At 64.3% G+C, this 342,500-nt stretch carries 281 protein-coding genes, 1 tRNA gene, 1 other RNA gene and 4 pseudogenes (1 of these 287 running past the window's edge); 118 read left to right on the top strand and 169 right to left on the bottom strand.

Annotated features, from left to right (window positions below):
- Positions 1-717: pseudogene (gene uvrA, locus H7A19_01435) on the top strand (excinuclease ABC subunit UvrA) (it extends 2,128 nt beyond the left edge of the window).
- Positions 718-872: 155 nt separating this feature from the next.
- On the opposite strand, the gene H7A19_01430 reads toward uvrA, so the two are convergent.
- Positions 873-1,529, bottom strand: a complete 657-nt coding sequence (locus H7A19_01430; GenBank protein MCP5473490.1) for a response regulator transcription factor — start codon at positions 1,527-1,529, stop codon at positions 873-875.
- A complete protein-coding gene (locus tag H7A19_01425; GenBank protein MCP5473489.1) occupies positions 1,526-2,680 on the bottom strand; it encodes a sensor histidine kinase in 1,155 nt (384 codons plus the stop codon). The genes H7A19_01430 and H7A19_01425 overlap by 4 nt, the downstream gene beginning before the upstream one ends.
- Before the next feature lie 259 nt (positions 2,681-2,939).
- Here H7A19_01425 and H7A19_01420 point away from each other — a divergent pair, with 259 nt between their 5' ends.
- From H7A19_01420 to H7A19_01400, 5 genes are all read left to right on the top strand, one after another.
- Positions 2,940-3,521 carry a GNAT family N-acetyltransferase gene (locus H7A19_01420; protein MCP5473488.1) on the top strand — a complete coding sequence of 194 codons (582 nt, stop codon included), beginning with the start codon at positions 2,940-2,942 and terminating at the stop codon, positions 3,519-3,521.
- Positions 3,521-4,327 carry a septum site-determining protein MinC gene (gene minC / locus H7A19_01415; GenBank protein ID MCP5473487.1) on the top strand — a complete coding sequence of 269 codons (807 nt, stop codon included), beginning with the start codon at positions 3,521-3,523 and terminating at the stop codon, positions 4,325-4,327. Before H7A19_01420 ends, minC begins: the two co-directional genes overlap by 1 nt.
- 11 nt (positions 4,328-4,338) lie before the next feature.
- On the top strand, positions 4,339-5,148 hold the full coding sequence (gene minD / locus H7A19_01410; GenBank protein ID MCP5473486.1) for a septum site-determining protein MinD: 810 nt from the start codon (positions 4,339-4,341) through the stop codon (positions 5,146-5,148).
- A gap of 2 nt (positions 5,149-5,150) precedes the next feature.
- Positions 5,151-5,405: a cell division topological specificity factor MinE gene (gene minE / locus H7A19_01405; protein MCP5473485.1), complete on the top strand. Its 255-nt coding sequence runs from the start codon at positions 5,151-5,153 to the stop codon at positions 5,403-5,405.
- Between the two features lie 384 nt (positions 5,406-5,789).
- The gene (locus tag H7A19_01400; GenBank protein ID MCP5473484.1) at positions 5,790-6,317 is read left to right on the top strand and encodes a hypothetical protein; all 528 of its coding nucleotides are present in this window, start codon (positions 5,790-5,792) and stop codon (positions 6,315-6,317) included.
- Here H7A19_01400 and H7A19_01395 read toward each other — a convergent pair.
- A complete protein-coding gene (locus H7A19_01395; GenBank protein MCP5473483.1) occupies positions 6,304-6,798 on the bottom strand; it encodes a hypothetical protein in 495 nt (164 codons plus the stop codon). The two genes, H7A19_01400 and H7A19_01395, sit on opposite strands and share 14 nt — an antisense overlap.
- 229 nt (positions 6,799-7,027) lie before the next feature.
- Between H7A19_01395 and H7A19_01390 the strand changes: the two genes are divergently transcribed.
- The 3 genes from H7A19_01390 (at position 7,028) to H7A19_01380 (ending at position 10,624) form a co-directional block, all read left to right on the top strand.
- Positions 7,028-9,451 (top strand): hypothetical protein, encoded by a 2,424-nt coding sequence (locus H7A19_01390; GenBank protein ID MCP5473482.1) that lies wholly within the window; start codon positions 7,028-7,030, stop codon positions 9,449-9,451.
- 140 nt (positions 9,452-9,591) lie between these two features.
- A complete protein-coding gene (locus H7A19_01385; GenBank protein MCP5473481.1) occupies positions 9,592-9,825 on the top strand; it encodes a dodecin domain-containing protein in 234 nt (77 codons plus the stop codon).
- Between the two features lie 205 nt (positions 9,826-10,030).
- A complete protein-coding gene (locus tag H7A19_01380) occupies positions 10,031-10,624 on the top strand; it encodes a sigma-70 family RNA polymerase sigma factor (GenBank protein MCP5473480.1) in 594 nt (197 codons plus the stop codon).
- 247 nt (positions 10,625-10,871) lie between these two features.
- Here the strand turns inward: H7A19_01380 and H7A19_01375 are convergent, their stop codons facing one another.
- On the bottom strand, positions 10,872-12,026 hold the full coding sequence (locus tag H7A19_01375) for a S8 family serine peptidase (protein ID MCP5473479.1): 1,155 nt from the start codon (positions 12,024-12,026) through the stop codon (positions 10,872-10,874).
- A 147-nt stretch (positions 12,027-12,173) separates the two neighbouring features.
- On the opposite strand from H7A19_01375, the gene H7A19_01370 reads away from it, so the two are divergent.
- From H7A19_01370 to H7A19_01355, 4 genes are all read left to right on the top strand, one after another.
- Positions 12,174-12,812 (top strand): hypothetical protein, encoded by a 639-nt coding sequence (locus tag H7A19_01370; GenBank protein MCP5473478.1) that lies wholly within the window; start codon positions 12,174-12,176, stop codon positions 12,810-12,812.
- Between the two features lie 19 nt (positions 12,813-12,831).
- Entirely contained in the window at positions 12,832-15,840 is a 3,009-nt protein-coding gene (locus H7A19_01365) for a CHAT domain-containing protein (protein ID MCP5473477.1), read from the top strand.
- 68 nt (positions 15,841-15,908) lie between these two features.
- Complete coding sequence (locus H7A19_01360) at positions 15,909-16,715, top strand: alpha/beta fold hydrolase (protein MCP5473476.1); 807 nt, start codon at positions 15,909-15,911, stop codon at positions 16,713-16,715.
- Positions 16,715-18,352 carry an FMN-binding glutamate synthase family protein gene (locus tag H7A19_01355; protein MCP5473475.1) on the top strand — a complete coding sequence of 546 codons (1,638 nt, stop codon included), beginning with the start codon at positions 16,715-16,717 and terminating at the stop codon, positions 18,350-18,352. The genes H7A19_01360 and H7A19_01355 overlap by 1 nt, the downstream gene beginning before the upstream one ends.
- 268 nt (positions 18,353-18,620) lie before the next feature.
- On the opposite strand, the gene H7A19_01350 is transcribed toward H7A19_01355, so the two are convergent.
- Positions 18,621-20,204, bottom strand: a complete 1,584-nt coding sequence (locus H7A19_01350; GenBank protein ID MCP5473474.1) for a phosphoesterase — start codon at positions 20,202-20,204, stop codon at positions 18,621-18,623.
- A 926-nt stretch (positions 20,205-21,130) separates the two neighbouring features.
- On the opposite strand from H7A19_01350, the gene H7A19_01345 reads away from it, so the two are divergent.
- Entirely contained in the window at positions 21,131-21,319 is a 189-nt protein-coding gene (locus H7A19_01345; GenBank protein ID MCP5473473.1) for an IS3 family transposase, read from the top strand.
- Positions 21,320-21,542: 223 nt separating this feature from the next.
- Here H7A19_01345 and H7A19_01340 read toward each other — a convergent pair whose 3' ends face one another.
- The 3 genes from H7A19_01340 to H7A19_01330 form a co-directional block, all read right to left on the bottom strand.
- Complete coding sequence (locus tag H7A19_01340; protein ID MCP5473472.1) at positions 21,543-21,950, bottom strand: hypothetical protein; 408 nt, start codon at positions 21,948-21,950, stop codon at positions 21,543-21,545.
- 844 nt (positions 21,951-22,794) lie between these two features.
- Positions 22,795-23,352, bottom strand: a complete 558-nt coding sequence (locus H7A19_01335) for a sigma-70 family RNA polymerase sigma factor (GenBank protein ID MCP5473471.1) — start codon at positions 23,350-23,352, stop codon at positions 22,795-22,797.
- A gap of 57 nt (positions 23,353-23,409) precedes the next feature.
- Complete coding sequence (locus H7A19_01330; protein ID MCP5473470.1) at positions 23,410-25,785, bottom strand: protein kinase; 2,376 nt, start codon at positions 25,783-25,785, stop codon at positions 23,410-23,412.
- 121 nt (positions 25,786-25,906) lie between these two features.
- On the opposite strand from H7A19_01330, the gene H7A19_01325 reads away from it, so the two are divergent.
- Positions 25,907-27,604 (top strand): proprotein convertase P-domain-containing protein, encoded by a 1,698-nt coding sequence (locus H7A19_01325; protein ID MCP5473469.1) that lies wholly within the window; start codon positions 25,907-25,909, stop codon positions 27,602-27,604.
- 299 nt (positions 27,605-27,903) lie between these two features.
- Here H7A19_01325 and H7A19_01320 read toward each other — a convergent pair whose 3' ends face one another.
- Together H7A19_01320 and H7A19_01315 are read right to left on the bottom strand one after the other, a co-directional pair.
- Positions 27,904-28,728 carry a TlpA family protein disulfide reductase gene (locus H7A19_01320; GenBank protein MCP5473468.1) on the bottom strand — a complete coding sequence of 275 codons (825 nt, stop codon included), beginning with the start codon at positions 28,726-28,728 and terminating at the stop codon, positions 27,904-27,906.
- Between the two features lie 584 nt (positions 28,729-29,312).
- Complete coding sequence (locus H7A19_01315) at positions 29,313-30,266, bottom strand: transposase (GenBank protein MCP5473467.1); 954 nt, start codon at positions 30,264-30,266, stop codon at positions 29,313-29,315.
- 125 nt (positions 30,267-30,391) lie between these two features.
- On the opposite strand from H7A19_01315, the gene H7A19_01310 reads away from it, so the two are divergent.
- Both H7A19_01310 and H7A19_01305 read left to right on the top strand, forming a co-directional pair.
- On the top strand, positions 30,392-30,739 hold the full coding sequence (locus tag H7A19_01310; protein MCP5473466.1) for a DegV family protein: 348 nt from the start codon (positions 30,392-30,394) through the stop codon (positions 30,737-30,739).
- 357 nt (positions 30,740-31,096) lie between these two features.
- Complete coding sequence (locus H7A19_01305) at positions 31,097-31,492, top strand: cold shock domain-containing protein (protein ID MCP5473465.1); 396 nt, start codon at positions 31,097-31,099, stop codon at positions 31,490-31,492.
- Between the two features lie 335 nt (positions 31,493-31,827).
- Here the strand turns inward: H7A19_01305 and H7A19_01300 are convergent, their stop codons facing one another.
- Entirely contained in the window at positions 31,828-32,007 is a 180-nt protein-coding gene (locus tag H7A19_01300) for a hypothetical protein (GenBank protein MCP5473464.1), read from the bottom strand.
- 262 nt (positions 32,008-32,269) lie between these two features.
- Here H7A19_01300 and tnpB point away from each other — a divergent pair, with 262 nt between their 5' ends.
- Both tnpB and H7A19_01290 read left to right on the top strand, forming a co-directional pair.
- Positions 32,270-32,629: an IS66 family insertion sequence element accessory protein TnpB gene (tnpB, locus tag H7A19_01295; GenBank protein MCP5473463.1), complete on the top strand. Its 360-nt coding sequence runs from the start codon at positions 32,270-32,272 to the stop codon at positions 32,627-32,629.
- Between the two features lie 75 nt (positions 32,630-32,704).
- Positions 32,705-34,189, top strand: a complete 1,485-nt coding sequence (locus H7A19_01290) for an IS66 family transposase (protein MCP5473462.1) — start codon at positions 32,705-32,707, stop codon at positions 34,187-34,189.
- Between the two features lie 315 nt (positions 34,190-34,504).
- Here the strand turns inward: H7A19_01290 and H7A19_01285 are convergent, their stop codons facing one another.
- The 31 genes and pseudogenes from H7A19_01285 to ftsE form a co-directional block, all read right to left on the bottom strand.
- Entirely contained in the window at positions 34,505-35,020 is a 516-nt protein-coding gene (locus H7A19_01285; GenBank protein ID MCP5473461.1) for a hypothetical protein, read from the bottom strand.
- 98 nt (positions 35,021-35,118) lie between these two features.
- Positions 35,119-35,682: a hypothetical protein gene (locus H7A19_01280; GenBank protein ID MCP5473460.1), complete on the bottom strand. Its 564-nt coding sequence runs from the start codon at positions 35,680-35,682 to the stop codon at positions 35,119-35,121.
- Positions 35,679-36,290 carry a hypothetical protein gene (locus H7A19_01275; GenBank protein ID MCP5473459.1) on the bottom strand — a complete coding sequence of 204 codons (612 nt, stop codon included), beginning with the start codon at positions 36,288-36,290 and terminating at the stop codon, positions 35,679-35,681. Before H7A19_01275 ends, H7A19_01280 begins: the two co-directional genes overlap by 4 nt.
- An 18-nt stretch (positions 36,291-36,308) precedes the next feature.
- Positions 36,309-36,863: a non-canonical purine NTP pyrophosphatase gene (locus H7A19_01270; protein ID MCP5473458.1), complete on the bottom strand. Its 555-nt coding sequence runs from the start codon at positions 36,861-36,863 to the stop codon at positions 36,309-36,311.
- Positions 36,856-37,764, bottom strand: coding sequence for an SIR2 family protein (locus tag H7A19_01265; GenBank protein MCP5473457.1), 909 nt, complete (start codon positions 37,762-37,764; stop codon positions 36,856-36,858). Before H7A19_01265 ends, H7A19_01270 begins: the two co-directional genes overlap by 8 nt.
- Before the next feature lie 182 nt (positions 37,765-37,946).
- Positions 37,947-39,668 carry a DUF2326 domain-containing protein gene (locus tag H7A19_01260; protein MCP5473456.1) on the bottom strand — a complete coding sequence of 574 codons (1,722 nt, stop codon included), beginning with the start codon at positions 39,666-39,668 and terminating at the stop codon, positions 37,947-37,949.
- The gene (locus H7A19_01255; protein ID MCP5473455.1) at positions 39,665-39,913 is read right to left on the bottom strand and encodes a hypothetical protein; all 249 of its coding nucleotides are present in this window, start codon (positions 39,911-39,913) and stop codon (positions 39,665-39,667) included. Before H7A19_01255 ends, H7A19_01260 begins: the two co-directional genes overlap by 4 nt.
- Positions 39,910-40,830, bottom strand: a complete 921-nt coding sequence (locus H7A19_01250; protein MCP5473454.1) for a hypothetical protein — start codon at positions 40,828-40,830, stop codon at positions 39,910-39,912. The genes H7A19_01255 and H7A19_01250 overlap by 4 nt, the downstream gene beginning before the upstream one ends.
- Positions 40,831-41,158: 328 nt before the next feature.
- On the bottom strand, positions 41,159-42,580 hold the full coding sequence (locus tag H7A19_01245; GenBank protein MCP5473453.1) for a phophatidylserine decarboxylase associated domain-containing protein: 1,422 nt from the start codon (positions 42,578-42,580) through the stop codon (positions 41,159-41,161).
- 750 nt (positions 42,581-43,330) lie between these two features.
- Positions 43,331-45,082, bottom strand: a complete 1,752-nt coding sequence (locus H7A19_01240) for a mannan-binding lectin (protein ID MCP5473452.1) — start codon at positions 45,080-45,082, stop codon at positions 43,331-43,333.
- Positions 45,083-45,095: 13 nt separating this feature from the next.
- A complete protein-coding gene (locus H7A19_01235) occupies positions 45,096-46,424 on the bottom strand; it encodes an alpha/beta hydrolase (GenBank protein ID MCP5473451.1) in 1,329 nt (442 codons plus the stop codon).
- A gap of 499 nt (positions 46,425-46,923) precedes the next feature.
- Complete coding sequence (locus H7A19_01230) at positions 46,924-47,973, bottom strand: ferritin-like protein (protein MCP5473450.1); 1,050 nt, start codon at positions 47,971-47,973, stop codon at positions 46,924-46,926.
- Positions 47,970-49,868: a hypothetical protein gene (locus H7A19_01225; GenBank protein MCP5473449.1), complete on the bottom strand. Its 1,899-nt coding sequence runs from the start codon at positions 49,866-49,868 to the stop codon at positions 47,970-47,972. The genes H7A19_01230 and H7A19_01225 overlap by 4 nt, the downstream gene beginning before the upstream one ends.
- Before the next feature lie 449 nt (positions 49,869-50,317).
- Positions 50,318-51,109, bottom strand: a complete 792-nt coding sequence (locus H7A19_01220) for a VOC family protein (protein ID MCP5473448.1) — start codon at positions 51,107-51,109, stop codon at positions 50,318-50,320.
- Positions 51,102-51,809, bottom strand: coding sequence for a VTT domain-containing protein (locus H7A19_01215; protein MCP5473447.1), 708 nt, complete (start codon positions 51,807-51,809; stop codon positions 51,102-51,104). Before H7A19_01215 ends, H7A19_01220 begins: the two co-directional genes overlap by 8 nt.
- The gene (locus H7A19_01210; GenBank protein ID MCP5473446.1) at positions 51,806-53,704 is read right to left on the bottom strand and encodes a TonB-dependent receptor; all 1,899 of its coding nucleotides are present in this window, start codon (positions 53,702-53,704) and stop codon (positions 51,806-51,808) included. The genes H7A19_01215 and H7A19_01210 overlap by 4 nt, the downstream gene beginning before the upstream one ends.
- Positions 53,705-53,961: 257 nt before the next feature.
- A complete protein-coding gene (locus H7A19_01205) occupies positions 53,962-57,147 on the bottom strand; it encodes a hypothetical protein (protein MCP5473445.1) in 3,186 nt (1,061 codons plus the stop codon).
- A 102-nt stretch (positions 57,148-57,249) separates the two neighbouring features.
- The gene (locus H7A19_01200) at positions 57,250-58,449 is read right to left on the bottom strand and encodes a VWA domain-containing protein (GenBank protein ID MCP5473444.1); all 1,200 of its coding nucleotides are present in this window, start codon (positions 58,447-58,449) and stop codon (positions 57,250-57,252) included.
- A gap of 289 nt (positions 58,450-58,738) precedes the next feature.
- Positions 58,739-62,281: an indolepyruvate ferredoxin oxidoreductase family protein gene (locus H7A19_01195; GenBank protein ID MCP5473443.1), complete on the bottom strand. Its 3,543-nt coding sequence runs from the start codon at positions 62,279-62,281 to the stop codon at positions 58,739-58,741.
- Positions 62,282-62,292: 11 nt separating this feature from the next.
- Positions 62,293-62,727: a type II toxin-antitoxin system VapC family toxin gene (locus tag H7A19_01190; protein MCP5473442.1), complete on the bottom strand. Its 435-nt coding sequence runs from the start codon at positions 62,725-62,727 to the stop codon at positions 62,293-62,295.
- Positions 62,728-63,001: 274 nt separating this feature from the next.
- On the bottom strand, positions 63,002-63,250 hold the full coding sequence (locus H7A19_01185) for a type II toxin-antitoxin system prevent-host-death family antitoxin (protein ID MCP5473441.1): 249 nt from the start codon (positions 63,248-63,250) through the stop codon (positions 63,002-63,004).
- 362 nt (positions 63,251-63,612) lie between these two features.
- A complete protein-coding gene (locus H7A19_01180) occupies positions 63,613-64,311 on the bottom strand; it encodes a hypothetical protein (GenBank protein MCP5473440.1) in 699 nt (232 codons plus the stop codon).
- A gap of 96 nt (positions 64,312-64,407) precedes the next feature.
- Positions 64,408-66,027, bottom strand: a complete 1,620-nt coding sequence (locus tag H7A19_01175) for a hypothetical protein (protein MCP5473439.1) — start codon at positions 66,025-66,027, stop codon at positions 64,408-64,410.
- A 589-nt stretch (positions 66,028-66,616) separates the two neighbouring features.
- The gene (locus tag H7A19_01170) at positions 66,617-67,645 is read right to left on the bottom strand and encodes an NAD(P)-dependent glycerol-3-phosphate dehydrogenase (protein MCP5473438.1); all 1,029 of its coding nucleotides are present in this window, start codon (positions 67,643-67,645) and stop codon (positions 66,617-66,619) included.
- Between the two features lie 11 nt (positions 67,646-67,656).
- Positions 67,657-68,145, bottom strand: a complete 489-nt coding sequence (gene secB, locus H7A19_01165) for a protein-export chaperone SecB (protein ID MCP5473437.1) — start codon at positions 68,143-68,145, stop codon at positions 67,657-67,659.
- 452 nt (positions 68,146-68,597) lie between these two features.
- Positions 68,598-69,458 carry an RNA polymerase sigma factor RpoH gene (gene rpoH, locus H7A19_01160; GenBank protein ID MCP5473436.1) on the bottom strand — a complete coding sequence of 287 codons (861 nt, stop codon included), beginning with the start codon at positions 69,456-69,458 and terminating at the stop codon, positions 68,598-68,600.
- A gap of 333 nt (positions 69,459-69,791) precedes the next feature.
- Positions 69,792-70,520, bottom strand: a complete 729-nt coding sequence (gene ung, locus H7A19_01155) for a uracil-DNA glycosylase (GenBank protein ID MCP5473435.1) — start codon at positions 70,518-70,520, stop codon at positions 69,792-69,794.
- Positions 70,521-70,813: 293 nt separating this feature from the next.
- Positions 70,814-71,653 carry a response regulator gene (locus H7A19_01150; protein ID MCP5473434.1) on the bottom strand — a complete coding sequence of 280 codons (840 nt, stop codon included), beginning with the start codon at positions 71,651-71,653 and terminating at the stop codon, positions 70,814-70,816.
- Positions 71,654-71,710: 57 nt separating this feature from the next.
- A complete protein-coding gene (locus H7A19_01145; protein MCP5473433.1) occupies positions 71,711-72,355 on the bottom strand; it encodes an FtsX-like permease family protein in 645 nt (214 codons plus the stop codon).
- On the bottom strand, positions 72,316-72,660 hold the full coding sequence (locus tag H7A19_01140) for a hypothetical protein (protein MCP5473432.1): 345 nt from the start codon (positions 72,658-72,660) through the stop codon (positions 72,316-72,318). Before H7A19_01140 ends, H7A19_01145 begins: the two co-directional genes overlap by 40 nt.
- Positions 72,570-73,338: pseudogene (ftsE, locus tag H7A19_01135) on the bottom strand (cell division ATP-binding protein FtsE). Before ftsE ends, H7A19_01140 begins: the two are co-directional and overlap by 91 nt.
- 270 nt (positions 73,339-73,608) lie before the next feature.
- Here ftsE and uvrD point away from each other — a divergent pair.
- From uvrD to H7A19_01110, 5 genes and pseudogenes are all read left to right on the top strand, one after another.
- A pseudogene (gene uvrD, locus H7A19_01130) lies at positions 73,609-75,804 on the top strand (DNA helicase II).
- Between the two features lie 208 nt (positions 75,805-76,012).
- Positions 76,013-76,327 carry a multidrug efflux SMR transporter gene (locus tag H7A19_01125; protein ID MCP5473431.1) on the top strand — a complete coding sequence of 105 codons (315 nt, stop codon included), beginning with the start codon at positions 76,013-76,015 and terminating at the stop codon, positions 76,325-76,327.
- A 36-nt stretch (positions 76,328-76,363) separates the two neighbouring features.
- Positions 76,364-76,840, top strand: a complete 477-nt coding sequence (locus tag H7A19_01120) for a DUF4124 domain-containing protein (GenBank protein MCP5473430.1) — start codon at positions 76,364-76,366, stop codon at positions 76,838-76,840.
- 62 nt (positions 76,841-76,902) lie between these two features.
- A complete protein-coding gene (locus H7A19_01115) occupies positions 76,903-77,433 on the top strand; it encodes a gamma carbonic anhydrase family protein (GenBank protein ID MCP5473429.1) in 531 nt (176 codons plus the stop codon).
- Between the two features lie 335 nt (positions 77,434-77,768).
- Positions 77,769-79,484, top strand: coding sequence for a DNA primase (locus H7A19_01110; GenBank protein MCP5473428.1), 1,716 nt, complete (start codon positions 77,769-77,771; stop codon positions 79,482-79,484).
- Between the two features lie 108 nt (positions 79,485-79,592).
- On the opposite strand, the gene H7A19_01105 is transcribed toward H7A19_01110, so the two are convergent.
- Positions 79,593-81,248 carry an IS1634 family transposase gene (locus tag H7A19_01105; GenBank protein MCP5473427.1) on the bottom strand — a complete coding sequence of 552 codons (1,656 nt, stop codon included), beginning with the start codon at positions 81,246-81,248 and terminating at the stop codon, positions 79,593-79,595.
- Positions 81,249-81,630: 382 nt separating this feature from the next.
- A pseudogene (gene dinB, locus H7A19_01100) lies at positions 81,631-82,667 on the bottom strand (DNA polymerase IV).
- A gap of 420 nt (positions 82,668-83,087) precedes the next feature.
- On the opposite strand from dinB, the gene H7A19_01095 reads away from it, so the two are divergent.
- From H7A19_01095 to H7A19_01080, 4 genes are all read left to right on the top strand, one after another.
- Positions 83,088-84,125: a hypothetical protein gene (locus H7A19_01095; GenBank protein ID MCP5473426.1), complete on the top strand. Its 1,038-nt coding sequence runs from the start codon at positions 83,088-83,090 to the stop codon at positions 84,123-84,125.
- A gap of 501 nt (positions 84,126-84,626) precedes the next feature.
- Complete coding sequence (gene hrpB / locus H7A19_01090) at positions 84,627-87,083, top strand: ATP-dependent helicase HrpB (GenBank protein ID MCP5473425.1); 2,457 nt, start codon at positions 84,627-84,629, stop codon at positions 87,081-87,083.
- 653 nt (positions 87,084-87,736) lie between these two features.
- Positions 87,737-89,116: a metalloprotease PmbA gene (gene pmbA / locus H7A19_01085; protein MCP5473424.1), complete on the top strand. Its 1,380-nt coding sequence runs from the start codon at positions 87,737-87,739 to the stop codon at positions 89,114-89,116.
- Between the two features lie 19 nt (positions 89,117-89,135).
- Positions 89,136-90,083 (top strand): isoaspartyl peptidase/L-asparaginase, encoded by a 948-nt coding sequence (locus H7A19_01080; protein MCP5473423.1) that lies wholly within the window; start codon positions 89,136-89,138, stop codon positions 90,081-90,083.
- A gap of 178 nt (positions 90,084-90,261) precedes the next feature.
- Here H7A19_01080 and H7A19_01075 read toward each other — a convergent pair whose 3' ends face one another.
- From H7A19_01075 to H7A19_01055, 5 genes are all read right to left on the bottom strand, one after another.
- Positions 90,262-90,621: a zinc ribbon domain-containing protein gene (locus tag H7A19_01075; GenBank protein ID MCP5473422.1), complete on the bottom strand. Its 360-nt coding sequence runs from the start codon at positions 90,619-90,621 to the stop codon at positions 90,262-90,264.
- Positions 90,622-90,969: 348 nt separating this feature from the next.
- Complete coding sequence (locus tag H7A19_01070; protein ID MCP5473421.1) at positions 90,970-91,839, bottom strand: acyltransferase; 870 nt, start codon at positions 91,837-91,839, stop codon at positions 90,970-90,972.
- A gap of 207 nt (positions 91,840-92,046) precedes the next feature.
- Positions 92,047-92,736, bottom strand: a complete 690-nt coding sequence (locus H7A19_01065; GenBank protein MCP5473420.1) for a nuclease — start codon at positions 92,734-92,736, stop codon at positions 92,047-92,049.
- A gap of 303 nt (positions 92,737-93,039) precedes the next feature.
- A complete protein-coding gene (locus tag H7A19_01060; GenBank protein ID MCP5473419.1) occupies positions 93,040-96,453 on the bottom strand; it encodes a hypothetical protein in 3,414 nt (1,137 codons plus the stop codon).
- A gap of 67 nt (positions 96,454-96,520) precedes the next feature.
- Entirely contained in the window at positions 96,521-97,072 is a 552-nt protein-coding gene (locus H7A19_01055) for a nuclear transport factor 2 family protein (protein ID MCP5473418.1), read from the bottom strand.
- 373 nt (positions 97,073-97,445) lie between these two features.
- Between H7A19_01055 and H7A19_01050 the strand changes: the two genes are divergently transcribed.
- The 3 genes from H7A19_01050 to H7A19_01040 all read left to right on the top strand — a co-directional run bounded on the left by H7A19_01050 (position 97,446) and on the right by H7A19_01040 (position 100,522).
- Complete coding sequence (locus H7A19_01050; protein ID MCP5473417.1) at positions 97,446-97,844, top strand: VOC family protein; 399 nt, start codon at positions 97,446-97,448, stop codon at positions 97,842-97,844.
- Positions 97,845-97,893: 49 nt separating this feature from the next.
- Positions 97,894-98,631, top strand: coding sequence for an RNA methyltransferase (locus H7A19_01045; protein MCP5473416.1), 738 nt, complete (start codon positions 97,894-97,896; stop codon positions 98,629-98,631).
- Between the two features lie 163 nt (positions 98,632-98,794).
- Positions 98,795-100,522, top strand: coding sequence for a diguanylate cyclase (locus tag H7A19_01040; protein ID MCP5473415.1), 1,728 nt, complete (start codon positions 98,795-98,797; stop codon positions 100,520-100,522).
- Between the two features lie 115 nt (positions 100,523-100,637).
- Here H7A19_01040 and H7A19_01035 read toward each other — a convergent pair whose 3' ends face one another.
- On the bottom strand, positions 100,638-101,099 hold the full coding sequence (locus H7A19_01035) for a low molecular weight phosphotyrosine protein phosphatase (GenBank protein MCP5473414.1): 462 nt from the start codon (positions 101,097-101,099) through the stop codon (positions 100,638-100,640).
- Between the two features lie 336 nt (positions 101,100-101,435).
- Here H7A19_01035 and H7A19_01030 point away from each other — a divergent pair, with 336 nt between their 5' ends.
- Entirely contained in the window at positions 101,436-102,542 is a 1,107-nt protein-coding gene (locus tag H7A19_01030) for a cardiolipin synthase B (protein MCP5473413.1), read from the top strand.
- Between the two features lie 199 nt (positions 102,543-102,741).
- Here H7A19_01030 and H7A19_01025 read toward each other — a convergent pair whose 3' ends face one another.
- The 5 genes from H7A19_01025 to H7A19_01005 form a co-directional block, all read right to left on the bottom strand.
- Entirely contained in the window at positions 102,742-104,682 is a 1,941-nt protein-coding gene (locus H7A19_01025; protein MCP5473412.1) for a sensor histidine kinase, read from the bottom strand.
- A gap of 3 nt (positions 104,683-104,685) precedes the next feature.
- A complete protein-coding gene (locus H7A19_01020; protein ID MCP5473411.1) occupies positions 104,686-105,360 on the bottom strand; it encodes a response regulator transcription factor in 675 nt (224 codons plus the stop codon).
- 40 nt (positions 105,361-105,400) lie between these two features.
- Positions 105,401-106,651, bottom strand: a complete 1,251-nt coding sequence (locus H7A19_01015) for a hypothetical protein (GenBank protein MCP5473410.1) — start codon at positions 106,649-106,651, stop codon at positions 105,401-105,403.
- Between the two features lie 330 nt (positions 106,652-106,981).
- Positions 106,982-108,325, bottom strand: a complete 1,344-nt coding sequence (locus tag H7A19_01010; GenBank protein MCP5473409.1) for an IPTL-CTERM sorting domain-containing protein — start codon at positions 108,323-108,325, stop codon at positions 106,982-106,984.
- Positions 108,253-109,500 (bottom strand): proprotein convertase P-domain-containing protein, encoded by a 1,248-nt coding sequence (locus H7A19_01005; protein MCP5473408.1) that lies wholly within the window; start codon positions 109,498-109,500, stop codon positions 108,253-108,255. Before H7A19_01005 ends, H7A19_01010 begins: the two co-directional genes overlap by 73 nt.
- A 385-nt stretch (positions 109,501-109,885) precedes the next feature.
- On the opposite strand from H7A19_01005, the gene H7A19_01000 reads away from it, so the two are divergent.
- From H7A19_01000 to H7A19_00990, 3 genes are read left to right on the top strand one after another with little or no spacing between them, the layout of a single operon-like run.
- Entirely contained in the window at positions 109,886-110,746 is an 861-nt protein-coding gene (locus H7A19_01000; GenBank protein ID MCP5473407.1) for an ion transporter, read from the top strand.
- Positions 110,747-110,777: 31 nt separating this feature from the next.
- Positions 110,778-111,506, top strand: a complete 729-nt coding sequence (locus H7A19_00995; protein ID MCP5473406.1) for an SDR family oxidoreductase — start codon at positions 110,778-110,780, stop codon at positions 111,504-111,506.
- A gap of 2 nt (positions 111,507-111,508) precedes the next feature.
- The gene (locus H7A19_00990; protein MCP5473405.1) at positions 111,509-112,039 is read left to right on the top strand and encodes a GNAT family N-acetyltransferase; all 531 of its coding nucleotides are present in this window, start codon (positions 111,509-111,511) and stop codon (positions 112,037-112,039) included.
- Positions 112,040-112,130: 91 nt separating this feature from the next.
- Here the strand turns inward: H7A19_00990 and cls are convergent, their stop codons facing one another.
- Positions 112,131-113,636: a cardiolipin synthase gene (gene cls / locus H7A19_00985; protein ID MCP5473404.1), complete on the bottom strand. Its 1,506-nt coding sequence runs from the start codon at positions 113,634-113,636 to the stop codon at positions 112,131-112,133.
- A gap of 66 nt (positions 113,637-113,702) precedes the next feature.
- On the opposite strand from cls, the gene H7A19_00980 reads away from it, so the two are divergent.
- Positions 113,703-113,942 (top strand): RNA-binding S4 domain-containing protein, encoded by a 240-nt coding sequence (locus H7A19_00980; protein MCP5473403.1) that lies wholly within the window; start codon positions 113,703-113,705, stop codon positions 113,940-113,942.
- Positions 113,943-114,026: 84 nt separating this feature from the next.
- On the opposite strand, the gene H7A19_00975 is transcribed toward H7A19_00980, so the two are convergent.
- The 7 genes from H7A19_00975 to H7A19_00945 all read right to left on the bottom strand — a co-directional run bounded on the left by H7A19_00975 (position 114,027) and on the right by H7A19_00945 (position 128,567).
- Positions 114,027-116,450, bottom strand: coding sequence for a hypothetical protein (locus tag H7A19_00975; protein MCP5473402.1), 2,424 nt, complete (start codon positions 116,448-116,450; stop codon positions 114,027-114,029).
- A 202-nt stretch (positions 116,451-116,652) separates the two neighbouring features.
- Positions 116,653-119,358: a hypothetical protein gene (locus H7A19_00970; GenBank protein ID MCP5473401.1), complete on the bottom strand. Its 2,706-nt coding sequence runs from the start codon at positions 119,356-119,358 to the stop codon at positions 116,653-116,655.
- Positions 119,359-119,681: 323 nt separating this feature from the next.
- Positions 119,682-120,611 (bottom strand): SDR family NAD(P)-dependent oxidoreductase, encoded by a 930-nt coding sequence (locus H7A19_00965; GenBank protein ID MCP5473400.1) that lies wholly within the window; start codon positions 120,609-120,611, stop codon positions 119,682-119,684.
- A gap of 437 nt (positions 120,612-121,048) precedes the next feature.
- Positions 121,049-123,442 (bottom strand): aminotransferase class III-fold pyridoxal phosphate-dependent enzyme, encoded by a 2,394-nt coding sequence (locus H7A19_00960; GenBank protein MCP5473399.1) that lies wholly within the window; start codon positions 123,440-123,442, stop codon positions 121,049-121,051.
- Between the two features lie 113 nt (positions 123,443-123,555).
- The gene (locus H7A19_00955; protein ID MCP5473398.1) at positions 123,556-124,254 is read right to left on the bottom strand and encodes a sigma-70 family RNA polymerase sigma factor; all 699 of its coding nucleotides are present in this window, start codon (positions 124,252-124,254) and stop codon (positions 123,556-123,558) included.
- Positions 124,255-124,405: 151 nt separating this feature from the next.
- Positions 124,406-126,829: a protein kinase gene (locus H7A19_00950; protein ID MCP5473397.1), complete on the bottom strand. Its 2,424-nt coding sequence runs from the start codon at positions 126,827-126,829 to the stop codon at positions 124,406-124,408.
- Positions 126,830-127,253: 424 nt separating this feature from the next.
- The gene (locus H7A19_00945) at positions 127,254-128,567 is read right to left on the bottom strand and encodes a hypothetical protein (GenBank protein ID MCP5473396.1); all 1,314 of its coding nucleotides are present in this window, start codon (positions 128,565-128,567) and stop codon (positions 127,254-127,256) included.
- Between the two features lie 355 nt (positions 128,568-128,922).
- Between H7A19_00945 and H7A19_00940 the strand changes: the two genes are divergently transcribed.
- The 4 genes from H7A19_00940 (at position 128,923) to H7A19_00925 (ending at position 131,472) form a co-directional block, all read left to right on the top strand.
- A tRNA-Met gene (locus H7A19_00940) sits at positions 128,923-128,999 on the top strand.
- A gap of 16 nt (positions 129,000-129,015) precedes the next feature.
- Positions 129,016-129,378 (top strand): 6-carboxytetrahydropterin synthase QueD, encoded by a 363-nt coding sequence (queD, locus tag H7A19_00935; GenBank protein MCP5473395.1) that lies wholly within the window; start codon positions 129,016-129,018, stop codon positions 129,376-129,378.
- A gap of 146 nt (positions 129,379-129,524) precedes the next feature.
- The gene (locus H7A19_00930; protein ID MCP5473394.1) at positions 129,525-130,103 is read left to right on the top strand and encodes a chalcone isomerase family protein; all 579 of its coding nucleotides are present in this window, start codon (positions 129,525-129,527) and stop codon (positions 130,101-130,103) included.
- Between the two features lie 991 nt (positions 130,104-131,094).
- Entirely contained in the window at positions 131,095-131,472 is a 378-nt protein-coding gene (locus tag H7A19_00925; GenBank protein ID MCP5473393.1) for a phasin family protein, read from the top strand.
- Positions 131,473-131,607: 135 nt separating this feature from the next.
- On the opposite strand, the gene H7A19_00920 is transcribed toward H7A19_00925, so the two are convergent.
- On the bottom strand, positions 131,608-131,982 hold the full coding sequence (locus H7A19_00920; GenBank protein MCP5473392.1) for an MAPEG family protein: 375 nt from the start codon (positions 131,980-131,982) through the stop codon (positions 131,608-131,610).
- Between the two features lie 217 nt (positions 131,983-132,199).
- On the opposite strand from H7A19_00920, the gene H7A19_00915 reads away from it, so the two are divergent.
- The gene (locus tag H7A19_00915) at positions 132,200-133,759 is read left to right on the top strand and encodes a SpoIIE family protein phosphatase (GenBank protein MCP5473391.1); all 1,560 of its coding nucleotides are present in this window, start codon (positions 132,200-132,202) and stop codon (positions 133,757-133,759) included.
- A 74-nt stretch (positions 133,760-133,833) separates the two neighbouring features.
- On the opposite strand, the gene H7A19_00910 is transcribed toward H7A19_00915, so the two are convergent.
- The 3 genes from H7A19_00910 to H7A19_00900 are packed head-to-tail and all read right to left on the bottom strand — an operon-like array spanning position 133,834 to position 136,274.
- Positions 133,834-134,370, bottom strand: coding sequence for an anti-sigma factor antagonist (locus tag H7A19_00910; GenBank protein ID MCP5473390.1), 537 nt, complete (start codon positions 134,368-134,370; stop codon positions 133,834-133,836).
- 7 nt (positions 134,371-134,377) lie between these two features.
- Positions 134,378-135,370 (bottom strand): FHA domain-containing protein, encoded by a 993-nt coding sequence (locus H7A19_00905; protein ID MCP5473389.1) that lies wholly within the window; start codon positions 135,368-135,370, stop codon positions 134,378-134,380.
- 58 nt (positions 135,371-135,428) lie between these two features.
- Positions 135,429-136,274 (bottom strand): cyclic nucleotide-binding domain-containing protein, encoded by an 846-nt coding sequence (locus H7A19_00900; GenBank protein MCP5473388.1) that lies wholly within the window; start codon positions 136,272-136,274, stop codon positions 135,429-135,431.
- A 181-nt stretch (positions 136,275-136,455) separates the two neighbouring features.
- On the opposite strand from H7A19_00900, the gene H7A19_00895 reads away from it, so the two are divergent.
- The 12 genes from H7A19_00895 (at position 136,456) to H7A19_00840 (ending at position 145,549) form a co-directional block, all read left to right on the top strand.
- Positions 136,456-136,923, top strand: coding sequence for a hypothetical protein (locus H7A19_00895; GenBank protein MCP5473387.1), 468 nt, complete (start codon positions 136,456-136,458; stop codon positions 136,921-136,923).
- Between the two features lie 49 nt (positions 136,924-136,972).
- Positions 136,973-137,767, top strand: coding sequence for a F0F1 ATP synthase subunit A (atpB, locus tag H7A19_00890; protein MCP5473386.1), 795 nt, complete (start codon positions 136,973-136,975; stop codon positions 137,765-137,767).
- A gap of 55 nt (positions 137,768-137,822) precedes the next feature.
- On the top strand, positions 137,823-138,083 hold the full coding sequence (atpE, locus tag H7A19_00885; protein MCP5473385.1) for a F0F1 ATP synthase subunit C: 261 nt from the start codon (positions 137,823-137,825) through the stop codon (positions 138,081-138,083).
- 58 nt (positions 138,084-138,141) lie between these two features.
- Positions 138,142-138,618, top strand: coding sequence for a F0F1 ATP synthase subunit B (locus H7A19_00880; protein ID MCP5473384.1), 477 nt, complete (start codon positions 138,142-138,144; stop codon positions 138,616-138,618).
- A complete protein-coding gene (locus H7A19_00875; GenBank protein ID MCP5473383.1) occupies positions 138,615-139,148 on the top strand; it encodes a F0F1 ATP synthase subunit delta in 534 nt (177 codons plus the stop codon). Before H7A19_00880 ends, H7A19_00875 begins: the two co-directional genes overlap by 4 nt.
- 124 nt (positions 139,149-139,272) lie before the next feature.
- Positions 139,273-140,820 (top strand): F0F1 ATP synthase subunit alpha, encoded by a 1,548-nt coding sequence (locus tag H7A19_00870; GenBank protein ID MCP5473382.1) that lies wholly within the window; start codon positions 139,273-139,275, stop codon positions 140,818-140,820.
- 151 nt (positions 140,821-140,971) lie between these two features.
- Entirely contained in the window at positions 140,972-141,835 is an 864-nt protein-coding gene (atpG, locus tag H7A19_00865; protein ID MCP5473381.1) for a F0F1 ATP synthase subunit gamma, read from the top strand.
- A 143-nt stretch (positions 141,836-141,978) separates the two neighbouring features.
- On the top strand, positions 141,979-143,388 hold the full coding sequence (gene atpD, locus H7A19_00860; protein ID MCP5473380.1) for a F0F1 ATP synthase subunit beta: 1,410 nt from the start codon (positions 141,979-141,981) through the stop codon (positions 143,386-143,388).
- Positions 143,389-143,597: 209 nt separating this feature from the next.
- On the top strand, positions 143,598-144,014 hold the full coding sequence (locus H7A19_00855) for a F0F1 ATP synthase subunit epsilon (GenBank protein ID MCP5473379.1): 417 nt from the start codon (positions 143,598-143,600) through the stop codon (positions 144,012-144,014).
- A gap of 287 nt (positions 144,015-144,301) precedes the next feature.
- Positions 144,302-144,724, top strand: coding sequence for a CopD family protein (locus H7A19_00850; GenBank protein ID MCP5473378.1), 423 nt, complete (start codon positions 144,302-144,304; stop codon positions 144,722-144,724).
- A gap of 62 nt (positions 144,725-144,786) precedes the next feature.
- Positions 144,787-145,056 carry a CPXCG motif-containing cysteine-rich protein gene (locus H7A19_00845; protein ID MCP5473377.1) on the top strand — a complete coding sequence of 90 codons (270 nt, stop codon included), beginning with the start codon at positions 144,787-144,789 and terminating at the stop codon, positions 145,054-145,056.
- Between the two features lie 94 nt (positions 145,057-145,150).
- Positions 145,151-145,549: a hypothetical protein gene (locus tag H7A19_00840; GenBank protein ID MCP5473376.1), complete on the top strand. Its 399-nt coding sequence runs from the start codon at positions 145,151-145,153 to the stop codon at positions 145,547-145,549.
- 418 nt (positions 145,550-145,967) lie between these two features.
- Here H7A19_00840 and H7A19_00835 read toward each other — a convergent pair whose 3' ends face one another.
- Together H7A19_00835 and H7A19_00830 are read right to left on the bottom strand one after the other, a co-directional pair.
- Positions 145,968-147,221, bottom strand: coding sequence for a DUF1704 domain-containing protein (locus H7A19_00835; GenBank protein ID MCP5473375.1), 1,254 nt, complete (start codon positions 147,219-147,221; stop codon positions 145,968-145,970).
- Between the two features lie 286 nt (positions 147,222-147,507).
- The gene (locus H7A19_00830; protein ID MCP5473374.1) at positions 147,508-149,229 is read right to left on the bottom strand and encodes a carboxypeptidase; all 1,722 of its coding nucleotides are present in this window, start codon (positions 149,227-149,229) and stop codon (positions 147,508-147,510) included.
- Positions 149,230-149,427: 198 nt separating this feature from the next.
- Between H7A19_00830 and H7A19_00825 the strand changes: the two genes are divergently transcribed.
- On the top strand, positions 149,428-151,023 hold the full coding sequence (locus H7A19_00825; GenBank protein MCP5473373.1) for a hypothetical protein: 1,596 nt from the start codon (positions 149,428-149,430) through the stop codon (positions 151,021-151,023).
- A gap of 229 nt (positions 151,024-151,252) precedes the next feature.
- Here H7A19_00825 and H7A19_00820 read toward each other — a convergent pair whose 3' ends face one another.
- From H7A19_00820 to H7A19_00805, 4 genes are all read right to left on the bottom strand, one after another.
- The gene (locus tag H7A19_00820) at positions 151,253-153,298 is read right to left on the bottom strand and encodes a bifunctional (p)ppGpp synthetase/guanosine-3',5'-bis(diphosphate) 3'-pyrophosphohydrolase (GenBank protein MCP5473372.1); all 2,046 of its coding nucleotides are present in this window, start codon (positions 153,296-153,298) and stop codon (positions 151,253-151,255) included.
- Positions 153,299-153,556: 258 nt separating this feature from the next.
- Positions 153,557-155,173 (bottom strand): DUF11 domain-containing protein, encoded by a 1,617-nt coding sequence (locus tag H7A19_00815; protein ID MCP5473371.1) that lies wholly within the window; start codon positions 155,171-155,173, stop codon positions 153,557-153,559.
- Positions 155,174-155,300: 127 nt separating this feature from the next.
- The gene (locus H7A19_00810) at positions 155,301-156,635 is read right to left on the bottom strand and encodes a hypothetical protein (GenBank protein ID MCP5473370.1); all 1,335 of its coding nucleotides are present in this window, start codon (positions 156,633-156,635) and stop codon (positions 155,301-155,303) included.
- On the bottom strand, positions 156,635-158,968 hold the full coding sequence (locus H7A19_00805; protein MCP5473369.1) for a serine/threonine protein kinase: 2,334 nt from the start codon (positions 158,966-158,968) through the stop codon (positions 156,635-156,637). The genes H7A19_00810 and H7A19_00805 overlap by 1 nt, the downstream gene beginning before the upstream one ends.
- Positions 158,969-159,150: 182 nt before the next feature.
- Here H7A19_00805 and H7A19_00800 point away from each other — a divergent pair, with 182 nt between their 5' ends.
- The 7 genes from H7A19_00800 to H7A19_00770 all read left to right on the top strand — a co-directional run bounded on the left by H7A19_00800 (position 159,151) and on the right by H7A19_00770 (position 168,080).
- Positions 159,151-159,687 carry a DUF2059 domain-containing protein gene (locus H7A19_00800; GenBank protein MCP5473368.1) on the top strand — a complete coding sequence of 179 codons (537 nt, stop codon included), beginning with the start codon at positions 159,151-159,153 and terminating at the stop codon, positions 159,685-159,687.
- 366 nt (positions 159,688-160,053) lie between these two features.
- Positions 160,054-161,820, top strand: a complete 1,767-nt coding sequence (gene lpdA / locus H7A19_00795) for a dihydrolipoyl dehydrogenase (protein MCP5473367.1) — start codon at positions 160,054-160,056, stop codon at positions 161,818-161,820.
- 445 nt (positions 161,821-162,265) lie between these two features.
- Complete coding sequence (locus H7A19_00790) at positions 162,266-162,571, top strand: DUF1311 domain-containing protein (protein MCP5473366.1); 306 nt, start codon at positions 162,266-162,268, stop codon at positions 162,569-162,571.
- Positions 162,572-162,600: 29 nt separating this feature from the next.
- The gene (locus H7A19_00785; protein MCP5473365.1) at positions 162,601-163,122 is read left to right on the top strand and encodes a universal stress protein; all 522 of its coding nucleotides are present in this window, start codon (positions 162,601-162,603) and stop codon (positions 163,120-163,122) included.
- A 90-nt stretch (positions 163,123-163,212) separates the two neighbouring features.
- Positions 163,213-163,887, top strand: coding sequence for an SPOR domain-containing protein (locus H7A19_00780; GenBank protein ID MCP5473364.1), 675 nt, complete (start codon positions 163,213-163,215; stop codon positions 163,885-163,887).
- 19 nt (positions 163,888-163,906) lie between these two features.
- Entirely contained in the window at positions 163,907-164,548 is a 642-nt protein-coding gene (locus H7A19_00775; GenBank protein MCP5473363.1) for an alpha/beta fold hydrolase, read from the top strand.
- 280 nt (positions 164,549-164,828) lie between these two features.
- Positions 164,829-168,080 carry a DUF2135 domain-containing protein gene (locus H7A19_00770; protein MCP5473362.1) on the top strand — a complete coding sequence of 1,084 codons (3,252 nt, stop codon included), beginning with the start codon at positions 164,829-164,831 and terminating at the stop codon, positions 168,078-168,080.
- 677 nt (positions 168,081-168,757) lie between these two features.
- Here H7A19_00770 and H7A19_00765 read toward each other — a convergent pair.
- From H7A19_00765 to H7A19_00645, 25 genes are all read right to left on the bottom strand, one after another.
- On the bottom strand, positions 168,758-169,612 hold the full coding sequence (locus H7A19_00765) for a glycosyltransferase family 2 protein (protein MCP5473361.1): 855 nt from the start codon (positions 169,610-169,612) through the stop codon (positions 168,758-168,760).
- A gap of 15 nt (positions 169,613-169,627) precedes the next feature.
- Positions 169,628-171,436 (bottom strand): hypothetical protein, encoded by a 1,809-nt coding sequence (locus H7A19_00760; GenBank protein MCP5473360.1) that lies wholly within the window; start codon positions 171,434-171,436, stop codon positions 169,628-169,630.
- Complete coding sequence (locus H7A19_00755; protein ID MCP5473359.1) at positions 171,433-172,341, bottom strand: class I SAM-dependent methyltransferase; 909 nt, start codon at positions 172,339-172,341, stop codon at positions 171,433-171,435. Before H7A19_00755 ends, H7A19_00760 begins: the two co-directional genes overlap by 4 nt.
- Before the next feature lie 80 nt (positions 172,342-172,421).
- Positions 172,422-173,261, bottom strand: a complete 840-nt coding sequence (locus tag H7A19_00750) for a glycosyltransferase (GenBank protein MCP5473358.1) — start codon at positions 173,259-173,261, stop codon at positions 172,422-172,424.
- Positions 173,258-174,358: an ABC transporter ATP-binding protein gene (locus H7A19_00745; GenBank protein ID MCP5473357.1), complete on the bottom strand. Its 1,101-nt coding sequence runs from the start codon at positions 174,356-174,358 to the stop codon at positions 173,258-173,260. Before H7A19_00745 ends, H7A19_00750 begins: the two co-directional genes overlap by 4 nt.
- A gap of 77 nt (positions 174,359-174,435) precedes the next feature.
- Positions 174,436-175,197, bottom strand: a complete 762-nt coding sequence (locus H7A19_00740; protein MCP5473356.1) for an ABC transporter permease — start codon at positions 175,195-175,197, stop codon at positions 174,436-174,438.
- Positions 175,198-175,203: 6 nt separating this feature from the next.
- The gene (locus H7A19_00735; protein MCP5473355.1) at positions 175,204-176,160 is read right to left on the bottom strand and encodes a peptidylprolyl isomerase; all 957 of its coding nucleotides are present in this window, start codon (positions 176,158-176,160) and stop codon (positions 175,204-175,206) included.
- A 178-nt stretch (positions 176,161-176,338) separates the two neighbouring features.
- Positions 176,339-177,277, bottom strand: coding sequence for a hypothetical protein (locus H7A19_00730; GenBank protein MCP5473354.1), 939 nt, complete (start codon positions 177,275-177,277; stop codon positions 176,339-176,341).
- 245 nt (positions 177,278-177,522) lie between these two features.
- Entirely contained in the window at positions 177,523-179,115 is a 1,593-nt protein-coding gene (locus H7A19_00725) for a hypothetical protein (protein MCP5473353.1), read from the bottom strand.
- Positions 179,116-179,252: 137 nt separating this feature from the next.
- Positions 179,253-179,720: a hypothetical protein gene (locus H7A19_00720; protein ID MCP5473352.1), complete on the bottom strand. Its 468-nt coding sequence runs from the start codon at positions 179,718-179,720 to the stop codon at positions 179,253-179,255.
- Positions 179,721-179,782: 62 nt separating this feature from the next.
- The gene (gene gspD, locus H7A19_00715) at positions 179,783-182,119 is read right to left on the bottom strand and encodes a type II secretion system secretin GspD (protein ID MCP5473351.1); all 2,337 of its coding nucleotides are present in this window, start codon (positions 182,117-182,119) and stop codon (positions 179,783-179,785) included.
- A 41-nt stretch (positions 182,120-182,160) separates the two neighbouring features.
- Positions 182,161-182,880 carry a hypothetical protein gene (locus H7A19_00710; GenBank protein ID MCP5473350.1) on the bottom strand — a complete coding sequence of 240 codons (720 nt, stop codon included), beginning with the start codon at positions 182,878-182,880 and terminating at the stop codon, positions 182,161-182,163.
- Complete coding sequence (locus H7A19_00705; GenBank protein MCP5473349.1) at positions 182,877-183,485, bottom strand: hypothetical protein; 609 nt, start codon at positions 183,483-183,485, stop codon at positions 182,877-182,879. The genes H7A19_00710 and H7A19_00705 overlap by 4 nt, the downstream gene beginning before the upstream one ends.
- Positions 183,454-184,584 carry a PilN domain-containing protein gene (locus H7A19_00700; GenBank protein ID MCP5473348.1) on the bottom strand — a complete coding sequence of 377 codons (1,131 nt, stop codon included), beginning with the start codon at positions 184,582-184,584 and terminating at the stop codon, positions 183,454-183,456. The genes H7A19_00705 and H7A19_00700 overlap by 32 nt, the downstream gene beginning before the upstream one ends.
- Before the next feature lie 15 nt (positions 184,585-184,599).
- Complete coding sequence (locus H7A19_00695) at positions 184,600-185,493, bottom strand: general secretion pathway protein GspK (GenBank protein MCP5473347.1); 894 nt, start codon at positions 185,491-185,493, stop codon at positions 184,600-184,602.
- Between the two features lie 8 nt (positions 185,494-185,501).
- The gene (locus tag H7A19_00690; protein MCP5473346.1) at positions 185,502-186,203 is read right to left on the bottom strand and encodes a prepilin-type N-terminal cleavage/methylation domain-containing protein; all 702 of its coding nucleotides are present in this window, start codon (positions 186,201-186,203) and stop codon (positions 185,502-185,504) included.
- A 68-nt stretch (positions 186,204-186,271) separates the two neighbouring features.
- Positions 186,272-186,781 (bottom strand): prepilin-type N-terminal cleavage/methylation domain-containing protein, encoded by a 510-nt coding sequence (locus tag H7A19_00685; GenBank protein MCP5473345.1) that lies wholly within the window; start codon positions 186,779-186,781, stop codon positions 186,272-186,274.
- Positions 186,778-187,200: a GspH/FimT family protein gene (locus tag H7A19_00680; protein ID MCP5473344.1), complete on the bottom strand. Its 423-nt coding sequence runs from the start codon at positions 187,198-187,200 to the stop codon at positions 186,778-186,780. Before H7A19_00680 ends, H7A19_00685 begins: the two co-directional genes overlap by 4 nt.
- A 253-nt stretch (positions 187,201-187,453) precedes the next feature.
- Entirely contained in the window at positions 187,454-187,981 is a 528-nt protein-coding gene (gspG, locus tag H7A19_00675; GenBank protein ID MCP5473343.1) for a type II secretion system major pseudopilin GspG, read from the bottom strand.
- Positions 187,982-187,993: 12 nt separating this feature from the next.
- Positions 187,994-189,208 (bottom strand): type II secretion system F family protein, encoded by a 1,215-nt coding sequence (locus tag H7A19_00670; GenBank protein MCP5473342.1) that lies wholly within the window; start codon positions 189,206-189,208, stop codon positions 187,994-187,996.
- A gap of 339 nt (positions 189,209-189,547) precedes the next feature.
- On the bottom strand, positions 189,548-191,260 hold the full coding sequence (gspE, locus tag H7A19_00665) for a type II secretion system ATPase GspE (protein MCP5473341.1): 1,713 nt from the start codon (positions 191,258-191,260) through the stop codon (positions 189,548-189,550).
- 75 nt (positions 191,261-191,335) lie between these two features.
- Positions 191,336-191,986 carry a hypothetical protein gene (locus tag H7A19_00660; GenBank protein ID MCP5473340.1) on the bottom strand — a complete coding sequence of 217 codons (651 nt, stop codon included), beginning with the start codon at positions 191,984-191,986 and terminating at the stop codon, positions 191,336-191,338.
- Between the two features lie 227 nt (positions 191,987-192,213).
- A complete protein-coding gene (purL, locus tag H7A19_00655) occupies positions 192,214-196,056 on the bottom strand; it encodes a phosphoribosylformylglycinamidine synthase (protein MCP5473339.1) in 3,843 nt (1,280 codons plus the stop codon).
- Positions 196,057-196,176: 120 nt separating this feature from the next.
- Positions 196,177-196,929, bottom strand: coding sequence for a DsbC family protein (locus tag H7A19_00650; protein ID MCP5473338.1), 753 nt, complete (start codon positions 196,927-196,929; stop codon positions 196,177-196,179).
- A 675-nt stretch (positions 196,930-197,604) separates the two neighbouring features.
- Complete coding sequence (locus tag H7A19_00645) at positions 197,605-198,300, bottom strand: hemolysin III family protein (GenBank protein MCP5473337.1); 696 nt, start codon at positions 198,298-198,300, stop codon at positions 197,605-197,607.
- A gap of 223 nt (positions 198,301-198,523) precedes the next feature.
- Between H7A19_00645 and ribE the strand changes: the two genes are divergently transcribed.
- The 7 genes from ribE to H7A19_00610 all read left to right on the top strand — a co-directional run bounded on the left by ribE (position 198,524) and on the right by H7A19_00610 (position 203,921).
- The gene (ribE, locus tag H7A19_00640; protein ID MCP5473336.1) at positions 198,524-198,997 is read left to right on the top strand and encodes a 6,7-dimethyl-8-ribityllumazine synthase; all 474 of its coding nucleotides are present in this window, start codon (positions 198,524-198,526) and stop codon (positions 198,995-198,997) included.
- Positions 198,991-199,434, top strand: coding sequence for a transcription antitermination factor NusB (gene nusB, locus H7A19_00635; GenBank protein MCP5473335.1), 444 nt, complete (start codon positions 198,991-198,993; stop codon positions 199,432-199,434). The genes ribE and nusB overlap by 7 nt, the downstream gene beginning before the upstream one ends.
- 5 nt (positions 199,435-199,439) lie before the next feature.
- Positions 199,440-200,414, top strand: coding sequence for a thiamine-phosphate kinase (gene thiL, locus H7A19_00630; GenBank protein MCP5473334.1), 975 nt, complete (start codon positions 199,440-199,442; stop codon positions 200,412-200,414).
- Complete coding sequence (locus tag H7A19_00625) at positions 200,411-200,938, top strand: phosphatidylglycerophosphatase A (protein MCP5473333.1); 528 nt, start codon at positions 200,411-200,413, stop codon at positions 200,936-200,938. Before thiL ends, H7A19_00625 begins: the two co-directional genes overlap by 4 nt.
- Positions 200,939-201,045: 107 nt before the next feature.
- Positions 201,046-201,864, top strand: coding sequence for an energy transducer TonB (locus H7A19_00620; GenBank protein ID MCP5473332.1), 819 nt, complete (start codon positions 201,046-201,048; stop codon positions 201,862-201,864).
- Between the two features lie 30 nt (positions 201,865-201,894).
- The gene (locus H7A19_00615; GenBank protein ID MCP5473331.1) at positions 201,895-202,581 is read left to right on the top strand and encodes a response regulator transcription factor; all 687 of its coding nucleotides are present in this window, start codon (positions 201,895-201,897) and stop codon (positions 202,579-202,581) included.
- A 2-nt stretch (positions 202,582-202,583) separates the two neighbouring features.
- Positions 202,584-203,921, top strand: a complete 1,338-nt coding sequence (locus H7A19_00610; GenBank protein MCP5473330.1) for a HAMP domain-containing histidine kinase — start codon at positions 202,584-202,586, stop codon at positions 203,919-203,921.
- Positions 203,922-204,293: 372 nt separating this feature from the next.
- Here the strand turns inward: H7A19_00610 and H7A19_00605 are convergent, their stop codons facing one another.
- From H7A19_00605 to H7A19_00590, 4 genes are all read right to left on the bottom strand, one after another.
- Entirely contained in the window at positions 204,294-205,307 is a 1,014-nt protein-coding gene (locus H7A19_00605) for a hypothetical protein (protein ID MCP5473329.1), read from the bottom strand.
- Positions 205,304-206,344: a hypothetical protein gene (locus H7A19_00600; protein ID MCP5473328.1), complete on the bottom strand. Its 1,041-nt coding sequence runs from the start codon at positions 206,342-206,344 to the stop codon at positions 205,304-205,306. Before H7A19_00600 ends, H7A19_00605 begins: the two co-directional genes overlap by 4 nt.
- A 388-nt stretch (positions 206,345-206,732) precedes the next feature.
- On the bottom strand, positions 206,733-207,746 hold the full coding sequence (locus H7A19_00595; GenBank protein ID MCP5473327.1) for a hypothetical protein: 1,014 nt from the start codon (positions 207,744-207,746) through the stop codon (positions 206,733-206,735).
- A complete protein-coding gene (locus tag H7A19_00590) occupies positions 207,743-208,804 on the bottom strand; it encodes a hypothetical protein (GenBank protein ID MCP5473326.1) in 1,062 nt (353 codons plus the stop codon). The genes H7A19_00595 and H7A19_00590 overlap by 4 nt, the downstream gene beginning before the upstream one ends.
- 444 nt (positions 208,805-209,248) lie before the next feature.
- Here H7A19_00590 and rnpB point away from each other — a divergent pair.
- An RNA gene (gene rnpB / locus H7A19_00585) (RNase P RNA component class A) lies at positions 209,249-209,616 on the top strand.
- A gap of 461 nt (positions 209,617-210,077) precedes the next feature.
- Here rnpB and H7A19_00580 read toward each other — a convergent pair.
- The 8 genes from H7A19_00580 to H7A19_00545 all read right to left on the bottom strand — a co-directional run bounded on the left by H7A19_00580 (position 210,078) and on the right by H7A19_00545 (position 218,196).
- The gene (locus tag H7A19_00580) at positions 210,078-210,617 is read right to left on the bottom strand and encodes a TlpA family protein disulfide reductase (GenBank protein ID MCP5473325.1); all 540 of its coding nucleotides are present in this window, start codon (positions 210,615-210,617) and stop codon (positions 210,078-210,080) included.
- Positions 210,614-212,833, bottom strand: coding sequence for a protein-disulfide reductase DsbD (locus H7A19_00575; GenBank protein ID MCP5473324.1), 2,220 nt, complete (start codon positions 212,831-212,833; stop codon positions 210,614-210,616). Before H7A19_00575 ends, H7A19_00580 begins: the two co-directional genes overlap by 4 nt.
- Before the next feature lie 102 nt (positions 212,834-212,935).
- Positions 212,936-213,250, bottom strand: a complete 315-nt coding sequence (locus H7A19_00570; protein MCP5473323.1) for a divalent-cation tolerance protein CutA — start codon at positions 213,248-213,250, stop codon at positions 212,936-212,938.
- Between the two features lie 457 nt (positions 213,251-213,707).
- Positions 213,708-213,995 (bottom strand): DUF493 domain-containing protein, encoded by a 288-nt coding sequence (locus H7A19_00565; GenBank protein ID MCP5473322.1) that lies wholly within the window; start codon positions 213,993-213,995, stop codon positions 213,708-213,710.
- The gene (locus tag H7A19_00560) at positions 213,992-215,194 is read right to left on the bottom strand and encodes a D-alanyl-D-alanine carboxypeptidase (GenBank protein ID MCP5473321.1); all 1,203 of its coding nucleotides are present in this window, start codon (positions 215,192-215,194) and stop codon (positions 213,992-213,994) included. The genes H7A19_00565 and H7A19_00560 overlap by 4 nt, the downstream gene beginning before the upstream one ends.
- Positions 215,195-215,380: 186 nt before the next feature.
- Entirely contained in the window at positions 215,381-216,229 is an 849-nt protein-coding gene (locus H7A19_00555) for a septal ring lytic transglycosylase RlpA family protein (protein ID MCP5473320.1), read from the bottom strand.
- Positions 216,230-216,373: 144 nt separating this feature from the next.
- Positions 216,374-217,369, bottom strand: coding sequence for a lytic murein transglycosylase B (mltB, locus tag H7A19_00550; protein ID MCP5473319.1), 996 nt, complete (start codon positions 217,367-217,369; stop codon positions 216,374-216,376).
- 509 nt (positions 217,370-217,878) lie between these two features.
- Positions 217,879-218,196, bottom strand: a complete 318-nt coding sequence (locus H7A19_00545; protein MCP5473318.1) for a helix-turn-helix transcriptional regulator — start codon at positions 218,194-218,196, stop codon at positions 217,879-217,881.
- Between the two features lie 112 nt (positions 218,197-218,308).
- Here H7A19_00545 and H7A19_00540 point away from each other — a divergent pair, with 112 nt between their 5' ends.
- The 6 genes from H7A19_00540 to H7A19_00515 all read left to right on the top strand — a co-directional run bounded on the left by H7A19_00540 (position 218,309) and on the right by H7A19_00515 (position 225,552).
- Positions 218,309-219,580: an NAD(P)/FAD-dependent oxidoreductase gene (locus H7A19_00540; GenBank protein MCP5473317.1), complete on the top strand. Its 1,272-nt coding sequence runs from the start codon at positions 218,309-218,311 to the stop codon at positions 219,578-219,580.
- Between the two features lie 91 nt (positions 219,581-219,671).
- Positions 219,672-219,875, top strand: coding sequence for a DUF2892 domain-containing protein (locus H7A19_00535; GenBank protein MCP5473316.1), 204 nt, complete (start codon positions 219,672-219,674; stop codon positions 219,873-219,875).
- Between the two features lies 1 nt (position 219,876).
- Positions 219,877-220,944 carry an efflux RND transporter periplasmic adaptor subunit gene (locus H7A19_00530; protein ID MCP5473315.1) on the top strand — a complete coding sequence of 356 codons (1,068 nt, stop codon included), beginning with the start codon at positions 219,877-219,879 and terminating at the stop codon, positions 220,942-220,944.
- Complete coding sequence (locus H7A19_00525; GenBank protein MCP5473314.1) at positions 220,937-224,155, top strand: efflux RND transporter permease subunit; 3,219 nt, start codon at positions 220,937-220,939, stop codon at positions 224,153-224,155. Before H7A19_00530 ends, H7A19_00525 begins: the two co-directional genes overlap by 8 nt.
- 48 nt (positions 224,156-224,203) lie before the next feature.
- The gene (locus tag H7A19_00520; GenBank protein ID MCP5473313.1) at positions 224,204-224,809 is read left to right on the top strand and encodes a sigma-70 family RNA polymerase sigma factor; all 606 of its coding nucleotides are present in this window, start codon (positions 224,204-224,206) and stop codon (positions 224,807-224,809) included.
- The gene (locus tag H7A19_00515; protein MCP5473312.1) at positions 224,806-225,552 is read left to right on the top strand and encodes a hypothetical protein; all 747 of its coding nucleotides are present in this window, start codon (positions 224,806-224,808) and stop codon (positions 225,550-225,552) included. The genes H7A19_00520 and H7A19_00515 overlap by 4 nt, the downstream gene beginning before the upstream one ends.
- Positions 225,553-225,557: 5 nt before the next feature.
- On the opposite strand, the gene H7A19_00510 is transcribed toward H7A19_00515, so the two are convergent.
- The 8 genes from H7A19_00510 to glnA form a co-directional block, all read right to left on the bottom strand.
- A complete protein-coding gene (locus tag H7A19_00510) occupies positions 225,558-225,842 on the bottom strand; it encodes a YkgJ family cysteine cluster protein (protein MCP5473311.1) in 285 nt (94 codons plus the stop codon).
- On the bottom strand, positions 225,835-226,662 hold the full coding sequence (gene aroE / locus H7A19_00505) for a shikimate dehydrogenase (protein ID MCP5473310.1): 828 nt from the start codon (positions 226,660-226,662) through the stop codon (positions 225,835-225,837). Before aroE ends, H7A19_00510 begins: the two co-directional genes overlap by 8 nt.
- Before the next feature lie 533 nt (positions 226,663-227,195).
- Complete coding sequence (locus H7A19_00500) at positions 227,196-228,563, bottom strand: DegQ family serine endoprotease (GenBank protein MCP5473309.1); 1,368 nt, start codon at positions 228,561-228,563, stop codon at positions 227,196-227,198.
- 303 nt (positions 228,564-228,866) lie between these two features.
- On the bottom strand, positions 228,867-231,254 hold the full coding sequence (locus H7A19_00495) for a TonB-dependent receptor (GenBank protein MCP5473308.1): 2,388 nt from the start codon (positions 231,252-231,254) through the stop codon (positions 228,867-228,869).
- A gap of 83 nt (positions 231,255-231,337) precedes the next feature.
- Positions 231,338-231,823: a peptidylprolyl isomerase gene (locus H7A19_00490; protein MCP5473307.1), complete on the bottom strand. Its 486-nt coding sequence runs from the start codon at positions 231,821-231,823 to the stop codon at positions 231,338-231,340.
- 222 nt (positions 231,824-232,045) lie between these two features.
- Positions 232,046-233,452, bottom strand: a complete 1,407-nt coding sequence (gene ntrC / locus H7A19_00485) for a nitrogen regulation protein NR(I) (GenBank protein MCP5473306.1) — start codon at positions 233,450-233,452, stop codon at positions 232,046-232,048.
- 268 nt (positions 233,453-233,720) lie between these two features.
- Positions 233,721-234,821: a PAS domain-containing sensor histidine kinase gene (locus H7A19_00480; GenBank protein MCP5473305.1), complete on the bottom strand. Its 1,101-nt coding sequence runs from the start codon at positions 234,819-234,821 to the stop codon at positions 233,721-233,723.
- Positions 234,822-234,847: 26 nt separating this feature from the next.
- Positions 234,848-236,257: a type I glutamate--ammonia ligase gene (gene glnA, locus H7A19_00475; protein ID MCP5473304.1), complete on the bottom strand. Its 1,410-nt coding sequence runs from the start codon at positions 236,255-236,257 to the stop codon at positions 234,848-234,850.
- Positions 236,258-236,488: 231 nt separating this feature from the next.
- On the opposite strand from glnA, the gene rsmG reads away from it, so the two are divergent.
- The 5 genes from rsmG (at position 236,489) to H7A19_00450 (ending at position 241,225) form a co-directional block, all read left to right on the top strand.
- On the top strand, positions 236,489-237,157 hold the full coding sequence (gene rsmG / locus H7A19_00470) for a 16S rRNA (guanine(527)-N(7))-methyltransferase RsmG (GenBank protein ID MCP5473303.1): 669 nt from the start codon (positions 236,489-236,491) through the stop codon (positions 237,155-237,157).
- A gap of 120 nt (positions 237,158-237,277) precedes the next feature.
- Complete coding sequence (locus tag H7A19_00465; GenBank protein ID MCP5473302.1) at positions 237,278-237,724, top strand: universal stress protein; 447 nt, start codon at positions 237,278-237,280, stop codon at positions 237,722-237,724.
- A gap of 12 nt (positions 237,725-237,736) precedes the next feature.
- A complete protein-coding gene (locus tag H7A19_00460) occupies positions 237,737-238,111 on the top strand; it encodes a TraR/DksA family transcriptional regulator (protein ID MCP5473301.1) in 375 nt (124 codons plus the stop codon).
- A gap of 382 nt (positions 238,112-238,493) precedes the next feature.
- Positions 238,494-239,216, top strand: coding sequence for a response regulator transcription factor (locus tag H7A19_00455; protein ID MCP5473300.1), 723 nt, complete (start codon positions 238,494-238,496; stop codon positions 239,214-239,216).
- On the top strand, positions 239,213-241,225 hold the full coding sequence (locus H7A19_00450) for a PAS domain S-box protein (GenBank protein MCP5473299.1): 2,013 nt from the start codon (positions 239,213-239,215) through the stop codon (positions 241,223-241,225). The genes H7A19_00455 and H7A19_00450 overlap by 4 nt, the downstream gene beginning before the upstream one ends.
- A gap of 15 nt (positions 241,226-241,240) precedes the next feature.
- On the opposite strand, the gene H7A19_00445 is transcribed toward H7A19_00450, so the two are convergent.
- Positions 241,241-241,636, bottom strand: a complete 396-nt coding sequence (locus tag H7A19_00445; protein MCP5473298.1) for a response regulator — start codon at positions 241,634-241,636, stop codon at positions 241,241-241,243.
- Positions 241,637-241,638: 2 nt separating this feature from the next.
- Positions 241,639-242,337, bottom strand: a complete 699-nt coding sequence (locus H7A19_00440; GenBank protein MCP5473297.1) for a helix-turn-helix domain-containing protein — start codon at positions 242,335-242,337, stop codon at positions 241,639-241,641.
- Positions 242,338-242,633: 296 nt separating this feature from the next.
- Here H7A19_00440 and H7A19_00435 point away from each other — a divergent pair, with 296 nt between their 5' ends.
- Together H7A19_00435 and H7A19_00430 are read left to right on the top strand one after the other, a co-directional pair.
- Positions 242,634-244,184 (top strand): AbgT family transporter, encoded by a 1,551-nt coding sequence (locus H7A19_00435; protein ID MCP5473296.1) that lies wholly within the window; start codon positions 242,634-242,636, stop codon positions 244,182-244,184.
- Positions 244,185-244,376: 192 nt separating this feature from the next.
- Positions 244,377-246,212 (top strand): carbamoyltransferase, encoded by a 1,836-nt coding sequence (locus H7A19_00430; GenBank protein MCP5473295.1) that lies wholly within the window; start codon positions 244,377-244,379, stop codon positions 246,210-246,212.
- 301 nt (positions 246,213-246,513) lie between these two features.
- On the opposite strand, the gene H7A19_00425 is transcribed toward H7A19_00430, so the two are convergent.
- From H7A19_00425 to H7A19_00405, 5 genes are all read right to left on the bottom strand, one after another.
- Positions 246,514-247,689, bottom strand: coding sequence for an ABC transporter permease (locus H7A19_00425; protein MCP5473294.1), 1,176 nt, complete (start codon positions 247,687-247,689; stop codon positions 246,514-246,516).
- Complete coding sequence (locus H7A19_00420; protein ID MCP5473293.1) at positions 247,686-248,420, bottom strand: ATP-binding cassette domain-containing protein; 735 nt, start codon at positions 248,418-248,420, stop codon at positions 247,686-247,688. The genes H7A19_00425 and H7A19_00420 overlap by 4 nt, the downstream gene beginning before the upstream one ends.
- Before the next feature lie 169 nt (positions 248,421-248,589).
- Positions 248,590-250,068, bottom strand: a complete 1,479-nt coding sequence (locus H7A19_00415) for an alpha/beta fold hydrolase (GenBank protein MCP5473292.1) — start codon at positions 250,066-250,068, stop codon at positions 248,590-248,592.
- Positions 250,065-250,268 (bottom strand): helix-turn-helix transcriptional regulator, encoded by a 204-nt coding sequence (locus H7A19_00410; GenBank protein ID MCP5473291.1) that lies wholly within the window; start codon positions 250,266-250,268, stop codon positions 250,065-250,067. The genes H7A19_00415 and H7A19_00410 overlap by 4 nt, the downstream gene beginning before the upstream one ends.
- 34 nt (positions 250,269-250,302) lie before the next feature.
- Complete coding sequence (locus H7A19_00405) at positions 250,303-250,695, bottom strand: hypothetical protein (protein MCP5473290.1); 393 nt, start codon at positions 250,693-250,695, stop codon at positions 250,303-250,305.
- Positions 250,696-250,866: 171 nt separating this feature from the next.
- On the opposite strand from H7A19_00405, the gene H7A19_00400 reads away from it, so the two are divergent.
- The gene (locus H7A19_00400) at positions 250,867-251,439 is read left to right on the top strand and encodes a DUF615 domain-containing protein (GenBank protein ID MCP5473289.1); all 573 of its coding nucleotides are present in this window, start codon (positions 250,867-250,869) and stop codon (positions 251,437-251,439) included.
- Positions 251,440-252,256: 817 nt separating this feature from the next.
- Here H7A19_00400 and H7A19_00395 read toward each other — a convergent pair.
- The 4 genes from H7A19_00395 to ompR all read right to left on the bottom strand — a co-directional run bounded on the left by H7A19_00395 (position 252,257) and on the right by ompR (position 255,358).
- On the bottom strand, positions 252,257-253,099 hold the full coding sequence (locus tag H7A19_00395; protein MCP5473288.1) for a hypothetical protein: 843 nt from the start codon (positions 253,097-253,099) through the stop codon (positions 252,257-252,259).
- 37 nt (positions 253,100-253,136) lie between these two features.
- Positions 253,137-253,298 (bottom strand): hypothetical protein, encoded by a 162-nt coding sequence (locus H7A19_00390; protein MCP5473287.1) that lies wholly within the window; start codon positions 253,296-253,298, stop codon positions 253,137-253,139.
- A 112-nt stretch (positions 253,299-253,410) separates the two neighbouring features.
- Complete coding sequence (locus H7A19_00385) at positions 253,411-254,670, bottom strand: HAMP domain-containing histidine kinase (GenBank protein ID MCP5473286.1); 1,260 nt, start codon at positions 254,668-254,670, stop codon at positions 253,411-253,413.
- Positions 254,651-255,358, bottom strand: a complete 708-nt coding sequence (gene ompR, locus H7A19_00380; GenBank protein MCP5473285.1) for a two-component system response regulator OmpR — start codon at positions 255,356-255,358, stop codon at positions 254,651-254,653. Before ompR ends, H7A19_00385 begins: the two co-directional genes overlap by 20 nt.
- Before the next feature lie 178 nt (positions 255,359-255,536).
- On the opposite strand from ompR, the gene H7A19_00375 reads away from it, so the two are divergent.
- From H7A19_00375 to H7A19_00360, 4 genes are all read left to right on the top strand, one after another.
- The gene (locus tag H7A19_00375) at positions 255,537-255,986 is read left to right on the top strand and encodes a Spy/CpxP family protein refolding chaperone (protein ID MCP5473284.1); all 450 of its coding nucleotides are present in this window, start codon (positions 255,537-255,539) and stop codon (positions 255,984-255,986) included.
- A 53-nt stretch (positions 255,987-256,039) separates the two neighbouring features.
- A complete protein-coding gene (locus H7A19_00370) occupies positions 256,040-256,579 on the top strand; it encodes a hypothetical protein (GenBank protein MCP5473283.1) in 540 nt (179 codons plus the stop codon).
- Between the two features lie 458 nt (positions 256,580-257,037).
- Entirely contained in the window at positions 257,038-258,720 is a 1,683-nt protein-coding gene (locus H7A19_00365) for an STAS domain-containing protein (protein ID MCP5473282.1), read from the top strand.
- A 1,127-nt stretch (positions 258,721-259,847) separates the two neighbouring features.
- On the top strand, positions 259,848-260,693 hold the full coding sequence (locus H7A19_00360) for a MoxR family ATPase (GenBank protein MCP5473281.1): 846 nt from the start codon (positions 259,848-259,850) through the stop codon (positions 260,691-260,693).
- Positions 260,694-261,018: 325 nt separating this feature from the next.
- Here H7A19_00360 and H7A19_00355 read toward each other — a convergent pair whose 3' ends face one another.
- Positions 261,019-261,660, bottom strand: coding sequence for a 2-hydroxychromene-2-carboxylate isomerase (locus H7A19_00355; GenBank protein MCP5473280.1), 642 nt, complete (start codon positions 261,658-261,660; stop codon positions 261,019-261,021).
- 114 nt (positions 261,661-261,774) lie between these two features.
- On the opposite strand from H7A19_00355, the gene yidD reads away from it, so the two are divergent.
- The 4 genes from yidD (at position 261,775) to H7A19_00335 (ending at position 266,944) form a co-directional block, all read left to right on the top strand.
- A complete protein-coding gene (gene yidD / locus H7A19_00350; protein ID MCP5473279.1) occupies positions 261,775-262,050 on the top strand; it encodes a membrane protein insertion efficiency factor YidD in 276 nt (91 codons plus the stop codon).
- 3 nt (positions 262,051-262,053) lie between these two features.
- Positions 262,054-265,221, top strand: a complete 3,168-nt coding sequence (locus H7A19_00345) for a hypothetical protein (protein MCP5473278.1) — start codon at positions 262,054-262,056, stop codon at positions 265,219-265,221.
- Between the two features lie 599 nt (positions 265,222-265,820).
- Positions 265,821-266,156, top strand: a complete 336-nt coding sequence (locus tag H7A19_00340; protein ID MCP5473277.1) for a pentapeptide repeat-containing protein — start codon at positions 265,821-265,823, stop codon at positions 266,154-266,156.
- A gap of 62 nt (positions 266,157-266,218) precedes the next feature.
- Entirely contained in the window at positions 266,219-266,944 is a 726-nt protein-coding gene (locus H7A19_00335) for a DNA-3-methyladenine glycosylase I (GenBank protein ID MCP5473276.1), read from the top strand.
- Positions 266,945-267,571: 627 nt separating this feature from the next.
- Here the strand turns inward: H7A19_00335 and H7A19_00330 are convergent.
- Genes H7A19_00330 through H7A19_00320 form a run of 3 tightly spaced genes read right to left on the bottom strand, consistent with a single transcriptional unit; the run spans position 267,572 to position 269,726 of the window.
- A complete protein-coding gene (locus H7A19_00330; protein MCP5473275.1) occupies positions 267,572-268,486 on the bottom strand; it encodes a protoheme IX farnesyltransferase in 915 nt (304 codons plus the stop codon).
- On the bottom strand, positions 268,483-269,001 hold the full coding sequence (locus H7A19_00325) for a hypothetical protein (GenBank protein ID MCP5473274.1): 519 nt from the start codon (positions 268,999-269,001) through the stop codon (positions 268,483-268,485). The genes H7A19_00330 and H7A19_00325 overlap by 4 nt, the downstream gene beginning before the upstream one ends.
- Entirely contained in the window at positions 268,998-269,726 is a 729-nt protein-coding gene (locus tag H7A19_00320; GenBank protein ID MCP5473273.1) for an SURF1 family protein, read from the bottom strand. Before H7A19_00320 ends, H7A19_00325 begins: the two co-directional genes overlap by 4 nt.
- Before the next feature lie 79 nt (positions 269,727-269,805).
- On the opposite strand from H7A19_00320, the gene H7A19_00315 reads away from it, so the two are divergent.
- On the top strand, positions 269,806-270,114 hold the full coding sequence (locus H7A19_00315; GenBank protein ID MCP5473272.1) for a twin transmembrane helix small protein: 309 nt from the start codon (positions 269,806-269,808) through the stop codon (positions 270,112-270,114).
- 123 nt (positions 270,115-270,237) lie between these two features.
- Here the strand turns inward: H7A19_00315 and H7A19_00310 are convergent, their stop codons facing one another.
- Positions 270,238-270,981 carry a MotA/TolQ/ExbB proton channel family protein gene (locus H7A19_00310; GenBank protein MCP5473271.1) on the bottom strand — a complete coding sequence of 248 codons (744 nt, stop codon included), beginning with the start codon at positions 270,979-270,981 and terminating at the stop codon, positions 270,238-270,240.
- A gap of 123 nt (positions 270,982-271,104) precedes the next feature.
- Between H7A19_00310 and H7A19_00305 the strand changes: the two genes are divergently transcribed.
- Positions 271,105-271,890 carry a pyridoxine 5'-phosphate synthase gene (locus tag H7A19_00305; GenBank protein ID MCP5473270.1) on the top strand — a complete coding sequence of 262 codons (786 nt, stop codon included), beginning with the start codon at positions 271,105-271,107 and terminating at the stop codon, positions 271,888-271,890.
- Between the two features lie 94 nt (positions 271,891-271,984).
- On the opposite strand, the gene H7A19_00300 is transcribed toward H7A19_00305, so the two are convergent.
- From H7A19_00300 to H7A19_00265, 8 genes are all read right to left on the bottom strand, one after another.
- Positions 271,985-272,395, bottom strand: a complete 411-nt coding sequence (locus H7A19_00300) for a biopolymer transporter ExbD (protein ID MCP5473269.1) — start codon at positions 272,393-272,395, stop codon at positions 271,985-271,987.
- A 293-nt stretch (positions 272,396-272,688) separates the two neighbouring features.
- Positions 272,689-273,162 carry a biopolymer transporter ExbD gene (locus H7A19_00295; GenBank protein MCP5473268.1) on the bottom strand — a complete coding sequence of 158 codons (474 nt, stop codon included), beginning with the start codon at positions 273,160-273,162 and terminating at the stop codon, positions 272,689-272,691.
- A 27-nt stretch (positions 273,163-273,189) separates the two neighbouring features.
- A complete protein-coding gene (locus tag H7A19_00290) occupies positions 273,190-273,576 on the bottom strand; it encodes a biopolymer transporter ExbD (protein MCP5473267.1) in 387 nt (128 codons plus the stop codon).
- A 103-nt stretch (positions 273,577-273,679) separates the two neighbouring features.
- Positions 273,680-274,447, bottom strand: a complete 768-nt coding sequence (locus tag H7A19_00285) for a MotA/TolQ/ExbB proton channel family protein (protein MCP5473266.1) — start codon at positions 274,445-274,447, stop codon at positions 273,680-273,682.
- A 122-nt stretch (positions 274,448-274,569) separates the two neighbouring features.
- A complete protein-coding gene (locus H7A19_00280; GenBank protein MCP5473265.1) occupies positions 274,570-275,178 on the bottom strand; it encodes an energy transducer TonB in 609 nt (202 codons plus the stop codon).
- A 229-nt stretch (positions 275,179-275,407) separates the two neighbouring features.
- Entirely contained in the window at positions 275,408-276,661 is a 1,254-nt protein-coding gene (locus H7A19_00275; GenBank protein MCP5473264.1) for a tetratricopeptide repeat protein, read from the bottom strand.
- A gap of 82 nt (positions 276,662-276,743) precedes the next feature.
- Positions 276,744-277,178: a rhodanese-like domain-containing protein gene (locus H7A19_00270; protein ID MCP5473263.1), complete on the bottom strand. Its 435-nt coding sequence runs from the start codon at positions 277,176-277,178 to the stop codon at positions 276,744-276,746.
- A gap of 82 nt (positions 277,179-277,260) precedes the next feature.
- Positions 277,261-277,461 (bottom strand): DUF465 domain-containing protein, encoded by a 201-nt coding sequence (locus H7A19_00265; GenBank protein ID MCP5473262.1) that lies wholly within the window; start codon positions 277,459-277,461, stop codon positions 277,261-277,263.
- A 203-nt stretch (positions 277,462-277,664) separates the two neighbouring features.
- Between H7A19_00265 and ttcA the strand changes: the two genes are divergently transcribed.
- Genes ttcA through H7A19_00250 form a run of 3 tightly spaced genes read left to right on the top strand, consistent with a single transcriptional unit; the run spans position 277,665 to position 280,254 of the window.
- On the top strand, positions 277,665-278,531 hold the full coding sequence (gene ttcA, locus H7A19_00260; protein ID MCP5473261.1) for a tRNA 2-thiocytidine(32) synthetase TtcA: 867 nt from the start codon (positions 277,665-277,667) through the stop codon (positions 278,529-278,531).
- Positions 278,521-279,423 carry a recombination-associated protein RdgC gene (locus tag H7A19_00255; protein MCP5473260.1) on the top strand — a complete coding sequence of 301 codons (903 nt, stop codon included), beginning with the start codon at positions 278,521-278,523 and terminating at the stop codon, positions 279,421-279,423. Before ttcA ends, H7A19_00255 begins: the two co-directional genes overlap by 11 nt.
- An 18-nt stretch (positions 279,424-279,441) precedes the next feature.
- Positions 279,442-280,254 (top strand): DUF45 domain-containing protein, encoded by an 813-nt coding sequence (locus H7A19_00250; GenBank protein ID MCP5473259.1) that lies wholly within the window; start codon positions 279,442-279,444, stop codon positions 280,252-280,254.
- 591 nt (positions 280,255-280,845) lie between these two features.
- On the opposite strand, the gene H7A19_00245 is transcribed toward H7A19_00250, so the two are convergent.
- Together H7A19_00245 and H7A19_00240 are read right to left on the bottom strand one after the other, a co-directional pair.
- The gene (locus tag H7A19_00245; protein ID MCP5473258.1) at positions 280,846-281,625 is read right to left on the bottom strand and encodes an alpha/beta hydrolase; all 780 of its coding nucleotides are present in this window, start codon (positions 281,623-281,625) and stop codon (positions 280,846-280,848) included.
- A gap of 92 nt (positions 281,626-281,717) precedes the next feature.
- Entirely contained in the window at positions 281,718-282,839 is a 1,122-nt protein-coding gene (locus H7A19_00240) for a ferrochelatase (protein ID MCP5473257.1), read from the bottom strand.
- Positions 282,840-283,115: 276 nt separating this feature from the next.
- Between H7A19_00240 and H7A19_00235 the strand changes: the two genes are divergently transcribed.
- The 5 genes from H7A19_00235 to tatC all read left to right on the top strand — a co-directional run bounded on the left by H7A19_00235 (position 283,116) and on the right by tatC (position 286,123).
- Positions 283,116-283,967 (top strand): IPTL-CTERM sorting domain-containing protein, encoded by an 852-nt coding sequence (locus H7A19_00235; protein ID MCP5473256.1) that lies wholly within the window; start codon positions 283,116-283,118, stop codon positions 283,965-283,967.
- A gap of 168 nt (positions 283,968-284,135) precedes the next feature.
- Complete coding sequence (locus tag H7A19_00230) at positions 284,136-284,780, top strand: lipid-binding SYLF domain-containing protein (GenBank protein MCP5473255.1); 645 nt, start codon at positions 284,136-284,138, stop codon at positions 284,778-284,780.
- A gap of 68 nt (positions 284,781-284,848) precedes the next feature.
- Positions 284,849-285,070 (top strand): Sec-independent protein translocase subunit TatA, encoded by a 222-nt coding sequence (tatA, locus tag H7A19_00225; protein MCP5473254.1) that lies wholly within the window; start codon positions 284,849-284,851, stop codon positions 285,068-285,070.
- 8 nt (positions 285,071-285,078) lie between these two features.
- Complete coding sequence (gene tatB / locus H7A19_00220) at positions 285,079-285,381, top strand: twin-arginine translocase subunit TatB (protein MCP5473253.1); 303 nt, start codon at positions 285,079-285,081, stop codon at positions 285,379-285,381.
- The gene (tatC, locus tag H7A19_00215) at positions 285,365-286,123 is read left to right on the top strand and encodes a twin-arginine translocase subunit TatC (GenBank protein ID MCP5473252.1); all 759 of its coding nucleotides are present in this window, start codon (positions 285,365-285,367) and stop codon (positions 286,121-286,123) included. Before tatB ends, tatC begins: the two co-directional genes overlap by 17 nt.
- Positions 286,124-286,419: 296 nt before the next feature.
- On the opposite strand, the gene H7A19_00210 is transcribed toward tatC, so the two are convergent.
- Entirely contained in the window at positions 286,420-287,106 is a 687-nt protein-coding gene (locus tag H7A19_00210) for a hypothetical protein (protein ID MCP5473251.1), read from the bottom strand.
- A 156-nt stretch (positions 287,107-287,262) separates the two neighbouring features.
- On the opposite strand from H7A19_00210, the gene H7A19_00205 reads away from it, so the two are divergent.
- Complete coding sequence (locus H7A19_00205; GenBank protein MCP5473250.1) at positions 287,263-287,973, top strand: hypothetical protein; 711 nt, start codon at positions 287,263-287,265, stop codon at positions 287,971-287,973.
- A 220-nt stretch (positions 287,974-288,193) separates the two neighbouring features.
- On the opposite strand, the gene H7A19_00200 is transcribed toward H7A19_00205, so the two are convergent.
- Both H7A19_00200 and H7A19_00195 read right to left on the bottom strand, forming a co-directional pair.
- On the bottom strand, positions 288,194-288,829 hold the full coding sequence (locus H7A19_00200; protein MCP5473249.1) for a hypothetical protein: 636 nt from the start codon (positions 288,827-288,829) through the stop codon (positions 288,194-288,196).
- A gap of 316 nt (positions 288,830-289,145) precedes the next feature.
- Positions 289,146-290,987, bottom strand: a complete 1,842-nt coding sequence (locus H7A19_00195) for a type II/IV secretion system protein (protein MCP5473248.1) — start codon at positions 290,985-290,987, stop codon at positions 289,146-289,148.
- A 154-nt stretch (positions 290,988-291,141) separates the two neighbouring features.
- On the opposite strand from H7A19_00195, the gene H7A19_00190 reads away from it, so the two are divergent.
- Complete coding sequence (locus H7A19_00190; GenBank protein ID MCP5473247.1) at positions 291,142-291,486, top strand: RidA family protein; 345 nt, start codon at positions 291,142-291,144, stop codon at positions 291,484-291,486.
- 319 nt (positions 291,487-291,805) lie between these two features.
- Here H7A19_00190 and pbpC read toward each other — a convergent pair whose 3' ends face one another.
- Together pbpC and H7A19_00180 are read right to left on the bottom strand one after the other, a co-directional pair.
- Positions 291,806-294,208: a penicillin-binding protein 1C gene (gene pbpC, locus H7A19_00185; protein ID MCP5473246.1), complete on the bottom strand. Its 2,403-nt coding sequence runs from the start codon at positions 294,206-294,208 to the stop codon at positions 291,806-291,808.
- A 331-nt stretch (positions 294,209-294,539) separates the two neighbouring features.
- Positions 294,540-295,487: a glycerophosphodiester phosphodiesterase gene (locus tag H7A19_00180; protein MCP5473245.1), complete on the bottom strand. Its 948-nt coding sequence runs from the start codon at positions 295,485-295,487 to the stop codon at positions 294,540-294,542.
- Between the two features lie 589 nt (positions 295,488-296,076).
- Between H7A19_00180 and H7A19_00175 the strand changes: the two genes are divergently transcribed.
- The 3 genes from H7A19_00175 (at position 296,077) to queF (ending at position 298,656) form a co-directional block, all read left to right on the top strand.
- Positions 296,077-297,030, top strand: a complete 954-nt coding sequence (locus H7A19_00175; GenBank protein MCP5473244.1) for an XdhC family protein — start codon at positions 296,077-296,079, stop codon at positions 297,028-297,030.
- Positions 297,023-297,607: a nucleotidyltransferase family protein gene (locus tag H7A19_00170; protein ID MCP5473243.1), complete on the top strand. Its 585-nt coding sequence runs from the start codon at positions 297,023-297,025 to the stop codon at positions 297,605-297,607. Before H7A19_00175 ends, H7A19_00170 begins: the two co-directional genes overlap by 8 nt.
- A gap of 221 nt (positions 297,608-297,828) precedes the next feature.
- On the top strand, positions 297,829-298,656 hold the full coding sequence (queF, locus tag H7A19_00165; GenBank protein MCP5473242.1) for an NADPH-dependent 7-cyano-7-deazaguanine reductase QueF: 828 nt from the start codon (positions 297,829-297,831) through the stop codon (positions 298,654-298,656).
- A 223-nt stretch (positions 298,657-298,879) separates the two neighbouring features.
- Here queF and H7A19_00160 read toward each other — a convergent pair whose 3' ends face one another.
- Positions 298,880-299,527 carry a site-2 protease family protein gene (locus tag H7A19_00160; protein ID MCP5473241.1) on the bottom strand — a complete coding sequence of 216 codons (648 nt, stop codon included), beginning with the start codon at positions 299,525-299,527 and terminating at the stop codon, positions 298,880-298,882.
- A 74-nt stretch (positions 299,528-299,601) separates the two neighbouring features.
- Positions 299,602-299,907, bottom strand: coding sequence for a YciI family protein (locus H7A19_00155; protein MCP5473240.1), 306 nt, complete (start codon positions 299,905-299,907; stop codon positions 299,602-299,604).
- A 169-nt stretch (positions 299,908-300,076) separates the two neighbouring features.
- On the opposite strand from H7A19_00155, the gene H7A19_00150 reads away from it, so the two are divergent.
- Complete coding sequence (locus H7A19_00150) at positions 300,077-302,188, top strand: diguanylate cyclase (protein ID MCP5473239.1); 2,112 nt, start codon at positions 300,077-300,079, stop codon at positions 302,186-302,188.
- Between the two features lie 425 nt (positions 302,189-302,613).
- Here the strand turns inward: H7A19_00150 and H7A19_00145 are convergent, their stop codons facing one another.
- The 6 genes from H7A19_00145 to H7A19_00120 all read right to left on the bottom strand — a co-directional run bounded on the left by H7A19_00145 (position 302,614) and on the right by H7A19_00120 (position 314,610).
- Complete coding sequence (locus H7A19_00145) at positions 302,614-303,606, bottom strand: zinc-dependent alcohol dehydrogenase family protein (protein MCP5473238.1); 993 nt, start codon at positions 303,604-303,606, stop codon at positions 302,614-302,616.
- A 172-nt stretch (positions 303,607-303,778) separates the two neighbouring features.
- Positions 303,779-307,738, bottom strand: a complete 3,960-nt coding sequence (locus H7A19_00140) for a response regulator (protein MCP5473237.1) — start codon at positions 307,736-307,738, stop codon at positions 303,779-303,781.
- A 56-nt stretch (positions 307,739-307,794) separates the two neighbouring features.
- Positions 307,795-308,211 carry a hypothetical protein gene (locus H7A19_00135; GenBank protein MCP5473236.1) on the bottom strand — a complete coding sequence of 139 codons (417 nt, stop codon included), beginning with the start codon at positions 308,209-308,211 and terminating at the stop codon, positions 307,795-307,797.
- Entirely contained in the window at positions 308,208-311,984 is a 3,777-nt protein-coding gene (locus tag H7A19_00130) for a CSLREA domain-containing protein (GenBank protein ID MCP5473235.1), read from the bottom strand. The genes H7A19_00135 and H7A19_00130 overlap by 4 nt, the downstream gene beginning before the upstream one ends.
- A 248-nt stretch (positions 311,985-312,232) precedes the next feature.
- Complete coding sequence (locus tag H7A19_00125; GenBank protein MCP5473234.1) at positions 312,233-312,613, bottom strand: VOC family protein; 381 nt, start codon at positions 312,611-312,613, stop codon at positions 312,233-312,235.
- A 527-nt stretch (positions 312,614-313,140) separates the two neighbouring features.
- A complete protein-coding gene (locus H7A19_00120) occupies positions 313,141-314,610 on the bottom strand; it encodes an amidohydrolase family protein (protein MCP5473233.1) in 1,470 nt (489 codons plus the stop codon).
- A 132-nt stretch (positions 314,611-314,742) separates the two neighbouring features.
- On the opposite strand from H7A19_00120, the gene H7A19_00115 reads away from it, so the two are divergent.
- Positions 314,743-318,054: a hypothetical protein gene (locus H7A19_00115; protein ID MCP5473232.1), complete on the top strand. Its 3,312-nt coding sequence runs from the start codon at positions 314,743-314,745 to the stop codon at positions 318,052-318,054.
- Positions 318,055-318,204: 150 nt separating this feature from the next.
- The gene (locus H7A19_00110; GenBank protein MCP5473231.1) at positions 318,205-320,493 is read left to right on the top strand and encodes a S8 family serine peptidase; all 2,289 of its coding nucleotides are present in this window, start codon (positions 318,205-318,207) and stop codon (positions 320,491-320,493) included.
- Positions 320,494-320,650: 157 nt separating this feature from the next.
- Here H7A19_00110 and H7A19_00105 read toward each other — a convergent pair whose 3' ends face one another.
- The 8 genes from H7A19_00105 to H7A19_00070 form a co-directional block, all read right to left on the bottom strand.
- On the bottom strand, positions 320,651-321,808 hold the full coding sequence (locus tag H7A19_00105) for a serine protease (GenBank protein MCP5473230.1): 1,158 nt from the start codon (positions 321,806-321,808) through the stop codon (positions 320,651-320,653).
- Positions 321,798-322,988, bottom strand: a complete 1,191-nt coding sequence (locus H7A19_00100) for a hypothetical protein (GenBank protein MCP5473229.1) — start codon at positions 322,986-322,988, stop codon at positions 321,798-321,800. Before H7A19_00100 ends, H7A19_00105 begins: the two co-directional genes overlap by 11 nt.
- Before the next feature lie 108 nt (positions 322,989-323,096).
- Positions 323,097-324,614, bottom strand: a complete 1,518-nt coding sequence (locus tag H7A19_00095; protein MCP5473228.1) for a sensor domain-containing diguanylate cyclase — start codon at positions 324,612-324,614, stop codon at positions 323,097-323,099.
- Between the two features lie 84 nt (positions 324,615-324,698).
- Positions 324,699-325,298 (bottom strand): riboflavin synthase, encoded by a 600-nt coding sequence (locus tag H7A19_00090; protein MCP5473227.1) that lies wholly within the window; start codon positions 325,296-325,298, stop codon positions 324,699-324,701.
- 34 nt (positions 325,299-325,332) lie between these two features.
- A complete protein-coding gene (gene ribD / locus H7A19_00085) occupies positions 325,333-326,445 on the bottom strand; it encodes a bifunctional diaminohydroxyphosphoribosylaminopyrimidine deaminase/5-amino-6-(5-phosphoribosylamino)uracil reductase RibD (GenBank protein MCP5473226.1) in 1,113 nt (370 codons plus the stop codon).
- 10 nt (positions 326,446-326,455) lie between these two features.
- Positions 326,456-326,734 (bottom strand): hypothetical protein, encoded by a 279-nt coding sequence (locus H7A19_00080; protein MCP5473225.1) that lies wholly within the window; start codon positions 326,732-326,734, stop codon positions 326,456-326,458.
- Between the two features lie 109 nt (positions 326,735-326,843).
- A complete protein-coding gene (nrdR, locus tag H7A19_00075; GenBank protein ID MCP5473224.1) occupies positions 326,844-327,362 on the bottom strand; it encodes a transcriptional repressor NrdR in 519 nt (172 codons plus the stop codon).
- A 179-nt stretch (positions 327,363-327,541) separates the two neighbouring features.
- Complete coding sequence (locus tag H7A19_00070) at positions 327,542-328,795, bottom strand: serine hydroxymethyltransferase (GenBank protein ID MCP5473223.1); 1,254 nt, start codon at positions 328,793-328,795, stop codon at positions 327,542-327,544.
- A gap of 235 nt (positions 328,796-329,030) precedes the next feature.
- Between H7A19_00070 and H7A19_00065 the strand changes: the two genes are divergently transcribed.
- The 4 genes from H7A19_00065 to H7A19_00050 all read left to right on the top strand — a co-directional run bounded on the left by H7A19_00065 (position 329,031) and on the right by H7A19_00050 (position 333,022).
- A complete protein-coding gene (locus tag H7A19_00065; GenBank protein MCP5473222.1) occupies positions 329,031-330,269 on the top strand; it encodes an outer membrane protein transport protein in 1,239 nt (412 codons plus the stop codon).
- A 144-nt stretch (positions 330,270-330,413) separates the two neighbouring features.
- Positions 330,414-331,805 (top strand): dihydrolipoyllysine-residue acetyltransferase, encoded by a 1,392-nt coding sequence (locus H7A19_00060; protein ID MCP5473221.1) that lies wholly within the window; start codon positions 330,414-330,416, stop codon positions 331,803-331,805.
- Positions 331,806-331,960: 155 nt separating this feature from the next.
- Positions 331,961-332,368, top strand: coding sequence for a SufE family protein (locus tag H7A19_00055; protein ID MCP5473220.1), 408 nt, complete (start codon positions 331,961-331,963; stop codon positions 332,366-332,368).
- Positions 332,369-332,377: 9 nt separating this feature from the next.
- The gene (locus tag H7A19_00050) at positions 332,378-333,022 is read left to right on the top strand and encodes a GPP34 family phosphoprotein (protein ID MCP5473219.1); all 645 of its coding nucleotides are present in this window, start codon (positions 332,378-332,380) and stop codon (positions 333,020-333,022) included.
- Positions 333,023-333,116: 94 nt separating this feature from the next.
- On the opposite strand, the gene dksA is transcribed toward H7A19_00050, so the two are convergent.
- Together dksA and H7A19_00040 are read right to left on the bottom strand one after the other, a co-directional pair.
- On the bottom strand, positions 333,117-333,479 hold the full coding sequence (gene dksA / locus H7A19_00045; protein MCP5473218.1) for an RNA polymerase-binding protein DksA: 363 nt from the start codon (positions 333,477-333,479) through the stop codon (positions 333,117-333,119).
- A 595-nt stretch (positions 333,480-334,074) separates the two neighbouring features.
- Positions 334,075-334,302: a hypothetical protein gene (locus H7A19_00040; protein ID MCP5473217.1), complete on the bottom strand. Its 228-nt coding sequence runs from the start codon at positions 334,300-334,302 to the stop codon at positions 334,075-334,077.
- Between the two features lie 236 nt (positions 334,303-334,538).
- On the opposite strand from H7A19_00040, the gene H7A19_00035 reads away from it, so the two are divergent.
- From H7A19_00035 to H7A19_00015, 5 genes are all read left to right on the top strand, one after another.
- A complete protein-coding gene (locus tag H7A19_00035) occupies positions 334,539-336,380 on the top strand; it encodes a DegV family EDD domain-containing protein (protein MCP5473216.1) in 1,842 nt (613 codons plus the stop codon).
- The gene (gene plsY / locus H7A19_00030) at positions 336,377-337,024 is read left to right on the top strand and encodes a glycerol-3-phosphate 1-O-acyltransferase PlsY (protein ID MCP5473215.1); all 648 of its coding nucleotides are present in this window, start codon (positions 336,377-336,379) and stop codon (positions 337,022-337,024) included. The genes H7A19_00035 and plsY overlap by 4 nt, the downstream gene beginning before the upstream one ends.
- Before the next feature lie 19 nt (positions 337,025-337,043).
- Positions 337,044-337,823: a biotin--[acetyl-CoA-carboxylase] ligase gene (locus H7A19_00025; GenBank protein ID MCP5473214.1), complete on the top strand. Its 780-nt coding sequence runs from the start codon at positions 337,044-337,046 to the stop codon at positions 337,821-337,823.
- 15 nt (positions 337,824-337,838) lie between these two features.
- Positions 337,839-338,600: a type III pantothenate kinase gene (locus H7A19_00020; GenBank protein ID MCP5473213.1), complete on the top strand. Its 762-nt coding sequence runs from the start codon at positions 337,839-337,841 to the stop codon at positions 338,598-338,600.
- Between the two features lie 247 nt (positions 338,601-338,847).
- Complete coding sequence (locus H7A19_00015; GenBank protein ID MCP5473212.1) at positions 338,848-339,624, top strand: M23 family metallopeptidase; 777 nt, start codon at positions 338,848-338,850, stop codon at positions 339,622-339,624.
- Between the two features lie 146 nt (positions 339,625-339,770).
- Here the strand turns inward: H7A19_00015 and H7A19_00010 are convergent, their stop codons facing one another.
- Both H7A19_00010 and H7A19_00005 read right to left on the bottom strand, forming a co-directional pair.
- Positions 339,771-342,119, bottom strand: coding sequence for a response regulator (locus tag H7A19_00010; protein ID MCP5473211.1), 2,349 nt, complete (start codon positions 342,117-342,119; stop codon positions 339,771-339,773).
- Between the two features lie 58 nt (positions 342,120-342,177).
- On the bottom strand, positions 342,178-342,500 hold a 323-nt coding region (locus tag H7A19_00005), incomplete at its 5' end, for an EAL domain-containing protein (GenBank protein ID MCP5473210.1).

Here is a 342,500-nt window from a genome sequence, read left to right as displayed (position 1 = left end):
ATGCGGGAGCTGTTCTCGCAGGTGCCGGAGTCGCGTTCGCGCGGCTATCTGCCGGGGCGCTTCAGTTTCAATGTCAAAGGTGGTCGCTGCGAGGCCTGCCAGGGCGACGGCATGATCAAGGTGGAAATGCACTTCCTGCCGGATGTCTATGTTCCTTGCGATGTCTGCGCTGGCAAGCGCTACAACCGCGAGACTCTGGAGATACGCTACAAGGGCCATTCCATTGCCGACGTGCTGGCGATGACGGTGGAAGACGCGCTGAAGCTGTTCCAGCCGGTGCCGGCGCTGGCACGCAAGCTGCAAACGCTGATGGACGTGGGCCTGTCCTACATCACGCTGGGACAAGCCGCGACCACGCTGTCGGGCGGCGAGGCACAGCGAGTGAAGCTGGCCACTGAACTGTCCCGTCGCGATACCGGCAATACGCTGTACATCCTCGACGAGCCGACCACCGGATTGCATTTCCACGACATCGACCAGTTGCTGGGCGTGCTTCACCAGCTGGTCGAGCGCGGCAACACCGTGGTGGTGATCGAACACAATCTGGACGTGATCAAAACCGCCGACTGGGTGGTGGATCTCGGCCCCGAAGGCGGCAATGGCGGCGGCGAGATCATCGCCACCGGTACGCCCGAGGCCATCGCCAGGAATCCGCGCTCGTACACCGGTCAGTTTCTGGCCAAACTGTTCGCCAGCAAGGCGCAGGCAGCGGCTTGAGCTTCTGCGGCAGGGGGCAAGGCGCAGGTCTTCAAACTCGACGCATGCTCTGACGGTGTATCGACGATGATCCCCTTGCCCCTTGCCCCCTGCCCCGGCTTGATGCCCAGACACTCCTCAATCTGCGAGCGACGACATTGTTCGCCCATGTCGGGCTAACGCTTCACGCCCTGCACCAGGCCCAGTTCCAGTGCCTTAAGGACCGCGCGCGTGCGATCGCGCACGCCGAGCTTGGACAGGATATTGGAGACGTGGTTCTTGACCGTGCCCTCGGCGACGTCCAGCGAGCGCGCGATTTCCTTGTTGGAATAGCCGCCGGACATCAGCCGCAGAATCTCGGTCTCGCGCTCGGTCAGGGGATCGGGCTCGTCGAGGCTGGCGAACTTGTTTTCCAGATGGCTGACGCCGCGCAGCAGGCGGTCGGTCAGGCCCGGCTGCACCAGTGAGCCACCTTCGGCCACGGTCTTGATGGCGCTGACCAGCTGGTCCAGCGACACGTCCTTGAGCAGGAAGCCGCGGGCACCGGCACGCAGCCCGTTCAGCACCAGCTGATCCTCATCGAAAGTGGTGAGGATGATCGTCGGCGGCAACTCGCCGGTGCGCGACAAGTGCTCCAGTACTTCGAGGCCCGACTTGCCCGGCATGCGCAGATCGAGCAGCACCACATCGGGTTGGGCCTTGGGAATCTCGATGATGGCTTCGTCGCCATCACGGGCCTCGCCAATCACCTGTACCGCATCGGACAGCTCCAGCAGGCTGCGTACACCCTGCCTCACCAGCGTCTGATCATCGACCAGGAACACTCTAATCATGACTTGCTCTCCAGCGGTAGTCGGGCGAGTACGACAAATCCATATCCAGGGCGTGTTTCCACATCCAATGATCCTCCAAAAATCTCCAGGCGCTCGCGCATGCCGGTCAAACCGTTGCCGGCCTTCAGCTCGGTGGCGCCGCGACCGTCGTCGCGAGCAACCAATTCCACTTCGTCGCCATCCACCCGGAAGTCCAGCCAGAGATTACGCGCCTTGGCATGGCGCATGGTATTGGTCAGGATCTCCTGTGTCAGCCGCACCAGCACCTGGGCGCGGCGCGCGTCGGCGATACGGAAGGGCTCAGGCAGTGTCAGATGCACATCTGGCGCCGGTGCCGATGCCACCAGTTCATGCAGCGTGCGATCCAGATCCACGGTATCACTGCCTCGCAAGGCACTCACCACCTGACGCACATCCGCCAGCAACTGCTTGCTGACCGACTGCGCCTGCTTGACATGATCCAGCGCCTTGCCGGTCACCAGATGGCTGGCCACTTCCAGATTGAGACTCAGCGCGGTCAGATGATGGCCAACGACATCATGCAGCTCTCGCGAAATTCGCAGGCGCTCGCCGGCACGCTCGCCCTCGGCCAGCAGCAGCTGAGTGGCCCGCAGTTCGGAATTGACCACCCGCAGTTCCTCACGCGCTTCGGTCTGGCGGCGGGCCACGTAGGAGGTCATGAACGTCAGCGTTGAGAGACTCAGATAAAGCCCGACCTGCAACATCGCCTCCAGCAAGCCGAAATTGGGCCTCGCCAGAAACACCGGCAACATGCCCAGGTTCTGCAGCAACAGCCAGAATACGCCCTGCCCCAGCGGCAGCACCCAGGGCAGCACACTGGCACAGACCAGAATCAGGATGGCGCCGATGCCAGTGCCGGTCAGATGGCCGATCGCCAGTGAGGACAGGGTCATTGCCACCAGCGTCAGCAGGTAGACCCAACGCCGACCGGCGCCGTCCATCTCCCGGGTCAGTATCCAATAGGCCAGCGCGAACCCCAGATAGGCGACCACCGTGCCGACCACGTCTGGCCTGGCGGCGGCCATGCTCAGGCGCGGAATGAAGGGCAAGGAAATCCCCACGCACACCCAGGTGAACAGGCCGGCGTATCGCAGCAGCTGACTTTGGGAATAGGTGCGGATGAAGCGCATGCGCGGGTTCGAGGATAGTAATGGGCTCCGGGGTGGTGGCGCCTGAGGCCTGCAGCCTAGCCGGGTATGGATCGCACGGGAAAGTCCAGAAGTCATGCGTCAGAGCAATCGCCCGGGTCCGGGCCGTATATGCCGATCGTCAGGCACCCACCCACGTCGGTCGCCGCCACGAGCATCCGCGTGCATAATTCGCCCGCTCCGCCCGATTCTGGGCCGCGAGCACCCCCATATCATCGCAAACACGAGCGCCAGAGCCGCAATGTCCTTGATTTTGCGCGACATAGAGCAGAGCGACCTCGACGCAGTCCTGGCGCTGAACAATGCCGCCGGGCCGGGCATCCTGCCGATCACCGAAGCCCGCATGCGGCAGTTGTTTGACGTGGCCCGCTACTTCCGGGTCGCCCACTTCAACGGCGAACTGGCCGGGTTCCAGATCGGATTGTCGCCTGACGCCAGCTACGACAGCCCGAATTTTCTCTGGTTTCGGAACGCGCTGGCCGATTTTCTGTACATAGACCGCATCGTCATCGATTCGCGCTTCCGCCGTCACGGCATCGGCCGGGTCTTCTATGCCGACGTGCTCAGCTTTGCCGAGGTGCGTTTTCCGCTGCTCTGCTGCGAAGTCTTCATCGAGCCACGCGACGATGTGGCCCTGGTGTTCTTCGGCACCAACGGCTTTCACGAAGTGGGTCAGCAATTGCTGACCGGCGACCGTCGGGTCAGCCTGATGGTCAAGGAAATGAAGGCTTATCCCTTCGTGCAGGAAACCTATCGGACGCCGGGCGTGGCATCGCTGCCGGAAGACCTGGATGTGGATCGCCTCAGCCGGAGGAGCGCCTGATGTCACGGCGGGGCGACATCGCCAACCGCGCGCGTGATGGCGCCGCATTCGAACTGCGCTCGGGGCAGTTCTCCTTGATGGTGCTGGCCATACGGCATCTGGACCTGTTGCAGTTGCAGACCGAACTCGGTGAACACGTGGCTTCCGCCCCGGCCCTGTTGCAGGGCGCGCCGGTGGTGCTGGACCTCAACCCCCTGTCGCAACTGGCCGATCACGGACTGCTGCGCGAGTTGATCAAGCGCGTCCAGCAGTCTGGCCTCAGGGTCATTGCGCTGGCCGCCAATGCGGGTGCCGAAGCAGCTGCAGCCGCGCTGGATCTGCCACTGCTGGGGGTCGATCGCAAGCGCATGCGCGTGGTGGAAGCCGAGTCGGCGCAGGCCGAGCTGCCGCTGCCGATGGAGCCGGCCCCCGAGGTCGAGGTGACTGAAGCGCCCGAAGCGGAGGCCGTCAAACCCGCTCCGCCGCCCGGATTGCAGCCTCCACTGGTGCTGCCTGGACCGATCCGCTCCGGCCAGCAAGTCTATGCTCGCGGGCGTGATCTGATCATCACCGGCTCGGTCAGCGCCGGCGCCGAAGTGGCCGCGGATGGTTGTGTGCATGTCTATGGCCGCTTGAGCGGCAAGGCCATGGCCGGCGCCGCGGGTGACCTGCGCGCCCGCGTCTACTGCCTGAGTTTCGGGGCTGAAGTAGTCTCCATTGCGGGCAACTTCAAGGTATTTGAATCCGCTGGCCGCGATATTGCCGGCAAGGCGGTCGAGATTTTCCTGGACGAGGGTCGACTTGAGATCCGTCCGTTACGCATTTGAGGAGAGATAGCTTGGGCGAAATCATCGTGGTGACCTCAGGCAAGGGCGGGGTCGGCAAGACCACCACCAGCGCCAGTCTGGCCTGTGGCTTCGCCAAGCGGGGCAAGAAGACCGCCGTTGTCGACTTCGATATCGGGTTGCGCAATCTCGATCTGATCATGGGTTGCGAGCGCCGCGTGGTCTACGACTTCGTCAACGTCATCAACGGCGACTGCACCCTGAAACAGGCCTTGATCAAGGACAAGCGCTTCGACAATCTGTCGGTGCTGGCAGCCTCGCAGACCAAGGACAAGGATGCCCTGACCCAGGACGGCGTGGCCAAGGTCATCGACGAACTGCGGGAGATGTTCGACATCGTCATCTGCGACTCACCGGCCGGCATCGAACGGGGCGCCTTCTACGCCATGTACTTTGCCGACCGCGCCGTGGTCGTGGTCAACCCGGAGGTGTCCTCGGTGCGCGACTCCGATCGCGTGCTCGGCATCATGTCGAGCAAGTCCAGGCGCGCCGAGCAGGGCCAGACCGCCATCAAGGAGCATCTGCTGCTGACCCGCTATTCGGCCGATCGCGTCGAGAAGGGCGACATGATGAGCGTGGCCGATGTCGAGGAGATTCTCGGCGTCAAGGTCATCGGCGTGATTCCCGAGGCGCCGGAGGTGCTGTCGGCCTCGAACTCGGGCGTGCCGGTGATTCTGGATGAACAGGCGGAGGCCGGTCAGGCCTACGCCGATGCGGTAGCGCGGTTGTTGGGCGAAGACCGTCCAATGCGCTTTGTGGAGCCCAGGCGCAAGGGCTTCTTCCAACGCGTCTTTGGAGGATAGACATGGGATTGTTCGATCTGTTCAAGAGTCGCCCCAAGAACACCGCTAAGCTGGCCAAGGAACGCCTGCTGATCATTGTGGCGCAAGAGCGCGGCGTCGATTCGGCACCCGACTACCTGCCACTGCTCAAGCGAGAGCTGCTGGAGGTCATCCGCAAGTACGTCAATGTCGACCCCGATGCGGTCATGGTCAACGTCCAGCGCGAAGGCGACCAGGAAGTGCTGGAACTGTCGGTGACCCTGCCGGACAAGGAGTAGTAGCTGGTTGTGGGTTGTGGGTTGTGGGGACTCGGGACTCGGGACTCGGGACTCGGGACTCGGGACTCGGGACTCGGGATGAAAGCACAGAACGGCGTCATTGCGAGCCGCGTGTTTCAGCCCGTCACTGCGCACGGGCCATGAACCGCAAGCTTGCCTGTAGGAGCGACCTCGCGTCGCGACCGCCAAGCCGCACGTCCGAAGCAGCGGTCGCGCCGCAAGGGCGCTCCTGCAAATGAACACATCAAATCCACAATTTGCGATAGGGGCTCATGGAGAGCGCAGCGAAGCAATCCAGCGCCTTGCGGGTGGAGCGCCGGATTGCGCCATGGCTGCGAACCCGCTCAACCCCTGTGCCGCGCCCTTGTACCATTGCTGCTGCCCATGACCCTGTCCGATTCTCCCGAACCCGCCGTCCTGCGCTTGCGCGACATCGATACCCGTTCCGTGGCAGCGCTGCTGTCGCGCTTCGGCCTGCAAGTGTCGGTATTGGCCGATGACGCCGAAATCCCGGGCAGCTACTGGGGCGAGTGCGAAGCCGGGCTGATCGGAGACCAGCTCTACGCTCGCCCCGACACCCCGCTGCATTCGATCCTGCATGAGGCTTGCCACTGGATCACCTGCACCCCCGAACGACGGGCCACGGTGCATACCGACGCAGCCGACACCGAAGCCGAGGAAGGCGCCACCTGTTACCTGCAGATCGTGCTCGCCGACGATATACCCGGCTTTGGCCGGGACCGCGCACTCGCCGACATGGATGCCTGGGGCTACAGTTTCCGGCTGGGTTCGGCCGCCGCCTGGTTCGAACAGGACGCCGAGGACGCCCGAGGCTGGCTGCTCGACCAGCAGTTGCTGGATGCCACCGGGCGCTGCCGCTACCAGGTACGCGGCAGCCTCAGAGATCGATGAGGTGGCGCAGCAGTGAAAAGCCGACCCGCCACTCGCCATCGTCACAGACAATCGTGGCCGTACGCCGATTGATGCGCAGCACCGTCCCCACCTGAGTCCGAAGGTACTTGTCGGTGAAGGAGACGCGGTCTCCAGGCGCAAAGTCTTCGCGCCCCATCCGCGGACTCTCGGGTGCCGATTCCAGCATCGCCGCGATTTCGGCCGTTTCCGACGGCGGCTCGATCGCCACGTACGGAAGTTTCCAGTGCAATCCTGCCGTATCGCGCACCGTGAGTTCACGGTCACGAAAGGCTAGAACCGTCCCGGCGCGCCACTCACCGGTGCGCCAGTCCACGAAACGCACTGTCTGTCCCAGATTCAGCAGCTTTCTGGTGCTGAGGATTCGCTTTGGATCTTCCAGCATGCGATCGATCGCCGAACGCAGCCGAAAAAGATCGGTATTGCTGGATCGTCCAAGTTGTTCAGTCCATCCGGAATCCATCGCTGCAAACCCGTCCTGCCAGGAATTGCGGGGCGGGCAAGATATCGAAAGCGGCGACGCCGGTCGACTCTGTCTCGTCGCCTCAAGTCCGGCCTGGTTGCTGAATGGCAGATCAGTGACGCCGATACCCCGGCGATTGATGGCCCGCAGCCACACCCCCTGATCCAGATCAAGGCGCCGCAGGAGCGCGGGAATAGGCTGGAGAAATCAAAGTCTCTAGGAGTGGGCCATGCACCGCACTCGGCTCTGGATCGTCTTCTTCGCTCTGCTGATGGGCCTGGCTTCGCCAACGGCACGCGCCGACACGCTGGATACGGTGCTGCAGATCCTGCATCACGCTCAACTGATCGATCAGGGCATTGTCGATGCCAAGCCGCTGGTGCAATGCGTGATCGAGCACTCGCCGCAGTATTGCCTCGATGAGGGCAGTGCCTACGTGGGCGCGAGTGATCCCAAGATCAAGCTGGTGGTCGATCTGATCAAGGCCGCCCGCGCCAGCGACTGGCTGCTGGTGCTGGAGCTCACCGGCACCGATGTGCTCACCCAGGTGGCGTGCAATGCCGGCATTCCGGCCGGCGGTGCGGTCAAGGAATTCATCTGCTCCGGGCTGATGGTCAAGGTGGCGAAGAAGGCCAAGCCGGTCGTGCGTCAGGTGCTGGTGGCGGTCAAGTCCGGCAATCTGGATGACTGGTTGATGGTGGCAACGATGACCGGCCCGACCCTCGCCTGTGACCTGATGCCCTCCTCCATCCCGGGCAAGGACGCTGTCTGCAGTGTGCTCGGCCAGGTACTGGGCGGTGCCGTGCAGGCCGTCGCCGACGCGGCCAATGCGGTCTGGGGATCGGCGACCGCCGTCGGTGAATGGATCTCCGGCCAGAGCAAGCACATGCCGGTGGAAACCTACTACGCCCTGTACTGGAAACCCTGGTACCACACCGGCACGCTGATCCAGTTGCGGGGTCAGCCCGGATGGGGCGGGCTGCTGAAGGAAGTGCGCGACCCTTGCGAGGATTATTTCGATTCCCACACGATGAGTCAGGACCACGCCCAGCAGGTCTGTGACGACATGCGCGATCGCTTTTCGCGGGAGGTCGGGGTCTTTGTGCAAGCCATGCGCCAGGCGCCTGAAGCCTACCGCAGAGCCGTGGCCCTGCCACTGGCCGACGTCTGGGCGGTCACCGACCATGGCAAGGGCGACACCCTGGCGGCCCACCGGCCTTTGGTAGTGAACGGCTGCGAAGTGGACTTGCGCGCCAAGTTTCCCTTTCCAGAGCCCGATCCGCGTCAATGCACGGCCATCCGCGACATGGCCAACCAGATGGGCGGACCCTGGAACCAAGGTCTGCAGGGGCTCTACCAGCAATGCACCCATCGGCAGCTGCGACAGGTGCCGCAGCCCTCGGTCTGGGAGGATCGCTGCGAACGGATCGGCCAGCAGTTCGCCACCGACTTGCTGGCAGCGCGCATCAAGGTCGAATCCAGCGTCAAGACATTGGTGCAATCGGGTGCCTGCGTCGTGCCAGCCGGATGGAAAAGCAGCGACGGCGCCAAGCTGGCCTGCGCGGACTACCGCGGTTACCAGCAGTGTCTGGACGCTCTGGCCGCTGCCCATCCCGAAAAGCGCTGCAGCTTCGATCAGCGCCAGGCGGATGTCGAACTCGCTGGCAAGATCGTGGAGCAGCTGGGCGGTCGCGAGCGCTGCGGACGTACCCAGGCAGGAGAGATCGTCTGTCTGCGCCCATGGCTGCAATCACGCTGCGAGAACGAGCTCGCCAAGGCCCGCCAGTTCGGCCAGTACGCGCAGACCGGGCTCAGCTGTCGCTACCAGCAAACGCCTGCCTACGCCCAGGCGCTGTCCGAGGTTGATCGCATTCTCGATGCCCTGAATCGTGCGCCCGCCGGCCCGGCTGGTGAAATGCGCCTGCGCCAGCCGAATACCGCGGCCTCAGTGCGAATGATCAACTGCAAGGCCACCCGTGATCCGCTGGCCATCAGTTGCAACAACACCGGCGTCATTCTGGAACTGGACGAACGCCTGCCTGGCGCACGACTGCCACATTGCCAACCCGATCCGAATTTCTGGGGCGTGGACGCGCCCTGCTACGTCGGTGCCCTCGAACTACCGCAGGGCGCTCTGGGTCAGCAGCAGGTGCCGCTCCCCAGACGTCCTCGCGACGAAAGCCCTCCTGAGCGCATCCAGCCGCGCCTGGATCCACGGCGCCAGATGCGCGCCGCGCCCGATCTGCAACTGGGCGCGGGGCCGAAATTTGCCGGCAGCACTCAGGCCTGGCAAAGCGCGGTGCCATTGGCGGGCAGTGCCCTGGCAATCGATCGCAGCGGCAATTGCTCGCTAAGGCTGGAATACAGCGTGATCAACCGCGGTTCGGCGGCCAGCGCGGCAACCCAGATCGAATTCATGATCGAAGGACGGACGCAGGATCAGGCGCTTCCGGCACTCGCAGCAGGGGCGCAATTCGATGGCGTGGTGACGCTGTCGATCCCGGCGGGACAGCACCGCCTGCGCGCTCGCATCGATCCGCAGAACAGGGTCGACGAGCTCAGCGAGGACAACAACGACGGCACCGTCAGCGTGCAGATCGAGGGCGCCTGCGGTCGCGATCCGAAGCTGCTGAATCTGCGTCGCCGGGATTGACCGCCCGCTCGGGCTCCAGGTTGTGGCTACAATGAGCCCAACTCCCATGACCCGGTTCGAAGAGCGGGTGAGCGTACGTATCCCCCGGGTTGTGCCCGCTGGCGGTCACAACCCTTGTTCCACGAAGCAAGGAGCTGCACATGAGCGTATGCAAGATCATCGAAATCTCCTCGTCATCGCCCAAGGGCTTTGAAGACGCCATCTCTGCTGGCATCGCCCGGGCATCGGAGACCATCAAGCACATCCAGGGCGCCTGGGTATCCGAGCAGAAGGTGGTCGTGGAAAAGGGCAAGGTCGTCGACTATCGAGTGACTCTGCGCCTGACTTTCCTCCTCGACGAAGCCAAGCCTGAGAAGCCAACCAAGAAGAAATAGCTCGCGGGCTGGACTGCGCATGGCCTGCTGTTCGGGCCATGCGCGTTTCCGAGCACGGGGGCGGCAAGATCGGCAGACCGCGACTGTGTCGCGAGCGCGGTGTCGAAATCATCGGCCGGCGCCGTGGCTGACGCTCAGCAAGACGCGCCACTCGCACGGCGCTGTGATAGCGTAATCGTGACTCAACGTTGTGGAGACCGCGCGCGTGTCCTCCCCGGTATCGCCAGGATCGGTGCAAGGGCAGGGCCTTGCGGCACTGGTCGAGCGCATCCAGAACGGCGATCGCGAGGCTGAGGCGGAACTGATCAGCAACTACGCCCGCGGCGTGCGGGCCGTGGTGCGACACCACTGCAGACCGGGAGAATCCCAGGTCGATGACATCACCCAGGACATCCTGACCCAGTTGCTGGGTCGATTGCGTGCGGGCGCCATCCACGACCTGCAGGCCCTGCCGCACTATCTGCGGGTGTCGATACGCCACGCCTGTGCGGCGCACTATCGGCGCTGCGGAACCGGGGCTCTGCCCTCAGCCATCGACGAGGCCCACAGTCGCGATGCTGACCCTGAGCTGCAGACCCATCGCGATCAGCTGCAACAGGTCATCCGCGAGCTCATTGACGAGTTGCCGGTAGAACGGGATCGCGAAGTGCTGCGGCGCTTCTACCTGCATGACCAGGACCGGCAGCGCGTGTGCCGGGCGCTGGGCATCGACGAAGGCCATTTTCACCGGGTGGTGCACAGGGCACGACAACGCTTGCGCGAAGCCCTGCACCGGGTGGGCATGCACAATCTGCGCTGAGACAAAGGTCGCGCTGGCGCCTCCTGACTGATCCCTGGAACATCAGTTGGAGCGTGCCATGGCCTTGCCCCTGCCACCGTCATCCCTCAGCCAGCGGCAGCTGTTGATGGGTTATCTCAACGGTGATCTGGATGCCGAAACCAGCGCCTGGTTTGAAGCCTGGCTGTTGACGCAGGAGCCCCTGATCGAGCTGCTGGACCGTTACAACGATGCGCGCGACGCGCTGATCTGCAGCACTGCGCAGGCTTCAGGCGCGCACCACCCCATGACCGTAGACGGTCGGATCGGCGTCTGGCGGCAATCGGCAGCGACGGGCAAGTTCCAGCGCCAACATCTCGGCACAACAGCCGGGTTGCTCCGCGCGGATCACCGCCGCAAGCCCGGCCACTACCGGGGCGGCGGCGGACGTGCCATTGAAGAAGTGCCTGGCTCCCACCGGCGCAGCTGGATTGGCTTCGCGTCGGGGGGACACCACATTGGATCCGGGAGCCACGCAGAAAACCTCGGCTCCGGCGTCGCCCCCCAGCGAGTCACGGCGCACCCTGCCGGCCAGATCGAGGGCACCGATGGCCAACACCTGGGCACCCGCTGCCGGATTCTTGATGCCGTCTCGCTGCCGGTCGCCATTGCCGGCGGCGGCGACGATCAGCACCCGGTGCTTGCGCGACAGCCGCGAGAGCGAGCGCGACAGCACGCTCGGCGCTGCATCCCGGGCACGATCGAATCCCAGGCTCAGGGAAATGATGTCGGCGCCCTGGGCCAGTGCCCATGCGCATGCCAATTCCACCGCAAAACTGTCGCTGCGACCACTGTCTTCAATGACCTTGGCGATCAGCAAGCGCGCATCGGCAGCCACGCCATAGCGGCAACCGCCATCAAAGGGGCGACGGGGCCCGGCGACGATGCCGGCGCTGGCGGTGCCATGGCTGTCAGCGCTGCCATCCTGGACGGTACCGGATCCCACCAGCGCAATGCTGCCGGCAATCCGGTCACCGCCGAAATCGGGGTGCCCGAGATCCACCCCACTGTCGAGCACGGCAACGCGCACGCCGTCTCCTGCCGGCCGGTCGGGGTTCAGACCCAGCGCCTGCGGCGCCAGCACGCGGGGGCCTGGATCGGAAGGCACACAGTCAGCGCTCTGAGCAAGATGGCCAACGCTCTCGGGACGATCCACGCGCAGGGCGCGACGCCGAATCTGGTGCAACAACCGCCCGCCGTCGAGCGCACCCACGAACACCGCACTCAAAGCCGGCACGAACAGGGGCGCGCCATCGCTGCGCCCGAGCCTGAAGCCGATCAGGTCTTCGATCAGCTGGGTCCGGCGGCTCAACAAATCCGCCGCCTGTCGCGGCGCCAGGCTTAGGCGATAGCCAAATCGCCAGCGTTCAGCGGCCTCAGTCACCGCTGCAACGCCCGAATCGGCCTGCGCTCACATTCCCCCCTGAAGGGCGAAGTGCAGTCCGTGTCCCCGCGCGGCGGCCGCCAGCAGACCGTCGCGCAACAACCTAGCGGCGCATTTCGCGCCGCAGACCTCACAGGAGATTTGCGCATGAACACGAATTCCAAGATCGCCCGCCGCCATGCTATCGCTTTGGCTCTGATGACGTTGGCTGTCAGCAGTGCCGCCAATGCCGGCCAGGAATGGTGCCTGAGCCGCGGTGAGGGTGAAGGCCTGCACTATCGCAGCGCCGAAACACTCACCGACATCAAGGATTGGGTCAGCCAGGGTGCGATCCTGGTCATCGAAGGCAGCAATCATCCCGAATGCGCCATGCTCGGCGCATCATGCAACGTGTCGGCAGGTGATGTGGTGACGGTCAGTCAGAACAAGCAGGGTGAGTTGATCCTGCACCGCAGTCGTCCCACCGGGCGACCGGTTGTTCGCGATGTGGCTCGCATGGAGCTCGACCCTGCGGGACGCTTTCTCAGCGGATACTCGCAGTCCAGCGACATCCCCTACGGCCAGCAGGTCTTTCTCTACTACACTGGATCATCGCATTGTACGGATTCAGGCTTCGACTACCCATCCGACACCCTCTGCCGCTACTTTGAACTGGAAGTCTTTCCAACCGGAGTCGATCAGGACCATCGCCCAGATGCACCTCAGGCACAATGGCAATACAACCAATGTCCCGTCGCCAGCCAGCAGCCCGGCAAAGGCACGGGCATCGAGCCTCCCATGCCTTGAACGACAGATCGCGGGTCTTGTGCTCGCATTGCTGCTGATCGGCGGGGGTATCGCATCCGCTACCCCCGCTGGTGTCGCTTCCTGGTCCTGCGCGACAGCGCGGGATCTGGTGCTCGATGGCGACAAGCCGGCCTCGCTGAGCCTGCACGGGCTGGAGCCGACGATGGCCTTGGTGATCGAAGAGCTTGGCTTCGAGGCCATGATCGCTGTGGGTACTGGAGACTTCGAGCACATCAGTTATCCGATGACCCGCTATGGCTGGCGCCGGCTGGAACCGGCATCGATCAGTGCCGGTATCCGACTCCGTTCTGAGTCGACGTCGACCACTCGGGTTCGAATCCATCTTCAGTGTGCTGCCCTTGAGCCAGTGCGCGAAACCTGGCTGAGGGATGCGCAGGCACTGGCTGACAGCATCGACCAGCATGTGCAAGCCAATCCACACATGGGCGACTTTGATCGCCTAGTGGATTCTGCTCCGACGCCAGCGGACCGGGTGGCGGCCATGCACATGCGGGCGCTGGTCTGGTTCCTGCTGAACGACTACCTGAGCTCGGCCCGGGCCTTTGCCGAAGTCGGGCCGATGTGGCTGGCACTGGGCGATCGGACCCGGGCCGGCGGCGCATTCCTCGGGTCTGCCGACATCTACGTACGAGCCGGCCGACCCACTGATGCCGAGCCCATGCTGGAGCAGGCGGAGCGTTTGCTGGATCCGGACAAAGATGCCTATTTTCTGGCTCGCGCCAGGATGCTGCGCTGCGATCGACTGCAGATTGAAGGACGGGTGAAGGAACTGCTGGCCTGCAACCGGGACCTGATCGATCGCCTGCGCAAGGTCGGTGAAGTCGACGAGGCCATTCGCGTTCTCGGCACCATGCTGGTCGGCGTTCGCGATGCCGGCGATCAGAAGCTCATCGACGATCTGGCCGATCAGATCGAGCGCGATCCGATGCTTGAGCAGGCGTCCTGGTATACGCGCGGTTATCTGGCGCTGATGCGCAGTTTCGTGCAACGTGACCGTGGCCAGCTGATCGATGCGCTGGCACTGATCAGTGAGTCGTTGCAGGCCTTCGAGCGCGCCACCGAGGGCCGTGAGCGCTGGCAGGCCAGCGCCCTGCTGCAGGCGGCCGACATCTACGGCCAGCTCGGCATGAGCGATCAGGCCTATCGCTTGCTGGCCCAGGCCATTTCGCTGTACGACCCGACTTCGTCACCGGATCGCATTGCGGCGGCTCTGATGAAGCTGGCCATACTTGACCGCGCCAATGGCCGCGTCGAAGCCGCGGCCTCCTGGTATCAGCGAGCCGAGCACATCTACGCCCTGCTCGGGCGCCCGATCGAGCGCGCCGACGCCGAGCTGGGCCTGCTGGAGACGCGCTTGCCCAGAGACCGCACCGCGGCTGAAGCCGAACTGGATCAGGCACGTGACTGGAGTTCGCTGTCGGCAGCCAACACCGGTCGCCTGGCACTGGTTCAGGTGCGCTGGATGATCACCGCCGGACTGTACCAAGAGGCCGCCGCGCTGCTGGATGCGTCGAAAGCGAACACTCGCGCGCTGCCCCAGCAACTCTTAGCAGTGCGCCTGCGCGCCGAGCTGGAGGTGCAACAGGGTCGAGCCAGCAACGCATTGGCATTGCTCGACGCCGAACTGAAACAACTGGGGGAGCTGGCAGCGCAAGGCTCGAACGGGGTTCTTGGATACCTGGCCATGCGCGCCGGCCGTGATCTACGTGCCGACTGGGTGCGTATCGCCCTCAGCCAGTCGCCGCCAGCCGCCATTGACGACTGGTGGCGAGTCCTGGTCGCCAGCGCACCCTTGCAATCGGTGCATCCCGGCCAGCATTCGGGGGACAACCGCTTCAGTTCGGCGCTGTCGATGGAATTGCTGGGCAATGGCAGTAGTGACGCCAGTGATCGGGCCCTGCTGACCACCCTGGCGAAGGCCGATGGGGCCGCGCGCGAAGTGCGGGATCCCGTGCCCGAGTTGGCTCAGGTGCGCCAGCAATTGGGAGACAGCTGGCTGCTGATCGTGATTCCCTCCGAACCGCACAGCGCAGCGCTCTGGATCAGTGCCGAGCATGCCGTGGTGGTCCCGATTCCCGGGGGCAGTGATCTGCGCGACCAGATCCGCCAGCTCGCGGCCGATCTGCAATCACCCAGCCTTCCCGTGACCAGCATTTCCCGCAGCGCCAGCACCCTCTCAGCCAGCCTGTACGCGGGCGCGCCCATGGCCTCGGCGCCGGACCGGCTGCTGGTGCTGAGCGATGAACTGATAGGCACGGTGCCGCTGTCGCTGTTGCCCTGGCCAGGGTCGGGGCGACCGCTGATCGAGACCACCACCGTCGGCTGGATCGCACGTTTCGATCAGGGTGCGGAGACCGACAGCCAGAGCACCAGAATCCACGCCATCATTGCGCCGGGCAATGCGGCTACCGAAAAGGTCGGCCTTGGCAAGCTGCGCTATGCCGAGCAGGAAGCCGATTTGATTGCCAGAACCGAACCGCAACGCAAGTTGATCCGCACCAGCGACACCCAGGCCACCCGCGCCGCGCTGCTGTCGGCCCTGTCCGACCCCGATGCCTGGGTACACCTGGCGGCGCACGGTTATGCCAAGCCGGAGCTGCTCGGCTATGCCGGCACCTGGCTGGCAAATCCCAAGGATCCGGCCAAGAGCGATTTCCTGAGCTGGATGGACATCATCGACACGCCCCTGCGGGCACCGTTGGCGGTGCTCAACGCCTGTCAGCTGGCTGCTGGCCCCAACGCCACCAGTCAAAGCAGCCTGAGTTTTGCGTCGGCGGTGACCGCGGCCGGGGTAGGCCACGTGGTGGCCGCCTTCTGGCCGATCAGCGACAGCGCCAGTGCCATCTGGATTCCGGCCTTCTATGCGGCAATGCGCGATCAGCCCGCCAGCTACAGCATCGATGCGCTGCGGGCGGCGCAACTGGCACTGAAGAACTCGCGGGCTTACCGACATCCCTACTACTGGGCTTCGCTGGCGCATTTCCAGCGCCTCACCGTGAACGACTGACGACCGCAGACTTCCCCAGCGACCCGCCTTCGGCCATGCTCGGGACTTTGCTGAACCGGAGCTCTTTCATGCCCACTGCCACGGCCAACGGCATTGACCTGAACTATGTTGCATCCGGTGCCGGCGAGCACACCGTGGTGTTCGCGCACGGACTGCTCTACGACCTTCACATGTTCGAACCGCAGCGGCAAGCACTGTCGGAGCACTATCGGGTCATCGCCTACGACCATCGCGGCCAGGGTGAATCGGCACCGGCCAGCAGTGGTTATGATCTGGACACCTTGACCGAGGACGCTGTCGACCTGATCCGCGGCACCCACAGCGAGCCCTGCCATTTCGTCGGGCTCTCCATGGGTGGCTTCGTCGGCTTGCGACTGGCGGCGCGCTATCCCGAACTGGTGCGTTCGCTGACCCTGCTCAGCACCAGCGCCTCGGCCGAATCATGGCTCAAGCGCGCGCGCTATCGGGTCATGCAAGCGATCTTCGCGCTGTTCGGACCGCGACCGATCATGGGGCCGCTGTTGCCGGTCATGTTCGGCCCCAGTTTCCGCACCGATCCCGCCCGTCGGGCTGAACTCGAGCGCTGGGTGCATCATGTGCAATCGCTGCCGCGTCGGGTGGTTGGACCGGTGGGCGGCGTCATCGGCCGCGCCAGCGTGGTGCCTGAATTGAAGTACATCCGCTGCCCTACTCTCGTGCTGGTGGGCGACGAGGACCAGACCACGCCGCCGGAAGAAGCCGAGTTGCTGGTGCGGGAAATCAGCGGAGCGCGACTGGTGCGGCTAACGAACTGCGGCCATAACAGTTCGATCGAGGCGCCCGATGCCGTGACCTCCGCCATCCGCCAGTTTCTGGCCGAAGTGGACGCCGCCTGATGGGCTGGCTGGCACCGCGCTATTGGGGGTTGCTGATCGCCGTCATCGGGCTCGCCGTGTGCCTGTGGCAATGGCCGCAGGGCTGGGACTGGCGTGCGGCCGCCCTGGTCTTTGCCGCCGCGCTGGCGCTTGGCATCAGCGATCTTCGCTCGAAGCGCCATTCGCTGCTGCGCAATTACCCGATCTTCGGCCACTTGCGGCGGATGTTCGAATCGGTGCGACCCATGCTGCGCCAATACCTGGTCGAGGGTGACCAGGAGGAAGTGCCCTTCTCCTTCGAGCAACGCTCGATCGTCTATCAGCGTGCCAAGCAGCAACGCGAGACCCGGCCCTTCGGCACCGAACTGGGCGTCTACGCCGATGGCTACGAGTGGATCAATCATTCGATGCGCCCCAGCGAGCCCGACAGCCACGATTTCCGGGTGCCGGTGGGCGGACCGCAATGCGCCAAGCCCTATTCGGCCAGCGTCTTCAATATTTCAGCGATGAGCTTCGGCTCGCTCTCCCCCAATGCCATCCATGCCCTCAACGAAGGCGCCCGCCGGGGCGGCTTTTACCACGACACCGGCGAGGGCTCGATCTCGCCCTATCACCGCGAAGGCGGCGGCGATCTGGTGTGGGAACTGGGGTCGGGTTATTTCGGTGCCTGCGAAAAAGCCGGCGTGTTCTCGGCCGAGAAATTCGCCGAAAAGGCGGTGCTCGATCAGGTCAAGATGATCGAGATCAAGCTCTCGCAGGGTGCCAAGCCCGGGCATGGCGGTGTCTTGCCGGCGGCCAAGGTGAGCGCGGAAATTGCGCGCACCCGCGGCGTCCCCATGGGCGAAGACTGCATCTCGCCTGCCCGCCATTCGGCTTTCGATACGCCCGAGGGTCTGCTGCATTTCGTGGCACAACTGCGTGAGCTGTCGGGCGGCAAACCGGTCGGCTTCAAGCTCGCCATCGGCCATCCGTGGGAATGGTTCGGCATCGCCAAGGCCATGCTCAGTACCGGCATCAAGCCCGATTTCATCGTCGTCGACGGCGGCGAGGGCGGCACCGGTGCGGCACCCATGGAGTTTGCCGATCACGTCGGTGTGCCCATGCGCGAAGGCCTGATGCTGGTCCACAACACCCTGGTGGGGCTGAATCTGCGCGACCAGATCCGCATCGCCGCGGCTGGCAAGATTGTCACCGCCTTCGACGTGGCGCGAACGCTGGCCATCGGCGCCGACTGGTGCAACGCCGCCCGAGGCTTCATGTTCGCGCTGGGCTGCATCCAGTCGCAGGCCTGCCACACCGATCATTGCCCCACCGGCGTGGCCACCCAGGATCCCCAGCGCTGGCGCGCCCTGGATGTGCCGGACAAGGCCGAGCGGGTCAAGAACTTCCATCAGAACACGCTACGCGCCTTGAAGGAACTGATCGCCGCCGCCGGCCTCGATCACCCCGGCGAGCTCGGCCCCGAGCACATCATTCGCCGCGTATCCGCAGATGAGATTCGCTCGATCGCCGAGCTCTATCGCTTCCTGCGCCCCGGCGAACTGCTCGACCAGGTGCCCTGCCATTCGGTGTTCCAGCGTTTCTGGCTGGAAGCCCGAGCGGACAGCTTCGGACCGCCGGAAAGTGTGAGTCGGTTGCGCCTGAGCAAGCAGCTGTAGCCGAACCACCGCACCGCCCGGACGTAGGCCGGGCCCTCGCGTCCGCCGGCCTCATCCATGCCACAGCACCGACACGCGAGGCGCCCGGCGCCCCGCTTCGCATCCCGCCCCGCCCGCCCGTAGGCCGGGCCCTCGCGTCCGCGGGCCTCATCCATGCCACAGCACCGACACGCGAGGCGCCCGGCGCTGTGCCCGGCGGTCGCCCTGTCACGTAGCCCGCTGCGCGGGCAACGTGACCTACGTCCCCGACTCCCGGAAACGCGTTTCGCTACTTCGGCGCCGCCGCCCGAACCGCATCCACTACCCCGAGTATCTGCGACGCATAGGCCCGCGCCTGGCCGATGGTCTTGATCTGCCTGAACTTCTCGATGATCGCGTCATGCTGTCCCGGTGGTGACAACTCCAGCTGAGTCTTCAGCAGGATGGCCAGGAATCCCGGAAAGTTGCCGTGATCGGGTATCGGCTGCGCATCCATCGCTTCTGCGTCGACCTTGCTCATGGCGGGCTTCGCGGTCGGCGGGGCCGGACTGTTCAGCACGGTCGGGCAGTCGGTGCGCGCACTGCCGAGAAACAAGGGCGTGACATCGTTGGCATTGGCGTCGCGCTGGGTCAGCGGCTTCAGTCCAAACAGTTTTTCCAACGTGGCCAACACCGAGCTGTGGTCATACACCGTGTGATCGACACCCGCGCCCACCCATGGCGAGATCACCAGAGCCGGCACGCGCACGCCATATTGCTGGAAGGTGAAACCGTACTTGTTGAGCTTGCTGGAACTGCCGTCGGCAGGCGCTGGTGCCGGGCCGGGCGCCACCGAGTCGTAGTAACCGCCATGCTCGTCGTAGGTCACGATCAGCAGGCTGCTCTCCCACAGGGGCGAGTTACGGATCGCCTGGTAAACCGCCTTGATCAAGCCCTCGCCGCCGTACACATCATCCATCGGGTGCTGCGAGGAACCGCCCGCGTAGTTGCCGCGCACATTGCCGTAGTTGGGCTCGATGAAGGTGTATTGATAGGGATAGTCCCCGAGCAGATCAGCGGTCAGATCGGATACCGAATGCACCTCGGTGGCAAAGATGCCCTTGAGCGAGGACACCTGCGGGATGCGCCCAAACTCGGAGCCATTGCCCGGATCGTCGGAAAAGATGTTGTGGCTGTCGATGTACAGGCGATAGGGCACACCTGCTGCCTTCAGCGCATCGTAGATCGAGCCATTGGGATAGCTGAAACCGTGGAAAGTCTCCCACTCGAACAGTTCCCCGTTGCTGGGACTGTGGTCCAGGCCGTTGGACGATGCACCGTGTACAAAGAAGCGGTTCGGCCAGGTGGGCCCCGGCAAGGACGAATACCAGTGATCGCAGACGGTGAAGGTGGTGGCCAGCTGATACATCACCGGCAACTGCGTCTGCGTGTTGAAGCAAGCCATGATCTGGCCGATATCCGCTTCCGGCGGTGGCTTGCCTTCCGAGGTCGTCGTGGCGTAGTTGCTGGCAAAGCCGGAATTGTTGATTGGCGGGTAGGCGCCGCCCTTGGGGTAGCTCGCGCCAGCGCCGCCCAGTTGCTCCACCACGTCCAGGAATTCGTGGCCGGGATCGCTGGGCATGGCGGTGGGCGCACCCTTGACCACCGGATACACCGTGCCGTTGTAGCTGTTTGAATTGGCCGTGGTGGCCGCGACCAGGCCGGGAATGCCGGACATGGCCAGCATGTTGTCGAAGGAGTGGTTCTCCAGCATCAGCACAAACACGTTCTTGATGGGAAACGCGTCTCTGACGCTGCCGCTGGTGATCGTCAGCGTGTTGACCCCACCCGAGAGGTTCAAGGTCACGATCTGGTCGCCGATCTGTAACTGCATCACCGGCGTCTTGCCGGCACTGTTGACGATGCTGCCGCCTATCCACCAGTTGTTCTTGGAGTTCTTGCTGCCCTGTCCCATGTAAACAGTGGCCACCGCGGTCGCAGATCCACTCTGGAACTTCATCTGCACGGCGAAATAGAAGTTCAGGGATCCAGGCGTGCCCCCGCCGTGATAGCCCGCGTATTCATGCGTGGCGCCACCACAGGCGCTGTTGAAGGCATTGGCGACCGCATCGGTCTTGTGGCGCCCCGCCTTCATCGTGATGGTGAAGGTCTGGCCCGATTGACTGATCGTCGCCGGCTGTTCCGATGGCTGACCCTTGCTGATGACCAGCGAATTGCTGATGTAGCTGATACCCACCAAGGTGTTGGACTTGTCGGTGATGGTGAATGGATTCGATTGAAGCTTCTTGCCCACGCTCAACTCCTTCTGCGACCGCGTCTATCCACCCACACGAAGATCGGCATTCCCGATTTGCTCGAGGGCAGGAAGACTCTGATGGCTCACTGTCGTCGCCTGGACCCTCGCGAAGCGACATCTGTGTAGAAGTGTCGTGAGAGCGGCAAATGTCGCACCCACCCCGCCCGAACGCAGACCGCGCCCTGGCTGCCACAGCCTCGCTCTAACGTAGGCTAGGTCCTCGCATCCGCAGCCCACCCCGACGTAGCCCGGGTCCCCGCGTCCCCAACGTAGGCCGGATCCTCGCGTCCGCCGACTCCAACTGCGCCCCAGCGCCCACACGCGAGGCGCCCGGCACTGTGTCCGCGGCCAACAACGAGCCGCGCGGGCCCGCCAACCCCGCGGCAGCCGGATCGATATTACCTGCGGCCACAAACGCCACGACTCAGTCAGCTCGGAGCGAGAGGCCAAGCTCCTCAGGAACTTCCATGATTGCTTAGACCCCGGCGCGGACCCAGCGTTGATTGAGCAACTGCTTCCACACGCTGAAGGTGGAGTGCCTACACCGCCACCGGTTTGCCACGCGAGACGAAGCCAAGGCCGTCATCGCTCGCTACATCGAGTCGTTCTACAACAACCGCCGACTGCACTCGGGCATCGGCTACCAAACACCGCAGCAAGCCATGCAGAATGTGCAGAGCGCGGTCCACTAGCCTTTGGAGCAAAGTGTCTTCGGAAACAGGGCTAGATCATCCGCGACAGCCGGCACGCCGCTACTCATCATCAAAGTTCGTCGTGAAAGTGGAGACGTCCGGGCGCACCGATTTCGGCATCTTTTGACGCACTCGACTGCCGTGCCTGGAGGAACTGGTCGGGATTCGGCAAGGTGGGATACCAATGCAGAGTTTCCAGCAGACAACCTGCATCTTTCTGCAATTACGCCGCCAACCGCCTGGCCGTGGTTATGCCTCGCAACCAGCGCTGGCCGATCTTTGCGGCTTTCTCGACCAGACACTCCACCCCACCGATCGCGCGGCTGTAGTCTGATTTCACCGCCAGCACCTGGCGGGTCCAGTTTTCCGGGCGATAGCCCATGCGCCGCAGCACCGCGGGCACGGGGCCTTCGATGGCTCCGCGCTTGTCGGCGCGGATCTGGCGGCCGGTGTAATCGACCAGACGCAGATACTCGATCTGCGTCATGCGCAGCACGCCAAAGCCGCGAAGGCCGGCGATCGGCGCCAGCGGCAACTCGGCCGCCGTGGATTCCTGCTCGATTGCGGTCAGGCGCTTCACCGCACTGGTGTGCGCCGATGCCTCCAAGGTGTCGCAGAGCTTGGCCCGCACTCCGTCCAAGCCTCCGCAAGCCTCCGACCCGCAAGCGTCCGTCCACGCCTCGTGTCCAAGCCTCCCGAACGTTGGCTACTCTCGACAATCTGGCTTCGCTGTATCGGGATCAAGCCTACATCTCGAATAGACAAGCGATTGACCGACATGGACCGAATCAACCGTGCCGTCACATCTCATCCAAATGATCAGCTCGCGGTGCATCTCAAGCGCCTTATTTTCGCCCAGATAACGAGTGGCGATGTACCCCAAACGACCCTCATATCTATAAATCTCAACAAGACTTTCCAGGGGCGAAGGAATCTCGACTCCAATCTTTTTGGCAGCTGCGGTCGCGAATTCGGAAATCTGTTGATCAGAAACCTCGCACTCTATCGGATGAATTACGACGCCACTCGGAGCGCTGCATCCCGAAGCAAAAAGCACGACTAGCCCCAGAAGCTTCATGGACATCCTGGCATTCTCACGTTTCCATACTGTGTTGGATGCTTTTTTCGAAGTTCTACTTCTGTACCGCAACCGCGAATCCGGGAGCACCTTATCTTTTCTGAGCACACGATCTCCTTCTTGGTATTGCCGCACTCGGTATCCCCTGGGTTTTTATCAGAGGCAAATTCGGCGCGCGTATCGCCACACGAGGGGCATGCGTCGACGCGGCCAAAATCGACAGCAGTCGGTCTTCGCTCTTGCCGGATTCCGGGGAAGCCCTCCCCCGGCGGCAACAGCAACCAGCTTCGGGCAATTACCAAGGATATCCAGCCGCAACGTCGAAACCGTCCACCGCGCGCAATGCCTGCGGACCGGGAAATCACTGGACCTGGACCTCTTGCCCTGAATCCCGGGCTCAGGCTGCCAGGGCCCGATGCAGCCACAGCTTGGCCATGGCCCATTCGCGCTTGACGGTTCGAGGCGAAATCGATAGCGCTGCGGCAATTTCCTCACCATCCAGACCACCAAAGAACTTCAGGGTGACAATCTCGGCCTGGCGCGGATCCAGCGCCTCCAGATCGTTCAAGGCATCGTCCAGACGAGTCAGCTCCAGCGGTTTGGATTGCCCTGAATCGATGGCGCTGTTGAGCGTCAGCAAGGTTTCGCCTGATCCGCGCTTGGCGGCATCCCGGCGACGATAGCGCTCCACCAGTACCCGGCGCATGGTGCGGGCCGCGACTGAGTAAAAATGCGCGCGGCCCAGAAAATCGATCTGATCAATGTCTAACAGCTTGATGTAGGCCTCGGCGACCAATTCGGTGGGCTGAATGGTCGCGCCGCCATCGCGTCCGATCTGCGCTCGAGCCAGCCGCTTGAGTTCGGCGTAGACCGTTGGCACCAGCGCATCCAGGGCTTCGCCCTCGCCGGCCTGCCAGCGCTTGAGCAACAAGGTCACGTTGGTCGGCGGTTCCATAGCCATCCCCGGAGTTTAGCCTGTCAATGAAGCTGCATGAGCCATTTCAGGGACTGCTTATGGACTCGAAACATCGACACCCGGCAGCAAATCGAATTCGGCGATCAGCGACAGAAATTCGGGGCGTCGCCAGCCCGATTGGTACACCTCGCGGGCAAAGGGCCGGGCATCCTCCACCCGCCCCAGCATGGCCAGAGCGATGATGTGATTGTGGATGATGGCGTGATCGCGGCCGGCTGCGATCAGCGGCTCGGTGATTTTCAGCACCTGTTCGAAATCGTGCTGCGACTCCGCCGTGCGCCCCATGGCGCGGAGGATCCGGGCCTTCGATACCAGGGTAACCGCCACCGCATTCTGGGTTTCGGCGTTGCCCGGATTGCGCGCCACGCCTGAGCGAGCCAGCGCCAGACCGCGCTCGGTGGTGGCCAACGCCGTCTGCAGTTCACCACTCAACTCTTGTGCCCGCCCCAACATCCAATAGGAATGCACCAGATTGTCCTGCAGCTTGGCATCGTCGGGACTGGCCTGCGCCAGAGCCTGATCTAGTTCGAACGATGATTGGCAGGCCTCCACCACCTTGCCCGGATTCTGGCTGTCGTAATAAGCCATGCAGCGCTTGTACTGGATATCGCCCAGATCGCGGCGCAGGGCGGGAATCCTGGCGACCGCCGGCAATGCCAGGGCTTTGGCCTGATCCAACAGCTCCAGCGCCTGCTCCGCTCGTCCCTGGCGAAACTGACTATCGGCGTACAGATACATCCCACGCAGCAGCAGCGACCAGCGCTCCTCGGCGCTTGGTTCACCCGGCGGCCCTTCACCGGGCGCCAGCCCTGCGGTCAGCTCGCGCGCCATCTCGATTGCGCGCCAGCCATGGGGATCACTGCCGGCATAGTCGCCCGCATAGCGCAAAACCTCACCCAGATTGCGTTCGGCCAGGGCCAAGCGATACTGAATCAACGGGTCATCCGGGTTGGCCTTGGCCAATGGCTGCAGGCCCTCCAGCGCGCGCGTATAGGCGCTGAGGGACTGCTCAAGATGCCCCTGCATGTCCAGCACCTCGGCCACCCGGATCAGCGCCAGCGCCTGTTCGCCATGGCCGCCGCTGATCTGCTCCTTGCGCAAATCGCCGTAGTAATCCACTGCCTTCAGCGCCACCGGCTCCAGCAGCGGCAACCTGCCGACCTTCTTCAGCTCGGTATACAGCTCGCCGAGCATGAATCCGGCCAGATCCTCGGCTTCAGCTCGGGCCTTCTCGGCGCGCTGCTGTGCCGCCAGCGCGGCCTCGCGCTCCGAACGCAGATCAAAGGTGTACTTCGCGCCGGCAGCGCCCGTCAGCAGCAGCGCGCTGGCCACCAATGCCCACCGCAGTCGTCGTTGCGGGCGCCGGGCAATCCGCTCCAGCGCTACCCGGGCATCGCGCGCGCTCGGTCGGTCCGAGGCGTTGGCGGACAACAGGCGCCGCAGCAGCTGGGTTTCGGCGCGCGGCAAGCCGGTCGGAATACTGACCTCGCCGCGCTGCGCTCTTGCGATCAAGTCCTCGCTGCTGCTTCCCTGCGGATAGGCTCGGCTGCCGGTGAGCAACTCGATCAGCAGCAGTCCAAAGCTCCAGAGATCGCTGGCCGTGGTTGCGGCCTCACCGCGCGCCTGCTCAGGCGCCAGATAGCCCGGTGTACCTGCGATCTGCGTTCCCGGGGTATCGCCGTCTGCCGTGTGCAGATCGCCCTGCAGCTGGCTCTGGTCGGCCCGAGCCAGTCCGAAGTCCAGCACCTTGATCTGCCCGGTGGGGGTCAGCATCACGTTTTCCGGTTTCAGATCGCGATGGGCGATGCCGCGTTCGTGCGCCGCCACCAGAGCGTCCGCGATCTGCATGGCCACTCCGATCGGATCGACCAATGAGCGCCGCGGGAGCAGCGCGCGCAGTGTCTGCCCCTCGATCAGCTCCAACACCAGCACATCCTGCGACTGGTCCTCGAAGAAATCATGGACCTGACAGATGTTGGGATGACGCAGTCCGGACAGTACCTGGGCCTCGGCCAGAAAGGCCGAACGCCGCAGCGCCGACATGCGCAGCGCCGATTTCATCAGCTTGACCGCCACCGGCCGCTGCAGCAGCTCATCGGTTCCGGCATAGACCTCGCCCATGCCGCCGCGGGCGATCAGCCGCTCCAGCTTGATTCGGCCGAGGTACTGACCGACCGAATCGTGGTCCTCATCGGCGGCCAGCGCGTCCAGACCCGTGGGACTGTGTTCCAGAAAGCTGGACTGGGCCTGTGCGGCCAGCAATTCCGAGACCTCCTGCAACAGCTTCGTATCGGCCCCGCACTCCCGAGCAAGGAAGGAATGGCGCTGGGCCAGCGGTTGGTCCAGCGCCGCCATCAGTACCCGCTTGATCAGTTGATAGCGCTCGGGACTCATCCGGTCATGGTAACCCATTGCAAATCAGATGGCCCTTTTCTCGCCCGCTTTGCACAAACCCAGACAAGCCGGTCCGCGAGCGAACAATTCGGGCCCGCCACCCTTACAACCAGCGAGTGACGACATCATGAATCAACCTATGACTCGATCGATCCTGTGCACCCTGGTCATGTGCCTTTCTGCGCCGGCCGCGCTGGCACAGGCCCTTGTCTTTGTAGGAACGGGCACGGGTCCGATCCCCGACTCGCCAGGGGTGGGCCCCAGAAACTATGGCGAACCGCTGGATATCTCATTCGATGTCAGCGGCTTGACCGGAAACATCACCAATGTTCAGCCGTCTCTGCAGGCCAACCATCCGTTTGTTGGCGACTTGCGCGTCACCTTGATTGCACCCGACGGCCGCTCACACCTGCTGTTCGAATCCACCGGCGCCACCGCCCCGGGGAACTCTGGTGGGTCAGATTCCGATCTGGTGTCGACCAATCCCATCGCGTTCGGCGACTCCTCCCCGACCAATTGGTGGAGCGCGGCAGCCTCGGGCGCAGCCCAGGTCGCAGGCGGCACCTACCGTACCGTCGTCAGCGGTGGCACGGGCGTCAGTAACCCGCCCCCTGTCACCTCGCTCATCGAAACCTTCCGGACCGCCGCGCCTAATGGCCGATGGATTCTGCGCGTGGAGGATGGCTGGACGGGTGACACCGGCAACGTGCTGGTGAGTGCTCTGACCCTGACCGCCTCGCAGCGTGAATTGCTGGTCACCAACGCCGACGACAGCGGCGCCGGCAGCCTGCGCGATGCACTGTCTATCGCTCAGTCGGGCGATGCGATCCGCTTCTCGACCTTCTTCGACACACGTCGCACCATCTTCCTGCAGAGCGCGCTGCCCTTGCTGCCCGATGGCGTCAGCATCTTCGGCCCCGGGGCCGATTTGCTGAACGTACGTCGCGCTACCCTCCCCGACTTCCGCATCTTCGAACTGGCCGCGGGCGCACAGGCGACCATTTCAGGCTTGACCATCGAGCGCGGTTCGGTGCCTGCACAGCAAGGCGGCGGCATTCTCAGCCGCGGACGTCTCACCGTGATTGGATCAGTCATTCGCGACAACGTGGCCCAGGGCGGCGGTGGCATTACCAATCTCGGAGGGAACCTCATGCTGCTGCGCTCCACGGTGGTCGGCAATTCGGCAAACTTCGGTGCCGGAGTTCGCAGCCGCAGCGACATCAGCGCTCCGATTGCCACCGCATTGATAGACAACTCGACGATTTCGGCGCAATTCGGAGGCGATCTAGTGGGTATCAACGTGATCGCGCAGCAAGGCACGAGCAGCACGCTTGTCCTGCGCAACAGTACCGTGACCGACACCGCCGGCCCGCTGGGATCCGGGCTCTGGGTGATTTCCCAAAATCCCGGCAGCAACGCATCGGCTCGCGTCAGCAACAGCCTGTTTGCGACTGGCCAAGCCACCATCACAGCGCAGTCTTTCGATGGCGGCCCGCCTGCAATCGTCATCACCGAGGGCTTCAATCTGGCCACCGACAACGCCAACGGCCTGCTCGACCGGTCGACTGATTTGCTGAATGCCAACGCACCCATGCAGCCGCTGTTCGACAATGGCGGCGGCATCCTGCTCCATCGCCCGCTGCTGACCAGCGATGCGCTCGACAACGGCCGCGCCACGGGGCCCCGCTTGAGCGATCAAACCGGCATCTTCGACCGAGTCACCGACCTGCAGGACAATCAATACCCGAATGCCATTGGCGGTGATGGCAGCGATATCGGTGCCTTCGAACTGCCTGCAGCGCCCGCGGACGAGGTGTTTGCGAACGGTTTTGAATGACAGGTGCCAGCCGCAGCGTGCATACGCTGCGGCTGGCATCAGTTGCGCCGACCGCCGCCAATCAGATCAAATGAAAGGCGCGTTCGCTTGGGGGTCCTCTGAGCAGATTCAGAGGATCCCTGGTCAATCCAGGGTCGAATTGCAAAGGAGCAGCACACCCAGCGCCATTCCGCTGATTCTGGGCTTGAGCGGATCAGCAGCCTGGGCCGATTTTCTGGAGGGCATTCTCGGTCCGCGCGGCGGACAGCTACCTTGACCGATGCGAACCCGGATGCAGGACGCTGATCGGCGGCACCGATTCAATTGCCTGAATCGATACGCTCGATCAATGCAGCCAGGCTGGCGCTGGACACCTCTCCCGTGTGGCGCCCGAGGATTCGGCCGTCAGCAGCGACAATCATTGTGGTCGGGTAGCCGCGCACGCCAAGCGTGGTTGAAACCCGTGATTCCACATCCACCGCCAGCAGCGCCGCGGGAATCTTCCATCGCCCGCCTACGGCTTCGACGGTTGCAGCTTCTTCGCCCTGGTTGATCAGCAGGAAACGCATGTTCGGATAGCGCCGCGCGCCTTCGACCAGCACCGGCATCTCGCGCCGGCAGGGTGGGCACCAACTGGCCCACAGGTTGATCACACTCGCGCGCCCGTCATGCAGTGGTAGCGGCTCGCCAGCAAGGGACGCCACCTGCAGCGTAGGCAGGCGCGGTTGAGCGGCGCTTGTCAGAGCGCTTGCGACAACGACGGCCAGCGCGCCGATGGCGGCTGCAGCAGTACTCGCCAGAATCAGCGGCCGTCGCAGAGGTGGACGGCGCCAACCCAGTAGCGACGCGCCTAGCGCGATCGCAGCGACACCAGCCGGCCACCACCAGCCGCCATCGCGGATATTGATCACACTCCATGGCGATTCCAGGTATTCGCGCCAGTAGAGTCCGACAAAGCCGATACGCGCGCCGAGCATGCCAAGGCCCGCCAGTACCAGCGGCGTATCGTCAGCAACCGGTTGCGATGAGCCCTTGGCAAGCTGCCGACGCCAGACCACCGTAGCCGCCGTCAACATCAGCAAGGACAGCCAAAGGCCTGGGGGCAACATCAGTGGTCCCAAGGTCACTGGAGGCAAGTCATTCATGGGCGCATGGTGGAAAGTCTCGTGATCGATGCCGAACGCGCAAGCTCGCTCCATTCTGTGGGAGTCGACACGTCTTTTGTAAGCCTCAACTAATTCAGCGAAACCTAATGCGTTGACCAACGCTTGAGCTGCCCTGCCCGTCGCTGCTGGCGGCCGTATGGGCGGATTGCGCCGCTCAAGCCACGACAAGTCTCCGATTGATTCCCCGACATGGTTGGCGCGAACCGCAACACTCAGAAGCCGTAGCGACGGAAGCAGGACGACGGAAGCAGGAGACGACGGAAGCAGGACACCCAAGATCTCCCCTTTCAATCATCCGCGACAGCCGGCACGCCGCTACTCATCATCAAAGTTCGTCGTGGACGGAAGCAGGACACCCAAGATCTCCCCTTTCAATCATCCGCGACAGCCGGCACGCCGCTACTCATCATCAAAGTTCGTCGTGAAAGTGGAGACGTCCGGGCGCACCGATTTCGGCATCTTTTGACGCACTCGACTGCCGTGCCTGGAGGAACTGGGTCGGGATTCGGCAAGGCGGGATACCAATGCAGAGTTTCCAGCAGACAACCTGCATCTTTCTGCAATTACGCCGCCAACCGCCTGGCCGTGGTTATGCCTCGCAACCAGCGCTGGCCGATCTTTGCGGCTTTCTCGACCAGACACTCCACCGCACCGATCGCCCGGCTGTAGTCTGATTTCACCGCCAGCACCTGGCGGGTCCAGTTTTCCGGGCGATAGCCCATGCGCCGCAGCACCGCGGGCACGGGGCCTTCGATGGCTCCGCGCTTGTCGGCGCGGATCTGGCGGCCGGTGTAATCGACCAGACGCAGATACTCGATCTGCGTCATGCGCAGCACGCCAAAGCCGCGAAGGCCGGCGATCGGCGCCAGCGGCAACTCGGCCGCCGTGGATTCCTGCTCGATTGCGGTCAGGCGCTTGACCGCACTGGTGTGCGCCGATGCCTCCAAGGTGTCGCAGAGCTTGGCCCGCACCGGATTCAGATCGACATAGGCCATCGCCGCCAGCACCGCGCTTTCATCCAGCAACACCTGACACTTGAAGCGGCCTTCCCAGAACCGCCCCTTGCAGACATCTTCGCGATTTGCCGATCGCGCGATGGGTTCTGACAGGCAACGCATGAACCATGAGAGGTCGGACAAGCGCTTGCGCAAGACCTTGATTCGTTCCTCATTGCCAGCTAACGCCTTGACCCGAACTTCATCATTCTGATCCTGCCGAGGAAACAGGCGCATCCAGCGCGCCGCGACCTCGTCAGCTGACCAACGCGCTACGGCCTGCGGCAAGGTCTCCACGACCACGTGCAGATGGTTGCTCATCACCGCATAGCCCCAGACTGCGACACCAAAGATGTCCGCCAGTTGATGGATACGATCCTCAACCCATTGCCGGCGGTGCTCAAACGAGCGACCCGTCAATCGATCCTCGCCGCACAGAAATGCCCGACGCACGCAGCGCGATACGCAGTGGAATGTTCCGGCCGAGCCGGTGGGAATCAGAATCGAGCGGGCGTAAGTCATGCTGCAGATCATTCACCCCCGCTCTGCCGCCTGTCAGTCGGAAAACGACGCCGGCGTCTGTAGGAAAAATCCTACAAAATGGGTGTCCAAGTCTCCGTCCAAGTCTCCGTCCACCTACAAAATGGGTGTCCAAGTCTCCGTCACAAAATGGGTGTCCAAGTCTCCGAGTCCAAGTCTCCGAGCGTATTCGCGGCTTCACGCGTGGTGTCGCCCGCGTCGTCGATGCGGCCAAGCAGGCGATGGGTGAGGGCTTGCAGGTGCCACAGATCAGCGTCGTATACGGTGGCCCGGAGCAGGAACTGCAACAACTCGCTGCGTACCGCGACCTGGAGGCGGCTTGCCAGCGCTACGGTGTGCGGCTGTTGACGGCAACGATGGGCATCACCGGCGTGGCCAACGTCGGCCCGGGCTCGCTGTCGATTGCCTTCGCGACAGCGCGTGCGCCGATCGGCAGCGTGGATGACTTGACTTGAGTTGGGCTTCAACTTGAACCAATCCATCGCCAAGGCTGCAAGTCACGGGACCGCAAAAAACGGCAACGCGCCGGACAGCCACTTTTCCTCGGTTGAACCTGGAAACCGGATCTCCGCTTTCTGACCCGCCTTTTCTTGTCGCCGTCATCCAGGAAGCCTCAGTTGGACGCGGTAGGCGGCGCCGCCACCCGGACGCGCTGTGCGCCAGCAGCGGCTCAATTCCTGCCTCCTCTTTCCAGATGCCGATGCCCGACAGGCTGCTAGCCGGCGCTGGTTACAAACAATCCCAGCATGCGGCCGCTACCCGAGCGCCCATTGGCTATGCTCACACTTCGATCAGCCAAGGGACCTCAGCTCATGGGCACCGAAATCAATACCCTGCTGCGCCGCCGGCTCGTGCTGGCAGTCTGTCTGTGCTTGGGAATCGGCCTGTCCGATTTCGCCTTCGCTAATCACAAGGGCACGGTGGTGCAGTGGGATGCGGAGAAAGGCGGCGGCGTTATTCGCGACACTGCGGGCGATCTCATGTATTTTCACTCTTCCGATTTGATTGATCCTGTGCAGGTTGGTGATAGCGTCACGTTCCGTGCAGTGTCTGAAAAACGGGGTTTGCGTGCGCAGATCATACAGAATGAGTCCTCTAGCCCGACTCCTCCTGACAACGCCAACACTAGCGACGAGGGTAGTTGGCAGGAAGCTGACGACAACGGTTTTGATGAAATCGACGATAGTTTCGACGACGACGGCGAATAGCCGCGAATCGATATGGGCGGTAAAATCGAGGAGATCGGCCAACCCGCCTGAGGTGCCATGACGCGGTAGGATGATGGTGAGCGCAGCGGACCGCATCTGTCGGAAGCAGCACCCACGGAAGCAGGACACCCAAGATCTCCCCTTTCAATCATCCGCGACAACGGCGCGCCGCTTCTCATCATCAAAGTTCGTCGTGAAAGTGGAGACGTCCGGGCGCACCGGTTTCGGCGTCTTTTGACGCAGCCGGCTGCCGTGCCTGGAGGAACTGGGTCGGGATTCGGCAAGGTGGGATACCAATGCAGAGTTTCCAGCAGACAACCTGCATCTTTCTGCAATTACGCCGCCAACCGCCTGGCCGTGGTTATGCCTCGCAACCAGCGCTGGCCGATCTTTGCGGCTTTCTCGACCAGACACTCCACTGCACCGATCGCCCGGTTGTAGTCTGATTTCACGGCCAGCACCTGGCGGGTCCAGTTTTCCGGTCGATAGCCCATGCGCCGCAGCACCGCGGGCACAGGGCCGTACCTGAGTATCCATTCGCCCGACCCCAATCTGGCGCAGCGCCTTCGGATGCTGAAGTCTGTCGATCCCCAAGTTTGTTTGGAGGATGTCGATGGCGCAGCGTCAGCGGTTGGGTTCGGTGGTGTGGTTCATGCGGATCTCGGCGGCTTCGGCGAGCGGCTTGAGCGCTGCGGCGTATTGTCGGTCGCAGGGTTGGTCGTATGCCACGTTCATGGCGTGGCGCAATCGGTTATGTCGTGATCTCGCTGGCGGTACTTGGCGATTTCGCTCGATGGGTTTGCGCTGATGGTGGGCGGGTTGCCGGTGTGCGTGTGTGCCCAGGCGGTGGATTTCCGGCTGGGCATTGATGGCTTGTCGCTGCGGGTGCAGGCGAGCCTCGGTCCGCTGAGGGCGTTGTCGTCGGCGCATGTGTTTTTCAACCGCGGCCGCGACAAGGTGAAGATCCTCTGGTACGACCGCCATGGTTGGTGGTTGATGTACAAACGCCTGGAGCGGGGCCGGTTTGCGTCGGTGTCTGCCGGTGAACTGAGCGAAGCGGATCTGCGTCTGGTGCTGGAGGGGGTGGATTTGTCGGTTCGCCGCCTGAAGCCGGTGCGGTTTGAGCGAGTGGCTTGAGGCGCCATTAAAAAGCCCAGATATTTCATGGCTTTGCCCTCGCGTACGCGGGCGCGCGAGGGCATTGTGGGCAGCATGACTTTGGAAGCCGCCCTCGCCGAAAACACCGCTCTGCGCGAGCAGATCAAGTTGCAGTCGGCGCTGATCGAGAAGCTGACTTTGGAGTTGGCGATCCTCAAGAAGCGCCTGTTCGGTCGCCAATCGGAAGCCAGCGAGCATCTGGACCTGCAGGGTGCGCTGTTCGATCTGACGACCTTGCCGGTCGAGGAACCGAGCACGCCGCCGTCGGAGTCCAAGACCCCGGGCAAGCCGCCGCGCAAAGCCTCGCAGCGGATGCAGATTCCCGAGAACCTGCCGGTGGAGGTCGAGACGATCACGCCGCCGGCGGCCGAGATCGAAGGCCTGGTGAAAATCGGTGTGGAGACCAGCGACCGCCTGGCCTACACACCAGGCCGCTTTTATGTGCGCCGCATCGAGGTCGAGAAATACGCGCACCCGAAGGTGCCGGAGATGGGTGTGGTCTCGGCCAAACTGCCGCCGCGTCTGATCACCGGCGGCATCTATGACGAGAGCTTCATCGCGCAGATCATGGTGGCCAAGTACGACGACCACCTGCCGCTGAACCGCCAGCGCGAGATCTACCAGCGCCAGGGCGTGACCTTGCCGATCAGCACGATGTGCGAGGCGGTATTGACTGGCGGTACGGCGCTGAAGCCCTTGTGGGTGCACCTGCAGCAACATCTGCTCAGGCGCAGCGAATTGCATGTCGACGAGACCACGATGCCCTGTCTGGCCAAGGAACAGACCCGCAAGATGCGCATGTGGACTTACCTGTCGAGTGCCGGCGAGGAGCCACCGATCATCCTGTACCACTTCACGCCGACCAAGGCCGGCGAGCACGTGCGCCAGTTCCTGAAAGGCTGGAGCGGCTATCTGCATGCCGATGCGGCGAGCAACTACGACGAGTTATATCGCCAGAACCCGCATATCCAGGAAGTGGCCTGCTGGGCCCACGCCCGGCGCAAGTTCTACGAGATCGCCGAGCACGCCCCAACCCGCGTGCTGGCCCACGAGGCCGTCGAGCAGATCAACGCGCTGTTTGCCATTGAGCGCAAGGCGCGCGAAGACAAACTGATCCCCGACGAGATCAGGAAGCGCCGCGAACAGTTGGCCAAACCGATTGTCGACGAGATCAAGACCTGGTTGGAGAAGCACCGACCCAAGCTGGCGCCGGCAGCACCGACCGCGCGGGCGATGAACTATCTGATCAATCACTGGGACGCGTTCGCGCGCTACCTCGATGACGGTCGCCTGAAGCTGGACAACAACGCCGCCGAGCGCGCCCTCCGATTGGCAGCCATCGGACGCAAGAACTACCTGTTCGTCGGCAATGAGCGAAGCGGTGAAGTCACCGCCACGCTACTGAGTCTGATCGAAACCGCCAAAGCCAACGGACTGGAGCCACTTGGCTACCTCACCCGCACCATGCGCGAGCTGCCGCTGATCGACCCAGAAAGCAGCGACGCCAATGCGCGCTACGAGGCGCTATTGCCGATCTGAGTCTTTGCCTGAAAGACCACGAGTTGCGCAAGAATGGGGCGCGGCGAAAGCTTACGTACCTGACACTTGAATCGGCCTTCCCAGAATCGACCCTTGCAGACTTGATCGGGGGTGGTTGCTCATCACTGCATAGCCCCAGACTGCGACACCAAAGATGTCCGCCAGTTGATGGATACGATCCTCAACCCATTGGTGCTCGAAGGAGCGACCCGTCAACCGATCCTCGCCGCATAGAAACGCACGCCGCACGCAGCGAGAGACGCAATCGAAAGTCCGCGCGTCGGCGCAGGCCGGCGCGCGAACTCCATTGGCCACCTACTGAACCTGGTTTCCGCCTTTGATCAACTTCGCGCTGGTGACAATGTCGGCGATTTCCCACTTGCCAAGCGCGGCGTTGTACATCCAGCTGATCGTGACCGTAACCCTCCAGGTCTGGCCGTTCGAGTTCTGGAAGGAACAGGTCATGGACGTACTGTAGGTCTGGCCGCCGGCACCGGCGGTCCCTTGAGGAACACCGAGGCCTCCGTTGCAGGAAAATCCTGCCGCGTTGAACTCGGAAATCAAAATCGGACGGTCTTGGAAGGGAATATCGATATCAACCGCAGAGAAACCATAATGCTTGGTTTGGTCGGCAGATGCGACTTCAGCCATCACATTGCCAGCTGATTCAAACAGACTGATGCATGCTTCCTGATCGCAGGTTTGCGCCTGGAGCGGGGCAGGCGAGAAACACGCGAAGCAAAGCAATCCGACCCGCACACCTTGCCGGATGACCATCGGACCCGACTCGGCACCCGAGCTTGCCACGGGCACCTCGATGGTCGACAACACGCGAAAACCAAACCACGTCAGCAGCGCACAAAGCAAACCCGGCCACCAGGGTAGCCGAGAGACAAGACGTAGGCGTCCATACGTGCTCAGATCGGATCTTAGGGAAGACCCAAGATTGTCTCGACCTTCCTAGCCGAGGAAATCACATCACCGCTATTATCTACGATATGATCCCAAAAACCACGTCTGCTTTCAAAGAAGTTAAACGTCTTGAGCAACAAAGCCTCATCATTCTCGTGATATTGTCGGCGCCATGTCTCTGACATGAGCCGCCTCGCCACACGCTCTTTGATGATATCGAAGGGCGCATAGACGTAGATGGTCTGCACCTCGATTGAGCGAGCACGAAGTTCATTCATAGCCTCGCGGTAGATTTCAAACAATTGATCCGACGGCTTTACAAAGGAAGCTGTGTCGTACGGACACCGGTCGGAAAGGCAAACCTTTATCCGCATCTCTGCGACCTTCAGCACATCCTCGATCCACGAGCTAACGTAACGAAACTTTGAAACGACCAATCTATTGTCCAGCTTTAATTGGTCCAGATCGGTATACATAACCTTGAACTTGTGAATCCGCGCGGAAACTTTGGAATACACTTCACTCTTGCCAGATCCACCGGCACCAACGAGCGCGAAAACCTTCAGCGGTTCGGAACTCATCTACCCAACGCAACTAGCTGAGGAGGGAAGTTTTCAAAACCGGGTGATATCCAATGTCGCGCAGAACGCTCTAGCTTTATTGAACAAGGAGCCCCAATCCCCGAATACGGAAGAAACCGCACCAGCGCCTCGAAGAGTTCTGCAATCGGCGCTTTAAAGCCTTGAATCGTGTAGATGGTGCGTTTTACACCGATCCGCTCCGCCATTGCCGTGTGAAACCCCATTTCCAGCATCGTTTGGTGCCACGCTAGCGGTACTGCCTCGGAAGAAACGCCAACGTGAATTTCGCTCTCTCGCCAGCGCCGCCAAGGCTCAAAAACAAGTTCGCCGAATCTCACCTCCAAACATTCAGAAGCCGGCTCCAGCACAGTCTTCTTGTAAACCATCTCGCCCTCTACAAATCCAGAAAACTGATTGTCACCCCCCAATATATCTGCCGACAAATCGAATAACGAACGAAACGCCGCGCCGTCCTGTAGTTTGGAACTCAGGTGCGACCGAGGCGCATATTTGCTTTCGGATGCTCCTTGGACAAGGAACGGGGCTGCACGCAGCCCTATCGCCTCCAGCGCCGTGGTCGTCGTGGGCTTGATCTCAAATGCGTTCACGTGGATATGTAACATGCGTTAAGGGCGCCCCTGAATGTGCGCTAGCATCTCGTGGAACGCAACCGCCCGTTGAGAAATCTTGTTCTTTTCTTCTATTGTCATTTCAGAGTAGGCTCGATCCAAGCCCTCCGGAATGAATACACTGTCCCAATCGAAAATCCTGCCAGGCCTTGGTCGATCGCTAATCGTTCCACGTTTTTCCTTGTGGACGGTCGCGATGTTCTTCCCATCCGTGAAGGCTAGCGCCGAAATGGCAGCCGCCCCATCATCGCCGAGCGTATTCACAAGCTCACAAAATCTGGCGCTGGCCGCATCCCAAAAGGACTGTGTCAATCCACCCGGAAAACCCTTCAGTGCGTCCAAGGCAAGACCAGAATGATCGACCATCACGGGCAGGCGGACAGCAGCGAAGGCCTTGCGCACCTTATCAGTGACGATTTGCCGAAAGTCTAGAGTTTGAAGCTCTGAGATCGCCAGTTCGTAATTTTCTAGGCGAACGTCGTAGTCCTCAAAGAACGGCTGGATCTCTTGAATTTTGTATTTGTTGCGCGATACGAAATAGACCTTACGCATTGCCTTTTTCCTGCGCGTCGAGTATGCACTCAAGCAGATACGTTAAATTCTCTCCGATCCTCATTGGGTCAAGCTGGACGACGTTAATATGTTGCTCACTGAGCAACCGCTCCATGACCGGATTACGCTGCGCTGTAAGAAAGAAGGACTGTGCAGGCTTTTTGGTATTCGCGAGCACGCGACACAATTTCGACCACATGAGCCGCACATTGAGGTCGCTGAAGCTATATCCAATGAATATTACCGATTTTCCGTAAATCCTACTTCGCAAATCTATATCAAGCGGATCCTCAAAGTCCATACGACGAAAATAATCGCTTTCTTTTATCAGAAGAGAACTGTGGTCGGACAAGTCGCCATGGAGCTTGACAACCCGAGTCGGATGATTATATCGAGTCGCATCAAACTTGACCTTTCCGAAAATCTGAACATTCGACGCCGGCGGGCGATTCAATGTCGGGTCGGCCAGATCGGCGGTATTGCGAATGCGATAATACGGCCACCCTTGGTCGTCAAATGCGCGCTCGATCCAACGGTCCCAATTGGTCGTAAAAATAGACTCACAGTCCAGATAGGGCAAAAGCAAATGCGGCCTTGATTTGCCGACATCAAACATCCTTTCGTCATCAATAAGTGTAACGAGCTTATTGGCCAGATCGCCGATCCCTCCATTCACGACTTCTAGATACTCCGCGATTTGGAGATAATCGCCGTGGATCCGAAGCAAATCCCGGTCGAACTTTAAAATATCCGCGGCAATGTCGACAACGCCCTTCCAGTCGGGGAATTCTGCACTGATGTTCTTTGAGAATCCCGAACCAATGAAAGGTAGCAAGCGCCGGCGCGCGGCCGCCCCCACCAAATCCTTCGGGATGTCGACATGCACGCCACCGCCGGGCATCTTTGCCCCCCCTTTATTCACCCTAGAAGGCCAAGCGACCTAGTGTACACCGTCAGCACGAGAGGATGTGGTTAGCGCAATGAATTGCATCTGTCGACCACTGAAATTAGTCGAACCTCGACAGCTGGGAATCGTGTTACATCTTCCCCGGTACCTTCACGAGAGCCCGCCCTATGATAGTTTTATCCAAACCGAATGCCAAACAATCCACCGTCCTCGGTGGCGTCGGTCAGGCGACTAGGAAGCACAAAGTCGTTAAGGTCGAAGCCATCAATGGTTTCCTTGAAGGCATCGTCTTCATTCATCGTCACGATGTACTGAAAATCAAGCTCCTGAGCGATCTCTGAGCCAAGACGCAAGGCGCTGATGACCTGACGCCCGTCAACGCCATCGAACAGATGACTGTCGTGAACCAAGAATCCCGGCCCCATTCGTCGCTTGGCGCACAAACGCATGAGCATCATGTCGAAGCAGAAGATCTGCATGTTCTTGATGCCCTTGCTACGCTCGCCCTGCATCGGAAACTTGAAGATCGGTCCGTTGGAGGTTTCGTCGACCGTCATGCTGCCGGCCGATTCATACAACCGTTGCGAGGTTTCCTCGAAGGCGACAATGGCCTCCGCCAGTCGACCCCTCTGCTCAGTGAAGTCACGCCGTAGGCGGATCGTGAGACGGTTGCGCTCGATCTCCAACTCGTTCTTGGTGCCTTCGAGCTGCTCGGCGGCTTCAAAGCGTTGCCGCAATGATTCCACTTCGGACTCCAGTCGCCCCAGTTCGCCTTGCAGCTTTAGGAACTGTTCTAGTGCGCCATGGCTCTTGAGAATGCCCAGAATTTCAACGCGCCGATGATCGAGCTGCGCCTTTTTGCTATCGCGCAGCTCGATCCGAAACTTGGCAGCTTCAAGTTCGCTGGACAGATAGTCCTTGCGATTACGCACCACCGATTCGTGAAAGCTTCTTACGTCCTCGTAGCGGCGCTTGACCAAGCTAGGTAGTACGACGCCTGCTTCTTCATAGACCGCCTGAAGGTCTTCGTGGTCTGGAGGAACCTCGGAGGCGAGTGCACTCTCCAGATCACGGATGGCCGAGAAGTCGATGGTGTTGGCGTTGGCCAACTCGTTGAGCTGCTGGGTCAACGTGGCGCTCTCGACTTCCAGCTCCCGGTATTCCGGCAAGACCTGGAAAGTCTCAACTTCCATATAGAGCTTCTTGAGACGGGCTTCCTGAATGGTCAGCCCAGTGCGCAGGTCTGCTGCCTTGCCGATGATTGATCCGAAAGCGCCATTTCCAGCCGCCTTCTTCAACTCGTCCAAGGTCTTTTCGCGATCACGCACAGCTTGCCAATCTCGAGCGATCTGCCAGTCCAATCCGAGTAGGAACATCAACGCCATTTGCATGTCGCCGGTCCCCTGCATCGCGGCCTGCTTCTCCGGTGTCATGAATGCACCACTCGCCTGTCGGCGTACAAAGTATGCAAACAGTGACCGGAACGAAGGTGGCTTGCTGCCTGCAGCTTCAAGACTGCTCAGACCGAACATTTGCTCGCCGAGGAACGTACACCACTCGGTGGCCGAGAACTTAACCTTTGCGGCAGGCGGGACGGTCACGAAGATTTTGGCTTTGGAACTTCCGCTGCGCTCGACCACCGTCCGTTCTGACTTCAGATCAAAGTCCATGCCAAAGGTATGTTCGGCCAGCTCCGGGGTACGGAAAATCGAGTTCGGCCCAGCTTCGGCGCCCAACAGAAAATGCACCAACTCAACGAAACTGGTTTTGCCGGCGCGATTGCGTGTTTGTTTGGTGGTCGCCCCTTCGGTTTTTTGGGCGAGCAGCACATTCAGGCCAGACTTCAGATTTCCAAGATTCTTGAAGGTGGGCAGCGTGCTGAAGATGTGATGAATCACGTTGTCCTCCGTGCCACCAGGCCGCTTTCGAGTTCTATGGCTCCAAGGGCGTACAGGAGGTCTAGGGCGAGCAAGAACCATTCATAGGTAATGCGCCGTGGCGTTACCGCCAAACCAGCGTCATCCCTGTTCAATTCCTCCCAAAGCGCGGAGACAGTTTTGGGGTTTGCGAGGTACGCCAATACATGCGCACCGACGGTCAGTAGCGCGCGATCCTGCGGCAGATGCTTGGATGGCAGGATCATGCTGCCCCCTTCGCTTGAGTGTCTTCAAAAATCTCGCACTTATCGAATAGGTATGCCATCACGGCCAACACGGCTGCTTTGTGCGTCGGCGTGGTGTTCGCCGTGCCCCCTGCCCATGCTTCGAGGCGACCGAAGATCTCATCAGGATGGAGTTGAGGAATACCATCCCTCAGTACCACGTATTCGCTCTTAAACGCCTGCGCGATCTGCTCACCATAAGTAGGGTTCTTCCAACTATTGAAGAACTGCGCAACGAGCGGCGACTTCTGCATGCCGATCTTCAAGAAGTCAGATACAGCCTGAGACAGGAGGTTGGCCTCGATCTTTCCGCGCGACACGTCCTTTACCTCGCTCGTCGTGGGTCCGGGCATGATGCTGATATGGGTGAGCACAGCCGCAAGGTCGCTAAAACCCAAGTTCACGTTCGCTTCCATCGTCAGCGAGGGGCCAAACCAGGATTCAAGATCCTGAAGGCTCAACTGACGGAACTTCGCTAGCATTTCCTCGTACCCACAATGTCCGACTCTCATCTCCGGATTGTCTTGCCTGAGTTTGGCAAGGGCTTCGATGATGTGGGGACCTAGACGTCCATCGGGTGCGTTGTGGACGAAGGTCCACTCATCGAAGTACTGTTTCCAGTGCTCTTTGGCCCCTTCGAAGTCCTCGTTGATCTTCTTGATGGCCTCGGCGGCGCTCATCTCATTCGGCGCGTAGGTCTGGAACAGGGTTCGCGCAGAAGGCAGATACCCGTCGTTCTTCCGGTCTCCAACGTTGCCCCAGGGTCGGCACGCCGTGAAATCGTTGGGATGGGCCTTCAACATCAGCTGCTCGAACAGGCGTTGAAACCCGTCCCCCTTGGATTCCAAGAAGGCAATGCGGAAGTCCTTTTCGTAGTTAAGCTGCTGAATGCGATCCATGAATTCAGGCCCGTGACCCTTTGTCCGTTGACTTCTTTGGGCAAGATTCCATCACTTCTTCGTTTCCAATTGCGGCCGATCCCGCTTGAGGTCGTTGGGAAGTGCTCAATCTGGTTACAGTGGGGCTAGCAACATTCGCGCGGCGTGCGAAAAGACAACCAGTTTCCCGGCGAAAAGGACTCTGCGATCGGAGCAAGTCGCATCACCCGAGGGCCAACTCCAGACGGTGCGCGGCACGTGCGTATCGTACCTCAACACATCGTGCGTAGGCTGCAGTTCCCGCCTAGGCAAAACAGCCACAGGGCGATGCATCGGCTTAAACCACCCCTCACCCCACCACCCGCGCAATCACCGACCCCATAGCCGTCGGCTCCGGATCATTTTGGTGCTGCACCGCATTGACCGCCCAATCGACCAACTTGACGCGATCTTTCTGGAAAATCATCACATGGGTTGAGCCACCGAATTCGAAGTGGCCGATTTCGGTGTCGCGGTTGATGCCGACGGGGGACATGGTTTCGTCGACGATGTATTGGGGTTCGATGACGCAGGTGGAGACTTCGACCATGCCGATGCAGATCAGGGCGACGTAGCCGCAGGTGGGGTGTTTGAAGATGAAGATGGCGCGGGCGGCGACGTGGCCGAGATAGGGTTGGGATTCGGTGCCTTCCCAGGTGCCCTGGTTTTCGCCCTGGCCGGGTTTCTGGGCGAAGTAGGTGCCGGGTTGGCGCCAGGAGCGGACGATGGTGCCGTCTAGCGGGGCGCGCCAGCGGTGGTAGTGGGTGGCGGAGAGGAAGCCCTGGTAGAGCTGGCCGCCTTCGAACAGGCTGGCCCATTGTTCCTGGCCGGCGAAAAGATCGAGCAGGGAGTAGTTGACGTCCTTGATCCAGAAGTCGGATTCAAGGGCGACGTGGTTCTGGTACATCCAGGGGGTGGTTTCGCAGCCGATGTTGATGTCGGTTTCGGGTGAGCCCTTGAAGGGGCGCGCGCCGGGGACGAACTGGCGGATGAAGAAGGCGTTCCAGGAGTCGTAGCCGTATCCGGGGGCTTTGGGGTCGTGGACCATCTGGTCCCAGACGCCGGCTGCCTTGGCGGCCTTGGAGATCCACGAGCCGGGTTTTTCGGGATCGTAGATGTCCAGCTTGTCGAGCGAGGCCGGGCTTTTTAGGAAGCTGTTCCAGGCGTTGAGCACGGTCTGGAACTGGGCGTTGAAGGTGGCATCGTGGAACAGCGCCAGGCCGGCTTCGGTGGCCATGGCCACGGCCAGCAAACCGTTCATGGGCGTGCCGACCATCACGGTGGTGTTGAAGGCGGGTGAGGTGGTGATGATCTCGTTCAGCAGCTCGAAGAAGGCGTCATAGCCTTCGATCCAGAGCACGTCGCCGTCGTCCTTGATTTCCTTGCGGGTGGCGTGGTCAAGCGAGCGCACGTAGGCGTTGGACTGCTCGATCATGGAGTTGACCCACATGCGATAGACCGCGTTGGCGGTCACCCAGGCCTTGAAGCTGAGCATCACCGGGGTCATCGGCGTGAGGGTGCCGGCCTTGCGTTTGACGGCGAGGTGGTCGCGCAGTGGCTGCAGGTATTTGGCCGTGGCCCAGACGCGATTGGGCACCCAGAAGCCCATCTGCAGGGGGCCGGCATTGCTCAAGGACAACTGGTTGCCGCTGGCGCCTTCGATGGCCGGCGGCGTGGCGGCGCGCTTGCTGGCTTTTGCCGGGGATGCGGGTTTGGTGGGTTTCTTGGGCATGGGGTAGGGAGCCTGTGGGCGGGTGGTGTTTAGGGGCGGGTTGGTTGGTGGAATCGCCTTTGGCGGTTCCGGCCTACGGGGATGGCACGGGTTGCGGGCGGGTGATGTGGAGGGCGCCGCGCTGCGGCGCCGCTCTTGTGGTTTGAGCAGAGCAAGAGCGGCCGCGCAGGCGCGCGGCCCTCCTTGGGGCGGTTGCGCGTTGCCTGGGCGGCTCGGAAAGTGCGTTCCGCCGTAGCGCGGCTCCGGCGCGCGAGTTGTGTGGACAGAGACTCTGAGTTGATCGCGCCGGCGGCCGCAGCTCTATCGTCAGCCGAGCGCCGGGCGCCTCGCGTATCGACCCTGGGGCGCCAATGGAGGACTTCGACGCGAAGGACCCGGCCTACCCCATCGCGCCAAGGCAGCGGGTGATCGACGCCGGAGATCAAATGCGGCCGCGCAGGCGCGCGGCCCTCTTTGGGGCGGTTGCGCGTTGCCTGGGCGGCGCGGCAAGTGCGTTCCGCCGTAGCGCGGCTCCGGCGCGCGAGTTGTGTGGACAGAGACTCTGAGTTGATCGCGCCGGCGGCCGCGGCTCTATCGGCAGCCGAGCGCCGGGCGCCTCGCGTATCGACTCTGGGGCGCCAATGGCAGACCTCGACGCGAAGGACCCGGCCTACCCCATCGCGCCAAGGCCGCGAGCGATCGCGGCCAGAGGCCGCTCCCACAGTAGAGCGGGCGCGGACCGAATCTGTGTACGCGCCCATTGCCTGTGCGCTATCCACTGCAACAGCCGCACACCGACATCACGCCGAACTGGGTGGTGGTCCATTGCCCGTTCCAGCTTTCGCTCTTGGCGCTGCAGATCTGGGGGCAGACCTTCTGGGCTTGCTGGTTGCTGTAGATGGGTCCGGCGGTGACGTCGGCGCAGCTCTGTTGCTTTGCCAAACCCGGCAGGAAGCTGAAGTTGGCGCTGAAGTGTTTGACGGTGGGGGGCTTGGTGCTGTTGTCGGTTTCGGTGTAGGCCAGATTGGCGCCCTTGTGGCAATCGACGCAGTTGCTGGCTTCCAGGCTGGACTGGATGAAGGTCTCCAACGTGCTGTTGACCATGAAGGTGGGCACCGAACCGTTGGTGGGCTGGGTGCCGTCGGGCTCGACGTTTCCGCCCCAGTTGGTGCCGATCAGGTAGTAGTTGGCGAACACCGAATCGATGGCCTTGAGCTGGGCGCGCCAGGCGGTGTTGAGCTGCTGGGTGAGGTGATAGACGTTCCAGCAGCGGGCCACCTGGGTGCCGCATTGATCGCCGCTGGCGGTGGTGGTCAGATAGGCTTGGGCGTAGGGCTGCTGGCGCTCCCAGATGAAGGCGGTGTCGCCCTTGGCCAGCACCGGCGGACTGTTGGTGGTGACGCTGTCGCAGGCGGTGCGGCTGAAGGAGAAGTCACCGGCATTGGGCGCCGGGCACAGGCTGTTGGGAATGGTCTTGTAGCACTTGGCGTCGGTGGCATCGCAGGCGGCGGCGGCGAAGGGCGCGTTGTCCTGATGCTCGAAGCTGGCCCAGATGAATTGCGGCAGCAGATTGTGCTGCTCGGCATTGGCCTGAATGAGATGAAGGCCGACCAGGCCGAGGGTGACTTCGGCGCACAACGGTTTGCCATCGCGCACATAGGCGCCCTGCACGTCGATCAGGCCCTTCGTGTGGAAATAGCGGGCCTCGTCGGCCGGACTGATGATGCGCCACGCGGCCTTGAGCTCCATCGCGCCGGGGGCGCCGTTGGTCTTGCTGGTGTCGCCGGGTGGGAACAGCACGCTGTTGCCGGCCTGGATGAAGGTCTGCTGCCCGGCGTAGGTGTTGAGCCCCTTGCTTTCCAGGTAATCCTGTTCCACCGAATTGAGGCGACGCTCGAACAGCGTCCAGTTGCCCTTGACGTCGATCAGCGGCTGGCCGGTGGCCTGGATGAACTCTTCGTCGCGCGAACCCTGAGCGCCGGATTTGGCGATCACGTTGAAGCGCGGCAGATTGTTCGGATTGGGGCATTCGCCGACCGGTCCGCCGAAGACGTCCTCGGGGCGCGCCCAGGTTTGCCACACGGTGGTGCCGGCGCCGGACAGGCCGGTGCGGGCATCGCTGCCGCTCTGGTTGGCCTGCCAGTTGAGGGCCACGAACATCTGCCAGGACATGTTGTCGAAGGGCGTTTGCACGTCCTCGGCGGCACTGTTGACGAAGTTGCTGAGACCGGCGTAACCGAAACCGGAGTTCAGGCCGGGGTCGGGACCGATGGTGGACGGGATGGTGGCGCAGAGGGTGCTGACGCTGGGGTCGGCGCAGTAGACGGGCTGGGGGACGTAGGGCGCCGGGGCCGGGCTTGTCGTCTCTGCGCTGGTTGGGGGCGGTGATGGGGCTTGTTGGCTGCAGGCGCTGAGCAGCAGCAGAGAAAGAGCAAGAGCGCCGAGTGCAACTCGGCGATCCCAGGGGCGATCCCGGCGGGCTGGGCGATCCGGAGTTGCGGCGGCTGGGCTGTCATTGGTCATCTGGGCTCTCCGGTCATTTGAGTTCAAAGATGCTGCTGTGCTGGTAGCGCGGGATCACGGCGCGGATGAGCACGGTGCGGTGGGGGGCGAAGTAGTGATCGAGCCGGGCGTTGGGAATGACCAGCTCGCCGGTCGAATCCATGGCGCTGCCGAGATAACCGACCGGCTGCTTCTTCGACTGGCTGTACTCGGGCGTGGCGGACACGCTGATGTAGAGCTGCGGAATCTGCGCCTGCAGGGCACGCAGAGCCTTGATGTCCATGTACAGCGCGCGCCAGGCCTTGTTAGGGCCGTAGACGTGGACGTCGGTGACCACCCGCTTGTAGAAATCCTGCTCGAATCGTCGGTTGGCCTTGTCGTTCTTGAGCGGGTCGCGATAGAACTCGAAGAAATAATCCGGCACTTCGTGGCCAAGGTGATCGCTGAGATAGACCACGGTGTTCTGCAGCTGATCGTCGGCCCGGGCTGGATCGGCCTCGGCATTCAGGCGCTGCTGCCAGCGGAATGCACCGCCGACTGCCGCGGGATAGTCGAGATCGGTGATCTGCAGTGCATCGAGCAGCAGGCGATCGCGCAGCTGGTACTTGCCGGAGGAACCCTTGTCGACGATGGAACCGTGGGTATGGCCGGCGAGCACCCCGAAGGCGATGTCGCCATTCACCGCCTGCGAACTGACGCTGGCGACCTGCCCCGGTTGACTGCCGAGTTGCACATCTACCCGCAACGCGCTGAGGTTGGCGGTGCTGATGCGCACGGTGCCATCGGAACCGTCTTCATTGGCGATGGCGCGAATGCCGTCGTAGCCGGTGTCGCCCACCAGCACGGTGGCCAGCACCTTGCCGCTGCCGTACCAGCGCGCGTTGGAATTGAACAGATCGCGATCGGCCAGGGTGGCGGTGTACGGCGAGGCCAGTTCCAGATTGCGCAGCAGCTGGGTGCCGGTCTGGAAGCCGGTGTTCCAGCCCTTGACCGCGCGACCGATGAAACTCTGACCCTTGTGTGCCAGACCCGAGCCGAAGTTGGCCGGCGCCAGCATGACGAAACGCTTGACGGGCACGGTGTCTGGCGTGAAATAGCGGGTCATCCATTCGCGCACCACCAGCGCGCCGGTGCTGTGGACCACCACATCGTGCGCATGCGGGGTGGTCGACAGGCCGTTGGCCATCCATGCCTGCTGCATGGCTTCGGCCAGATCGGTCATGGTCACGTCGTCTTGCAGTGACAACCAGTCGGCCAGATGGATGTCCACCGGCGGCGCCGGCATGCCCGCGGCGATGATCGCCTTGATGTCCTTGAAGGAGGCGAAGTTGTCGCTCCAGCCGTGAAGGATGACGATGGCCATGACGGGTCTCCTGTGAGTCTGCACAGCCGACAGGACAGCACGAAGCGGGTGCTCGACTCTGCGACATCGAACACGCCCCAGACCGGCGATGACGGCCCGGTATCTCTCCTATATGTCGCGAAGGCGGAAAAACTCGCACCCTGGGGGTGAAGTGTCGTGTTGCCTGTGGGAGCGGTTTCAGCCGCGATTGGCTGCGGCGCGCTGTGGGAGCGGCTTCAGCCGCGATTGGCTGTGGCTCTCTGTGGGAGTCCCGGTCGCCCCTGGCGGTGCGTTTGTTCGCGCATCAAACAGGGGGCAGGGGGCGGGGGACCCACGTTGCGGCACGGTCAGATCATGCGTCGAGGTTGGACCCCTGCCCCCTGCCCCTTCAATCCGCGAGATGCTGTCGCGGCTGAAGCCGCTCCCACAGGCCTTGGCCGCGGCAGCTTTGTCGGGCGGTGATGCGGAAGAGCCCCGGTGAGCCGCTGCGCGCCACACCGGGCTACGACGAGAGACCCGGTCAGCTGGGCGGATTGACCGGCTGGAACTGGAAGCTGGGGCCGGTGAGTACGGCGGGATTGGGGATGCCGGCCATCATCGCCTTGGCCTGGCCCTTGAGCGACATCATCACGCCGATGGCCTGGTTGAACTGCTGCTGGCTGTTGTCACCGTTGAACATGGCGTGCAGCGAGATCAGCAGGCTGGCGTAGGTGTAGTTGAAGTTGTCGTTGGCAAAGGCCTGGGCGCTGCCGATGGGATAGCCGGGCGGCACGCCGGGATTGGTGGGCACGGCATACACCCCGGTGGGGTCAAAGGGTACGGGCGCGCCGGTGTAGGCATAGGTGGGTGGATTGGACCCCGGCACCGGCACCAGCAGATGGCCTTTCTGGATCTGCATGAAGCGGTAGTAATGGGCCACTTCGCCATCGCCATCTTCGGGCGAGGTGCTGGTGCCTTCGCCCTGCTCGATGATCACGGAGATGGCTTGCTGGGCGCTGGCGACATCGGTGACGACGATGGCGCCGGGCATGATCTCCGGGCCGATCTGGTTGCGCGGCGGATCGACGAAAGCGCTGTCTCCAAGCTGGCCGATGGCATCGGAGATCGCGGTGTAGAACTCGCCGATGGTGATGGTCTTGCTGACCATCTCGGCCATGGCCGTTGATTTGTACACCAGCGGGTCGGCCGGACTCTCGATCTGCAGGAAAGTCTGCAACTGGGTCATGGAAAACGGGGCCAGGTTGACCGTGAGATCAGCCTCCACACCGCCCGGCAGCGGGCCCGGGTAGGTCGGGACGAAGCCCGGTTTGTCGATGTCGGGAGAGCCGCCGAGGGCGTTCATGACATTCGACGACAGGGTCATGTGCAGCATTTCTTCGAGCACCACCGACTGGATGATCTGGGCGATGGCCGCGTTCTTGGCGGTATCGAGCGAATACAGCGCGTACAGGTACGGCGGTATCGTGGCGTGCTCCAGTTCGATGGCCTGCTGCAGCGAGGCACAGACGGTTTGCGGGGTGATGGCCGGGCCGGTCAGCCCTTCCAGCATTGAGCGTTGCAGGCGGATCATCGGGATTCTCCTTGGCTTTGCAGCACCAGTCGGCGAGCGCGGGCGGCGACTTTTCCGCCTTGCTGGGGTGGCGGGCCCGACGCCAGGGCTTCGGCTGAGGGCGGTGCCGCCTTGCGGGTGGAAGGCGCCACTGCACCGGGCAGCGGATTCTTGAGCCAGGCCAGGATGGCCTTACGCTTGGCCGGCGACAGATCGCGGGTGACCGGCATGGCGTTGGGATTGGCCGGATCGAGCCCGAAGGCCAGCAACAGCAGGTGGGCGTTGGCGACCACCGAATCGTAGTCGGCCAGATTCAGGAAGCGATTCATCACCGGATAGAGATTGGCGTACTGCTGGAAGATCGGCTGCAGATCGGTCCAGGTGATGGGATCGGCCGGTGTGAAGCCACTCCACAGCAGCAGACTGATGAAGTTCAACTCGTTGATCGGACCGACATTCTGCGACGCGTTGGTGAAGGCCGGGCGGATGCCGTAGACCTGGCCGTCGATGCCGTAGTCCAGCCCGTTGTTGAAATAGCGTGGGGTGCCGGGATCGGTCACGGCCAATGTCAGCACGGCCTTGCCGTTGTTGTCGGTGCTTGCCGTGGCGTTGAAGGCCAGCGCGCTGGTCGGTGTGGCTACCGGCGGGCTGGGCGCGACATAGGGAAAACCGCTGCCGGGTTGCAATTGGCTGGGATCGAGCGTGAAGCTGATCGATGCGCCCGGCAGGGGCTGACCAAACTGCGTGGCATAGACCGGGATGTCGACACTGTCGCCCGGACTCATGCGATAGACGAAGCGATCGGCGCGCACCCAGAGGCCATTGCTCCACTCGCTGATCATCGCGCCTGAGGCGCCGGTCAGCAGCAACTGGGAAGTGGCGGCCAACTGCACTTGCGCGGTAGTCAATGGCAGTACGACCACGCCCGCGGTGCGCGTGTACCAGTCGGCATCGGTGGCGTAGCCGCTGGTGCCGGAGGCTGCGATCGTCCCCAGGGCCGTGGTGGTGCCAGCGGGGAAGCCCGGCAGGGCGATCGGGTTGCAGGCACTGAGGGTGAGATCGCCCAGGTTCTGCATGGGGCCGCCTGCGGTGGTGCTGGGCAGTGCATTGCCCAGATCCAGGTACAAACAGTTGGCGGCGGCATCGAGCACGCCCGCGCAGAAATTGATCTGGCCCTGGGGCAGGAAGAAGCTGTTGGACGGCGCCGAGGCAGCCATGAACTGCCGGCCGATCAACAGTTGCTGCGGTTCGCTGGTGCTGGCCGGGCCGATGGTGCCGACAATGCGTCCGGTCATGAAGTCGGGCGAGGTGTAATCGAGGTTGAAGCCGTCGACGTTGAACTTGATCGAGAGCAGACCATCACTGGCGGCGGCCTTGAGCGCTGTCAGAAAGGCAGACCCGGACACATCGGCCCACTGCAGATTGCTCAGTACCGACTGGTACATCGCGCCAGCGACGTTGTCGCCGCCCGACGAAGAACTGGCCCGCGCCCAGATGTCCATGAAGGCGGCGGGATCGTAGTCGGCGCACAGCAAGGTATTGCCGGTGGCATCGGCGATGCGCACCTGCAGGCCCCAGATCTCCGAGCACATCTGCTGCTCGCTATCCAGATCAACCAGCTTGGCGGGCGCCAGGGTGTCGGAATCGGCCACGATGTAGCCGAGTACCGGATCGCTCGCAGTCACGGCGCCGGCGGGTGTCCACGCCGAGGTCACGCTGCAACCAAGCAGCCGCCAGGCGGCATCACCCTGCGGATTGAACCAGCCATTGGGTGGCACCATCCCCGGGCCCTGCATGTTCTGGTACCTGGGCTTGAAGATGGCGTTGTCGAAATGCGCCGGATCGTTGTTGACCGTGGATACATTGGCCTGGAAGCGGCCGGCGAAATGCAGGCGCAAGGCGTTGAGATAGCTCATCTAGGCATCTCCGAATTGGGATGGGAGGAGGTGTAACCACAAGCTGGCCTGTAGGAGCGACCTCGCGTCGCGACCGTCCAGCCGCACGTTCGTAGCAGCAGTCGCGCCACAAGGGCGCTCCTACAGGTGAAAGAAGTCGGCGTTGGGCTCATGCGGACCCCAGATCCATCGCTGGCGAGATGGGTTCATGGAAAGAAGCGCAGCGACGAAGCAATCCAGCGCATCGCCGCACGCCCCTGGATTGCTTCCCCCGGATCAAGTCCGGGGTCGCAATGACGCCGGGGCTCATCGTTCGTGGGCATGGTCGTGCCATCGAGGGTGGCTCGCGAGGAACCACAGGGCCGCCCGAAACTGCGAAAGGGCGAACCGTCATTCCCGCGAAGGCGGGAATCCAGGGGGACCCGACTGGATCCCCGCTTTCGCGGGGATGACGGCTGGCGTTCATGGCCTCAGCGCTCGAAGGGTTCGATCAGGCCGATGGGATTGCCCTCCGGGTCCTTGATCATGGCGAAGCGGTAGCCGTCGACGCTGGCCGGTGCCATGTGTTGCTTGCCGCCGGCGGCCATGGCGCGGGCGATCGCGGTTTCGAGCTTGTCGACCAGCAGGTAGAAGTTGTGGCCGGGTTCGAACCCGGGCACGCGTGGATTGGTCTGGCCGATGCCGCCGAGCAGAGGCTGCGTGCGCACCGGAAAATGTACGTACGAGAAGCCCTCCTGACCGCTGTCGTATTGCCAGCCGAAGACATCGCTGTAGAACTTCTGGCTGCTGGCTTGATCCTTGGCGATGATTTCGAACATTACCGCCGGATGCTGGTTGCTGCGGGACTTGCCGTTGCCGGTGTGCTCACTGCTGCCGTGGCTCTCGCGCACGAATCCAGCATGGCGCGAGAGAAACTGCACGGTGGTGTAGGGACTGTTCTTGCTGGAGACGAAGCGGCTGCCGTAGTCCTCGACGAAACGGGTGAACAGCGGACCGTTGACGTGGTGCAGGAAGGCCTGCGGGTTGCGGTAGACCTCGAAGAACAACAGCAGCTGCGGCGTGGTCGGCGGCAGGGACTGCAGGGCCTCGGCGCCGGGCGGATTCAGGTAGGGTGTGTGCACCAGGTAGGTCAGCGTGTCTGGCTCCTGCATGCGCACGTCAAAGGCCAGTCGCGTGACCGCGGCGTGCACTTCGGCCTCGCAGCCGGGACGAATGAACCACTGCGAGGTCAGGCTGACGGCGGTGGTGACCAGATCATTCATGGGGCGCTCCTTGATCAGCGGCTTGCGCTGACAGCAGTCGTTTCAACATCAGGCGGTGCACGATCCAGAGCACGGCGGGCAGCGTCAGCAAGGCCAGCAAGGTCAAGCCCAGATGTGGCTCGCCGGCGCCCAGCCAGGCACTGGCGCCGTAGAGCAGGCCAACGATCACCGAGGCCAGGGTGGCGCTGGCGAAGGCCGGCAGCGGGTCTAGCCGCATCACGCCGGCCAGCAGAGCGCTGATCTCGGCCAGCACCGGCAACGGGCGAGCGCCCAGAATCCACCACAGTGCGTGGCGACGGGCACCGGTCTGGCTGCGATCCCAGAGTTCCGGGCCGATCCATGCGCGCAGTCGCGCCTCGGGCACCAGCCAGCCGATGCCATAACCGACGGCGAAGGCCAGCAGACATCCGAGGGCCACGGCGATGCCGCCCCAGATCGGGCCTAACCCAAGGCACAGCGCAACATTGACCAGGCTGCTCGGAATGGGCAGCAGCACATCGGCCGCCAGCAAACCGATGCCAACCGCCGCCAGCCACCAGCGCCCATCGCCCGCTTGCAGCCATTGGGGCGCAGCGCGATCCATGGCCTCGCCGAAGAAGGCAAAAGGCAAGAGCACCAGCAGCAGCAGGGCGCCAAGCAAGGAGGCGGCGCGCAACCAACGCAGCCGGTTTGGGTCAAGAACCCAGGTTCGCTGCGTCATCGCAGACTCCATTCGATGGCCAGCCGCAGGCGTCGACCATCCACCCGCGTGCCGATCGTCTCGTCGACCTGGGTGTCGAAGGCGTTGTCCAGCCCCAGCACCAGTTGCACCTCGCGAAAGGACTGCCGCAGCGACAGGTCCAGCGTGGTGGCCGAAGGCAGCCGGCGATCGCCGGTGGGAATCGAGGAATCCAGGCGAGCACCCAGGTGGCGCAGCGCCAGCGACATCTGTCGGCTCTCGCTGAATGGCAGCAACAGCTCTGCGCTGGCCTGCAGTCGCGGCCGGTAGCGCAATTCGACGGCGCCTTGCGGATCGCGCACGCGCATCCAGCTGCCATCCAGCTGCAGTCGCCAGTCGCGCCACAGCATCCCGCTGCTGCGCCACTCGATGCCGTCGGCGTTGATGCGGGCGCGGTTGACCAGTTGCGGCGGCGGACCGGCGTCGAAGTCGATCAGATCCTGATAGCTGGCGCTGAACAGCGTCAGGCGGGTAGGCCAGGCCGAGTCGTCGGCATTGGCGTAGTAAAGCTCGCGCTGCAAGGAACGCTCGGGGGCCAGCTCGGGATTGCCGACCAGCGGATGACCGAGGGCGTAAAAGCTCGGGCGCTTTTCGCTGCGCGCGATGGACGCGCCAACCTGACCGCCGCCTTCACCCAGACGATGTTGCAGCGACAGCATGGGATGCAGGCTGTCGTCGCCATCGCTGGGGTGTTCGTAGCGCAAGCCACTCTGCAGGCTCCAGTCCTCGCGCTGCCAGCGGGCTTCGGCGAAGGCGGCGGTCGTTTCCCGCACCCGCTGGAAGTTCGCCGGCAGCTGGAAGGCGCCGAAATCGATGCGACTGTCGAGCTCGCCATCCTCGCGCTGGTGATCCAGACCCAGCGTGAACTGCCAGTTGTCACCGGCTGGGATCCACCAATCCGCATGCAGCTCATCGCGGCGGTAATCGCTGCGACTCGCCAATGCCGGCAGACCGAAGGGATCGCGCAATCCCGGCGCCACCCCTGGGGAATCGTCGTCACTGCTGCGCGCGGATGTGACCGCCTGCAACTGCACGCTGCCACCCGCAGTCGTGGCCCATTCGGCGCGCAACGACAGCTGTCGGCTGCGGCCGCGGCGCGATTCCAGATCACGCAGGACGGCGAGGCGCGCGCCGCCGCTGTCGTCGGGGAAACCGCGGTTGTCGCTGTCGGACAGGCGCGCGCTGGCGTGCGCGGAAAATCCTTCGTCCACGACATGATCCCAACCGGCGTTGAGCGCTCGGGCGCGGTGGAATCCTTCGTCACCCTCGCCGTCTTCGCGATGGCTGGCACTGACCCGCCATTCCGCTTGTGACCAGGCGGCGTGCGCGCCAAGCAAGCCGTCAGCACCGACGACGGCGCCAAACCCGCCACCCTCGCTGCCGCGACGGGTATGGATGTGGATCAATCCGGCGATGGCCTCGGCGTTGACCACGCTGGCATTGCCGCGGACGATCTCGATGCGCTCGATGTCGTCGATCGACAGGGTATTGAGATCGACGGCACTGCCGCGGGAGGACAGCGGGTCGTTCTGGCGCACGCCATCGATCAGCACCACGGTGTGACTGGGATCGGCGCCGCGCAGATAGAGCGACCCGTAGCCGCCGCTGGCGCTGCTGCGATCGATGACGATGCCCGCCTGACGGCGCAGGATGTCGCTGAGGCTGAGGCCATGAAGCGCAGCCAGATCGGCCCGACTGAGCAGGGTCACGCTCTGGGTGGAAGCCGCCGGCGTGGTCGGCAAGCGCGTGGCGGTGACTTGCTGGGCTGGGAGCACGGGCTCGGCCTGGGCGATGTTGATTCCCAGGCTGACGAACAGCAAGACGTAAGCTATTGATGCGTCATTGCGAGGCGCAAAGCGACGTCGCAATCCAGGCACTTGCAGCACTGCTGCTGGATCGCTTCGCTCCGCTCTCCGTGAATCCATATCGCATGTCGTTGATTTTCCGTTGTAGGTCACGTTGCTCGCGTAGCGAGCTACGTGACGCATGTCGATGTCACGTAGCCCGCTCACGCGGACAACGTGACCTACCACGGCCGGTTCACGACCCGTGTGCCGTATCGGTCGGGCACCGGTGGCTCGCGACAACCCCGGGTGCGCCTGTGGCAAACCCATGCTACTGAACCTGCCCCGCACTAGCGCACGTCCGCGCGCGCCTGCGCGCCCACGACCAGCTTCCATCCTTCGGCAGCCGTGCCCTTCAGATCCAGATGCGCCGCCAGATAGTGCAGGCGCTCGGTATCCGTCGTCGGCGTGCCCTTGGGATCGGCATTGGCGGCGGTGCAATAGCGATCCTGCTGGTAGAAGGGCGGGATCGACTGGTAATGGAGCTGCGCCGTGACATAAGCCGGCTTGGCCCCAAGGCCGCTGACCACGTAGTCGAGGCGGTCGATGCCCGAGCCGTTCTGGTAATCCGGGTCGCTGGCCGCCTCGCCTTCCGGGCCCACTGCCACGCCGAGGTTCTCGTCCATCGGGAAAGGTCCGTCGCCGTGCGAGTGCAGGGGCGTCCGGTCACCCAGTGCCGCGGCAATGGCGATGCGTTCCGGCTCGGGCAGGAAGCCGCGCGGTTGCAGGCGGTTGTCCTTGGGATGGGCGTTGATGCTGAGGAAACTCGTGGTCAGCTGACCCGCGGCGTCGGTGATCAATTCCTGATAGATCTGGGCCTGATTTTCGGCGTTGATCGTTTCGAAGTGCGGTTGCCAGGCGTTGGGCAGACGGGCACGGCAGGTCTGGTCCCACCAGAACTCGCCGGCCACCGCTTGCTGGTTCTGGTCGACGATGACGCCCTGATCGTTGCTGCGCCCGGAAGCCCAGATCACGCTCCCTTTGGCATCGTGTACCCGGAATTCGATGAAGGCGCGCCGGAAACTCACGCCCGACGGAAACTTGTGCCCGGTGAGGTTGCTGACACTGACCCGTGCACGCAGCGTTCCATTGGCCTCGTCCCATTCGGGCACCACCACCAGCTGCGCCGTGTGCTTGCGCGCCTGCTCCACCATCGCATTTTCGGTGACCTGCAGCGGCGCCACATTCATGCCCACCAGGCCAGGATCCTGGCTGCGAATACCCAGGATCTCGGGCTTCTGCTGGGCCATTTCGGTCAGGAAGACATTCAGCCCGACCAGTTGATGCTGAGCGTAGGGCGAACGCACGGGCAGATCGATCTCGGCCGCCGGCAGGCGGTAATCGGTCTGCGGGTAGTTGCTGTACTCCTCGATGGAAGCAATCTTGCTCGCCAGGGCATTGCCCGCTGAATCGGTGCTGGGCATATGGCATTGCTGACAGCTGAGCGGCGTATCGCCGGGTCCGCTCGGCAACAGCTGATCGCCGAGCCAGCCCGTACGGAAGGCGCTGAACACCCACTCGGGATAGGTGGTCTGCTCATAACGCTTGGGGAAGCAGCGGAAGGGATCGGCTGGATCGGTTTGCGGCAGGCAGCGATCTTCAGGCTGCGGGCGATCCAGCACCGGCAGATGGATGCTGTGGCAGGAACCGCAGACTTCAGAACTGCGGATGGCCTCGTTGTGCTCGGGAATCACCCGCAGCGAGTTGGCCATCGGCTTGGTCAGCGGATCGGGGAAAGGCCCATTGAGGGTGTCTGGCGATCCCAGCGGGAAGCTGCCGCTAAAAGTGGCCGCAAAGCCGGTGAAGGTGGGATTGAGGCTCTGCTGCTTCTGCTTGATGCAGGTGTTCCACGGCGCATCGGCAAACTTGTCTGCCTCCTCGAACAAGGCCAGCTGGTGACAGGTGGAGCAGGAAATGCCGTCACGGGCGAGACCGGCGTAACTGGCTGCCTGGGCTTGATGCGGCCAGTTCTGATCGGTGTAGGGGAAAGGCACGATGTTGGCCTCGGCGCGCGAGAACTGGGCGCAGCTGCCGGTTTCGGCATGGCTGTCGATGGCCTTCTGGCGCTGGCCCATGTTGCCATGGCACTGCAGGCAGGTGTCCTGGATCAGCGCGCGCACCGCCGCCTTCTGCTTGCCGTCGGCGCGGCGGTTCCAGTCGGCATGGATGATCTGCTCACTCTCCAGCTGTGAGTAGAAGATCGGATCACGCCCGGCCAGTCCCATGGGCGAAGAGCTCCACATCGAGTACGGCGAGAGGCTCACCGGCTTGCCCTCGCCGCCCGCGCCCAGTGGTCCGGGCGTGAAATCGAGCATGTCCAGCTGCAAGCCGGTGGCATTGGCCTGATGACAGCCCACGCACTGGGTGGAGGTCAGGAAATGATCCACAGGACCAGTGCCCGGAATCAGCACGCTGTCGTAGGTCTGCGAGGGCATGTTGGCGGGCACCGGCAGATCTGACTTTGATTTGCTCTTGTTCTGCACCGGCCAGGCGAAAGTGTCGACAAAGCCGGCATCAGCCACTGCCAGGGCCTCGTCGACGGGTATCAACTCGGTCAGCGGAATGGCCAGGCTGCGATGATGTTCGCGATCGGCATCCTGCCCGTCCGGCGAAGACCCCGCCGATGAGGCGGATTTCTGTGCCACCCCCATGCCCATGGGCGCCTGGGTGGACATCGGCGGCAGTTGGGTGACGAAAGTGGCGGGATGACCATCGATGTTGTTCATCGAGGCAAAGGTGCTGCCGGGGGTGGTCGAACCATGGCAGTTCAAGCAGAAACCCTGGCCGCCATCGCCCATGCTGGTCAGTCCATTGGCCTTGCCTGCGGGCCAGTCGATCACCGCGCCCTTGCCGTACCAGCCAGTGAACCAGCCGGTGGAAAAGCTCTTCGAATCGCGGATGAAGATCACTGCGCCGCTGCTGCCGGGCGCCTTGCAGTCAAAGCATTCGCCTCGATACAACGAGGCCGGCGCCGGCCACATCTCCTTGACCATGATCGCGCCCTCGGGAATCGCTGGCGGATCGGCCGGCGCGTCTTCCTCGTTGGCGGGCCGGTTGACCGCCATCCAGTCGCGCATCGCCGGCGAATACCAGACCCGCGCCACCACGTGCGAGCTCAGACTCTTGCCGCTGAACTTGCCGTTCGCAAAGGTGCTGACAAAGGGCCCGGTATCGCGGGCCGTGGCGTCGTGCGGCCAGTCGTAGCGGCCGTCGCTGATCAGACGATAGCAATAGCCCCCCATCCAGTCGCCGACGAGCTTCTCGAAACGGTCGAGCTGGATTTGCCCGCCCGACACGAAGCGGGCCGGACGCTCAAGCTCGGTCTGCCACTTCAGGCATTGCGCGCGATCAGCCGGTGTGGCCGGCCCAACCAGCGGACAGGACTGCGCCGCGGCGCAGGAAGGTGCGGTCTCAGCCGCGTTTGCCGCCGGCACAGTGCCGAGCAGCGCCCACATCGCCAGAATCAGTCGTCGCATCTCTCGCCCCCGGGTTTACGAGCTGCGAGTATGAATGTCGCCCGAGTCAGAAATGTCTCAGGCACGGGGCTGTGGGAGCAACCGGAACTCCCACAGTTGCCTCTACGCGGGCATCGGCGCGTGCTGTGGTTTCTTCAGCGCATTGATCGCTTCGCTGATGCCGCCTAGCGTCAGCGGGAACATGCGTTCGCCGAAAAGGCGGGCGATGTGGGTGATGGTGGGAGTGTAGTTCCAGTACTCGCGTTCGGTCGGGTTGAGCCACACTGATCGCGGCCAGGTGGCGAGTACCCGCTGTAACCAGACCATGCCGGATTCCTCGTTCCAGCCTTCGATGGAGCCGCCGGGTTCCAGCAGTTCCAGCGGACTCATGCTGGCATCGCCGACGAAGATCACCCGGTAGTCAGCGGGGTATTTGTGCAGCAGCTCCGTGGTCGGGGTGCTCTCCTGCCAGCGTCGGCGATTGTCCTTCCACACCCGGTCGTACAGGCAGTTGTGGAAGTAGAAGTGTTCGAAATGCTTGAACTCGGCCTTGGCCGCCGAGAACAGCTCTTCGCAGACGCGGATGTGCTCGTCCATCGAGCCGCCGATGTCGATGAACAACAGCAGCTTGATGGCGTTGTGGCGTTCGGGCCTGAGCTTGAGATCCAGCCAGCCAGCGTTCCTGGCGGTAGCGCTGATGGTGCCATCCAGATCCAACTCTTCGGCAGCGCCCTCGCGCGCAAACTTGCGCAAGCGCCGCAGTGCGATCTGGAAATTGCGCCTACCCAGTTCGACTTCATCATCGAGATTGCGGTACTCGCGCTTCTCCCAGACCTTGGCCGCCCTACCCTGCTGGGACTTTCCCCCGATGCGCACGCCCTCGGGATGGAAGCCGCCATGACCGAAGGGTGAAGTTCCACCGGTGCCGATCCAGCGATTGCCGCCGCTGTGGCGCTCGGTCTGCTCCTCCATGCGCTTGCGCAGCTCGTCCATGAGCTTTTCCAGCGACCCGAAGGCCTCCAGTTTGGCCTTCTCCTCTTCAGTCAGCTCGCGGCCAAAAGTCTCGCGCAGCCAGTCGGCCGGAATCTCCTTGAGCCAGTCCGGCACCTTGTCGGCCGCGCCCTCGAAAAAGGCCTGGAAGGCGCGATCGTAGCGATCGTACAGGCCTTCATCCTTGATCAGCGCCGAGCGCGCCAGTACATGAAAGTCGTCGATCGACAGCTGCGCATGACCCTGCTTGAGCGCCTGCAACAGCACCAGAAATTCGCCCAGACCGATTTTCAGGCCGAAGGCGCGCAGGGTGAGGAGGAAGCGGATCAGCATTCTGGTTGTCGGTTGCTGGCTGTTGGAAAAGGAGATTTCACGCGGAGACGCGGAGGCCGCGGAGTAGCGCCAAGCGTAGGTCATGTTGCCCGCGTAGCGGGCTACGTGACATCAATGCCCACAGAATCATGTTGCCCTCAATTGGCTCGAGGGGCAACGGTTGGCCCCGTGCGTCACGTAGGCCCTTCGGGCCAACGTGACCTACGAAATAGCTGCTCTTCTCCGCGACCTCCGCGCCTCCGCGTGAGTCAGCTTTTGCTCTTTCCGACAACCGACAACCCATCAACCCCTACGCCGCCTTGCGCAGCCCCGGCTGGCGCCATTGCGCCAGCAACTCGGTCCAGCGTGCCTGTGCCCGGGCGATGCTGGCTTCCTTGATGTGGCCGTAGCCGCGGATCTGCTCCGGCACTTCGGCGATGGCGACGGCCAGATCCAGATTGTCGGGGTTGAGGGCGTTCAGCAGCTCGGTGATGCGCTTGCTGTAGTCCTCGATCAGCTGGCGTTCGGCCTTGCGTTCGGCGGTCTTGCTGAAGACATCCCACCAGGCGCCGCGGTGTTTGCGCAATCGGGCCAGCACGGCGAAGGCCTTGAACACCCAGGGTCCGAACTCGGCCTTCTTCAGGTGTCCGGTGACCGGGTCCTTTTTCGCGAACAGCGGCGGCGCCAGATTGAATTTCACCGTGTAGTCGCCGTCGAAAGTCTGTTCCAGACGCTGGCGGAACTCGCCCGAGGCATACAGCCGGGCGACTTCGAACTCGTCCTTGTAGGCCATCAGCTTGCTGAGATATCGGGCCACGCTGGCCGTCAGGCGGGTGCTGCCCGGCACCTTCTGCGCCTCGGCGCTGCGTACCTGTTCGACGAAGCCCCGGTAGCGGCCGGCATAGGCGGCATCCTGCCAGTCGGTCAAGTAAGCCACCCGGCGGGCAATCAATTCGTCCAGCGTGTCGGCCACACCGGCATCGCTCCAGGCGATAGCGTCGCTGACGGTGACGGTCTTGATTGGCAGCAGCTTGGGGCGCTTGAGTCCGGCGGCTTCCTGCACTGCGGACGGATCGTGCGCCGCCAATCGGCCCCAGGCAAAGGCCTTCTTGTTCATGTCCACCGCAGCGCCATTCAGCTCGATGGCGCGCATCAGGGCGTCCAGACTGACCGGCACCAGTCCCTTCTGCCAGGCGTAGCCCAGCACGAACAGATTGGTGGCAATGGAATCGCCGAGCAGATTGGTGGCGATCGTGGTGGCGTCGAGCACATCCAGATTCTGATGCCCGAGCGCCAGACCGATGGCATCGAGCATCTGCTGCAACGGGAACTGCAGATCGGGTTCGCGGGTGAAACTGCCGGGATAGCTCTGGTACTGATTGATCACCGCGTGGGTGCGGGATTCGCGGATCTTGCTCAAGGCCCAGTAATCGTTGACCACCACCACATCGCAGCCAATCACCAGATCCGCTTCACCGGCAGCGATGCGCACGGCGTGGATGTCGCCGGGCTCGCGGGCGATACGCACGTGGCAGGTCACCGCGCCGCCCTTCTGCGCCAATCCGGTCTGATCCAGCACCGACACGCCCTTGCCTTCGAGATGTGCGGCCATGCCGAGCAGCGCGCCAATGGTGACCACGCCGGTGCCGCCGACACCAGTGATCAGCACATTCCAGGGCTGGGCCAGATCACCCTTGATCACGGGCAGCGGCAGGCGATCAAAGCCCGGATCGATGGCCGAGGCCTTGCGCTTCTTCAAGCCGCCGCCGTGCACGGTAACGAAGCTCGGGCAGAAGCCCTTGACGCAGGAAAAGTCCTTGTTGCAGGAATTCTGGTCGATGGCGCGCTTGCGCCCGAACTCGGTCTCCACCGGCAGGATCGACACGCAGTTGGACTGTACCCCGCAATCGCCGCAGCCCTCGCATACCGCCTGATTGATGAAGCTGCGCTTGGGCGGATCGACCATCAGCTTGCGCTTGCGCCGACGGCGCTTCTCGGCGGCACAGGTCTGCTCGTAGATGAGCACGGTGACACCTTTTTCTTCACGCAGTTCGCGCTGCACGCGGTCGAGCTCATCGCGGTCGGCCAGATGCACGCCGTGCGTGCTCAGCACCGAGTTGCCGCGGTACTTGTCCGGGTCGTCCGACAACAGCCAGATCTTCTGGACACCCTCGGCGTGCACCTGGCGGATCAGGTCGTCCACCGACAGCGTGCCGTCCACCGGCTGGCCACCGGTCATGGCCACGGCATCGTTGTAGAGAATCTTGAAGGTGATGTTGACCTTGGCCGCCACGCAGGAACGGATGGCCAGCGAACCCGAGTGGAAATAGGTGCCGTCTCCCAGGTTCTGGAAGATGTGGGCCGTGTCGGTGAAAGGCGACTGGCCGATCCAGGGCACACCCTCGCCGCCCATCTGGGTGAAGGTCTCGGTGCGCCGGTCCATCCAGGTGACCATGTAATGGCAACCGATGCCGGCGGCGGCGCGCGAGCCTTCCGGCACCACGGTGGAGGTGTTGTGCGGGCAGCCTGAGCAATAGTGAGCCGGACGGGCGAAGTTGGCGCGTGGCAGCGCCAGCTCGCGCTCCTTGTCCTCGATCCAGCGCAAACGCTCCTGGATGCGCTCGCTGGTGTAGAAGCGGTTCAGGCGCGCGGCGATGACCAGGGCAATGGTCGGCGGCGTCAACTCACCGGTGGAGGGCAGCACCCAGTTGCCGGCTTCGTCGTATTTGCCGACGATGGAAGGCCGGGTGGCTTCGGCCCAGTTGTACATATGTTCTTTCAGCTGGGCTTCGAGGAAGGAGCGCTTCTCCTCGACCACGATGATGTCGTCCAGACCCTGGGCGAAAGCCCGCAAGCCATCGGGTTCGATCGGCCAGGTCATGCCGGCCTTGTAGACGCGGATGCCGATGTCGCGGCAGGCCTCGCGATCCAGACCCAGATATTCCAGTGCCTGCAGCACGTCCAGATAACTCTTGCCGGTGGTGATGATGCCCAGGCGCGCGCGCGGTGAATCGAAGACCACGCGATCGATGCCATTGGCCTTGGCGAAGGCCACTGCGGCATGCATGGCGTACTGATGCAGACGCAGTTCCTGATTCATCGGCGGATCCGGCCAGCGGATGTTCAAGCCGCCCGCCGGCAGGACGAAATCGGTGGGGATGACGATGTCGAGCTGGTGCGGATCGACATTGACCGAGGCCGAGGATTCCACGGTTTCGGCGATGGTCTTGAAGCCGACCCAGCGACCGCTGAAACGGCTCATGGCCCAGCCCAGCATGCCCATGTCGAGGATGTCCTGAACCCCGGCCGGATTCAGGATCGGCATCATGGCCGAGATGAACTCGTGCTCGGACTGGTGCGGCAGCGTCGACGATCGACAGGCGTGATCATCGCCTGCCAATACCAGCACTCCGCCATGCTTGCTGGTGCCAGCCGCGTTGGCGTGCTTGAGCACGTCGCCGCTGCGATCCACACCCGGACCCTTGCCGTACCACATGCCGAACACGCCATCGAATCTGGCGCCCGGGAACAGGTTGACCTGCTGGCTGCCCCACACGGCAGTTGCTGCCAGGTCCTCGTTCAGGCCGGCGGCGAATTCGATGTTGGCGGCCTTGAGGTGCTTGCGGGCACTCCACAGCGCCTGGTCGAGGCCACCCAGCGGCGAGCCGCGATAGCCCGATACAAAACCGGCGGTGTTCAGGCCAAGTGCCCGATCGCGCATCTGCTGCATCAGCGGCAGGCGCACCAGCGCCTGCACACCCGACAGGTAGATGCGGCCCTGCGCACGGGTGTACTTGTGATCCAGCGAATAGTCACGATCGATGGTCACCATCGGTGCCGTGGTGGTGGTCATGGCGTAATCCTTCAGGAATCAGTGATGACGGTGAGGCCGGCGCGGGTCGCGGCAGCGGCCAGTTCGGGATCCAGCGTGGCCAGCGGCAAGCGCGTGCGGATGGCCAGATCCAGATAGACGAAATCGTAGGGGGTGAGCAGATGCCGCAGCGCGCCGCGCACCAGATCGGCGGTGTTCAGCGACAGCGTTTCGTAGCGGATGGGCAGGCGGTCGAAATCATTGAGCAGCCGATCGAGCAGTTTGCTGTCAGTCTGGCGGCGACGAAAGGCGCGCGTCAGCACATTGGCGAATTCAGCCTTCAGCAGCATCGGCGCCGACAGCCTCAGATCGGACAGGGCGCTGAGCACGCGCTCGGCCACCGGACTGCGTTCGTCAGGCAGAAACCAGGCAGCGACGATGGAGCTGTCGATGATCAGCTCGGTGGGGATGGCGGCTGGCAGCGTCATGGTGCGGGGCACGGGGCAGGGGGCACGGGGCACGGGAAGAGCGGGCGATTCGCGGCGCCTGTGGCTTGCGAATTGGGGCACGGGGAAGGGGGCACGGGACACGGGAAGAGCGGGCGCGGCGAAGGCTCTGAGGAGGGCCGCGCGCCTGCGCGGCCGCTTTTGCCCTCCGGCGTTGAGAAGCAACAGCGGCGCCGCAGGCGCGGCGCCCTCCACAAAGTCACGGGCTCTACGGCTCTTCCCGTGCCCCCTGCCCCGTGCCCCGTGCCCCGCCCCATCACCGCCGACCCTCGGCCTTCCAGGCGACGATGTCGGCGATCGAGATGCCGGTCTGTCCCAGCTGCTCGCGGGTCTGGCGGATGTCATCGACCAGACTGCCGCTGCGGGCACCATCGCCCTGGTTCATGCCGACCAACCGGGCGATGGGCTGGCCGCGCCGGGTGATGATGATCTCCTCGCCGCGCTCGACGGCATCGAGCAATTCGGAGAGTTTGGTCTTGGCTTCAAAGGCACCGACGGTGGGCATGACTCAACCAACTGGTCAACTAGTTGGCGGAGGATAGCAGGAGGAGAGGCACGGGGCACGGGGCACGGGGCACGGGGCACGGGGCAGAGCGTGATTCACAGTCACACTCGGTGTCGAGTCTGGAAGGCTGCGCCCACCCCGATCTGGCGGGCCATCGCTCACGCCAGAGCGTCACGTAGTCCGCAAGGCGGACAACGTGACCTACGACATCTCCCATTCTTGGGGGTGGGGCATCAAGTAGTCCGCAGGGTGGGCCGTCTGAGTTGCGACATCTGGCTATCGCTCTTCTTCGCGTCCTTGCTGCTCTTCCTTTGCGTCCTTTGCGTCCAGCTTCTGGCCCGGCAATCCAACGTTGCGGGTGATCACGGCCGGTTGATCGGCACCTTGCCGGGCTCCACGCCGGCCATCATGAAGCGTGCATTGAAGGCCACGGTGATGCGTTCGCCGTCGCCAGCGTAGGGACGCACTTCGTGCAGCACCCAGGAAGGAAACATCACCAGCTGACCCGGCTCCAGCTTGAACTGGCGTGGCGCGTAGGCGTAAGGCTGGCTCATGCGGGCGATGGCCATGTCGATGAACATGGTGTTGGCGGCCATCGGACTGACAAAACTGAGCAGGCCGCTGTCCTGGATGCCACTGCGGTCATCACCGGCGGCGACGCAATAGACCCCGGACCAACTGGCCATTGGATGGTTGTGCAGGGCGAAATAGCCACCCTTGCGGGTCACATGAAACCAGGATTCAGCGGCGATATGCAGCTTGCGCAGCTGCTCCAGGTCATAGCCGTTGAGCTCGCGGATGGCCCGATAGAGCTGCGCCCAGCAGTAGTCGCGCAGCTCGGCCACCGGCTTGTCGGGCCAGTCGAAGAGCTGGAAGTTGCTTTCGAACAGGGCCTCGTTGCGCTGCACCAATGGCTGCGGATTGGCATAGCGCTCACCGGCGGATTCGCGCGCCAGAAACAGCTCGCGCAGGCGCTGGTTGAGGTCGGCGGGATCGGGATGCTGACAAAACACGAAGGGCACCGCGAAACCGGGTGCAATCTGGAAAGTGGGCAGGCTCATGAGGCAATCGGGGAGGTGGACTGCGGCCTAGGCTAACTGCTTCCACCCGAACGCGCAGTGCCCCCGATCAAGCGGGGGCCCTGTGTTGCCGCTCGCTCAATCTTCGCGGTCGCGCACACCGAGGCCACTCAGTGCCGCGCGCGAGGACGAGCGCTGTTCCTGTTGCTCGCCGCGGTCTTCCTGCTGACGCTCTTCGCGCGGGGCCTCGACGCGCGGTTGCTCGCGCGGGGCTTCGAAACGTGGCTGCTCACGGGGCGCCTCGTAGCGTGGCTGCTCGCGCGGCGCCTCGTAGCGCGGCTGCTCGCGCGGCGCCTCGTAACGCGGCTGCTCGCGTGGGGCTTCGTAGCGTGGCTGCTCGCGAGCGCCACCCAGATCGCGGGCGCGGCCCCATGCGCCGCCGGACCAGTCGGACCGCGGGCTCTGCGGCTGCGGCTCGATGATCTGGGGCGTCGGTGTCGGCGCCCCGAACTGCTGCCGGCTGTCTTCGCGCACGCGGGTTCGCGGCGTCGGCACTTCGCCACGATAGGCCGGCTCCGATACCCCGAATCGCCCGTCCGCAGTGCCGCTGTCGCGGCCGCGACCATAGGCCGAGTTGTCGGGCACGCTTTCATCAAGCCGCGCGGCCGGCTCCACAGAACGGTTCCAATCGCGACCGCTGACCTCGGCTCCGGACAGATCCGCTTCACGGGTCCGTCCCGCGGCTCCTGCGTCGCGGCCGCGGCTATCGGCAGGCACACCGAAGCCATAGCCACCCGACGGGAACGGCGCATTGAAGCCGGGTGCCGGCGCACCCGGCTCGACCACGCGCGCCGGTGCCTGGCGGGCATCAACCACGGTGCCAGCGGCCAGCCCGCTGTAGTCACGCCCGGTGTCCCGGCCTCGCGGCGGCGGCTGCAGACCGGCCGCAGCCAGATCCCGCGCTTCCCAGTAGGCGCTGGTGGTCACCGCGCGGGGCGAGACTGTGCGCGGCGGTGCGGCGTTGACTGCCGGCAGGCCGATGTTGTCGATCAGCTCCCGCCGGTAGCGAGGATTGCGCTCGAAATAATCGTAGTTGGAGCGCACCTGACGCACCCAGATCACCGTGAACTCATTGCTGTAGCTGATGAAACTGGGCGAGGAGAAATACGGCTCCCAACCCCACAGCGTCGAATAGGCAGTGTCGTAGGTGTAATAGCCGTAGCGCGAATCGCCCTCCCACAAATCCACCAGATAGTCGTAGTCACGGCAGTACCAGTAGCCGCGATCGAAACGGTAGAGATCGAAGAAGTACAGCAGATCGGCGGTCCAGCGGGTCAGCGGGCCGAGCGAATAGACCCAGCCCCGATAGGGGTCAGCGGTGTAGACGATGCCGTAGCGATCAATGCTGTAGGCCCAGCCGGTGGTCGGGTCGAGGAACCACATGTCGCCGCGGTAGTAGGTGTAGACCACCCGGTAGCGCGGCGCGCTGCGCCAGTTCCAGCGCGGGTCAAAGCGTCGATTGTAGACCCGCACCGCACCGGCCGGCGCCGAATTCCAGCGCCCATAGCGGGTCGGACTGGCAACCCGGATCTGTTGGCGCCAGTCACCGTAATCGTCCTGATAGCTGGGCAGCAGCGCAGCCACCCCGGCGACCGCGCGCGCCGAACTCGATTGCGCCGGAGTGGGTGCGCCATGCATCAGCGCAGCCGCGGTGAGTGTCAGAACGGCAAGCAACTTGAAACTCGAAGACATGGCCATGAATCACCTCGTCACGGGATGAGGGGAAGTCCCGGCCGTTCGCCGCGACTTCATGGCACCATCCTGCGCGCGGCCGTCTGAAGCGATGCCTGCTCACCGACGGCGGCCGGCAAACCGTTCATGCCGGAGCAAGCTGGGGCGGCAAAATCAGGGGCAGGGGGCAAGGGGCAGGGGACCCACTCCGCCGCACCACCTGACCTTGCAGCGAGATCGGGCCCCTGCCCCACCCCCGCAACCTGTTTGGTGCGCGAATGAGCGCAACGACAGGGGGGAACGATAGTCCCACAGGCGCCAAGCACCACGCCTGTGGGAGCGGATTCATCCGCGACGGCTTTTCCTTCCCGAGACCGCTATCGCGGGCAGAGCCCGCTCTCTTACCAAAGATACGGCAACCTATTGATTTATAGGCCTTGCAAGAGGGGATCAAGGGTCAGGGGGCAGGGGTCCAACCTCGACGCATGATCTGACCGTGCCGCGACGTGGGTCCCCTGCCCCTTGCCCCTTGCCCCCTGTTTGATGCGCGAACAGGCGCACCACCACGGGCGACCGGGACTCCCACAGGGTCGGACACAGCCGCAGGCAGAGCCGCTCAGCCCAAACCCAGGCCGGCCGGGTATTCGGGCTTCTGATCTCGCGCCAGCAGTGACTTCAGACCGTCGGCTGGGGTGGTATCGCCGTGCAGCACGGCCTGTACCCGTGAGGAGATCGGCAGGTCCAGATCAAAGCGTGCTGCCAGCCGCATGACCTCGTCGGCGGTCTGCACACTCTCGACGACCTGACCGATTTCGGCGACCGCGTCCGGCAGGGATGTGCCGCGCCCCAAGGCCAGGCCCAGGCGACGGTTGCGCGACAGATCACCGGTGCAGGTCAGCACCAGATCACCCAGGCCCGCCAGTCCGATGATGGTTTCGGCGCGCCCACCCAGACAAAGATTGAGGCGCAGCATCTCGTTGAGGCCGCGGGTGATCAGGCCGGCGCGTGCATTCAGCCCGAGCTGCATGCCATCGCAGATGCCGGTGGCCACAGCCAGTACATTCTTCATCGCGCCGCCAAGTTCAGCGCCGCGGATATCGTTGCCGCTGTAGGCGCGGAAATTGGAACCGTGCAGCGATCGAGCCACACTCTGTGCGAAATCGTCGTCGTCCGAATGCACGGTGACGGCACTGGGCAAGGCCAGCGCCACTTCCTTGGCAAAGCTCGGCCCGGTGACCACTGCCTTGGGCAGGTCCACACCGAGCATGCGATCAGCCACCTCGTGCAGAAAGTCGCCCGAACCCGGCTCGAAGCCCTTGGTGGCCCAGGCCAGGCCCGCCAGGCCCGCCGGCAGATGCGGCTTGACCAGTGCCAGGGTATCGGCAAAGGCGTGACTGGGGACCACCACCAACAAGGCATCGATGCCAGCCAATGCACTCAGCAGATCGGTGGTGTAGGCAATGCCGCCGGGCAAGGGAATGCCCGGCAGGTATTGCCGGTTTTCGAGCGCATCACCGAGGACCGTCAGCGCCTGGGGCTTGCGCCCCCACAAACGGACCTCGATGCCATTGCGCGCGAGCAGCGAGGCCAGCGCGGTACCCCAGGAGCCGGCCCCCAGGACCGCGATGCGGGCAATGCTGCTCATGGCGCGGCGGATCAGGCAGCGGCCTGTTCCTGACGACGACGCACCTGATCGGCGTAGATCTGCTCGAAGTTGATCGGCTGCATCAGGAAGGCCGGGAAGCCGCCCTGCTCGATCATGTAGGAGATGGTCTGGCGCGCGTACGGGAAGATCACGTGCGGGCAGTAGGTGCCGATGACCATGTCCAGCTGCTGCGGCTCGAAGCCGGCCAGACCAAAGATGCCGGCCTGCTGGGTTTCAGCGAGATAGGCAGTCTTCTCGCCGATCTTGCAGGTCACGGTGATGGTGAGGACGATCTCGTACACGCCCTCGGCCAGCTGCTGCGCCTTCTGACCCAGGTTCAGTTCGATCTTCGACTGGCCCTGCTCCTGGAAGATGTGCGGTGCGCCCGGCGCTTCGAAGGAAGCATCCTTGACATAGATCTTCTGCACGGTCAGCTGCGGGCCGGCTGCGGCTTCGGCGCTGCCGTTGGTGCCGGCGGTGTTGGTGTCTTCATTGGCCATGATGGGTCGTCCTTCAAGAGAAAGCGGATGGATCGGGGGAGCGCACGAGTGCGCAATGGGTGGGGTTCAGCGCGACAAGATCCGCGCGCAGCCCGCGATTATCGCACGGCGAGACGCGGATCGAAAAACGCGGGGATCAACAGTGCCCGAATGGGGTGAGGGTGTTGGACCGGAATTTCAAGAGCCAGGGTGGGAAATGCGGCGAACGCAGGCGACCGTTTAGCGGTGGTGCCAGTAGCAACCTGGGGCGCGGCGCAATGGTCTTGCAATCCAGGATCCCGTGGAGTCCCGAGTCCCGAGTCCCGAGTCCCGAGTCCCGAGTCCCGAGTCCCGAGTCCCGAGTCCCGAGTCCCGAGTCCCGAGTCCCGAGTCCCGAGTCCCGAGTCCCGAGTCCCGAGTCCCGAGTCCCGAGTCCCGAGTCCCGAGTCCCGAGTCCCGGATTCCCAGACCGCTCAGTCCTCGAACAGCGCGCGCATCTTCTTGAAGGCGGCGGCTTCGATCTGGCGGATGCGCTCGGCCGAGACCTTGTACTCGTCGGCCAGATCCTGCAGCGTGGCCTTGGGCTCTGCCAGCCAGCGCCGATTGATGATGTCGCGGCTGCGCTCGTCCAGCTTCTCCAAACCTTCGAGCAGGAAATCGAGCTGGCGATCGCCGGCATCCTCGGTTTCCAGGGTTTCGTAGGGATTGGAGGCCTGATCCACCAGGAAGGCAATCGGCGCCGGACGCGTTTCTGAATCATCATCAGCCGGAGCGTCGAAAGCCACGTCCTGACCCTGCAGGCGCGCTTCCATTTCCACGACCGTGGCCGGATCGACACCCAGATCCTTGGCGACGGCCTGCACTTCCTGTGCATTCATCCAGCCCAATCGGGTCTTGGCGCGACGCAGGTTGAAGAACAGCTTGCGCTGCGCCTTGGTGGTCGCAACCTTGACGATGCGCCAGTTGCGCAGAATGAACTCGTGGATTTCGGCGCGGATCCAGTGCACGGCGAAAGACACCAGACGCACGCCCATGGTCGGGTCGAAGCGCTTGACCGCCTTCATCAGGCCGATGTTGCCTTCCTGGATCAGATCGGAGATTCCCAGGCCGTAGCCGGCATAGCCGCGCGCCACGTGTACCACGAAGCGCAGATGCGACATCACCAGTTGCCGGGCGGACTCCAGATCGCCATCCTCGCGGAAACGGCGCGCCAGTTCCTGCTCATCCTCGACGGCCAGCATGGGAATCCGGTTGACCGTCCCAATATAGGAATCAAGGCTGCCCACCGATCCCAGGATCGGCATGTTGTTTGCGACCAAGGCCTGTGCGCTCATCGGAAACTCCTGAATTTGAAGGGCTGGCGGACATCAGGTCCGTACCCGATGGCCGTATTTTAGCACTCTCGCTTGGAGAGTGCTAATGGGCCAAAGTTCCCCCGGAGTCAGGCACGTTCAGCTTGGGCTGACAATTGGCCGCATCACACGCAACCACGGGGAAACCTTTTGTCCGCAAAGGACGCGAAGGACGCAAAGAAGAGCGAAGGATCAGGAGTTCTCCCGGCAGCGTGGGTTGCCTGGTCCTGATTTCGAATGCTTTTCTTGGCGTCCTTTGCGTTCTTTGCGGACCAGTGCTCTGGCTCCAGCCCCGGTCGCGCCGCAAGGGCGCTCCTACAGTTGGCTGGCGGGGGGCAACTGCCAGTCGATCGGCTTGCCGCCGCGGGCCTTCAGGTAGTGGTTGGCGCGGGAGAAGTGCTCGCAGCCGATGAATCCACGGTAAGCCGACAGCGGCGAAGGATGGGGTGCACGCAGCACCAGATGGCGGCGCGGATCGAGCAGTTTGCCCTTGGCCTGGGCGTAGGCGCCCCAGAGCATGAACACCAGGCCTTCGCGCTCTGCATTGAGCAGGCCGATGATGCGATCGGTGAAGGCTTCCCAACCCTTGCCCTGATGCGCACCGGCGCGACCACGCTCGACCGTGAGCACGGCGTTCAGCAGTAGCACGCCGCGATCAGCCCAGGGCAGCAGGCAGCCGTGGCCGGGCGCTTCGATGCCGAGATCGCGTTTGAGCTCGGCAAAGACATTCACCAGCGAGGGCGGTACGTCGATCCCCGGCGGCACCGAGAAGCACAGACCCTGTGCCTGACCCGGACCGTGATAGGGATCCTGACCCAGGATCACCACCTGCACCCGGTCGAAGGGCGTGTGGTCCAGGGCTGCGAAGATCTGTCGGGGTGGCGGATAGATCTGCTTGCCGGCCTTAATCTGCTCACGCAGCCAGTCGCGCAGCTGCTGCATCGCGGGCGACAACAGTTCCGGCAACAGGCGTTGCTTCCAGCTCTCCTCCAGGCGGATACGGGCAGCAGCTTCGACCCGTTCGGCGGCGCATTCATCAGGCATGAGCTGACTCGCCGAGCTTCTGCTTCGCTGAAGCCGGGGCAGGGGGCAGGGGACAGGGGACCAAGCTCGGGGCAAGCCCAGACCCAGGCGCCAGGCAGAGCCTCTGGTTCCTTGCCGATTCCTCGAAACTCAGACAGGCGCACCGGCGGCAACAATGGCGACTGGAAGCGAACCTTGCGCAGCCCTTGCAACTCTGGTCCAGACGAATACAGGCATGACTCCAATCCCGCACCAACGCCGGACGATGTATCGAGGCTGGGCCCCTGCCCCCTGCCCCCTGCCCCCGCTGCCAATCAGGCACCCGCCTGCGCCCTCAGCGCACGCGCTACCCGCAGCTGGAAGCCGAGCTTGGTGATCAGCAGGCGTTCTTCGGTGGGCTTTTGTACCAGATCGTTGGCGCCGGCCCGCAGCAGGGCAGTCTGGTTGCTGGCGTTGTCGTCGCCGGTCATCACCAGAATCGGCAGCGTGCCCTTGGAATAACCGAACCGCCCACGAACGATTTCCAGCAGATCGCCGCCGGTCAATCCACCCTTGAGATAGACATCGGTCAGGATGATGTCGGCGCCGAGCCGACCTTCGTCCTTGGCCTTGTCCAGAATGTCGATGGCGTCTTCGACACTGACTACGTGATTCACGGTCAACCCGTGCTTTTCCATCATGCGCCGGGTAGCTACCGCCACCACGCGCGAATCCTCGACGTAGAGCACATCCCCAGGCACCTGGCCCTCGGGACGGATGTAGCCGCGGATGAAAGTGGACAGCGCCTGCGGCCCCAGCGACTTGTCGAAGTAGTCGGTGACGTCGACCGAGAGATCGCGATTCATCAGCCGTTCCTGCACATCGCCGGACACGACCACGATGGGGATGTAGGCCTGCGGCGAATTCTCGCGGATGTGACGCGCCAGTTCCATGCCGTCCATATCGGGCAGACGCAGCGCCATCGTCACCAGATCAACCACGCCTTCGGCCAGATGCGCCATGGCTTCCTCGCCGGTGCTGCAGGCGAGCACCGTGACGCCGGGCAGGTCCTGATGCAATAGCTGATCGATGATCTTGCGGACCACCTTCGATCCGTCGACGACCATTACCCGCGGCGTATCGCTGGAAATGTGTCGAGTCACCGATGTTTCCATGCCCCAATCCCTTCCCTGCCGTGCCCATGGGCGTCGTGAAGATGCAGCAACAGCCAACTACCGCGGTTCGGCCTCCCGCAGGTGGCGCGCGCTGCCCAGCCAGGCACCGAGCCAGCCCAAGGCTGCACCATAGACTACCAACAGCAAAGCCCCCCGCAGCCCCGGGCCCTGTAACGAAAATCCCGCGCCGTAGCTTAGCGCAAGCTGATCCACGGCGGGCTGCACCGCCAGCAACCCTGCCTGGACCAGCGCCAGAGCCAGCAGGCCACCGACCACTCCGTACCAGATGCCGATGTAAAGGAAGGGCCTGCGCACATGCGCATCACTGGCGCCGAGCAGCTTCAGGATCAGGATTTCCTCGCGCTTCAGCGAAATCTCCAGGCGGATGGTATTGCCCACCACCAGCAGTACGGCGACTGCCAGGATCGCCGCGCCGAGCAGGATCGCTCGCCGCGCCAGTTCCAGCAGCGCCTCCAGGCGTTCCAGCCAGCGACGGTCGACCTGCACCCAATCGACCTCCGGCCGGGTCGCCAGTTCCGACTTGAAATCCTCCAGCCGGGCAACGCCGGCGGCGGTCAGTCGCACGATCACCAGCGCCGGCATCGGATTGGCGTCCAGTGCGCCCAGCGCTTCGGCGAAATCGCTCATCTCCCGCAGCTCGGTCAGCGCGTCATCGGACGAGCGCACTTCGGTTTCGGCCACTTCAGGCGGCCGTCCAGCGCGTCAGCCAGTTCCAGCGCCCGCTCAACCGGCTCACCGGCCGCCAGGAACACGGTCAGATCGCCACTCGGACGCCATGACACCGCGGCCCGGTCGACCTGATCCAGCGCCAGAAAACCGAGCGCCGGCAGCACCAATGCCACCGCGATCACGCCCAGGGTCAGCAACTGCCCGAAGGGATCGCGCAGCAGCCGCATCAATCCGGCGCGCAGTCCCTCGACGTGCGCCCGCGACCAGGCGCGGCGACGATTGCCCGCGGGCCGCGCCAGTTCAACCGTCTCGGCCATACCAGTCCTCCGGACCGGAAATCGTCGATCATGCGCCCGCGATCCAGCACCAGGGTACGCTTGCGCATGCGCTGAATCAGCGGCAGGTCGTGACTGGCAATGATCACCGTGGTGCCCTGCTCCTTCAGTTCAACGAACAGGCCCATGATCTCGGCCGCCAGCTTGGGATCGAGATTGCCGGTGGGCTCGTCGGCCAGCAACAGATCGGGAATGCCGACCATCGCCCGGGCGATGCCCAGTCGCTGCTGCTCACCGGTCGACAGCTCCCCGGCAGCGCCGGTTCACGACCGCCCAGTCCGACCTGCTCCAGCGCCCGCGAAACCCGCGGCGCGATATCGGCCTCGGCGACGCCGTCCAGGCGCATCGGCAGGGCGACATTGTCAAAGGCGCTGCGATCCATCAGCAAGCGGTGATCCTGGAACACCAGACCCAGACGTCGACGATAAGCCGGCAATCCGCGTCGCCGAACGTCGGCCAGTCGCTTGCTGAAGACTTCGATGTAACCCTCACTGGGACGCGCTCGATCAGTGCCAGCAATTTCAGCAGCGTGCTCTTGCCGGCACCCGAATGCCCGGTCACGTAGACCATTTCGCCGTAGCCGATCTCGAAGCTGATATCGACCAGCGCCTCGCGCCCTTCGGCATAACGCTTGCTGACCAGTTCAAAACGGATGGACATGGCAGATCCGACACCCAGATGGCGCTGATTATGCGGAAGCCAGGCGCCGAATGGGCGACCGGTGAGCATTTGTCGGCCACAGCCTCTGACAACAGCAGGGGCAGGGGGCAGGTTGTCCAAACTTGAGGCACGGCCCGAAAGTAACGCGAGGCCAGGCCCCTGCCCCTTGCCCCACCCCCCCGCACCACTCCACGGCACGGCTCGCCCGGTCCCGTTAGACTCGAGTCCTTGCCGCCATTGGCGCGCCGCTGACCGGATGATTTGTCGAACATGGATGTTTCCCACCTGATCGAAGGTCTCAATGCTGCCCAACGCGAAGTGGTGACTGCACCACCTGGGCATCTGCTGGTGCTGGCTGGCGCCGGCTCCGGCAAGACCCGGGTGCTGACCCAGCGGGTGGCCTGGCTGGTCGAGGTCGAAGGGGTGTGGCCGCATGCCATCCTGGCCGTGACCTTCACAAACAAGGCCGCGGCGGAAATGCGCGGACGCTGCGAACGGCTGCTCAATCGGCCCACCCAGGGTCTGTGGATCGGCACCTTTCACGGCCTCGCCCATCGCTTGCTGCGCCTGCACTGGCGCGAAGCCGGATTGCTCGAAACCTTCCAGATCCTGGATGCCGACGACCAGCAGCGGCTGATCAAGCGGGTCATCAGCGAACAGGGTCTGGATGACACCCGCTTTGTCCCTCGCCAGGGCACCTGGATGATCAACGCCTGGAAGGATGAGGGTAAGCGCCCGCGCGATATCGACGCCGGCGACAATCCGGATCTGGCGCGCTGGATCGAGGTCTACCAGGGCTACGAAGCTTCCTGCCAGCGCCAGGGCCTGGTCGATTTTGCCGAACTGCTGTTGCGCAGCCATGAGCTGTGGTTGAACCAGCCGGCGCTGCTCGATCACTATCGACGGCGCTTCAGCCATCTGCTGGTCGACGAATTCCAGGACACCAACACCATCCAGTACGCCTGGATCCGCATGCTCGCCGGCAGCAGCGGCCAGGTCTTTGCCGTGGGCGATGACGACCAGTCGATCTACAGCTGGCGCGGCGCGCGGGTCGCGAACATGCAGGCCTACACCCGCGACTTCCCCAACGTTCGCACCATCCGTCTGGAACAGAACTACCGGTCCACCGGCACCATCCTGGCCGCCGCCAATGCCGTGATCAAGCGCAACAGCGAGCGCCTGGGCAAGGAGTTGTGGACGGCCGCCGGCAACGGCGAACCGATCTCGGTCTATGCCGCCTACAACGAGCAGGACGAGGCCCGCTACGTGGTCGAGCGCATCCGCCGGGCAGTGGCCGAGGACATCCGCCCCAGTGAAATCGCCATCCTCTACCGCGCCAATGCGCTGTCACGGGTGTTCGAAGAGGAACTGATCCGTCACGGCGTCGCCTATCGCGTCTACGGCGGCCTGCGCTTCTTCGAGCGCGCCGAGATCAGGACGCGCTGGCCTATCTGCGCCTGCTGGCCAACCCGGCTGACGACGCCGCCTTCGAGCGCGTGGTGGCCACGCCGCCGCGCGGCGTCGGCGACAAGACCCTGGAAGATCTGCGTCAGGCCGCGCGCGCGGGGGGCGCGTCGTTGCTGCAGACAGCGATCGAAGCCAGCCGCGAAGGCGCGCTCAAGGGCGCGCGCGCGCACGGGCATTGAAGCCCTGATCGCCTTGTTCGACAGCCTCCGCGCCGAGGCTGACGGCGATGAGTCACCGCGTCTGTACGAGCGCCTGGAGGGCCTGATCGAGGGCAGCGGATTGCGCGCCCACTACGCCGCCCAGAGCAAGCACGACGCTGATTCACGGGTCGACAATCTGGACGAGCTGATCAGCATGGCCCGCGGCTTCGTGCTCAGCGCCGATGATGAAGCCGCCGGCATCAGCGAGATGGCTGCCTTCCTGAGCTACGCCGCGCTCGAATCTGGCGAAGGCCAGGGCGAGGCCTGGGACGACTGCGTGCAGCTGATGACCTTGCATGCGGCCAAGGGCCTGGAGTTTCCCTGTGTGTTCATGGTCGGCATGGAGGACGGGTTGTTTCCCAGCCAGCGTGCCATCGACGAGGGCGGCAGCGCCCAACTGGAAGAGGAACGACGCCTGGCCTATGTCGGCATCACCCGCGCCCGCCGGCAGCTGACGCTCAGCCACGCCGAGTCGCGGCGTCTGCGCGGCATGGAAACCTGGAACCGGCCCTCGCGCTTCATCTCCGAGCTGCCGCGCAACACCATCAGCGAGGTGCGCCCGCGCGCCCAGCTGTCGCGCGGCGGCCACTATGGTGAGCAGCGGAAGCAGACCGCGCAGGATTGGGGCGACGAACCCGGCATCGCACTCGGGTCGCAGGTCTCGCACGCGCAATTCGGTGAGGGCGTGGTCGTCGCCGCCGAAGGCCAGGGCAGCCACGCCCGGGTCCAGGTCAATTTCGAAGACGTCGGCAGCAAATGGCTGGTGCTGGCCTACGCCAATCTGGTGGTGCTGGGGTGATCGACCAGCCCTGTGGGAGCGGCTTCAGCCGCGATGCCTGGCTCCGAGCGCACGCCAAACCCGATCGCGGACAAAGTCCGCTCCCACAGTCTGGCCTGGCGCGGACGGCCATTGGGTTAGACTTGCGCCACCCGGGACGACCCGGACGGCCGCGGCGCTCGCTCGACGGTCCACGCTGCGGGGACGTCCCCATCCTCAAGGGGGCATCATGGCCTGGACCTGGCTGTTTCTGGCGGCGGCTTTCGAGATCTGCTGGGCTCTGGCGATGAAATCATCGCTGGGTTTCACCCGACCCTGGCCGACGCTGGCCTTTGTGCTCTGCGCCGCTGCCAGTCTGGGCTTTCTCGGCCTTGCGGCCCGCCATCTGCCGATCGGGCTGGCCTATGCGGTCTGGACCGGCATCGGCGCCTGCGGCGTCACCCTGATCGCCGCCGTCGTCCACGGTGAGAGCTTGAGCGCGCTGCAGCTGGGGTGCATCGGCCTGATCCTGATCGGCGTGATCGGACTCAAACTCGGTTCCTGAGATACTGTCGCCACTGAACTTGGCGGGATACGACACTTGCGTGCACTGATCGCACTACTGCTGCTGCTCGCCGGCGCCGTCCACGCGGGCGGCGTCTACACCTGGACCGACGAGCGTGGCGTGGTCCATTACACCGACCGCCCGATCGGACCAGAGCAGGCGGAACAGGTCAAGGGCATGGACATCGGGCCCGAAGCGGCTGCGAAGCCCAGGCGGGTAAAGGTCAGTGCCGAGGCGCTGCAAGGCACCTGGTGCGCGTTCGCAATGGTGTCTGCCGCCGGCACCGGGTCCACCATTGCCGAAAGGATCGAATGGACCTTCAACCGCAGCACGCTCGACTATCTGGATCTGGATTCACAACTCAAGATCAACGCCAGGTTCAAGCTTGAGGACGGCAGCATCAACACCGACAAGGCGATCATGGGCAATCATCGGATCCGCAGTTTCGGCGATGACCAGATGGAACTGGGCGACGATGCCATCTACACCCGCTTGCGCCGCGGCAACTGCTGAGATCGACCGCAAATCACTGCGCCGGGGCGACGGCTCAACCCACTGTTCACAACGAGGACCCCATGGCGATCCGACCCTTCGTGAAACACCATCCCAAACTCGGCCAGCGCGTCTTTGTGGATGAATCGGCGCAACTGATCGGCAAGGTGGAGGTCGGTGACGATGTCTCGATCTGGCCGCTGGCGGTGGTGCGCGGCGACGTCAACACCATCCGCATCGGCGCGCGCACCAATGTGCAGGACAATTCAGTGCTGCACGTCACCCACGATGGCCGCTACACGCCGGGCGGATCACCACTGGTGATTGGCGCTGACGTCACCGTCGGCCACGGCGTGATCCTGCATGCCTGCACCATCGAGGACGCCTGCCTGATCGGCATGGGCGCGGTGGTGCTGGACAAGGCCGTCATCGGCAAGCACTCACTGATCGGCGCCGGCGCCGTCGTCGCCCCCGGCAAGGTGGTCGAGCCCGGCTCACTGTGGGTGGGCAACCCGGCCCGCTTCATCCGCAAGCTCACCGAGACCGAGATCGAATCGCTGTACTACTCGGCCGAGAACTATCGCAAGCTAAAGGATGAGTACTTGGGGGGCTAGGAAAAAGGAAAACGGAAAACGGAAAAAGGAAGAGCGCCGGGCTGCGCGGCGGCGCCAACCTGGTAGGTTGGGCTAAGCGCAGCGTGCCCAACTACACCCATGACCCCGTGTTGGGCACGCTGCGCTTAGCCCAACCTACGTCATTTGAACCGGCGTCATTTGAACCGGCGTCATTGCGACCCCGGACTTGATCCGGGGGAAACTATCAAGATGCACCGCGAGAGTCCCTGGATTGCTTCGTCGCTACGCTCCTCGCAATGACGCCGAATCCAGAATCCCGAATCCCGAGTCCCGAGTCCCGAATCCCGAGTCCCTACCGACAACCGACAACCAGCATGTCCGGCCTGATCCCCGAAAGCTTCATCGACGAATTGCTGCAGCGCGCCGACATCGTCGACGTCATCGGCGCGCGCGTGCAGTTGAAACGGGCTGGCAAGGAATATCAGGCGCGCTGCCCCTTCCACGACGAGCGTTCGCCCTCGTTCACGGTGGTGCCGCAGAAGCAGTTCTATCACTGCTTCGGCTGCGGTGCTCACGGCAGCGCGCTCAAGTTTCTGATGGAGTACGAGGGCGTCAGCTTTCCGGACGCGGTCGAGCAACTGGCGGCGCAGGTCGGCCTGCAGGTGCCGCGCGATGCCAGCCGCGCCGGACCCGACGACAAGCTGGCCCCGCTGTACGCGGTGCTGGCCGAGGCGACGGCCTGGTTCCGCGAACAGCTCACGTTGAACGAGCGCGCCCAGGCCTATTTCGAGCGTCGCGGCGTCGGCGCCGAGATGATCGAACGCTATGCGCTGGGTTACGCGCCCGACAGCTGGGACGGCCTCGGCCAGAAGCTGGGGCGCGGTGCCGATCGGATGAAACTGCTGGCAGCCGCCGGACTGCTCTCCCAGCGTGACAACGGCCACAGCTACGACAAGTTCCGCGATCGGGTGATGTTTCCCATCCACGATCGCCGCGGCCGGCCCATCGCGTTTGGCGGACGCATCCTCGATCAGGGCGAGCCCAAATACCTGAATTCCCCGGAGACTGCGCTGTTCCACAAGGGCCGTGAGCTCTATGGCCTGTGGCAGGCGCGCCAGAGCGCGCAGAAACTGAAACGCCTGATCGTGGTGGAGGGCTACATGGACGTCATCGGCCTCGCTCAGCATGGCGTCGAAGAGGCCGTCGCCACGCTGGGGACGGCGACGACCAAGGAGCACGCTGAACTGCTGTTCCGCAATGCCGAGGATGTGATCTTCTGCTTCGACGGCGATCGTGCCGGCCGTCAGGCCGCGTGGCGCGCACTGGAATCGACCCTGCCGCGCCTGACCGATGGGCGTCAGGCCTATTTCCAGTTTCTGCCCGAGGGCGAAGATCCCGACACCCTGGTGCGCAAGGAGGGCGCCGAGGGCTTCCGCGCCCGCGTGCTCGAAGCCATGCCGCTGTCGGACTATTTCTTCGACACACTGACCCGCGAGATCGACATGGGTTCAATCGACGGCCGCGCCCGGCTGGCTGCGCGCGCGCAACCGCTGATCGAGCAGATGCCCGATGGCGCCTTTCGCGATCTGATGCGCGAGGCGCTGGCCGAACGCAGTGGCGCCCGACGGGTGGTGCCGCCCGCCCAGGCGCCGGCGCCACCGCCGCGCGCCAGTCGTCAGGTGGTACAGCGCACGCTGGTGCGCAGCGCGCTGGCGCTGCTGCTGGCCAGACCGCAGTTGCTGGCGGAAATCGAGGTTCCAGTGGGTCTGGATCAGGTGCAAAAGCCCGGGGCCGACATCCTGCGGGAAATGCTCGCCGTGATCCGCGACAGGCCCCAGATTGCCGGCGTGGAACTGGTCGATCACTTCAGCGACAAGCCCACCCGCGATGCGCTGACCAGGCTGCTCAGTGCCGAACTGCCTGGCAATGAAGTGGGCTGGGCCGAAGATCTGCAGAACGCGCTGGTGCAACTGATCGTGCAGAGCGAAGCCGAACGCCGGCGTCTGCTCGAAGCCAAGGCCAAGGCCGGCGAACCGCTGAGCGCCGCCGAGAAGAAGGAACTGCTGGCGCTGATGGCGAAGCGGCGCTGAGGCAGGAGCAAGCACAAGCAAAGCCAGAGCAGCGGAGCAAGCTCCCCAAGTTCCGCAGCCGCAGCCATAAGTTATTGATTCCGCTATGCAGGCATAACGGATTTGTCACTACAACGACGCGTTGATCTCGGGTAACGGCAGTTTTAGCTGCTGCAGGATGCCACGCTGCTCGGGGTTGATTTGGCTGGTACGGGTGGTGGGTTGCTGGTCCACCGTCACGTGCAGTTGCTGGATTTGACGCAGCAGCGCCAGGGCGCGCTGCGGGGAGAGTGGGCTGGCCGTCGCCTTGAGCCGCATTCGCAGCACGCGATGCAGGAGCAAGGCCAGAAAGCAGATCAGTGCATGGGCTCGGATCCGCTCTGGCAGGCGGTGGTGCACGGGCGCGATCTCGATGTCGCTCTTGAGCACTCGGAAGCCGCGCTCAATGTCGGCCAGCGCCTTGTAGCGCTCGATCACGGTGGCGGCTGGTAGATCGGTGTTGGTGACCAGCAGCAGTTTGCCGTCCAGGGTTTCGGCCGCTTGTTTGGCTGCGGCATCGACGGTGTAGCTGAAGCGCTCGGCCTGCAGATCAGCTTTCACGATGCGCGACAGACGCGCCGCTTTGATCATTTCGGAGAACTTGAGATACGCCCGTCGGTCGTTGGATCGACGCCCGCGCTGCGGCTGGCCTTGGTCTTGCGCATCCAGGCGGGTTGCCAGGCGATCGCCTTCGGCCTCCAACGCTGCGATGGCGACCTCACGCGCCAGGCGCTGTTCTTGCGCACGGTCGGCGTCATGCGCCAGCACCAGGCGTCGTTCTTGCCAGCGGGTTTCGCCCACACCCTCTGCAAAGCTCACTGCCCCGACCAACTCGGCGAACTCCCCGTAGCGCCGGCCCGGCACCGCCAGCACGTATTCGATCGGCTCGCCGCTGGCGCTCTTGAGGCTCTCGACTGCAGTCAGATTGTCCAGACTCAGCAGGCCGCGATCCGCGATCAGGATCACGCGCTTGAGGCGGTAGCGCTTGATCGTGGCCTCAATCATCGGCAGCAGCGTGGTCACCTCGCCGATATTGCCGGCGTGCACCTGATGCGCAATCGGCAGACCTTCGCGAGTCTGGATCACGCCGAGTACGAACTGCCGGGCGATGCCACCGGTCTCCTTGTTCATCCCGTGGGCGCGCACATCGTCAGCGACGGTTCCGGTGCCGCTGATGCGCACCGTGGTCAGGTCGTAGAAGACCACCGACATCTCGTCGTCGAGCAACGGCCGCAACTGCTTCGCCACTGCATCCTCGACCGCGCCGGCCCGATCCATCAGCGCATCCATGGCGCGCAGCAGATGATCGTGGCTCACCTGCTCGGGTTGCTCCGGGATGGCAACGGTATCCAGCCAGCGCAGCACGCCGAGCTTGGACTCAGGTTCGCACAGGCGATTGAAAACCATGGCGCGAACCATGGCGGTGGCGTCGAAACGGCGATAAGACGAGCGCATTGCACGAGACACGGCGCCATCGAGCCCAAGTTCGCGCCACAGCGCGTGCAGCGCGTAGACGTCGCCCATGGCCCTGGCGCCGACAAACTCCACCTGCGGCAATGCCGCCGGCGTGCGCCCGAGGGCACGCTGCAGGCCCGTGATCAGTGGATCGAGATCCTTCGGTCGCAACTGATCGAGGCGCCCGAGGTTCGCCACCAGCCGCTGGCGAGGCTCGCCCTTGTCATTACGGAAAGCCTCTACCAATTGCAGGTAGGCGCGACCGCCAGATCGGGATATGCGCGTGAACATGCACATACGCTACACGTCAGTACACCCGCTCTCAAGATATAAATGAACCTGAACGTGTGACTACAGAGCTTTCCGAAAGGCGCACTGGTCATGGATCACAAGTGCTTGATGCGACAGGCGCCGTTGGCTACAACGGGCGTGATCGGACGTTTGCGGGTGCGGAACGTGGGAAGCTCCGCTCTGCCAGAGCGTCGGTGTACGAGGCTGTTGTAGTGCCGAGCTTGCTCGGCAGGGTCTGCGACTCTTCGGCCAAAGTCAGTAGCACAAGCAAAGCCAGAGCAGCGGAGCAAGCTCGAGCAAGCTCCGCTCTACCAGAGCTGCGGTGTACGAGGCTGTTGTAGTGCCGAGCTTGCTCGGCAGGGTGTGCAAGGCAACCCACAACCTAGTCAAACAAGCCCCGCTGCGCCTGCATCTGATCCGGATCGCAGAACCCGGACAAGCCTACGCCGACCAATCGATACAAGGTGCTATCCGGCAGCTCCACGCGTGCGCAAAGTGCGTGCGCGATCTCGACCAACTGCGCGGCGGAGGCCGGTGGCTGACTCGGTGTCAGGCTGCGGGTGAGATTTGCGAAAATCGGCGGTCTTCAACTTGAGCACCACGGTGCGCGCCACTCGCGGCTCGCGCAGCGCCGAAGCCCAGGTACGGGCGGCCAGCTCGGCGATCGGCGCCGCCAGCGCCGATCGGCAGATCCTTGGCAAAGGTGTCCTCGCTGGAAATCGATTGGGTCGGGCGCTCGCTCTCGACCGGGTGCTCGTCGATGCCACAGGACAACTCGTACAGACGCCGTCCCCAACGGCCGAAGCGCGCTTCCAGCGCCGGCCCGCCGAGTTCGCGCAAGGCGCCGACCGTCTCCACGCCGAGCGCTTGCAATCGGGCAGCCATGACCTTGCCCACGCCCGGCAGTCGCGCCGCCGGCAATGGGGTCAGAAACTCCAGCACCTGTTCCGGCCGGATCACGAAATAGCCGTCGGGCTTGCGCCAGTCCGAGGCGATCTTGGCCAGGAACTTGTTGGGCGCGATCCCCGCCGAAGCAGTCAGGTTCAACTCCTCGCGGATGCTGGCGCGAATGCTCTGCGCCACGGCGGTGGCGCTGGGCAGATCCTGCTTGTTGCTCGTGACATCCAGATAGGCCTCGTCCAGCGACAGCGGCTCGATCAGATCGGTATGTCGGGCAAAAATCTCGCGCACGGCACGCGATACCGCCTTGTAACGGGTGAAGTCCGGTGGCACGAACACCGCTTCGGGACACAGGCGCTCGGCGCGAATCGCCGGCATCGCCGAGCGCACGCCAAAGGTACGCGCCTCGTAGCTGGCCGCGCACACCACCGAGCGCTGTCCGCGCCAGGCCACCACCACCGGCCGGCCGCGCAAGCCAGGATCATCCCGCTGCTCCACCGAGGCGTAGAAGGCATCCATGTCGATGTGCACGATCTTTCTCACGGGGCGATTCTGCCGCGGATCGGCGCCCACCGGTTCGATTCGCCGATCGGGTCGAAAAGCGCAACGCGGAGAACGCTGAGAAAAAGCAGAATCGGTTGATCCTGGCTCTTCTCTGCGTTCTCTGCGGCTCTTTGCGTTCTCTGCGTTGGGCTCTAGGCCTCGCTACGCAGAGCGATCGCGGGCAGAGCCCGCTCCCACAGAGAGCAATGCCCAGGGCTTCACCCGAAGCCGGCGCAGTGGCTTTCCCCCTTTTCCTTTTTCCATTTCCCTTTTTCCCGCTGCTCGCAAACCTTAACGCCAGCCATGACGGCGGCCGCGTAGTCCTTCAAGATTCATTACGAATTCAGCCCGGTGACTCAGAATCGAGTCCACGTTCACCCTACACGGAAGCCCACCATGCGCCAGATTCGCTCCGCTGTGTTTGCGACGATCCTCGCCTTCAGTTCCGCGGCCTCGGCCTTCACGCCCGAGAACGGTACCTGGTGGAACCCGGCCGAGCCCGGCACCGGCTTTCTGATCGAGATCCAGGACAATTTCCTGTTTCTGGCCGGTTACATGTACGCGCCCGATGGTCGACCGATGTGGTACACCTCGCAGGGCACGATGAACGGCAATGCCCGTTTTGTCGGCGAGCTGACCAGTTTCTCCGGCGGCCAGTGCCTGGGCTGCGTCTGGCAACAGCCTGCCGTGCAGCTGGGTGCCGGCGGCCCGGTCGAGATCATCTTCGATACCGAAACCGACGCCCGCATCACCCTGGGTGGCCGCGTGGTGCCGATCCGGCGTTTCGACTACGCGCTGACCCGCACCCCGGGCGACGCCAAGAACGAACTGATGCTGGGCGAGTGGCAAGTCACGATCGACTTCTCGGCCAGCTCCACCGTCGGATTTCCCTTCTACGGCGATGTGCTGATCTACCAGACCGTCGACCGGGCGCCGAATCCGGACGTGTTCGATGGCTGCCGCGCCGACAATTCGCTGGTCGGACGCTGCACCCAGAACGCCATTGCCACCCACGATTCCTCCGGCTTCTATCAGGCCAGCACCGGTGATCACTATCTGATCGTCAACGACGATCCGAACAATTTCGCCTATTACGTGGTCAAGACCGGCACCTACCAGTTCGACGGCATCGTCAAGATCTGCCCGAAGAATCTGTCGAACGTGACCACCCAGTGCCTGCAGTCCAACAACTACCGGGCCTTTCCGGTGCGCGGTCATCGCACCGCCAGTCGCACCTTCGTGTTGACCGGCAGCGGCCCGAACGAGCCGGACAAGGCCGCTGCCAACAACGAGTGGTCTCTGGCCCGCATGGTGGGCGACACCCGCATCAGCGATGGCCTGGACAACACCGCGGTCAAGTCACGTTTCAACATCGACCTCAGCCAGGCGCCGGTGAAAGAGCTGGAATTCCTGGCCAATCGCGTCGCCCGCTGATCCAACAAGCTGACGAGCCCGCTTCCCTGTGGGAGCGGGCTCCGCCCGCGAACGCAGGCTCGGCGGGGACTCGCGGTCGCGGATGAATCCGCTCCCACAGGGTGAGGCCTCGGCTCCGTTCGAAGCGGGCGCCGCCCGCGAACGGGGATCCGGCCGGAACTCGCTGTCGCGGATGAATCCGCTCTCACCAAACATGCCGCAAGTACCTGAATCAAAATATTTTCCGCAAAGGACGCAAAGAACGCAAAGTAGAGCGATTCCAAGTTGTCAGCCGCTTGTGTCGTCAGAGATTGCCGCTCAGCCGACCAAGCTTTGAAATCTTCGCGTCCTTTGCGTCCTTTGCGGACAAAAAATGAACCCCGAGATCGCCGACAATTTGATGCGCGAATAGGCGCGCCGCCAGGGGCGACCGGGACTCTCACAGAAGCGCAGCCGCTATGCTGGGCTCATGCTGACCTCGACCCGAGCGCTGTGCTGACACTCGATACTTCCTTGCCGATCATGGTCGCCTTGCCGGCGCTGCAAGCGGCACTGGCTGCGCATACGCGAGTGGTACTGGAGGCGCCGCCCGGAGCCGGCAAGACCACCACGGTGCCGCTGGCGCTGCTGGACGCGCCCTGGCTGGCGGGGCGCAAGATCCTGATGCTGGAACCGCGCCGGATTGCCGCGCGCGCCGCAGCCACTTATCTGGCCCGGCAGTTGGGTGAGGAACCCGGCACCAGTGTGGGCTATCGCATCCGTTTCGAATCGCGCCCAGGTCGTCGGATCGAGGTGCTGACCGAGGGCATCCTCACGCGGTTGATCCAGGAAGACCCGATGCTGGAAGGCGTCGGCTGCCTGATCTTCGACGAGTTTCACGAGCGCCATCTGGCCACCGATCTTGGACTGGCACTGGCGCTGGATGCGCAAGCTGGCCTGCGCGAGGACCTGCGATTGCTGGTGATGTCGGCCACGCTCGACGGCGCTCGTCTGGCCGACTGGCTGCAGGCCGAGCGCGTGGAAAGCGCCGGGCGCAGCTATCCGGTAACCATCGAACATCTGCCTGGCAAGCGCGAGGAGCGCATCGCTGCGCACCTGGCGCGCGGCGTGGAACAGGCGCTGGAGCGCAGCGAGGGTGATGTGCTGGCCTTTCTGCCCGGGCGACGCGAGATCGACGACGCTGCCAAGATCCTGAGCGCGCGCTTGCCGGATTCGATCGACGTGGTGCTGCTGCATGGCGAACTGGCCATCGAAGCGCAGGCGGCGGCGATGACGGCAGCCGCGGCAGGTCGTCGGCGTGTGGTGCTGGCCACCAATGTCGCCGAATCCAGTCTGACCCTGCCGGGCGTGCGCGCGGTGGTCGATTCCGGCCTGGCGCGTGAGCCGCGCTTCGATCCCAACGCCGGCTTCACCCGGCTGGACACGGTCGCGATCTCCAGCGCCTCGGCCACCCAGCGCGCCGGTCGTGCCGGTCGACTGGGACCCGGCTACGCGCTGCGCCTGTGGTCTGCGGAGAAACGCCTGGAAGCCGAACGCCGCGCCGAGATCGTCGATGCCGATCTGGCCTCGCTGGCGCTGGAACTGGCCGCCTGGGGCGGCGCCGAACTGCGCTTTCTGGACCCGCCACCGCCCGGACATCTGGCCCAGGCGCGCGAGCTGCTGCAAAGCCTGGGCGCGCTCGACGAATCAGCTCGGATCACCGCCCATGGCCGTGAGCTGATGCGCATCGGCACCCATCCGCGGCTGGCGAATCTGGTGATCCATGGTCGTCGCAATCCGGCGGCGGGCTGGATACCGGAACTGTTGGCGCTGCTGGAGGCACGCGATCCACTGATCGGCGAGGAACGCTGGTCGGAGGACTGGCGTACGCGCCTGCAGGCGCTGCTGGCGCTGCGTGAACGCCGCCCGCTGGGCAGTGCCTCTCCCGGCGCCTTGCGGGCCATTGACTACGCGGCGCGCGAATGGCGCCGGCGGCTGCGCCTGCCAGAAGCGCCGGCGCGCAGCAGCACGCACGCGCTCGGGGATCTGCTGATCCACGCCTTTCCCGACCGCATCGCCCGCGTCGACAAGGCCGAGCGCTACCAGTTGGCCGGCGGGCGCGGTGCCGCGCTGCGCCCCGGCTCTGGATTGACCGGTGAGCCCTGGCTGGCGGTCAGTGATCTGATGGGCAGCGGTGCCGATGCCCGCATCGCCAAGGCGGCGCCCTTCGACGCTGACCTGCTGGAACGGCATTACCCTGAGCAGTTCCGCACGGTGCGCGAGTTCGGCTTCGATGCCGCCAGCCAGTCGGCGCAGCAACGGGTGGAGAAACGCTTCGGTGCCATCGTTCTGGAACGCCGCGTCGAAGCTGCGCGCGATCCGGAGGCGGTACGCGGCGCCCTGATCGCCGGCGTACGCGCACTGGGCGTGGCGGCGCTGAACTTCTCGGAACACCAGCAACGCCTGCGCGCCCGGGTGCAGTGCCTGCGTGCATGGCTGCCCGACGCCGGTCTGCCGGATTGGTCCGATGCCGCGCTGCTGGCCTCTCTGGAGCACTGGCTGGCACCGGCCCTGAACGGCATCACCCGACTGAGCCAGCTGGGTCCGGATCGTCTCGGTGGCGCGCTGCTGGATACGCTGGATTACGCCCAGCGCAGTCTGCTGGACCGGGAAGCACCTGACACACTGACCGTACCCAGCGGCATGAGCCGCAAGCTCGAATACCTCCCCGGCGAGCCGCCGGTGCTGGCCGTGAAATTGCAGGAACTGTTCGGCCTGGCCGACACCCCGCGCATCGCCGAGGGCCGCATCCCGGTCACTTTGCATCTGCTCTCGCCCGGCGGCCGGCCGATCCAGGTCACCCAGGACCTGAAGGGCTTCTGGGATCGGACCTATGCCGAGGTGCGCAAGGAACTCAAGGGCCGATACCCCAAACATCCCTGGCCGGACGATCCCTGGACCGCCCAGGCCACCCACCGGGCCAAGCCGCGCGGGCGCTGAGTGCGCCGGGCACGGGGCACGGGGCACGGGGCACGGGGCACGGGGCACGGGGCACGGGGCACGGGGCACGGGGCACGGGGCACGGGGCACGGGAAAGGCTACGAGCTTTGGGCTCTTGTGGGTCCAAACTTGTCTGGATGCTTTTGGCGACGGGCTGAAAGAGCGTCCAGACAAGTCTGGACCCACAAAAGCTGGCGTCATTGCGAGGAGCGCAGCGACGAAGCAATCCAGGGTAGCGCCGCACACTCCTGGATTGCTTCGCTACGCTCGCAATGACGCCGGGGGGTTCATGGCCCGTGGGCAGTGTCGGGCCGATACAGGTGGCTCTCCATGAACCCATATCGTAAGTTGTTGATTTGCTGTTGTAGGTCACGTTGCTCGCCTAGCGAGCTACGTGACGCAAATGGATGTCACGTAGTCCGCTGACGCGGACAACATGACCTACGACGGCGGGTTCATGGCCCGTGGGCAGTTTCAGGCCGAACCAGGTGGGGCGCAATGACGCCGGTTGCAGCTTGCCCGCGCAGCCCGAGGCCCTTCGTCCCCTGCCCCCGCCCCCTGCCCCGTTTCCCCTGCCCCGTTCGCTGCCCCGTGCCCGCCGCCCCTCACCCCGGCATAATCAATGGCTACCCACGCAGAGCTCTCCCTCACGAATGACCGCCGTCACTGTCGAATCGCCCAATGCCCCACCGCATGCTGAACTGGATCGCCTAGCCGCCATCGCCGAGGACGTGATTTCCCGCTGTCGGGGGCGCGGTGCCGATCAGGTCGAGGTCGGGGTCAGTGTCGATGCCGGGCTGGCGGTGAACGTGCGTCTGGGCGAGGTGGAAACGGTCGAGCACACGCGCGACCGCGGGCTGTCGCTGACGGTCTATGCCGGCCAGCGCAAGGGCTCGGCCAGCACCGCCGATCTGGACGAGCGCTCGATTGCCATCACCATCGAACAGGCCCTGGCCATCGCCCGCTACACTGAAGCCGACCCGGCTGCCGGACTGGCAGACGCCGACCGGCTGGCCACGGTATTTCCGGATCTGGACCTGTGGCATCCGCAGGGGCCGGATGCCGAAGCCGCGATCGAACTGGCGCTCCGCTGCGAGTCGGCAGCGCTGGAGTTCGACCCGCGCATCAACAACTCCGAGGGCGCCAGTGTCAGCGCCGGTCGCAGCTACGGGGTCTATGCCAACAGCCATGGCTTTGTCGGCCGCGACTACGGCACCCGCTATTCGCTGTCGTGCTCGGTGCTGGGCGGCAGCGATGACGCCATGCAGCGCGATCACCATTACGACAGCGCCCGCGCCTTTGCCGATCTGGCTGGCGCCGAGGCCATCGGTCGCGAAACCGCGCGGCGCACGCTGCAGCGCCTGGGCGCCCGTGCCTTGAGCACGCGCAAGGCCCCGGTGATCCTGTCGGCCGAGGTGGCGCGCGGTTTCTTCGCCCACCTGTGCTCGGCAGTGTCTGGCGGCTCGCTCTATCGCAAGGCCAGTTTCCTGGTCGACGCCCAGGGCCAGCAGATCTTCCCCAGCTGGATGCAGATCACCGAGCAACCGCATCTCAAGCGCGGCCCCGGATCGGCGGATTTCGATGATGAGGGCGTGGCCACCCGCGCCAATCCGCTGATCGTCGATGGCGTGCTCGAACGTTACATCCTCGGTAGCTATTCGGCCCGCAAGCTCGGCCTCAGCAGCACCGGCAACGCCGGCGGCGTGCACAACCTCAGCATCACCCCCAGTGCCGGGGCGCTGTCCGAACTCTTTGCCGACATGGGCACCGGCTTGTATGTCACGGAATTGCTGGGCCAGGGCGTGAGCCTGCTCACCGGCGATTACTCGCGCGGCGCCGCCGGCTATTGGGTGGAGAATGGACGGATCGCCTATCCGGTGCACGAGATCACCATTGCCGGCAATCTGCGCGAGATGTTTGCCAGCGTCATCGCCGTAGGCAACGAGATCGACACCCGCGGCAATGTGCGCAGCGGCCCGGTGCAGCTGGCCGAGATGACCATCGCCGGTGAGAGCAACAACGATGACGAATGAGCTGCCACTGGGAGGGCGAATGAGCAACCACTGCCGATTGGCCATCCACGGGGGCGCCGGGGTCATCGACCGGGCCACGCTGACGCCGGCGCGTGAGACCGAATTCCGCCTTGCGCTGGCGCGCATCGCCGGCGCTGCCTGGGCCAGCCTGCAGGCCGGCGCCAGCGCGCTCGACGTGGTCGAGCAGGCGGTGCGCGATCTTGAAGATTTCCCGCTGTTCAATGCCGGCCACGGCGCGGTGCTGAACGCCGATGGCGTGGCCGAGATGGACGCCTCGATCATGGACGGGCGCAGCCGCGCCGCCGGCGCGGTGGCCGGGGTCAGGACCCCGAAGCATCCGGTCACGCTGGCTCGCGCCGTGATGGAACGCAGCGAGCACGTATTGCTGGTCGGCGAGGGTGCCGACCGCTTTGCCGGCGAATGCGGGATCGAACAGGCAGACAGCGCCTACTTCATCACCCCCGAACGGGCCGAGCAGCAGAAGCTGGCAGCACTGAGCGGACGGGTGACCCTGGATCACGACCCGCTCTACAGCGGCCCGAGTCCGCCCGACAAGACTGGCACCGTGGGCGCCGTGGCGCGCGATGCCCAGGGTCACCTGGCAGCCGCCACCTCCACCGGCGGCATGACCAACAAGCACCCCGGCCGCGCCGGCGACACCCCGGTCATCGGCGCCGGCACCTGGGCCGAGGACCAAGGTTGCGCGGTCTCGGCCACCGGCCACGGTGAATTCTTCATCCGCTCCAGCCTGGCCTTCGACGTGCACGCGCGCATGGTCTACGGCGGCGCCGATCTGGCCTCAGCCTGCGCTGGCGCCCTGGGCCGCGTGGCCGAACTCGGCGGCACCGGCGGGCTGATTGCCATTGGTCGCGATGGCCAGATCGCTCTGCCCTACAACTCCGAAGGCATGTACCGGGCCTGGGTGGGTGCCGATGGGCAGCTGCAGGTGGCGATCTACGCCGGCTGACGGGTCTTCGCCATCTGTGGGAGCGGCTTCAGCCGCGACAGCGTGCCGGGTAGTGGGTTTTGGCCGTCTGTGGGAGCGGCTTCAGCCGCGACGGGCAGTCAAGCACAGCCTCTGTGGGCATGGCGACTGCCGCAACAGCTTTCGCGGCTGAAGCCGCTCCCACAGCAGAACGCTGGCCTCAGCTCGCCGCCGCTGCCGGCGGCGGGCTGGCCGGCTTCTCGACCTTGGTCTCGGTCTTGGTCTCGGCTTTCGTCTCGGGCTTGCTCTCGGACTTCGCCGACTCCGAGCTGCTGCCCTCGGCCTTGGCTTCGCCGCCGCCGGAGCTGCCCTCGACCAGATTGCGCTTCTTGTCGTTCTCGCCCTTGAAATCGGTTTCGTACCAACCGCCGCCTTTCAACCGGAAGGCCGCCGCGGTCAACGCCCGCTTGATCTCAGCCGGGCCGCACACAGGGCAATCGGTGGGATCGGGATCGGACATCTTCTGCAGACGGTCAAAACGCTTTCCGCAGCTCAGGCATTCGAATTCGTAGATGGGCATGGCTCAACCAGATCAGTGACGCATGGGCAGCGGATATGGGGGCAGGCGCGGTCGATTCAAGCAGCGGAGCGTAGGGCGGATCTCGCCCAAGACTCGGCCGGGGCACTGCCTGGCCGCGTGAAGGCGGAATCCGCCGATCGGCGAGGCACGCGGATTTCGGCTGATTGCGGACAGGAGCCTTGACGCAGAGAACGCTGAGGAGCGCAGAGAACGCTGAGGAAAGCTCCTTCGAGACCTTTGTGCCTTTCTCCGTGTTCTCTGCGCTCCTCTGCGTACTCTGCGCTGCGCTTCTGCCCAAAGCTCGCCGCAGTTACCGGTCGTCGCGGCCAGGCGTGGCAAACGCTCGCCTCAAGGCTTGACCAGATCGCCATAACTGTCGGGTCGGCGGTCGCGGTAGAAGGCCCAGATGTTGCGCACTTCGCGGATCTGCTCCAGATCCAGGTCGGCGACGATCAACTCGCTCTGGTCGCGGCTGCCCACCGCCAGCATCTGCCCGCGGGGATCGCAGAAATAGCTCTGGCCGTAGAACTCGCCGATGTTCCACGGGGCTTCGATGCCTACCCGGTTGATGGCGCCGATGAAATAGGCGTTGGCCACCGCATGCGCGGGCTGTTCCAGTTTCCACAGGTACTCGGACAATCCGGCCACGGTGGCGGAGGGATTGAACACGATCTCGGCACCGTTCAATCCCAGCGCGCGGGCGCCCTCGGGGAAATGGCGGTCGTAGCAGATGTAGACGCCGACCCTGGCGTAGGCGGTGTCGAATACCGGATAGCCGAGGTTGCCGGGGCGGAAATAGAACTTCTCCCAGAAGCCGGGCGCGCAGTGCGGAATATGGTTCTTGCGGTACTTGCCCAGATAACGCCCATCGGCATCGATGACTGCAGCGGTGTTGTAGTAGATGCCCGGGCCATCCTCCTCGTAGATCGGCACCACGATCACCATCTGATGCTGTCGCGCCTTCTCCTGCATCAGCTGCACCGTGGGACCATCGGGAATGCGCTCGGCCGAGGCATACCAGCGCGGGTGCTGCTCGGCGCAGAAATAGGGCCCGGTGAAGATCTCCTGCATGCACAGGATCTGCACCCCGGCCGCACCGGCCTGGTCAACAAATTCCAGCGTGCGGGCGATGTTGGCCTCGCGAATCTGCGCCAGCGAGTCCTCGGCAGAGCCGGCGAGCGAGGTCTGGATCAATCCACATTTGACGAAGCGCGGCATGGCTGGTCTCCCGGGTTGATGGGTGTCCATTGTCGCAAAGGACTTGCAATTGTGGGTCCAGATTCATCGGGACGCCTTTCGCATGACCCAAGTGCATAAGTGTTCAGACAGGTCTGGACCTACAGGTCGCGTCCAGGCTCCCGAATCAAGAGCGTCCAGACAAGTCTGGACCCACAAAGGCGAGCACCCTCGGCCTGGCGCGGATTGTCAGGCCAGCCGCTCCCACAACCCCTCGAACTGCGCGCCGAACAGTCGCAGTTGCTTGGGGTCGTTGGTGACCACCAGATTCTCGTCATTGGCGCGGCTGGCGCTGCGAGTCCAGTTGAAACTGCCGTTGAGCAACCAGCGGCCATCGAAGAGCGCGAACTTGTGGTGCATGTGGGCATCGCTGTCATCCAGCACCACCTCGATGCCGCTCTCGACCATGCGGTCAATATCGCTGCCGGCATCATGGCGCTTGTGGTTGTCGCTGATCACGCGCACGGCCACGCCACGCTGATGGGCCGCGATGATGGCGGCGCTGATGTCATTGTCGGCGATGGTGAACACGCAGACATCGACCTGTTTGCGACAGGACTGGAAATGCCGGATCACGGCATCGCGACAGTCATCGCCGGGGCTGAACCAGACCCGGGTATCGACCGCCACCTGGGCCGCCGCCTGATCCACCACCTTGACCACTTCGCCCAGCCATTTGATCAACTCCGGCATCAGCACCGCCTGGGCAGGATCGCGACTGCGCTGCAGCACCAGATCGAAACTGTGGTTGCGCAGTTGCCGCAGTTGTTCGATGCGCAGCGGCCGCTCGTGCAGCGCCGCGGCCAGTGCGCGCTTCTCGGCCGAGCTCAGCACCGCATCGGCGATGCTCCGTTCCAGTTGGTCGAGCAGCGTTTGCATGGCGACTCCGACAGGACTTCGGGTGCCTGAGTGTAGCGGCTGGAGCGGGGCGCGGGGCACGGGGCACGGGAGAGGCTACGGGCTTTGGCGCTGTTGTGGAGGGACGCGCGCCTGCGCGGCCGCTGTTGATCTTCACGCGCCGGAAAGCGGCGCCGCGGCGCGGCGCCCTCCACAGCAACAGCAGGCGCATCCGAGCAAGCTCGGACCCGCGACGGCGGGTCGTCCCGAGTCCCGTGCCCCGTGCCCGGCCTCGCTCTACCGTGCCCTCGTGCCCTCCCGCCCTCGTGCCCTCGTTCAACCCCATCAATACTGCAGCGGATGCACCACCACCTCGGACAGCGGTTCGATCGCGACCGGGCCGCGGCGCCAGTGGGCGCTGCTGGCGCCGGCGTGGTAGACGTCGGTGGTGGCGCTGCCGAGGCGGGCGCCGTCGAAACTGAAATCGATGAATCCGGCAGCGCTGCTGGTGGGGGCGATGGCGGTGCAGTCGGGGCAGAAGCCCTGGTAGCTGGCCATGGTCATGCGCTCGCTGGCGGCGTTGCTGCCTTGTCCCAATACCCAGCGCGGCTGCTGGCTGCCGTCGTAGAAGTAGATGATGCCGACGCGCGCGTCGCCGCCGGTGTACAGGCTGAAGCCCCAACCGGGCTCGGCGGCGTGGTACCAGGTGCCGTTGCGGTTCGGATTGGATGGCGTGTAGCTGGCCAGCTGCGCCTGCATGGGCTCGGTGCCACTGCGAGTCCCCAGCGTCCAGCCGAAACTGACGTTGCCGGCATCGGCAAACTCCAGTCGCATCTGGCCGACGCTGCTGCCCACCGCGGCGCTGCCATTCCAGGTGTAGCGCTTGAGCTCGGCCACCCAGGGATTGGCGCGCGGGGCCACCGCCTGGTACCAGGTCGGCGTGCCGTCGTCGTTGTAGGTGTACCAGGTCACGAACTGGGTGTTGCCGGCGAACTGCAGGTCCATGCCGTGACCGCTGCGCGCCGGGTTGTACCAGAGCCCGGCCATGGGCTTGAGCGTGGTCGATGTGGCATCGGCTGGATTGGAACCCTGCTTGACCTCGACGGCATCGGCAATGCCATCGCCATCGCGATCCACGCCGAGGCGAAGACCGAGACCCCGTGGCACCACGGTCAGCGTCAGCGGCGCGCTGCTGCTGGCACTGGCCTGCAGACTGGCTGGCGTCAGTGCGGCGCTGCCATCGTTGCTGAGGAAGGTGTCGCTGGCGACATCAAAGGCGTAACCGGTCGCGCCGCTGTGCGCGACCAGATCGACCTTGCCGCTGCGCGCCAGATTCAGCAATTGCTCGGCACGGGTTGACGGGGCGGTGGAGTCGAGCGTCAGCTGCTGCCCGACCGCGGCATGGGTGTCCTTGGACTGCGGTGCCGGCGCGCCGAGGATGGGATTGACGTTGCCGAAGTCGGAGCCGGAGAAAGCCAGTGTCAGCGCCACCAGATCGGCGATGTCCTGATCGTTCTGCACGCTGAAGACGCGCGCCGACAGAAACTTGGACAGCGAATCGACCGAGCCGTCGTGCAGGAAACCAAAACCCGCGGTGTTGTCGAGCTGGGTCATCTCGAAGCCGGTCTTCTCGTACTGATTGCGCAGCTGCGGCACCTTCATCGACACATTGGTCGAGCCATCGGTGCTGACGATGCCGAGGTGGTTCTCGCCCATCGGCCCGATCGGCATGATGCTGCCGCCGACGGGCACGGCGAGCACGCCGAGGAACAGCGGCCCGTTGACCGCCATGCCGGTCGGCAGCGTGTGGCAGCTGGCGCACTGCAGCGCGCCGTCGAGCAGCCCGGTGGTGTACAGCTGTAGCCCGCGGGTGGCGCTGCCGCTGCCCAGCGGTATGCCGGCCATCTGGAAACGTCCGCTGGTGTAGTGCCCCGGCAGCGGCATCGAGGATGGCAGGGTGTTGTCGAGATTGCGGTGCGGGTTGGGCGGGAAGGTGATGGTCGCGAGGAAATCCTCGAAAGCCTGCATTTCGGCCCCAGTCAGCTGGGCATCATCGCCAAGCAGGCCCTCGAAAGCCGGATTGAAGGCTTCGATGCCGGCGCGGTCGCCGCGCCAGTGCAGCGGCTCATGGCCGATGATGTCCTGCAGCGTCTGCGTGGTCATCGGGCCTTTCATGGCGTGATAGTTCTCGCACGCCGGCGAGCCGACCACAGTAATGCAGTTCTGATCGAAGACTTGCGGCGGCTGCGAGGGATCGCCCAGATCCCAGGCCAGCCGGTCCATACGACCATCGACATGGCACGATCCACAGGAGACCTGGCCCAGGCCCGAGGTGCGATGGGTGTCGTAGAGCAGCGGCCGACCGGCGCGGATGGCCGTGGGCAGCGGATTGAACACCGGTGTGCGCGAGATTTCCTGGCCCGCAGCGCTGTCGACCAGCGACAGCGAGGCCTCGAAGTGATTCCAGACGTAGAGGCGGTTGCGGGCATTGTCGAGGGCCAGTCCGACCGGGCCCTCGCCGACGGCGATGGGATTGCCAACGCGCGCACCGCTGGCATCGATGGCAATGACATTGTTCGATCCCAGACCGGCCACCCAGCCGCGCTGACCGTCGGCGCGCCAGACGATCGCACGGGGATCGCCGATGCTGCGATTGCGCTCACTCTGCGGCACCGTGCTCGACACATAGCTCAGATGCGAATTCAGATCGCGCACCGACTTGCTGCCGCCCGGCGCCAGGCTGGCGCGGGCCAGCTCCACATGCACGAAGCGGCCATTCACCTTGGGCTCGAAACGCACCTCGTTGAAGGCTTCGGTGCCGACCAGCGTGGCTTCGCCGCTGGCTGGATTGATCGCCAGCGCCATGCCGATGTTCATCAGTCCGGTGACGTAGCGCACGCCGAGGGTATCGACGTCGATGATCGCCAGATCGCGATCGGCCAGATCCCAGCCGGCACGGCGACCGGATACGGTAGACAGCGAACCGGACACGAACTCGGTCCAGTCGCCGTTGTTGTCATCGCGCCAGCGCCCCTGCTCGTTGCGGCGCACGATCAGCCCGACCTTGGGTGGCGGCGCAGCCGGGTTGATCGGCGGGTCAAAACTGGTGCCGACATTGGGCGGCGGATTCTGGCCGCCGTAGGGTCCGCGCGGATCGCTGACCACATTGGGCAGCGCGACCAACCGGTCCAGCAAGCCACCGGAGAGGATGGTGGTGGCATTGCCCGACTCGAAAATGGCGGCCACCACGCTGCGACCGTCAGCGCTGACCGCCAGCGCGCGCGGATCCTCGGCTGCGATCGGCACCACCGTCGGCGCCAGCGCCAGGTTGTCGGTGTTGTAGACCAGCACCTGATTGGCCTGCGAGCAGCTGACAAAAGCCTTGTTACCGGCGAAGACCACATCGAAGGGCTCGTCGGCGGTGGCCAGCGTGGCCCGCACCTTGCGCGTGGCCAGATCGATCACGCTGACCGAATCGGAGATGTGATTGACCACCCACAACTCGCCGGCATTGCGGAAGCGCACCGACACCGGATCGACACCGACGACGACATGGCCCACGGACACCGGCACGGCTTGGGAGACGTCGAAGAACTGCACCCGCTGATCAGCGGTGTGGGCTACCGCCAGCAGGGTCCGGTCCGGGCTCAGGTCGAGCGCATGAATGGGATGGTTCTCCCAATTCACGAAGGGCAAGTCGTTGGCGCTCAGCGATCCACTGAACAAGAAACAAGCCACAACAGCAAAACGGCGCTTCATGGATCACTGATCTCCCGGAATCTCGGCACAGCATAAGCCCGAGCTCTGGAGAACGTGTGAGCAAATGTTAGGTTGACGGGCAGGTCTGATCGAGACTGGCCTTGAGCGCCTCGATCTCCTCGGCGCTCGATGGTTGTGGCTGATTGCCGCCGCCACCATCGAACAGCACCTGCCATTCGCCCTTGGCATTGCGCACCCAGGTCGAGATGAACTGCCCGGTCATGTACTTCGGCGGTCCGTCGGCCTGTGGCAACTCCATCCAGTAAGGGCCGCGCGACAGTGCCACGGCGGGATCGCCGGCAATCACGACCACGGACGGGTGCCAGCCCAGGATGATCTGCTGGCCTTCGACGATGGCACTCCAGGATTCGGCCACCGCATCGGCGCCGCGGGTGGCGTTGCCTCGGCCGTCGATGAAGACCGCATCCGGATGCAGATGAGCACGAAAGGCCTGGGCGTCGTGGGCGGCGACACTGGCCGCGAAACTGGCCTCACGGGCCCAGACGGCGCATTCCAACGCGGTCATGGCGGGCGCCTGGGCCGACGGCGGAGCGTCGGCAGCGGCGGTAGCACTGCTCGCCAGCGCCAGAATCAGGCTGATGCAGAGATGCGGGTTCATGGCAGATGGCTTCCTTGCAAAGAACGTAGACCATCATCGCGGGCAATGAGCGTGGACGCGTGTGCTGGAAGTGCGGCATGGCCACAACCCACCGTAGGAGCGACCTTGTGTCGCGACGCTATGGTCACGTGCTCGGCAATCCCGGAGCTGCCGGTCGCGACACAAGGTCGCTCCTACCTTGGCGACTCTGAGCCTGTCGGTCGCGACGCGAGGTCGCTCCTACCTGGGCAGCCCTGAGCCTGCCGGTCGCGACGCGAGGTCGCTCCTACCTGGGGACCACCCTTCTGCCCCGCACCTGCCGCTGGATCAGCACCCGCCTCTTGCGGCACCATGGCCCGGCCTCGGGCAATTCCTGCCCTACGGAGAAAACGGCATGAAGCGCGTGACCGGTATCGGCGGCATCTTCATCAAGGCTCGCGACCCTGAAGTGATGAAACAGTGGTATCGACGCCATCTGGGCATCGATGTGCAGGACTGGGGCGGCACCTCCTTCGCCTGGAACGATCCGGCGCGCCCGGAGCCCGATGGCGGGACCACGGTGTGGAGCATCTTTGCGGCCGACAGCGGCTACTTCGCGCCGAGCACGGCGCCGTTCATGGTCAATTACCGGGTGGCCGATCTGCACGCCCTGCTGGCAGCGCTGCGCGCCGAGGGTTGCCAGGTGGACAACAAGGTGGATGAGTCCGAGTACGGCAAGTTCGGCTGGGTCATGGACCCGGAAGGCAATCGCGTGGAGCTGTGGCAGCCGCCGGCCAACAGCCCGGCAGCTTGATCACGACCGCGAGCGCTGAAGGTGCATGCCTGCCGTTGATGACAGCTCCATGCCCACGCCGATCCCGATGAACATTCGCGTCGTGCTCTGCGATACCCAGGAGCCCGGCAACATCGGTGCGGCCGCGCGGGCCATGAAGACCATGGGCCTGACCGAACTGCACCTGGTGCGTCCGCGCGAATTCCCACACGGCGATGCCTGGCGCCTGGCCGTCTCCGCGGGTGATCTGCTGGAGGCTGCCCGCGTGCATTCAGCGCTGGGTGCGGTGACCGCTGATTGCCACACGGTCTTCGGGATCAGCGCGCGCCAACGGCGGGTACCGCTGCCGGTGCTCAGTCCGCGACAGCTTGGACCGCAGGCTCTGGCCCGCGCTGGCGCAGGGCCAGTGGCGCTGGTCTTCGGCGGCGAGGAGGCGGGCCTCGACAACGCCGACATGGCGCTCTGTGACACCCTGGTAAGAATTCCCAGCCATCCGGACTGTCGCTCCCTGAATCTGGCCGCGGCGGTGCAGCTGATCTGCTATGAAATGCGAATGGCGGTCCTTGATGCGGGGCCAGGCACGGGCGTGCGCGCCGGCGCTCCGCGGGAGGCCTTCGCACACTGGCTGGCTGCACTGGACAGCGCCCTCGCAGACAGCGGCTACTACGGCAACAAGAACCGCGATCTGGCGCTCGAAGCCCTGCGCCGAAGTCTGCAACGCGCGGCCTTCGATCGTGCCGAGTTGCAGATGCTGCACGGGGTGTTGCGGAGCCTGCGCGCGGCGCCACCGGCGGCCGATCCAAACTGAACGATGCATTCAAGGCTGGAACTTTGTGGCTCGTGGCGACCCGCGGCGGCTTGCACGCCTGGGCAAGGGCGTAACATGGGGGATGCGAGACTTCGCTGGGTGACGGTAGTCAGGGCTTCCCACACGCCTGAGCCGGACCTATCCATGGCTGCACGGGGGTGCCATGCCGAGTGACCATTTGCAGCGTCAAGCGCAGCTTGACAGCCTGCGCCTGCGCTATGTCGGCAAGTTGCCGCAGCGCGTCGCCCGGTTGCGCGAGGGCTGGCTCGAATGCGTTCAGCGTGCCCAACCGCAGGATCAGCTGTGCTCATTGAGGTTCATGGCCCACGGGCTGGCCGGATCTGCCAGCACCTTCGGCTACGTAGCGCTGGGTGCCTGCGCACTTCAGCTTGAGATCAAGCTGCAGAAGGCGCTGGATCAAGGCACACTGGATGATCCCCACCGTAGCGCCGTCGCCGCCCTCGTCGACGAGGTCGTGAAGCTTGGTCTTTCTCCGCCAGACGGCGCACCGGCGAAGTCGCTGCCCGCGGCGGTGGAGGCTGAATCGTCGGATCCGAACCGGGTTTTCGTCATTGGCGACAACCACCTGTCAGCGCAGGAGATGGCGCTTCGCCTGGGTGATTTCGGCTATTTCGCAAAGGTAGTTGGTGATTGGAGCGCGGCCCGGACGGCCATGTCGTCGCGAAAGCCGCTGGCCATCCTGCTCGATACGGATCGGTGCAAGAAGAGCGTGGCCGAAGACCCCCTGCAACTGGCCCGGCACCTGGACGCGGATAGCCTGGATGTCCCGATCATCATGCTGTCGGAGTACGAAGGTTGGCGCGAACGTCTCTGCGCGCTGCGAGCGGGGGCGGCGGCCTATTTCGGCAAGCCGATAGACTATCCCGCGCTGGTGGAAACCCTGGATCGCATGACCGGGCGCTCCAGGGCGGCGCCATTCCGGATTCTGGTGCTGGAGGATGTCGAGGAACTGGCGCAGCACCATGCCGAGGTGCTCCGCAGTGCCGGCATGGAGGTGAGGGCCTTCACCGACCCCTTCGAGGCGCTCGATCAACTGGCCGAGTTCAAACCCGATCTGTTGTTGATGGATCTGTACATGCCCGAGTGCTCGGGCACGGAGCTCTCGGCGCTGATCCGGCAGAAGCCCAATTACGACAGCCTGCCAATCATCTTTCTGTCGGTTGAGAATCGTCTCGATGATCATCTGCAGGCGCTGCGCGTTGGCGGCGACGAGTTTCTGCTGAAACCGATCCGGGCCGATCACCTGATCGCCGCCGTATCCAATCGCGCCGCCCGCTTTCGCACCCTCAGCGAGCTGATGCGCACCGACGGGCTCACCGGCCTGCTGACGCAGATCACCACCCGGCTGCAACTCGAAGAGTTGCTGCCGCTGGCCTTGAGGCGGAATTCGCCCCTGTGCTTTGCCATGCTCGACCTCGACAACTTCAAGCAGGTCAATGATCAATATGGGCACCCTGCCGGCGACCGCGTGCTGCGCATGCTGGCGCGGCAACTGCGCCAGAGCCTGCGCCGCACCGACATCATCGGTCGCTATGGCGGCGAGGAATTTGCGGTGATCCTGCCGGATACCCCGCTGAAGGAAGCGGCTCGAATCATCGATGAATTGCGCGAGCGCTTCGCCGGCCTGGCGCAGCAGCACGGCGCTCACTCTTTTCGAGTCACATTCAGTGGCGGCGTGGCTTGCTCGGAACAGCGGGCGCAGATGGACGAACTGATCGGTGCAGCCGATCACGCCCTGTATCAGGCCAAGCGCGCCGGTCGCAACCAGATCTGCACCTTCGTGCCGCCACTACAGCCTGGCGAACACACCGACGCCGGTGAACCTCAGCGCGATCAGACCGACACCGGCGCTGCACCGGCATCAGGCTGAGCTGCGGCAGCGCGCCCTGTGTCCACCCGGCTATCTGCAGGCGGGTCTGCGGGAACGCTCTGGAATGCGCTGGTCTGCTCCAGCCCGCAGGCAAGACCGCTCCTCGATCGGCGGGTCAGCCCGAACGCAGGCGCGCCAGCAGCCCCGCCGCGGCCCGGTCCAGCAAGTCGTAGACCTCGGCAAATCCCGCCATGGGCCCATAGTAGGGATCGGGCACCTGGTCTGGCGTGTCGATGCCGCACCACGGCAGCTGCAGTGCCACCTGCGCCGTCGCCGTGGCGGGCTTGAGTCGACCAAGCTCTCGCAGGTGGCCGCGGTCGGCGACCAGGATCAGATCAAACTGATGAAAATCAGCCACGCAGATCTGACGTGCGCGCAGGGCATCAATGGGTGTACCGCGTTCGCGCGCCACCTGGCGCGAGCGCGCGTCGGGGGCCTGACCGATGTGGTAATCCTCGGTGCCGGCGGAATCGAAGTGCAGATCCAGGCTGAGGGCCTGGGCGCGAGCCCGGGCAATACCCTCGGCGGTGGGACTGCGGCAGATATTGCCGCTGCAGACAAACAGGATGTTATTCATCTTTCTAGTCTACGCAAGCCGGCATGTCGACGGCAGTGGACGCGATCGAGGACGCGGCCTAATCTGGCGCCGCTTCGATGCAAGCGTATGCAATTGATGGATCCTGGCCAGAGTCCCGGTCGCCCCTGGCGGTGCGCTTATTCGCGCATCAAACCGGCGGCGATCTCGGAGGGGGGGCATTTTTTTCCGCAAAGGACGCAAAGGACGCGAAAGTTTCAAAGGTTGGTCGGCTGAGCGGCGATCTCTGGCGACACAACCGGCTGACAACTTGGAATCGCTCTACTTTGCGTCCTTTGCGTCCTTTGCGGAAAATGTTTTTATTCAGGTGCTTGCGGCATGTTTGGTGAGAGTGCAGAGGGAATGGCCGATGGCGCCTCTGGCGCCATTCAGCGTTTTGTCGAAGGCGACACGCTGTACGCGGCCATGCTCGACGACATCCGCCGCGCGTCCGGCCAGGTGCGCATGGAAACCTACATCTACGCGGCCGACGAGATCGGACAGGCCTTCGCCGAGGCACTGATCGAGCGTGCCCGGGTCGGTTGCAAGGTGCATCTGCGCATCGATGCCATCGGCTCCTTCGACACCATGAGTGCCGAGCTTGCGGCGCAGCTGCAGGTGGGCGGCGTACAGCTGGAATGGTGCCGACGCTGGAACTGGCGGCGTCCTTTCGAGTTTCATCGCCGCAACCACCGCAAGCTGCTGGTGGTGGATCAGCACTGCTGCTACCTCGGCGGATTCAATCTGCATCGGCAGGCTTCGCAGCAGCACTTTGGATCCGCACGCTGGCGCGACACCCATGTGCGGTTGACCGGCTCCCTGGTGGCCCGGGCCATTGAAGCTTTCGACGAGTACGGCCGGGCGCCCCTACGCCGCCGTCCCTGGCGCCAGTTGCGAGGCGCCGAGGGCTATCTGGTGCCGAATCTGGGCCTGCGGCGACGCTTCCTGCTGAAGCGTCTGCTGACCCGATACTTTCGCGGCGCGCGCAGGCGCCTGTGGCTGGCGACGCCCTATTTCGTGCCGCCGGCCGCGATCCAGCGAGCCATGATCCATGCCGTGCGCCGCGGCGCTGACGTGCGCGTGCTGGTGCCCAGGCACAGCGATGTGCCGCTGGCGCAATGGGCCAGCCGCGCGGCCTATGCGCGGCTGCTGGCCAAAGGCGTGCGCATCTTCGAGTACCTGCCGCGCATGCTGCATGCCAAGACCGCAGTGATCGACGACGAGTGGAGCATGGTTGGCACCGCCAATCTGGATTACCGCAGCCTGCTCATCAATGACGAGTTGGTGCTGCTGTCGGATGCGCCCGCGCTGCATCTGCAACTCGAAGCCGACTATCTCGCAGATCTCGGCGAATCCGAGGAAATCCACGCGGGAGGCTGGTCGCATCGCTACGGCTGGACCTGGTTGTCCGGGCTTATCGGCTGGTTGGCAAGACGCTGGCTATAGGCGCGCGCTGAATCGATGGGGCCTCTGTGGGAGCGGGCTTCGCCCGCGATCGCTTCCGCAAACTCGTCCAAAGCTCGCGGGCGAAGCCCGCTCCCACGGGTGTGCTGCGCCCACCGAATCGGCGAGGAATAGCCTTTTTTGGAACTGCAGGTCGGCAACTGCCAGGCCAGAGTCGCAAACGTAGTTCTGGCCGGATAGTTCAGCGTTCAACCAGCGGCACGGCGGCTGGCTGACGCGGCAGACTGACCATCACCGCGGTTCCCTGCCCCGGCGCCGAACGCAACTCCAGGTCTCCGCCCAGTTTGGCCGCACGCGCGCGCAGGCTGTCCAGACCAAAGCCGCGCCCCGGGATGGCGTCGGGATCGAGGCCAACCCCGTCGTCAATGACGCTGAACTCGATGCGGTCGCCGAAGGCCCGAAGTCCCAGCGTCAGTTGCCGGGCCTTTGCATGTCGAATGACGTTGTGGATGGCTTCCTGCAGCAGGCGATAGATGTTCAACACCGCCTCCGGGCTCCAGGCCGGCAACTCCAGGTCCGGATCCACTGCCCAGCGCAGGCTGATTCCTGCCGCCTCCAACGTGGGTTGAATCCGGTGGCGCAGACGTCCGAGCGCGACCATGGGATCGTCATCGCCCTGTGCCAGGGAATCGAGCACCAGCCGCAAGTCCGCCAGGCCTTCGCGCAATCCGGCGACCACCTGGTCGCGTCCGATCTCCGGATTCCCGGCCAGGTGTACCAGTGAGGCCAACTGGCCACCGACACCGTCGTGCATGTCGCGCAACAGGCGTTGGCGTTCCTCGCCCAGCGCCCGCTCTCGATCCGCATCGCGCAGGCGCTCGTAAGATTCGCGCAGATCGGCTTCGCGCGCGCGCACCTCGATTTCGAGTTCAGCCGCGTGCGTCGCCATGCGTCGATGGTTCTCGATCAAGCGGCGGGACAGTTCCAGCCACAATGCCAGTGACACACCGAGGCCCCCGAGCGGCAGCAGGGCCATCTGCAAGGGCGGCCCCAAGGTGCCAAGCAGGGCATCGGCGATACCCATGATGCCGGGCATGGCGGCAAAGGCGAGCAACCAGGCTGCTGACCAGGAATGGGCACGCTTGAGGGTGATTCGCAGCACCAGGACCAGCATCAAGGGCACCAGCAGATAGCCACTGAACTTGAGCATGTAGTTCGGAAGTTGAAACTGCCAATAGGCATCCAGGGGCAACACATGCATGGCCAGCACCGACACCGAGGCGCAGGCCGCGAACAAGGCTGTCAGGGATCGGATCATCCATCCTGGCGGCGGCTGCAGGATGCCGATGATGAACAAGGGACTGAAGGACAGCACGCCGGAGACGCTGATGAAGGTCGCCGTCCAGCGCCACGGGGTGTCGGCGAGAAAACTCGGCGAGGCATGCAGGACGATCAGCAACACCCAGAACACGGCCGACACCAGGTACCAACCGAGCAAGCTCTCGCGTCGGCCACTGAGAAACAACACCAGCGCCACCAGCAGACTGCCGGACTGCAGCCAGCCGACACCGGCCACGGTCTGCTCGGTCAGGCGCGCGCGCCAGCGCTGCGGTGCTGCCAGGACGTCCATCGGAGCCAGATAGAATGGCGCCAGCCCACCGTAGCGCTGGCGCTCGGCCACGAGTTGCAGGATCAACTCGTTCTCGCCCATCTGCAATTCCGAGAGCGGTAATCGGACCAACCTGGAGTGAAAGCGGTAGACATCTGCCGGTGCCAGCATGCGTCCCTGCTGGTCGAGCAATCTGCCATTGAGATACACCGCCACGTTGGCATCAAAGAACGGCAGGTACAGGGCCCAGTCCTGATCCGGCAATCGGGCCATGTCGAAGCGATGGCGAAAGACCGTATACAAGGTATCGCAGCGCACCTTGCAGATTCGGAGCGGCAGTTCGAAGTGTTGCCAGGGGCCATCACGAGGGGGCGCATCCGTACCGGGGCTGGGCGTACTTGATGCGGCCGCATCAATGTCCCGGATGGCGGGAACATCTGGTATCGACGCGAGATACATGCCGCCGATCACGGCTCCGATGAGTCCAAACCACAGCAGGCAAACACCCAGCGCGCGCACCCATGCGCCAAGGGCAGACTGGGCACGTTGGCGGGTCTCAGGGGTCTGGGTCAATGTTCAGCTCCCACGTGTCGTCAGCCAGCCTGCCTGTATGGCCTGAAACACCGCTTCCGAGCGCGAGTTGACCGCAAGTTTGGAGTAGATCTGCTTGATGTGCTGACCCACGGTGTTGCGGGCTATGCCCAGAAGCTGACCGGTTTCCTCATAGCTGTATCCGCGGGTCAGGGCGCGCAACACATCGGTCTCCCTGGGAGTCAGCTGTTCCAGGCCGGATTCGCCGCTCGCGCGCTGAGCCAGGGCCTGTCCACGCATCCGCCGCAGCAGATATCCAGCCACCCCAGGGGAGATCGGCGCCCCGCCGTCGAGCACGGCACGGATGGCTTCGATCAGGTCCCTGGGGTGTGCATCCTTCAGCAGGTAGCCGGCAGCACCACACTCGATCGCATGCACCACCGTCGCCTCGTCGCCGATGGCAGAAATCACCAGCACTGGCACGCCGGGCGCCACCAGATTCAGCAGGTCGAGACCGCTGCCATCGGGCAGACCGATGTCCAGCAGCAGCACATCGATCTGGCGCAAGGGCGCTGCGCGTGCCTGCTCCAGAGAGTCACAGGCAAAGCGTACGCTCCAACCGGGTTCGCCACCAATGACTCGACAGACGCCCGCGCGAATATTGTCATCGTCTTCGACGATACCTATCGCCAGTGGCGTTGTCGGTTCGGGCTCTCTCATGGGTCTGGAGTATTGGCTGATTGCCGATGTGGTGTCCCGTCTATTCGAAGCCGTTTCGAAAGACGCCCAGCGCGCCGTTGTAGACGAACACGCGGCCCTCGTCGAGGCTCGCCCCGTTGTCGATGCCACTGGCGCCGATCAGGAGTTGGTCTCCGACCGCCAGTAGGCTGGCCCCCATGAAGTCGCCCGCGGCGCCGCTGCCCCGCTGCCACGATGCACTGCGATTCCAGGTGTTGCCGGTGACTTGCCGATACAGATGCGCCGCACCGAGTGCCTGCGCGGAGCCTTCGCGGACGTCACCGATGACCGCGCTGGTTTCGTCGGCGAAGGCGATGCTGGTGCCGAAGTTCTCGGCGACGCCGACGACCGCTGGATCGATACGCGCGCTCTGCTCCCACTGGCCTGTGAGGTTGCGCGTGAACGCGAACACGGCACCGGTCTGCGCGCTGGAATTGGCGGCCAACTCATAAGGGGCACCGATCAGCAGCGTGGTACCGGCAGGCGACAGCGCAAAGGCCGATCCAAACACCGAAACGGTGCCGGCGGTCTGTCGAAAACGCTGAACCTGTGCCCAGCTTGCAGTCGGGCCGGTGCCGGTGCGCTGGTACTCGTAGGCCCATCCACGGGTGCTTGCGGTGGCCTGTTCTTCGGTGGCACCCACCAGCAGTCGATCCCCTCGCATGAGCACGCGGATGCCGTGGCGGCCACCCGCTTGTGCGCCGTTGACGGCGGAGTGATAGACCCAGCGTTCCAGATCGCCATCGTAGCGGAACAGCTGCACCTGCCCGGCATTGTTGGGTGACCCAAAGGGAATGCCGATGGCCAACCAACCGCTATCGGCGGACAGATGGAATCCGTACCAGTCGGCGGAAGACGGGGCAATGCCTGGATTGACGGTCTCGGTGTACGCGTACAGGCCTGCGACGATGTTGTAGGTGTAAACCGCGCCACGCTGGGAGACGCTGTTGACCGTGCTGTACGGTGCACCGACCAGCAGCTGGGCGCCGCTGAAAATCACGTTGGCGCCAAATCCGTCACCATTCGCCGGCGTCGGTGCCTGCACGGCATTCAGGAAATTCCAGGTATTGCCGCTGCGCTGAAAGATCAGCACCACGCCGGGACTGGTGCCACCCGAAGCGCCCGAGTAGAACGGCGCGCCGATGGCCAGATACTGGCCGTTGCTGGCCATCGATTGGCCAAACAAGCGGGCTGCGGCTACGCCGGGCTGGGCTGCGGACAGTGTCTGATTCGGCAGGGGCACCTGCGCATGCGCCAGTGAAGAGTGCGCCATCAGGAGGAACATCAGGAGCCGCAATACAGATTGCATGTACATGCTTTGGCATCACCTTGGAGGGATGAGCCAAGCTAGCCTTGGCCGCGCACGGATGCCTGCCATGAACACGGCAGGTGACAGACACTGCAGGGAACGCAGAATCGGCCCTTGTTCGGCAGATCAAGCGGTCGGCGCGCGGCAGGCCGTGGCTTGTTCTGAAACCAGAGATACGTTCGCGGGAATGGTCAGTCGAAAAGAAAAAGGCGGCCAATGGCCGCCTTTTCAGTTCATCTCAGACTTGTTCGGTGGAATTCCGGCTGGCGCCGGAATTCCACCCTACCTGATGGCTCAGCTGTTACGGCGGACCGCGACGAAGCCGAGCAGACCCAGCATCAGGCCGAGCAGGATCAGGCCGTACTGGTTCACGGTCGGGATTTCCTCGATCGGGAAACCGACCTGCACGCTGACATTGCCCACATTGTTGGCGGTCACCGGATCGGAGGTATCCGACACCGTGCTGGCGTTCACCGCCGTGGCGCCCTGGTTGTTGCTGAAGGCCACCACGCTCAAGGTGCGCGAGGCATTCACCGCCGTGGCGCCGGCCCAGGTGCAGGTGACCACGCCACTGTTACCCACCTGCGGTGTGGTGCAGGTGGCGCCGGTGGCCGTGTGCGCGGTGTAGCGGAAGTCCGGCGTCAGCGTCATCGTGATTGACAGATTCTGCGCATCCGACGGACCCTGGTTCAGGCTGACCGCCGTGAAGGTCACCGGCTCATTGGTCAGCACCGCCAGCGAGGAAGCACTCAGCGTCAGCTGCAGATTGGCGTCGGCGCCGACCAGAGTGGTCGCCGTGGCGCTGTTGTTGGCGCCATTCGGATCGGTCGAAGCCGAACCCACGCTGGCCGTCGCACTGATGCTGCTGCCGTCCGGTGCCGAAGCCGACACCGCGACCGTGATGGTGGCCGTTTGCGAAGTCGTTGGCGCGAAGCTGGTCGGGAAGGTGCAGACGATCGGCGCACCCGAGCAGGTACCGCCGCCGGTGGTCGAGCCCGACACAAAGGTCGTGTTGGCCGGCACCGGCAGAATGACGGTCACACCGCTCGCATCGGACGGGCCGGCATTGGTCACGGTTGCGGTGTAGACCAGATTGGTGCCAGCAGTCACCGGATCCGGGGCGTCGGCCAGGGTGATGGACAAATCGGCCGTGGCCACGATTGCGGTGTCGGCTGTCGCGGTGTTGTCGGCCAGATTCGGATCGAACGTGATCGAAGAGGCCGTCACCGTCGCGCTGAGCGAACCGGTGGCCGAGGGCGGCACCGACGCGACGATCGTGGCGAAAACCACGCCGGCATTGGCGGTGCTGCCAGCCCAGGTACAAACCACCGGCGATGCGGCATTGCAGACGCCGCCAGCACTGGGGGTGGCCGAGACAAAGGCGGTACCTGCGGGCAGCGGCAGGTTGATGCCGATGTCATCGGCGGCCGTGGGGCCATTGTTGGTGACCGTGGCCGTGTAGGTCAGGTTGGTACCGGCACTGACCGGATCGGGTGCATCGGTCAGAGTGACTGCCAGATCGGCCTGCGCGCAGTTGCACGTCACGATGTCGAGAGCCCAGTCATTCAGATCACCGCCGTCACCAGCCAGATCGTCACTGATCGTGATCGTCCAGTCGCCATTGCCGTCCTCACCCATGAAAGCCCCAAGGACTCTTCGGCCACCAGCGGCGAAGCGAGGGTCAGGTTGACATAGGCGTGGTCCGTCGCCATTCCGTTGTTGGTCGTGTAAGGCACTTGTCCGAGGGGATTGGCTTCGTCATCCCATACCGTACCGGCAAAGACGTTGTCGTTGCCTGCACCGTTGTCGGTGGTCAAGGTGACCACGGTGCCATTGGGCGACGTCAGGGTGATGTCGAGATCCGCTGCAAAAGTGTGCGTCACGTTGGTGCGCACCATGACCTTGCACATCGGCGCCGTCAGGCCAGACACCGCCAGCGTCGAAGACACGACCGCCGGGCCGGTGGGAACATTCACCGGGGTGGCCTGCGTAAAGGTCTGCACGGGCGACTGGATCGGGGCAGCCGCGAAGGTTGTGAGGTCGAGCGACCAGGAATCCAGCGAGCCGCCGTCACCCGCCAGATCATCGCTGATGGTGATGGTCCAGTCGCCGTTCGGGTCTTCGCCCACGAAGGCCGCCAGCGCCTCTTCCGGCACCAGCGGCGAGGCGGGTGTCAGGTTCACGTAGGCGTGATCGGTCACCATTCCGTTGTTGGAGGTGTAAGGCACCTGGCCCAACGGGTTGGCGCTGTCGTCCCAGACGGTGCCATTGAACACATTGTCGTTGCCCGCACCGTTATCGGTGGTGAGTGTGACGACGGTGCCGGCCGGAGACTGGATGGTGATGTCGAGATCAGCGGCGAAGGTATGGGTGATGAACGTGGTGACGTCGACATCCCAGAGGTAGGTCTGGGCACCGCTGACGCTGATCGTCGAGGTGACGACGGCGGGACCCGTCGGGATCGCCACCGGGGTGGCGTTGGTGAAATTGGCGAGTGTGGGCGCGCATCCCGTCGGAGACGGTGGCGCGGTGCGACTGACGGAACCCTCTGCGGGTTGATCGCCCGCGGCACAGGGACGATCACCGCCCATGCTGGCACTGATCTGGTTGAACTCAGTCTGCGCCTCGACCAGCGCCTGCTGCGACTCTGGCGTGGACTGGCCCTTCAAGGACTCAACCTGCGCCTGCAAGGCCACCAGGCGTGCGTATTGGTCTTCCTTGGCATTCTGAGCGGCAAGGCTGCCGCATCCGAGTGCCGCGATCAGCGCAACAGCCAATACCAAGGGCTGCTGCAGGCGGGACGTCTTGCTCATGGGAAAATTCCTTCACATCAGAGGTGCGGCTCGACTTGTGCGCGCGCAACCGAAATCCGGCGCACGCGCTTCGGCACGCATTCTAACTTCGTTAACAACTTGGTCACAAGTCGCGCGAGACTGCCGGAGTCAGAACGGGGCGAACCACGGCCGCCCCACTTCAATTCATCCGAGACTGTTTTGTGTAATCCCGACTGGCGCCGGGCTTTCACCCTGCCCCAGGCAGACCCAGGCGTGGCGGGGACCGCGACGAAGCCGAGCAGACCCAGCATCGGCGCCACACCCTCAACGCGGCTGGCGTGCTCACATGAACTCCACAACTGCTTGCAGTCCCTACACCTAAACTGTTCGGCCTTGCCGATCCCCGAAATCTGAAGCTGCAGCAATGACGTCCGCCACGCCCACCCTGCTCGGCCGCATCCAGGCCGTCGAATCCAGCAAACTGTTCCAGACCGCGGTGATCAGCATCATCGTGCTGTCGGCGCTGACCATAGGCGCGCGCACCTATGAATTGCCGGCTGGCATCGACCAGTCGCTGGGGTATCTGGATGCCGCCGTCACGCTGTTCTTTCTGGTTGAGATCCTGCTGCGCTTTGCCGCGCATCCCGACAAGAAGCGCTTCTTTGCCGACGGTTGGAATGTGTTCGACACGCTGGTGGTGGTCGGCAGCCTGATTCCGCTGGATCAGGCCGAAAGCGTGTTGCTGGGCCGGCTGCTGCGGGTGTTCCGGATGCTGCGTCTGGTCTCCGTGGTGCCGGAGCTGCGCTTTCTGATCGACTCGCTGCTGATCGCCATTCCGCGCATGGGCTACATTGCCCTGCTGATGTTCATCATCTTCTACATCTACGGCACCATCGGCTCGCTGTTCTTTCAGGACATCAACCCGGTGCTGTGGGGCGATGTGGCCATCGCCATGCTGACGCTGTTCCGGGTGGCCACCTTCGAAGACTGGACCGATGTGATGTACGAGACCATGAGCGTGCATCCGCTGTCGTGGATCTACTATCTCAGCTTCATCTTTCTCACCGCCTTTGTGTTTCTGAACATGATGGTCGGCGCCATCCTCGAAGTGATGGGCAGCGAGCGCCAACGGCGGGATGCAGAGAAGAACCAGGCGGCGGTGGATCAGGCCCATCACGAGCGCGAACAGATGGCAGCGCAGATCACAGCCATGCAGATACAGATGAGTGAGATGCACGAGTTGCTGAAGTCACGCTCACCAGGTGCCGCGGTGAGCTCACCTTGAACAGTAGGAGTCCGTCATGAGATTGAGGCTGATGTGGTCCCTGACCTTGCTGCTGGCCTTGGCCAGCCCGCTGCAGGCAGCGGAACAGCTCACGGTGCTGGTCACCGGCGCCAACCGCGGCCTGGGCCTCGAATACGCCCGCCAGTTCGCCGCCAAGGGTTACCGGGTGATCGGTACCGCCCGCGATCCGCAAGGCGCCACCGCGTTGGCCGACATTGCCGATCGCGTGGAGGCGCTGGATGTGGCCGACGCCGCCAGCGTGAGCGCGCTGGCAGAACGGCTCAAGGAGGTTCCGATCGACATTCTGGTCAACAACGCCGGCATGTTCGATCGCGGCGATGTGAGTATCGACAAGGTCGATTTCGGCGTGATGGAGCAGACCTTCCAGGTCAATGCCTTCGGGCCGCTGCGGGTGACGCAGGCCCTGCTGCCGAATCTGCGTCTTGGCCAGCGCAAGCAAATCGTCAACATGTCCTCGCAGCTTGGCAGCGTGCAGAACTCCGATGGCCGATGGTATGCCTACCGCGCCAGCAAGTCGGCGCTGAACCAGATCAACAAGATCCTCAGTGTCGAACTCGGCCCCGAGGGCTTTGTCTGCGTGGTGCTGCATCCGGGCTGGGTGCGCACCGACATGGGTGGCGCCGCCGCCACCTACTCGCCCGAGGAAAGTGTTGCCGGCTTGATCGGGGTGATCGAGCAGCTGGATTCAGGCAAGAATGGCGGCTACTTCGATCTCAAGGGCCAAGTCATTCCCTGGTGATCATGAACGAACCCGTGCATATCCGGCGATTGGATGCCGTGCAGGCCAGCGCTGCGGTCCCGGCACTGGCGGAGCTGCTGATCGACTGCGTGGAAGGTGGCGCCTCGGTGGGCTTCATGCTGCCCATCGACCAGCAACGTGCTTGCCACTTCTGGCAAACAGTGGCTGATGGAGTGTCCCGTGGCGAGCGCGCCCTGCTGGTGGCGGAATCATCGCCGGGCGTGGTGATCGGCACGGCCCAGCTCGTGCTGGCCATGCCCGAGAACCAGCCGCACCGGGCTGACGTGGCCAAGATGCTGGTCCACCGCCGCGCACGGCGACGCGGCGTGGCGCAGGCACTGCTGGAAGGACTGGAACACGCCGCGCGCGGAGAAAACCGCTCCCTGCTGGTGCTGGACACGGTCAGCGACAGTGCCGCCGCACGGCTGTATGTCCGCTGCGGCTGGCAGCGCAGTGGCGAGATTCCGGGCTACGCGCTGATGCCCGCCGGCGGCCTGTGCCCGACCACGGTGTACTGGAAAATGCTGTCGTAGCCCGGGCAAGCCGCAGGCGCGCCCGGGAAGACCCGCTCGGTGTCCCGGGTGCGCTGCGCTTACCCGGGCTACGGCGGACCTGTTTGCATTGCTACAACAACGGCCCCAGCAAGCGAAACGCCGACTCGGCAAACTGCCGGGATCGAGGGCGCTGGCGCCAGATGGCGAGATCGACTCGATCGCTGTCGAGTAGATAGCCCTGCTGCAGATGGCGCAGTTGTGCTGCAAAGTCTGCATCGTAGACCAGCAGGGAAATCTCGAAGTTCAGCCAGAAGCTGCGCATATCCAGATTGACCGAGCCAAACACACTGATGCTGCGGTCGATGACCAGGCTCTTGGTGTGCAGCAAGCCGCCCCGAAACAGGGCGATGCTCACCCCAGCGGCCAGCAGCGGCTCGAAGCAGGAGGCGCTGGCGAGTCGCACCATCCGGGAATCATTGCGGGCGGGCACGATCAGGCAAACCTCGACCCCACGGCGCGCCGCCGTCAGCAGCGCCGTGAGCAGCGCATCGTCAGGCACAAAATACGGCGTGGTCATGGCGATGCTTTGGCGCGCGCCGTAGATGGCGGCGAGCAGCAGGTCATGAATCACCTCCGGCTGCAGGTCAGGTCCAGACGGCGCCAGCTGCAGCACGGTGCCGTCGCTGCCGGCTGCGCCCTGGATGTCGGCGACAGGCCCACGAAAAGCCGCCCCGGTTTCAGCGCTCCAGTCGAACTCGAAGACTGCGTCGAGTGCCTGCGCGGCAGGACCCGTGATGCGAAGCATGGCATCCACCCACTCTCCGACCCCGGCGCTCTGCCGGAAGTGGGCCGGGTCAACCAGATTCTGGCTGCCGGCGTAGGCGACTCGGCCGTCGATCACCGCGATCTTGCGGTGGTTGCGCAGATCAATCCTGGACCACAGCGCACCCAACAGTCCCCCGGGCAAGGTGGCACGCAAATCCACGCCGGCCTGTCGCAACGCCTGCGCGGCGGGACTGGCCAGAAACTCTCGACTTCCCAGCGCATCGGCCAGCGCCCGGCAGTCAAGGCCGCGCTCGGCGGCGCGACGGAGGGCGCCAAGCACATCGGCCATGCGGCCCTCGGCATGCCAGATGTAGAAAGACAGATGGCAGCACTGCCGAGCGCTGTCGATATCGGCAATCAATACATCAAAGATGGCGCTGCAGTGATCCAGCAGCCTCACCTGGTGCCCCGATTGCGGGGGAAATCCCGAGATGGTTCGGGCCAGACGCTGTAGTTCCGATGCCTGATCCACTCCGGCGGGCCGGTTGCCGGGCGCTGGCAACGTCTGTTGCCAGACCCGCAATGCTGCCTGGGCCGCGGCGGCGCGGCGCCGATGCCGACGCCCCAGCCGCTTTTCGCCCAACAGCAGATAGGCAACGGCGCCCACCAGCGGCAGGCTGAACATGATCGCCAGCCAGGCCACTGCCACGCCGACCGGAAAGCGCCGCGTGATCACACGCACCGACAGCCCGATCACCAGCAGCCAGTGACCGATCAAGATGACCGTGGAGATCAGGTGCGGATTCAAGCGATGTCCGTGCAGCCGGGCCGGGACTGCCAGTCTATGCGCCCATGCAGCGGCAGTCCCCATCCTTCGGCCGTTGCTTGTGCACGCCGCGAAGACGAGACTGCAGGCCCCAACTGCAGAGCCAGCCCCATGCCCACCCAGGCCTTCGAGCTGGAAGGCGACCATGTCGAGCTCAATCAGCTCTTGAAGCTCTGCGGCTTGTGCCACAGCGGTGGCGCCGGCAAGACCCTGGTCGCCGCGGGTGAAGTGAGCGTGGATGGCCGCATCGAGACCCGCAAGACCGCCAAGATGCGCGCCGGGCAGGTGGTCACCCTGGGAGATGAGCGCATCGAGGTGCAAGCGGCCGCCGATCATCCGGCGGCGAAGTAGCAGCGGCTTCTTGTGGGTCCGGACTTGCCTGGACGCTTTCCATGGATGCAGAAGCGTCCAGACAAGTCTGGACCTACAGGAGCGCTATTCCATCCCACCCTGCCAGGCACCGCCGAAAATGCCGTCACCGACGTACTCGATGCGGTAGACGTCGCGCACGGCTCCGTTCTGATCGGCAGCATCCAGCACCTGTCCAGACTCGAGGTTCATCGCCGTTCCGCTGTATTCCAGCACTCCGTTGAAGAAATCGCTGGGGGCCGAGGCGGGCGCGCTCAGCCAGCTGGAGAGAATCAGGTCGAAGACATCGGTCTGTACACCAGTGGGCGAAAACCGGGTGGCCGCAACATAACGACCGTTGCCGCTGATCACGAAGTTGGAGAGTTCCGTCACCTGAGTCGCTCCCAGATCAACCACCTGGACCTGGCCGCTTTGTCGATCCTGCAGCAGCAGATTGGGTGTGGTCTCGTAGATGTCGCTGTACAACAGGAAACGACCGTCGGCCGAGATGCTTGCCGTACCGGGGTTGTAGATGGGTGTACCCACTTCATCGTTGATCGGACAGTCCAGCGCACGGGTCAACAAGTCCACACCAGCCACGTAGCAGGAGACTGCGCCGTTGCTGGAATCATTTGAAAACAGGGCATAGTGGCCATTGTTGGCGAAATCCATCAGGTAGGCACCACCATCCAGATCCGGACCCGTGCCTTGCATGGCACGCCAGGTCACGTGGGCACTGCGGTCGCGCACATAAACCTGCGGCCCGGCATCGTCACCTGGCGTCAGATTGGGTGCGTAGCTGACGAAGACCACGAAACGACCATCATCACTGATCTGGGCCGGCAGCGGGAAATCGAACTCCAGCACAATCTGCTCGTCGTTGCTGTTGACCGTCACCAACTCGATGCTCATGGCCACGCGATCAACCAGAAACACGTCACGCAATCCATTGGCGTCGTTGCTGACCAGATTGTCCGCGTTCGATTGCAGCAACACGTAGCGGCCATCGCGCGAGACATCCAGCAGATAGACATCTCGGCTGGGCTCGATGCCGAAGCCGGCCAGCAAGCGGGTGGTCTGTCCACTAGTCCGATCATGCAGGTAGACGTCCCGGCGGGTGTCGGTTTCCGGAACCCCGGCCACCAGATTGGTCGCCAGCGAATCGAACACGACCCAACGACCGTCGGCGCCAGCCGCGCGCGCTACGATCTGATTGATGGCAGAACTGCCGTCTGTCACCGGGCGTGGGGTTTGATCGAAAGCGGGCAGCAACAGTTGCGCTGGCGAGTGCGGGCCAGTCGAGACATGCACGTCGGAGAAGCTGTTCAAATCGCCCGCGACAGCGGCATCGCTGCTGGTCAGAACAACGCCATCGTTGCCGACAAAATCCGGCGTGCCATCCAGCCAAACCGCCTCTTCGGCGGGACCGGCCAGCAGGTCGCGATACTCGAGCCAGCGAGCCAGCGGAAAGCCGTTCTCGTCTTCATTGAAACGACCGTAAACAAATCGAAGGCCGTCGGCAGACATCTCCAGCTCGAAGCTTCGGGTGAATGCCGGAGCACCGACTCGATTGGATACCTTGGCCAGACTGCCTGTCTGCAGGTCACGGCGATAGATTTCGAAGGGCAGTTCCACTGCCGGGGCCATCAGGTCAGTCGCGTATGAGATGAAGCCGACGGCGCTGCAATCGGCAGCGATCCTGTAGCCATCGGTCGCTCCGTTGGCGGCATTGCCGGAGGGCGTTGAATCCACCCAAAGCTCCCTGGAATTCAGGAAGTCGAGCACACGGATACGCGTGTAGTTTCCGGACAAGGCACCATAGGCCACGCAATGACCGTCGCTCGACATCTGCACCGAACCCCACTGCACGGGGAAAGCGGCGGGAAGCACTTCAGCCGACATGGTCGTCCAGTCAAGACGAATCACCGCCATGGCGTTGGCGCCGCCGCTGATCCAGTTCGACGCGTAGTCGGCAAACACCAGGTAATTGCCATCGCCGCTCAGGCTCGCGTTCCCAGGGCCTGAGGCTTGAGGATCCATCCAGGGCATCCTGCGGATTTCGCCAGTCTGCATGTCCTTGCGAAACAGATCCGTCCGCCCGTTGTTGTCGCCAGCGACCAGATTGGTGGCGGCGGAATCGAAGGTCACATAGCGGCCATCATTGCTGATATCCAGATTGGCCGAGCCAGCATGGCCATCCGCGGGCGTCACACCATTCTGAGAGACGATCTCGCGAGCACCGGTTTGCCGATCCAGGCGAATCACGTCCAGGAATCCGTTGACGTCCCCGGCAACCAGATTGCTGGCCTGGGAAATGAAGACTACCCAGCGTCCGTCGTCGGAGGCGTGGGCATAGCCGCTATCGCCATCCGGCGGCGCGATACCTGGCGACGCTGGCCGCGAGATCAGCTCGGCCGCAAACGCGGCCTGAGCCACCTGCAAGCTCAGAGCGGCTGTCAGGGCCAGGTGCATGGCACCCATGAATTTGGTGTTTGCGCGGGTATTGGACATCACATGATCTCTCTGGCGAGTGCGAACCCGCGTTGCGTTGAGCCGGATGGGCCCGGATTGGTGGTCGCGCACGCTAGCGCAAACCGCTTGAGTTTACGATCCATTTCAAAGTGCGCCGCCATGCCGCGCTTGCGGGGGTGGTCATCCCCAAGGGCAAGAAGCGCGACTGCCCAACCCGTGGGTTGAAGCCGCAGTTTCGCCCTCAGCCCTCAAAGCCGTCCTGAAACAAGGGCAACTGCACACAACTCACTGCACCAGAAACAGCGTGCACTGTCGTTGGTGAGGTACTCGGCTGCCAGGTGACGACGCCATCGGTTCCGCCCACATAGGTCGCTACGAGTTCGCGTGCGCATGCCGTGTTCCACTGGATGGAGCACTGGGCAAGCGAAGTGGTGGCATTGATCGGAGACAGCGTCAGGTCGGTACAGGAGCCGCCAGGTGATCCGTTGACGGTGACGTGACCCTCGGTCGGTGCCACATCAGCGCTGACTTCCACCGAGATCTGCACCGATTCACCGGTCACTGATGGTGCCGGCAGGGTTCCGACCACGGTCGACTGGGTGCTGTGCGTGGGTCCATGAGCAGCGATGTTGGGGCTGGCGATGCCGCCGGCCACACTGAATGCGCCGACTGCGATCAGGTCGCCGTTGTAGTTCTCGAAACTGGAGACGTTGATGCTTGAGAAGGGCATCCCAAGGCTGGTCCAGGAGTTGCCGTCCCAGCTCGCCACGCGCGCCACGACCGGTACCGGCGAGGCCCCGCCAGCCACCAGAGCGCCGTTGTATTCCTTCAGGCCGAATACGTTGAAGTCCACACCGGAACCAACCGCGGACCAGTCGCTGCCGTTCCAGCGGGCAATGTGGGCAGCCGCGATCCCGCCCGCGTTGGCGAAGTTGCCACCCGCGATCAGCTCGTTGTTGAAGACCGCGAGTGTCTGCACCCAGTCGTCGGTGCCGCTGCCGAGCTCGGCCCAGATGGCGCCATTCCAGCGGGCGATGTTGACGGCAGACTGTCCCCCGGCACTCTGGAACAATCCGCCCACGACCAGCTCTCCCTGGAAAACGGCCATCCCGCGAATGTCGCCGTCTACTCCTGTACCCAGCGCAGACCACTGGATGCCGTTCCAGCGAGCAATGCGATTGAATGGGCTGCCGTTGACACTGCTGAAGCCACCGGCCGCGACCAGTTCGCCGTTGTAGTTGGCCAGAGCGCCCACGGATGCCGTCAGGCCGCTACCCAGGGGGGCCCAGGAGCTCCCGTTCCAGCGGGCGATGTAGTTGGCCGCCACACCGCCGGCCTGCGTGAAGTTGCCGCCGGCCACCAGATCGCCGTTGTAGATGGCCAGCGCAAAGACCGTGCCGTTCATGCCGCTGCCCAGCGGTGACCACCCGGTTCCATTCCAGCGGGCGATGAAGAAGCTCACCTGGCCGCCAGCGGCGATCAAGGAACCACCCACGACCAACTCACCGTTGTGGACCACCACCGAGGATATGCCCCTGTCGATGCCAGCGCTGGGCCCTGACCAGTGGCTGCCGTTCCAGCGCGCGACACGGCTCGCAGCCACCTGACCGCTTCGCGTGAACTCGCCCCCGGCGACTAATTCGCCGCCGAAAACCGTCAAGGTGCGCACGATCGCATTGGTCCCATCGCCCAAGGGTGTCCAGCTGGCGCCGTTCCAGCGGGCCAGAAAAGACGCCGGGACACCACCACCCGCAGAGGTGAACCTGCCAGCTGCGACCAATTCGCCCTGAAAAGCAGTGAGCGCATGGACTGCGCCGCCCATGTTGCCGCCAAGCTGCGACCAGGTATTGCCATTCCAGAGACTGACGCGACTGGTCGATGACAGGCCGCTGGCGGCAACGAGATCTCCGTTCCAGATGGCAAAGGCGCTCGTCGGAACCCCGGCTCCGCTGCCCATCGGCGACCACAACGTTCCATTCCACGAGGCGACGCCGGCAATGGACAAGCCGTCCATGGAGGTGAAGTTGCCACCCGCCACAAGGGTACCGTTGAACTCGATCAGGCAATCGATGGCCTGATTCGCCCCGCTGCCCACGCTGGACCACGCAATGCCATTCCATCGCGCGATATTCCCCACAGGCATCCCCGAGATCGTGAGGAAGGATCCTGCTGCGATCAACTCGCCCTGGAAGGGTGTCAGGCTGTACACCGTCCCGCTGATGCCAGGGCCCACGGCAGACCATTCACTGCCATCCCAGCGAGCGATTCCGGGCATCGGCATTCCGTCTACCAGGGTAAAGCTGCCTCCGGCATAGAGCATGCCTTGATAGACGGCCAGCGCATGCACTCGCCCGTTCATGCCGCCACCGAGTGCCGACCAAGAAACCCCGTTCCAACGGGCGATACCATTGACCTGGACACCACCGGCGGTGACGAACTCGCCGCCGAAATACAGCGCTTCGCCGCTACCGTCATCCCAGGCCTGAACCGCCAGCACGGTGCCATCCGGACCATTGTTGCTGACGAAGGTCGGCTTCCAGTCACTGATGACACCCTGAGAGGTCCTCGGCGCCGCGACCGCACGCGGCATTGTCTGATCGATGAACCTTGCGAACGGCAGTTCGGAGCGAGCGGCATGCTCGGAGCGGGCAAGAAGCTGTCCGCGCGCATCTCTCAGTTCCGAACGCAGCAAGACGTCCGTGTCGGCGATGGCAAGCGCATGAATCTGCATTCCCGGTTGAATGGCCAGACCGTCAACCAGCAGACGCTCAGCGCCATCTTCCGCCAAAGCCAGCACGCGCAGGCGGCCGCCGACATTGCCGGACCAATGAATGGCCAATTGCGGCTCGGCTGATCCTGCTACCGATGGGATCAGTTCGATGGCGAGCCGATCGGTGGAGGCGGCGCTGGCAGCAAGGATCGGCACCAATAGCAAAATGGCAGCCACAAGCTGTCGCCACAGGCGAGGAACCGTGCTACGAGCCCATCGAACAGCAGTCAGGTCCGGCAGTGACGTGTAGCCACTCGACGGCGGAAAGATGCGAGTCACGCTTATGTTCATTGCAAGTCTCAGTTCGAAGGGATAGCACTTTGGAGTAGCTGTCTGCCGCCCGTGGCGCACACTGCCAACCGGGAATTTCGGCCTTCAATTCATCCCATCGGCAAAAGGAAGGAGTTTCGATCAAGAATGATTCTGGACAATGCACCGAAGAATCACTCAGACGGCCTCGACAGGCATGGCGCCTGGGGGGGCTGCAGATGGTCTTGCGCTCATCTTGCACCTCCGCCGAAGTAGCTGGCCCCGGTCAGCTCCTCCGACACCTCCCACAGTTTCATCGCAGCGCCCTCGTCACGGGCGCAGCGCGATACGTAGGCCTTGCCGGGTGCGCCTTTCATCTCGCGCCAGCCTTGCGGGCCAAAGTAGTCGCCGCCTTCAACCTCGGGCTGGAGCGCGGCCATCACGGTTGGCAGCGCCGCCAGCCGCGGCGGATGGAACAGCAGCGGGCCGATGCTGTAACGCATCAGCAGCACCTGCCAGGGTTTGAGGGTGCGCACCAGTTCGGTTTGCGACACGCCTGGATGCGCCGCCAGTGACAGCACGCGGCTGCCGGAATCCTGCAATCGCCGCTGAAGCTCGAGGGCAAACATCAGACAGGCCAGCTTGGTCTGGGCATAGGCCTGGTACTTGTTGTAGCCCTGCTCCCAGTGCAGATCCTCGAAGCGGATGCGCCGCAGCGGCTGCTTGTGGGCGATGCTGCTCAGGGTGACCACCCGTGACTCGGGTCGATCGGGCATCAGATCGAGCAGCAGCGAGGTCAGCAGGAAATGGCCGAAATAGTTGGCCGCCATCTGACCCTCGAAGCCGTCGACCGAACGCGCATAGGGCGTCCACATGATGCCGGCGTTGTTGATCAGCAGGTCCAGCGATTGGTGCTGCTGGCGAAAGCGGGTCGCAAATGCCCGCACCGAGGCCAGATCGCTCAGGTCCAGCGGCAGAATGCTGAGCCGGGCGCTTGGAATTTCGGCCTTGATCTCGGCCATGGCCGCGCGGGCGCGCTCCTCGCTGCGACAGGCCATGACCACCTGCATGCCTTTGAGGGCAAAATAGCGGGTGGTTTCGAAGCCGAGCCCGGTGTTGGCGCCGGTGACGATGGCCAGTCGGCCGGTCTGGTCGGAAACAGCGCTGAAATCGAAACTCATGTGGTCTCCGATGGGTGATGGGGAAGAGTGCTCGCGCAATGTGCCGTATCAATCCTGTTGATCGCTTGAGTCATGATGAACCAGAGCGAGCCATCGGTGTCTGCCCGAAACTGCCAACGGGCCATGAACCCGCCGTCGTAGGTCATGTTGTCCGCGTCAGCGGACTACGTGACATCCATTTGCGTCACGTAGCTCGCTACGCGAGCAACGTGACCTACAACAGCAAATCAACAACTTACGATATGGGTTCATGGAGAGCCACCGGTGGAGTCCGGACACTGCCCACGAGCCATGAACCACAAGGTTGCAGGTAGGAGCGACCTTGCGTCGCGATCGGCAAGCCGCACGTCCGAAGCAGCGGTCGCGCCGCAAGGGCGCTCCTACCGTTGAACAAGGCCGGCGCTGCGCCCGCCACAGCAGCGCCCAGCGACGATCAATTAGCCTGCTGTTCCGCGCTCTGAAATCCGCCTCAACCCACACTCCAGCACCTCCAGCATCAGATCGGCCTCGGTCTTCCCGAACACCATCGGCGGCTTGATCTTGATGACATTGTCCATCGGGCCATCGGTGGACAGCAGCACACCCTGCTCGCGGGCGTGATTGATCAGGTCGGCGGCCTCGCTGGTCGCCGGCTCCAGCGTGCTGCGATCGCGCACCAACTCCACGCCCAGAAACAGACCGACTCCGCGAACGTCGCCAATCAGGGCGAAGCGCCGGGCCAGGGCTTCCAGGCCGGCCTTGAGATAGGCGCCGGTCTTTTGCGCGTGCTCCAGCAAGTGCTCATTCTCGATCACATCCAGCACCGCCATGCCGATGGCCGTGGACACCGGATTGCCGCCGAAGGAGGAGAAGTACTCCATGCCGTTGGCGAAGGCCCGGGCAATCTCCGGCGTGGTGATCACGGCCGCCATCGGGTGGCCGTTACCGATGGGCTTGCCCAGGGTGACGATATCGGGAATCACGTCCTGCAACTGGTGCGCCCACCAGTGGCTGCCGACGCGGCCGAAACCGGTCTGCACCTCATCGACGATGACCAGCCCGCCCGCCGCGCGCACCTCGCGGGCGGCGGCACCCAGATAGCCCTGCGGATACAGGATCTGCCCGCCGCAACCGGAGATCGCCTCGGCGATGAAAGCCGCCGGACCGGCGCCGGTGTTGCTGCGGATCAGCGCCAGTTTCTCCGTCACCGATTGCACATAAGCCGCCGTGCTGTCGACGCCATAACCCTTGTGCGGACCACGATAGGGATCGGGCAACATCGCGATTTCGACCTGCTCGGGCTTGCCGCGTCCGCCCTTGCGATTGAACTTGTAGGGACTGACATCGATCAGCCCGCCGCTGTTGCCGTGATAACCCCAGTCCAGTGTCAGCACATGGCGACGACCAGTGACTGTGCGGGCGATGCGCAGCGCCAGTTCGTTGGCCTCGGTGCCCGAGCACATCATGTAGACCACCGACAGCGGCTGCGGAAATTTCGCGCCCAGGCGTTCGGCGTAGTCGACCAGCGTGTCGTGCAGATAGCGGGTGTTGGTGTTCAGCAGCGCGGCCTGACGCGCCTGCGCCTGCACCACATGCGGATGGCAGTGGCCGACGTGGCAGATGTTGTTGACGCCGTCGACATAGGCGCGACCTTGGTGGTCGTAGAGCCAGGCGCCGCGGCCGCGCACGATCTTCAGCGGATGGCGGTAACTCAGCGACAGCGAAGGCCCGAGCACGCGGGCTCGGCGTTGGCGCAGGGCTTCAATGGACTGCGCATCCGCCCGCAGACGCTCGGGCGCTGGCAGTCCGGTCGCGGCCGAATCCAGGACTTCGACGCCCAGCCCCGCCGCGCTGCGGGCCAGGGCCGCCAACTCCTCCGGGTCAGATCCATCCAGTCGCGCCAGCAGGCGCAAGGCCGGCGCCTGGGAGATGGTCAGATAGTCGTTGTCAGGAAACTCCCGACTGCGCCGGGAGGAGATGCAGACACTGCCGACCAGACGCATCGCCACCAGATCGAACAGTGCATCGGCCTCCTCCACTTCGAGCGGAAACCGAGCGGCATAGGCGGCGATCAGGGCTTGCGCCGCGGCCTGCAGATCGTCCTGATCGAGCAGCGCATACGCCAGCGCGATTGCCAGTTCATTGATCTGGCGCCCGAAACACAGGTCACCAAAATCGATCAGCCCGCAGACCTGATCCTGATCGTCGACCAGCAGATTATTGTCGTTGGCATCCTGATGCAGCACCGCGGCGCGCAGGCACGGCAAGCGCGGGGCGGTGCGCCGCTCATATCGGGCCAGCAGTCGGGCCGCGACGGCGCGATTGCCGTCATCGGCGATATCGGCCAGCCACGGTTTCAAGTTCACAACCGTGTCCAGATTCCAGAGAAAATCGGGGCGATGCGCCGCCGGGTGTCCAAAGCCCTTCAACGCCCGCGACAGCCGGCCCATGAATCGGCCGAGACTGACCAGCGTGGCACTCGATCTGCTGGCCGCTGAATACAGCCGCCCCGGCAGATAGCTGAGCAGGCGCACCGAGTGCACGCCGTTGGCGCCCGGCCAGCTGAGCAGGGCGCTGCCGTCCAGTGCCGGCAGCACGCGCGGCACGGCCAGCGTCGGATCCGCCCGCTGCAGATGCGCCAGCACGGCGTTCTGCAGATCCAGAAGGGCTGGATCTTCGCACTGATTGGAGATCTTCAACACATGGCTGCAACCGCCCGCATCAACTCGGAAATTCTGATCGCGCTCGCTCACCAGAGGCGTCAGCACGGCGCTCAGGCCATAGTCGCGTCGCAACCGATCGAGGACGTCGGTCTCAAGGAATTGTGGCCGCGGTTGGTCGAATTCGGACATGGACTGAGTCGCTGGCAGGCGTCCAGCCATGATCGGCGATTTTTCGGGCGCTGACGCAGGCGCTGGGTGTGCCGCTTGCTCCGCTGCCTGATCCAAACCTCGTGCTGTCGGGGTCAGGCCATCAAGGCCGCGCGCAGCGCCTGCATCTCGGCGTCGACATCGGTCGGGTCGGACACGGTCTGCGCCAACTCCAGCCGCAGCAATTCGAGCAGGCGCTGGCGCATTCGGCGTACCTGCACGCTGAGGGTATTTGCCGGCACGTCGAGATTCTGGGCCAGGGTGCGGAATTCGCCCGAATCGGGCGGATCGACCACATAAATTGCCAGTCGGGCATATTGCGCGCCGCGGCCGGCGGCCTCGGCTTCGTCGCGCAGACGGGCCAGCGCCACCGAGACCATGGCCAGTGCGTACTCTCGCTCGAACTCCCGTTCGGGCGTAGGCCCGGCGTCGCGCAATTCCGCGGCGGCGTTGGCCGCCTCCAGAGAATCCATGCGCATACCACCACCGCGCTTGGCGGCCAGAGCCGCATCACGGTGGTTGGCCAGATAACCCTGCAGCGCGCTCAGCAAGTAGTTGCGGAAACGGCCGCGCGAGCGCTCGGCCCCAATGTCGTAACGCTTCTCCAGAAATTTCAGGAAGAAGCCCTGGGTCAGGTCTTCGGCATCCTGGCCCGGGTAGCCGCTGCCGCGGATGTAGGCCAGCACCGCCGCCCGATAGCTGCGGCAAAGCTCGGCCAGGGCATCGGCGGCCGCCGCGTCATCACTGCGGGCCGACAGCACCAGACTCCAGCGCGTGGTCTGGAAGCGCGCCATGGTCAGCCTTTCCGCCAACGACGGTCGGTACGCACGGCGCGGAGAGGCGCAGACGCCAATGGGAGCAGACTCTGCCGGCGACAGCTCGGGGTTGCGTCCAGGACCATGCGGTCGCGGATGAATCCGCTCCCACCGGGCGCGCGTACCACAGTCATGGTCCGGTCGGCCAAGTCATCGCCTCCGGCGGCAGCCGCAAACGTTCCAGCAGGGCCAGGAAACGCTTCTCGCCGGCCAGCTTGTCGATGCCCTGCACGGGGTTGCCGATCCATTGCCACAGTCGAGGATCGCCGGCACTGGACATGGCCTCCAGCGCGCCAAGGGCCTGTTCCTTCTGATCGAGAGCCAGATAGCTCAGGGCAAAGGGCAGATCACTGATGGCATCGCCGCTGGCGCGGCGGCGCTGGAGATCGCGCAGTAGCGCCCGGGCCTGCTCGATTCGACCATCGCAGACGTACAGGCTGGCGCCATTGCCGGCGAGTTCGGCGCGGGCGTCGGTCAGGGCCATGGCTTGCTCGTGAGCGGCGATGCCGGCGCTGCATCTCCCCAGCTGTTCCAGCACCAGTGCGTGCAATTCCAGACTGGGCCAGTGATCCGGCTGTCGCTGCAGACTGCGCTCACTGCTGCCGAGGGCCTCGGCCTCACGCCCGGCATGCAGCAGGGCGCGGGTCAGGGTATTCCAGGCGCGCGCGGATTCCGGCTCGATCTGAAGCAGACGCTGGGCATGCTCCACCGCCTGCTCTCGCGAGCCCAGGCTCATGTGAAACTCGGCAGCAGCAGCGCGCACCTCAGCCACACCGGGCCCGTAACTCAGCGCCTGATCGAGGTCGGCGCGGCATCCCGCCCAATCGCGTTGCGCGCAGCGCAGCTGGGCTCGCAGTGCCAGAGCGCCCGGCAATTCGCTGTCCATCTGCAGTGCCTTCTGCAGCAGCGGCGCAGCCTGTCGCTGCCACCAATCGCTGTCGCGCTGTTGCACTCGCATCTGCAGACGGTAGAGGTCGGCCAGGGCCAGATAGGCGCGCGCATAGCCGGGATCGATCGCCAACGCCTGCTCAGTCAGCCGGATGCCGGCTTCGATGCCGGCCAGCGTCATCTGATCGGCCTGGTTGCGCGCCTGCTCGACCAGGGCGATGGCCTCCAGGCTATTGGTCCGGTGCTGAATCAGCTGCGCCCGCTCCGGGCCCGCCAGATTCAGCAACAGACGCTCGCTGATGGCCACGGCCAGTTCGTCGACGATCCCAAGCAGCGCGTCGTCGCTGGCGCGATCGTACTCGGCCGACCAGCGCTGGGTACCGCCGGCGGTCTCCACCAGTTCGGCGACGATGCGCACGCCGCTGCCGGCAGGTCGGATCGAACAAGCAAGGATGTGGCTGGCGCGCAGACGTTCGCCGATTTCGGTTGCCGGGAGTCCGGACTGCTGCAGGGGAAAACTGGAACTGCGCGCGATGACGGTGAGCCCGCGCAGGCGGCTCAGGCGATGGATCACTTCCTCGGCCAGCACCTTGGCCATCAGCTCATGGTCGGTGCTGCCGTTGTAACTCTCGCAGGGCAGCACGGCGACCGTGGCCAGTGTGCTCGGGCCCAGCAATCGACTCCAGTTGGTCTGACCGTGCAGGGAATGCCAGCTCCAAGCGCCCGCCGCCAGCAACAGGGCAACACCGACCCAGGCGCCGCTGCGCCAGCGCCAATCGGGCGCTCGGGGCTCGGCTGCAAACAGGGTGGCCAGTCGCTGCGGTTGTTGCCGCAGATGCTGTACCGGGTCCGGCATGGGTGCCGCTGGTGCCGAATCGAAGCGGGGCAGAATTTCCAGCGCCATGACGCGCTCGATCAACTGCGCGCCATCACTGATTCGCGCGTCCGGATCCTTGGCCAGCATACCCGCCAGCAGATCCTGCAATGCCGCACAGGCATCGGGCAGTCGCGGCAACGGCGCCTGCTGATGCTGCATGCCGATAGCCCAGCCATCATCGCCGTCATAGGGCACGCGGCCGGTCAGGGACTGATAGAGGACCACCCCCAGGCTGTAGATGTCGGTCCGCGCATCGACGGCCTGGTCGCGCCACTGCTCGGGCGCCATGTAGGCCGGCGTGCCGGCGAATCCGCCATCGGCGGTGAGGCGACTGGCGCCAAGCATGCGGGCAATGCCGAAGTCAGCCAGCACATGGCTGCCATCGTCCTGCAGCAGGATGTTGGCAGGCTTGAGGTCTCGGTGGACGACACCCTTGGCGTGGGCATGCGCCAGCGCGCCGGCAATCTCGCGGATCAGGCGCAGCGCCTCGGGTGGCGCCATCGGCAGCTTCGACAGCTGGCCACCTGGCAGATATTCCAGGGCCAGGTAAGCCAGCCCCTGATGTACGCCGACATCGTGGATGGCGAGAATGTGCCGATGCCGCAAGCTCGCGGCGATGCGACCTTCGCGCAAGAAACGTTGGGTGAATCCGGGGTCACTGGCGAGGCCCGGCGCCAGCACCTTGAGCGCCACGGGGCGCTGCAGCGACAGCTGCGTCGCCAGGTAGACCGTCGCCATGCCGCCGCGACCAAGCTCCCTCTCGATGCGATAGCCGGGGATGTCGATCATGTGCGTAGCGCGATCATTTCAAGGCACCAGCCTCGATACGGGAGTAGCCGCAGTTCTTGGATCGATCACATTGCGAGCCACCTGTTCTGGCCCAAAGTTGCCCACGGGCCAGGAACCCTCAGCGTCATTGCGACCCCGGACTTGATCCGGGGGAAGCAATCCAGACACACAGCCGCAGAAGCACTGGATTGCTTCGTCACTGCGTTCCTCGCAATGACGCATCGACATCTTGGGATATGGGTTCATGGGGAGCCACCGGCTTCGACTTGCGACTCGGCACCTTCTGCCAACGATGTTGCCGCGTCAGAGCGATTTCGAGGAGGGACGCGCGCTGGCGCGGCCGCTGCTGGGCTCCCGCCTGCGCAAGGCCGCGCCGCAGCGCGGCGCCCTCCAGAGCAGGGAACACCCAGTCCGTACCCGCGATTCATGGTGCCCGCGCATAGGGCAGATCCCAGGGATTGCCGCGCGTTTGCTCCAGTGGAACCATGCGCACGATGCCGACATCGGGTTCGATGCTCATGGGATGCTCGGCACTGCGCATGGCTTGCGGGCGCGCGTCGAAGGCAGCTTGCGCCGCGTCGGCCGACAGTCCGCGCACGAGGATGGCGGCGTTCAGCAACTTCAGGCGTGCATCCAGATCGAGCAGACGTTGCCAGTAGGGTTCAACGCTGTACACGGCCTTGGCCACGTAGCAACCGACCGGATCCAGCGGCCAGTCCAGGGCGCCGCATTTCCCGGCCTCCGGCAATGGTGTTGATGATTTCGCACGAATGCGGCTGTACTGCTCTTCGGTACAGTAACGGCCCAGATTGCGGGCGAACAGGGCTTTGGCATGACGCTTGTTGATCAAGCCCGTGCTCAGCTTCAACAGCGGTGGCACGGGCTCGCCGAACAAGGCCAGATCCCCCTGACCGAGTGCATCGATGGTATTGCCCATGGCGCGCACCTCAAACTGATACACCGCGCATTGATCCAGTTCGGCATCGGCCAGGGGCGCAAACACCTCCGGGCAGGGCGCGGCAAAATCGACCGGCATCTCCGAGAGCATTTCGGCATACAGCCGCGTGGCGCCGGTCATCAGGGCGATGCCCAGCATGTCCATGATCAGCAGATCGGTGTGCGAGCGCAGCTGTCGCCAGCTGGCGCTATGTCGGCACAGGCTGGCGAAAGCTCCAGCGCTGTCGCCATCGATGTGCTGCAGGGCGATCGAACTCAGCAGGACGGGAAAATAGCCCCCGAAGGAGGCGATGGGCGAATCCGAGCGCGGCGTGAATTCGTAGCGGTAGTAGTCGTACGCCAACAAGGCCTCGCCCTGCGCCAGCCGAGCCTGCAGTTTGCGCACCCACTCACGCGCTTCGTCCTGATGATCGCGCACCTTTGACAAGCATTCGGGATCCCAGGGGCTGCACAGGGAAGGCTCTTTCCCGGGAACCGCCGGATGCGCCGGATACCTGCCCTCGGCCGTGGAAACGAAGCTGCTGCCGGGCCGCGCCTGCTCGAATGCGGCCACATCGGCCGCCGCCACGGCCTCCCATTGGCCTTCCGGCACCTCGTGGGCAAAAGCCTGGAAACCGGCAAAGGCATTGCGATTGCCGCTCAGGTTGACAGGCGGATGTGCCAAAGCCGCGGCGATTGCCACATCTTCAGCGGTCGAGCGCGGCAGCCACTCGGTTGCGATCAGACCCACCCAGAGCATCAGCACCAACACCAATCCACCCAGCCATTTCAACCAACGCATGTCCTTCTTCCTGTCAGGCGCGGCTAGGCCGCGGGCACGGGGCAGCCAGAGTCGTGTCACCGAGACTGGCCCGCACTGTTCCTGTTAAGCAAGTGGTGCATGCGATGACACGTTCGTCAATGGAAGACTTCCCGATCTGGGCGAGGTTCTGGACAGCACTGTCAGCGCAATCTTGGTCAACGACACGCGCGCAGGCCGTTTCGGCCATGACTTCGACATTCACATGGGCGCTGATCAGGTATTCACGCTGGGGGGCGCGATCTATCGCAGCTCCAAGGTGTCAAAAGCCGCGAGCTGAGATTCAGACTAGCCACACGCCACAAGCTCTGGCATCATTCTTGGCCCACGCTTTCGTGGCTATGTAGCTCAGACGGTTAGAGCGCGGCACTCATAATGCTGAGGTCGGTGGTTCGATTCCACTCATAGCCACCAACTACCGAGTCCAGCCTTGGACATCTTCAAGATCTTCTCGATCGAATCAGCACATCGCTTGCCGAACCTTCCGGCCAGCCACAAGTGCTCGCGCCTGCACGGACACTCGTTCCGGATCGAGATTCATGTCCGCGGCGAGATTCGACAGCCGGAAGGCTGGGTGGTGGACTTCGCCGATGTGAAACGCGCCTTCCAGCCACTGTTCGACCAGCTCGACCACAACTATCTGAACGATATTCCCGGGCTGGAGAATCCCACCAGCGAACGCCTTGCCCAGTGGATTTTCGAGCAGTTGCAGCCTGCGCTGCCGCAGCTGTCCAAGGTGGTGGTGCACGAAACCTGCACTGCCGGCGCCATCTATCACGGGCCCGGGACCTGATTCGGGAACACCCGGCGGACTGCGCGGATCCCCCCCCCGGAACTGAGGCCTCGTTCTCATTCGCTGACCACGTCAGCACCGCGGCTCTGCGCCCCTGTGCCATTGCGGGGTATCCTCGTGTGCTGCAGCGACAGGGGCGGCAAGACATGCGTGGATTCATTCTGGCCGGTGTGACGGCCCTCGGCCTGATCACGGCATCAGCGAGTGCGACCGAACTGGCGGGTGTCGAGATTCCCTCTGCCATTCGTGCCGAGGGCCAAGGCCAAGTCTGGTACCTGATGGGCACTGCGCAGGTCCATCGCAGCTTTGTCCCCTTCTACGGATTGGCGCTGCACGGACCCACTGGCGCCAGTGGGGAAGCCCAATTGAGTCAGGGACTGACGCCGCTGCAGATCACGCTGGTCTGGTATGCCAGCGAATTGCCAAAGGCGCAGGTACAGGATCATTTCCGCAAGCTCTTCGAGCAAGTCACCACGGCTGAAACCCGCAGTCGCGTGGCGCCGCGCCTGGAGAAATTCATTGAGATGCTGCCCGCGGCCGTCCGCGGCGAGAAGGTCGTGTTCTATTACTCACCGGATGCCGGCACCCGCGTGACGCTCAGTGACGGCACCGCCGCCAACTTTGCCGGTATCGAGTTCAACCGAGCGCTGATCTCGATGTGGCTGGGCCCTCAAGCTGACGCCGAAGTGCGCGAAGGACTGACGGGCAGCGCCAGCGGCGGGTAGACCTCGGCACGAGGGCACGAGGGCACGAGGGCACGAGGGCACGAGGGCACGAGGGCACGAAGAATCGCGCACCAGGCTGGTATGGGTCCAGACTTGTCTGGGCACGGGATTCCCTGGTCACTTCGTTCCTCTCGATGAGCCCGTGTCGCAAGTTATTGCCTTGGCGTCCTTGGGTGCGCAACGCGGGCTTTGTCCATTCGGAGCGCCCTGGCGGCGCGACCACTGCGGCGGACCTGCGGTTTGCCGGTCGCGACGCAAGGTCGCCCCTACAGGCAAGCTTGGGGTTCGTGGCCCGTGCGCAGTGTCGGGCCGATACAGGTGGCTCTCCATGAAACCCTATCGTAAGTCATTGAATTGACTAAGTTGGCGCAAAAAATTGCCTATCGTAGCCCGAAGTGCGCGCAGCGCTCTGCGGGCGGTGACGCGAAAGCGCCCCGCTGAGCCGCTGCGCGGCACAACGGGCTACGCACGACCGTTTTCCGGGCAGATCGAAGATGTTTACGCTTTTCTTCGTGTTCTCTCTGCTTTTCCTTCGTGTGCTCTGCGTCCGGCTTCTTGCCGCGACGTGCCTCAGGACGGGGTCCTCGCGGTGCCGGTCGCGACGCAAGGTCGCTCCTACGGGCGAGTTTGTCGTTCATGGCCCGTGGGCAGTTTCGGGCCGAAACAGGTGGCTCTCCATGAAGCCATATCGTAAGTTGTTGATTTGCTGTTGTAGGTCACGTTGCTCGCGTAGCGAGCTACGTGACGCAACTCGATGTCACGTAGTCCGCTGACGCGGACAACATGACCTACGACGGCGGGTTCATGGCCCGCGCCCAGTTTCAGGCCGAAACAGGTGACTCGTAATGACGCGGTTCCCGCTGCCCTCCTGCCCTCCTGCCCTCCTGCCCTCCTGCCCTCCTGCCCTCGTGCCTCGAAAAAAAATGTTGCACTGCAACAAAATCGGGATTATGCTGCAACGCAACATGGGGCAGTTCCCGAGGAGAGCGAAATGTACGAGCAAGCTAGCAACCAGTTTCTGGCCCTGTCCAAGCAGGCCGCCGAGACCTTCATCAAGGCCAACGCCATTGCCGTCGAAGGCTTCGAGAAGCTGATCGACATCCAGCTGAAGACCATCGAAGACCGCGTCAAGGTCGCTGCTGACCTGATGGGTCAGGCTGGCGAAGTTCGCGATTTCGAAGCCGCTCGCGCCGCATGGCCGAAGAGCGTGAGCCTGATCAAGGATTCCGCCGAAAAACTGTATGCCACCAGTCAGGAAGTGACCGGCGTGCTGACCAAGACCGGCGAAGCTTATGGCCAGCTGTTCAAGGGCACCGTCGACGCTGCCAATGATGCGGTGGTCAAGGCCAAGACCGCGAAGGCTCGCTGAGCTTCCAGATCCAGGGAAGGCAACGCGCAGGAACGACGCGTCGATCTGGACCCCTCCCCTCGATTTTCGCGTCGTGATTGTCCCCGGCTGATTCGTCAGCCGGGGTTTTGTTGTTGTGACGTGTGGGTTTCTGGATCAGGCCGCCAGCACCAGCATGGCTACCCAGCAGCCGGTCGCCACCACCCAGGCCAGACTGCGCAGATTGGCTTGATTGGCGACATAGCAGACAAAGTAGATCAGTCTGGCAACAATGAAGCCGATAGCCAGGGCGTCGATACGATCCTGGGCAACGCCCAGTTGATGGGCGATGATGGTGGCCGCCGCAAATGGCGGAAAGGCTTCGAAGGAGTTCAGGTGCGCCCAATGCGCGCGCTGGCGGAAGCCTTCGAGTTGCGCCTGAAAGTCGCGCGGACGTCGGTTGTTGAAACCCGGCCCGCTGAACTTGGCAAAGCCAGTGAACAAGATCGGCAGAAAAGCTGCCACCATCACGCACCAGTAGGCAATCGTCATTTCCAGCTCCGGCATGAATCGGGGAGCCGATTCTGGTGCTGCGAATGGTCGATGTCACGGCCTTGTGCGGTCAGGCAGCCACCCATACAACGCGAATAGGCTAGGCTTCACACGGAGCGCGCGCGTTTGCATCCATGTATCTTGCATCGCGCCGCTCGGCGGCGGAATGAGCTGACGTCGGCAATGCGGCGTCCACAGGCATGAGGTCTGCACACGGATGTTTCTGGTCGTACTCAATGGTGGGGCCAAGGGTCGGGTACTGAAGCTCGAGGGCGAGGGCATCCTCGGCCGCGATCCGTCGGTCGAGTACTCCATTGATGATCCCACAGTGTCGCGACGCCATTCGGAGCTGCTGAAATCCGAAAACGGCTGGCGCCTTCGCGATCTCGGCAGCGCCAACGGCACCGAGATCAACGGCGTCAAGCTGATTGGCGATCGCGCTCTCGCCGAGGGTGATGTCATCAGCCTTGGCCGTGTGACCCTGACCTTCAGTTCGCAGCTGGCTGGTACGGTACGCGGCACCGGGCCTGCAGCGGCGAACGTGGCCGACACGCCCACCGGAAGCGCCACCGAGCCACTGGGTTTGTCAAACCGAATGCTGGCAGCACTCAAGGGCGAAAATGATGCTCCTGAGGAACTTGCCTGCAATGCCCTGAAGGCTCTGCTCTCGTGCTTGCCGACGGCCACGCGCGCAAGCATGGTCGATTGGCGCGCAGGGCGCATATTGGCGCGCGCCCCGCAAGGCGCGGAAATCTCCCGCAGCACCCTGTTTCGGGCCCTCTCTGCCCTGAAGTCCGAGCCCCAGGGCGTGGTTGTATGGATGCCGGAACAGTGTCAGCAATTGGCCAGGGCACTGGCGGTGGAGAAGATCGCGCCGTTCATTGCCGTTCCCATCGATCATCAGGTTGGCCTGCTGCTGGAAGGTGGCACGGACCATGGCGAGCGCCGCCCGGTAGCGATCACGCTGAGCGATCTGGAAGAAGCCTCGCTGCTGTTGCGCATCCCCTTGGCCGCACTGCGCGCCCAGGCGGCCGCCGGCTCACGCAAGATGCGCGATTCTGATCTGCGCCTGGCTCAACGTATCCAGCAGCGCCTGCTGACGCCTGCTCCACCCAAGATCGATGGTTTTGAACTGGCGATGAGCTACACGCCGGCCATGATGGTCGGCGGCGACTTCTTCCACATCGAAATGCGCAGCAACGAAGAATTGGCGGTGGTCATCGGCGATGTCTCGGGCAAGGGTGTTTCCGGCGCGATGTACATGTCCTATCTGGTCGCCGACCTGCGCCATCAGCTCAAGCTGAAGGTGGGCCCGGCCGATCTGCTGGAGAACTTGCAGCGCAGCCTGAATCCGGTGCTGGAACCAGGCATGTTTGCCACCGTCGCCGCCGTATTCATCAACACCCGCACCGGCATGTGCCGCGTGGGACTGGCAGGCCACTCGCCACCGGTGTTACGTACAGCCGCGCGCAAGGTGATTGAAATGGGCCTGGACCCGGGTTCGCCGGTGGGCACCGATATGGATCTGCAGGTCAGGGAGCAGAAGTTGGCACTGGCCCCGGGCGACTGCCTGATCCTGACCACCGACGGCGTCGATGAAGGTGAGAACACCGCCGGCGAACTCTACGGGAAGGCGCGGCGAGACCAGGTGTTGCTGTCCTGCGATACCGCCGGAGAAATCAATCAGGCGTTGCGCAAGTCCCTGCTGGAATTCGTCGGCAAGGATCGCTCCACCGACGACCTCACGATCATTTGCCTGGGAAGACTGCGCCAGTAGACGCGCGAGCCATCAAGCTGCCCACAACGACCACTCGTGCCGGAATGCCCCCAGGCTTGCAGCCAGAACCGAAATCATTGGCCTTTGAACCAGGCCAGGATGCGCGCGATCAAGCCGGGCTTGGGCGCCGACTTCGCACCCAGCAAATCGGCCGCCTGACGACCCACCTGCGGACTGGCCGCGGGCGATGTAGATGGCGACGTTGGCGCCTGGGTAGCGCCCAGCAGGTCTGCCGCGGCATTGCTGAGCGCCGGTGTCGGGGACGCAGCAGTGACCCCACCCTCTGCCAGCGCGGCGTTCAGATCGGGGGCGATGGAAAACAGCTTGCTGAATCCGGACAGATCAAACACCTGACGCACGCTCGGCGCCAGACCACATAGCCTCAGACTGCCGCCATTGCTCATCTGTTTGGCCAATGCCAGCAAGACGCGCAGACCGGCACTGCTGACGTAGCTGATGCCGGCCAGGTCGACGATGAACTTGTTCTCCCCCGCAGACGTCAGGTCGTGCGCTGCGAGTTCGAAATCAGCGGAAGTCTCAGTGTCGAGACGGCCGTTCAGACGGAGCACTCGGAAGTCTCCGTGGGTTTCGCTGCCGATATCTAGCGCCATGCGATCCTCATAACAGTCTAAAGTTGAACTGGGCGGGGCCGACCGAAAGGGTATCACTCTCAGCCAACACGCGTTCTTGCACCATCTCGCCATTGATCTTGACTGCGCCGTTGGCAGCCACGTCACGCACGCAGAATCCGGCGCGGGTCATCGTGATCTCCAGCTGGCGCTTGGCAATCCCGGGCGCTGTCAACTGCAGATCGCAGGCCGAATCGCTGCCAATGCTGATCGGCTTCAGACCCAGTGTCTGCACCACCGACCCGGCTTCGGCATTGCGCGGCTCCAGTCGGCCCTGGCGGAATACCACGGTGGCATCCGGATTGCGCGGTCGCTTGACCGCTGGCGCAGGCGGCGGCGTCGCCGCGCTGACAACTGCCGCTGGCGGCGGCACAGGCTTCAGGGGCGGCAGCGGCGCCACCAGCGTGGCATCCGGATCACCCTTGGGCGCGGCATCCTTGATCGGCGCGGCAATTACCGTCGCTGCAGAGTCGCCCTGTGCAACAGAAGCCGGAATCGCCTCCATCCGCGCGGTGTCTTCGTCGCTGGTATCGAGATCCGACTCCTGGGTGACAACGGCAAGGAAGCGCTCCTTCAACGCCAAAGCCCGGGTCCGCGCCTTGCCGTGCTCGGCGATGCGCGCATCGACGGCCTTGACGCGGTTGGCCAGCTCCTTCTCGTCGAACTCGCCGAGGGCGTGGCGAAAATCGACTTCCTCACGGTCAAGCTGCGCCGTCTTGAAGGCCGATTCCAGCTCAATCAATTCCATGCGCAAGGCGCGGTAGGACTCGCCCGCCTTTTGAATCAGAGGCGCCGCCTGAGACATCAGTTCAGCCTGACGCTTGCGGTAGTCGGAGTGGACGCGCTGGTAGACCTCGGCAGAGACCTGGGAACGCTTGCTCTCCATGGTCTTCAGTCGCTCTCCGAGCTGGTCCTGCTCGGACTTGATCGCTGCCAGCGCCTCGACGGCACTGAGATCCACCGAATTCAAATCCAGAGCCATGTCACCTCCGCTGTCAAGGTCTGCTGCAGACTCCGCACGATCACGGCCGTGGAATCGGTCACAGGGACTCCACCTTCAACTCCACCGATCCGAACCGAAGCGTATCACCTATGGCCAGCGGCCGCGCCTGCCCGGTGGGCAGCCGCTCGCCGTTGACGTAGGTACCGTTGGTGGTTCCAACCTCTTCGCGCAAGAAGGGCATGCCGCCCTCGATCACGACCTTGGCGTGACGCCGCGACAGGCTGCGCTGGGTATCCAGGGGCCCCAGATTGATCTCGGGCAAGATGCCGGTGACCGGATCGGGCCGACCCACCAGCAATTCCGGCTTGCTGCTGTTCAGCGCAAACTCGCTGCCGCTGGCCACATGCACCAGCTTGATTGGCTTGCCGATACGCGCTGGATCGACCGGTGCGGCGCGGCGCACTGGCGGCGACCGGGTCTGCGACAGATCGGCCTTGACCGTTTCGGCCGGGCCGAAGGTGCTGGCGACGGGTCCGCCAGGCCGGGAAGGCGCAGTACCGCGCTTGAGCCGATCAAGTTCTTCCTGAACCGCCTGCATCTGCTCCTCGGTCCGTCGCAAGCGTGCCACCAGCTTGCGCATGATGCGTACCGCGATTTCGAAGTTGTCGCGCAACATGTCGGCAAAGGCGGCGCGGTCGATGCGCAACAGACGCGTGGCCGTCGCAGCCCGAACCGCGGCAAAGCGCGGCTGATCTTCGAGGATGGCCATTTCGCCGAAGAAATCGCCAGGACCCAAAGTCGCGATCGGCGTCTCACCGCGGGCACGGCGCAGAATCTCGACCGAGCCGGTCTCGATGATGAACATGTCACTGCCCGCGTCGCCTTCGCGGAAAACGAAACTGCCGGCGGGCACGTCTACGTAGACCGGTTTCGATTTGCTCATCGATCAATGCTCGTGAGAGTGTGGCTCCGCAGCACACAGAATCACTACGGCAGGTCATGGAGTATGCCGAGGCGTGGAAGTCGGCAGCAAGCGCCGAGGGCAGGTGCCGCTCGGCCCATTCCGCCGCAAGTAGAGTCCTGACTCAGCTTTTTGGACGTTTCGTGTGTGAATTCTGAACAACTTGGCTTGCGACCTCTTTCTGCCGACCGATATACTCTCGCTGATTTTTCGCCCGGCCCAATACACCGCGGCCCGCAACCGAGACAGGCTGAAGTCCTTGCACGATCCCTTTGCCGCTGGCCGACTTCTGGCTCGGCGCGTCGTGCAGACGCAGCTCTGGACCGGTGGGCTGCTGGCCGTGACGATCTACGCGGTCAGTCTGGACGGGGCCCTCGCCGCAGCCGCGGCCTGGGGTGCGGCGGCAGTTGCTTCGGCGCAGGCGATGTTTGCGCGCCGGCAACTGCGGGGAATGACAACGGTACAAACGATGCTGCGCCGGTTCTACAGCGCAGCAGCGTGGAAATGGCTGGTGGTGTTTGCCTTGTTCATGCTGGGACTGACGCTGCTGCGTCTGCCCGCAGGCGGGCTGATCACCGGGTTCATCGCGGCACAAATGGCAGGGACCTGGGCTTTATTACGCTATGGATAAGCTTCTGACAATGATGACCAGCGCAGCCGAAGAAGGTGGTTCGGGTGGCATGACCGAATACATCGTGCATCACCTGCACCACCTGCAGATCAAGGTCGGTGACGGTGCGTTCATGACCATCAACATCGACAGTGTGTTCTTCAAGTTCATGATGATCGCGCTGTTCCTGCTGGTCTTCCTGCGCGTTGCCCGTCGCTCTACCTCGGGTGTGCCCGGCAAGCTGCAATGCGCCATCGAAATGGTGGTCGAGATGGTCGACGGCCTGGTCAAGGAGACCTTCCACGGCAAGAGCAAGCTGGTGGCACCGTTGGCACTGACCATCTTCGTGCTGACCTTCCTGATGAACTTCATGGACATGATTCCGGTCGACGCCCTGCCGGCCGCCGGTCACGCTGCCGGTCTGAGCTATCTGCGAGTCGTCCCCACCGCCGATCTCAACACCACGCTGGGCATGGCCCTGTGCGTGTTCCTGCTGATCCAGTACATGGGCATCAAGCACAAGGGCGTCGGCGGCTTCTTCGGCGAGTTCCTGACCGCACCGTTTGGCCCGAAGATTGCGCCGGCCAATCTGCTGCTGCGCATCATTGAAGAAGCGGTGCGTCCAGTCTCCTTGAGCCTGCGACTCTTCGGCAACATGTACGCCGGTGAGCTGATCTTCATCCTGATCGCGGTGATGACCCTGGGTGCGGCACTGACCTCGGGCATGACCTACGCACTCGGCTCGATGCAGTTCATCGCCGGCTTCATCTGGACCGCATTCCACGTGCTGGTGATCACGCTGCAGGCCTTCATCTTCATGATGCTGACCATCGTGTATCTCAGCATGGCCGCCGAGCACCACTGATCCTTTTTCGCTGCACCTTTCACCCAAACTGAAACAGTCACTACGGAGTTGACCCATGGAACTCGCAACAGTCATGAGCTACACGCTGATCGCCGCCAGCCTGCTGATCGGTTTCGGCGCCCTCGGCACCGCCATCGGCTTTGCGCTGCTGGGCGGCAAATTCCTGGAAGGCGCTTCGCGTCAGCCGGAACTGGCGCCGATGCTGCAGACCAAGATGTTCATCGTGGCCGGTCTGCTTGACGCCGTGCCGATGATCGGCGTGGCCATTGCGCTGCTGCTGATCTTCGCCAATCCGTTCCTGTCGCAGCTGCAGTAATCCGGCCTCGATAGTCCCGGCGGCCGCCCAAGCGCGGCCGCTGTAACGGAGTAGAGCGATGAATATCAACTTGACCTTGGTCATCCAGGGCCTCGCGTTCTTCGCGACGGCCTGGGTGGTCATGAAGTTCGGCTGGCCGCTGATCAACAGCGCCATCGAAGAGCGACAGAAGAAGATTGCCGACGGTCTGGCCGCTGCCGAAGAAGGGCAGCGCGCACTGGCACAGGCGAGTGAGAAGCAGGATGCGGTGATCCGCGAAGCACGTGGCGAAGCTGCGGGCATCCGTGACCGCGCCGAGAAGGAATACTCGGCCATTCTCGACAAGGCCAAGGCTGATGCGATTGCCGAAGGCAGCCGTCAGAAGTCGGTGGCTTTTGCCGAGATCGCGACTGAAGCTCATCGCACGCGACAGGCACTGGCCCAGCATGTGGCTGATCTGGCGATCAAGGGTGCCGAGCACCTGATCCGCAAGGAAATCGACCCCAAGGTGCATCAGGCACTGATGGACGATCTGATCAAAGAGATCCGCCAATGAGCAATGCGCTGACACTGGCGCGGCCCTACGCCCGCGCGGCTTTTGAGCTGGCCAAGGCCGATCAGGCCGCCGCCGAGTGGTCGGGCAAGCTGTCGCTGGCCGCGCACATTGCGGCCAACGACACCGTCCAGAGCCTGATCAACAGCCCCAAGCTGACCGCCGTCGACCGGCTGAACCTGTTCCTGCCGGAAGGTGAGAACAGCGACAGTCGCTATGGCCGTTTCCTCGCACTGCTGGAGGGCAATCAGCGCCTGTCGCTGATGCCGCAGATTGCCGAACTGTTCGATTTGCTGCGCGCCGAAGACGAGCGCACCCTCCGGGTGCGCGTGCGCTCGGCGATGCCGATCGACGCCGTGCAGCAGCAGGAACTGACCGGCGCGCTGGCGGCGCGCTTCAAGCGCGTGGCTACGCTGGACATCGTCATCGACCCCGAACTGATCGGTGGCGCGGTGGTCGAGGCCGGCGACGTGGTGATTGATGGTTCGATGCGCGGCAAGCTGCAGCGCCTGCGAACCGAGCTGGCGCAATAAGTGCTGCTCACGGCTGCGGCCTGACCGCCGCGCCGATACTGGAACTAAGGGCTGCAGCAAGATTGCAGCAACACAATTTGATTCGGTCGCGACCCGGGTGTCGCCACTACAGGAAACCACCGTCATGCAGACGCAACTGAACCCTTCCGAGATCAGCGACCTCATCAAGTCGCGCATCGAAAAGTTCAAGACCTCCGCCGAAGCGCGCAACGAAGGCACCATCGTCTCGGTCTCGGACGGCATCGTGCGTATTCACGGCCTCGCCGACGTGATGCAGGGCGAAATGATCGAGATGCCGGGCGATACCTTCGCGCTGGCCTTGAACCTTGAGCGCGACTCGGTCGGTTCAGTGGTGCTCGGTGACTACGAGCACCTGCGCGAAGGCGATACGGTCAAGACCACCGGCCGCATTCTGGAAGTGCCGGTCGGACCGGAACTGCTCGGCCGCGTGGTCGACGCGCTCGGCAATCCGATTGATGCCAAGGGCCCGCTCGGCGCCAAGCTGTCGAGCCCCATCGAGAAGGTTGCGCCCGGCGTGATCTGGCGCAAGTCGGTCGCCCAGCCGGTGCAGACCGGCTACAAGTCGGTCGACGCCATGGTCCCGGTGGGTCGCGGTCAGCGTGAGCTGATCATCGGCGATCGCCAGACCGGCAAGACCGCACTGGCCATTGACACCATCATCAATCAGAAAGGCAGCGGCATCAAATGCATCTATGTCGCCATCGGCCAGAAGCAGAGCTCGATTGCCAACGTGGTGCGCAAGCTGGAAGAGCACGGCGCCCTCGCCCACACCATCATCGTGGCCGCCTCGGCTTCGGAATCGGCCGCCATGCAGTACGTCGCCGCTTACGCCGGCTGTGCCATGGGCGAATACTTCCGTGACCGCGGCGAAGATGCGCTGATCATCTACGACGATCTGACCAAGCAGGCCTGGGCCTATCGCCAGATCTCACTGCTGCTGCGCCGTCCGCCGGGTCGTGAAGCCTATCCCGGTGACGTCTTCTATCTGCATTCGCGTCTGCTCGAGCGCGCAGCGCGCGTCAACGAGGAGTACGTCGAGAAGTTCACGATGGGCGAGGTCAAGGGCAAGACCGGTTCACTGACCGCACTGCCGATCATCGAAACCCAGGCCGGTGACGTTTCGGCCTTCGTGCCGACCAACGTGATCTCGATCACCGACGGCCAGATCTTCCTCGAAACCGATCTGTTCAATGCCGGTATCCGCCCCGCCATGAACGCCGGCGTCTCGGTGTCCCGCGTCGGCGGCTCGGCCCAGACCAAGGCCATCAAGAAGCTCGGCGGCGGTGTGCGACTGGCACTGGCGCAGTATCGTGAGCTGGCCGCCTTCGCCCAGTTCGCTTCCGATCTGGACGCCGCCACCCGCGCCCAGCTGGAACGCGGTCAGCGCGTCACCGAGTTGATGAAGCAGAAGCAGTACGCCCCGATGTCGGTCTCTGAAATGGCGCTGTCGCTGTATTGCGTCAACGAGGGCCACATGGACGATCTGCCAATGAACAAGATCCAGGCCTTCGAAAAAGCCCTGCACCAGCACTTCCACAGCAACCACGGCCAGCTCATGAGCGACATGGCCGTCAGTGGCGACTGGAACAAGGACATCGAAGAGACCTTCAAGAAGGGTATTGCGGAGTTCAAGAAGACGGGGAGTTGGTGAGCGGGACACTCCGCACGGAGGTCGGAGTTGAGGCAAGTAGAGTTAAACGTGAAACGTTAAACGTCAACTAAAAGCCCTCAGTTCCCACCCACTAGGAAGCCCCTTTCACGTTTCACCTTTCACTTTTCACCGCGAGCGAAGCGAGCACCCTATGGCAGGCGCAAGAGAAATTCGAACCAAGATCAAGAGCGTGCAGAACACCCGCAAGGTGACGCGTGCTCTGGAAATGGTGTCGGCGAGCAAGATTCGTCGTGCGCAGGAGCTGATGAAGGCTTCGCGTCCGTACGCGCAGCTGATGCGCCAGGTCATTGGCCACGTCGCCAAGGCCAACACCGAGTACCAGCACCCCTTCCTCGTCGAGCGTGACGAGGTGTCGCATGTCGGCTACGTCATCGTATCCACCGATCGCGGCCTGTGCGGCGGCCTCAACGCCAATCTGTTCCGCAAGCTGCTCGGCGAGATCCGCGAGTGGCAGGCCAAGGGCGCGCAGATCGAAGTGGTCTGCATCGGCGCCAAGGCCACGGCCTTCTTCAAGCGCCTCAAGGTCGACATGGTCGGCTCGGTCACCCACCTCGGGGAGAAACCGCGGGTGGATCAGCTGATCGGCGCCATCAAGGTGATGCTGGACAGCTACATGGACGGCCGAGTCGATCGTCTGTTCGTGGCCTACAATGATTTCGTCAACACCATGACCCAGAAGATCACGGTCGACCAGCTGCTGCCGCTGCTGCCCACCGACGATCTGGACAGCAAGCATCAGTGGGATTATCTGTACGAGCCCAGCGCGCCCGAGATCATGGATCACGTGCTGTCGCGCTACATCGAAAGCCTGGTGTATCAGGCCGTACTGGAAAATTTGGCCTCCGAACACGCCGCCCGCATGGTGGCCATGAAGTCGGCCAGCGACAACGCCACCAAGGCCATCGACAATCTCACGCTGATCTACAACAAGGCTCGTCAGGCCGCGATCACGCAGGAGATCAGCGAAATCGTCGGCGGCGCGGCAGCAGTTTAAGAGCGGTGAAATGTAAAAAGTAAAACGTCAATGAGAGCGGCTGTCAGTTGACGTTTGACGTTTTACGTTTGACCAAAAAAAGAATTCAGCGAGCGGCAAATAGCCGTAGCGCATCAAAGTTCAAGCGTTCCAGGAGCCACACCATGAACCAAGGCAAAGTCGTACAGATCATCGGCGCCGTCGTCGACGTCGAATTCCCGCGCGAGTCCGTGCCGAAGGTGTACGACGCGCTGACCATCGCCGGCACCGAGATCACGCTGGAAGTGCAGCAGCAGTTGGGTGACGGCGTGGTCCGTACCATTGCGCTCGGTTCTACCGACGGTCTGAAGCGCAATCTGGTTGCCGAGAACACCGGCAAGGCCATTTCGGTGCCGGTGGGTCTGAAGACCCTGGGCCGCATCATGGACGTGCTCGGTCGCCCGATCGACGAAGCCGGCCCGATCGGCGAAGACGATCGCTGGGTGATCCATCGCTCGGCGCCCACCTATGCCGAGCAGGCCGGTGGCAACGATCTGCTGGAAACCGGCATCAAGGTCATCGATCTGATGTGTCCCTTCGCCAAGGGCGGCAAGATCGGCCTGTTCGGTGGCGCCGGCGTCGGCAAGACCGTCAACATGATGGAACTGATCAACAACATCGCCAAGGCCCACTCGGGTCTGTCGGTGTTCGCCGGCGTGGGTGAGCGTACCCGCGAAGGTAACGACTTCTACCACGAGATGAAAGACTCGAACGTGCTCGACAAGGTGGCCATGGTCTACGGCCAGATGAACGAGCCGCCGGGCAACCGTCTGCGCGTGGCGCTGACCGGTCTGACCATGGCCGAGTACTTCCGCGACGAAAAGGATCCGGCCACCGGCAAGGGTCGTGACGTGCTGCTGTTCGTCGACAACATCTACCGCTACACGCTGGCCGGTACCGAAGTGTCGGCACTGCTGGGCCGCATGCCTTCGGCCGTGGGCTATCAGCCGACGCTGGCGGAAGAAATGGGCGTGCTGCAGGAGCGCATCACCTCGACCAAGACCGGCTCGATCACCTCGATCCAGGCCGTCTACGTGCCCGCCGACGATCTGACCGATCCCTCGCCCGCCACCACCTTCGCCCATCTGGACGCAACCGTGGTGCTGAGCCGCAACATCGCTTCGCTGGGTATCTACCCGGCGGTGGATCCGCTCGATTCGACCAGCCGTCAGCTCGATCCGAACGTCATCGGCAACGATCACTACGACACCGCCCGTCGCGTGCAGTCCACGCTGCAGCGCTACAAGGAACTGAAGGACATCATCGCGATCCTGGGCATGGACGAGCTGAGCGAAGAAGACAAGGCCACCGTCTCCCGCGCCCGCAAGGTCGAAAAGTTCTTCAGCCAGCCCTTCCACGTGGCCGAAGTGTTCACCGGCAGCCCGGGCAAGTACGTGTCGCTGAAGGAAACCATCCGCGGCTTCAAGATGATCGTCGACGGTGAAGTCGACCATTTGCCCGAACAGGCCTTCTACATGGTCGGCGGCATCGATGAAGCCATGGCCAAGGCGAAGGAAATGGGTGTGGCGGCGTGATCTGCCGTGCCGGTGACGCATATCTCGGCGTCACCGGCATCTCATGCCCTGCGGCACAGGTAAAACGTAAAATGTAAAACGTCAATTTCGCCAGCGCCGAGCTTTTCGCTTTCATTGACGTTTTACGTTTTACGTTTTACCCGGCCGCAGACGCTTACCGGGCGCCGCAGCCCAGCAACACCAAAAACCAGTTTCGGAGCACCAGCCCCATGTCCACCATCCGCGTCGATGTCGTCAGTGCCGAAGCCTCCGTGTTTCACGGTGAGGCCAAGCTTGTGGTAGCTACCGGCGAGATGGGTGAGCTCGGTATTGCGCCGCGCCATGCGCCCTTGATCACGCGCCTGAAGCCCGGTCAGGTGCGGGTGATTCAGCCCAATGACGAAGAGCTGTTCCTGTACGTGTCCGGCGGCATCATGGAAGTGCAGCCCAGCGTCGTCACCATCCTCACCGATACCGCGGTGCGCGCGGCGGATCTGGACGAAGCTGCGGCCAAGCAGGCCAAGGAAGATGCGGAGAAGGCCATCGCCAACCGCACGGACGCCATCGAGATTGCCGAAGCCCAGGCCCGTCTGGCAGAGGCCGCTGCCCAGTTGCAGCTGATCAACAAGCTGCGCGGCAAGCACTGATCCGGCTTCATCAGGCTCACCCAGAACGCCGGCGAAAGCCGGCGTTTTGTTTGGTCGGCCCGATCACTCCTGCGGATGTCATTTGTTTGAGGGCACGAGGGCGAGAGGGCACGAGGGCACGCAAGATCAAGAGCTACGGCGAGGCTGGCTTTGCGGCCCTTGCACCCTCCAACGCTTGATACGCGGACAGGCGCACCGCCATCCTCAACCAGGACTCCCACCGAATTCACTTCAATCAGACCTCTGTCCGTGGCACTCTGAGGGCCTGAACACGCAAAGCTGAGTGACTGATGAGCTACCCCTGGATCAAGACCCTGCACATCCTTTTCGTCATCGCCTGGATGGCGGCGGTGTTCTATCTGCCCCGCATCCTCGTGAACGTCGCCGAGGTCGGTGATGCGGCCGCCATCCGTGAACGCTTGCTGCTGATGGGTCGCCGGCTGTACAAGTTCGGACACATCATGTTTGCCTTCATGGTCCTGTTCGGCCTGACACTCTGGATGCATTTCAAGATCGCCGGTCCCTGGCTGCACGCGAAACTGGTGCTGGTGGCCATCCTGTTTGCCTTCTACATCCACAGTGGCCGCTATCTGAAGAAGGCCGCCGCCGGCGCCGCCCTGCCCAGTTCGGTGTTCTTCCGCTGGTACAACGAGATTGCACTGGTGCTGGCCATTCCGATCATCTACCTCGCGGTTGCCAAGTCCTTCTGATGCGACGCCAGCCCGCCCGAGCCACGCCCGAGTCCGAGCTGCTGCTCGGTTCGGCCCTGCGCATGGACGCGGCCCATGTCGACCAGCTCTATGGTCTGGAGCCAGTTTTCGAAGCCGGGCAGGATGCACGTCAGCGGCCATTGGATGCGCTGATCGAGATAGAGTGTCCGCATTGCTGGCAGAGTTATGAAAGCAGCGCCGACCTCACCCTCGGCGTGCAGAGCTACATCGAGGATTGCCAGTATTGCTGCCACCCGATCGAGATCAAGGTCACTGTGTTGGACGATGGCCGTGATGCCATGGTGGAGGCGCGACGGCCGGACGAGGCATGACGAGCCTGCTCAATCGGCCGATGCGACTGCGCTCTGAGAGCGCTCCGCTGCGGTCCAACCTCAGGAGAACGAATTGACCACGCCACAACTGCTGATGACCACGAGCGCGTCGATCATCGGCTTGTTGGGTCTGGCTCATCTGGTGCTGACCTATCACGGGCCAAAACTCCTGCCCAGGGACCGCACGCTGCAACAGGCCATGCGCGGCAGCGCGCCGGTGATCACGACCCAGACCACCATCTGGAAGATGTGGATCGGCTTCAATGTCAGTCATTCCATGGGCGCGATGTTGTTCGGACTGGTCTACGGCTACCTCGCACAGGCGCACCCGCAGATCCTGTTCCAGTCGATCTTTCTGCAGACCACTGGCCTGCTGATGCTCGCCGGATTCACCACCCTGGCCTATCGCTACTGGTTCATCACGCCGCTGCTGGGCTCGGCCGTGGCACTGCTGTGCTATGTGGCCGCATTGGTCGTCGGTGCGCTGCTGTAGCCTGATTTTTCCACTTCGCTGCAGATCGCCGGTTCACCCGTAGGAGCGCCCTTGCGGCGCGACCGGAGCCATCGGCATACGACACCAGCTGATCGTGTCGCTCGGTGGCGGGGAAGAGCAACAACGCAGAGAACGCAGGGGCCGCCAAGAACGCAGAGAAAAGCAAATTGGATCTGGACAAGCTCCTCTCTGCGTTCTCCGCGCCCCTCTGCGTTCTCCGCGTTCGGCTTTTGCGACCCACTCACCGCGGTTCCCGATCTTCGCCACAGCTGCCCGATACCACGGTCGCGACGCAAGGTCGCTCCTACAACAAACAGCGCCTCTCGGCGTTCTCTGCGTTCCGCTATTGAAAACAGCTCACCGCGGTTCCCGATTTTCGCCACCGTTGCCGACGCCACGGTCGCGACGCAAGTTCCTTCTACACACCCATCAGCACATGCTCTCGTTCGACCTGATCGAGGCGGATGCGATTGACGAACAGCGAGAAGGACAGATAGCCGGCAAGGCCGTTGCTGCGGCGCATCCATGGCGGCAGATACTTCGGCGGATCGATGAATCCGGATTGTACGAAGGGCTCCAGGCCCACCACATCCTGCAGCGTCATCTTGCCGGCAAACAGGTGCTGGGCCAGTTCCAGCTTGCCCGAACGCAGCGCCCACCGGAAAAAGGTATGCACCGACAGGAGGCCGTGCAGATAGACCGTGTCCTTGGTGAAGGCATGCCCGCCAGTGGTCGGTGCACCTCGGAACACGCGCATGGTTGACGTGAAGCTCTCGGCTTCGGTCTGTCCCTGGTCCAGGAAGAAGCGGAACACCTCGATGAAATTGGCGCCATGCAGCGCCATATGGATCGCCTGGATGCGCAGCGAGATGCGCTTCATCCGGGTAATGTCGATCGAGCCGGTGACCAGTTCGGCAAACACCGCCAGCCCTTCCTGGGTGGCGGTGATCCGGGGCGAATTCAGGCCCAGACTGCCGAGATTGCTCTGGGCGCGCCCATTCAGTGAGGTCAGCGAGTGCACGAAGGCCTCGTGCTCCAGCAGCTGCGAGAGATCGTAGTCGGAAAAGCAGGTGCCGGCACGCAGGCGGATGCGCGTGGGGCCGGCGGCGGCCTTGGCCACCAGATCCGGATCGATCTCGATGGACACCTTGTCCTGGGTGAAGACCTCGCCCAGCCGGTGTTCCATCTCGTTCTTGAGAATATCGGCCGACAGGCAGTATTCGGTTTCAGTGAGCGCGCTGTTGCCCATGACGTCATCGGCCACGCTGATGAAATGCTCGGCCGCCTGCAGGTTGTTGACCGCCGATCCGGCGATCTGATCGCCCGGGCGACCGTACAGATTGATCGAGTATTCGGTCATCTGCGGCGTACCCAGGCGTTCCAGCAACAGCGTGGCCACCTGCCAGGAGATCACGGTGTTCTGCAGGTACTGGCCGATCGGATGATCCGGCTCGCACTGATCGAAGATCTCCGCCAGACCGGCGCGACGGTCGCTGTAGTCAAACTTCTTGTACTTGACCTCGGGCAGATAAGGATTTCCGGCGCGCCAGGCTGCCAGAAATTCTTCCTGCGCGCGTTTGGGCCAGCTCAGTGTGCTGAGCATCTTGATGTCCTTGACCAGCGACACCAGACGCGCGTCCAGCTCACGGTAGTGGATCAGATCGAGGTCCATGAATCCTCAAGGCGCCGGTCAGAGCTGCCATCATCGCGCAAATCACGGCCCTCGCCCTGTCGCAGTCCCTTGCTTCGCCAAATTTCCCAATGTCGGCGCAGGGTTCGAACCAGAAAATCAGGGGCAAGGGATAGGGGTTCAATCACGACAGGTGATCTGACCGTGCCGCGCAGTGGGACCCCAGCCCCCGCCGCCTGCTTGATGCGCGAGTAGGTGCACCGCCAGTGGCGACCGGGACTTTCACAGGGGCTACCGAGCAACCGCCGGCAACCGACTTCGGCGCCAGCTACTCGAAACCGTTCTGGAACAGGGGATCGGACTGGCCGACGGTCACGAAGACCGCAGCCACCGGGCCTGCGTTGCCGAGGGCATCGGTGGCACGCAGATACAGCAGCTGACGGCCGGCACTCAGGCTGCTGGCGGGCAGGTCAACGGTGATGTTCTCGGTAGTGCTGTTGAAGGCGCCGTCGCTCGGCTGGAACTGGGCCAGCGCCGTGGCGCCCGCCTGCCACGGTGGCATGGCGTAGATGGCCACACTGGTCACCGTCTGCGAGGGCTCGGTGCCGACGGTGTTGTTGAATCGGGCGTCTTCGGCGCGCGCAGTGATGGTCACCGTGCCGCCCAGACTGATCTGGGCCGGCGCGGCCAGCACATTGACGATCTCCGGGCCGGCAGCCCAGCGATAGGGCGCGCGCGCCAGCTTGGAGGCCATGAAGAATCCATCCAGCGTGGGTTGTACCAGGGTGTTTTCGTAGCTGGTGCAGCTCGGCCAGAAACTGCTCCCGTCCATTTCGATGGTGAATGCAGCCACACCCAACGTGCCATAGGTGAAGTCATCCGTGGCGCCGCCGATGGCGCCGCCCGCATTCGACTGTTCCGGCGTCAGCCCGTTGTAATAGGCGATCTTGCGGCCCAGTGTCTGCAGCTCGAAACGATTCGGCGCAAACACGCCGTTGACATTGCCCCAGGGCCACCAGGTAGTGCCGGCGTTGCTGTGCACATCCATGTAGATGCCGGTGGCATCGAGCGACACCGGGGTCACCAGATCGACGCCCGGCCCTTCGTTGCGTTGATCGGGAAAGATCTGCTGCAGGTAGGCAATGATGGCCTGCGACTCTGGCTCCGAAGCGGCTGCGGGACCTCTGAAGGTCTCATTGCATGCCGTCCCAGAGCTGCCCGGACCACCCCAGTCGAAGGGGAAATTTCGGTTGTTGTCCACGCCCACCGTAGTACTTCCGGTCGAGCAGTAGTTTTCGTCGCGATTCTTGCGCTGCGAGCGCGTGCTGGAGACTTCGGCCACCTTGCGCCCATCCGGATTGGCATGGAACAGGATATGCACCTCCTGGTGGTCCAGTATCCAGGTCACATCCGGATTGACATCGTACTGCGCCGCCAACCATTCGCCATAGCGCAAAACGGTCTCGGAGGTCACGTACTCGCGGGCGTGCAAACCGCCCTGCAGATAGTGCACGGGCTTGATGCCGGGGATGGATCGATTGGTCAGCCGCAGCACCCACAGATCGTAGCCCTGCGCGGCGTTCTGCTGCTTCTTCCAGCTGTCGCCGATGTCGACCAGCTCGGCGATGGCGCCGTGTTGCGCCACCAAAGCCTGGGCACTGGCCAGACTTTCTTCGACCGTACGGTAACAGGGATAGCCCGAGATGCTCTCGGTCTGGTCCGGCGTTTCCGGCACCGGACCGAAGGCCTCGGCAGTCAGCTCTGGATCGACGGCAACTGCAAAGCCCTCGTCCAGCAGTTGTTGATATTCGGCGCGAGAGTTGACCTCGATGATCAGCTGCCCGGCATCACGATCCACCCGCCACGGCGCCGCCCGCTCCAGCAATCGAGTCAGCGACTGATCGGACGTGAAGCGGGCACGCACCACCCAAGGGCCTTCGCCTGCCGGAAGTTCACGGGTCTGCGGCCACGGCGAGGGGCCCACCTTGGCTGCTGTGGCGGTATTGCCGATCAGCAAGGCCAGCAGCAAGATCAGGACACGGACGCGCATCGTAGGACAGCCCCTACAGTGGAGCGCGGATCATAACGAACCGGGCCAGCGCTTGGCGGTTTGCAGTTGGCAGTTCTGCGGCTGCCTTATCTGACTCGCACCCCGGATTTGCCTCGAAAGGGTCCGCTTTGTCGTGATCGCACAGGGCGATTCCTGACGCAGACTGGCGCCTCAATAGCCCATCACCCAGGATCTCGCATGCAGCGCCTGTTTGCCTTGCTTCTGGGTTTCGCCGTGGTCGGCATTGGCAACGCCCAGTGGGAAAACGACCCGCCCGAGGTCTTGTTGGGCGCAGGTGAGGAACGCAAGATCGAATGGTTGGCCGACAGCGACAGCCTGCAAACGCTGCTGCGGGTGCAGGCACAACAACCCCGGCCGGACGGCGCGCCGGCACAGCTCCAGATCTTTGAGCGATCGGACGGCCTGATCCTGCTGGGAAGCATCGGATCATCGGCACAGACGACACCGGGGAATTGGGTCTGGAGGCTGAAACTGGCGACGATGGCCGAGGTCCAGCTGCCCCCGATCGGCTGGCAGCGCGCAGAGCATCCCTTGCGCAACGCACGGGATTGCACCGAACTCGGTCTCGATGCCGACGCTCTGGCCTACTGCCCGGAATGGTTTGCTGCCCAGGAGCGGCATCGCCAGCAGCTGTTGGCGCTGCTGCAGCGCAGCTACCGGGTGTCGGCCGACGGCGCCAGCCAGGACTCGACCGCTGCTTTCTCGCAGCTGGCGCTGGATCAGGGCATGCAGGAACTGGCGGCCGAGTTGCCGCCGGGTCTGACTCGCCTGGACAATGACCATGGCCAGCATTTCGTCTGGCTGATTCCCTGGGAGTCATTGCCGGCGCTGCACGAGCTGACGCTGCAGACCGTGCATCTTCAGGTGTCGGTCTGCGAGCCCGATGAGAACCGCTGCCTGCCGGAAATCCTCGGCCCGGGCGGGCAACCACTGCCCCCCGGAGAAACGGCCACGCTGTCGCTGCCACAGCCGTTGCGCATGCAGCTCAGTCGCTGCGACCTGCCTGCACGCGACCAGTGGGAATATCCATCTCTGCATCGAATCCCGCCGCTGGAACTGGGGCTGCGCGTGGTTGCTCGACGATTCCATCTGGCATTGCCCGGCGGCGGCTACCTGGACCGACCCGACCCGAATCGGCTGAGTCCGGAACTGGTCTGGGAGGAGTACAGCTCGCTGGCCCTGGCGGAAGATCAATGGATCTGTGGACCGGACATGGTCTATCAGCTGCGTGAACAGTCGATCGCTGCGACCCAGCTTGACCTGTCTGGGGGTCCCGATTCCAGCGCCCCTGACGCCGATTTCGAATCGTCCGGCGAACTCGACGAGCCCGCCTACACCACTGTTCTCGGTGGACCGCTTGCCGACCAGCTGAGCGCGCCGCGACAGCTGGATCCGCACCGCTGGCTCCTGGTGCAACCGTATCGACTGGATGCACCATCAAGCGGCGAGGGTCAGAACGGCGCCTGCGAACGGGTCAGTTTCAGCGCGTGGATCGCCAATGATCAGGAGGGCTATCTGCGCAGGGCCCTGAGCCTGGACGGCTACGGGCCGGATCTGTGCGCGGGCTGGGGCTATGTCTCGATCGAGATGGCCGACGACGCCCAGTCGGTAGCGGTGATCCGGCGCCAGGAAGTGCTGAGTGAGGCCGACGAGCGCGAATTGGCGGTGGATGGGGCAACCACGTCTGGCCCTTACCAGATCGCCGAACGCTATTGCCTGGATCTCGCCAGTGACACCTATTTGTTGTGCGGCCAGCAGCTGCTGCGTCCATGAGATCGCGGCAACCGGGAAACGGGCTCATGGCACCGGCTCGTCGCCAGCCGAGTCGCGGACAGAGTCCGCTCCCACAGCGGGCGCGAGGAGCAGCTGTCACGAGGGCGCGCAAGAGCAGCATCACCGCGAGGTCTTGATCTCGCGTGCCCTCGCGCCCTCGCGCCCTCGTGCCCTCCCGCCCTCGCGCCCTCAAATCAATGACTTCCGATAGACTCGCCGAGTCCAGGCCCTACCCCACCCGCTCGGCCTCGGTGACATTGCTGAGCGAGCGCAGCTTGGTCAGTACATTGGCCAGCTGGCCGAAATCGGCCACTTTCAGGGTGAGATGCAGGGTGGCGTAGCCGCTGCCGGGGTCGTCCTTGCTGTCCATGGCGCCGATGTTGATCTGCTCGGCAGCGAGCACGGCACCGACATCGCGGATCAGGCCGGTGCGGTTGAAGGCCGACACCCGCACCTTCACGGCGTAGCGATCGTCGCGTTTGCCACCCCATTGCACGTCGATGACGCGCTCGGGGGAGCGCCCGGAGAGATTCAGCAGGCTCTTGCAGTCGGCGCGATGGACGCTGACACCGCGGCCCTTGGTGATGAAGCCGACCACGGCATCACCGGGCAGCGGATTGCAGCAGCCGGCCATGGTCACCATCAGATTGCCGACACCTTCGATGACGATGGCGTCCTTGTCGCGGCGTGGGCCGATCTGTGAGCCCAGGCGCTGGGTCAGGATCTGGGCCGGATCGGCCTTGGGCGCATCAGCCTCGTGGACTACGCGCGCCACCTGGGCTGGCGACAGATCGCCCAGGGCCACGGCCACGTACAGCTCGTCCAGCGATTCGACGTGGAACTTAGGCAGAAGCGGCTCCAGTTTGCCCGGCGTGAGCGCCAGACGCTTCAACTCGCGCTCGAGGATGTCGCGGCCATCGCGCACATTCTGCTCGCGGTCCAGCTTGTGGAACCAGGCCCGCACCTTGTGGCGCGATCGGGTGCTGGCCAGGTAACCCAGTTGTGGCAACAACCAGTCGCGCTTGGGCTGGCCTTCCTTGGCGGTCAGGATCTCCACCCTGTCGCCGGTGCGCGGCGTGAAGGTCAGGGGCACGATGCGGCCGTTGACCTTGGCACCGCGACAGCGGTGTCCGACTTCGGTGTGCACGGTGTAGGCGAAATCCAGCACCGTCGCGCCGCGCGGCAGATCGATGACCGCACCGCGGGGGGTCAGCAGGTAGACGCGATCTTCGAGCAGTTCGGTGGAAAAGCCGGCGATCAGCGCGGCATCGTCCTGGCCCTCGTCGCGGCTTTCCAGCAGCTGCCGCATCCACTGGATCTTGCGCTCGAAATCGGCGCCAGCGCCGCCGCCTTCCTTGTAACGCCAATGCGCGGCCACGCCGAGTTCGGCGTGCTGGTGCATCTCGTGGGTACGGATCTGGACTTCCAGCGCCTTGCCTTCCGGGCCGATCACTGCCGTGTGCAGCGAGCGATAGTCATTGCCCTTGGGTTTGGCGATGTAATCGTCAAACTCCTTCGGAATGGGCGTCCAGCGGGCATGGACCACGCCGAGCGCGGCGTAGCAGGTGGGCACGTCTGGAACCAGCACGCGCACGGCTCGTACGTCGTAGAGCTCGGAGAAGTCCACCTCCTTGCGCTGCATCTTCTTCCAGATGCTGTAGATGTGCTTGGGCCTGCCGGCGACATCGGCCTGCAGGCCGGCCGCGCTCAACGACTGCCGCAGTTCGCGCAGAACCAGATTGATGTAGCGCTCGCGATCCTCGCGGCGTTCATCCAGCAGGCTGGCAATGCGCTTGTAGGTATCGGGCTGCAGATAGCGGAAGACCAGGTCTTCCAGTTCCCATTTGACCTGCCAGATGCCGAGACGATTGGCCAACGGTCCGTGGATATCGGCGGTCAACTGGGCCAGCCGGCGGCGCTCCTCGGCATCACCGCGACTGGCAGCGCGCAGCCGCACCAGCTGCCGCGCCAGCAGGATGAAGACCACGCGCAGGTCGCGAATCAGCGCCAGCAGCAATCGACGCAGCCCCTCGGCACTGGCATTCGCCGCCTTGTGCTCGTGCAGCGGCCAGATCTTCTCGGCTTCCAGCTGACCCAGCAGCAAGGGCTCGAAGGCGGCGCCATGGCGCGCCAGTGCCTGCGACAGGGCCGCGGGCTGATGCAACAGCAAGGGGAACCAGGCAGCCGCCAGCAGGGTATCGCTGTCTACGCCGAGGTCCTGCAGCACATCCAGCGTTCGCGCCACTTCGAACTCGAGTTCAGCACCCGATTCCATCGCGGTGAGCTGGTCATGGATGATCTCAAAACCCGGGCCCAGTGCTTCGCCCAGCGTCGGATGCCTGAGCAGCCACTCGGGCAGGGTGCGCGGGGGAGCCTGTTCGCGGGTCTTCATGCACAACGATTATGACCCAGTGATCGATGTCACGGCGCTGGCAGACGCGAGGCACCTTGCGGACAAACCGCAGCCACTGGGCACTGCGGAGGCTCGAATCCGACAGGCGCAGCAACCCGCGCCTGTCGGGTACCAGCGCGCTTAGTTGGGCGGCTGCACCGTGACCGTGAAGGTCTTCTCGGTGGCGTCGACACCGCCGTTGGCCGTGCCGCCGTTGTCCTGCATGCGCACGCGCACCACGGCCGTGCCTGCGCTGCCGTTCAGGCCGAAAGCCAGTGTTCCCGATTCCGTAGAACCACCGTAGCTGATATCGGGCGTCGACGAGAAGATGGCTCCGCCCGAATCCACCGACACCACGCGCTCGACGAAGGTCTGACTGGCCTCGTCGCCGGCCGACACCGGTCCCTTGCGGATCGCCGTCACGAAATCGCTGACGATCTGGGTGCCAGTGGTGCCATTGGGCACCGAGATGTTCGCGCCCAGCGTGAACTCTGGCGCATCGTTGACCGCAGTGATCGTCACCGGCACCGCCTGAGTCACCGGCGTGAAGGTGTCGGTCAGCCCGATCGTGAAGCTGCCGGCGCCATTGGCGTTGGCCTGCGGGCTGATGCTCAACTGAAAGTTCGGTTCGGTGCCGGTGAACACGCAAGAACCGGTGTTCAGCAGGCTGCCGCCGACACTGCAGCTGAAGCTGGCGGGCGTCAGCACGCTGTCCGCGTCGCTGGCATTGATCTGAATACCGGCGATGGTCTGATCTTCCAGCAGCAAGCCGGCCGGCAACTGCACCGAGTTGATGACTGGCGGCGCGCTGGTCTGCACCGTGGCGGTAAGCGCACGCTGGTTGTTGCTCAGCCCCAGCTCACCTACGGCCGGCGGCGAAAAGGCGGCCGCGCTGACCGAGAACGAGGTGCTGTCCGGTGCCGAGCCCGACATCGGCCGCGACACGCTGAAATTGACGTTCGAACCTGGATCCAGCGACACCGCGTTCAACGCGATGTTGCCGGTACCGCTGCCCACGCCACAGCTGGCGCCGGCAGAGCCGGTGCAAGTCCAGCTACCTGCGCCCAGGGGCGCCGGGAAGCCGCCACTCGATTTCGGGAACCAGTCGCGCACGCGGGCATTGCTGATGGTCACACTGCCGGTGTTGGCGACCGTGATCGTGTAATTGAAGTTGGCGCCCGGTGCCACGGTCAACGGACCGCTGATCTGCACCGTCAGATCCGCGCCGGGCGTGCCTTTGGCCGCCTTGGCAAGCAGGCTCTCGAAGCCGTCGGCGAACAGGGAATTGATCGTCGGTCCACCGTTACTGCCCTGGAAACAGGAGGCATTGGATGCCGGCTGCATCACGCAGCAGGCCAGCTGGCCATCCGAACTCACCTTGAACAGGGAAGGCGATGCGCCATTGGTGAAATAGTCGAAATTGCTGATACCGCCGAAGATCAGGCCTGAGCTTTCGTTGTTCGGATCGCGATACTCCAGGGCCACGGGATTGACCGCACCGCCCGGCGCTGTGGCGAAGTCCGCGCACAACAAGGGCTGGGCCACTCGCAGATTGATGACCCGTCGACCATTGGCCACGCTGCGATTGAGGAAGTCGATGTTCACCGCCGTGACCAGGTCGATCCGCCCGGAGTTGTTGATCGCCAGCCCGGTGGACCCGGCCTTGACCGCGCGTTCGGCCTTTTCCGCCGCGTGCGCGGGCGCTGCCGCCAACACCACGAGCCCAGTTGCAATCGCCAATGCCGAACGAAACTGCATGAGTTGTTGTCTTCCCAATCAGCCAAAAGGTCTGCAGCAGCGAAGCTTCGCTACCGCGATCTGGCCGATTTTAGCCCGATTACCGTTGTTTTCGTAGTGTGAAGTCGCAGTTCACCCTGTTCACCATTCAGCGCGTGCTAGCAAACAAGGCCCGAAAGCGCGGCGAGTAGGCATTTTTCGACGGCTGCAACTGGTCGGAAATCCGTCTGGCCGCACGCAGATCGACGCGCACCTGCTCGAACAGGGCCATGTCCCGCTCGCCCCCCAGCACATACAGCTCGTAGCGGGCAGCGGCGCGCATCAACAGGGCTTCGGCGTGCGCAGCCGGCACCGAAGCCAGTTCCGATTCGTTGCTCCAGCTGGCCACCTTGGCGAAATCGCCCTGCAACCAGGCGGCGGCCAATGGCTGCAGACGCGAGCGCACCTGCCCGGCCAGCGCGCGGCGCGCCTGGCTGGTCTCCATCTGTCGGAGCGCCGATTCCAGCGCGGCACTGGCCGTCTGAATGCGAGCGGCGTCGCCGCTGGACAGCAGCGACCGTCCCTGATCGAGCGCCTTGCGCAGCGCCTGCGCTGCAGGGGTGTCGCCGTCGGCGTTGGCACTCAGTGCCCGGGCGCCGGCGTCTACCCCGCGTTGCAGTTGCGAGCGGGCATCGGCCAGGGCCACACCGCGACCTCGATTGACCGCATCGCCGAGGTCCGCCGCAAACTTGTCGACCCGCGCATCCAGCGCGGCAAGATCCCGCTCAAGTCCGCCGAGAGCACCGTTGTCGCGCGCCTGACGAATACTGCGAGCGCGGGCACCCGCCTGACTCAACTCGTCTTCGAGTGCGTCGCTGCGGCGCTGCCAGCTTACCCGTGCGGTGGCCAACGCGGTGTCGGACACAGCGCGCGCCGTCACCTTGAGCTTGTCAGTGATCCTGGCCAGCCGCGATTCCAGCGCCTGGGCCCGACTGCTGTCGAAGGCAGCGCTGCCGCTGACCGCGGCCGGCCGGGTGGGCTGCGAGGGTGTGGGTGCCGCTGGCGTGCTTGCCGATGGGGACGCTTGCGTCGGCGTCGGCGTTGGCGTCGGTGCCGGTCTGGCTGGTGCGGCTTCGGCCAGGCGCGTGGCGCAAGTCCGCAGCATCATCAGGCGACGATTCTCCTCGCGCAGACCGCGGGCAGCAGCGACGATGCGAGGATCGCTGAGCCATTCGGTGGCCTTGACACAATCCTTGCGCGAGAAGGCCGACAAACCCAGGTAGAACTGCGGCAGATAAGGCAGGTAGACCTGCCCGTACATGCGGATGTTGGCACGCGGGTCGGGATCGGGCTTTTCGGCCATGGCGCGTTGGATCAGGGCATCCGCCTTGGCCCATTCCTGGCGCTCGGCGGCGGCCACGCCCTCCTTGTAGTCGGACTTGTAGTCAGCCAGCGCAAGCACCGGCAGCAGCAGCAGCAGCAAGCCGAGCAGCCAAACGCGCATCACCAGCCCCCCTCGCGCATGAAGGCATCGGCGTCGTAGCCCGCGAATGTCACGGTCACACGCGTCAACTTGCCACTTTCGATCTGGATGCCTTCCTGGCGTCTGGCGCCGCCCTGCCCCGAAACCAGAGTCACCAGATAGCGCCCCTCCGGCAGCGTCAGCAGCAGCGGTGTCGCCGCATCCGCGGGCAGCGCGATGCGCTTGCCCGCGCCATCGACAACCTGTTCAATCTTGGCCCATGGCGCCGAGCTGACGGCCACCTGGCCCTGGCGCGCTTTCAGCGCCGCCTGGCGACTGGCTTCGGATGCGGCTTCACGCTCGGCACCGATGCGATTCTGGGCCTCGATCAAGGCCGGTACCGTCACCAGGTCTGCACGGGCCTGCCCGATGAGCGCCAGCGCGCCATCGTAGTCGCCCTTGCCGGCCAGGTTGTTGGCCTCGCTCAGCACCACCGTCGACAGCAGCTGTCGCATCTGCGCCAGTTCGGCGGTCGACTGGCCAAGTTCATCCAGTTTTGCCAACCCCGACAGCAGGGTCGCCAGACGCGCAGAATCCAGATCTCCAGGTGCCGCCAGCGTGCGATTCCAGTCTCCCACGGCCTGCTGGATCTCGGCCGCAGCGACACTTTGCTTGAGACTGGCGACCAGCTCTGCCAGATCCTTGTTGCGGGGCAGAACGTCGGCCAGTTCGGTCGCCGCGTCCAAAGCTGTCCGGGTCTCGCCGGCCGCCAGCGACGCTTCGATGGCCACCCTGGCAGCGGCAATGGCGCGCGGCTCCAGCGCCTGGAATTCGGGATCAGAGGCCAGCAAGGGGTGCAGCTGCAGGAACAGGCGCTGCACGCTCTCACCCGGCCCGGGCGCTGCCCCATCGACCAGTTCGCGCAAACGATCCAGACGTGCACGGTTCGCTGCTTCCTTGGCGAGCGTGTTGGCCAGCTGCTCGCGTTTCGACTTCAGTTCTGCCAGTTCGGGCGTGTCCGGCAAGCGCTCGTCCAACACCGCCAAACTGACATCCAACGCCAGGATGTCACGTCGTGCCAGTTCGCCGCGGGCCTTTTCGACCAGCGAATCCCCCAGGATCTTCACGGCGTCCAGCGTCTGCTCGGCGGTCTGGTGTACGTCCTGCATCTTGCGCACCGTATCGAGGGCGCTGTCCCCCATCGGTTCGTACAACTGCCCCTTCTCCATGCGCTCGGCAAACTCGGCGCGAAGAAAGGTCAGGAGTTTGACTTCGTTCTCCGTCGGGGGTTTGGGTCCGAGCACCATCCAGCCGATGCCGGCACCGACGGTCAGCAGCAAGAGTGCAGCGATGGCATATACCCACCAGGGGCGAGCGACAGCGCTGGCTGCGGCTGGTAATTTCTTCTTTGCCGGCCCGCGCCCGCGCGACCCGACCGCGCGCCGCTGTTCGGTCAACGCCGCCTTGAATTCGGCGTCGCGCAGGGTGTCGAAGGAAAAGCCCAGCTCACGCAGCTGCTCGGACCACGGCGTATCCGGACTGAAGCTGGCAGCCTGGCGCATGGCGTCGGAGTCGACGAAGACCTCACGCAGGGCGTGGGTGAACTCGCTCATGCTCGAGTAGCGATCCTCGCGACGCTTGGCCAGCATCCGGTCCATGACCGGCTGCAGATCGGCCAGATTGGGCGGCATCGTCGGCAGCGCTGCGGTGAGGTGCTGCATGCACACGGCAATCGGGGTGTCGCCCTTGTAGGGCGGCTGACCGGTGAGCAGTTCGTAGAACATGATGCCGAGCGCATACAGATCGGAGCGCCCATCGACCTCGCCGCCGGACACCTGCTCGGGGCTCATGTAGATCGGGGTGCCGACGATCATGTTCTCGGCGGTGATGCGGGTCTGACTGGCGGTAAGCTCGCGGGCAATGCCGAAATCGGTCAACACCGGCACCCGTCCGCCACGCAGCATCACGTTGGCCGGCTTCAGATCGCGATGGATGATGCCGAGCTTGTGCGCCTCTTCCAGCGCCGAGGCCACCTGAACGACGATGGCAATGGCCTCGCCGACCGACACGCCGCGCTTGAGCTGGTCGACCAAGGTGCCGCCGTCCAGGTACTCCATGGCGATGTAGGCCAGTTCATCGACCTTGGCAATGTCATAGATGCCGCAGACATTCTTGTGGGTGATCTTGGCGAGCGTGCGGCCTTCCCGCAGAAAGCGCTTTTCAGTGCGCTCCGGATCGTCATCGCCGGTGCCGCGCAGCACCTTGATCGCGACCTTCCGATCCAGCGAAATCTGAACGGCCAGATACACCGTGGCCATTCCCCCGGAACCGATCTGCTTGAGAAGCTTGTAGCCGGGGATTTCCGGAGTCGCCACGATCGCACAACGCCAAAGGGTCGAGCTGCCGAGTTTAGCATCGGCCAGGACGGGCGCTCGCGGGCAATTGCGAGGACCGGGAACCTTTGCGCAGATTGACGGTCGGAGACCCTCAACGCGCTATATTGCGCGCCCCTTTCCCGTCTGCGCGGGAAACCCCTACCGAGTACCAGGAGTTTTCGATGCTTTCCGCCCTGCTGTTGGTCGCCACACTTTCCGCCGCTGATTCGGCCCCCGCCGCCGATGGCGCCCACGTCAAGGCCGCGCTGGATCTGATCGCCGCCTCGCGCACGGATCAGATGTTCGATCAGATGAAGAACCCGACCGAGCCGATGGTCAAGTCGACCGTCGCCCAGTTCCAGGGCTGCGAATCGGCCCAGCCGGTGCTGGATGAGTTCTCCAAGGCCATGGCCGCCGTCAGTTTCAGCGATGAGCAGATCGAGAAGATCCGCCACGACGTGGCCGTGGTCTACACCGAGGTCTTCACCCAGAGCGAGCTGGAGGAAATGACCCGCTTCTTCAAGTCGGCGACCGGCGTGAAGATGCTCGAGAAGATGCCGGATGTCATGCAGAAGATGCAGGCCGCGCAGATGCAGGGCCAGGCCACCATGCAGGAAGGCTACAAGATCGCCCAGGGCTTCGGCCCGCGCCTGGAGGAAGCCTACAAGACCTGCGCCGCTGCAGCCGCACCGGCCGAAGGTCAGACTGAAGGTCAGTAATCGCGTAGGCCGGCGGCGACAGCTACCGGCAGGTCGAAGCTGGATTGAAAGAGCAGGCTCAGGCCTGCTCTTTTTTTTGCCTGTGGGAGCGGATTGATCCGCGACCTGCCCGTTCGCCACACCCGGCAAGAGCATCGCGGGCAGAGCCCGCTCCCACAGAGGCCCGGGACGCCACTTCCCTGTGGGAGCTGATTCATCCGCGACCTGCCCGTTCGCCACACCCGGCAAGAGCATCGCGGGCAGAGCCCGCTCCCACAGAGGCCCGGGACGCCACTTCCCTGTGGGAGCTGATTCATCCGCGACTGGCCTGCCCGCGGAGCGGATCCGCCCGCTATGCTCCAAGCGGTCCCAGCAAGGAGCAGCATCATGGCCAAGATTGAAGTTCGGGTACCGGATATCGGCAGTTATCAGGACGTGCCGGTGATCGAACTGCTGGCCCAGCCCGGCGATCAGATCCGGGTTGATCAGGGCCTGCTGACGCTGGAGTCGGACAAGGCCACGATGGAAGTCCCTTCCAGCGCCGCCGGCACCCTGGTCGAGCTGAAGGTCAAGGTGGGTGATTCGGTGTCTGAAGGCACAGTGGTCGCGATTCTCGACACACAAGCCGATGCCAGGATCGAGAACGCGCCAGCGGAGAAGAAAGCGGAGGCTGCGCCTGCCAAATCCGAGCCCGCGCCAGCAAAGGCGGCATCACCAGCCCCCGCCACCGCGCCCGCCAATACCGATCTGCGCTGCCAGCTGCTGGTGCTGGGTGCGGGTCCGGGCGGCTACACCGCGGCCTTCCGCGGTGCTGACCTCGGCCTCGACGTGATCCTGGTCGAGCGCTATGCCACCCTCGGCGGTGTATGCCTCAACGTGGGCTGCATTCCGTCCAAGGCGCTGCTGCACACCGCGCGCGTCATCGACGAGGCCAGCCATTCGGCCGAGCTCGGCATTTCCTTTGGCAAGCCGAAGATCGATCTGGACAAGCTGCGCGAGTACAAGGACAAGGTGGTCGGCAAGCTCACTGGCGGCCTGTCAGGCATGGCCAAGCAGCGCAAGGTGCGAGTGCTGCAGGGCAACGGCGAATTCAGCTCGGCCAACACGGTCACGGTCAGAACCGCAGACGGCGATCAAGTCATCGGTTTCGAGCACGCCATCATTGCCGCCGGATCACAGGCGGTGAAACTGCCCGGCCTGCCCTGGGACGACGCCCGCATGATGGATTCCACCGACGCGCTCGATCTGGCCGATATCCCGAAGAAGCTGCTGGTGATCGGCGGCGGCATCATCGGTCTGGAAATGGCTTGCGTGTATGACGCGCTCGGCAGCGAAGTGACCGTCGTCGAACTGCTCGACCAGCTGATGCCGGGCACCGATCCGGATCTGGTGCGGCCACTGCAGCAGCGCATCGGCAAGCGCTACGGCGGCATCCATCTGAAGACCAAGGTAGTCTCGGTGGAAGCGCAGAAAAAGGGCCTGCTGACTACCTTCGAGGGCGACAAGGCACCCGAGCCGATGCTGTTCGATCGCGTGTTGTGCGCGGTCGGACGCACCCCGAATGGCAAGAAGATCAAGGCTGAGGCAGCCGGCGTGGCGGTCAGCGATCGCGGCTTCATCGCCGTCGACAAGCAGATGCGCACCAATGTGCCGCACATCTTCGCCATTGGCGACATCGTCGGCCAGCCGATGCTGGCCCACAAGGCCACTCATGAGGGCAAGGTGGCCGCCGAAGTGATCGCCGGTCAGAACAGCGAGTTTGTTGCCCGTGTGATCCCCAGCGTGGCCTATACCGATCCGGAGATCGCCTGGGTGGGTGTCACCGAGAGCGAAGCCAAGGCCAAGGGCATGAAGGTGGGCGTGGGCAAATTCCCCTACGCCGCCAGCGGCCGCGCCATCGGCATCAATCGCACCGAAGGTTTCACCAAACTGATCTTCGATGAGGCCTCACACAAGATCGTCGGCGCCGGCATCGTCGGCCCCAACGCTGGCGACCTGATCAGCGAAGCCGCGCTGGCCATCGAAATGGGCTGCGATGCAGCCGACATCGGTCTGACCATCCATCCGCACCCCACCCTGAGCGAATCGGTGGGCATGGCGGCCGAAGTGTATGAGGGCACGATCACGGATCTGTACATCCCGAAGAAGAAGTGAATGATGGGGCACGGGACTCGGGACTCGGGACTCGGGACTCGGGACTCGGGACTCGGGACTCGGGAAATGCTCTCATCGGAAGCGTCATTGCGAGCGAAGCGAAGCAATCCAGATGCAGGTCGCGAGACACAGGATTGCTTCGTCGCTGCGCTCCTCGCAATGACGCCATGTTTTTGCATACGAGGCAGAGAACATGATTGACCACAGTTCAAGAACGCTTTCCGGACAAGAGGCAAACAAGCACCACCCAGGCGCGGCTCTTCCCCTGCCCCGTGCCCCCCGCCCCCTGCCCCGCTCCATCGCCCATCCCCTGCCACGCTTTTGTTCCTGGCTCGCAGTCTCGGTACTGACTCTGTCCCCGGCGCTGGTCTTTGCCAACGACGCCTTCCCCGACCAGCATCCGATCGAAGCCGAACTCACGCGCTGCATGGAAACGCCCGAGGGCATGAGCACGCAGGGCATGCGTCGCTGCATTGATCAATCCCAGGCGGCCTGGGACCGGGAGCTCAATCGGCTTTGGCGTGAACTGATGGCAGAGCTCGGACCGGAGGCGAAGGAACAACTGCGCATCTCGCAGCGGAAATGGCTAGCCTTTCGCGATGCCGAATACAAGGCACTGGACACGGCCTATGGCGCCATGTCGGGCACCATGTTCCAACCGATGCACGCCGAGGCCCTGGCCAACATCACCCGCGATCGCGCCGGACAGCTGGACAGTCTGCTCGAAGCGCAACGGGTCAACGCGCAATAAGCTGTCGAACATCCAGGAGTGAGCCATCGATGACCAGTCCCATCCTTCACCTGCCCGAGCATGATGGCGAGCGCCGCGAGGAGCGTGATGACATCGAGCGCCTGATCGCGGTCAGCCAGCATTTTGGTGCGGCCGTGGCCACCGATCTGCCGCGGATCGTGGTGGCCATCGATGGCACCGATGTCAGCCTGGCGCTGGCCGATCAGATCATCCAATGGCAGCAGGTCTATCGGTGGCCGTGCGCGGTGCACCTGCTGTGGGTGCATCCCTTCATTGGCAAGGAAGCCGCCGACCGCCAACTGGAGGCGAACGGTATCGAGCAGACCGCCGCGACCTGCGAGCGCCTGAATACCGCGGGGGTGGCCTACACCCGGCATCTGGTTATGGGCAATCCGGCCGCGTGCATCCTTCGCCGCAGTGTGGAGATCAAGGCCAGCATGATCCTGATGGGAACCCGAGGCCAAGGCCCACTGGGCAGCGCCCTGCTCGGATCGGTGGCCAACCGCGTCACCCAGGAGACCGAAATTCCGGTCACGCTGGTGCGCGCCTGATCGGTCGAACTGCGGGCACTGGCTGGCCGCTGAGCAGTCCTTCGGCACAGTACGCATAGAATGCGAGGCTGACCGTCGAAACGGCGACCCATGCTGGCGCGCATCCTGTTTCTATTGCTGTTGGTGATGAACCTGGCTGCAGGGGCCTGGTGGTATTGGCGTGTGCAGGCGCCGCTGGCTCCCGTGGCGCTTGCGCAAAGCGATGTTCCCAGCCTGGTGCTGTTGAGCGAGCGCGACAGCACGCTGATGGCTCAGGCAGCGCAGGCAGCCGATTCGTCGGCACAGGCGGCTGCAGATCCAAATCTGCCGCCCGCTGTATGCGCAGCGCTGGGTCCCTTCGAAACCCAGTCGGACCTGCGCCGCGGCATGGATCTGCTGACACCGCAGGTCAAGCGCATCCAGTACCAGGAAAGCAGCAGCGTGACCACACGCGGCTACTGGGTCTATCTGCCGGCCTTCAGCACCCGCGATGCCGCCCTGAAATCGGCGCGACAGCTGAATGCCGCCGGCGTACGCGACTACTACGTGGTCACCGCCGGCGATCACGAGAATACGGTGTCGCTTGGCCTGTTCCGTGATCGGGACAATGCCTCGCGCCGGCAGGCGCAGATTGCGGCGCTGGGGTTTCCGGCCCGTCTTGAGGAGCGTACTGAAGTGGAGCGCGCCTTCTGGATCGAATATGAGCGCGACACATCCGAGCCGCCCGACTACAGCGAGTTGCCCGGGGCCGCCGAACTCACCCTGAAACCGCGCAGCTGTGGCTGAGACGGGCGCCCGCCCACGGGTGCTGTTGCTGCACGGCATCTGGATGCGTTCGGGCATTACCGCCAGGCTGGATGCGCGTCTGCAACAGGCCGGCTTTCGGGTGCAGCGCTTCGACTACGCCAGCATCAAGTCGCCGGTCAGCGAGCACCATGCCCGCCTGGCGCGGGTCATTGATGCCGAAGGCGAGCCCGTGCACTTGGTGGGCCATAGCCTGGGCGGGGTCATTGCCGTGGACTTTCTGCGCAGCGCCCACGCCGCGGCCAGCCGCGTGCAGCGCGTGGTCTGCCTCGGATCGCCGCTGCGCGGCAGTCATCTGGCCCGGCGTCTGAACCGGATCAAGCTGGACAAGCTTGGTCTCGGCGGCGCGCGACAGATCCTGATCGACGGTCTGCCGGAATGGCAGGGAGATACCGCCATTGGTGTGATTGCCGGCGAGATTTCCTTCGGTTTGAGCCTGATTCTGGGTCCGCTGCCGCGACCCAACGATGGCACCGTGGCCGTCGCCGAAACCCGTCTGCCCGGCATCAGCGATCACTGTACCGTGGCCGCCAGTCACACCGCCTTGCTGTTTTCAGAGCGCGCCGCGGCACTGACGGCCCACTTTCTGCGACATGGGCATTTTGCTGACGCGGCGCCCGGCCCGCGGAGAGGCTGGTCGTAGGTCACGTTGGCCGCGAAGCGGTCTACGTGACTGGCAGAACTCATGGATTCAATGGATTGGAAAGGAAAGCGCGACGGACAGGGGACCGGTGTCCAACCCCGACGCATGATCTGATCGTGCCGCAACGTAGGCCCCCTGCCCCCTGCCCCCTGCCCCTTGGTTGATGCGCACCGCCAGAGGCGACCGCGACTCCATTCTGACACGGGCGCTTAACCCCACTCGCCGCCGCGCCTCGTTGTACGCAGGGTAGTCTTCCACTTCACCTGCGAGGAGAGCTCCGGTGTATCGATATCTGTTGCTGCTGACCTGCCTGACCTTGCCCGCGGCCCAGGCGCAGAACCCGGATGCCGAAGCCGTGGTGCATCCGCCTCAGGTATGGATAGCCCCGGCCAGCGGCTTGAAGCCGATCAGCCTGGGTGAACTCGATATCCAGATTCGCACGCAGGGCTTCATTGCCCGAACCACGTTGGAACTGCGTTTCGACAATCCCAACAATCGCGTGCTCGAAGGCGAGTTCGTGTTCCCGCTGGCCGCAGGTCAGACCGTGGCTGGCTATGCGCTGGAAGTGGACGGTGTCATGCGCGAGGGCGTGGTGGTCGACAAGGAAACGGCCCGCGTCGCCTTTGAGGACACCTCGCGGCGACGCATCGATCCCGGCCTCGCCGAACTGACCGTCGGCAATGTGTTCCGCACCCGGCTGTATCCGATACCGGCGCAAGGCAGCAAACGCGTGCGCCTGCATCTGGAAGCCACGCTGTCCGATCAGGGTGACAGCTGGCGCTATCGGCTGCCGATGTACTTCAAGGATCCGGTGGCGCGGCTGCATCTGCGCGCCGAAACCGCGTTGATCGCGGGCAAGCCCTTGAGCGATGACGGCAAGGTCGATCCGGATCTGCGTTTCGATCGCAGTGGCACGGCCTGGGTCGCCGAGTACACCCGCGAACAGGTGCGCCCGCGCAGCGAACTGGCATTCCGGATTCCAAAAGGACAGGGCCAGGCACAGATCGAGGCCGCCGACGTGATCGATCCAGCCTGGCGCAGCGTGGTGGCTCTGATCGACAGCGGCCGTCCCGAGCGCGACACGGCCATTCGCCCGCGCCGGATCGCACTGTTTTTCGACGCTTCGGCCAGCGCCCGCGAGCGCAATCGTCAGCACGAGACGGCCGCGCTGGCCGCCTGGCTCAAGGCCCTGAACAAGGTGGACGTGCAGCTGGTGGCTTTTCGCAATGACGCCGATCCGGTGCAACGTTTCAGCGTCCGCGGCGGCGATGGCAATGCTCTGCTGGCAGCGATCGAGGCCCTGCCGCTGGACGGCGGCAGCAGTTACGGAGCCATCGATCTGCGCGCACTGGGCAAGGTCGATCAAGTCCTGATCATCGGCGATGGCCTGAGCAATTTTGGCGCCTCCGAACCCACGCTGGTGGACAGCGGTGGTCGGCGCCCGACGGTGCAGCTGATGCACGCCGCCCAGCGCGCCGATCACGCCCGGCTCGCGCGTATCGCCCGCGCCGGCGGTGGCGAGGTTATCGACCTCGGCGCCTTGAGTAGTGCCGATGAGGCCGCCGGGCGACTGTTGCAGCGGCAGTGGCGCTTGCTCGCAACCCGGAGCATCGGCGGCAGTTGCAGTGACATCAGTCCGCAGGCGCCGACCGCTGTGGAGCGCACCCTGACCATCAGCGCACGCTGCCGCGGCCGTGGCACGCTGGAACTGAAGCTTGGCTATGGCGAAGACGCGGTGGTCACTCGCAGCATCGCCTTCGGCCGGGCCGAGCCCGCTAATGCAGCACTGGCCGATACCGTGCATCGACTGTGGGCCCAGGCCTGGTTGGCACAGCTGGCGAGCGCCGCCAAGCCCGACAGCGCGGCGATGAGCGCCATCGGCAAGCGCTTTGGCGTGGTCACGGCCGGCACCTCGCTGCTGGTACTGGATCGCATCGAAGACTACGTGCGCTACCGCGTGGAGCCCAGGGAAGCGCCGTTGCTGGCCGAGTACCGGCGCCTGATCGCAAGCCAGCCCAAGCCGCTGGCTGATCCTGGCCTGGAAGCGCGCCTGCAATCGCTGCGGCAACGCTGGCAGGAATTCCGTGACTACCACGCCGCCAGCTATCCCGGCATCGAGACGCTGCTGCTGCCCATGGCCGAGACCGAGTTCGCGGCTTGGCCGGATAGCACGGACAAGACCTGGTCGGCGGGGCGCGGCCAGGCGCAGACATTGCTGAAGCAATCGCGGACACTGGCGCAGCGCTGGCTGCGTGAGGGCGCCGAGCCCGATTCACGCCGTAGCTGGGAGCGCCAAGCCGCCGCGGTGGTCTTTGCGCTGGAAGCCTTGCGGGCGCAGCGTGAGCAATTGCCGCAGATGGCCAGCCCACGCCAGAATCGTGCCGAGGTAGACGACCAGCTGGCCGATCGCGACCGAGGCCCAGCGCGGGAAGTGGCCAGCATGCAAGCCGGGGCCTCGGCACCGGCACCCAGTTCACCCCGTCCAGCGATGCCGGCATCCGCACCGTCGGTGCCGATGCCGGTTTCCGAAGAGCGGCTGGACAGTCCGGCCGCGGCGGCGAAAGCGGCTGGCGGCCCGGCAGCCGCGGAGGCCGTGAGCAACTTGTCGGCTCAGATAGAACTTTCCGGGTGGAATCCGGAGACGCCCTATCTGGCCGATATCCGCGCTGCCGACGATCCCTACCTCGCCTATCTGGCCCAGCGCGAAGTACATGGGCAGATGCCGGCCTTCTATCTGGATGTCGCCGACTTCCTGCGCGTGCAGGCCAAGGCGCCGCGACTGGCGCTGCGGGTGCTCTCCAATCTGGCCGAACTCGACACCGAGAACACCGCGCTGACCCGGGTGCTGGCCTATCGGCTGGGGCAATGGAATCTGTACGCGCTGGCGGTGCCGCAATTTGAATCTGCGCTGGAACAGCGTCCGGAGGAGCCGCAGAGCTATCGTGATCTGGCCCTGGCACTGGCACGACAGGATCAGCCCGATCGCGCCCGTGCGGTCGAGTTGCTGTGGAAAGTGGCCATCGGCGAGTGGCATGGGCGCTTTCCGGATATCGAGATCATCGCGCTGCACGAACTCAATGACGTGCTGGCGCAGGCGCCGAAGGAATTCGATCTGGATCTGGCCGGGTTGGGCATTCCGACCGAACTGCTGGACCCGGTCGCCGTCGGACTGCGCGTGGTCCTGAGCTGGGATGCGGACAACACCGATATTGATCTGTGGGTGGTGGATCCGAGCGGCGACAAGGCGGTCTACAGCCAGCCACGCACCCGCACCGGCGGCTACATGAGCCGCGATTTCACGGGCGGCTATGGCCCGGAGGTCTACACCATCCGCCGTCCGCTGCCCGGCACCTATGTGGTACTCGCCAACTATTTCGGCGATCGCCGCCAGAGCCTCACCGGCCCGGTCACCATCCAGCTCGAATTCCAGACCCGCTTTGGCACCGCCCACAGCGAACGCGCTGCCACCACCCGACGTCTGGAAAGCGGCAGCCAGACCATCGAGATCGGTCGGTTCAAGGTGGGCTCCTAGGAGCTGGTTGTGGGTTGTTGGTTGTTGGTTGTGGGTTGTTGGTTGTGGGTTGTGGGTTGCGGGTTGTGGTTAGTGGGTTGTCGGTGTGACGCCGTGTTCCAGCGTCATTGCGAGCCACCTGTGTCGGCCTGAAACTGCCCACGGGCCATGAACCACAAACCCGCCCGTAGGAGCGACCTCGCGTCGCGACCGGCAAGTCGCACGTCCGACGCAGCGGTCGCGCCGCAAGGGCGCTCCTACAGGTGAACAAAGAGAATCAACGAGTTGCGATATGGGTTCATGGAGAGCCACCTGTTTCGGCCCGACACTGCGCACGGGCCATGAACCCTGGCAGGCACGAAGCGGCCTTGAGGAGGGACGCGCGCCTGCGCGGCCGCTCTTGATCGCCGCTCAGCGCAAAGCGGCGCCGCAGCGCGGCGCCCTCCACAGCAGCGACCCGATACCCCCGGTGCCCGGCGCTGGAATGCGGTTCATGGAGAGCGTAACGAAGCAATCCAGGGGCGTGCGGCGCTACCCTGGATTGTTTCTAACGCAGAGAACGCCGAGAAAAACCCGTTCCAGGGCTGCTCTGCTCTTCTCCGCGTGCTTTCTGCTTTTCCTCGGCGTTCTCTGCGTCCTGCTTCTGATGTCGACCCGCCCTGATGCCGGATTTTCGCGGGTAGCGGGGCCAGGACGCGCTACTGGCGGCGCAAGGCCGTCCGCAGCAGTTCCAAAGCCAATCGACTCCAGGCGCCCAGGCGCACCAGCGCGCGCACGGGCCAGGCGGTGTTGGGGCCGTCGAACTTGTCGAAATAGCGCAGCAGGCCGCGGTGCTTCGCCAGAGCCACGCGGAAGGGCCGACGGCGGCTGGACACGCCCTTGAGGTGTACCACGCGCACCGCCGGATCGCACCAGACCTCGAATCCGAGCTCACGAATGCGCCGGCACAGGTCGAGATCTTCGGCGTGCATGAAATAGCCTTCGTCGAAACCACGGGCAGCCGTGTAGGCCTCTCGCTTGATCAGCATCAGCGCCCCGGAAATGGCATCGCCCTGGATGGGCTCGCGGCTGCCGTAGGGAATCGAGATGGGCACGCCTTCGAAGGCGTCGAAACGGTCCAGGCCTAGAGCGCTGGCCATGGCCCGGCCAGGCAAGGGATCTCGGCGTAGACTAGCCGGATCCGGGCGACCCTGCTCGTCTACCAGCAGGGCGCCCAGCACGCCCATTCGCTGGCGCCCGTGAACGCTGGCGGCCAGCCGTTCCAGCGTGTCCGGCTCGACCAGGCAATCGGGATTGAGGAACAGCAGCCACGGGGAGTGACTGGCTCGGGCGCCGCGGTTGCAGGCCACGGCGAAGCCCGGATTGCTCGGCAGGTCCAGGCGGATGACTCGGCGGTCATCGATCTCGGCCAGCAGCGCGTCGATCTCACCCGGCGCCGAGCCGTTGTCGACCAGGACCAGTTCGGCCAGCTCCGCACAGCGCAGCAATCGTCGCAGACAATCCCCCAACACCGGCCCGGTGTGGTAGTTGACGACGACCGCTGCGACATGCACGGGCGGGACTGCCCGCTAGCCCAGCAGCGACTCGGCGAACTTGGGTGCCAAGGCGAAGGCCGTGGGCCAGGCGCGCACTGCGGCGGCCAGTTGTCGGGTCTCGGTGCGCAGACGTTCGGCGGCACCGGCGGCATCGAGACTGTCCGGCCATTCACCGAGGCGAGCCACACTGTTTCGGGTGAGTTCCTTGCTGGTGGACTGGATGATCTCGCGCAAATCAGCCTCCCAGTAGATCGGGGCCTGCTTGCCTGCCTCTTCCAGGCGGCGCTGCAGATCGGCGACCAGATCGGCGCGCTTGTAGCTGAGATAGGTGTTCAGCTCGCTCTGCAGTGCATCGCTGGAGGATGCGGCGAAATCGTCCATCAAGGCGGCGAGATAGGCAGCGCGGTCTTCGGCATCGCTGCTGCGGCATTCGCCGGCACGGGCCTGGATATGGTCAGTGAAGAAGGCCGCCGAGTTCGGGGTGAACGGTCGTCGCGCGGCCTCGGAGCGCTTGATCGGCGGCTGCCACTGACTACCGACAGCGGTATTGGTGTGGATGACCACCGATTCTGGATCAAGAAAGCGGGTCAGCACGCCAAAACTCGGGCCCACGCGGGGGCCGGCGCCCGGCAGCACGAAACCGGACAGCACGCTGAGGTCCAGTGCGCTCGGCTGGTAGACGCTGTTGAGCGTGACTCGGGCACGGTTGATGCCGTGGCAGACTTGATCGCCCTCGAACTGACGCATATAGGATTCGCGCGAGCCCCAGAGCCGGTCGCGTGAGCGATTGTCGAGTTGGTACAGCCAGATATTGTGAGGCGCTTCAATGGAGCCCACGCTGCCCTGAACCAGAGCGGCCACCCGGCCGCGCGGATCGAAGGCGCGGATGGCCGGCAAGGGCGCGCCCTGGAGCGCACCGGGGGCCAGGTGCCAACGCCCCGGCTTGCTGACGCAGCGACCCAGGCTCTCGCCCAGATAATGCTGGGCGATGTGGCCGAGCTGGCCATCTTCGTAATCGACCTCCAAGGCGGGCATCGGCTGATCGGGCTGATAGAACCAGGCCTCGCGCTGATTGCTGTGCAGCAGATCGATGCCGCCGGTGGCATTGGGCATCTGTCGCTGCGGCAGGTACTGGCGGTCGTCAAAGACCAGCGGCCGGCGCCCTGAGGCGAGCAGCACCATCCAGTTGAACAGCTGACCGCGCGTCGGTGCCTCGTCCTCGCCGAGCAGCCAGGTCAGGGCTGCGGCCTGGGCTTTCATCTGGCCCTGCAAACGGGCAATGAAAGCCGCGCGCTCGGTATTGCCCAGGTAGCGCAGACCGGCATCGCGCCGGCGCTCGTCCACCACGCGCCGATTGGCTTCGCGGGAAGCCTGACTGCGGGAACCATCCAGCACCACGATGGGCAGGTGGTCGATGCCCGGATCATCGGCCTTGATCAGACTGTCGATGATCCGCGCCAGTCCCTCGGGGCGATCTTCGGCGAGCACGAACACCGGCCCCAGCGGTGCCAACCTGCGCCCGGGTTCGCTGCCGAAACCGCCCAGAATCTGGTCGGCACTCTGCAGCAGCCCGCGATCGACCAATCCAGTCAGCACGCGACGAACCCCGTCCTCCTGTCCGCGCAGATTGGGCATGGCCGACAGCATCTGCTTGAGATGATCGTCCAGCGTCGCGAAGCTCTTGCATTGATCCAGCGCTTGAAACACCTCGAAGGTCATGACATGACGCTCCTGGGTGCGCGGATTCTGGATCATGCATTCCTGGCTGGAGAGCGGCGCGACCATGCCATCGTCGGCGGCGAACAGGGTGTCGGATTTGGGGCTTGCGATCACTGCGCTCATGGTTTCCTTCCTTGGTGTTGCGCCTGCTCCGCGAGCAGCGCTTCTGCGTGCGCCAGGCGCGCCCGCAAGTCGGCTATTTCCTGATCTTGGGCGATCAGGCGGTGTCCGGCGGCAATGATCCGCCGGATTTCTTCGTTGTAGTGCTCGTACACGGTCTCGGCGGCATCGCCGAAGAGATGCAGGGCGCCGGCGGGCGCCACACGTTCCAGCGGTTGCGCCGAGCACACGGCGAGAAAGTACAGGGCCTGGTAGTCAGGCCGTGCGCTGACCGTACCGTCAGACCTCAGGGTGCTGACGCGGGCCTGACTCGGCGGCTGATCCGGATCCCACAGCAGCGACTGGAACAGCAGTTTCTGGCAGTAGATCCGGGTATGGGCGAAATTCGCTTGCAGCAGTGTTTCGAGTTCCGCGCGGTAGAGCTCGCGGACGTGATATTCATTGCGATAGTCACGCAGATCGCTGTAGGTGTGCTTGTCCGGGGACGAGATCAGCAGTACGCCATCGGCAGTCAGCAGGCGCCTGAAGCCAGCCAGCATGCGCTCCTGCTCGTGCACATGCTCCAGTGTTTCGAAGGACACGATGACGTCGAAGGAGGCGTCCGGCAGCTGGTCCAGCGCGGTGACATCCTGCTGCTGAAAGCTCAGACCCGGGCGTGACGAATAGCGCCTCCGGGCGTGGGCAATGGCTGCGGCATCGACGTCGAGACCCAGCACGCTGGCGCTGGTCCAGGCCAGCAGTGCACTGCCGTAACCCTCGCCGCAGGCGGCGTCCAGCACACGTTTGCCGCGACAGAAATCCACGGCATAGGCGTAGCGGTGCATGTGCTCGTACCAGATCTCGCGCACGCACTCGGGCGTGAAGCGTTCACCGGTGAAGGGCAGGATGTCTGGTTCAGTTGTGCTCATGGTCGCGCGTGCGCCGTACTCGGGCGTGTTCCCGTCTAGCAGATTGGTACGATTGGCCGAAGATCAAGTTGCCGTGCGCATCAGCCGGACATGGCTGCGAGAGCCCGGTAGCGCAGCAAGGCCCGTTCGCGCAGGGGCGCGAGGGGGTCGGCCGCAATGAATTGTGCAACCGCGTCATTGTAGCCGGGATAGCGCGCCAGCAGGCGCTGCAGGTTGTCTCCGCCCGGTTTCAGCCCCAGCGGCGCAAAGGATCCGCCGCCAGCGTGAACCACATAACAGTGGTCGGCCAGGATGTTCCGCCAGCCATGGCCGGCCGCGCGCAAACAGAAGTCATTTTCCTCGCCGTAGCCGCGGCCGAAGGTGGCTTGATCGAAATCACCGATCTGATCCAAGGTCTCACGTCGGATCAACATGCAGAAACCCACGGCCGTGGGCAGCTCGGGATAGCTCGGCGGGCCGGCGCTGGCCAGCGCCGCTGCCACGATCTCGGCGTCGGCGGGTACCGGATTCACCTGGCAGAACAGGGGCCAGGAACAGATCTCGGCATTGTTGGAAAAGGGCGTGACCGTCGCGACGCGCTCGTCACTGTGCAGCGCCTCGCGCAGGTGCGCCAGCCAGCCCGGCGTGACTTCGGTGTCGGCGTTGAGCAGCAACACGTCGCTCTCGGTTTCGGCAAAACCTCGATTGACGCTGCCGACGAAGCCCAGATTCTCGGCATTGACGAGGATCCTCGGTCGCAGCGGCGAGGTCCGGGCCCAACTGGCCAGCAGCGGCGCGATCGCCGGATCGGGCGAGGCGTCGTCGACAATCAGAATACGCGCCTGTTCCACGGGCGTGTGCCGGTCCAGCGCAGCCAGACAACGCTCCAGCAATTCGCGGGCGTTGTAGACCGGGACCACGATGTCGATGGGTCGGATCACGATTCCCAGTTGTGCGGCAGCCGGATCATGCCGAGTTCGCGGGTGTCGCCGCGAATCACGATCTCGCGGACCTCGGTATCGAACATGCGCATGCCCTCGGGATCCAGTGCATGCAGCTTGATGGTGTATTGCCCCGGCAGCAGGTGCAGCGCATGAAAGATGAAGCGGTATCGATAATCACCGCTCTCGGTTCGGCTGGCGCTGGCACCATCGATCTCGCTGGAGGTTCCATAGACGGCGGTACCGTCGGCCCGCGTCACGCCGATCGCCAGATGGGGCACCCGATCGTCGCCCGAATAGAGATCAGCCTCGATCCGCAGCTCGCGCTCCCGCGGTAACAGCAGGGGGGTCAGGCCGTCCTTGCCATTCAGGCGCACCGACTCGATGCGGTAGCCATCGGCGCTGACTTGCTTGGGGCCAGCTTCAGATTCCTTGGCGGTCTTGCGTTCGTGATAGGCCAGATAGTCCTGAGTGACTTCGTAGACGTCGCCATAGGCCTGGATTTTGCCGCCCTGCATCCAGAGCGCATGGCGGCAGAGTTTCTGGACGTGATACATGCTGTGGGACACCAGCAGCAGTGTGCCGCCATCGTTCAGATAGTCCTCGATCCAGCGCACACATTTCTTCTGGAAGGACTCGTCACCCACTGCCAGCACTTCATCGGTGATCAGGATGTCCGGTCGCCTCGCGGCCACGACCGCAAAGCCCAGACGCACGACCATGCCGGTGGAGTAATGCTTGATCGGCTCGTCGATATAGCGGCCGATATCGGCATACTCGATGATGGCCTCGGTCTTCGCGCGAATATCCGCCTCGCTCATGCCCATCAGGGCCGCTGCCGTGGCAATGTTCTCGCGCCCGGTGTACTCGGGGTGGAAGCCTGCGCCCAGTTCCAGCAGCGCCGCGACCGAGCCGTTTACCTCCACGCTGCCGTCAGTGGCATTGAGCACGCCAGTGATGACCTTGAGCAAAGTCGATTTGCCGGCACCGTTCTCGCCGATGATGCCCAATGACTCGCCGCGGCGAACGCTCAGATTGATGTCCTGCAGCACCGCGACGTCGGCGATTCCGGTTCTGCCGGTCAATACCCGCAACATCGCCCGCACGCGGTCGGCATTGCGGTGTACCAGCGGGTAGCGCTTGGCTACGCCCTGGAGTCTGACCAGCAGATCCGTCACAGGAAATCCTCGAAATGTCGGCGTAGCCGGGTGAAGACGAAGGTACCGAAGCCAAGCATCGCAAAGGCCAGCAGCGCGGCCTTCAGGTCATCAATGCCGAAGGCATATTGCGAGTCCAGGATCAGGTGGCGCAATCGTTCTGGATAGTAGGTCAGTGGATTCCAGTCCATCAGGCGCTGCGCGAACTCGGGCAGCATGGCGCGCGAGTACAGCACTGGTGTCAGGAAGAACCAGAAGGCCAGCAGCTGTGCCAGAACCTGGGCCAGATCGCGTACGAAGACCTGGATGGCCGCCATCATCAAGGCAAAGCCCAGCGTCCAGACCACCAGCAGCGCCAGCACCGGCAGGGCCAGCAGCACGCCCAGCGGGTCAATATGGCTTCCGGTGGCGGCGAGTATCGTCAGGGCCGCTGTATAGCCGACCAGATGCAAGGCCGCGGAGGCAAATACCGAAGACAGCACCAACAACTGCGGCTCAACCGCGACCTTGCCGATCAGCGAGGCGTTGTCGATGACGCTGGTGGTAGCTCTGGATGTCGATTCGGCAAACAAGGTCCACGACCAGAAGCCGACGCCAATGTAGGCCACCAGTCCATGTTCTTCGGCGCCGGCAACCCGAGCCTTGAAGATGTACTGGAACACCAGGGCATACATGAGCAGTTGCAGTGCCGGATGGACCACCGCCCACAACAAACCACTCATGCTGCCGAGGTAGCGCGAGCGGAACTCGCGCAGGAAGAAGTGCCGTAGCAGTTGCACGGGAGACTACTTGGCACCCTTGTCGTCAGCGCTCTGGGCGTCGGTGTCCTCGCCGTAGATCAGGCCGGCGAGATTGTCCGGGAAGGCCTGCAGTTCCGCGGTGGACATCAACTCGCCGCGATAGTCCAGGACCACACGGCGACGGGCGTCGTCCTGCAGTTTCTCGACGATGCGAGGCTTGGCCTGCTCGAAGGTCAGCGCGACTTCGTCATTCTTTTCGACCAGCTGCAGCAAGTGATAGCCAAACTGGGTCTTGATCGGATCGCTGAGTTCGCCGGGGGTGGTCAGACTCAGCGCGGCCGCCGCGAAATCCTCGTCGATGTCCTTGTTGCCGTCGATCACCTTGATGATCCCGGCATTGGTGGCTTTGCTGGGATCATCGCTCAGTTCCAGCACCTTCTCGGCAAAGGTGCCAGCGTTGGCGCCCTTCAGTTCCTCGTGCAGGCTGGTGATCTGGGCCTTGGCCAGCACGTCGCCGCGCTTCTCCGGCGAGATCAACAAATGACGCACGGTCGCGATCTTCGGCGTATGCATATCGGCCTTGTTGGCCAGATAGTATTCGCGCGCCAGCGTTTCGAAGTTGCTCTTGATTCGGGTGGCGCGGATTTCGTCCAGGCGGTAGACCGCCAACACATCATCCCTCGCCTGCTCCAGTCGCGCCTGCAGGGCGGCGTCGTTGGCTGCCTTTTCCGCATTGACGTCATGAGCGATCTGCCGGGTGATCAGCAGATTTTCGAGCATGTTGTTGATCTGCTTGGGGTCAGAAAGCAAGGCATTCTGCTTGCGCTCATCCAGACCCATGAGCTTGGCCATGACGTCAGCCACCGTGACCACGGCGTTCCCACGCTGGACCACCGGGCACTGGGGTTCATGACAGGGCTTCTTGTCGGTCGAATCCTGGGCATATGCATGCGCCGCGGCGACGAGGCCGAGCGCAGTGATCAGACTGCGGGAAAACATCATGAAGGGTACTCGCTGTTGAACGGATCATTGGCAGAATGCGCCGAAAACGCATCTGGGAGACATCAATGACCACAGGTCGGCGGAAAAGTTGCAACTGAGTACGGGTGCAGGGCTGAGCCCTGCACCCGCGGAATTCAAAGCTGGCCCTGGGTCTATCGGACCAGCATCAGCACAGGACTCAATCCTGGACCTGGTTCTGGGCGTCGGCACCGCAACTGCTGGGGCCGATCGGGCAATAGGGCCCCGAGCCCGGCACGGTGGTGCCGCCGTAGGTCCAATTCAGCCAATAGGTGGTTCCGGGTGTCAGCGAACAGCTGAACTGGGTCGAGCCGTTGGCCCAACCGATGGAGACGAATCGGGACACTGGCGACAGGCAGTTGGGGCCCAGCTTGCTGGGATCAAAGCAGCCTTGCTGATTTTGGGCCGAGATGGACATCAAGCCAACACCGTCGCCATCTCCTGGATAGTCCGAGGTGGCAAAGGTACCGAACTGGCCGGGGGTTGAGGTGGCCGTGAAACTGTAGGCGACGTAGCCATTGAATGGAACCAGAATGCGCTTGCGAACGCCAAAGGCCGGCCAGGCGTTCTGGGCGTTACTGAATACGCTCGCGTAATTCGCGGTTTGCGCCGTGGGATAGGCGGCGATGCAATTGCCCCCACCGCCGCCGGATTGGACGACCACCTGAGTAGTCTGGCTGGCATTGGTCGTGCCATTGGTGCAGGTCAGCTGGAAGGTGATGGTCTGGGCGGTACCGGGTGCGGCAAAGGTCTGGCTGCCGCTCGTCGGCAGGGTGCCGAAACTGGACCAGGTGGTGCCCGCGCCCTGGCTGGGCGAGCAGGAAGTCGTGTTCGACGAAGACCAGTTCAGGGTGATATTTGCGCCGGTCTGCACGGCAGAAACACTGGGAGCAAAACTGTTGATGGTCGGAACGGGTTGCCGGTTACAGGATATGTAGTCACCGACCGAGGAGCGGACGATCACGTTACCGGTGGACGCATTGATGCTCACCGCGCTGACCGTCGACGAACTGCTCAGACTGATCGGAGTGACGTTGTCCAGTGACACGGTTTGCGCAGTCGCGTGGCCGCTCAGGCTCAGAAAAGAAGGCAGTGCCATCAGAGCAAACCAGGCAAAGCGAGATTGCAGGTACGACTGCATCAACCATACTCCCAACAAGAACTTCAAAGGCGCATGAAGGCTGCCACCGATCGGCGTGAACTGCAATCGTTGACAGTGCCTCGGCGGTGTCATCACCAATTTCGGACAGCGTTGCTTAACGCCATGCCGCCGCCTTTCGGACCGCGGAAAAGAAGAAGGGGGGCTTTCGCCCCCCTTCCGTGTTGCTACAACTCAAGCGTGGATCAATCGCAAGGAGCCGTACCGTAGGCACCCTTGAAGCAAGCGCGCGAGGCGCGGTGCGGGTAAGCACCGGCGTACGAGGCCTGCAGACCAGCGCCCTGGTTCACGTTGACAACGCGCAGAGCCCAGAAACCAACAGCCGGGAGGCCGTAGTAGCTGTCAGGCGTGTTGCCAGCACCCGGGTTGGTCTCGACCAGCGGAGCGCGGGTCAGCGGGGTCGGGATGCCCTGGCCGTTGATCGCGTTCTCGTCGTAGAAGCCCAGCCAGAACCAGCCGTTGGTGAACGTGCGCTGGATGATGCCGAAGACTTCCAGATAGGTCGGGATACCAGTCCACAGCGAACCAACGCTGCCGGCTGCACCCGGAGCGCCGAGGATCGGCGTCGCGGAACCCGAGCTCAGCGGGGTCTTCGAGAACCACAGCGGGTTGGCTTCCCAGCAAACCTGCTGCTGGCCAGCACCCGGCGAGAAGTCGAACAGAGCGAAGGTGTTCTCTTCACGATCGTAGATGCGGCTGGAAACGCGCTCGCAACCACTGTAGCCGTTGGTGAACGGAGCCGAGAACGTGGTCGAACCCGTCACGTGGAACTTGCGGGTCGGGAAGGTGACCACCCACTCAGTGCCTGCACCCAGGTTCTCGTCCAGCTCGTATTCGTTGAACACGGCTTCACGCATGAACAGAGCCGACACAGCGCGGAAACCACCACCACCGGCGGTCGACCAGTTGCTGGTGATCAGACGACCACGGTCGAACACGTAGCTGGTGACGTTACCCGGCGTGGTGCTGTTGACACTGGCCAGATTCGGCAGCTGCGAACCCGGAGCGGTGTGCTGGATCGAAGCCGAGAAGCCGTCGATCGCTTCAGCGTTGTAGCTCAGGTAGGTACCGTCAGCGACGTCAACGATGGCGGCGCCACCGAACAGACCACCCGACGGCGGCTCGAGGTCAAAGAACGGATCCTGGACCCAGATACCGTTGGCGCCCGGGCTACCCGAACCCAACCAGGCGGCTTCCAGGAACGCGCAGGAACCCGGACGACCGTTGCTGTGGGTCAGAGCGCTGCCGAAGGTCGAATTCGTCGGGATGGAACCCATCTCGATGATTTCGATGTAACCGTCGCGGGTACGGGTGAATGCACCGGTGTTCAGACCAGCCGCCGAGAAATCGGTGAAGGCGGAGGTACGGAACGGGAAGTAACGGCGACCGTCTGCCAGGGTCGGCAGCAGGAAGATACCGTCTTCGATACCCGGCACGGTGCAGCTGGTGTCGGTGGTGACGATGTTACCCGGGCCGGAATCGGCCAGCGAGAACAGACCGGCGGTCCACACGTCGTACTCGGACAGGTACAGATTGAAGTCGAGCACTTCACGCGAGTTGCGCGCATCCAGGAAACGGACCTTGACGGCCTTGCCGGCGCTGGTGGTGTTGACGACCGACATGACGGTCGTGTTGCCACCATTGACGGTGTAGTACGGGTAGATCAGGACCTGACCAACGCCATCAGGATTCAGGTTCACCGCGGTGGAAATATTCGCGATGCCAGCGACGCCGGCGAGGCCGGCTACGATGGCAGTCGCCATGGTGTTCTTTTTCATTACAACACTCCTAGTCAACTACAGGGCTTGGCCTATTCCAACCTTACTCCGAGTTGGGGGTTGACCCCTCTTTTCGGCAAGGTTAGACGAGAGCACGACGAATGCTAAGACAACTCGAACAAGCATGCAACAACCGATCAACGATCGGCATTCGGAACCAAGTACCACTCTCCATCACTCAGAATCCAGTTTTCGGTGACTACGTTGAGCGCATCCACTGTCCCAACGCGCATCACTGGCATCTGAAACTGAGCATTGACTTGTATTTCTACGGTACAAACGTCCGGCTCGCAAGTGGCTTTCTGAAAAAAGACGCTGGTCCACTGCACCGGACGGTCCTTCATGGTCCGAACATAGTTCTCGCGGGTCTGCACTTCGCGGTAGCCCGGAGAGAGCAAGTCATAGGCCTTGTCGAAGTCGCGCTCGATCAGCAGATCCCAGCGCTGGACCGCGCGGCGCTTGACTTGTTCTTCGGGCGTCGCCTTGGACCCGACGTCAGCCGTAGCGGATTCCGGACGTGTGGCGCGCTGTCCGCATGCCGCCAGCGTGAGCACGGCAAGCCCAACCAGCGCGGTGCGCGCCATGGGGCCAAATTTGAATCTCATCCTTCTACTCCTTGGTCTTCATCATCTGCTTTCAGTCCACCGTCGGTGGGCCGGGGAACGCGTCAGCGCTCGGATTCCTTGAGTTCCTTCCGCGCGCGCTCGGCGGCCTCCATGTCTTCGATCAGTGGCGATAGCCCCTGAAAGCGCTTCTTGTACTCTTCGGTCAATTCCCGGGCACTCTCGCCACCGCCGCGAATGACAGTGGGCGTGATCAACACCAGCAGCTCCTTGCGAGAGTTGTCGCGACTGCTGCTGCCGAACAAGCGACCGATCACGGGGATCTTCATCAAGCCCGGGAATCCCGACTGCGAGTTGGAATCGTTCTGCTGGATCAGGCCGCCGAGCAGCACAGTGTCGCCGCTCTGCACGGCCACTTCGGTCTCGATGGTCTTCTTGTCGACCGGCACATTGCCGCCGATGGCATCACTCGCCGCACCCGGCGTGCTCTGTTCGGCCTGGATTTCCATGAACACCAGACCACCCGGATTCACTCGCGGCTTGACGTTGAGGATGATGCCGGTATCGCGGAACTGCACATAGCTCTGGCCGACTGTGCTGCCACCGCCGGTTCCTACGCCTACGAACTGACTGCTGACCACCGGAATCTGCTGGCCGACATTGATGGACGCCTCGGTATTGTTCAGCACCATCACCGAGGGCGCCGACAGCACCTTGACATCGCCTTCGCTCTGCAGCATCTGCACCAGTGCACCCGCGCTGGTGCCCCTGAAGATGAAATCGTTGCTGGTGCCATTGACGACACCGTATTCCATGCGTTCAACCACGGCCTTGGCAGCGGAGGAGCCGCCCCCGGTGCCGGTGCCATCATCGGGCGGCACCAGCAGCGGCAGAGCCTGCTCGAAGTACCACTGCACACCGAATCTCAGGTTGTTGATCAAGGACACATCCAGCAGTCGCGCCTCGATGTGCACCTGAAGCGGCACCGAGTCGAGCTTGCGGATGGCGCCGCGGATGGCGTCGTACTGGGCCGGCGTGGCGCGAATGATGAGCTGATTGTTCTCTTCGACGGCGGTGATTCGAATATCGTCGCCTTCGACGATGGCCAGGCCCTGATCACCGCCGGCGCCACCACCGCCGACCGCGACGGCACCGCCACCGGACGCCGCGGCAGGACGTGAGTCGCTGCTGTTGCCGCTGCTGCCACTGCTGCGCGAGGACTTGGGCTCGCTGGCTTTCTCGCCGGTGGGGCCGCGCAGATTCAGCGAGCCGCCAGTGGACGAGGACAACTCCACCGGCTGCAGGCCGGGCGCCAGACCGCCGGCCGCCGATGAGGTATTGGCTCGGCTGGACTCGCCGCCGGAACTGCCGAAGATATCGTTGAGTCGATCGGCAAGATCCGTCGCCTTGACATTCTTCACGTCATAAACGTAGAGCCGCACGCCGGGCTGATTGCCGCCCTGATCGAGCCGGGTGATCCAGCGCTCGGCCTCATCCAGATAGCGCCGCTGCGGCGTGATCACCATGATCGCGTTCAGACGCTCGATCGGGATGAAGCGGAACATCCCCGCCAGGGGCGACTGCGATTGCTCGCCGAAGATCTGCTCGAGTTCGGGGCCGAGGGTCTTGGCTTCGGCCTGCTCCAGCGTGATCAGGCCGATGGACATGCCTTTGATCCAGTCGACGTCGAAGACATCGATGGTGGCCATGTAGTTTTCCAGTTCGCGACGGCTACCGGCGACCACGATAATGCTGCGGGCGTTGTCCGCCTTGAGGATCGCGCCCTCCTTGGCATAGGGCTGCAGCAGCTTTTCCATTTCGGTGGGGGCAATGTAGTCCAGCGGCACTGCCCGTACCTCATAGCCGCGGGCCTGCTCCGCCGAACCCACGCGCGGTGTCAGATTGCCGCGCACGGCATTGGCCGACGGCACCACCGAATACTGACCATCAACGTAGACCAGCGCCAGGTTGTTCCAGGACAGCAGCATTTCCAGGATCGAGAAGGCTTGCTCCGGCGTGACCGGGCGCGCGGTGGAGAAGGTCACCGTGCCGCTGACGCCGGCCGAAATGATGTAGTTCTCTCCCAGCAGATCGCCGAGGATCATCTTGACCACGTCGGCGATCGGCATGTCGGCGAAGTTGAGGCTGGCCTTGCCCTGCTCCGGCGGCTTGCGCGGCAGCTTGCTGGCAGCATCGATGTTGATCAGCTGGCCCGTGCCTTCCTGCAACACATTGCTGGGCTTTGCGGCCGGTGTGCTCCCGGCCTCGACAGCCCCCTTGTCACCCTCCTCCGCTTCCAGCTCGGGTTTGACGGCGTCAGGCTGACGTTCACTGGCAGCTACGGGAGCGCGCCCGGCATCGCCAGCCATGGGCATGGAGGCGCATGAGGCCAGCAGCATTACCAGGGCCGCCAGCGCGCTGATTCGAAATCCTTTCTTCACCCAAAATCTCCTTAGTGCCTGTTTCTGGACCAAAGCAGGCCCTACTGCTTCCCTTGCTGCTGATTCATCTTCTCAGCCTCGGCACGCATCTGCGCGCGGCGCTGCTCGATGATCCTCTGCACTTCCGCCTGACGCGCGGCCTCGTCGGCCGGCATTGGCTGTGGCTGCGCCTGTTGAGCCACACCGGGCTGCCCCGGCGGCGGCACTGCAGCCGGCGGCGGCATCGGCGCGCCGGTGGGCGTCTTCGACATGTCCAGCTTGAGCTCGGCGCTGCCCTGTTGCGGCCCCCCGTCAAAGACGGCCTTGCGCGGCGATAGTTCCTGCAGCGTCCAACCGGCGAGGTCGTCCGGCAACGGCATGCCCTGGCGTACCCGGATCACGGCGCTGGACGTATTGACGCGGAGGATGGCCACCTGGTGATCGGGATCGATCAGCACGCCGAGCAAGGTCGCATCCAGAGGAACCGGCGGCGGCGCGTCACTGGCTACCTGACCGGCATCCTTGTTCTCGATCGGACGCGGCTTGCGGTCGTTGTTGAACAGCGGCCGCTGCGATATCTCGATGTATTGAGAGAAATCCGGCAAGTTGAACGCCACCTGCTGCATCGGTTTCATCAGATCGGCGTCAAGTTCGCTGGATTCGTCACTCAGCAAGCGATAACCGGAACCCACGCCCAGCGATTGCAGCACGGCAATCAGCGCAAACACGCCGCAGATGCCTCCAAGGACAATCGTTGTCATCTGGCCGAGATCACGCTTCATCCCTGACCTCCGGGCTTGCGGATGTAGCCGTAGACATCAAAGCGCGCATCCATGTCGCCGAGATTGGGTTGCGGCATGCCGCCCTGGAACATCAGCTGCTGATACAGATTGAGTTCGGCCACGAACAAAAAGGGCGTGGCGTTTTCCAGTTCGTAGAGAATTTCGGTCAGATCATCCAGATCACAGCGCATGCGCACCTTGACCACCACGCGCTGGTAGGGCTCGGGCGCGGTCGGGCGTTCGTTCTGGCTGCTGATCAGCTGACAGCGCTGCGGATCGCGGGCCTTGTCGGCGATGATCTGCTTGAGCTGGCTGTTGAGGTTGGCCGCGGCCAGATCGAAGCTGTCCTCGGGCAGAAAATAGTTCGCCCCGGCCTGAAACTGGCGGACTTCGGCCAGCCGCTGCTCGATCTGCGGACGCTGCTCGGCAATCTGGCGGAAACGCAGCTCGCTCTCCTTCAGATCCGAAATCTCGTCGGCATACGCCAGGTGCTGGGTGATGAACCCATGGAACATCAGGAAATAGGCCAATACCAGCACCATCAGCGCCAGGCCGATGGCAACGGGCTTGCCCTTACCGGGAGCCGGCAGCAGTGTCAGTGCCATGGCAGGCTCCGGTCTTGAGGTCGGCGGCAAGGCTGAAACGCTCCTTGCCAGTGGCTCCATCGGGCTGGATGATCCCCTGGAACTGCGGTTTGGACAGACAACGGGAATCGGTCAGGATGCCGATCAGCTTGTCAGCGCGGGCTGATTGCCCCTGCAACTGCACCTGATTGCCGATGAAGGACAGTCGCTCCAGCCAGGTGTCGTCGGGCACCAGCCGAGTAATCTCGGCCAACACATCGACGGTGACCGCCTGTTCGGCCTTCTTGTCGGCGAGAAAACTGGCGCCTTCGATGGCATCACGCAGCTGCCGCTTGAGTTCGGCGCTTTGCATGGCCGCGGCGCTGGATTGGGCCTTGTCTTCGTTCAGATGCTCGATGGCCTGTTCGCGCAGGGCCAGCGATTGCCACATGACCAGCCAGATCAGGGCCACAGCGGTAGCGCCCAGGATCAGGTTGACCCGCAGTCGCTTGTCGACTCGGCGCGCACGCCGCTCGGCCGGCAGCAGGTTGAAACCGGCGGGCAACTCGGCGATCGCCACGTCGGCGGCGTCCAGCGGGAGATTGCCGACCTTCTGCAGCAATTCATCGAGCACCGCTCGCGGTACCGCCAGCAGCTCAACCAGCATGGTCCGGGCAGCGGGATCGCGTTTCTGGATACGATGGTCGAAATAGATCTGGTCGGCGCGGAAGGGCGTTTGCCGATCCATCTCGAAAGCCAACACCGAAGCCAGGTGTTCCTCGGCGGCCAGCGGCAGAGTCAGTCTGCGCCGCAGCGTGCGCCCGGCGGGCAACATCAGCACCTGACGCGGCGCGTGTTCCTGTCCCGCCCGCAGGCGCTCAGCACCACCGATCAGGGCGTCACGATCGGCCGCCACCGTTTCCTCGACTTCCACACGTCCGGCGCGCACCCGCCGCAACTGCCAGCCGTCGGTAACGGGGGACAGCGTAACCACGGGCAACTCGGCCGCGAGCCACTCGCGCCAGGCGGGGGGCAGTGCGGACAGCAGTTCAGAGCGCCACCACGACAAGAATTGGGCGAACCCACTCTTCTCGTAGCGCTGCTTCAGGCGCCGCCATGGCTTCTGGATCAGCTCGAGCATATAGCCTGGGATAGGTTAACGGAATTCACCATCGCGCCAGCGGACGATGCGAAAGGGCCGGCGCGCCACCATGCTCGCGCCTAGGCGCACGGTTGCTTCCAGACCGGCATTCGCTCCGCCCGGCAGTGTCGCACGGGACCGGATAGTGTACGTAAGGCCCCCGCCCTGCGCCACCACGGGACTACCGTCGGGCAAGGCAAGCGGGAGTGCGGATGGCGCAGGGCCACCGATGGCCTGCTGCCGCTGTTGCACGAATAGCTGGACCAGATCAGGGCTCATACCGGGAATCAGGGCAAGAACTTCAGGGGAGGCGAAGGCCGGATTGGGCTGTGCCCTGCCTGAATAGATGGTCAGCGAGGGCTCAAGTTCCCGGTACAGCTCGAAACTCATGCCCAGTACCTGCTGCAGCTCGGAAACAGTCTCGAACGGTGCGTTGCGCGGCTTGTAGTTGCGTCCAGCGGCGCGGTATTCGCCCTCTTCGGCACCGTTGGGGCTGATCAAATCATCCGGATCTCGCCAATCAACCACGGCTGCGGCCAGCGCTTCGGCATCGGGCCTGGACAAGCCGCCCGATTCGAACAGTGCACCGAGCAGGATCGGATCGGCCACATTCAGATCGACCTTGCCGGTCTCGTCGTAGATCTCGATCTCGATCTCGGCGCCTTCGAATTCCATCGGATAGACCCGGCCATCGGCCACCCAGCGCAACTCCGGATTCGAGCTGCGCATCTCGTACACGGCGCGATGCAGTCCTGCCTCGGCGGCATAGCGCGCCCGGGTCGCATCCAGCAGATTGCGCCCCTGCAGGGCCTCCACCCGCGCGCTCAGGCTGAAGCTGGCCAGCAGCACGGCGATCAGTACCGAGACCCACAGCACCATCACCAGCGCGATGCCCTGCTGTTTACGCATGGGAGTTCTCATCCGCCGGAGGGGAAGAAGCCGGCATTGAAGCCGCGGGTGGCGCCACCGTCGACCATCATCACTACGTCGAGCACGGGCCAGTCCATGCGGCTCTCGGCGCTCATGGTCAGATCCAGCTCGATGATCAGCGGCGTCAGCTGGGAATCCTCCCAGCGCTCGCTCCAGTCCCCCACCTTGCCTTCCGGGTTCAATCCCTTGAATCGGAAGCCACCATCGCGGATGCCGGACAGCAGCAGAATCGGTGGTTCGGACTGGTCGATCTTCTTTTCGTCAAAACCATTGTGCAGCCAGTGCCGGAACACCAGCGAGCGGTCACGGCCATCGCGGATCAACTCCAGCTCCTGCACATAGGTGCCGCCGTAGCCCAGGTAGCCGGGCATCGGTGCCACATAGCGGATCTTCTCGTGATCACCCTCGAACAGGTAGAGCTTGCCGCTGGTGGTGTCCTGCTTGTAGGCCAGCGGCATCAACCTGCCCACCTGCATGCGGATGAATTCCTGGGTGATGCGCAAACGATTGGTGCGATCGATGAAGGCCTGCCCCGTCTCCGCCGCCCGCTGACCACTGCGCAGGCCCTCGTAGACCAGGGTCATCAACAACGCCACCAGGGTCATGGCGACGAGGAGTTCGATGAGGGTGAAGCCCCGCTGCGCACCCCGCGGATTGCGGCGGGTAAAACGTAAAACGTCAAACGTCAATGACAGCCGCGCATCAACATGGCTTTGGCTCTTGTTGACGTTTGACGTTTCACGTTTTACTGCTGCGTTCAAAACTGCCCCTCCTTCAACTTGGAGCGCAGTGTGATGAAGTGCTGTTCCTTGCGCTGGTTGGCGTCGCCCCAGCTGACGGTCAGGTCGACTCGATAGAGGTCGACCGGAAAAGTGTCGCTGGCCAGGCCGTCGGTGCGCGGCACTTCCTGCTTGCGGATGTCCAGTTCCCAGCGAAACTGCTGATTGAACTCGCCGCGCTCATTGCCCTCTTCCAACTCCTCGATCGTGCCAACCGCATCCAGCTTGGACTGCGCCCACAAGGCAGCCTCGCTGACCTCGGCCGAGCGCCGGGTATTGCGCATGGCCATGCCCAGCGCATCCAGCACCGCGCCGAAGATCAGCACGAAGACGATGAATGCCACCAGCACTTCGATGAGGGTGAAGCCTTGCTGGCGGCCGCGACGGCGGCCGCCAGCAGGAAAATGGGAAACGGAAAACGGAAAAAGGGGAGCAACAGCGCGCGCTGTTCCCTTTTCCCTTTTCCTTTTTCCTTTTTCCTGCCTCATCGCCGCTCCTTCCGCCCATCATCCAGTTCTATTTCGCCAGTCAGCCACGACACCTTGACTTTCCACTGGCGGCCATCGGCAATCAGGGTGATCGTACCGCCGGTTGATCCGCCATCCGGGAAGAAACGGATGCGCCCGACCTTGTCGCTGTCCACTTCCGATTGCGCGGTCAGCAATTTGATCTCCAGTACCTCAGGGAGTTCCACGGCAGGCCGACCGGCGGCGGAATAGCTGCGTTGCTCCAGATTGACTTCGAGGAACTTCTCTTCGCGGTGGAGGATGGCCTGACTTCGGGTGTAACGCAGCGCGGCGCTCATGTCCCGCGCTGCAGTTGCGACCTTGACGCTGTCCAGCCTGCCGACGATCGAGGTACCGAGCAGAGTCGCGACCGTGGCCACGATCAGCAGAACGACGATCATTTCGAGGAGGGTGAAGCCCTGTTGATGGGCGCAGACGCGATGACTTCCGCAGACAAGGCCGGATGCTGTGACCGCTGAAACCGCCGGGACTCGGGATTCGGGACTCGGGACTCGGGCAAGCGGCAACTTCGATCCCATCTGCGAAAAATGAGACTGAGGAATGGGAACAAGCGGCGAGTCTGGCAAGAACACCGAGTCCCGAGTCCCGAGTCCCGAGTCCCGCAGGTATGCCCGCCGCGAGCTCACAATCTCATCACTGATTATTGTCAATATCCGCCGCCGTATCGGCCCCGCCCGGCGCCTTGTCGGAGCCCAGCGAGATCACGGCATAGGGTTGGCCGCCCTCACCCGGCACCTTGATCACATAGGGCGTGCCCCAGGGATCCTTGAGCTGCGACTCATTCAGATAAGGACCACCCCAGTTGCTGGCATTGCCGGGCCGGGTGACCAGTTCTTCCAGCTTGGATGGCGCCGAACCTGAGTCGAGGTAGAACTGATCCACGGCGGTGGCCACCTTGCGAACGCCAGCCTTGGCCGCCTGAACGTTGGCCCGCTCCTTGTTTCGGAAGATGTTGGTCGCCAGCATGGTCGCAATGAAGGCAATGATGCCGAGCACCAGCAACATCTCGATCAGGCTGAAGCCGCGCTGATGAACGCCGACGCGGCGACGTCCGGAGACAAGGCCATGGTTTCCCTTCGCGGATTCGCGAGGGGCCAACACCAGCCCGGCCAGCAGTCGCTGCCGCAGCGCCATCAGACTGAAACCCTTTGCTTCGTTCATTGCGTGTCCTCTTCAAGCCACCAGATCGTTCAAACTCAAGATGGCCGTCACCATGGAAATCACGATGACGGCGATGAAACCTGCCAGCAGGATGGTCAACACCGGCACGAAGGCCGCCATCAGCCGGTCGATGGTCGTTCTGACCTCTCGGTCATAGGTATCGGCAGCGCGCAGCAACATGTCGTCGAGCTGACCGGTTTCCTCACCGACGGCAATCATCTGCAAGGCCATCCGCGGGAAGCGCTTGCCGGCGGCCAGCGCATGGGCGAGGCCACCGCCGGTCTTCACATCCTTGTTGGCAGTATCGACCTGTTCGCCCAGCGCCGAGTTCCCCAGCACATTGCGGGCGATCGACATCGCCGACAGCAACGGTACGCCGTTCTTGAGCAGCGTGCCGGCGGTGCGCGCAAACCGCGCGGTGTCGATCTTGATCAGCAGATCGCCGATCCATTTCAGATTGAGCAATCGCGTATCCCACACCAGCCGTGTGACCGGGTCGCGGAACTGGCGCTGGAAGAACATGACCACGGCGATGGCGATGATCAGGAATACCCACCAGCCATAGCGGATGGCATTGGCGAAGGCCAGCACAATCTGGGTCAGGATCGGCAACTCGCCGCCCAGCTGTTCGAACAGCGGCATGAAGTTGGGAATAACGAAGACCAGCAGGAAGATCATCGCGCCGCCGGCGAGCAGCAACAGGATGCATGGATAGATCATGGCCGAGACCACGCTCGACTTCAGCTCCTGGTTGCGCTCCAGGTATTGCGACAGTCGGGTCAGCGTGTGATCGAGCGTGCCTCCCATTTCGCCGGCGCGAACCATGTTGACGTAGAGCCGGGAAAACACGCCGTGCTGACGCTCCAGCGCCTCCGACAACGAGACACCGCCGCGCACTTCATCGCGAACCCGATCGACCAGCCGCTTCAGGCGCGGGGATTCGGCCAGATCTCCGAGCACCAGCAGTGAACGGTCCAGCGGCAAGCCGGCTCCAACCAGCGTAGCCAGCTGCTGGGTGAAATTGGCCACATCGGTTTGCGACACGCCGGTGGAACGGAACAAGGCTCCCAGCCCGGCACCCTGCGCCTGATCGGCCGGAATCGCCTCCAGCGGCAGATTGCCCTGCTCGTGCAGCTTGGCCACCACCTCATCGGTGCTGGCGGCCTCCATCTGGCCCTGCAGCACCTCGCCGTTGGGCGCGACGGCCTTGAAGCGGAAGGCGGGCATTCAGCTTGCCTCCCTGCGGTCGGCAAGCGGTAAAACGTAAAACGTTCTGAGCAGTAAAACGTAAAACGTGAAACGTAAATTTGGGCTGAGGCTGTTTCCGAGCTCGCGGTGACGAATGCGCACGCGCGCTGCCGACCGACCCAGAAGGACCCGGACCATCAAGCTCGCCGCCCACCGAATTGACGTTTTACGTTTCACGTTTCACCTTGCTTGCCTCAGCGCTGCAGAAAACCCGGCGCGGCACCGCCTCAGAACCCCAACCCCGCCGCTGCCTCAATTGACGTTTTACGTTTCACTTTTCACCTTACTTGCCTCAGAACCCCGGAAAACGCGACCAAACTACCCCTCCTGACACACCCTCAGCACTTCCTCGATGGTCGTCAATCCGCTCAGGGCCTTGGCGATGCCGTCTTCGTACATGGTGCGCATGCCTTCCTCGCGGGCGAGGGCTTCGATCTTGCCGTGGTCGGCGTGCTGCATGACCAGGCGGCGGATCGGGTCGGTCATGGTCAGGAATTCCATGATCGTGGTGCGGCCGATATAGCCGGTGGCGCTGCGCTCGGAGGCCACGGGACGATGCAGATAAATCGGATCGTGGCGCGTGAACTTGCGCAGCTTGTGTTCCTCGACCACTTCCGGAAGCGCCTGATAGCGCTGGCTGGTCTCGCGATCCAGGCGACGCACCAGTCGTTGCGCCAGCACGCCGTTGACCGTCGAGCACATCAGGTAATCGTCCACGCCCATGTCGAGCAGGCGGGTGACCGCGCCGGCGGCGTTGTTGGTGTGCAGTGTCGACAGTACCAGATGGCCGGTGAGTGCCGACTGGATGGCAATCTTGGCGGTCTCCAGATCGCGCATTTCGCCGATCATGATGATGTCCGGATCCTGACGCACGATGGAGCGCAGGGCGCCGGCGAAATCGAGGCCGATCTGCGGCTTGACCTGGATCTGGTTGACGCCTTCGAGCTGATATTCGACCGGGTCTTCGACCGTGATGATCTTGACCTCGGGGGTGTTGATCTTGCTGAGCGCGGTGTACAGCGTGGTGGTCTTGCCCGAACCGGTGGGACCGGTGACCAGCATGATGCCGTGCGGCATCTCCAGCACATTGAGGAACTGCGGCAGGAAATCGTCGGTGAAGCCCAGCGCCTTGAAGTCCAGCACCACGCTTTCGCGATCGAGGATACGCATGACCACGCTCTCGCCGTAGCTGGTCGGCACCGTGGACACGCGCAGATCCAGTTCCTTGCCCTGCACGCGCAGCATGATGCGGCCGTCCTGCGGCAGCCGGCGCTCGGCGATGTTGAGCTTGGCCATGATCTTGATGCGACTGATCACCGCGGCGGTCGAACTGGCGGGCGGCGATTCGACCTCCTGAAGCACGCCATCGATGCGGTATCGCACCTTGAGGCGGTTCTCGAAGGGCTCGATATGGATGTCACTGGCGCGCTGCTCGACTGCCCGCTGCATCACCAGATTGACCAGGCGGATCACCGGCGCTTCCGAGGCCAGGTCGCGCAGATGTTCGACATCATCTTCGCCACCGCCCTCCTCACCGGCAAGATTCTCGACGATGGTGCCCATCGCGGAGCGACCCTGACCGTAGTAGCGCTCGATCAGATCATCGATCTCCGTGCGCAGGCCGACCGCAATCTCGACCGGCTTGCCGGTGGCAAGAATCACGGCATCACGAGCGTAGTCATCCTGCGGATCGGCCACCAGCAGACGGATGGCCTGCTCGGACTCGCCGATCGGCACGATGTGGAACTGTTTCAGAAACCGCACCGAGAGGGTCACGCCCGCGGGCGGCACATCGGGAGCGTCCTTGGCGTTGACCAGCGGCAGTTCCAGCAACTCGCTCATGGCCTCGGCGACATCGCGCTCGGAGGCCAGGCCCAGGCGGGTCAGCAGCGAGACCAGCCCGACATCGTCCTGCTCCTCGTGCACCCGCCGTGCGCGTGCCAGATCGGCATCCTTGAGCCTGCCCTTGCGCAGCAGAAACTGGCAGATGCGCTCGTCGAGATGCTCGACGTCCACTGCCGTCTGCGGCAGCGGCGGGGCGGCGTGTTCAGATTCAACGATGGCATTCACGCGTCGGGCACTCGATGGCAGCAACAGGGGGCAAGACTACTGAGACTTCGTTTCGGTGCTTCTGGTTCCCACGTCGGGCAATTCACTGCCCTCGGTGGTGACCAGACCCTGGATGAAGGCCTGATTGAACATCACCCATAGAATTACCGGGGTGATGGCTGGCAGCACCAGATAACCGAACTGGTAGCAGAAAGCGATGAGGTTCAGCGACAGGCCGGCATCGGTGATCACCCGCGAGGCCTCGTCACCGGCCTGCAAACCCAGACTCTTGAGCACGTCAAAGACGGTACCGAAGGTCTGTACCGCAGACAGGATGATCACACCCACGCCAACCTGCCACAGACGCTGCCAGTTGCGCAGCGGCGTGGCCATGACCAGACCCACCAGCACCGGGATGCAGTAGCCGTAGATCATCGGGTTGGCCTCGACCACCACCGCCGGCGTGCCCTGGCTGGTGTCCACCCCCACCAACAGCGCCGGATCGATCGGCAGGGTGGTGATGAAGGCCAGGATATGGCGGGTCTGCTCGACGCCGGCGAACACATTCGGCAGCAGATGCTGCAGCACCCAGTTCGCCATTGCCGCGATCGGCATGACAAAGATCTGGGCGAAATAGAACCACACGAAGAAGGACAGCGGCAGCCAGAGTACCGCCAGGAACAACAGGGATTTGAGTGGACCGAACATGTCTGGATTATGAGTAGGCTGTGCAAGCAGGCGACGGGTGTGTCGCGGAAATGACCCGGTGAGGGTCGGAAATGGCGACGAGGTTGGTCGGACAGCAACCCGACCGGGGCATCGACGCCAACCGCCCTGTGCCGTGGCAGCGGGAGGCGCATTCTAGCCTGTGCGCGGCGCCCGCTCGAATCAAGACCGTCTGCAAGGAGGCTCAGACCCGAAGCGTGACGGAGCGCTCAAGCCACGAAGGCCCGGGCATTGCGGAACAACCGCAGCCAGGGCGAGGCATCGCCACCCGGCGCTGCCCAGCTGAGCTGGACCCGCCGGAACACCCGCTCCGGATGCGGCATCAGGATCAGGGCGCGGCCATCGGTGCTGCAGAATCCGGTGTAACCCTCCGGCGAACCATTGGGATTGGCCGGGTAAGTCTGCGCCCTGGCGCCGTCACTCCCGATGAACCGCAATGCCGGCCGGGCCTGAGCCGGCATGGCGCTACCGCCCCAATCGGCACGGCCCTCGCCATGCGAGACCACCAGCGGCAGACGTGATCCGGCCATGCCGGTCAGCAGCACGCTGGGCGAATCGAGCACTTCGACCTGCACCAGCCGGGCTTCGTACTGCTCGGAATGATTGCGCAGGAAGCGCGGCCAGCCTTCGGCACCGGGGATCAGATTCGCCAATCCGCTGAGCATCTGGCAGCCATTGCAGACGCCGAGCGTGAAGCTGCCGCTGTCAGCGAAGAAGCGCCGAAACTGCTCGGCCAGCTCCGGATGGTGGGCGATGCCCTTGGCCCAGCCCTGTCCGGCACCCAGCACGTCGCCGTAGGAAAAGCCACCACAGACCGCCAGACCACGGAAATCGGCCAGGCGATGGCGACCGCTCTCCAGATCGCTGACGTGGACGTCGATGGCGTCGAATCCGGCGCGGACGAAGGCCGCCGCCATTTCCAGCTGACCGTTGACGCCCTGCTCGCGCAGGATCGCCACCCGCGGCCGGGCGCCGCTGGCGATGTAGGGCGCGGCGATATCCTCATCGACGTCGAAACTGGGCGCTTCGATCAGGCCACACGCCCCGTAGTCTCGCAGGCGCTCGAATTCCTGGTCGGCGCTGTCGGGATTGTCGCGCTCGCGCTGAATGCGCCAGGATGTTTCACTCCAGGCCGCCAGCAAGTCCGCCATCTCGGCCTCGAGCACGCTGCGTCCGCCCGCGCGCACGCGCAGCTGGGCGTGGTCGGCGGCGGCACCCATACGCCGCAGACGAGTGTCCAGGCCGGCGGCCGCGGCACTGGCAAGCAGCGCCTCCTGATCCGACGCCGCCACTTCGATCAAGACGCCGAGTTCCTCGTTGAACAATTCGGCCAGCACATCGCCATCGCCGCCAAGCTCCAGATCGAGCCCCAGACGCGCAGCGAAAGCCATTTCCAGCGCGGCCACGATCAGACCGCCGTCGCTGCGATCGTGCCAGGCCAGAATCCGGCCGCTGGCCTTTTCCGCCGCTAGCCAATCCAGCCCACGGCGAAACTCGAGCGGATCATCCAGGTCCGGGGCCCGATCGCCCATCGAACCATGCACCTGGGCCAGCACGCTGCCGCCGAGGCGCTGGCCTGCGCCCAGATCGAGCAGCCACAGGGCGGCGCTGCCGTCGCGACACTGGAGTTCGGGCGTCAGCGTGCCGCGGACATCGGTGATCGGTGCAAAGGCGCTGATGATCAAGGAGATCGGCGCCCGCGTGCGGCAGTCGCTGCCGTCGGCATCGCGCCACTGGGCGCGCATCGACAGCGAGTCCTTGCCCACCGGGATACCCAGGCCCAGAGCCGGGCAGAGCTCGCGGCCTACGGCCTCGACTGCGGCATACAGCGCGCCGTCCATCTGCGGATCGCCGACCGCCGCCATCCAGTTGGCCGACAGCTTGACCTGCTCCAAGGCCGCCACCGGCGCCGCATAGAGATTGGTCAGCGCCTCGCCCACAGCCATTCGCGCCGCCGCGCGGGCGTCCAGCACGGCCAAGGGCGTGCGCTCGCCCATGCTCATGGCCTCGCCGCTGTAGCCCTCGAAATCTGCCAGCGTCACCGCCACATCGGCCACCGGCGTCTGCCAGGGGCCCACCATCTGGTCACGGTGACTCAGGCCGCCGACCGTGCGATCGCCGATGGTGATCAGGAACTGCTTGCTGGCCACGGCCGGAAAGCGCAGCACGCGCAGCAGCGCATCCAGCGGCTCGATGGTCGCCAGATTCAGCGCCACACCCGCCTGCGGTTGATGGCCGATTGCCTGCCGGTGCATCTTCGGCGCCTTGCCGAAGAGCACATCCATCGGCAGATCAATGACCTTCGTGTCTCCCAGCCGTACGCTCAGATGCTCGACGGCGGTTGCCGTGCCGACCGCCGCGTAAAGGCAGCGCTCGCGCTCGGCCAGTTCGATGAATCGCGGAAGGCTTTGCGGGCGCAGGCCAAGCACATAGCGCTCCTGAGCCTCGTTGCACCAGATCTGCATCGGACTCATGCCCGGATCGTCATTGAGCACCGCGCCCAGATCGATGCAGCCACCAACGCCGCTGTCGTGCAGCAGTTCCGGGATGGCATTGGACAGACCACCGGCACCGACATCATGAATGCTGACGATGGGATTGGCCTCACCCAGCGCGATACAACGGTCGATGACCTCCTGGCAGCGCCGTTCCATCTCCGGATTGTCGCGCTGCACCGAGGCGAAATCGCGGGCGGCGCTGCCGATGCCGCTGGCCTGCGAGGAGGCCGCACCCCCGCCGAGGCCAATCAGCATGGCCGGGCCACCGAGCACGATGACGATATCGCCTTCCCGCAGCAAACACTTTTCGACATCGGCCGCGCGCACGCTGCCCAGACCGCCGGCGATCATGATCGGCTTGTCGTAGGCGTAGCCCTGATCGAGCCGCTCCGGGAAGTGCTCGAAGGTCCGGAAATAGCCGCCCAGCGCCGGGCGCCCGAATTCGTTGTTGAAGGCGGCCGCGCCGATCGGCCCCTCGACCATGATCCGACGGGCACTGGCCAGATGCTGCGGCAGCGGCCGGGGCTGCTCCCAGGGCTGCGGCGCATCGGCAAAACGCAGATGTGAGACCGTGAACCCGGTCAATCCGGCTTTGGGCCGTGCGCCGCGACCGGTTGCGCCTTCGTCGCGGATCTCACCGCCAGCACCGGTGGCAGCACCGGCATGCGGGGCGATCGCAGTCGGGTGATTGTGGGTCTCGACCTTGATCGCCAGATGTACGGGCTCGGTCGTAGCGCGGTAGCGACCTTGAGCATCCGCCAGGAAGCGCTGACCGACGTGCCCCGCCAGCACGGCGGCATTGTCCTTGTACGCCACCAGCGTGCCCTGCGGCGTGCTCGCGTGGGTGTGCTTGATGTGGCCAAACAGGCTGGAGCTTTGATCGATACCGTCGATGGTCCAGCTGGCGTTGAAGACCTTGTGTCGGCAGTGCTCGGAATTGGCCTGCGCGAACATCATCAGTTCGGCATCGCTGGCGGCACGCCCCAGCTGCGCATAGCGCGCGGCGAGGTATTCCAGCTCATCCTCGCTCAGCGCCAGACCCAGACGCTGATTGGCCTCGGTCAGCGCTGGCAGATCGGTGGCCACGTAGACCAGCGGCGCCGCTGCCGGATGCCGGTGCAGGTCGGCGAATTCGGCTGGATCCCGCAACACGCTCTGAGTCATGGGATCGTGCAGCAGGGCTTCGATCTGCTCGATCTGCGCCGGCTGCTCGGGCCACTGCGCGAATTGATAGCAAAGCACGCGCTCGACGCGCTCCACCGCCAGACCGCAACGATGCAGGATATCGGTGGCCTTGCTCGACCAGGGCGAGCGCGTGCCGAGGCGCGGCGCGACGTAGCGGACGACACCGGCCGACGCCGGCGCCTCGACCGGAGCACCCCACTGCAGCACTTCAGCCAGCTGCGCATCGCTGATCTCGGGCGCCACGCCGAAGGCCACAAAGGTCTCGCTGACGGCCACGATCCGCGCCGCCAGTGGCGCCAGCCGCTGGTTCAGTGCATCCAGTCGAAAGCGGGAGAGGGCCGCAGCCCCTGGAATCGAGCGTATCGGCATCGGGGCGGTAGCGCAGTCAGGGCCGGCGGATGATACAGGGCCGGACGCTCGTGCAAGAACCCGCCCTGGTCTGCCGTAGATTTCCGGGCGGCAGCAGCCGCTACCGCCCGGTGTTATGGCTTACTTGCTCTTGTCGGCCTCAGCGGCCACGGCGGCTTCGGCGGCCACCAGACGCTGTTCCAGCTGGTCCGGCGTCACATAGCCAGGGGCCACGTTGCCGTCCGGCAACACCAGGGTCGGCGTGCCGGTCACGCCCAGTTGCTGGCCGAGCTGATACTGCGATTCCACCGGATTGATGCAGGTGGCATTGCCCGGATCTTCGCCAGCCTTGGCCTTGGTCAATGCGCCCTGCTGGTCCTTGCTGCACCAGGCGGCCACCGCCTTGCGGTAGGAATCCGAGCCGACGCCGGCGCGGGGGAACAACATGTACTCGATCTGGATACCGCGATCGTTGTACTCGGCCATGTGCTTGTGCAATTCGCGGCAGTAACCGCAATCGATGTCGGTGAACACCGCCACCTTGTGCTTCACCTCGCCCTTGGGCTTGAAGATGATGCGCTGGCTTTCCGGTGCCTTCGCCAACAGATCCTTGCGCAGTTCCGCTCGACGCTGCTCGGTCAGATCGAGCTTCTGCGGAATGTCGAGGATCATGCCCTGCACCAGATACTTGCCATCGGCCGTGACATAGACCACCTGTCCCGGTACGGTGACCTCGTACAGACCGTCGATCGGCGCAGCACGGATCTCATCGACCCGGATGTCCGGATTCAGCGTTTTCAGCGCCGACCGGATGACATCGTCGGGCTTGTCCTGTGCCGCCACTTGAGCGCTCGCGAGAATGCCCACGGCCGCTACCCAGAACCAATTACGCATCGCTGTCTCCTTGTTGAATGATCTGGCCGGAATTCCGGCCTGAAGCGGAATGACCGTGCTCGCCGGGCAAAGTTCCACCATCGGAAGAATTATTTACATCGGCCGCGAAAGCTGAGCGCGCCCGCGTGAAGGTGTCGTCAAACTCCCGGAATCGGGCCCGGCTGAATTGAGGGCGAGAGGGCGAGAGGGCACGAGGGCACGCAAGATCAAGTGCTCTCGATGAACCCATGTTGCAGGTTGTTGATGCGTCATTGCGAGCCACCTGTGTCGGCCTGAAACTGCCCACGGGCCATGAACCCTCGGCGTCATTGCGAGCGTAGCGAAGCAATCCAGCGGCGTGCGGCGCTACCCTGGATTGCTTCGTCGCTGCGCTCCTCGCAATGACGCATCAACAACTTACGATATGGGTTCATGGAGAGGAGCGCAGCGACGGTTTCGTCCACTGGTAGGAGCGCCCTTGTGGCGCGACCGCTGCTTCGGACGTGCGGCTTGCCGGTCGCGACTCGAGGTCGCTCCTACAGGCGGGTTTGTGGTTCATGGCTCGTGGGCAGTTTCAGGCCGGAACAGGTGGCTCGCAATGAGCCTGCCTTCGCGTGCCCCCGTGCCCTCCTGCCCTCCTGCCCTCGTGCCCTCGTGCCCTCCTGCCCTCGCGCCCCATGCCCTCGCGCCGACCCACTACGAACCCGCCAGCGGCACCGGCGCCAGCACCTGGATCAGTACGGCGGCGAAATGGCAGACGCTGCCGACGATCACAAAGCCGTGCCAGATGGCGTGGGCATAGGGCAGCCGCCGACTCATGTAGAACACCGTGCCCGCGGTGTAGGCGATGCCACCGGCCAGCAGCCAGGCAAAGGCCGATTGCGGCAGCGCCCGCATCACCGGATCGATGGCGATCACCACCAGCCAGCCCATGGCGATGTAGATGCCGGTCGACAGCCACTTGAAGCGCCCGGTGAAGTAGAGCTTGAAGACGATGCCGGCTATGGCCAGACCCCAGATCAGCCCGAACAGGGTCCAGCCCCAGGGCCCGCGCAGGCTGGTCAGGGTGAATGGCGTGTAGGTGCCGGCGATCAGCACATAGATCATGCAGTGATCGAAGATCTTGAGCTTGGCCTTGGTCGGCACATGCGCAACCGCGTGGTACAGCGTCGAGGCCAGGTACAGCAGCAGCAGCGAGGCGCTGTAGACCGAGGCACCGATCACGGCCCAGCGATCACCATAGATCGACGCCAAGGTGATCAAGACCGCACCGGCAGCCAGCGCTACCACGGCGCCGACGCCGTGGGTCAGGGCATTCAGCCATTCCTCCAGATGCAGTCGATCGCCCGCGCCGGTGGGCGCCTGGACTGACTGCGGTGGTTGCTGGCTCATGGCGGGCGCCTCACTGGCAAGACCCGAAGGGTGCGCTTGATCATCCCGAGAGGTCAATCGGCGCAGAGCCCGGGATGGCCTCCTGTTCAGCGGTACGGACGCTTTCAAGCCCTCGTGGGCCGGCGGTGCGTGAACGCCAGCGGGCCCGCTGGCGCGCGCATGCTCGCTGTACCTGCACTCGAACCGATAGACTCTGCGCCCCGTACCTGGATGAATCGATGACATGGAACGCATCGAAGGTGATTTTCGCGCCCCGACCGGGCGCATTGCGCTGCTGGCCTCGCGCTTCAATGAGCTGGTGGTCTCGAAACTGGTGGAAGGAGCGCAGGACGCGCTGCTGCGCCATGGCGTGGATGCCGATCAGCTGACGCTGGTGCGCGTGCCTGGTGCCTTTGAATTGCCGCTGACCGCCGACAAACTGGCGGCCAGTGGCCGCTACGTGGCGATCATCGCGCTCGGCTGCGTGATCCGCGGTGACACCGCGCATTTCGACTATGTGGCCGGCGGCGCCTCCAATGGATTGATGCAGGTGTCGCTGGATCATGGCCTGCCGGTGGGTTTCGGCGTGCTGACGGTGGACAACATGGAGCAGGCGCTGGATCGCGCCGGCGGCAAGTCCGGCAACAAGGGTGCCGACGCGGCGCTGGCCATCATCGAGCAGCTGAACCTGCTGCAGCAGCTGGAGGCGGAATCGTGAAGCCGACCAAGCCCTTTCCCGAGCGTGCCCGTGCCCGCCGCCGTGCGCTGCAGGCGCTGTATCAATGGCAGATCGGTGGCGGCCCCATGCGCCGCATCATCGAGCAGTTCAACGAGGAGCAGGACATGGCCATCGCCGATGGCGCTTACTTCTCGGAGCTGCTGCTCGGCGTCGAAGAGCACCTGGAGACGATCGACGCCACCATCCTGCCTTTCGTCGACCGCGGCATCGAAGAGATCGACGCCATCGAGCGCGCCACGCTGCGATTGGCCACCTTCGAGCTGCTGCATCGTCTCGATGTGCCCTACCGCGTGGTGCTGAACGAGGCCATCGATCTGGCCAAGGATTTCGGCGCCGAGGGCGGTCACACCTACGTCAACGGCGTGCTCGATCGCATCGCCCGCGGCGCCCGTCAGGCAGAGCAACAGGCACGCTGATCGCCGTGGCCGGCGAATTCGATTTCATCGAGTCCCTGCGCCAGCGCGCGCAGCACCATCCCGGGGTGATCCGCGGCATCGGGGACGACGCCGCGCTGCTGGAGTTCGAGCCCGGCGATCACTGCGTGGTCAGCACCGACACGCTGGTCGCGGGCGTGCATTTTCCGCTGGACACCGCACCTTCGGACATCGGCTACAAGACCGCGGCCGTCAATCTCAGTGATCTGGCCGCGATGGGCGCGCGGGCGCGCTTCTGCACCCTGGCGCTGACCCTGCCGAGCATGGACACCGGCTACGCCGCGGCGCTGATCGACGGCCTGCTGGACCTGCTCGACAGCCATGCCGTGGCCTTGGTAGGTGGCGATACCACCCGTGGCCCACTGTCGCTGACGCTGACCGCCATAGGCAGTCTGCCGGCAGGCACGGCCCTGACCCGCGATGGCGCCCGCGCTGGAGACGGTGTGTATGTCAGCGGCAGCCTGGGCGACGCCGCCGCCGGCCTGATGCTGCGCGGCGCCGAGCACGCCAGCGCCGAGGGCGAGCACCGATTGGCGCGCAAGCGCCTGTTGCAGCGCCTGGCCCGCCCCAGCCCGCGACTGGCGCTGGGCATGGCCTTGCGCGGCATTGCCCACAGCTGCATCGATGTTTCCGATGGCCTCGGCGCCGACCTCGGCCATATCTGCCGCGCCAGCGGCCTGGCTGCGGTGCTGGAAAGTGCCAGCCTGCCGGCCTCGCGGGCGCTGACCACCTGGATTACCAATCCGCAGCAGCAGCTGGCACTGCAACTGGCTGGCGACGACTACGAGCTCTGCTTCACCGTACCGCCCGAACGCGAACCGGCGCTGGCTCAGATCGCCAGCGCCACGCACACACCGATCACCCGCATCGGCATTCTGGCCCCGGGCGAGGGCGTGCACTATCTGGACGTAGCCGGAGAACTGATGCCCGCTCCCGCTGGCGGTTACGAGCACTTCCGATGAGCCGCAATGTACGCAGCGAGGCGAAGATTCTGCTGGCCCATCCCTGGGGCTGGATTGCCTGTGGCCTGGGCAGTGGGCTCTCACCTTTCGCCTCGGGAACCACCGGATCGGCCGCCGCGGTGGCGATCTACTGGGCTGCGGGCGCCATGACCTGGCCGCTGTGGCTGCACGCGCTGGTGCTGCTCGCCGGATTTGGCATCGGCGTCGCGGCCGCCAGCTGGGCCTGCGCTTCGCTGGCCACCGATGATGCCGCGCCGATCGTCATCGACGAGTGGGTGGGTCAGTGGCTGACGCTGTGCGCCGGCGCGCTGCTGTGGCCGCCACAACTGCATACGGGCTGGATGCTGCTGGCCGGCTTCCTGCTGTTCCGGCTCAGCGACATCGTCAAACCCTGGCCGGCATCCACGCTCGACCGCGAACTCGGCGGCGGCCTCGGCGCCATGGCCGACGACGCCGTCGCTGGCGTCTATTCGGCGCTGGCCCTGGCGGCGCTGGGGTGGATGCTGGGCTGGGCGGCGGTCTGACAGCACCCCGCACAACGGGGCCCGCACCGCTTGATGGCGGGCCGACCTTAAGCGGCATTAATCCGCAGGCAGGCATGAGGTCAGCGCGCTCTTGCTATCGTTGCCGGATGATCCGATCCGCACCGCCCACCCCACGCCTTTCACGCCGCTGGCGCTGGTGCCTGGCCCTGCTCCTGTGTCTCGCCACCTGGCTGTCGCCAGCGTTTGCCGATGATGAAGCCAACGATGAGGCGCGCTCAGAGCAATACCAGCGCTTTGAAGCCATCGCCGGGCAGTCGCAGGAGTCGGTGCGCTTCTTCCGCGTCTATTACTGGCAACCCATCGACGAGCACAGTCTGGTGCTGTGGCTGGGGCGCGAAGAGCCCTATCTGATCAATCTGCGCGAGCGCTGCTACAACCTGATGAAGCAGCTGACGCTGCGCATCGCCGACTACCAGCGGCCGGGGCGCAACAGCCTGCGGGCCACCTGGTCGCAGATCATCACCGACGACGGCCGCAGCTGCCGCATCGACAGCATCCGGGCGCTGGATTTCGACCGCATCCAGGAGATTGATCCACGCTTCATCCCGCGCAGTCCGGCCAGCGCCAAACGCAGACCGCTGAGCGATATCGCGATCTCGACCAATGGCGATCTGCCGCCGGATGACGGCCGCCGCTGGTTGAATCTGGTCTCGATCAAGATGCCGCAGCCGAACTATCCGCGCTCGGCCTACCGTCGCGGCCGCAGCGGCATCGCCCATGTGGCCGCCGAAGTGGCGCCGGACGGATCGGTGATCTCGACCGAGCTGCTGATCAGCAGCGGCACCGAAGCCCTGGACAAGGCCGCGGTGCGCGCGGTCAAGCAGTGGCGCTTTGAAACCTATCGCAGCGAAGAGCCGGGTGAGCACGTGTGGGTACAGGTACCCATCGTCTTCGCCCTGCCTTGATTCATCATCGGCCACAGGAGCGAACTACGCATGCGCGTCTTGATCGTTGAAGATGACCGCAACACCCGCGAGTTCATCGAACGCGCCCTGCGCGAATCGGGTTATACCGTGGATGCCACCGGCAATGGCCGCGACGGCCTGTTCATGGCCACCACCGAGCCCTTCGATCTGCTGCTGCTCGATCGCATGCTGCCGCAGGTGGACGGCCTCACCGTGCTGCGCACGCTGCGCGCCAGCAAGATCAGCACGCCGGTGCTGATCCTGAGCGCGCTGGGCGATGTCGATGACCGGGTCGAGGGCCTGCGCGCCGGCGGCGACGACTATCTGATCAAGCCCTTCGCGTTGTCGGAGTTGCTGGCGCGGGTGGAAGCGCTGCTGCGCCGGCCGCGCCACGACAGCCCGGCGCAGGACACCGTGCTCAAGGTGCAGGATCTGGAACTCGACCGGCTCAAGCGCACGGTGCGCCGCGGTGAGCGCCGCATCGATCTGCAGCCCAAGGAATTCCAGCTGCTCGAATACCTGATGCGCCACGCCGATCAGGTGGTTACGCGCACCATGCTGCTGGAGGGCGTGTGGGACTACCACTTCGACCCCAAGACCAATGTCATCGATGTGCATGTCTCCAATCTTCGCAACAAGATCGATCGCGGCGAAGACCAGGCCCTGATCCACACGGTACGCGGGGTCGGCTACCGGTTGGGCCCGGACCGCGACTAGCGATGTCCCGAACCGGCCCCGGGCACAGCGCCTTCTTCCGCTTCGCGGTGCTGCTGCCGCTGCTGATCAGTCTGGTGGCCGGACTCATCTTCGTGCCGATCTACCGCGAGGCGGTGGGACATATCGCCAGTGAAGTGCGCTCGGCGATCGAACGCGAAAGCTGGGATCTGGAAGTCGAGTTCCACGAGAACGGCATCGACGGCCTGATCGATGAACTGGACAAGCGCACCGAGCGCGAACTTGATCCGCGCACCATCTACCTGCTGGTCGACAACCGCGACCAGGTGCTGGCGGGCAACCTGGCCCGCTGGCCCGCTGCCGTGCCGCGGCTGGATCACAGCTGGGCCCAGTTCGAAGCCGAAGACGGCGAGCACGCCGAGGGTCAGGTGTTCCAGCTGTTTGGCGGCCGCAGCCTGCTGGTCGGGCGGCGCTCGCCGCTGGCCAGCTTCGACGAACATCTGGCGCTCCAGCTCGGCGTGGCGGTAGTGGCGGTGTTCCTGCTGTCGGCGCTGGCGGCGGCCTGGTTCACCAGCCGCATGCGCAAACGCCTGGCCGGGCTGGCGATGGACGCCGAGGCCATCCGCGGCGGCGATCTCGGCCGCCGCCTGGTGATCTCGCCACGCCACGACGAGATCGACACCCTGGCCGACCGCTTCAATCGCACCTTTGCCGATCTGGAACGACTGGTCGACGGCACCCGTCAGGTCAGTAGTCACCTGGCCCACGATCTGCGGCGGCCACTGCAAGCCGCCCGCCAGCGTCTGGAAGAACTGGCCAACAGCCACTCACTGGATGCCGATGCCGAACAGACCATTCAGGCCAGCATCGGCGAGATCGACACCCTGCTCGCCACCTTTGCCGCGCTGCTGCGCCTGGCACGCCTGCAGGCCGGCGGTTTCGAGCGCAGCGAGCGTCAGATAGCGCTCGATCAGATCGTCGCCGACGCCGTCGAGATGTATCAACCGGTGGCCGCCGATGTCGGCCGCGAAATCCACACAAGCGTGCAGCCGACCAGCCTGCGCGGCGACCGCCACCTGTGGTTCCAGCTGCTCCAGAACCTGATCGAGAACGCTCTCAACCATGGCGCAGGCCAGATCGACATCGAACTCGACCCCAAACAGGGCTTGAGCGTGCGCGACCACGGCCCCGGCGTGAGCCCGGATCAACTGGCCCGCCTGGGCGAGCGCTTCTACCGCGCCGACCCCGCCCGCAGCAGCCCCGGCTTCGGCATCGGCCTGGCGCTGTCACGCGCCATCGCCGAACACCACCACGCCCGCCTCAGCTTCGAGAACGCGAACCCGGGCCTGCGCGCACGGGTCGCGTGGGATGCTGGATCGTAGGTCAGGTTGGCCCGGAGGGACTACCTGACAGTCTGTGCCCAACCCTTGTCGCGCCCATGACAACAGAAGCAGTCAACGCGGAGAGCGCAGAGGGGCGCCGAGAACGCAGAGAAAGGCAGTGAGATCTCTGAATCGATGCACTGGTGCGCATTGTTGCCGTCCAAGAGTTCGGCCACCGATCGCCGCGCCCTCGGGTTTTCGCAAACGGCCTTGGCGGACCCAGGAGGTGGGTCACGTTGACCCGAAGGGTCGACATGAGGGCTCGGCGAGTCATAGCAGAGCCTTCCAGACAAGTCTGGACCTACAGCAGCAACAGCGATCGCGGCTGAAGCCGCTCCCACGGGGGTCTGTGGTCGCGACGCAAGGTCGCTCCTACGGGCCGCCGGGAAGTGGGTTCTTCGGCGGATCAAAGAGCCCGGCAATCTGACCGCTGCGGATGCGTTGCAGTAGCTCGGCGCGCTGGTTTTGCAGTACTTCCATGGTGCGACCGGATGCCCACTGGCGGATGGTGGCTTCCAGATTGGGATACCCGCAGATCCCAAAACGCAGGCAATAGCGGTCCAGGGTTGGGCCGCCGGGCAGACAGTCCAGGCCGAGATCGCAGGCAACCAGGGTCCAGAGTTCGCGACGTACACCCATGCGCTCGGCCATGGTGCGATTGCCGAAGCCGCTCCAGACCATATCGGCATAGCCAATCCGTTCGATCAGTTTCGGGTCGCCGCTGAGCAGCGCGTCGTACATGGCTTGCGCCAGCGTCGGTGCCAGCTGACCTTCCAGACCGGAATTGGTCAGCAAGGCTCTGAGTTCGCCGACCTGCGCCGCCAATGCGGCGTTGGCCCGGCGCTGCTTGCGCCGCTGCTGGTACGCCGCGGCATCATCCGACCAGCGCGGGCAGCCGCGCCCCACGCGACTCACAGCATCGTCAAAGGCCATGCGCTCCATCTGGGCGATTTCCACCGGCAACCAGCGCCATTGGCGCTCGCGCTCGGCGACTTTGGCCGGTGCCTGGGCCAGGCGCACGTATTCACAATCGACCTCGCGCTCGTAGTCGTCCATCGCGGTGCGCGCGGCCTCCAGGCTGAGCCGGGCCGGCGTTTGACTGCCCCCAGTTTCGGACGTCTTTGCCGCCGGGTCCGCCTGCTCTTGTGCGTCTTTCGCCTCGGCTACGGCGTAACTGGCCATGTTCGGGCCCTGCGCGTCTGCCGCGCTTGTCGGATCGACAGCCTTGGCCGCGGCACCAGAATCGACGTCCGCTGCGATTCCCCGGTTCGCGATCACCTCGCCGCCGAACAGCGGCATGCGCTCAAGACGATCGCGCAATCCCAGGGCCAGCAGCACCACCAGCGCCAGAACCAAGACCAAGGGCCCCAGCAATCGACGTCTCATCCGCCCCCCGGTATGTCGGACCCGCGTCCGGAAAGAATCAGTTCGAAGCGACCGGCGCTCCATAGCGTGATGATCTCCTCGGCCTGACGTCGGGCCATCAACACCGCGCGCGGACCCGAATACGACAAGGGCCAATAGGCACCGGCAGCGACCATCTCTCCCGCAGCAATACGCGATTCGGCATAGGCCACAGGGTCGGGCGCGCAGGCTTCATTGAGCAGGCAGGCGGCCATGACGAATCCCAGCCCGTCGTAGGGACTGAGCGGCGCCAACTGATCCGCATAGCGCACCATTTCATCCAGATCGCGTTGGCGCAGCAGTTCCAGAGCGTAGGGCCGAGCGCGCTCTAGAAGCTCCGCCGATGCGGGATCCAGCCCCAGATCAAGGTGCGCCGTGAACCAGGCGCCAGGATGCCCGAGTTGATCAGCGCGCGCCCGCCAGGCAGCGGCCAGATTCGACCATTCCTCCAGCGATTGCGAGCGCCACTGCGCGCAGCGCCGGCCATTGGTCAACAGAAAGGACTTCCATTGCTCAGTCTGCGCGGGGCTGAACCCCGACACCGCCTGCACGTCCAGCTCGTGCGCGGTGAAATCGGTCTTGCCGCCGCCCCATTCGGCTGCCACGCCACATAACCCGTGAAGGTCTGACAGGAGCATCGCCGCATCGGCGTCGCCGGTGTTGGCGCGAGACTGCAACTCGGCGGCATAAGCGGTGAGATTCGGATCGTCGCGGAAACGCTGCCGGTCCTGCTGCCGCATCGCCGCAGGCGCGCGGTGCGGGGCGATGGCGGCTGGCAAGGGCGGCAAGCCGGCTTCCGGCGCGAGCGCCTCGACTGCGGGCTTTTCCTCGGTGTCCGGGGCAGTCTGAGTGGACAGCTCAGCCTCGCTGGTCGAACTGGCCTGCGCCTGGACCTGCAGTGTGCCCTGGGGCCGGCCTGCCACAGACGCGTCGTCGCGAACCGCCATCTGTATGGCTACCACAGCAATCAACAGCGCCAGCACTGCCCACAGTGATTGCTTCTGCCGATAGTCGCGCAAGGACAGCTCCGCCCAAAAGGTGACTCAAGGTGACGCAGTATCACCAAAGCGAGCTGCGCCGTCGATGGCTTTTGCAGATCCCGGCGGGTGCACGCCTTTGGCCGGCGTTCGGCGTGCCGATCAACCGAGTCTGACCAACGGCGAGCATGGTGCGTCGCCTGTTGTGAGACTGGCGCCTTCCCAGTGGGAGCGGCTTCAGCTGCGATGGCTGTTGGCTGGAATGCCGCGAAAGACTTCGGTTTTGATCGAGGAGAAGCGTCCAGACCAGTCTGGACCTACAAAGGCGAGAGCTATCGCGGCTGAAGCCGCTCCCACAGAAGCGACTGACCGCGAGGCTTCGCGCTGAGGGCGATCTGACCGGGCCTGCGGTCGCGACGCAAGGTCGCTCCTACGGGCCGCCGGGAGGTGGGTTCGGCGGCGGATCAAACAGCCCGGCAATCTGACCGCTGCGGATGCGCTGCAGCAGTTCGTCTCGCTGCTGGTCGAGTATGGTCATCAGCACCTCGGGATAGAGCGGACGAATGGCGGCGTCCAGGGTGGGGCTGCCACAGATGCCTGTCCCGCGCAGGCAATGACGGTCCAGCGTTGGACTGCCGGGCAGGCAGTCGAGGCCGAGATCGCAGGCCACCAGCGCCCACAGGAAAGGCCTGTGAATCAAATCCTCGGGCCCGTCCCCGCGTGCGCGGGCGCGCAACCACTGATCAGCCCAGCCGATTTGCGCGATCAACTCGGGGTCGCCGCTGAGCACCGCGTCATATAGCGCATCTGGCAGTTGCTCAATGAACTGCGGGGTAATTGGCCGGATGGCGGTGATCCGCGCGCTCGGATCATTGGCCGCAACTGCGCTGACCAGTTGTGCCTGCCGTTCCTCCTGACGGCGCTTCAGCGCCTCCGGATCATCCTTCCAATGCGGACAACCGCGCCCCAGGCGTCCGGCAGCATCCTCCAGCGCCTGGCGCTCGGCTTGTGCCATGTGCGGGGGCAACCAACGCCACTTGCGCTCGCGTTTGGCCAGCTCTTTGGGTGATCGAGCTGACAAGGCCAACTCGCAATCCAGCTCGCGTCGGCGCTCCTGCATCAGGCTACGGGCGGCGGCGGGACTCAACGTCTGCCTTGGCGTGGCTTTGCCCGCCACGTCCACGGACTCGACGGCCGACTCGTCTTCCGGCGCGGTGTCACCGGGGGCCAGTGCGTAGCTGGCGATATTGGGAGCCTCCTCCGCTGAATCGAAGGTGGCGCGCTCGGCAACCGTTTCAGGGGGTGTCTTGCCCCTGACCAACCAGTCGCTCGCTTGCGTCCAGGTCGATTGGGCCACCCGCAGCAAGGGGCGATAACTGATCAGCAATAGAAGCGCGATCACTACCAGCACGATCGGAGCCAGTCGACGAAAGCTGGCGCTCATCCGCCATCCCCGGGCGAGGGCAAATCCGCAGGCAGGATCAGATCAAAGCGCCCGGCTTGCCAGAGCGACACGATCTCTTCGGCCTGACGTTCGCTGATCCAGAGGTCCCTGGGCCCGAGGAAATTGAGCGTCAGATAGTTGGGGAAGCTCGGGTAGACGCCGGCATCCACGCTGCCGCGCCCGTAGACCAAAGGGTCCGCTGCGCATGGCGCGGTCAACAGGCAGGCGGCCATGACGAAGCCCGAGTACTCATAGGGACTGAGGGGGCTGAGTGTGCTTGCGTATCGAAGCAGGTCCAGCGGGTCGCGCCGCTGCAACAGTTCCAGACCGATCACGCGTCCTCTTTGCCTATCCTCTGGTTTTGGCGTTTCGGCCCAAAGGTAGCGAGCCTCCGCCCACAGTCGCGCCCCGGGATGACCCATCGCCGCGGCTCTCTGCGCCCAGGATTCGGCCAAGCGCGAAACGTTGGCATCCGCAGAGGCTGACCAGTTCGCGCATCGGATCCCGAGCGAGCGCCGAGTGGTCTCGATAGCGAGCAACTGATCCGTGCTGAATCCGACTACCTCGAAAAAGCCACGTTCAAGACGAGTCAGATCTGCGTCGTCACCACCCCATCGCGAGGCGTCATCGCACATGTTGGCCAGATCCGACAGCATCATCGCGGCATCGGCATCACCAGCGTTGGCGCGGCTCTGCAATTCAGCGGCATAGGCGGAAAGATCCGGATCGTCCCGGAAGCGCTCCCGGTCCTGCTGACGCAGCGCAGCAGGCGCCCGGTACGAGGCAATCGCTGCGGGGAAGGGCGGCAAGACGGGTTTTGCCTGCGCTTCGATGACGCTGGCGTCGGCGGCTTCGGTCGCTTCGACCGCAAGGTCTACGCTGGGACGCGATCGTGCAGGCTCGGCTTCATCGGTGAGGGTCGGCGCCGACGCGGCACTCCAGATCGGCATCGCCGCAGAAATATTCTTGAATCCAATCCAGATCAGGGCGGCTGCCGGTACCAGGATCAGCGCCCACAGTCTCAGGCGCACGCGGCGTTGCGGCGGGACTCGCGACATCGGTAGCCTATCCCCGAAGGTGACTCAAGGTTACGCAGTATTGCCAAAGTGAGGCGCGCCGTCGATGGGAATCGCAACTCGCGGAGGGTGCGCGGCGTCGACCGGCGTTCGAGCTGCCGATCATCAGGGGTCGGCCCATAGCGAGCATGGTGCGTCGCCGTGTCACGTAGTCCCTGCGGGACAACGTGACCTACGATGCTCCGGCCAGTTGCCAGAACGGCGCCTTCCCTGTGGGAGCGGCTTCAGCCGCGATGGCTGTTGGCTGGAATGCCGCGAAAGACTTCGGTTTTGATCGAGGAGACGCGTCCAGACAAGTCTGGATCTACAAAGGCGAGAGCTGTCGCGGCAACAGCCGCTCCCGCAGAAGGCAATCGCGGCTGAAGTCGCTCCCACCGTTCGCTCCTGTGGGCGTACAAAACCGCTACACTGCGCGTCCCCGCCGTTCGGCGTTGGTTAAACGGTCGCGGTGTGGGCTCGCAAGAGTGCTGCATCGAGGAAAGTCCGGGCTGCACAGGGCAAGGTGCCAGATAACATCTGGGGGGCGAGAGCTCACGGAAAGTGCAACAGAGAACAGTCCGCCAGCGGCTCGTCGCAAGGCGAGTGCGGGCAAGGGTGAAACGGTGCGGTAAGAGCGCACCGCGTCGGTGGCAACACGCGACGGCTTGGCAAACCCCACCTGCAGCAAGATCGAATAGGGGGAGCATGGCGCGGCCCGCGTCGTCCCCGGGTAGATTGCTTGAGGCTTGCGGTGACGCAAGTCCCAGAGGAATGACCGTTCACGACAGAACCCGGCTTATCGACTGACCCGGGCGGTGGGGACCTTTTAGGGTCGTGTGGCGAAAGCTGCACACCCTGCCGAGCAAGCTCGGCACTACCAAAGCCTCGTACGCCGCTGCTCTGGTAGAGCGGAGCTCGCTCCGCTGCTTCTGCTTGGCTTGTGCTCTTCCGTCGTTGCAGAAGAGCCGCACACCCTGCCGAGCAAGCTCGGCACTACCAAAGCCTCGCACGCCGCTGCTCTCGTAGAGCGGAGCTTGCTACGCTGCTTCTGCCGGGATTTGGCGCTTCCGTCGGCGCAGAAGCGCCGTACACCCTGCCGAGCAAGCTCGGCACTACAAGAGCCTCGTACACCGATTCTCTCGTAGAGCGGAGCTTGCACCGCTGCTTCTGCCGGGCTTTGGCGCTTCCGTCGTCGCAGAAGAGCCGTACACCCTGCCGAGCAAGCTCGGCACTACAACGGCCTCGAACGCCGAATCCTCGAGGGCTGGATGCCGTGTCAGAGCCCCAGCGCGGCCTCGATATCGGCCCGCAGATCGGCCTCGTGGTACTCGCCGAGCTTGCGGGTGTGCAGGCGTCCGTCGGCATCGACAATCACGGTGAACGGCAGCGCATCGCGATCATTGCCATAGGCGCGCATCAGGGCGAAGTCACTCATGGATGCCAGCAGGATCGGATAATCGATGGCCATATCGCTGGCGTACTTGCGCACCTGATCGACGTCGTCGAGGGCGATGCCGAGGATCTCGACGCGCTCGGGGCCGTATTCCTTGCGCAGGGCCTGCAGCACCGGAATCTCGCGCCGGCAGGGAGCGCACCAGGGCGCCCAGAAATTGATGACCTGCACGCGACCGCCCCACTGGGCGCGCGTCGCGCTGCCGCCGTCCAACGTGGGCAGCTCGAACTCGATGGCAGGGGCGCCGATGGCCAGACTGCCGGGCGGCGGATTCAGGCCGAACCAGGTGTGCCCGGCCCATAGCCCGCCAAGCCCGGCGATCAGTGCTGCGCCGACGATCAGCGCCTGTGAACGCAGACTCACTGGGCTGCGGCCCAGGTCAAGGCCTCTTCCACCGTGGCCTGGGACAGCAGTGCCGGCAATACCCGGGCCTTGCCGCCCGAGGCCGGAAAGACCACGTACAAAGGTACGCCGACAGCGCGGAAGCGCTTCAGGAAGGCGCTGATCTCCGGATCTTCGTTAGTCCAGTCGCCCTTCAGATAAACCGCACCGCTGGCTTTGAGCGCAGCCGGAAAGGCCTCGCCCGAGAACACCAGGCGCTCGTTGACCTTGCAGGTGGCGCACCAGTCGGCGGTCATGTTGACGAACACCGGTTTGCCGGCGGCCTGCAGCTCGGCCAGGCGTTCTGCACTGTAGACCTCGCCGATATCGGCAGCAGCGGTGCGAGTGCTGATGGCCGAGGCATCCAGCCCGGCCACGAAGCGCAGCGGCCAGGCGGCCACCGCGATCAGCAGCAGCACCGGCGCCCAGCGCCGCAGACGGGAATGTTCGCGATGGCGTTCGAACCACCACAGCGCCATCGCCACAGCCACGCCACCGGCCAGCACGGCACCGGCGCCGTCCATGCCGACCTGATGGCCGAGCACCCACAACAGCCAGACGCCGGTCAGATACATCGGGAAGGCCAGCGCCTGCTTCAGGGTCTCCATCCAGGCGCCCGGACGCGGCAGCCGGTCCGCCAGACCGGGAATGAAGCCGATCAGCAGGAAGGGCAGCGCCAGACCCAGACCCAGCGACAGGAAGATCGCCAGCGCCAGCATCGGCGGCTGGGCCATGGCATAGGCCAGCGCCCCACCCATGAATGGCGCCGTGCATGGACTGGCGACCACGGTGGCCAGCACACCGGTGAAGAAGGCGCCTTTGGCTCCTTCGTCCTCGGTCAGTGATTGTCCCAGCCCGCCGAGGGAGGCACCGAAGGCGATGACGCCCGACATCGACAGGCCGATCGCCAGCATGATGTAGACCAGCAGGGCGACGAATCCAGGCTGCTGCAACTGGAATCCCCAGCCCAGCGCGGCGCCGCCGCTGCGCAGACCGAGGATGGCGAGTCCGAGTACGGCAAAGGACACCAGCACGCCCACCGTGTACCAGATGGCGTGGCGTCGGGCATAGCCTGGCCCATGGGCACCCTTGGCCAGTCCGAGCGCCTTCAGCGACAGGATCGGCAGCACGCAGGGCATCAGGTTCAGGATCAGACCGCCGAGCAGCGCAGCCAGCAGCGCGGCGGCGATGCCCATCGGCGGGTCGTCGGGCGCGGAGACATCTCCGCCGACCGCCGTCAGCGCACGGCTGCCCTCGCCGGCCGGCAGATCGACAGTCAGCGCGCGCCGCATCACCGGATAGCAGATGCCCTGATCCTTGCAGCCCTGGTATTCGGCATTCAGTGTGATGCTGTGGGCGGCGGTGTTGCTGCGCGCCATCGGCACCGGCAGTTCGAAGGATTGGAAATAGACCTGGACCTGACCGAAATGGGCATCTTCGTGCGCCTGCGCCGGCGGCCACTCGGGCGTCAGCAGGGTGATGCCTTCAGCGTCTGTACGCAGCCTGGTCTTGTCGCGATAGAGGTAATAGCCCGGCGCGACGGTGAACCGCACCAGCATCTGATCGGGCGCCGTGGCGATCGCCTCGAAGCGGAAGGCCTCGTCCTCCGGCAGGGCGTCCTGAGCATTGCCGGCGAGCAGGCTGCCACCGCCGGGCACGCCCAGACTGAGACCACTGACTCGTGGCGAGGTGTCGGCAAAGTCCGCTGGCGCCACCGTCCCCAGACTGCCGCCCGGTGGCAGGCGCAACGTGACCCGCGTGCGCTGCGGCGGGTAACAGATGCCGATATCGGCGCAGCCTTGATAACGCACCTCCAGCTCCAGCGACTGGGTGCTGGCCGGCAGTTCCGGCAGTAGCTGCGACAGCGTCAGGCTTTCCCGATAGGTCTCGACATCGCCGAAGAACTCGTCGTGCTTGGGCTCGCCGTCGGGCACGCTGAAGGGCGCCAGTTGCATCGAATTGTCGACAGCCGCCAGACCCAATCGATGCCGATACAGGTAATAGCCGGGAGCGATGGCGAAGCGCACTTCGGCCAGATCACGCGCCGGCGCCTCGGCGCTGAGGGCGAAAGCCTGCTCTACCGGCAGCAGATCGGACTCGTCGACCGCAGCCCAGGCCAGGGGCGCGGACACAGCCAGACACAGCGCCACGATCCAGCGGTGCCCGACGCGGGAGAGGCGTTTGCAATCCATGGACATCAACATCATCAAATCCGCTCGAAGGGCGCACGCAGCATCAGCCGGACTCCGACCACGCCGAATGCCGAAAGTTTCCGCGCCAACGCACAAGGCGGTTACTGCTCAACCCACGCTCTCGCGCAACCAGTGCAGATAGGCCGGCAATCCGTCGCTGATCGGCAGGGCGATGATCTCGGGCACTTCATAGGGGTGCAATTGCTGCAGGCGGGCCTGCAGTGCCGGGTACGCGGCCGCCGTGGTCTTGATCAGCAACAACATCTCGTGACCGGACTCGACCGTGCCTTGCCAGCGGTATACCGATCGCACCGGGCCCACCTGGCTGACACAGGCCGCCAGTGATTCACTGACCAGCGTCTGCGCCAGGCGCTCGGCATCGGCTTGGGGACAGGTGCACTGGATCAGCAGGAGGTCGGACATGGGCAGACACGGGGCACGGGGCACGGGGCACGGGGCACGGGGCCGGCAGATACTCTCACGATGGCGTCATTGCGAGCCGGCTTTTCCCTGGGGATCGCAAGCTCTTGCCGGATGAATTAGCCCGAAGTGCGCGAAGCGCTCTCCGGGCGTTGACGCCGAAAAGCCCCGGTGAGCCGCTGCGCGCCACACCGGGCTACGCGCACCAGACGGGTTCATGGCCCGTCGGCAGTGCCGGGCAGACGCAGGTAGCCGGCAATGACGGCCGCTGGTGGTCCGAGACGACGAAGTCTTCAGAGCGCGCTTGATTTCTGACCGCTCTTCTTCGTGTTCTCTCTGCTTTTCCTTTGCGTACTCTGCGTCCAGCTTCTGGCCACAACATGCCTCAGGACAGGATCATCGCGTCGCAGGTCGCGCCGCGAGGGCGCTCCTACACAGACCAGCATCTGCGCCGCCGCCCTCAAAGCCGGTAGACCACGCCTGGGTGGGCCTTGATCACCGCGTACAGCGCTTCGAGTTCTTCTCGGGATTCGACATAGACCTCGACGTGCACCGACTGATAACGCCCGGTTCGGCTGTAGCGATGGTCGATGGCGGCTTCGGTGCGGCGTGCGCCAGCCTGCTCGAGCGCGGCCAGCAGCCCGGCCCGGAACTCGTCATCGGCTGGACCCATGGCAATCAGCACGTGATTGCTGGGGAATACCAGGCCCTGTGCGGACTCGCCGTCGGTGCCAGTTTCGGCACTCATGGCGCCTCCTCGTCGTCCTCGAACCACAGCCAGAAACCGTCGACGGTGCGCCGCCACAAGCCACCCTCGGGTGCTTCGCCCAGAGCCACCAGCGGACGCTCGATCAGCAACTTCGAGTCGAGTTCCACCCGAACCTTGCCTACACCCTGTCCCAATGCCACCGGAGCGATCAGCAGCGAGGGCAGATCCATGCTGGCCTTGAGCTGATCGTATTTGCCGCGCGGAATGACCACGAGTACATCATCGGCCACGCCCAGATCCACCGATTCGACTTCGCCCTTCCAGACCTTGGGCTGCGCCAGCACCTGATTCCTGGTGTACAGCGTGTGGGCCTCGAAGAAGCGGAAGCCGTAGTTCAGCAGCGCCTGGCTTTCCTGGGCGCGGGTCTCTTCGGTCTTGCTGCCCATGACTACCGCGATCAGGCGCATGTCGCCGCGCTTGGCCGAACTCGCCAGGCAATATCCGGCGGAGGTGGTATGGCCGGTCTTGATGCCGTCGACACTTTCATCGCGGCGGAGCAAGGCATTGCGGTTGTACTGGCGGATGCCGTTGAAGGTGTATTCCGGCGTGGAATACCACTCGTAGTACTCCGGAAACTCGGCAATCATCGTCCGCGACAGCAGGGCCAAATCGCGCGCCGTCGAATAGTGCTCAGGGTCGGGCAGTCCGGGCGCATTGGTGAAATGCGAGTTCTTCATGCCGATGCGCTGGGCATAGATGTTCATCTGCTGCACAAAGCCATCCTCGGTGCCGGCAATATGCTCGGCCAGAGCGATGGTGGCGTCGTTGCCCGACTGCACGATCATGCCCAGCAGCAGGTCCTTGGCATCAACCTCGCTGTTGGCGTTGACGAACATGCGCGAGCCGCCAAGGCCGCGTTTCCAGGCGTTCTCGCTGACCCGAACCTTGTCGTCCAGCTTCAGGCGACCGGCGCGCAGCTCCTGGAAGAGCACGTAGGCCGCCATGACCTTGGTGATGCTGGCCGGCTCGACACGATCGTCGGCGGCCTGCTCGGCAATGACCTGGCCGGTGGTCTGCTCGATCAGGATGGCCGACTTGACCGGCAGCACCGGCGCATCGGGGATCACCATCGGCGCCGCCTTGGGCACCGGCATGGCCGGTTTGGGCACGGGTGCCGGTGCCTGCGCCATGACGGCGGCTTGAGTCATCAACAGGAGTATCGCGAGGGCTTTCTTCATCGGGTCTGGGCAGTATTCGCGGGCATCGGCCAAGGCCGCTGCGGCTTGCGCGGGGAGTTTGGAACGGGGGCACGAGGCGTGCGATTCAGTTACGCCTGCGCTTCAGGGCGCAAACGCTATCGCATCGGCCGGCTTCACATGTTAACGGAGGCCGCGGCAGACCGGCAGCGTTCAGCAGCCAAAGTGTCAGCGTTGCAGCAGATTTGCCTCACCGAATCCACGCTCACGCAAACGGGCGCGCAAGGATTCCGCCTGCGCCTGACCCAGGATCGGTCCGATGCGAACGCGATAGACCTTGCCATGGGCAGCACGCGCCGAATACACCCGCACGGCATCAAAACCCGCCCGCTGCAGCTTGCGCCGCAGGGCGAAGGCATTGGCGCGGGAGCCAAAGGCCGCCACCTGCAGATAGCTGCGACCCGCGCTGCTGACCACTTGCGGTCGATCCGGCGTGGGCGGTGCCGGCAGATTGGCGGACGGATCGTCACCCGGATGCAGCACCCGCACTTCCACCGGTGCCGTGCCGGTCATGTGGATGCCGAGCTTGACGGCTGCGGCATAGGACAGATCAATCAACCGATCGCCAACAAAAGGACCTCGATCATTGATGCGCACGACCACGCTCTTGCCGTTGTCCAGCCGCGTCACCCTGGCATAGCTCGGCAAGGGCAAGGTCTTATGGGCGGCCGTGAACTGGTACATGTCATAGGGCTCACGGGTGCTGGTCAGGCGGCCGTGGAACTTGGTGCCGTACCAGGACGCGGTGCCGCGTTCGACATAGCCGGCACTGCGCGGCAACACCTTGTAGCGCTTGCCGAAAACCTCATAGGGCGAGTGGTTGCCATAGCGCGCCAGCGGCTCATCCTTGGGCACCGGCTCAGGCAGCGAGTCGACGTCGAAGGGCACGTTGGGCGGGCCGTCCAGCGGCTGGTATTCGCGCGGCGCGGGCGGCGCACCCGGTGCGGCTCGCTCGGGTCCACGCGTGGCACAGGCAGCGAGCGCCGCCAGTACCAGCGCGATCAGGGACAGCCGCAGGGCTCTTTCATAGAATGTACGGCAACCCATTGATTTATCGACCTGAGAAAGAAGGGGCAAGGGGCAGGGGGCAGGGGCCCAACCTCGACGCATGATCTGACCATGCCGCGACGTGGGGTCCCTGCCCCCTGCCCCTTGTCCCCGTCATGGGCGCACACCGCCGGTGCGCTCGCGGATCGCCTGGGCCAGGTCGTGTACGGCCATGGCGTACATCGGCGAGCGGTTATAGCGGGTGATCACGCGGAAATTGGCAAAGATGGCGAAATGGGCGAATTCACCGTCAGCCACTTCCAGGCTGAGCAGATTGCTGGGCTGATCCGGGGCCACGACCACGCCATCCACCGGCTGATAGCCCCATTCCACCAATTGGCTCAAGGGAAAGATAGGGTCCAGACCGGTGTCGCGCAGGCGCCGCGCTCCGGGGCCGGGGATCATCGGCACCGTCACCGGGGCATTTTCGGTCCAGCCATGATCGCGCAGATAGTTGGCCACACTGGCCAGCGCATCGTCGGCCGAATTCCACAGATCGATGCGGCCATCCTGGTCCTGATCGACCGCCCACTTGACGAAACTGGTCGGCATGAACTGCCCGAGACCCATCGCGCCGGCGTAAGAGCCCTGCACATTGGCCAGATCCAGATCGATGTGGCGCTCGCGTGGCAGATTCAGGAAGCGGATCAGTTCACCGCGGAAGAAGGGAGCGCGCGGCGGGTAATAGAGCCCCAGCGTGGTCAGGGCATCGAGCACCTTCCACTTGCCCATGATCCGGCCGTAGAAGGTTTCGACACCGACAATGGCAACCACGTATTCGGCGGGCACTCCCTGTTCGGCCTGAATCTTCGTCAGCAGCTCGCGGTTCTTCTCGAAGTACTCGGCACCACCGGCTATGCGGGCCTCGGTCAGGAAGATCGGGCGGTAGACATACCAGGGCTTGCCCTCCGCCGGACGGGTCATGGCCTCGATGATCGCGGGCTGATACTCCGCCTCTTCCATCAGCTGCCGCACTTCGGCCGCACGCGCCTGATCGCCAGCGGCCACTTCCGCGATCAAGGCGTCCATGCCAGGGTGCTTTTCCTTGGCCAGTCCCATGATGGGCAGGCTCAGGCAGAAGGCGGTCAGGGCCAGGCGCGTCAGGGTCATGGATGAAGTTGCCCGATGAAGATTGCGCCCGATGCTAGCCTGACTCGCCGGCAACGGTGTGAGAAAGGGCGCGCCGATGTCATCCTCGCTTAAGGAGCGGCGCTGCAACGGCCCAGACCGGGGGCTGCGCCGACGAAAGATCCTTACCCATCGACCCGTTCTCGCCGAGGAGAGTGAAAATCCTGCTGGGTTGGCCTGCCTGTCCTGACCGCCCTTGGATTCAGGCCTCCCCGTCCCGATTCTGGCCCGGGTCAACCAAGCCCCTAGCCCGCATTTCTCACACCTGCGCGTGCAGATGCCGCGATTCCGTTGTGGCGCAAGGCGAATCGGTGGCCACACAGCACGCAGAGTGTACGGCCGCATCTGCCCGCTTTGCGGACCTCGCTGGTTCTTTGCGACTATCGCTGCGTTGCTCCTCCTCGCAATGGAATCACCATTCCTCGTCGTCGCGCCTTGCGCTAGTCGCAAAGCCCTGCGCGATCTTCCGCAACAGGTGTGAGAAATGCGGGCTAGGCGCTTCTGGGCGCACAGTAGATACCGTGCAGCGCCGTCAGGACGGTGCTGACGGCATCGCTGGCCACACGGTAATAGATGGTCTGGGATTCGCGTCGGGTAGCCACCAGACCATCCTCGCGCAACACCGCCAGATGCTGTGACAACGCCGACTGACTGAGATCGAGTTCGGCATTGAGCTGCCCTACCGAGCGCTCACCTTCCAGCAGATGGCATAGCACGAGCAGGCGATGCTCGTTGGCCAGTGCCTTCAGCAAGCGCGCGGCGGCACCGGCGCTGTCCCGCATCTGCTCCATGTCGAGTGCGTGATTCATCTGCGAACCATCATTTCCAGGCGATCTTAATAAATTAGCACAAGTTGATATAGAGCAATGCTCCCCGGGGTATGAATGCCCCATACTGGTGCAAACACCCTGGGAGAAGAGCATGGCACACATCATCGTCCTCGGCGCCGGCATCGGCGGCATGAGCGCCGCCTACGAACTGCGCGCGGCACTGGGTCCGGAGCATTCGGTCACCGTCGTTGGTGATGGCCCCCGCTTCAGTTTCACGCCGTCCAATCCCTGGGTGGCGGTGGGCTGGCGCAAACCGCCGGAGATCCAGGTGGATGCCGGCAAGTACCTGGGCAAGAAGAACATCGATTTCGTTCCGGAGGCAGCAACCCGCATTGATGCGGCGAACAAGTCGCTGACGACGGTGTCCGGCAAGACGCTGGATTTCGACTATCTGGTGATCTGCACTGGCCCAAGGCTGGCCTTTGACGAGATCCCGGGCTTTGGCCCGATCAACGGCCACACCCAGTCCATCTGCACCACCGAACATGCCACCAGCGCCTGGGAGCAGTATCAGGAATTCCTGAAGAATCCGGGACCGATCGTGGTCGGCGCGGTGGCGGGTGCCAGTTGCTTCGGTCCCGCCTACGAATTCGCCATGATCCTCGACGCCGATCTGCGCAAGCGCAAGCTTCGCGACCGCGTGCCGATCACCTTCGTCAGCAGCGAACCCTACGTCGGGCATATGGGCCTCGGCGGTGTGGGCGATTCCAAGGGCCTGCTCGAATCCGAGTTCAGACAGCGCCACATCAAGTGGATCACCAACTGCAAGGTGCGTGAATTCACCGAGAATCAGGTCACGGCCATCGAGCACAACGATCACGGCGAGGTCCTTCGCGAACATGTTCTGCCTTTCAAGTTCGCGATGATGATGCCGGCGTTCACCGGCGTTGCTGCAGTGGCCGCGGTTGAGGGCTTGTGCAATCCGCGTGGCTTCGTGCTGATCGACGAATTCCAGCGCAACCCGGGCTTCCCTCACATCTGTTCGGCGGGTGTGTGCGTGGCCATTGCCCCGACCGAGCCCACGCCGGTACCCACCGGCGTGCCCAAGACCGGCTTCATGATCGAATCGATGGTGTCGGCCATCGTCCACAACCTCAAGGCCGCCATCGAGGGCAAGGCGCCGTCGGCCAAAGCCACCTGGAACGCCATTTGTCTGGCCGACATGGGCGATACCGGTGCGGCCTTCGTGGCCATTCCGCAGATGCCGCCGCGCAACGTCACCTGGGCCAAGGTCGGCCGCTGGGTACATGTCGCCAAGATTGCCTTCGAGAAGTACTTCCTGGCCAAGATGAAGAGCGGCAATACCGAGCCCATCTATGAGAAGTACGTGCTCAAGGCCCTGGGTATCGGCAAACTGAAGTAGCGTCAGGATCCCGCCGATGCAGGACTGTTTGGACTCTTGCTTTTATATTAGTCGTGGCTATATTAGCACTAGCTAAGAGAAGGAGTTGAACATGAACATCGACCGTATCGTTCTTGCGTTTGCCGGCACGGTGGTATTGCTGAGCGTGGCTCTGGCGCACTGGTTTTCACCGTGGTGGTTGCTGCTGACTGCCTTTGTCGGCCTCAATCTGCTGCAGTCGGCCTTCACAGGCTTCTGCCCCTTGGCCATCATCCTGAAGAAATCCGGACTCCCTGCCGGACAGGCCTTCCGCTGACATGACCCTTCGATTCGCCACTCTCATCGTGCTGCTGGCAAGTCTGTCGGCTTGCGGCAGCACAACGCCGACAGCCACCAATCCGGCGCCGCTGCCCGAGTTGCCTACATTGACGATCGTGCCCGAAAACACGGCGCGAGAGCGTGTCTGGGACGGCGTGGTCGAGGCGGTGAATCAAGCCACGCTGTCGGCACAGACCGCGGGCCGGGTGCTGGAACTGCCTTTCGACGTCGACGATTACGTTCCCGCCGGCGCGGTGGTCGTGCGCTTCACCGATGTCGAGCAGCAATCAGCCAATCGCCAGGCTCAGGCGCAGTTGCGCGCTGCCGAGGCTGCGGCCCGTGAGGCAGAGTCGGAATACACGCGCATCCAGAGCATCTATGAGCGCAAGCTGGTAGCCAAGGCGCAGATGGATCAGGCCATTGCCCGACGGGATTCCGCCCGTGCGGCGCTGGAGGCCGCCCGGGCCGGCGTACGCAGCGCCAGCGAGCAGGTGGACTACACCGTCATCCGCGCACCCTTCACGGGCATCGTCACGGCCCGACATGTGCAGGTGGGCGAGTCGGTGCGACCCGGACAGCAGCTGATCTCCGGGCTGTCCCTGGGCCAGCTGCGACTGGCAGTGGAAGTTCCCCAGAGCGATATCGCCGCCATTCGTGATCGCAAGCAGGCCAGTGTGCTGCTGGGTGCTGATGGCGCGCGACGGATCGCCGCGACGTCGGTCACGGTGTTCCCCTACGCCGACCCCAACACCCACAGCTTCAAGATTCGCATCGAACTGCCGGAGGAAGAGACCGGCTTGCATCCGGGCATGACCGTCAAGGTGGCGTTCGACGTCGGTGCCAGTGAGCGCCTGCTGCTGCCGCGCAGCGCGCTGGTGCAGCGGGGCGAAATCAGTGCCGTCTATGTGCTGGGTGAGCAGCAGCTCAGCCTGCGCCAGCTGCGGCTGGGACACACCTTCGGAGATCGCGTCGAAGTGCTGGCCGGGTTGAGTGGCGGGGAGACCATCGTCACCGACCCACTGGCCGCCGCAGCGGCCCTGGTCAGCCGGCGGGCCGACCATGAGTGAGGCACTGGGCTTCTCCGGGAGGCTGGCGCGCAGCTTCCAGTCCAATCCGCTGACACCGATTCTGGCGCTGGCCGGACTGCTGCTGGGTATCGCCGCGACCCTGATCACCCCGCGCGAAGAAGAGCCGCAGATCGAGGTGACCTTCGCCAACGTGTTTGTGCCTTTCCCGGGTGCCGACGTGGCCGATGTCGAGAATCTGGTGGCGGTGCCACTGGAACAGACGCTCGCGGAAATCGAGGGCGTCAAACATGTCTATTCGGTGAGTCGCCCCGGCGGCGCGGTCATCACCGTCGAGTTCATCGTCGGCGAGGCGCGGCGCGATGCCATCGTCCGCCTTTACAACCAGGTCTATTCCAACCAGGACTGGATGCCCCAGGGGCTGGGCGTGGGTCAGCCGCTGATCAAACCGATGGGCATAGACGATGTTCCGGTGATGAGTCTGACGTTGTGGAGCGACGATCCAGCACGCGGCGCCACCGAGCTGGCCGAAGTGGCCCATACCTTGGAAGCCGAGCTCAAGCGCGTGCCCGGCACCCGCGATGTCTACACCATCGGCGCACCCGACCGAGTCGCGCTGGTAGAGCTGGACCCGACCCGACTGGCCGGCTACGGGCTCACGGTGGGCGACCTCGGCAACGCCCTGCGGGCTGCGAATCAGGTGGCACAAGCGGGCGCCAGAGTGGTCGAAGATCGGGAAATTCCGCTGACAGCAGGTGGCTTCCTCCAGGATGCCGCCGAAGTCAGCGAACTGGTGATCGGCCTCAATCGCGGCCAGCCCGTGTACCTGTCGGATGTGGCGGATGTGCGTGGCGGCGGCGATCTGCCCACCAGCTACGTCTGGCACCAGGCTGTTCACGACGGTCCGGCGACGGGTACAGCGCCGGCCGTGACCATGGCCATTGCCAAGAAGCCCGGCAGCAACGCGGCGGACATCACCAGCAGCATTGCCGAGCGGCTGCAGGCCTTGCGTGGCGTTGTGATACCGGACGGCGTTGAAGTCGAGATCACCCGCGACTACGGCCAGACTGCCACCGACAAGGCCCAGAAGCTGATCCAGAAACTGATCTTCGCCACGCTCTCGGTGGTGCTGCTGGTGCTGTTCGCGCTCGGTCGCCGTGAAGCGCTGGTCGTGGGTACGGCGGTCATCCTGACTCTGGCCCTGACGCTGGCCGCCTCCTATTTCCTCGGATTCACCATCAATCGGGTCAGCCTGTTCGCGCTGATCTTCTCGATCGGCATCCTGGTGGACGACGCCATCGTGGTGGTCGAGAACATCCACCGGCACATGGCGCTCGGCGGTCGCTCGCTGAAGGAAGCCATCCCGCCTGCGGTCGATGAGGTCGGCGGACCCACCATCCTGGCCACCTTCACCGTGATCGCGGCGCTGCTGCCGATGGCCTTCGTCAGCGGCCTGATGGGCCCGTACATGCGGCCCATCCCGATCAATGCCAGTGTCGGCATGCTGCTGTCACTGGCCGTCGCACTGACGGTCACGCCGTGGCTGTCGCTGAAACTGATCCGCCATCACGCCGCCGATCATGGCGGCAGCACCCACGGCGACGACCAGCGCAGCAGCGGACTCCACCGGCTCTTCAACCGGGTGCTGCGGCCGTTCCTGGAAGGCGCGCGGGCGGGCCGCCGCCGACTGCTGCTGTTCCTGTCGATGCTGGTGCTGGTCGCCGCCTCGGCCAGTCTGGCCGTGGTCGAACTGGTGGTGCTGAAGATGCTGCCCTTCGACAACAAGTCCGAGTTTCAGGTGGTGCTGGACATGCCCGAAGGCAGTACCCTGGAAAGCACCAACCGCGCCTTGGTCGAACTCGCGACCGAGGTCGCCAGACAGCCCGAGGTCGCCAGCATCCAGGGCTATGCCGGCACCTCGGCACCGGTCAACTTCAACGGCCTGGTACGCCAGTACTATCTGCGCGCTGGCGCCAATGTCGGCGATCTGCAGGTCAATCTGGTCGACAAGCACCAACGTACCCGCAAGAGTCACGACATAGCCCGCGCCGCGCGGCCAGCGCTGGCCGCCATCGGCGCGCGCTACGGGGCGTCGGTCAAGGTGGTCGAGGTACCGCCCGGTCCACCGGTGATGTCGCCACTGGTCGCCGAAATCTACGGCCCAGACGCGGCGCGCGGTCGTGAACTGGCACTCCAGCTGCAGGCGCGATTCGCACAGACTCCCGGCATTGTCGATATCGACACCACCGTGGAAGCCGACGCCCGACGCGATCTGCTCATCGTCGACCGCCAGCGGGCGGCGCGCCTGGGCATCACCCAGCAGCAGATCGTCGACACCATCGCCACCGGTCTGCGCGGCCTGGACGCCAGCTATCTGCGTGACGGTGCGGCCAAGTACGCCATGCCGATCCGCTTGCGCCTGGCGCCGGGCGACCAGGCCGAGCTCGAGCATCTGCTGACGCTGCAGGTGCGTGCCGCCAATGCCGAACTGGTGCCGCTGTCGGAGCTGGTCCAGATCCGCGATGCGCGCTGGGAGCGCTCCATCTATCACAAGGACCTGCTGCCGGTGAGCATGGTCTTTGCCGATGAGGGCGGCGCCGTCGACAGCCCGCTCTATGGCATGTTCAGCATTGTCGGCGAGATCGCCGATCAGGGCCTGGATGGCAGCGCCATCGATCAATATTTCTTCAAGGCGCCGGTGGACACGGCCCGCTTCGCCATCAAATGGGATGGCGAGTGGCAGATCACTTTCGAGACCTTTCGCGACATGGGCCTGGCCTATTCGGTCGGTCTGGTACTGATCTATCTGCTGGTAGTGGGGCAATTTCGCAACTACGTCGTGCCCCTGATCATCATGGCGCCGATTCCACTGACGGTCATCGGCGTCATGCCCGGGCATGCCCTGCTCGGCGCACAGTTCACCGCCACCAGCATGATCGGCATGATCGCGCTGGCCGGCATCATCGTGCGCAATTCGATCCTGCTGGTCGATTTCATCAATCAGGCCATGCGCGAGGGCACGGCACTGGCCGATGCGGTGGTCGAAGCCTGCGCCGTACGGGCCAAGCCCATCGCGCTGACAGCCGTGGCGGCCATGTCCGGGGGACTGTTCATTCTCGATGACCCCATCTTCAACGGTCTCGCCGTTTCGCTGATTTTCGGCATTCTGGTGTCCACGCTGCTGACCTTGGTGGTGATCCCGGTGCTGTACTTTGTTTACCTGAACCGGCGCGAGAGCCCTCAGCCGCAGTAAGATGGGCACCGAGACGCATACAATGCACCCATGGCGCACACCTCGGACATGCCCAGATTGGCCACCCAGCAGACTCTGCGCTGCGACGCCGCAGCGGAACGCGAACTTGCCCAGCGACTGCGCCCGGGCCTGAGAGTGTTGCTGCGAGCCCGCCTGGGCAGCTCGCCGATCGTTGACGATCTGGTCCAGGAAGCGCTGATCCTCATCATTGCCCGCTGGCGCCAGGGAGAGATTGTCGATCCGCAGCAGCAGGTAGCCTTTGCCCACACCACGGCCGTACATCTGGCCTCCAATGCCAGCCGCACCGAGGCCCGACGGCGGCGTCTGGCCAGCGAGTACGCGCACAGCGTCGAAGCGCAGTTCGAGCCTTCGCCGGAAGACCGCATGCAGCATGGCCAGATGCTGGAGGCCGTGCGCAGCATCGTTGACGAGATGCCGAACGAGCGCGACCGTCAGGTGCTGCGAGCCTTTTATCTTGACGATCTGAGCAAGACCGATATTTGCGAGAAGCTGGATCTCGAAACCCGTCATTTCGATCGCGTCCTGCACCGGGCCAGAGTCCGTCTGCGTGAATTTGTGTCGCGGTTGGCAGAATCGGCTGGGACATCCGCCGCTGTGGCGACATTGTTTGACAGTACCAAGACGAAATCATGATCATGGACTTCACACCGCCTCGCCCGGGATCGGCCGAACACAGTTTCGGCGATCGCCATCCCATGCCGCTGGACGAGTTCGAGAGGCTCATTTCCGACTATGTCGCCGGAGACCTCAACGAACCACAGCTATCCCGCTTCGAAGAGACTCTGTTGGCCAATCCGCAATGGGCGGAATGGGTGGAGGCCGAGCAGATGCTCCGGGAGGGTGTGCGTGAACTGGCCCGACGCGACCCGATGGTCTTTGACAGTGCGCCTGCCGCTCCTGCCGTGCTGCCGCTGCGCCCGGCCCGGCCAACGCCATGGTTCAGCCGCGGTTTGGCCCTGGCTGCCACGCTCACCGGTGCGGCACTGTTGTGGAACGCCAATCACGAGATCCGACAGCTGCGCGCGGCACTCGCGAATGCCGAAGCGCCAACCGGGGACGTGACTTTCATCCGCTTTGACGAGACTCGCTCGCTAGGCAGCCAGTCGCTGCCGCCGATCAGCGCACCGGCTGCCGACGCCAATGTATTGATCGAAGTACCGGCGGGCCCGCAACCGCAGGATGCCTATCGCGTGCGCCTGCTCCGCGATGGCGAAGTGACGGTCGATATCGCGTCAGCCGCAGTCAGTATCGAAGGCATGGTCACGGTGGCCTTGAAAGGCAAGTTGCTCAAGCCGGGGCGATACCGATTGGTGATGACCGATGCCACCGGCGGCACCATGCCGATCGCCAGCTACGAATTCGCGGTGCTCCGCTAGCCGGGCTAGCGCGCCGGTTCGGGCGATGTCGACAGCTCCCACTCGGCGAGCGTCGCCATGGCCTGCGCGCGACTGCTGCCGCACATATCCGGTTCCGGCCGCAGACTCCCGCACACCGCCGGACGTTCGGGCCGACCGAACAGACGACAGCGATACTCGGCATCCAGTTGCACACAAGGCACGCCCGCCGGCTTGCCGTCCGGCATCCCCGGAATCGGGCTGCTGATCGACGGCGCAATGCAGCAGGCCGCGCAGCCGACGCGACAGGACATCTGTCCGGGTTCAGCCATCGGCCAGCAGGCGTCTGAGGTTCTCGCGCACCACCGCGGTCTGCGGGCGCACACCGCGCCAGCGCAGGAAGGACTCGGCTGCCTGCTCCACCAGCATGCCCAGACCATCGACTGCCAGGTGGGCGCCGCCGCGACGGGCCTGGGCCAGGAAGACTTCTGCCGAGGGTCCGTAGCCCAGATCGTAGGCCACGGTCTCGGCGTCGATGAGTTCCTCAGGCAGCGGTGGCAAGCCCTCGGCGCGATAAGCCGAGGTCGCGTGTATCAGCACATCGGCGTGGCCCACACTGGCCAGATCATCCAGCGACCAGGCTTGCACCACACCCATCGCACCTGACTCCAGTACCAGCTGCAAGGCGCGCTCCGGCGTGCGATTGACGATCACGATCTGGCGTGGCGCCAGTTCCAGCAAGGGCCCGAGGATGCCGCGGGTGGCGCCACCGGCGCCGATGATGACAAGCCGGCGGCCGGACACGGCAATGCCGAGTCGCTCAAAATCCACCAGTAATCCGGCACCGTCGGTATTGTCCCCCCGCCAGCGCTGGCCCGGCAGACGGATCAGGGTATTGGCGGCGCCGGCGCGGGCCGCCGCCGGTGTCAGCTCATCGCAGAGCATGGCCGCCTGTTCCTTCAGCGGCAGGGTCACATTGGCGCCCCGCCCGCCGGCTTCGGCAAAGTTCCAGAGCGTTTCCTCGAAATGCTCGGGAACCACATCGACACACTCGTAGCTCTGTTCGTATCCGAACTGGGCAGCAAACTGCGCATGTATCCACGGCGAGCGCGAATGCGCGACCGGATGACCGAAGAGTACGTAGGAATCCATTTGGGCGGTTGTTGGTTGTTGGTTGTTGGTTGTCGGTGCCGCAGGGCGGTGTGAGGTTAAACGGGAAAAGTGAAAGGTGAAAGGAAAGAGAGAAAAGGGATGGGACTGCTGAGCCTTTGTCGTTCCCGCGAAAGCGGGAACCCATGCGCATGCAAGTGTCTCGGGGCACTGGATTCCCGCTTTCGCGGGAATGACGGGCTGCGGGGCTTGTGCCTGTCTGCGCCCGAGACTGGCCCGTGCAGGCCATTTGGCCACGGGCGGCGCGCTCTTGTGGGTCCAGACTTGTCTGGACGCTTCTGCACCACCGAGCAAGGAGCGTCCAGACAAGTCTGGACCTACAACAGCATGCGACTTGTCCCTTGCCCCGCTCCTGCACCACCGAGCAAGGAGCGTCCAGACAAGTCTGGACCTACAACAGCATGCTCCGTGTCCCGTGTCCCGTGTCCCGTGTCCCGTGTCCCGTGTCCCGTGTCCCGTGTCCCGTGTCCCGTGTCCCGTGCCGCATGCCCCGTGTCCCCTGCCCCGTTTCCCAGCTACTCGATCGGCAGGTAATAAGCCCGGCGCCCGCGATAGAGCGAGAACAGGATCTGCCGCGGGCGCTCGCTCAGCAGCTGGCTGAGTTCGGCCAGGTTGCCGACCTCATAGCGATTGACGCCGAAGATGATGTCGCCAGCCACCAGCCCGGCGATTTCCGCCCGGCTGCCATCAGCCACGCTCAGCACCTTGATGCCCTTGATGCCGGCCTGTTTCTCGCGCTGGCTGAGTTCCCCGAATCGGGCACCGTTGAGGCGTGGATCCAGCTTCTCGCCGCCCAGCTGCTGGGCACTGCTGGCAATCAGCGTCAGCTTGGCGTTGCGGCTGCTGCCGCGGCGAACGAACTCGACGTCAAGCGCCTTGCCTATCGGCAACAGGCCCTCGGTATTGGACAGCTCGTCGGCGCTGCCGATGACCTTGCCATTGAGACGGACGATGACGTCGCCGGCCTGCAATCCGGCCTTTTCTGCCGGCGACTCCGGCACCACCTGGGTGATGACCGCACCGCGGCCCTCGGCCAGTTCCAGCGCGCGCGCCAGGCGGGCATCCAGATCCTGGGCCTGCACGCCCAGACTGCCGCGTTTGACCTCGCCGTAGGCGATGAGCTGCTTCATGACATCGCGCGCCAGATTCGAGGGAATCGCAAAGCCGATGCCCACATTCCCACCCGACGGACTGAAGATGGCGCTGTTGATACCCACCAGTTCGCCACGCAGATTGACCAGTGCGCCGCCGGAATTGCCCGGGTTGATCGAGGCATCGGTCTGGATGAAGTTCTGGTACCCAAGGCCCCGCAGTCCGCTGCGACCCAGAGCGCTGACGATGCCGCTGGTGACGGTCTGGCCAAGGCCAAAGGGATTGCCGATCGCGACCACGAAATCACCCACGCGCAGCGCATCGGAGTCGGCAAGGCCCAGTTCGGTCAGGTTCTCCGCCGGCACCCGGATCACGGCGACATCGGTGTCCGGATCGCGGCCGACGATCTCGGCATTCAGCGTGCGCCCGTCATGCAGGGTCACCGTCACCTCGTCGGCGCGTTCAACCACATGATTGTTGGTCAGCACCAGGCCCTTGGCCGCATCGACGATGACGCCCGAGCCCAGACTCTGCTGCACCCGTTCCTGCGGTACATCGGGGCGGTTGAAGAAACGCTGGAAGATGGGATCGTCAAAAAAGGGGTTGCGCACCTGCACCCGGGTCTTGCTGGCCACATTGACCACCGCCAGCGTGGTGCGATCCAGCATCGGCGCCAGCGAGGGCATCGGCGTGTTGTCGACTTCGGCAGGCAAGGCCGCCAGGGCGGGTGGGCCGAAGGGAACAGTCGTGAGAATGGCAAGGCCAAGAGCACAACAACGCAACAGTTTCATGGCGGTAAGCAGGCTCGCGATGAGTTGACACGGGAGCACCTTGGACCCTGATTTCCGGGCAAAGTTCAGGGGGCGTTGGTGTCGGGGCACGGGGCACGGGGCACGGGGCACGGGGCACGGGAAAGGCTCCAGGCTTGGGCTGTTGCAGGTCCAGACAAGTCTGGACCCACGACAGCGCAGGCTGCTGCTCGGGAGGGCGCCGCGCCGCGGCGCCGCTTCCTGTGCAGAAGGCAGATCAACAGCGGCCGCGCAGGCGCGCGTCCCTCCCAAAAGCCGCCCCGACGCCTGCGCAGATACCGCCGATCAGAAGAAGCGACTGTGCAGACGCACAAACCAGGCGGCGCCGTTCAGGCCGAACTGCACGCTCTCGTAGACATGGCCGTTGTCGGTTTCGTCGGGGTTCTGACGGGTCGGTTTGGTATCGAAGATATTGGCGCCACCCACGGTCAGCTTGGTGGCATCGCTGATGCTGTAGGTCAGGCTGAGATCGGCCGAGGCCTTGGCGTTGTAGTGCTGATTGGGCACCGGCGGGCCGGAGAAGGTGCCGAGGGTCTGTTCGCCGAACCAGATCAGCTTGAGGTTGGCGTTCCAGCGCTCACGGGTCCAGTCGAAACCGACGACGCCCTTGTTTTCCGGCGAGCCGTTCTCGATGAACAGGCGCTCGCGATCGCTGAGCAGCACGTCTTCGCGTCCCACCAGGGCCGCTGGCGCATGGATGGCGGTGACTTCGGTTTCGCCGATATTGACGCCCAGCGAGGTGGTCAGTTCGCCACCCCACAGTGTCGAATCCCAGGCTGCGGTGATGTCCACGCCGCGGGTACGGGTGTCCACCGAGTTGACGAAGAATTGGGCCTCGCCGACGCCCAGACCGGCGAGAATGCTGCCGATGTTCGGATCGTCGGTATTGAAGCGGCCGGAGAGCACGATGCGATCATCGATGTTGATCTGGTAAGCATCGACGGTGATCGACATGCTGCTGTTCGGCCGCCAGGTGAACCCGAGCGCGCCGCTGACGGAGGTTTCTTCGGTCAGATCGGGGATGCCGGCAGCGCGGGCGATGGCGCCGCCATTGGGTGCCAGCAGCACGTCCACCGGTTCACCGCTGATGAAATCAGTGAAGGTCGAGGAGAAGAAGCGCTGCTGCAGCGAAGGCGCACGGAAGCCGCTGGACACCGAGCCACGCAGCACGAAGTCGTCGTTGACCTCGAAAGCCAGCGCCAGCTTGCCGTCCAGGGTCGATCCAAAGTCGCTGTAGTGCTCGAAACGGGCCGCGATGTCCGTGGTCAGGCGATCGGTGGGGGTGATCTCCAGATCGGCATAGAGCGCGTAGCTGTCACGACTGCTGTCAGTTTCGTCGCCGGGCTGGAAACCAGGAAAGCCCTGGCTGCCGGCATTGCCGCCGCCGGGACCATCAGCATCAATGTAGCTGCCAGGTTCGCCGGCGCGGATCTGGTAGTTCTCATCGCGGTACTCGCCGCCGAAGGCGATGTTGGCGCCACCCCAGAGCCCATCGAAATAGCGGGTGAAATCGAGGTTGACCGTGCCCTGGCGGAACAGGAAGCCGCCGGCGTCGAAGGCCGTGTTGCTCAACGCCGGACGGTTGTTCAGTCTTTCGAAATTGGCAATCGAGGCATTCAGCGTGTTGCTGATGTCGTAATACATCTCGTTGTAGCCGTAAGTGGCCGACAAGTCCACGGTCCAATCGGCGACCAGCCCGCGGCTGCCGACCGTGGCGTAACGGTCTTCGAGATCGCCGTTGATAAAGGGCACGAAGCCGTTCGGATACATCGCTGCTGAGTTGCGCGAGGGCACGTCGTCGACGCCGTCGCGAGCAAAGGCCGCGGACGAGGCGCGGCGGTTCTGCAGGCCTGCATTGAAATAGAAGTCGGCGGTGTCGGTCAGCGGGATTTCGCTGTTGACCACCAGCGTGCCGCTCTCCACGGCGCTGTCACCGATGGTGCGCGGATTGTCGCGCGGCTCGGAGCGGTCAGATCGGCCGCGGTTGCCGTATTCGGTGGTGACCGAGAAGATGCCACCATCGCCCATCTCGATGCCGCAATAGGCGCTGTAGAGCTGGTTTTCGCCATCTCCGGCGCTGTACTTGCCGTAACCGGCCAGACCTTCACAACCCTTGTCGCGCTTGAGCACGATGTTCATCACGCCGGCAATGGCGTCGGAGCCATACTGCGCTGCAGCACCATCCCTGAGCACCTCGACGCGATCGATGGCCAAGACCGGGATGGTATTGAGATCGGTGCCGGTGTTGCCGCGATTGCGGGCGCCAAACAGGTTCACCAGGGCGGTGGTGTGGCGGCGCTTGCCGTTGACCAGCACCAGGGTCTGGTCCGAGCCCAGATTGCGCAGCGCGGCGCCGTCAACCAGATCGGCGCCGTCGGCACCGGTCTGGCGGGTGGAGAAGAAGGACGGCACGGTGAACTGCAGCGTTTGCGCCAGATCGAACTGGGCGCCGCGCTCGGCCATCTCCTGCATGGTGATGACATCCACCGGTACCGGCGACTCGGTATCGGAGCGACCCACGCGGCGCGAACCGAGCACCGTCAGCTGATCCAGCAGCTTGGCTTCGTCCGCCCTGGCTTCGGTCGACGAGCCTTGATCCTGGGCCAGTGCCGGCGCCGACAGATTCACGCTGACTGCCGCAGCCAAAGCCATCCACAAACGCGTACGTTGCATGATCGTCATCCTGCCGGAATGAAAAGACGACGTAGATTACGCGTTAACCTTTCGTTGCGGCAGTCCCCGCATTGACGATTTGCTCAGTGGTGATGACCGCCGTCGCCGTGGGCATGGCCATGGGCAATTTCCTCGGCACTGGCATCGCGCACCTCGACGATCTCGATATCGAAATTCAGGTCCTTGCCGGCCATCGGGTGATTCAGATCCACATCGACCACGCTCATGCCGACCTTGATCACGGTGACCGGACGCGGCCCCTGCTGGGTCTGCAACATCACGGTGACTCCGGGGCGCAATGCCACCTGGGTCGGGAAGTACTTCTTCGGCACGCGCTGGGTCGCCGCCTCGTTGCGCGGACCATAGGCTTCGGCCGCAGTCACCAGCAGCTCGAAACGGTCGCCAGCCTTCTTGTCGGCCAGGGCCTTCTCCAGCCCGGGAATGATGTTGCCGGCGCCGATCAGCGCGGCAATGGGCTCACCACCCTCGCGCGAACTCTCCATGGCCGGCTTGCCGACCTCGGCCACGCTGTAGTGAAAACGAACCACCTGCTGTGTTTCTGCGCTCATGGCGACTCCGCGGCGAAGCTGAAAAAGGGGGCGCGTAGCCTAACAGCTGGTGCTGGTTATGGGTGTCAGTGTCGGGAAACGGGAAACGGGAAACGGGAAACGGGGCACGGGGCACGGGGCACGGGAAAAGGCTGCGGGGCTCTGTCCCGAGTCCCGAGTCCCGAGTCCCGAGTCCCGAGTCCCGACAACCGACAACCGACAACCGACAACCAGCAACCAGCCTCAGCGCTTCTTCGGCCCCAGCTTGCGGGTCAGCGTATTGCGGCCGCAGCCCAGGCGCTTGGCGGCTTGCTGGCGGTCGCCGCCGGTCAGCTTGAGGGCTTCGTCGAACATCACTTGCTCCAGGCTGGCCTTGGCCGATTCCAGCAGGTCTGCCTGCTCCAGTTCCAACTGTTGCCTTGACCAGTCAGCCAGGGCCTTGAGCCAATTGGCTTCCGCCGCGGGCGCGAGCGCAGAACGGCGGACCTCCTCGGGCAGATCGCCACTGAGCACCTGTGCACCCGGGGCCATCAGCACCAGGCGCTGACACAGATTACGCAACTCGCGGACATTGCCGGGCCAGGGATAACGGGTCAGTGCACGCACGGCGTCCACCGACAGATGCTTGGTGGCTACTCGCATCTCGCGGGCACTTTCGGCCAGGAAGCGATCGGCCAGGCGCGGCACGTCGGCGGCACGCTCGCGCAGCGCCGGCAGATGGATGCGCACCACGTCCAGCCGATGCAGCAGATCGGCGCGGAATTCGCCACGCTCGACCTTGCCGCGCAGATCCTGGTGGGTGGCGGCGATCACGCGCACGTCGGCGCGGATCAGTTCACGGCCACCGACCCGATAGAACTCGCCTTCTGCCAGGACTCGCAGCAACCGGGTCTGCAGTGCCAGCGGCATGTCGCCGATCTCATCGAGAAACAGGGTACCGCGCTCGGCCTGCTCGAAACGGCCCTGATGGCGCCGGGTCGCACCGGTGAAGGCCCCCTGCTCGTGACCGAAAAGCTCACTTTCCAGCAACTCCGGCGCAATGGCGGCGGTGTTGAGCGCGATGAAAGGACCGTCGGCGCGCGGGCTGTGCCGGTGCAGCGCGCGGGCGATCAACTCCTTGCCGGTGCCGGTTTCGCCGGTGATCAGTACCGACAGATCGGCGCGCGACAGCCGGCCGATGGCGCGGAAGACCTCACGCATGGCCGGCGTATCGCCAACCAACCCTTCATCGGACCAGTCAGTCTCGGCCGCGGGTGCCTCGCGCGCAGTGGCCCGCTGCGCCATGTCGATGGCGCTGTCGATATCGAAGGGCTTGGGCAGATAGTCGAAGGCGCCGCGATGGAAGGCCGCCACCGTGCTCGGCAGATCGGTGTAGGCGCTCATGACCACCACCGGCACCTGCGCTGCGCGCTGGCCGAGCTTCTCCAGAAAGGCCATGCCGTCCATGCCGGGCATGCGCACATCGGTGAAGACCAGATCAGGGCTGCGCGTTCCCAGCGCCCGCAAGGCCGGTTCGGCAGCATCAAAGCTCTCGACCATGAAACCGGCCCCGGCCAGCGCCTTTTCCAGCACGAAACGGATCGAGCGATCGTCATCGACCAGCCACACGACCCGGCGCGGGCCGCTGCGTTGATGCAGTTGGGCGCTCATGCGGGCACCGAAATGAAGCTGGACAAGTAAAACGTGAAACGTGAAACGTCAATTGAAGCGCGCTTCGTTGAAAGGACTGCTGATGCTGGTAGCTTGAGGACTGGACAGCGGCAAAACGTAAAACGTAAAACGTCAATAAAGGCGCGCTTCGTTGACGTTTCACGTTTTACGTTTGACCGCTGTCCATTCCCGACCCCAGCACGATCACAGAGCCCCCCAACGAAGCACGCTTCAATTGACGTTTGACGTTTTGCGTTTGACCGCTCTCTCATGGCGTCACCGGAATCAGCAGACTGAAGACCGTGGATCCGGGGCGGCTGACGAAGGCCAGCGTGCCGCCATGTTCACGGGCGATGCCCAACGCCACCGGCAAACCCAGACCGGTGCCCTCATCACGTCCGGTGACAAAGGGTAGAAACAGACTTTCGCGCAGATCCTCGGGCACGCCCGGGCCGTCATCGCAGACATCAATGCGCAGGGCCAACTTGCAGGTGTGATCGCCGATGCGCGCGCGGCGCTCGGCACGGGTGCGCAGGCGGATCGTGCCGGCGCCCGATTGCAGGGCATTGCGGGCCAGATTCAACACCGCCTGGGTCAATCGATCCGGATGTCCATCCAGATCCGGCAGGCTGGGATCGTAGTCGCGCAGCACCTGCACCTGGCTGCCGGCCTCGGCGCCTATCAGCGTGCGCACGCGCTCCAGCACCTCGTGGATATTGAAACTCTGCCCGGCGTGCGCCACTTCCGGTCGCTGCAACAAACGGTCCACCAGCCGCCGGATGCGATCGGTCTCGGCGCGGATGACCTGCGTGTATTCCTTGAGCGCTGCGCTCGGCAGTTCGCGTTCCAGCAGTTGCGCCGCGCCGTGCAGACCGGCCAGCGGATTCTTGATTTCGTGGGCCAACGCCCTTGCCATCTGCTGGGCCGCCGGCTCGGGGGTGGAATCCACGCCTTCGCCCAGATCCTGATCATGTTCGGCCAAGGCGTGAAATTCGAACAGTACCGCAGCCTCGCCGCGCCATTCGATCGGCGTTACTGCCACATCGAAACGCTTGGGGGCATCTCGCCTGAGTTCCAGCAAGACCCTGCGAGCCACCAGGCGCTGCCACTGGCCGGCAACCCGGCGCGCCAGGTCAGACAACGGATGCTCGCCATAGGCCAATGTGCTGAGCTCTGTGCCCGACAGGCGGCGTTCGCAGTAGGTTTCAATCAGCGCTGCATTGGCGTGCAGCACTCGCCCCTGGCCATTGACGATGGCCAGGGGCGTACTCAGCAGATCAAGCACGGCGCCGGAATGCTCCGGCGCCGCCGCGTGCGGCGACCTGGCGTTGGTGGCGGCGTCGCTCATCGAAACGACACTCCGGTTCATGACACGCTCCGGTCGCACCAGCGGCATCAGATCGAGTAGTACTGCAGGATTTCGATCGGATGGGTGTGCATGCGGATGGCAGTGACTTCCTTCATCTTCAGATCGATGTAGCCATCGATGAAGTCATCGCTCATGACGCCACCGGCCTTGAGGAACTCGCGATCGGCATCCAGCGCTTCCAGCGCCTGATCCAGCGAGTGACACACGGTCGGGATCAGCTTCTCTTCCTCGGGCGGCAAATCGTACAGATCCTTGTCTGACGGCGCGCCCGGATCGAGCTTGTTCTTGATGCCATCGAGGCCGGCCATCATCAGGGCGGTGAAGGACAGGTAACCGGTGTTGATGGCATCCGGGAAGCGCACCTCGATACGGCGGGCCTTGGGATTCGACACCCAGGGAATGCGGCAGGAGGCCGAACGGTTGCGGGCCGAGTAGGCCAACAGGACCGGTGCTTCGAAGCCAGGTACCAGACGGCGGTAGCTGTTGGTGGTCGAGTTGGTGAAGGCGTTGATGGCACGGGCATGCTTGAACACGCCGGCAATGTAGTGCAGCGCCAGCTTGGACAGACCGCCGTACTCGTTGCCGCTGAACAGGTTCTTGCCGGCCTTGGCAATGGACTGATGCACATGCATGCCGCTGCCGTTGTCACCCACCAGGGGCTTGGGCATGAAGGTGGCGGTGTGACCATGCTGGTGAGCGATGTTCTTGACCACATACTTCAGCGTCAGCAGCTCATCGGCCTTCTTCACCAGCGTGTTGAAGCGGGTGCCGATCTCGCACTGGCCGGCGGTCGCGACTTCGTGGTGATGCACTTCCACCGGTATGCCGAGCGCTTCCAGCGTCAGGCACATGGCCGAACGGATATCCTGCAGGGAATCGACCGGGCCGGTGGGGAAGTAACCACCCTTGACGCCCGGACGATGGCCGGTATTGCCGTGTTCGTAGACCTTGCCCGAGTTCCAGGCCGCTTCTTCGGAATCGATCTCGTAGAAGCTGCCCTTCATCGACACATCCGAACGGACGCTGTCGAAGATGAAGAATTCCGGCTCCGGGCCGAAGAAGGCGGTGTCGCCCACGCCACTGGCCTTGAGGTAGGCTTCGGCGCGCTTGGCGATGCCACGCGGGCAGCGGGAATAGGGCTGCATGGTCGACGGCTCCAGCACATCGCAGCGCAGCACCAGGGTCGGCTCTTCAGCAAAGGGATCGAGGAACAGCGTGGAGGCATCAGGCAACAGCACCATGTCGGACTCGTTGATGCCCTTCCAGCCGGCAATCGAGGATCCGTCGAACATCTTGCCGTCTTCAAAGCAGGCGTCGTCCAGCGTGCTGGCCGGGATGGACAGATGCTGCTCGCGTCCGGCCATGTCTGCGAAACGCAGGTCCGCAAACTTGACGCCATTGTCCTTGATGAGTTTCTTGACTTTGTCTATCGACATCGGTGGCCTCCTTGAGGAGATGGATGAGGGAATGCGGCAAACACGGAGCAATCGTTGTGCCATGCACAAAAGAAACAACAATCAATGGCTTAGCCTAATGTCAAGCACCGCGTCGGTGCACCAATATGTTCTTGTGCACCAGTATGGTGCGATGCTGGGCGCCACGCCAGTGCCCGGGCGAAAATATGCCCGATTGCGGTGCATGAGCCCTCTGCGGCTCGGAGGCAGACCATGACCGCGACTCCCAGGGCCCTTGATATTCCCCAGATCTGGCGTGAGCGGCTGAGTGCACGCCTGGGGGATCTGCAGATGTCGCCAGCACCCGAAATCCAGCAGCGACTGCTGGAATACCTTGCCTTGCTGCTGCAGTGGAATGCCGCCTACAACCTCACGGCGGTACGCGAACCGCTGGCGATGATTGACCGCCACCTCATCGATTCGCTGGCGATCCTGCCCTACGCCCAGGGCAGCGATCTCGCCGACATCGGCACCGGCCCGGGCATCCCCGGACTGATCCTGGCACTCGCGCACCCCTACCGGCGTGTCTGGCTGGTCGACAGCAACGGCAAGAAGGCACGCTTTCTGCGCGAATGTCTGCGCCGATTTGCCATGCCGACAGTCGTGGTCCACGAGGCACGCGCCGAATCGCTGTCCTGCGAAACCGGATTCGACCAGGTCATTTCCCGGGCCTATGCGGAGCTTGCCGACTTCGTGGCCAGCACCCGGCGGATTCTCGCCCCGCAAGGTCGCTGGCTGGCGCTCAAGGGCAAGTACCCGGAGGCAGAAATCGGGCGCCTGCCGGCCGATGTCGAAGTCAGCGCCGTTCATCGGCTGGCCGTGCCCGGCGCGGATGGCGAGCGTCATCTGCTCGAACTGCGGCTGCGCGAGATTCAGCACTGATGCCAGATCTGGACCTGACCTCATCGCGATCAGCCCTTTGGCCTGTCGCTGACTTGACCGCAGTCAAACCCGATTCCGGCAAGGCCGCTAGTCTCGACCCACGGCTAGCGGGAGATGCGAATGTTCACCCACATCCTGGTTCCCCATGACGGCAGCAAGCTGTCGGAGGCGGCGCTGACCCACGCTCTGACGCTGGCCAAGGCACTGGCCGCCCGTATCAGCGTGCTGCATGTGGTGACCGAATTCACCGGAGATGCCAGCAACGCCGTGCCACTGCTGGCGAGCACCGCGCGCGAGGCCTTCCAGCAACGCGCCATCGGTGAAGCCGAATCCATCCTGTCACGGGCCAAACGCCTGGGCAGCGCCCACGATGTCAACATCGAGGGCCACTATCTGCTGTCGGCCGATCCCTTCAAGGCCATCATCGACGAAGTCGAACGTCGCGGCTGCGATCTGGTGGTGATGGCCTCGCATGGACGCCGCGGCCTGTCGGCGATGCTGCTGGGCAGCGAAACCCAGAAAGTCCTCACCCACTGCCGGACGCCCGTACTGGTCGTCCGCGCCTGAAGGAAGCCGGCCATGAAGCACCTCAGCACCGTCCAGATCAGCGCATTGCGTGGACAGCTGCAGGCGCGCGAGCAAGTGCTCAGTGCCGAAATCGCCAGCATGATGGAACGTCGGCAGACTCAGGTGCAGGAGGGGCGAGCCGTCGACAGGGGCGTTCTCGATCTGGAGACCAGCCTGGATTTCGCCGAGATCAGCCGCGACCAGCACGAACTCGACGCGGTGCATGCCGCGCTCGGGCGCATCGACCGCGGCACCTATGGGCGTTGCCTGAATTGCGGGGCACACATTCCATTGCAGCGTCTGGAGGTGCAACCCGAGGCGCCACTGTGTCACGTCTGCCAGTCTCGCGCAGAGAGCAGCCAGCACACTGGACTCAGCGCACCCTGAGGGGCAGAGCGACCCCCGTACATCCGTCGGCCCCCAGACTGCTCGCGAACCGGCATCGCACTTCGTTGCTTCGTCCTTCCCGAGAACCCAGTAACGAAGCCATCCAGCGCTCTTGAAGGCGCAGGGTTGGATCGTTTCGCTACGATCTCCATGAAGCCATATCGCAAGTTGTTGATTTGCCCTTGTAGGTCACGTTGCTCGCGTAGCGAGCTACGTGACGCAACTCGATGTCACGTAGTCCGCTGACGCGGACAACATGACCTACGACGGCGGGTTCATGACCCGCGCGCAGTGTCGGGCCAAGACCGGTGGCTCGCAACGATCCGCCTTGCCCTAGAATCGAACGCAATCCGGGCTCTGTACCCCGGAATCCAGCGGTGGCATGAGCCAAGCGGCCGAAATCCTGATTGTTGACGACGAGCCTGACATTCGCCAGCTGTTGCGGGTTTACCTCGGCGCGCAGGGCATGCGCGTGATCGAGGCCGATTGCGCCGCCAGTGCCCGCAGGCGCCTTGAACTGTCCCGCCCGGACATGGCCTTGATTGATCTCGGCCTGCCCGACGAGGACGGCCTGACCTTGATCCGCCACTTCCGCGAACAGCATCAGCTGCCGATCATCATCCTCACCGGACGCGGGGACACGGTGGACAAGATCGTGGGCCTGGAACTGGGTGCCGACGATTACGTCACCAAGCCCTTTGACCTGCGCGAATTGCTGGCGCGGATCAAGAGCGTGCTCCGACGCTCGGAGAGCATTCCGAAAGCCGTCAAGGAGCCCGAGCAACTGCGCTTTGCCGACTTCTGCCTGCAACTGCGCGAGCACCGCCTGACCGATCTGGCCGGACAGGAGATCGTGTTGACCCATGGCGAATTCAAACTGCTGGCGGCACTGGCCCGCTGCGCCAGAACGCCGCTGACCCGTGACCAGATTCTCGAGCTGACTCACGGCCGCGAGGCCGGGCCCTACGACCGCACCGTGGACATGCAGATCACCCGGCTCCGGCGCAAGCTCGGCGACGACCCCAAACGCCCCAACCTGATCCGCTCGGTGCGCGGGGTCGGCTACATGCTGGCCTGTGCGGTCGAATCCGGAGAGCCATCTTGAGCCCCGCGCTGCGTCCAAACGGCTGGCTCGAAGCCCTGGCCGACGCGGCGCCGGATGCGATGCTGGTGATCGATGCCGAGGGCACGATCCAGTTTGCCAATCTGGCGGTCCAGACCGTTTTCCATTACGAGCCTGAAGAACTGCTGGGTCAGAAGATCGAGAAACTGGTGCCTAGCCGCTACCACACTCGCCACCGAGCCGACCGTGCCCGCTACAGCCACGATGCCCGTAGCCGACCGATGGGGCTGAACCTGGAACTGCTGGGTGTGCGCCGCGATGGCAGCGAGTTCCCGGTCGAGGTGAGTCTGAGCCCCATGCGCAGTGGCGATACTCATTTCGTGATCGCCGCCGTGCGCGATGTCACCGAGTTGCGGCGTTCGCGCGAATTGCTGCAACGCTCGGCCCGGCAGCTGGCGCTGGCCAGCCTGGCCGAGCGCGCTGTGACCAGCAGCGACATCGAGTCCTTCTGCAAGCACACCCTGTCGGTGCTGATCGAGCAGCTGCAGATCAGTCACGGTGGCCTGTGCGAACGCGGGCATGACGGCCACCACGTGCGCTTCATCAGTGTCACCGGATGGACGGACGAGGAAGCACTGCCGGTGATTCTGAAGGCACTCAGTCCGGCGCGCATGAGGCGCATGCTCGAAGGTCAGGTGCGCCAGATTCTGGTGGTTCCCAGTCGCGCTGCGCGCGCCCGACTCGACCAGTTTCTGGCGGGCGTCATCGTGCCGCTGCGCGGCCCGACCAGGGTTCACGGCGTATTGTCGATCTTCCGATCAGCAGAACAGCCGCTGAGCGAGGACGAATGTGTATTCGCGCAGAGCGCGGCGCATCTGGCCGCAGCCGTGTTCGAGCGCCAGTACCATCAGGCGCTGCTGCTGCAGGCCTCGAAGATGGAGGCTCTTGGCCAGCTTACCGGTGGCGTGGCACACGATTTCAACAACCTGCTGACGGTGATCGGCGGCAATCTGCAGATCCTCGACGACCTGCTGCCCGCCGCCCAGACTGACATACGCAGCCTGGTCGACGCCGCCAGCCGTGCGTCTCGCCGTGCTGCCGAGCTCACCGGCAAGTTGCTGGCCTTCTCACGCAAGCGCCAGCTGGCCGCCCAGGCGGTGGACTGCTCGCAGCTGCTGAACAGCATGCGTGAACTGCTGCGACGCACCCTGGGCGAGGGCATCGAACTGCGTTACCGCATCGCTCCGGATCTGCAACATGCGCTGGCCGATGCCGGGCAACTGGAAAGTGCCGTGCTCAACCTCGCCCTGAATGCCCGCGATGCCATGCCAAACGGAGGAACGCTGACCCTCTCGGCGCTGCAGCGCAACCGCACACGTCTGGCCAGCCGCGGCGCCGACACCATCGTCATCGAGATCAGCGACAGCGGCGAGGGCATGACCAAGGAGGTCCGGGAGCACGCGCTGGAGCCCTTCTTCACCACCAAGGCCTCCGGCAAGGGCACCGGACTCGGGCTCAGCATGGTCTACGGTTTCGTGCGCCAGTGGGGCGGTGATGTTCGCATCTACAGCGAACCGGGCATGGGCACCACGGTGCGGATGATGCTGCCCGCTGCTCACTCCGGCGAGTCCGCGCCAGTTCTGGCCTCCAAAGGCATGCGCACTCGCGGGGACGAGCACGTGCTGGTGGTCGAAGACGATCCCGAGGTTGCCGCCATTGCCTGCAATCAGCTGCGCTCTCTGGGCTACCGGGTGAGCATGGTCAATGCCATCGCGCCAGCGCTGGCGTTGATTCAGTCTGCACCGGATATCGCCCTGGTGTTCAGCGACGTGGTGTTGCTCGGCGGAGAAACCGGCTTTCAGTTGGCCGATCAGGTGCGCCTGACGCACCCGCATCTGCCGATCCTGTTCTGCTCGGGTTATGCCGAGGGCGCGCTGGAGCAACATTTTGCCGACGGCGAGCGGCCCGCCATTCTGGCCAAACCCTATGCCCGTGAAGACCTGGGCTCGGCAGTGCGCGAGCTGATCGATGCGCCTGGCCGCAGGCGCTGAAAGGGGCGTATTGGCCTATTGAACTCGGGCGGTGGCCTGGGCCACACCATGGAGAAATTCGTGCACGCTGAGCGGCTTCTTCTGCACCCGCATGACCTGAGCAGCGATGGCGTCGCGCTGCAGATCGACCCCGGAATCGGTCGTCAGCAGCATCACCGGAAACGGTTGCTTGGACGCACGCACCCTTCTCGCCAGTTCCAGACCGTCGATGCCGGGCAAATCGCGATCCGTGATCAGGCAATCGAAGTGCTCGCTGCGCGCCGAGCTCTCGAAGCGCTCGGCGCTGACGAAGCTCTCGCAGCGATAGCCGGCACGCAGCAGCAGCGACTCGATGAACTCGCGCACATCGGCATCGGGTTCAACGACCCCCACCAGGGGTTGCCGCGAGGCGTTTTCGAGGTGATCACCCACGATCAGTGTCCTGTGCGGCGGAGCGCAGACGGTGCCGGTTTACGAACACTCAGACCGGCGAGCAGACGCAGCTTGTTGACCTCGCGGATGCGTACACCGCGCTTGACCACCTCGATGACGCCCTCTCGATGCAGCTTCGAGAGCGTGCGGCTGACGGTTTCCAGCTTCAGGCCGAGATAGCTGCCGATTTCCTCGCGCGTCATCGGCATGCCGATCGCCGTGCCGCAGGTCGCGTCGGTCTGGGCGCGCTCGGACATGTCGATCAGGAACTGGGCCAGTCGCTCCTCGGCGCGCAAGGATCCCAACAGCAGCAGCGTGGACTGCTCACGCCGAATCTGCCCGCTCAACATGCGGAACAGCGCCGCCTGGATGCGCGGCACCGACTGACCATGACGTTCGAGCACCGAGAACGGCAATTCACAGACCACCGTGTCGTCCAGCGCCGCTGCAGAACTGGCGTGATGGCGCAGGCCCACCGAGTCCAGACCAACCAGATCGCCCGGCAGGAAGAAGCCGGTGATCTGCTCGCGACCGTCTTCGGTCAGCACCGTGACCTTGAGCATGCCGCTGCGCACCGCATAGAGGGACTCGAAGGACCCGGAGGTATGGAACAGATAGTCCCCGCGGGCCAGATGACGTTCCTTGAGGTCCGGGAAGTCCCGCAGGTCCAGACGCAGTCCGCTGGACAGGGTCCCCAGCACACAGGGCTGGACACAGTGACCACAAACCCCAGATTCGCACCGCTTCGCCGCCATCATCGCCATTGCGTCCTCCATGTTCTGCGTGTTGCCATGGCGGTGACTTTAGGGATCGAGCGCGCAGCAAACCGGCGGCTTCCGGTCACGCTCGGTAACAGCAGGTAACAAGGCGGGCTTGGGTCAAGCCCCAATGCACAGAACCTGTCGTGCCCCCCCAAGCCGGCGCTCGTCCGCATCATCACGACTTCTTCATGACGTCCGCAGCTCTATGCTGGTCTTTTTGTTGAGCACGAGCCTCCATGTCCGCAGCCACTGACGCTCCCAAGAAGCTGGTCGATCGTTTCCTCAATCGGGTCGAACGCATCGGCAACGCGCTGCCGGATCCGACCACTCTGTTCGCCATCATGACCCTGCTGGTCATCCTGATGTCGGCCGTAGTGGCCTGGTTCGATGTGTCGGTGGCCCATCCCAAGACCGGTGCGGAAGTGCGGGCGGTGAGCCTGCTCACCATCGAGGGACTGCACCGGATGATGACCGGGCTGGTCACCAACTTCACCGGTTTTGCGCCCTTGGGCACGGTGCTGGTGGCCCTGATCGGCATCGGTGTAGCCGAGGTCAGCGGCTTCATCGGCGCTCTGATGCGGCTACTGGTGCTGAACGCGCCGCGACGCCTGCTGACCCCGATCGTGGTCTTCGCCGGGGTCATGAGCAATGCCGCCAGCGAGGTCGGTTACGTGCTGCTGGTGCCGCTCGCGGGTTTGATCTTTCTGGCTGCCGGGCGCCATCCGGTGTTGGGACTGGCGGCGGCCTTTGCCGGCGTCTCCGGCGGTTACAGCGCCAATCTGGTGCTCGGCACCATCGATCCGCTGCTGTCGGGCCTGACCCAGGAGGCGGCTCGTATCGTCGACCCTGGATATAGCGTGTCGCCGATGGCCAACTACTATTTCATGGTGGTCTCGACTTTCCTGGTCACTGGTCTGGGCTGGTGGGTGACGGAGAAGATTGTTGCGCCACGCTTCGGGAAATTCGAAGGCGCGGTGGATGCGGGGGAGCAGATCCAGGCGCTCAGCGGCGCGGAACGGCGTGGACTGATCTATGCGCTGGTGGTGGCGGCCATCCTCACGGCACTGGTGTTGTGGGGCCTGCTGCCGGAAGACGGCTTCCTGCGCAAGATCGGCGCCACTGGCAGTGAATCCGTGCTGCACTCACCCTTTCTGACCGGCATCGTGGCCTTCATCTTCGTTGCCGGCGTGGCGCTCGGTGTGGCCTATGGCGTGGGCGCCGGCACCATCAAGAACGACCGCGACGTGATCCGCGGCATGAACCAGCAGATGAGCACGCTGGGCGGCTACATGGTGCTGGTGTTCTTTGCCGCCCAATTCGTGGCCTTCTTCAACTGGACCAATCTCGGCCTGATTCTGGCCATTGAGGGCGCCGCCTTCCTGTCGGCACTGGGCATGCCGCAGGTTCCGCTGTTGCTGGCCTTCATCGTGCTCTGCGCAACCATCAACCTGGTGATGGGCTCGGCCAGTGCCAAGTGGGCGCTGATGGCGCCGGTGTTCGTGCCCATGTTCATGCTGCTCGGCTACCCACCGGAAATTACCCAGAACGCCTATCGCATCGGCGACTCGGTGACCAACATCATCTCGCCGATGATGAGCTACTTCGCCCTGATCATCGCCTTCTTCCAGCGCTATGTACCCAATGCCGGCATCGGCACGCTGGTATCGACCATGGTGCCCTATTCGATCGTGTTCCTGATCGGCTGGTCGATCATGTTCGTGCTCTGGATCATGCTAGGCATACCCGTGGGTCCGGGTTCACCGCTGAGCCTGCCGGTGGCGCAGTAGCGGCCCGGCGGCCGGGGCACGGGGCCGGGGCGAGAGGGAACGAGGGCACTAAAGACCGAGGGCACGAGGGCGAGAGGGCGCGAGGGCGCGAAAGATCAAGAGCCGCGGCGCCCAGCTCTTACGTGCCCTCGTGCCCTCGTGCCCTCGGCCTCTCGTGGCATCATCCCCTGCCCCCTGCCCCGTGCCCCGCCCATGCTGATACTCGGCATCTCCGCCTACTTCCACGACAGCGCCGCCGCCCTGCTGCGCGATGGTGTGATCGTGGCGGCTGCGCAGGAAGAGCGCTTCACCCGGGTCAAGCACGATGCGCGCTTTCCTGCCCAGGCACTGCGCTACTGTCTGCGCGAGGCCGGTGTGGAACTGGCCGATGTCGATCATGTGGTGTTCTTCGAGAAGCCCTTCCTCAAGTTCGAGCGGCTGCTGGAGACTTATCTGGCTTTCGCCCCGCGTGGCTTCGCCAGTTTTGCCACGGCCATGCCGATCTGGCTGCGCGACAAGCTGTTCCAGAAAAAACTGATCACCGATGAATTGAAGGCGATTGCCACAAGTCCGGATCTCGCGCTCAGGAATCCAATCTGCTTCTCCGAACACCACCTCAGCCACGCCGCCAGCGCCTTCTATCCCTCGCCCTTCGAGCGCGCGCTGGTGCTGACCATGGACGGGGTCGGTGAATGGGCCACCACTACCGCGGCGATCGGCAACGGCAACCAGCTCGACATCCTGCGAGAGATGCATTTCCCGCACTCGCTGGGCCTGCTGTACTCGGCTTTCACCACCTACTGCGGCTTTCGCGTCAATTCCGGCGAGTACAAGCTGATGGGCCTGGCGCCCTATGGACAGCCGCGCTTTCTGGATCAGATACGCGAGCACCTGATCGATCTGAAGGCGGATGGCAGCTTTCGCCTGAACCTCGACTACTTCGACTACTGCACCGGATTGTCGATGACCAATGCGCGCTTCCATGCGCTCTTTGGCGGCGCGCCGCGCGCGCCGGAGGCGCCGATTGAAGCCCGTCACCTGGATCTGGCAGCTTCGATCCAGAAGCTCACCGAGGAAATCGTGCTGCGGTTGGCCACCGATCTGCGCCGCGAAACCGGAGAGCGCCATCTTTGCCTGGCCGGCGGCGTGGCGCTCAACTGCGTGGCCAACGGCCGCCTGCTGCGCGAGGCCGGTTTCGAGCAGGTCTGGATCCAGCCGGCGGCGGGCGATGCCGGCGGTGCCCTGGGTGCCGCGCTGGCGCATTGGCATCGCGCCCAGGGTGCGCCTCGCAGCGCCATCGGGCCGGGCCGCGACGGCATGGCCGGCGCTTATCTCGGCCCGCAGTTCGACGACGACCAGATCGCGCGTACGCTCGACCAGCTGGGCGCGGTCTACGCGCGCCTCGGCGATGCCGAACTGCTGGACCGCGCCGCAGCTGACCTCGCCGATGGCCAAGCCATGGGCTGGTTCCAGGGCCGCGCCGAATATGGACCGCGGGCACTCGGCAATCGCTCGATCCTGGCCGATCCCCGCCGCAGCGACACCCAGTCGGTGCTGAACCTCAAGGTCAAGTTCCGCGAATCCTTCCGACCCTTCGCCCCGGCGGTACTGGCCGAGCACGTGGGGGACTATTTTGATCTGGATGCCGACAGCCCCTACATGCTGCTGGTGGCGCCAGTGCGCGAGGACCTGCGCCTGCCGGTTGACGATCAGGCCACCGGGCTGGACCGGCTGAAGCAGCTCCGATCCAGCATTCCTGCCGTGACCCATGTCGACTATTCGGCGCGGGTGCAGACGGTCCGCGCGGACACCAATCCGCGCTTCCATGCACTGCTCGGCCGATTCCACGAACTCACCGGCTGCGCCGCACTGGTCAACACCAGCTTCAACGTCCGCGGCGAGCCGGTGGTCGGCTCACCCGAGGACGCCTTCCGCTGCTTCATGGGGACGCACCTGGATCGACTGGCCATCGGCAACTGCTATCTGCTCAAGTCCGAGCAGCCGCCGGCGCTGGCCAGCAACTATGCGCATCTGCTGCCGGCGGACTGAAGAGCGGTTGTCGGTTGTCGGTTGTCGGTTGTCGGTTGTCGGTTGGCGGTTGCTGGTTGCTGGTTGCTGGTTGCTGGTTGCTGGTTTGCGGAAGCTTGCCCCATCGCCGGCAACCCACGACCCCTGTGGGAGCGGCTTCAGCCGCGATCTTTCGCTCCAGATCGCGGCGCCAATCGCGGGCAGAGCCCGCTCCCACAGTGCTCGGCGATCCGCAGCCCCTGTGGGAGCGGCTTCAGCCGCGAACCGGGGTGTCCGGATCGCCGCAGCGATCGCGGACAGAGTCCGCTCCCACAGATCGGGCTCAGGCCGAGATCGCCAGATGCTCGCGGTGGTACAGGCGGGCGGCGATGGCGGCGATGATCACACCGACGATCAGCGTGGACACGATGGACAAACCCACCTGCCACAGCACCAGCGATTCGCCGCGCACGGTCTGCTCGATCAGCAACTGATGGCTGAGCAGGGGCACGCTGTACATCCAGTCGGCGGGTTTGACCGGATTCAGCGCCATCAGCATCGACGGGATTGCCGGCATGATGATCAGCAGGGTGTTGTAGGTCTGGGCCTCGCGGAAGCCCTTGGCGAAGGCCGACACGCTGGTCAGCAGGCCGGCACCGATCAGTCCCAGCGGGGCAACGATCAGGAACATCATGGCGCATTCGGCCGGACCCATCTTGACGATCATGCCGATCTTCTCGACCGGCAACAGCGGCGTGACCAGCGAAAAGGCCACCAATGACAGGGCCAATGAGGCGACCGCGAAGGCGAAGGTGGCGATCAGCTTGCCGCTCATGATCTGACCGCGGCTGACCGGATTGATCAGCAGCGGCTCCAGCGACTGGCGCTCGCGCTCGCCGGCGGTGGCATCGGTGGCCAGATAATTGCCGCCGGCGAACACCGTCAGGATCAGGAAGTAAGGCAGCATCGCCAGCAGCATGCCGCTGCGGCTCTGGGGCGTGGACTGGTCGACATCGGCGATCAATATCGGCTGCACCACTTCCGGACTGATGCCGCGCACGATCAGCCGCTGTGAGGCGGTCTGGCCGTTGTAGGCATTGAGCATGCGCTCGGCGCGGCGGATGGTCTGTTCGGCCTTCTGCTGCGAACGGTCGACAATCAGCTCCAGCGTGGCCGCGCGGCCGTCACGCCACTGTTCGCCGTACTCGGCCGGGATGCGCAGCACCACGTCCTTGTCACGCTTGCGGATCGCGGCTTCCGGATCGGCCGGAGCCTCCTCGATCTTGACCCCCTGGTTCTTCAGCCAGGCGATCAGGCTGGGCGCGTTCTCCGCGCCCACTACGGGCAGTTCCAGCGGCTTCTCGGCCCGCTCCAGACTGACCGAGATGATCAGACCGATCAGGCCGGCAAACAGGATCGGTCCCATCAGCGTGCCGAGCACGAAAGTGCTGAACATGGTGCGGCGGTCGCGCATGTTCTCGCGCACTTCCTTCAGAAAAACGATTCTCCACGGACTCATAGCGACAATCCTTCTTCGGAACCGATGACCTTGACGAAGGCATCTTCGAGATTGGCCTCCCCGGCCTGCTCGCGCAGCTCGTCGGCGCTGCCCTGGGCGACCACGCGGCCCTTGGCGATGACCACGATGCGGTCACACAGCGCGGCCACCTCCTGCATGATGTGGCTGCTGAACAGCACGCAGCGGCCCTGCTCGCGCAGCTGCTGCATGAAGCGCCTGAGGCTGCGCGTGGCCATCACGTCGAGGCCGTTGGTGGGCTCGTCCAGCAACACATTGCGCGGGTCATGCACCAGCGCCCGGGCGATGGCGGTCTTGACCCGCTGGCCGTTGGAAAAGCCCTCGGTGCGGCGCCCGGCAATGTCCTCGATGCCGAGTTCACGGATCAGATGATCGGTGCGCGCCTTCAGGGTGGCTTCGTCCAGACCATGCAGCCGACCGAAGTACTCGATGTTCTCGCGCGCGGTCAGGCGCTTGTAGAGACCACGCGCATCCGGCAGCACGCCGAGCTGGCGGCGCGCGCCGTCCGGATCAAGGGTGATGTCGGTGCCATCCACGCGGATATGTCCGGTCTCGGGCTTCATCAGCGTGTACAGCATGCGCAGCGTAGTGGTCTTGCCGGCGCCGTTGGGGCCAAGCAAGCCGGTGATCTCGCCATCGCGGGCGGTGAAGCTGACGCCATCGACAGCCTTGACCGCGCCAAAGGTCTTGCGCAGATCGGTTAGTTCGAGCATGGGCGGCTCCGGGAAAAGAAGGGGGCAAGAGGCAGGGGGCAGGGGCCGGATTTCGGTGGACAAATCGAGCCAGACGGGCGGCGGCCGATTGTGCGAAAGAGCGACACCAGGGACTCGAATTCTCGTCCCCCGCCCCCTGCCCCGTGCCCCGCCTCTATCTCTTTGCAATTCACGGCGCACTCCCCGAGAAATTGAGGAAGAACGGTGCCGGGGTCTGCTCCTGCAGACACTCGGCATCCAGCGCCTGGGCGTCGGCGGTCTTGATGAACTCGGTCAGCAGCTTGGGACCACAGCCACGACCCATGACGCTGTGGCCCTGCCCTGGGACCACCAGATGACGGCCCTTGGGCAGGTTCTTGACCACCTGATCGCCGTAGCGCGGCGGCGTCACCGGATCAAACTGGCCGGAGAGAATCAGCGTCGGGGTATCGCCGCTCATGGGCTCGTGGAAATCGGCCGGGATCGGGCGCTTGGGCCACTGCCCGCACCAGTGGATGACCATGGTAATGAAGTCCTGGCCCAGCAGCAGACCGTCATCCTGCGGGCGCGGCTCGAAGCCGGCCGCATCTTCGGCGCACAGCACCGACCAGTGCATGCCGCTGGCAATCTGGCTGCCAAGGTCATCAGACATCATCGAGGCCTGCGCCAGCAGCGCGTCGAAACGCCCTTCTCTGGCTTCCTGCAGCGTTACCGGCAACAGCGCCGTGGTCTCGCCCGAATACATGTACATGCGGGCGACCACCGCCAGCGAGCCCACATTCAGCGGCACCTCGACGCTCTCGAAGGTGCGTGGATTGCGCATCGTGGCGGTGCGCGGCCGTTCCCGCAGCTCCGCGGCCAGCTGTTTCAGCGTGGCGTAGGGATCGCCGAACTTCGCGCCGCACTCGGCATCTTCCTGGCAACGGGCCAGCTGGGTCTTCAGCGCGTCTTCCAGATTGATCGCGTGCTCGGTGCCCAGCGCCAGTTCATTGGGCACCACGCTGTCCAGCAGCAGCGTGCGCACCCGCGTCGGATAGCGCTTGGTGTAGATCTGACCCATACGGGTGCCGTAGGACACGCCGACCAGATTGATCGTGTCGGCACCGAGGGCCTCGCGCACCCGGTCCAGATCGCGGGCGGCGTCTTCGGTGCTGTAGTAGCGGGCATCGTGGGTCTTCCTGACTGACTCCAGACAGCTCTGAGCCAGACTCGCGGCCATGTCCGGATTCACATCCACCGCATTCGGATCGAGATTCTCGGGCTCGGGGCAGTTGAAGCGATTGGATGCCCCGGTACCCCGCTGGTCCAGCAGAATCACGTTGCGATTGGCCAGCACGTCCTGAAACACGCCGGCAATCTGGCGCCAGGATTCCCGCGCCGACTGACCCGGACCGCCGGCGAGCATGAACACCGGATCCGGTTCAGGCTTGGGTGACCGCGACGGCACCAGAGCGATGGCCAGCTCGATCTCACGACCGCCCTCGCCGTCCCAGTTCTCGGGCACCTTGAGCGTGGTGCACTCGGCATTCAGCGGATTGGTCGGCCGCGTGCCGACCACCGGCAACTCGCATTTTTCGAAGTTCAGTTCGCCCAGCTGTCGCGCGTGTGCGGGTGCGGCCATTCCGGCCACCGCGCACAGCAACAGGCCCGGCACGATCATGCGTCTCATGGCGCTTCCTCGTCGGGGATGAAAATGGATTCGATCGCGGCACTGAACAGGCCCGCGATCTTGAAGGCGAGCGGCAAGCTCGGATCGTACTTGCCGGTCTCGATGGCATTGATGGTCTGCCGCGACACGCCAAGCGCATCGGCCAGTTCGGCCTGTGACCAGTTGCGCTCGGCGCGCAATACGCGCAGGCGGTTGTTCATGGCGGCGATCGCCAGCGGCGCAGGATGGGCAAACTCACCGGTATCTCCGGGTTGCGCGCCAGACACTGAAACCGTAGGCGGCACAGAAGATCGGCAGCACGAAGATCACCGGCAAGCGTGGCATGCCGGCGACCTCCAGCAAGCCCCAGGCAAAGGTCAGACCGCAAGTCAGGATCGCTGCCTCGGCTGCGGCCTCGAACTGCACCCTGCGCTCGAGTTCGTCCTGGCTGGCCACGAAGCGCAGCAACTCGCTCAACGCCACGGCAATGGGAATCGCCGGCACCAGGGCCAACAGCGCCTTGATCCAGAGCGGCTCGATCCGCTTGATCAGGAACACCATCACCACGATCAGCACGGAATATGCCGTCATCGCGAGCAGAAATCGCGTGCTGTAACGGCGTTGGGCGGCGCGGCGTTCGGCAGTCATGTGGGCGGTCTCAAGCTTGCGACCAAGCCTAGTCAAGGGAACTTGTCATGTCAAGTACACTTTACCTATAGCCAAGGACACTTGACGCAAGTCTGAAGACCAGCTAGGCAAGCCCGCCAACATCGTCCGTGCCGACTACGATGCGCCCGGCTATTCGGCTAACCTTGGCGGATGAATGCATTCGATCAAGACCGGGAAGAATCAGGCCCCAGCCGCAGCCAGCGCCGACGCGACGCGCTGGATGTGCTGGCGCTGGCCGAGAAACTGGTGGCCCTGAGCGCCACCCAACTGCGCGAAGTACCACTCGACGATACCCTGCTGGAACACGTGAAGCTGGCGCAGAAGATCACGGCGCACATCGCGCACAAGCGTCAGGTGCACTTTCTGGCCAAGTTGATGCGCAAGCAGGACGACCTGGAGCCGATACGCCTGGCCGTCGACAAGCCACTGGAAGTGCGTCGCAAGGAAACCGCCGAACTGCATCTGATCGAACGCTGGCGCGAACGCCTGATCGAGGACGGCGATGACGCCCTCAGCGAACTGATCGGCAGTTTTCCGGATCTGGACCGTAGTCGTTTGCGCCAGCTGATGCGCCAGGCCCAGATCGAGCGGCGTGAGAATCGCGCCCCCAGCGCCCAGCGGGCGATCTTCCAGATGCTCAAGCCGCTGTTCCGCAGCGAGCCCAGCCCGGCCGCCGAGGCCGATGCCGGGACCGACGAGGACGTTACTCGGCAGGAATCCTGAGCGTTGGTGGCAGGCGGCGGGGCACGGGGCACGGGGCACGGGGCACGGGGCACGGGGCACGGGGCACGGGGCACGGGAAAAGGCTACGCGCTTCTGGCTTTTGTAGGTCCAGACTTGTCTGGAGGCTCTTGGCGTCGTGCGGAAAAAGCGTCCAGACAAGTCTGAACCCACAAGAGCCGGCGTCATTGCGAGCCACCTGTATCGGCCTGAAACTGCCAACGGGCCATGAACCACGAACCCGCGCGTAGGAGCGACCTCGCGTCGCGACCGGCAAGTCGCACGTCCGACGCAGCGGTCGCGCCGCAAGGGCGCTCCTGCAGGTGAACAAATAGAATCAACGACTTGTGAAATGGGTTCATGGAGAGCCACCTGTTTCGGCCCGACACTGCGCCCGGGCCACGAACCCTGGCAGGCACGAAGCGGCCTAGAGGAGGGACGCGCGCCTGCGCGGCCGCTCTTGATCTCCGCTCAGCGCAAAGCGGCGCCGCAGCGCGGCGCCCTCCACAGCAGCGACCCGAAACCCCCGGTGCACGGCGCTGCAATGCGGTTCATTGCGAGCCACCTTTTTCGGCCTGAAACTGCGCACGGGCCATGAACCCCCAGCGTCATTGCGAGCGTAGCGAAGCAATCCAGGGATGTGCGGCGCTACCCTGGATTGCTTCGCTGCGTTCAATGACGTCGTGGGGTAGGGAAAAGCGTTCGCGGATGAATCCGCTCCCACAGGGCAGCCGGCAGCATCAAGGCACGGACAAGCTCTGGCCCTTGCGTGCCCTCGTGCCCTCGTGCCCTCGTGCCCTCGTGCCCTCTCATCCCCCGCTCAATGCGGCTCGCGCACCAGGCCGACACGCTCGGGCACGCCGGCGAAGCGCTGCTCGATCACGATATTGCCCTGGGTTTCGCCGGCCTTGACCCGCAGCGGCACCAGCAGCGTGGCCACGCAGCCCGGCGGGGCATCGCTGCAATCGCGCAAGGGCCGGCCGTAGGCGGCAACGATGCCATCCGGATTGTCGGCCATCGGGTAGGCGGCGAGGTAATAGTCGGCGCCAGCCAGACCGTCGATGCGAAAACGGCGCAGGCGAGGCGGCAGTTCCACGCAGCGGATCGGCAGCGCGGTGCCCACCGGGATGGCGCAGACCCGCGTCTCAGTGCTGCCTGCCCCCGGATAGGTCAGCTGCCCCTCGACCACAGCCTGCAGACTGAGATCGGGCGCGCCACTGATCTCGCATGAGAGCTGGGTGGCGCCATCGTCGCGCTCGGCCAGTCGGTAGCGCCGCTGGAAATCATTGGCCGGCGTGGCCACCAGGCCGCGCAAGCCATCCTCGAAACGCACGCCGAGGCGGCTTTCCACCGCTCGCTGTACGCGCTCCTGGCCAGCCTTGAACACCAGCGACAAACGCCGGGTACCGCCCTGCTGGATGCTGGCGGAGACCTCGACCACGCCCAGTCCAAAGGCCGAACGACTGCGCGGAAGCTCGCAATTCAGGCTGTCCACACCGCGCACGTTGGTGCGCCGACAAAAGTCGGCGTCGGCGCCCAATTGCTCGGCGAGAGCCTCCGGTCCGCGGCTGATCGCCTCGGCATCCTCGCACTGCCAATAGTTGGCGGCCGACAATGAACTGCTGAGGCCGCAACCGAGTATGAGCAACCATCGGATGATCATCGACGACTCCTCTCGCACGCAGCGCCTGACGTTTCGATCACTTGCCGGCTTTCTTGCCCTTGCCCTTGCTCTTGCTGGCCGGCGCCGGCGGTTCAGCAGACTTGGACGGCTGATCGCCAATGATGGACTTGGCCGGGCACACCGAGAAGATCGGGCATTTGCGGCAACCTACCGCCAGCGCAACAGGACACAGGGTCATGACAGCCACTCCAGGATTTGAGGCTAGAGCTTAGGCCTGTGGCGTGGAGTGGTCCATCGGTTTGGCGTCGGTGCGCGAGAAACCCATCGGCCCGCTCGCTCGGGACTACGCATCAAGGCCTTGCAGCAACGACTTGCGGGAGGTTCAGCTCGACCATGAATCGCTGCGAGTCCTGATCGGTGCGCAATCCACCGCCGTGGGCTTCGGCGATGTGCTTGCACAGTGCCAGACCGAATCCCCGATGGGGTGTCGGCGAACTTCGCTCGGAAACCGGCTCCGCCATGGCGTTTTCGATGCGCAGTCGCCAGTGGGCGGCCTGATCGCCATCGCATAGCAGCGTCAGCGCGAAGGGAGCGGTGCCATGCTGCTCGGCGTTGTCGATCAGATTGTCGAGCAAACGCGCCAGCACGCCTGGCTGCCCACGCACCCAGGCCGCATCGGCCAGGTCGGCCCTCCAGTCGTAGCCCCGTAAGCGACTGGCTGCAATGGCCGCGTCAAGCAGCCGTTTCAGATCGACCTTGATCGTCGGCTCCTCAGCCCCGGTGCGGGCATGCTCGATGAAGCGATCGATGCGCCGATCCAGTTCCGCGATTTCAGCGCCGATCGCGCCTCGTTCCTCTTCAGCGATGCCGTCAATCAGGTCGACGCGGAGCAAGAGGCGCATCAGTGGCGTGCGCAGATCGTGGCTGAGTCCGGCCAGCAGCAGATCGCGCTCGCGGCGCTGTTGCTCGATGCGACCCAGCGCATCGGCCAGACGTCCGCCGAGTAGTCGCACCTCGCGCGGACCCTGGACCCGGAACTGGTCGGCAGCGACCGGCTCGGGCAGACGCGCGGCCACGTTCGCCAGATGCTCGATAGGGCCGGCCAGGCGTCGCGACAGCCACCAGGCGGCAGCCAACGCCAGCATCAGCGCCATCAGGATCACCAGCACCGCGAAACGCGCCACCAGCGTACGCAAGGATTCCAGGGGCACGCCGATCCAGTCGCCGAGTGGGCTGCTGAGCCACATCCGGGTACGACCGTCCTCGCCGTATTCGATCTGGACCTGACGACCGGTCTGTTCGTGCAAGTAGGCTGCCAAGGCTGACAGAAAGGGTACCGGCAAGAGTCTCCGAGCCTGCGGCGGCTGTGCTTGGCGGACGATGCCCTGACGCTCCAGGGCGGCACGGGTCTGCGCGGCGCTGCTGGCATCGGCCAGATTGGCCACGGTCACGATCGGCAGACCCACCTGTCGCACCGAGGGCTGCATCGCCGAATAGTGCAGCAGCAGCAATGCGGCAGTGCTCAGGACCAACAGGAAGCCGAGCAGGGCCGCCAGCAGCAGATGCGCGGTGCGCCAGCCCCCAGCCGCCTCAGTCCGGGACAAAGACATAGCCATGTCCCCAGACCGTCTGAATATGCCGTGGGGCCTTGGGATCGTCCTCGATCATGCGCCGCAGCTTGGAGATGGCCACGTCAATCGAGCGCTCGAAGGGATCGCTGTCGCGGCCGCGGGCCAGACTGATCAGACGATCGCGGGTCAACGGCACCCGCGGATGCCGGGCGAGCGCGCTCAGCAGCGCGTACTCGCCGCTGGTCAGGCGGTGAGTCTGGCCGTCCCTGCTCAGCGTGCGCGCGGCAGCATCCAGACGGCAGCGGCCGAACTGCAAGGTGGCATCGGCATCGCCGGGCGCGCCCGGCACCGCGGCGCCCGAAGCCCGTCGCAACACCGCACGCATGCGGGCGAGCAGCTCGCGTGGATTGCAGGGCTTGGGCACGTAGTCATCGGCGCCCAGTTCCAGTCCGACAATGCGATCGATCTCGTCGCCCTTGGCGGTGAGCATGATCACCGGCGTCGGCACACCCTCGGCGCGCCAGCGCCGCAACAGGGTCAGACCATCGTCGCCGGGCAGCATCAGATCCAGCACGATCAGTTCAAAATGCCCTTGATCCAGTGTACGTCTGGCCTGCACGCCATCGGCCACCGCCTTGACGTCAAAGCCCTCTCGACCGAGATAGCGCGTCAGCAGATCGCGCAAACCCGGATCATCGTCCACCAACAGGATTCGTTCCTTGTCCATGGCTGCTTTGTAGCGGCCAGCCGATGCCGCCGCAAGCGCATTCGTGAGCGGATGTCACCCAGCTGGCAGGCGCTTACATCCGCTTACAACTTCGCCCGTTCTGGACACAGTGGACTCAAGTCTCGGCGTCAATCTGTCCCTGCCGCCAACGGGGCGGCCAGACCCGGAGCAAACCCCGATGATTCGCAGAAGCTTGTTGGCCCTGACGCTGGTCGCCGGACTGACCAGCGCCCACCACGCCGTCGCCGGCCCATTCTTCAACCGCGTCCAGGCGCCCTCAGCCCAGGAACTGGGCCTGGATGCCTCGCAGCAGGCGGCCTGGGAACAGATCCAGGCGCAGACCCTGGCCTTTCGCAAAGCCACCCTGAGTTCGATCGAGGCTGAACTGGCTGAGACCAGGGTGGCACTGGCCGATCCCGATGTCGATCTTCGCGCCATCGGTGCCGACTACCAAACCATCGCACTCACGGCGCTGATGGAACAGCGCCAGCTGCGCGACCAGCGACTGGCCTTCTACGACAGCCTCAATCCCTCCCAGCAGGCACAGGTGCGCGGATTCCTGATCCAGGCTACCGAACAGGCCGAACGCGCTCTGCAGGCGATCGCCGTGTTGCAGGGCCGCGACTGACACGCCCTGCCGACCCGAAAGACAACGCTTTCCACAACACAAGAGGAACCACCATGAACAAGATGATCCAGAGCACCCTGATTGCAGTTGCCACCCTCGCCGCTGTTGCCCTGTCGATGCCCGCAGACGCGGCCGGACGCGCCAAGGCACGCGGCGCCACGACGAACGCTGAGGGCGGTGTCACGGCCGGTAGCGCGGCCGCGGGCGCCGGTCCCAACGGCGGCCGCTTTGCCCGCGGCGCTGGCGTGACCACCGATGGCCAGGGCAATGTCGCCGGTGCCAGCGGCGGCGCCGCCCAGACCGCCGCGGGCGGCCGCGGAGCTCGCGCCGGCCAGTTCAACAAGAACGCCGACGGCAGTTTCAACCGCCAGGGCGGCGCAGCGGGCGAAACAGCGGCCGGGGGACGCTTCCAGACCAGCGCGTCGGCCAGTGGCGACGGCCAGGGCAATGCCTCGGGTGTGCGCAACACCAGTGCCACCAGTGCCGCCGGCAACAGCTACCAGGGACAGACCACCGCCACTACCGGCCAGGGCGTGCAGCACTCCGGCACCTGTTACAACGCCGCCGGCGAAGAAGTGAGCTGTCCGCGCTGAGGGCTTGCTGGTTGCTGGTTGCTGGTTGCTGGTTGCTGGTTGCCAGACCGTCGCACATGTTGCCCGCGCTGCGGGCAGCATGACTGTGGGAGCGGACTCCGTCCGCGATCGCCCGCACCTTCCCAGACAGCGTCATGGCGACCCCGGACTTGTTCCGGGGGAAGCAGTCCGGAGGCCCGGCCTCGAACGCACTGGATTGCTTAGTCGCTTCGCTCCTCGCAATGACGCCAGCTCTTGTGGGTCCAGGCTTGTCTGGACGCTTCTTCAGCACGACGCCAAGAGCGTCCAGACAAGTCTGGACCTACAACTGCACCGAAGCCCTGCGCCTTTCCCGTGCCCCGTGCCCCGTGCCCCGTTCCCCGTTCCCCGCATCCGTTTTCGCGGGCAAATTGCATGCGGTCAAGAATCCCGGTGGTCGTCGGCGCTAATGTGTCGCGGTCCACCTGGCGGATGCCGCAATGTCCCTGCGCAAGCATTTCGAACCCAAGTTGCTGACCACCTGGCGTGAGGGCTACACGCTGGATCATCTGCGCCGCGATGCCGTGGCCGGCCTCACCGTGGCCATTGTCGCGCTGCCCCTGGCCATGGCGTTGGCCATTGCTTCCGGCGCAGCCCCTGAAAAGGGATTGCACACGGCGATCATCGCCGGCTTCCTGATCTCGGCCTTTGGCGGCAGCCGGGTGCAGATCGGTGGCCCGACTGGCGCCTTCATTCCGGTGGTGTTCGCGATCATCGAACGCCATGGTTACGACGGCCTGGTGCTGGCCACGCTGATGGCTGGGGTCATGCTGCTGCTGGCGGGCTGGGCACGCCTGGGACTGCTGATGCGCTACATGCCGCAGCCGGTGATTACCGGCTTTACCGCCGGCATTGGCGTGATCATCTTCAGCAGTCAGTTGCGTGATCTGTTCGGGTTGCAGATGTCCCAGGTACCGGCTGAGTTCCTGCCGAAGATGCAGGCGCTGTGGCAGGCGGCGCCCAGCTTCAACTGGGCTGCCCTGATCCTCGCCCTGGCCTGCATCGCCGCCATCGTGGGCTTGCGCCGATATGCACCGAAATGGCCGGGCTTCCTGATTGCGGTAGTCGGCGGCACTTTGGCCGCTGTGCTGTTCAACTTGCCGGTGGAAACCATCGGCAGCCGTTTTGGCGATCTGCCGAGCGCACTGCCGGTCTTCTCTCTGCCTCAGTTCGACCTGGATCGCATGCGCGTTCTGCTGCCGGCCGCTTTCACGATCGCATTTCTGGCCGGCATCGAATCCCTGCTGTCTGCGGTGGTGGCCGACGGCATGACCGGTCAGCGCCATCGCTCCAATGCCGAACTCGTTGCCCAGGGCGTGGCCAATACCGCCTCCGCGCTGTTCGGCGGGCTGCCGGCCACCGGCGCCATCGCCCGCACGGCCACCAATGTCCGCGCCGGGGGGCGCACGCCCATCGCCGGCATGCTGCACGCGGTGTTCGTGCTGGTGTTCATGCTGCTGCTGGCGCCGATCATGCGTTACGTGCCGCTGGCGGCGCTGGCGGCGGTGCTGGTACTGGTGGCCTGGGGCATGAGCGAGATCGAACGCTTCAAGCACCTGCTGCAGGCACCCATCGGCGATCGGCTGCTGCTGTTGCTGACCTTCGGGCTGACCGTGATGGTCGATCTGACCGTGGCCATCCAGACCGGCCTGGTGGTCGCCTCCTTCCTGTTCATGCATCGGATGGCGCGCACCGTGGAGATCGAAGACCACACGCTGGCCGACGAGATTGAACAGGGCGGGGAAGACACCGATATGCGCGGGCGTCTGCCAGCGGGCGTCGAAGCATTCCGCATTGTCGGTCCGCTGTTCTTTGGTGCCACCAGTCGCATCGAGGATGCCTTGCGGGCCTTCCGGGATACAGGCTACCCCAAGGTATTCATCCTGCGTACCCGACTGATGCCGCTGATCGACGTCAGCGGCGTCAACACGCTGGAAGTCTTCATGGCACAGCTGCGCAAGGCCGGCACGCTGCTGATTCTGTCCGGACTGCAGATCCAGCCGCAGAAGGTACTCAAGCGCATGGGGTTGCACGAGCGCGAAGGTGAACTCGCCTACGCCCGCGACTTCGAGCACGCACTGGAACTGGCAGCGGCGCACGTGGAGCGCGGCAGGGCGAATTGAGGCACGGGGCACGGGGCACGGGGTACGGGGTACGGGGCACGGGGCACGGGGCACGGGGCACGGGGCACGGGAAAAGGCTATAGGACCTGGGCTGTTGATAGGGTCGGAGCGGCCTATGGCCGCCCCGCCCTCCGAACCGTACGTGCGGTTCTCCCGCATACGGCTCTCCAGCGGGTGGTTTCCTCATCGGGATTGGCTCGCTCGGCCACGGGCTGTGGTCAGGGTGTACAGCCCGAGCTGGGCGAAGTAGGCAATCACTTGCCTCCTTGGACGCCGTTACCCAGCGCCGCCAACATGCGGTCGGTCCAAATGCTCCGGTCTACCCAACCCAAACCCTCGGGCCGGTTCGACGTCGCTTGCCTAGGCTCAGCCAATACCGCGACTTCACTTGCGTTCTCGGTCATCAGATACCTTCCACCTCCACCACACCTATCCCGCTTCCCTACCCGTGGTTTATGGTGACCACGGCTCTCGCGTACGATCCAGTTGGACTCAGGCAGAGGAGCGGCCCTCCAAACCCTGCGCGACGTCCCCGCCACGCGCCCCCACCACCACATCGCCGACACGGTACTACCAGGACTCTGACTCCTGCCGACCACACCCCGACCGACAGGTCTCCTCGCTTCACTCACACACACGTCCCAGCGTTCCACCCCCAACCACGCGGACGACCCGGTCATCGCTTTACACGCCAAAACAGCGTGACCGATGTGTTCCAGACTTCGCCATAACCCAGCAAGCTCGTCGTCGTTCCACGCCGAATCGAGTTCGTCTCCTGCAGACCGCCAGTTCGCTTCCGGTTGCTCTCCACCCCGCCTCGCGACGACGCAGTTACCCTCAGCTACGGGGCCTTGGCTTACCCCGACACGGACTTCCACCGTGCTGTGTGTGTGCGCTTGCGAGCGCACTGGGTCCAGACTTGTCTGGACGCTTCTCCATTACGACCCAAAAAGCGTCCAGACAAGTCTGGACCTACAACAGCCTGCATCCGGCGTCCGTGGCAAGTCGCGCCGCCCGTGCCCCCTGCCCCGTTTCCCGTGCCCCGCTTCAACACGCCCCCTGCCCCCTGCCCCCTTTTCACCCCACTCGCGATATCGTTGTCGAATCTCCAGCTATCCGAGTCGTCCATGCGCTTTGAAGGCACTGATCGATACGTCGCCCCGCGTGAGCTGCAACTGGCGGTCAATGCCGCCATCACGCTGGAACGGCCCTTGTTGGTCAAGGGTGAGCCTGGCACCGGCAAGACCTTGCTGGCTCAGGAAATCGCCCGCGCTGCGGGCGCGCCTCTGATCGAGTGGCACATCAAGAGCACCACCAAGGCTCAGCATGGACTGTATGAATACGATGCGGTCAATCGATTGCGCGATGCCCAGCTTGGCGACCCGCGCGCCAGCGAGATCAAGAACTATGTGGTGCCAGGCAAGCTCTGGGAGGCTTTCGTCAGCGAACAGCGACTGGTGCTGCTGATCGACGAGATCGACAAGGCCGACATCGAATTCCCCAACGATCTGCTGCGCGAACTGGATCGGATGGAGTTCTATGTCTACGAGACCCAGCAGCTGGTGCAGGCGAAGTCTCGCCCCATCGTCATCATCACCAGCAACAACGAGAAGGAACTGCCGGACGCCTTCCTGCGCCGCTGCTTCTTCCACTACATCCGCTTCCCCGACGAGGAAACCCTGCGCGCGATCGTGGAGGTGCACTATCCGGGTCTGAAGCAGGATCTGCTGCGCGAAGCGCTGGCCGCCTTCTTCCAGCTGCGCGAAACCCCGGGACTGCGCAAGAAGCCCTCGACCAGCGAGTTGCTCGACTGGCTCAAGCTGCTGCTGGCCGAGGACATCCCGGCCGAAACCCTGCGCGAGAAGAACCAGCGCAAGGCCATCCCGCCGCTCTACGGCGCCTTGCTGAAGAACGAGCAGGACGTGCAGCTGTTCGAGAAGATCGCGTTCATGGCCAGCCGCGGAAACCGCTGAGCGTGGTACGGGGCACGGGGCGCGGGGGGCGTATGAGCGTCGCCTTGAGTTTGGTTGAGGACAAGAGCGGGACGCAAAGGACGCGAAGGAGAAGCAGAAAGATCACGAAGGAGGGCCACGTTGGGACAGCGAAAACTGGCGGATTCAACGCTGTTCTGGCGATCGTGATTGAACTGACGGCTGCGCCGCCGGACGTATGGTTCCGGCGCCTCCTGGTAAATGCTGATCTCTCTTCTTTGCGTCCTTTCTGCTTTTCCTTCGCGTCCTTTGCGTCCCGCTTCCGCTGCTGGTCAGCGACAACAGCACGGTTTGCCGACGCCGTGCCCTACGGCGCAACTCGCGAGCGCTGTACACCCACCGGAATGGCGGTGCTGCGTGCGTACTCGCCCTGTTGCAACATCCCGGGGTCTTTCCAGACAGCGAGCGCCAGCGCCGTGGCATCCTGACCAAAAAAGGGCTGGCCGTGCACCATCAGGGTGGGCACGCCGAACACGCCAGCTTTCAGAGCATCTTCGGTGCTGTGCTTGAGTGCCTCCTTGACCTCCGCCGTCGAGATCGCGGAGGCCAGATCGTCGATGCCGAACTCGGCGGCCAGCGTCTGCAGTTCCTCAAGGCTCTCGCAGCCGCGGCCCTGCGCCCAGATATGGAGGAAGGTGCGCTGGACGACATTCACCGAGCCGCCCGCGGCGATGATCAGACGCAACGCCGGCAACGGATTGAAGGGATGGCGCGGCGGAAAGCGCAGCGGCAGTCCCAGCTCCCGTGCGCGCCAGATGACGAATCGGTAGGTGAATTCGCGCTTGCCGGCAATCTCCGCGGGGCCCAGTTGCCGGTGGTGGGCGAGCACAGCGCCCAGCACCACCGGTCGTGGATCGAGTACCAGGTCAGGATGGTCGCGTCGCAGGCATTCCAGTTGCAGATAGGCAAAAGGCGAGAGCACATCGAAATACCAGGGCAAGCCGTTCATGCATGAATTCCTCCAGCGACTGGGCGTCGATGCTGTGCCGGTTTTCAGCGCAGGACAACGCCCCTTCCAGCGCATGCGCGCTATCGTTCATGCTTTGAATACGACCGCCCGCTCGTGATCCGCTCCCTGCTCCTGGCGCTGTTGCGCTTCTACAAACGCTTCATCAGTCCGTTGCTGGGTCAGCGTTGTCGTTTCTATCCCAGCTGTTCGAGTTATGCGGCCGAGGCCATCGCCCGCCATGGCGCTGGCCGCGGTGTGTACATGGCCATCTGCCGCGTCGGCCGCTGTCATCCGGGCTGCGAAGGCGGGCATGATCCGGTACCGCTGGTCTTCACCTGGCGCCCCTGGCGCCAGGCGCACAATTCCGCCGATGACGCCAACCTGGAGTGAACAATGCGAGCTGCGTTTTCCCTGCTTCTGATGTCGATCAGCGCCTGTGCGCTGGCCGCTCCGGTTGATTCCACCTTGCTGGCCGGGCTCAAGGCCCGCGCCATCGGGCCGGCTGCCATGAGCGGCCGCGTGGCGGCGATTGCCGCTGATCCCGCCGATCCGCGCACGGTCTATGTGGGCGCAGCCACCGGTGGTGTCTGGAAGAGCGAAAACGCCGGACTGACCTGGACCGCGATCTTCGATCGCGAAGATGTACACGCCATCGGCGCCATCGCGCTCGATCCGAACAACCCGCAATCGGTCTGGGTCGGCACCGGCGAAGGCAACGTCCGCAACAGCACCTCGATAGGGCGAGGTGTGTATCACTCCACCGATGGCGGCAGCACCTGGAAGTTTCTGGGCCTGAGCAAGTCCGAGCGTATCCACCGAATCGTGGTCGATCCCCGGGACGGCAATACGGCCTGGGTCGCGGCGCTAGGTCCGCTCTGGGGCGACGGCGGCGAGCGCGGGATCTACAAGACCACCGATGGCGGCAATAGCTGGCGCGCTGTGCTGCCTGGCAGCGCCGATACCGGTGCCAGCGAGCTGGTCATCGATCCATCCAATCCGAATCGGCTCTACGCCTCGCTGTGGAGCTTCCGGCGCACGCCGTCGAGCTTCCGCTCCGGTGGCAGCGGCTCGGGGCTGTACCGCTCGGTGGATGGCGGCGAGACCTGGCAGCCGCTGGGGGCGATCGAGGGCCTTCCCAAGGGTGAACTGGGTCGCATCACGCTGGCATTGGCGCCTTCGCAGCCGCGCACGCTGTATGTGCTGGTCGAAGCCAAGAAGAGCGTGCTGCTGCGCTCGGACGATGGCGGCGATCACTTCGTGACCGTCAACGAGAGCACCAATGTGCACCCGCGGCCCTTCTATTTCGCCGATCTGAGGGTCGATCCCGAGCAACCCGATCGCGTCTATCGTTTGAGCACCTTCGTTGAGGTGTCTCACGATGGCGGCAAGAACTTCGAGACGCTGGCCGGTTGGAACGATCTCCATCCCGACCATCACGCCCTGTGGGTACACCCCAGCCGCGGCGAACTGCTGATCAGCGGCAATGACGGCGGTGTCGGCTTCAGCAACGATCGCGGCCAGACTTGGCGCTATGTGAGCAATCTGCCGCTGAGCCAGTTCTACCATGTGCGCTACGACATGGAGCAGCCCTACCATGTCTACGGCGGGCTACAGGACAATGGCTCCTGGCGCGGACCTTCGCAGGTGTGGGAAGCGGGCGGCATCCAGAATCATCATTGGCGCGAGGTCGACTTTGGCGACGGCTTCGACACCATGCCGGATCCCGACAACGCCAACCGCGGCTACGCCATGAGCCAGGAGGGCTACGTCAGCCGCTACGATCTCAGCAATGGCAGCAAGCGCATGATCCGGCCAGCTGCAGACGATGCCGCCGTGCCGCTGCGCTTCAACTGGAACGCGGCGATCGCCCAGGATCCCTTCGACGCCGCGACCATCTACTTCGGCAGTCAGTTCGTGCACATGAGCCGCGACCGCGGTGAGACCTGGACCACGATCTCGCCGGACCTGAGCAGCAATGACCCGACCCGCCAGGACACCGCAACCGGCGGCCTGACGCCCGATGTGACCGGTGCCGAAAACAACACCACCCTGATCGCCATCGAACCCAGCCCGCTGGCCGAAGGCGTGATCTGGGCCGGCACCGACGATGGCCGTCTGCAGCTCACCCGTGATCGCGGCGGCAGCTGGCAGAGTCTGGAAGCCAGGCTGAAGGGCGCGCCCAATTTCGGCTTTCTGCCGCACATCAATGCATCCAGGCATGACGCCGGCCGCGCCTTCGTGGTCATCGACAATCACCGCAACGGCGACATGGCAGCCTACGCCTGGCGTCTGGACGAGTACGGTTCCAAGGTGCGGCGTTTCGATCTCAAGGGCGTGGATGGCTATGCGCTGGCGCTGGTCGAGGATCCGGTCGAGCCCGGATTGCTGTACCTCGGCACCGAACTCGGTCTGTACCTGTCCTTTGATGGTGGCGACAGCTGGGTACGTTTCAGCCAGGGCTTGCCGCGCGCCGTGTCGGTCATGGATATCGCCGTGCATCCGCGCGAGCACGATCTCATTCTGGGCACCCACGGCCGCGGCATTTTCATCGTCGATGATGTCGACAGCCTGCGGCGGATCGCCCGCGAGGGGGTGCCCAAGGCCGCGCTGACCGCACTGGACAGCACGCCCGGGGTGCTCTACATCGCGCCGCAACCGGCCGGCCCGCGCTTTGCCGGTGACCAGAATTTCGTCGGCGAGAATGCGCCCTATGGCGCACGCCTGAGCGTCTGGATCAACGACCCCACGCTGCCGTTGCCCGACCGCGATCAGGAGCGCGCGCGACTGGCTGCCCTGCCCGCGACGCCGAGCAGCGACGACCCGGAAGCCGACAAGCCCAAGCCGCTGCGGGTGGAAATCCGCAACAGCACCGGCAAACTGATGCGCTTCGCCGAGGTCGAAGTCACCCAGGGCCTGAACCGCTGGACCTGGGATCTGACACTGACGGCACCGCGCTCGCCGGCGCCTCCTGGGCTGTTCGATCCCAGCGGCCCCTCCGCATTGCCGGGCAGCTACGTGGCCACGCTCAAACGCGGCGATGTCAGCGCCACATTGCCGATCGAGGTGCAACTGGATCCTCGCCTGTCGGTGAGCCCGGAGGCACTGGCCGCGCGCCAGCAGGCCGTGCTGCGCGCCGCAGACCTGCAGACACGCCTGGTGGACGCACTTGATCTGATCAAGAACCGCAAGGCCGATCTGGAACGCCAGCGGTCCCTGCTGGAGCAGCAACAGGCCAGCGCCAAGCGCGCCGACCCGACCCTGATCCCGGACGAGAAAGACGCCACCTTGATGGCGCTCAAGGCCATCGAAACCACCAGCAAGACCCTGGACGAGGCTGCCAGGGGCTTGTGGACCAATCCGGACACGACCAAGGGCTATGTGCCGCCCACAGCAGCCTACGACAAGGTCAGCGAAGCTCTGTGGATGCTGGAGGGCAGCATGGAGGCGCCGACGCCGGCCGCGCTCAGCTACCTGGACCGCGCCGCGACCTTGGTCGAGGCACGAATTGCGGCGGCGAAAGAAGCGGTGGCGAAGGCTGAGATACCAGAGGTCTCTCCTTAGCCCGCGGCCCGGGTCCGAGCAACCTGAACCGTGAAAGCGGGCTTTTGTGGGAGCGGGCTCCGCCCGCGATCTGAGTGGCACTTTGGGGCAAGATCATTCGCGGACGAATTCCGCTTCCACAGGGGCCTGGGCTCTTGTGGCAGCGGGCTCTACCCGCGATTGCAACGACAGTCTGAGGCAAGATCTATCGCGGACGGAGTCCGCTCCCACAGGGGCTGTGGGCTCTTGTAGGTGCATCCAGCCCACCATGATCAGCAGCGGCGCGCTCATCGGCAGCACGCCAACCCAAGCCAGCGGATCGGCGCTGCGTGAAGTCGAGCAGCTTGCCAGGTACCAAGATTAACCTTGGCATGTAGAAAGACTAATCTTTGTATCTAGCCTGCCGTGACTGGTACTGACCCCAGGGAAACCGCAGCGCGATTGCGGCGATCGATACTGCGTCTCGCGCGTCGCCTGCGACCTACGATTTGACACCGCTCGGCAGCGAACGCCTGATTGCGGCGGCTCGGGAGGCCAGTGCACCACTGGCGCAAATCATGCGCACGCACGAGAACTGGATGTGCTGGATCGCGCCTGCGCGCTGCTGGAGCGGCTGGACGATGCCATGGCCGAGCCGGATCACGATTCACCACACTGAACTTCAAGGGCTATTGGGCCTGCCGCTACTTCACTCTGGAGCAAGCATCGTGAATCAAGATCCTCATGTGTTCGAAAACACGTCTCTCGAATCAGCCACCTTCAAGGACGTCAACCTCGCTAGCGCTCGCTTCGAAGACGTCAATCTGGCCTCAGCCAGTTTCTCGAATGTGTCACTGGCGGGGGCGCAATTTGCCGACATCAATTTCAGCCAGGTCAGCATCAGCGATTCCAATCTGGAAGGCATGAGCATCAACGGCATTCTGGTGTCCGATCTGCTGCGCGCTTATCGCCCCTGAATGCTGCGCCGAGTAGCTTGTGTAGTTACCATCCAACTCCGCTCACGACCGGACGACGCCCCATGGACTGGACGAAGTTTCAGACGATTCAGGATATGGCGGCCGAGCGCAAAGGCGGCAAGTCCGCGCTGCGACGCCTGCTACCCAAGGTGCCGTCTCAATCAGCACTGGCCGCGCTGGGCGATGACCGGGTGCTCTCGGCCATGGCCAAGTGCATCAACCGGGCCGGCTTCAACTGGCAGGTGATCGAGAGCAAGTGGCCGCAGTTCGAAGAGGCCTTTTTCGGCTTCGATATCGGCCGCCTGGCCTCAATGCCGATCGACGAATGGGAGGCCTACACTTCGGACAAGCGCGTGGTGCGCAACTGGCCGAAGATCAAGGCGGTCATGGAAAACGTCGGCTACATACTTGAGATTGCCGAGCGCCATGGCAGTTTCGCCCGCTTCCTGGCTGAATGGCCGGCAGATGACCAGATCGGGCTGATGACTCATCTGAAAAAGCACGGATCGCGCCTGGGCGGCGCCACCGGGCAGTGGTTTCTGCGTCAGATCGGCTGGGACGGTTTCATCATGACCCCGGACGTCATCGCCGCGATCAAGCGCGCTGGATTCGAGATCGCCGATCAGCCGACCAGCAAGGGCGATCTGGCCAAGGTGCAGCAGGCCTTCAATGCCTGGCACACGGAGTCGAAACTGCCCTACACCCATATCGGGAAGATCGCGGCCTATTCGATCGGGAAGAACTACGAGTCCGCATTCATCCAGGAACAGATGGAGCGGTTCTCCTGAAATTGAGCGTGTGGGACGATTGGCGAAGGCCGGTGCTCTGCTGTTCCGGCCGCAAAATGCCGACGCGCCAAACCCTCGGCGCATTGTTGTAGGCCGGGTCCTTCGCGTCCGAATCATCCGCCTGAACCGCAGGGTTCATACGCGAGGCGCCCGGCGCTCTCCCCGCAACAGAGCCGCGGCCGCCGGCGCGATGGACTTTAGGTCAACATCCAACTTCACGCGCGCCGGAGCCGCGCTACGACCGTGGCAGTTCGCGGATCCAATAGCCTTCAGAATGTGTTGATGCAGAGCCCCCAACTTCACCAAGAAAAGCCGCGGCGACCTTGAACCAGCGTCATGGCGAGGCGAGGCCAATGTAGTGATTCGTCTGAAGCCCGGCGAGGAACTGGCGACACTGATCGGATCGGCGGTGGTCGAGGAGATTTATCTGGGCGTTGATCAGCCCGGAGAGTTCATCGCGATGCTAATGGCCGGCTGACAACTTAGGAATCGCTCTATTTTGCGCCCTTTGCGGAAAAGCTTCTGATCAAATGCTTGCGGCGTGTCCGGTACGAGAGCGGCTTGAGCCGCAACAGGTCATTGCCGGAGCAAATGATCGCGGACGAAGTCCGCTGCCACAGGCGCGCCTCAGATCGGCACCAGCACCATCGGAACCGGCCCGAAGCGCGGCTGCGGCAAGTAGTGATCGATCAGAAGGAAGGCGAACAAGGCTGCCAGATACAGGATCGAATAGTTGAAGGTCTTGAGCGCAAACAGCTCGTCGGGCGGATTCATCAGGCGGATGGCGTAATAGAGGAATCCCAGCCCGAGAACGATGGCGCCGCCGAGGTAGAAGAAGCTGGCCATTCCGGTCAGATAGGGCAACAAGGTGACCATGAACAGGATCACGGTGTAGGCGAGGATGTGCCAACGTGTGACCACCACGCCGTGGGTGATCGGCAACATCGGGATCGATACTTTTTCGTAATCGGCACGGCGGAAGATCGCCAGCGCCCAGAAATGGGGCGGCGTCCAGATGAAGATGATCAGGAACAGCAACAGCGCGTGCGGATCGAGCGTGCCGGTGACCGCCGTCCAGCCGAGCACCGGCGGTGCGGCACCGGCGGCGCCGCCAATGACGATGTTCTGCGGCGTGGCCCGCTTGAGGAACAGGGTGTAGATCACTGCATAGCCGATCAGCGAGGCGAAGGTCAGCACCGCGGTCAGCACGTTCACCCAGATCGAGAGCATGAGCATGCTGATCGCCGCCAGGATCAGGGCGAAGATCAACGCCTGGGTCTCGGTGAGCCGTCCCCGCGGCAAGGGCCGATACATGGTTCTGGCCATCTGCGCGTCAATCCGCGCATCCAGAATCTGATTGATGGCGGCTGCGCCGGAGGCCGCCAGCCAGATGCCCAGGCTGCCCAGGATCAGCGGTCGCCATCCCGGCAAGCCCGGCGTGGCCAGAAACATGCCGACGACGGCCGTAAACACGATCAGGGCAACGACCCGCGGCTTGGTCAGCGCCCAGAAGTCGCGCAGGGTCTCTTCGATGATGCTCATTTGCCGACGGTACTCCAGCGCAGCAGATGGGCAAGATCCTTGCGCACATCGGTGGGATCGGCATCGGCCGCATAGCGCATCATGGCATTGCCCAGCGGATCGACCAGCATGACGCCAGCCTCGGGCACGGCGAGGGTTTCGATCAATGCACTCGATGCCGGTTCCCAGCGCGCGCCCCATTCGGCGGCCAGGCTTCGCTGCCCGCCCGTCCAGGCGACCATCTGCACCCGATCCATCTCCTTGCCCGAGGCCTCCCGGATACGCGAAAGCAAGGTCAACCGTTGCTCACAGGCCGCATCGCAGACGGTCGGGATACGCACGACCACGCTCCAGCGATGGCCATCGGCGACCGGCTCGGAGGGCGTCAGCGCGACCACGGGAGAGATCAGTTGCCCGCGGTTCTTGGTCGATTCCGGCTCCCAATGGAACCAGCGCGTCTGCAACAGCAGCGCGATGACGGCAGGCAGCAGGAAGGCGGCCAGGATCAGGGTCAGTTGCAGGCGTCGTTGATTCATGATGGCGTTATTGACCTGGCGCGCCACGAGCGAATGGCCAGCACGCCAAAGATGATGATGACTGTCAGGGACAGACCGAACCACTGCAGCGCATAGCCGCGATGGCGTTCAGGCGGCAGCATGCCGCTGCGCAGGGTCTGCGCGCGCGGCGTCTGGCGGTCTTCAAGTACCAAGTCTAACAGCGGCTGCTGGAGACGGCGCTCAAGGTCGGCAAGATCGATGCGAGTGACCAGCAGCGGCCACTGCTGACGGACCTCGGCGCCGAGCACCAGGCCGGCCGCCGGCGCGCTCAGCAGCAAGCCGTCAACGGCGACCGATTCCGTGCTGACAGTGGCAATGGGAAGCGGCCCTGCGCGGTCCCGCCAGGGCAGCCAGCCGCGATCGACGAGCAGCATCTGACCACCGCCATCCAGTTGCAGGGGCACAAAGACCTGGACTCCGGGCTCGCCGTTGCGTATCTGGTTGTCGAGCAGGATCTGGCGATCGGGCAGATAACGACCGCGGGCAGTGACTGCGCGGAAGTGCAAGTCCACGCCATTCGCCAGCGCATCGCCCAGATCAACGGCTTTTTCGGATCCGGCACGATCAATGGCGTCCAGCAACTGCTGTTTCTGTTCGGCCCGCTGCAACTGCCAGATACCCAGACTCGCCAGACCGCCAGAGCTCAGCAGTGTCAGCACCGCATAGCCCAACAGGGCACGGCCAAGGTGTCGCCCTTGCTTCATGATCGCGCCGTGCGGACGGCGGAACGGGCACCGCCGATTTCTCGACCAGCCTGGTACGGCTGCCGCGACACTCGACAACATGGGTGGCTACGCATGGGTGTTGATCAATCCTTGCAGGCGGAGCAGGTACACTAGCCCATTGCCTGTCATCCGCCCGTTGAGGGGCGTCTCCATGGTCAAGCTGGTGGTAGTGCTGTTCCTGATCTTCATCGTCTACAACCTGGCGGCAGGTTGTTATTACATGCTCAATGACCATGGCAAGACTGACCGCGTGGTCAAGGCCCTGTCCTGGCGCATTGGCCTGTCGATACTGCTGTTCGCCCTGATTGCACTGGGCATCTACACCGGCGTGATCCAACCCAATACAGTCATGCACCACGGCGGCTGAGCACGCTGCGCGACTACGGGGCTGCACCCGTAAAGGCGGCTGCAAGCCCGGATTTGCGAGTCACTGAAACGGCGACGGCCCCGATCGGGGCCGTCGCGCTTTGCGTCGTTGCTACTCAGGCGATCAAGCTTTGCCCGGAGCGGCCTTCGGTGCAGCGGCCTGCACGCGCATCGTCGGCTGCGGACCACCGCCGACGCGGGCGCCAGTGGCAAAGTAGTCGTGCAGGTCATGCGCGAACTCGTCGAACTGACCCAGTGTCACGCGGTTGGCGCGGACGAAGAAGTTGTAGGCCAACACCGAGGGAATGGCGACGCCCAGACCGATACAGGTCATGATCAGCGCCTCACCGACCGGACCTGCAACCACGTCCAGCGATGCCTGGCCCGAAGCACCGATCTTGATCAGAGCGTTGTAGATGCCCCACACCGTACCGAACAGACCGACGAAGGGCGCGGTGGAGCCCACCGAGGCCAGCCAGGTCAGGCCGTTTTCGAGCTTGGCGCTTTCGCGGCTCACCGCCTGACGCAGAGCGCGGTCGATGAACTCGCTGCGGTTCAAGGCTTCGACTAGGCGGCTGCCTTCGTTCTTGGCGTGATGCGCAGCGGCGTTGGCGCACTCCAGAGCAATCTTGGAGAAGGGCTCGCTGGCCGGCTGTGCCTCCATCGCGCGAATGGCTTCCTGCGGATTAGTCGTCTGCCAGAAGGTCTCGATAACCTTGTGTGCGCGGGAGCGAATCGAGAAATTGCGCATCGACGCGGTCGCAATGAACCACACCGTACCAATAAACATGATCAACACCACCACGAACACGAATTTCGCGACCAAATCGGCCGCGCCCCACATGTGCATGATCCCCATCTGTTCCATGACTAAGCCTCACTAATCCGAGTCAAACCACGGCACAGGAGGCACCGCGGAGCACGCTATCCTACACAGGAATGTGGCAATCCTTCCAGTGTTCCGATCAATGGTAATACGATGATTCAGTCAATGGCTACGCCTGAGCGATGCCGTACCGCACTCAGCGTCAATCTGAACAAGGTGGCGCTTCTGCGCAACTCCCGTGGTGGCACGCGCCCCGATCCTCTGGGCGCTGCGCGCACAGTGCTGGCGGCGGGCGCCGAAGGCATCACCTTGCATCCACGACCTGATCTGCGACACGCCCGACCCGCCGATGCCGAAGCGATGCGCGAGCTCTGTACGACTGCGGGTGTGGAACTCAATCTGGAGGGCAACCCCTTTGCCGGGCCTGCACCCGGCTATCCCGGATTCATGGCCCTGCTCGAATTTTGCCGGCCGGAGCAGGCGACGCTGGTCCCGGATGGCGATCAGCAGCTGACCTCCGACCACGGCTGGAATCTGCAAGCCGATGGCGAACGCCTGCGACCGTTGATTGCCAGACTGAAATCCCGGGGCATGCGCGTCAGCCTGTTCATGGACGCAGACTCCGCCGACATCGAGCGCGCCGCCGACATCGGCGCTGATCGGATCGAGCTCTATACCGGTCCCTACGCCCATGCGGCCGAGTCCGGCGATGCTGCCGCAACGCTGGCCGCATGCCGGAGGGCTGCGCAAAGGGCGCTCGCCTGCGGTCTGGCGGTGAATGCCGGCCACGACCTGGATCAGAGCAATCTGGGCCCGCTGCTGGCGGCCGTGCCCTGCATCAAGGAAGTCTCCATCGGCCATGCCCTGATTGCCGAGGCCCTGGACGTCGGGCTGGCCGCTACCGTGGCGCGCTATCTGGCCATCATCCGAGCCACAAACGGCGACGGTTAGCCGCAGGTCCACGACGCCGGCCCCCTGGGCTGGGTCGCGTCAATGCCTCTGCCGGGCGGCGTTGCCACTGGCGCCGCCGCCCGGCGCGGGGCCATCAGTCAGCGCGTGCCAGCCCCACGTGCGCGGCGCCGGTGCGGCGGGCGTCGCTGAGCAGTGCCACCACGTGATCAAAACGCACGTCGGCCGCGGCGTCGATGCGGAACTCCGGCTGTCCAGACTCCGGCAGGCGGGCGGCGGCCACCAGTTTCTGTTGCAGAGCAGATCTGGAGATCACTTCACCATCGAGGGTCAGGCGGAGATCGGTGCCTATCGCTTCCAATTGCACCAGATGGCGCTGCGTCGGCTCGAATACCTGTGGCCCTGGTTGTGGACTGGGTACCGGCAGTCGCTGCGCCAGCATCGGCGCCGAAATCATGAAAATGATCAACAGCACCAGCATCACGTCGATCAAAGGGGTGGTGTTCACATCCGCCATCGGCATCGCACGAGCATCCGCTTGCATCATGACCGGCTCCACAGCTTGGGCGCTGATTGCGCCGGCCCAAGCGTAGCGCAGCCACGCACAGGCGATGCCTCATCCTGGAGTCGGAATTCAGTTGCCGATAACCAGCCCAGGCTTCACGGTTTCGGCCCGCACGAAGACCGGTTCGGCAACCCGGATTCGGCGGCGAGAATCTCCGATTGCAAGCAATGTTCCTCGGGCAGACAAGCCTTCACGATGAACCCGGAAGCATTCGCTGGGCACCAACGAAAACGCCGGGACAGAGCCCGGCGTTGTTCGTCTTTGCTCAGGCCGAATCAGCCCGGCGGCGGTGGTGCACCGACGCCGCCTGATGCGGTCGACAGGCTGTCAAAGCCGATGCGCTCGACCTTGGAGCGCTTGGCCGCCGCCAGTACATTGGCGAGCACGCTGTAAGGCACCGTCTCATCCGCCTCGATCTTGTACTCCGGCTGATCGTCCTTGACCTTGCGGCCCATCTCGCGGAACTCGGCAAAGAGGACTTCCTGGCTGATCGGATCGTTGTTCAGGCGAATCTCGATGGCGCCGCCCAGATCACGAAGCTCAAGCCGCTTCTGCTCGATCTTGCTCTTGTCCGCCGGATCCGTGGACTGCTGCGGCAGATTGATGCGCACCTTGTGCGCCAACAGCGGCGCCGTGATCATGAAGATGATCAACAGCACCAGCATGACGTCGACCAGCGGCGTCGTGTTGATGTCTACCATCGGCGAACTACCCGGACCACCGCCGCTCGGACCTGCACTCATACCCATGATGTCGTCTCCTGCGCCTGCGGCTGCTTATTCGCCGGGGGCGGTCACAAAACCAATCTTGCTGATGCCCTTGCGCTTGGCCAGATCCAGTGCGGTGCGAATGTGCTGATATTGCACACTGCGATCGCCGCGGATCTTGATCTCGGGCTGAGGCTTCTTGGCGGCTTCTATCGCCAGTCGGGCTTCCAGTCCGTCAAGGCCGATCGGATCGTCGACCCAATAGTACTGGACCATGCCGCCACCCTTGTCCTGGATGTTGAGCGTGATGGCGCGCTCTTCCACCGAGTCCGGTTCATTCGGCGCTTCGGGCACCGAGATCGGTACCTTGTTCTGCATCAGCGGTGCCGTGATCATGAAGATGATCAGCAGCACCAACATGACGTCCACCAGGGGCGTCGTGTTGATATCGGTCATCGGGGCTGCATTCTGCGGGCCACCACCGCCGGTACTCATTCCCATCGCTCAGATCCTTGCTCGACGGCCCCGATCACGGAGCCGCTGGTTGTCACAAAGCCGGTCAGCCGGCGCTCGGCGCGTGCTGCTTGTTGCCGTAGCGCTGACCGCGCACCCGATTGCCTGTCGCGAAGTAGTCAAGCAGATCGTGGGCGAAGGTCATGAAGCTGGCATTCAGCGCCTTGTTGCTGCGCACGAAGTAGTTGTAGGCCAAGACGCTCGGAATAGCCACGCCCAAGCCGATACAGGTCATGATCAGGGCCTCACCCACCGGTCCGGCGACCACGTCCAGCGTCGCCTCGCCGGTCTGGCCGATGCTGATCAGGGCGTGATAGATGCCCCACACCGTACCGAAAAGGCCTACGAAGGGCGCGGTGGAGCCAACCGAGGCCAGCAGCGTCAGGCCCGATTCCATGCGAGCCGCCTCACGTTGCACGCCACTGCGCAGTGCGCGATCGATGAATTCGTGGCGACTCAGTGCTTCGGCCATCCGACCACCCAGGGCATCTGAATGGTGCTCGGCCGCAAAAGCCGCATCCAGCGCGATCTTGCTGAAAGGCTCGTATTCCGGCTCGCTGCGCAGCTGCTCGATGGCTTCGCGCGGGGAAGATGCCTCCCAGAAGGATTCCATGATGCGTTGCGTGCGAGCGCGCACCGACACCAACCGCAGGGCGTTGTAAAGAATGTAGTACCACACCAGCAAGGACATGATGCCCATGACGGTGAAGGCCACGATGCCGACGATGTCGGCGTTGTCGATCAGATGGGCAAAACCCATCTTGCTCAAGGCCAATGAGTCGGTATTGCCCATCAGCAAGTCGAGCCGATCCATCCCGGGCGGCAGCGCTGACGACACATCCAGGCTGGCCTGACCGGGATCCAACATCGCCCCGGCGGCGTTGGGATCGACCATTTCAGTTGAAGCGGGAACTTGATCCTGCATGACCACTGACCTCAATCTGCAAGCGAGAACCGCACCGGGACCAGAGCCCAGCCGGAATAGGACGCGCCGTCACGCTGGCCAGCATTGAAGCGCCAGTTGCGTGCAGCCTGCATCGCCGATCGATCGAACTCGCGGTGTCCGCTGGACTTCTCGACTTCGATTTTCTCGGGCTTGCCATCAATGCCGACGAGGATGCGCAGCATGACTTCGCCCTGGATGCCGCGACGCAGCATGGCCGGCGGATAACGTGGCGGACGTGCACGCATCATCGACATGTCGACAGACGGTGCGACTTCGCGCGGACCATCACCACGCTCGGGCTGCGGCGGCGCCGGCGGCTGGATCGCGATGCCCTCGGTGCTGTCGGTGATGACGTCAGCGACTTCCGGCGGCGGATCCGGCGGACGCTCCTCAGGCTTGGGAATATCCTTCTTGATCTCGAGCTTGATGATCTTCGGAGGTTCCGGCGGCGGCGGTGGCGGCGGCGGTGGCGGCGGCGGCGGTGGTGGTGGTGGCTCAAGGAACACCACCTCGATGGTGTTTTCCTGAAGCTTCTTCTCACCAGTCGGCGCCTTGGCGGGCAGCAACAGCAGCCCGACCAAGACGGAGTGGACAGTCAACGTGACGGCGATTGCCGAGACGCGCCTGAAGTTGAGACCCTTTGGTCCCTGGGAGTGGTCGTTAGCAGCCATCAGCGTGCTGTCAAATTAGGATTCAAAGTATTCATATTCTGGAATCCGCGTTCTCCGGCTGCCCTCTGCCTGGACCGTCTGCGGAAGCCTCCCCAAAGTCGGGCGAAGCTACACCACTGATCCGTTAGCCACAAGGCGGAAGGCACCAAAGTCGCTGTCATCGCCCCAAAGATTTCAACGCTTGTGTCGCATTCTTGTTCGACTCAGGGTAACCCTGGGCCTTCTTGAATGCGGCGATCGCGGCCGCTTCGTTGTCACTGTCGAGTTCGGCAATTCCCAGCTGGTAATAGGCGTTACCCGGCTGGCGGAGATTGCCCTTCTGGATCGCGGCTGTAAATGCCTCGCGTGCCTCTTTCGGCTTTTCCTGATCGAGCAGCACCTGGCCCACGTAAAGATCGGCCGTACCATCTGCATCGGACAACTCTGCCGCACGACGGAACCCAGCCAGCGCCTCCGGCAGCGACTCGGCGTCGTAGTAGGCCTCACCCACCTGCAGGTAACGGTCCTTGGTCTCCTTGACCACGCCACTGCTGAGCCCGGCACTCATGGTCGCCGCCGCATCCTTGGGGCGCTCCAGATCGCGATACGCGGCATACAGGTTGACGTACAGATTCTCCTTGCCGAGCTTGCCCTGAGCGCGCAGATCCTCAAGGATGGTCACGGCGTCCTGGGGCTTGTCGGCGTCGAGCAGCAGCGCCGTCAGAAAGTTCACAAACTCAGGATCGTCGGGCGCCTGCGCCAGCACCTCTCGGCCGAAAGCAATGGCCTCATCGGTGCGCTCCAGCGACAACAGCGCATTGGCTTTCATCTGCTGCCAGGAGCGCTCGGGCTTGTCACCCGTGGCAAAGGCCTTGTCGAGATAGACAAGGGCCTGCTCGTAATCGTCCTGATCGAAGTAATTCTTTGCCTGGAGGGCCCAGTTGCGTCCGGTGATGGTTTCCGCATCCTTGGTCCAGTCATCGAAGACCGCGGCCGATTCGGTCAGCTGATCGTTGATGTGATACAGCTCGGCCATCGTCAGCTTGAGCTGAAAATGCTCGGCATTCGGCAGCGCATCGGTGGCGAGCGCCAGCTTGAACTGCTCGATGGCCTCGGGCACCTGATCCTGGTTGTAGTAGATGAAGCCACGCATCTGCGCCACCTTGGCGCGCTCGTAGGGACTCAGCTTGGGACTGTCGAGCTTGTCCAGACCTTCCATCGCACCGTCGTAGTCGTCGGACTCGTACTTGTCGGCGATGTGTCCATAGGACTTGACGAACTTCTTGCTCGAAATGGGCTTCTTGTCCTCTCGGCCACTCTTGCTGACCTGAGACTTCTCTTCCTTCTTGTTGCGCGCCGCATCCGCCGGCATGACGCTCATCGCCAGAGCCGCCCCCAACATCAACGCAACGATCAAGCGAAACTTGAACATGTGCTCCTCCCGTCTTTCCAACAACAACCCTACGTGCCCCGACTAGCATGCAACAAGTCACGGTTGCAGCGGTTAAGCCAAGTCAGCGGCTCTTGCCGCGCTCCAGCGGCAACTGATCCTGGATCCAGGCGGCAATTCCACCTTTGAGACTATAGACCTTGGCGTAGCCGGCCTTGAGCAGGCGCTCGGCCACGTCGACCGAGGTGATGCCGTTCTGGCAATAGACGAGAACGGCCGAATCCTTGTGCTTGAGCAGATCGCGCCCGCCGGCGTCGACCTGTGAGGGCGTCAGGTGTCTGGCGCCACGGATGTGTCCCTTGTCGAAGTCGGCGCCCGGTCGCAAATCAATCAGCAGTGCATTTCCGCTGTTGAGCTCACGGGTGAATTCGAAGGTTCCGAGATTGACGCTGCCGCGGGCCCGGGCACGAAGTTCGACGAAGGCCCACGCCACCACAAGAATGATCAACAGTGACCACAGCACCGGGTGATTGCTGACGAATTCCAGGAAACGCTGCATCGGTCAGTGGCACCAGGGTGGGCAAGGGGGCGCGGATTATGGCTTGCATACGCATGGGCGCCAAGCCATCAGCGACCCGGAATCACGCATCCATGTCTGGAATCAGCCGACTTTCGAGCTGCGCGATCATGTCCTTCAGTTTCAGCTTACGTTTTTTCATGCGCTTGATCGCCAACTCATCCAGCGCTGCGCTGCCATGCACCCGGGCCACCAGTTCATCGAGATCACGGTGCTCCAGACGCAACTCGGCGAGTCGTCGAACTATCTGCCCATCATCCTGCATGGCCGCACCCAGCTTGAGATCGATCCTCACAGTGTAGCTCCGAGCCGCTCGCCCGGGCGATGGCCGGCCCGGCAACGCCGGTGTCCGAGAATGGCGCCGACGCCAGTCTGGGCGCTGAACAGAAAGGGTTGATCCGATATTCGTGGGTGTTGCCTGGGCCCTGCTCGTCTACAATTCGCGCCCCGTCCGCCAGCCCCGCTGCCATGTCTGCTCCGACACTGACCGTGAACCAACAGAAGCTGGTCAAGCGCCTGCGCCATCAGGTCGGCCAGGCCATCGCCGACTACAACATGATCGAGCAGGGCGACCGGGTGATGGTCTGCCTGTCCGGTGGCAAGGACTCCTATGCGCTGCTGGACATTCTGATCGAGCTCAGGCGCAGAGCTCCGGTGGATTTCGAATTGATCGCCGTGCACCTGGATCAGAAGCAACCCGATTACCCGGCCGAGATCCTTCCCAACTACCTGGCGGCGCAGGGTGTGCCTTTCGAGATTCTGGAACAGGACACCTACAGCGTGGTCGCCCGTGTGATTCCGGCCGGCAAGACCATGTGCGGCCTGTGCTCGCGCCTGCGCCGGGGCGCTCTCTATCGTTATGCCGAAGATCACGGCATCACCAAGATCGCCCTCGGACATCACCGCGACGACATCGTCGAGACCTTGTTCCTCAACATGTTTCACGGCTGCAAGATCTCGGCGATGCCGCCAAAGCTGCTCAGCGACGACGGCAAGCACGTGGTGATCCGGCCCCTGGCCTATGTGGCCGAGGAGGATCTGGTCGACTATGCGGAGCTCAAGCAGTTTCCGATCATCCCGTGCAATCTTTGCGGCTCGCAGGAGACGCTGCAGCGCAAGGTCATCAAGGAGATGCTGGCCGGATGGGAACGCGCCAACCCCGGCCGCATCGAGAACATCTTCAAGAGCCTGATGAATATCCGCCCATCCCAGCTGGCTGACCGCTCGCTGTTCGACTTCACGTCGCTGGGCTCGCAAACACCGGTTGTGCTGAAGGCCCAGGATTGGCTGGCCGGCAAACCCCATTCGGAGAATGACCCCCAACATGTGGTTTAAGAATCTGTCACTGATGCGACTGCCGGCTGATTTCAGCCTCAGCGCCGAACCCTTCGAATCAGCTCTGGCCGAACACCCGCTGCGCAGCCCGGGCCCGCTGGAGATGGAGACGCGCGGCTTTCTGACACCCTTCAGCCGCGAAGGCGCGGCGCTCTCGCACGGCAGCGCCGAGGCGCTGCTGTTCTGCCTGGGCCAGGAGTCGCGCCTGCTGCCGTCATCGGTGCTTGGCGATGCCGTGGCCGAGAAGATTGCCGAACATGAGGCCAAAACCGGACGCAAACCCGGCAAGCGCCTGAGAAATGAATTCCGGGAGGCGGCCATGGGCGAATTGCTGCCACGCGCTTTCATCAAGCGCGCGCGCACCGGCGCCTACTGGGATGCGCCCTCGCGACTGTTGGCCGTGGACAGCGGCAGCGACAAGAGCGTGGAGGCAGTCGCCACTGCAGTACGCGACGCCATTGGCACCTTCCCGGCGCGACCACTGGCCACCGAGGCTTCGCTGGAACTGGTCATGAGTGAGTGGCTGATCTCGGGCGAATTGCCGGGCGGCTTCGAACTCGGCGAGGAATGCGAGCTCAAGGATCCGAGCGACCAGACCTCGGTGGTGCGCTGTCGGCACCACGACCTCGGTGCCGATGAAGTCAAGGAACATGCCCGCTGCGGCAAGCAGGTGACCCAGTTGGGCCTGATCTTCGACGGCCGCATCGGCTTCGTGCTGGACTCCAAGGCCAAGCTGCGCAAGCTGCGCTTCCTCGACGTGATTGCCGACAAGCTGGACGCCCAGGACGGTGCCGATCCGGACCAGATTCTGGATGCCGAGTTCACGCTGATGAGTCTGGAACTGCGGCGCCTGTATGCGCGACTCGATGAAGTGCTGCGCTTTGTCGACTGACCGGAACAGCACCGATTCATGAGTGGACGTCTGCTGATCCGGCGTGACAGCGCCGCGCGTGCCATTGCGCAGCTGCCCGAGCGAGTTTCCGGCTGGCCCTTGCAGGTGGAACGTCTGGCGCGTGGCAGTCGACTGAAGATCTCGGTGGAGAGCGGCTTCGCCCGTCTGATCTGGCCGGAGCGGGTCTCGGCCACCGACGCTCTGGCCTTCTTCGAGCAGCATCGCGAATGGCTGGAACAGACCGTGCGCGTGCATCGGCAGGCGGTGGATCGGGCCGCCGTCGATCTGGCGCTTGATCCGCGCTGGCCCGGTCGCGTGCCCTGGTTCGGGCGCCTGCTGCCCATCCACTTCGAGCACGGCCCGGCGCGTCTGGATATCGATACCCAGGCGATTCGTTGCCGCGTGCCCAAGTGCGATCTGGCTGCCGCCAAGGCGGCACAACGGCTGATCATCGCCGGTCTGGTCGATGCCCTGGCGATGCGCGCGCGGGTGTGGCTGCGCGAGTACGAACCGCTGGTGGGCGCGCGCTGCCAGGCGCTGCGTATTCGACCCATGCGCAGCCTCTGGGGCAGCCTTTCGCCACAGGGCGCGATCGCGCTGAACCTGGCACTGGCCTTTGCCGACGAGTCACTCGCAGAGTATGTAGTGGTGCATGAACTGGCCCATTTCGTGGCCCGCGATCACAGCCCACGCTTCTGGGGCGTGGTTGCCCAGCTGTATCCCGACTATGTGCAGCGGCGGCAGGAGCTGAATCGCGAACACCGCTACTTGCAGGCCTTGCTGCGGCGGCTGTACGCGCCGGTGGGCGGCGACGGCAGTTCGGCGGCGTAGTTGTCGGTTGTCGGTTGTCGGTTGTCGGTTGTCGGTTGTCGGTTGTCGGTTGTCGGGGCGCGGGGCGCGGGGCGCGGGGCATGAGAAAGGGTCACACTCGTGTGGCCTGCGATGACGATGGTTTCGTGGCATCTCGAAGATCTGAACGCTCTTCTTCGTGTTCTCTGTGCTTTTTCTTTGCGTGCTCCCTCTCCAGGATTCGGCGACGACTTGCCTCAGGACATAGCAGTCGCGGTGCAGCGCACTGTGGAGGGCGCCGCGCTGCGACGCCGCTTTGCGCTGAGCGGAGATCAAGAGCGGCCGCGCAGGCGCGCGTCCCTCCTCAAGGCCGCTTCGGGCCTGCCAGGGTTCATGTTGTCCGCGTCAGCGGACTACGTGACATCGAGTTGCCTCACGTAGCTCGCTACGCGAGCAACGTGACCTATGACAGCCAGTCAACAACTTGCGATATGGGTTCATGGAGAGCGTAGCGAAGCAATCCAGGGGCGTGCGGCGCAACCCTGGATTGCTTCGTCGCTGCGCTCCTCGCAATGACGCCGCGGTTCATGGATCGTTGCCGTGTCGAGCCGACACAGCCGGCTTGAGAGGGGCTCACGGGACCTGATCGTCGCCAGCCAGAAACTCGCGGATCAGCTCGGCAACCGGCGCCGGATTCTCCAGATGCAGATGATGCCCGCCGGGCAGGCGCTCGATCTGCGCCGGGCGCAGCGCCGCCAGACGGCGCTCGGCATCCGGGCCGCTGAGGTAGGGCGTCGCCGGTTCGGCAAAGATCGCCAAGGTCGGCGAGCGGATGGCGGCGAGCAAAGCCAGATACTGTTCCTCGGTGCCGCGGATCGGCGTTGGCAGTGTCTGCCGCGGATCGGAACTCCAGATGTAGCCGCCCGACGCCGGCATCAGTGCCCGCTCGATCAGGGCATCGGCTGCCTGCTCACTGAGCCCATTGGCCTGCATCCGCGCACGCCGCGCGGCGCTGCGGTCACCATGCACCTTGAGCTGCTTCTGCTCCAGCTTGAGGCGCGCATCAACGGCACGCCGCAGATCAGCGGCGCAAACCTCGGCCGGACGCCCCAGCGGCCCCAGCGCCTCGATCAACACCAGTCGCCGTACCCGTTCCGGGTAGGCCGCGGCCAACAGCGTGGCAATGGCGCCCCCCATCGAATGCCCGATCAGATCGAAGCGGGTCAGTCCCAGTGCCTCGGTCAGCGCCATCAGATCGCTGACGTAGTCGACGAAGTGATACCAGGTACCCGCCGGCCGATGGCCGCTGCGGCCATGACCGGGCAGGTCGGGCACCCACAACCGGCGCCCGGCCAAGCCTCGGGCCAGCGGCCCGAAGCTGCCGGCGTTGTCCAGCCAGCCATGCAGCAGCAGTGCCGGCGGCTGATCCATCTCACCCCACGCCAGACCTGCCCAGGTTTGCTCCAGTACCGCCAACTGCCACTCTTCGGCATCGGCAAAAAGACTCATCGCGATGTCCCCAGCCAGACTTGGTCGGCCTTGATCTGATTCACCCGGACACTGCGCGCAGTCTGGTCCAGGGCATCGTCGCCGGGCGGCAGCCAGCCACCCAGCTGACGCTGGATCAGTGAGGCCAGCGTGTCGACATGGGCCGGGCGGTGGTTGAGAGCCGGGATGTAGCGCAACTTGCCGCCGCCGGCGTGAGCAAAGGTCTCGGCATTTTCCTGGGCAATCTCTTCCAGCGTTTCCAGACAGTCGATGGAGAAACCCGGACAAAGCACATCGACGTCGCCAACGCCGGCCTTGCCCCATTCGCCCAGCGTCAGATCGGTGTAGGGCTGCAACCAGGGTTCGCGACCCACCCGGGACTGGAAGCTCACGAACATCTGCTGCTCGGTCAATTGCAGCGCGTCGCGCAACAGGCGTGCAGTGACCTGGCACTGGCAGTAGTAGGGATCTCCGTTGAGCAAATAGCGTCTGGGAATACCATGAAAGCTCAGCATCAGGCGTTCGCCGCGGCCATGTACCCGCCAATGGTCGCGCACGCTCTCGGCGAGGGCGCTGATGTAGCCGGGCTCACGGTAGTAGTCGGTGATGAATCGCAGCTCCGGCACCCAGCGCCACTGGCGCAGACATTGGGTCACTGCATCGAACACCGAAGCGGTGGTGCTGCCCGAGTACTGCGGGTACAGCGGCAATACCAACAGCCGCCGCAAGCCGCGCCTGCGTAGACCGTCCAGCACCTCACGCAGATTCGGGCTGCCATAGCTCATGGCCAGCTCGACCACCGGTGCCTGATCGCCCATCGCCTCACGCACGCGCGCTGCCACCGCATCAGTCAAGGCCCGACTGCCCACCAGCAAGGGCGATCCCTGCTCGGTCCAGACCTTGGCGTAGGCGCGCGCCGAGCGCGCCGGGCGGATACGCAAGATGACGCCGTGCAGGATCAGCCACCACAACCAACGGGGCGTTTCCACCACGCGCGGATCCGCCAGAAATTCTCCCAGGTAGCGACGCAGGGCCGAGGCGGTTGGCGCATCCGGTGTGCCCAGATTGACCAGCACCACGGCAGTCAGCGGCTGGCCACCATGTCCCTCGGCCTCGGTGTTTCCGGTATAGCTCGGCATCCGATCGATCAGTCCTTGTGCAGTTCAGGGCGCAAGCATGCGCGAATACAATCCTGCCTGGCTGTCCGCAGTGCGTGAAAGGTCACGAAATCGAGCAATTTCCGCAACGGGACAGGCTTTGTCTGTCAGCAACAGTGCTGATAGACTAATGTGGCGCACGTCGTGGTGACGATTCAGATAACTAAAACAATGCAGATTCGACGCGCTCCCATCGCGCTCTTGGTGCTTGCTGCTGTCTTTCCGGCGGCGGCATCCTATGCAGCTTCCGGGTTCATCGTGAATTCGGATGACCCGAGTGTGCGCGATTTCGATACCCTGCATACACTCGATTTGATCAACGGTGATGCAGCGAAGGTGGGCGAGGTTCGCGCCGCCCCTTCCAGCGCTCCCTATGCCGACGTCGAAGGCTTGGCCTTGGATGCCAATGGCAATCTCTACGGCATCGACGATGCCAGCAAGACCTTGCTGCGGATCGACCGCGATACGGGTATTGCATTGCCGGTCGATGGGCGCGAAGGCAATACCGGGTTGTCACGCACGTCGAATTTCGATTTCGGCCTGACGTTCGACTGCGCCGGCAACCTGTACGCCAGTTCCGACAGCCGCCGCAGCCTCTACCGAGTGGACGTCAGCACGGGCGCTGCGACCCTGGTCGGCAGCGAAGGAGCATTGGGTGCTGCCATCACCGGTCTGGCAGCGCGCTATGACGGCGTCTATGGCATCGGCTCCTCGGGTGACGAGAACCTCTATCGCATCGACGTCATCACTGGTCGGGCCGAGCTGATTGGTCCTCTGGGTGGCGGCCTGCGCTTCACCGATGGCGGCCTGGATTTTGATGCCGGCGGCATCCTCTGGGGAGTGGCCGACATGACCGGCACGTCCATCAACCCGGAACCCAGTGTGGTCTTCACTATCGATCCGGTCAGCGGTGCCGCACAGCGCATCAGCTCGACGCTGCCAGGAGTCGAGAGCCTGGCCATCGCCAAGCCGGTTTGCGAGGCACCAACAGGCCCAGCGGGCCCGGCGGTGCCACCCGCCATTCCCACGCTCGGCAGTCAGGGTCAGGCACTGCTGTCGTTACTGTTGGCTCTGTTCGGGTTCGCAGCCATTCGCTTTCAGTCGCGCTGATTCGGCCGACCCTGTTCATCGCTGCCTAAGTCGTTGTCGGGCATGCTCCCCAGTCATTGCTGCGCCGGCTGCTGCGTGGGCGCTCCCGGAATGATTCCTGCAGGAGATGCAAGCATGAATTCGATACTGTCCCGCGGTTTCGCCCTTCTGACTGTCCTTGCGCTGCTGATGATGACGGCAGCCGCGCCGGCACATGCTGGCCGCAAGGAGCAGAAGCGCGCCGAGACTGCACTGGCGGTGCTCAAGCAGGTTCAGTCGACACCGGACAGCGAGATTCCGGCCTCCCTGTTGTCCAAAGCCTATGCCATCGCGGTCATACCCGAGGTGGTCAAGGTGGGTTTTGTGGTCGGTGGACGTCGCGGCAAGGGCCTCATCTCGGTGCGACAGTCAGACGGCACCTGGTCGAACCCGGCGTACATCACGGTCACCGGCGGCAGTTTCGGCTTTCAGGCCGGCGTGCAATCGGCCGACATCATTCTGGTGTTCCGCACGCCGCGTGGCGTCGACAATCTGGTGTCTGGCAAGTTCACACTGGGCGCGGACGCCTCGGTCGCCGCAGGCCCGGTCGGACGACAGGCAGCGGCAGCCACCGACGGCGAACTGAAGGCCGAGATCCTGGCCTACGCTCGCACCCGCGGCCTGTTCGCCGGCGTGGCACTGGATGGCTCGGTGCTGGCCGTCGACTATGATGCGATCGAACGCGTGTACGGCAAGGGCACCTCGCCACGCGCGCTCTTTGAAGGTCGCACCCAGGGCGCACCAGGTTTCATCATCGATTTCCGCGATCAGTTGGAAGAACAGACCTCGCGCTGATGGTTGGCTGTCATCCGCCATTGACGCCAGACCGTTATGCTCATCGAAAGCAGTCATTGGAGTAGCACATGGGCACATGGAGTATTGGTCACTGGCTGATCGTGCTGGTGGTGGTGTTGGTGGTGTTCGGTACCAAGCGCTTGCGCAACGTCGGCACTGACCTCGGCGCTGCCATCAAGGGTTTCAAGCAGGGCCTGGCCGAAGGCAATGACCCCGCCAAGCTCGAAGCAGATCCCAAGCCCACGGCCAAGGCCGAAGAGGCCGAGAAAGAGCCGGCCCAGAAGAACTGAGCGCGGCCGTGTTCGACGTCGGCTTTTCCGAACTGATGCTGATCGCGCTGGTGGCCCTGGTGGTACTGGGTCCGGAGCGACTGCCCGGTGCGGCACGCACCGTGGGTGCACTGCTGCGCAAGGCGCGCAGCAGCTTCGAATCGGTCAAGGCCGAGGTGGAACGGGAAGTGCGCGATGAAGAACTCAAGCGCGCCCTCAAGAACATGCCGCAGCCCTCGGAAACCCTGCGCAGCGTGACCGAACCGCTGGAGCAGCAGGCCCGGGAAATCCGTGATTCACTGAAGAGTGTGGACGATGCAACCCGCCGCTGACGATGATGACGGCGGCCAGGGCTTTCTGTCGCATCTGGTTGAACTTCGCACCCGCCTGCTGCGCGCGGTAGCGGCCTGGCTGGTACTGGCGCTAGCCCTGATTCCATTTGGCAATCGTTTGTACACGATGCTGGCGGTGCCCTTCCGCCAGACCCTGCCTGAAGGCGCGCAGATGATCGCCATCGATCCGGCCTCGCCCTTTTTCACGCCACTGAAGCTCAGTTTTTTCGTGGCGCTGATCGCCGCCATGCCCTTTGTGCTCTACCAGCTCTGGGCATTCGTGGCGCCCGGGCTTTACCGGCACGAGCAGAAACTGGCGGTGCCACTGCTGATCTCCAGCACCCTGCTGTTCTATCTGGGCTGCGCCTTCGCATACTTCCTGGTACTGCCCACGGTGTTCGGCTTCATGCAGGCGATTGCACCTGACGGCGTGTCGGTGATGACTGACATCACTCGCTATCTGGACTTCGTGCTGGTGATCTTTCTGGCTTTCGGCGTGACTTTCGAAGTGCCGGTGGCCACCGTGATCCTGGTGGCGCTCGGCTGGGTCACCGTGCCGCAGCTGAAGGCCTCGCGTTCCTACGTGGTGGTCGGCGCCTTCGTCGTAGCCGCCGTGCTGACACCGCCGGATGTGGTCAGCCAGCTGATGCTGGCCATCCCGATGTGCATCCTCTACGAGATCGGCATCGTTGCCGCCGGCATGGTGGCCAAGCCGCCGGCGAAGGACGCGCCAGTAGCGTAGGGTGGATCCTCCGCCGCCGGCGAAGAATCCACCATCGAGACCCAGGTTGTTGGTGTCGGTGTCGGAAACAGCCGCGTAGAGTGGATCCTTCGCCGCAGGCGAAGAATCCACCATCGAGACCTCAGCTTGCGCCGCAACCCAAAGGCCGGTGGAATCCGCCTTCAAGACTCAAGGAGGCCCCGGGTCAGGCCGCAGGCGGGTTCCACCCTACCGCTGCCTGCTCGGTGCCATCACCCGCTCTTACCGACACCGACACCGACTTCTGTCCTGGGCCCAGCTTCCATCCGAAACCAGCTTCACCCCGCCGGCGGCGGCGGTGGGTCGCCTGCCGGCGCCGGGTCATTGGGCGCGAGCTCGACATCACCGTAGATCTCGGCATAGGCCTCGTAGGCCGCTCCCAACAGCACCGGAATCAACACCAGCAAGCCCAAGCCAACCGGGATGATGGCGACTACCGTCAGGATGATGCAGGCGATCCAGAACACGATGACGGCCGGCAGGTTGGCGAGCACGCCATCGAAGCTGGACTTGAGTGCGTGCGGCGCTTCCTGATTGCGGAACAGCACCAGCGGAACGGCAAAGTAGGTGAGGGCCAGCACCGTGACCCCGATCAGACCGCTGATCAGCCAGCCGAAGAAACCACCGGGCAGTGCGGCCCGCAGCAATTCGCCCAGCGTGGGCACCAGCGCCACGATGGCCAGATGCACCATCTTGTCCTGATTGCCGAAGGCACTCCACAGATCGTCGAACTGCATGACCCTGCCGCCAGCGGAACCACGCACACTGATCAGCATGCCTGAATAGAGAAAGGTCGCCAGAATCGGTGCCAGCAGCGCACCGAACCAGGGCACCAGACGCAGAATCAGCACCAGCAGCAGCGACACGAAGACCATGCCGATCAGCAAAGGCCCTCCGGACTTGAAGGCAGCCCAGCCACCCTGCAACCAGTTGATGCCAGCGCCGGCGTCTACGGTCTTGACCATGCTCGATCCCTCGTGAGTATCCGGCGCTCAGAATAGCGCGACCAAGGCCAGGACGCAGTCCGCCATCGGTCATGCCGCCAGCCATCACCGTGTGCCCGATCTCGATCCGCGTAAACATCGTGGTTACCGAGGTTTTCAATCAGGGAGCACCGAGCCATGAGCGATACACCCGAACAGACACCACCGAATCCGCCGCCGACGCCGCCAGAAACCAGCACCGATTCCACTTCGCAGTCCCGCGCCGACTATCAGCGCGCCGCACAAGAGGCCATGAACAAGGCCCAGGCGGCTGCCAAGGATGCTTTCGCCACCTTCAGAAAACTGATCTACAACCCGGTCGGCGCCCTGCCCGAAGCCTATCGCGATCTGGAAGCACCGCAAGCCATTGGTGTCGGACTGGTCTTCGCGGTCGTGGCGGTCATCTGCCTGCTGGTCAGCGGTGGCGGCGCGCTGTCGATGGTCGGCGGCGGCATGATGTCCATGGGCTTCAAGGGCTTCCTGGTTGGCCTGGGCACCACGCTCGGTGCCGCCGTGGGCATCGGCGCTGGCAGCTGGCTGTCACGCCTGATCTTCCGCGGCGAGGGCAAACTGGCCTTCGATATCTTCATCGGCGGCGCGGCACTGCTGCCCATCGGCCTTGGCACCCTGGTGACCTATCTGCTCAGCGTGGTCGGTATCGGCGGCCCCGTCGGTCAATTGCCCCTGCTGGTGGGCATGAGCCTGATGGTGCTGGTGGTGTTCACCGGCCTGGCGCGCGTGGCCGGCATCAAGGAAGGCCTGGCCAGCTACCTGGTTGCCGGCGTGCTGGCGGTGGGCATGCTGGTGGCCTACCTGATCACGCGACTGATGGTTGGGGTGTTGTACTGAGATTGGGCACGGGGCACGGGGCACGGGAAAGGCTCGCAGGCCGCGGCCTTGAAGTGTGCCCCTGGCCCATCTCACGCGCCTGCTTTGCGTAGGAGCGCCCTTGCGGCGCGACCAATGGTGCATTCGGGTGGGTCTCGACACGAGGTCGCTCCAACCAGGGTTCGAGGCTGGTCAGTGCCGCCTGCCTTGAGCGCGTGTGCAGATCCTGTCTGAACCGGCTTCAGAAGACGGCAAGTTCTTCGACGCCGTCGCCCCGAACCGAATCCAGCGCGTAGTCGATAATCTTGATGCCGAACAGATCATGGTCGATACGCTCGCTGATTGGCTTCACCACCAGCACCAGCGGCGGATAGACGTCCAGGGTAGCGCCCGAGGGTGAGCGGTAACGGGTGAGAAAACTGCGCGCGACCCTGCCATCGGCAATCGGCTCGAAGCTGTCCTCGACCGTGACCGCATAGCCGGGATCAAAGCGCGATCGGCCCTGCTCCAGACTCTGCAGGTCGACCGCTGCACGGGTCGCTTGATCCGGTGTCAATGACGCGCCGAATAGCGACCTTGAACCGAACGGCGATCGCTCGACCACATCACCCTGCTGCGCATACAGCAAGGCCACGGCGACATAGGGGTTCAGTCCTGCGAGCTGCTGCAACTGGTCTGTCGTCAGCGTGAGCAGCTGGATCTCGGTAACGTCGTCCGGCAGATATCCGCATGCAGTTCCCGGGATCTTCCTCAACTGGGAGGCTTGCGGTTTCACGGCTTCCGTCTGAAGCCGCGATTCGGCCGCGAAGACCGCCGGCGTCAGCAGCAGAGCGACCATGAGCACCGACATCCATTGCGCCTGCCATCGGTAGTGCAAGTACACAGACACCTCACCAGGGAAGTTCTATACGCGGAGAACAAGTCTGCGCCCGCGAAATCGCGGGCCGCAACTTGCCGAGGGGCGCGACGAGCCGGTTCGATGCAGCCGGGCTCAAGGTCTGGCGGGGAAGAAGCGTCCAGACAAGTCTGGACCTACAGGAGCGCGTTCTTTGCTCGGTGCGGAAGAAGCGTCCAGACAAGTCTGGACCTACAACAGCCGGCGGCGCCGCGGCCTTTCCCGTGCCCCGTGCCCCGTGCCCCGTGCCCCGTGTCCCGTGTCCCGTGTCCCAGCAACCAGCAACCAGCAACCAACGCTAGTCGATAGGCGGCAACACCCCCAACACCTCCTCCACCGTGGTCAAGCCGCGGGCGACGTGCATGGCGGCGGACAGGCGCAGCGGGCGCATGCCTTCCTTGAGGGCGGCTTCGCTGAACTTGGCGAGTTCGATGCTGGGGTTGATCATGGCGCGCAGGCTGGGGGAGACGCGGAACATCTCGTAGATGCCGGTACGGCCGAGGAAGCCGGTCTTGCGGCATTCCATGCAGCCCACGGGGGCGCCGACACGGGAGGGCACTTCGGCGCGCCAGGGATGGCACAGCGCCTTCCATCTGGGCTCGTCGATCTTGGCGTTCAGACGCTTGCAATGCGGGCACAGGGTGCGTACCAGGCGCTGGGCCATGATGCCGACGATCGTGCCCTGCAGCAGATAGTAGGGCGCGCCCAGATCCATCAGGCGCTGAATGGCGCTCGGGGCATCGTTGGTGTGCAGCGTGGACAACACCAGATGCCCGGTCAGGGCGGCCTGGATGGCCATCTGCGCGGTTTCCAGGTCGCGGATTTCGCCGACCATGATGATGTCCGGATCCTGGCGCAGCAGCGTGCGCACGCCCTCGGCGAAACCGAGGTCGATGTTGTGCTGCACCTGCATCTGATTGAATTCGGGCGAGACCATTTCGATCGGGTCTTCGACCGTGCAGACATTGATCTCAGGGGTCGCCAGTCGCTTCAGCGTCGAGTACAGGGTGGTGGTCTTGCCCGAGCCGGTAGGGCCGGTGACCAGCACGATGCCGTGCGGCACGGCGATCATGTCTTCCCAGAGCTTGCCCTCACGCTCGGAGAAACCGAGCTGGGCGAATTCCTTGACCACGATATCGGGGTCGAAGATGCGCATGACCACTTTCTCGCCGAACGCGGTGGGCATGGTCGACAGGCGCATTTCCACCTCGCGCCCTGAGGGGCTCCGCGCCTTCAGGCGGCCATCCTGCGGGCGCCGCTTCTCGGCCAGATCCATGCGCCCAAGCACCTTGATGCGGGCGGTCACACCGGACATCACCGGGGTCGGCAGCTCGAAGGTCTTGTGCATCACGCCATCGATGCGGAAACGCACATTGGAGATTTCGCGGCGCGGTTCCAGATGGATGTCGCTGGCGCGCTGCTCGAAGGCGTATTGCAGCAACCAGTCGACGATCTGCACGATGTGCTGATCGTCGGCGCCGAGGTTGGCGCTTTTGCCCAGTTCCAGCAGCTGTTCGAAATTGATGATCTTGGCACCGAACTCGCGGGTGTTGTCCTTGGCATCCTTGGCCTTGCGCACACTGCGGGTGACACCGTAGAACTCCATCAGGAAGCGCGAGACGTCGAGCGGATTGGCAACGACGCACTTCAACTCCTTGCGCAGGATGTGCGCCAGGTCTGGCCGCCAGCTGTCGATCATCGGTTCGCTGGTGGCGAACACCACTTCGTTTTCGCTCACCGACACTGGCAGGATCTTGTAGCGCTGGGCGTAGGCCTGACCGATGACCTCGGTCACTTCGCCCATCTTGATCTTCATCGGATCGATCTTGAAATAAGGCAGACCCGCCTGCTCGGCCAGCCATTCGGTCAGCGACTCCAGTGTCAGGGTCTTGCTGGTGTCGCGCTGATCCTTGAACTTGAGGTTGGCAATGATGACCAGCGGATTCAGGTCCAGTCGGCCGCTTCCGGAGCGCGCGTCCATGACCACGCGCTGCGAGTCCTCGACGCTCAGCATGCCGTCCTCGATCAGGGCCGCGGTCACTTGCGACAGCACCAGCTTGTGGTTCGGCGTGAAGCGTGGCGGCTTTTCCGAGGAGATTTCGAAAGTGGCCGCGGTGCCTGAGGTTTTCACGGTAGCCATGACTTGCGCTCGAACTGATGGCAAGCTTGCATCCTAACCCGTCAGGCGCGACGGGCGTGCGTTCGGCAACACGCTTTGGCAACGCACGCCGCCCCCTTGCCCGCCGGCCGCAATAATCGCAATCCAGGCACGGAGAGTATTGATGGGCAACCGGATCATCCAACGCTTTGACGTCGGCGCACGCATGTCGGAAATGAGTGTGTACAACGGCATCGCCCATCTGGCGGGGCAAATCGCCGACGACGCCAGTGCCGATATCGGCGGTCAGACCCGGCAGGTGCTGGCCGCCATCGATGCCCTGCTGGAACGCGCCGGCAGCGACAAGACCAAGATCCTGATGGCCCAGATCTTCCTGGCGGATCTGGCCGATTTCCCCGGCATGAACGCAGTCTGGGATGCCTGGGTCACCCCCGGCCACACGCCGCCGCGGGCGACCGTGCAGGCCGCGCTGGCCAATCCCCAGTGGCGCATCGAGATCGTGGTGACGGCGGCGGTGTAGGGCGGGCGGGCACTGCCTGGGAGTTCCGGTCACAAATGGCGGCGCTTGTTTGCGCGTCGAACTGTAGGCGACTACGGGGCCCGTGTTTCTTGTCCGCAAAGGACGCAAAGGACGCGAAAGGTTCAAAGATCGGCCGGCCTGCCGGAGATCCATGCCGACCTCGCCCGCCGAAATCCTGGAATCGCCCTACTTTGCGTCCTTTGCGTCCTTTGCGGAAAATGCTTTCTTCAGGTGCTTGCGATGTGTTTGCGGATGCCGACCTCAACTGCGAAAGCGAATCGCGGCTGAAGCCGCTCCCACCGCTTCGGTGCTGCAGCCGCTACTTCTCCACCACCACTTCCACCTCGCGTTCCGCCGCTCGGCCGTGATCGTCGACCGCTCGCAGGCGGTAGTGGCCGGGGCCGGGCGGGGTCCAGCGCAGACCGGCACCGGTCGGGGCTTCGCCGAGGAAACTGTTGCCGGCAAACCAATACAGTCGACTGACGTCGGCATCGCTGCTGGCCATCAACTCGATCTGGTTCTGGTCGGGGCGCGACAGTCGCAGCGCGTAGGCGGTGGCCCGCAACGGCGAACTGATCTGGGGCGGGCTGCCCAGCCAGTGCTCGGCACCGGCGCAGTCGGCCCCGCGCGGCGGTTTCCGGCGGGGCATGCCGGCGCGTTCGAAGACCTCAGCCAGATCGCTCGGCCAGAATTCATAGACCTCGGTGCGCACGGTGGCCGGATCGCGCCGACCACAGACCGGTTCGCCACTCTGCCGATCAACCTGTATGCCACGATGAATGCTGCTGACCCGAATCGGTGAGACCCCGGGAATGAACCAGGTCTGGCCACGCTTGGGACACCAGGTGTTGGGGAGTTCGCCCGAGGCCCGGCAGATTTCGACCCGGCGCAGATTCAGCGGCCAGCGCCGCTGAGGTTCGGACAGATCCACATGGGCCGCCTGCAGGGCATCGACGATGGCGAAGAACAGCGGTGCCGCAGCATCGACACCGATCAGCGCCGGATTGCCGCGGCCGTCGAAGTTGCCCATCCACACCACCAGCACATAGGGGCCGACCAGTCCGGCGCTCCAGGCATCGCGAAAGGCCCAACTGGTGCCGGTCTTCCAGGCCACCCGCGGGGCGTCGGTCTGGGCCAGCGTGCTCAGGTCCGGACGTGGATTCCTGGCCAGCATGTCGCGCACCATGAAGGCCGCCTCGGCACTGAGCAGGGCCCTGGATTCGCCATCGGGACTCTGATCCAGCCAGCGCAGCGACCGCAGTTCGCCGTCGTTGCCGAGCAGCGCGTACAACTGCACCAACTCCTCCATCGTGACTTCGCCGCCGCCGAGCACGAGCGCCAGGCCATAGTGTTCGGCGCTGGCCATGCGCGAGATGCCGGCACTGCGCAGGAAGTCGTAAAAGCTGGGCCGATGCAGTCGGGCCGCCACCAGCACGGCCGGGATGTTGCGCGAACGCACCAGGGCTTCGGTCGCAGTCACTGGCCCGAGGAAATGGCCATCGAAATTCTCCGGAGTGAACGGCCCGAAGGCGCTCGGCACATCGCGCAGCACCGTCGCCGGATGCAGAATGCCCTGATCGATGGCCAGACCGTAGATGAAAGGTTTCAAGGTGGATCCCGGCGAGCGCTTGGCCGCTGCGCCGTTGACCTGACCGGCGATCGCGGCGTTGCCGTAATCGGCAGACCCGACCAGCGCCCGAACGCCCATGTCGCGGGCGTCGACCAGCATCACCACCGCATTGTTCAGGCCCTTCTGACGCCAGCGACCCAGATGCGTGCTCACGGCCTGCTCGGCGATGCGTTGCAGTCGCAGATCGAGCGTGGTGGTGAGCACCGGCTCGGTATCGCCGCGTCGCCAGCGCTCGGCCAGCACCCGCTCGACGAAGTGCGGCGCCGAGAACGGCAGGGCGCCGGACGCGCGCAGGCGCAGGGGCAGGCCCATCAGTGCCTCGTCGGCGGTGTCGACCACCACGGTGGCGCGGTAGCGTTGAAACAGCCGATCCCTGGCCGCGGCCAGTGCCGGACCGATGACCGTGGCACTGCCATCCTCGGCCAGCCGTCCGCGCCGCGCCGGCGCCTGAGGCAGCACGGCCAGGGTCAGGGCTTCGGGCAGGGTCAAGGCCTGCACCGGTTTGTCGAAATAGATCAGACTGGCGGCGCCGGCACCTTCGATATTGCCGCCATAGGGCGCCAGGTTCAGATAAGCCTCAAGGATCTCGTCCTTGCTGTAGCGCAGCTCCAGCCATACGGCGTCGGCGATCTGGCGCAGCTTGCCGCGCGGCGTGCGTGTATCCAGCCGTCCCAGCAGCCGCGCCAACTGCATGGTCACGGTGGAGCCACCGATGCGCGCCTCACCCGAGACATAGGTGCTCCAGGCGCCGCGCATGAGGCTCAGCGGGTTGAAGCCCGGGTGCCAGCGAAACCAGGCGTCCTCGTGCAACAGCACTGCATCGATCAGCAGCGGCGAGATCTGTTCCAGCGGCTGCCACAAGCGATAGCGCTGGTCACTGGCCAGACTGAGACGCAGCAGCTGTCCATGACGATCGTAGACCGCCACCGATTGCGGCGCCTGCAGCGACAGCGGCGGCTGCGGCAGGGCCTGCAGACCCAGGCGCAACAACAGCCAGACGGGCACGATGATGGCCATGCCCAGGGTCCAGCGCAGCAGGCGGCCGGTGATTGGCCTGAGCCATCGGGGTCCGGTGGCGGCGACGGACTTCATCAAGCCCTAGCGCGGCAGAGGAAATTCGTTAGCCGCCGCCTGTGCGGGCATGGGCCATGAACCCGGAGGCGGGCTCGGAGCGGCTTTGGGGAGGGACGCGCGCCTGCGCGGCCGCTCTCTCCATGAACCGGCATCGTAATTCATTGATTTTACTCCGGCCTTATTCACCGGTAGGAGCGCCCTCGCGGCGCGATCCTTGTTGCCGCCGTGCGGCTGTCTGGTCGCGACTCGAGGTCGCTCCTATCGCCAAGCATGTGGTTCATGGCCCGTGGGCAGTGTCGGGCCGATACACGGGGCTCGCAATGACGCGGCAAGAACTTGCGAGATGGGTTCATGGAACGCCCCCGGTCGGCATCAACTCGATACGATCGGTGAGTATGCCGTCGATTCCCAGCGCACGCAGTGCGGGCAACCGCTGCGGATCGTTGCTCCAGATGTGGACGGTTCCACCGCTGGCATGCACCCGCTCGATGAAGGTGCCCGGCCAACCCCAGACCAGACGCATGGCCTTCCAATCCGGCAGCACGAGGCGCTGGCCGGCGCAACTGGACGGCAGTCGCCCGGTCCATCCTGTTTTCAGGTAGTCGACCAGACAGCGCCTGATGCCGACCCGGCCCGGCATCACGCAGGCCTGCTCCACGAGCTCGGCGTAGACCCGGTTGAGCTCGGGAATCGCGTTCAGGCAAACACGCTCGCTGGCCCTTTCCTGCGCCAGGATCTGCGCCAGCAGCCGAGTGGTGTCCACCGAGCGATCCTTCTGATTGATCATGAAGCGACCCTCGGGAAAGGCCCGCAGCACCTGACGCAGGCTCGGTAGCAGGCCCACGCCCTGACCCCGAAAGGGGAAGGTCGCTCCGCCATCGGCGGTGTAGCCATAGCCCACATCCAGCGCCTGCAGTTGCGCCAGTGTGTGCTCGCGGGTTTCGCCCTGACCCTCGGTCCGACAATCCACGGTCCAGTCGTGAAACACCGCGAGTTCGCCGTCCAGCGTGCGATGAATATCCAGCTCGATCATGTGCGCACCGCGGTCGAAGGCTGCGGCCATGGATGGCAGCGTGTTTTCCAACAAGCCGTGAGTGGGTGGAAAGATGCGCGTGGCGGTGCAGGTCTCGTTATCCAGGTCATCGGTTCTGAAGGTCTGGTGCACACCTCGGTGCGAAATCCACTCGAAATCTGCCGCCGGTGGCGCGGCGCGGAAAGGCAGATTCAACAAGTAGATCGCCGCATACAGGCCGGGCAGCAACAGCAACAGGCCCTTGACGATTTTCCCAGCTCGCATGTCCAGCTCCATGGCTTCAAGTGCCGATGACTCTGACCGGGGCGGCAGAGATCCGTCGGGCACATTTCGGGCCAGCGGCGGCAGATTGGGCGCTTCCGGGGGCGAAGGCGCGAGCAGCTGCGCGGCGGAACCAAGCCATCCGATGCTTCACGGGGCGTGCTTCTGGATTGCTTCGCTGTGCTCTCCATGAACCCATATCGTAAGTTATTGATGCGTCATTGCGAGGAGCGCAGCGACGAAGCAATCCAGGGTATCGCCGCACACCTTTGGATTGCTTCCCCCGGATCAAGTCCGGGGTCGCAATGACGCCGGGGGTTCATGGCCCGTGCGCAGTTTCAGGCCGGAACAGGTGGCTCTCCATGAACCGCATTCGAGCGCCGGGTACCGGGGGTATCGGGTCGCTGTTGTGGAGGGCGCGGCGCCGCTGTGCGCTGAGCGGAGATCAAGAGCGGCCGCGCAGGCGCGCGTCCCTCCTCAAGGCCACGTCGTACCTGCCAGGGTTCATGGCCCGTGGGCAGTTTCAGGCCGAAACAGGTGGCTCTCCATGGACCCATATCGCAAGTGCTGCCCTATCCTGTGCGTAGTGCCCATGAAGTCGGAGCAGCGCTTGCTGTCCTACCCTGTTCATCACAGCCTGCGCCATCTGCTGACCGACTGGCGTGCGCGGCCGCGAGCGGCGGTGGCGGCATTGGTGATGGCCACGCGCGGCTCCAGCTATCGCAAGCCAGGGGCATTGGCGCTGATCGATAACGATGGACTTGTGGCCGGCTGCATCAGCGGCGGCTGCCTGGAGGCCGATCTGGTGGCTGCCGCGCAAACGGCGCTGGCAACGGGAGAGATTCGCCGGGCCAGTTTCGACACCCGCAGCGATGAGGACCGATGGTTCGGCTCGCAAAGTGGCTGTCGCGGTGAAACCGAGGTCCTGCTGTGGCCGTCGGGCGGTCCGCGGCATCCGCTGCTGGATGCACTGGTCGCCGCCGACGAAGCCCATCAAGTGCTGTTTGTGGATGCCCGCGCTGATCCGCCGCAGATCCTGTCGAGTACCGTCGGCCCAGCCTCCGCCGACTGCGTGCGCATTGCCCCGCCGCCGCGACTGCTGCTGCTCGGCGGTGGCCCGGAAGCGCCAGCGTTGCTGGCGCTGGCGCGCACGCTGGGCTGGCATGTGGATCTGATCGAACATCGAGCACGCTATCTGGCCGACGCGCGCCTGGCCGACGCCGATCGGCTGATCGACGCACGTCCGGGCGATGCCCTGTCCGAGCTTGATCTGTCCGCCTACGACGCAGCGCTGTGCGCGACGCATCTGTACGACGAGGATCAACGCTGCCTGACGCGGCTGGCGCCGTCTTCGATCGCTTTCGTTGGTCTGCTCGGGCCCGCCGTGCGCCGCGACGAGTTGCTGGGCGAACTGCCGCCGGCGCTGGCCGCGAATCTGCGGGATCGTCTGGAAGGCCCGGTGGGCCTGATGCTGCACAGCCACGGACCGGAATCGGTGGCGCTGTCGATTGCCGCGCGGCTGACTCAGGTGTTCGCCGGTGCCTGAGCCTGCGCATCTGGCCCTGTTGCTGGCAGCCGGTGGATCACGCCGCCTGGGCCAACCCAAGCAACTGCTGGACCTGAATGGCATCAGCCTGATCCGGCGCATGGCGCTGGCCGCGTTGGCCACCGAACCCACCGAATTGCTGGTCTCGCTGGGTGCCGAGGTCGAGGGCTGCCGCGCGGCGCTGCAGGGGCTGCGTTGGCGCGAGGTGCTGGTGGCCGACTGGACCGAGGGCATGGGGCGCAGCCTCGCTGCCGGCGTGGAAGCCATCACCAATCCCGCCCTGGCGGTGCTGGTCCTGGGCGTCGATCAGCCAGCGCTCGACGCCGACCATCTGCGTGCGCTGGTCGCGCGGGGACAGCAGAGACCCGATTGCGCGGTGGCCAGTGCCTACGCCGATACGCTGGGCATCCCGGCGCTGTTTCCGGCCGAATGGCGGCCGCGCCTGGCCGCACTTGGCGGCGACCTGGGCGCGCGCGTCTTGCTGCGAAGCGGCGACCCTTCCGTCCTCAGTGTGCCCGCGCCGCAACTGGCCATCGATATCGACACACCGGCAGATCTGGGTTCATTGCGACCCTGAAGGCGAGAGCGGCCCTGGAGGGCGCCGCGCTGGGGCGCCGCCTATTGGACATCAGGAGCGGCCGCGCAGGCGCGCGGCCTTCCTCAAAGCCGCCGTGATCTGGGCATACCGGTTCATGACCCATCGCCACTGTCGGGTGGAAACCGGCCTCCGGCCGTGACGCCCCACTCAGCTCCATCCGGCTATCTTTGGAAGTCATGAACCAGAGCCACAGCGGCCCCATGCCCGACCTTTCCCATACCCTGCTCGGCCGCACCGTCGAGCACGAACCCGCCTACAGCCCCGATCTGCTGATGCCCATCGCCCGTGCCCAGGCGCGTGCCGAGCTGGGTCTGGGCGAATCGCTGCCCTTCGTCGGCAGTGATCGCTGGACCGGATTCGAGCTGGGCTGGCTGCAGCCCGGCGGCAAGCCGCGGGTGGCGGTGCTTCGGGCGTGCGTACCGGCAGATTCGCCGTATCTGATCGAATCGAAGAGCTTCAAGCTCTATCTGAACAGCTATGCGCGCGAGCGCATGCCCTCGTCCGAAGCCGTGGCGCAACGCATCGTTGCTGATCTGTCGGCGGCCGCTGGCGCGCCTGTGGCAATCGAATTGCTGCTGCCCGAGCAGTGGTCGCAATTGGCGCCTGGCGCCTTGCCGGGGCGCTGCATCGACGATCTTGAGGTCGACTGCGAATCAAGTACGGAGCTGCAGGCGCAGGCACTGGCTTCCGACGTCAACCAACGGGTCAGCGAAACGCTGGTATCAAATCTGCTGAAGTCCAATTGCCCAGTGACCGGACAGCCCGATTGGGCCAGCGTGGTCATCGACTATCGCGGACCGCGCATCGATGCGGCCGGCCTGCTGCGTTATCTGGTGTCTTTCCGAGAGGTACGCGAGTTTCACGAGCAGTGCGTGGAGCGGATCTTTGTCGACCTCCAGGCACGCTGTGCGCCCGACGAACTGCGCGTGGAAGCCCGCTACACCCGTCGCGGCGGTCTGGACATCAATCCCTACCGCGCCAGCCACGGGCCGGCGCAGATCGCTGATCGCCGCAGTTGGCGGCAGTAGGGTGGGCAACAGGCGGCTTGGATGAGACACGAGTCTGCGGGTGAATTGCCGCTCCTTGGTTATTCGTCACTGGGGCAGGGGGCACGGGGCACGGGCCAGCCTCGCCGCCTGGTCTGGCCTGATGTCGAGTCTCTACTTTTGCCCGTCACACCTCGCGGTAGGCCGGTCGATGGCGGCGGATCCCCGTGCCCCGTGCCACGTGCCCCGCTTCACCCTGGCCCCCTCAATCCCAGAAGCGGAACTCGGCATAACCCAGGCGCGCCAGACCCAGGGGCACGCCTACGGCGTCGACCAGCAGACCGACCAGACCCCAGAAGGCGCGGGCGAAGGGCGGCACCATGAACAACAGCAGGAACAGCACCAGCACGGCGTAGCCGGCGTAGCGATCGAACTGGGCGCGCAGATGCGCCGGCAGATAGGGCCAGATCGCCCCGTAGCCGTCGAAGCCGGGCAGGGGCAATAGATTCAGCACCACCGCGCTGGCCTGCAGCAGTGCCAGAAAGGCCAGCGCCGGTGCGTACTCGCTGGCCGCCACCGCGGGCAGGCCCAGCAGGCCGGCCAACAACACCAGCAAGAGCAGATTCATGGCCGGCCCGGCCAGAGACACCGCACTGTCCCAGTGCGCCGAGCGCAGCAGGCTGCGGTTGATGTAGACCGCCGCGCCCGGCAAGCCGATACCACCCATGACGAGAAACACCACCGGCAGCAGCAGCGAGTTCATCGGGTCCAGGTACTTGCTCGGGTTGAGCGTCAGATAGCCCTTGTCCTTGACCGTGGTGTCGCCACCCTGATAAGCCACGGCCGCATGTGCAAACTCATGCAGGCAGACCGAGAAGATCCAGAGGAACAGCACCAGAACGAAAGTCGACATCCGTGGATCCAAGGGTCAAAGGGAGATGCTCACACAAGGGCGGCGTGAAAGGATGCCGGAGCGGCCATTCGGGTCTAGCCCTGGGGACGAACCGGATGGCTGGCCTGATCGCCGACCACCGTATTCCACAGCCGCACGCTCCAACTCAGCACCAGACCGTTGGTCACATAGGGATCAGCTCGGGCAAAGCGCTCGGCGGCTGCCGGCGTATCGCCCTGAAACAGCAGGATGGCCTGATCGGCCGGATCACCGAGGGCGCCGCCGAGAATCAAGCCCTGACTCTCCTGGGCCGCCCAGGCCAGTTGCAGATGGGCGCTGCGAAACTCTGCGCGACGGGACAGGTAGTCAGGGGACAGCTGGTAGATCAGGAGGTAATGCATGGCGGTAGGGGCCGGCGATGGGTGAGCCAAGCTAGCAGGCTGTCGCAGCAGAAGGAAACCGGCACGCAATGCGACTGCAGCCATTTGTGCGGGCAAATGCTGATCTGCCCATGCGTAGGTTAGAATTCGCGCCGCTGGTCACGGGGGCCGGTTCAACCGGAGGGTACCTATGCTGGGAAGCGCCCAGTATCCGACCGCGCCGACAGGGTTGTTGCGCGCGGTCATGCTATGCCTGCTTTTCGCCGGCTTGCAGCTTTCGGTCTACGCACAGGCCGATGACGACGATTTGCCCCGGCACCCGCTCGAAATCCAGGCCCTGACCGAGCCCGATCAGGTGCTGGAGGCCTTGCCGGCAGAGCTCGAGCGCGCCCGGGAAGCACGCGACCCGCGCCTGCAGGCGCTGCTGGAACTGGCCCGTGCCAATGCCTGCCGCGTGGTGGCCGACTGGACCTGTCAGCGCGACGCCGGAGCGGCCGCCGCATTGGCTGCCCGTATGGCCGACGACCCGATTCTGGAAGTTCGCGGCCTGATCGCGCAAAGCCGCGGCAGCTTTGCTCGCCAGGATTACACCCGCGGCGAGCATCTGCTCGGCGACGCACAGCTCTTGCTGGAAAAGCACCCATCACCGGCCCTGGCGGCGGATGTCTACCTGGGCTATTCCTCGCTGAGTTTCATGCTGGGAAAGCATGAATCTGCCGCCCGCTACGCGAATCTGGGGCTGGAACAGCTGGGCCCGAATCAAGCCCTGGCCATGCGCGCGCGTCTGCTGCGCAATCGCGCCCGCGCCGAAACGCAGCTCAAACAGCTCGAGGCCGCCCGCGCCACGCTGCGTGAGGCGCTGGCCGCGGCCGATGCCGTCCATGATCCCAAGCTGTCCGCCGAATTGGCACTGGAATCGGCCCGCGTGGCCCGTCAGGACGGAGATATCGCCACCCAGATCGAGGGTGGCCAGCGGGTGCTGGACTTGGGGGCACAACTGGCCAATACCCAACTCGACGGCCTGGGTCACGAGGTGCTCGGACTCGCCGCCATGGATGCGGGGGACCGCGCAACGGCGGAGCGCGAGCTGCGCACGGCCTTCGAATCCTTTCATCAACTCGGGCTGGCCCGCGACGAGCTGCGCCTGTCGCGACAATTGATGGAGCTGATGGTCGATCACAACGCCGATTCGACCACCTGGAACACACTTGTCGACCGCTTTCTGGATCTGGACCGTGAGGTCAGCCAGAGTGACCGGGCCAAGGCCGCCGATGACTACGAGGCGCGCCTGACCTACGCCACCCAGGAACTGGAGGTCATGCGCCTGGCCAGCGAAGCAGAACTGGCCAAGGAGCGCGAACAGGCGCTGGCCGAGTCCAATCGACTGACCCGCTGGCTGATGTTCGCGACTCTGGGCATCGTCTTGATCCTGTCCTTCTTCTTCATCCTGCAGCGGCGATTGAATCGACGCCTGGAAGCGGCGCTGACGGCACGCCGCGAGAGCGAGTCCAAGGCCACCGATCTGCTGCGGCTGAGCAAGGGCATGGTGTTCCTGCATGATCTGAGCGGCGAACTGGTCATGGTCAATCTGGCCACCGCCGAAGCCCTTGGCACCTTGCCGGAGCAACTGGTAGGACGAGCGCTCGGCGATTTCCTCACGGATGAATCACGCCGGAATTTCGAGGACTATCTGCGCCGGCTGGCCATGCAACACCAGGACGAAGGCACCATGCAGGTGCGACGCATGGACGCCACCGAGCGCCTGTGGCAATACAGCACGCGGGTCTCCGAGACCCGCGGCTACGCCATCGGCAGCGCCGTCGACATCACCGAACAGCAACGCGAGGCAGAAGCGCTGCGCGAGGAAAATCTGCGCGATGCCCTGACACAGGCCTACAACCGGCGCTACTTCCCCGAATTCGAGCGGAGAATGGGCGAGCGTCCGTGGGGCGTCATCAATGTCGATCTGGATCATTTCAAGCAGATCAATGACAGCCGTGGACACGAGGCCGGCGACCAGGTACTGATCGCCATGACGCGCTACCTGCAGTCGCACATTCGCGAAGACGATGCCGTGGTCCGCAGCGGTGGCGACGAGTTCGTGCTGCTGTTGGCAGATGCCAGCCAGACCCATCTGCAGGCGCTGATCGCGCGCTTGCGTGGCGACATGGACGCCGCACCCTGCCGCTATTCCCTGGGCCAGGCCCTGCGCGAGCGCGGCGAGAGTCTGGGCGACACCCTGGCCCGCGCCGACGCCGAAATGTACCGCCTGCGGCGAAGCGCGCGGGAGGGACGCGGTTGAGCGGCAGTTATAGTGGGCCATGCCTTGAGCCTGAACCCGAACATCAGGGCACAGCGCAGACCTGAAGAAAGCTTGAGCGTCGGCTACGCCGACTTCCGCCGATCAGGTCCAATCGACATCCTGGAATACGCCGCCATTGCGGGGGATCGTGCGACTGCGAACCGGCTGGCGGCCGAGACTGATGCACGGCCCACCGGTCCACTGGCCACTGGTACTGCTGGTGAAGACCTGTCTCTGCCTCTGCGGCGCTCAATCAGCTGCGCAGCGATGCCGAACTGCAACTCGGGCGGCGCGGGCGTCTGTCGCAGCTCAAGGTATCGGTTTCAGCCATCGGTCGCCTGGTCGAGCGCGCGCGTCAGGTGCAGGCCTTGCTGCAGTGACTTCCTGGCCTGGATAGCGCGAGGACGTCGGCGCGCACCGGGTCTTCAGCCATTCGGCACCACCACGATCTTGCCATCGCGTTCACCGCCAGCCGCGGCGGCGACAGCCTTGTCGATCTCGGTCAGCGCATAGGTGGCCTGCACCTTGGCCTTCAGCTTGCCGGTGGCAATCAGGGCGCCGATTTCTGCGAAGACAGCCTTGCGCGCCGCCGGATCAGTGCGCTTGAACCACTGCGAGAGCCAGAAGCCGCGCAGCGTGATGTCGCGGAACACGAAATAGCGCGGCGAGATCATGCAGCGCTCGCCGCTCATGGCACCGTAGTTCACCAGCGTGCCGCCTTCACTCAGGCAACGGGCAAGATTCTCGGTAGACACGCCGCCCACGCAATCGATACCCAGCCGCACCGGGGCGTCGCCGGTGATGGCTCTGACCCGTTTGGGCAGGTCTTCGCCGTCGACCAGCACATGCTCGGCACCAAGTTCGCGCACGCCCTCAACGGCCGATTCGCGCCGTACCACGTTCAAGGTATTGATCCCGCGCAGTCTGGCGATCTGCACCAGATAGCCGCCCACGGCCGAATTGGCAGCATTCTGGATTACCCAGTCACCCGGCTGGAGGTCGACGAAATCGCGCAGCATCAGAAGCGCGGTGGGCGGGTTGACCGTCAACATCGACAACTGCACCGGATCGACGCCGGACGGCAGCGGCACCAGCGATTTGGCTGGCAATTGCAGCAGCGTCGACCAGCTGCCACAGCCGACCGGCAGCAAGACCACCGTTCCGACCGGGAGCGAATCCACATCATCGGATACCGCCACGACACGACCCACACCTTCATTGCCGCCAATGGCCGGCAGCGGCGGCAGAATGCCGTATTCGCCGGTGATGGTCAGTACATCGCTGGGGTTGATCGGCGCGGCGAGCACTTCGACGCGAGCCTCGCCAGCCCCCAGCTCAGGCAGTTCAAACTCAACCGGAGCGATCAGCTGGTGCGGATTGGGGCCACGCTGGGTGTACTGGGCTCGGATGGTCTTCATCTTGGCGCTCCTGGCAAGTAGGTGCCAAGACTACCGCGTTGACCTCGGCCGCACCCGGCTGCGGCCCACCTGAGGAGACATGATGAGCGGATCCAGACCGAGTGGGATTCCCGTTCTTGCGCGCCAGACGACGCCGATCCCATGCATGAAACGACACGATGAGGGACTCGGATCAGGAGGCTTCCCGCCTTTGCACCTTGCTCGGCGGGTATCCATGGCGATTGCGGAAAGCCCGGGTGAAACTCGAAAGGCTGTCAAAACCGCTGGCATACGCCACTTCGGACACGTTCCCGGCCGCCGCTTCGAGCAGGCGATGGGCATGGGAGAGACGCAGCTCACGCAGGTAATCGGACGGGCTCATGCCAAGCAGTTCCTTGCAGCGACGGAACAGATGCGTACGGTCGGTGTGCATGGCCGAGGCCAGCTCTTCCACGCCAAACTCGGCGTTGTGCAGGCTGGCCTCGATGTGAGCATCGAGTCGCTGGCGCCAGCGTGAGTCCGGAGTCTCGATCACTTCCGCCGGCAACACCGGCGCGGCGGCCGCCAGCCGGTGCTGGAGCCTGCGGGCATGACTGACGATGGCTTCGCAGCGGGCCATCAGCTCGCTGGAGTCGAAGGGCTTGGCCAGGTAGTCGTTGGCCCCCGCGCGCAATCCGGCGACCGCATGCTCGCTGCCGGCCTTGGCGGTCAACAGCAGCAGGCCGATCGCTGCGGTGTCCTCGTGGGCGCGCACCCGTCGGGTCAGTTCCACGCCATCGCAGCCCGGCATCATCACATCGCTGACGATCAGGTCAGGCAGCGCATCACACACCAGTTTCCACGCGGTCTCGCCATCGCTGGCTTCGAGTACCTCGAAGCGTGATTCCAGCAAGCCACGCACGCGGGCGCGGAGATCGTCGTGGTCATCGATCACCAGCACCCGCTCGCGCCCGCGCTCCGCGGGTGCGACAGCGGGCACGGACCCGGGCACGCTGACGGCCTCGGTAGGTTCCACCGCGGCCGGCTGGTCCGCGATCGTTGCGGGAATGCGCAAGCTGAAGACGCTGCCGACTCCGAGTGCGCTGCTGACGCTGATGTCACCACCGTGCGCCAATGCAATTTCCCTGGCCAACGACAAGCCGATGCCGTGGCCGGTGGCGTGATCGCCCTCAGCGGTCTGGAAAAAGCGATCGAAGACGTGCGCCAGGGCATGCTCGGGAATGCCGCGTCCATGGTCACCTACGCTGATGATCCAATCCTTGGCGTCGTGCGCCAGGGACAGCTCGACCAGCCCACCCCGGGGCGAGTACTTCGCCGCATTGCTGAGCAGGTTGAGCACGCAGCGCTCGATCTGAACCGGATCGACCCGGGCCGCCGGTGCGACAGGTGGAAGATCGGTCTTCAACTCCTGGCCGTAGCGAGCCAGCAGCGGCGCGGCTTCGGCAGCAACTCGCTGCAACAAGGACGCCAGATCATGCCGGCCCATCCGAAGAGGCATCTGCCCCTGCTCCAGGCGATTTACATCCAGCAGTTCGACGATCAGATCGAGAACGCGCCGGGCATTGCGCTGCGCGAGTTGCAGATGGGTGCGCACGCCGTCGGCCAGCCGTCCGCGCGTGCCCTGGAGCAAATCGTCCAACGGACCAAGCACCAGGGTCAGAGGCGTCCGGAACTCATGGCCCACATTGGTGAAGAAGCGGGTTTTCATGCGATCGACTTCCGCCAGCCTCTCTGCCTGGGCCGCAAGTCGCTGGTTGCTGATCGCCAGTTCAGCGGTTCGGGCCGCAACCGTGGTTTCCAGCTCGCGCTGCCGCGCCAGCATTTGCCGCTGCCTTCGTCGCGCGCCCAGGCGCATGGCGAGCACGAAACTGAGGATGGCGATCGTGATGTACAGCAGATTCGCGAGGGGCGTGCGAAACCAGGGCGGTGTCATGTGCAGCGGCACGGCGGCCATGCGCAACTCACGCTGCAGCGCATCCCGCGCCTCGACCTCGAACGCAAACTCGCCGTCCGGCAGGTTGGTGTAGATGCGGGTCTGCTGTCCTGATGCGGTCCAGTCGCTCCAGTCCTCGAAGCCTCTCAAGCGCGAACGATACTGGCTGGCGCCGCCGCGGCGCAGGAAAGGCAGTGTGTACTCCACCCGCAGATCCCGCACGGCCGGCGCGAGCCGGGTGAGCCCGGCCAAGGGCAATGCGACCCGGGCGCGGGTGTCAAAGACCGCACTGAGGATCGGTGCGGGGGGCGGCGGCGTGGGTCGGTGCGCCCTGAGGTCGAAACGCAACAAACCATTGGCCCGGATGGCCCAGACCACATCGCCCTCGCGCTGGAAACCAAAGATGGTCGGAAACGGATCGACGGCGTGCATGAGATCGCGATCGATGCGCCAGCCGCTGCCGGTCCGCCAGAACACATCATTCAGGATGGCGCCGCCACGCACCCAGAGATGTCCCTCCTGATCCTCGTAGGCGCTGTAGAGCCGGTCCTGCTGCAACTCAGGCGGTAACCCGGCCGGGACCACGAAACGATCACTGGCCTCATCGTACACACGGAGTCCTTCCAGCGTGGTGAACCACGGGCGTCGGGGCCCGGCATAGATGCGCACAGTACCGGCTGGAAGGCCCTGCTGTGCGCCGTATTTCACAGGGTGCCGAGGATCGTCCAATGTCACCCGGAGCACCCCATCCACCCGATCGGCCACCCAGAGCGTGTCTGCGTCCTGTTCGGCGATGCGTGCCACCGGAATGCCAAGGCTGCCGATCTCGCGGATCCCGATAGTGCCGTCCCGCTGGTAGTCGATCTGCAGCAGCCCCTGCGCATAGCCGGCATAGGCGCGTCCGGGGACGAATCGCGAGGGCTCCAGGACCGAAACCTGGTTCCACGGGCCGTCCAGAGTGTCAACCCGCCAATCGCCGGCGGCCGGACGTACGGCACGCAAGCCGCCATGGATCACCAGCAGTGCGTCATCCGTCAGCGCCGCCACCCCGAATAGTCCCACCAGGCCCGGCACCGGCGTGTGGTAGCTGGCGCCGTTCCCAGCAACATCCAGGCGGAACAGGCCACTGCGCGAGGCCACCCAGAGCGCGCCGCGCCAACGGGCAATCTGCACCGCGCTGGGCAGGCCGTGACGCTCGTCATGCACGCTGACAGCACCATCGATGCCCAGGCGGACAATGCTGCGCTCCTGCGCCAGCCACAGATCGCCGTTGCGATCCTGATGCATGCCTGCCGTGCGCCGCTGCGCCGGGACGCCGGCGCCGGCATCGAGGTGATCTACCAGCGCTCCGCCGGCATCGAGTACATGCAGGCCATCGAGCACACCGGCGACCAGATGGCGTCCATCCTTGAGCGAGTGGATCACGAAGAAGGGGCGGGTGCCGCCCTGCCGGGCCAGCGTCTGCAGCGCGTTGGAATAGAGAAGCAGCTGGCCGCTTTGGTAGCGCAGCACCTGGCCGTTGTTGTTCAGCAGCAGCGTACCGCTGCCCCCGGTGGTGACCGATGAGATACCCACGCCGTCGAGCACTTCGCTGCCGCTGACCGGCTCGGCCTGAAAGTCGCCGTTCAGCCGCACCAGCCGAGTCGGAGTCCCCAGCACCGCCAGCAGATCGCCGTCGGCGAGGAAGGCCTTCACCAGTTGCGACATCGGCGCGCAGCGTGCGGGAATTGCCGCTTCGAGGGGCAGGAACGCAATGCGCGTGGCGGCCGCGTAGACGACTCCGCCGCGCCGCTCATCGACAACCACGGCCGTGGTCTCGGCGGCGACATCCGAACACCCCGGCGGGAGCCGCTGCATTTCGCTGTGCCACGTCAAGCTGCCGCTGGCGTCGTCCTGCCACCAGCCGATATCGCCGTTGAAGCTCGTGTGGATCCGGCCCTGGGAGTCGATGGCCAAATGTTCCATGCCACCTTTGGCGTCGGGGTGCAGGTACAGCTGCCAGCGCGAGCCGTCGTAGCGGAACAGGCCGCGCATGTTGGCGACCAGCAGCCGGCCATCGGCCTGCTCGGCCACATCGGTGCTCATCGAGGCACCTTCCATGGCTTGCACATCGAAGATCTCGGACGGCAGGGCGCCGCGCTCGCTTGCCCCCAGATGGCCTGCAAACAGCAGACCCAAGCCGATTCGCCCCACCCGATGCATGTCGACTCCCAGCGCCATCGCGGCCGATCTCGCGCCACCAAGCATCCCACTTCCGCCGTATTCCAGCATGCCAATCATCGTTGCTTGTCGATGAGACGCCGGTGCTGGGGCAAGCGGCGCAGGCATTCCTGCAACTGCTGCCGCAGCTGCGTAGCGGTTGTCGGCATGCCGGTCCGCCACAAGCCCGGCGCAAGCTCCCTCAAGGCACGGGTGCCATCGATTTCAGCCAGCCAGAGCGTGGGTATGGGCGTGAGGCCTGGCTCGCGATCGACGACACACAGCTCGGCGACCGCAAGCCGGTCCGGCAGCCGGCGCAGGATCCGCACCTGTGGCCAGCAGCGGGCCAGCTCAGGCAACAAGTAGCAGGCCAATTCCTCGTTCACGTCAAACAACACGCGCGGCGGCAAGTGCAGTAACGCCGCTACCTTGCCGTGAGCCATCGCAGAGGGCACGGCAAGGCTGCCACCGGGATCATTGTCGTCCCGGTTCATTCGAAGCCGTCGGCATGCAGGTTGTCGGGACGCGGCGCGGCCAGGCAATTCGAGAACTCGCTGGTCGATCCGCCCGGCGAAGTGACGGTGGCCGTGATGAAGCCGGCTTGCGGCACGCCTTCGAGCGATACGCTGAACGCCTCCGAGCTGCTGCTGATGGGCTGGAGCACGGATCCGAGGTAAACCTCGCCCTCACGACCGACACTGGCGGCATCGTTGCAGCTGCTGCTCTGGTAGAAAGCCAGTCGGTAGTTGACCGGCGCGCTGATTCCGCTGGGCACATCGACCATGCCGGCCAGCTGGATCGTATCCGGTGCAGTCACGCTGCCCGATTGCAGCACCGGCGTGTTCTGGCCTTCGTTGGCGCCCTCATCGAGATCGTCCGGATCGTTGGGGGTAATGCCGTCCGGGCTGGCGCCGTCAGCCAGATCGATGGCGGTGGCGCCGCTGTGTTGGCTGAAGCGATTGCCGTAGAGCTGGTTGAAGTCAGCCCCTGGTCCGGAGACGAAGACGGCGACCGTCGATCCAAAGAAGGCATTGCCGAGCAGTCCGTCCCCGCCCACCGTGACCTGACTGGCGTTGACGATGTCGATGTCACGGGCGTTGGGGTGGCTGAGTCCATCGCCATCGCGGCCAAACAGGTTGTTCTGCACCACGCTGCCGTTGGACGAGCTACCTTCGATGCGGACAGCGGTGCCGGTGCTGCGAGCAAAAAGGTTGCGATCAGCCAGCGCCGGGCCGCCCGCCGTCAGCGTGCTGCCACTGGCGAGGATGGCGTTGGCCACCGCCGAGGAACTGCCGTCTGCACGAATGCCAAACTGGCAACCGCGAACGCGCAGGCTGCCGACCAGCGCACAATTGCCGGCCTCGTTGGTCTGGGTGGCGATCATCGGTCCAGTCCCGGTCACGAAAGCCATTCCACTGAGATCGACCAGCTCGGTCGTGCAGATCCGCAGTCCGTTGCTCAGGCCGACCGGCCGAAGTTCGATTCGCAGTACGGCGTCGAAGCCCTCGCTGGAAGCGTTCGGGAGCGAACCGGCCTGGGTGTAGCCCTCGATACTGAGTCCGCCGGTGATGCTGGGCAGCAAGGCCACCGGCTGGATGACCTGAGTTGCTGCGCCGCCCGGAATCTGGAAGCGGATGCGATCCGGTCCGGGCTGGGAATTGGCCAGCAACAGGGCTTCGCGCAAGGTGCAGAGGTTGGCATCGCCGACCACGTCGCAGCCGCCATCCACGGTCAACGAATCGACAGCCGTGTCCACGGCGATACCCGGCAGCGGATCGGTGGCCTGCAGGCAAGCCGAGAACTCGCTGGTGCCCTCGCTGGTGGTGGCCGTTGCCGTGATGAACGGCGAGGCCACGAGATCGGCGTCGGTTTCGATGATCAGATCGAAATTTTCGGTGGTGCCGGCGCGACCGAGCACCTGCTCGCCCTCACCGTTGCCGCTGGGATGGCATGTTGCACTGGCATACAGCGTCACCGTCAATTCGCCAGCCGTGGGTGATCCCGGCAGATCAACCTGTCCGATCACGCGCAGCCCGGACACGTTGCGCTCGGCCAGCGACAACACGGGGAAGTTGATGCGTCCGTTCGGGCCGCCATCGGGGTCACCCGGGTCGTTGGGCGTCACGCCATCCTCTCCCAGATCAATTGCGAGCTGTCCGTGCGCCCGGAAACGGTTTTCGGCGAAGCCCATGGCCCGCGCGGTGTCGACAACGACAATGCCGCGATTGTTGAAGGCGAACTGATTGGGGGCATCTGCGGAACCGATCAGCACATTCGCGCTGTCGCCGCTCAGACGGATGGCGGTCGCTATCCCGAAGTTCTGCTGGCCGGTCCTGTCGGTACCGAAGAGATTGCCCTCCACGGTTCTGACCGACTGGATGGACAAGGCTGGAATGGCGTCGATTCCGATGCTGCCTCCGGCAAAGACATTGCGCTCCGCCGGATCGGTGCCGCCGATTTTCAGATTCGCGCCGCCGGCACCGTCAAACTTGATGCTGCGCACATTGGCCGCCAATGTGAGGCCGTCTGCACGCAGGCCGAAAAAGTTTCCGCTGATGGTTCCACCCGAGGTCAGCGGGCACGCCGGGCGATGCATGGAAATGGCCTCTTCGAAACCGGTCAGCGACAAACCGCGGATCACCGGGCTCGGAATGCAGATCTCCAGGCCAATTGGCGAAGCAAGACTGCCGGCGAGACGAATGCGCACGACGGCGTTGCTGGCCGAAGGATCGGTGTTGGGCACCGCCCCGGGCTGTGAGTAGCCATCGATCAGATAATTCTGGGCGATCACCGGCAACGGCGATGCCGGTGTGATCGTGATTTCGCTGGTTCCGGTCAGGGGTGGAATGGCGAACTCGATGGCCTGCTGTCCCGCACCCACGAAGCTGTTGGCGACGTTCATGGCCTCGCGCAGCGAGCAGTGAACGGCGTTGCAAGTGCCATCGTCCACGTCGTCGGCCGAGTTCACCAGCAGGGGCGGTGGATCGAGCGCCAAACACTGCGAGAACTCGCTGGTCCCGACGGCATTGGCCGAACGCACGGTCAGCGTGATGACTGTCTGCGGCGGCAAGGGGTCATTGGTGGTGATAGCGCCGCTGAAAGTCTGTGTGATTTCCCGCAAGCCGCGGGTCATGGAGCCGAGATAGCGTTCACCCTCGCCATTGCCACTGGGATCGCAGGTCGTCGAAGCGAAAGCCTCAATGATGTAGTCGATCGGGTTGGTGTGGCCAACATCCAGGGTTCCGGCCACATTGAGCACGCCGGGCCCGCGCCCGGCGCTCGTGATGACCGGGAAGTTCTGCAGCTGGTTGGGACCGTTGTCGATGTCGTTGGGATCGTTGGGCGTGACGCCGAGCGCACCGAGATCGATGCCGAGGCCATCGTTGTCGTAGATCCGGTTCTGGCTGATGTTGTTGTTGACCCCGCCGAGCAGGTGGATGCCGGTGCCATTGAAGCGAATCAGGTTTTGCTGGATGAAGGCGTTGTTATAGCTGTCGGTGATGCGGATGCCGGTAGCGTTGCCGAAATCCTGCGAACCGCTGCGATCGGTGCCGATCAGGTTGTTCTGGATCGAGACATTGCTGGAATTGCTTCCGCGCAGCTCGATCCCGGACAGTCCATTGGCCGCCAGCAGATTGCGGTCGGCCAGTGCCGCTCCGCCGATCGTGGCTGCCGAGTTGCTCACCCGGATACCCGAGCCGGTGTTGCCTGCCGCACTGCTGCCGCCGCCGTTCGTCCCCAGAAAATTTCCCTGGATCAGCACATTGCTGACGCCGGCCGTACAAGGCGAGTCGCCCACGATCACGCCATGCTGGATAAATCGGGTCACGGCGACGCCGCGGACATTGCTGCCGCTGGCGCAAACTGCCAGGCCATGAGTGGCGGTGGTGGACGACGCTGCACCGTCAATGCGAATGCGCAAGGTCGCGTTCGTTGCCAACTCGCTGTCGTTGACCCGGGTACCCGCCTGGGAGTAGCCGTTGATCGTCAGCGGCTGGGTGATCGGCGGCAGATTGCTCAATGGCTGGATCAGGATGTCGCCGCGCGGTGGAATAGTGAAGATGTCAAAGTTGATGGTATCGGCGGCCGCGGTGGCATTTGCAGCCGTGATCGCCTGACGCAGCGTGCACACGGCCGCACAGCTGGAGCCCGCCGTGTCGGCGCTGCTGGTCACGACGAAGGTGGCAGCCGGGACGGCTGGCGCAGCCAGAATCATGGGGACGACGAGGATCAGGAACTGAAGGAACTGCGTGAGAGCCTTGGGCATGGCGGCGAACCCGTGTGTGCGGTGCGCCCACTGTGCAGCGCTGTCGCGCCGCGCGTTTGCCGCGACGTTGCGGGCCCTTGACCTGGGGTTGCGGCCGGTCAGCCAAGCTCGGCCCGACAGAGTGCACTTGCGGCTTCACCGCCATTCCTGGTGGCCAGTCTCCGCCTGCTGCTGAAGGAGGATTTCGGCGCAACCCCTTTGCACATGGCCAGCGATGATGCCGGCAGGCCGCGTTCGCCCTGCTCTCCTCAGGGCTCACCCCAGACATTCACGCCCGGCAACTGCGCCAGATCGGCGCGGGCCTCGACCACGCAGAATCTCTGCCCGCTGGGGGCCTGCATCACCCACCAGCGACGACCACGGTGCACGCGCCTGGCTCCCAGCCTTTCCAGGCGCAAGACCTCGGCTTCGATGTCGTCGGCCTCGATGTCCAGATGCACCCGGCTTTCGTGCTCGACCTGCTGCACTTCCACACTGAGATCGCGCGCGCTGGCATCGAGTACCTGATAACTGGGGCCATCTTCACCGAGCACACGCATGCCAAGCGCGCTGCTCCAGAACTGAGTGGCTGCCAGCAGATCGTCGGTTCGGCAATCGATGATGAATCCACAAAGGCGGCTGCGATGCATGGGGGGGTCTCGCGCGGTTGCTGGTTGCTGGTTGCTGGTTGCTGGTTGCTGGTTGCTGGTTGTTGGTTGCTGGTTGCTGGTTGCTGGTTGCTGGTTGCTGGTTGCTGGTTGCTGGTTGCTGGCAAGAGCATACGGACCCAGCGGCACTGTGGGAGCGGCTTCAGCCGCGATCGGCGGCTCTCGGCCAGCCGCGGCACTGATCGCGGGCAGAGCCCGGTCCCACAGTTCAGGCGTCCAGACAAGTCTGGACCCACAAGAGCGGGCGTCATCGCGAGCCACCTGTATCGGCCCGACACTGCGCACGGGCCATGAACCTCCCGGCGTCATTGCGAGCGTAGCGAAGCAATCCAGGGGCGTGCGACGCCACCCTGGATTGCTTCGTCGCTGCGCTCCTCGCAACTCAATGTCACGTAGTCCGCTGACGCGGACAACATGACCTACGACGGCGGGTTCATGGCCCGTGGGCAGTTTCAGGCCGAAACAGGTGACTCGCAATGACGCCGAATGGCCTTTCGCCTTGAACCCCCTTACAGCACCCCGGAGGCCGCCCGCAGGCGCAGGAACTCGCGGCGGGTTTTCGGCCCGTAGCTGAGAAAGCTCGGGTCGGGTGCGTTGCGATCTTCTTCGCGCTGGCGGCTGATGCGATCGCTGGCCAGCAGCGGTCTGAGCACCGCACTGTCGACCTGGTAGACCTTGAGGGCGTTCAGGCCAAAGATCTTCGCGCGAATCTGCGGCGTGATCTCGGGGTAGCCGTAGCGTTCGCGGAACTCGGGCGAGATCTGGAAGGCGCGCATGGCCTGGATCTGGTCCTGCGGGCTGCCGTACCAGATCGAATCGGTGCCCCAGAGGATGTTGTCCGGCCCCAGGTGCACCAGCAACTTGCCCAGGGTGTGCGCGGCGGCGTCCGGATCACGCATCAGAAAGCGCCAGGTGGACCCGAGTTCGGCGTAGACATTGCTGCCATGGCCCAGGCCAGCCTTGCGCACCGAAGTGATCAACTGGTCGACACCATCCATGCGCTTGGGATCGTAGGGCCCTTCGCCGGCGGCGGTGACGAAGCCAGAGTGATAGATCAGGAAGTTCATGTCCGGGCACTGTTTGGCCACGCGCCCGACATCCACACAGGTGCTGTGCGGGTAGGACTGCGGCCCAAAGGGCAGGCCCTTGTGGATGGCGATGTTGTTGACCTCCAGTGCCCGCGCCTTCTCGATCATCGCCAGTCCGACTTCGTCATCGAGGAAATAGCCCTTTCCGTCCGGCCCCCATTGGGTGTAGGTCTTGAAGGCTGCAATCGGGTGCTTCGCGGCAAGCGCTTCCATGGCCACGAGATCGCCGTCCTGATTGGGATTGACCCGGCCATGCAGGAACAATCGATGGGTCCCCTCCATGCGTTCGACGATGGCGGCCGTCGCCGCAGCTTCCTCGATGGTCAGCGGCTCGTCGGCGCGGGTTGACGGCACAAAACTCAGCACCATCAGATCGGTATCCGAATCGATGAAGACATCGCGGATGAAGGGATCCGGGCCCAGACATTGCAAATGATCCAGGTTGCCGGGCAGCGCCGCAGCAGCGCAGCCCTCGGTATCGGCAAAACTGATCGGTTTCACCCCCGGCTTCACCCGGCGCGTCCAGGCCCCGGTGGGATTGACGAAGTGTCCCTGTACATCAAAGATGAATTCCTTGCCCGCCAGGACGCTGGCGGCGGCGTCCTCCTCCAGCGCAGCCTCTCTGGGCAGGGCGTAGAAACCGCCGGTACGTCCGGCCTGGGCATAGCTGCGGTTCATCGCCAGCAGGGTGCTCGCGGCGCCGGCCAGCGACACCAGAAAGCTGCGGCGGTCCTGCCCCAGCCGACGCGCGTGTTCGCTCGCCTGCGAGAGCGCCTGTCGCCTGGCTTCCAGATGCACAGGCTCAAGCGGGATGGGCTCGAACTCGCCGTTGCTGGTGCTGTCGAGCTTGATCGGCAAGCGGATGCCGTCGGGGTCGTGACGATGACGCATGGCTGGATCGGCCCTGGTTGCGGGGATGGCATACAGTAGCGCGCAACGCGCGCTCTTGCCCGAGATCGCGACAGAAGGGAAATCCGGCTATTTCCGCACGCCCTGGCGGTTTCTGCGGGCTAAGATAGACCCATGCACAGTCTGCTGCGGATGCTTGCGCTGCTGGTGTCGCTGCTCACGCCGGCGGCCGCTTCGATGTTGAGCCTGGGCGACGCCTATTTCGAAACCATCGGCGATGCCGACAGCATTCCGGACAACAACGTCACCGCCCTGGTGCAGGATCGGCGTGGTTTCATCTGGATCGGCACGCCCAACGGCCTGATCCGCTTCGACGGCTACCGCTTTGTCCGCTACGCCCGCGACCCGGACAATCCCGAGTCCATCGGAGGCGTGTTCATCCGGGCGCTGCTGGTGGCCTCGGACGGCAGCCTCTGGGTGGGCACCGACGCCGACGGCGTATCGGTCATGGATCCCGCCAGCGGCCGATTCCGGCGATATCGCCATGATCCTGCAGACAGCGGCAGCCTGGCCCACGATCAGGTGCGGGCACTGGCCGAGGATCGACACGGCCAGATCTGGCTGGGCACTCGCGCCGGACTGGAACGCTTCGATCCGGCCCGGGGCGTGTTCGAGCATCACACCCGGGTGCACGGACCGGGTTCCACGGCCAATGACGACCGCATCTTCGCCTTGCTGGTGGACCGGGCCGGCGATCTCTGGATCGGCAGCTGGAACGGGCTCTCGGTGCGCCGCGAGACCTCCGGTGCCTATGTGCGGGTCGGGGCCGACGGCGGACCGGGCAGCGCCCTTGCCGGGCAGTTGATCATGAGTCTGTATCAGCTGCGCGATGGTCGCATCGGGGTCGGCACCGCCCAGGTCGGCAGTCATCTGATCGAACCCGATACGCTGGCAAGTACGGCCATACCGCCAGGGCTGACGCACACACCCAGCAGCAACGACTCGCTGGCCCTGGCCATGATTCAACCGCGCGACGATGAGCTCTGGCTGGGTTCCTTCGGCGGCATCACCGTGGTCGACACCGGCAGCGGCCGGATCCTTCGCCAGATACGCCCCGATCCGTCCATCGGCTCCAGTCTGGCCCATGCCCAGATCCGCTGTTTCCTGGCCGATCAGGCCGGCCAGATCTGGGTGGGTGGATACAGCGGCGGTCTGCAACGACACGACCCGCACAACGACGCGATTCGCATCCTCCATCACAGCCCGGTGCAGCCGGGTTCACTGTCCAGTCCCAGCATCAGCAGCGTGCTGGAGCTGGCCAATGGCGAGATCTGGCTGGGCACGCGCGAGAATGGCATCGACGTGCTCGATCCCGCGCGCGGCATCGTCGCTGGCTATCGCCCCAATCCGGACGATCCGCAGGCGCTGGGCAACGGCATGGTCATCAGTCTGGCACAGACGACTGACGGCGCCATCTACGCCGGCACGCTGGCCGGGCTCTACCGTCACGACCCACAAACTCGCCAATTCACCGCCATCGGCCGCCCGGAAGGATTGAGCGGGACCACGGTACGGGTGCTGATTCCGGAACCCGGCGGCGATCTGTGGGTGGGCAGCAACACCGGACTGGCGCGCTGGCAGTCGCAAGCCCGGCGAGCCGTGGACATTCCCACCGCCGAAGGCCACAACCTGGCCGCGGATGTGAATGCGCTGCAGCTGGAGCCTTCGGGACGCCTGTGGGTGGGCAGCGCCGGCGGTCTGTTTGTGCTTGAAGCGGGCAGCAGCACCTTGCTCGCGGTACACACGAACGACCCTGCCGAAGATCCGACCGCCGACAGCATCGTCGGTCTGCTGCTCGACCGGCAGGGCCAGCTGTGGGTGGATACCTCGGAAGGCCTGTTGCGCCTGCGGAGCTGGGACGGACGGCGCGCCAGCTTCGATGCCGTCAGCACCCGCCTGGGCTTCGGCGGCCGACCCTTCGGTGCCAATCTGCTCGAAGATCGGCGCGGCCGGATCTGGACCCAACGCCATGTGCTCGATCCGGCTAGGGATTCGATCTACGAGCTCAGCCGCGCCGATGGCATGGACATCGGCACCGCATGGTTTAGATCCTATGCCCAGACCCGTGCCGGATTGTTGCTCTTCGGTGGCAGCCAGGGGCTGGCGCTGGTCGATCCCGAACGCTTCGAGGCCTGGGGCTATGAGCCGCCCGTGGTCGCCACCGAAGTCCGGGTGGATGGGCGGCCGCGGGCATCGGCCGACTGGGCCGATGGGCTGTCGATCCCGGCTGCGGCGCGCACCTTCAGCGTCGAGTTTGCAGCGCTCGACTACTCGGCACCACAGCGCATCCACTACGCCTATCAGCTGCGCGGCTTCGATGCCGACTGGATCGAGACCGATGCCGATCGGCGGATCGCCAGTTACAGCAATCTGTGGCCCGGAGACTATGAGTTGCTGATCCGTGGCAGCAATCGCAGCGGCGCCTGGACCGACCAGAAGCTGCGCATCCCCGTCACGGTGCTTCCCGAGTACTGGCAAACGCCCTGGTTCGCCGTGCTCGCCGCACTCGCCCTGGGTGGCATCGGCTATGCCGGCTATAAGCGCCATCTGGCCGGGATTCGTCGGCACGAGCGGGCGCTGGCACACATGGTGACCGAGCGCACGGCCGAACTGAGCGTGGCCAAGGAAAGAGCCGAGCAGACTCTGGAGCAGCTGCGCGGCACCCAGAAACAGCTGGTGGTCGCCGAAAAAATGGCCTCGCTGGGTCAGCTGGTGGCCGGCGTGGCCCACGAGATCAATACGCCGCTGGGTATCGCGCTGACGGCTGCATCGGTGCAGAGCGAGCAACTGGGCTTGCTCAAGCGTCAACTCGCTGCACGCGAGCTCAGGGCCTCCGATCTCGATCAGTATGTTGCCACCGCCAGTCACGCCGCCCATCTGGTCGACGATCATCTGGCGCGCGCCGCGCATCTGGTACGCAGTTTCCGTCAGGTCTCGGTGGACCGCAGCCTGGACGAGCGCCGCCGCTTCGTTCTGCTGGACTATCTGCGTGATCTGGTCGAGAGCCTGGAGGTGGTCTGGAAACGCCGGCCGATCCAGATGACGCTGGACTGCGACGGCGCCCTGGTGTTGGACAGCTACCCTGGCACGCTGGGCCAGATCATCACCACGCTGGCGCAGAACGCGGTACTGCATGCCTATGACCCCGACGTACCCGGCATCCTGCGGCTGCAGGCGCGGGCGCTGGACGCCGAGTCCATCGAGTTGAGCTTTGCCGATGATGGCAAGGGCATTGCATCGGAGGATCTGCCGCGGGTGTTCGAACCCTTCTTCACGACCCGCCGATCCGAGGGCTGTGTGGGGCTCGGCCTGCATGTGGCCTTCAATCAGGTCCATGCGCGACTGGGCGGGCACATCGAGGTCCACAGCAGCCCGGGACTTGGCACCCGATTCCTGATGCGCCTGCCGATCTCGGCGCCGGCCTGAACGCTTGCGGTGGCGGGCGATGCGGCCACAGGCAAGACTTGTTTACGTTGCGGCATACCGTCCATCACCTGGCACCGGCTTGTGCTGGTGTACCCTGCGAAGCCTTCGCTTGCGAGCCCCAGCCAGCCCTGGAGCGCCACCGGTAACCCGATGCGTAGTCTGCTCACGATTGCCCTGTTCTGCCTGTGCTCTCCATCCCACGCCGAAACCTGGCTGCGGGTGGAGCAGCCGACGGCGGCGCTGCGTGCTGATCTGCCCGCAGGCGCCATCGACTACGGCGGCTTCATCTGGATGCCGGTGGTAGAGCGGCCAGACGGCGAACTCGGCGCCCGTGTCAGCCGCGCGACAAGCCCCTTCGATCTGATCATTGATGGCGTGGCGATCGACCCGCGGGACCTGCCGACAGCGTCTGCCGATCCCTGGTGGCAGCACAGCCCCTCGGCGGCGGCGGACTTCCAGCTGCTGCAACTCCATGGCCCACCGCGTAGCGAAGATCTGGAGGCCCTGCGCGCAGCCCAGATCCGGCCAGTTCGCTATCTGGCCCCGTTCAGCTACATCGTCTGGGCCGATCCGGGGCAGCTGAGCGCGCTGGCTGCGCGCAGCACGCTGGCACGCTGGAGCGGTCCGCTGCTGCCGGCACAACGGGTGCCGCCGCAGAGTCGTGATCTGGGATCCGATCCGCTGCCAACGATGGCGCTGATCGATGCCGCCAGCGCCGATGGCGTGCTCGCGGCACTGTCCGATCTGGGCGCCAATCTGGTCCAACGCTCGCCGCTGACGCCGGATCTGACGCTGGTGCAGCTGACATTGAAGGGCGAGCAGTATCTGGCGGCGGCGCAGACGCCTGGCGTCTACACCCTGCAGCACATTGCCGGCGGCGCCGGGCCACGCGGCGAGGTCAGCAATCAATCGATTGTGGGCGGTTACGACGGCAATCCCGGCATCTATCCTGGCTATCTGGATTGGCTGTCACAGAGCGGTGTCACCGGCCTTGGCGTCAAGGTCAGCGTCGTCGACGGAGGATTTCGCAGCTCGCATGGGGATCTGCTGGGCAATGTCGCTCCCTGTCAGGGCACGGCCGGCAGCTGCACCAGCCTCAACGACAACCACGGCACCCATGTCGCCGGTGCCATCGCCGGTACCGGCTTTTCCGGCGTGCTTGATGGCAGCGGCTTCCTGCGCGGCCTGGGCGTAGCCCCGGGCGCGAAGGTAATTCAGCACCGCTACGCCGCGTTTCTGGGGGCCGGACCCGGCGGCATGGCGGCGAACGGCATGATCAACCTGTATCGCGACGTGGCCACCAGTGGCGCGCAGCTGGCGAATAATTCCTGGGGGCTCACAATTACACCGCAGGGCTATGACATCCCGACCATGCAGGTAGACATGATCGCCCGCGATGGCAATGCATCGATGTCGGGCAACCAGCAGATCCTGCCGGTGTGGTCGATCATGAACGGCTTTGGTGAGCGCGGCACCGGCATCTGCGCGCCGAGTTCGCTGGGCTCGCCCGATGAGGCCAAGAACCTGCTGTCGGTGGGCTCCACGCAGCTGCTGTCGGCGAGCGCCGGGCAGATCGACGCGCTCTTCGACCTCTCGATCAACAGCGGCCACGGACCGGCCTGCGATGGCCGCCGCGTGCCGAATCTGGTGGCGCCGGGTTGCTACACCGACAGCACCAACGGCACCGGCAACAGCGACTACACCCTGATGTGCGGCACCAGCATGGCCTCGGCGATGGTGTCGGGTGCCGCGGCGCTGTACTTCGAGCAATATCGCCAGCACCACGGGCAGTATCCGAGCCCGGCGCTGGTCAAGGCTGCATTCACCGCGGCGGCCACCAATCTGGTCGGTCGCCTCGATGCCGATGCCCGGCCCATGCCGCAGCGCCCCAACCGCTTTGCCGGTTGGGGCCGACTGGATCTGGATGCCGTGATCAATCCGGGAGTGTCTGTCTGGCAGCTCGACCAGACCGAAGTGCTGGATCACAGCGGCGCGCGCTGGGATGCCTATCTGCGCCCGGCCGATCCCGACCAGCCGGTGCGCATGATGCTGGCCTGGACCGACGCCGCCGGCCCCGGCCTTGGCGGCACCACGCCGTCCTGGACCAATGATCTGGACCTGCAGGTGCGGCTGGGCGAGGACACCTATCTCGGAAATGTGTTTGACGCGGGCGATGGTTATTCGGTGGTCGGTGGTGTGGCCGACGACAAGAACAATCTGGAGGGCGTGTTCCTGGCCCCGGCCGAGCACGCCGGCGGCGAATTCCGCGTGCGCGTGCTGGCCGCGGTGATTGCCGCCGACGCCCTGAACCCGTGGGAACCGGCCATCCCGCGGCAGGACTTTGCCCTGATCTGCTACAACTGCGAGCCCGGAACACCGCCGCCGGAGATCTTTGCCGACGGCTTTGAGGAAGAGCTGCCACCAGCGCTCGGGCATTGATGCCCTCGCATGTGCGCGACATCCGCCGCGCCCACGAGCACTGACCCTGCCGGGGAGCCGCGGCGCGGCACCCTCGTATCGCTGACGCAATCCAACCAGGCTCGACTCGCGCTCTTGATCCCGCGTGCCCTCTCGCCCTCTCGCCCTCCTGCCCTCGTCATCCGCCGCGGTGCTCGCCGCCCTTGAGGGTGTCGAGCTGGGTTTCCGGGGCCGGCTGGCAGCCATATTCCTTGATCAGCACATTGTCGGTGGCGTCGGCCTTGGCAATGAACTGGCGCACGCGTTCGGCCAGGTGCTCGTGCTCTTCGGGCAGGAAGACGTCGGAGATGTGCACCACCAGATTCAGGCGGATGGTGCTGCCGACCAGATCGAAGGCATAGGGCTGGTGTTCGGCGGAGAGCAGGTACTGGAACAGCTCGTTGAGCCCACGCGCACCAGTCTGGGCCATCGGCGAGGAGAAATTCAGATGCTCGGAGCAGCAGCACCAGATCTTGATCGGGGCGCTGCCGATATGGAACGACCAGTTGTGGCTGCCATGCCGCGCCAGCACCGGGTTGATCTGCGCCTTGCGCAGTGACATCTCGACGAATTCCGCCAGCGGATGCGCTTCGGGGGCCTCGAAGTACTCGCCGAAGTCATGGTGCGTTTCCAGATCGGAGCCGCAGCTGGGGCAATAACGCACGGCCTGATCGATCAGCTCTTCGCAGGTCGGGCAATTGACCCCGAAATCCACGGTCTGGGCCCGGAACTCGTCGATGAATCGACGCACATCGGCAATCGGGATGCCGAAACCGACCGAGTCGGCGGCGTTCAACTTGCAGGTGGTGACGGCGATGATGCGGCGATGATCGTCCAGCATCGGCCCACCGGAGTTGCCCGGATTGATCGCCGCATCGGTCTGCAGGAAATACTGCTCGTCGAGCAGCTGCCGCGCGTGCGAGATCACGCCTTCGGTCAGCGACAAGGGCAGGCCCACCGGAAACCCGAGGATGTGCACGGCCTGCTTGGGTCGCAACTGCTCGCCGTCGCTGAGTTCCAGCACCTCGCCGCTGACCGGGCGCGAGAGCTCGACGATGGCCAGATCCCGATGCGGATGAACCCGGCGCACGCGGCCGATGATGCGGCTGCGATCGCGCATCTCGATGGCCACCTCGCGGTAGGGCTGAACCACATGGCAATTGGTCACCAGATGGGTGGCATCGATCAGAAAACCTGATCCGGTGCCGGTGCCGGTGTAGACCTGATAGACACCGAGGCTGTCGATGTCATCCAGTGTGTTCAGGCCGGGCGCGGCTGCGTTGACTTCAGGATTCATATGCAGCACTCCCCGGGCCGTAGCCTGGCTCTTCGTCTTCACGATCATGTTCGCCGTGGCTGCCGAAGATGCGGGCGGTCTGGTTGGCGTGGTTCCAGAGCACGTCGGCGGCTTCGCGCCAGGGCTTGCCCGACACCAGATCCAGACCCGTGCGCAAGGCGGTTTCCACTTCCGCCGGCCAGGAATGTTCGGCCAGCAGATAAAGGTAGTCGGCGATCAGTTCCAGCGCCGCTTCCAGCGAACGCCCGGTGGCGCGCAGTTCGCCGGTGGTCTGCATGCGCTGTCCGGCGCCGAGCATGGAGGTCAGCAGTGAAGGTGTGCCCTCGTAGAGCGGATTCATCGCGAACTCGGCATGGCCCAGGCATTGCCGCAGCTCGGCTTCGCCGACCTGGCGCATTTCCTTGATGGCCTTGGCCAGGGCGCTGTCGCGCTTGTTCGGATTCTCGTCCTTGTCGGTGAAATCATCGGCACTCTCGTTCAGGCGAGCGCGCACACTGCCGAACAAGGGCAGGGTGTAGCGCACCTGATTGGCCGCATAGGAACCCAGGGCATCGAGAAAACGCACCGAGCGCCGCCGCCGCGATTCCACCATCAGCTCGTCCACCGCCGCCCAGTGCGAATTCCAGATCTCCAGCGCCCGGGCCATCTCGTCGGCACCCAGTTCTGCAACCGGCTCGCGGTCGAGCGGATCCAGACCGAAGCGCTCCTGCAGCCAGCCATCATTGCTGTCCGATTCCATCGGCAGGCGTTGCAGCACTTCGGCCAGCTTGGCCGGATGCAGCAGCGACAGACGATCGCTGAATTCCAGGGTCAATTCGGCGCCCCGCAGTCGCGGTTGAAACAATTGTCCGGTGGCGCTCAATCGGGTGAGCACGTAGCGCAGCGCCGCGGTCGACTGCGAATCCTCACGCAAGGCCGCCAGCGCCGTGCTCAGGCGCAATATCCCGTGGTCGATCGTCAGACGCACCCGCGCCGAGCCCTGGACGAAACACAAGGGCTGCAACGACAAATCTGGCAGTTCCACCCTGGGCAGCAGATAGCGCAGGGTTTCGCTGACCGATTCCAGGTACTGACCAGCCTCGAAGGCCTCGATGGCGCGATCCCGGCGCGCGTAGTCGCGCGGCGCGATCGCCAGCCGGCGACGGATCGGTTCGGGGCAAAGCAATGAAACGATGGGCATGACCACACTCACAACGGTGAGCGCGGAGTCTTGCAGCGCGCCCCCGCAGGCGCAAGCGTCACCGTCGGTATCGAGCGCGCCCGTTCATGCGCGGCCACGGCCTTGTGCTCAGGCGATCACCACCCGACCACGGCCCTCGCGCTTGGCCTGGTAGCAGGCCTCGTCAACCACCCGCAACTGGTAACTCTCGTCGCCCTTCTCCGGATGCAGTCTGGCCACGCCGATACTGACCCCGAGCGGCTGGCCGAACTCGGTCGCCAGGCGGGCGAAGCCGGCCAGGATCAGATCGGCATAGTCGGTGAGGGCCTCGGCCTCGGGTTCGCGCACCAGGGCACAGAACTCGTCGCCTCCAACCCGCGCCAGGGTCTCGGTGGGCAAGCCACTCTGGCGCAGAAACTCTGCCACCTTGATCAGCACCTGATCGCCGACGGCATGACCGGAGCGGTCGTTGACCTGCTTGAAATGGTCGAGATCCAGCTGTAACAGCCACCAGGGGCTGCCGGATTCCCGCGCCTGTGCCAAAGTCTTGCTCAGGACCTCGCCAAAAGCGCGGCGATTGAGCAGACCCGTCAGCGAGTCAGTACGGGCCAGACGCTCCAGCTCACGCGTCAGTCGCCAGTTCTCGGTGATGTCGGTGACCGCACCGCGATAGCCGAGCAGGCGGCCATTGTCATCGCGAAACGCGCGCCCGACATGGCGGAACATCGTGACCTTGCCGGACTCATCGTGCCAGGCCATGAGTTCGTCAGAGAATGGCTCGCCGCGCGCCATCTTGCCGTCGATCTCGCGCAGGCGAGGGCTGTCGGGATGGCGCTGGCGCACGAAGGCCAGAGGATGCTGCCCCAGCAGTTGTTCCGGACGCAGGCCGGTGTGCTCAGTGAGCGTCGGTGAGACATAGACCATGCGCAACTGGGCATCGGTTTCCCAGAACCAGTCCGCGGCGATCTCGGAAAAATCGGCAAAGCGGCGCTGATCGAACTGCGCCCGCTCCATGGCATCCATCTCGCGCTGCCGAGTGGCGCCCAGATCCGCGAACACACTGTCGAGCAACCAGCGCAACAGGACGGACATGCCGAGCAGGCAAAAGGCCAGTATCACAGGCACCCGACCCACCGATGCCCGTGCCCAGGCCGAATCGATATTGATCCACCATGGCCCGGGCAATTCGCGCAACACGTTGCCGATCACCAGGATCAGCACCACCACCAGCCCCCAGAACAGGATCTGGCGCAGCGTCGACACCAGCGAGCTGATCAGCAGCAGGGCCGGCAGCGCCATGACGATGCCGATGCTGTGACCACCGGAAGCCAGATGAATGAATCCGGTCAGAAAGAACATGTTGGCGATGAACACCTGCGACCAGAAGTCGACATCGCCGTCGCGGCGCAATCGCCAGACCGGCCAGATCGGCATCAGCGCCCCGATGGCGAGCAGGGTGGCGATCAGAAAATGGCCGGCGAAGAGCTCAGACAGCGCAAAGACGATGCTGGCACCAGCCTGCATCGCCACCAGGGCAAGGACGAAACTGCCGCGCATCCGCCGCCGCAGATCGTTGTGCGGGAAGGTCTGTCCCGGCAGGAAATCGTCGATCCATGCGACCAGCGTCTTGATCGCGCGCTCCCGCATTCTTTGCCCCGCTATCCGGATCAGAAGGGCGCAGTCTAAGGGCGATCGCCCCCCGCCACGGTCAACAATGAACAAGAGAATGAATTACTTGTGACCTTCCTGTGTCAGGCGGTCGACATAACGAGCCAGTAGATCGACTTCGATATTCACCGCGGAGCCCACCGCCAGCACGCCGAAAGTGGTATGGCTGAGCGTGTGTGGAATCAGGTTGACGCCGAAGCCTTCCTCGTACAGCTCGTTGACGGTCAGGCTGACGCCATTGACCGCAATCGAGCCCTTGCTGGCCACGAATCGGCGCAAATCGGGTGGAATCTCGAACACCCAGCGCTGCGAGCGTGCCTCGTCGGTGATCGAGCGCACGTGCCCGACGCCATCGACATGGCCGCTGACGAAATGCCCGCCCAGCGGCGTTGCCAGCGTCAGCGAGCGCTCCAGGTTGACCGCATCGCCGCGGCGGCAGGCCCCCAGCGTCGTGTGCTCCAGGGTTTCCACCGAGACGTCGGCGGCAAAGCTGTCTGCCGCCAGATCCAGCGCGGTCAGGCAAACGCCGGAGACGGCGATGCTGTCACCCTCGCTGACGCCGTCGAGGCTCAGACTGCCGCTGCCGATGCGCAGCCGGACATCTCCGCCGCGGGTCTCGACCGACTGTATGTGCCCTATCGCCTGGATCAATCCGGTGAACATGCTGCATCTACCTCAAGTCTGTGTTTGCAGGGGATCAGCGGCCGGGAGCCCGCACCGGATCGGTCCACGACCAGGTGGGCGCAGCTGGCGGCGGCCGCAGGATCAAGCGCAGATCCGGGCCGACCGGATCGATCGAATGCCAGGACCAGCGGCTGAGTTCATCCAGCCCGGCAGGCTCGCGCATCTGCAAGGCGGGCCGCGCCGCGTGCCCAAGGAAGGCCGGCGCGAGGTACCAGATCAGCTCATCGACCAGCCCCGATTCGATCACCGCACCCGCCAGCCTGGGCCCGGCCTCCACCAGCAGCTCGTTGTGGCCGCGCTGAGCCAACGCGAACACCAGCCTGGACCAGTGCAGGGCACCGTCGTGCAGCGGCACCGTGATCTGCTCCACCCGGCCCGCCAGATCGGCACGGTCGGGCGCAACAGGCCCGGTGACCACGAGGATCGGCCCGGGCTCGTCGAGCATTCGTGAGCGGGCTGGCAGGCGAAAGTGGCTGTCGAGCACGATCCGTTCGGGTGTGCCGTGCTCGCGGGCATCGGGCAGGCGCACGGTCAAACGCGGGTCGTCGGCCAGCACGCTGCCGATGCCGGTGACGATGGCGCTGGAACAAGCCCGCCAGTGCTGCACATCCGCCCGCGCCTGCGCCGAGGTGATCCACTGGCTGCGACCGTCAGCAAGGGCGCAGCGGCCATCCAGACTGACCCCGAGCTTGACCCGGATCCAAGGCCGCTGGCGAGTCTGCCGGGAAATGAATCCGGCGTTGAGTTCGGCCGCAGCAGCGGCTTCCACGCCCACGTCAACGGCGATGCCGGCGGCGCGCAGTCGCGCCAGTCCGGCGCCGGCCACTTGCGGAAAGGGGTCTTCCATCGCCACCACCACGCGTGCCACCCCGGCCGCGATCAGCGCATCAGCGCAGGGCGGCGTGCGCCCATGATGCGCGCAGGGTTCGAGGGTGACGTAGGCGGTAGCGCCCCGGGCCAGCTCACCGGCCTGCGCCAGCGCGTGCACTTCGGCATGGGCCTCGCCGGCACGGCGGTGCCAGCCGGAGCCCACGACTTCGCCGGCGCGCACCAACACACAACCCACCCGTGGATTCGGGTGAGTGGTGTAGAGCCCGCGGCGCGCCAACTCCAGGGCCTGGCGCATGAAGTGCAGATCAGCCCAAATGCCGTCCGTTGATGGTCCAGGCGGCGTCGTCGATCCCGGTGAGCTCTGCGAGCTCACTGGCCAGCTTGACCAGACGGCGGCCGTCGGCGAGCCGCACCCAGTAGACACGCTCGCGTGCACCCACCTGGGTGGCGATGACCTGGGCCATCCAGCCCTGGCCCTCGCCCGCGATGACTGCCAGTTGCTGTCCCGGTTGCGGCTGCCAGCGCGAATCCGACCGCTTGGCAATCGGTGTGCTGTCGCTGCACTCGTGCTTGAAGTTGCTCATCGACCAGGAACACCCGGCGCAACGATTGCGCCGTCATACCCAATAGATGTCGCTGGTGTCCGGGATGTCTCATCACGCCTCCGTGACAAAGGGTGAAAATCGCACGCGTTCAGCTCTTCTTCCCGGTCGGAAGCAACTCGTCCAGCAAGGGCAACTGCTGCGCGCTGAGCCCCGGCAACTCCTTTTCCAGGCGCTCGACTTCCTCGCGAAAGGCCTGTACATCCTCAAAGCGGCGATAGACCGAGGCAAAGCGCACATAGGCCACCTGATCGATGCGCTTGAGTTCCTCCATCATCCATTCGCCCACGGTGCCGGCCGGGATTTCACGCTCGCCACTGGTGCGCAGCTTGCGCATCAGCACGTCGATGACGCGATCAATGTCCTCAAGGGACACCGGCCGCTTCTCGAAAGCCCGTGCCAGCCCACCGCGCAGCTTCTGCTCGTTGAAGGGCTCGCGCCGACCATCGCGCTTGACGATCTGCGGCAACTTGATCTCGGCCGTCTCATAGGTGGAAAAGCGCGCACTGCACTCCGGACACTCGCGGCGCCGACGCACTTGCATCCCGTCCTCGGTCACCCGCGAGTCAACCACCCGGGTGTCTTCATGACTGCAGAAGGGGCAGCGCATGTCAGGGCGTTTCAGCAGGGCGAGTCGAACGCCCTTCGAAGTTTTGACGTGAAGCCGGGTAAAACGTAAAACGTGAAACGTCAATTGGGCAAGCGCGGCGCTTGGCGCGGCTTGTCGCGACGGAGTTACAGACTTGCGGAGTCAAATTGACGTTTTCCATTTTACGTTTTATCGCTGCTTCACCCATACACCGGAAACCGCCGGCACTGCTCGGTCACGGCGGCGCGCACGCGGGCAATCACGGCTTCGTCGGTGGGGGCGTCGAGGATGTCGGCGATCCAGCCGGCCAGAATGCGGGCTTCGTGCTCGTCGTAGCCGCGGGTGGTGATGGCGGGGGTACCCAGGCGCAGGCCGGAGGTGATGAAGGGCGAGCGCGGGTCACCCGGGACCGCGTTCTTGTTGACCGTGATGTGGGCTGCGCCCAGCGCCGCCTCTGCATCCTTGCCGGTCAGTTCCTTGCCGACCAGACTGAGCAGGAACAGATGGTTCTCGGTGCCGCTGGAAACAATCTTGTAGCCGCGCCCGATCAGGACCTCGGCCATGGCCTTGGCGTTGACCACGACCTGAGTCTGGTAGGCCTTGAACTCGGGCTGCAGGGCTTCGAGGAAAGCCACGGCCTTGGCCGCGATCACATGCATCAATGGACCGCCTTGTGTGCCCGGAAACACCATCGACTGCAGCTTCTTTTCGATCTCCGGGTTGGCCTTGGCCAGAATCACGCCGCCGCGCGGGCCACGCAGGGTCTTGTGGGTGGTGCTGGTGACCACGTCGGCGTGTGGAATCGGACTCGGATAGACGCCAGCGGCCACCAGTCCGGCAATGTGGGCCATATCGACCACGAACAGGGCATCCACCGACTTGGCGATCGCCGCCATGCGCGCCCAGTCGACCACCTGGGAGTAGGCCGAAAAGCCACCGATCAGCATCTTCGGCTTGTGTTCCTGCGCCAACCGTTCCATCTCGACGTAGTCGATCTGCTCGCTGACCGGATCCAGGCCGTACTGGACGGCGTTGAAGAGCTTGCCGGAAAAATTGACCTTGGCCCCATGGGTCAGGTGACCGCCGTGCGCCAGACTCATGCCGAGGATGGTGTCGCCAGGATTGAGCAGGGCCAGAAAGACCGCGGCATTGGCCTGTGAACCGGCATGTGGCTGCACATTGGCGTAGTCACACCCGAACAGCTGTTTGGCGCGTTCGATGGCCAGGCGCTCGGCTACGTCCACGTACTCGCAGCCCCCGTAATAACGCTTGCCCGGGTAGCCTTCGGCGTACTTGTTGGTCAGCACCGAGCCCTGTGCCTCCAGCACCCGCGGGCTGGCATAGTTCTCCGACGCGATCAGTTCGACATGATCTTCCTGGCGCTGACGTTCGGCCACCATCGAGGCGGCAAGTTCGGGATCCAGATCGGCAATGGTCATCGAGCGCGAGAACATGGCGGCAGGCCGTCCAAAAGTCGGGGGCCCAGAGCATAACGGCGCTGACGCCTGTAATGCGAAAAGCCGGCGGGCAGGCTGATGGCAAAGTACCCGCACAGGCCGAATGCGCCGCTGCTCTGCATTCTCCGCTTCTTGCGTGAACGCGGCCCCCTCCCTGACTTCTGTCCGTTTACAGGGCCGAGAGCAGGATGCAAACTTCACCTTCTGTTAACTTTTTGTCGGGAGTCTACGCATGCGCCTTACACGACTTTGCCTGGCCCTGGCCGCGAGCCTGCTGGCCAGCCAAGCCCCGGCCATCACCTCGGACGAGGTCAATGCCGGTATCCAGTTCAATTTTGCCAATCCGGGTGCCCGCGCGCTGGGCATGGGCGGCGCCTTCCTCGGCCTCGCCGATGACGCCACGGCCGCCTACACCAATCCGGCCGGATTGACGATTCTGGCGGCGTCAGAGATTGCCGTCGAATACCGCCACACCGATTTCAGCACGCCTTTCAGTTCAGGCGGCAGTTTCCGCACGACGCCCTTCGACGGCAGCGATCTGGGCAGCGCGAGCGCCGACAGCAACAACGACTCGCTCTCCTTCCTGTCCTATACCTACGCCGGCGACGGCTGGGCACTGGCCGCCTACCGGCATCAGCCGCTGGCCTTCGATCTGCAATATCTGCAGAACGACATCGCCGTACTGGATTCGGGCGGCACCCAGATCGCCAATCTGCCGACCAAGGCCACCCGGCTGGAGAGCGATCTGGTCAATTACGGCGTGACCGGCGCCTATCGCTTCAACGAGCACCTCTCGATGGGTATCGGCCTGGTCTATTCGCAGTTCGATCTGAAGTCCGACACCATCCGAGCCGGACAGAACATCCAGCTGCAGCGCGGCGATGACTCGGACATCACCTACACCGTCGGCGCACTGTGGACGGTCAACGATCGCTGGTCGGTGGGCGCCGCCTATCGCCGCGGCGGCAGCTTCAAGTATCGCGCCGGCAACTTCGATACCAACGGCAATCCACTGATCGTGGTCGATACCGGCTTTGACGTGCCGCATGTCTTCGGCCTGGGCGTCAGTTGGCGGCCGACCGACAACTTCGCGCTGGCGCTGGACGTCAACCGGGTGTCCTACAGCCGGCTGACCGACAGTTATGACGACATCTTCAATTCCGCCACGGTATTGAAGTCCAGCGACGGCACCGAGGTCCGCCTCGGTGGTGAATACGTATTCACGCAGTTCGCCACTCCCTTCTCGCTACGCGGCGGGCTCTGGCGGGAACCGGATCACGCGCTGGTAGCTACCGGTCCGTTGGATGACCCCAATGTCGATGTGGATCGCGCCTTCTTCCGCAGCGGCAGCGACGAGATGCACTACACGCTGGGCCTGGGCTGGGCCTTTCCGCGCTTCCAGATCGATCTGGCCGCCGACTGGTCCGACAATGTAGACAGCTACTCCGCTTCGGGCGTCGTGCGCTTCTGAACCCTTCATGCCGGGGCGCGGCGATCGCGTCTCGGCACGATCGCCTCGTGCCCGCATTGTCGATCGGGGGGCCGCGCCGACTCCAAAGTCGGGCGCCGGCTCCTGTATTGTCGAGCCCAGCTGCAAGCGCCGTCGGGAGAGCACATGGCCACCATCGAAGCCAAAGTACCGGATATCGGTAACTATCAAGACGTTCCTGTGATCGAGCTGCTGGTGAAGGCCGGCGACGTGGTCAAACTCGACCAGGGCTTGATCTCCCTGGAGTCGGACAAGGCGACGATGGAGGTGCCCTCGCCCGCCGCCGGCAAGATCATCGAGCTCAAGGTCAAGGTCGACGACACCTTGTCGGAAGGTGATCTGGTGGCATTGATCGAAACCGAAGCCAGCGAATCGGAGACGTCCGACACGTCCGCAGGCAAGTCGCCAGACAGGCCTGCGGTCAAGACCGCAGACCAGCCCGACAATTCCGCCGACAAGTCCTCGGCTGCGGATGCGGGCCCGGCTCCGAAACCGACACCCGATGCATCGCCCGTCCCCGCCTCATCGCGGGCACCGGCCCCTGCTGCCAGATCCGCCTTTGAAGCGGCCGCGGTGAGCGCCTCGGCGAGCGAACTGCCGCCGGCCGAGCGCCCCCATGCCAGTCCGGGTGTACGCCTGTTTGCGCGCGAACTCGGGGTCGATCTGACCCGGGTCAGCGGCAGCGGCCGCAAGGGTCGGATCACGCGCGAAGACGTGCAGGCCTATGTGAAGGCGGCGCTGGCGGCGCCAGCCAGCGCGCCGGCGCGCGCCAGTGCCGGCAACGGACTCAATCTGCTGCCCTGGCCGCAGGTGGATTTCTCCAAGTTCGGGCCTGTGGAAACCCAGGCGCTGTCTCGGATCAAGAAGATTTCCGGGGCCAATCTGGCCCGCAACTGGGCCATGATTCCGCACGTCACCCAGTTTGACGAAGCTGACATCACCGAGATGGAGGCGTTCCGCAAGCGTCTGGCGGAGGAAAACAAGGAGCTCAAGGTCACGCCCCTGGTGTTCCTGATCAAGGCTGTCGTGGCCGCGCTGAAGCGCTTCCCGAGTTTCAATGCCTCGCTCGATGCCAGCGGCGAGAACCTGGTGCTCAAGCAGTATTTCCACATCGGCATTGCCGTCGACACCCCCGATGGCCTGGTGGTGCCGGTGATCCGCGACTGTGACCAGAAGGGCCTGGTCGAACTGGCCAAGGACCTGGGCGTGATGTCGGCCAAGGCGCGCGAGCGCAAGATGGGCCCGGCCGACATGCAGGGAGGGTGCTTTTCGATCAGTTCCCTGGGCGGCATCGGCGGCAGCGCGTTCACACCGATCATCAATGCGCCGGAAGTGGCCATCCTCGGCGTCAGCAAGAGCACTACCAAACCGGTCTGGAACGGCAAGGACTTCAGCCCACGGCTGATGCTGCCGCTGTCCTTGAGCTACGACCACCGCGTCATCGACGGCGCCGAAGCCGCGCGCTTCACGAGCTATCTGGCACAACAGCTGGGTGATATTCGGAGGTTGTTGCTGTGACGAAGAGCGGGACACGAGACACGGGGCACGGGGCACGGGAAAGACTCAAGGCCCGCGGCTTGTTGCGCGCACTCCAGTCCGAGGCTATCGCTGGCGGTCTTCTTGCGCCCGTGCCCCCTGCCCCCTGCCCCGTGCCCCGCTTTCGCTGATTCCCCATGGACTCCCGCCAACAAGACATCGTCGATGAATTCGCCCTGTTCGGTGACTGGTCCGAGCGCTACCAGTATCTGATCGATCTCGGCAAGCAGCTGCCGGAGTACCCGGAGGCGGACCGCACCGAGCATTGGCGGGTGCTGGGTTGCCAGTCCATGGTGTGGCTCAAACCGGAGGGTTCGGCCGATCAGCTGAACTTTGTCGCGACCAGTGATTCGGCCATTGTCCGCGGCCTGATCGCACTGGTTCTGCGCGTCTATTCCGGGCGCAGCGCCAGGGAGATCGCCGATACCGAGCCCGAGTTCGTGGAAGGTATTGGCTTGTCCGGACACCTGTCTCCGACTCGAAAGAATGGCCTGGCTGCGATGCTGGCCAGGATTCGCGAGTACGCCCGCGCCACTTTGAGCTGAGCCCCTCCCGTGCCAATGCTGCTGGCCGAAGATCTGCTGATCCTGACCATCGATCCGGTTGGCGGCCTGGTGGGCGATGGCAAGCATGCGACCAGTCGAGATTCACTGGCGCGGGCGCTGCTGCTCGACTTGATCGTGCGCGGCGCGGTGGTACTGGACGATGGCGACTTTCGAATGGTGGACCCGCTGCCACAATCGCATCGCCTGCTGACTGAGGCTGCGCATGCCCTGGGGGATGCCCGACTGGCGCCGGAGAAAGCGGTGGCGCGGCTGCGACGTCGGATGTGGTCCGTGCGCGGCGATCTGCTCGACGGCTTCGAGCGCCTGGGAATCGTGCATCGACTGTCGGGCGGCCTGTTCGGGCGTTTTGGTGGTACACGCTACGCGCTGCAGTCCACCCAGACCCGTGGCGAACGCCTGACCCGCCTCAAGCGCGGATACGAAGCCTTCAGCCTGCAGGACATGTCCGCTGTCGCGCTGGCCCTGCTGGCCGAAGTGCTTGGCCTGAGCCCATATTTCCTGGGCCCGGAACAACGTTTGAAAATGCGTTCCTGGCTCCGAAAGGCGGTGTCGCCCGTGGCTGAGGACACGCGGGAATTGGCGACCAGACGGGAACAACTGGCGGCGATGCTGAAGGTTCTGCCGCTGGAGTGAGCGCAACGCGAGCGTGCACCCCATGCCACTGAAGCAAAGATCGGGCGCCGCGCCCCTTGCAAGCACAGGCGCCCGTCACGGCCCACCGCAGCAATCAGTCGCCCATCTGCCGCTGACGGTGTTCCCAGCGTTCCTGGGCATCCAGACACAGCGTGGCGATCGGACGAGCCTCTAGCCGTTCCAGGCCGATTTCCTCGTCGGTTTCCTCGCAATAGCCGTAGCGCCCATCGTCGATGCGCTTGATGGCCTTGTCGATCTTGCCGATCAACTTGCGGTAGCGATCGCGGGTGCGCAATTCCAGGGAATTCTCGGTTTCACGGGTAGCCCGCTCGGCCTCGTCACCGACATCTCGGACTTCGTCGCGCAGATTCTCGATGGTCTGCTGCGACTCCTCGATCAATTCATGCCGCCAGATCGAAAGCTTGCGACGGAAATACTCCAGGTGCTCCGGGGACATGTACTCTTCGGAACTGCTCGGGCGATAACCCGGCGGCAATTCGAGCTTGGGCACATAACCCTTGGGCAGGGTCTGGTCTGCTGCGCTCACCCATTCGGGCAAGCTCTTGTTCTGTTTCGATTTTGCGGCCTTTACAGCAGCAACGCTGGGCTTGGCTGCCTTGGGTTTCGCCTTGGTGGTCGCCATTTTCCTATGTCTCTCCTCTACTTCGGATCGCGCCGATCACAGTAGCCGCCGACCGGGGCGCCGGAAAGCAAGCCGAGCTATATAACCCAAGCCCATGACAGCGGCAAGCGCAAACGGTCAAATTGGGCATGTCGGGTCGAAATTGACGGGGCGTCTAGCGCGCAGGTGTGAGAAATGCGGGCTAGCACTGGCGTCGCTGGCTCGAACGCTGTCGCCGAAAATACCGACTTCAGCCGCGGCGAGCGCCGCGACACCAGGAATCAGGGATGAGGGAGCAGCAACAGGGTCTGGCGGATGGAGGGATCCGCAAGGGAACGCACTGGCAGTGCTTACCCATCGCGCCCGCTGCGGCGGCAGGGCGTGGTGCGATTGCCGCGGCCACGCCCGGACAAGAACGGCCGATTCAGCCTCAGCGGAAGGATCCCGGCAGGAACGAGTGCCACTGCAGGCTTTGCTCGGCGGAAACATCACCGCCTGAACTGCCGATCCCACGTTCCGACGGTGCCACCATTTCGGCCAGGTTCGGAATACAGTCGGCATCGCCCGGAGACTGCGCCTGACTGAAGACGCCCACCACGCCGAGCACGGCGTAGACCGCCAGTACCAGAATGCTGAAGCGCATGCGTTTGGAGTTCATGATCCACCTCTTCGAGCCTCGTGCTCGGGTACGTTCGAGCACAATTCGTGCCAGACGCAAGAATGATCCCCAAGCCGTGGAGAATGCGTCGTCACGCCCTGAAATGCCCCGTTGGCGCGCCGAAGTGTAGCCGGCGCAACAAGACGCGTCCGCTGGCGTACACCGAGGTGTCCGGTGGCGGACACGCTGCAGCGCAGCACGACCACGGCGCCTGCGCCCCTTATGCTCGGCAGTCTATGCAAGCAATCATCGAATGGCCCACTTCAAAGGCGCTGGATCGGCTCAGCGGCGCCGGCCTCAAGGGCGCGCTCATTGCCGGCGCCGGTCGGGTGCTGTCCAAGCGCGACGACCTCAACCGCATCAACGTGTTCCCGGTGCCCGACGGCGATACCGGCACCAATCTCGCCTTCACCATGGTCGCCGTGCTGAAGACCGTGCGCCGGCTGCGCGGCGCGGACGTCAGCACGGTACTGGGCGGCGTTGCCCGCGAAGCCATCGACGGTGCCCGCGGCAATTCCGGCGCCATACTGGCCCAGTTCTTTCAAGGACTTGCAGACGGCCTTGGGCGCTGCCGGGATGCCGGCGCGGCCGATCTGGCGGGGGCCGCCAACAACGCGGCACTGGCGGCCCGTGCCTGTCTGGCGGAGCCGCGCGAAGGCACGATGCTGAGCGTCATTACCGATTTCGCCAGCGAACTCAAGCGTCAGGTCGAGTTGGGCGTGGCCGATCTGGCGCTGATGTTCAGACATGCACTTGAGCGAGCTCGCCAATCTTTGGCGAATACGCCCAATCAGTTGCCGGTGCTGCGCGCCGCTGGGGTGGTCGATGCCGGCGCCGCCGGCTTCGTCGATTTCCTCGAAGGCGTTCAGGACTTCATCGAGCGCGGCCGCAGCGCGCTGCGAGTGGCCCCCGACGCCCGCGAGCATGATGGCTGCGTGCACGACGAAGTGCATCTGGAGGCGGTCGAATGCGCCAGTCAGTACCGCTATTGCACCGAATGCGTGCTCACCGGCAGCGATCTGGATCTGACCCGGGTTCGCGGGGCCTTGACGCAACTGGCCCTGGACTCCCTGGTGGTCGCCGGAGGCCGCGAGCGGGTGCGGGTGCATGCGCACATTGATCGCCCCAACCAGCTGTTCGAGATGCTCTCGGGCCTCGGCACCGTGGCCCAGCGCAAGGCCGACGACATGCAGGCGCAGGCCCGGATGCGGGCGGCACCCTTCCAGCGCGTGCGCATCGTCACCGATTCCGCCGGCGACGTGCCGGCGGTCGAGGCTGAACGTCTGGGCATCACCATCGTTCCGGTTCGAGTGAACTTCGGCGATGACGACTATCTGGATCGCATCACGCTGTCGCCGCGCGAACTCTACGCCCGACTGCGCCAGAACCCGAAGCCACCACAAACCTCACAGCCACCGCCCGGCGATTTCCGCCGCGCCTACGATCTGGTGCTGGCGCATTGCGAGCGACTGGTCTCGGTCGAGCTGTCGAGCCGGCTGTCGGGCACCTTCCAGGCCGCACAGACCGCAGCAAAGGACAGTGGACGCGAGCGCATCAGCGTGCTTGACACCCGCAATGCCTCAGCCGGTCAAGGCCTGATCACGATGGTGGCGGCCGAATGCGCGCAAGCCGGCGGCGATGCCGATGCCGTCCTGGCCGCCGCACGCGACGCCATGACCCGCACCCGCACTTTCGCCCTCATCCGGGATCTGCGCTACGGCGTACAGGGCGGTCGCATGCCGGCTGTCGCCGAGCGCATAGCGCGCTGGTTCGGCCTGACCGTGCTGATCGCCGACAAGGACGGGCTGGTGCGACCATTCTCGGCGCTGATCGGTCGCCAGCGCCTGATCGAGCGCTTTGCGGCGGTGATCGCGCGACGGCTGCCCGCGCATCTCAGCTGTCGTGCGGTGGTGGGCCATTGCGATGCGGCCGACGACGCCGCCAATCTGGCTGCGGTCATGCGCCAGGCCCTACCCACGCTGGGCAAGGTCTGGGTGGTGGAAACCGGGCCGGCCATCGGCGTGCACGCCGGGCCGGGTTCGCTGGTGGTGGGCCTGCAATGGGTCGCTGAGTCGTGATCGTGCTGTTGGCCAAGCTGCTGGCCAGTTATCTGCTCGGCAGCGTGGTCGGCAGCCTGCTGCTCGGACGGCTGCGCGGCGTCGATATCCGAACCGCTGGCAGCGGCAATGCCGGTGCCACCAATGCACTGCGCACCCAGGGCAAGCTGTTCGCACTGGGCACCGCGCTGATCGATTTCGGCAAGGGTGTGCTGGCGGCGGCGCTGATTGCACCGCTGGCGATCGCCGACTCGCCGCTGGGCTTGACCGAAACCCAGCTGGCCTGCGGGCTGGCCGCGGCGGTTGGCCACTGCTACCCGCTGTACCACGGATTCCGCGGCGGCAAGGGCGCCGGCACCCTGATCGGCGTGGTGCTGTGGATGTTTCCGATGGTGGCGCTGGCGATGCTGGCCGTGTGGTTGCTGGTGCTGATCAGCAGCGGCTATGTAGGGTTGAGCACGGTGATGGCCGGTCTGTGCTTCCCGATCGCGCTGTACCTGCTGCAATCACCGCTGAGCGCCGGCCTTGTCGCCATGGCCGTGGCGGCCGCCGCCCTGCTGGTCTATACCCACCGCAGCAATCTGGCGCGCCTGCGCGCCGGCACCGAGCACCGCTTCGAGAAGGCGCGGCTGTTGGCGCGAATGTTCGGCCGTCGTGACCCTTGAACCGGGCAGACACTGATCCATGCAGATCCTTGATCCGCTCGATGCCGAGGCCATTGCCCGGCACACTCGCGCCTTTGAACTGGATATCCACGAACAGCTGGATTCGACCCAGGATCGCGCCCGCGAGCGGCTGATGCAGGGCCATGCCGGTCCGGCCGCCGTGATCGCCGATGCCCAGCGCGCCGGTCGCGGCCAGCATGGGCGCCGCTGGCTATCACCGCCAGGTGCCGCCATCTATCTAACCGCAGTCTGGCCGACTGCACAGACACCGGCGCAGCTGGCCGGCCTGTCGCTGGCGGTGGGCCTGGCGATCCGTCGCACGCTGGCCTGTTGGCAGATCGACGCCCGATTGAAATGGCCCAATGATGTCTGGCTGGACCAGCGCAAGCTGGCCGGCGTGTTGATCGATGTGATGACGCAGCCCACCGGTGCGCGGCTGCTGATCGGCATCGGCCTCAATCTGCAACTGCCGGAAAGCGCGACGCAGGATCTGGATCAGCCGTGGACCGAACTGTCGCACTGGCTATCGCCGCTGCCCTCTCGCAATCTGCTGATCGGCCGGCTGCTGCAGCAACTCCAGGGCGTGCTATGCAGCTTCGAAGCCGCCGGCTTCGCTGCGTTCAGCGAGGAATGGCAAGCCGCCGATGGCCTCTGTGGGCAGCAGATCTGGTGGCGCGGCAGCGCCGGCGTTGAGCGCGGTCATGCCCTCGGGGTCGATGAGCTAGGTAGACTGCGTGTGGACATCAACGGACAGCTGCGATTGCTGTCAGCTGGCGAAGTCAGCGTCCGCCCCTATTGAACCATGGTGAAGCACATGACAAGCCCAAGACTGCTGTTGGATCTGGGAAACAGCCGCCTCAAATGGGCATTGAGCGATGGCACCGAACTGCGGTTCGGCGCGGCTGTCGCCCATGAGCCCGGTGGCCTCGGCGATCTGTCGCCGATATGGGCTGCAGCTGCCGGCGCCGGCTCGGTCTGGCTGTCGTCCACCGCCCTGAGCCTGAGTCCGACATTGATTCAGGCCGTCGCCGAGCGCCTGGACCTGGATACGCAGGTCTTCGTTTCGCCCAAGGAGGCGCTTGGCATCCGCAGCGCCTACGATCAGCCCGCCACACTGGGCAGCGACCGCTTCCTGGCCATGGCCGGCGCCCGCGCCCAGGTCTCCGGTGCCTTTCTGGTGGCCGATGCCGGCACCGCCCTGACCCTGGACATGGTTGATGATGGCGGTCAGCACCTGGGCGGCTTGATCGTGCCCAGCCCGGTGCTGATGCGTGACGCCCTGCACCGCGGCACGGCCGGCATCCGTACCGGCGAACTGGTGCGGGTGCGTGAATTCGCACGCAACACTGACGATGCTGTGTGGAGCGGCGCCTGCCTGGCCTGCACCGCACTGATCGGCCACGCCTACCGTCACGGCGCACTGGGCGTGGGTGCCGATGTCGAGCTGCTGCTGGCCGGTGGTTCGATGCCGGCCCTGGCGCCGCACCTGAGCATGCCGCACCGGCATCTGCCGAATCTGGTCCTGGAGGGCCTGGCACTATGGGCCAGCACCACGCTCGACGCTGCCGGCCGCTGATGCCGGCTTGGCGGTTACCGCCGCGTGCTACGCGTGCCGTGCAGTGCTGCCCGGCGAATCGTCGTGCATGATGAGCCGACTGTCGGGGCACGGAGTGCAATGGATGCCATCGGGTAGGGCGAGAGCAAGAGCGTCCGGACAAGTCCGGACCCACGAGAACCGCGAGGCCGAACCGAGCCGCCGGTACCCACGCTGCCGGGCCAGACTTCGAGGCCCTTGCGCGCTGGCGCTGGCACTGCTGTTGGGCATGGTCACGGCCGCGCAGGCGACCACGCCGCCGGCTGGCGTCACTCTGGAACAACCGCTGCGCCAGGGTCAGCTGGTCATCGGCCAGACCGAAGCCGGGGCGCGGATCAGCGTCGATCAACGCAATCTGCGAGTCGACGCCCAGGGCCGCTTCGTCTTTGGTCTGGGACGCGATCAAAGGCGTGTCAGCCTGTGCGTGCGTCTGGCCGCCGATTCCGCTGCCCGGTGCGCGGGCCTGGCGGTGGCCGCACGTGATTACGCCATCGAGCGTGTCAGCGGTTTGCCGCAAGCCACGGTGACGCCAGATCCCGCCGAACAGGCCCGGATTGCCCGCGAGAACGCGCTCATTGCCCAGGCCCGCGAGCGCGACGAACCACGCAGCGACTTTCTGCTGCCCTGGGTGCGCCCGGCGCAGGGACGCATCAGCGGAGTTTACGGCAGCCAGCGAATCCTCAACGGCGAGCCCCGCAGCCCGCATATGGGTCTGGATATCGCCGCGCCAGCCGGCACCCAGATCCGGGCGCCGGCACCCGGGGTCGTGACCCTGGTGCATCCGGGCATGCTGCTGTCCGGGCAGACGGTGATCGTCGACCACGGCCACGGCGTCAACTCGGTCTACATCCACATGAGCCGCACCGATGTACAAGCGGGTCAGACGCTCAAGACCGGTGATCCGATCGGTGCCATCGGCATGACCGGCCGCGCCAGCGGCCCGCATCTGCACTGGGGCCTGAACTGGTTTGACGTGAAACTGGATCCGGCCCTGGTGGCGCCGTGAAGGTGAAAGGTGGTCAGGATCCGGGTCTCGCCGCCTGCCCGCCAAGAGCATTTCGCCAACCGTGAATTCTTCGCGTGCTTTCTGCTGTTCCTTCGCGTCCTTTGCGGCCAGCTCTTGCACGTCCAGGCCGCAACCTCTCGGCCCCCTCAGCTGAGATTGATCTCGGAGAAGTCGAAATCCAGGCGCGGGCCGGCAGTGGCGAGGGTGTCTCCCTGCAGATAGTCCGCACCCATGCTCCAGAACTGGGCGATGGCGTTGAGGTCGCTGACCTGCTCCAGAATCAGCTCACGGCGTTCGCGATACCAGGGTTGCAGCATCGGCCCGATGATCTCGGGCTGACTGGCTTGCAGCACGTCTGCGGGCAGGCGCAGTACATCCAGCGGCAGCTTGGCCAGTTCGGCCACATGTGACAGACGGCCGGATCGCTCTACCGCGCCTGTACGCAGCCCCAAGGCGTGCAGCCGGTCGAGCAGGCGTGTGGCGTGGGCTGACTCGATCAGAAAGGACGCATCAAACTCCAATGTCAGCTGCTGCTCGCGCGATTTGCGTTGGGTGATGGCGCCATGCAGCCACACCAACTGGTCACGATCGAAGGAAGGGAAATCAACCGGAACCAGCAGGTCGTTGACGCGGTTGGGCCCGTGCTTTTCCTCCAGTGCCTGCAATGCCCGCTCGATGACCATGCGGTCAACGGCGCCCTGCAGCTTCAACTCGCGAGCAATGGGCACGAACTCCGATCGTTCAATACCCGACAGGGGCTGCCGGCGGTCGCGCAGATGCAGCACCATGGCGTAGCGTCCAGCTTCGGTTCCCCGCAGGGGAATCAAGGGCTGGTAGTCAATGACCATGCCGCGCAGGGCGTCGCCGCCGCGCAGCAGCTCTCGAATCTGCAGAATGCGTTCGGGCGTCAGGCCGTGTGCTGACGCCGACAGGATGCCTTCGACGCGATTACCACCCAGTCGGCTCGCCGTGCGGGCAGCCGAGAAGGCTGCTCCCAACCAGTCATCGACGCTGCGCGCAGCCTTGCTGGCGAGCGAAAGTCCGAGGCTGACAGTGAGCGTCTGGTCTTCGCCTTCGACCTTGAACGCCAGTTGATGAACGCTCGCGCGCAAGGCCTCGGCCAGCGGCAGAAACTCCGCGCGCTGACTGCGTTCAGCCAGCACTGCAAAGCCGAATTCCTGGATCAGGCAATAGCGGTCACCGGGGGAGAAGTGACGAGAAAGGCGCAGCGCAATGGCCTGCTCCAACTCGTGCGCCACCGACAGTTTCAATCGCTCCTGCAATGGACGCGCCTGATCCACCAGGATCACCATCAGCGCCACCTCCTGCACCCCCGCTCTCTGAGCAACCCCACGCACCTCCTCCAGAAAGGCGCCGCGGCGCATATGCCCCTGAGCATCTCCTGGACGTCGGCTGAGTTGCTTGCTGAGCGCACGCACGCGCTTGATTCGGCTGCGCAGCGCACTCACCAGCAGACGCGGCCTGACTGGCTTGGTCAGAAAGTCATCGCCGCCCGCCTGGATCGCCTGAAAACGCGCCTGCTCGCTGTGTTCGGCCGACAGGAACACAATGGGCAGCACCATGGCATCCACCTGCTGGCGCAACTGCGACGTCAGACTCAGACCATCAAGGCCTGGCATGTACAGATCGGTGAGCACTGCGTCGGGCCTGAAGCTGCGCACCAGTTCGAGCACGGCCTCGGGTCTGGAGGTGGTTTGTACCTGCATGCCGGCACGACCCAGAATGACCTCGCAGAAGGCACACAGATCGACATCGTCATCGACCACCAGCACCCGGAATGGCTCGGCGCTCGCCGGTGCCATCAGCTCCTGGATGCGCGCCACCACCGATGGTCCGTCGAGCTGCGCAAGCACCAGATCGGCGCCGCCGAGCTTGGCCTGCAAGCGCGCTGCCGAATCGCCGCCATCGACGCCGATCAACGGCACGCGCGCGGCATCAGGCTGGCTGAGTGCGAGTTCGTCCAGCAGTTCGGCCACCGCAGCCACCAGCCGCGCCTCAACCAACAGGGCTTCGGGCAAGTGGCTACGCAGCGCGTCAGTCAAGGTCGATGTGTCGGTGAAGGCAACCAGCAACAGTTTCTGCTGCCTAAGTGCGGCTTCAAGTCCGGCCGGCTCTCCCAGACCCGGGCTCAGCAGATACACCACCGATTCGCTCGCCACCCGCCCCGCAGGGGTCTGTTCGAGCACTCGGTCCTGCGCGAGCTGGATCAGCGCCGCCAGTTCCTCGCGCTGCGCCGCGCTGGGCAAGCGCCCGCCCTCGGCGAAGACGCCGACATAGGCATAGACATCCAGTATGGCGGCGTGCGCGCCAGTCAACCCGAGATTGCCCGCGTAATCGGCCAGGCTGGCCAGATCGTCCTGGTGGGTCTGGGTGGGCTCGTTGGGCCAGTCAGCCGCCATCAGCCGCTGCGTCTCGACCAACACGGCCCTGGCCTTTTCGACGAAGGCCGCAATCGGGATCAAGGATGGCTGCACGACGGGTGTCCAGGATGGAAACAGCGGGCCAGTCTATGCGCTGTTGATGAACGAGCAGTCAACTGAGGTTGATCTCCGAGAAATCGAAATCCAGGCGCGGACTGGCGGCGGCCAGGGAATCGCCCTGCAGGTAGTCGCAGCCCATGCTCCAGAAGCGGGCAATGGCAGTCAGATCTCGCACATCTTCCGCAATCAGCTCACGCCGTCCCCGGTACCAGACTTCGAGCATCGGTCCGATGACCTCCGGCTCCATGGCCTGCAGCGCGGCTGCCGGCAAGCGCATCACGTGCAGCGGCAGTTTTGCCAGTTGCTCGATATGCGAGAGCCGGCCGGAGCGCTCGACCGCGCCCAGACGAACGCCCTGCGTGCGCAGCCGATCCA

Source organism: Rhodanobacteraceae bacterium (assembly GCA_024234055.1).
Taxonomy (GTDB): Bacteria; Pseudomonadota; Gammaproteobacteria; order Xanthomonadales; family SZUA-5; genus JADKFD01.
The sequence above is the reverse complement of the archived record's forward strand: the minus strand, read 5'-3'. Positions and strand labels throughout refer to the sequence as shown.

Coding starts and splice junctions, on each gene's coding strand:
- H7A19_00790 (MCP5473366.1), top strand. CDS start 162,266: ATGAGCACGCAGGGCATGCGTCGCTGCATTGATCAATCCCAGGCGGCC.
- H7A19_00345 (MCP5473278.1), top strand. CDS start 262,054: ATGCGAGCTGCGTTTTCCCTGCTTCTGATGTCGATCAGCGCCTGTGCG.
- H7A19_00110 (MCP5473231.1), top strand. CDS start 318,205: ATGCGTAGTCTGCTCACGATTGCCCTGTTCTGCCTGTGCTCTCCATCC.
- pmbA (MCP5473424.1), top strand. CDS start 87,737: ATGACCGCCGTCACTGTCGAATCGCCCAATGCCCCACCGCATGCTGAA.
- H7A19_01430 (MCP5473490.1), bottom strand. CDS start 1,529: ATGATTAGAGTGTTCCTGGTCGATGATCAGACGCTGGTGAGGCAGGGT.
- H7A19_01230 (MCP5473450.1), bottom strand. CDS start 47,973: ATGATCCGCCTGCAACGCTCAATGCTGGAAGGGCTGACCGGCCCGGCC.
- gspG (MCP5473343.1), bottom strand. CDS start 187,981: ATGAACGAAGCAAAGGGTTTCAGTCTGATGGCGCTGCGGCAGCGACTG.
- H7A19_00670 (MCP5473342.1), bottom strand. CDS start 189,208: ATGCCCGCCTTCCGCTTCAAGGCCGTCGCGCCCAACGGCGAGGTGCTG.
- H7A19_00955 (MCP5473398.1), bottom strand. CDS start 124,254: ATGGCGCGCTTCCAGACCACGCGCTGGAGTCTGGTGCTGTCGGCCCGC.
- H7A19_01150 (MCP5473434.1), bottom strand. CDS start 71,653: ATGGAAACATCGGTGACTCGACACATTTCCAGCGATACGCCGCGGGTA.
- H7A19_01325 (MCP5473469.1), top strand. CDS start 25,907: ATGACTCGATCGATCCTGTGCACCCTGGTCATGTGCCTTTCTGCGCCG.
- H7A19_00205 (MCP5473250.1), top strand. CDS start 287,263: ATGAGCGATACACCCGAACAGACACCACCGAATCCGCCGCCGACGCCG.
- H7A19_00725 (MCP5473353.1), bottom strand. CDS start 179,115: ATGAAAAAGAACACCATGGCGACTGCCATCGTAGCCGGCCTCGCCGGC.
- rsmG (MCP5473303.1), top strand. CDS start 236,489: ATGACCGCGACTCCCAGGGCCCTTGATATTCCCCAGATCTGGCGTGAG.
- hrpB (MCP5473425.1), top strand. CDS start 84,627: ATGGTCGCCTTGCCGGCGCTGCAAGCGGCACTGGCTGCGCATACGCGA.
- H7A19_00035 (MCP5473216.1), top strand. CDS start 334,539: ATGCAAGCAATCATCGAATGGCCCACTTCAAAGGCGCTGGATCGGCTC.
- H7A19_00460 (MCP5473301.1), top strand. CDS start 237,737: ATGAAGCACCTCAGCACCGTCCAGATCAGCGCATTGCGTGGACAGCTG.
- H7A19_00910 (MCP5473390.1), bottom strand. CDS start 134,370: ATGGCGCTAGATATCGGCAGCGAAACCCACGGAGACTTCCGAGTGCTC.
- H7A19_00980 (MCP5473403.1), top strand. CDS start 113,703: ATGCCCACCCAGGCCTTCGAGCTGGAAGGCGACCATGTCGAGCTCAAT.
- H7A19_00140 (MCP5473237.1), bottom strand. CDS start 307,738: ATGGCGCTGGGAGTCGACATGCATCGGGTGGGGCGAATCGGCTTGGGT.
- rpoH (MCP5473436.1), bottom strand. CDS start 69,458: ATGAGCGCACAGGCCTTGGTCGCAAACAACATGCCGATCCTGGGATCG.
- cls (MCP5473404.1), bottom strand. CDS start 113,636: ATGGGGACTGCCGCTGCATGGGCGCATAGACTGGCAGTCCCGGCCCGG.
- H7A19_00915 (MCP5473391.1), top strand. CDS start 132,200: ATGTTTCTGGTCGTACTCAATGGTGGGGCCAAGGGTCGGGTACTGAAG.
- H7A19_00525 (MCP5473314.1), top strand. CDS start 220,937: ATGAGTGAGGCACTGGGCTTCTCCGGGAGGCTGGCGCGCAGCTTCCAG.
- tatA (MCP5473254.1), top strand. CDS start 284,849: ATGGGCACATGGAGTATTGGTCACTGGCTGATCGTGCTGGTGGTGGTG.
- H7A19_01125 (MCP5473431.1), top strand. CDS start 76,013: ATGGCCTGGACCTGGCTGTTTCTGGCGGCGGCTTTCGAGATCTGCTGG.
- H7A19_00975 (MCP5473402.1), bottom strand. CDS start 116,450: ATGTCCAATACCCGCGCAAACACCAAATTCATGGGTGCCATGCACCTG.
- H7A19_00325 (MCP5473274.1), bottom strand. CDS start 269,001: ATGAATCAACGACGCCTGCAACTGACCCTGATCCTGGCCGCCTTCCTG.
- H7A19_01170 (MCP5473438.1), bottom strand. CDS start 67,645: ATGAGCAGCATTGCCCGCATCGCGGTCCTGGGGGCCGGCTCCTGGGGT.
- ompR (MCP5473285.1), bottom strand. CDS start 255,358: ATGGACAAGGAACGAATCCTGTTGGTGGACGATGATCCGGGTTTGCGC.
- H7A19_01350 (MCP5473474.1), bottom strand. CDS start 20,204: ATGCAGTTACAGATCGGCGACCAGATCGTGACCTTGAACCTCTCGGGT.
- H7A19_00610 (MCP5473330.1), top strand. CDS start 202,584: ATGTCCCGAACCGGCCCCGGGCACAGCGCCTTCTTCCGCTTCGCGGTG.
- H7A19_01330 (MCP5473470.1), bottom strand. CDS start 25,785: ATGGGTTACCATGACCGGATGAGTCCCGAGCGCTATCAACTGATCAAG.
- H7A19_00845 (MCP5473377.1), top strand. CDS start 144,787: ATGGACGCGGCCCATGTCGACCAGCTCTATGGTCTGGAGCCAGTTTTC.
- dksA (MCP5473218.1), bottom strand. CDS start 333,479: ATGTCCCCGGAGCACCTGGAGTATTTCCGTCGCAAGCTTTCGATCTGG.
- H7A19_01320 (MCP5473468.1), bottom strand. CDS start 28,728: ATGAATGACTTGCCTCCAGTGACCTTGGGACCACTGATGTTGCCCCCA.
- H7A19_01385 (MCP5473481.1), top strand. CDS start 9,592: ATGAGCGTATGCAAGATCATCGAAATCTCCTCGTCATCGCCCAAGGGC.
- H7A19_01105 (MCP5473427.1), bottom strand. CDS start 81,248: ATGTTCACGCGCATATCCCGATCTGGCGGTCGCGCCTACCTGCAATTG.
- H7A19_00540 (MCP5473317.1), top strand. CDS start 218,309: ATGGCACACATCATCGTCCTCGGCGCCGGCATCGGCGGCATGAGCGCC.
- H7A19_00815 (MCP5473371.1), bottom strand. CDS start 155,173: ATGCAGTTTCGTTCGGCATTGGCGATTGCAACTGGGCTCGTGGTGTTG.
- atpB (MCP5473386.1), top strand. CDS start 136,973: ATGACCGAATACATCGTGCATCACCTGCACCACCTGCAGATCAAGGTC.
- H7A19_00370 (MCP5473283.1), top strand. CDS start 256,040: ATGAACAAGATGATCCAGAGCACCCTGATTGCAGTTGCCACCCTCGCC.
- H7A19_00800 (MCP5473368.1), top strand. CDS start 159,151: ATGCTTTCCGCCCTGCTGTTGGTCGCCACACTTTCCGCCGCTGATTCG.
- H7A19_00500 (MCP5473309.1), bottom strand. CDS start 228,563: ATGAAACTGTTGCGTTGTTGTGCTCTTGGCCTTGCCATTCTCACGACT.
- H7A19_01040 (MCP5473415.1), top strand. CDS start 98,795: ATGCCGAGTGACCATTTGCAGCGTCAAGCGCAGCTTGACAGCCTGCGC.
- atpD (MCP5473380.1), top strand. CDS start 141,979: ATGAACCAAGGCAAAGTCGTACAGATCATCGGCGCCGTCGTCGACGTC.
- H7A19_00535 (MCP5473316.1), top strand. CDS start 219,672: ATGAACATCGACCGTATCGTTCTTGCGTTTGCCGGCACGGTGGTATTG.
- H7A19_01315 (MCP5473467.1), bottom strand. CDS start 30,266: ATGACTTACGCCCGCTCGATTCTGATTCCCACCGGCTCGGCCGGAACA.
- H7A19_00430 (MCP5473295.1), top strand. CDS start 244,377: ATGCTGATACTCGGCATCTCCGCCTACTTCCACGACAGCGCCGCCGCC.
- H7A19_01205 (MCP5473445.1), bottom strand. CDS start 57,147: ATGCGACGACTGATTCTGGCGATGTGGGCGCTGCTCGGCACTGTGCCG.
- H7A19_00065 (MCP5473222.1), top strand. CDS start 329,031: ATGCGCCTTACACGACTTTGCCTGGCCCTGGCCGCGAGCCTGCTGGCC.
- H7A19_00385 (MCP5473286.1), bottom strand. CDS start 254,670: ATGTCTTTGTCCCGGACTGAGGCGGCTGGGGGCTGGCGCACCGCGCAT.
- H7A19_00820 (MCP5473372.1), bottom strand. CDS start 153,298: ATGGAATCGGGTGCTGAACTCGAGTTCGAAGTGGCGCGAACGCTGGAT.
- H7A19_00720 (MCP5473352.1), bottom strand. CDS start 179,720: ATGAGATTCAAATTTGGCCCCATGGCGCGCACCGCGCTGGTTGGGCTT.
- H7A19_01245 (MCP5473453.1), bottom strand. CDS start 42,580: ATGCCCAAGAAACCCACCAAACCCGCATCCCCGGCAAAAGCCAGCAAG.
- H7A19_01395 (MCP5473483.1), bottom strand. CDS start 6,798: ATGGATTCCGGATGGACTGAACAACTTGGACGATCCAGCAATACCGAT.
- ttcA (MCP5473261.1), top strand. CDS start 277,665: ATGTCTGCTCCGACACTGACCGTGAACCAACAGAAGCTGGTCAAGCGC.
- H7A19_01010 (MCP5473409.1), bottom strand. CDS start 108,325: ATGGGTGAGGACGGCAATGGCGACTGGACGATCACGATCAGTGACGAT.
- H7A19_00305 (MCP5473270.1), top strand. CDS start 271,105: ATGGCTACGCCTGAGCGATGCCGTACCGCACTCAGCGTCAATCTGAAC.
- minC (MCP5473487.1), top strand. CDS start 3,521: ATGTCACGGCGGGGCGACATCGCCAACCGCGCGCGTGATGGCGCCGCA.
- H7A19_00025 (MCP5473214.1), top strand. CDS start 337,044: ATGCAGATCCTTGATCCGCTCGATGCCGAGGCCATTGCCCGGCACACT.
- H7A19_00950 (MCP5473397.1), bottom strand. CDS start 126,829: ATGATCGACATCCCCGGCTATCGCATCGAGAGGGAGCTTGGTCGCGGC.
- H7A19_00400 (MCP5473289.1), top strand. CDS start 250,867: ATGAATGCATTCGATCAAGACCGGGAAGAATCAGGCCCCAGCCGCAGC.
- H7A19_00700 (MCP5473348.1), bottom strand. CDS start 184,584: ATGCTCGAGCTGATCCAGAAGCCATGGCGGCGCCTGAAGCAGCGCTAC.
- H7A19_01065 (MCP5473420.1), bottom strand. CDS start 92,736: ATGCAAACGCTGCTCGACCAACTGGAACGGAGCATCGCCGATGCGGTG.
- H7A19_00870 (MCP5473382.1), top strand. CDS start 139,273: ATGCAGACGCAACTGAACCCTTCCGAGATCAGCGACCTCATCAAGTCG.
- queF (MCP5473242.1), top strand. CDS start 297,829: ATGCCCGACCTTTCCCATACCCTGCTCGGCCGCACCGTCGAGCACGAA.
- H7A19_00965 (MCP5473400.1), bottom strand. CDS start 120,611: ATGAGTTTCGATTTCAGCGCTGTTTCCGACCAGACCGGCCGACTGGCC.
- H7A19_00125 (MCP5473234.1), bottom strand. CDS start 312,613: ATGCATCGCAGCCGCCTTTGTGGATTCATCATCGATTGCCGAACCGAC.
- atpE (MCP5473385.1), top strand. CDS start 137,823: ATGGAACTCGCAACAGTCATGAGCTACACGCTGATCGCCGCCAGCCTG.
- H7A19_00355 (MCP5473280.1), bottom strand. CDS start 261,660: ATGAACGGCTTGCCCTGGTATTTCGATGTGCTCTCGCCTTTTGCCTAT.
- H7A19_00055 (MCP5473220.1), top strand. CDS start 331,961: ATGGACTCCCGCCAACAAGACATCGTCGATGAATTCGCCCTGTTCGGT.
- H7A19_00335 (MCP5473276.1), top strand. CDS start 266,219: ATGGACTGGACGAAGTTTCAGACGATTCAGGATATGGCGGCCGAGCGC.
- H7A19_00620 (MCP5473332.1), top strand. CDS start 201,046: ATGATCCGATCCGCACCGCCCACCCCACGCCTTTCACGCCGCTGGCGC.
- H7A19_00285 (MCP5473266.1), bottom strand. CDS start 274,447: ATGGATCGGCTCGACTTGCTGATGGGCAATACCGACTCATTGGCCTTG.
- H7A19_01110 (MCP5473428.1), top strand. CDS start 77,769: ATGTCCGGCCTGATCCCCGAAAGCTTCATCGACGAATTGCTGCAGCGC.
- H7A19_00530 (MCP5473315.1), top strand. CDS start 219,877: ATGACCCTTCGATTCGCCACTCTCATCGTGCTGCTGGCAAGTCTGTCG.
- H7A19_00810 (MCP5473370.1), bottom strand. CDS start 156,635: ATGCGCGTTTGGCTGCTCGGCTTGCTGCTGCTGCTGCTGCCGGTGCTT.
- ntrC (MCP5473306.1), bottom strand. CDS start 233,452: ATGAGCGCCCAACTGCATCAACGCAGCGGCCCGCGCCGGGTCGTGTGG.
- H7A19_00195 (MCP5473248.1), bottom strand. CDS start 290,987: ATGGCTACCGTGAAAACCTCAGGCACCGCGGCCACTTTCGAAATCTCC.
- H7A19_01070 (MCP5473421.1), bottom strand. CDS start 91,839: ATGCCGCGCTTCGTCAAATGTGGATTGATCCAGACCTCGCTCGCCGGC.
- H7A19_00570 (MCP5473323.1), bottom strand. CDS start 213,250: ATGTCCGACCTCCTGCTGATCCAGTGCACCTGTCCCCAAGCCGATGCC.
- H7A19_00340 (MCP5473277.1), top strand. CDS start 265,821: ATGCCATGGCCGAGCCGGATCACGATTCACCACACTGAACTTCAAGGG.
- H7A19_01290 (MCP5473462.1), top strand. CDS start 32,705: ATGACTTTGGAAGCCGCCCTCGCCGAAAACACCGCTCTGCGCGAGCAG.
- H7A19_00175 (MCP5473244.1), top strand. CDS start 296,077: ATGAAGTCGGAGCAGCGCTTGCTGTCCTACCCTGTTCATCACAGCCTG.
- lpdA (MCP5473367.1), top strand. CDS start 160,054: ATGGCCAAGATTGAAGTTCGGGTACCGGATATCGGCAGTTATCAGGAC.
- H7A19_00780 (MCP5473364.1), top strand. CDS start 163,213: ATGCTGGCGCGCATCCTGTTTCTATTGCTGTTGGTGATGAACCTGGCT.
- H7A19_00120 (MCP5473233.1), bottom strand. CDS start 314,610: ATGCGTCATCGTCACGACCCCGACGGCATCCGCTTGCCGATCAAGCTC.
- H7A19_01235 (MCP5473451.1), bottom strand. CDS start 46,424: ATGGCCATCGTCATCCTTCACGGCTGGAGCGACAACTTCGCCTCCTTC.
- H7A19_00365 (MCP5473282.1), top strand. CDS start 257,038: ATGTCCCTGCGCAAGCATTTCGAACCCAAGTTGCTGACCACCTGGCGT.
- purL (MCP5473339.1), bottom strand. CDS start 196,056: ATGCCGATACGCTCGATTCCAGGGGCTGCGGCCCTCTCCCGCTTTCGA.
- H7A19_00745 (MCP5473357.1), bottom strand. CDS start 174,358: ATGTTGCGGGTATTGACCGGCAGAACCGGAATCGCCGACGTCGCGGTG.
- H7A19_00660 (MCP5473340.1), bottom strand. CDS start 191,986: ATGTTCGGTCCACTCAAATCCCTGTTGTTCCTGGCGGTACTCTGGCTG.
- H7A19_01200 (MCP5473444.1), bottom strand. CDS start 58,449: ATGCTGATCCGCTTCCTCCTCACCCTGCGCGCCTTCGGCCTGAAAATC.
- H7A19_00160 (MCP5473241.1), bottom strand. CDS start 299,527: ATGTCGACTTTCGTTCTGGTGCTGTTCCTCTGGATCTTCTCGGTCTGC.
- H7A19_01050 (MCP5473417.1), top strand. CDS start 97,446: ATGAAGCGCGTGACCGGTATCGGCGGCATCTTCATCAAGGCTCGCGAC.
- H7A19_01420 (MCP5473488.1), top strand. CDS start 2,940: ATGTCCTTGATTTTGCGCGACATAGAGCAGAGCGACCTCGACGCAGTC.
- H7A19_00395 (MCP5473288.1), bottom strand. CDS start 253,099: ATGATCATCCGATGGTTGCTCATACTCGGTTGCGGCCTCAGCAGTTCA.
- H7A19_01000 (MCP5473407.1), top strand. CDS start 109,886: ATGACGTCCGCCACGCCCACCCTGCTCGGCCGCATCCAGGCCGTCGAA.
- H7A19_01390 (MCP5473482.1), top strand. CDS start 7,028: ATGCACCGCACTCGGCTCTGGATCGTCTTCTTCGCTCTGCTGATGGGC.
- H7A19_00040 (MCP5473217.1), bottom strand. CDS start 334,302: ATGAACTCCAAACGCATGCGCTTCAGCATTCTGGTACTGGCGGTCTAC.
- secB (MCP5473437.1), bottom strand. CDS start 68,145: ATGGCCAATGAAGACACCAACACCGCCGGCACCAACGGCAGCGCCGAA.
- H7A19_00990 (MCP5473405.1), top strand. CDS start 111,509: ATGAACGAACCCGTGCATATCCGGCGATTGGATGCCGTGCAGGCCAGC.
- H7A19_00960 (MCP5473399.1), bottom strand. CDS start 123,442: ATGTCCGAATTCGACCAACCGCGGCCACAATTCCTTGAGACCGACGTC.
- H7A19_00905 (MCP5473389.1), bottom strand. CDS start 135,370: ATGGCTCTGGATTTGAATTCGGTGGATCTCAGTGCCGTCGAGGCGCTG.
- H7A19_00405 (MCP5473290.1), bottom strand. CDS start 250,695: ATGACTGCCGAACGCCGCGCCGCCCAACGCCGTTACAGCACGCGATTT.
- H7A19_00320 (MCP5473273.1), bottom strand. CDS start 269,726: ATGAAGCAAGGGCGACACCTTGGCCGTGCCCTGTTGGGCTATGCGGTG.
- H7A19_00360 (MCP5473281.1), top strand. CDS start 259,848: ATGCGCTTTGAAGGCACTGATCGATACGTCGCCCCGCGTGAGCTGCAA.
- H7A19_01140 (MCP5473432.1), bottom strand. CDS start 72,660: ATGGCCGAGACGGTTGAACTGGCGCGGCCCGCGGGCAATCGTCGCCGC.
- H7A19_01030 (MCP5473413.1), top strand. CDS start 101,436: ATGTTTGGTGAGAGTGCAGAGGGAATGGCCGATGGCGCCTCTGGCGCC.
- H7A19_01060 (MCP5473419.1), bottom strand. CDS start 96,453: ATGAAGCGCCGTTTTGCTGTTGTGGCTTGTTTCTTGTTCAGTGGATCG.
- H7A19_00115 (MCP5473232.1), top strand. CDS start 314,743: ATGCACAGTCTGCTGCGGATGCTTGCGCTGCTGGTGTCGCTGCTCACG.
- tatC (MCP5473252.1), top strand. CDS start 285,365: ATGCAACCCGCCGCTGACGATGATGACGGCGGCCAGGGCTTTCTGTCG.
- atpG (MCP5473381.1), top strand. CDS start 140,972: ATGGCAGGCGCAAGAGAAATTCGAACCAAGATCAAGAGCGTGCAGAAC.
- H7A19_00840 (MCP5473376.1), top strand. CDS start 145,151: ATGACCACGAGCGCGTCGATCATCGGCTTGTTGGGTCTGGCTCATCTG.
- H7A19_01220 (MCP5473448.1), bottom strand. CDS start 51,109: ATGAATGATCTGGTCACCACCGCCGTCAGCCTGACCTCGCAGTGGTTC.
- H7A19_00625 (MCP5473333.1), top strand. CDS start 200,411: ATGAGCCGCAATGTACGCAGCGAGGCGAAGATTCTGCTGGCCCATCCC.
- H7A19_00410 (MCP5473291.1), bottom strand. CDS start 250,268: ATGAACAACCGCCTGCGCGTATTGCGCGCCGAGCGCAACTGGTCACAG.
- H7A19_01035 (MCP5473414.1), bottom strand. CDS start 101,099: ATGAATAACATCCTGTTTGTCTGCAGCGGCAATATCTGCCGCAGTCCC.
- H7A19_00925 (MCP5473393.1), top strand. CDS start 131,095: ATGTACGAGCAAGCTAGCAACCAGTTTCTGGCCCTGTCCAAGCAGGCC.
- H7A19_00250 (MCP5473259.1), top strand. CDS start 279,442: ATGAGTGGACGTCTGCTGATCCGGCGTGACAGCGCCGCGCGTGCCATT.
- H7A19_01360 (MCP5473476.1), top strand. CDS start 15,909: ATGCCCACTGCCACGGCCAACGGCATTGACCTGAACTATGTTGCATCC.
- H7A19_00435 (MCP5473296.1), top strand. CDS start 242,634: ATGTCCGCAGCCACTGACGCTCCCAAGAAGCTGGTCGATCGTTTCCTC.
- H7A19_00930 (MCP5473394.1), top strand. CDS start 129,525: ATGCGTGGATTCATTCTGGCCGGTGTGACGGCCCTCGGCCTGATCACG.
- H7A19_00425 (MCP5473294.1), bottom strand. CDS start 247,689: ATGAGTCCGTGGAGAATCGTTTTTCTGAAGGAAGTGCGCGAGAACATG.
- H7A19_00070 (MCP5473223.1), bottom strand. CDS start 328,795: ATGTTCTCGCGCTCGATGACCATTGCCGATCTGGATCCCGAACTTGCC.
- H7A19_00605 (MCP5473329.1), bottom strand. CDS start 205,307: ATGAGACGTCGATTGCTGGGGCCCTTGGTCTTGGTTCTGGCGCTGGTG.
- H7A19_00945 (MCP5473396.1), bottom strand. CDS start 128,567: ATGCGTTGGTTGAAATGGCTGGGTGGATTGGTGTTGGTGCTGATGCTC.
- H7A19_01355 (MCP5473475.1), top strand. CDS start 16,715: ATGGGCTGGCTGGCACCGCGCTATTGGGGGTTGCTGATCGCCGTCATC.
- H7A19_00060 (MCP5473221.1), top strand. CDS start 330,414: ATGGCCACCATCGAAGCCAAAGTACCGGATATCGGTAACTATCAAGAC.
- minE (MCP5473485.1), top strand. CDS start 5,151: ATGGGATTGTTCGATCTGTTCAAGAGTCGCCCCAAGAACACCGCTAAG.
- H7A19_00315 (MCP5473272.1), top strand. CDS start 269,806: ATGGGTGGCTACGCATGGGTGTTGATCAATCCTTGCAGGCGGAGCAGG.
- H7A19_00710 (MCP5473350.1), bottom strand. CDS start 182,880: ATGAAGCGTGATCTCGGCCAGATGACAACGATTGTCCTTGGAGGCATC.
- H7A19_00275 (MCP5473264.1), bottom strand. CDS start 276,661: ATGTTCAAGTTTCGCTTGATCGTTGCGTTGATGTTGGGGGCGGCTCTG.
- pbpC (MCP5473246.1), bottom strand. CDS start 294,208: ATGAAGTCCGTCGCCGCCACCGGACCCCGATGGCTCAGGCCAATCACC.
- H7A19_01020 (MCP5473411.1), bottom strand. CDS start 105,360: ATGAGAGAGCCCGAACCGACAACGCCACTGGCGATAGGTATCGTCGAA.
- H7A19_00255 (MCP5473260.1), top strand. CDS start 278,521: ATGTGGTTTAAGAATCTGTCACTGATGCGACTGCCGGCTGATTTCAGC.
- H7A19_01185 (MCP5473441.1), bottom strand. CDS start 63,250: ATGCCCACCGTCGGTGCCTTTGAAGCCAAGACCAAACTCTCCGAATTG.
- H7A19_00545 (MCP5473318.1), bottom strand. CDS start 218,196: ATGAATCACGCACTCGACATGGAGCAGATGCGGGACAGCGCCGGTGCC.
- H7A19_00920 (MCP5473392.1), bottom strand. CDS start 131,982: ATGACGATTGCCTACTGGTGCGTGATGGTGGCAGCTTTTCTGCCGATC.
- H7A19_00695 (MCP5473347.1), bottom strand. CDS start 185,493: ATGCGTAAACAGCAGGGCATCGCGCTGGTGATGGTGCTGTGGGTCTCG.
- H7A19_00650 (MCP5473338.1), bottom strand. CDS start 196,929: ATGCGTAATTGGTTCTGGGTAGCGGCCGTGGGCATTCTCGCGAGCGCT.
- H7A19_00875 (MCP5473383.1), top strand. CDS start 138,615: ATGAGCAATGCGCTGACACTGGCGCGGCCCTACGCCCGCGCGGCTTTT.
- ribD (MCP5473226.1), bottom strand. CDS start 326,445: ATGCGCCAGGCCCTGGAGTTGGCGCGCCGCGGGCTCTACACCACTCAC.
- H7A19_00230 (MCP5473255.1), top strand. CDS start 284,136: ATGATGACGGCAGCCGCGCCGGCACATGCTGGCCGCAAGGAGCAGAAG.
- H7A19_01225 (MCP5473449.1), bottom strand. CDS start 49,868: ATGAGCTATCTCAACGCCTTGCGCCTGCATTTCGCCGGCCGCTTCCAG.
- H7A19_00130 (MCP5473235.1), bottom strand. CDS start 311,984: ATGCCCAAGGCTCTCACGCAGTTCCTTCAGTTCCTGATCCTCGTCGTC.
- H7A19_00705 (MCP5473349.1), bottom strand. CDS start 183,485: ATGGCACTGACACTGCTGCCGGCTCCCGGTAAGGGCAAGCCCGTTGCC.
- H7A19_00375 (MCP5473284.1), top strand. CDS start 255,537: ATGATTCGCAGAAGCTTGTTGGCCCTGACGCTGGTCGCCGGACTGACC.
- H7A19_00520 (MCP5473313.1), top strand. CDS start 224,204: ATGCCCAGATTGGCCACCCAGCAGACTCTGCGCTGCGACGCCGCAGCG.
- glnA (MCP5473304.1), bottom strand. CDS start 236,257: ATGTCGATAGACAAAGTCAAGAAACTCATCAAGGACAATGGCGTCAAG.
- H7A19_01080 (MCP5473423.1), top strand. CDS start 89,136: ATGAGCAACCACTGCCGATTGGCCATCCACGGGGGCGCCGGGGTCATC.
- H7A19_00830 (MCP5473374.1), bottom strand. CDS start 149,229: ATGCGCGTCCGTGTCCTGATCTTGCTGCTGGCCTTGCTGATCGGCAAT.
- H7A19_00270 (MCP5473263.1), bottom strand. CDS start 277,178: ATGCAGCGTTTCCTGGAATTCGTCAGCAATCACCCGGTGCTGTGGTCA.
- H7A19_00090 (MCP5473227.1), bottom strand. CDS start 325,298: ATGTTCACCGGATTGATCCAGGCGATAGGGCACATACAGTCGGTCGAG.
- mltB (MCP5473319.1), bottom strand. CDS start 217,369: ATGACCCTGACGCGCCTGGCCCTGACCGCCTTCTGCCTGAGCCTGCCC.
- H7A19_01270 (MCP5473458.1), bottom strand. CDS start 36,863: ATGCGTAAGGTCTATTTCGTATCGCGCAACAAATACAAAATTCAAGAG.
- H7A19_00145 (MCP5473238.1), bottom strand. CDS start 303,606: ATGAAGACCATCCGAGCCCAGTACACCCAGCGTGGCCCCAATCCGCAC.
- H7A19_00150 (MCP5473239.1), top strand. CDS start 300,077: ATGCTGGGAAGCGCCCAGTATCCGACCGCGCCGACAGGGTTGTTGCGC.
- H7A19_00480 (MCP5473305.1), bottom strand. CDS start 234,821: ATGAACCGGAGTGTCGTTTCGATGAGCGACGCCGCCACCAACGCCAGG.
- H7A19_01055 (MCP5473418.1), bottom strand. CDS start 97,072: ATGAACCCGCATCTCTGCATCAGCCTGATTCTGGCGCTGGCGAGCAGT.
- H7A19_01095 (MCP5473426.1), top strand. CDS start 83,088: ATGCGCCAGATTCGCTCCGCTGTGTTTGCGACGATCCTCGCCTTCAGT.
- nrdR (MCP5473224.1), bottom strand. CDS start 327,362: ATGCGCTGCCCCTTCTGCAGTCATGAAGACACCCGGGTGGTTGACTCG.
- H7A19_01115 (MCP5473429.1), top strand. CDS start 76,903: ATGGCGATCCGACCCTTCGTGAAACACCATCCCAAACTCGGCCAGCGC.
- H7A19_00995 (MCP5473406.1), top strand. CDS start 110,778: ATGTGGTCCCTGACCTTGCTGCTGGCCTTGGCCAGCCCGCTGCAGGCA.
- H7A19_01400 (MCP5473484.1), top strand. CDS start 5,790: ATGACCCTGTCCGATTCTCCCGAACCCGCCGTCCTGCGCTTGCGCGAC.
- H7A19_00310 (MCP5473271.1), bottom strand. CDS start 270,981: ATGGAACAGATGGGGATCATGCACATGTGGGGCGCGGCCGATTTGGTC.
- H7A19_01005 (MCP5473408.1), bottom strand. CDS start 109,500: ATGAGCAAGACGTCCCGCCTGCAGCAGCCCTTGGTATTGGCTGTTGCG.
- H7A19_00565 (MCP5473322.1), bottom strand. CDS start 213,995: ATGAGTGCCGAAACTGGCACCGACGGCGAGTCCGCACAGGGCCTGGTA.
- H7A19_00855 (MCP5473379.1), top strand. CDS start 143,598: ATGTCCACCATCCGCGTCGATGTCGTCAGTGCCGAAGCCTCCGTGTTT.
- H7A19_00180 (MCP5473245.1), bottom strand. CDS start 295,487: ATGCGAGCTGGGAAAATCGTCAAGGGCCTGTTGCTGTTGCTGCCCGGC.
- H7A19_01280 (MCP5473460.1), bottom strand. CDS start 35,682: ATGAGTTCCGAACCGCTGAAGGTTTTCGCGCTCGTTGGTGCCGGTGGA.
- H7A19_01265 (MCP5473457.1), bottom strand. CDS start 37,764: ATGCCCGGCGGTGGCGTGCATGTCGACATCCCGAAGGATTTGGTGGGG.
- H7A19_00330 (MCP5473275.1), bottom strand. CDS start 268,486: ATGAGCATCATCGAAGAGACCCTGCGCGACTTCTGGGCGCTGACCAAG.
- H7A19_01215 (MCP5473447.1), bottom strand. CDS start 51,809: ATGACGCAGCGAACCTGGGTTCTTGACCCAAACCGGCTGCGTTGGTTG.
- H7A19_00465 (MCP5473302.1), top strand. CDS start 237,278: ATGTTCACCCACATCCTGGTTCCCCATGACGGCAGCAAGCTGTCGGAG.
- H7A19_00590 (MCP5473326.1), bottom strand. CDS start 208,804: ATGTCGCGAGTCCCGCCGCAACGCCGCGTGCGCCTGAGACTGTGGGCG.
- H7A19_00730 (MCP5473354.1), bottom strand. CDS start 177,277: ATGGCACTGCCTTCTTTTCTGAGCCTGAGCGGCCACGCGACTGCGCAA.
- H7A19_01045 (MCP5473416.1), top strand. CDS start 97,894: ATGCCCACGCCGATCCCGATGAACATTCGCGTCGTGCTCTGCGATACC.
- H7A19_00510 (MCP5473311.1), bottom strand. CDS start 225,842: ATGGCTGAACCCGGACAGATGTCCTGTCGCGTCGGCTGCGCGGCCTGC.
- H7A19_00080 (MCP5473225.1), bottom strand. CDS start 326,734: ATGAGCAACTTCAAGCACGAGTGCAGCGACAGCACACCGATTGCCAAG.
- H7A19_01175 (MCP5473439.1), bottom strand. CDS start 66,027: ATGGCCATGTCTTCGAGTTTCAAGTTGCTTGCCGTTCTGACACTCACC.
- H7A19_00105 (MCP5473230.1), bottom strand. CDS start 321,808: ATGAATCCTGAAGTCAACGCAGCCGCGCCCGGCCTGAACACACTGGAT.
- H7A19_00785 (MCP5473365.1), top strand. CDS start 162,601: ATGACCAGTCCCATCCTTCACCTGCCCGAGCATGATGGCGAGCGCCGC.
- H7A19_00240 (MCP5473257.1), bottom strand. CDS start 282,839: ATGCCGAGCTATACCGGAAACACCGAGGCCGAGGGACATGGTGGCCAG.
- H7A19_00300 (MCP5473269.1), bottom strand. CDS start 272,395: ATGATGCAAGCGGATGCTCGTGCGATGCCGATGGCGGATGTGAACACC.
- H7A19_00515 (MCP5473312.1), top strand. CDS start 224,806: ATGATCATGGACTTCACACCGCCTCGCCCGGGATCGGCCGAACACAGT.
- H7A19_01180 (MCP5473440.1), bottom strand. CDS start 64,311: ATGAGCCTGCCCACTTTCCAGATTGCACCCGGTTTCGCGGTGCCCTTC.
- H7A19_00685 (MCP5473345.1), bottom strand. CDS start 186,781: ATGAGGCAGGAAAAAGGAAAAAGGAAAAGGGAAAAGGGAACAGCGCGC.
- H7A19_00595 (MCP5473327.1), bottom strand. CDS start 207,746: ATGAGCGCCAGCTTTCGTCGACTGGCTCCGATCGTGCTGGTAGTGATC.
- H7A19_01190 (MCP5473442.1), bottom strand. CDS start 62,727: ATGACGCTGCCAGCCGCCATCCCCACCGAGCTGATCATCGACAGCTCC.
- H7A19_00575 (MCP5473324.1), bottom strand. CDS start 212,833: ATGTCCATGGATTGCAAACGCCTCTCCCGCGTCGGGCACCGCTGGATC.
- H7A19_00390 (MCP5473287.1), bottom strand. CDS start 253,298: ATGACCCTGTGTCCTGTTGCGCTGGCGGTAGGTTGCCGCAAATGCCCG.
- H7A19_00645 (MCP5473337.1), bottom strand. CDS start 198,300: ATGAGCCAGCAACCACCGCAGTCAGTCCAGGCGCCCACCGGCGCGGGC.
- H7A19_00210 (MCP5473251.1), bottom strand. CDS start 287,106: ATGGTCAAGACCGTAGACGCCGGCGCTGGCATCAACTGGTTGCAGGGT.
- H7A19_00495 (MCP5473308.1), bottom strand. CDS start 231,254: ATGCAACGTACGCGTTTGTGGATGGCTTTGGCTGCGGCAGTCAGCGTG.
- H7A19_01240 (MCP5473452.1), bottom strand. CDS start 45,082: ATGACCAATGACAGCCCAGCCGCCGCAACTCCGGATCGCCCAGCCCGC.
- H7A19_01075 (MCP5473422.1), bottom strand. CDS start 90,621: ATGCCCATCTACGAATTCGAATGCCTGAGCTGCGGAAAGCGTTTTGAC.
- H7A19_00015 (MCP5473212.1), top strand. CDS start 338,848: ATGGTCACGGCCGCGCAGGCGACCACGCCGCCGGCTGGCGTCACTCTG.
- H7A19_00455 (MCP5473300.1), top strand. CDS start 238,494: ATGAGCCAAGCGGCCGAAATCCTGATTGTTGACGACGAGCCTGACATT.
- H7A19_01305 (MCP5473465.1), top strand. CDS start 31,097: ATGGGCACCGAAATCAATACCCTGCTGCGCCGCCGGCTCGTGCTGGCA.
- H7A19_00755 (MCP5473359.1), bottom strand. CDS start 172,341: ATGAGCACAACTGAACCAGACATCCTGCCCTTCACCGGTGAACGCTTC.
- ung (MCP5473435.1), bottom strand. CDS start 70,520: ATGCCTGATGAATGCGCCGCCGAACGGGTCGAAGCTGCTGCCCGTATC.
- H7A19_01015 (MCP5473410.1), bottom strand. CDS start 106,651: ATGGCGCACTCTTCACTGGCGCATGCGCAGGTGCCCCTGCCGAATCAG.
- H7A19_00735 (MCP5473355.1), bottom strand. CDS start 176,160: ATGATGTTTTCCCGCAGTCTGATCACTGCGCTCGGCCTCGTCGCCGCG.
- H7A19_01255 (MCP5473455.1), bottom strand. CDS start 39,913: ATGATCCTGCCATCCAAGCATCTGCCGCAGGATCGCGCGCTACTGACC.
- H7A19_00900 (MCP5473388.1), bottom strand. CDS start 136,274: ATGAGCAAATCGAAACCGGTCTACGTAGACGTGCCCGCCGGCAGTTTC.
- ribE (MCP5473336.1), top strand. CDS start 198,524: ATGGAACGCATCGAAGGTGATTTTCGCGCCCCGACCGGGCGCATTGCG.
- H7A19_00835 (MCP5473375.1), bottom strand. CDS start 147,221: ATGGACCTCGATCTGATCCACTACCGTGAGCTGGACGCGCGTCTGGTG.
- H7A19_00415 (MCP5473292.1), bottom strand. CDS start 250,068: ATGAGACGCATGATCGTGCCGGGCCTGTTGCTGTGCGCGGTGGCCGGA.
- H7A19_01425 (MCP5473489.1), bottom strand. CDS start 2,680: ATGCGCTTCATCCGCACCTATTCCCAAAGTCAGCTGCTGCGATACGCC.
- H7A19_00420 (MCP5473293.1), bottom strand. CDS start 248,420: ATGCTCGAACTAACCGATCTGCGCAAGACCTTTGGCGCGGTCAAGGCT.
- H7A19_00265 (MCP5473262.1), bottom strand. CDS start 277,461: ATGCAGGATGATGGGCAGATAGTTCGACGACTCGCCGAGTTGCGTCTG.
- H7A19_00680 (MCP5473344.1), bottom strand. CDS start 187,200: ATGATCGTCGTTCTGCTGATCGTGGCCACGGTCGCGACTCTGCTCGGT.
- H7A19_00100 (MCP5473229.1), bottom strand. CDS start 322,988: ATGCCCATCGTTTCATTGCTTTGCCCCGAACCGATCCGTCGCCGGCTG.
- H7A19_01370 (MCP5473478.1), top strand. CDS start 12,174: ATGAACACGAATTCCAAGATCGCCCGCCGCCATGCTATCGCTTTGGCT.
- H7A19_01335 (MCP5473471.1), bottom strand. CDS start 23,352: ATGGAACCGCCGACCAACGTGACCTTGTTGCTCAAGCGCTGGCAGGCC.
- aroE (MCP5473310.1), bottom strand. CDS start 226,662: ATGGATTCCTACGTACTCTTCGGTCATCCGGTCGCGCATTCGCGCTCG.
- H7A19_00760 (MCP5473360.1), bottom strand. CDS start 171,436: ATGAGCGCAGTGATCGCAAGCCCCAAATCCGACACCCTGTTCGCCGCC.
- H7A19_00095 (MCP5473228.1), bottom strand. CDS start 324,614: ATGCGGGAGCGCGCGATCAAGACGCTGGTCGCATGGATCGACGATTTC.
- H7A19_00880 (MCP5473384.1), top strand. CDS start 138,142: ATGAATATCAACTTGACCTTGGTCATCCAGGGCCTCGCGTTCTTCGCG.
- H7A19_00490 (MCP5473307.1), bottom strand. CDS start 231,823: ATGAGCGCAGAAACACAGCAGGTGGTTCGTTTTCACTACAGCGTGGCC.
- H7A19_01250 (MCP5473454.1), bottom strand. CDS start 40,830: ATGGATCGCATTCAGCAGCTTAACTACGAAAAGGACTTCCGCATTGCC.
- H7A19_00020 (MCP5473213.1), top strand. CDS start 337,839: ATGACAAGCCCAAGACTGCTGTTGGATCTGGGAAACAGCCGCCTCAAA.
- H7A19_00560 (MCP5473321.1), bottom strand. CDS start 215,194: ATGAAGAAAGCCCTCGCGATACTCCTGTTGATGACTCAAGCCGCCGTC.
- H7A19_00295 (MCP5473268.1), bottom strand. CDS start 273,162: ATGGGTATGAGTGCAGGTCCGAGCGGCGGTGGTCCGGGTAGTTCGCCG.
- H7A19_00825 (MCP5473373.1), top strand. CDS start 149,428: ATGCAGCGCCTGTTTGCCTTGCTTCTGGGTTTCGCCGTGGTCGGCATT.
- H7A19_00155 (MCP5473240.1), bottom strand. CDS start 299,907: ATGCATTACCTCCTGATCTACCAGCTGTCCCCTGACTACCTGTCCCGT.
- H7A19_00615 (MCP5473331.1), top strand. CDS start 201,895: ATGCGCGTCTTGATCGTTGAAGATGACCGCAACACCCGCGAGTTCATC.
- H7A19_00135 (MCP5473236.1), bottom strand. CDS start 308,211: ATGAACCGGGACGACAATGATCCCGGTGGCAGCCTTGCCGTGCCCTCT.
- H7A19_01195 (MCP5473443.1), bottom strand. CDS start 62,281: ATGACCACCACCACGGCACCGATGGTGACCATCGATCGTGACTATTCG.
- H7A19_00290 (MCP5473267.1), bottom strand. CDS start 273,576: ATGACCGATATCAACACGACGCCCCTGGTGGACGTCATGTTGGTGCTG.